The organism is Cytobacillus gottheilii, from assembly GCF_900166665.1.
Classification (GTDB): domain Bacteria; phylum Bacillota; class Bacilli; order Bacillales; family Cytobacillaceae; genus Cytobacillus; species Cytobacillus gottheilii_A.
On the sequence record NZ_LT800494.1, the window covers coordinates 2,970,391 to 3,306,168 of the forward strand.

Sequence of the window (335,778 nt, forward strand, 5' to 3'; positions counted from 1 at the left end):
TTGTTGAATTTGTCTAGCTAGATTACTCATAGTTTCCCTCCTGTTTCTCTTATACCCCGTATTTTTTATAGTTTCTCAGCGATTCGAAGTTTTGCAGAACGTGCTCGATTATTTAGTTCAAGCTCCTCTTCAGACGGTAAAAACGGTTTGCGTGTAATTAACTTAATTATTGGCTTATATTCATCAGGGATAATCGGCAGCCCTGGCGGCAGGTCAGGTGTCTCGCTCGCTTTTTTCAATGTGACCTTACAAATGCGGTCTTCAAGAGAATGAAACGTAATAACACTTATTCTGCCTCCTGGATTCAATAGCTCTATTGCTTGCTGCAATGATTTTTCAAAAACTCCTAATTCATCGTTTACGGCAATTCTAATAGCCTGGAATATTCGCTTCGCCGGATGACCGCCTTTTCTGCGAGCAGGAGCAGGTATGCCGTCTTTTATAAGCTCCACAAGCTCTGCTGTGGTTTCAATCGGCGCTTTTTCTCTTGCTGCTTCAATTTTTCGGGCAATTTGTTTCGAAAATTTCTCTTCACCATACTTAAAGAAGATTTTAACAAGCTCGTTATAATCCCAATGGTTTACTACATCATAAGCAGATACATCTGCTTCCTCGTCCATACGCATATCGAGTGGAGCATCGTGGTGGTAGCTAAAACCGCGCTCCGGTGTATCAAGCTGTGGGGATGACACTCCGAGATCGTAAAGAATCCCGTCCACTTTCATGACGCCTAGCTTTTCTAACTCTTCCTGTAAAAACGCAAAATTGCTTTTAATGATCGTGATTCGATCTCCATATTGCTTCAGCTTTTCCTTCGCATGCCTGATGGCTGTATCATCTTGATCAAACGCGTAGAGTTTGCCTTTATCCGAAAGCTTAGACAATATTAGCTCACTGTGTCCGGCCCCTCCAAGTGTACAATCAACATAAATTCCATCTGGGTTAATATTAAGCCCATCTACCGTTTCATTCAGCATAACGGTTGTATGTTCAAACATAGCTGTTCATCCTTTCCAATCCTGTTCAATCTAGAGCAAGCCTCTGAAATTTTTAAATATCAAACCCAATCATATTTTCTGCAATTTCAGCAAAAGATTCCTCTGAGTCTGTAAAATATTCTTCCCAAAGATTTTTGCTCCAAATCTCAATTCGATTGGAAACGCCTAATATGACACATTCTTTTTCCAATTTTGCATATTGCTGAAGCGGGGAAGTGATATTTATTCTTCCTTGTTTATCTATTTCACACTCTGTGGCACCTGAAAAGAAAAATCGGGTAAACGCACGGGCATCCTTTTTTGTAAGGGGCAAACCTTTCAGTTTTTCTTCAAGCTGCTGCCACTCTTCCATTGGGTAGCCAAATAAACATTGATCTAAGCCTCGCGTAAGAACGAAGGATTCACCTAGGTGATCACGAAACTTAGCAGGTACAATTATTCTGCCTTTTGTATCAACGTTATGATGGTACTCACCCATAAACATACCCACTGCACCCACTTTCTAACACAAATGTACCACAATCCCCCACTTTCCTCCACATATTTTTATTAATTCTCTCCACCGGCATGATTTCCTGCTGGAAAATTTTGATTTTGGGATTTTCCGTTCGTCGTTTATTTACAATTTCTCAGCATTTCTTATGGGAAATTGTCTGATTGGGATTACTGGTGTGTTTTTTTGTCATAGAGTGGTTACTGCTGAGTGATTTTCGCTGCAGAGCACTCGCTTTCCACGGGTAGGAGTGCTTCATCTGCTTTCACTCCTGCAGGATCTCACCGCTCTGACTTTTCCCGCAGGAGGGTTGGTTGAATAAGCTTCTGCGGGATCACATAGCACCAAGAAGATGCGCTAGCATTTTCCAGGAGACTCGCAACCTTCAACTTCATTCATCAACACTTTTTTGGGCAGCAGCAACAAGTCATTGCTTTTAACCCTTTGCGGAATACTCCATGATTGCAACACATTTACATAATGAGCAAAAAAAAGACGGTCCCAACAAAATTGGGATCACGTCTTTTTTTGGAGTACTATTTATTAAGTTCTTTTGTAAGAAAGATCTTAGTAATTACGACCAGATTATATTGATCTGACTTTTCCTCTTGTTTCTTATATGAAGGAACCAGAGAAATAAACGGAAATTTTACCCTTATTTCCAAAAACGAGCTATTTCCGGGCGAAATAAGCGGAGATTTTCCGGTTAAGTTGAAAAAAATCACCCAATTATACGTTTTTCGGTTAAATAGTCGGAATTCCTCCGTCTATTTAAGCCCATTTGATGTAATTTTACGATTTAAGCGGAATTCTTCCGCCTATGCCTTACAATTTTACGACTACATGGCTACCGTCAAAAGGCAGCGAATGGTTAAGGATTTGCTGGAAGATATCCAGGCCATATCGGTTCATATAATAAAGGGCGTTCCAAACTCTTTCCTGCGGGGCACCGTCTGGCTTTAAGGATGCACCTGTCCGGTCATATTTGTTTATGGTATAGCTGTGCTGCAATTGAATATCCTCTTGAATCTTCTGCTGCAGAAATTGAATGTGTTCGATTACCTTTTGTTCGTTCTTTTTAAGCAGCTGCACAACACCTTTGGCATCTCTTTTTGTATAATCCTCAATACATCGATAATGCTTTTTGACATCTGAATGTAATGAAGAAAATAACGAATCTGCCTGATCACTTTGAATCGATTGAAGAAAAACATTTTTCTGATCTTCAATTCCATTTGCCAGCACATCTTCTAAACGAAGGTCGAGCTCTTGGAGATCCGTTTCGATATCACGCTCTAACAGAGTAATATTAATCCGCGGAACGAGTGGCGGCATTTGAATTGAAAAATGCCGGAAAGCTTGCTGAAGCTCTGCCCAATAAGCGATCTCACCAGGACCAGCAATAAAGGCGAGCGTCGGGAAAAGCAGTTCCTGTGAAATGGGCCGGGTCACCACATTATTGCTCAGTTTCTCAGGTGATTCTTCTGCAATTTCCAGTAAGTCTTCTAGAGTAAATTGAATCGTTTGTTCCTTATCAGAAAACACGCCATGCTCCTGATTGAATTCAAGCAACAAACGGTCATGCAGCTTTTCATCATAATAGAATAAATTAGCACCATTTGCTGAAATATCAATACTGTTAGTTATTCCAGAAACCTTTAGGCTTTCTTGCTGAGCGAGCACGGATTGTGTGATTTCTTTGTTCAAAGTAATTTGCTGCTTTAAGATTTCCTTTTGCAGCTGACGAAATTGGTTATCTCCAGAATCAACTAATAAAAGTCCTGTATCTTTAAACAGGGCCATGATGAGATAAGCGAACAAATCAACCAAAGTCTCAGATTCTTGAATCGCTTCGTCCATCAGCAGCATTAAATCCTTTGTAAAAGATGTTTCTCCATATGCTTCAATAATTCCATTCACCCAATCTCGGCAAACAGCCTTATCAAAGGTGATGTTCGAAACCATTTTTTTCTCCAGTACCTTTTCAGGATAAACGACTTTATTCATTTTAGAGCCATTCTTTGTAAAAATATGATTGACCTCAGGATAATCGTGATCTTCGCCAGCAATCCAAAAAACAGGAATCACAGGGACTTGCAGTTCTTTTTCCTTCTCTTTTGCAAAAGCCACAATGGATATTACTTTATGTATACTATATAGAGGTCCGGTCATTATGCCTGCCTGCTGACCGCCAATCACAACGGTGCTATTGTTTTGCTGTAATTTTTCTAGAGATGCATTGACTTGTTCAGAAGCAGGAAACTTCCTCATAAAATTTTTAATATAAGAAGCTAATTCTTTTCTCATAAATGCTCTGCCTTCAAGCTCATGAATCCGTTTTTCATAGCTTTTGGAATCATTATAACGATAATCAAAATAAGGGCTAATACGATCTGTTTGCATGATATACTCTGTTGCAAACTTGTTTGCCGCAGGCAATGAGAGATTTAACATCTCCATTTTAAGAAACTTCCTTTCTGAAACCAGTTTTCATTTAATCTTCATGAGTATAGCATTGTCTGAATATAAAAGAAAAAAACTTTGCTTACTCACTTTAAAATATTTAGGATACAAAAAACGAAACACGCTTGATCAGTCCTATTGTCATTAAAACAATATACGCTGTAAGAAATAGCAGAAAATTAAAGCGCCAAAACCCTCGAAAAAAAAGGGCAAAATTTATTTCATGTTTTACCCGCCAATGAATAATTGCAAATAAAGCTGCAATCAGCAGGAGAAGGACGATAATGATCCATAAATACGACTGCTCCCAAATTGCCAAGATTAAAAAATGAACAGATAAAATTAAAAAAAATGTACTAACGTCTAAAGCTGCTTTTACAGCGAATTTATGACGTTTTGTCAATTGCTTTGCAACGATAAACACAATCATATATCCCAGTATAGGAAGTGTCACAAATGTTGCTAAGATACCCGATAATACTGCATCCACTCTATTCCCCCCTGCTCCCCTTACATACTAGAGCCCATTTCTATTTATTTGCTCCAGTTCTTTCGCTTTTATACTGTAATAAAAAAGTGCTGTTAACTGCGCCTCAAATTGCTGCTCTCTTGCTTCTTCAAGCAAATAACCTAATATAGCATCCACCTCTGTTTTTCTCCCCTGTTCAAGATCTTTATACATGGAAGAAAAATTAGCAGCCGTTTTCTTACATATATTCTGAACATGAAGAAATCCTTTTTCTTTGTCTGCGACTTGTAAAATGGCGCTAACTTCTTGGTAGAGCATCGTGAAGATTTGCAGATAATAAGAATTTCGAATGATTTCGCCGTTCTTCACCTGAAAAACAGCTGTTAACGGATTGATTACAGCGTTAACAAGCAGCTTTTCAGCAAGCATCGCCTTGTAATTTGTATGCCATTCAAAAGGAAAATCGCTAATATCATTATGAGCCAGTTCACATACTTTCTCACCAGAAAATGCAGCTATTTTTGTCATACCGATTCCTGTATGGGCAATATGATTGCCTGCCTTCTTTAAACTTCCATGTTCAACCGTTCCCACAAATACCAAACCTGCAGTTAATTGGTGAAGCAGTTTAAGATGGCCCATCCCATTTTGCAAAAATAAAAAAGAGTGACTGTCATTTTGACCTTTTAACAATAACGGCATGAGTTCTGGCAAATGATACTGTTTCACTGCCATTATGGTCAAATCCTCTTCACCTTTCCACTCGTGAAAAAGCTGGGACTTTTGTGTGATCTGAGTGTATTGGTTATCCTTCTCCAAGATAAGTCCTTCTCTGGCAATAAGGTCGGCTTGTCCCTGTTGGTGTACATATAAAGTTACTTCATGTTCCTTGCTTAAATAATGAGCGAAAAGCAGCCCAATAGCTCCGCCGCCAATAATAGCGATTTTCATAACAATCTTCCATTCTGTGTATTTAGTATTAGTTTAACAGAATTATTTAACAGTTGTTATAGCAAAAATAGAAAACTTCATGAAACTGCCCCTCTCCAGAGCATGGAAAGGGGCAGTCATTTATACAGGGTAAACAGGATGCTTTCTTACACTAAATGAAAGTTCCTTTGTTGCATATAATTCAAATCGCTTGATTAGAACATCTCTTAAATCATACGGAGACACAATCTCATCAATGATCAGTTCCGAAGCAAGGCTGTATATGTCGATATGCTCCTTATATTCCTGCTGTTTCTCTTGAATAAATTTTACCTTTTCCGCAGGATCTTCAATCTCATTTATTTTATTTGAATAAACGGCATTCACAGCCGCTTCAGGTCCCATTACCGCAATTTGTGCTGTTGGCAATGCTATACAGCAGTCCGGCTCAAATGCAGGTCCAGCCATGGCGTAAAGTCCTGCGCCGTAAGCCTTTCGGACAACTACAGATATTTTCGGAACCGTCGCAGAACTCATTGCTGCAATTAACTTCGCTCCGTGGCGAATGATACCGGCACGTTCAACTTTTGTGCCGATCATGAAGCCTGGAACATCCGCAAGGAAAAGAAGCGGAATATGAAAAGCGTCACATAACTGAATAAACTTGGCTGCTTTATCGGCTGAATCGACAAACAAGACACCGCCTTTCACCTTCGGCTGATTGGCAATGATGCCAACCGTCCTACCATCCAAGCGGGCAAACCCAGTAATCAGCTCGGGAGCAAAGAGCTTTTTCATTTCAAAAAAACTGCCTTCATCAATTAACACATCAATACATTCGTACATATCAAACGGCGCATTTTGATTAGCAGGAATAATCTCCTCTAAATCTCTGCCCATTTTCGGCTCAATCGCCTCTTTTAATGGTGTTTTTTCTTTAAAGCTTGCAGGAAAATAGGATAAATATTCTTTTGCATATTGAATGGCCTCTTCTTCATTCGCTGCCAGCACATCTCCACAGCCGCTAACACTGCAATGCATACGGGCTCCACCCATTTCCTCCAGCGTTACCTTTTCACCGATTACCTTTTCAGCCATCCGAGGAGATCCTAAATACATAGATGCATTTTTATCAACCATGACTACAATATCACAAAAAGCAGGAATATATGCGCCACCTGCAGCTGATGGCCCGAATAATAAACAAATTTGCGGAATCATGCCTGATAGCTTGACTTGATTATAAAAAATTCTTCCTGCCCCGCGGCGATTCGGAAACATGTCGAGCTGATCGGTTATTCTTGCTCCTGCTGAATCCACAAGATAAAGAATAGGCACCTTGAGCTTTTCTGCCGTTTCTTGAATTCTGATGATTTTCTCAACGGTGCGTGCTCCCCAGGAACCTGCTTTAACTGTTGAATCATTCGCCATTACACAGACCGTTTGACTGTTGATCTTCCCGATTGCTGTCACAACTCCATCTGCCGGCAAGCCTGCTTCTTTACAATTTGCGAATTTGCCATCTTCTTCATACTGCCCATCATCAAACAAAAGCTCTAAGCGCTTTCTTACGAAAAGCTTGTTTTGTTCCTGCAATTTTTGGTGGTATTTCTCACTGCCTCCAGCCTCAATCTCCGTTATCTTATCTTTTAAAATTTGTGTGAATGCTTGTATAGTGCTCATCCTCTTCCTCCCTTTAAGGTAACTAATGAACAAGGCATATTTATTCCATTACAAGAAGGACATCCCCTTCATTGACAAAATCACCGATATTCACTTTTACTTCTGCAACTTTGCCACCTTCTAATGCCTCTACAGGAATTTCCATTTTCATTGATTCAAGCATTACAACTTCCTGCCCGGCCGTGACATCATCGCCTGCTCCAATAAATACATTTAAAACGGTCCCTGCCATTGCTGCTTTAATTTCTTTCAATTGAATCTCCCCCTAATGTGTAAGTGCTTACATTTTAATGGTGTTTAAGTATGCAGTTGAGTAACTGCCATTCTGGTAATCTTCCTCTTGTAAAATACGCGTAAAAAGAGGAGCATTTGTTTTAATGCCGGAAATTTTCAGTTCATTAAAAAAGCGAATGGCTTTTTCAATCACCTGTTCTCGTGAAGAACCTGAAATAATACATTTTGCGATCATCGGATCATAAAACGGAGTCACGGTTGATTGAGCAGCATACCCATAATCTACCCTAACACCCTCAAAGTCTGGCCAATGCAGCTCTTCAATTTTTCCTGGTGAAGGCAAAAAGGTGACGGGATCCTCTGCATATAGCCGAAATTCAATACTATGCCCGGCAGAAAATATTTCAGGTTGCTGCAAGGGCAGGTTTTGTCCGCTGGCAATAAGCAATTGCCACTCTACTAAATCAAGCCCTGTAATGCCTTCAGTAACAGGATGCTCTACCTGTAATCTTGTGTTCATTTCCAAAAAATAAAAATGTTCATCTTCATCAACAATAAACTCTATGGTACCTGCATTTTTATAGTGAACAGCAGCAGCTGCTTTCAGTGCCATTTCATACATCTTATTTTTTGTATCTAATGAGAGTGCAGGTGCAGGGGCTTCTTCTATAACCTTTTGATTTCTTCTCTGAATGGAACAATCTCTCTCAAATAAATGAACTTGGCTCCCAGCATAATCTCCAAAAACTTGGATTTCAATATGTCTGGCATTTTCAATGAATTTTTCAAGAAAAATGGTTTCACTGCCAAAATAAGCTTTTGCCCGCGTTTTGACGGTTTGAAACGACTTAACGAGCGCTTGCTCATTTTCACATTTCACCATGCCAATGCCACCGCCGCCGCCACTCGCTTTTAACATGACAGGATAGCCAATCTCTGCGGCGATTGAACAGGCATCCTCTAAACTGGCGACTTGATCACTGCCAGGCACTACGGGTACACCTGCCTGTTTCATAGCCGAGCGAGAATGAATTTTATCGCCCATCAGCTCAATCGTTTCTGGATCTGGGCCAATAAATATCAGGCCTTCCTTGATGACAGCTCTTGCAAAATCTGCATTCTCCGATAAAAAGCCATAGCCTGGATGTATAGCATCTGCACGTTCTGTCTTGGCAATGTTAATGATTGCTTCTGCATTTAAATATGATTTGCTGACTGGCGGCTCGCCAATTCGGACTGCCTTGGTTGCATATTGGACATAAGGCAGATACTGATCTGCATCCGAATAAACAGCAATTGTTTCAATGCCTAATTTATGACAAGTACGCATGATTCTGAGTGCGATTTCTCCCCTGTTCGCAATTACTATTTTTTGCACATTTAATCTCCTTTCAAGTGTTGATCATACTACTACATAACCGTCACAATATTATTTATTTCTACAATCTTCTGTTTATTCCTCCTTTAAATTGAAAACGCTTACGAATTTAATCATTTTTCTCAATAATATGCTGGTTGATTGCAACGGAAGGGGGCGAGACTCCTGCGGGACGAGTGGGAAGGTGAGACCCCACAGGAGCGAATTGCGACGAGGAGGCTTACCTCCCGCCCCGCGGAAAGCGAGTCCCCTGAAGTGGAAATCATTTCACAAACTCATTTGTATGTTTAGTTGACGCATTTAATATTTAGAAGTTGAAAAGGCAGAATTTTTTGTTTTATTAGTATATAATAAGGTTAGAAAGACCAATCTTAGGCATAGCCATCGGTTTGTTAACGGCTTGCAAAAAATGAAAAAGGTATCGTTATTCACTTACGAGCAGGGGGGATTCTATATGGCTTATAAGGTAGAAAAATTAAAAGTAAATTACAAGACATTAGAAGAATTTAAAAGATTTAAAGAATATGGATTACAGGAATTGTCTATGTTTGAAGATCTTGAAGCCAATATTATCGAAAACGACAGTGCCTCTCCTTTCTATGGCATTTATTTCGGCAGCCTTTTAGTTGCACGCATGAGTCTATATAAGGTTGATGCAAAATTTGACCGCTATTTTGATCCGCCAGAGGATTATTTGGAACTCTGGAAATTGGAAGTGCTTCCAGACTATCAGGGAAAAGGATATGGACACGCATTAGTTGATTTTGCAAAAAGCTATGGCTTGCCTATTAAAACCAATCCGCGAGTTAAATCCCAAGAGTTCTGGGCGAAGATGGGTTTTACCTCTGTTCATTACGACATGGAACGTGATCTGGGTGAAAATCCAATTATCTGGTATCCCAGCGGAGCAACAGAATAGAACAGCTAAGAGATAAAGGGGTTTGGAATCATGTATTCCAAACCCCTTTATGTATATGTTAGATAAAATTACGATTTATACTTTAACATTTTTCTGCCGGCCGTCTTCTTTTGTGACAACCATTTGTCTAGCTCTTTCCATTATTTCAATTAGTGCATTATGATCTTTTTCCATATTGGTTAATTCCTCTGTCAGCTTATCATTTTCTGCAGCTAGGGAATAAGTTTGTCTTTCAAGCTCTTGTATGCGCTCTTTATACCCTTCAACGTCTTCTTGATTAATTGATTTTTCAGCTTTTTCATATAATGATTTTAGGTGTTGCACTAATACATCGAAATCAAGCAGATCTGTTTGCTCTACGGTGTTAGCTTCCACAGGAACGGAGGTAATGCCAGCAGCTGTTTCAGGTTCTTGATATGGAGATGGAACCTCCTGCGGATATTTTTTCAGCTCTTTCCGCTGTTTTTTTGCTAATTCGATTCCTGATTTATATTGCTTTCGGACATACGAATTCCAGCGAAACCCGCAAGCGGCCGCTGTTCTTGATAAACGCTTCCCCACTTCTTCAAATGCTAAAAGCTGTGTTCCCCCTTCACGAATATGGCGAAGCACTACTTCTGCTAATAGCAAATCTTCATCTTGTGACCATGCATCCTGCCGTGTTGAAGACATCAGCAAATCCCTCCTAGTGTTTTTTCTTCATTTTATGCTTCTGCTAGAAAAGATAGACTGATATCCTGTTAGATTCTAAACATTTCTTTCATAAAATAAAATGGACGAACTGCTTGAATACTCTTCCTGCTTGATCAGCCATGCTACTCTTGATGGAGTCATGCAGCTTTATGCACAGTGAAACTAGCAGTCCACTTCCAATTTTTTAGAAATCAGAACCTCTTGCACGATGTAGTATTAGTCTATGAGTGGGTAGGATTGAATATAAATTCAAATATAATCGGAAATAACTATAGAAAATAACAAAAGCACAAGAACATAATGTTCTTGTGCTTTTATTGTAAAAGAAATTAGTTGTTTACAACTTCTTTTCCTTTGTAAGTTCCGCAAGCTTTGCACACGCGGTGAGCAAGTTTCATTTCACCACAGTTTGGGCATTCCACCATACCAGGAACCTGTAATTTAAAATGGGTACGACGTTTTCTTTTTGCAGTTTTAGAAGTCCTTCTAAAAGGTACAGCCATTCTTCCCACCTCCTTAAAGAGAATTAAGAAAGTTATGAAGGCCAGATCATGCTGGTTTCTTCAAATGCTTCTTATTTTTTCTATCTTCCTTTTATGTATCGGAAGAAGAATCGTTTTCGTTAAAAAATTGAGCAAGGCCGGCAAGACGAGGATCAATGCTATCCTTCTTTTCCTGCTCGTGGATAACTTCCCAATCTTTTCCGGATTGAGGAGCTCCTTCATCACCGCTATCTTCGCAAAATACTTGCAGAGGCACTTCTAAGATCAAGATTTCATGAATGATCGGCATTAAGTCGATCACATCTCCCTTGAGCTGATAAACCTCTTCTTCCTCCATATCATAACCGATATCTTTTAAAAGAAAAGTTTCAACAGTACTAACATCAATTGGAAGTTTGACATCCACTAATGTCCGGGAGCATGGCAGGATTAAATGCCCTTGAATCTTCAAGTGAAAGGTCACTTTTGCTGAGTCAATGTCAGCACGGCCTGTAACATGCATCGGCGAAGCACGTCTAATGTTCGGATCAATTTTCATGACTTCATCGACATTTACGATTTCATCAATCAAAAAGTCCTTGCTACGATTTTTTTGTAACTGACTTAAAGTCCATTTCATACGAATCACCCCAAGGCAACAAAGGTAATTATAGCTGTCATATAATTATTTGTCAATATTTTTTCTTTACACTATAATGTAGACATTATCAGCGTATTTGAAACTAAAATTTTAAAAATTCTTTTTTAAACTTCCTGCATTTAAATGATTTTGAAGGAGGCCAATCTATGAAAGCTGTTGGCGTTGTTGTTGAATATAATCCTTTTCATAATGGACATGCCTATCATTTGCGTGCCGCAAAAGAAGCTTCTGAGGCAAATATCGTCATTGCTGTCATGAGCGGCAGCTTTCTTCAGCGCGGTGAACCAGCCTTTGCTTCTAAATGGACAAGAGCTGAAATGGCTTTGCGTGCTGGAGCTGACATTGTGTTTGAACTTCCATATCAGTTTGCTGTCCAGCAGGCAGATACATTTGCTGCTGGAGCTGTATCCATTTTAGAAGCTGCAAAGTGTAAGTTCCTTTGCTTTGGAAGCGAGTCCGGTGACATCACCCATTTTCAGAAAGCAGCTGCGTTTTTTTCCCAGCATGAAGAAGAATATCAAGCAAGCATCCGCCAGTTTTTAGAAATTGGAAACAGTTATCCAAAAGCAGCCTCATTAGCAGCACGGAAGCTTCAAAAAGATGAAGACATCCTCGATCTGACTCTGCCTAATAATATTTTAGGCTATCAGTATGTAAAATCTATTATAAAACAAAATGCATCCATAACACCACTCACGATTAAAAGAAAAAATGCGGGTTATCATGATCAATCATTCACCTCTGCTGATATAGCCAGTGCAACAAGCATCCGCAAAACACTCTTTACCGATGGAGGAAGCATAAAGGATATTTCACCATTTGTGCCGCACTCTACATACAGTCTTATGCTGGATTATCAACAGGATTTCGGAACCTTTCATCATTGGGAGCTCTACTGGCCATTCCTGCAATACCGGCTTCTGCATCTAAACGCTGAAGAGCTGAGTTCCATATATGAAATGGAAGAGGGACTTGAACACCGTTTTTTAGCCGCTGCGTTAAAAGCAGATTCATTTCATCATTTTATGACGCTCGTAAAAACAAAACGGTATACATGGACCCGCCTGCAGCGAGCGTGTGTACATATTTTAACGAATTCATCTAAGGAGGAAATGAAAGGACATGAAAAAGCTGATTATTTACGGCTTTTAGGTATGACAGCTAATGGACGTTCCTATCTAAATAAATATAAAAATGATTTAGGTCTTCCGCTCATTTCCAGGGTTTCTTCCAGCCAAGGAGCTGGTCTTGCTCTTGATATTAAAGCTTCCAGAGTATTTGGTTTAGCTGCAGGCTTAAGGAATAAAGAAGCATTCATTACACAAGATTTTACACAGCCTCCGATTATCGTATAAGGAGTATACTCCAGTTTATCTGTTTGCACTCTGGATAAATGCCGCGCTAAGAATAAAGAGGCTGGGGCATAAGTATTTACACAACCACAAAACCGAATGATTAGGAAGTAAATCTTTCTAATCATCCGGTTCTTTATTTGTTCTTAACATTTAATATTTCTAAACATGAGTGAAATGGAGCGGAGGGCCCTCGGCTCCTGTGGACCATAGAGGAAAGGGTGAGACCCCGCAGGAACGACAGCGACGAGGAGCTCAGCTTCCTCCCCACGGAAAGCGAGGGTCCGTAGCGCAGGTGGAACGGGCTTGTGTATACACCCAAACCTTGAAAATGAACATTCGTGTTTTAGAAAGAGTATTTTCGTTTTGTCCCAGCCTCTTCTTCATTTTTATTTTTCTTCTAGTGCCATTAAATATTCAATTGCTTCATTAAAGTTATCTACAGGCACAATTTTCATATCGGTATTAATATCAGCTGCAGCAGCGGATGCTTCTTTAAAGTTGGAATTGTCAGCATCGTTTTCGTTTGGAGCAAAGAAAATTTCGGCCCCTGCCTTATCTGCCGCAACAACCTTTTGATCAATTCCGCCGATGCGCCCGATGGTTCCATCACTGCTCATCGTTCCAGTACCAGCAATCTCATAGCCTCTTGTTAAGTCTTCCTCAACCAATTGATTGTAAATTTCCAAAGAAAACATGAATCCGGCAGATGGTCCTCCAATATCTGAACTATCCACTTTCACTTCTGGATCGACTTTTATCTCCTTGTCGTCAACAAGTGATATGCCAACACCAGGTTTTTTAGTTTGAGGAAGGATATCAACTGTCAAGGCTGCCTCTTCAGTTTTGCCGTTTCTCTCATATGTAAGCATGATTTCATCCCCATCTTTTTTCGAAGCAACAAGGTCAATAAATTGCTGTGAGGATTCAAATTCTGTACCATCAACTGCAAAAATACGATCAGCTGGCTCTAAAATGCCGTCAGCTGGCATGTCAGGCAATACATTTAATACGTACACGCCCCGATAATCAAACTCAACAGGCAAGCCCGCTTTTTTATAGGCTACTTCAATAGCAGACAGTTTCGATGAGTCCATTAAATAGAGCTGACGGACATTATATTCTTCATCTGTCTCATCCTCAGCACGTATATCTTCTACAGGATGAATCTGTTGATACTTGCTCATTTTCGCGATGAGATAGGCATAAATGTTTGCTTTTCCCATTCTGACTGTTGTCAGCATAAAGCTTCCTTCTTCTTCATAGCCGTTCTCAACATCTATGATAGGTTCTAATTCTTTTGCCATACCCGGTTTGGATACATAATAAGGAAGATGGTAAAAAGAACTTAGCATAATTATGATCGCAACGATTATAAAGGAGCGAGTGTAAAAGCGTTTATTCATTCTGGTGCAGGCTCCTTCCAGCTTAAAATATAATTTTTTATATCATTAACTTGCTTGAGCATTTCTTCCTCGCCAATCTTAATGATTTCTTCGATATTGGTAAAAGCTTTAGCACTGAACATTTCCACTCTTGGCTTAATCATAAAATCAGAGGCAATTTCACGATGGAGCACCAATTCCATTTGCATGATATCTAAGCTTTGCATGATTACATCATATATCGAAGTTATTTCTGTATTGACTTTTACATGAGAGACATCCACAGCAATGACGATGTCGGCACCCATTTCTTTAACAACGGATACGGGTACACGATCAACCACTCCTCCATCAACAAGCAGCCGGCCATTGACTCTTTCAGGCACAAAAATCCCTGGGATTGAAATGCTTGCCCGAACCGCATCAGCTACTGGACCGTCTTGAAAAACAACTTTTTCTCCTGTAAGAAGATCGGCCGCAACAACCCGGATCGGAATATTTAATTCCTCTAAACGTTTATTATGCGTAAAAATCCGAATGAGCTCTTTTACTCTTTTTCCTGAGATAAATCCCATTTTCGGAACAGTAAAATCAAGATAATATTTTCTCTTAAATCCTTTAGAAAATTTATATAGCTTGGATAACTCTAATCCAGAAGCATAAAAACAGCCAACCATCGCGCCCATGCTGCTGCCTGCAATCATATCAACCTGTATGCCCTCATCCTCTAATACTTTTAAAACACCTAAATGGGCAAAGCCTCTCGCTCCCCCAGATCCAAGTGCCAGACCAACTTTTGGACGACTCAAAGGATTCCCTCCTTCAGTTACCATGCTTGTATATTCTTATGGTCTATTTTCCATATGTATGAGTATATTGATTAATATGGTACCCAGAAAAGCGGAAGGCGCTTGCTCAGGGACGACAAGCTTAAGACAAGCCAGGCGAAAGGTCGTTCTTTGACCTTTTGAATGGATTGGCTTAAGACCTCGAGTCCCTAGCGCCTGGAGCTAGACAATAAGAAAAGCGGAAGTGGCTTGCTCAGACCCGACAAGCTTAAGACAAGCTGGCATAAAGGTTGTTCTTTAACCTTTAGGACAGATTGACTTATGACCTCGAGCGGCTAGCCGCCGGAGCTAGACAATTCAAAAAGCGGAAGGCGCTTGCCCTTTTAATGAACGCAGACTAAGTTCGCCACGTCCTGTGGCAACGTCTGCACAACCCACATCCTGTGGGCCCCAAGCATAAGACAAGCCAGGCGAAAGGCGATGCCAGTAAGGCAATCATTATTTAAAACATATTTTATCACTAAATGAAATGTGTTGCACAGTATGTTTACTTAAGCAAAGGGAGGATCTGCATTGTTTCGTTCAAAATTAAAAACCATTGTTCTTGCACTTTCTGTAACGATGATGGCCATTTCGCTCATCTCATTTCCGCAGGAGTCTGTAGATGCTTCCATAAGAGGATTAGATATGTGGTGGGAAATTGTTTTTCCTTCGCTGCTTCCTTTTTTTATTGTTTCTGAAATGCTGATTGGCTTCGGAGTTGTTAAATTTATCGGGGTTATGCTTGAACCGCTTATGCGTCCTTTATTTCGGGTGCCTGGTGTAGGTGGATTTGCATGGGCAATGGGAATGGCTTCCGGATTTCCCGCTGGAGCCAAACTATCTGCCAGACTTCGGCAAGAGGGGCAATTAACAAGAGTAGAAGCGGAAAGGCTCGTCTCCTTTACAAATTGTTCTAACCCTCTGTTTATATTTGGTGCTGTTTCAGTCGGCTTTTTTGGAAACGCCAAGCTTGGTGTTATATTGGCACTCGCCCATTATCTAGGCAATTTCACCGTTGGCCTGCTGATGAGGTTTCACGGCCACAAAGAAGACAAAAAACATAAAGAAAGACAAAAAGCACCATCGCTTCGTAAAGCTTTATCAGCCTTACATAAAACAAGAATCAACGATAATCGCCCTATTGGAAAGTTACTGGGTGACGCAGTCATGTCTTCTATTCAAACATTATTAATGATTGGCGGATTCATCATTTTATTCTCGGTAATTAATAAAATGCTCTTCCATGTTGGCATAACGGCCTTTTTAGCAAAAGGCATTGAAATGGCTCTGACCATGCTTCATTTCCCGATTGAACTTAGTCTGCCGCTCATTTCAGGACTTTTTGAGATCACCTTTGGCAGCCAGATGGCCAGTCAGGTGGATGAATCCACTTTAATGCACCAGGCAATTATCGTCAGCTTTGTACTTGGCTTTAGCGGTTTTAGCGTACAAGCCCAAGTAGCCAGCATACTGGCTCAAACAGATATTCGTTTTAAGCCATTCTTTTTTGCAAGAATTCTTCACAGTTGTTTTGCTGCTTTTTACGCTTATTTATTATGGGCGCCAATTTATGTTCGCTTTTACAGCAATGAGCCGACTTCTAATGCCATTCCTGTTTTTAATCTTGGTGAAGGCTTTATGCCAAAAGAAATGCTTGATTCAATGGCAGAGATTGGTCCTTTAGTGACCATTCTGGCGTTGATGGTTTATACAATTATTCTGGCAAAGAGAACCCTGGCAAAATAAATAAGCCTCCCTTAAAGGGGGCTTATTTATTTTCAGCAAATTTCTCTTTCAGAGCAGATTCAACGATTGCTGGCACAAGCTCTGATACATTGCCATTATATTTTGCGACCTCTTTTACAATACTGGAGCTTAAAAAAGAGTATTGATTATTGGTCATCATAAAAAACGTTTCAATTGCATCATCTAATACTCTATTCATAGAAGTGATTTGCATTTCGTATTCAAAATCTGATACAGCGCGCAATCCGCGAATAATCGCACTGGCCTTAACACTTTTAGCATAGTCAACAAGCAGTCCCTGAAAAGAATCTACCTTCACATTTGGAATGTCACTTGTTACGTTTTTAATTAATTCTATTCTCTCTTCTACAGAAAATAGTGGATTTTTAGAAGAGTTGTTTAACACAACCACATGCAGCTGGTCAAACACTTTAGCGCCTCTTTTAATAATATCCAGGTGCCCAAACGTAATGGGATCGAAACTTCCTGGACAAACTGCTACCTTCATCAATATACCCCCAATATGCACACACTTAATGTACCAACTATGGATAACAAATCATGAAGACTTGTTGTAAAAACTTTGTTTTCTCAGCGTTTGGACAAAAAAATCAGGTCCTATGCCTTAATACCATTATTTATTATAAATGGAAATAGAGATCATACCATAATTTTCATGCTTATATTGTTCAAAACCGCCAACATTTTCAGGCAGGTCCACATCTGAACCATGTTCGCAGATAATCATGCCTTTTTCCGAAAGCAAGTCCTCTTTATCTATCATTTCAATTAATTTTACTAGCTGCTGCTTTTTATATGGAGGATCTAAAAATATGTAATCAAATACAAGCTCCCTCTTAATAATCGCCTTTAAGGCTCTTTCAGCATCATTACGATAGACTTCACTTTGTTCAGTAAAACCGCTTGCTGCAATATTATCGTGAATGGTCTGGATTGCCATCCGATCCCGATCAACAAAAATCACTTTGTCTACACCTCTGCTGAGTGCTTCAATGCCTAATCCGCCGCTCCCGGCAAATAAATCAAGACACAGGCCACCTTCAAAGTAGGGACCAATCATATTAAATAATGCTTCTTTCACTTTATCAGTTGTCGGACGGGTAGTGTTTCCGGGGACTGGCTTTAAGCTTCTCCCTTTCTGTGAACCTGAAACAACTCTCATATTATCACCACTGCTACTATTTTCAATTTTTTTCTTCCCTATCCTATCATATTTGCCGTTCGCAATCCAACCAATATTTTGTAATCGCTCTCATTTTTTTCTTTATATAGACTGTTTTCGCAAACTTTGTTACTTCCACATATATGGACAAAGTTTACAATACGAAGTACTCACTTTCCAGCGGAGAGATACCAAGCCTGCAGAGGTGTCTCGCACTCTTTCGCCTTACTGAACATAATACTAAAACATCTTTTAGTATGTCATTCTACAAAACACCAATTGCTCAAAAAAGAGTCTTATTTAAATATTATTTTTTCCAAATGTGTATAATGACCTCTCTTGTGGAAATACTGTAATTAACAGCATCTATTCGAGGATGCTGTTGCCAACCGCGGAGAAGACTTACGTTTCCCCATAAGTTCTTCCTCCGGTTTCTCCTCTCCCTTTGCCTTCTATCCCTTATAGGATATAGAAGGACCCTGCAGAAATCTGCAGGGTTTTCTTTTTTTTCTTCAAAATCATTCATGACAGCACGGGCAGTTCATCCGGTTTGGACCTGAGCCTGATGTGCTATTGGTTAACACTGATTGATATTTCAGAAGAATTTTCTTCAATTTGCAAATTAAAAATGGAATCTAGCCATTGCTTTTCCATATAGATGCTTCCATACATCATGGTTAATGGGTTTTGCAATAATCCATAATTATCTTCATTTAAAATAAAAATGTTTTTATTTAAATAAAAGCGATAGCTCTTATCTTTATTTTGAATTAAAACTGTCTCTTGCTCAGGCAAATATTGAACATGATAGCCGAAGTACTCTAGTGTTTCCTTTAATGGAAATAAACTTCTTGCCCCTTCATAAATCACATTGTTTTCCTTTTCTTCTCCTTGGACAATCAATGTGCGATCATCATAGTAAAATAAGGGGATAAAGTCATCACTTTGACTATTAAGAGTATAAAAGCTTGTCCGTAATTCCATAATTTTTGTTAGTGCTGAATCAAGTTTTTCGGCCGTTAGTTCATGCGGCTCATTATGAATGGATGAAAAGAAGAGATCAAGCTCAAATTCTGACAGTTTTTCATTCATATCTGACAAAATTGCTTTCCCTTTTTGTGTATGTGCCTCATTCCCCAGCGTTTGTGCAACAAACACGTCTGCAAGCCAGTCTTCAGCTAGTTCCAAAGAAGCAAACTTGTTATGATAATAATGTATTAACAGTTTATGCTCTAATGCTTTTTCCGTTATCTCTTTATTCTCAATCATTAAAGAGCCGCTTTCATAAGGCTGATGCTGATCTGTTATAACAATTGACAAATTATGAAAATCATTCAATTCGCTAATGGCTTCAAAGGATGAAGACTCCAATACGGGCTGTTCAGCATAGTAATTAAAACCGGTATCTGTTTCATAATAAGTCAAGGGAGATGCCTGCCAATATAAAGGAGATACATCCCCACTTCCCTCAAACGAGAAGTAATCAATATATTCCTTTTCTTTATACCCCTGTAAAGGTAATCCTGCCATCCAGGTGCCATCCCTGTTCACAGATTCTGTCACTTCAATATGTGTCTTAGAAATGCTCGTATCCACTAATCCAACTGTCCAGTGATCTAATAAAAAGGAATTGCCTCTATCCTCAACTGGAATTGTATACGAGAAATGTAATTGACCGTCTTCACTGCTATAAAAGTATGGCTCCTCACTCTCTGCAATACAAGGGTTCCCATTTGTATCAACACATTTAAAGTTAAACAGCTGTTGAGGCAGTGCTGCTTCATAAATAACCCCTTCTGCTAACCCGCTGACTTTTTGATGAACCGATAATTCATTTGATGCTGTATAGATAGATATTGATTGAGTTATATTTGACGTTTCCGAACTGTCTGGGTCTTTTTGTTCAGAGAAGGCCTCCCATTGCCAGAAAAGCATACCGCTTATGGATGCCGACAGTATTATAATTATCAGTAAAAATGCTCTCCACATCGTCATTCTCCTTTAAAATTCATGCTGAAAATAAGGCAGCCCTTTCCTTGTAGCCTACTATTCACAATTTAAACAAACTGCCTTATGATGAACAAGATGTCCTTTTTTTAAAGTGTATCAAAAACAGGGACATACGTCACAAGAAATTTACCGTTTTATAAGCAAAATACACCGTTTGGCATAATTTTTATTTTTAGGTAAAATTGTATAAAAGCGTTTTTTAAATACATTTAGCCAAAAGGATGTAAACAATTTATCGTGAATAATGGAGGCATGACAATGATTCAAAGATTTATTGAGTTAGGTGAAGGGTACTCTGACCTATATGAACTTCTTGAAATTGCATCTGCTAATAAACATCGTCTTACAAAAATGATGGCATTTCATACAAGTATAAACCATAAAGAGGTTACTTCACTTGCTGTTGTATTAAAACCAACTGCAGAAGGAAATTTCCAGCCGCTGTACATTTGCCTGGAGGGTATACCGAATCCAAACCTGATGAAAAACAAGCGCTACGACCTTTTTCAGGAGAAAGCAAATGAAATGGGACAGACAATCATTGAGTTAAAAGTAAAATCTTCAGCGGAATTTGCGGAGAAAGAGTTATTTTACCAGTATTTAATCGGCATCTTGCGATTAAATCATTGCATTCCGCCACTTCAATAATAAAAAAAGGCGGGATGTATCCCCGCCTTTTTCTTATTAAATGCCCATCTTATAATCGTATTCCTTTGCTTTATCTGGCTTTGAGTTTTCAAACTCCATTTTTAAAAATGGTTTATATGAGGGTTCAGCATTTTTAACAAATGAATATGCATTTAACTTATTGATTAATGCTTCTGTTTCGTCCATGTCACAATACAAAACTACGTATTTCAACCTTTTTGATACAAAATGGACATTCCCAAATCTTCTTAACATTTTGGCTTGTTTTAGTGAATAAAGCCAAACAATAATCCCTTGCCGTTGACCTAGCATATATTTCCCTCACAATGACATTATTTTCTATAGTCTAGCATAAAAGGCTTTTTTTGTTCAATTCAATATCCCAAATACGCAAGAACATAACTTAAATCTATTTTTAAAATCAGATACTCTTATTAGACTTTTGGAGTATTCGCTTTCCAGCGGGGCGTGATGATCGCTCCTGCTGTGTGATACTCCTCACTCGTCTGAGCTGGAGTTTTGATCAATTGTACAAATTATTAAAACAACAATCGCTCAGAAATTAAAAAACAAGAGAAGCAGCTTTGCTTCTCCAATTAATGATTCTATATTAGGCTGAACAGCCGCAGCTTCCGCCAGACCCACAGCCGCCACCGCAGCTGCTGGAAGAAAAGTATGGACTTCCTGTTGGAACTTTAACGCTTAGTGAAACTGACTTTCCAATCATCATACCGATCTCATCAAGCATATTCTGCAATTGATTTTCTGCTAAACGGAATTGTGCTACATTTTCATCCATATCCATTTCCCGTTTAACTTCCCGGATCGTCATCATCACTCTTTTATACTCAGGATGATATTTGCCAAAACGCTGAACTTCTTCATAGAGTTCCTTCAGCTCCGCAAAGGCAGCTATTTTCTGCTGGCTCTCTTTGCTATTCTTCAAGCTATTTAAACGTGCGCGATATTCCTCAGCAGCTTCTGATTGCATGATCATAAGTGAGAGTTCATCCGCAGCATCTAATATTTCCATTGTTTCTAAAGTAGCAAGCATCTTTAGCTCACCTCCAATTCATATTTTATCATGAATGAAAAGAAAGCTAAAGTCTCCGCTACTGAACACGTACAGTGAATTCTTTTTTCATATCCTTATGATATGCACTATCATCCTTTTTCAAAACATCCAACTGGATGGTATGGGTACCTGAAGAAAGGTTTTTAATGATAAATGCAGCTGATGTGATATCCTCTTGTTTACGACCATTAATACGTAAACCGATTTTTGCTCTGTCTTCTCCGCTATCTTCCCGGAAAGACACTCCAGGAATGATGCACTCAACATAAACATTCTTTCCCTTAACCTGGTGTCTGACAAAGAACTGAGGAACACTCTCCGAAGCAGCAGCTTGGACTGATAATGGTCCATCTTCCCCTTCAAATATATGTATAGGTTCAACAACAAGCTTCGTTTCAGGCTCAGGGATTTCATTTCCGCAGGCAGACAAAAACACCGAGTACGCAATCATCAAACAAAGCAGCCGTATCATTCTCATTTACGCTTCACTCCTTTGTGCCTTATTCTTCACAGGAGTGATCTTTTTTACTCTTACTTTTATAAAAAGTTTATATCAAGTAATACAGAATGACAGACCACAATTCGTTCATTAAATTCTTACGATAGCCAATACCTAAGCTTTTCATTAATGCAAAATACAAATGCGAAAAACATAGTCCCCTTTATAAGAAGACTATGTTTGTGCGTTCATTGCCTGAAACATCCCCATCATCATCGAGGCCATCTGCACTCCGTTATTAAATTTTTCAACATGATGAGGAATCGTTTTCCGATGATGATGCAAAGAAGCAATTTCTAATGCTTGCAGATCCATTGGGTTCCTTGTAAGTGTCCGATACCAATGAGGCTGTTCCCGGATAAAATTTCTTAGCTCCTGATTTTGTTCTATATATTCCATTACTTCTCTTCTCACGTATTCTCACTCCTTAATCTTTACGAAAACCAAACGGATTTGGCGGAGGATTATGATTAGTTCCTGGAGATTTACTGTCCGTTCCTCCTCCTTGGAAATTGCCAATTACTCCTTGTATGGCTGCCAATGCTTGACTGATATTTTGAACATACCCTTGCATTTGATTGGGGTCCATTTTCTTTAGCGATCCCAAAAGCGTCGCCATAAAATCAGATTTCTTATCTTCATCAGTTTCCTTCTGCTCATCACTGTCATTAGACGTATTCCACCTTGTATCCTCTTCACCAAGCAGGTACCAGTCTTCATATAATTCCTGCCATGTATGCTTTCCTGATCTGACTTCCTTCACAAGCTCAGGATGGCCTTTTACAAATTCCTTAAATTTCTCGACAGAAGGATGGAGTTTTTTTTCCGCCATTTTGCTCACCTCATTCTGTTACAAGTGCCTATAATACGATATGTATTCAGCCTAAAAATGTGAATGTTTAAGGGATTCTTTATTTCTATGTTTCTTACTTCATATTGCCATGCAAAGAAATGCACGGTATCCTAGCAAAAAAATTCTGATAAAAAAAGACGTTTCTTACGGATAAGAAACGCCTGACAAAACCTCTTTTATTGCTGCCATTTTTCAATAAAGTTTTGGGTGTAATGCTTTTCAATAACACCTACTCCAAGGTGGGTGAATTTTTCGTTCAGAAGACTTTCCCTGTGGCCTTTACTGTTAAGCCAGCCTTCAACGACAGCTGGTGCGTCGATATAATTTGCTGCAATATTTTCCCCTGCCGAAAGATAAGTAACCTCTCCAGCTTCAAGACGGTCGGATAGCTCTCCATACCTTTCTGATGTATGAGAGAATACTTCTGTTTCAAACATGTCAATGCTATGTCCTAGAGCCACTTGTGCTGTTTTATCATCCCATTCTAACGGCTGTACCTCATGGCGGACACGAAGTACATTGGTAATGTCTAAAATTTGGCGCTCAATCCCTCTGTTAACTAGCTCGTTGTCCTCAGCTTCCGTCCCAGCCTCCAGCAGTTCACCTCTATACACCATTTCATACGGTCTCAGTTTTATAAGTGTTTCTGTATTTACGAACCTCACACTCGATAAACTACCTGTAAATTTATCTATATAAAGGAGAGCAAACACATCACCAAGCCGGATAATCGGTCGTGTATTTAAATCTTCCTCGGATAATTCAAAACGATAAGAGCTATCATTATATTCAATATTTACATTTGCATCCGCAAAGATGGATGCATAGAGTTCAGAAGCAGCCTGACCAATTTTAAAAGGAGCCACATCCGTTTCATTGCCAGTTGCAAAAACAGTTACCGCCTGTTCATTTTCAATTCCGATCTGCATATAATTATGATCATTTATTGCATATATCCACCATTCATAATCGTATAAAGAAGGATCGATCCTTTGCGGTTCTCCATATAAATCTACAAGCTCTTGCTGAGACTTGCCGATCAGGGTAGCTAGCCCATTTTCCGGCATTTCAATCCCTGAATTGCTTTCATCAGCCTGCTCTAACGTTTGATTTTGCTGTGGTTCAGCATTTTCTTCAGGAATTAAGATTTCCTGTTCTTCACTTGTAAAATCAAAATAAAGCCAAATAAGTAAAAATGCAGCTATAAGTGCTAAAATTCTAACTAAATTTCGCAAATTTCATCCTCCCTTCTATCATTTTCTCTATCATTATATGTTTGTCCTTTCTAAATAGTATAACATCTTCTAAATTCTTTAAAAAATGTTATAAACAATTCTTTGAAATCGATTGTTTTTTTAGAATGAGATTATTGATTACAGTACCACTCTAGGCTACTCTTTTCCTGTGGGACGACCACTTCATTCCAATCTTTCTGCCAATACAGAGCTAAACCAATATAAATTGTTGAGGATTTAGGTTTTCTCCTTCATGAACGTTGCAACTTCAGCCTTTTTCTACTATTATTAAGTTTGAGATATTTTTGTAGTAATGACGCATTTTTCCTTGCTTTTATGCAGGGAATGATTGTAGGAGGGGAATCAATATGAAGTTTGAAAACATTGGGCTGGATCAGTTAAAGGCTGACCTAAGCCGCCTTGATGAAGTTATGCTTTCATACGGATTAGTCCGTGAGGGTCAATGGGATTACGAAAGAGTTACATATGATCGCAAATTTGAATTAAAAGATGGAGTATACTACTTACGTGTATTCGGTTATGCTGCTGAAGGAGATGTAGGCGCTCACAAAGCCCTCATTCAAATCATGACACCGTTATTAGGCAAGCACTACTATCCACATGGCGTTGAATACGGAGAAGGAGAATCTTTTCCAAAGAGCCTTGTTAGTCAATGCGAAAAAATCCTTACAGATATTAAAAACGAAGTTGAGAAATTTGCACAAGCATAGAATAGCCTGCTGTCGCACTTTGCTTGATGCAGAGTAAAAACCAGACGAATCGTTAACGTCTGGTTTTTTATTGTGAAAACATTTTATTTCATATATTTCATGATTGCAATGTCTACCCTTCTCACATCTGCTCCTGTAAAAGCACTTATTTCCTCTGCTATCTTTTCCTGAAGTTCCGGTAATTTCTGTATCACTGATAACTTATTGACTACCATTACATTTACCTTTACGTCTATCTTTTGCTTCTCTTGATCCATTAAGGCTGCTGTTTCTGTAAATGGTATGTTCACTATATTTGGAAACACCATCCGTTTATACATCTCAATATGGTCAAACTCAGCAATATTTGCTTCAACAATGGTGGTTATGATGCCTTTTGTAATCTGGTTCTGTTCAGCAGCACTTTCATTTTTCTTCGGCAACGTCCCTCACACCCTTCTCTGCAAAATGGCTTTATACAATAAATTCATGTGTGCTTCAAAAGGTGACGGCAAAGGTTAAAAATAATAACCTTTTGTGTTTTGAAAACCTAAAAGTGTCTGGCATGACGGAAATAGCCATGCCACTCATTTTGTTTTCATGAAAAGTGAATGCAAAAAACCCGAACAAATTAGTGAGAAAATAGATTCTCCTAATCGTTCGGGTCATTTTTGACTGATATAACCATGTTTTTCAGTCTCTTCGATCAGATTTTTATACTCAGCGGAATGCAATTTCCGCTGTTATATTGGTTAGAATCCTAAGATCGCCTTAATGACAGAAGTAGTTTCTCCTCCGTGATAGAAAACATAGAGAAGTAAGTAAACAGCTACACCCGTAATGGCCGTGAAAAACCAGACAATGCTCGTAATAGGCCCAAGCTTTCTATGGAGTCTCAGTTTATTTTTATAGCCAGAATATAAACTAGTAATTCCAAGCCCTGCTCCTATTGTAGCTAAAGTGATATGGAAAATAAGAAAAATGGTATAGTAAATTTTAATATCATCCGGACCGCCAAAAGCAGTATTTCCTATGAAGATCGTTCTGCTTGCATAAATGATAAAGAAAATAACCGCAAAAAGCCCGGCAAAAAACATTGATTTTTTATGTGCTTCTAATTTTCTTTTGCTAATTTGAACCCAGCCAATTGCAACCATAATGGCACTGAGAACAATAAAAGTTGTACTAATTGTCGGCAAAATCGGCAATGAATAATCCATAGTAACTTCCTCTCTGGCTATATATGTATACATAGAGCAATAAAAGACATATTGCTCATTCTATTAAAATATAGCGTACTTTTCAACAGCGATACAGTCTTTTCCGAAAAAGTTCAGTAAAAGTTCATATTTTTTCTAGAAAATGTGATTTTGTTAACTGATAAATTACGTTCTAAACTGACACTGACATGATGCTCATCACTTAAAATAATGCATTTTTAAGTACAAAAGTAAAAACTGCCCTATAAAATTAAAAGGCAGTTTTAGTTGATTGTTTTATTCAATCGGCTGCGGATTTAAAAGCTTTTCATTTTGCAGATCAGTATCCTCTTGCTCTTTTCTATACCAGCTGAAGAAAACTAGAGCAAGAACATACCCATATACAATTTCCTGAATGATTTTCATAATAACGCCGCCAAGCTGCTGATCATGAACAAGAGACATGGAACTGAACAATTCAGGTCCGCTTAAATCTAAACTGCCCAATACAGTCGGTGACACGCAAAGAGCAAGTGCCTGTCCCCATGCGTTAGGATCAGAGTATGTTGCATACATAGGTGTGTCAGCGAAAATAATCAAAGCACATGCTGGGGTTAATAATACTCCATCAGCAAAGATATATCCGACCTTTTTAAGTCCACTAAGTCTTTCCTGCTCTGGAAGCGGATTAATAAGCGGCCACCACATAATGATCGAAACGATAAAAAGAATAGCTGTATAGCCCTCATGCAGCCAGAAATTAATCTTGACCGTATCGAAAATAAGGGGGATATGGTAAAAGGAAAACAAACCATTAAATAAAATTAAGGCAACGAGCGGTTTAGTGAAGAAATTAAATGGCTTGCCAATCACTTTTTTAGCAAGCATTGCTCTCCAAACCCATTTTGGAATACCTAATATGAAAAAGATTGGAGTAATTAAGTAAAGCACAGCCATCTGAATCATATGTGCATAAAACATTAAGTGCCCCATTAAATCAAGTGGAGACCCCTTTATGATATACACCAAAATAATGCCTGTTGTAAAATATGCGGCTTCTTTTTTTGTAAGTGGTTCACTAGTTGAAAATTTACTGCGAAACTTAGTAAGTAAGAGGAAATAAACTCCTAATACAACCAGCAGCATTAAAAATAGCGACGGACTCCACAACGCATTGAAGCCAAAAATATCTAAACTCATTTGTATTCACCTCAGTTCAAGTTCTATTATAGTATATTATCTCACTCCGCTCAACTTAGTGTTTAAGCGATTAATAGAAAAAATAGAAGGAGAATTCTGCCGATAGAAATAGGGTTGTAAATATACATTTTTACATAAAAAAGAAAACCGGCTAAAAGCCGATTTTCAAATTTTTCACCACCAGATCACTGTCATAAAAGCTAATACAGTGATAAAGCCGACGAATACGCCAGAGTATAAGAATAATGCAGGTGCTTCATGCCCTTTGTGGCTCATATGCATGAAATAATACAATTGGAAAGCCACTTGAACGAAAGCTAGGACTAGGATAAATGGCACTGCAAATGAAGCAGAAAATCCTTCATATCCGACTGCAACGAATGCTACTAAAGTCAAGAAGATCATCAGTGCAAAGGTAATGACTTGATAGCGCATTTCCTCTGCATTTTTTTTGCGGCGATATTCAATGTCTACTTTAGGGTTTCCTGAATTTAATTGTTCATTTGTCATCAGTTTATCCCACCATTCCCATTAAATATACGACAGTGAAGATAAATACCCATACAACGTCGATAAAGTGCCAGTATAGACTAGCTACATAGAATTTTGGCGCGTTATACAGATTTAATCCCCGTTTGCCATTACGAATCATTAAAGCAATAAACCACATTAATCCAAAAGCTACGTGGGCACCGTGGAAGCCTACAAGTGTATAGAAGGCGGATCCGAATGCACTGCTTGTAAATGTATGGCCGAATTCATGCACATAATGATTGAACTCATAAATTTCAAGTCCCAGGAAAACAAATCCAAGAATAACTGTGAGTCCAATCCAAAGCTGCATTTTTCCAAAGTTGTAATTCTTCATATGATACATAGCATATACACTTGTCAGCGAGCTTGTTAAAAGAATCATCGTCATCGCAAAAACAAGCGGCATTTCAAATAAATCTTTTGCTAATGACATCTCACTATTCGGAACCTTATCTTTAAGTGCTAGATAAGTTGCAAATAGGGATGCGAATAAAACCGTTTCTCCGCCTAAAAAGAACCAGAAACCAAGAAACTTGTTTTTTGCCTCGAGGGTTTGTTTTTCAGGCGACGCAGGCCAGGTTTCTTGAGTGAACTTTTCTTCTGCTTGCATTATGCCTTTACCCCCTTATCATCATCGTCAACCAAATCCTCTTTATGAATATGGTATCCATGGTCATCCTTAACAGAGCGGACAAGCATAGAACCTAAAGTGATTAATAATCCGATAATTAAGACTGGAATTCCCCATGTGTTGCCTTCATCAGCATGATACATGGCACCAAAGGCAGCTACAAATAAACCAAATGACATCACAAACGGAATGATAGAGTTATTTGGCATATGTATATCACCAAGTGGCTCTGCAGGTGTCATTCCTTTTTTGCCTTCCATTTTTTCAATCCAAAGAGCATCTAAACCACGAACAAGCGGAAGCTGTTTAAAGTTGTAGAATGGCGGCGGTGAAGGGATAGCCCATTCAAGTGTACGTCCATCTCCCCATGGATCACTGCCAACCTTCTCATTTTTAATGCTTGTCATAATAATGTTAATTAATAGGATAATCGTTGATACGGCCATAAAGAATGCTCCAACCGTACTGACTGCATTGGCTGCATCTAAACCTTGTCCTTCATTGAATGTAAAGATACGGCGCGGCATTCCCCATAGTCCTAAGAAATGCTGAATAAAGAATGTTAAATGGAAACCAATTAAGAATAGCCAGAAAGTCCATTTACCCATTTTTTCGTTAAGCATTGTTCCAAACATTTTTGGCCAGTATAAATGAGTTCCTGCCAATAGTGCAAATACAACCCCACCAACGATAACATAGTGGAAGTGGGCTACAACGAAATAACTGTCATGATATTGATAATCCTGTGCTGCCGAAGCTAACATTACCCCTGTTACTCCACCCATTGTAAAAGAAGGAATAAAGGCAACAGCATACATCATTGGAGTTGTAAACTGAATACTTCCGCCCCACATTGTAAATAGCCAGTTAAAGATTTTAATACCTGTTGGAACAGCAATCGCCATTGTTGCTACAGCAAAGATTGCATTGGCAATTGGTCCCATACCTGTTGTAAACATATGGTGAGCCCATACCATGAATCCTAAGAAACCGATCAATACGGTTGCAAATACCATAGATGAGTAACCGAATAGACGTTTTCTAGAGAAAATCGCAAAGATTTCAGAGAAAATCCCGAACGCTGGAAGAATTAAGATATAAACTTCAGGGTGTCCGAAGATCCAGAAGAAATGCTCCCAAATGATAGTGTTACCACCCATTGTCGGGTCAAAGAAATTCGCTCCAAACATACGGTCAAATAACATAAGGAATAAACCGATTGTTAATGGAGGGAATGCAAATAGGATTAACGCAGATGTTACAAATGTAGCCCATGTAAACATCGGCATACGCATATAAGTCATTCCTGGTGCACGCATATTAATAATCGTTACAAGGAAGTTAATCCCCCCGATTAGCGTACCTGCACCGGATATCTGCAACCCAAGAACATAGAAGTCAATTCCATGACCTTCTGATGCAAGTGATAGAGATGCATAAGATGTCCACCCCGCATCAGGAGCTCCACCTAGAAACCATGAAAGGTTTAAGAATACGCCTCCGAAGAAAAACAGCCAGAAGCCTAAAGAATTCAGAAATGGGAATGCAACGTCACGCGCACCAATTTGGAGCGGCATAATCGCATTCATAAAAGCAAAAACAAGCGGCATTGCTGCCAGGAAAATCATCGTTGTCCCGTGCATTGTTAAAATTTCATTATATAATCCCGCACTGACAAAATCGTTATTTGGTACGGCAAGCTGAACACGGATGAACATAGCTTCTAATCCACCAACTAAGAAGAAGAATCCGCCAGCTATTAGATAAAGGATCGCGATTTTTTTATGGTCTACAGTTGTTAAGTAGTCCCAAATAGTAGCGCCGAATCCCTTTTTCTGAGCTAAGGTACTCACAATTTTACCTCCCTTTTAAACAAATCCCCTTATTGATCTTGAACTTTAAGACTCAGTAAGTATTCTGTAAGTGCATTAATCTCATCGTCTGAAAGATCACCGTAAGTATCGGTCATTTTGTTGCCTGGTTTCAGACTTTCAGGATCATTAAGCCACTTTTTAATGTTTTCTTCATTATTTTCAAGGTAACCAATGATATGTTCACGGTCACCAAAATTCGTTAAGTTAGGTGCCATACGAGCTGCTTCAGGCGTAGTATTTGCCGGTGTAACAGCATGACAACCGATACAGCTGTTGTTGAAAATTTCTTGACCCTGCTGCGCAGTAGCACTTTCAGCAACTGCAGGCTCAGTAACAGATTGCATATTGCTTACCCACTGATCGAATTGATCACGAGGAATTGCTTTCACTTTGAAATCCATCAAAGCATGTGAAGGACCACAAAGCTCAGCACACTTGCCATAGAATATGTTATCTTCTAGCTCACCTGCTTTATCTCCATCAAATGAAAGCCAGAATTTATTAACGTTGTCCGTATTTGTATCCATCTTTCCTCCAACAGCTGGAATCCAGAATGAATGCTTAACGTCAGACGCGATCAAATTGAAATAAACTCTTTCATCAGTCGGAACAACAAGCTCTTGGCTCGTTAGAATTTCTTCGTTTGGATATTCAAACTCCCACCAATATAGGTTGGCACGTACATTGACTGTCATCACATCAGTCTTGCCATCCTCATTTGTTTCTTCCATTGGAGTAACATCTGCTAAATCAAATGTTGCTTTAACAGTTGGAACCGCCAATACGAGTAGAAGAAGGATTGGAATAACAGTCCAGATAATTTCAAGCTTGTGACTGCCTTCAACCTGCTTTGGAATACTTTCATCCTTACGGCGGAACTTAAATAGCACGATAAGGAAGATAGCTGTTACAACAATGATGACACCAACCATGATTACTACGCTTAACAGCATCAAATCATACTGTGTGCGAGCCACTTCTCCTGCGGGCTGGAGAGTAGATAGGAATGGTTCTCCACAGCCGGACAGTATTAGCGTAAGCATCGCAAACAGAAAAATAAAACTAAGACGCCCTTTTAAAAGCCTTTTCATAGCTAAAACATACCCCTCTTTCGTATAAAATTTCTTTAAATAAGTGATAAATATGGATAAATCCTCTCTTCGTGAATCTAAGGAAAGAGAAAATTTCCTAACAAAAAAATTAAATAAGTGTGACAATTACCATAGCTACAAACAGGATGGTCAGATATTGTATGGAGTATACGAACATTAACGTAGCCCATTTAATGTCGTTTTTAAACTTATTTGCATAGACTCCTACAGCAATCCACCCTATGTTAAGCATTGTCGCAAATACAATGAATAGTGTCCCTAGGTCAGGCAAAAGGAATGGAAGCGGAATCAATAAAGTGATCCAAACATAAGTATGTATCTTCGTAGCCTTGAACCCTTTTACAACTGGGAGCATTGGTACGCCAGCAGCCCGATATTCTTCTGCTCTTCTCATAGCTAAAGCATAAAAATGAGGCGGCTGCCATATAAACATGATAAGAAATAAGACCCAAGCCATCGGATCCAAACTGGCATCAACTGCCGCCCATCCGATTAAAGGCGGAACAGCACCAGAGATGCTGCCAACGATTGTATTGGATACAAACCTTCTTTTGGTCCATATTGTATAGAGTACAACATAGCTGAAAACACCAACAAGACCAATCAGCACTGCAGTCTTTGTTGTCAGAAGCAGAAGCAGTGTTCCACCTGCTATCAAGGCAAAGCTCATAACGGCAACCAGTAACGGGTTTGCTTTTCCAGTAACAGTTGGCCGTGCTTTCGTCCTTTCCATCAGATGATCGATATCACGGTCAATATAGTTATTCAGACTGCATGAACCGGCAATAATAAGTGAAGAACCGATTAATGTGTAAAAAACGATATCAAGATTATTGAAAAACCCTTTTCCGGTAAAATGCAATGCAAGCCAAATCCCGGTAAAAGTGGTAATTGCATTCGAATTAACTATGCCGATTTTTATCAGTGCCATAAAATCTTTCCACACAGTTGTCGACGGCATACCGTTATTCAGGCTTCCTTCATTCCCCTCGATCCCAGCTTCGGTGAAAGCCCTTGAGTTTGCCATAAATTCTCCTCCTTTATCCTGCAATACAAATACAACGTATAAAAGCACCAACAACTACTATATAGCATTATTGCTGACTTTGCCATATTTGTAATAAAAAACGAGAGAATGTTTAAAAATTATATAGAAAATAGTTTTCCACTATACACATAGTGTTAACATCTATATGATACCGTTCCCTTAAACACTCTTTTGTTATATTAAATCACATTTTTTAGCTATTTTGTGAAATTTTTTTGAAATAATTATGAATAATTTGTGTCAAAAAATGAAAATTATTATATATTTGTTGCTTTTCTGCGATAATATATTATAAATTACTACACCGCCAATTATAAACCGAAGGAACTCGGTTGTTGAAACGTGTGGAAAGTTCACTCTATCATTCAGATCGTTATGTATGCGCTTTTATAATTTTCTCTCAATGAAACTATGTATCTTCTAAAATGAAAGGCATGCTTTAGATATAGCCATCTTAACGGCTTGTAATCATTCCCAAAATTACCCTCATGTATATTTCTAGCAAAATATACACTAATTTTCAACCATTTTTCATCTAAATAAATACATGATCATGTTTAATGTTGTAAAAAGCTGTCCTTTCCTGTACTATCAAAAAAGTGAACTTTATATGACAAATACCTTTTAAATCAAAAGACTCATTTGATAAGATAAATTAGTATACAATTATTAAGTAGGTGAAATGTTTTGCAGAAAAGTCTTAAGTCGTTTGCCGTTCTGACAACGATCGGCATGCTTTTAATTTTACTAGGCGGGGCTCTCGTCACTAAAACCGAATCAGGTGAGGGCTGCGGTAATTCTTGGCCACTTTGTCACGGACAGTTAATCCCTTCGGACATCTCTATGGAACTTGTTATCGAGTTTGCACATAGGGCTGTAACTGGTACTGTAGGAATTATGGTACTTATTTTATCTATTTGGTCGTGGAAAACCATTGGCCACATTCGTGAAACAAAGTTTTTATCCATAGCTTCGGTAGTTTTTTTAGTCATACAAGCTCTTATAGGTGCAGCTGCAGTCATGTGGGGGCAATCTGATTTTATTATGGCTCTTCATTTCGGGATCTCGCTGATTTCGTTTGCCGCAGTCTTCCTGCTGACATTGCTTATATTTGAGGTTGATAAAAAGTTTGAAGCTGAAAAATTAATTATCGATAAAAGAATGAAATTTCATATATTCGGTATTTCCCTGTACAGCCTATTTGTTGTTTATACCGGGGCACTTGTCCGCCATGTGGATGCAAGTTTAGTTTGCAGAGATTGGCCGCTATGTGTTAACGATGGCTTCTTTATGCCAGGCAGTTTTCACGAATGGGTTCAAATGGGCCATAGAGCTGCTGCAGGTCTAATTTTCATCTGGATTGCCTATGTTACCTACATTGCTATTAAGCATTATAAAAATCAAAAAGTCATTTACGGCGGATGGATTGCTGCTTTCGCTCTCGTTTCATTACAAGTTATTGCTGGTGCTTTAGTGGTAATCACTAGGTTAAATCTAATTATTGCTTTGGCACACGCCTTCTTTATCACATGCCTATTTGGGGTTCTAGCTTATTTCATTTTGCTGACGTCCAGAAACAAGCAAAACACCTTAATTCTCGAAGATCTAGACAAACAAAAAAAGGCAGAATCTAATACTACTATACCGCCCATTACCATTCCATAAACATTTTGATGGTTCGTGCACAACTTAAACCAAAAGACTCGCCATATGATTGGCGAGTCTTTTTTGCAGGCTCATTCTATAAGATTTGTTTGGACATTGTTTTGATTAACAAGATTTTATTTGAGCGATTGTAATTTAAGTAATCTCTAAACAAAATGCTCCATATTTATAAGACTTTTTTGCCCTTCTAATGAAGGAACTAGTCCAGTGAAAAATAAACGGAGTTTTTACTCTTATTTCAAAAATTGACCTATATTTGGCCAAAATAGGCGGATACATTCAGGTTATTTGGAACAAAAGCGCTTTTTTCGGTGTTTTTCGGTTAGTTAGTCGGATTTTCTCCGTCTATTTAAGCATTTTTTAAGTGATTTTGTGATTTAAGCGGAATTCTTCCGTCTATTTATGGGTTTTGTTATTCTGACGTTTTTAGGAATATCTAAAGGCAATTTTAGTACTATGCTCATTGATTGAAACACCTGATCAGCACCAGCCCAGCCGGAAAAAGATTACCCAGAAACGAAAATAACCTCTATTAATAAGAGGCTGAGACATAAGTACTCAGCCTTGTGATATATTCGTATTTAGTATTAAACAACACTTTGTGATTTTACATATATCTTTCATATATGAGTGAAATGGAGCGGAGGACACTCGACTCCTGTGAGCAAAAGAGGAAAGGGTGAGACCCCACAGGAGCGGTAGCGACGAGCAGGCTCAGCTTCCTCCCCACGGAAAGCGAGTGTCCGTAGCGCAATGGAACGGCCTTGTTTAAAAACCCAACCGATTTCATCGAACCTTTTTTTAGTAATATTATTTTCTTTTTTCTCACGCCCACTTTTTATATTACTTTTTGTTTATTTCTATTAACAAATCACCCGTTTGAATTGCTTCTCCGTTGCCAACATGAATGTTTTTAACTGTACCTGCGAATGGAGCTTGAACCGTTGTCTCCATTTTCATTGCTTCGGTAATCATTAGATGATCGCCTTTTTGGACCTGGGCTTCCTTTTCAACTAATACTTTAATAACGGTTCCAGGCATAGACGCTCCAATATGCTGCTCATTATGCGGATCCGCTTTTGTTTTTACTGCGATCGTCGACTTAATGCTTTCATCCTTAATAATGACCTCCCGCTGCTGACCGTTTAATTCAAAGTACACAACTCTTGTTCCATCCGGCTGAGGTTCACCAATTGACACAAGTTTTACGATTAATGTTTTTCCTGTTTCAATTTCTACTTCTATTTCGCTGCCCAGCTCCATTCCGTATAAGAAGGTTGGAGTATCCAAAACAGATATGTCACCAAACTGCTGATGTGTTTTTATATAATCCATATAAACCTTAGGATATAAAGCGTATGCAATGGCATCAAAGCTTGTTACTTGTCTGCCGATCTCATTAAACAGCTTTTCTTTCAAAGCAGAAAAATCGACATCCTCTAACAGCTCCCCAGGACGGACAGTAATAGCTTTTTTATCTTTTAAAATAACCTTCTGAAGCTGTTCTGGAAAACCTCCATACGGCTGTCCTAAATACCCTTCAAACAGCTCAACAACCGAATCAGGAAAATCAAGCGAAGCACCTCTTGTTAAAACATCTTCTTCTGAAAATTGATTCTGCACCATATATAGCGCCATGTCACCAACCACTTTAGAAGAAGGAGTTACTTTGACTAAATCTCCAAACATTTCATTTACACGAGAATACATCGTTTTTACTTCATCCCATTTATCACCGAGTCCCACACCTTTAGCTTGCTGCTGCAGGTTGCTATATTGACCGCCTGGCATTTCATGTTCATATACCTCAGTATGAGGAGCAACCATGCCGCTTTCAAAATCGTGATAATATTTACGAATATCTTCCCAATAATGCGCTAACTGTTCCAAGGATTTAATATCAACATCCGGCATGCGCTCTGTTCCTTCTAATGCATAATAAAGTGAGTTTGCACTCGGCTGTGAAGTCAATCCTGCCATAGAGCTTAACGCTACATCAACAATATCAACTCCAGCTTCAATTGCTTTTGCGTAGGTGAATAGGCCATTTCCGCTCGTATCATGGGTGTGCAGGTGAACCGGAATATCAATGGTTTCTTTTAATTCAGATATAAGGGAATATGCCGCTTGCGGTTTAAGCAGTCCCGCCATATCCTTAATGGCTAAAATATGAGCACCCTGCTGCTCAAGCTCACGAGCTAATGATTTATAATAATTAAGGTCATATTTTGTCTTCAGCGGGTTAGAGATATCACCTGTATAACAGAGGGCAGCTTCTGCAATTTTTCCTGTCTGACGAACAGCATCAATTGCGACTTCCATCCCTTTTACCCAATTCAGACTGTCAAAGATCCGGAAAACATCAATGCCGGCATAAGCACTCTTTTCAACAAATTCACGAATGACATTATCAGGATAGTTTTTGTAGCCAACTGCGTTGGATGCACGCAATAGCATTTGCAGCAATACATTAGGCATTTTTTCTCTTAGCGTCAGAAGCCTTTCCCAAGGGTCTTCCTTTAAAAATCGGTAAGCAACATCAAATGTAGCTCCGCCCCACATTTCATAAGAGAACATATTTGGCAAAAGCTTAGCAGTTGGTTCTGCAATATGCTTTAAATCTGTCGTTCTTAGACGTGTGGCGAGGAGAGATTGATGTGCATCCCTAAAAGTTGTATCGGTTAACAATACATTCTTCTGCTCTTTAATCCACTGAACGAGACCATCAGGCCCTTGTTTATCAAGAATTTGTTTTGTTCCAGCCTGATATGGTGCATTGTGTTTAATTTTAGGCATTCTTGGCGCTTCAAAGCTAGGACGTTTACTCTTTTCAACTCCTGGAAAACCATTAATGGTCACATTGCCAATGTAAGAAAGCATTTTTGTTCCACGGTCTTTTCTTTTCGGAAAGATAAATAGTTCTGGAGTCTGATCAATAAACGATGTATCATATTCCCCTTTTTGAAACTTTTGATGCTTTACGACATTTTCAAGGAACATAATATTTGTTTTCACTCCGCGAATTCGAAATTCCTGAAGATTTCGAATCATTTTGGCAGAAGCCTGTTTAAAGGTCATCGCATGAGTGGAAAGCTTAACAAGCAAAGAATCATAATGAGGTGTAATAACTGCTCCCTGATAGGCATTGCCAGCATCTAGTCTTACACCGAACCCGCCGCCAGAGCGATAAGCCATCAGCTTGCCGGTATCAGGCATAAAATGATTGAGCGGATCTTCTGTTGTTACACGGGATTGTATTGCAAATCCGGTTATATGTATATTATCCTGCTGGGGAATCCCAACCGTTTCACCATGCAAGTCGTGACCTTCAGCAATCATAATTTGCGATTGAACTATATCTATACCCGTGATCATCTCAGTAATTGTATGTTCAACCTGGACACGAGGATTTACTTCAATAAAGTAGAATTGGTTTCCTGAAACTAAAAACTCGACGGTGCCTGCATTTATATAATCAACATTTTTCATCAGCTTGACAGCCGCTTCACAAATATCATTTCGCAGCTGTTCATCCAATGAAACACATGGTGCTACTTCCACCACTTTTTGATGACGTCGCTGAACTGAACAATCTCTTTCAAATAAGTGCACAATATTTCCGTGCTCATCTCCTATAATTTGCACTTCAATATGTTTAGGGTTTTCCACAAACTTCTCTACATAGACTTCGTCATTTCCAAATGCAGCTTTAGCTTCTGATTTAGCACGCTCGTATGCTTCTTTAACTTCATCAGCACTTTTAACAATCCGCATCCCGCGTCCGCCGCCGCCTAAAGAAGCCTTTATGATAATTGGATAGCCGTTCTGCTCCCCAAACTGCTGAACTTCATCAAAGCTCGAAACCGGCCCATCGCTGCCGGGAATAACCGGAATGTCAGCCAGCTGCGCTTGAGATCTTGCTTTGACTTTATCGCCAAACATATCTAAGTGCTTGGAATGAGGACCAATAAACTTTATTCCTTCTTCTTCACAGCGTTTAGCGAATTGAATATTTTCAGATAAAAATCCATAGCCTGGGTGGATCGCGTCCACATTGCTTTCTTTTGCAATTTCAATGATGCCTTCGATGTCTAAATAAGCATCAATCGGTTTTTTTCCTTCTCCAACGAGATAAGCTTCATCTGCTTTATAGCGATGATAGGAAACAGAATCCTCTTTGGAATAAACAGCAACTGTTCTAATATTTAGTTCGGTACAAGCCCGAAAGACACGAATAGCAATTTCCCCTCTGTTTGCGACTAAAACCTTGCGAATACGCTGATCCATAAAAACACCCCGACTTTGTTATAATTTTCTATGCATTTATTTTACTTGCGCCCGATCGAAGCACCTCTGTAATAAACTGGACTGCTTTCAGGCACAGGTTTTTCAGCTTTATGTTTATATTTTTCTTCATATTTAACAAACATGGATACATTTAAAAGGATGCCTATTGCAATTGACATTTGCAGGAGTGATGAACCGCCATAGCTTATAAATGGCAGTGTTACGCCTGTTAATGGAATGACGCCTGATATCCCTGCTAAATTAATGAATGCCTGAATACCAATCATACTTGAAATACCAATTGCGAGAAGGCTTCCAAATGGATCCTTGCACTTCATTCCGATATAATAACCCCTCAAGACAATATACCCTAGCCCTAATAAGACAAAACCAACCCCAAAAACACCCAGTTCTTCAGCGATTACAGCCATTATGAAGTCTGTATGCACTTCGGGTAAATAGCCTAGTTTCTGAACACTCTCTCCTAAACCAAGACCCTTTAACCCGCCCACTCCTAATGAAATAAAAGAGTTCGAGAGCTGGTAGCCGTGTTCCGATCCAAATGGATCCACAAAAGCTTCAAATCTGCCAAGTCTCTTTTCTGAGAAAATTTTCCCTCTAAGCAGTAACACCGCAGGAAGCAAAATAGAAAAACCAATTAATCCGAGTTTAAAAATGTTTTTATAATTCATTCCGGAAGCAAAAATAATCGTCGCCGCAATTAGAAAAATGATAGCAGCTGTACCAAAATCAGGCTGTAATGCGATCAGAACACAAACAAGGATTAAATAGGCAAGCGGCGGAGCAACTCCGCGGTTAAACTCATTTATGTAATTTTGTTTTTTTGCATAAACGGCCGCTAAGTAAATAATCACACTTAATTTGACAAATTCAGCCGGCTGCAAGCTTCGAGTTCCGACTTCAAACCAGCTCAGCGCATTTCCTGCAACGGTACCGATGATAAAAAGGCCCGACAAACCAATAATTGATAAAAACACCATTGGAACAAGAATTTTGTTGTTCATAAATGCCTTGTATGGAAACAATGCAACTATGATCAGCACAAATGCAGAGATGATCAGGTTTGTTTTTTGTTTTTGATAGAAAAAATCGCTAGACTGGCCATAATATTGAACTGCCATAACCATACTTGAGCTGTAAACCATTACGAGACCAAATATGCAAAGCAGCACAACGGCAACTAGTAAACTGTAATCATATGATTTTAATATTTTTTTAAACATGGGCCTCTTCCCTTATTTTCTAGGTTGTCATATTTATTCGACTTAAGTATAAGATTTCCTGCATGCATTTGAGAAGAGATCGAAAACTAGCAGTTCTGATCTTTTTAAATGTAACATACTAATTAATTAATATCCATAATTATGACATACTATTTATTTTTCCTTCTTAACTGCCTTCAGTAAAAGTGTCTAATTATAAAATTACTCAGGTGTAAAAAAACTCAAACACCCGAAGAATGTTTGAGTTTTTTCAGTTATTTTTTAACGGATGCTTCATGAAGAGCTGATAATTCTCGTTCTAATTCGCCTAATATGGCTTTCCCGTCCTGATCGTCTATTAAACCTAAACGAACAGCAAAATCTATCTCTCGCGATAGGCCAAACATTTGCGTGTCAAGAACCTCTTCATATAAAGGGCACTGAGGCATTGTTAAATTGTCCATTTGGACCTTAATGAGTTTCAATATTTTATCAGCATCTGCTTTAAGCAGTGCACTAGCTTTCTCTTTATGATCAATAATCATTTCAGAAGCCAACATTAATCCCCCCGTTTCCGAGCGACTATCCTATCTATAAATTCTATACTTAACCTATAAAAAAAGCAAGAAATATACGGATAAGCTTCCGTTAATTTGTCTTAAAATTTTTGAGAGTGAGAATAAACTGCCATAAAACCCGTATGTGCCCTATTTTTCAGCCTCCTGCCAATTAGAAAAAATGACAATAGAAGAATTTAGCTGTATAATTCTATCCAGATGAAAGCGCTGAACAACTGGGGGGAGAAATAGAATGGAAAATATTATATCAATTAAAGGTAATGTTAAATTTCACATAACACTAGATCCAGGTGTTTGGATCTTTGATGATCGCCGCGTAGATTTAAATACATATTTTGATCAGGCCATTAAAAGAGCAGATGCCCTGGAGGAGTATACAAAGTCAATTTCAAAACATTGGGATAGAGAGATAATGGAAGGTGCCGTTTTTCCGCCTACATTAAAGTCAGAAAAAAAATTTGAAAAAGAAAAAGTGCTGACAGGAACGTTTGGCATTCCTCTAGCTCCGTTTCTTAAAAACGCTGAGCCAAATGAAGATGCTAAAACTGTGATTTTAATCAGCAGCAGTGAAGGGAACGTCGAGCTGTCATTGGAAGAAGCCCAGGGAATGATTTTAGGTTTTTCTAAGGATGGAAAGCCATTAAAGGAAGATGGACCCATTCATGCTTATTTCGCTGACGGGCGCAACTATAGCAACCCATTTAAAAACATTACATCTTTTCAAATACAGTAAACTGCATACTTGTCAGGTAACTAAAAATCATGTCAAAAAGGATAAATCAGCCTTTTTGACATGATTTTTTCATTACAGCAAATCAGCGGCCAGCTGAGCCAGGCCTGATCTTTCTCCCTTAACAAGCCTTACATGACCTGAAACAGACTGATCCTTAAAGCGCTCCAGTACATAGGTTAGGCCATTATTATAGGCATCCAAATACGGATGATCTATTTGCTCTGGATCCCCCATAAGGACGATTTTACTGCCCTCTCCCACTCTTGTCAGAATCGTTTTAACTTCATGCTTTGTTAGATTTTGCGCTTCATCTATTATAATATATTGATCCGGAATGCTTCTTCCTCGAATATATGTGAGTGCTTCAACTTCAATAGAGCCCATACCTGCCAAGATCGCATCCAATTCACCTGGCTTCTTAACATTAAATAAATATTCCAGATTATCGTAGATCGGCTGCATCCACGGTCTTAACTTTTCTTCCTTTTCACCAGGCAAAAAACCTAGATCCTTGCCAACCGGAACAATGGGTCTTGCAACGAGCAGCTTTTTAAAATGGCCGTAATCCTCCGTCTGCATTAAACCAGCCGCCAGTGCTAATAAGGTCTTTCCTGTGCCTGCTTTTCCTATAAGTGTAATAAGAGGAATATCTTTTTTCAGCAACAGCTCAAGAGCCATGGTCTGCTGAACGTTCCGCGGCTTAATGCCCCATATATGTTCATAGTCAAAAATAAGCTTTTTTACTTTTTTGCCTGAAGAATCAACCATTCCAAGTGCTGATGAAGAGGAACCTAATGCATCCTTCATGACAAGGAATTGATTCGGGTAAAACGGATGATTCACAATATCAGCAAGTAACAGCTCACCTTTTTCATAAAACTTATTCAGCTCTTCTTTTTGGACATACACCTCTAAAAAGCCGGTATATATATGGTCATTTTCAACAACTCGATCACTTAAAAAATCTTCACTCATTAAACCGATCGCATCAGCCTTCACCCGTACCAAAGCATCCTTGCTTACCAGTATAACCGGCTTGCCATTTCCTTTCGTTTCTTCCTCAAGAGAAAGGTTTTTCGCAACTGCTAATATGCGGTTATCATTTGTTTTTTCAACAAAGATTTCTTGAAGCTGCTGAAAGGATCTGTGGTTGAGCTCAATCCGAAGACTTCCGCCATTTTCGAGCGGAATTTTTTCATGCAGTTTACCATTTAACCTCATGCTGTCTATGAGCCTCGATACTTGCCTTGCATTCCTGCCTATTTCGTCCATATATCTCTTTTTAGAATCAACTTCTTCTAATACGACTGCTGGAATTACTACCTCATTTTCTTCAAAAGAAAAAATGGAAAATGGGTCTTGCAACAAGACATTTGTATCTAACACATATATTTTTCTCAATCCCGATGCCTCCTGCCCTCGTAGCCATAGTATTGTGCAATATGTTTTGCTGATCCTCATTCACTATTCATGAGAAATAGGAATGGGACAAATTGAACTTTGGTAAACTATATGTTTTTCTGCATAAAGATAGAAGATATTTTACACAATAATCATGAAAGGTACAGATTAGTTCGGGCTTTTTCTGCCCATGAACCCCGATATTGTTTAATTCTATAATAGGAGGTATTACGAGTGAGGTTCATACTTTTTTTCATTTTAGCCAGTCTTTTATTAACAGGATGCGGAATGAATAATGACCGAAATGATGCTGCTAGTCCTAATACAACAGGTCAGAATGCAATAAATGTCCGTAATAGCACCATTCAAGAAACAGATCGTCAATCAGGACAAGAAATTTCAAAGCATCTTGTCGATTTGGCCACAAGTCTTCCCAACGTCAATGACGCAACAGCCATTGTCCTTGGTCAATATGCAATCGTAGGAATTGATGTGAACAAGGATCTTGATCGCTCTGAGGTTGGTTCAATTAAATATTCTGTAGCAGAAATCTTAAAAAAAGACCCGCACGGCGCAAGAGCACTAGTCGTAGCCGATCCAGATATCAATGCACGCCTTCGTGAAATAGGAGATGATATCGGAGCTGGGCGGCCATTACAGGGGATTATGAATGAACTAGCAGACATTTCCGGCAGATTAATACCTGAAGTGCCAGCAGATATGGTGGATCCTAATCCACGCAATGCTACAGAAGAACCAGATAAAAAACTAAATAACCAAGAAGAACAAGAACTAGAACAAAAGCAGCAGGAACAATCCAATCATTATAAAAATGGCAAATCGTCAAACCAATCGAATAACAACGGCGGCAATTAGTTTTGTCCCTCCCCGCAAATCCTCTGAATTGCGGATTCACAGCAAATGTCGTCTTCACTCGTTCCAAAAAATAAAAAGCCTATGTATGGAAGTCTGAATCCATTTTCAAGATCCAGACTTTCTACCTAAGCTTTTTTTATTGCATTCATAACCTGTTCGTCCAGACGGGAGGCCGCTTCCCGGTCATATGTTTTATCAAATTGCGGCTGAATTGTTATTTTAGAACCATAAAACATCACGTCTCTAACTTCTTCAATACGGAGTGACACAAGCGCCAGCTTTAATGGCAAATCTTCATGAACTTCCTCTTTAATGGTTGTTACTCCAGCTATTGAGTAGGCCGATTCATTGGCGATCATATAAATGATAACCTGATTATTATTCTCTATGTTCTGTATAATCCTTGAATGGCTTTCAACGGCAAATAACACTGTTTTTTTATCTTTTGCCAGTACCCAGGATAATGTATGGACATTTGGACCGCCTGTTTCATAATCAACGGTTGCTAAAGTAACGAATCGTTCTTTTTGCATTTCCCCATATAGCGGCTCAATTAATTGTGTTTCCACTCGGTTTGCCATCAAAATGAATGCCTCCTTTTTTACACTATCATATTATGTTCTTCATACATCTTTCAACTTTCTCCTTATGATTCAGGCACTTTTTGTACATTTACTATTTCTAATAGGGGGAACCGCCATCTCCCTTTCCCCACAAGGACCAGGAAACTTTTGATGTAATTAACAAGCAGTTTTCATACAGGTTGACCTTAAAGGCTAAATAATTGTACATCTGCCGCTATAGAATGAAAATTCGTAATAGGAGCTATGTTATATTATAATAAAGGAAAGAACAATTAGCTGAGGTGTAAACAAATGCGAGTAAAATGTGTACTTTGTGATAAGATTGAATCCATACCAAATGATTCATTTGAGGCGAAAAGATTGCGTAATCGTCCAATTCATACATATATGTGCAAAGTTTGTGATGAACGAATTTCAGAAAGAACTAAGCAGCGTGCTGCAACAGGTAACTTTAAGCTTTATAAAAGCCCAAAGAGTGATGATGAATGGTAGGAGCATTTAAGAGATCCGTCTGCTCATTATCAATACAGCGAATACTTTTATGTGCAAAAAAACGGCAGACAATGTAATTGTCTGCCGTTTTCTATTTCATCCAATTTCTGCCGCTTAAAGATCTAGCTACTCTGCACTGGCTTGCTGCTTTTTTTCCTGATGCAGCCTAATTTTATAAATAATTAGGATTAGTGCTGCAACAACAAGACCTTCTGCAACTGGCAGGAAAACGCCTAAAAAGGTAAGCAGCGTACAGCCGAGGATCAGAAATAGGTAAATCACAACTGATTTCCCCAGCGGAAGTTTTTTTGCAAAGCCTAGTTTAAAGACTAAAACCGATAGCAGGACAATTGTAATATACAAGAGCCACATACCTAAATCAGGGTTCTCATGGACTTTGAATAGAGCTGCGAAAAAAGACAATCTTTCTTCAACCATAACTGCTCGCCCCCCTCATAAAGCTTAGTTTGTTTCTGCTAGTTTTTTCTTCTTCGCTACGCGCTCACGCTCGTTTTTATCTAAAATTTTCTTGCGCAAACGAATGGATTCAGGAGTAATTTCACAAAGCTCATCATCATTTAAGTATTCCAGTGCTTCTTCAAGCGTCATGATGCGAGGCTTCTTCATAGTTGCTGTCTGATCCTTGTTCGCTGAACGAATGTTTGTTGCTTGTTTTACTTTTGTAATGTTTACAGTCAGGTCACTTTCACGGTTATGCTCTCCAACAATCATACCTTCATAAATTTCAGTACCAGGCTCAACAAAGATTACACCACGGTCTTCTACTTGCATAATACCGTAAGTAGAAGATTTACCGCTCTCCATAGAAACAAGCACACCTTGACGTCTGCCGCCAACTTGTCCAGCTACAACCGGCTGATAGCTATCAAACGTATGGTTAATAATTCCGTATCCGCGTGTTAACGTTAAGAATTCAGTTGTGTAACCAATTAAGCCACGAGCAGGCACATTAAAAGTTAAGCGCACTTGGCCATTACCGTTGTTCACCATATCAAGCATTTCACCTTTACGTGCTCCAATTGATTCCATAATAGAACCTGTATGCTCTTCAGGAACATCAATTTGGACACGCTCAATTGGCTCACATCTTACGCCATCAATGTCACGGATGATAACTTCCGGCTTGGATACTTGCAGTTCAAAGCCTTCTCTGCGCATATTTTCAATTAAGATAGATAAGTGAAGCTCACCACGGCCAGAAACAATCCAAGCATCTGGTGACTCTGTATTTTCAACACGTAAGCTTACATCTGTCTGCAGCTGCGCGCGCAATCTTTCTTCTACTTTACGTGAAGTGATGTATTTTCCTTCTTTACCCGCGAATGGGCTGTTGTTTACAAGGAAAGTCATCTGTAATGTAGGCTCATCAATTCTTAATACTGGCAATGCCTCTTGATGCTCAACTGGGCAAACTGTTTCCCCAACGTTGATATCTTCCATTCCAGATACAGCAATTAAGTCTCCAGCTTTTGCTTCTTGAACTTCTTCACGCTTTAAGCCAAAGAAACCAAAGATTTTCGTTACACGGAATTGTTTAACAGAGCCATCAAGCTTCATAAGAGCTACCTGCTGACCAACCTTCATTGTTCCGCGGAACACACGTCCAACTCCAATTCTGCCGACATAGTCGTTGTAATCAAGTAGTGCTACTTGGAATTGAAGAGGCTCTTCACTGTTATCAACCGGTGCTGGAATATTATCAACAATTGTCTCATATAGAGATTGCATGTTTTCATCCTGCTTTGCAGGATCTGGATCCACACTAGCAGTTCCGTTAATAGCAGATGCATAAATAACTGGGAAATCAAGCTGATCTTCGTTTGCATCTAACTCAATAAATAAATCCAGTACTTCATCAATAACTTCCTCTGGACGAGCAAAGTCACGGTCGATTTTGTTCACTACAACAATCGGTGTTAAGTTTTGCTCTAACGCCTTTTTAAGCACGAAGCGAGTTTGTGGCATACAGCCTTCATAAGCGTCAACGACAAGTAAAACACCATCAACCATTTTCATGATACGTTCTACTTCTCCACCAAAGTCAGCATGCCCAGGTGTATCAAGGATATTAATGCGCGTATCTTTGTATTGGATCGCAGTATTTTTAGCCAGAATGGTGATGCCGCGCTCCCTTTCAATGTCATTTGAATCCATCGCACGCTCTTCCACATGCTCGTTTGTTCTGAATGTACCAGATTGCTTTAACAGCTGGTCAACAAGCGTTGTTTTACCATGGTCAACGTGGGCGATTATAGCAATATTACGAATATTTTCTCTGAGTTTCAAAAAATTTTCCTCCTAGCCTATTTATCAAATAGCTTTAAGCTTCATTTTTATACGATAACTGAAACATTATACCATAAACATTCTAGAAACCTAAAAGCTTTTTGTGTAAAATATTTATTAAGAATAGCTTTTGTGAAGCATTTCTAGTATTTCCGGATCTTTATATGGGAAAATGATAACCGGAGCTTTGAAATCTTAGGGGATAAATCGTGTTTTTCAGTTGAACTTTTTCTTCGCTGACAAACAGCCCTGCGGAAAGGAATGGCGAAGATGAAAAAGATACAATGGCCTTTATTAGCTTGTGCGGTTGCTGCTGCTATATGTATTGGAGCAATTGGTATTGCCATTAGCGAAAGAAGTATATTAGGCATTCTGGCATGTATTGCTGCCTTATTTGTTGTGATGGGTTTTGGCTTCAAAACGAAAAAGAAAATGCGTGAAAAAGGATTATTGTAGTATTAAAAAAGGCGATCCTAAGCGGATGCCTTTTTTTCATATGGCAGACAGAAAGAAGTATGTATAACAATTGTGACAACAGGAATAGTTGAAAACATCGCGGGATATTAAGTATCTAACACAAGCACAGAACCGAGATGATTAGGTTAGGAAGTGAATCTTTCTAATCATCCGGTTTTTTATTTGTTTTTAACATTTAATATTCCTAAACTTGAGTGAAATGGAGCGGAGGACCCTCGACTCCTGTGGGCCATAGAGGAAAGGGTGAGAGGGTGAGACCCCGCAGGAGCGCTAGCGACGAGGAGGCTCAGCTTCCTCCCCACGGAAAGCGAGGGTCTGTAACGCAATGGAACAGGTTATGTGTAAAGACGCAAACCTTGAAAATGAACATTCGTGTTTCAGAAATAGTATTTTCGTTTTGTCCCAGCCTCATCTCTATAACATCATAACCCTATATCATCGTCGGTTTGACAAAAATTAAATACTGGACATCACGTTTATCTTTTTCAAGCTTAAATTGTTCGTAGCCGCAGTCTGATAAGAAAGAAATCCACTCATTTTCCATGATAGGAACACCTGCATAAATCGCTTTATGTCCTTTATCCTTCATTTCATTAGAGAGCTTATCAAGAATTCTTTCTCCTATACCCTTTCTTCTCAATTCAGAATGAACGAGCAATGTCCCAAGCCAAGGCTTTTTATTTGAAGGGGAAGATTCTGTATGGTGTGAGATAGCGAAAGAAGATCCATCCAGCTCCCATACTCTCCATTCCCCCTTTGCATATTCATAATCCTCTACAAACTGTTCGAGTGACCTTTCCCCAAGTTCAATTTCCTGCCATTTTGGACTTTGTGAGATTAAGATCTCAAAAAAGGAATAGTCAGATTTTACAAGCGCTCTCCAAGACAGGTTACCATTTTCCATCGTGAAGATAATCCTTCAAGATCTCTTCATGCAGGTCTTCGTTGGCAAAAAAGACAGAACTGCCTTCAAGCAGGTTCAGCTTTTCGCCCCGCAAGCTAGTGGCACGCCCGCCAAGCTCTTCTATAATAACCACACCAGCAGCAAAATCCCAAGGAGCCAGTCTTAACGTCAAATATGCATCGATACGGCCAGTAGCCACATAAACAATTTCTAGAGCAGCTGAACCATATGATCGTGTACCTCGGGATTTTTTTACAAGCGGTGCTAAAAGATTTGAATCAATTCGTCTATTTTCCGTAACCCATGTTGCATTTAGACCTAGGATTGACTCTGACAGTTTCGTTTTCCTCATAGGTGGGATTTTTAAATCATTTAAATAGGCTCCCTGACCTGAAATCGCATGATAAAGCTCATCATGGACAACATCGTAAATTAAACCTATTTTACCTACACCATCTTCAAATATTCCAATTGAAATGGCAAAGTTGCGCTGCTGATGAACAAAATTCATTGTGCCATCGATTGGGTCAATGATCCAGACAATTCCTTCAAGAGATTGGACATCATCCCCAAAACCCTCTTCTCCTAATATCCGATGATCCGGGAAAACACTTTTAATTTTCTCAATAAAGAAACGTTCCGTTGCTTGATCTATATCCGTTACTAAATCGTTAGCATGCGATTTCGTTTGAATCGTTAATTCTTTTGTAAAAGAGTTTTTTATATTTTCACTCGCTTCTTTAATCCACTGTTTCGCATATGTATCAATTTTCGCTAAATCTGTCATTGGTTTATCATCCTTTTCTATAGGCGATTTTTCGCTACTTCCTCTTTTGTGTTTAAGTTCATTAAAGTACTTTCAGCTTAAAATAAGCATGCAGATTATTCAAGTTTCATGAATTAAGACGATGCAGATTTATGTAAACCAAGTAATGAAACAATCATTTTTTGGGAGGAAGTTTTTAAGTTATAAGTCAACAGTAATAAACGAACTCCTACTAAGTATGGAGTTCGTTTTCAATCAATTTGTTTAGATAAGAACATTTTCTCTCATTTTCCCCTCTTTAACTGCATTTTATAACGCGTTTAATTTTAGAAGCTCATGTCTGATTTTTTCCAGCTTCTGTTTAGTAGTTGTTTGAAGCTTATCATTTTTACTTGTCATCGCATCGAATAAAGTAGCCAATTCATAGTCAAGTTCTAACCTTAAAACGGCTGTTCTTTCCTTTTCAATTTTTTTCTTTTTAGTCGAATTTACAAGTTGTTTCATTAGACACTACACCCCTTCCAAGTAATAGAACCAAATTTTGTTGATACCCAGGAACTTTAAATTTTCTGATTATTTTTACTATTATCTTATGCTCATTCTTCTAAATTGCAACAAATATGTGCGTTAACCTAGCTTGCAGGAGAGTGCATACTATTTCTTATTTTCCCGCAGATTATGCTACAATGTTTGACATAGCTAGAGGAGGTTTCTATATGACATTTTCAGGTTTTACAAATGATGACTTTTCAGTATTCACTATAGATGGTCTAGATGAAAGAATGGATGCTCTTAAAACGACGATTCGCCCAAAGCTAGAAGATTTAGGTAAACACTTCTCCGGTGTCCTTTCTGCCGAGACTGGCCATGAAATGTTTCCACATGTTGCCCGTCATGCCAGGAGAACGAAAAATCCGCCCAATGATACATGGGTTGCGTTTGCCTCTAATCCACGCGGGTATAAAATGCTGCCCCATTTTCAAATCGGCCTTTGGGAAACACATGTTTTCATTTGGTTTGCGCTTATTTATGAAGCTCCAAATAAAGAAGAATTTGGTAAAACGCTAGAAAATCATCTTGACCAAATGTATGATGAGATTCCACAGGATTTTGTTTGGTCAGGGGATCATACGAAGCCTGATGTGTACAAACACAGCGAATTATCGAAAGATGAACTTCTTAATCTCTTTAACCGTCTGCAAACTGTAAAAAAAGCTGAAATCCTCTGCGGTGTCAATATTAGCCGTGAGAAAGCTGTAAATATGAATGCTCAAGAATTTTTATCACTTGCAGATAATGTATTTAAAAAATTATTACCCTTCTATAAAATGGCCTAAACATATAGCAGCTGTGCAGGCTCAAGACTAATTAGGGCAGAAAAAAAACCTCCAGATGGAGGTTTTTATTTTTTCATTTTCACAGGATTACCGGCTTCCGTTTCCTTAGCTGCTTTTACTGTTCGAAAAGCTGAATAGCCGCTCATTTCTTCAAAGTCATTGCATAGGTTTCTTTCATCCGCTTTTCCTGGCACAATTTCTTTGAAGCGCCGATAAGACTTCATAAACTCTTCCCGTTCAATGCCTTTTTCATATGCTCTTTCAATACTTTGATAAAATTGAATAACATCAATAATTTCTTCTGTAGACCAATGATGCTCAATCGGATATTGGTATTCCAATGCTTTTCCTCCTTACCTTATATACCCTGCTGATTTTACTCTAAGTAGCATCCCAGTGCAAACAGACAAACGATTGCTTCTTAATAATGAGTTTTTTTATTCCTCTCAGCTTTATATTTTTAATTTCCGAAGAAAAAGGGATTTCGTTTTGAAAAGATGTTTATTTTCACCTTTAAACCCAAAAACTAAGCGTATGATGAAGTTTCTATGCAAAGACCATGAATAATGCTATAATGCAAATGTTTTATTGCAAATAGAATTTAAAGAGGTGTGGATATACATTGTCTCAAACTGAAACACCGTTATTTAGCGGCTTATTGGCACATGCAAAGAAAAACCCTGTGCAATTCCATATCCCTGGTCATAAAAAAGGGACAGGAATTGATCCGGAATTTAAAGAATTTATCGGAGAAAACGCCTTATCAATTGATTTAATTAATATTGGACCACTTGACGACTTACATCAGCCAAAAGGTATGATCAAAGAAGCACAGGATTTGGCTGCAGAAGCATTTGGTGCCGAGCATACTTTTTTCTCTGTACAAGGAACAAGCGGAGCCATTATGACAATGGTTATGTCAGTATGCGGTCCTGGAGATAAAATAATCGTCCCAAGAAATGTTCATAAATCCGTTATGTCTGCGATTGTTTTTTCAGGTGCAACGCCTATCTTTATTCATCCAGAAATTGATACAGAGCTAGGTATTTCACACGGAATAACAACAGATTCAGTAGCAAGAGCACTTGAACAGCATCCTGACGCAAAAGGATTACTTGTTATTAATCCGACTTATTTTGGCATTTCTGCCGATTTAAAAAAGATTGTTGAAATTTCTCATTCATATAATGTTCCTGTACTTGTAGATGAAGCACATGGCGTGCATATTCATTTTCATGAAGGCTTGCCAATGTCAGCCATGCAGGCTGGCGCGGATTTAGCTGCTACAAGTGTTCACAAGCTTGGCGGTTCAATGACACAAAGTTCGGTCTTGAACATGCAAGGAAACCTTGTCTCACATAAACGAGTTCAATCAATACTAAGCATGTTAACAACTACCTCAACATCTTATCTTCTTCTCGCTTCATTAGATGTGGCTAGAAAAAGACTGGCAACAGAAGGACATGAACTAGTTGAAAAAACAATTCAATTGGCACAATCCATTCGTAAACGCATCAATGAAATCAAGCACCTATATTGTGTAGGAGAAGAAATATTAGAAACACACGCGGCATTTGATTACGATCCAACAAAGTTAATCATCTCTGTTAAGGAACTGGGAATTAACGGCTTTGACGTTGAGTTATGGCTGAGAGAACACTTTAATATTGAAGTTGAAATGTCAGACTTGTACAATATTCTCTGCATTATTACTCCAGGAGACACTGAAAAGGAAGCGGAAATTTTAATTGAGGCATTGAAACAGCTATCTGTTCAATTCCATGGCAAAGCGGATAAAATCGATTCACAGGAAGTGCTCCTGCCGCATATTCCTGTACTGGCTTTAACACCTCGTGATGCTTTCTACGCTGATACGGAACTTGTTCCATTTGATGAATCAGAAGGCAGAATTATTGCTGAATTCATCATGGTTTATCCCCCAGGCATTCCGATCTTTATACCTGGCGAAATAATTACAAACGATAATCTGCGCTATATTAAAACCAATATGGAAGCAGGATTGCCTGTCCAAGGACCTGAGGATTATGATTTTAAATACTTGCGGGTTATTAAAGAACATCGAGCAATTCGATAAGCAATAAAGGAAATTAACATATTGAAGTTTACCATGACACTGCTTTCTATCTGAAAGTATAAAAAAGCCGCCCATTTGATGGAGCGGCTTTCATTTTATACGATTAGCAGACAAACAGCCGTTTTGCTTGTCAAAGACTGCTGAAAAACTGTCTTTTGGCTGCCCAATCAGCAGTGTTTCTATTTTTCCTGTTGATTATTCGGATCACATTGGCAGCTTCCCTTTGAATATAATACAGTTACCTTTTCATCCTCGAAATGTTCGATCGTTGAATTACAAGTTTGGCAAACGATTGTACCCATTTTTTCATCTCCCCTTCAAATATTATATTCATTTCCTGAAAGCGCTTAACCTTTAATTCTATAATAATATGTCACTTTTAAAAAATCAAGCATAATTCGTATAACATAATTAGAGATTATTTGTATTTGTATGACATAATACAACGAAATTAAGCACTGAATAAATAATTAAGGAAAGAAATCAGCAGTTTGCATTAGGACTCTAGGTAACGATCATTAACCAACATGGGTTCCGGGGATTGCTTCTTTGAAAAATTGAACTAAATCTTCAGTGTGATTAGTGGTTTCAATTCTGAACATCTTTCGTAAGGATTCAGAATCTTCGAGGTCAATTGGATCAAGGAGGATTGAACGGCCCGTTTGCATACAGGTTACAAGTGGTTTTGTATAAAAAAGATTCGTATAAACAATTGCAAAATCATAACGGGATAAATGAGTTGCAAAACCCGCAAAGCGGACAGTTACATTTTCATGTTCATCATAAATCTTAACAAGATTATCCATCGTACACCTCCTTATTCAAACTATTTTGAATACTATTGTATTGTTAGCTCTTCAATTTAACAACCATTTTTTAAATTCATAATAAAGTTGTCATAAGAATTTATTCAATGATAAAATACTAAAGGGTTCCCTATCTGAAAATGTCTAAGATTAAATCATATTACATACCCTGAGGTGACAGATGAAAAAAAATGTAATAATCATTACTTTGCTATCCTTGGCTTTTACTTTAATTTCTCCTTTTGTTTTTAATGCTTATGTTGCGGAGAAGCCTGCTGAGCTTCCATATAAAGCTGTTTTCGGTGCACCATTTCCTTATTTAGGACAAGTTGAAGACCTCCCAGAAGCTAGTACGTCCTATCCTGTAATTGTTGAATTGGAATCACCTTTTGAAGAGAAAACAGATTTTAGCATCATTCCTTTTGTCTTATCTTTCCTTTGTTTTTTCCTGCTTTTCTTTTCCATCTATTCCATTATTGCAAGGTTTATGGACCGGAAACCTATAGAAAAGGAGCCCAAATAAGGCTCCTTTTTTTCTTATTTAATTGCATCTGGATTTACAATCGAATATCCCTTTTGCTGCAGTCCTTTCACAATATCCTCCATCGCTTCCATTGTCCATGTCCGATCATGCATAAGCAGATTTGCTCCGTTGCTTAAATATGGAGTATTCACCATGATATCAGCAATTGCTTCTCTTGTTTGATATTCTTTTTCCCAATCATAGCCATATGTCCAATTCATGATGGTCATATTTTCTTCTGCAGCTATTCCTTTACTGTAATCAGTATTGGAACCGAATGGCGCTCTAAAAAACCTTGGCCTTTCTCCTGTAATATCTTCAACCATATCATTAACCTTCAGAATCTCTTCTTTTTGCTCTTCTTCTGTCAAGTCTTTTAAATTACTGTGACTATATGTATGATTTCCTATCGCAAAACCAAGATCATATATTTCTTTTATGACTTCTTCTTTTTCCGGACTGTTCACTAAGTGTCCATTGACAAAAAAGATGGCACTCACATCAAGTTTCTTTAATGTCTGTGCTATTTTAAGCGCATTTGCATCTGGAGCATCATCAATTGTTAAAAGAGCTACTTTTGGATCAGCATCTGTTATAGGATCTACTGTCCATGTGCTTTCATTAATTTGGTATTCTTTTTCAACTTCTTTGCTTTCTTCGGCATTTGAGTCTGCTGCGGACTGAGTTTCTTCCTCTTCACTCACGTTCCCAGCTTGATCTTCCTCTTCACCATCTTGTTCTTCTAAATCAGAATTTTGATTACTTTCCATTTCCTCTTGAGAGGCTTGTCCATTCACCTCTTCAGCAGAATTGGACTCATTGTCAGTTGCACAGCCTTGTAAAATAATGAATGTCAGCAGCAGTGCATATATACTTATTTTTCTCATGCTGTCCCTCCTCGTTCCTAATTATAAACTAGTGATCTTCAATTTCAATGAACACGACTTTCACATAAATTCTTTAGTATGTAAAGAATTTATCAACAAAAAAATGGAGCTAGCCAGAGCAAAAAGCATACGCTGACCTCCTGTCTGTCATACCACTAAAGTCATAATGACATGAAATGAACCATATACCGATAAACTTACCATTGTTGCAACAAACGTTTTTCGCGTTGATTTTATAATATAATGACCAATGATGACAGCAAGATAAAGAAACACGAAAAACATTAACGCTTTAAATACCAACTGGTCATACTTTGACAGCCATTCTATAAAGGTATACCCGCTCCATATGATGAGCTGTATGATTACTGCTGTATAAAGCTTCACACCACCTTCACCGCCTTTTAAAATGCATTCTTTAAAGAGTAATCCTTTTTTACATAATAAAAGAAACACGTTTATGCACTTGTTGAGGGAAATCGACCCACTTCCGCTTCTCGAATTGTCTAGCTCGAGCGGCTAGCCCCTCGAGGGCATAAGTCAATCCGCCCTAAAGGTTAAAGAACAACCTTTAAGACAGCTTGCCTTATGCTTGGGGCCCACAGGATGTGGGTTGTGCAGACGTTGCCACAGGACGTGGCGAACCTAGTCTGCGTTCATTAAAAGAACAAGCCGCCTCCGCTTTTCTTTTTACTCTCCCCTTTTTTAATAAAAGAAAACATGGTTTATTTGAAATATATGTTGAAGGTTTTGCTTGTATTTTTCATTTATATAACATTTAGGTGACATTAGCGGATTTGGCTTTAGACCGTGATAAAATACTTATTGTATAGAGGGTAATCTGTAAGATTTCGGAAAAATCGTGAGTAAAGTGAGGCAGAGAAATGATGAAAGGCATGCTTTTACTTTTATGTAGTGCTCTATTTATCTTAACATCCTCCTCTTGCAGTAAAGCAGAGTCACCTGACTTGGAGATTAATGATGATGTAAAACAAATACTGTTCTTTTCAGATGAGGCAAATTATCGTCAAGAAGTTGCATATTATGATGCAATCATTGAGTTAAAGCAAAAGTATCCGGAAGCCATCAAAAATATGAAGGTCATTTATGAAGATAGGCAATATTTGGATCAATTTGAGTTAGAACGCAGTCCAGCAATGGTTTTAGTATATGAAGATCAAACGCTGGTTAAGGTAGACGGAATTGTTAAAAAAGATCAAATTATTAAGCCGATCGAGAACGCACTCGAACAGGATGAATAGATAAATATTAAGTTAGTTGAGACTTCATTACCGCTGAAGTCTTTTTTCAATTTCTTTAATTTTTATCATGATAAAAAAAGATCCTTCTCAATTGAGAAGGATCTTTTTCACTTTATTTTACAACGTGAATTGGCATTCCAAGAGCTACTTCTGCAGCTTCCATTGTAATTTCACCTAAAGTTGGGTGAGCATGGATTGTCATTGCTAAGTCTTCTGCAGTCATTCCAGACTCAATTGCTAAACCAAGTTCAGCAATCATATCAGAAGCATTTGTACCAGCAATTTGTGCACCAATGATTAATCCATCTTCTTTACGAGTTACAAGCTTTAAGAATCCATCTGTGCTATCAAGTGCAAGTGCACGACCGTTAGCAGCAAATGGGAACTTCGCAGCAACAATATCGATTCCTTCATCTTTTGCTTGCTTCTCAGTATAACCAACTGTTGCTAATTCAGGCTCGGAGAAAACAACAGCAGGAATTGCTAAGTAGTCAATTTCAGCGTTGTGGCCAGAAATAGCTTCAGCAGCAATCTTACCTTCGTAAGAAGCTTTATGAGCAAGTGGAGGACCTTCAACGATATCACCGATTGCGTATATGTTGTTTACGCTAGTACGGCATTGCTTATCGATTTCAATCACACCACGATCAGTCATCTTGATGCCTACTTGCTCAAGACCAAGCTCATCTGTGTTTGGACGGCGGCCAACCATTACAAATACGTAGTCAGCGTCTACAGATTTCTCTTCGCCGTTCACTTCGTATTTAACAGTTACGCCAGTTTCTGTTTCTTCAACGCCTTTAGCAAGCGCCTTTGTAATAATTTCAGAACCTTTTTTCTTAAGGTTACGTGTTACTAGAGATGACATTTGCTTTTCAAAGCCGTTTAGAATATCATCTGCTCCCTCAAGAATTGTTACTTTCGTACCAAAGTTTGCATAAGCTCCGCCAAGCTCCGTACCTACGTAACCTCCGCCAATTACAACAATGCTTTCAGGGATCTCTTCAAGAGCTAATGCTCCAGTAGAGTCAAGAACGCGTTTTGTGTATTTGAAAGTTGGTAATTCGATTGGACGTGAGCCAGTAGCGATAATTGCATTTTTAAAAGTATACGTTTGAGCAGAGTTATCATCCATTACACGAAGTGTGTTAGCATCTACAAAGTATGCTTCACCGCGAACGATATCTACCTTATTTCCTTTTAAAAGGCCTTCAACACCGCCTGTAAGCTTCTTAACTACGCTGCCTTTCCACTCTTGAACTTTTGAAAAGTCAACCTTAACGTTCTCAGTCGTGATCCCCATTACAGAAGATCCTTGTGCCTCTTCATAACGGTGACCAGCAGTGATTAATGCTTTTGAAGGAATACAACCAACATTTAGACATACGCCTCCAAGGTTTCCGCGTTCAATAATTGTAACTTTTTGGCCAAGCTGTGCTGCACGAATAGCTGCAACATATCCCCCTGGACCTGCACCAATGACTATAGTATCTGTTTCAATCGGGAAATCTCCTACTACCATTTGTTACGCCTCCATTAACAATAGTTCTGGATCATTAAGTAAACGCTTGATGTGGTTAAGTGCATTTTGAGCAGTTGCACCGTCAATCATACGGTGGTCAAAGCTTAATGACAATGCTAAAACTGGTGCAGCTACAATTTCGCCATCCTTCACAACAGGCTTCTCTGCAATACGGCCAACTCCAAGAATTGCTACTTCAGGGTGATTGATTACTGGAGTAAACCATTGTCCGCCAGCTGATCCGATATTAGAGATTGTGCATGAAGCACCTTTCATTTCGTTAGGTGCCAGTTTACCATCACGAGCCTTGCCAGCAAGTTCATTAATTTCGTTTGAAATTGCGAACGGTGATTTACGGTCAGCATCTTTTACAACTGGAACAAGCAAGCCTTTTTCTGTGTCTGCTGCGATTCCGATATTGTAATAATGCTTGTGGATGATTTCGCCAGCTTCATCATCTAGTGATGTGTTTAGGGCTGGGAATTCACGTAATGCACTTGTTAATGCTTTTACTACATACGGAAGGAATGTTAATTTGATTCCTTTGCTTGCAGCTACTTCTTTGAATTTCTTGCGATGAGCAACTAGTTTCGTTACATCAACTTCATCCATTAAAGTAACGTGCGGTGCCGTATGTTTAGAGTTTACCATAGCTTTCGCAATTGCTTTACGGATTCCGCTCATTTTTTCGCGAGTTTCTGGATATTCTCCAGCTGGAACTGCCGCGGCTGCTGCAGGTGCTGCTGCTGCTTCTTCTGCTTTAGGCGCTGATTCTTGAGTTGGTGCAGCTGCTTGAGCTCCGCCATTTAAGAATGCTTCGATATCGTCTTTCTGGATACGACCATTTTTTCCGCTTCCAGCAACTTGGCGAATATCAACACCTTTATCACGTGCAAATTTTCTTACTGATGGCATTGCAATGATGCGGCGGTTTGGATCTACATCAGTTTGAGAAATTGCTACGCCCTCTTTTTTCTCTTCTTGAACTGGTGCTTCTTCTTTCTTCACTTCCTGTCCAGCTTCAGCAGTAGCTTGAACTTGTGCTTCTGTTTTCTTGTCAGCAGCAGGTGCTTCATCTTCATGGTCACCTTTAAATTTCAAGTCTTCATAGCCTGGTGCGTCGAAAGAAATTAATACTTCTCCAACTGTTGCAACAGTACCTTCTCCAACATGAATTTCTTCAACTTTCCCTTTTACTGGAGATGGAATTTCTACTACCGCTTTATCATTTTGAACTTCACATAATACATCATCTTCTTGAACTTCATCGCCTGGCTTAACAAACCATTTTACGATTTCGCCTTCATGGATACCTTCACCGATATCAGGCAATCTAAATTGAAATGCCACTGAATTCAACCTCCTATTGATTACTTTCTATTACATAAAGGGGGTATCCCCCCCTTTTTTAATTAAAAGTTAAGTACTTTATTTGCTGTTTCAATAATATCTTTGAAATTTGGCAGCCAAACAGTTTCAGCTTGCGGGAATGCAAATACTGTATCTGGAGCAGCTACACGCAATACTGGAGCCTCTAAGCTTAAAATTGCACGGTCGTTGATCTCCGCAACAACATTCGCTGCAATACCTGCTTGTTTTTGAGCTTCTTGAACAACAATCGCACGGCCTGTTTTCTCAACAGATGCAATAATTGTTTCAATATCAATTGGGCTGACTGTACGCAAGTCGATAACCTCAGCGGATTTACCATCTTTTTGAAGCTCATCTGCTGCTTTTAATGCTTCGTGTACCATTGCTCCGTAAGTCACGATTGTAACATCAGTACCTTCGCGCTTAACTTCTGCAACACCTAATGGAATTGTATATTCTTCTTCAGGTACCTCTTCACGGAATGAGCGGTATAATTTCATATGCTCTAAGAAAATGACAGGGTCATTATCACGAATAGCAGAAATTAATAATCCTTTTGCATCATATGGAGAAGAAGGAATTACCACTTTAAGACCTGGCTGCTGTGCCATTAAGCCTTCAAGGCTGTCAGCGTGCATCTCTGGAGTATGTACGCCTCCGCCAAATGGTGAACGAATTGTTACAGGTGCATTGTAGCGTCCGCCAGAACGGTAGCGCATACGAGCAAGCTGACCGGAAATAGAATCCATTACTTCATAAACGAAACCAAAGAATTGAATTTCAGGAACTGGACGGAATCCTTGTAAACCAAGACCCACTGCCAAACCGCCGATTCCAGATTCAGCTAGAGGCGTGTCAAATACGCGATCTTCGCCGAACTCTTTTTGCAGGCCTTCTGTCGCACGGAAAACTCCGCCGTTTACGCCTACATCCTCACCGAATACAAGTACATTCGGGTCATTGCGCAATTCTGTGCGCAGGGCATCAGTAATTGCTTGAATCATAGTCATTTGCGCCATGGCTTACTTCGACTCCTTTTCTTTATAAATTTCATATTGTTCTTTAAGGTTTTGAGGCATTTCTTCGTACATGATCTCCATTAGATCAGTAACTTTTTGCTTAGGAGTATCATCTGCAACTTTAATTGCATCTTTAATATCTTCCTTCGCCTTTTCGATCACTTCGTTTTCCATTTCTTCATTCCAGATGCCTTTTTCTTCTAGGAACTTACGGAAACGGACAAGCGGATCTTTTTTCTCCCACTCATTGTCAAGGTCTGATGTACGGTAGCGAGTCGGATCATCACCAGCCATTGTGTGTGGGCCATAACGGTATGTTAATGTTTCAATTAATGTTGGGCCTTCGCCGTTAAGAGCGCGTTCACGAGCATCGCGAACAGCTGCATATACAGCAAGTGGATCCATACCATCAACCTGAATTCCAGGAATCCCTGCAGCTACAGCTTTTTGAGCGATTGTGCCAGCAGCAGATTGCTTTTCAACAGGTGTAGAGATAGCGAAACGGTTATTTTGCACAACGAAAATTGCTGGAGCTTTGTATGCACCTGCAAAGTTAATTCCTTCGTAGAAGTCACCTTGAGAAGCACCGCCGTCACCAGTATAAGTAATTGCTACAGCTTTCTCACCGCGTTTTTTCATACCAAGTGCTACACCAGCAGCTTGAATATACTGAGCACCGATAATAATTTGTGGAGCGATTACATTTACGCCCTCAGGGATGTTTCCGCCTTCATAATGTCCTCTTGACCATAGGAAAGCTTGTGATAAAGGTAAACCATGCCAGATGATTTGAGGAACGTCACGGTATCCAGGTAAGATAAAATCTTCTTTTTCAAGAGCAAATTGAGAAGCTAATTGAGAAGCCTCTTGTCCTGCTGTTGGTGCATAGAAGCCTAAACGTCCTTGTCTATTTAATGAAATTGAGCGCTGATCAAGGATGCGAGTATAAACCATACGGCGCATTAATTCCTGTAATTGCTCATCTGATAACTCAGGCATTGCAGATTCGTTAACGATCTTGCCCTCTTCATTTAAAATCTGTAGCGTCTGAAACTGTTCTTCCACTTTTTCGCGTTGCTTTTTCGCATCGAAATGTGTGTTCTTCGTTTTTGAAGCCATCAAAGTCACCCTTTCTTTTTTTAAAAAGACGTCATTCATATGAGTAAAAATACACAATTGATAGGTTGCCCAAGTTTGCTGCAGTTTAGATTGATTTTTGTCAAATAATGATGAAAATTAATCTCTTCTGCTATTGTAAAGCAAAATCTTTCAGCAAAAAATAATAAAGCTTATCTATTATTTTCCCACAGATGAGATGTATAAAAACGTCTTTATTTTTTTCCCATTACCATCTTATTCTGTATCAATCCTTTTTGCAACAAAATTGATACACGCCTCATATGTTTTATAGTTTAATATAATTATTGATATATAGTCAACCAAATGCGATCTTGTTTTTCTTCCTCCATCAACTTTTTAGCTGTCGCTTGAAAAAAAAGGAACTGTATCACCTCTTTTTTACAATCTGTATTATAAAAGGATTTATTTTTTTACGTGTTATATTAAAGAGGCAAAAGAAGGTTTATACAAACAATTTTTTCATGATCTTTTTCTCTATTGCAGCTGCATACTAAAAAATTCTCTATGGTAGAATGCAAAAACCGACAAATAAACTGGCCGAAAAGCAGCAAAAAACCGAACGGTTAGAGATGAATAAAGATATCTCATAATCGTTCGGTTATTTTTGCTGGCTGTATCACTTATATTTTCAAGCAGGTCAAAATAGTCTTTACTCGTTATTCTTGATCATCTTCGCCTGTATCAACCTCAAGGCCTGCTGCCTGGTAAAAGGATAATTTTATATCGTTATAATTCGCAGTTTTCTCATTAAAGTCTTCATTTGTTTGAAGTACTTGTTCATATGATTCATTAATCATGGTAATTTGCTCTTCTAATTGGTCTAATGTTAAATCTTCTGTTTTAAAGAGTTCGTAAAGCTTTTTATCATTATTTAATGCTTCTGAATACTGAGCATACAGAGTGTCATGCAAATCGTATCTTTCCATCATCGTATCATATAATTGCTGCGCTTCGCTTTTCAGCTCTTCTTCTTCTATTTCATCAATGATTTCAGGTATCTTTTGAAATTCCTCTTTTGAAGCATCAATGCTCTGCTTTTCAGCTTCCATATGCTCTTCACGCTGGGCGGCAGATGACAGAGCTTCGTCAGACAGACTTTGAATTTCTTCAAACTCCTTCATACTTAAAGCAATAATTTGATCGTACAATTCCTGTTCCTGCTTTTCCAATTGAACAAGCGGGGTTTGCTGTTCTTCGAATTCTTTTTCGGCCTCGACCACATTTTCAAGTACAGTGTACATTTTTTCANCCGAATACAAGTACATTCGGGTCATTGCGCAATTCTGTGCGCAGGGCATCAGTAATTGCTTGAATCATAGTCATTTGCGCCATGGCTTACTTCGACTCCTTTTCTTTATAAATTTCATATTGTTCTTTAAGGTTTTGAGGCATTTCTTCGTACATGATCTCCATTAGATCAGTAACTTTTTGCTTAGGAGTATCATCTGCAACTTTAATTGCATCTTTAATATCTTCCTTCGCCTTTTCGATCACTTCGTTTTCCATTTCTTCATTCCAGATGCCTTTTTCTTCTAGGAACTTACGGAAACGGACAAGCGGATCTTTTTTCTCCCACTCATTGTCAAGGTCTGATGTACGGTAGCGAGTCGGATCATCACCAGCCATTGTGTGTGGGCCATAACGGTATGTTAATGTTTCAATTAATGTTGGGCCTTCGCCGTTAAGAGCGCGTTCACGAGCATCGCGAACAGCTGCATATACAGCAAGTGGATCCATACCATCAACCTGAATTCCAGGAATCCCTGCAGCTACAGCTTTTTGAGCGATTGTGCCAGCAGCAGATTGCTTTTCAACAGGTGTAGAGATAGCGAAACGGTTATTTTGCACAACGAAAATTGCTGGAGCTTTGTATGCACCTGCAAAGTTAATTCCTTCGTAGAAGTCACCTTGAGAAGCACCGCCGTCACCAGTATAAGTAATTGCTACAGCTTTCTCACCGCGTTTTTTCATACCAAGTGCTACACCAGCAGCTTGAATATACTGAGCACCGATAATAATTTGTGGAGCGATTACATTTACGCCCTCAGGGATGTTTCCGCCTTCATAATGTCCTCTTGACCATAGGAAAGCTTGTGATAAAGGTAAACCATGCCAGATGATTTGAGGAACGTCACGGTATCCAGGTAAGATAAAATCTTCTTTTTCAAGAGCAAATTGAGAAGCTAATTGAGAAGCCTCTTGTCCTGCTGTTGGTGCATAGAAGCCTAAACGTCCTTGTCTATTTAATGAAATTGAGCGCTGATCAAGGATGCGAGTATAAACCATACGGCGCATTAATTCCTGTAATTGCTCATCTGATAACTCAGGCATTGCAGATTCGTTAACGATCTTGCCCTCTTCATTTAAAATCTGTAGCGTCTGAAACTGTTCTTCCACTTTTTCGCGTTGCTTTTTCGCATCGAAATGTGTGTTCTTCGTTTTTGAAGCCATCAAAGTCACCCTTTCTTTTTTTAAAAAGACGTCATTCATATGAGTAAAAATACACAATTGATAGGTTGCCCAAGTTTGCTGCAGTTTAGATTGATTTTTGTCAAATAATGATGAAAATTAATCTCTTCTGCTATTGTAAAGCAAAATCTTTCAGCAAAAAATAATAAAGCTTATCTATTATTTTCCCACAGATGAGATGTATAAAAACGTCTTTATTTTTTTCCCATTACCATCTTATTCTGTATCAATCCTTTTTGCAACAAAATTGATACACGCCTCATATGTTTTATAGTTTAATATAATTATTGATATATAGTCAACCAAATGCGATCTTGTTTTTCTTCCTCCATCAACTTTTTAGCTGTCGCTTGAAAAAAAAGGAACTGTATCACCTCTTTTTTACAATCTGTATTATAAAAGGATTTATTTTTTTACGTGTTATATTAAAGAGGCAAAAGAAGGTTTATACAAACAATTTTTTCATGATCTTTTTCTCTATTGCAGCTGCATACTAAAAAATTCTCTATGGTAGAATGCAAAAACCGACAAATAAACTGGCCGAAAAGCAGCAAAAAACCGAACGGTTAGAGATGAATAAAGATATCTCATAATCGTTCGGTTATTTTTGCTGGCTGTATCACTTATATTTTCAAGCAGGTCAAAATAGTCTTTACTCGTTATTCTTGATCATCTTCGCCTGTATCAACCTCAAGGCCTGCTGCCTGGTAAAAGGATAATTTTATATCGTTATAATTCGCAGTTTTCTCATTAAAGTCTTCATTTGTTTGAAGTACTTGTTCATATGATTCATTAATCATGGTAATTTGCTCTTCTAATTGGTCTAATGTTAAATCTTCTGTTTTAAAGAGTTCGTAAAGCTTTTTATCATTATTTAATGCTTCTGAATACTGAGCATACAGAGTGTCATGCAAATCGTATCTTTCCATCATCGTATCATATAATTGCTGCGCTTCGCTTTTCAGCTCTTCTTCTTCTATTTCATCAATGATTTCAGGTATCTTTTGAAATTCCTCTTTTGAAGCATCAATGCTCTGCTTTTCAGCTTCCATATGCTCTTCACGCTGGGCGGCAGATGACAGAGCTTCGTCAGACAGACTTTGAATTTCTTCAAACTCCTTCATACTTAAAGCAATAATTTGATCGTACAATTCCTGTTCCTGCTTTTCCAATTGAACAAGCGGGGTTTGCTGTTCTTCGAATTCTTTTTCGGCCTCGACCACATTTTCAAGTACAGTGTACATTTTTTCAGCTGGTGTCTCACGATTTAAACAGCCTGATAAAAGCACCACGCTCATTAATAGGACACTAATCCAAATTCCTGATTTTAAATAGTTCATTTTAATCCCCCTAACTCATTACTTACTATATCTACTGTTCGTTTGTTTGGCAAATACCTTGCAGCGATTTTTACAATATAGGTTGTCCTCATCAAAACCTATGCTGCACTCTTTTCATTTATTCCTTAGGCACCGGCCTACACAATTAGAACCCATCATACATAGGCTATATTAATCGTCCGATAATAAATTAAAAACGAATGAAACAATGTGGACGATAATCTACTTTAGGGAGGTTATCCTTCATGTATGGATATGGCGGATACGGATATGGTTGCAATTACCCAGGTTATGTAGCTGGAGCAGGATATGGCAAAGGATTTGCATTAATTGTTGTATTGTTTATTCTTCTGATCATTGTTGGCTGCTCTTGCTGGAAATTCTAAATCCTTTAAGGGAGATAGCACCTATTGGGGCTGTCTCCTATTTGTTCCACAAAATTAGACGCCTAAACATGATCTTGAATATTAACATTTGCGGATTTGTTTGATAGACTATTTTCATACTTATGATCAACAGGAGTGATTTACATGATTACAATGAATGATATCATTCGAGATGGACATCCCACACTAAGAAAGGTCGCAGAAGAAGTACAGCTTCCTCCTACTCAAGAAGATAAAGAAATTTTAACAAGCCTTATAGAATATGTTAAAAACAGTCAGAATCCTGAGATTTCTGCTCAATATGGATTACGTGGCGGTGTTGGTCTAGCGGCACCTCAGATTAATGTTTCTAAACGAATGATTGCTGTACATACAACAGATCCCAACGGCGAATTATTCAGTTATGCTCTTTTCAATCCTAAAATTATCAGCCATTCTGTAGAGCGATCGTATATTACTTCTGGTGAAGGCTGTTTGTCAGTTGACGAGAATATCCCCGGATTTGTACCACGATACGCACGTGTCACTATTAAAGGGTATGATGTTGACGGAAATGAAGTGAAACTACGTTTAAAAGGACTTCCTGCTGTCGTGTTTCAGCATGAAATCGATCATCTTAATGGAATAATGTTTTACGACCATATCGATCAGACTGAACCGCTTAAACCAATTGAAAATGCCATTCCTATTGAAAGATAAAAATAGCAAGAACAAAAATGCTAAGCTCTGAGTGCAATCATTAAACCGGAAAATTAGGGTGTTTCACCTGCATTCTGTATTCACACTTTCCACCTGTGTGAGCCTTGTTTCTATAACCAGCTAGAGCTGGAGGTCCTCTGCTGATTTTCAAGAGGAAAAATCTTTTATAAACAAAAAAAAACGAATGATTAGAAAGGATATCTTTCTAATCATTCGGACGTATCACTATGTTGAAAAAAGTTCTAGCCTCTTAACACTAAATCAGCTCCAGCTCCTTTAAGCCTTTCCAGATGCCATCCTGATCTACGTCTGCAGTTACGTGTTTGGCCACTTTTTTCAGCTGTGGAACAGCGTTGCCCATAGCAACCCCATTTCCTACCGTTTTAAGCATCTCGATATCATTTAATCCATCGCCAAAAGCGTAAACGTCTTCCATCTTAAACCCTAAACGCTCAATCATTTTGGCAATTCCTTCTGCTTTAGATCCTCCTGCCGGCAATACATCAATAGACAAATCATGCCAGCGAATAAAATGAAACTCAGGAAAATCACTTACATATCCAGTTTCCTCTTTGTCTTTGCAAAAAACATTTAATTGATATATCTCATTTTCCTTATAGAACATAAGATCCAAAGTAGGATGCGGAAATTTCAAACTCCCCATGCTTTCCACAATATATGTATGGTGTTCAACATTCGATTTCATTGTTTTTTCATTTAAAAATACGAGCGGATGCCCCTGTTGATCAGCATTTACCAATAATTCATCCATTTTATCCAAGTTTAAAGGGTTCTTATAAATAGGCTCATTTTCAAACACTACATACTGTCCATTAAAACTCACAAATGAATCAATTTCTAATTCTTCTCTTAAAGATTCAAACATAAACGGCGCTCTGCCTGTTGCAATGGCAACAAAAACACCATTATTTTGAAGTTGCTTAATGGCCTCTTTCGTTTTGACAGGCAATTTTTTTTCATGATCCAATAGCGTACCGTCAATATCAAAAAATACAATTTTACTCAATTTTCTCAAACTCCCTCTCTTTTTACTTCAATATACTATTTGTAAAACGCTGATCCTTAACTCATATATTCTTGAAATCCATTTATCGCTTTCATAGCAGAATCACCACCATGATATAGTAACAGCAAGCTAAAGTATATGTACAAATCAAATATAAACCATATTTTGAAAGGCCATTTGGATGGTCTGCATTATACCATTGTATTCATATTTTATAACTTCAGACAGCGTGAAAAAACCTTTCACATAAACACTACCTTCATAAACATTCTGTGTCAATTGACGATTCTTCACATGGCGCTTTTTTGAGATCTTATTGCTACTATCATCCCATTTTAAGCGGGCATTCTGTACAATGACTGCTGATTGTAACAAAAGAGTACGAGACCACTCCTGTTCCGAGTGGAGGGACTTAGAACCCGCAGGACCATGCTGCTTCCCCACCCAAAAATAAATACCATAAAGGTGATTAACTGAATTTCTAAGTAGAAGCAACAAAGTTTGCGAAAAACAGCCTTTCTTATTCATAAAATAAGACCTTTACAATCATAATATGAATATAAACCAAATTTCCGGAAAACAGTACGTGCTGTAATACGAGCGAATCAAAGAAGCAAGTGCAAGATGGATAACATATTTTTCTAAAACAATGCCATGTTTGCTTTACAAAGGACAAGGATCGTTTAAAATAGAGATAAGGAGTTGATCCACAATGTTGAAAAGGCTGAGAAAAAAGCTATTGAAACAGTGGAGAGATATGCTTCGTAAAAAGACAATCGCTTAAATTTGAGCCCTTCAAACTTGCGAAGGGCTCCTTCGTTATTGTAAATTGGATATCAGTACGTTTTTTTACATACTTTTAATTATATGCCATAATAAACCTATATAATGGGTAATGAAGTATTTAATAGATGATTTTTGCCGTATGGAACCCCTTATTCTGAAGAAGTTTAACTGGCTTCTTCAAAAAAAGCTGTATTTCAATTTGACGCTAAGAAAGTTACCTTTCTTATCATATAAAAAAGAACATCGGATGAAGGAGAGAATGTTATGGTTTACAAAGTTTATTTTCAAGAAGTAGCGAAAGAAGTGCCTGTTCGCGAGAAAACAAAAACGATTTTTGTTGAAGGGGAATCAGAACGAGACGTCCGTTCTAAGTTGAAGAAACGCCCTTATAATATCGAGTTTGTTGCTGCTGTGGAAGGCTCTTATCTCGATTATGAAAAACAAAACGAAGACTTTAAAGTATTGGAGATTGAATAATATATGAAATTTGTTAAAAATGATCAGACAGCAGTTTTTGCTCTCGGCGGTTTAGGCGAAATCGGCAAAAACACATATGCTGTCCAATTCCAAGATGAAATTATATTAATTGATGCTGGAATAAAATTCCCAGAAGATGAGCTTCTTGGTATTGATTACGTTATTCCTGATTACACGTATTTAGTGAAAAATGAAGATAAAATTAAAGGTCTTTTTATTACACATGGTCACGAGGATCATATCGGCGGCGTTCCGTATTTATTAAGACAATTGAATATTCCAATCTACGGGGGCAAACTTGCGTTAGGTTTAATTCGCAATAAGCTTGAGGAACATGGCCTGCTGCGCCAAGCTAAACTTTATGAAATTAAAGAAGACGATATTATTAAATTTAGAAAAACGTCTGTAACTTTCTTTAGAACAACTCACAGTATTCCTGACTCATATGGAATTGTTGTTAAGACTCCTCCAGGACAAATCGTTCATACTGGCGATTTTAAATTTGATTTTACGCCAGTGGGTGAACCAGCGAACTTAACAAAAATGGCTGAAATCGGCAAAGAAGGCGTATTATGCTTATTATCTGACAGTACAAACAGTGAAATTCCAGAATTCACAATGTCAGAGCGCCGTGTCGGGGAAAGCATTCATGATATTTTCAGAAAAGTTGAAGGAAGAGTTATTTTTGCTACCTTCGCTTCAAACATTCACCGTCTGCAGCAAGTGACCGAAGCAGCAGTTGCAAACGGCAGAAAGATCGCTGTTTTCGGGCGCAGTATGGAAGCAGCCATCAATATTGGACAAGATCTCGGTTATATTACTGCACCTAAAGATACTTTCATTGATGCTCAGCAAATTAACCGCTTGCCAGCAAACCAAGTGACCATTCTTTGTACAGGAAGCCAGGGAGAACCAATGGCTGCTCTTTCAAGAATAGCAAATGGTACTCACCGTCAAATTCAAATCAATCCAGGCGACACAGTGGTCTTCTCTTCTTCACCAATCCCTGGTAACACGATTAGTGTCAGCAGAACTATTGACCGACTGTCCCGTGCAGGTGCAGAAGTTATTTATGGCAAACTTAGCGATATTCACACTTCCGGTCATGGTGGACAAGAAGAACAAAAACTTATGCTTCGCCTAATTAAACCAAAATTCTTTATGCCGATTCACGGTGAGTATAGAATGCAAAAAATGCATGCTAAACTAGCTGTTGATTGTGGTGTAGAAGAAGAGAATTGCTTTATCATGGATAATGGTGAAGTATTAGCGTTAAGTGATGATACAGCTCAAGTAGCTGGTAAAGTGCCATCTGGTTCTGTTTATATCGATGGAAGCGGAATTGGAGATATCGGCAATATTGTACTGCGAGACCGCCGTATCCTTTCTGAAGAAGGACTGGTTGTAGTGGTTGTCAGCATTAATATGAAAGACTTTAAAATCGCTTCTGGCCCTGACCTGATTTCCAGAGGATTTGTTTATATGAGAGAATCCGGAGATCTAATCAATGATGCTCAAAGCTTAATCTCAAAGCATCTTAACAAGGTAATGGAACGGAAAACGACGCAATGGTCTGAGATTAAAAATGAAATCACAGATACATTAGCACCATTCTTATACGAAAAAACAAAACGACGTCCAATGATCCTTCCGATTATCATGGAAGTTTAAAAGAAAAAGGCAGAAATCACACAATAGTGATTTCTGCCTTTTGTTTTGGCTTAGCCGAGAAGCTTCTTTTCAAAACGGTTGATATCTATATCTGCTCCAATGACAATCATGATGTCATTATACTGAATTTTTTCATTCGCCTGCGGTGAGACAATGATTTCTTCTCTTCTTTTAATGGCTACAATATTGATGCCGTATTTCGCGCGGATATCTAAATCAATAATGGTATGGCCGCTAATTCGCTCATTTGCAACGATCTCAACAATACTGTGCTCGTCTGAAAGCTCTAAATAATCGAGGACATTATTGGATACAAGCTTATGCGCAATTCTTCGTCCCATATCTCTTTCTGGATGTATGATAAAGTCTGCGCCAATTTTGCTAAGAACCTTTTCATGATAATCATTTTGCGCTTTCACTGTTATTTTCTTAACGCCAGCCTCTTTCAGGATTAATGTGGTTAAAATACTAGCCTGAATATTATCACCAATCGCAACAATTACGTGATCAAAATTACGGATTCCAAGGCTCTTAATGACCGTTTCATCTGTTGTATCACCGACAACTGCATGTGAAGCAATCATTGAGAACTCATTGACGCGATCCTCGTCCATATCAATTGCCATAACCTCCATGCCTTCCTCTGCCAGCGCTTTGCAAATGCTGCTGCCAAAACGACCAAGACCAATAACAGCAAACTCTTTCTTCATTGAAATCCTCCACCTATTTACAGATTTATATCATACCAATCATTCTAGCACACCCAAACCATCAGGAAAATAGTGTACTTCATTGAATATAATGTTTACTAAACGGAAAGTTTCCATTAGGCAAAGAAAAAGCTAAGGAGCCCATGTAAGCTTTCCTTAGCTTTTTCTATTATCCAGCATCAAGCATATTAAACTGCGCTTTAACTAGTTGATGATAATGACCCTCTTGTTCCATTAATTCATCATGTGACCCTTCTTCAAGTATTTCACCATGATCCAGGACAAAGATTTTATCAGCATCTCTTATGGTCGACAATCTGTGAGCAATGATAATCGCTGTACGGCCCTCCAGCAGCGTTTTAAGAGCTGTCTGTATCCGCACTTCTGTTTCAGTATCAATGCTAGCCGTTGCTTCATCTAAGATTAATATACGAGGATCAGCCAACAAGGCTCTTGCAAAGGATAGCAGCTGACGCTCACCTACTGATAGAATATTTCCTCTCTCTTCAACTTCTGTTTCATATCCATTCGGGAGACGCTGAATAAAATCATGCGCTCCAACCGCTTTTGCGGCCTGCAGCACCTGCTCCTCTGACGCATCTGGTTTTCCAAAACGAATATTATCTCCGATTGTCCCAGAAAAAATAAAGGTATCCTGCAGCACAATGCTAATTTGGCTGCGCAGGTTGGCTAAGGAAACATCCCTCAAATTCACTCCATCAATCTTAACTGCTCCTCCAGTTGGATCGTAAAACCTGCTGATTAAGTTCGCAACCGTTGTTTTACCGGACCCAGTATGCCCTACTAATGCAACGGTTTCTCCCGCTTTCATTTCTAGATTAATGCCTTTAAGGGCTTTCCTCTTCTCATTGTATGAAAAAAAAGTGTTTTCAAATTCAATGTGCCCCTTCATTTCTTTAAACGAAATGGCATCGGTTCTCTCTGAAACAATTGGTTTTTCATCTAAGAACTCAAAGATTCTTTCAGAAGAAGCCATCCCCATTAATAATTGATTGTATACCATTCCAAGCCTGCCAATCGGCTCCCAGAACATCCCTAAGTAAAAGGCAAATGAGACAAACTCACCAATAGACAGGGACTGGCTTTGTATTAAAGATGCACCAAACCAGATCAGCACCGCAGTACCGATCGCGTTTGTCAGCTCGACAAGCGGGCGAAACATCGCATTCTTTTTTGAAGCTGTCTTCCAGCTTAAAAAGTTTTCGGTATTGACTCCATCAAAAAAAACCATATTTTCCTTTTCCTGCGTAAAGGATTGTGTCACACGAATGCCCTGAATGCTCTCATTTAAATGAGAATTTAGTTTCGATTGCTTTAATCGCACCGTCTGCCATGATCTTCGTATTTTTCTGCGCAGTGAAGTAGAAATAAAAAACATGATCGGCAGGATTACCATAACTGCTAATGTCAGTTCTGGACTCAGCGTAAACAGAATAACAAAGATCCCGGCTAATAAAACCATATCCATCAGGAGATTGATAATTCCATTTGTAAATAATTCTTGTAGTGAATTAATATCATTGAGAATTCTGACTAAGATCGATCCTGCTGAACGCTGATCAAAAAAACGATGCGACAATGTTTGCACATGTGTAAATAAATGCTTCCGCAAATCATAAATCACATTCTGACCTAACGTATTCATCCATTTAATACGATAATAGTTGGCACCATATGATAAAAGATATAAGGCAAAAATGACGCTGACAAGCGTTGTTAAAAGGGCTGCATCCTTTTCAACAAGCGCCTGGTCAAGTGTATAAACCCCAATTAATATTGGTATGGCCAATCGGACAGCTGTATTAATCATCACCATTAAAATAGATAATGGCAGCAATTTTTTGCGATATGGCTTCAAATAACTGAATAGCCGCAGCATCTGTTTCCAATTAAACGGCTTTTCTATCACATCCTCTGATGAATATTGAAACCGTGTTAGAATCGCCTCTTTTTTTTGCTTACTCATCCTTACACCTCCTAGCCTGTTTGTGATTGCAGTACGTTATCTAGGTCTTTGTACTGAATACCGTATATCCTTTTGTACGGACCCTCTTTGCTTATTAATTGTTCATGTGTTCCTCTTTCAGCTACCTTGCCTTCTTCAAGTACAATGATCTCATCTGCATGCTTTAAAGATGAGATTCGGTGAGCGATGATGAAGGTAGTTCGGTTTTTCATCACTTCTTTTAATGCTTTTTGAATTTGGAACTCCGTTTGCATGTCAACAGCACTAGTAGCATCATCTAGAATTAAAATACTCGGATTTACACAAATAGCTCTCGCAATCGCAATCCGCTGTTTTTGGCCGCCAGACAGCCCCATTCCCCGTTCTCCCAGCATGGTGTCATACCCTTCTGGAAGCTCCATAATAAAGTCATGTGCCTGTGCACGCTTAGCAGCATCAATAATTTCATCCATTGTGGCATCCGGTCTTCCAAATGAGATATTCGCTTTGATGGATGAAGAAAATAAAAAGGTCTCTTGCAGCACAAATCCAATATTATGCCGAAGTGATTTAAGTGAATATTCCTTTACATTTTTCCCGTCAATCAGTACCTCGCCATCAACCGGCTCATAGAAGCGTGTCATTAATTGAGTTAATGTTGTTTTGCCGGCACCAGTTGATCCAATCAGACCAATCACTTTTCCTGGTTCAGCAAAAAATGAAACATTATTTAATGCCTGCTTATCGTCCTTTGAATATTGAAGTGTTACCTGGCGAAACTCTACTTCTCCAGCGAAACGGTCTAAGTGAACAGCATCTGTGTGATCTTCAATTTCATTTTCACTTTCTAAAATCTCCAGCAGCCTTTCACCCGATGCCTTAGCTTGAGAAAATAAATTAACTGTAAAGCCTAAGTTCATAATCGGCCACATAATATACCCTAACAGACTATAAAACGCTACAAGTTCTCCTAAAGATAAACTGTCTGTTATAACTAGGTATCCTCCATATGCAAGCAATAGTACAATGCTTAAATTTCCGAGCAGCTCCATTAGAGGAAAATATTTTGCCCAAATTTTTGCTGTAAATAAGTATTTCCCTTTATATTCGCCGTTAGAATTATTAAACTTATCAATCTCAAAATCTTCTCGGGACAGCGATTTCACCGTATTTATGCCGCTGATATTTTCCTGAACCTTCGTATTCAGCCGGCCAAACGATTTACGAATACCGCGAAAAGCTGGATGAACAGCTTTATCAAATTTAAACGTGACAACAGCCAAAAAAGGCAAGGTAATTAGTGTAACGATCGTTAATGGAATCGAATAATAAAGCATGACCGAAAAGCTAATTCCGACTAATAAAATAAATCTTAACAATTCTGCAAACCCAACGGATAAAAAGAAGCGGAAGCCCTCAACATCCGCAGTCAGCCTTGACATTAAATCACCTGTCTTTGCGTTATCGTAATAACGGAATGGCAAAAACTGCAGTTTATCATAAAGAGCATTTCTCAGCTTGTATACAGATGAAATTCCAAAGAGATCACCAGTATATTGATGAATATAAGTAGCAACTCCTTTCACCACCATGATTCCTACAAACCCCAAAGCTAAAAACGGTATCCAATCATATTGTCCCTGCAATACCACCTCGTCAATTGTCAGCTGCAAAATCATGGGATATACAACGGTAATTGCCGTTACAATAAATAAAAACACAATCGACCAGATAAAATAATGTTTAAAAGGCCAGTAATGTTCTTTCAATTTTTTAAAAGTCTCCAAGAAGCCCCCTCCTTCACACAATTACAAATTTTCAAAAATTAAAGAACGTAATACTAAATATAACGGGTTTCGAAATAAATTACTACCCTTTTTTGTGGAAAGATTAAGAAAATTATCCGACTATGACCTCTTTTTTTCCACAAAAATTCACATAATAAAGGCATTCGGCACCTAGCCTTTGCAATCACTATATTCTTACGTTAAAATTGGTATCTGATCTAATCTCTATGTATTAAGGAGTGTTCAAACTTGGACTTATTAAATGATATTAGCCTGCAAGTGAACCAAATTAATTGGGAACAGATTCTGCTAACACTTTTAACAATTGTCTTAAAGGTTGCAGCCGTATTTATCGTGTTTGCCATTGTGAAGGCTGCAGGCAACAAAATCATAGGTAAAATGTTCAGCAAAATTCAGCTGAGACAAAATATTTCTGCCGGCAGAGCTAAAACGCTTGAAAGCTTAACGCAAAATATCCTTAATTATGTTTTGCTTTTTATCTTTATTGTAACGGTACTTCAGTTATTCGGTATTCAAGCAACGGCTATTCTTGCTGGTGCAGGGGTTGTCGGATTAGCGATCGGCTTTGGTGCACAAGGTTTAGTCAGTGACGTTGTAACAGGATTCTTTATCTTAATTGAGAAACAAATAGATGTAGGAGACTATGTTACCATTGGAACATTTTCAGGCATTGTAGAACAGGTGGGATTGAGAAACACACAAGTACGAGGTTTTGACGGTGCTTTATATTATATTCCGAATCGTACAATCACAACGGTCAGCAATCATTCCCGCGGTACAATGAATGCATTAGTTGACATGATTGTAACGTATGAAAATCAACTTGAAGAAACGATGGCTGCCATTCAAAAAGCGGCAAAGGAATATGCAAAAGATAATGAATTAATATTAGAAGGACCAAATGTAATTGCTGTACAAGCACCAGGCAGCAATAAACTTGTCTTGCGTGTGATTGCCAAAACCGTCAATACAGAAAAAGGAACGGTTGAAAAAGACCTGCAAACCCTTTTCAGCAGCACACTAGAAAAAATGAAAAATGACCCAGCACAAAAGCCAGGTCAATAAACGATTTTGCGTAAAATTTGAAAAAAGAGGCTGGGAAAACGAAACTACTATTTTTTTAAAACACGGGTTTTCATTTTCAATCAAAGTTTATGTGTTAACACAAGCCCGTTCCACCTGCGCTCCAGACCCTCGCTTTCCATGGGGAGGAAGCTGAGCCTCCTCAGAGCAAAGCTCCTGCGGGGGCTCACCTTTTCCTCTATTGCCCATAGGAGTCGAGGGTCCTCCGCTCCATTTCACTCATGTTTAGTATTAAATGTAAAATAAATAAAAAAGCCGAATGATTAGAAAGATTTACTCTCTAATCATTCGGCTTTTTGGTTGTGTTAAATAAATATTTCTCAGCCTCTTTTTTTCTTATACTCCTTTATACCTTAAGTACTTCTCAATTAATGTGATTGCCACATCAATCGCTTGTTCTGAAGGATTCAGCTTAGCGTGATGAAGTCCGTATTCAGAGTTTGTCCCAAGCCAAAACATGAAACCTGGAACCGCTTTTAACATATAGCCAAAGTCTTCTCCTGTCATGGCTTCCCTGCATTCTATTACATCTACACCCGTATTACTTTTTGCAAACTCTATAAATTCTGAAGTTAAGGCAGAATGATTATAAACCTGATGATACATGCTTCCATAATCAATGACAGCTTCACATTGAAAACCCGTCTCTGTACCTTTTACAAGGCTCTCAATTCTATGTTTAACAATTTTCATCGAATCTGGGGATAGGGTACGAATGGTGCCTTCCAGCCTTGCATTTTCAGCTATAATATTTTGAACTGTTCCACCTGTGATTTTTCCGATAGTAATGACGGCACTATCAAGTGGATCCACGTTGCGGGAAATAACTGTTTGAAGCTGGTTAACGAGCGAACATGCGGCTATAATCATATCATTTGTCTGATGTGGGTAGGCAGCATGTCCCCCTTTTCCTTTTAGATCAATAAAAAGCTCTGATGTATTTGCAAATAACAGCCCTTCTCGGGTTGCAATAGTACCCACAGGATACTCTGGTGCGATATGGAGCGCTAATACCATATCTGGCCACCATTCTTTCATTTCTTCTGATTGCAGCATTGGCTCTGCCCCTCCAGGGCCTTCCTCTGCCGGCTGAAAAATAAATAAAAGATCATCATTAATGCGTTCATGAACAAGGTTGCTGATTAGTCCTAAAGCAATCGCCATATGAAAGTCATGTCCACAGGCATGCATCATTCCTTCATGTTCTGATGAAAATGGCAGATTTGTATCTTCAGTGATTGGCAAGCCATCAATGTCCGCTCTATATGCAATTGTTTTATCTGGCATCATACCTTTAATCTTTACAAATAGACCCGTTTTCCATTTTTTGATTTCAATATGCTCTTGTGGGAGTGATTGGAGATAAGAAAGAAGATAAGCTTGTGTCTTAAATTCCTGAAATCCAATCTCGGGAATTTTATGGAGATCCCGTCTTACTTGTATGTATTGATTAGTTGTGTTCAAAACCAGCTTCCTCCTGCTACTTATATTCTTAATTCTAATAAAAGCCAACCCTCAGCAAAAGTATTAGTAGATAAGTAAGAAGCGCGGAAATTAGCTCCGCGCTTTTAACACTTCTTATAGTTGTCTAAGTTCTTGTTTAATTTCTGTTTTCGATTTCGTCTTTTCATCAATTTCCTTGATGACTCTTGCAGGAGTACCTGCAACAACAGTATATGGAGGAACATCTTCAATCACAATTGCTCCTGCTGCAACAACTGCACCTTTTCCAACTGTTACTCCCTCAAGCACAACGGCATTTGCACCAATGACAACGTCATCTTCCACTACAACCGGTTTAGCAGATGGCGGCTCAATCACGCCTGCCAATACAGAACCAGCTCCAATGTGACAATTCTTTCCTACAGTGGCTCTTCCGCCAAGGACAACATTCATATCAATCATTGTTCCTTCGCCAATTACTGCTCCGATATTAATAGAAGCACCCATCATGATCACCGCATTATCGCCGATTTCTACTTGATCACGGATAATGGCACCCGGTTCAATACGAGCTTTAATATTTTTCATATCCAGTAATGGAATCGCAGAATTTCTGCGGTCATTTTCTACAACATAATCTTCTATTTTACCAGAGTTTGCTTCAAGGCTTGAGCTGATTTCGCTCCACTCGCCAAATACAACTCCGCTGTTGCCGTTTATAAACGTTTTAGCAGAAGCACCAAAATCAATGCCTTCTAACTCACCTTTTACATACACTTTGACAGGTGTTGACTTTGTGCTATTTTGAATAAAAGAAATAATCTCGTTTGCATCCATCATTTTCATGTAAAATCCTCCTAAATTCAATAACAATATGTATACAAGCATTACTTTAACAAACAAAAGGATTGAAAACAAGCAAGAACATCAAAGAAATAACCTTGAGTTTAATGACCTTCTTCTGCAATATGCTCTTTAATGATTTCCACGAATGCTTGAACCTGTTTTAGCTGAAAAGCCGATTCGTAGCCAAGCAGCCAAGTATCACGTTTGATAGGCTCACTATGATCATCTAAAAGTGGAATTTTAAAAATATTTTCTTCCTGTCCATCTAGTGTAATCGCCGGCAAAATCGCATAGCCAATGCCGTTAAAGGTCATTTGCTTGCATGTTTCAATCTGATCAACAACAATTGTGCGCTTAGGGGAAGTTTTAAATTTCCGCAGCCACCAGTCTTGTATTTCCTGATAATAGTTAGAATCACTTTTAAATTGAATAAACGGCCGGTCCGTTTGAAAGATTTGCTCCGGACTTGTAATTTCTCTATCCACAAGATAAAGACTATCTTTAAATAAATGCATTTTAACACCTTTCCAATCAGGTGTGCCTCTGATGATGCCGATATGTGCTTGATCATCATATAATGATTTCAAAATCTCACTGCTCCAGCCGGTTATTAGCGAAATTTTCGCCTGGGGATATCTGGTCACAAATTTTTTCAGCACCTGCGGCAGCCAATTCTGTCCGACGATAGAAGCCACAGCAATTTTTAAAGTTCCATAAACTTCAGAATTCAGCGCATGAATCGATTCCCGCACCTTTTCTTCCCCATCAATTACCTCATTCACAAACGTAATAATCAGTTCTCCTGCTGGGGTTAAAGACAATCCTTTAGGTGAGCGGACAAAGAGCTTGCTTCCCCATTCCTTTTCAATATTCTGCAGTCTTTGTGATAAGGCGGGCTGAGAAACAAAAAGCCTTTCAGCCGCTTTTCTCATATTCATTTCTTGGGCTAGAACAGAAAGCATGTGAAATTCGGATAATGAAGACAATTTCATCACCCTCTCTATAAGTGGTACTTATACTATATAATAAATGCGATAAAATATCATTAACGCTTTCTGTAAGACCAGCAGGATTCTTGATTGCAGCAAAAAACCGAACATTTAGACAGATTGAAAAAAATCTGCTATTCGTTCGGTTTCAAAATGCTGCAAAACATTAATCCAGCTTACGATAAATCTTTTTTTGGCAATGCTAGTATAAATGCAAAACTAATGATGGCAAATAATAATACAACCATATAAACAGAATGGAGCGACAATGTGAGCCCTTCCTGCAAGATGCTTTTTACATCTGGCAGCAGAGCATTTCTCTGTTCTTCATTTAAAAGCACATTGGCAGCATCTAACGAAGAATCCTTAAGCTCTTGATTGCCGCTGCTTTGAATATAAGCAATAAGCCGGCTGTTCAAGATTCCGCCTAAAAGAGCTGCACCAATGGTATTTCCCAGATTTCGCATAAACATGTTTGACGCTGTTGCAATTCCCCTCTGCTGCCAGCTTACTGCTGTTTGAATGGATACAATAAAGCTAGTGCTCGTTAACCCCATGCCTGCTCCAACAAAAAAGGAACCGGCAGCAGCCCATAGCGGTCCTGCTTCTGGGGTAAGAGTCACAAATAGAATACTGCCGCCAATCAGAAAGAATCCGCCGAGAACGGATGTCTTTCGGAAACCAATTTTTAATAGAAGCTGCCCTGCCGCAGCAGAGGCAATCGGCCAGCCGATTGACATCGATGTTAAAGCAAAACCAGCAACAATAGGTGATCTTTCCATTACGCCCTGTACAAAAGCAGGAAGAAAACTAGAAATGCCTATCAGCATGACCCCTGTTGTGAGCGAAGCCATATTAGCGATAAATATAGGGCGATTCTTCCAGATGCTTAACGGCATCATTGGTTCCTCTGCTTTGTTCTCCTGGAGAATAAAGAGGATAAAACAGCCCAGCGAAACAATCAGAAGACCTATTGCCTGAAAGGATAGCCACGGCCAATTGGTACCGCCTTCTACAAGTACAACCATAAGAGCAGAAATGCTGACCGTCAGTAAGATGGCTCCTGGATAATCAATCTGATGCTTTTTCTTTTCTATATTCTCATGAAGGAAAAACCACAATCCTGCAATCGCCAGTATGCCTAATGGAATGTTAACCCAAAATACATACCGCCAGCTAACAAACTCAACCAGCAATCCACCGATAGCCGGACCCATTACAGCTGAAATGCCCCAAACACTTGAAAGATACCCCTGAATCTTCGCTCTTTCTTCCTTTGAGTAAATATCCCCTACAATGGTCGTTGCAATCGGCATAACGGCTCCCGCTCCGAATCCTTGAATAAGGCGGAAAATGATTAAACTAGTCATGGATTCTGCAATACCGCATAAAATGGAACCAATTAAAAAAATGATAATTCCAAATGTTAAAATCGGTTTTCTGCCAAATAAATCGGAAAGCTTCCCATATATAAGGACTGTTACAGCATTCATTAATAAATAGGCTGAAAAAACCCAGCTATACATTGAAAAACCGCCTAAATCACCGACAATTGCCGGCATGGCAGTTGAAACAATGGTTGCTTCAATCGCTCCCATAAACATCGCAAGCATCACTGAAGCTAATACGAGCGGTCTATGCGTTTTTCTGCCTGACGTTTTTGCTTTTTGCAGCACATATTCACCTCCATCAGGCCTAAAGCGCTTTCAATATACCCATAGAAAAATTGCCTGCGCATTATTACATAGCAAGCATCCTCATTCATTTAAAGCATATGCACACTTTCATCCATTATTTTTAAACTGGCGACGCAGCTGTTTATTCCACTGATCTAGAATGGCTCTTCGCGTCAGAATCCCTTCAAAAATTTGTTCATCATTTTCAATACAAATAAATGGATGATCTACCAATAAAGAAACTGATTTTTGGAAGGAAGCGCTCGAATTTAAACGGGGAATATGAACATTCATAACTTCCTCAACTCGTTTTTCTTCAAGTTTCTCGAATTCAATTCTCTGCAAGCCTAAAATGGATTCCATAATAATCGGTGTGCTGATCAAACCATGTAGCTTGTAATGCGGATCCAGCACAGGAATGGCAGAATATCCACTTTTGGTCAATACTAGCAGCGCATGTTCTACGTTATTGCCGATTTGAACATGTGCAACTCGCTCTGATGGAATCATTAACTCTTTAATATTAATATGTAAAAATTCACCACTCTGAAGACTAACCATACATGAAAACTCCTCAATGAAAGTTATATCTTCATCTTATCATAAGTTTAAAAAGACCGCTCCTATTTTATACAGGATCATCATGCTGTTTTGCAGTCAGCCTATACCTATAAATGTGACGAAGGACAGTCTAACAACTCACCCTTTGCTGGTATGAATGTCTCTGCATTCATACGAACAGCTTTTGCAGCGGTATATGACATTTTGATTTGATTGAGCTGTTAACACTTGATCCAGCTCTGCCTCCGCATGACATTTTGGACAATGAACCTTTGGCAGCATCACTTATCACCTCATTCTTTATAATGACATAAAGAATCCCGTTTCATGTATCTGTTCTATAAAGTCTTTTTAGTTGAAATTAATAAATTGGAGAATACAGAAAAAGGAGCCATACCAGGCTCCTATGTACAGATTGTGCTTATTGAATAAGATCAAATACTTCGATGGTAATCATATCAATATTATCAAATTGATATCTTTTTGGCTTTTCTTTATCATTGTATACTTCTAATTCGTACGTTTCATTTTTAGGATGATAAGTTACTTGGCATTTCTTTTCACCATTCACCTCAAAAAATCTTTGCATTGGCTCTCCACCAACAGATTGTTCTTGAAGATTTTTTAGACGTGTTAAAATTCCTTGAAGCTGTGACATTTTCTCTCTCCTTTCCAAACAAAAACCTTTTCTGCTTTAGGTTTCTCTTCTGGCAAATTTCTATCCTGAAGGAAATACAATCAGAATTTTCAAACGGTACGATCTACATACCAATATTAACAGAATAAAGTAAGTGCCTGTAATTATACAAGTAAAAGATGTGATTTCATTAAAACAAAATTATTCCGGCAATTCAAACGATGCTCATATATTGCATAATTAAAGGGAACATCATACAATTGAATCCAAAATGTATTTCTAAAATTATTGAGTTTCTGCAAACACAGTTTTAACATAGCCATTGCACATGGTTTTTAAGCTGCTTTTTAGCAGGAAATATATCTTAACTGTTTAATCCAAACCTATTTACAATAGCATGCTGCCAACCTATTTTCACTATTATTGAATAGAAAAAATTGGCCTAACATTTATATCATTTACGAATGGAGAATTAGAATGACCAGTATTATTTTTTATACACAGCCTGACTGTCCCCCTTGTGAAATCACAAAAACTTTTTTAAAGGAATATGGTTTCTCATACGAATTAAAGGATATTAAAGCAGATCCTAAAGCCAGGAAAGAATTAATTGAGGTCTACCAATCTTATTCAACACCAACACTTGTCATTGGTGAAGAGATCATTACAGGTTTTAACCTTGAAAGGCTTAAAGAAGTTCTAAAGATAGAGAATAAATAAGGCTGTCTTCGCACACTTTTTTGCGTTTACATTTTACATTAATGTATAAAGATTCCCCTTAGAGCACTCGCTTCCGGCGGGGCAGGAGTCTTGTTCCCTTTCGTTTCATCAACAGTCATTTGATTAAAATGCCCTTTAAAAAGTGATTATTAACACCAACAACTGCTTGTAAAAAGCCTAAACAAAAGGACCCGGGTCATTTTTCTGCCCGGATCCATTACTTACTATACGTTTGAAGCAATTGGTGTTCGCTTGTTAACCACCAATACGCTGAGTTTAACCCATTTGAGAACGGGTTTATTCCTGCTTCGGCCATAATCGGCATTATTGGGTATAGTTGTTGAAACAGGCTCACCTCTTGGTCAGTTTGTTCTCCTTCTGCCTTTTTTGGTAGCTGAGACGGATCAATATTATATAGAAAATCAGATACTTTATACATGTGATCTTGTTTTGTCAAAACGACTCCATCATAACGGTCTTCATATGTAACTGGACCTTCATAGACTGCCGGAAAGAATTGATATACATATAAATCTCCGTTTATTTCTTCTATTTGTGTTTCGTCATCATATGAGAAATGGGGTATATAAAAAAAAGGATTATCAGTTCCTAAGGTAAAATATACATTATTTTCTTCATAAAGATTTTCATCCAAAAAAAGTTTTTCTCCAGCTTGAGTGAAATACGGATCTAATACTTCTTTAACTTCTTCCATAGTACGCTCTTCTTCACCCAGCGAAATTTGTGCTGTGTAAGCGTCTTGAAGGATCGTAAAAATCTCTTCCCGCTCATCTGCCGCATATCCTTTTATTGGAACTAACGCTAGACTTAATACAAGACAAATAAGAACCCTCTGACCAAGCTTGTACATCCCGCTCCCCCTTTTTCCAGCATTGTAGCCTCTAACCATCATTGTATCAATAAAAATAGAGCATATATGGTAGATTCGTGCCCAAAATACTGACATAATACGTTATCAATTTACCCATTGTGACATGAACTAATCGCATTATGGCAAGATTAGCGTCAAAACTGCATTTCTCTAGGAAAAAATATTGAGTTAAAACAAACAAAAAGGACCCGTAAAAACAGGTCCCTACCAATTCAATGAAAATGCATAATAAGCAATTAAAAATAACGTTATGGCTAGTGCAATTCCGTATGTGAGAAAAATCGGATTCCGTAAATAAGGGCGTTTTTTTACTTCTTCAGGAACACTGGCATCATTTCCGGTATCACGTACCTTTTGCTTTGTCAGCATCATCGTAGACACTAGTCCATATCCTAATATTCCAATACTAATTCCAAGCAAGATTAAAATAAACGTACTCATAGTACTCCCCTTCCGAGAAAGCTGCTAATACTATTAAGATTCCTCGGAAAGCAAAAAAATATTCTTTCTGCATGTATCGGGTTAAATAAGTCCCTCATGTTCATATAAAAATGAATAAGAAATATCAATAAAAACATATTCATTTTCCTTTAACGGATATGAAAATGTGCGAATCATTTCTCCAGTTTCTATATCTGTATATAAATCAGATAATATCCCCTTTTTCATCCTTTTCATCTTCATTATATTTTCCAAAAAATAGGGGCGCCAACTCCAGTTTTTGTACAAATATTCTTGCTGCTGCAGCCAGTGATCATCCTGATAAAAAATATTCGGTGATTGCTGAAAGCCTTCCTCATCACAAATATACAAGCGAAAAGCAATATTTGTTAAACGATCAGCCATCTCTAAAAGCAATTCATTTTGATCCTGATTTTTATATTTCCCCACAAACTGCTGCATACGATGATTAAACTTATCCGTAAACTGATAAAAGGATTCCAGCTTTTTCTTTTCGTATGAAATGAATTGTTGACATTTTTGCCGAAGTTTTTCTTTTAAGATATCGCGATTGGCGAACTCGGAAGAAGGCTGCTGCAAATAGAACCCCTGATAATATCGTCCCCCATTACGCCAGGCAAATTGAAGCTGAAACTCCATTTCGATATTTTCAAACAAGAGGGTCGCTCCAATTTTTCTTGAAAGCATAGAAATGCTGTATAAAATATCATGAAAGCTTTGTTGGACAGTATTTGAGCGAAGTGCCTTTAAATCAACCTTTAAGATATGTGGAGCTAACTGGCCAATTCTATCCAGTTGCGTGCTGTCGGTGCCAAGTTTATCCACTGCTATTTTAATCCCATATGTTCTATAATAATTCAGCAAATGATCTAGATGATCGAGATCTCCCTGATAATTTTTCTCTGTTATTTCAATTACGATACGGTTAAGGGTCAGACCCTTCTCTTGAAATTCAAACAGGATATCCAGAAGCTGTTCACCATGATCATACATGATTAAATCTGCATCACGGTTTATAAAGATTAAAACATCTTCCTCAAGTAAATTGGACTGCTCCAGAGCTTTTCTCAATACTTCATTATCTACCTCAAGACGGTATTCTTCAGGTATGGTCTCGTCTTGAAAAAAAGGCCCTAAACTTACCACCTCATGCTCATTTCTATACCTTCCTAATACTTCATAACCAATAATTCGATGTTCGTCCGCACTAAAAATAGGTTGAAAAAAGGGGAAAACATTCTTTATATTCGCCATGACTTCTAATGGGTCCATCAAAGCCCTCCTTTCAATCAATAATTCATAATTATACCATATATTTCTTGTCAGCTTATACGTTCTTTTTTCTAAGCGTTTTGCCAGCAGCTTACTTTCATACAATCGTCCAGGCTTCACAAAATAAAGGCAAGAGCAAAATAGAAAGAAGGTTTTATTGATGCGTAATCTGTTTTTTATGGTCATCCTTCTTTTCCCTTTGCTCGCTTGCGGTCATACGGGCACAGCCTCTGAAGAGAGGCAAAAACCAAAAGGAACAGCACAAACCAACGTGTTAAAATCGCAGCATATGGAAAATAAGAAAAATGATCACAGTAAGGAAAGTATTAATTTAAACGTACCTTTAATCAAACAGAATCCTGAATTAAAATACGGCTGTGAAGTAACGAGCTTAGCGATGATGCTTCAATATGCTGGTGTGAAGACAAATAAAATGGAGTTGTATAAAAATATAAGCAAGGATTCAGACAAGCAAATAAAAAACAAGCATGACATTATTCAATGGGGAGATCCGGCAAAAGGGTTTGTTGGGGACATGACTGGAAAATCAGCAGGTTATGCAGTATTTGATGGTCCGATAGAGGATTTAGTGAACCAATACATGCCTGGACATGCTGTCAATTTAACGAAAAAAACGTTTCAGCAAGTCTTAGATCATATTGGCAATGGCTATCCAGCTGTCGTCTGGACAACAGGTGACTATAAGCTCCCAGACCGCTGGGAATCCTGGAAGCATCAAGACCAAACCATCAAAACTCCACTGGATCTACATGCTGTAGTGATAACAGGCTATGACCAGAAGTACGTCTACCTGAACGACCCCCTTTCCGGAAAAAAAGGAGTAAAAGTCGACAAAAACCAATTCGAAGCCTCCTGGAAAGCCCTACAATCCAGAGCAATAAGCTACTGGTAACAAGAAAAGCGCAGGCGGCTTGCCCAGGGGCGACAAGCATAAGACGAGCCAGGCGAAAGGTCGTTCTTTGACCTTTTGACTGGATTGGCTTATGACCTCGAGCCCCTAGCCGCCGGAGCTAGACACAAGAAAAGCGCAGGCGGCTCGCCCAGGGGCGACAAGCATAAGACGAGCCAGGCGAAAGGTCGTTCTTTGACCTTTTTACTGGATTGGCTTATGACCTCGAGCCCCTAGCCGCCGGAGCTAGACACAAGAAAAGCGCAGGCGGCTCGCCCAGGGGCGACAAGGATACTCTATCAGCAAGCCGGTCACGATACCGGCTTGCTGATTAACAAAATCATTCATTAAAATGGATATTGATTAAGATGCTGACCGCCATCCATTGTCATGCATTCTCCATTAATATATGCTGCATGGCTGGAAAATAGAAAATAAGCAAGCTCAGCAATTTCTTCCGGCTTCCCCAGCCTCTGCATGGGAACACTTTGAATCGTCCTTTGAGCGGCTTCCTCAGATTCCCAAAGCTTCTCAGCGCCTCCAGTCCGTTCAATCGGTCCTGGAGCAATTGCATTTACGCGGATTCCATATTTTCTGCCCCATTCAACCGCAAGCGTTCTAGTGAGCGATAACACACCTGCTTTTGCAGCAGCAGAATGAATTACTCCTGGACCTGCATCCCAAGCATATGTAGCAACCATATTCGTGATCGCCCCTTTGATCTCTTTCTCAATCCAATATTTCCCCACTTCACTGCAAGCATAAAAAGTTCCATTTAAAACAATATCAATAACAGCTTTCCATCCATTAGCACTTAGCTTTTCAGCAGGACAAAGAAAATTTCCAGCCGCATTATTCACTAGAAAATCAATCCGTCCAAATACTTCATCTGTTTCACGAATCATACGCTGTACATCATCTAATTCTCTTACGTCCATTTGGACCGCATGAACTTGTCCTGAAAATGTCTCTATTTGCTTCTTCGCTGTCTCTAGCTTTTCAGCATCTCTACCTGTAATAACCACATATGCTTTTCCCTCTGCAAACCGTTTCGCCATATATTTTCCCATACCGTTTGATCCGCCTGTAACAATGACAACCTTATTTTCCATTTAGATCCCCCTAAAAAATGAATGGTTATTCATTATTCATTTTAACATTTCATAACGGAATATTCTAACTATTTTTATCATGTAATAGAATAAAAGCGATGTAAAACCTTCCATATAGTCTTAGCAGTTAATTTCTTTTGTTTAGAGATATAGTTTGTTAGTATTATAGAATGAACAAACAAAGATAGGTTGGAACACTTCATGCCAAAAAAAATGACAAGAAGAGGATTTCTAAGAAGATCATTTGGGACTTTATTTGGAGTTGCCGCGGCAGGGACAGGCGGCTATTATTATGCCCATGAAATCGAACCAAAGCTTTTGAAAACAGAACATTTAACCATCAGCAGCCCAAATATTCCTGAAAACTTTACTGATCTTAAGATCATCCAGTTTAGTGACACGCATCTTGGCTTTCATTGTGAAATTGAGGATTTAGAAAAATTGGTTGATAAAATAAATCGTCTCGAGCCTGACATTGTCCTATTTACTGGTGATTTAATGGACGAACCAAATATGTATTCTGAAACTCAAGCAATCGTACCTGTTCTAAACAAGCTAAATGCGGCTATTGGTAAGTTTGCAATCTATGGAAACCATGATCACGGAGGATATGGAACAGATATTTATAAAGATATTATTGAACAAAGCAGTTTTACCTTATTAAAAAACAGCCATCGGAAAATACAAATTGGCGAACAGGCATTATATATACTTGGAATTGATGATGCTATGCTCGGAAAGCCAAACATACAGGCCGCTCTGGAAGGTATTCCAAACGATGCCTATACCATTTTGTTATCTCATGCTCCTGATTTAGCAGAACCTGCAGCTGAATTGGGCATTAATCTGCAGCTGAGTGGTCATAGCCATGGCGGCCAAATACAGCTTCCTTTCTTAGGCGCGCTTGTTAAACCCCCACATGCCACTCAATACTATGAGGGTTTTTATACGGTTGGATCTATTAACCCACTTACCTTATATGTCAATCGCGGCATTGGAACCACAAGACTGCCTTTTCGTTTTCTCTGCAGACCAGAATTAACGCTATTTACATTAAAAAAGGCATAAAAAAACGCAGAGTGGAAATCTCTGCGTTTTTTGCTGCCTTCCTATTCTTTCAGCATCATAATGTTCTCAATCTCTTCTGCAGGAAGCGGGCGATAATAATAATAGCCCTGCGCATAGGCACAATCTGCTTCTATTAGGAATTGCGCCTGTTCTTTTCTCTCTACTCCTTCTGCAATGACATCCATCCCTAAACTTTTCGCAAGATGGATGATTGTCGTTGTAATCGCAGCATCTTTATCATTCGTAAGTACATCTCTGACAAACGACTGATCAATTTTTAATACATCTATTGGGAACTGCTTTAAATAACTGAGTGAAGAATAACCTGTACCAAAATCGTCCACCGACACCATAATCCCCAGTTTTTTCAACTTGTTCAGGATCGGTATAGCAGCATCTGTGTCCTGCATAGTTCCTTCTGTTATTTCCACTTCTAAGAGCTCAGGTGAAATATCATACTTAACAATGGCAAGGCGGATCGTATCTACGAGATTGTGATCCTGGAATTGACGCGGAGAAATATTGACAGCAATTCGAAACTGCCTGTTCAATCGCTCTGACCACTGTTTAATTTGACTGCAGGCTGTATCAATTACCCATTGCCCAATTGGTAAAATGAGGCCTGTTTCTTCGGCAAGAGGAATAAATTCTGCTGGAGAAATAAAGCCAAATTCTTTAGAGTGCCAGCGCAGCAGCCCTTCAAAACTGATAATTTCATTACTCGCAAGCTCTACCTGTGGCTGATAGTATAATGATAACTCGTCATTTTCCAATGCTTTTCGCAAGTGTGTCTCCAGTTCAACAACATTTCGATGAACCTTAACCATATTACCCTGATAAAACTGAAAATGGGCTTTTCCTTTTTCTTTCACTCGGAACAATGCTTCATCTGCCGCTTTTATTAAGCTTTCCACATTCTGCCCATCATAAGGATATAAACTAATGCCAATACTTGGCGTAATATAATATTCACTTGAATCAAAATAAAAAGATTGTTTAAAGCTGTCTAATATCTTCTGAGCAAACCTATTTGCATCCTCTCTATTTGTAAAGGTCAGCAATATGATAAATTCATCTCCGCCCTGCCGATAAACAGAGTAATCTCGATATTCAAACTGACATAACCTTTCTGCGACTTTCTTTAAAATCTCATCCCCCACTAAATGCCCAAAAGAATCATTGATATATTTAAAACGGTCCAGATCTATATAAAGCAAAGCCGTTTCGCTAGTTTTTGCTTTTTCTGTTTCCAAATGCTCGTCCAGCCCTTTTAATAGTGCTCTTCGATTTGGAAGACCTGTTAATTGATCATGATAAGACATTTTGGCGATCATTTCAGCATTCTTTGTCAGCTGAGAAAGATCCCGAATAATTGCATAGATCCCACTTACCTGCTGATTAATGACAATAGGAAGCAATTTTAAATGAACTTGAACAATCTCGCCATTTTTATGGATAAATCGGCAATCAAGGGTTTCAGAAGCGATACCATTTTTTGTTTTAGAAAATACTTGCTGAAAATGACAATCATCTTCTTCATAAATGTAATCTGCAATCGAACATGAAGTGAATTGTTCAAGACTATAGCCTGTGATCGTTTTCCCAGCCGGATTCATATCGACTACTCTGCCGCTCATATCAAGTGTAATGACACCATCTAAATTATGGTCAACAATGGATCTGGCCCTTTGCTCACTTTCTATCAGCTGATTTTTTTCCATCAGACTAACGGTAATATCTCTTGTAACTGAAACCACATATCGGACTATACCTTCTTCATCCATTACAGGTGTTAAAATAGACTCACCGGTTAGCTTACTGCCATCTGCTAAATTTACTTCATCTGTAAAAATCATGGTCTGTTTATGAACTGCAACTTTTTCGTAGTTCATTTGCAGTGTTTTTGCCACTTGAGCTGGCATTATTTCTTCAAAGGTTTTGCCTACATAATCATTTGATAAATTGGCATGTCTACTCGCTGGTTCATTGGCGAACAAATAAGTAAAACCAAATTGTTCATCCACTTTCATAATAAACACCATATCGTTTATATAATAAAAGATTAGTTCGAAAATAATCTTTTCTAATTTTTCACTTACTTTATCCTTATCTAGCTCTCTTGCCAGCATATTTTTAAAGTGCTCCATCTAACCATCCTCACGAAGTGTGTATACTGACTGTTACCTGTAACCTATTTTACATGATTCAGTTCATAAGAATATAAAAATCCTGCAATTTTTCAACATTTTCTTTTTATTTATAAGGTCATATAGCCTTTCAACATTCATACACATAAAGTGAATCGTCAATAGAGAGGATGTTATCTTTGTTTATTCATATTGTACAATCTGGTGAAACATTAAATACCATTGCTATGAATTATCGGCGAAGCATTCAAAGTCTGATGAAGGCAAACCCCGCAATCACCAATCCAAACAATATTTATACCGGTCAGAGAATAAGAATTCCTGGTTTGCCAGATCCGAATACAATCCCATATACAATTATTGTTTCCAAAAACAGCAGAACCCTAACCCTCTTAAGAAATGGCATGGTCCAAAAAACGTTTCCTGTCGCGATCGGGAAGATGTTGACTTCAACCCCCTCTGGAAACTTCATCATTGTAAACAGGGAGCCAAATCCTGGCGGCCCTTTTGGTGTTATGTGGCTGACATTGTCTAAATCCGGATATGGAATTCACGGAACGAATAATCCCAGCTCAATCGGAAAAGCAGTATCCAACGGCTGTATTCGCATGTATAATCATGATGTTCTTGAACTGGCTTCAATTGTGCCAAACGGAACAGCAGTATCCATTCAGCCATAATCTCTCCATTTTGCAAACATATGAAGTAAGAAAGATATCCATTTACTCCACAATTCCTTTTCAAGATTAAAGCATCGGGGTATAATAGAATATATACCCCGTATATTAATGGAAGGAGATTAATATTTTGAATTCAGACAGGAAGCAACATCCTCAACTGCAGCCAACGGTTGATAACCTCTCACAAGCTATCTTCACGGTTAATCGTCATGCTAAAACAGCAACGAACCCTAAATTTCTATACAAATTGAAGCAGGTTGCTCTGCAAAAAATGCTTAAAAAAGGTTTGGCAGAAAAAGTTGGATTGCATTTTTCCGCTAATCCTAAATACAGTCAGCAGCAATCTGACGTTTTAGTGAAATGCGGAGACTACACTTTTCATCTTCCACCATCTAAACAGGATTTTGATAATCTTCCGCATCTTGGAAAATTAGATCAAACCATTCGAAATCCCCGTTCTTCTGTTTCACTAAACGCTGCAAAGCAGCTATTAATAGCCTATACTGGGTTAAGTGAACCGAATCGTGCTTCGCAGCCGCAAAAAAAGGAGTACACTAAGCCTGTATTTAAAAAGCTTGGTCAAAGCTATTTTTAAGTCAGAAAAAAAGCAAAGGATCTCCTTTGCTTTTTTCTTTTATTGTGATGGGGAATGGAAGAACTCATCACAAAGCATGTTTATCAATTAGTAATACCAGCTCTGCTATTTCCGGTTTGCTGACTTGAGCATCAGCACCAACCATTTGGCCTTTATGGCGCAGATCATCCGTTATGAGAGAAGAAAAGATGATAACTGGAAGCTTAGAGAGCTTCGAGTCTTCCTTAATCCTTCTCGTAAGGTGATGACCGTCCATCTGCGGCATTTCAATATCAGTTATAACCAGCTGAATCTCATCTTCAATTTTTTTCCCTTCGGCAGTAAGAGACTCTAAATAACGGAATGCATCTTGTCCATTTTCGAAAAATTCGACTTGGTCAAATCCAGCTTCACTTAATGTATCATGCAATAAGTTCCGCAGGAGAGGCGAATCCTCAGCAACAATTAGTTTTTTATCTGAACGCTCGCGTTTACCCAGCTTTTGAACTCTTTGTATATTAATTCCTGACTCAGGATTAATCTCTGTGACAATTTTTTCGAAGTCCAATAGCAAAATCATTTCTCCGTGCAGCTTTATTACTCCAATAATCGGGCTGTTGCTTCCCTGATACATGTCTGACGGCTTTTCAATCTGGTTCCAAGAAATACGGTGGATTTGCGTTACATTGTGAACATGAAAGACAATTTTCTGTTTATTAAATTCTGTCACGATAAATTTATCCATTTCAGGACTCTTAGAAGCTGGCAGTGCCAATGCCTTTTCCACGTTAACGACAGGCAGCACTTCACCTCGCAGCTCAATAATCCCCTCTACATTTTGATGTGCATGTGGAATCGGAATGATTGGCGCAGGATTAATAATCTCTTTTACTTTAATGACGTTAATCCCAAATTTATTTTTTCCAACTGAAAATTCAACAATTTCTAATTCATTTGTTCCACTTTCTAATAAAATCCCTTTGTTTTGATCCATGGCTAAATCGCCCTTCCTAATGTTGGTGAAAGTCTATGAGTGCTAGTACTTATGAATATTTATACCTAATATACCATGAATGCCCCCACATTTTTATTAAATTTTACTGGAAGTTTGTCTGTACTTCATGATTATTTTGTAAAGGAGAAGGGACAAAACTAATCCCCCACTCCATTTCACTCATGTTTGAAAGATATATTTAAACAATAAAAACCGAATCATTAGAAGAATTCACTTCTAAAAGATTCGGTTCCATAGTCTTATTTAATATTATGTCCCAGCCTCAAGTACCCTAGGCCAAAACAAGCATGAGCTAGCCTTGAATAGCTTCCTGCTTAATCTTTGAGTGAACAATTAAGCCAATAATCGTTAAGATGATGAGCGAGCCCAGCGCAAGCCGGCTTGCAATATTTCCATAGTCAGCGAATACAAGGGTAATCGTACCGTATAAAAACGGACCTACAATGGAAGATACTTTTCCTGAAAAAGCAAATAATCCAAAGAATTGACCTCGTTTGTTTTCAGGAGTCAGCTCGACGATATACGATCTTGTAGTTACCCACATGGAACCTAAAGCAACACCAAACATACTTCCTGCTATCCAAAACATCAGCTCATTAACAGCAAAAGTTCCAATGATTAATGCGACTAGCAGCAAAATACCAACATATCGTACAGATTTATAAGATCCCTTCGCTTTAGTTACATAGCCAAATACGAAAGAACCAATAATACTTGAAATGGTTGAAACTAAATAGAGCAAAATGAACTGACCAGTCGAAAAGCCGATAATGGCTTTTGCATATACAGCCATCATCGCAATGGTTGTTGAAATCGCATCATTTAAGAAGAAGTAGGCAATCATAAACGTAAAAATGGCCTTATGCGCCTTCATTTCCTTAAATGTTTGATAAATTTCTTTGTACCCTGATATAAAAGAAGCTTTCTTTTGATCTTTTACTGGAACTGGCTTATCTTTTACAAAGAAAAATAATGGCAATGAAAACAATAAGAATAAAATAGCAGTAGGAATGAAGGCTCGATGAAAACCACTATCCCCAACATATAAATACACCGTTAAACCGATTAATGTACCGATATACCCTACAGCAACTCCAAAGCCAGAGATCAAAGGAATATCTTTCTTCTCACCAAGATCAGAAATCATCGTATCGTAAAATACTAAACTGGAATGGAAGAAGAACTTAGCTACAACAAAACTGACAACAACGAGTGCTAAGCTAAGCGGCAGGCCCCAAACGGTTCCTTCTATTTGCGAACCGGCAAAGACGCCCATTAAGAAGGTTGCAGCCACTGAAATAAGGGTAAAAATAATAACGTATTTTCTCTTTTTGCCTGTCCGGTCAATCATGACCCCAAAGAGCGGTGAAAATATGACCAGAAAGAAACTGGCGACTGCATTAGAATAAGAAATAAACGTACTGGCGATTTGATCTAGAACCTCGTTTTCCCCTACTACCTCCTGCAAGTAGAATGGAAAGAAAATGGTGTTAATATTAGATGAAAAAATGGTATTTGCAAAATCGTATAAGGCCCATGAAATAATTGGCAGCGTTAAATACAGCTTCCACGAGCTAAGCTGAGGTTTATTCTGAACTGCTTTTTCTGCACCCATTTGAAAAGCTCCTCTCTGATCTATAAATTGTACAAATATTAAATATGTATAGGTTTATGTGCACTGGTTAGTATCCCTGAACCCTAAGGGACTTTTCTTATCAGTGGTGATGGATATGATGTCACCCTCCTTTTCTACCATATATATTCCATATAAAGAGCAGATACCCTCTTAAATAAATATATAGTTTACGTAAATTTTCATATCTTATTATGTAAATAAAAAATTGAAAGCTGTACTGCATCTGTAACAGACAGCTTTCAACGATTAAACTAAAACCTATTTTTTTATGACAACAGTACCTGCAATAAGATCATGCAAGGCTTGCTTTTTTTCTGTAAAAGCAGCGATTATATATCCGATAAGTAAAATTCCAGATAAAAAACTCATAGCCGCATATCGCCCTAATGCTCTCCAAAAAGAAATTCTTCTTCCCTGTAAATCACTAACCTTTAGCCCAAGAAGTTTTTTACCTACTGTTCCTTGCCATTTGGAAGCGTGCAGTCCTGCAAAATAAGCAATTGATATAATAAATGAAATACCGATGATTGCAAACAAAGAAACAATATACCGAATAACTAGATCCATTTCCTGTTCAGCTGTTAAGGTCTCGATATAGGGGTCATTCATTAAAATCAAAACGGCATCTGAAGTGCCCAGTGAGATCATAAATATGGCAATTCCAAGCAAGGCAAGCGGGATTCCAACAATAAGAGAATCAATAAGATAAGCTGCAAAACGAATCCAGAATCCGGCCAATTCATTGTGACTATTAACATTTTCTTTTTCTAAAATGGCGTTCAAACCTAGTTCCTCCAATCTAATATTTACCATTATAATTACATTATATATGTTAAGGGTAAACTTACATGATTTCAACGTTTTTTAAGTACGATTATCTCATGCGAAAGTATGATAATTATGTGAATTTAATCACAAAATTATAGACTTACATCTGCTTCAGTCATACAATGAACATAAGGTTAAACAAAAACCATAATATAAGTAAAGAGGTGTATTGGACCAATGAAAGGAACAGCAATCCTTTATCGTGAGGACCAGTCAGTTACGATTATTGAAGATGTCGAACAATCTGTATTCGAAGACATCAAAAAACAATGCGGATGCGAAAACTGCAATACAAAAATTGAGAATCAGATCATTAACTATGGTACAGTATCTCCGGCACTCTGGCATGAAGATGAAGTTGATTGGGATTATGGTTATTAAGTAAAGATCAAGATCTTAACGTAAACCTAAGGCTAGGACCTGAATATTTAAGACGATTATAAAACCGAGTGGTTAGGAAGTCATCTTCTAATCATTCGGTTTTTTTATCATTATGAATTTGCAACCGATCGTTATATCTCCTCCTTCTGTTATAATATCTCCTTTAAAACCCATTTTTCCATTTACTCTCTCAGTTGTTTGGCCAAAACTCCTTTCACTGTCAGAAAAACTGCGTTAAAATATGATTAATTAAGCGTGAGGTGAAATCATTGGAACATTTGATTAATCAAAAGGTAAAAGAAATTGAGATCTCAGGTATTAGGAAATTTTTTAATTTAGTTGCAGATACAAAAGATATGGTATCTTTAACGATTGGCCAGCCTGATTTTCCCACACCTGAGCATGTAAAAGCAGCAGGGAAACAAGCAATTGATGATAATTTTACTACATATACTCATAATGCTGGTGATTTAAGGGTGCGTAAAGCAGCCAGTGCTTACGTAAAAGAAAAATACGATTTATCCTATCAGCCCGAAGATGAAGTAATTCTTACCATTGGAGCTAGCGAAGCCATTGATATTACATTCCGAACAATCCTTGAGGAAGGTTGCGAGGTGATTTTACCTGGGCCAGTATATCCTGGGTATGAACCAATCGTTAAATTATGCGGTGCCGTACCCGTCTATGCCGATATTACAAATAATCAATTCCGATTTACTGCAGACTTGATTAAAGAGCATATAAGCGACAAAACACGGTGTATTGTTCTTCCCTATCCCTCCAATCCTACAGGAGTCAGCTTAACAAAAGAAGAACTGACTGATATTGCTGAGCTTGTAAGAGGAAAGGATATTTTTATTCTTGCCGACGAAATATACAGTGAGCTTGTTTACGGAAAAAACCATTTTTCTATTGGGACGATCTTAAAAGAACAAACCATTATTATTAATGGATTATCTAAATCACATTCTATGACCGGCTGGAGAATTGGGTTGTTGTTTGCTCCTGCATCTATTTGCAGGCATATTTTGAAGGTTCATCAGTATAATGCTACCTGTGCAACCTCTATATCACAGATGGCTGCGCTTGAAGCTTTAACCACTGGAAAAGATGATGCCCTTCCTATGAGAATGCAATATGAACAACGCAGAGACTATGTTTACAGAAGACTTCAGAATATGGGGCTTGATGTGGTAAAACCTGATGGAGCATTTTACTTTTTCATTAAAATTCCTTCTGTTTCTCATAGCTCATTCGATTTTGCACTTGAACTAGTTGAAAAAGCAGGAGTAGCAACAGTGCCTGGCAGCGCGTTCTCCTCGTATGGTGAAGGGTATATTAGGATTTCATTTGCCTATTCATTAGAGACATTAAAAACAGGCTTAGATCGAATTGAAGCTTATTTAAAAGAAAACGAGGCTGTGACAAAACGAAATTAATCTTTCTAAAACACGAATATTCACTATCTTGGTTTGGGTGTTTAAACAAGTCCGTTCCATAGCGCTGCGGACCCTGTTTTTTCGTGGGATCATAAGCTGAGCCTCCTCGAAGCAAAGCTTCTGCGAGGTCTCCCTTTTCCTCTATTGCCCACAGGAGTCGAGTGTCCTCCGCTCCATTTCACTCATGTTAATAAAATATATTTTATAATCATAAATAAAAAAACCGAATGATTAGAAAGATAACTTCCTAACCATTCGGTTCTATGAGTGTGTTAAATACTTATGTCCCAGCCTCAATTACCCTTTATATTTTCCGTTATTTTTAGCTGCTTTCTCTTTTTTAGCTTTATTGTGGTGCTCCTTATTATTAGCAGCACTTCCTAATTCATGAGCAAATTCGGTATCTGCAACAGCTGAATCAAAGCCTTTTTTGTTTTTTTGATCTGGTCTGTTCTTACTTGCCTTTTTTACCATCGTGTAGAACCTCCTCCTCTAGTTGGTCAACTTATTTTTTGTCTGAGGAGGATTTCAAATTCGTAAAATAACTTATTGCCAGTATTTATATAGTGCTTGTGTACCGCTGTTTTCTTCTCCTTTTTCTGCAAGCTCAGCGTACATTTTTTTAGCCAAGGACAAACCTGGTGTCATCATGCCCATTCGCTCTGCTTCTTCCAAGGCAATATTCATATCTTTAATAAAATGCTTGATATAAAAGCCTGGTTCAAAATCACCTTTCGTCATACGAGGCGCTAAGTTTGATAATGACCAGCTGCCTGCAGCACCTGCTGAAATACTCTTTAGGACTTGTTCCGGATCCAAACCAGCTTTTTCTGCATAAACAACAGCTTCACTTACACCTATCATATTGGACGCAATGGCAATCTGATTACACATTTTCGTATGCTGACCAGAACCAGCCAGGCCCTGATAAACTATATTTTGTCCCAGCAATTCAAAAATTGGCTTTACCTCAGCAAAATCCGCCTCTTTACCGCCAGCCATAATCGTTAGTCTTGCTTCCTTTGCCCCTATATCTCCACCAGATACGGGTGCATCAATTGCTTTCATTCCCTTGGATTCAGCTTCTTGAGAAATACGCTCTGCTAAAGAAGGGGTTGATGTTGTCATATCAATTAAGTATGTATCCTGTTTACCATGCGGTATTAAGCCATTTTCTCCAAGATAGACTTCTTCCACATCGTGCGGATAGCCAACAATCGTAATAATTACATTTGCTTTTTGTGCCAAATCTTTAGGGGTCTCTGCCCATACTGCTCCCTTTTCTAAAAGCGATGCTGCTTTCTCCTTTGTTCTTGTATAAACAACTAGAGGATATCCTGCTTTAAGCAAATGCCCTGCCATACTGCTTCCCATTACACCTGTTCCAATAAATCCAATGACTGTATTTTCAGTGTTTTTCAAATCATCCATCCTCTCAATATTTTCTTCTATTTTACCATTTATCTTAGAAGGGTTTAAACTGAAAGGAATTTGATTATTCTTTACGAATACTGTTTTCGCAAGCTTTGTTGCTTTTACATTCATGTACAAAGATTTCCACATCAGAGTACGATCTTTCAGGCGGGTCGGGTGCTTAGCCTGAGCAGGAGTCTCCCACTCTTTCGTTTCAATCAACAGATATATTACTTTAAAAAGTGATTATTAAAACAACAATTGCTCAGAAAAGAGCCTTACGAAACAATTATATCTGTGACCAGAATTGATTTAAGTATGTTTGAGCAATGACTTCATCATTTGAAATCATTTCCACAGAAATCGCATTGCCGTTTACAATCATCTCTTCGATATCAAAGACATGCAAATCTTTTAACAGAGGAAGCGGGTTCATATAAATAAAATTCCCATTCTCTTCATCTGCAGCGATTATGCGGCCATCCGCCACCTCTTCTGCTCCATACATGATTTGATCCGATCCAATAGCCGCAGCAAGCTCTTGATTATGTATTGTCACTCGAACCTTGTAAACCTCATGATTTTCAAGCATCTTTTCATTCATTTTAAAACGAAATTGCAATTCGTTTCCTTTTGTCAGCATGACTTCTGCATGCTGGTTTACAATCGATTGCGGAGAACCAAATGAACAGGCTGAAATCATCAGTCCCACAGTAAACAAAGCAGCAAGCATTCCAATTTTTCTCATGTAAAATTCCTCCTTTTCAATAAACTGTCCTTTTAAAAGGGGGATTAAACATATGAAAAGAAAATCGTTCAGAAGGAGGGTTAATACACTTAATCAAACAAAAAAATAAACTGACCAAAAAGCTGGTCAGTTTAATAAGGGGGGAAAATGAGAAAATTTTCAGCTTGCTTAGCCTTCTAAGCACTTATTTCTCTATTCCCGATATCAGTTTATTTAAACATTTTTTAAAAAGTTGGGCTTATTCTATTCCTTAAGCCATTGTTGCAGTTTTGACTGCTTGTTCAACTTCTTCAGCAGTGTTCATCTGCAGAGCTTGTACGGCTAATGCTTCCATTTCCGTTCGATTCAATTTGCTGATAAGCGAACGTGCTTTAAGAATAGATGTAGCACTCATGGAGAATTCATCAAGACCCAGACCTAACAATAAAGGAATAGCTGTTTCGTCTCCAGCCATTTCTCCACACATGCCTGTCCATTTACCTTCCTTGTGAGAAGCATCAATGACCATTTTAACAAGGCGAAGAATAGCAGGGTTGTATGGCTGATACAAGTAAGATACTCTTTCATTCATACGGTCTGCTGCCATTGTATATTGAATTAAATCGTTCGTACCGATACTGAAGAAATCAACTTCTTTAGCAAATTGCTCAGCCATTACTGCTGTTGAAGGAATTTCAACCATAATTCCGATTTCAATATCCTCTGCAATCTTAGCACCCTCAGAAACAAGTTTATCTTTCTCTTCTAAAAGAATAGCTTTTGCTTGTCTGAATTCATCTAATGTAGCAATCATCGGGAACATAATTTTTAAGTTTCCGTATGAGCTAGCACGCAGAAGTGCACGCAGCTGAGTTCTAAACATATCTTGCTCTTCTAAACATAGACGAATCGCACGGAATCCAAGGAATGGATTCATTTCCTTTGGCAAGTCAAGATAAGGAAGCTCCTTATCGCCGCCAATATCCAATGTACGCACGACAACAGGCTTACCTTTCATGCCTTCTAGCACAGCTTTATACGATTCAAACTGCTCTTCCTCAGTCGGCAGGCTATCTCTTCCCATATATAAAAATTCAGTACGGTAAAGACCAACCGCTTCACCGCCATTGTTCACAACACCTTCTAAATCTTTAGGTGTTCCAATGTTAGCAGCAAGCTCTACATGGTGTCCATCAGCAGAAACAGTCTTTTCATTTACAAGTTTCGCCCATTCTGCCTTCTGTTCTTCATATTTACGTGCTTCATTTTCATATTCAGCAATAACCTCAGGAGTTGGGTTGATATGTACAAGCCCTTTAATTCCGTCAACAATAACCGTATCACCATTCTCGATATCTCTAGTAGAGAATTTAGTTCCAACTACCGCTGGAATCTCCATTGATCTTGCCATAATGGCTGAATGTGAAGTTCTGCCGCCGATATCAGTTGTGAAGCCCTTAACATATTGACGGTTAAGCTGAGCCGTATCAGAAGGTGTTAAATCTTCTGCAATAATAACAGCCTCTTCACTGATCATGCTTGGGTTCACAATTTTCACGTTAAGCAAATGTGCCAGCACTCGTTTTGTTACGTCACGGATATCTGCTGCACGCTCTTGCATATATTCATTGTCCATTTGTTCAAACATGGAAACAAACATATCTGCAGTTTCCTTTAGAGCAACTTCTGCATTTACTTGTTCGTTTTTAATTTTATCTTCAATTGGTGAGATCAGTTCAGGGTCACTCAGAACAAGCAAATGAGCATCAAAAATCGCTGCTTTATCAGCACCAAGCTGTTCATTTGCGTTATCTCTAATGACCTCCAACTCGCCCTTAGATGTGGAAAGAGCTAATTGAAAACGTGCAATCTCTTCCGCTGTATCATTGACTGTCTTTTTCTCAAAAGACAGATCAGGTTCAACTAAGCGGTATGCTTTTGCAATCGCAATACCGCTTGATGCTGCAATCCCCTGTAAAAAGCTCATTATTCAGCCAATCCTTCTTTTTTCAAGGTTTCTTCTAATGCATTAAGAGCATCCTGCTCGTCACTGCCAGCTGCACTAATTGTGATATCTGCACCTTGGCCCACACCTAAAGACATTACGCCCATAATTGATTTTAAGTTCACTTTTTTGCCTTTATACTCTAAGTTGATATCAGAATCAAATTTGCTCGCTGCTTGTACAAGCAATGTTGCAGGACGTGCATGAATTCCAGTATCTGCGATTACTTTAAATTGTTTTTCAACCATTTTGTTCAATCTCCTTTATCATCCTAAAATAGTGAATTTGAGTTGTCTCACTAACTTAAATAGATAAGACAATGAAAATTATTTATTCAGGCTGAGCTTTCGTTCGACCTGTTAGACTGTCTTATTTTTCCCTTATAATCTTTATTCATGTATGATAAAAATAAAGTTTTACATCACAAAACATTTAAGTGTCAGACAACCTGTACCTCAAAAAAAAGAATAGCACTTCCCCTCTTTTTATACAATGGAAATGCTTTATTTTTTGCTGTTTAATGTAAGTTTTTTTACGTCAAACGCTTTCATTTTCCAATGATTTCTTTTTTCATTTTCACTGTATTTAGCCCTATTCTCATTTTCATAATGGTACCTTTTAAAACCACCTCATGATCACAAGGTCGTCCTATATACAAGTCAGATAGTTCATTTACAGAACGAGCCAAAACTTCAACAACCTGTCTTAAATCTTCTTCTTTGTATGATATCCGATCTTCAAGCAGCTCCTGCAGAATCTCCTTCGATAAACTCTTCACTCTCAGCGCTTTCTCTAACTCCCTTTTCATTTCATCGCCAGCCTTTCACCTTTTTTCCATTATATGATGGCTTGTGCTTACGAATGTCTTTAGCATGGGGAATTGATGAAAAAAAGCCTAGTTTGCTTTGGTCAATACCGAAGAGGACTACAGGATTATTGAAACATTCTTGGATTTTTCATTCATCATCCTGCAGATTGTGTTAAGACTGCAGGATGATGAAGAAATTTTATTGTTTTTTCTTGCTGGAGGAGAATTGTGATAGTACTTTGTTTTTCAACGAATTTGAAGGCACTTTTCCTTCTTTCTCCAGGACTTTGTAGATCTTTTTCATTTCTGACTTCTTCTTTGTTATATATTCTTTAAACAGCTTATACTCTTTTTGTGTACCCATTTCATCTCCATATCTAACCTTTTCATAGATAGAAATAAGTTCTCTGCTCCCTGTTAATCCTATCCTTTGAAACCATTCAGTTATTGCTTCATAATCGTTTCTTCCCATATGAAGCTTGGCTGCATACTTTTCAAATTGATAAATCTCCTTCCGAATCACATCATCAGGAGCGGAAGAATGCCATTGAAATTTATTTTTACCATCCTTATCATTAAATGTTGATGAAATCGTAAAAGCTGCTTTTTCCTCAGCGCTAACAGCTACCGGAGTTTTCGCCTTCTTAATAACAAAATAAAAGAAGAATATACAAGCGGCAATAAATAGAATGTAAAAGAGGATGGTCAAATCAAAAGGTTCTCGTGCAGCTTCCGAAATGATGTTTGTTGAGAGTTCGTCATCAAGATTTTCCGTCTCCGGAATCTCCTGCGTTTCAACTTCCATCTCTTTTCCTTCAGTCCACATAAACAATGGAGCCGCTAAGAGTCCACCCACAGCAGCAATACCTTCTAAAAACAGAAAGAACAGCCATTTAATTATGCTCATTCCTATCGTAAACACCAGTGAAACCGCCGTAATACCTCCAACAATATAGAAAAAATACTTAGAGAATTGCCTTTTTTCATGCTGATCTGTTTCAACTGGCAATAGTCTCCTTATAAATCCTCCAATCAAAAAGACTGCCAGCTGCAAAATTAAGATGGTTACAATTTGACTGCTATTAGCGGTTGTTGCCATTTGAGATACAAATAATAAGACTCCTCCTATAACAAAAGTCATTAATAGCCAATAGCCTGTCTGTTCACTATCTTTATTTTTCATCATCACACTTGTCCGCCAAAATAAAAGAACAGCCAAACCAATCAGTAAAAGAACAGGAAATCCAAAAGCAATTCCAGCAACTAAAACGCACGGAAATACCAGTGCAAGAAATAGGACGTTTTGTTTGTCTGGATACTTTTCTATTAGCCATAAAAACAAGGCAGCTGCAGGCACGAGGACCACAAATAGTGCACCTAATGAAAAATAACCATTTATTAAGGTGTAATAGACACAGATTAACATGCTTCCAAAAAGGATTTCAGACAATAATATAATCAAATTATTCAACAGAGAAGACTTCATGACGACACCACTTTTCTTTTCACGATCGTCTTCTTTTGAATCATTGCATGTTCACCCTGAAGGAGCAGGTCATAAAAGGATACCCCTTTTTGTGCTAACAGCTGCAAAGAATCAGCATGCTTCGGCTCTTTACCTCCATGTAAAAAAAACGGCTGAATTGAAAGATGACGATTATAAAATGACAGCATTTTTTCATATGGATAAATGGAACCATGCGCATCTACTAATGCGAGCATTTCTAAAACCTTTTGCAAGTGCTGCTTTCCGGTTCCAGCTGGTATGTAATAAAAAGGGGTATTGCCAGCTAACCGGATATTAATGCATAAAGAAAAAGGGATATTCATCTGAACAAAATAATAAGCCAGATCAGCCGTACTTTTTAATAGTTCCTCTATTTCTCCGGTAATTGAATGGCGATCTGAAATATTAATAGAAAGATTCCAGCCGGTCTCTGCCACTTTATCAAATATTTTTGTCTGTAATACCTGCTTTCTGGCAGTTGCCTTCCAATGAATTCGATTAAAGCTGTCAGAGCGGCTGTAATCCCTTGTTCCGGCAGGCGCTAATAAATCTTCAAATAAGGAAAAAGGGGCTTCAGAGTCTCCCTGCCGATCTGTCATTAGGATATTTTTATTTTTCACCGTCAACGTCTGTGGATAAACGAGTGCTTCCTGCATCATTAGCTGGTTATATTCAAGAACTGTTTCCCCTAATCCAAAAAAGTGAGGAATATGGAGTTCCATTTTTCGTATTTTAGCCAACCCTCTATTTCTGGCAACAAAGGGAATCCGTATGATATTGCTTTGCCTGAAATTAATCGAAAACGGAATGCTGACCTCATAAATAGACAATCTTGGTACATATTTCTCATCAGAAGGCGAAACAACATCATCAAAATAGACCAGCAGTTCGCCTTTCATAATTGGCACGCCACGATTTTCAAAGTGAAGAATCCATTCTCCGCTTTCCTCCGAAAAAAATTTATCCCTCCGCTTCTGATCATGGAAGATCAGATTCTTTCCAGCCAGCTTTAAATACTTTTTATTGCTGTAGCTAAGGATGATGACTGTAACCGCAGCAAAGAAAACTGGCCATGAGTTAAAGTAAAGGGATGCAAAAAATAAAATAATCGCTATCAGTCCAGTGACTGAGAAATATTGATCTTCTACGGTATACTTTCTCCATTGTTTCATTAAATACTACCTGTTTCTACAGGTACTGGCACTGATTCAAGCACATCCTCCAGCACATTTGTCATCGTTTTGGTTAATGACGCCTCAGTTGACAGAATAAGTCTATGACCGAGTACATGAGGCACCATACGTTTAACATCCTCTGGGATTACAAATGTACGATTTTGTAAATAGGCGGTTCCCTGTGCTGCCTTCATGAGCGCCAATGCGGCACGCGGACTTGCGCCAAGGTCAATATCTGGATGCTGCCTTGTTTTGCGGATCACTTCGACGATATATTCCTCCACTGCATCATTTATTTTAATCTGCTGAACTTCCTTTTTCATTTGCATGATTTCATCATGGCTTAAAATGGCTTCAAGTTCAGCTCCTGCAGATCCTAATCGGCCATTTCGCAGAATGATTTTCTCTTCTTCGATGCTGGGATAGCTCATTTCTATTTTAAATAAAAACCTGTCCATTTGAGCCGCCGGAAGCTGGAAAGTACCCTGTTGTGAGTCCACTGGATTTTGCGTTGCAATGACCATAAAAGGTTCCTGCACTTTTACTGAAATACCGTCGATTGTTACTTGTCTTTCTTCCATTACCTCAAGTAAACTTGACTGTGTTCTTGGGGTTGCACGATTGATTTCATCTGCAAGCACAATATTGGCAACAATTGGACCAGGACGCAATTCAAATTCCTGGCTTTTCGGATTGAAAAACTGTATTCCCGTTACATCACTTGGAAGAACATCCGGTGTAAACTGGATTCTGGAAAACTCCCCATTTATACAGCTGGAGAAAGACTTGGCAAGCTGGGTCTTTCCAGTACCCGGTACACTTTCAAGGAGAATATGACCATTAAAAAGGAGTGCAATCGCTAATAAATCTATTTCCTCCTCCTTACCAATGATTACTTTTGAAATTTCTGATTTTAAGTTTGATAATTGTTCCATAAGCCCTCCTGTGCAGTTACAATCCTTTGTATTGATCAATTGACCTGAGAGTAGGTCATTTGAAATTATTGTAAACAATTGTTATTTCTATTTTTATATTAATCTATTAATTCCGAAAATTAAAGTGGATTTGTATATTTTTTGAACTTGTTGAAATATGCTTTTATTTTCGATATTATTTTAGGAAAATTAAGACGAGAAAAAAGGAGTGATCCTAATGATGAGGTATAAACGTGATGAAGGTTTTCGCTTTCAATTTCGAAGCCCAATCCCTGGGTTTATTCTAAAACCGCAAGAAGAAAGTGAACCGATTGCCATCCTTATTCCTGATATGAGTCCAAATGGCCTTAAATTAATTACTGAAACAAAGCTTATGACCAATGAATTATATGAGGTGCATTTTACTCTTAATGATCAGAAGATGAGAGTACTAGGAAATATTGTTTGGATAAAACAAGTCGGAAACACCTATTCATACGGTCTTCAAGGATTAAATGACAAGGAAACAATGAAAGGGATTGTTGAGGGATTAAAGGTTTACTCGAAAAATAGCCTATCGTCCAATAGAAAATAAATTTAAGCAAGAGTGTTTAGAAAACATGCCGGCTGGCAAGCCTGCGTGGGAGTATTCCTGCGCTTAAGCTGCACAAAAATTTTATTCCAAATCAGGAGCTGCTTCTTCAGCCCTGCTTATGGATCCTTTCCAATAGGATTAAAAAGGGGAGTGCTCCCTTACAGATTTTGCATCAGGTACTCCCTTTCCGCTTATTTATGACAGCTTAACTTCTCGGTTCGGCCAGATAGTGATACAAAACATCCCCGTTTCTTTGAGCAATTCCACGGTAATGCTTAAAGTCTTCCCTGCTTACCAAGATACTTCTTAAAGGCAAAAAATCCTCTTTCTTCACATAGTACTCTGACAGTTCTCCATTTTTCAGTTTGTCTAAGATTTCATTTATATACTGTGTATCCATCCCTTAACACTCCTTAACGGATTATAGCCTAATCATTCATCAACCTTAGGTGAATTAACGAAATATAGATAAAATTCTTTACGAATTGAATATTATAGTGCAAAATATAAAATAAATCTACATGAATTTGGCAAGAAAAGGGGAGAAGCTGTTGAAAAAGGCTGAAGTTGGAAACATAATTGAATTCCGTGAAGGCTTACAGGGAATCGTCGAGAAAGTCAATGAAAATTCTGTTATTGTTGATTTAACCTATATGGATAATTACCGCGACCTGGAGCTGGAACAAAGAACTGTCGTCAACCATAAAAACTATAAGATTGTAAATAACTAACTATATAGAAACAACTTTCTATGAATAAAATCCCTGTCACTGCAGACAGGGATTTTATTTGTTTTAAACAAGAAATATGGAGCATGTTTATTAGTTTATGACTCATCTTCAGACTGTGATAATTCCTTAAATGATTTCACCTTACCATGCGGATGCTGATCCTGTTTTCTTTCTTTCCATTCACGCTCTTTTTCACGCTTTTGCTTTGTCATTCTCATTCCTCCTTCCTAATTAGATGCTCGTATTTTTCCAATACAATCATTCCCTTATACTAAATGACCTGTGGTTTTTTTCTGTGGCTCTCTTCACAAAGTAATCTGCAAGGCTTCCTCTGAAGACAGAAGTACGCTAAAATAAGGATTGGTTTTCTTTTAAGGAAAGGAGGTATACTAATCATGACTGACATATTCCGTGATATCAGGCTACTATTCGCACTAATTCTTGCACATGGTCTAATGTTTTTTACTTTTTCCGATCGGAATGTGTTTTGGTACATCTTTTCAGCAGCCATGCTTTTCCTAATTAGTTATGCAATCTTGAATGAAGATGTTGAAGATGAAGAGCCCTTTTGGACCTATATTTTATATGGAATACTGTCTGGAATCCTCTTGTTTGCTGTTTTTTGGACAGGCTATCAGCTTATGTCGTTCATTGGACTTCCTGTTAAAGAAAGTGCAGTTAAGCTTTATCGTGATTTTTCTCCAGTCAACCTCTGGCATTATATTATCATGCTGCTCATTATCATACCTGGTGAAGAAATATTCTGGAGAGGTTTTGTACAAAAAAGATTGATGCGCTTTGCTGGATTATTTCCAAGTATTCTCATAGCTTCACTGCTTTATGCTTCTGTTTCTCTGTATGCTGGAGAAATGATTTTACCCTTAGCTGCATTAATAGGCGGTTTATTTTGGGGGATTTTGTATGCTTGGAAACGAAGTATTCCAATGCTCATTGTCTCGCATTTAATATTTGATCTGTTTTTATTTTTGTTATTTCCATTAGTGTAAATTTAAAAATTCTACAAATAATGTTTTTTTGTAACATTACATTAAAAAAAACGTCATATTTAGTAGAACAAATTTCTGCATTAGGAGGACTGCATACGATGAAACCTTTAAAACTTCTATTTATGAGTGTATTATTTGCTCTGCTGCTTGCAGGCTGCGGCACAGCTGATCAGGCTGAAGAAACTGAAAACAGTTCTGCAGATCAAAATACAGAAACAGAAGAATCTCAGGATCAAACAGATCGTACTCAAGGTGAGGAGAATCAAACTCCCGATCCATCAGAAGCAGATGAGCCAATGGAAAATGGAGACGAAAATGATAGTGACCAAATGATTCGACTAATGGAACAAAACCTTCAGTATGAACAAGACGGTGAAATGAAAGAAGAAACGGCATTCTTAAAGAATAGTGATAATATGAACTATTCGTTATATGTTTTGCCGGATTATGAACTTACAGGCGAGGAACCGAATAAAGATGTTCTTTTCTTTAAGGAAGATGATCACCATTTTATGAGAATTGAGCTTATTCCTGAAGGACAGGATGAAGATATGCTTGAAGAAAATACGATTGCCCAGCTAGAGGCAGTAAGTGAGGACGTTCAGTCCATTGATCCTCCACAAGGAGAAGCCTTCCAAAACACTAAAGGCTTTACAGCAGATAATGGTGAAGATGCAGTGGCAGCTTATATTATTCATAACGATCAAGCTGATGTTAAAATTTCAATCTTCTCGAAAACCGGTGCACAGCATCAAGATGCCTTCTTAAAAATGGCCGCAACCATTATGGAAGAGGGATGAGGCTGGGACATAAGTATTTAACACACTCATAGAACCGAATGGTTAGGAAGTTATCTTTCTAATCATTCGGTTTTTATGATTATAAAATTTATTATATGAACATGAGTGAAATGGAGCGGAGGACCCTCGACTCCGGTGGGCAATAGAGGAAAAGGTGAGACCCCACAGAAGCTTTGCTTCGAGGAGGCTCAGCTTCCTCCCCACGGAAAGCGAGGGGCCGCAGCGCAATTGAACGGACTTGTTTAAACACCCAAACCAAGATAGTGAATATTCGTGTTTTAGAAAGATTAATTTCGTTTTGTCCCAGCCTCTTGGCGCTCCTTTTTACTGTAAGTAAGGGGGGATTTTCCGGTTATCTCTCAAAATCCCGCCTATTTTCAGATGTTTTGAACAAATAGCCAAAATTCCTCCCTCTATTTTTGCTCTCGGAATGGTTTCATCCAGAGCACAATAATAAAACCAAGGCTTACATACCCAAATAAAGGATACATATAGGAAAGCAATGTTCCATAATTAATCATGCTTGCCAAATAACTGATAACAAAAATAAACGAAACTGTTACCATCGCTGGCATATTGATATATTGACGAATTTGGCGCTCTAATCCAAACGCATTGCCAACAACCGATGTCAAGATCTCACCATAAATAACAAATACAAAAATCCAATAAAACGATGCAGCCAAGGTTTTCATAACCACTGCCATTGGAATATTATACGATTCTACATCCGGAAGCATGACCAATGCTACATGACTCGAAATAAGGATTAAGGTTAATGCTGCTCCTCCTAAAATGCCTCCCCATTTAATACTCTGATCATCTTTTATATCTGAAGCTACAGGAACAAGTACAGCTTGAGACAGCGCTAAATTAAGAGCTGTATACGAAAAAGGAGCTATGACTGCCTTCCATCCGTCATCGGCATACGGGATATATGCTACTCTCTCCCAAAAGTCAGGAAGCTGCATGGAAATAAGCATCAGCATAAAACTAAAAACAATCATCATGGGTACGACAATTATATTGATCGCAAATAAGCCTTTAATCCCCCGAAGAATGGTTAACAACGATATAGCGATGGTGATTAGCACCCCGATGGTTTTTGAAATGCCAAGCTGTTCCTCAAACACTGCCCCCGCTCCTGATAACATGACTGCACATACACCTAATAACATAATCAGCATAAATAGATTTAACATGGTGCCAAACAACTTTCCAAATAAATACTCATTTAATTCCTGATATGATTTTGCCTCGATTTGAGCTGCAATTCTCATCATTTTTGAACCCATAAAAATAAAAATATACCCACTCATTAAAATCCCCACTAAACCGAAAATGCCAAAACGAGAGAAAAATTCAACGATCTCCCGACCTGTAGCAAAACCGGCACCAACAACCGTACCAACATATACAGCAGCTATTTGAAAGGCAGCAGCCCAGTTTGTTTTCAAGTATATCTCTCCCTTCCCTTTCAAATATATGTGAAAAGGGACAAACAATGACGAGCATTTCCTACTATATTCTGATTTTCCCACCTCAATTTTGCAGCTTACAGAAAAACTTTAGCAGAGTGAAAAATATCATCGTGTTGACGGCCACTCACTATTGGACGTTTCCCTATATAAAAAGCTCTATGTTTTAAATGAAAATAATACCATAATCAAAACACTTGAAAGTCAGTAAAGGTCAAATTATAATATAGTCAAAGATAGTCAAAGTCAAAAGGGGGAACTTATCATGAACTGTCAAAAATGTCAGCAAAACACAGCATCTGTTCAAATGGTGTATCGGGTAAATGGAAATGAAACCAAGCTTCAGTTATGCCATAGCTGTTATGAAGCTGAAAAACAAAAGGCACTCCCTGCTTTTGGTCCATCATCACAGTATTTTTCAGGATTTAACGGGATGCCTTTCGACTCATTATTTAATCAAATGAAGAATAACGAAAATATATCTGATACACCAACAGCTAACCGCCAGCAAAACAGAAGCGGTTTTATAGATCAATTCGGACGAAACTTAACTCATATGGCAAAGGCAGGACTTATTGATCCGGTCATTGGCCGAGATGAAGAAATTAAACGAGTAATAGAAATCCTTAATCGCCGCACCAAAAACAACCCAGTATTAATTGGAGAGCCTGGTGTTGGGAAAACAGCCATTGCAGAAGGTCTTGCACTGAAAATCGCTAATGGCGAAATTCCTAAGAAACTAGAAGGTAAAGAGGTTTACTTGCTTGATGTTGCTTCTCTTGTTTCTAATACGGGAATAAGAGGACAATTTGAAGAAAGAATGAAAAAGCTAATTCAAGAGGTTCAGTACCGTAAAAATATCATTTTATTCATTGATGAACTCCACCTCTTAGTCGGTGCAGGATCTGCAGAAGGCTCTATGGATGCCGGCAATATTCTGAAACCTTCCCTTGCACGAGGAGAACTGCAGCTAGTTGGGGCAACTACTTTAAAAGAATATCGAACAATTGAAAAGGATGCAGCCTTAGAACGAAGATTTCAGCCTGTTCATGTAAAAGAGCCATCCATTGATGAAGCGATATCGATCTTACACGGATTAAAAGCAAAATTTGAAGAATATCATCAAGTAACATTCAGTCAAGAAGCCATTGAAGCATGTGTGCGTTTGTCACATCGCTATATCCAGGATCGTTATCTTCCAGATAAGGCCATTGATTTAATGGACGAGGCTGGATCAAAACTCAATCTTGAATTAAAACACCAGTCACATGAAGTTCTGGAAACAAAATTAAAAGAAATTCATATTCGAAAGGAACAGGTTTTAAAAGAAGAAAATTATGAAGAAGCCGCCAAACTTCGAGAGAAAGAGCTACTTCTGGAGAAGAAGCTCAATGACCCAGCTAAACCTGAAAGGTTAACAGTTGATGTGCCACTGATCCAGCAAATTATTGAGCAAAAAACCGGCATTCCAGTCGGACAGCTATTAGACGATGATAAATCTAAGATGCAAAATCTAGAACATAACCTAACTAAAAAAGTTATTGGTCAAAAAGAGGCTGTCACTAAAGTAGCAAAGGCAATCCGCCGCAGCCGTGCTGGTCTTAAACCAAAAAACCGTCCAATTGGCTCATTCTTATTTGTTGGACCAACAGGGGTTGGGAAAACAGAACTGACTAAAACGCTTGCTGAAGTACTTTTTGGAACGAAAGAAAACATGATTCGTCTTGATATGAGTGAATTCATGGAAAAGCATAGTGTTTCAAAAATTATAGGTTCACCTCCAGGCTATGTCGGACATGAGGAAGCTGGACAGCTCACTGAAAAAGTGCGCCGCAATCCATATAGCATTATTCTCCTTGATGAAATAGAGAAAGCTCATCCTGATGTTCAGCATATGTTCCTGCAAATACTTGAAGATGGACGATTAACAGACAGTCAGGGCAGAACGGTCAGCTTCAAGGATAGCGTCATTATTATGACGAGTAACGCTGGTATCAGCCATAAAGAAACAAAGGTTGGTTTTGGCGCACAATCAGCTGTAAATGAAGCAACTATTTTAGATTCTTTAGGAGGATTTTTCAAGCCTGAGTTTTTAAATCGTTTTGATAGCATTATTGAATTTAAATCCTTACAGCCTGAAGATTTATTGAAGATTACTGATATACTCCTTGCTGATCTAATTCATTCGTTAAAAGAACAGCAAATAGAATTGCAAATTGATGACATTGTGAAAGAGAAGCTCGCAGAATTAGGTTATGACCCTAAGTTTGGGGCACGTCCGCTCAGAAGAGTGATTCAAGATCAGCTCGAAGATGTAATTGCTGACTTTATTATTGACCAGAAGGATTGCAAACGTCTGTATGCTGTTCTTGAGAATGATAAGATCGTGATTAAAGCTTAAACATTTCTTTTTATACTAATAAGGGGCTGGGAAAAAACGAAATTAATCTTTCTAAAACACGAATATTCACTATCTTGTTTTGGGTGTTTAAACAAGTCCGTTCAATTGCGCTGCGGCCCCTCGCTTTCCGTGGGGAGGAAGCTGAGCCTCCTCGAAGCAAAGCTTCTGCGGGGTCTCACCTTTTCCTCTATTGCCCACAGGAGTCGAGGGGCCTCCGCTCCATTTCACTCATGTTAATAAAATATATTATATAATCATAAATAAAAAAACCGAATGATTAGAAAGATAACTTCCTAACCATTCGGTTCTATGAATGTGTTAAATACTTATGTCCTAGCCTCTTTTTCATTCATTACAATGCTTTATCATCAACAGCAGAAAGCCATTGATCAATTTCACTAACAACAGATTGAACACAGCCATCTTCAAATGGAGAGATTAAGTTTGCCTCTTTCACAAGTCCTGTAAATGGCAGGCTTCCTCCCAATTTACAGAGATGTAAATAATCCTTCCATGCTTGTTCTTGATTTTCTCTAGACCGTTTCCAAAATTGGAAGGCGCAAATTTGTGCTAACGTATAATCAATATAATAGAAAGGCGAATTATATATATGACCCTGACGCTGCCAGAAACCGCCGTTCTCTAAATATTCATTTCCATCATAATCTCGATGAGGCATATACTTCTTCTCAATTTCTCTCCAGGCATGCTTTCGCTCTTCTGGTGTCGCTTTATAGTTTTCGTAAACCCAATGCTGAAATTCATCGACTGCAACTCCATATGGCAGGAACAATAAGCCTGAGCTTAAATGGGAAAACTTATATTTATCTGTATCCTCTTTAAAGAAATTCTCCATCCATGGCCATGTAAAAAACTCCATGCTCATTGAATGAATTTCTGCTGCTTCATAGGTTGGCCAATTATATTCTGGGATTTCAAAATGACTGCTTTCATAAACTTGGAACGCGTGACCTGCTTCATGTGTAAGCACATCTATATCACCTGAAGTTCCATTAAAATTGGAAAAAATAAATGGAGCTTTGTAATTTTCGATGTATGTACAATAACCGCCGCCAGCTTTCCCTTTTTTCGCAACAAGGTCCATTAAACCATTATCGTTCATAAAAGCAAAGAATTTACCTGTTTCTTCTGAAAGCTCATCATACATCTTTTGTCCATTGGCTACGATCCATTCTGGATCACCTTTTGGAACAGCATTGCCTGTGCTAAAAACAAATCCCTCATCGTAATATTTAAGCTGATCAACACCAATTCGCTCACGCTGGCGCTCTTTTAACTTGGTAGCAAGCGGTACAATATATTCCTTAATCTGATTTCGGAAGTTCTTTACCATCTCCGCATTATAATCGGTACGATACATACGGTGATATCCTAACTCTACAAAGTTCTTGTAGCCCAATTTATGAGCAATTTCTGTACGCAGCTGAACAAGTTCATCATAAATTCTGTCAAGCTCCTCTTCAATTCCGGCAAGAAAACCAAACTTTGCTTCACTTGCCTTTTTCCGCATTTCACGATCTGTTGACTCTGTAAACGGATCAAGCTGAGCTAGTGTCCTCTCTTCTCCTTCAAACTGAATTTTCGCTGACGCAATCAGCTTTGTATATTCTGAAGATAACTTATTTTCCTTTTGTAAGGAGGAAACTATTTCCGGAGAGAACACTTTCAATTGTGCATCTGCTAAATCAAATAGCTGTCTTCCCCATTTCTTCTCAAGTTCATCTCTAAATGGAGAGTTTACTAAGGCCTCATAATACTTCGTCATATACCCTTCAATTTGAGGCTGCACCTCATCCATAAAATCCTGCTCGGTTTTATAGAATTCATCATTTGTATCAATAGAATGACGAATATAGGTCAAATTAAACATCGTACTGAGATCATTACGAATGGCATTTAGATCTGTCATAGCCTGGTCCTGTTCTTCAATGGATGCAGCCTTTTTAAATGCCTCAATGGCTTCATCTAATTTTTTTCCTGCCAGGTCAATATCCGGCCGGACATATTGATAATCTTCAAATCTCATTTTTAAGCACTCCTTTTAACATGCGAAAAATTTTGAATATTAAATTGATTCTTATCGGGTTACTCATTCTGCAGCAAGATAGACTAGGGTATGCCCCTTTATTCTCCAGCCTATCAACATATTTTATTTCGACAGCGGAGGCTCATTTCCTTTTTCATTTAATGTTTTATCTTTCTTATTTTATACTTAATTTCCTATCAAATTTTTCTTCTTTCTTTCTAAAGCACATTCCATCTATCAAACTGGCGAATAAACCATAGCTTTTCAAACAAACATAAGATGTTCTATAAAAAATAATACTGTTTTTGTAAACATTGTTGCTGTGAACTTAAATGAGTAGAAGTTGATTTCCGCTCCAGGCGCTCGCTTTCCGCGGGTGGGCGCTGAGCATCCTCGTCACTTACGCTCCTGCGGGGTCTCACCTATCCCACTTCTCCCGCAGGAGACTCGCACCTTCTGCTCCATTCAACTAGTCTGTTATCAAATAGAAAACTTATCCAAAAACAACAAACTTTTAGAAAAGAGCTAAAAATAAAAACGAGCTCGCTATTTTAAACGAAGCTCGTTCAGGTACTAATACTTTCCTACTGAAAGTCCAACAGTCTTTAGAAGATCAATCGCTGTTTCCTTTTCTTCTTCACTCAGAACAGACATGATTTCATGTATTTTCTGCTCATGCTCAGGAAAGATACTTTCAATAAATTCTTTCCCTTTCTCGGTGATTTGTGCAAAAGTTACTCGACGGTCATTCGGACATGCGACTCTTCTCAAATAATCCTTCTGCTCAAGCTTATCCACCACATACGTAATGCTGCCGCTCGCTAGTAATATTTTTCCGCCAATTTGCTGAAGAGGCTGGTCTCCTTTATGATACAAAAGCTCTAAAACGGCAAATTCTGTCGGATTCAAACCATATGTTTGTATTCTTTTATTCACCTGTTCATTTATTGAACGGTATGCCCTAGAAAGAACAATAAATAGCTTTAGCGATTGGCCTATATTCTCAGAACCCATTTACTCCAATCCTTTACAAATTAATAGACAAAATTTCTTGAAATCAAGATAATTATAAGGAAGCACGTACAGCATGTCAATTTACTGAGACGGATTCATGAGACTTTTTACATACTTAATATGCCTCATCATTTTCATTCAGCTTTATCGTCCAAAAAATGGTATAATACATACAAATCTATGAAAAGTTCGGAGTATAATCATGACGAATAAATATCAAAACATTGCATTGTATCTCCTAATCGTTTGTTTACCCACACTGATTGGCGGCCTTTACTCTTTTTATCAATCAGCAGAAGAGGATTACAATCAGCGAGAGGAAGATACCTATTGGATTGCATCTGTTCACCAAAAAAGCTGGGATCAATTTATATCAGAGACATTTACGATGTTAGAGATTTTATCACTATCAATTAGAACAGATCAATCAGCAGATCGATTGCAATATCTTTTACAGGAAGCACATCGAATGGACCCCCGTTACGGAGGTATTTACTTGCTGGACCCAAGTGGAACGATCATGGCTGGCTCCAATTCATACCTAGAAAATGCTGATCTATCAGACACAGAATATATTAAAGAAATTAGAAAAACGAAAGACATTATTATTTCCAATAAAGAAGAAAAACTAATAAACGGACAAAATGTAATTGGAGTTGGAAAACCTGTTTTTTCTGAAAGTGGAGAGATGAGTGCTATTCTCATTGCCCATCTTCGCAGTGATTATATGGAGAATATTATGAAAGTATTAACTCCAAATACTAGTTTAACTCTATTAAACGCCGAAGATGAACTCATTTTTAATATTGTTTCTGCTAAAGAAGATTCTCATCATACAATTTCGGTACCGCTTGAAAGCTTGCCTTGGACTTTAGAAGTGAACATGTCCCCCAAAAATTCAGATACGATTTATAAGCAAGTAATGGCGGCACTTGCAAAATATTTAATCATTACACATATTATCTTCTTCTTTATTAAATACTTTATGCTGAAAAGGCAGGCACAGCAAGAAAAGAAGGAAAATGAGCTGCAGAAATTGGAGCTTGTCGGTACACTTGCGGCCAGCACAGCTCATGAGATCCGCAATCCATTAACTGGCATTAAAGGACTTGTTCAGTTACTGAGTGAAAAATATACCAGCTCAACCGATCAATATTATTTCTCAGTGATTAATGATGAGATTAATAGAATCAATGAAATTGTCAGTGAATTTCTTATACTTGGTAAACCAACCGCGCAAAAAAATGAAACGATGGATTTAAATCAAATCCTTAGTACATTAGATCCTTTAATTCGTTCTGAAGCGCTTATGAATCGAATAAATTATCAATGTGAGCTTCCGAATGACCCTACTTATGTAAAAGGTACAAAAGACCAAATGAAACAAGTGATCTTGAACATTACTAAAAATGCATTTGAATCAATGGAGGCTGGCGGAAGTCTCACCATTAAATTATCAGTCAAGAACAGCAAATGCCAAATAAAAATAATTGATACAGGCACCGGGATATCTGAACAGGCAATTAAAAAAATCTTTCAGCCTTTTTATACATCGAAAGATATGGGCACTGGACTTGGGCTCGTTGTTTGCAGAAGGATCATACAATCATTCGGAGGCGAAATTTTCATTACGAGCAAAGAAAACTTTGGTACTCAAGTCGATATTTTTCTTCCTTCGCAGGAGGATCAGGAGGAGTAAAATTGAAACGGAAGCAGAGCACAAGTCGCTCTGCTTTTTTCTTCACCTTCATGCAGTCTATTGCATATGATTGCATGAACGTTTTTTTTCTTGCTTCCATTGTTGTTTGGCATTAGGTTCGTAATGTTCTGCTGCTATCGCCTGAGCCTATTATGCCCCTTTTCTTTAGTCCCCCGTCATACATTTATCGCTGTTACGTAATACCAAATGATTTAATTGCTCTTTTTAATCTAGAATATTATGATAGTAGAATCGAGCATTAATTTTTGTAAGTTCATTATAAATCAGCCTTGAAGAAATTATCTTAATATTCTTTTTCTCATTTTTAACAGTATAGGTTTTTTGACAGAAAAGGAGAGGTGAATGTAATGTCTGAAGTCATCTTTGGAAGTGTACTCTCCGCATTATCAACAGGAGCTGGAGCTTTTATCATTCTGTTTATGCGCGGTTCGGTAACACATCGCTGGCGTGACGTATTGCTGGCATTTACAGCAGGTATTATGATGGCTGCTTCTACTATGGGGCTAATACCTGAAGCACTTAGTCTAGGGGGATTTTTTCCGCTGGCCATTGGGATCATTTTAGGTGTATTCACATTAACACTATTAGAAAAAAGGATTCCTCATATTGATTTAGAGCATTCCAAGAGCGGAATCGAGTTTGATGAAAAAGCGCTCCTCATTATTTCGGCTATTACGCTTCACAATATTCCTGAAGGGTTATCTGTAGGTGTCAGTTATGCATCCAGTACAGAGGATACCGGCAACTTAATAGCATTTGCCATCGGTCTGCAGAATGCACCTGAAGGCTTTCTCGTTGCCTTGTTTTTAGTCAATCAAAAGATCAGTAAGTTAAAAGCTTTCATTATTGCAACACTGACAGGAGCCATTGAAATTGTTTCTGGACTATTAGGATTTTTCCTCACTGCCTATGTTGCCAATCTGGTTCCATATGGATTAGCATTTGCAGCAGGCGCCATGCTATTTATCATTTATAAAGAACTGATTCCTGAAAGTCATGGAGATGGGAATGAACGCACATCAACATATTCCTTTATCACCGGTCTATTATTCATGATTTTATTAATTGAATTATTTTAAACTTACAAAACCGATTTATCTAAAATAAGTGCGGCGCCAGTCCAATTGATCTACCTAGAGGAATTTGGCGCCTCGCTTTATTAACGCTCATTAAACATTCAGCTCCAATGTCATACATGTCTCTATACAGCAGGATTTTTTAAATTTAATATAAGTTGTTTAAAAAGAAGTCTTATTTCTATTCTTCGCTCTTTTTGGCGTTGTAAATTGTATTGGTATTCTAGTATAAGTTTGTCCAGTTCCTGACTATGCCTAATTGCAATCTCACTGCTAATTCCATGGTTTTGTACTGATTGAATCATGATCTCCCGTTTCGCTTGAATTTCCATTAACAACTTTTTCCTATAAAACAACCTTGTTTCCTCCTAATTCTTTTCTCCGTTATCTTTACGTTTTTTTGTGACCACTTGAAGAATTATTACAAGAATTTCTAATATTGTAAATAGATTCGCAATATTAGACATTATTTTTTCAAAAAAAATGGCAATCGACAGTATTTATACCTATTTTTAATGATCGTTCGACAATTTTCCTTCATTTTCACAACATTCTTTGTAAAAATTTTATTAGAAATTTACATGAACTACATATTCAAATATGATAACAGTATAAAAGATGAGGAGGATGAATATGAAGTTAACCATTTCCTGTCTGCAAATGGATGTCTCTTTCGGAGATCCCAAGAAGAACTTTGATACAGCTCATAATATGATCATTGATGCTTGCAAAGCTGGCACAGATGTAATTGTATTACCTGAACTTTGGACAACTGGATACGACTTGGAAAATCTTTATCAACATGGAAATATACAAGAAGTGATTACTTTTTTACAGGAAGCTGCAGTAAAATATAATATTCATATTATTGGCGGATCTGCAGCCAATTTAGCTGGTCAGGACATATATAATTCAATGCCGATCATAGCCAGGAATGGTCAGCATATCCATACATACAGCAAACTGCATTTATTTAAGTTAATGGATGAACATTTATATTTAAAAAGCGGCCGTGAATCTGGTCTTTTCTCATTAGAAGGAAGGACATTTGCTGGTGTGATCTGCTACGATATTCGTTTTCCTGAATGGATTCGCAAGCATGTATTAGAGGGAGCAGAAATTCTCTTTGTATCAGCAGAATGGCCGCTAAAACGACTCGATCACTGGCGGGCATTGCTGATTGCAAGAGCGATCGAGAACCAATGCTTTATCGTAGCCTGCAACCGCTCAGGCCATGATCCTAATAATAAGTTTGCAGGACATTCTATGATCATTGATCCATGGGGCCAAATTATCAAAGAAGCAGGCTCAGGAGAAGAGATTCTGCAAGCAGAAGTTGACCTGAATCAAGTTCTGCAAATAAGAAACACCATTCCAATCTTTACAGATCGAAAACCTGACTTTTACTAAAGAGTACACTGAAAAAAACTCCTCACAGACTTTCCTATGAGGAGTTTTTTCCATATTGGATTTTCATGTTTCATTATACGATTCCCTTGTCTTGACCGTCTTTTATTACTCGCTTTTTGCCCACATTTCCTTTGGGTTTACTTCGTATATTCCATTATCTCTGTACATGTATTGATTAATGATAAACTCTCTTCGAATGGTTGCATAGTCTTCGTGGTATTTTTTTATCACTTCATTCACTTCTTTTTCCTCATATTTTTCCCCTATTTTAAAGCTTTGCATTAAATGCTCTAAAATGATTAGCTTTTTCTTTCTCTGCGCAGGAATGGACTTAAGAGTGCCATCTGCTGCAATAAAGTTCTTAATAATCTTCGCCGCTTCGTTATCCATAACAGTTAATTCCTCCTCTTCTTCCAGCATTTTTACTAATGATTTTGCCTGATGCTGCAGAACGGATTCATTCAGGTAAAAATAGATCGTGTTTTTATCACGACGCTGATACACAAGGTTAATGTCCTTTAATTTATTTAGATGATGTGTAATCGTTGGTGGTGTTAACCCCAGTTTGCCAGCAATTGCCTGTCCATGAAGTGGTCCTTTCGCAAGAAGATGCACAATCCTTATTCTTGTCGGGTCGCCCATTGTTTTGTGAAATGCTACAATTCTGTTTAATTGCACTTAATTAACTCCTCTAATCTATTTTAACGTTTATCTAATTAGATATATATCAAATTTATATGTTTTCGTCAATACCCATACTCAATTTTGAATGCCTGCATGTTTCTTGTGGCTTCCGGAACAAAAAAAAAGCCGCTGAGATGAATTTCTCAGTGACACTGCTATAAGATGAATTCAAACATCCTTCCGTTTCACATTCTAGCGCCTCAAAATAATATTTGTTGATTGGCTAACCTAAAGAGAACAAATGAGACTTCATCTCACTGCATGTGTGTAATTAGATGGCCATGATTCTATGAAACAATTGCTCCTGATGATTCTTGATTACGATATTTGTGAAACCGGCAAATAGACGTTAAATGAAGTTCCTTTTCCCACTTCGCTTTCTACCTCAATCCGGCCGCTATGTTCCTCTACAATTTTATAAGTAACCATTAGTCCCAGTCCGGTTCCTCTCTCTTTTGTCGTATAAAAAGGCTCGCCAAGCTTCTTCAATTTTTCTTTATCCATTCCGGCACCTTGGTCAATAATAGAGATTTTAATGTGCTCTTCTATTCTCTCAATATGGATTTTAATAAAACCGCCATTTGGCATTACTTCTATCGCATTTTTAATCATATTGATAAACACTTTTTTCAATTGGTTTGGCACACAAGTTATTTTGGTAAGGTTTTCAGAAAACTGTGTAATAAATTGAATATTATGTAAAACAGCTTGAGCAGAAAGCAGATCTAAAGTTTGTTTCATAATATTGGAAACATCTTCTTCTGAAAAACATAAAGCCTGTGGTTTAGATAGAAATAAAAATTCATTAATAATAGAGTCAATTCTTTCTAATTCCGTTGAAATAACATTAAAATACATAGAGAAATCCTCTTGAACCGAGCCTTCCAGTAATTGAATAAACCCTTTAAGTGCCGTCAATGGATTTCGGACTTCATGTGCCACTCCTGCTGCAAGCTCGCCTAATACATGCAAGGTTTCTGATTTTCTAAGCTGTTCCTCTAAAATCAGTCTTTCTGAGATATCTTTTAACGCCGTCACATTGAGTTTCGAAAAGACGTTATGCAGTGTTGAAAATTCAAATGTTTTTTCTATTCCATTTTTTTGTGTTAATTTAAAGGTTCCAGAAGTTCTGCCAACTCGGTCCTTTAATTGCTGCCGCTCTAATTGACAGACATTACATAAGTCCATTATTGGAGAGCCAATGATTGTCTCTTCGTCTGCATCAAGCATTTGCACAGCGGAAGGATTCATCTCAACAATCTCAAATCGTTCATTCCAAAGAACGAGTCCTTCTCTTGAACCTTCAAATAGATTCCGAAACTTATTTTCACTTTCCGCAAGCTCTCTTTCCCTATATAGATGACTATCAGCAGGATGAAAAATAGCCAAATGGCCATTCGCAATCACATTTAATTTTAAGGTAATAAATACAGGGATGCTCTCCCCATCAGGATAAGAAAATACAACTTCACCTTCAGCAGCCCCACTATTATATAACTCATGAAAGGTAGCGTAATATGCTGAATCTTTGTAAAAAAAATCATCTATTTTACATTTTTGCAGATCTGTATGGCTGCATCCAATAAATTTACACATAGCAGGGTTTGCAGAGATAATCATACCCTCTTGCCAGAAAAGAATTGGATCAGAAGTCTTCTTATAAAAGGTGTCAAATAATTTTTCCTTTTCTGCAAGAATTTCTGAAAATGCATGGATGCTCTTATCCTTGTATGATGTGTTCAATTTTCCCCCTCCTATGAACAGTCGAAATAGGATTCCATCTTACTTAATATAGTTCTACGAAGAAGAACAAATCCCTTTTTCTCTCTTTGATTTATAAATAGAATACTAAAATTTAAAGCCTTCCGGATAGCAAGTATACATAGCGAACAATCTAGTCTACTAATTTTGTCTTCAATTTGAGTATCTCTCTCATCCCTTTCTTAGGTATAGAAAAGAACGGTTCCTCGAATTTCACAGAACCGTTTTTTCTAGTTTAAATCTTAAATTTCATAATCATCACATTAAGCTGTTCAGCCAGCTCTGATAATGATTCCACATTATCTGAAATCTCTTCCATTGAATGATTCGTTTGTGTAACCGATGCACTTGTCTGTTCAATGCCAGCTGCGGACTGCTCAGATACAGCAGCTATGTTTTCAATTGCATGATTCATAGTCATAGAACGATCCGCCACAACTTGAAGGCTGTTAGAGATATCTGTCACATTGGAAGACATAATATTCACTGCATTATAGATCTTTTGGAATGTCTCACCTGTAACCTGAATTTGATTGGTTCCTTCTTCCACCTGGTTATATCCCAATTCTAAAGAAGCAACCACATTCGAAGATTCTTTTTGTATATTAGTAACAATACTTGTAATATCTTTTACTGAGAAAGAAACCTGTTCAGCTAGTTTTCTTACTTCATCAGCTACAACCGCAAATCCTCTGCCATGTTCTCCCGCTCTGGCAGCTTCAATAGCCGCATTTAAGGCAAGCAGATTGGTTTGATCAGCAATGTCCTGAATTACTTTTATCAGTTTTGAGATTTGCTTTGTATGATCGTCCAGTCCATTTACCCGTTCAACAGACGTTTTCACAATATCATTGATTGCAATCATTTGCTGCTGAGACTCCTTCATCAGCATGTCGCCTGATTTTGTCATATCCAATACATCAGCGGAAGCAGTTTTAATTTCTTCTCCGCTTTTTGTCGCATTGTTTACTTTGTCTAAATAATCTTCCATCATTTGTGCCAGTCCAGTCGCTGAGTTTGCTTGTTCTTCAGCACCGCCTGACAATTCCTGCATTGTTGAAGCCACTTGCTGTGAAGCGGCCTTCACTTCCCCGGCAGCCGTATTTAATTCACCGCTTCGGTCTGTCACATATTGGGAGACCGAAGTGATTTCTTTAATAATCGTTTGCAGATTATCCTTCATTTTATTCGTTGCCTGACTTAGCTCTGCAATCTCATCTTCGCCATCATAAACTAATGATTGAACATTTAAATTGCCTGAAGCAATTTCATTTGATACATGTACGATTTGCCCAAGTTTTCTTGAGATAATTCTTCCGATGATTAAGATGCTTGAAATTCCCAGGAAGGCTGAAACAACAATTGAGATTCCCAATACGATAAGCGTTAGTGTTAAACTTCCTTTCGCTGCAGAAATAGCATCAGCCTGCTGCGTATGTAAGTTCTCATTTAACTCATCTAATAGAGTCACAGTTTCACCTATAAGATTATCAACCTGTAATTTGCCAAGCCGATATTCACGAACATTCATCTTCTTCACTGCTGGCTCAATATCATTTAGAAAAGTGTCTGTGATGATTCCGTTATTTTCAATCACAACATTAAATAATTCTTTATTGTTTTTTTCAGTTAACAGCGGAGAAATAACCTCCGATTGCTGTATAAATTCGGTTGATAGTTCTGAAAATGTTGAAAGATGTTTAGGATTGCTATCAATAATATAATTTCCAATTGTACTTCCCTGGCGATGAAACACTGTTGTTACTTCAGAAATATTGACTGCTCTTTCACCAGCTTCTTCAACTGTGTTCATTTTAGAGCTCGCTAGTGTTAAAAGAACAAACGTTATGATTGTTGAGGCAGTAAAAAGGGCAATGGTTGTAAACAGAACAACGCCATATTTCTGACCTAATTTTAACTTCTTCCACCATTTAGAGCTCATTATTTTTTGCATATGCTCCGCTATTTTTCTTTCTCGTTTCTTTTCTATTTTTTCCTTCCCTTTCTTTTTAAAAACTTTTAGTCCTTTCATCACATTCCCCTCCTGGTCGTCTCCGAACTAGCGTGTCAATTGAACTATGTTTATATAACATTTTTACTATTATATGAATTCATTATAATCGATAAAATATGGCTTTTGAAGAATTGTTTTAACAAAAACAATATTAATACTTTACAAAAAATTTATAAACTAGGTATTTATGCTTATGTATTGGATAAAACTTGTAAGCCAACTTGTTTTTACCTCTATAATGTCTGTTTTAATCGTGTTAATTTGGGTAAATAAATATTGCTTTTTAGGGGGTCTTTAATAGAGGAGGAATTATGGAAAAAAGGAATTTCTATTTTGATAACGCGAAGTTTATTTTAATTTTCTTCGTTGTTTTTGGACATCTGCTCCGCTCTTTTATTGAAGATAATGAGACAATCTTTACAATGTATAAAGTGATTTATTCTTTTCATATGCCTGCTTTTATTCTCGTTTCAGGCTTTTTCGCAAAAGGATATTATGAAAAAGGCTATATAAAAAAAATTGCCCAAAAATTAATTTTGCCTTATTTGCTTTTTCAAGGCATCTACTCACTTTTCTATTATTACCTGTACAACCGGCCAACCATTGAAATGGATCCATTCAATCCACATTGGTCTTTATGGTTTCTTATTTCGTTATTCTGCTGGAATTTAATGCTTTTATTGTTTTCTAAGTTTAAACCCGTCTATTCCATTACAGCTGCCGTGTTCATTGGATTGGCGATCGGGTATGTGGATTGGGTTTCCAACTATTTAAGCCTATCAAGAACATTTGTGTTTTTCCCTTTATTTTTAGCAGGGTATTTTCTTAAGAAAGAGCATTTAGCTCTTCTGCTGAAACCAACAGCAAAAGCATTGGCGATCATTATTTTTGCCATAGCCACTGCGCTGTTTTATTTATACCCAGACATAAACTATCAATGGCTGCTCGGCAGTAAACCATATGCAGAAATGGGTGCAGCATCGTTCACTGCACTTCTGACAAGGCTAGGTTTCTATCTTTTAAGTTTTCTCATGGTGTTTAGCTTTCTTGCCTGTGTGCCAAAAGGGCAATATTTCTTTACACGCCTGGGCAAAAACACCCTATATGTGTATTTATTGCATGGATTTATCGTCAGACTGTTTAGAGAAAGTGATCTGCAGAACTATTTCAACGAGCCAGAACAATTCCTTATGCTCGCCAGCATATCAATGCTGCTGACTCTATTGCTGTCAAGCGGGCTTGCAACGGCCCTAACACAGCCTCTGATTGAGCTAAAGGCCGCCAAACTGAATACGCTGAAAACACGAATAACTGCTATGTTTAAATTTTATCGAAACAAACGAATAAATTAATCATTCGGGGCTGAGTTTCTCTCTATGAACTCAGCCCTTTTTTTATGTTTTTTATTTGGCGGGTATTTCGTTTGACCACCAATACACTTACATTTTATAATAAATAATCGACGTTACTATTCCATAAATGTCCCAGTAGCTCAGCAGGATAGAGCGACAGCCTCCTAAGCTGTAGGTCGTAGGTTCGATTCCTATCTGGGACGCTAAATTGAAACAGCCGTGAACCTTTGGTGTTATTGGGTTTTACGGCTGTTTTGTTTGTAAACAAATGATCTTTTCATTGCAGTTCGTTCAGTTCTGATATTGGACTGATGGTTTTTTATATAATCACTCTAAATTTTGGTTCATAATCAGATAATACCTCTAACACTTCATCCCATGATAAATACAAATGATGTTCCAAATTAGGATTGGTTTGGCTATTAATGATGGGGTTCCGATCCATCCAATTAATATAATTTGAGTTTTCCATCTAAAAAAGTACGGTGAATTTTTGTTTTTTCTTCCACTAGTTTCTTGAGTAAGTGTGTGAAGATCTGGTTGCCGTATTCAGTGCTAAATCGAAACGACCAAACAAAATATTCTACTGGAGAACTTAGTTGATCATAGATAATGAAAGTAATCATTAGCATTTTTAGCATTAAGATTCTCTAATTCCTTAGGCTGCCACATATGAAATATCTCATGATTTGTATCCATCTTCACACCTACTTAAAGTTATTCAATTAATCTTATTTAACAGTCGATCCTACCATATAGTAAAAGCACTACATTATCATTATTAACCTAAAAAATTCTCCTTCTTTCGTAAGTTTTAGAAACACTACAAACGCTTTTATACGTTATAATGAAGAAAACTCACTCACCCTTGACAAGCTTCTAAGAGCGTATAAAGACTAAACTGCATTCATAACTAATAAAAACTAGCTACAGAGCCTAATCAATAGAATGCAGCTTCTTGACAATCTAAAAAGAAAAATGGAGGGATTTAAGTTGAGCATTATTTCACTAAAAAAGAAAGCAGCTGGAATCGTTTTAGAGAAAAAGAATCTTAAAGGTGTGGTCGCAAGAGTTGGCCTTGTATTAGATATTTCTGGCTCTATGAGGAGATTATACCGTGAAGGAATTGTTCAGGAAGCCGTCGAACGCGTTTTGGCTGTTGCCAGTCAGTTTGATGACGATGGGTCATTAGATGTATGGGTTTATGACAACGAGTTCACTAGATTACCAGCTGTAACAGAAAAAGATATTGCAGATTATGTTAATCAGCAGATTTTAACAAATGACTCAATCCATAAGTTCGGCAGAAACGATGAACCAAAAGTCATGGCAGATGTAATCCAAAAATATATAAATGAAGAACCAGGTGATGAGCCTGTTTTCTTAGTATTTATAAACGATGGAGGATGTAAGTCCGGTATTAAGAAGTTTATCGTTGAATCTTCTGTTCAGCCGATTTTTTGGCAATTCATCGGAATTGGAGATGCTAATTTTGATGTATTGCAAAAGTTGGATACAATGAAAGGCAGAGTTGTTGATAATGCGAATTTCTTTCATTTGAGTAATCTTGAACATGTATCTGATGAAGAATTATATGACCAATTATTAAACGAATTCCCCCTTTGGATTAAAGAAGCGAAGGAAAAGAGAATTTTACGTTCATAGCCTTTAACCTATTTAGTTAATATATATGGATAGACATACATTTTAAGGATGAATCTATAATCTAAAGAGATAAGAGGCTGGGACATAAATATTTAAGACGACCATAGAACCGGATGTTTAGGAATTGACGTTTTCTAATCATCCGGTTTTTTTGTAATTTAAAATTCAACTTTCTAACATGAGTGAAATGGAGCGGAGGACACTCGACTCCTGTGGACAATAGAGGAAAGGGTGAGACCCCGCAGGAGCGGCGCGCGACGAGGAGGCTCAGCTTCCTCCCCACGGAAAGCCAGTGTCTGCAGCGCAGGTGGAACGGGCTTGTAAAACACGCAAACATGACAATGAGTATTCGCATTTTAGAAATAGACTAAAAAAATTGCTCGTAAAAAAGCTTGTGGAGCTTTATATTCTTCACAAATACGTCAAGATTGAAGCTTCTGTCTTCTTTTCCATATTATAAAATAATCTTATTAGCATAATTATTGGATCGGGAGATGATCGAATGGACAGAGTACAGCGAAAATCATTTGCGTGTTATTTATTAATAAGTTTGCATATTTTTTTAGCAATTGGCGCTTTTATCGGTGGTGGTGCGCTGCTTATTTCCCCTGATGGTGCTATGTTATCATTGCCCATTGAAATGCTGCAGAATAGTCCTTTTCAGAATTATTTCTTCCCTGGAGTAATTTTATTTATTGCATTTGGTATTAGCCCTTCTATAACAGCTCTATTGTTAAGCTCAGATAAACCTATAAAAACACTTGAAAAACTAAGTCTCTTTAAGGCAAAACACTGTTCGTGGAATTTTTCCTTGTACATTGGATTTATGTTAATCATCTGGATTATTGTTCAAATATTAATCATACAGTCTGCTTCGTTTATTCACTTCTTCTATATTTTTCTTGGTTTTATTATCATTGTCATTACCTTTCTCCCCTCTGTTCAAGCCTTTTACTTAAACAATTAACCGTATAAAAAAATGCACGTCTATGAATATTTCTCAAAATCAATAGCATAATAAACTTAGTTCATTACTCACTAAGGAGATCCTATTATGGCGGAAAATCAAATAAAGGAATTTGATCAAATCGTAAAAATGGGCGAGCAGGCACAAAAGGCTTTAAATGAGTATTGGTTAGACTTTGCACTTTATACATCATTCGAATACTGGTTGATGGTCTCTCTTCTTATTGTTCCACTTATCTACTTATTTTTTAAAATAGATAAAAGCCAAATTTTCCTCATGGGGTTTTATGGCTATAGCGTCCATATGGCCTTTGGCTATATGGATTTATATACCAAAAATTCAGGTTTTCTAAATTATCCTTTCCCTGTCATCCCCATGCTCCCGGGTTTGTCACTTGATTCAAGCTTTGTTCCTGTTATATTTATGCTTGTTTACCAATGGGTATTGAAGCACAAAAAGAATTACATAATATACATGACGATAACTTCAGCTTTTCTGGCATTTATTTTTAAACCCATTATTGTGACTATAGGATTGATCAGGCTATATGGAAACACCAATTATCTCTACCTCTTTCTTGCCTATCTGCTGGTCATTACAATCGCAAAATTTTTAACAAATGTATTCTTGTGGATGGAAAAAAAACACAATAATACTAATACAAAATCCCAGCCAGAATAATAAATACCAACCACATGATTCCTTATCCAACAAGTATGTCCATTTAACAGAATTATAGGATTTCTCACCCTATTGAATGATAAAACCTTGTGATTTCCCCCTGGAGAATGAGGGTGAATGAAGGTTTTGAAAGAACTATTTAAAGCGTTTTGTAACTATCTATTACCTGCAATGAAAGCAAGTTTAAATTCGTTTTAAAAGGATGACTCTGCCCAGCTTAAACACCTGATGAGCAATATGTCTAAAAAAATGCAAAAGCACAGGTTAAAATGACTTTTTAATCCCCTATCATCTGTAATTATAATATAGGTACTGCTTCTGCTTTTAGGAAAGGGAAGCACTCCAATTATAGGTTAAGATATTACAATGGTAAGTATTCTAAGCTGCATCAGCATTGCAGCTTCTCTATTGAACAAACAATTCAGTTCTTTCAAAATATCTTTCCCCTGCAAGCTCTCCTGTATTTCCTCTTCAGAATCCTTTATAATAAGATGCTGAACATGCTTTATAAGGAGACTCTCTTGATGAAAACAATTCTTACAACCTTAAATGCAAAATATATTCATACCAATATCGCAATCCGTTATCTGAAGGCATATGCAGAGCCTGAATTTCCAGTTGAAATTACTGAGTATACGATTAAAGACCCAGTTATGAACATTGTTACTGATCTGATTTCAAAGAAACCAAAAATTATAGGCTTCAGCTGCTATATATGGAATATAGAAGAAACGATTAAAGTGATTAGAATCCTGAAGAAAATTGATCGAGATATTCAAATCATTGTTGGTGGCCCAGAGGTTACCTATGATGTTTTTCATTGGATGGAAACAGTACCTGAGTTTGACTACATTGTCCTTGGTGAAGGTGAAGAAACCTTTAAACAGCTTCTAACAGAATTAAACGGAGATCTGCAGCTTGAACATGTGTTTGGCATTGCTTTTAGAAAAGATGGCAAGATCAAGATCAATCCGCAGCGAAACAAGCTGGATTTAAAAACACTTCCTTCTCCCTTCCGTTTTGAAGAAGATCAACAAGACCTATCAAAGCGGGTTATATATATTGAAACGAGCAGAGGCTGTCCGTTCAGCTGCCAGTTCTGTCTCTCTTCCATTGAAGTGGGAGTACGCTATTTTGATCGTGAAAAAATTAAAGACGATATCCGTTATCTAATGCAAAACGGCGCAAAGACGATCAAGTTCGTTGACAGAACCTTTAATATTAGCAGAAGTTATGCAATGGAGATGTTCCAATTCTTAATTGATGAGCATTTGCCGGGAACCGTTTTTCAATTTGAGATCACTGCAGATATTATGCGTCCGGAAGTCATTGAATTCTTGAATAAGGAAGCTCCTCCAGGATTATTCCGATTTGAAATCGGTGTGCAGTCAACCAATGACTTTACAAATGAACTTGTTAAACGGAAGCAGAATTTTGCCAAGTTATCCCGTACCGTCACAATGGTTAAGGATGGCGGGAAGATTGACCAGCATTTAGACCTTATCGCAGGCTTGCCTGAAGAAAATTATGATTCCTTTAAACAGACATTTAACGATGTGTTTGCTATGAGACCAGAGGAGCTTCAGCTCGGCTTTTTAAAAATGCTGCGCGGGACAGGCCTCCGTTTAGATGCTGAAAAGCATAACTATATCTATATGGATCATTCTCCATATGAAATCCTCGGGAATAACGTGTTGAGTTTTGATGAGATTATTAAAATTAAACAAGTAGAAGATGTACTTGAAAAATACTGGAATGATCACCGTATGGACTTTACTGTGGAGTACTTGGTTTCACATGTGTTTCCAACTCCATTTGACTTTTTCCAGGAGTTTGGAACGTATTGGGAGAAAAAAGGCTGGTCGAGAATTGGGCATCAGCTCGAGGATTTATATAAACGCTTATATGAATTCTTAGAAAGTACACAAACTGTGCAGCTGCCTATTATCGAAGGGCTAATGAAATTCGATTACCTGTCCAAGCAAAAATACAAACCAAGAAAACCATGGTGGAAGCAGCCACTCACGCAGGAGAAACGATCGGCTCTTTATCGCTCTATTATTGAAAATCCTTCAATTCTAGGACCTGAATTTACAGAGCTTCAATTAACAGAAAAAGAGCTCTATAAGCATACAATGCTTGATTCTCTGTCTTTTCGTATTGAATCGTATTTTCATGAAGAAATGATTGATCATACCCCATCAGCGATGCTTGTATATTTTGATCCGAAAACAGAGAAACCGTCCATTTTTTACAGTAATTTATAAAAAAGGAGACTGGGTACATCTGCAAAAAAGACGATTCTTATATTGCTGTTTGTTCCATTTCGCTTCGAACCCTCGTTTTATGCGGGGAGCAAGCTGAATCGTAAGGGCACACATGCGGAATTTAACCTTCATTCTCCTTCTAACAGATGTCGCAAGTCCACCGCTCATTAATAAAAAAAGACCCAAACAATTAGAGAGATTATCACGTACCTCTGCTAATTGCTTGGGTTTAGTATTACTTCAATATTTATATTTCAACTGCTACTCGCAGTCCTTCTCTTTTATTTCTTTCTCTTTTTTGCTCATATGCGGAATGTCGTACATTTTTGAAGCGTTCATGCCACCGGCGAATTCAATTCCAAATTCCACGTTTGCATTTTCTGTTTTGTTAAAGTCTTCTCGCTGCTTTTTCTTCATTTGCCTTGTTTTCCTTTTTTCGAGTTACGGTTTGCACCCTTCATTGGATTCTCACCAGCACTAAATTCTGCAGAGAATTCAGTTTCATGCAGATTTTCCTTTGGCGTTTTGCTATATTTTTCAACTGCATCAAATTGAGCTTTACGTTTAGCCATGTAGAGTATCCTCCTCAAAGTTAGCGTTACTTCTATATTGTGCTACTTTTGTCGGCAAGACATGCTTAATTGCTAAAGAAAACTTCCGCTTCGTAAGCTTTGTTTTCAATATGGCATGAACAGCATTACAATTTGACCAAACTTAATAGAAATCCCCGATGAATAGACAGAATGTAAATCTGCTAATCATTCGGGGATTTCTTACGCTGAAAGATAAATGCCAAATCCTTATTTCATTACCCTATAATCACTCGTTCCTTAGGATAGTGATAATTGGGTTTTGTCATTTTACCGCCAATAATGAATAAGAAGGATGTCAGCCCGATCCGCCCTATAAACATTAACAGCATAATGACCGTTTTGCCAATTGAACTAAGTTCTGGAGTTATCCCCATGGACAGCCCTGTTGTTCCGAAAGCTGAACAAACTTCAAATATAATTTCAATTAATTCTAAGTGTTTTTCTGTAATGCTTAATATGGAAATGGAAATCAAACACATACCTGAAGCAAGTATGGTAATGACAAGTGATTTTAAGATATCCGCTTCATGCAGTTCACGGCGAAAAATCTTTACTTCCCGATTTCCCTTCGCAAAATGATAAATAAATAAAATATTCAATGCAAAGGTGGTTGTACGGATTCCTCCTCCAACAGAACTTGGAGAAGCCCCAATAAACATTAGGAAGCTCAAGATCAGCAAGGTTGGCATCGTGAACTCACTTACATCCATTGTTGATAACCCGCCGCTTCTGGTTGTAGCTGATTGAAAAAACGCATAGAAGAAGCTCTTATGCCAAGGAATATCCTTTAAGTAATGCTGAAATTCTAAAACCAATATAATAAGCGTTCCAAAAATCAGCAAGCAGCCGTATGTTACGGTTGTCAGTTTTGTAAACAAGGAGAAGCGATACGAATAATTAAGCTCCGAACGCTTTGTAAATAAGTATTCTTTGACTTCAATTAAAACAGGAAAACCAATTGCCCCTAAAGTGATGAGAATTATATTTATCAGCTGCACAAAATAGTCATTTGCAAATGGCACTAATGAATTGCCAGTAATAGACATTCCGCCATTCGTTGTTGCACTAACAGCAGCAAATAGACCGTGCAAAAACGCTTCTTCCCAGGTTCCATAGTACTTAAGAAAATGAAATCCTAATATAAACGCACCAACAAGTTCGATGACCAGAATGATTTTTATAATCTCCCGAATTAAATTCACTAAGCCTGATAATGCAAACTGATTATGATCCGCCATTATAAGGCGTCTGCTTCTTAGCCCAATTTTCCTTCCCAATAAGATCCAGAAAAATGTGCCTAATGCCATAATGCCTATACCGCCAAATTGAAGGATAAACATGATGACAAAGTAGCCAAATAAGCTATAGGTTTCTGATATTTCCACAACCGTTAATCCTGTTACACTTACCGCACTCACAGCCGTAAATACTGTATCAATAAACGCTACCGATACTCCCGGCAAATGAACACCAGGCAAGCTTAAAAGAGCAACAGCTACTGTTACAGCTAAAAGATAATATCCTGAAATTACTTGTGCAGGCGTTCGCTTATTAAGCCAGCCTCGCAATTTTATCCACATTTCTAAACGCCCTTTCAAACTTATCTATCCACTATCATAAAGAATCCAGCCTAATATTTAAAGCAATTATAAAAACTTCCTAGAGAAAACACATTATGTCATAATAAAATAACACTAGTACAAACCGAACTGCTGAATGAATGCCGTTTTTATGTATGTATCATTATATATCAAAGTATTTCCAAGACACTCAATTTTACTATAAGCTGTTTTAATGAATAGGCAGGTGCTATTTTATCATGTTATCGGCACATCTGGCAGAAAAAATTATCTCTGAAGTAAAAAAACTTTTATCAGAGGATATTATCATTGTCAGCAAGACCGGCACCATCATTGCAAGTACAGATAAAAAAAGAATAGGTGATTACCATGAGGGTGCCTTATTGGCAGCAGCGCATGGTGAATCACGCATCATTACAAAAGAGGACGAAAAGGCTTTAAGTGGTGTAAAAGCAGGGATCAACCTTCCTGTGTTTCTGAATCAGGAAGTGATCGGTGTAATCGGAATCACTGGTTCTCCCTCTGATGTTTCTCCATTCGGGATCATCATCCAAAAAATGACCGAGCTGCTTATCCGGGAAAATCACTATTCTGAGCTTTTTGAGTGGCAAACCCGTGCACTTGAAGGCTTTATATTTGAATGGCTCCAGCAAAGAAATATAGATGCTTCTTTCTTAGAACGAGCTCGTTTATTAGGCATAAACATGAACAGCAAAAGACAAGTCATTCTACTTCAATGGCCCCATTCTTTAGAGCCGTTAACAAGGAACCAATGGCAGCAGATGCTTGAATGGCCAGAAAAAAAACAGAATGACCTATTAGTGCGCTGGGGAAACGAACGGATGATTTTGCTTCTGGAAGTCACCAGTAACGTTCCAACAAAGGATAAAATCCAAAACTTTATTCAGTTTAGCAATAGTATTGTGCCTGGGCTTCGTGCAGGTGTTGGACGCGCAGTGGACGGAATCTATGTTACTCAATCTCTTCAGCAGGCAGAGCGGGCATTAAAGTCTATCGACGATCACCAAATCCTCTGTTTTGATGAGGATTTAATCATTGAGCTGATTCTTGACGAATTATCTGCTGATACGAAGCGAGATTATCTTGCTAAAACCTTATCTCCCCTTCAAGATGAAGATGATTTAATGCTTACAATAAAAGAGCTGTTTCAGCAAAATCAATCGCTGAAAAAAACCGCTGAAGCACTGCATATTCATATAAACACACTTCATTATCGAATAAACAAAATAAAAACACTAACCGGTTTAAGCTTAAATAATGTATACGATGTAACCGCCTTATACTTAGCTTTTCTGCTACTAGATAAATCTACAAAAAAATAATTCATTATAAGTTAAATTTCGTTGTTTTATACATAGCAGGTGCACACCTGCTTTTTTTATACTTAAATAAGGTGGAAGTAACAAAGGAGAGGGTAATATGATTCAACCGGAAGCCAAAAAGCGGCTTATACAAATAGTCGGCAACGAAAATTTTGAAGATTCAAAAGCAGAAAGACTTGTGTATTCATATGATGCAACTCCTAATTTTCAAGCAATGCCAGACGCGGTGGTGAAACCAAGAAACACAGAAGAAGTTTCTGATATTATGAAGATTTGCAACGAATATAAAATCCCCATGGTCCCACGTGGTTCAGGCACGAACCTATGCGCTGGCACATGTCCCGAAGAAGGTGGGATTGTTCTTCTCTTTACACATATGCGCGACATTTTAGAAATCGATGAAGATAATTTAACCATGACCGTACAGCCTGGAGTGATCACACAAGACCTTATTCAAAAAGCAGAGGAAAAAGGATTCTTTTATCCTCCTGATCCAAGCTCAATGAAAATTTCAACCATTGGCGGCAATATAAATGAAAATTCCGGCGGTCTGCGCGGCTTAAAATATGGTGTAACAAGAGATTATGTACTTGGACTCGAGGCTGTCTTAGCCAATGGGGATATCATCCGCACAGGAGGTAAACTGGCAAAAGATGTAGCAGGTTATGATCTTACCCGATTGCTTGTTGGATCAGAAGGAACGTTAGCCATTATCACAGAGGCTACCCTAAAGCTTATTCCAATGCCAGAAACAAAGAAAACGATCCTTGCTCTCTATCACGATATGGAAGCAGCCGCACGATCAGTTTCAAAAATTATTTCTGCTAAAATCATTCCTGCTACTTTGGAATTTTTAGATCGCCCCACGTTAAAGGTGGTAGAGGATTTTGCACAAATTGGACTGCCGACAGACGTTGAAGCTGTTCTGCTCATTGAACAGGATGGTCCAATGGAAGTCGTAGAAAGGGATATTCAAAACATCGCGAAAATATGCGAAGATGAAATGGCTGTCTCTGTTCAAGTAGCTCAAACAGAAGCAGAAGCAGAAGCATTGCGGACAGCACGCCGTGCAGCACTTTCAGCATTGGCGCGATTAAGTCCCACAACCATTCTGGAGGATGCAACAGTTCCACGATCGGAAATTGCCAATATGGTCAAAGCCATTAACGAAATTGCTGAAAAGCATAATGTAACCATCTGTACATTCGGACACGCAGGAGATGGCAACCTGCATCCTACCTGTACAACGGATGCACGCAATAAAGATGAAATGGAACGAGTCGAAAAAGCATTTGAGGATATATTCATCAAAGCAATTGAATTAGGCGGCACCATCACAGGTGAGCATGGTGTTGGCATCATGAAGGCACCTTATTTGGAATTAAAGCTTAAACCTGAAGGAATTGCTGCCATGCAGGCTTTAAAATCCGCTTTGGATCCGAATAACATTCTTAATCCTGGAAAAATGTTTGCTAAAGATAATCGTAAAAGAGTGGTGGTTGCACGATGACTACAACAATAGAACAGCAAGAAATTCAGAGGCACTTTAAGGAACGAATGAATGAAGATGAATTATTAAACTGTATGCGATGCGGATTTTGCTTGCCTTCCTGCCCTACTTATATAGAATCGGGCTATAAGGAATCACATTCTCCAAGAGGCCGGATTGCCTTAATGAAAGCAGTAGTTGACGGAATCATTGAGCCAGATGAGGATGTTGAACGAACGCTGGATCTTTGCCTCGGCTGCCGTGCCTGCGAACCCGTTTGTCCATCAGGAGTGAATTATGGACATTTGCTTGAGGAAGCACGCGATATTATCAATCAGAATAAAAAACATTCTTTGCCTGTCCGCGCACTGAGAAAAACCGTCTTTGAAGGGCTATTTCCACATCAGAACAGAATGCGAATGGCAGTTGGTTTACTTGGCTTTTACCAGCGTACCGGCATACAGGCCCTTACACAAAAAACGGGTCTGATGAACTTATTTCCAGCACACCTTGCTACAATGGAAAAAGTCTTGCCGAAAGTACCAAGCTTGAAGGAAATGAAGTCTAGACCAACAGAGCTTAAGGCTTCTGCCGACGTCAAAAAAAGAGTTGCCTTTTTCTCAGGCTGCCTAATGGATACGATGTTTCTTGGCACAAACAATGCCACTTTGAAGCTTTTGCAAATGGCTGGCTGCGAAATTGCCATTCCACAGGAACAAGCCTGCTGTGGCGCTCTCCATGGACATAGCGGAGAAAAGGATACGGCGAAGAAAATGGCAAAAAGAAATATCGAAGCTTTTGAAAATTTAGGTGCTGACTATATCATTACGAATGCTGGTGGCTGCGGGGCGTTTCTAATTGACTATGATCATTTGCTTAAGGATGATGAACAATGGCATGAACGTGCACGTCAGTTTACAGATAAGATCAAAGATGTAACCGAAATTCTTATTGAAATGGACTTTCACGTTCAAGTTCCATTAGCCATGCCAAATGTGACGGTTACCTATCAGGATTCATGCCATTTGCGCAATGTAATGAAGACGTCATCTGCTCCAAGATTACTGCTGCAGTCTATTACAGGAGCACATTATCAGGAAATGAAAAACGCCGATAGCTGCTGCGGTTCTGCAGGTATATACAATATTATTGAATCTGAGATGTCAATGAAGATTCTTGACAGCAAGATGGAGAATACGAAACAAACAAATGCAGCGATTGTTGTTACCGCCAATCCAGGCTGTCTGCTGCAAATGAAACTTGGCATCGAAAAAGAAGGGCTTTCAGACCGTATGCAGGCTGTCCATATCGCTGATTTGCTGTATGAAGCAGCAACCAAACACATTTCATAAAGTAATGCGAAAAAATTACCACTCATGAAAAAACGATGTTTATAGAAACTAACAAATACAGAAGACATTAAACTTCTGTTAACACATATAAAAAATCGTTTAGGAGTGGATATGCATGGCTAGAAGCAGCAATAAATTATTAGTTCCAGGAATAGACCAATATTTAGATCAAGTGAAATATGAAATTGCGCAGGAATTCGGTGTTCAACTAGGATCTGATACAGTTGCTCGTTCCAACGGTTCTGTTGGCGGAGAAATCACCAAAAGACTTGTTAAGCAAGCGCAATCTCAGTTATCTGGAAAATAAAATATAAATGGCAAAGAGTCCGGTTCCTATAAAACCGGACTCTTCCTATTATTTACTTCTTACCCCATCTTCTTCAACCGTGTTCAGTTCATTACTTTCAGTTTCAGTATTAGCGTTCAACATGTTTTCGTCTTCATTTTGATTAAATGAACTTTTATATAAACCTACAGTCAGTCCATTTTCCTTAGCAAGTTTTCGGTCATGTAATGTTCCATGAATGACTTTAACTTCAACTTTTTCATCCTGTAATAAATCAGCTTGAACTGCCAATAATTCACTTTGCAGCTGCTGATCATACAGATTATTTTCCCCTTCATTCGTTCTGACGGTCGCAACAACAAGAGGTTGATTGATTTCTAAGTAACCCTGATTTTTCATTTCAACTATAACGGAAGAAGCTACCTCTTTAATATGATTATTTTCCCAATCATTAAGATTGTCCATTACAGCGGCACCAGCTTGATTGAAAGGAATCATGTCGACTACTTCATTCTCACTGTTTAATTCCAATTCAAGGCTGGATTCTGTGTCAATTGAGACATACCCATAAGTTTTTGATTCATGAATAAAAGGTATAGCTATGGATGTTATAATGGCAATAAGCACAGTAGCGGTAAAAACTGCTCCTTTATTGAATGAAGCAAAGAATGTTGTCCGTTTGAACCTTCCTTCTCTTCGCATTGCTTCTGGTAAGGTAAATTCAATTTCTTCTCCAATTAAATAAGACTCACCTTTATTTGGCGTTCGAACAAACTCTCCATTTGGTGTTAAAAGTGTAATATAATCTAAATCAATTTCAATTATGACCCCTTTTTTCATGTCTCAAGCACCCCCTTAATATAATCTTTTAAGTAAATATAATCGCCAATTAAGATTAGGCTAACAGCAATTATATACTTTCGGTTGCGCTCAATTGTTTTTCTGCTAACCGCCAGCCTTTTCTCCAATTCCTTAACAGGCAGTTTTTTCTTTGATAGCAGCGCCCCGCTCAAATGTTCATCTTCTGCAACAACTTGTGCTGCAAGAATTGCATTTCTTCGGGCGTCTATATGTTTAGGTGAAATCATCGCAAGATCAGAAAATTGAATGTCAAATTCATTCAGCGCCTGTTTATAATGAAGAATTTCATCTCTTCTGGCTTCGGCTTCTGTCTGCTGCTGATAATTCCCTATGGAATCATGATCCTGCCTAAGGGGCGAATCACCATCCTCGATGGTACCATAGGAAGTATCCTTATGCTTCGCCTGCTGCCTTATATAGTCAATCACTCTTCTCTTGATCAGTATTTCAGAAAAAGAAATAAGCGATCTTCCCTTATCATCGTTAAAATGGTTAATTGCTTCATTGAAGGCGATCAAACCAATACTAAATTCATCATCTGACTCATGGATATATCTTTTGCAAACAGAAGAAACCGTTTTAGCTATAAATGGCTTAAATGATTGTATAAGCTCATTATGAAGCTCAGTATCTCCCTGCTGAATTTTACGGACTGTATCCTCTAGCGATGGCTTACTTTTTTCCCAAGACAAAAGGCTTAGCATTGATCTCACCTCATTCCAAGCAATATTATATCACATACATTTGCTTATGGATGACATGATGAATGCAGGCAATTGAAGAGATTTTTTCCTTAAACAATTATATGAATTCGTCCAATTTCTTCAAATTATGGGGGTGAAAATAGAAAAACCTTACCAATTGGCAAGGAAAAGATAAAGCCAGTTGTAAGGTTACATCAAGGACAACTGGCTGTTCTAATATAAATATCTCAAATACCGTATTCTTTATACAGTTGAATCAAATTTTAATGCAATTTCAAACTGCCTTTTTCATTCGAACCTTACGGATGGTTAAAATAATCCAACGAATGATTAACCCAGTAATCACGCCCGGAATCACCCCCATCATCGGTAAAAATACAGGACCAAAAAATATGCCAAATAATCGGACTTCTGTTGAATACATTAACCCTACTGTTACAAAATAGGCAGAAAACACAAAGGGGAGAAAAGAAAGCTCTTCATGCTCTGGCATCGCAATTTTATATGCATCCCACATAGCAAACATATACAAACAAGGGTAAAACATGAGCCATTGGAAATCCATCACTTCCACTGCCTTATCCATTTCCCCCAAGAAGCTATACATAATGCCTGCATTAAAATTACTATAAACATTTATTAGAAATTCAAGTACAACAAATAATGTACCTTTCCATAAATGTCTGGCTAATAATTGGCTAAAGCCTGGTAAGGCAATGCTCCATAAAACAGCTTCAAGTTTTCCCATTTTTTTCATTCATTATCACCAGCTATGTTTATATACTGATATGTTGCTCTTTAATGATCTTAATTATCATAAAGATTCCAGTTTATTTCCTAAAACAATAAAATTTTATATGTATATTTTGAGAATAAGCTTACTTAAAACAAAAAAACTCTTTTCAAGCTGTGTTAGTGGCAACACTTACTTGAAAAGAGTTTAACTTTAGAGCACTTTGAATATTTACCTATATTAAAGTTTAACGGTGATCATCATTTTTATTATCATCAGTATCTTTTACAATCTTCAGCAGTTCTTCTAACATGTTTTCCATATCTTTTTTCGAATAGCTTTTATCATCCTTTACAGGCAGTTCTTCTTCTGCCGGCTGCTCTTTTTCTTGTGGTACAACTGCTTTATCTTCCAGCAAATAGGCTGGGATCAGCTGTCCATCTGGCGTAGCATACACCTTATTTAAACGTCTAGTTTCTTTATCAAACAAGCTGTAGATAATCGGAATAACAAATAACGTCAAGAAGGTTGAGCTAATTAACCCGCCAATCACCGTAATCCCCATCGGCTGGTTAATTTCTGCTCCCTCACCTAGTCCTAATGCAAGCGGCACTAATCCTAAAATCGTGGTTAATGCTGTCATTAAGATAGGACGGGCACGGTCCTTTACGGAGGAAACGATTGCATCATATGTCTTCATTCCAGCTTCCTTGCGCTGATTAATGTAATCCACAATCACAATCGCATTATTGACAACAATACCAGCTAATACAATAATTCCGATAATGGCAGTCAAACTGACAGGCGTCCGTGTGATGGTTAAGGCAATAGACACACCAATGACCATTAAAGGCACAGTAAATAAAATAACAAAAGGATATTTTAACGATTCAAATTGAGCTGACATGACAAGATAGATAAAAATGATCGCCAGGATAAAAGCAAGAATCATATCGTCAATGGAAGATTCAAGCAGCTCGCGATCTCCGCTAAAGACAATTTGCGTCTCTTCAGCCAAATCAAGATCCTCAATTTCCTTGTCTACAAGATTCGAAAATGCGCCCATATTTGTGTCTGCATTATATTGAATATTAAAACCAATGGCATCCTGCTGATTAATTCTTCTAATATTAACCGGACCTTCTCCTTGCGTAATTTCGGTTACATCACTAAGCGGGATATACGTATCATCCGGTTTCTTAATCAGCAAAGATCTCAAGTTATCAAGATTTTGGGTCACTTCTCTATCATACTCAACATAGACACCATAGATATCAGAGTTCTCAGTCACCATTTGGGTTGCCATATTGCCCCGAGTTACATCATTTACAACCATGGCAATTTGTGCAGGTGCGAGACCTTGCTGAAGCGCCCTCTCTTTGTCGACCGTGATTTGAATTTCTTCAACTGTATCCATGATGTCAGTAGAAATTTCGGTTACGTCATCAAGCTCAGACAAGGCGTTATAAATTTCTTCTGTTGCTTCATCTAGACGAACAGAATCTGTATCACGCACATTAAAGGTTAAGGTATTTGGCGCAGATCCAGTGGACGATTGCAGACTAAAGGAAAGTTCTGCACTCTCATTTGCATTTTGAGCAGCACTTTCTAAGCCACTTTTCACATCGTCAGCAAATTCAAAAGTAGAACGATCTCGTTCATCCAATTCCTTCATTTTTATATAAAGCTCTGCAATATTAGCACTTCCTGATCCTCGAAAAGAACCTTCTTGTGTCGTTCCAATTAGCGAAACATACGTATCTACGTCGGTTTCATCCTCAAGCTCCGCCTCTAATGCTGCAATGACTTTTTCCGTTTCGGTTAAAGCTGTACCGTTTTCCAGTTCTACTCGAATGGAGAAAAAACCTTCATCCGTATTAGGCAAAAACTGTGTTCCAACAGTTGAAATCCCGTATCCGCCTGCGGCTAAAAGGATTAAAGAACTGATTAAGACAAGGGCACGGTGTTTTAAAGACCATTTTACTGCCCCTTCAAGCCATTTTAACAGTGCTGATTCCTGTCTTTTTGCTTCAAGATTTTCTTTCGGTGCTTTTAAGAGGCGGCTTGCAAGCATCGGCACAACTGTTAAAGCAACAATTAACGAAGCAAATAAACTGAATGAAATCGTCAATGCAAACTCAGTAAAGAGCTCGCCAATAATCCCTGTGATAAAAGCAACTGGTACAAAAACAGCCACTGTTGTTAAAGTAGATGCTGTGATCGCAGTTCCAACTTCCTTCGCTCCGTCTCTTGCTGCTGTTTTCGGATCTTTCCCCATGGACAGGTGACGGTAAATATTTTCAATGACGACAATTGCATTATCGACCAGCATCCCAATTCCAAGTGCAAGTCCGCCCAATGTCATAATATTTAAAGTGAAATCTGAAAAATACATTAGCACAAAAGTAAAGATAACAGAATACGGAATAGCAATCCCAATAATCAATGGACTTTTTACACTTCGTAAAAAGAAAAATAAGACGATCATTGCGAGTATTCCGCCAATAACCAATGAGCTGGAAATATTGCTGATCGCAAGCTGAATATAATCACCCTGGTCAAACAAGATATCGGCTTCGATATGGTCAAACTGCTCTTTTTGCAGCTGTTCATCTAAGGCAGCCGTAAACGCATCCGACACTTGCGCTGTATTGGCATCTGATTGCTGAAGAACACTCAGGAGAACAGACGGCGCTTCATTTGTTCTTGTAATTGTGCGATCATCCTGATTTACAAGCTCTACTTCACTAATATCAGCCAGTGTGATCTGATTGCCTGATTCATCTGCTGTAACCGTTAACGCTTCAAGCATCTCTATTGAATTGACTGTACTGATGATTCTAGTTGTTAATTCCTTGCCATTTGTTAAGATCGTGTCACCAGGAAGCGAGATATCATTTGCTTGGATCACATCTACCACATCGGCTTGACTCAACTTATATTCTTGCAGTCTTTCTTGATCAAGCTGCACCCGAACTTCCTTGATCGCTGTTCCGGATGTGTTCACACTGGCAACGCCTTCTACTTTTGCCAGTTCTAGATTTAATTGATCAGCCAGCGCCCTTAATGTCTCTTCATCTTCGTTTGCACTCAAGGAAAGCTGTATAATCGGAAACTGAGACGGATCAAACTTTAAAAATCGCGGTCTTTCTGCATCATCAGGCATTTCAGTTTGATCTAATCTTTGTATTACTTCTGATTGAATTTCATCAATATCTGTTGTCCATGAAAATTCCAGCAAAGTCATATTTGCACTTTCCTGAGAAGTGGTTGTCATGGTTTTTAAACCTGGCAGCGTACTCAAGCTTTCTTCTAATGGCTTGGTCACTTTATCTGCTACCTCTTCAGGACTTGCTCCAGCATAGGTGGTCACCACAACTCCAACAGGCGGATTAATATCTGGTATTAATTTTAGCGGAATATTAAGAAGAGAGACTCCTCCTAATACAAGCACTAAGATCATTGTCACAATCGTAAATATAGGTCTCTTTATGGAAAACTGACTTATTTGCACCAAATGTCTCCTCTCATGTATGTATCATCGTCTTCCTATACTATATAAAAAGCTAGACTACAGATGCAAGGAACAGGCAATTGACAATTGTAGCGATTTTATGACAAAGAGTAAATTTTGTAAGGAAGCAGACAGAGGTTTTCATTCCTTAAATGTGTCAATACGCCGACTCTTCTTCTGCGCTGCTCATTTATTAACACTGTTAGTACAAAAAGAGACTGAGAGCATGTTTTAGCCTCTCAGTCTCTTTACTTACATAAATGACTTCCTTTTATATGCTCTTTTTAATCGTCAGTCCTGTTATTCCAAAAATGATGGTCAGGACTGGAGATAGCAAGCAAAAGAACGCAAATGGCAGGTAATCCATTGTTGACACTCCTAAAACACCTGTTAAGAACACCCCGCAGACACTCCATGGAACTAACGGATTAATAACCGTACCGGCATCCTCTAATACACGCGATAGGTTCTTTAAGTGCAGCCCAGCTTGAGAAAAGGCGTTTTGGAAAGCACTGCCTGTCAGTAATATGGACAGATACTGTTCTCCTATTGTTATATTAATCCCAATAGCCGTGCAGGCTGCAGCAGTAATAAGAGCCGGTACCTTTTTCAAATGGGTTTGAATGCCGCTTAGCAAGGCTGGCAGGATCCCCAGCTTAATAAATAGACCACCTAACCCCAGAGCCAGCAATACTAGTGAGATTGAGAAAAGCATGCTTTCCATGCCGCCTCTAGTCAGCAGCGAGTCAACTTGCTCCACCCCTGTATCGGATTGGAAACCCGAAAACAAAATCGTCATTAAAGCAGAGAAAGAAAAATCCTTCTGTACGAAAAACGCCAAGGCTGCTGCTGATATTACACCAGCGGATAAAGTTAAAATAGATGGCACCTTTTTAATGGCCAATACAGCTAAAAGAGCAAAAGGAATAAGAGAATACCATTTTACAAAACCTAGGTCCATTAATGTCTGTTTAAACAGGCGAATGGTTTGAAAATCGGCTGTAGCTTCCTGTGGAGAAAGAACAGCAAATAGGATAAAAGACAGTGTAAAAGCAGGGATTGTCGTCCATGCCATATTCTTAATGTGTTCAAATAAATCTACTTTGACAATCATGGATGCCAAATTCGTTGTATCAGACAGCGGGGACATTTTATCTCCGAAGAAGGCTCCAGAAATAACTGCTCCCGCTGTAATAGCCTCTGATAATCCTAAAGCACTGCTTATACTCATAAACGCTACACCCAAAGTCGCTGCTGTCGTCAGCGAGCTGCCAATACTTAATCCAATGATACTCGTTACCGTAAATACAATAGCATAATAAAATTGTCCGTTTACGGTCTCTAGCGCCAGGTAAATAAAAGTAGGAATTGTTCCGCTTGCCATCCAGCTGCTTATTAACATCCCTATAAAGAAGAAAATAAAGATGGCTCCAATACCAGACTTGGCTCCTTCAAATATACCTTCTTCAATATCTGAAACTGACACTTTTTTGCATAGTCCATAAAAAATTAACATGATAATAGCGAAGATAATTGGAATATGAGGAGTGACCTCTAAACCAATAATTGAATAACTAACTCCACCTATTACTATAAGAGTGATGATGATTGCTTCCCATACAGATAACTCCTGTGCTGACTTAACATGCTGCATACTATTCCCTCCACAATCCATTCAAGCATTTCATTCTAAAGTAATCGTTTTACAAGCAAAAAAAGAGAACTTTTCCCCCCTGTAAAAATAGGGACGAAAAGCTCCGCGTTACCACCCTAATTGATAAACATGGACCTCCAGACGGCATCCAAGCATTTATCCACTTCATTTGTTTATGTCAATTTTTTGCAGTTGTACTTGGAAACAAAGGCTGCCTGAATTTTCACCGTCTATTCAGTCTCTGACTGCTGCACACCCTTTTTCTACTCTTTGCTGCTGACATTGTTTATTTACTTTTTTACTTAAACGCTTTTAGGTATTAAAGTATTATTTTATAATTAAACTATATCTGCTCCTTTTGGATGTGTCAAGAATTATTTAAGAATACAAATTTGCATAAAAAAACCGAAAGAGGCTGGGAAAAACGCGGAGGACCCTCGACTCCTGTGGGCAATAGAGGAAAAGGTGATACCCCGCAGGAACTTGCTCCGAGGAGGCTCAGCTTGTGATCCCACGAAAAAACAGGGTCCGCAGTGCAATGGAACGGACTTGTTTAAATACCTAAACCAAGATATTGAATGTTCGTTTTTTAGAAAGATTAATTTTATATAATTATAAAAACCGAATGATTAGAAAGATGACTTCCTAACCATTCGGTTCTATAGTAGAAATGAAAACATATGTCTCATTTCTAAAGGCTGTTTTCGCAAACGTTGGTTGTTGCTTTTACATTAATGTACAAAGATTTCCACTTCAGAGTACTCGCTTTCCGGCGGGGCGGGAGTCTCGCACTCTTTCGTTCCAATCAAACAGACATAATACTAAATGCCTCTTTAAAAAGTGATGATTAAACAACAACCAATAAGAAAAGAGCCTTTCTAAATAAAATTACGACTGAGTGTCCATTGGATTATATAATGCTACATCTGGATTTTTTTCCTGGAACCAGCGTAGTGCGAAATCATTTTCAAATAAAAATACGTACTTGTCATATCGATCTTTTACAAGTAAACTGCGTGAACTGGAGAGGTTTTCATTTATTTCTTCTTTTTCAACCCAGCGCGTGATTTTAGAACCTAAACGTTCCATAAACACTTCAGTATTGTATTCATTTTTCATGCGATGTTCGAATACTTCAAATTGCAGCTGTCCTACAGCACCCAGCAGGTATTCATCTGTTTTAACCGTTTTAAATAGCTGAATGGCCCCTTCTTGGACAAGCTGTCCAATGCCTTTATGAAAATGTTTTTGCTTCATCACGTTTTTTGCTGTTACACGCATGAATAACTCAGGCGTGAATTGCGGCAATCGTTCATATTGGAAATTATTTTTTCCTACTGTCAAGGTATCGCCAATTTGATAGGTGCCTGGATCATAGATCCCTATAATATCTCCACTTACAGCTTCATCTACCGTGCTGCGATCATCTGCCATAAATTGAGTCGATTGAGCTAACTTGATCTGTTTGCTGAGACGTGGAACATTTACATTCATGCCTCTTTCAAACTTACCAGAACAAATGCGCAGGAAAGCAATCCGGTCACGGTGAGCAGGATTCATATTGGCTTGAATTTTAAAGATAAATCCTGAGAAATCCTCTGACAATGGATCAATTTCTCCCTCCGTTGAATTACGCGGCTGCGGAGATGGAGCAAATTGCAGATAAGACTCTAAGAAGGTTTGCACGCCGAAATTTGTCAGTGCAGACCCAAAAAATACAGGCGTTAATTCCCCGTCTCGGATGCGCTCTCTAGAAAATTCATTGCCTGCTTCGTTTAACAGCATAATTTCTTCTAAAGTCTGTTCATATAAGCCAGATTCCTTTAAATCGTGGGCTCCCGCTATCTCTCCTTCATCATTCAGAGAAATAAAGCGCTCATCCTCTTCCACACGGAACTGTTCAATCCGATTATTGAAACGATCATAAATGCCTAGGAATTCTTTTCCCATTCCAATCGGCCAGTTCATTGGATATGATTCAATTCCCATTACTTCTTCAAGCTCTGCAAGAAGTTCCAATGGTGTTTTTCCTTGGCGGTCAAGTTTGTTAATAAATGTAAAAATAGGAATACCTCTCATACGGCAAACCTTAAATAACTTTAGTGTTTGAGCTTCTATCCCTTTTGCAGAATCAATGATCATGACTGCACTATCAACAGCCGTTAATGTTCTATATGTGTCTTCACTGAAATCCTGGTGACCAGGTGTATCCAAAATGTTTACGCGGGCTCCATTATAATCAAACTGCATGACACTTGACGTAACAGAAATTCCACGCTGCTTCTCAATTTCCATCCAGTCACTGGTTGCGTATTTACCAGTTTTCTTTCCCTTTACAGTTCCAGCATCTCTAATCGCTCCGCCAAATAACAGAAGCTTTTCCGTTAATGTTGTTTTGCCTGCATCCGGGTGGGATATTATAGCAAATGTTCTTCTTGATAAAACTTGATCTTTTAAATTTTTAGACATGTATCTTCCTCACAACTTTCATTTGTCATACCCTCAATTGTATCGTCCGCCGCAAGAGTTTGCAATCCTCTTTTCTTGTCAGTGTTTTTCTTGATATTCATATGCTTATCCTTTACTTCAAAGGGTATAATTCTACAAGTTTGTTTCTTCGGTCACTGGTATCTCTATTTTAAACATATTCACATGTTGTCAGTCCGTTTGTACATAATACAAATATTGCAGCTTTGAATACTTTATTGAGGTGATATTATGAATTTCATTTGGGGCCTTTTCGGAATCATTGTTGTCCTTGGCATCGGCTTCCTTTTATCAAATAACCGAAGCTCCATCAAGCTCAGAACTATTTTATCCGGGTTAGCGATTCAAATTCTCTTTGGCTTTCTTGTTCTAAAATGGGAAACAGGAAGAAGTGTATTAAACTGGTTAACAATGCGGGTAAATGATATTATCAGCTATGCAAATGAAGGAATTAACTTCTTATTTGGCGGCATTTTCACGGAACAGTCTGGCATTACTTCCGTTTTTGCTTTTCAAGTATTACCGGTTGTTATTTTCTTTTCGTCTTTAATTTCTGTACTCTACTATCTAAAGATAATGCAATTTTTTATTAAGATTCTGGGTGGAGGTCTTTCTTGGCTCTTAGGAACTCGCAAAGCAGAATCTCTTTCCGCTGCAGCAAATATTTTTGTGGGACAAACGGAGGCACCCCTTGTTGTCAAACCGTATATTGCCCGCATGTCTCAATCTGAGCTGTTCGCAGTGATGACTGGCGGACTTGCATCCGTTGCCGGCTCTGTTCTCATCGGTTATTCACTGCTTGGCGTTCCATTAGAATACTTAATAGCTGCCAGCTTTATGGCTGCCCCTGCCGGTCTTGTAATGGCCAAGCTAATCTTGCCAGAAACAGAGGGCATCGAAGAACCGAAGGAATTTGAAATGGAAGATGACAAAGATGCAGCAAATGTCATTGATGCTGCCGCAAAAGGAGCAAGCGTCGGCCTTAACCTTGCTCTTAATATCGGCGCAATGCTTCTTGCCTTTATTGCCATTGTTGCTCTTTTGAACGGACTTTTAAGCGGTATTGGCAGTCTTTTTGGATATGGAGATATCTCCATTGAAATGATTCTAGGGTATATTTTTTCGCCGCTTGCCTTCGCAATAGGAGTACCATGGGACGAAGCTGTTACAGCAGGAAATTTCATTGGCCAAAAACTAGTTCTGAATGAATTTGTTGCATATTCAGCTTTTGCACCTGAAATTGACCAGTTAACAGATAAAACTGTTGCTATCATTAGCTTTGCTTTGTGCGGGTTTGCCAATATTTCCTCTCTTGGCATCCTTTTAGGCGGACTTGGAAACCTGGCACCTAATCGCCGTGCAGACATTGCAAAGCTTGGAATAAAAGCTGTTATTGCCGGTGCACTTGCTTCCTTGCTCAGCGCAGCAATTGCTGGCATGTTATTCTAAGCAGTCTTTCAATTCAGTCTGATGAATCATATATGAAAATAAAAAAGGCTGGGACATAAATAGTTAACACAATCATAGAACCGAATGGTTAGCAAGTCATCTTTCTAATCATTCGGTTTTTTATGATTTTATAATACTTTTTATTAGCATGAGTGAAATGGAGCGGAGGACCCTCGACTCCGGTGGGCAATAGAGGAAAGGGTGAGACCCCGCAGAAGCTTTGCTTCGAGGAGGCTCAGCTTCCTCCCCAAGGAAAGCGAGGGTCCGCAGCGCAATGGAACGGACTTGTTTAAATACTTAACCAAAATATTGAATATTCGTGTTTTAGAAAGTTTAATTTCATTTTGTCTCAGCCTGTTTTTGCATTATTTTTTTAAATAATACACAATCGATTCGTACGGCCGAAGCTGTATCTCAGCAGACGGCTCTGGAGAGTGCTCATAATTTGAAATCAGTATTTCAGCCTTATAGCCATCAATGTTTACTTCATCCGGCAGCTTAAAAGATGCCGAATCAGCATAAAAGTTGTTGACTACAAGCAGTTTTTCATTCTCGCCATTGCGAATATAAGCAAATATACGCTCATCATTTTCAGCCAGCAGCTGGTAATCACCTGTTGTAATAATGTCATACTGTTTACGAAGGCTGATTAGCTTTTTGTAATGATAAAATACGGAATCTTCATCTTTTAATGCATTTTCTGCATTAATATTTTCGTAATTTCCTGCCACATTAATCCATGGAGTGGCGCTTGTAAAACCTGCATGAGGCTGACTATTCCACTGCACTGGTGTACGTGAATTATCCCGTGATTTGCTCTTTAGGATCTCAATAATTTCTGCCTCACTTTTCCCTTGCTGCTGCATAAGTTTATACATGTTAAGTGATTCAACATCTCGATACTCATCAATAGATTCAAAGCCTGGATTGGTCATCCCGAACTCTTCTCCCTGATAAATATAAGGCGTTCCTTGCATCATATGAATGGTTGTCGCAAGCATTTTAGCTGATTCACGGTGATACTCCTTGTCGTTGCCATAGCGGGATACAACACGCGGCTGATCATGGTTGCACCAGAAAAGAGCATTCCATCCGCCGCCTTTATGCATGCCTGTTTGCCATTCAGATAAAATTTGCTTCAGCTTAATAAAATCAAAATCCGCTAGAGCCCATTTTTCGCCATTAGGGTAATCTACTTTTAAATGATGAAAATTAAACGTCATGCTAAGTTCCGTCTGTTCTGGGTTTGAATACTTAATACAGTGTTCAATACTAGTAGATGACATTTCTCCCACTGTTAAGGAGTCATATTTAGAAAAAACGTTTTGGTTCATTTCCTGCATGTATTCATGAACTCTCGGCCCATCTGTATAGAACTTACGGCCGTCACCTGGCGGAATGGACCCATCATCATCGGCATAGCTCTGATCCTTTGAGATAAGGTTGATCACATCCAATCGAAAGCCATCAACACCTTTCTCAAACCAGAAATGCATCATATCATAAAGCTTTTGCCGCAGTTCTTCGTTTTCCCAATTTAAATCTGCCTGCGTAACATCAAATAGATGCAAATAATATTGGCCCGTATGTTCATCAAGATTCCAGGCAGAACCTCCAAACTTAGACTGCCAATTATTTGGCTCTCCTCCATCCTCCTTTGGCTCTTTCCAGATATAATAATCTCTGTAAGGATTATGGCGAGATTTTCTCGCTTCCTGGAACCAGTCATGCTCCGTCGATGTATGATTGACAACAATATCCATAATTACTTTAATGCCGCGTGCATGAGCTTCCTTCAAGAGACTTTCAAAATCATTCATTGTCCCATATTCAGCTTGAATACGGAAATAATCGCTAATATCATACCCGTTATCTCGCTGAGGAGAAGCATAGATGGGTGTAAGCCATAAACAATCAATACCAAGCTCCTTTAAGTAATCGAGCTTATCAATAATTCCAGGCAAATCTCCTACTCCATTTCCAGTCGTATCATTAAAACTTTTCGGATAAATTTGATATACTACAGCTTTTTTCCACCATGGTTCATTCACTATTCATCACACCTGTTGTTAGTTTTATTGTTTCACCAAGATATTTTTCTGGTAAAGAATGATTCTGTAATGTTTTTAAACAAGCCTAAAACTCAAACTTGTATATACATGTTTCTGTTTTCGCTTTCATTTTAACTTGTATAAACATCTCAGTCAAATCATTTGTTACAGCTGATTCAAATCTCTGATTCTTTTTTATAAAAAAAGGGTTTTCTACTTTTTCCTGAGCTGTGGTGAACAGCCTCTAAGGCGGTCTGCCTCCAGCAAGGCAGCAGCTTTCGTCTGTCATCAAATATCTATTCTGCTCTGCTTTTGCCATCTCCAGGCATATCGCTAAAATGCTGCTTAGCACTATTAAAAAGAAGCGCCTTTAAAAAAGGAGCTTACTTTTAATAGCAGCCTATTCATTTTTTATCCATCTAATAGTCCATTCAAAACGTCCAAAGCAAAAAAGCTCAAAATAATTTTGAGCTTCCAGCATTATATTGTGAATTGTAGTATTTTACTGGTTAATCGTTTTGACAACGGCCATTTCTTTACCAAAGCGATCTCCGTAATCGATAAACCCCAAGCTCTCGTATAAACCATGTGCCCCTAAATTTTCGGGATGATAGCCTACAACGAGCTTCTTTGCGTTTGGCAGATTGGACATTTTTGAAATCATTATTGAAGAAGCATCCTTACCAATGCCCTTACCCTGAAATCTATGATCAATCATTATTCTGTAAATCCAGTAACCATCAAGTTCTTCCGGTTCCGTATTATACATTAAAAAACCTGCAACTTGATCACCATAATATATAACAAACGGTCTTAATGACGGTTCAAATTTAGACTGCAGAATCGATATTGCATTGTTTTCTATAAATTTCTCTTGATTCTCTGTTATCTGCAATGAACAGCACTCATACCAGTTTTCTGCTGTTAATTCAGCCAATCTTACTATTTTGTCAATACTCAAAATTTATCCCCTTTCTAATATGGGGAACTGCTAATTGTTAATTAGACGTTACCCCGTTAGTGCATGCTGTATAAGTCATTAATTTATTTTTCATAATGAACGCCTCCTTGAACAATTGCTTTTTTTTTAATACTCCTCTATCCTATCACAGTTCCTTATAAAAATTACACAGATTATATGCACTCAAGCTCATTTCAGCATGACAAGATCTGTACAATGTAAAAGGACTTACATTTCGGGAAATGAAAAGGCTCAAATCACGAATGATCTGAGCCTGTATATCTGTGCTTATATTAATTTAAATTCTCTAAACTAAACTTAATCTTTACTTAAAGAATTCTTTGGTTTGTCTTTAGGTTCATCTTCATCACGCGTTAAATCTCTTGCAGAGTTTTTAAACTCTTTTAGAGTTTGTCCAAAAGCACGGCCAATTTCCGGCAATTTTTTAGGTCCGAAGATAATAAGTGCTAATACTAATATAAGAATTAAACCTGGTATACCTATATTTGAAAACATCATAACCACTCCTTTACTTGCATCATAGACGAAGATAAATAGAAATTCAAGTAAACCAGTAATACGCTCAAGTCAATGGCAGACAAACCTGTTGTTCCTTCAGCTACATCCCCAGGTCTCTCTCCCCTAAAAATAAAAAAGCAACATAGCTTCTGCCATGTTACTTTGCAAAACGGTGTTTTCCAATTTCACCTGTTACGGTTTGTGATCTTAACCAGTTGCTATCCGTTAAATCCGGATTAAAGAAATAAACAGCTTCGTTATTCCCTTGTCCCTCTAGAGCTATTGCCTCATTTACTGCCTTTTTTGCCTCTTTATCAGCTGGTTTATCTATGCTTCCATTGTCGACAGGCTGAAACTGTCTCTTTTCATAAATCACTTGTTTAATGCTATCAGGAAAGCGCTCATCTTCTACTCGATTTAAAACTACTTGAGCCACTGCTACCTTTCCTTTATAGGGTTCACCTTTTGCTTCAGCATGAACGAGTCGGGCAAGCAAGTCTATCTCTTTCTTGGATATTGTATTAGGTATAATTAATTTGTCACCAGAATGAATAGCTTCAGATGATAAATGATTAACTTCTTTTAATTCCAGCTCTGATACGGAGAATTTCAGTGCCACATCATACAATGTTTCCTGATCCTTAACATTATAAATCGTAACAGAGTCCAGCGTTTCAGCATTCGTTCCCTTTAATTCAGCAAATGTATAATGAAATGAGACCATGACTAAAGCGGCAATCAAACTTAGAACAAATTTTTTCATTCGCTCTCCTCCATTCATGATCGTCTCGATTACAACAGAGAATACTGTAACACATTGTTCATAAATGGAACAAACTCAATCTTTTCCATGGTTATACTGGTAAATATTGTTCCAGCATTCTTCTTCCTGAAACTAATAAGAGCTTTTTACTAGAAATTTCTTATTTTTTTGCTATAATGAAGACGGTAATATGGAACGTTAACCATTTATTAGATATCACTTTACTATTATGTAGAGGCTGAATCTTTAGAAAAATTTCATATCGTTTTATGTAGGGGAACCGCTATGCGGTTGAGATTTCATTCTATAATGATAACCCTTTGAACCTGATCTGGTTTATACCAGCGTAGGGAACATAATGTAAAGCAATATTATGCTTATTTATTATGTCCCCTGGCTGCTGCAGTCAGGGGTTTTATGTTTTTATGGGATTTGTTCCATACTACTCATACAAACATAACGGAGATCTGAGCAATGATTGATCTTTCAAATTAGGAGGAAATTATGAAAAAATGGGTGTTAACTGCAGCGTTATTATTGGTTTTAACGGCTTGCGGAAATAACGAAGACACGGAAAACAACAGCAATGAAGCGGAAGAACTTGAAGAAGTGACAGTTGTTCTGGATTGGACACCAAATACAAATCATACTGGACTTTATGCTGCCGTTGAAAATGGCTATTTTGAAGAAGCTGGACTTGATGTCGACATTATTTTGCCTGGTGATGCTGGTGCAGATCAATTGATTGCTTCAGGCAAAGCAGATTTTGGAGTCAGTTACCAGGAAAGCATTACACAAGCAAGAGTTCAAGGTGTACCGCTTGTTTCGATTGCGGCTGTCATTCAGCACAATACATCAGGCTTTGCTTCTCCTGTAGAAAAAAATATTGAGACGCCTAAAGACTTTACAGGAAAAACATACGGAGGCTTCGGATCTCCAGTTGAAGAGCAAATCCTTGAATCCTTAATGAGATCTGAGAATGCCAGTGCCGATGATGTTACGATCTTAAATATTGGCAGTGCAGATTTCTTCACTTCAGTTGAAAGAGATGTTGATTTTTCTTGGATCTTTTACGGCTGGACTGGAATTGAAGCAGAATTACGCGGTATAGATTTAAATATGATCTACCCTACCGACTACTCTGAAAATCTGGATTATTATACACCTGTACTTGCCACAAATGAAGACATGATCAGCTCTAATCCTGAAATGGTCGAAGCATTTTTAGAGGGAGCTTCAAAAGGGTATGAATATGTAATTGAAAATCCAGCTGAAGCTGCTGACATTCTAATAGAAGCAGTTCCAGACTTGGATCCTGAGCTGGTTAAGAAGAGTCAGGAATGGCTGGCACCGCGCTATCAGGATGATGCCGATCAATGGGGAGTCCAAAAACTAGAAGTATGGGAAAACTACGGTAATTGGATGTTTGAAAATGGATTGCTCGATGGAGAGCTTGATGCAGAAAAAGCATTTACAAACGAATACTTACCAAACTAGGAGGAGAAAATCTTGGCTAATTCTTTAGTAAGCATACAAATAATACCAAAAACAAAAAATGGGGAAAATGTCATTCCGTACGTTGACGAGGCAATTGCCATTATTGATGCTTCTGGCATCAAATATGAGGTACACCCTCTTGAAACCACAATGGAAGGTGACCTAGATCAAATTTTTGCGGTTATTAAGAAAATGAACGAAAGAATGATTGAGATCGGCAGCTCGAATGTTATTTCTCAAATCAAAATTTTATTCCAGCCTGATGGCATTACAATGGATACCTTAACGGAGAAATATAAAGGATGAACACTGCTTTTAAGAAAGGATGGAGACCACTGCTTGTTCTCCTCCTTTTATTCTTATTATGGGAAGGGATTGTCAGATTTATTGAAGCACCATCCTGGCTAGTCCCTGCACCAAGCTTAATTTTTCAGGAAGCATATAACGGCTGGTCTCAGTTTGCACCGCACCTGCTTTCTACAACCAGTTTATCACTATATGGCTTTGCGATTGGTGCAGCTGTTGGGCTTGCCGCTGCCTTTTTTCTGCACATGCTTCCTTTTGTTAGAGAATCAGTTTATCCGCTTCTCATTCTTTCGCAAAACGTGCCAGTTATCGTTCTTGCCCCGCTTTTGGTTATCTGGTTTGGATTTGGAATCCTGCCGAAAGTCATTGTTATTACGCTTGTCTGCTTTTTTCCTATTACGGTTGCTGCACTCGATGGATTTAAACAAACACCCGCAGACTTAAAGCATTATATGAAAATGGCTGGAGCAACTAAACAGCAGCTTTTTTGGAAGTTAGAGCTTCCTGCTGCATTGCCTGGCATCTTTTCTGGCATTAAAATCTCGGCAACTTATAGTGTTATGGGTGCGGTGATTTCGGAATGGGTTGGTGCCAGGATGGGAGTCGGTGTTTATATGACATTAGCGTCCTCTTCTTTCCGCTCTGATCGAGTGTTTGTGGCCATCTTCGCCATTATGATCCTGAGTCTTTTATTCTTCTTACTCATTAAACTTTTAGAAAAGCTGATGGTTCGCTGGAAATGGAAGGAGGATAAGACAAAATGACCGTACTATCTTTAACAAACCTGTCAAAACGTTTTGGTTCTAACCATGTTCTAGACAAACTGGAATTGCACATTAAAAAAAGTGAATTTGTCTCGATCTTAGGACCTTCCGGCAGCGGAAAAAGCACGCTTTTTCATATGATTGGCGGATTGCTGACTCCTGATGAAGGAACAATTGCTTTAAATGAAGAAAAGATTAACGGAATAACGGGGAAAATCAGCTATATGCCACAATCTCCATCACTGCTGCCTTGGAGAAGCATTTTAGATAACACGCTCTTAGGTCAGGAGCTTCAAGGAAAAACAGATGAAAGCCGTGCAAAGGAAATGCTGAAAGTAGCTGGTCTCGGAGAGTATTTAAACGCATATCCTCATGAGTTATCGGGAGGAATGAAACAAAGAGCAGCTTTTATTCGCGCACTTTTAAGCCCGCAGGAATTAATGCTTTTAGATGAGCCCTTTTCTGCATTAGACGAGCTGACACGCTCCGATATGCAGCAATGGCTTTTGCAGATTTGGGAAGAGCTTAAACCGACCATCCTCTTCGTTACTCATAATATCGAAGAGGCAATCCTGCTATCGGATCGGATTGTTATATTATCTCACCGGCCTGCCAAAATTAGAGAAGGAGTGACCGTTCCGTTCTCTCGTCCACGGGATGAACAGTTGCCTTTATCTGAAGAGTTTATCCACTTTAGACAAAAGCTGCACAAATTAATACAAGAAGAAAACAGACAAACCTAATAATAATAGGATTTTCCACCCATTACAAAATAAACAATTCTCCCTATTCCTTAATATGGAAAATAATTTTAATCTATTAGTAAACCTATTAGATGGGAGGAATATAGATGAAAAAAAGATTACTATGTTTGCTTTTACTTCTATTCGCCTTCACACCAACGATACAAGCAGAAAATTTAGCAAAGGATGCTTCAGGAGTAGATGATTTTCAGCCTGAAGCAGAAAGAATGTGCTGGTACTGCACAGAATATGAATACTTCGGTGGGAATGGAGTTCCTTATGGAAAACGCTGTGTGGATGGATATTGGAGTCCAATCTGTCTGGAGTTTTAGAACATATCATACATAACGCTTAGCATTGATGTGCTAAGCGTTTTTTTATGATATGCTTTAATGTGCTAAGTTAACTTTGGACAATTAATTCCATCATATTTACAAATTTTCTTGCTTCATGCTCTTCTAGCCTATAAAGTTGTTCATTCCCCAATGTTTTCATATAATATTGTTCTTTTTCTTCCCAGAGTTTTATTTTTAACTGTTTATTTTCAGGAAAAACAAGCATAATATCAAATTTTGCAGCAGTTTCAGGTCGATAGTCTGTCTCTTTTGCATGATTTACCATATCCGTCACAATTATTGAATAGGTTTGATCTTGTATAATGGATTGCCCTACTGTATAGGAATACTCAATCGCAGCAAAAGCCGCATCTGACATAGATGGAGAAACAACGATATATTCTATACCTTCAGCTTTTAATGATCCAACTCCATACTTATTCTCCATAAAATCATTGGCAAAAATCATAATATAGCTAAACAAAAAACAAGCTGAAATGGCAAATATAACCGTTAAAAAATTTGGGACTATATGGCGCCTTTTTATCCTCCTGTTTTCAATTGCCTGAAAGACAAGTTGACGGGTTTGCTGTTTTTGCACATTTGACCTATAAACTTTATCTAACTCGTTAAAAGGCTCATCCATTCGAGAAGACTTCCTCATAACGCTCCCCCTTATTTTCCAGCTCCTTTTTTAAAGAGACTAATGCCCGAGATGTTGTAATCTTTACTTTGTTTTCACTCCAATCCAAAATGGTCGCTGTGTCTTTAATTGAAAACTCTTTTATTTTCCGAAGAATTAAGACTTCCTGATAGCTAAGCTTCAGCTTTTTTATAGCCTTATACAAAACTTCAATTTTTTCTCCTTTTAAGATGATTTCTTGAGGTGTATCATCTAGAGAGCCAAATTGGAAATGTTCAATAGGAATAAATAAAAAACGACTCTTCTTTCTTAAATAGTCAATGGCAATATGACGCGAAATCTTAACAAGCCAGGTGAATATATGTGATTCTCCATTAAATTGATGCAAATATTTGTACGCTTTAATAAAAGTTTCCTGTGTAAGATCCTCTGCTGCTCCTTTTTCATGAACGAGAAGAAAGAGGTAGCTATAAATTTTATCACTATACTCATCATAAATTTGTTCGAATGCTCTATCAGAAACCGAATTCACCAAATGGAAGCCTCCCCGTTTCTGTAATATTTCCCTTAAAAATAAACGTAATATTATGAATACTCAACAAGATACTATTACATTACCAATGATTGCTATGAAAATCCACCTATTTTTTACATTTGCCAAGGTTATTGTATCTTTTTTCCTGCAATACATCAGCCACATATTACGTTCGCCTTGTTTTATGGATGTTAGGCTTTAATAGTACAATCGAAGTGTAACTTTTTTATTTTCAATCTAGTTATTATATTTACAGCAAAAATAACAGGAAAATCTACTTAACTGTTCCTGCTTTCTTAAGGCAAAGGCTGTTTGACCTACCAACTTCTATCCTGTTCCTTCCTTCCCTCCTTAGTATTCATTATAGTTAGCACCTTCTACCTTTTTCTCATTTTTACCATATTGTAGAAGCATCCCGGGTGATTTCATGAGTTTTTTAGGCATGAATGTCCATTTATTTTCAAAAAGGCTGTTTATTAAGTCCCGTTGCAAACACATACATCTGTTCCCATTTGCTCATTTCACTTTTCCCGTTTTATAATTCGGTATATTCTGACAACTTATGCGTTTTTTTTTCGATAAAGTCTTTGTATCGGCAATTGCAGGTACAGGAAAGGGGTGAAATCGGGTTGCTGCCGTAAATATGTATTTACCAGGAGGGAAAGTAATTTGAAGAGAAAAAGAGGTTTTCGGTGGTTAAGTATTTTACTTACAGCTATATTGATCCTTCCTCTGCTGCTTCCGACCAGCAGTTTTGCAGAAGGAAATGGATCACCTCACACTTCATTTAGAAAGGCAGCTGTAGAATCTGTACAAAAGAAAATAAACAGTTCCTTATTAAAACAATTCAGTAAAGAAGATGAACAAGTAACATTTTTACTGAAATTCAAAGAACAGGCAGATCCTGCAGCAGCTGCTGTCAAAGCTGGTAAAAATGCTGTCAGCCAAAAGGCATCTCCTGCAAAAGCAACCTATATGAAAAGATCGGCTGTTCTATCTTCACTTAGATCTACTGCCATAGAAACACAAGGTTCGGTCACAGACTTCCTTAAGAAACAAGAAGAGCTTGGAAAAGCCAAGGATGTACAATCTTATTATATCGTCAATGCGATGGCCGTTACTGCTACTAAAGACGTTTTAGAAGAGCTGGCTAAATTCCCTGAGATTGAAAAAATCCTGCCTAATGAAACAAGACAGCTTTATAAGCCCGCAAAAGAAAAGCAAAAAGCGTCCCTTCAAGTACAGCCGGCAAAAGATGCAGAGACAAATGCAACAGAGTGGAATATTGATCGTGTTGGAGCACCAGCATTATGGGAAATGGGAATCGACGGTGCTGGCACTGTCGTTGCCTCTATTGACACTGGTGTTGAATGGAACCACCCTGCATTAAAAGATCAATATCGCGGTTTTGATCCTACCAATCCAAACCAGGCTTCACATGAGTTTAACTGGTTTGATGCAACAGCTGGACAGACAACTCCATATGATGATGATGGACATGGAACACATGTTACGGGAACAATGGTTGGTGCAGAGCCAGATGGAAGCAACCAGGTTGGTGTAGCTCCTGGTGCAAAATGGATCGCTGTCAAAGCCTTTACAGCTGATGGCGGAACGGATGCTGACCTCCTAGCGGCAGCTGAATGGATTCTGGCTCCAAAGGATGCAGAAGGAAATCCACATCCTGAATACGCGCCAGACGTCGTTAACAATTCTTGGGGAGGCGGCCCTGGTCTTGATGAATGGTATTTGCCAATGGTTCAAGCTTGGCGTGCAGCAGAAATATTCCCTGAATTCTCAGCAGGTAATACAACATTATTTAATCCAGGCGGCCCTGGATCTGTTTCTACACCAGCGAACTATCGTGAATCTTTTGCTACTGGTGCCACAGACATCAACAATGGATTAGGCAGCTTTTCTTTATTAGGTCCTTCTCCATATGATGAAATTAAACCTGATATTTCAGCTCCAGGAGTAAATATTCGTTCGTCCGTTCCTGGCGGCGGCTATGAAGGCGGCTGGAATGGCACATCAATGGCTGGGCCGCATGTCTCCGCTGTGGTAGCTCTCCTTCGCTCAGTGGATGCAAGTCTAACCGTTGATGAAATAGAACAGATCTTAATAACCACTGCTACACCATTAACAAATGGCACATATACAGAAGTACCAAACAACGGCTTTGGATATGGACTTGTTAACGCTTTTGATGCCGTTTCATCTGTCATGACAGGACTTGGTACATTAAAAGGTCAGGTATCAAAAGAAGGTGACGACGAAGAAGCACCTGAAATTGAACATACTGCACCTGAAGAAACATTTGCAGGAATGGATTTAGCATTGCAGCTGCAAGCATCTGATAATGTAAGTATTACGCAGGTTGAACTCCAATACTTAACAGAAGATGGAAACTACAGCACGGTCCAAGCTGAACGAGTCTCCGGAGACTATCAGAATGGAACGTATGAAGCTCTCATTCCAGGTGAAGCAATCGCCATACCATCTGTGTCCTATAAATGGAAAGCAACAGACTTCGGCGGAAATGCAATTGATTCAGACACATATGAAGTGTCCGTTGTACCAGGAATTACAACAGGCTACAGCGAGGATTTCGAATCAGCTCCTTCTGGCTGGACATCATACGGTGAAGGAAACAGCTGGGAATGGGGTGCTCCTGCTTCAGGACCTGACAGTGCTTCATCTGGTGAAAATGTATATGCTACTTCCTTAGCTGGAAACTATGCAAACAATGCAAATATGACTTTGCTGATGCCGCCAGTAGATCTTCCGGAAGGTAATGCTTATCTGCAATTCAAGCAATGGCATAATCTTGAACGTAATTATGATTATGGTCATGTGTTTGTTTCAACGGATATGGAAAACTGGACACAGGCTCTTCGCGTCAATGATGTGACAACTTCTTGGACGGATGGAGAAGTTGACTTAAGCGAATATGCAGGACAGCGAATATATATTGCATTTAATGTAACCTCTGATGGTTCTGTTCCCCGCGAGGGATGGTATATTGACGATGTCGCTCTTACATCTTCACCATTAGAATCTGCCTCTAAAGTCAGTCTTGGTGTAAAAAGAAATAGTGTTAACCCAAGCGGCGGCAGTGTTGCTCTAAAAGATAAAAAGATTGATCCAAATAAAATTGCACCTGCTTTCAGCAAGGAATATGACCAAGACAAAGGCGACAAAGAAGCAGCTCCTGTCCTTCTTCCAATCAGTGCGAAAGTAAGTGTATTAGAATCTGGACGCTCTGTCACAACAAATCCAGCAGATGGATCCTACTCTTTTGCACATGCAGCTGGTGAATTTACGGTTCTTGCAGAAGCTTATGGTTATCAGTCTGCCACACAGACTGTTGTCATAGAACAGGATAGTGAGTCAACAGCTAACTTTGTTCTAGAAGAACTTACTCAAGGGACAGTTTCCGGTACAGTTACAAATGAAGCTACTGGTGATCCAGTCTCGAACGCTACCCTGCTGTTAGTTGAAGATGGTGCTGTCTCACCTGTTACAACAGATGAGAATGGACAATATAGCCTAACTGCCTATGAAGGTGAATATACGTTAAAAGTTATGGCTCCTTCCTACTATAGCCAGGAAATCTCCGTGGACATTTCAGGAGATGTGGAGCAAAATATACAATTAAAACCTTTTATCGGCTTTGAAGGTGAGATTGGATATGATGATGGCACTGCTGAAAATGCACGCGCATTTTATGAAGCTGGAAACGGCTGGGCTGTGAAAATGTCCTTAGCTGAAGGACATGATCAAGCAATGGTAACTGGCGGCTTATTCCGTTTCTGGGATACAGAATGGCCAGTCCCTGGTGGAACTGAATTCCAGGTTGAAGTTTATGATGCAGACGGTACAGATGGTGCTCCTGGCACGAAACTTGCTGGCCCGTTTGATGCTACGGCATTGCGCAATGGCGAATGGACACATGTTGACTTAACGGAACATGGCATTACAGTAGATGATGATTTCTACTTAGTCTATATCCAAAGCAATATCAATACTGCATCACCTGGACTCGGAACAGATGAAGATGGTCCTAATGCTGAAAGAAGCTGGCAATTCGTTGACGGAGCATGGTCACCAGTTCCTGCTGAGGAAGGAAATTACATGATTCGTTCTGTTGTCAGCTATGAACTAACAGCTCCTGTCATTACTTCACCTGCTGATGGATCGTTTACAAAGAATAAAACCGCTACCATTGAAGGAACATCCGCTCCAAACGTTACAGTTGCCATTTATAATGGTGATGAAGAAGCAGTTCAAACTGAATCTACAAATGAAGGAACTTTCTCTGCTGAAGTACCTTTAACACAAGGTGATAACACGGTTACGGCGAAAGTAATAACAGAAACTGGTGCTACAGATGCTTCCCAGCCGGTAACCATCATTTTTGATGATACAAAGCCAGAACTGGTTATTACAAGCCCTGAAAATGACTCAAAAACAAATAAAGAAACGGTAACAGTAGAAGGTACAGTAACCGATGAAAACCTTGACTGGGTTAAAGTAAATGGCAAAAAAGCAAATGTTGAGGATGGCCAATTCTCCCTGAGACTTCTACTTGAAGAAGGAGAAAATGACATTAAGGTCATCGCTCAAGACAAGGCAGGCAACCGCATCAGAAAGAATGTCACAGTTGATGCGAAGTATACATCACCAGAAATTGAGAATCTAGTTCCATCTGAAAACCTGGAACTGAAAAAAGGCGAATCTGTTAAAATCGAATTCGACAGTGAGCCAGGGTTAGATGCTACCTTCAGTATTAGAATGCCTTTAACGAACGCTAGAGCTCAAGTTTCGAACGCTACGGAATTGCCTATGATGGAAACATCCGATGGACATTATGTAGGCTATTACACAGCAACTTCAAATGTTAAAGCTCCTGGTGCTGAAATAGAAGTGAAAATTACCGATGATTATGGCAATGAAAGCCGTAAAGTAGCAGAAGGAAAACTTTGGATTAATTCAAAAAACAAATCAAAAGGCAAGAAGAAATAAGTCTTTTTTTAAGTGTTTCTTGTTATTAGCAGCAAAAAAGCATGCCTATTCATACTTGGCATGCTTTTTTGCATATAAGAAACAAGGTAAACCCGCAATACCTTTGCTTCAATTAGAAGTTAAAGCAAGCAGCTCCTACGATGATCAATAGGATGAATAAAACAACGATTAATGCGAAACCACCACTGTAACCGCCGCCATATCCACCGCCGTAACCGCAGCCGCCATAGCCATATCCGCCATAACCATACATATTAAAGTCCTCCCTTTTTTTGTATATAACTCCTGTTAAGCATTAACATTTAAATTTTAGTAGCCGTAACCGCCGTAGCCCCAAGAAGCACCAATGATAATTAATAAAATAAACAATACTACTAACAGAGCAAAACCTCCGTTGTATCCGCAGCCTTCTGACATAGTCAATTACCTCCTTTGTTTGTTTCCATATATCCTATTCACTTTAGAGAAAATGTGCGCTAGACGAATACACATTTTTTAATAACTTAATTTCATTTCATCTAAAACTAGAATGTAATGCCCTTTTCGCTCCATAAAAAAATAAGCACAGCCATAACAGTGTGCTTATTTCTTATTCGGATTTTCCTTTTTTATATAGTTAAAGATTTCTCCTGATTCAAAGCAAGTTACCAAACGGTTTAACCAATCATAGTAATCAAGAGCTGAGGATAGCTTTTGTATATCCTCCATTGCTTTCAGCTTGATCTCTTCATTAGCATGTTCGGCATTAACAATGCTTTCCAGTTCTCTTTTAGACTTTTCCATCATTGAAATATTCATGGTAATGCTTGGTCTCCATCTAATGGAAAATTGGTCGATAAACATCTGATGCCAATCCTCCTCAGCTTGGTATAGGTCTTTTCTTTCACCTTTCCGCCAGACTTTTTCAGCCATTTTCAATTCCATTAAGCTTCTTACAGACGTGCTCATGCTAGTCTTACTCATGCCAAGCTCTTCTTTCATATCATCTAAAGTCATTGGCCTATTATGAAAATACATCATTCCATAAAGCCTTCCAATTGAATCACTGATTCCATATAAATCCATATTTTGGGCGATTGTTTCTATCACCCGATCACGAGCAGCAGCTAGCTTCTCATTTTCATTCATAATAATCACATCCATTACCAACTTAATGACCAAACATATTCTAAAAGAAAATCATTTTATCATACATTTTAAAATATTATTTACAAAAATTTTTCTCAAAACGGAGGAGAAATTTACATTTCTCACATGCCAACATTCTTAATATAGATTATCATTTTAAAAATAAAAGTAAAGAATGGACATAAATAGCATTAGGGAGTAATTTGGAGGATTTATAAGCATATACTAAATACAGTACGTACAGTTTTTTCTGTATAAACTTTATGCATGTATACAGTGAAATATGCAGATTGCCTTATGTAATGCATTCATTCTACAATTAAAAGGTCCTTATTTCACAGGATAAAAGAACGGGGTGAAAACATGAATGAAGAAAACGCAAAGATTAGTATCCGAAACGTATCGAAAATATTCGGAAAAAACACAAAAAAAGCCATTCAGTTATTAAATAATGGCGCAAACAAAACCGATATTCTCAAACAAACCGGCGCAACAATCGGGGTAAATCAAGCTACTTTTGATATCCATGCTGGTGAAATCTTCGTCATCATGGGTTTATCAGGCAGCGGAAAATCTACTTTAGTCCGCACATTAAACAGACTAATAGACCCAACCATCGGCGAAGTACTTATTGACGGAAAAGACATTACGAAAATGAAGAAAGATGAGCTAAGAGAAGTTAGAAGGAAAAAAATAAGCATGGTTTTCCAAAAATTCGCACTTCTCCCTCACCGCACTGTCCTTGAAAATGTTGAGTATGGATTAGAAATTCAAGGAATCACTGAGAATACACGAAAAGAAAAAGCACTCGAATCATTAAAGTTAGTAGGATTAGATGGTTATGAAAAGCAATATCCCAGTCAGCTGAGCGGGGGTATGCAGCAGCGCGTTGGTTTGGCAAGAGCACTTGCCAATGACACAGATATCTTATTAATGGATGAAGCTTTCAGTGCACTTGACCCATTAATAAGAAAGGATATGCAAGATGAATTACTTGAGCTCCAATCCTCTATGTCAAAAACCATTGTCTTTATTACTCATGATTTAGATGAAGCGCTAAGAATTGGTGATCGGATTGCATTGATGAAGGATGGAGCTGTTGTTCAAATTGGAACACCAGAAGAAATATTAATCAACCCATCCAATCAATATGTTGAAAGATTCGTAGAAGACGTAGACCTTTCGAAAATCCTTACAGCAAGCCATGTAATGAAGCGAGCTGAAACAGTACAAATTGACAAAGGGCCTCGTGTTGCCATTGAAATGATGAAAAAATTAGGTATTTCCAGCATCTACGCTGTCGATAAAAAGAAAACGCTGCTTGGTGCATTAACAGCAGATGATGCACAAGAAGCCATAAATTCAGGGAAAACACTGCAGGAAATCATCAAACGAGATGTTCAAACCGTGACAGAAGATACCCTTTTAACAGACTTATTCGAGCAAGTGTCCCAAGCAAGTATTCCAGTAGCAGTTGTTGACGACAATGGCCGTTTAAAAGGAATTTTAGTTAGAGGAGCAGTCATTGGAGCACTTGCTGGAAATAATGAAGCCATAAACTATTTACATAACACTGATGGCGACGCTCTTGTTAAGAAAAATGAAAATACAGAAGATCAAGTAAGTATTGTCAAGGAGGGACTATGATGGAAGATTTATTGCCAAAACTCCCTCTTGGAGATTGGATCGATGCATTTGTAGACTGGTTAACTGTTACGTTTGAATTTCTATTTGATGGTATTACAGTTGCCTTAGAAGGAATTGTCGAAGGATTATTAGCAGGTCTGGAAATAATCCCTTCTATTATATTGATTATCTTAGTAACAGCGCTAGCTTGGTGGCTGGCCGGAAAAAGTATGGCTTTGTTTACACTAATCGGACTATTTTTAATTGAAAACCTTGGCTATTGGGAACCTATGCTGGAAACTTTGGCATTAGTTTTAACCGCTGTATTTATTACAGTCATTATTGGGTTACCAGTAGGCATCTGGGCGTCTCAGAAGAAAGCTGTAAAGCAAATCATTACTCCAATGTTAGACTTTATGCAAACTATGCCAGCCTTTGTTTATCTTATTCCAGCAATCTTTTTCTTTAGTATTGGTGTTGTACCAGGCGTTGTATCATCAGTTATTTTCGCAGTACCGCCTACAATCAGACTTACAATACTAGGCATTCAGCAAGTGCCTGCCGACATTATTGAAGCGACCGAAAGCTTTGGTTCTACAACAGGTCAGCGTTTAATAAAGGTACAGCTTCCATTAGCGATGCCAACTATTATGGCCGGAATCAACCAGAGTATCATGCTTGCCTTGTCCATGGTGGTAATCGCTTCAATGGTAGGAGCACCTGGTCTCGGAGCAGAAGTTTATCGAGCTGTTACCCAAATCCAAATTGGAACAGGATTTGAAGCTGGTTTAGCAATCGTTATCATTGCTATAATTCTTGATCGTATAACTCAAAATATCGGGAGAAAGAGAAAAGCAAAATAATAGATTCGTTTTATTTCAGCTTCATTGAATGAATCAAGGCTGAGTCACAAGTATTTAACATGACAATAGAACTGAATGGTTAGGAAGTGAATCTTTCTAATCATTCGGTTTTTTTATTGTTATAAAGATTATCTTTTTAAACATGAGTGAATTGGAGCGGAGGATACTTAACTCCTATGCAGTCACTAAAAAGCGGCCGGAGAATGAACTCCTGGCCGCTAATTGGTTAGATACATTTATTCCTGATTACTTTCGACTAGTTCCCCTGTTCCCTCTTTATCCTTCAATTCATATGCCAGCTGATCAATACTTCCTCGAATATTGCCTTTACCAGAGAAATTTTCCAGCAGCTCCTTCACATCAATGCCAGAAGAAGCTTTTAATGTTTCCTGCATCGTTGACATAAGATTTGTCGCATAGCCAGTAACTTTATTGGCTCCGCCATTGCTGCTGTCGCTGCCCGTATCGACAACCGTAATCTTATCAATATTAGATAATGGGCTGGCAAGCTCTTTTGCATATTCAGGAAGCATTTTCAAGACCATATCCATAATGGCAGCCTGACCATACTGATCGAAAGCTTCTGCAATTTTGCGCTTTGCTTCTGCTTCTGCCAAACCTTTTAAACGGATAATTTCTGCTTCAGTTTCCCCTTGCGCTCTTTCTGAATCTGCTTTCGCTAAACCATCAGCTCGAATTCTTTCAGCTTCGGCACGAGCTTCAGCTTCAACACGATATTGGTTGGCATCAGCATCTGCCATTTGCTTGCGTTTACTCGCTTCTGCCTCCTGCTCAACAGCATAACGGTCTGCATCCGCTTTTTTCTTAACTTCAGAATCATATTGGCGCTCTCTTCTTAAAATCTCTTTTTCTTCTAATTCGATTTGCTTTTGACGCTCAATGATCTTAATTTGCATTTCCTGCTCAGTAACTTCCTGCTTTGAACGTGCCGTTTCAAGGTCATATGCCTGGTCAGCACGTGCTTTGGCAATATCCTGCTCTCTTCGGTATTCAGCTATTTTCATCTGATTTTCTTTTTCTGCCTCAGCAATTTCAGTCGCTCGCTGGAATTCTGCCCGCTTCGCTTCCTTATCAGCCTCCGCCTGCTGAATTCTTGTTTCTTTTTCAGCGATTGATGTAGCGATATCTGCGTCTCTCTTTACTTGAGCAATTCTTGGTTTCCCTAATGATTCCAGATAGCCATTTTTGTCACGAACATCTTTTATCGTAAACGAAACAATGATTAATCCCATTTTCGCAAGGTCTTGTGATGCAACCCTTTGTACTTCCTGAGAAAACTTGTCACGATTTTTATAAATTTCTTCTACTGTCATAGAACCTAGAATGGATCTTAAATGACCTTCCAGTACTTCTCTTGCTTCATTTTCACGATCTGCCTTCTCTTTGCCAAGAAATTGTTCAGCCGCTGTAGCAATTTCTCCGATGGACCCGCCAATTTTAATAATCGCTGTACCATCAGCCATAACTGGAACACCTTGCTCTGTATACACTTCAGGTGTTGAAACTTCCAGCTTGCTCGATAACAAACTCAATGGCTCAGCCTGCTGGAATACCGGAAGAACAAATGTACCGCCGCCACGGATAATTTTAATTTTATTTCCTGATTCATCAACATGGACATTTTTACTACCTAAAAAGCTTCCTGTCACAATCAGTGCTTCATCAGGACCTGCCGTTCTGTATTTCGTAATAAAAACACCGATTAATGCAATTAATAAAAACGCTACGATTCCTATAACAATCCAGATTGCATAATCCATCTTCCTAGTTCCCCCTATCAATCCCTATTTTATTTTCTGGCACTACATAAAGAACTCCATCCTTGCTGTCAACTACTAACACTCTTTCACCTTCCTTGATGACACCGTTATGAAAGCAAGCTGCTGGCTTTGAAATTCGGCCGCTATAGCTTTCAATTAAAATTTCGCCAAAGCCGTCCTCAGGTATGGATATTAACACTGTCGCAATTCTTCCTCTTAATGAATCCTCACTATATGCAAGCGATTCTTCAGCAGAAGATAATGGAATAAGTACAAATACATTTAAAAGCGTATCTAGTCCCAAGGCAATCACAGCCGATATCACCAGAATTAACATACTATTCATTGATGTTAGCAATTCAAATAAATAACCTGAAGCTGACATAAAGGTGATAAAAGCAAGGATCAAAACTGGATGCAGTATTCCGAGTGCTTCCCCAGCTCCTTCAAGCATGTCACCGAATAAAACATATAAAATTATCAAACTTCCTGAAATAATAAGTGCATAAAGATAAATCGTCTCAAGTGAAAGACCAAAAAGTTCCATTAACACCACTCCGTCTTAGCTATTTGCTTAAATTATAATTCTGCTCTCCTCCTCTCTATTTTTTGTTACCTGTATTACGAATGGTTTGGGAAAAGGTTTCAAAATAATACAAATTTTTCAAATGCAACGAATACACACTCTTGTATTTGTGGCAGTCATCAATCTTTCAATTCCTGCATATTTTATTTCATGGCATTTGGAAATATAATGGAGGTACATGGCTGATGGCTAGATCAGATAAGTATACGCAGAAAAAAAGCTTTTTCTGGCTGATTGCAGGATCACTAATCTTTTTATGTATAGCATCCGCAGCCGGTTTTTATTACTACGCAAAAAGTCAAATTGTAATTGAGGCACCGAAGGAGAACCTAGGAGAAAAAATCATCATTACACTTCCATCTGGAAAAAATATTTATACGTATGAAAATTTAGTTGTAGAGGAAAAGGGAAAACTTCTATATAAAGGGGAACGCAGCACACTTGATTTAACAGGTGGGATTGTCGTTTATGAAAATTGGGAATAGATATTCGATTAACCATAAGATCCTATTTACTTTAAAAATATATAACCCACTTAAAAAAAATAAAAATGAGGAGATCAATCTTGAAGTTATTAAAAAGAGCTGTATCACATACGACCGCTTATTTACGGTCTGCAATTGGCATTAAAAAACAAACGGAAACACCATTTAAAACAATTGCACATAGAGGTGCATCAGGTTATTGCCCGGAAAATACTTTAGCAGCCTTTGACATGGCTGTTGAAATGAAGGCAGATTATATTGAACTTGATCTCCAGCTTTCAAAAGATGGAGAAATAGTGGTTATTCATGATTTAAAACTTGACCGTACAACAAACGGAAAAGGCAGAGTGATTGATTATACGTATGAGGAGCTTCGTCAGCTGGATGCAGGTTCATGGTATTCCAATAAATACACTGGTGAAAGAATCCTTACTTTTGATGAAGTGCTAAATAAATATAAAAATAAAATTGGCTTGTTGATTGAGCTAAAAAAGCCTTCGGTTAATCCAGGGATTGAAGAAATGGTTGCTTCCGTACTTGAGAAGCATAACTGGCAAAGCTTTGGTGAAAATCAAATAATCATTCAATCTTTTGAACAAGCTGCCATGAAAAAGATGACTTCATTGCTGCCTGGTTTGCCTATTGGCGTATTAGTCAATTATCCGATTAAGAAAAAAGACGCAGAGGAAATTGCACAATATGCTGAATACCTGAATGTAAAATGGACTTTAGTGAATAAAAAACTGTTAGCCTACCTTGCCGCATATAACTTAAAAACCTTTATTTGGACAATCCGCACAAAAAAAGAGCTGGAGCAGATTAGACAATATTCAGTTGAAGGAATTGCCACAGATTACTTGAAGCTGTTTAAATGAACTGCCGAACAAACAGTAAAACACAAAAATAAAAAGCCGAATGATAAGTAGAATGAACTTCTTAATCATTCGGCCTATGGTCGTGTTAAAAACGTATGTTCCAGCCTCTTATGTTTGGTTAGGAACTGCTGTTATTATGCCATCGGATTATACGAGGATTTAGAAACGGATATATAAAATAACCTCAAGCTTATAAGTCTCATCTTTAAGTCCCGCAATAGGTTACATATGGCTGGTCTGTAGCAGCTGGGGCATTTCTATACTTCTGCTGTATTTCTCCTGAATGTGAAAATGGCTGTGAGAGAACTTGCAGCAGTTCATTCATAACCTCATAATTACCACTTTTCTCAGCTGCTTCAAGCGCTTCTTCAACTAAATGGTTTCTTGGGACGACAGCTGGGTTGTGTTTTTTCATGAGTTCTTGGACTTCCTCTTTGCTTTTATCTTGTTTGCTTAGTCGGTTCTGCCATTTTTCATGCCATTTCATAAAATCTTTTTCATTGAATAGCGAATTTTCCTCTTGAAGATGAAACGTGAGTGCCAGAAAGGTATTGGTGTAATCAGCATGATGTGTCTGCATTAACTCCAATAACTCTTTAATCAGAACAGCATCTTCTTTTTCATCATAGAATAAGCCTAATTTTTTTCTCATTCCTTTTAGCCATTCCATTTCATATGCTGCAGAAAAGCTTGATATTGCTTCCTGGGCAAGCTCAACCGCCTTTTTCTCATCTTCATCAAGAATTGGCAATAGCGATTCTGCAAATCTAGCCAAATTCCATGCTGCCATATATGGCTGATTACCATATGCATAACGGCCTTCTCTGTCGATGGAACTAAACACAGTCGCAGGATCGTACTCATTCATAAATGCACACGGCCCATAATCAATTGTTTCTCCGCTTATTGTCATATTGTCAGTATTCATTACCCCATGAACAAAACCAATTAATTGCCATTTAGCTACAAGCTCTGCCTGTCTTTTTATAACTTCTTCCAAGAAGGCCAAATTAGGATTTGCGCTGTTTTTCACGTCTGGATAATGGCGATCAATCGCATAAAAGGCAAGCGCCTGCAGATCTTCAGTATCTCCAAAAGCGGCAGCATATTGAAACGTACCGACCCGCAAATGACTAGAAGCCACTCTTGTTAATACAGCTCCGGGCAGAACCTTCTCCCGCTGAATCTTATCACCTGTTAATGTAACAGCAAGACTCCTTGTTGTCGGGATATGAAGGGCATGCATGGCCTCACTTATAATGTATTCTCTAAGCATTGGACCTAGCGCCGCCCTGCCATCTCCACCTCTTGAAAAAGGGGTTCTGCCAGAGCCCTTCAATTGAATATCATATCTTTGATCGCCTGTAAGGTGTTCACCTATTAACATCGCACGTCCATCCCCAAGCATATTGAAATGACCGAATTGGTGGCCAGCGTATGCCTGAGCAATTGGTTCTGCATGCTCTGGAAAGCGACTTCCTGAAAGGGTTTCTGCACCTTCCTCTTTTTGCAATAAGTCCGAACTCAGCTGCAGGGAATCTGCCAATTGATGATTAAACATCACTACTTTAGGGGCAGACACAGGATTAGCATCCATTCTTTTATAAAAAATTTCTGGTAAGTTACCATAACTGTTATCCAAGGCCCATCCGAACTGATCTTTCAAATAAATCACCTTCCTTTATCAATCTGCATGTATGTATTCATTTTCCGCTACCTATAAGGAATTATCCGTTTTTTTATCATCATACCATTTTATTTTTCTAGATTGGAGAAAGATGCTTATCCCCCGCCAATATGGAGGGGGATATCTATTTTCATGCGAGCGGCCGAGACACAAATTGTGATAAATAGTTTGCATTTAAACGGCTATGCTGCGGGAGAAGATAGGCAGATTGCGTTGCTCCTTCTTTTCTTAGCGAATTTAGGGCATCTATCATACCTTGAGAGTTTTCCATGCCAATACCATGACCAAAAAATGAATCTCCGCCTAAATAAATGCAGTTTTCACCTGTCCAAACTGGATGATCGAAATCAGGGTTATAAAAATAGACGATATCTCCTGGAATATAATCTCTGCCTTCCTTTGTCACAATCCCTAAATCATGATCATAATTCCAGTCCCATACAAGCAGTCCTTGAAACAATGTATTAAATCGGCTTGTTGAAATAGATGATAAGACAGCTTTATAGCACATAAGAACAATGGCGGTTGTACATTCAAAAGCATACTCCTTGCTGTTTTTATAAACATCTATTATTGCATCTGATGGAAGAACGGATGGATGTAATAAGTAGCCATATTTTATTTTTTTCCAAATGGCAGGATTAAATTTAGAAGTTGGGAATGGCGCAAATTGAACTTCACTTTCATGCAGATCTTTGGCAGCTTGAATAATATTTTCCCTTAGCATTAATTCAAAGTATAGTTCATGAAGTGATTGATATTGATGAACTGTTGGACTGCTTTCTAAAGCAAGAAAAATCTCTCGCTGTATTCCCTGAAATTGGCTAATGGCCGGTTTGATGGCATAGTTAATCACTACAGACAACGGGTACCCTCCTTTATGCCATGCTGGTAAACACATGAATACTTTATATTTTATGGGTTTCAGACTAGAAGGGTTACAATGAAATAAAGATACGGCCGAAAGCGTCTATATGCACTCAGATGTTAAATTGCTCTCCTTTGGGGTATAGGAAGATTAAAATACGAAGGGAGAGGGTTTTCATGGCTAATGATAAAAAGTTTGATCATCCTGAACAATATAAAACCGATAAAGAGAGCTTGTTTGACAAGTTTGAATCAGAAAAAAATGTCGATCCCCTGCCTGTGGAAGATTTAAATGAAGAGGTTAAAGAAGAAAAAGAAGGCGAGAAAACCAAGGACACTTCTTCAACAGAGAAGAAATATGAAGCGGATTATAAAACGGTCAAAAAGAAAAAATTATTCGGTAATGATTAGCGTTTTTTTTAAAATAAATCGATAAAACCGTTATATTTAAAAAAGTCAGTCTCTGAAACTGGCTTTTTTACAGTCTAATATAAAAGCCTAATGCATTCAGTAAATTAACTTTGACAAGGAAGCTAGTAAGTGCTAATTTTAAGAATGATAGAGAAGTTTTTAATATTACGAGGTGTTCAATAGTGAATAAAGAAGTAATTAAATTTATTAGACAAAGCTATAATATGACCCAGCGAGACTTTGCGCGCATAGTCAGCTGCAGTTTTTCCCTAATCGCTCTAGTAGAAGTTGGTAAAAGAAGAGTCACAGCAGACTTAGAACAGAAAATTAAAATAGCATTTGATATCGACGATAAACAGCTTCAATCCATTACCTCCCTTATTTCAGAATTCAGCAAAGGGATCCCTCCATTTATGTAAGGGCAGGGCGCCCAAGACAAACTTATTTAAATCCAGCCTTTTTCTTCTGCGCTAGAAATTGCCTCAATTCTGTTTTTAGCCTGCATCTTGCTTATAATATCAGACATATAGTTTCTGACCGTACCATGTGAAAGAAAAAGAGTTGCTGCAATTTCTTTTGTTGTTTTTCCTTCAGATGCCAATCTTAATATTTCCTGTTCCCTGGATGTAAGTGGATTCTCATATTTCATAGCTCCTAATATTAACTCTGGGGCATATTCTCTCTTTCCTTTCATTACATTACGAATGGCTGCAGCCAATTCCTCACTTGAACCATCCTTTAATAAATAGCCGGAAACATTTGCGTTTAAGGCTCTTTCCAGATAGCCCGGCCGTGCAAAGGTAGTGAGAATAACCATTTTGCAGGGATGATTTTCACGATTTAAAGTCTCAGCTACTTCCAGGCCATTTTTATATGGCATTTCGATATCCAATAAACACACATCAGGATTTAAAGAACATATTTGTTCTAATGCTTGCCTTCCATTTTCAACTTGCCCAATCACTTGCAGGTCCTCTTCGAAATCAAGCAAAGTGCCGAGCGCGCCTCTTAACATGCTTTGATCTTCAGCAATTAATATTTTGATCATGTTTATCCTCCCGAAACGACTGGAACGTATATTTGAACGACTGTTCCTTTGTCATTTTTCACATGCAGCTTTCCGTCAATCAGGCTAAGCCGTTCTCTCATCCCTTTTAATCCATTGCCCTTTGAATGCTTTTCAAACATACCTGTTCCGTCATCTCTAACTGTTAAGAATAGTGCACCCTCATCCTTTACAAATTCCAACAGGCATTTTTTTGCTTGACTATGCTTAACGATGTTTGTTACCGCTTCACGAACACACATGCTTAAAATACTTTGCAATACCATTGGGATTTTATTTACATCTGTATGTTCCACTAGTTCATACTTGATGCCAGCAGCATTCAAAAGGGCTTCTGCCTCAATTAGCTCTTCAGAAAGTGTTTTTGTTCTCATATCGGAGACAAGCTCTCTTACTTGCCTTAAAGCAATTCTTGAGGTTTTCGCAATCTCTAAAGCCTCATCTCTCGCTTTTGCTGCATCCTTATCAGCTAACTTGCCGACTAATTGGGCTTTTAATGTAATCAGTGATAAGGTATGTCCCAGTGTATCATGCAGATCTCTGGCAATTCGCAGGCGTTCTTCTTTTTTAACAAGTACTTCAATCCTTTCATTCGCTTCTTCCAGCTTTCTTTCCAGCTCCATCTTCCTATTCATTGAGCGGATGCCAAAAGGACTTACCAGCATGATCACTATAAAAACAAACAATATATATAAATTACTTGACAGTACAAATGGTAAATGAAGAAGAATTGGAAACAAAAGAGCGAAGGTTAACCCACCCAATGCATAATAAAATGTGCGTTTCTCAGGAAACCAGGCAATAAAATGAGCCGTGAAAAAACCTAAAAATAGAAAGTTTAAATTATAAAAGACTGATAATATAAGAATAATCAGCAGCTGGCCAACGATCCACTTATGAAAAATATGTCCCTCAATTAAGAAATAGAGCTGCCGATAGGAAATGAAAAAAATCAGCATCAGAACATATCCTATGTACATTTTCCAGCCTTGTTCTGTGCTTATATAATAAAAAGGCATAATAAAATAGATAAGGAAGACATACGGAAAATAACCATATCTTTTTGGAAATATTTCAATCTTCCTTATCCTATTTAACATGTTATGCCACCGCCGCTTCTTGTTTTTTCCTAATATAGATTGATAGTACCATAAAAATTACCAGATATGCTCCTAAAATCCAGACATTATTCCATTCCGGCAGCTCCCCTTTTACAAGCCGCCATGCCCCATTTCCATAGTTATAAGCAGGAAGCCAAGTTGTAATATTTTGAATAAATCCAGGGAGAATATCTATAGGCATCCATAGTCCCCCTGTAATCGCAAAAGCAATATAAAGAAAATTACTAATCCCTGAAGCAGTATCTACTTTTTTCATATTTCCTATTAAAATGCCAATAGCAAGGAAAGGAAATGAAGCAGCTAAAATCCAAAATCCGCTTGAAATCCATTGCATCGCACTTAATTGAACTCCATTTATAAGCGCACCAGCTAAAAAAATTATGATGATGGAGAAAATATGGATAAAAGTCTGTCCGGCCATTTTAGAAATAAAATAAATCGTATCAGATAGCGGAGTGATCCGCATAAACATAGACCACCCTTTAGCACGTTCTTCGACTAGCCGAATTCCTAATGTCATGATACTAGTTCCCATGACACTGAAAACAGTCATCGACATTAAATAATGAGCCTGCCATTCCTCTTGATTGCCTATGCCAGTATTAAATATTCTCGTAAAGAGTGTGTAAAAAAGGATCGGCATAAATAACGACCAAAACACATAATAAGGATTGCGCAAAATTCTAATAATTTCTACTTTACACTGCATCATTAACATTCTCAATGACATCTGCTCCTTCCTGTGCTGTCAGCTGCTCAAATGCCTCATCCAGCCTGCCGCTTTCAACCAATATTTCCTTTACATCAAGTTTTCGGTTAAAAATTTCAGTTAACACTACGTCACTATTGTTTGTAACAAGATAGCAGCGATCACCTTTTTGGTAAACTTCCGTTATTGAGGAAATTGATCTTAAGTCATTAAACGACGGCGCATACTGACCTGGCACAAATGAAACCGTGTGTCTTGACAATTTAGACTTTATTTCAACTGGTGTTCCATCCGCAATCACCTTTCCTTTTTGAAACAGGATAATACGATCAGCAGCATCATCTGCTTCCTGTAAATAATGTGTGGTAAAGACAATCGTTTTTCCTTTACTCTGAAGTTCTTTTACCGTATTCCAAAATTTCCGCCTGCTGCTAATATCCATTCCCACAGTGGGCTCATCAAAAAAGAGCAAATCGGGGTTACCAGCTAGTGCAAGAGCAAAGGATAACCTTCTCTTTTGACCGCCCGAGAGCTTATCTGCTCTCTTCTTTAAATCTTCTTCATTCAAACCTGTCAGCGTAACTAGTTCATGTATGGATAGCGATTTGGGGTAGTAGCTTCTAAAAAGCTGAAGAATTTCACGCACCGTCAAGGCATCAATGACACTCACCTCTTGAAGCATGGTGCCAATCCTCTCTTTTACCTTCTTATCTTTTGGCTGTGATCCAAATAAAGTAACCTCTCCTTTACTTGGCTGAAGCAATCCCAGCATCATCATGATGGTAGTCGTTTTTCCAGCACCATTGGGACCTAAGATTGCAACGATTTCTCCCTTCTTTATTGTAAAAGCAACATCATTGACAGCCTTCATTTCTTTAAACGTTTTTGTCACTCCGTTTAGTGTAATGATCGTCTCCATTTTTTTACACCTCCAGTGTCATCTTCATCCTACAATAATGCACTGATTGCCATTAGTGGATATTGTCATTTAATTGAGATGACATTTGTCATCTTAAAGGATGATGAAAACCTTCCGGCTGGCAAGTTTAATACGGCGGACGGCTAGGCTTATTTTCAATAGACATCTGAGATTTAAAAAAACTCCCAACAGCCTGTTGGGAGCCATAGATAACATCATTTTTTTGCAAGCATTTCATAAACATCATTCATATTTTTGCAGCCTAAAGCTTCAACCTCTTGACCGTATTTCAGCCATAGCTTTGCGGTTAAAATTGCGTCTCCTAGAGCATGATGCCGATTGTGAACGATAATTCCTTGACGTTTGCAGCAATCTTCAAGCTTAATGGAATTTTCTTCGTGTTCAACGAGCCGATACAAAAATGAAGTATCAAACAAACGATGCCTAAATGGCGTTTTAAAATTCGTCCAGCACGCCTGCTGCATAAATTTTTTCTCATGAGCACTATGATGGGCAATAAGCGGCAGATCTTTCACATATTTAAAAAATTGTATTAAGGCTTCGGATATTTGCGGAGCCTCATCCAAGTCTCTAGGATTAATTCCTGTTAATGAAACGATTTCTTCTGACAGCTCTTTTGATGTGTGAATTAGGGTGTAAAAGGAATCATCCACTAAAAGCTCGCCATTTCGAATTTTCACTGCTCCAATGGAAAGGATTTGATCTCCCTTTTCTGGATAAAAACCTGTTGTTTCTATATCAAATACAACTGCATTTAAGCTTTTAAGCGGCATGGTCATAATATCATTCGCTGCGATCTCTCGCTGCAGCTGCCTCATATAAGCAAGATGCTGCGAGTTCTCTTTGGAGAGACCGCCAAATAGGTTCCTGATCATTCTCCATGGTTCATTCGCCATTTTTACACCTTCTCTATTAAAGCAATAACATATTGATGCAGCTGCTTTGCCTGTTTCAAAATGTGCTTTAATTCTGCTCTTTCAATCTTTGATAATCCCACCACATTCAGATAGTGTGCATCCTCATATGAGGTGACATCCTTCATCCTGTTAACACGGATTTGAAGCAGCGCTTTATAGGCAAAATAGGAATCTTTAAGCTCACTGGCATATTGTTTATCCTTTAATAATGCAAGCATCCTAGCCTCTGTTGAAGTTACCTGAATTCCTTCCTTTACAGCTAATATTCGAATAGCATTTACAAAGGGAATAAAAGCTGAATATTTTAAATCAATACAGCCATGATATTTTCCTTTTTCTTCAACAATAATTTGTCCTAGAGGTCCGATTGAGTTTTTGAAATGCTGTACATTTTCCATGACTCTTTTAACCAGGTAAGAATGTTTTTGACCATATTCATGGATAAAAGTCTTTAATTCTTCCACTAATTGCTCTTCTCCTATCAGAGAACGTGCATCATAAAAAATTTGCAAGTTGCGTATAGATGCCCAGCTTGCCTCCTCCATCCAATCCTTCAACTGAAACCGCCACTCTTGTAACGATTTGCACCATAATGGATTGCTGCTCATAACATTGCCTTCACAATATGGATAACCTACCTCATTTAGCCCGAAAGATATTTCCTCTCCTAAACGAAGGAAAAACATATTCGCCTCTTTTGTATCTTCTTTATAAATAATTCCATGGTCTTGATCACTGAAGAGCCCCTGTTCAAATCTGCCTCCACTTCCCGTAAGAAAAAAGGCAAAATTACACGGTGGTTCTCCTATCTTCTCTATTGTCAGCATAACAACATTTTCAATAATACGATCGTGGAATTTATTTAACATATCTGTATTCTGCATATTTTGATTTACATTTTTAGCTTTCCAACTCTTTATATCAAGATAACTGGAGAAAGAAGTTTCCAAACTAACCCTTCCTTTTTGAAGCATCTGAATTTGTTTAAAACTTCATCATGCTAAGCAGATAAAAATAATGCCCATAATCGCAGTTGATTATGGGCATCTCTGACCTTACTTGTTGAAAATCAAGAGCTTAATTTCTTGTTATCTTCTGCCATAAATACTTCAGGATAACCATAGCTGCCATGCTCACTCATGTCAAGGCCCATAATTTCTTCTTCTTCCGTAACACGAAGTCCGCCAAGTGCCTTCTTGATCACAAATAGGATCGCAAACGATACAGCAAAAGCGAATGCTCCTGAAACGACAACACCTAGAGCTTGAACACCAAGCTGTGTAAATCCGCCGCCGTAGAATAATCCTGCCTGACCAACTGATGCAAGCTCTGGTGTAGCAAAGAATCCAGTTGATAAAGTACCCCAAACACCCGCAGCTCCGTGAACAGATAACGCGAAGATCGGATCATCAATTTTTCTCTTTTCAAAGAAACGAGCACTATAGAATACAAGAACTCCGGCAACTAAACCGATCAGAACTGCCGCCCATGTATCTACGAAAGCACATGATGCGGTAATGGCAACAAGACCAGCTAGTGCACCATTTAACAGTGTTGGCACATCTGATTTTCCTAAAACAATCCAAGAGATAATCGCTGCTGCAACTGCACCTGCTCCAGCTGCAAGATTCGTGTTAAGAGCAACAAACCCGAAGAATCCGCCATCTACAGAAACGGTGCTTCCCGCATTAAACCCGAACCAGCCTACCCATAAAATTAAGACACCTAAAGCCGTATAAACTTGATTATGTCCAAAGATATTATTCGGAGAACCATCTTTATTATATTTACCAATACGAGGTTTCAGTAAAATCGTCGCGGCTAAAGCAGCCATTGCACCTGTTAAATGGACAACTGTAGAACCTGCAAAGTCCTGCTTGCCATGTTCTGCAAGCCAGCCGCCACCCCAGATCCAGTGAGCAACAACAGGATAGACGATTGCAGAAAATAGAATCGTAAAGATAAGATATACAGATAATTTCGCTCTTTCAGCAAATCCGCCTAACGCAATCGTAATGGAAATTCCCGCAAATGCTAATTGGAAAACGAAGAAAACAGCTGAAGATAACCCCATACCCTCAAGCTCTTGCCCGGAGTAGAAGAAATTTGAGAAGCCGACTAAGAAGTTTGCATTATCTCCAAATATAAAACCAAATCCTACTGCCCAGAAAACAAGTGATGCGAGTCCGAATGTAACAATCGTTTTACCGGCAATATGCCCCGCATTTTTCATCCTTGTAGAACCTGCTTCCAGCATAATGAATCCGCCAATCATAAAAATAACTAAAATTGCACTAATCATGACCCACAGGCTGTTCATTAAAAATGTAGCATCCATCGTTTTTCCCCCTTAAATTTTTATGTCACATTTATTAACTATTAGATGTTAGATTATGTGACATGTGATAATTAACTCTTATTTTACTTGAAATTATAAAGAAGTCAACACGAAATTTATAATTTTCCGAAATTTATGTTATAATTTCTTCCATCACCCTTTCTCACCGCATATTCGTCATCTTTGCGGACAAAATAAAAAAGCAATTTATGATTAATACCGGATCAAAAACATATCTGGGATCATGGATTGTGACTACCTTGTTGGGAGTGATGGATCATGGCAAGAAACAAACTATTAGTACCCGGTTCTGAAAATGCTTTAGAACAAATGAAGCAGGAAATTGCAGGGGAGTTTGGCGTACAGCTTGGTGCAGACACAACCTCAAGAGCAAACGGATCTGTTGGCGGCGAAATGACAAAACGGCTCGTTGCCCTAGCAGAGGAACAGTTGAAAAATCAACAGTAAATAAAAGGGATGCCATTAAAATCGGCATCCCCTTTTTTATGAATATTATTGAGATATTTGATCTTTCTCGTTTAAGATACTTTCCTCTAAATACTGCGACTTATCTCCATAGACATTTGTTATATGTTTTTCACCCCATGCACAAAGAAGATCCAGGATAGACTGCAGACTTTCTCCATACTCACTTAATTCGTATTCAACCTTAGGCGGTATTTGGTTATACACAATTCGATTAATCACACCATCATCTTCAAGCTCACGCAATTGCTGCGTCAGCATTTTCTGCGTAATATTCGGCATAAGCCTTTTCAATTCGCTTGTCCGTTTTTTTCCATGAGTCAAATGACAAAGGATTACACACTTCCATTTCCCTCCAATAACTTCAAGGGTAGCTTCTACCCCAATATTATATTTCTTTTTCTTCATTTTGCTTTCTCCTTTCGATAGGCACCAAAAGGTTCCTATCGCACTTTTTGGTTTCTATATTACAAAAAAGTACGTTCTTCTCTTTTGAGTGGTTATATTTCATAATAGCTTTTGCACACCGAACCATACTATACCATTCTAACAAGGAATGGAAAATATAATTCAGGAGGAAAATGTATGCAAAAGAAAAATAATCAATTTGCATTGCTTGCATTGGCCATCAGTGCCTTTGCTATTGGTACAACAGAGTTTATTAGTGTTGGCCTTCTCCCTCTCATTGCAGAGGATTTAAATATAAGTCTGCCGATCGCTGGACTAACCGTTTCTGTTTATGCGCTGGGAGTTACAATTGGGGCACCGATTCTTACATCCTTAACATCAGCCGTTCCCCGCAAAACTTTACTAATTTGGATTATGATCATTTTCATTATCGGGAACATGATCGCTGCAGCTGCTGTAAATATTGAAATTTTACTGATTGCACGGCTGATTTCAGCTTTTTCCCATGGTGTATTCATGTCAATTGGCTCAACTATTGCAGCAAGTTTAGTGCCTGAGCACAAAAGAGCTGGCGCCATTTCAATCATGTTTACCGGTCTAACAGTAGCAACAGTAACAGGAGTTCCATTTGGAACATTTTTAGGACAGCATTTCGGATGGCGGCTTGCCTTTATAGCAATTGTCATCATTGGTGTGATCTCACTTATCTCAAACAGTGTATTAATCCCAGGCAACTTGCCTCGCGGGAAAGCAACGAAAATAACTGAACAGTTTAAGCTGTTTAAAAACGGTCAATTGATTCAAGTATTTCTTATTACAGCTTTAGGCTATGGAGGAACCTTTGTCGTATTTACTTATTTATCACCGCTTTTGCAGGATGTAACGGGTTTTGAAGAAAATACAGTAGCTCTTCTATTGCTTATTTACGGCATAGCCATTGCGATTGGGAACATGACAGGCGGCAAGTTAGCTAATACTAACCCGCTCCGCGCACTTCTTTATATGTTTATCATACAGGCAATAATATTATTTATCTTACCTTTTAGTGCTTCAAATAAAATAGCAGGATTAGTGACCATTTTGTTTATGGGTTTATTTGCTTTTATGAACGTACCTGGTCTGCAATCCTATGTAGTGATTCTTGCAGAAAGATACGTCCCCGCTGCAGTTGATGTTGCATCAGCTGTTAACATCGCTGCTTTTAATGCCGGAATTGCCATTGGGTCTTATGCAGGCGGACTTATTTCAGATCAATTAGGGTTAATTCACACAGGCTGGGCCGGCGGGATTATGGTACTCGGTGCTGTCATATTGACAGGAAGAAGCTTAAAAGCAGAAAAGTTGTTTCGAGCGTCACAAGCTTAAAGTGTTTTATAACCATTCATTCGTTTTAAAAGTTTAGGAGGTGATGTCTAAGGTTTTCGTTTTCATTTTCACTTTAAATAATCAGAAATATATAGATCATACGTAAATGGAGGAAATAAAAATGACTGCAAAAAGTGTACAAGATAAAACAACCTTGCATAATGGCGTTCAAATGCCATGGTTTGGTTTAGGAGTATTTAAAGTTGAGGAAGGTCCCGACACAATTCATTCTGTTAAAGCAGCCATAAAAAATGGCTATTTGAGCATTGACACAGCTGCTGTTTATCAAAATGAAGAGGGTGTTGGAGAAGGGATTCGCCAAGGACTTGCTGAAAGCGGCTTAAAACGCGGGGATTTATTTATTACCTCCAAAGTCTGGAACGCAGATCTTGGTTATGAAGAAACTTTGGCAGCTTATGAAACAAGCCTTCAGAAATTGGGATTAGATTACCTGGACCTTTATTTAATTCATTGGCCAGTAGCAGGAAAATATAAATCGGCCTGGAAAGCCCTTGAAAAATTATATAAACAAGGTCGTGTAAAAGCAATTGGTGTCAGCAACTTCCAAATTCACCATCTTGAAGATCTAATGAAGGATGCAGAAATAAATCCAATGGTTAATCAAGTTGAATTGCATCCAAAATTAACACAAATGGAATTGCGCGATTTTTGCAGACAGCATGCGATCCAGATTGAAGCTTGGTCACCGCTTATGCAAGGCGAATTACTGACACATCCAGTTCTTTTGAAGATAGCTGAAACACACGGAAAGTCTGTTGCACAAATCATTTTGCGCTGGGATCTTCAGAATGAAATCATTACCATTCCAAAGTCAATAAAAGAACATCGAATTATTGAGAACTCATCTATTTTTGACTTTAATCTTTCATTACAAGAGATGGAAACGATTAATCTGTTAAATGAAAACAGACGAGTTGGACCAGATCCTGATCATATTGATTTTTAAATAAGGCACTATTTTTAGGGATGTTGTTCTTAATAATCACGACAAAGAGAAAAGATGTGCACTCATCTGATTTTTTACTCTTATAAATAAACAAAAAGAAGCTGGAACATAAGTTTGCAACACGAATCATAGAACCGATTGGTTAGGAAGTGAATCTTTCTAATCATTCGGTTTTTTATTTGATAAATTCGTGTTTTAGAAATGTTATTTTAGTTTTTTCACAGCAGCTTTAACTTTATAAAATAATTCTGAAATTATTTATTTAATACGAAACTAATTTTCCATTTCTACGTATATATTGTCAATAAAATAAGAACAAAGAGGTGTTTTTCATGAAAATGAAAAAGAAAGAAGAACATAAAAAGTCGGCGTATTTTGAGGCTGCAATCGAGCTGATGGAGCCGATTATTCTTCTTTTCCGCTACTTAATCCGAGGGGCACTGAAACTTTTGGAGTAAATATGTACCTCTTTTGACACATTTTTGGTCATAATTTACTTTTAATATCTCTTGCCTAATGTTAATATTGTGGCAACCAAGACTATTTTCCTAAAGGAGTGTTTAGCATGTTAACTTTTCAGTCTCCGAATGACGTAATTGACCAAAAGCAATTAAGAGAGAAAATTGACGTACTTCGTGCTAAACTCATTAAAACTGGATTGGAGAATGGTTTTCAGCATGTACAAACTATTAAAATTAGTCAAGATCTTGATGAACATATTGCACTATATCAAATACAATATTGCTATAACTCTTACGAATAAAATTTAAACTTTTACAGATTGTAATAATTGAGTCATATAGCTCATAACCTCTTTTTTCATATCATCTCTTTGCAAAGCATAATCAATTGTTGCTTTTACATACCCAAACTTGTCTCCAATATCGTATCTTTCGCCTTCAAATTCGAAGGCGAAGACCTCTTGTATCTCGTGCAGCCGGTTAATGGCATCTGTTAATTGCACTTCCCCGCCTGCTCCAGCTGGAAGATCCGCTAAAATCTTAAAGATCTCTGGTTTTAATATGTATCTGCCTGAAATAGCCAGATTGGACGGCGCTTCTTCTGCTAATGGCTTTTCGACTAATCTTTCAATTGCTACCACTTCTTCATTATGATCCTGATTCCGCGGATGAATAATCCCATATTTATGAACTTCTGTCCAATCCACACGCTGAACACCTACTATAGAGGAACTAAAGCGATTAAACATCCGCATTAATTGCCTAAGGCAAGGCTGTTGAGATTTGACAATATCATCTCCAAGCAAAACCGCAAAAGGCTCATTGCCAATAAATCGGCTCGCACATAGAATAGCGTCTCCCAGTCCTCTCGGTTCCTTCTGGCGGATATAGTGAATATTGGCCAAGCTTGAAATCTCCTGTACTGTATTTAACATATCAAGCTTCGCCTTTTTAAATAACGTTTCTTCAAGCTCATACGATTTATCGAAATGATCCTCAATCGCTCTCTTTCCTCTTCCCGTCACAATAATAATGCCCTCAATCCCTGACTCAACTGCTTCCTCAACAATAAATTGAATCGCCGGTTTATCGACAATCGGCAGCATTTCCTTTGGCATCGCTTTTGTAGCAGGCAAAAATCTTGTTCCAAGACCAGCAGCAGGTATAATTGCTTTTTTAACACTCATCATATTCCTCCTAATGAACTATTATAAAGACGCTCCCGAAAATGCTCTCTTCACCTTTCGATTAAAGACAAAATACTTACCACACCATTCCCCTGCAAATTCTTCAATTACCTATATGGTTCCTGCATAATAATTATTCATTTACATTTATTTAACAAACAATGTCTTAACATTGAATTTACACTGATCTTAAAGAAGCTTTATATTTGTGCTTTAACATATAGGTATAGTTATTCTTAAGGAGCTGATAGCGATGCTTGAATCATTAACAAGATTAGTGGTTTTAACGATCATCTGCGTGCTTGTTTGAGGAAAATGCTATTCTAATCTTCTATTTCGTTTATAATCTCTTGCCTTTCGAGTTTTAAAAAACGACCTCAGTTATTACATACTGTTCTCTTAATATCACCGCATAAAAATACTTATACAGAAGACTACCCTGCAATTATCTAATATTTTTTTCAAGGCACTTTTCATGAGAAGCGTCTTTCGTATTTATGGTAAAAAACATATGTCTAGCTTATAAGAAGCAGTCAACACAAAAAGCCAATGATAATTTCATTGGCTTTTATGTCTTAGACTTTTATTAAATTAAGAGTATGGCCTCTTACAAATCTGATTGTTTCCTGATTAACCTAAAGCGTACGGTTCAAAAAGAACCAGGTACAATCGAATGATTATACCTGGAAGAAATCCCTTGTCATGGTAACCATTATATTTATTTAACAAGTTAATCCGGTAGTTAAAACTTTATTTTAAATCTTCCATTTTCACATGATCCATATCATCAAATGTATAGTTCTCACCGGCCATGGCCCAAATAAACGTGTAATTATTTGTACCAACTCCAGAGTGAATGGACCAAGGCGGTGAAATGATTGCCTGCTCATTTTTAACGACAATATGGCGGGTATCATCTGGTTTCCCCATAAAGTGGAACACACGCGCGTCTTCGTTATCCATATCGAAATATAAATAAGCTTCCATTCTGCGATCATGTACATGGGCAGGCATAGTGTTCCACATATTGTTTGGTGCAAGCATCGTCATTCCAAGCATCAGCTGGCAGCTTTGAATGCCATCACCATGGATATATTTATATATCGTACGTTTATTTGAAGAAGAATCTGAACCTAAATGCGCAGGTGCAGCCTCATCAATTGCAAGTTTTTTTGTAGGATAGTTTTTATGAGCAGTAGCTGAAACGATATAGAATTTTGCTGGACTTTCTGCATTGGCACTTTCTAAAGTTACTTCTTTATTGCCTTTCCCAACATACAGACAATCACGTTTATTTAATTCATATGTTTCACCGTCAACCGTAATTTTTCCAACATTTTCGGAAATGTTTATAATTCCCACTTCTCTTCTTTCAAGAAAATATTCTGTACGTAATTCCTGCTCTTCTAATTTAAGGTGCTCAGTTGTTGGAACAGCTCCTCCCATGATTAAACGATCATAATGAGAATAGACGAATTTAATTTCACCTTTAACAAATAAATCTTCAATTAAAAAGTCATTCCTAATTCTTTCTCCATCGTATGATTTGAAATCTGCAGGGTTAGTCGTATATCTTGTTTCCATTTCCTTTCACCTTCCTTTAATTAGATAAGTCCTATGATCCTCTAAAATGGATAAAGTATTGTGAACAAACAGTAAACCTTTTGAACATACAATGTTCACTTTTGTTCGTTTATGTTCTAATATTATCATTTTAAGATTATAACTTCAAATATTTACTTAAATTAGTATTGAGCTAGTTTCACTTTGACCCCGATGCTCTCTATCATTTGCTTATCCTGTTGATTCAGTCGTGGATCGGTTATTAATTCATCTACAACTGACAATGAAGCAAATTGCACTAAAGCAGCCTTGCCAAACTTAGTTGAATCAGCAGCAAGCACAACTTGATCCGCACACTTGATAATCTTTCTTTTCCAGTCAGCATGGAGGCTATTTAAAACCGTAAGGCCATGCTCAGGAGAAAAGCCTGTTGTGCCAAAAAATAGACGATCAACATGTATTTTTTTTAACATTTCATCCGTTTGTTCACCAATTAACGAAGATGAGTTGTAAATTCTTGAGCCGCCCAGCACAACTAGTTGAATCTTTTCTTTATCATGTAAAATATGAGCTATTTTAATATCGTTTGTAATAACTGTGACAGGGAAGTTGCCTAGTAATTTAGAAATCTCACTCGTTGTGCTGCCGCCATCCATAAGAATGGTATCATTAGGCTGTATTAATTTTACCGCCTCTTTGGAAATCGCTGTTTTAATATCCATTTGACTAGACTGCCTTTCCTTTATAGGCAGTATTTTGCCCTCACCCTCAGAAGCGATCATAGCACCACCATGGACGCGTTTTAATAATCCCCTTTTTTCTAAGGTTTCTAAATCTAGGCGAATGGTTTTTTCAGTCACACCAAGCAGCCTGCTGAGTTCAGAAACTTTCACCGTATAGCTCGTTTCCAGTTTATTTAAGATAGCTTCAAACCTTTCTACCGAAAGCAATAGCGCACCCTCCTAATGAAAATCCTGTACACTATTATAGTCAATATACGTTTAAAAACAAACATTTTCGAACATAATATTTTTCAATAGGTTCAAAAAGCCCCCAACAATTAAAGAGATAATGAAAGAAAAAATCTCTTAATTGTTCGGGGGTTATATTGGCTGAAGATTTTTGTCTCAGCTTCCTCAATATCAATACTGACTCTTATCTAGCAAGCCAGCCGCCATCTACTACTAACATGTGACCATTCATATAATCGGATGCTCTACTTGATAGAAACACAACAATTCCCATTAAATCCTTTGGTGCTGCCCAGCGATTGGCGGGAATCCTGGAAAGAATTTCTGCATTGCGTTTTTCATCGGCCCTTATTGGTGCAGTGTTTGCTGTGGCAACATACCCGGGAGCGATGGCATTTATTTGTATTCCATATTCCGCTAATTCATTTGCAAATGATTTTGTAATCCCTGCAACCGCATGTTTACTTGCTGTGTATGGAGGAATAAATTTTCCGCCTTGGAACGAGAGCATGGAGCCAATATTAATGATTTTCCCTGATTTCTGTTCAACCATCACTTTGGCCACTTCCTGACTAAGAAAGTATACAGAGTTCAAATTGATTTCCATTACAGCATCCCAATCCTCAGGCTTGTATTCTAAAAGTGGTGCCCGGCGAATAGTACCGGCATTATTTACTAAAATATCAATTTTTCCATAGATTTCAATACAGGTAGTTACGACTTGTTTTACAAAAGATCTGTCTGTTAAATCGCCTTGTAAAAACTCTGCACGGCGTCCTTCATTTTCTATTAATTCTTTCGTTTCTGCCCAGGCGTCATCATAAGTCACAATAAACAAATCAGCCCCTGCTTTTGCTAGCGCTACAGCATATCCTTGACCTAATCCAGTATTCCCGCCAGTTACAATTGCAACCTTACCTGTCAGCGAAAAATAATCTAAAGAAAAATCCTGTAAATTGTTATCCATGTCGATTTCCTCCAGCACTCATATTAATTTCCTATTTGGAAACTATATTTCTTTTAAAGAAATATTTGAGTTCATTATATAAAATGGAGAAAACGTTATCAAGGTTAATCCTGATAAATAATTGACAATTCACAAAATGTTCATTTTATAATAGAAGATAGTATCTAGGAGGAATTATAAATGAAAACAGAAAAACAGACGTACGGAACAGTACTGTTAAAAGCTGATTTGATTTTAAACTATTTAGCTCAATCCGATCAGCCGCAAAGATTGAACGAGATAGCTTTACATACAGAGGTATCCAAGCCTACGGTTCTTAAGATTTTGGATACATTACTTTTAATTGGCTATGTTCAGAAAGATATAGAATCAAAAAAATTCTCTTTAGGTCCTGCACTTATTAAGTTTGGAAAACAGAGTACCAATGGAATGGAAATTAAGCAGATTGCTCAGCCTTATTTAGAAGTCCTTTCCGAGAAAACCACGGAAACAATCCACCTTGGGATATTAAATAAGGATAGTATTGTCTATATCGATAAAATTGAAAGCAAAAATCCCATCTCTTTATATTCGCAAGTCGGCAAGAGCCTTCCATTATATTGTTCTGCTATGGGTAAAGCGATGCTAGCCGAACAAAGTGATGAAGAATTAACAGATTATTTAAAGAAACATGAACTTATCGCAATGACAAACAAAACCATTACCTCAACGGATTCATTTTTAAAGGAGCTTCAGCAGATCAGACAGAATGGCTATGCATTTGATGATGGTGAACATGAAGCAGAAGTCTTTTGTGTTGGTGCAAGCCTCTCTTTAGGTCAAAAAAACTATGGCGCCTTCAGCGTAAGTGTCCCAAAATATCGCCTAACGGAAGAATCATTGCAAAACATAATTGTGGCAGTTAAAAGCTGCAAAAAAGATATAATCCATGAACTCAAGATGGTAAGAAATCTTTAATGATACTGCGCTGCATACTTAAAGGAGAAGCGATTATTAACTTTTTGTAAATATGATAAAGTCACCTTTAAACAAGCGATTGTATTGATATAATAAGATTTACGCACCATAACAACCTGCTCATCTTTATATCAAGAAAGGAATTTTATATGGTAAAAGTAAACATACTTGTCACAAGCGACATACACGGAAATGTCTTACCCATTCATTATGGAAGCAATGAATATTCAGAGGTTGGACTTGCGAAGATCTCAACGATAATTAAAAGAGAAAAGAGAGAAAATAAACATACGATTTTAATAGATAATGGCGATCTTATTCAAGGTACTCCTCTTACATATCATTTTGCACGGTATTTGAACCATAAGATGAATCCAATGATTAAGCTGTTGAACGAACTTTCTTACGATGCAGCCATAGTAGGGAATCATGAATTTAATTATGGAATGAAGATATTGAATCAGGCTGTAGAGGAGTCACACTTTCCATGGTTGTCTGCTAATATCATCCATGCCGGAACCGGTAATCCTTATTTCGGCAAGCCATATATCATAAAGCAATTTGAAGAAGGCTTGAAAGTGGCCATCTTAGGTATTACCACTCATTATATCCCTAACTGGGAAAGCCCTGAAAATATTAAAGATCTTACCTTTCAGGATGCTCTGCAAACTGCGAAAGACTGGGTGCAGCATATTCGAGAAAAAGAGACACCAAATGTTCTGATTGTTTCCTATCATGGAGGCTTCGAATGTGATCCAGCAACAGGCGAGGCCACAGAAGCCTTAACTGGTGAAAATCAAGGTTATCGGATTTGTCATGAAATTGAGGGGATTGACGTACTAATCACTGGTCACCAGCATCGCAGGCTTGCAGGAGAAATTAATGGAGTAAGTATTGTGCAGCCAGGTTTCAATGGACAAGCATTAGGTAAAGTAGCCGTCACTCTTACGAAAGAAAAAGATGAATGGTCCATTACAGATAAAAAGGCCTCACTGCTAGAATTGGCTGAAGGCGAAGCAGATGCTAGCTGTCTAGATTTAATTCAAGAGTATGAAACCCAAACCCAGCAATGGTTAGATCAGCCGATTGGAAAAGTATATGGTGACATGACTATTTCAGATCCATTAAAGGCAAGGTTAAAAGATCATGCACTTGTTGAATTCATCAACCAAGTCCAAATGGAAGCTGCCCATACGGATATTTCCAACACCGCTCTCTTTAATAATGAATTAAAAGGTTTTAAAAACAAGATTACCATGAGGGATATTGTATCCAATTATATTTATCCGAACACATTAACAGTTATTCGTATAACAGGGCAAGATATAAAGGATGCACTTGAAAGAAGTGCCGATTATTTCACTATAAATAATGGCGAAATCTCCGTTAGCCCATCCTTTAGCACACCTAAGCCTCAGCATTATAATTACGATATGTGGGAGGGTATTGATTACATTTTAGATCTATCAAAGCCTGTTGGGAACAGAGTGATTAAATTAAAAAAGAACGGCTTAGATATTGATTTAACAGCGGAATACGATGTCGTCATGAACAACTATCGTGCTGCCGGGGGCGGAGATTATCATATGTTTAAAGACAAACCCGTCATTAAAGAGATCTCTCTGGACATGTCCGAGATTCTTGCTAATTATATTCTTGAAAGAGGCAAGATTGAAGCTTCAGTAAATGAGAATTGGAAAGTTATTTGGTAAGACAGCTGCAACAGACAAATAGCTATACTACCCTCAAACTTATTATTCTCCAAGTTAGCTGCTGTCTCAAAAATTCTGTACTTTAGATCTATTGTTTTGAAGACCTCAAAAAGGAAGTCTGCTCTGATTTTGCTGTCAAAGCCGACTTCCTTTTTTTATTCTGCTGCCATTGCTTCCGCTTTTGTTCGGTGCACGGTTCCAAACGGATGGTTAGGCGGTGCATATATTGAATATAACTTTAGTGGAACATTTCCTGTATTCGTAAGATTATGCCATGTTCCAGCTGGAATTAAAATAGCTGAGTCATCGAATACATTTCTTTGAAAAGGTAAATTGTCTTTAGTGTTTCCCATTCTCACTAATCCTTGCCCTTGTTCAATGCGTAAAAATTGATCCACATTTGGATGCATTTCTAATCCAATATCTCCCCCAACATCAATACTCATTAAAGTCACCTGCAAATGTCTCCCTGTCCAAATGGCTGTTCGAAAGGTATTATTTTGTTTCGCTGCCTCATTAATATTGGTTACATATGGTCTAAAACCGTAATCCTGTATCTCCCAATTCTGATGAAATGGAGCTACGCGATACGTTTGCTGTTGATTCCAGCAGCCATACGGGTAATAATAATACATCTTGGCATCCCCTTCTTGTTTTTCCATATCATATGCATCTTTTGAAAGGGCGGTTAAAATGTGTACCTGATTAAAACCTATTTAGCTGCAGTGTCAGCTTCGTGTAAGATCAATAAATCCTCAAATAATGTATCTCCAATGAGTTCTTTGATTTCACTTAACTTTTTCTCGCTTGCATTCATTGGCTTCATATGAAACTGTACAAGGGTTACTACCTTTTCTGTAAATTCCCTGCTGTAGCCTAATTGATTCAAATAAAAGGCTGCCAGCTGTGAGGATACATATTCATGCCCGATGAAGCTGGCATATCTTGTCTCTTCTCCTTTATAATTGACAAATGATTTACAGAAACCTTTGCCAAGATCATGAAAAATGCTGGCATATAACATCACAAGTCTATTGCTGCCCTGATAATATTCGTAGATATGTTTATACACATAAAAAATATGCCTACTTACGGAGAAGGAATGATATTTGGAATCATGAGGAAGATGGTTAATGTTTTGGAATTCCGGGATCAGCTGCATTAATATATCCATAAACTCATCATGAGATCGTGCACTATTTAGATGTTCTTCCAGCGCCGTTTTATGATGATCGGCAAATAACCTTTTAGTTTCATAAATAGTATGTACCTCTTTCCAGCCTTCTTTTAGTACTGGAATATGAAGGTTTTTATACATCCGATTGATGACTTCTTCACCAACTGTTCGTTCTCTTATCTTATCTCTCTTATAACAATTATCAATATGTGTGTTCAGATAATAAACCACTTTTTCATCTGCTTTAATATCATGCTGTATCAAATGCTTCCTGCGTTTTCGGTTTAGATTAGTAGAATCATAGATGACATTCTTTCCCTGTGAAAGGCAAGTGTTCGCTCTGCTATTTAATTCTTCAAAAAGTCTCTTATGATCTGCCTGAATGTTCTCATCACCGTGCATTTCTTTTCTTAATCTGTCAGAAGACAGCACTTCAGCAGCATATTTAATAGACAGCGTTTCTGCCAGTGTACTTTTCCCGCTCGCCGGAAGCCCGACCAGCATGATAAACATAGCCATTATGATTTCTCCCCGTTAACAAAGTCACTATAATTTTTATAAATATGCTCTTTGATATCTTCTGGTTTTAGCTTGTTGTCGTATTGTTTAAAAACAAGATATTTATATTCCTGCGGTATATTGCTTGATGCATGAATAGCAAAGGATTTACGATCTTGACTATTGCTTAGTGAAGCATGTAAGTATTCATCTACTATATACTTTAGGTTTAATAGCTCTGCATCCAGCTTCTTTTTGAATTCTTCTATTTCATGGCGGAATGCTTCAGGCATTTTCAGGATTAATTCATCTATTTCCCCATCTCTCCAGTATTCCGTCTTCATTTTGTCAGAAAGACCGTAAGCAATTTTATGAATATCCATATAACGGTCGCCTTTTACTTTAAGTCGTTTGCCGCTGGACCATCTTAACACCCAGCCTTCATTATTATGGTCAATAGTCGCCTTTAATCTGACCGCTTCTTCTAACGTTAGCTTCTTCTGCTCTGTTACTCTCATCCCCAATTGAGTCCCAAGCTGCAGCAGCTCTTTATAATGAAAATCTTTACCAGAAAACCGATCAACTGCACCAATAATGATCAAGTCAGACATACCCCTATAATCTACTACCACTCTCGTGGATGGATCAATAATTTCAACTAATAACGTCGTTTCATCCGGAATCATGACATCTGCATACTTTTCATCCCATATTTTTTGAGCTGTTTGGGCTTGAACTGACTCAAAAGATCCCCTTGTTGCCCAGTATGTTTGGCCATTTATTTTATAGCTTATCCCTAAAGATCCGTCCAGCTTTACTGTAAATTCAGGTGTTTCATTAAATGGAATATCAGCTTCATATTCAGGAAGTTCACCATAATTAAAAAACTTTGGAAACGGTCTAGCCAACACTTCATTACTTAACTCATTAATAATTAACCCCCTGCAAGACAATGTAATGTCATTCCAGCGCTTTTCATATGTTGTGTTTTCTGTGTAATTTAATATAACAATGTCCGGAAATTGCGGATGAATTCTCCTTGATACAAACCGATTTTCTACTTCTTTCATATATAATTGTTTAGAAAACATATTAAACACCTTCAGTATATTATTTGTGGATACTCTAATCACTTGGGCCAGCATTGAAAGTATATTAAAATTCTAAATATGACTATATTTTTCCTATTTTAACTAATAATTGTATAATAGTATATATATATATCTAAGTTAATTAGAGAGTTTATGGAGGTATAATAATTGTTTCATAAGAGTTATCTTATTAGGTTATTTAATATTATTATACAGGCATACATTTTCAGCGTTTGGATTATGATGGGATATCTTTTTGTTGTTAACCTACAGGATCGGCATTCATTGCCTGCCCTCTCCGCTCATTATCTAATTTTCAGTACTGCTGCTTTCATCTTAATGATTCCTTTTGCAGCATTATTGATCACCACAACCGATTATTATTCAAGATTTATAAAAATAAAAACGGCTTCTGTCATTTTGAAAATAGCTTCATACCATATCCCTGTTATATTCTTTGTTTTCCTTCTAAGTAATGATAAAATATACGCTGCCAATCTGCTATTTGAGATCCCTGTCCTGGTCCTTCTGATTGTAGAATATGGTTCCAAACGAATGAAGAATTCTTCTATCTTACTTTTCACTTCCTTAGCAGTTGGTTTAATGCATATTTTATTGGGTATCTTAGGAATTTGGGTGATTGGTGTTAGCGTTGTTGAATAGTTGTTCGACCAACCTGATCTAAATTAAGAGGTAGGACATAACGAAAATACTATTTCTTAAACACGAATGTTCATTGTCATGGTTTGCCTGTTTACACAAGTACGTTCCATTGCGCTGCAGACACTGTTATTTCGTGGGGCATAGAGCTAAGCCTTCTCGAAGCAAAGCTTCTGCGGGGTCTCACCTTTTCCTCTATTGCCCACAAAAGTCGAGTGTCCTCCTTTCCATTTAACTCACGTTTAAAAATATTAAATGTTAAAAAATTAAAAGCTGGATGATTATCAAGATTCACTTCCTAATCATTCAGCTCTGTGGTTGTGTTAAATACTTATGTCCTAGACTCATTCATAATTAAAGTGTGCATTTTGGCAGTAAAAAATAAATATATTGAAATATATGGAAGCGCTGAATGGATTTAAGTCGCAACCCCATCTAACACATTCTATCTATTATGAAATAATTAAGATCTTCCAGAGACAGATCTTGCAATACTTTTTAAAACTCATGTATACTATACAAATTTAATACACAAACTACCTATCGTAATCTATATCCTTACATAAGGAGAAAATTATGAAATTTAATAAGATAGGGAGTGCTATGATGGGCATTTTAAGCGGAAACCCCAAAGATGAACCTTTACATTATGGTGAAGTATTTGCTATGTTCACCAATCTTTCTGTTAACAACGGCATGATATCTGGTTATCAAACAATGATTAACCACGCTGGTGACGGTGACTTAAAAAAGTTAATGGAAGAAGCAATTAAAAGTCTGCAGGCTGAAAACCAGCAGTTAGAAGAATTATTAAAGAGTAATGGAGTTGGACTGCCTCCTGCACCACCTGCACGTCCGAATGCAAATTTAGAGGACATTCCTGTTGGCGCAAGATCCACTGATCCAGAAATTAGTGCAGCTATTTCTGCGGATACAGCAGCAGGTTTGGTAGCCTGCAGCCAAGCTATTGGACAAGCAGTTAGAGAAGACGTTGCAATGATGTATGGTCAGTTCCATATGAATAAAGCACAATTTGGTGCAAAGATGTTAAAACTCAACAAAGAAAAAGGGTGGTTAATTCCACCACCACTTCATTATCCAAAAGGAACAGAATCTTAATAACAAGGCGCCTCTTTTGAGGTGCTTTTTTTACTTATCTATAAATTTTATATGATGCTTTAAATTATAATGACAAAAATGTCACTTTTTTGTTTATTATGTAACGAAAATCGAAGGCTAATATTTTCTGCTCCTTGTAAAATGAAGAAAAACATAGGGAGGATCAGAAAATGAAAGCTTTAAAGATTACATTTAGTGTATTGGCGGTTACATTTGTATTTGTATTATCAATGACTATTCTAGTTAAGAATGAGCTTGCAGATATGTTAAATCCTCTCATTCCACAAAAGGATGTTTATGTGGAAATTGACACTACAGGATCACAGGTCAATGAAACCACATTCGAGTATACCTTAGAAGGAATAAATGAAGATGGCAAGAAAACAAAAGTAACTTTTACTGCTAGCAAGCAATTAAGGGAAGGTGCTTACTTAAAACTTGAAACGAAAAGAACATATGTAAAATCTTAGGAAGAAGTTCAAATGAGTGAGATGCCTTCTAGTGTTCAGAAAAAGCTTTTATCTTAAATTTACATCAACAACAGCAAATATATTAGATCAAGAAAAGAATGAAAAAAGCCTAGAACACAAAGGTTCTAGGCTTTCTATAAGATGATTCCGACTGGGTTCGAACCAGCGACCTCTACCCTGTCAAGGTAGCGCTCTCCCAGCTGAGCTACGGAATCGAATATGTAAGGACAATAATTAATATAGTATTTTTATGCATAAAAGTCAATAGTTTCTGCCTATTTTAACGGTAAAAAAAAGTGTCCGCCTCTGAAAATAAATTTGTAAAAAAGATACAAAAAAACTTGAAATAAGAACAGGTGTTCTGTATACTAAAATTAAAAGTATAAGGCGGGATGAAAAGTGAAAGGAATTTTGTTTCGTTCTATGGAAGAAAGAAAACCAGTTGAGATCATTTACATGGCTAAAAACAATATATTGACACAAAGAAAAATCTTCATTAAAGAGTTAAGAGGCAGCAGCATTCTCGCTTATTGCTTAACAAGAAAACAACTACGCATTTTTAATCTCAATAATATTATGTCTATTTTACCTGAAAAGCCGTCACGTCAGATTAGCTGAAAGACTCATATTCTTCAGCATGAGTCTTTCAGCTTTATAATAAGAGTATTTCCCCTTCCCCCCTCTATTTTTCCATACTACTCCAAAAGATTATTACCTCTAAACAAGATTATCCCTCTACTGTACGGGTATAGTTTGTATAATTACATCGAACTAGAGAGAGAGGGAATCATATGAAAAAACCATTATTACTTTTATTTTCGGCATCCTTTCTATTTATAGCTGGCTGTAGCGGCGATGAGGATGACGAAGTTATAAACTCAGCAGAAGAACATGAAAATACTCCATCATTGGAGGAGCAAAAAGCAGAGTCAGATCTTGGTGAAGAACCAGGAGGACAAATCACTGAAAATGTTGGTTTGGGGGATGCACGCGAGTCTTTTAATGAAGCATATGGAGAAAATCAAAACAATGAAGAAATTGCGCGGTATCAAGGTGACTTTATGATCGTTAACTTTGAGAATGAACGGGCAATTAGCGTTGAACTACATTTCACTGATCTTGATGAGGAAATGAGCGACGATGAAAAGTTAACCTTTATCGAAGGCAGAATTCCTATTGACGCAAAAGAAATGTCACGTAATACAAATGAACAAAATATAAATGAAGAAATCATTGAATATCAGAGTGAATTGCTTGAGGAGCAAATAAATGAGGAATCATTTGAAGGCAATGAACCTGGCACTTTTACAGTAGTACTTACTTCCGATGAACATGAGATCATTAATGCCACCATGACGATTGGCACAGAGGATTAATTTGAGCCCCAATATGTTTTAACTAATCAAAAAAGGAAAGCCATCACGGCTTTCCTTTTTATTTTATGCAGGTTCTACTTTCGTTTTATTCCCTTTGTTGACAAAAAGCTGAAGTACAATCAGAACAATAAAGATACCCAATCCAATAATATCTGACATGCCCTCTGGGTAGATCAGCATTAAACCGCCAACTAAACCAAGAATTCTTTCAAACCAATTAAGCTTACGCAGCCAGTAGCCGATTACACCTGCACCAATTGCCATCATTCCGGCAAGAGCAGTAAATACGACCCAAATTAAATAATACCAAGTTGTGTCGATCATTAATAGCTCAGGTGAAAGCACAAACATGTACGGTATGATAAAGGCACCTATTGCCAGTTTCGAGGCATTGAAGCCCGTTTTGATTGGGTCTCCACCTGATACTCCGGCTGCAGCAAAGGCTGCGAGTGCTACTGGAGGTGTGATATCTGCTACAATCCCAAAATAAAATACAAACAAATGTGCAGATAAATCAGGGACACCTAGTAAGATAATGGCAGGTGCTGCAATCGTCGAAGTGATTACATAATTGGCCGTAGTAGGCGAACCCATTCCTAGGATGATTGCTGCTACCATTGTCAGCATTAATGTCGGAATCAGCAATCCTCCCGAGAAGTCCAGGATTCCGTTTGCCATTTTAAGTCCAAGACCCGTTTTCACAACAACTCCTACAATGATACCAGCTGCAGCAGTTGCAGCTGCAACTCCTAGCGCAGTTCTTGCACCGTCAACAAGTGCTTCTATAAATCCTTTAAATGTAATGCGCGTTTCTTTGCGAATTGCACTTACTAGAATAGTAACCACAATGGACCATAATGCGGCTCTAATTACACTCATTCCTGACATTAAAAGTACAATGACAGCTACAATCGGCAACAGAAGATAAATTTTCTTTAATACCTCTTTGCGGTCTGGCATTTCCTCGTCTTTTAAGCCACGGAGTCCCACACGTTTTGCTTCAAAATCGGTCATAATCCAGACACCAGCAAAATAAAGAAGTGCTGGAATGGCAGCTGCTTTTGCAATATCCCAGTAAGTGATGCCGCCGCCTATAAATTCAACCATTAGAAAAGCCGCTGCACCCATAATTGGAGGCATAATTTGTCCTCCAGTAGACGCAGTTGCTTCAACAGCTCCAGCAAATTCCTTTTTATATCCAAGTTTTTTCATCATCGGTATAGTAAAAGAACCTGATGTTACAACATTCGCTACAGAACTTCCGCTAATTGTCCCTTGCAGGGCACTTGAGAAAATGGCAACTTTAGCAGGTCCACCTGTTCTTTTCCCTGCAATAGATACAGCCAAATCATTGAAATACTGTCCCACTCCTGTTTTTACTAGGAATGATCCAAATAGCAGGAATAGGAAGATGAAGGTGGCCGATACTCCAAGAGGCGTTCCTAGAATCCCCTCTGTTGTAAAGAACATGGTCTGTACAAGCCTGTCTAAATCCAATCCACGGTGAGCAAGGAAGCCAGGCATATACGGTCCATATAACGCATACACGATAAATACAATGGCAATAATCGTTATCGGCAGACCGACCGCACGTCTGGTTGCTTCTAAAACTAATAAAATTGCCAATAAACCAATATAGAAATCTGTATCTGTTAAACGTCCAGCCCGCCCTACTATTTCTTCAATATTTAGTGGCCAATATGCACAAACCACAACTGCTACAATGGCAAGTATAATATCATACCATGCAACCCTATTTTTTTTCAGCGATTTTTTTCTAGCTGGGAAAAGAAGAAAAATCAGTGCTAATGCAAAGCCAAGGTGAATCGATCGCTGCAGCTGAGCTGTCAGCATACCGAATACCCCTGTATAAAGATGGAAAAGCGAAAAAGCTAATAGGCCAAAGAAAACAATCCAGCCAAGCACACCGCCAAGACTCCTTGTACCAGCCTCAGGATCGTATTTCTCCAATAATTTCTGCTGTTCTTCCTGTGATAGTGTTTCTACCTTATCCGTCAAGCATATTCACTCCTTTCAATTGCTGAAGCAGATTCAGTTTGTCCGCTTTTATACGTATCCATGTCCCCGGCTCAACATAATGAGCTAATGGATATTCCTTATTATTGAAAATGATTGTATGATTGGCTCTGACCTTTCCTACTCTCAAATCAAAATAAGGAAAAACACGGTTCATATTTTTAATATAATATTTCCCGTCTTTTTGTTCAAATACTTCTCCTTTTGCCGCATTCTCTGGCATGCCAATGGCAAAGTCTTCATACATAAGCTCATATTGCTTAATTTCATTTTCCTCAGTAAAACGATAGCTTTCTATTACATCTGATAAGTGAATGGAATGCGTATATTTCATTTTAAATGTACTTTGTTCCGATAATGGAAGAAAGGCTAAAACATCTCCTGTATTCTGGTATTCGAATACGAGTGCCTGCCTAGTAGGAATGATTAATATGACCACGATGGATGTAATGATGAGGAATACCAGGAGAATACTCCATATACCTGGTTTTTTTACTTTCATAACAGCCCCACCTAATCAAAGGTTTATTTGAGCCTTCACCATAATGTGAAAACCTCTTCTTTAAACGGGTTTGACCGCCAGTTTGCCTGTCTGCGGGCAATCCTGACGGCCAAGAGACCTGATGACATTATTTATTATTCTGCTTCAATACCTTGCTCATCATAATATTTTTGTGCACCAGGGTGAATATCAATTCCAACACCGTTAACGGCTTTTTCAGCACTAATTAATTTCCCTTTGTCATGTGCAACTTTATCAAGGTTTTCAAAGATAGCCTTTGTTACGTCGTACACAACATCTTCAGAAAGGTCATTAGATACTACAAGCATAGCTTGAACTGCTACAGTTGGAACAGCTTCAGTCAATTTGTATGTTCCAGATGGAACTTCATCTTGAACATAGAATGGATATGCTTCAATTAATTCATCAATTTTATCTTGTGCGATTGGAACAATCACAATATCTTCTGTAGCAGATAAACCTTCTACCGCACCTGTTGGAGTTCCAGCAGTTACGAATGCTGCATCAATTGTACCATCTTGAATACCAGCAGTTGACTCGTCAAAAGATAGATCCTGCTTTTCGATATCATCGATTGTCATGCCATGAATTTCAAGAATTTGTTCTGCATTAAGTGCTGTACCAGAACCTGGAGCTCCAATTGAGACTTTTTTGCCTGCAAGGTCTTCAACTGATTCAATACCTGCACCAGCAGTTGTTACGATTTGAATCGTTTCTGGATATAAAGTTCCAATAGCACTTACATTTTCAACTGCTTCTCCTTCAAACATTTGCTCGCCATTTTTAGCATAAGAAGCAATATCAGTTTGTGAGAAAGCAATTTCTGCATTGCCATCACGAATCGTGTTCATGTTTTCAGCAGATGCACCAGATACTTCTGCATTTGTTTGGATATCAGTAGCATCAGTGATAATTTCGGCAAATGCGCCTCCAAGCGGATAATATGTACCACCAGTTCCACCAGTAACAAGGCTCATGAAGTCAGGTGTTTCTCCGCCTTCTCCACTATCTCCACCATTTCCTTCATCATTGCCGCCGCATGCAGCAAGAATCATAGAAACTGCTAATAGCAATACAAACGGAAACATAATCTTTTTCTTTTTCATATACAAACCCCCTCAATTTAATATTATATCCTAAATAATAGTACAATTAAATTTATTGAATTGTCAAATAATACCCCGCTTTTTCTTAGTATATAAATATGAAATAATGGTCGGAAAAGAAAGTGATGAATCCAGGTAAAGGACAAAGCGTTTCGATTATTTATATGTTAAAATACCGTGAAAGGCTTTACATATTATGACGGAGGGGAAAGTTATCATGGAATACCCAAAAGGAACAATAAAAGATCTTACTTTTTCCAGTAAAGAATTAAACGAAGATATGGAGCTGCTTGTGTATCTGCCCAGCTCTTATTCACCACTCTATAAGTATTCTGTTCTAATCGCCTCCGATGGAAAAGATTATTTCCAATTCGGCAGAGCCGGACGAGTTGCTGATGAGCTTATCAGCAAGTCTGAAATTGAAAACATCATAATCGTGGGAATACCATATAAAAGTGTTGACGATCGCCGCAGAAAATACCATCCTGATGGCGAACAGCATGAAGCGTATATCCGTTTTCTTGCTCATGAGCTTGTCCCATTTATAGATCAAGAATTTTCCACCTTCCAAATGGGGGCTGGCCGTGCACTTGCCGGTGACTCCTTAGCAGCAACAGTGTCACTGATGGCGGCCCTGCAATATCCTAATACATTTGGAAAACTTATTCTTCAATCACCATATGTGAATAGAAATGTTCTAGTGGCAGTTGAGGCTTTCAAAGATCCTCATTTGCTGCAGACCTACCATGTTATTGGTACAGAAGAAACAGAAGTGAAAACAACTGCTGGGAAAGTAGAAGACTTCATAACACCAAATAGACAATTAGAAAAGATCTTTAAAGCAAAAGGCTTCCCGTATTACTATGAAGAATTTAAAGGAAATCATACATGGAAGTATTGGCAGCCTGATCTCAAAAAAGCCTTAATCAAAATGTTCTCATAATCCCTCATTCATTCTTTATGATAAAGGCTTGTTGTTTCAAATGTAATTCTTAATTATAATGAATTTAGAAAATTTGTTATAATAGTGGAAACAATATTTACAATCTAAGTATAATGGAGGTTACATTATGACTACTAAATTCGGAATCGTAATCTTTCCGTCAAAAAAATTGCAAGATCTTGCTAATTCATATCGTAAGCGCTATGATCCGCATTATGCATTAATTCCTCCACATATAACATTAAAAGCCTTTTCGGCTGAAGATGAGCAAATGAAAGCTGTGTCTGAGACATTGGAGAATATTGCTGCAGAAACAAATCCGTTTCAGCTTTCCATTAAAAAAGTAAGCTCGTTCCAGCCTGTCAATAATGTTATATATCTAAAGGTAAATCCAACTGAAGAATTAAACCTTCTTCATGAAAAAGTAAATGATCACATCATTGGGGACAAGCCTGAATATGCATTTGTCCCGCACATCACAATTGGGCAGAAGCTTTCAAATGACGAACATTCTGACGTGTACGGCTCGTTAAAAATGGATCGTGTTGAACACGAAGAGGTTGTAGACCGTTTCCACCTGTTGTATCAGCTTGAAAATGGCTCTTGGAGTGTTTATGAAACGTTTCGTCTTGGAAAGGACTAATGGTAATGGAAGTCAAAATTGTTCAATCTGAGGAGCAGTTTCAAGATGCTCTTTATGTTCGCAAAAAAGTGTTCGTAGAAGAACAAAATGTATCAGAAGAAGAAGAAATCGATCAATATGAAAAAGAGAGTACACACTTTGTTCTATACGACAACAATGAGCCGGTAGGAGCCGGAAGATTCCGTGTTCTCGATGGCTATGGAAAAGTCGAAAGAATATGTGTGATGAAGGAAGCGCGTAAAGGCGGATCGGGAAAACGGATCATGATGAGCATTGAACAATACGCTGCTGATCAAGGTTTAACAAAATTAAAGCTGAACGCCCAAACGCATGCAATCCCCTTTTATGAGAAATTGGGCTATGAAGCAGTTTCAGAAGAATTCCTTGATGCAGGTATTCCTCATCGTACAATGTTGAAGTCTATTTAACATAAGAGCCTTCAGTCTTTTGAGACTGAAGGCTCTTATGTTTTATCGATGATATTCAGATTTTCCAATTAATAAGCTTAGAATTGATTTCCTATTAATGAGATTATATACTTTGGTTAAAATTTTCTGACCAAGTCTCTCTCATATCAAACGCTTCCTTATTACTGGCCATACTTCTTAATTATAATTCTCCCGTTCCCTCCCCTTCTTCCTGTGTCTTTTTCGATATCTATTTGGCGGCAATCCAGTATACTCTTTAAAAGTCTTTGAAAAATAGTTCGGATCCTCAAAACCATTTGCATGTGCTACTTCACTTATTGGTAAATCTGTGTGAGCTAATTTGCCTTTCGATTGCTCAATACGGTAATACTGTAAATAGCGTTTAAAAGGAATTTCATGATACTTGCTAAAGACACTGCTTAAATAATTGGGTGTAATCCCCAATTGCACAGCTGCGCTATTTAATGAAAAAGCTGTATTCATATACTGATCCTTGATTAAATCAGCTGTCAGCACACCATAATTTTCTTTTTCTTTTGCATTCTTTGCAAGCTTCATTAAAGTTTGCGTGAAAAGAAATATCTCTTGAATAATCGTATAAAGGATCGGATGTTCCAATATGATACGAAATAATGTGAGATAGCTCTCTTCAAGCTCCGATTTCTGCTGAAGATGATACTTTTTCATAAATCGCCGTAATTGTGCTAAAACACTTGTCAAATATATTCGTAGTAAATCTTCCTCATAATGACTGCCTTGAGCAGATAATTCATAAAGGAAGCTTTTAATACTTTTTATATCATGGTTTTCAAGGCTGTTGATCCATAACTGCTGATCTTCTGGAGTTAACAAAGGGTCTAGATGTTGAACAACAAACTGCTTGCTTACATAAAAAATGTGCTCAAATCCTTTATAAAATCGCTGATTCAGTGATTTTTTCATATCTAAATAAAGTTGATTTAAGATTACAGGAGTACCATCATAGACGGCTATATTGATATAAGTTCCATTTATAAACTTCCATTCCCTCATCAGAGTTCTTGCCCTGCTTTCAAACTCTGCTCGTACCACAGTATCTGATACACAAATAATCCGTTTTGATAACGGATACATTTTCAGGTTATCAAAGCTTGAAATTTTACTTAACCATTTATATAACGGAATAATATCTTCTCTGTTGTCTGGTTCAATTAGAAAAAATAACTGATTCTTTTTCGGGTAAAGGTGGTCATTACTACAGAATAATTGTAAATAAAAATGATCTGAATTGTCATTTTTGCTTACACTTAGCTCATTAGATACAAATTCCCTTCTCCTATGATTTATTAAATCTTTTAAATGCTCTAAATCAACAGGCTTTACAAAGAAATGAGTAACTTGCAGTTGAATGGCCTTTAAAGCATGTTTAAATAAAGGTTCAGCAGTAATAGCATATAAATCTGCTCCCTCCTCCCTCAAGTACCTTAAAAGAGAAAGATCGTGAGACTGTTGAATTAATTCCATTTCAACAATGACTATGTCAGGGATAACTTCCCCTTTCATCTGATCTAATTGAAGAAAAGACTCTAAAATGATAACTTCTACTCTATTCAATAAGTAAGATTTCAAATACCACTGCAGACCTCTAGCTTCATTCTCATCCCGATCAATAATGAAGATGTTCATTATTAATCACCCACCTTATAAAATTTATAAAACATATATTATTCCAGTTATATACGTTCATTTTAATAAAAAACCAAAACAACTACCAATTGTTTATACTAAATTCTATATTTTCATAAAATTATCATCTTTAAAATAAATAATAAGAGTACTTACTCAATAAAAATTCTTTCTCGCTATATTTATAAATTCAAAGGAGAGATAATGAATGATCGCTAATAAAAACATACACGCCCCAAGAGGAAATCAATTAACCTGTAAGGGCTGGGAACAAGAGGCGGCCATGAGGATGCTTATGAATAATCTGGACCCTGAAGTAGCCGAGAATCCAGATGAACTTGTGGTATACGGAGGAATCGGAAAAGCTGCGCGCAATTGGGATTGCTATGAACAGATTATTGCTTCTCTAAAGGTATTAGAAAACGATGAAACCCTGCTTGTACAATCAGGGAAACCTGTTGGTGTTTTTCGCACACATGAAAATGCCCCTCGTGTATTAATCGCAAACTCAAATTTAGTTCCTGGATGGGCCAATTGGGAGCATTTTTACCAGTTAGAAGAGAGAAATTTGATGATGTATGGTCAAATGACTGCCGGAAGCTGGATTTATATTGGAGCACAAGGGATTTTACAAGGTACTTATTTAAGCTTTGTAGAAGCTGGAAAAAAAGTGTTTGGAACATCCGACTTAAAAGGAAAGTTTATTTTAACTGGCGGCATGGGCGGAATGAGCGGTGCACAGCCATTGGCAGGAAAAATGGCTGGTGCTGTTATTTTAGTAGTCGAAGTCGATCGCAAAAGGATTGAACGAAAGATAGCAGAGGGTTATTGTGATTATTTAGCAGAATCTGTAGACGAGGCTCTTAAATTAGTAAAAGAACATTGTCAAACACAACAGCCTGTTTCCATTGGATTAGTAGGTAACTGTGTTGATGTGCATAGGGAATTGCTCAATCGCAATATCACTCCTGATATTGTGACAGACCAAACCTCGGCACATGATCCTCTAAATGGATATGTCCCTAATGGAATGAGCTTAGAAGAAGCAATCGACCTGCGCAAAAAAGATCCAAAAAAATATGAATTGAAAGCTAAACAAGCAATGGCTGCTCATGTTCAAGCAATGCTTGAATTCCAAGCCGCAGGTGCTGAGGTCTTTGACTATGGAAACAATATCAGAGCCTATGCGAAAGAGATGGGTGTTGCGAATGCTTTTGACTTTCCTGGATTTGTCCCAGCCTATATTCGTCCGTTGTTTTGTGAAGGAAAAGGACCTTTCCGCTGGGCTGCACTGTCTGGAGATCCAGAGGATATTTATAAAACAGATGCATTAGCAAAAGATATGTTTGCCCAAGATGAGGGATTAACAAACTGGATTGATATGGCTCAAAAAATGGTGAAATGGCAAGGCCTTCCTGCCAGGATCTGCTGGCTCGGTTATGGAGACCGTCATCGCTTTGCCTTAAAGGTGAATGAAATGGTTGCAAATGGTGAACTCAGTGCACCTATTGTATTTGGACGCGACCATTTGGATTCAGGTTCTGTTGCATCGCCTAACCGAGAAACAGAAGGAATGAATGATGGATCAGATGCTGTCTCTGATTGGCCTATTTTAAATGCTCTTATTAATACGGCTGGCGGAGCAAGCTGGGTAAGTGTACACCATGGCGGCGGAGTTGGCATGGGTTATTCGCAGCATGCAGGTCAGGTTTTAGTTGCGGATGGAACCCAATTAGCTTCCGATAAAATCAACCGTGTACTTGTATCTGATCCGGGTATGGGCGTTATTCGCCACGCTGATGCAGGTTATGATCTTGCTATTCAAACGGCCAAAGAGAAAAATATTCAAATACCAATGCTGAACAAAAAGGATGATCACAATGGCTAAACTCATTATAAATGCAAACGAGATTATTACTTTAAAAGGATCTGATAAGGGCCCCCGTACAAAGGAAGGTATGAGCGAACTGGCTATTCTCGAAAACGGTTGTGTTCTAATTGATCAAGATCAAATTTCAGCAGTTGGTACATTAGAAGAGTTAGAACAAGACTATTCACACCTTTTAGAACAGGCAGAAGTAATTGATGCAGCAGGCAAGGTAGTCATGCCAGGCCTTGTTGACTGCCACACCCATTTAGTGCATGGAGGCACCCGTGAAAATGAATTTAACATGAGATTAAATGGTGCATCTTATATGGAAATTATGAACGCTGGCGGCGGTATTCACTCAACAGCGAAAAGCACCCGTAATGCTAGTTTTGAAGAATTATACGACAAAGCCTATCGTCATCTGAACGAATTTCTAAAGTATGGTATAACTACCGTTGAAGCAAAAAGCGGCTATGGCTTGGATTGGGAACATGAAAAAAAGCAGCTTGAAGTCGCTAAAAAACTTCAGGATACCCATGCTGTTGATGTGATCAGCACGTTTATGGGTGCCCATGCTGTTCCAAGAGAATTTAAAGGGCGGGAAGATGAGTTCGTAGATATTATTGTTCATCAAATGCTTCCTAAAGTAGCAGAAGAAAAACTAGCCGAATTCAATGATGTTTTCTGTGAAAAAGGAGTGTTTACGCCAGAACAATCGCGCAGAATTTTAGAGGCTGGAAAGCAATATGGATTAACACCGAAGATCCATGCTGATGAAATTGAGCCTTATGAAGGTTCTGAGCTTGCTGCAGAAGTTGGTGCCATCTCGGCTGAGCACCTGCTCGTTGCATCGGATGAAGGCATCAGGAGAATGGCTGAAGCCGGCACAATTGGCGTTTTGCTTCCTGGTACCGCCTTTTTCCTTCGTGCTCCTTTCGCACGCGGCCGGCTGATGATTGATTGTGGTGTTCCAATTGCCATCTCAACTGACTTTAATCCTGGCTCCTCCCCTACCATCAGTTTGCCATTTATTATGAATCTCGCTTGTATGAACATGGGATTAACACTTGAAGAAGTACTGACTGCTTCGACGATCAATGCTGCTTATGCCATTAATAGAGGGCATCTCATCGGATCTCTGGAGCCTGGAAAAAAAGCAGATATTTTAATCTTAAATGTTTCCAATTACAAGCAGCTGCAATACTATTACGGCATGAATCATACTCATATGGTTTTGAAAAATGGTGAAATTGTTGTAAAGGATGCTGTATTGCAATGACAAATCTATATGAATATATTCAAAAATCTTCAGCCGTTTGGGTGCGAGAACAAGGCAAAGACATGAAAGTTAAGGATTGGATCATACCAGCCTGGGAGGAAGACCGGCAAGACTGGGACGCTGTAATACTTGGTGTCCCGCTCTCCCGCTCCTCGATCAGCGCTTCGGCGGCTTCTGAATTTCCTAAAGCCTTCCGAGGTGCTTGGGAGCTTTTTACTACCTATTATTTTGACGAGCATGTTGATTTTCGCGGGCTTAAGGTCGCCGATCTCGGCGATGTTAAAATGCACTATACAGATATTTTACAGTGCCACAAGAACATAGAAGCTGCAATGCAAAGTATTCAGCACCATTTCCCAAATTCTTTTTATACATCTATCGGTGGTGATCATTCGATTACAGCCCCTATTGTGCGTTCATTAAAACAAGAGAATCCTGATAAATCCATTGGCATTGTCCAACTAGATACACATCTGGATTTAAGAGATTTAAGCCAGGGACCAACAAATGGAACGCCTATTCGACAACTTGTTGAAGACAATATCGTAAAAGGTGAACATATCTATAATATCGGTCTTCACGGTTTTTACAATGCTCCCTCTTTAATAGAAGCAGCACAGAAACATGGTGTAAATATGATCTCGCTTAAACAGCTGCGCAAACAAGGAATTTCAGCACTTATAAAAGATGTCATGGAACAGCTGCAGAAAAAAGTGGATATCGTTTACCTTACAGTTGATATGGATGTTTTAGACATTTCTTATGCACCTGGCGTGCCCGCTTCAACACCAGGCGGAATGCGTACAGATGAACTGTTTGACCTTCTATTTGAACTAGGCAAATATCCAATCATACGAGCAATGGATTTTGTATGCATCGACCCTCACCGAGATAACTTGGTTCTTTCCACCGTAAAGGCAACAACTTATGCCGTGTTAACGGCACTCGTATCCAGGTATATTCATATGAAAACAAACTAGTTATATAAATCAAAAGAGCATGTGCACCAGGTGTCCATGCTCTTTTCTATTTCCAATTCAATTAAAGAATGCTAGAATTATTGAAATTGTCTATTTTCTCAGAAAGGAAAAGAACATGACACTACAGCAGCTTAAATATGTAATAGAAGTAGCAAGAAGCCGTTCAATCAACAAGGCAGCACAGCGTCTCTTTATTAGCCAGCCTAGTCTTTCAAATGCATTAAAAGAGCTTGAGGAAGAATTAGGGATTACCATTTTCCACAGATCAAATAAGGGTATTTTGCCAACCCCTGAAGGATCCGAATTTTTAGGATATGCAAGGCAGGTTGTTGAACAGACAGAACTCCTTGAAAATCGATATACCAATACACGCTCACCGCAGCAGCATTTTTCTGTGTCTGCACAGCATTATGCTTTCGCTGTAAGTGCTTTTGTTCGACTGCTGACAGATTATGAACGGGAAGAATATGAGTTTAGCTTCCGTGAAACAAAAACATATGAAATTATTGATGATGTCAAAAACCTGCAAAGTGAAATTGGTATTTTATTTTTAAATGATTTTAATAAAAAAGTCATCCAGAAGTTTCTAAGAGAAGGTAATTTGGTTTTTCATGAACTGTTTGAAGCAAAGCCGCATATATTCATTAGTTCACAAAATCCACTTGCGCAAAAAGAGTATGTGACCTTGGCTGAATTGCCTCCCTATCCTTATCTCTCTTATGAACAGGGCGATTTTAATTCTTTTTACTTTTCTGAAGAAATTCTAAGCACCCTTTCAAGACCTAAAAATATTCGAGTAACAGACCGTGCCACCTTATTTAATCTTCTGATTGGTCTAAACGGCTATACGATTTCAACTGGAGTCATCAGCCATAAATTAAATAGCAAAGACATTGTGGCAGTGCCATTACTAGTAGATGAAGTCATCAATGTTGGCTATATTACCCGAAAAGATGTGACCAACAGTACATTAGCCAATATCTATATTCAGTATTTAAAAGAAACCATCGAGGAAGAACTAAAACCGTTATAGTTTAAAGCTATAACAAGGAATAGATTTATTGTGTTACTTTATAATGATTTCTCCTGCTATACTTACTTCAATACCAAAATATTGAAAGAAAGAGGGAGATCACAAATGTTGAAAACACGCGTCCAAGCTCCATTCAGAGCCGATCATGTAGGAAGTTTATTGCGCCCGGAAAGAATCCATACCGCCAGAAAGGATTATCAAAGTGGCAGCATCTCAGCACAGGAACTGCATGCAATCGAAACAGAAGAAATTAAAAAAGTTGTTGATAAACAAATCGAAGTTGGGCTGCAGGCTGTTACTGATGGAGAATTTCGCCGCCGGTTTTGGCATACTGACTTTCTCGAGCATTTAAATGGTGTCGAAGGCTATGTTCCAGATAGCGGGTTTGCATTTAAAGGAGAAGAAACGGAAAGATATGATGTGCGTGTCATTGGAAAAATCTCTTTTAACGAGAATCACCCTCACCTTAAAGACTTTGTTGAATTTAAGGAAATCGTTGGGGATCGTGCAGTAGCAAAACAAACAATCCCTAGCCCCAATCAATTATTTAACGCTGGTATTCGCAACCTTGAGATCTATCCGGACGTTGAAGAATATGCAAATGACATCATTCTTGCCTACCGTGATGCCATTAAAGCCTTCTATGATGCAGGCTGCCGCTATCTGCAGCTGGATGATGTCTATATCGCAGGTCTAAATGCAGAGAATATTCCATTCAATGATAGTGGTTATTCCCGTGAAGAATTAATCAGCCTAGCATTGCGTGTCATAAACGGTGTATTAGAGGATAAGCCAGAAGACCTTATTGTAACGACTCACCTTTGCCGTGGAAACTATCGTTCGAAATGGGCTTTTGAAGGCAGTTATGCTAAAATTGCTCCAACTCTTTTTGCTAAAGAAAAAGTAAACGGATTTTTCTTAGAGTATGATGATGATCGTTCTGGAGACTTTGCTCCATTAGACTATATTCCGAAAGATGGGCCAAAAGTGGTTTTAGGTGTTTTCACTTCAAAGCATGGAACCTTAGAAGATAAAGAAAATATTAAAGCTCGTGTTGAAGAAGCAACAAACTATGTGCCGCTGGAGCAGTTGTGCATTAGTCCTCAATGCGGATTTGCTTCAACACATCACGGCAATATTTTAACTGAAGAAGAACAATGGGCAAAACTAAAATATATTGTTGATATTTCTAAAGAAATCTGGGGATAAAAGACAAAGAGGATGGGACATAAGTATTTAACACTCTCATAGAACCGAATGGTTAGGAAGTCATCTTTCTAATCATTCGGTTTTTTTACGATTATAAAATGTATTTTATTAGCATGAGTGAAATGGAGCGGAGGACACTCGACTCCTGTGGGCAATAGAGGAAAAGCTCAGACCCCGCAGGAGCTTGCTCCGAGGAGGCTCAGCTGCCTCCCCACGGAAAGCGAGGGTCCGCAGCGCAGGTGGAACGGATTTGTTTAAATACCCAAACCAAGATATTGAAAGTTCAAGTTTTAGAAAGAATTTATTTCGTTTTGTCCCATCCCTCTTTTTTTGGCTTATCCCCTGCCTACCTTCTATTTAGCCGTGATGCCGCTTCTCTTGTATCTCTCATAAAAAATCTAAACACTTCACATAATAACTGTAAACTGAGGAAGGCGGTTATCATCTATGGAATATGTACATATATTGTTTGTCCTCTTAGTTGGATTTATCGCATTATTTATCATGGCAAAAATACTTGGAAAAACCCAAATCACGCAAATAACTCCATTTGATTTCATTTCGGGGATTGTATTAGGAGAACTTGTCGGGAATGCGCTATATGACGAAAATACAAGTATATGGCAAATGCTATATTCTGTAGGCATATGGACGATCCTCATTTTAACGACAGAATATATAACACAGAAACATAAAAGCACTCGCAAAATGCTTGAAGGTGAACCTTCTATTGTTATAAAAAAAGGAAAAATAGAATTTGACGTTTTGAAGAAAAACCATCTAGATTTAAATCAGCTGCAGCACTTGCTGCGCACAAAAGATATTTTTTCAGTCAGAGAATGTGAATATGCCATTTTAGAGACAGATGGTACTGTGAGTGTTTTGAAAAAACCGGCATTAGCCGTTCCAACGATAAGTGATTTTAAGATGACTTTGCCTTCTGTTGAAATACCAATCACTTTCATCTTAGACGGCGAAGTCATTTTCGATAACTTAGAGGAAGTAAAATGGGATTTAGAGAAGCTGAAAATGGAGGTTAAAAATGCCGGTGCAGCTTCTGTAAAAGATGTTCTAATCGCAGAATGGAGAAAAGGAGAAGGACTATATGTACAATTGTACTAGTCTTCTCCTATACTACTTCATTAAACAATCTGCCTTTGCCTGTTATCTCACTATATAGTCTTTCCACTTTTTCGTGCGGAACAGGATTTATACTTTTCTCACTTTTTGGAGTTAGAACTACTTCCTGCCTGCCTAAATTTTCATTGTCGTTAAAGGTTTCTAAATGGTTATGAACCCTCTCCACTCGCTGAAACCGAAACGGGTCAGGTTTTACTTTCAAATCACGTTCAGCATATTGCTGATATTGGGTATGATTAATTGGTAAGATATAGCCCATGACTCCAGCTCCTTTGCCTTTTATATATCACTACCCGCATCAGCAGAAATATAAACGATAGAAAGCCCCTTTGCATCTTGCCCATAATTCATATAGTATATTTTATGAATCTATTATTCATAGAATGAAAGAAAAGTTGGGTCTTAAATGAAAACTGCGCTATTTAATGAAAGAATCATACAAATTGAACAAATTGCCCGTGAAGAGCTGATGTCACTCTCCAATTATGCTAAGCAAGGACAAATGTCCTGTCCAGTCTGCGGAGAGAAGGTCAGATTATATTTAGGAATTTATAAACGGCCACATTTTTATCATTACAGTAACACAGCAAAGCAATGCGAAGATCAGCTCCAGGCTGCCTCAGCTACCGACGAGTCTGCAGCCTCAGTTGAAATTAATGGATTTACGCTTCCTCAATCACGCTCCATTACAGCTGATCGTTCTTCTGAGACAGGGTTTAAAGAAGCGTATGAAATTAAAACAGGAAATGAAATGCTCGAGCAGCCAAAGTCTGCGGCACACTCCAATGCCTTTCTTGAGCAGTTATCGAAAAACGGGACTGCTCTTGATCCAAAGCAAGCTGAAGCTGTTTGCTTTGATGAAGGTCCCCTGCTCGTTCTGGCTGGTGCTGGAAGCGGGAAGACAAGAGTTTTAACCGCCAGGGCAGCCTACTTGATTCAGGAAAAACAGGTTAAGCCTAATCAGCTGATGCTTGTCACCTTTACAAGCAAAGCAGCGGCTGAAATGAAAGCAAGACTGCTGACTTTCCCAAGTATGAACAAAAGCTCAATTGGGCAGATGGTGACCGGTACCTTTCACAGTATTTTTTTCCGTATTCTCAGCTTTCATGAACGTGACATTTGGTCAGGCGATTCCCTGCTTGCAAAAGAATGGCAAAAAGAACAAATCTTGAAGATGGCTGGCCGGGAAATGAATTTGGATGAAAAGGATTTTTCCTATGATTTAGCTATCCAGCAAATAAGCTACTGGAAAAATTCATTGCAGACACCTCAATCCGCTTCTGCAGAAAACGATTGGGAAAAAACAGTGAAGGACCTTTTTACAAAATATGAGCAATACAAGGCAGAAAAACAGTTGTTTGATTTTGATGATATGCTGACAGGCTGTTACCGGCTTTTTACCGAAAACCCTGATCTGGCACAGAGATACCAAGAACGATTTCATCATATACTCATTGACGAATTTCAGGACATTAATACAGTTCAATATGAGCTCATCAAAATCCTATCCGCCAAACATAAAAATGTATTTGCAGTTGGAGATGATGATCAATCCATTTATGCGTTTAGAGGCAGCAGTCCGCATTTTCTGCTTCACTTTGAAAAAGACTATCCACAGGCAAATGTCATCTCGTTAAGTCAAAATTATCGCTCCAGTCATGAGGTTGTTAGTACCGCAAATGAAGTCATTAAGCTAAATAAAGAACGTCGCCTTAAAACGATGCATGCACAGTATAAAAGCCTCGTCGCTCCCATTGCGTTCTTTCCATATGATGAGGAAGAAGAAGCAGCCATGATTTTAACTGACATTAGTGAGAAGCTTGAAGGACCTTTTAAGCCAGAGGATATTGCCATCCTGTACCGGACACATGCCGGCAGCAGGGCAATTTTTGAGAAGCTGGCATACTCAAGCTTTCCGTTTAAAATTGATCAGGATGCAGAATCGTTTTACGATAAATTTATTATTAAGAGCATGCTTGGATTTTTAAAACTATCCATTGATGAAGAAGACCAGGAAGCAGTAAAACTGGTCTTGCCAGCATTATTTATGAAAAACCAGATCCTTCAAGATATGAAGGCTAATAGCATATTAAATGATATGACTTTGCTTGAATGTTTTGCACATGTGAAAACGGGCTTTTCCTTTCAGGAAGCTAAACTAAAAAAAGTTGTGCCCGTTATTCGTTCCTTAAAAGGACTTTCACCACTGCGAGCTATTGAAATAGTAGAAAAAGAATTAGGATACAGTGATTTTATAAAAAAGCGGGGCAATGAAGGCAATAAGCTTGAAAAAGGATCCGATGATCTAAAGGATCTAAAAGTAGCAGCCAAACGCTTCAAGCATATGTCAGAATTTCTCGAGCATGCAGACCATATGAGGGCAATGAATAAAGAAATTAAGAAGCAAAATCGATCTCTTGAAAACGCGATTACACTCAGTACCATTCACCGCTCCAAAGGATTGGAATATAAAGCTGTGTATATTTTAGGAGCTGTTGATGGCTCCTTGCCGCATGATCATGCATTAGAAGCATACCGAAGCGGAGATTCCCTGCCGCTCGAAGAAGAACGGCGGCTCCTGTATGTCGCCATGACAAGGGCGCAAAGCGGCTTAGCCATATCGGTTCCGCAAAATCGGCGAGGAAAAAGAGCTAATACTTCACGGTTCTTGACTTCATTACTTAAGAAGTCCCGCTAAACAACTGTTATTATAAAAAAACAGCTAGGATGCCGATCCAACAGGCCCTAGCTGTTTTACTATGGATTATTTTTTATTCATCATTTTACTGATTGTATTAAAATCAAGCTGCTTGCCGTCTGCCACAATTGATTTCACAATTTTGTCTTCTGTTTCTTTGGATACAGGCTTATTTGCGATTTGAGAAACTCTTCTAATCACACTTCTTACTGTATTTTCGTCTTTGAAATTTGCATTTTGCAATGAACCAGCAAGGTCAAGTACATCCTTCATATTAACGCCAGTTTTCTTTTCAATATTTTTAAAGAAATGATTATCCATTCTTACTATTCACGCTCCTTCTTAAACTACTTTATATAGTATGAAGATAGAGCCAAAAGGTGTATGGTGCTGTAAAAATTATAAGGCAAATGCCTGTAACAGCATTTGCCTTACCTTTTTTATTTCATTAGAAGCTAGCACCAACAATAATTAGAAGGATAAACAACACAACGATTAGAACAAAAGTGCTGCCGGAGCCGCCGCCATAGCCGCCACCGTATCCTCCGCCGTAGCCATAGCCGCCACCGCAAAATCCGTAACCCATCAATATCACCTCACATTGTTTGTTCTCTACAACGTATGTAAAACAACTATGAAGTGTATAGGCAAGCTACTAATTAATCAGGAAGTTTTTTTATTCCGGCTTGGAAATTAGGCCAGTTACCCTTTGGGTTTAAAGAGCAAAGCCCCGATAAACCCAAAGACAATCGCAGCCGAAATACCAGAGCTTGTAACCTCAAACATGCCCGTTAAGACACCAACTAATCCATGCTGTTCTGCTTCCTGCATAGCTCCATGAACAAGTGAATTCCCAAAGCTTGTAATCGGAATCGTTGCACCTGCCCCAGCAAAGTCTGCCAGTGGTTCGTATAATCCCAGGCCGTCAAGTACTGCTCCAATTACTACAAATAGGCTTAATGTATGGCCAGGTGTCAGCTTAAATATATCAAAGCAAATTTGACCAGCGACACAAATGAGTCCTCCAACTACAAAAGCCCAAAAAAACATTGGCAGCATACCCATATCTCCTTTCTAATTCATCTCGATTGATACTGCATGTGCAATACACGGAATACTTTCATTCTGCTGAAACGTCAATGGAGATAATAAAGCACCCGTTGCAACAACTAATATTTTTTTATATGTGCCTTTTTTCATTTCGTTCAGAAGATGGCCGTAGAGCACGGTCGCAGAACAGCCCGCACCGCTTCCTCCTGATTGAAATGGCTGACCCTCTTTATAGATAAGCAGCCCGCAATCCTGAAATTTATCTCGTTCTAGTGTAATTCCTTTTTTAGAAAGAAGATCAAACGTTGTTTCTTGTCCAATTTTCCCCAGGTCTCCTGTTACGATGAGATCATAATAGGATGGATCAATTTGTAAGTCTTCAAAATGTGCAGAGATGGTATCAGCAGCTGCAGGAGCCATAGCGCCGCCCATATTAAAAGGATCTGTCATACCAAGATCCACTACCTTCCCGATGGTGGCGGAAGTCGTAACTGGGACACCCGTTTCACCTTGATTAGCTTTGAGAACCCCAACACCAGCTCCTGTAATGGTCCATTGCGCAGTAGGAGGTTTTTGTCCGCCATATTCCGTTGGATAACGAAATTGCTTTTCAACTGCTGCATTATGACTGGAAGCCCCTGTCAGGATATGATTTGCACCATTATAATTAATAATAAAGGAAGAAAGTGCTAATCCCTCCATTGATGTCGAACATGCTCCAAAGATGCCCATATAGGGAATACTGAGCGTCCTTGCCCCCAAGCTTGTTGGTGTAATTTGATTAATTAGATCGCCAGCAATCATAAATTGAATATCACTTGTCTGCAGATTTACTTTTTGAATGGCCGTTTGACTCGCTTCCTCCAGCAGGATGCGATGTGCTTTCTCATAAGAATCCTGTCCCATCCAAAGGTCTTCATGGAGGATATCAAAATCGCCTGCTAATTTGCCATTCGCTTCAAAAGGACCGCCTGAGACCCCAGTTGCAGCAATAACAGGGCGATTCTCAAAAACCCAAGATTGTTTACCCTTCAGCATTAGATCACACCCCAGCGAATTAATATGGTCTTAATTAACGCAATCACAAATGCCGAGAAGACTCCAAATAATAATACCGAGCCTGCCAATTTAAACATATTGCCGCCAACACCCAAAACAAAACCTTCTGTGCGATGTTCAATGGATGCAGAAATGACGGCATTCCCAAATCCAGTTACCGGAACTGCACTTCCCGCCCCTGCATATTGACCGATTCGATCATAAACGCCAAACCCAGTCAGGAGCATAGCTATAAAGACCATCGTGGCAACAGTGGGATTACCAGAGGTCTGCTCTGTAAAATTAAAAAAGTATATATAGAATAAAGAGATTGCTTGACCGACAATGCAAAATAACCCACCTACCCAAAAAGCCCGCAGGCAGTTTTTTAGCACGGGCCGCTTCGTTTCATGCTGCTGCTCAAGCTGCTGATAGTTTTTTTGCTCTGGTGTCTTTTGCGCTTTTTTTCCCATGAAATCAGCTCCCTTTATTAAGTCATTTCTTTTTTCAGCTTAATAATTTTATCAAACTTCTTTTGCGCTTTTTCTTCACTGTATTGCTTGTCACCTTCCATTTTGTCATGCAATTCGACAGCTTCAAGAAAAATCTTATAATCACTCGAGACAATAAAGTCTTCATCCGGGTAATCTTCCTCAAGCATTTTATTTAATTTCTTTTCAATCCCCTTCATATGAAAGCGCTGCAGATGCTTCACTTTGTAGGCAACAAGAATTTCTTTTTCTCCTTTAATAACAGCTACATCAAATAGCTCCTCCATGCTTTCAACGTCTTCCTTTACTTTATTGAGCATGTCCATGTCCTTGTTTTCACCGCTGCCTATTATGGCTGGAGTAGGATGAATTTCCTTTATTAAAGACATCGTTGCGTTTTGTGAATCATGATGGCTGCATCCGCTCATGATTAATAAGAAGAAACTAAATAAGATAATTTTTTTCATAAGCGATTCCTTTCCTAAGTAAGTATCATAACTATATTGTTTCGGATAAGAATATAAATTATGACAAAAAATGTTCATCCTATTATTGGCATTCTCAGCTATTTAGAGAAAAAACAGCCACGCTTGCTTGCCATTAGGAGACATCTAACCTTGCAAAAAAAACGCATGAAAAAAGCCAGCTTTCTCAGCTGGCTTTTCTTATCCTTAGTATTTCTTTGTCTTTTTCCCGCAGCCGCAGCCTTTTTTCTTCTTGGGCTGCTGCTGTGCTGGTGCTACTTTAACGGGTTCTGCTGTTTTTTTGAACATATCAATGCCCCCTAAAAGATTAAATTGTTCCTGCTGTTAGTTTATGTGCACATGCTTTCTATTGTGTGAAGTAAATGCCTAACTGCTGTTAGTCTTCCAGCCATTTTTGCACAAGCACTTCAATTATGGATGCCAAACCGGCTACTGCGAGCACTAAAAGAATTGGAAAAGCAATATTGTAATAAACAAAATATAAGCAGCAGATAAAAATGGCACACCAAACCCCCGTACACCAATGACAGCTTAAAAGTTGGCCAAAGAAACCTTTAATCCCTCTGTTTTTTGCAACTAAGTATGTTTCCTTTTGTCCAGTTTCATCCACTTCCTCTACTTCATCAAAAAAAGGTGCTCGGATAAATTGTGTAATCTGATCGTAGACCAATAACCTCGTAAGACGAAAGCTAGCCAACACAATAATGAATAACTCCAGCCAAGTCAATTCCATGACAAATCCCCTTTTTTAAAAATATAAAAAAAGCGCCTATTTTTCCCATAACAAGGCATTTGCCCGTGTCCTAAAGGGCTGCCCTGCAATATGTTATTAATGTAGATCACAAGAAATATAAAGGAGGAAACAAATATGGGTTGTGGAAAGAAAGACGACTTCAAAGGCCAAAGCTGTGTATGTGAAGTAGTTCGCGCTATTAAAGATATTCAAGATAATGCAGAAGATACGTGCGAATGCCCTTCCAACTGTTTCTTAGAGCCTCTTGGAGCAATTTCACCAAGTAATCATAAAAAGAGAAAAAGTCCTGATACTCGCGTATTCGTATTAAAAACGGCTGATGGGTCACCATTCCATGCGTTCTTTACTAACAGAAGTGATTGTGCTTGCGTTTCAATCTTCTTCCGTGTAGAGGATGTATTCGATAACTGCTGTGCTGTACTTCGAGTACTTGAGCCTGTTTCAGAATGCGAAGGGCAAGGCGGCAGACCAAACTTCGAAACAGTAGACATCGTTGATGATTGCTGCATCGACTTGAAAAAGGTTTGCAAAGTTGATGGCTTCCGCAGTACAGATGATTGCATTACAGTTGACCTTAGCTGCTTCTGTGCAGTTCAATGTATCGCTGACGTAGATCTTGATGTTTGCGAAGACTAAGAAATTTAGTTTGAAAGCCAGCCGGCTTTAACGGCTGGCTTTTTTCACTTGAACGAATCCAAGAAACGGACATTTTAAAAATTGCAAACTTGCAGATGGCCTGCTTTTGATCTCCAGGTTAAAGAATTGCAAAAGCAAAAAAGTAAAAGGAGATGCTTTCTTATTAAGCATCTGCGTTAGCTTTACTTTTTTGCCGATTGCATAGATAAGATTAAACTGGATTCTATCTTAATCCAATCATTTTTACAGAAATCAAATCACGGATATCCAGTGTTTCTACATTATTATTAAATGTTTTCACATCAATAACAAAATCAGTTTTATTAACCAAAAAACCTTTCACAGAAGAATCGGTACTTTCAAATATACAAGCCACTGGCGGCAGCTGCTTCGGAAAATGATCTAAATAGTGCAGTCTTTCCAAAACGGTCATTTCTTTAAAGCTTTTTAATCTTGTAAAGGAAGACTTCCTTTCTTTTGAAAATGGGTTAGATTGAACAGATTGCTGCTCATCGTATTCTTCAATGACGTCTTGTTTGTTTTCGATTGAAGCCACTACTTCCTCTGTTCGCTTTTCTTCTTTAAATGTGTCAACTTTTGCAGTTACTTCAGGCTGCACTTCCTCTTCCACTTTTGTTTTCTTTGATGAGAAAACACTTTGCATATTTACTTCTGGATAGTGAATATTCGGCTGATTGATATATAGAAGCGGTTCCTTTTTTTCTTTAGCAAGCATAAACTACTTCCCTCCTTCTTTCACTCATTCATCGTATTATATGTATGCACAAACTAGGCGTTCTTTTCCAGATAAAAAATTCTTAACGAAAGAGTGTCTGATTAAGCTTGCATATTAATTTTCTGCTTAAAGAAATGCAAAAAAAAACCTATGCACGTATTCTGCATAAGTTTAAGATGTTGTTATAAAATGTGGAAACCAGAATCAACATGAATGTTTTCTCCTGTGATCCCTCTCGCCAAATCACTGAATAAAAACAAGGCTGTATCGCCGACTTCTTCTGGTGTAGTCGTTCTGCGTAATGGCGCTTTTTCTTCAATTTCTTTTAAAATGGAATTGAAATCACTTACTCCTTTTGCAGAAAGAGTTCGGATTGGACCAGCTGAAATGGAATTAACACGAATACCATTAACTCCAAGGTCGGATGCTAAATATTTGACGCTAGCATCTAGAGAAGCTTTTGCTACCCCCATTACATTGTAGTTCTTAATCGCACGCTCTCCGCCCAGGTAAGTTAAGGTTACGATGCTGCCGCCTTCTGTCATAAGCTCTCTCGCTTCTTTAGCTACAGCTGTTAATGAGTAGGAGCTAATATTATGTGCAAGCAAAAAGCCCTCACGTGTCGTATTCATATACTCCCCTTGCAGCTCCTCTTTGTTTGCAAAAGCGATACAATGAGCAACTCCATGAATATTTCCAGCAGCTTCCTTAATTTCAGCAAAGCATTTTTTGATATCCTCATCACTTGTCACATCACAAGGCAAAACAAGTGAATCTGCTCCTTCTAATGATTCCGCCAGATCACGCACGCTCTTTTCCAGACGTTCGCCTGCATATGTAAAAATTAATTTTGCTCCAGCATCATGCAAAGATTTTGCAATTCCCCAAGCAATACTGCGCTTATTGGCTACTCCCATTACAACATACGTTTTATCTTTTAAAGAAATTGTCAAATTAAACAGCCTCCATTACTAATACATGTTATTAATACCTAGTCCTAATTTTACATGAAGTATGATAAAAAGAAAAGGGCAAAAGGATTATTCGCTTTGAATGTTGGATAAAGAAGCTGGGACAAAACTTGATGCCACTATTTAATAAGACAAATTTATTAAGTTCTTCGTTCCAATACACTGCGGACATTCCAACAATAAAGATTTTATAGGTAAAAAAATACCCGAACCATAGAATGATATTCAAAAGAAAATATCTGCTAATGGTTCGGGCTTATTCAAATCTAATATCCTTTTTTCAGGTCTCTTTTTCTACACAAGCTCCAGCTCACGTTTGAGTTCATCTACATATTCTTTAGATCCTGTAATGATCAATCTGTCATTCAGATGCAGTTCTGTATCTCCATGAGGGACAATGGCATCTTTTCCTCTTAGGATTCTGACGAAGATCACATCACCCGTAAACGGAAATGTACGCAGCAGCATGCCGTCAAAATGAGGATTCAGTAAGCGAACTTCGTATAGTGCTGTTTCCTGGTTCGTTAAGATATTGATAACACCAGGAGATTCAATCAGTGAACGAAGAAGCGTTTTTGTAGAAAGAATGGTTGAAAATACCTCAACTTCCTTGTAACGCAATAAATCTTCCATCTGTGGACTCTCTGTTCGTGCAATGACACGATTAACACCTTTTTCCTTAAGTCCAGTGGCTAACTCTACGTTAATTTTTTCATCACCAGTGGAAATAACAATAATATCTGATTCCATAATATCTGTTTGTTCTAATGAATCCATTGAGAAGTTCGGAATTTCACGAATATTAAACACTGAGTCAGCAATTTGCTTTTCAGCTTTTTCTTGTTTTTTATGATACAAGCTTGTTTCATATAAACCAGATTCCAGTTCTCTTGAAACAGGCATTGTCAGCTGATTGGCACCAACAAATGCTACCTTTAATTTTTTCTCTTTTTCAGTATCTACTGGGAATACCTTTTTAAAGACGATTGGTGTGAATATACTCGTAATTACGGCAACCAGTATAAGAGTCCCTGACATTTCTGCAGTAATTACACCCATGCGCTCTCCAATGGTCGCTGCTGCAATCACAAGCGAAAGCGTTGACGTTAAAAGAAAACCGGATGCAATGACTGTTTTGATGTCATACCATTTTCTTAAATACAAAATCGGTATCAGCTTTGACAGCAGCAAAGCAATCAGCAATAACGGGATAAGCAGTAACATTTTCTTATCACTGAATAACGCCCAAATATCAAGATCTACCCCAACCATAACAAAGAAGATCGGGATAAGAAAACCATAGCCAAATGAGTCAAGCTTATGAACCAATTCTTGATTTGGAGATAGAAGTGACACAAGCACTCCTGCTAAAAATGCACCTAATATATTCTCTGCTCCGACTGTTTCAGATAGAGCAACAAGGAAAATAATCAATGCAAACACCGCTCTTGTGCCAATCTGTACAGTTCCCGTTGATAAAGATTCAATAAAGCTACGATTTTTAAAGCGGCTTCCGATGAAGTATAAGACTACTCCTGCTGCAAATAAAACAAGAAGCAGCCAAGTGTTTCCATCACCGCCGTCATTGACGGAAACAAATACAGCTAACAAAATCATCGTAACTAAATCGGCAATAACTGCAACTAATAAAATAATCTGGCCAATCCCCGATTTCATTATATGTGCTTCTTTCAATGTAGGTACAACTACACCTAATGAAATGGTTGAAATGATGAGTGTCATTAAAAAGGCATTATCAATAAATCCAGCTAAAACAAATAAATACGATAAACCTAATGAAACAACAAAAATCCCGATAAACACGATCGAAGCGACCGAAAAGGCATTGGGTTCAAGCTTACCGCTAGGCAGCTTCTCTCTTTTTTTCTTGGTGGAAAACGCACTGAAATCTATTTCAAGTCCACTTAGAAACATTAAAAATATGAAACCAAGTGTTGATAACGTTTCTAGCCACATATCCTCCTGTACAATATTAAATCCACTTTTACCGATAATAAGTCCCATTAATATTTCTGCAACTACTACCGGAAGCACATTAAATTTTAGACGATGCAAAATAATCGGTGTTAAAAATGCAACGATAATAACAATTACTAATGATGCAACAGACGCACCGTGTTCCATAAAATCCCTCCCTTTATTCAAACAGCTTTTTAGCCATGAATCTTTGTAAGCAAAATGTACACGCCAATCTTAACAATGATAGCGCATTCAGTGCCAGTGAAAAGTTCCAAAAATGAAAGAAACCTTCATTTTCTTATACGAATATAGAAGCGTTACCAAATAAAAACAGTTTTGTCCAATACTAATGAATAAATATAAGCATATATTACCCCTATTATTCGAATACATGAGAAAGAAACTGGAACATAATTTTGATGGTTATTGCAAAATAATGAAAGCTGTTAAAACAAGCGCGTTTTATCATAATCCTTTCTTTATTTCACTCATCTTTAAAAATAATATATACAAAAAAACCGAATGATTAGAATTACTCCACCTAATCATTCGGAAACAGTTGAATTGTGAATTGTATCATACAGCATTTCAAGATTGCACCTGGGAAACTGCTAGAATTGCCTCTTTGAACCATGAAGCAGAATTCTTTTTATATCATCTGGCAATGAGGATGAAAACGAAAGAATCCGATCCTCAAACGGATGGTAAAAGGTCAGGTGAGAGCAGTGCAGTGCCTGCCGGTCCATTTTTTCCATTCCGCCTCCATATAAATCATCTCCTAAAAGCGGATGGCCCAGAAAGGATAAATGAACTCTTATCTGATGAGTTCTTCCGGTATCTAACATGAGCTGAACATGTGAAAACTCTTTATACCTTGTTTTAATTGTATAACGAGTGCGTGCAAAGGCACCGTCACTTCGAACTTCCCGTTCAATAATACTATCCGCTTTTCTGCCTATCGGCTCTTCAATGATGCCCTGATCTTCTAAAAAGACACCCTCTGCTAACGCTTCATAAGTTCGCTTAATTTCATGCTTCTTTTGCTGCTTGCTTAATAGATGATGAACATGACTGTGTTTAGCAATCAGAACAAGCCCTGAAGTATCTCGGTCGAGTCTTGTTACAATATGGACAGTTGATTGTAAACCTATATTCTTATAATGGCCTACAATGGCATTAGCCAAGCTTCCATCTGGATGTTCACGCGAAGGGATTGTACTCATGCCTGCCTTTTTGTCTACGACCATGACATAAGAATCCTCAGAAACAATCGAGAAAGGGATGTTTTGACAGATTAGCCCGTCGCTCGGTGCCTCTGCTGGAAAAACAATTCTCACAATATCCTGTTCCTTTAAAATATAACGGACAGTTTCAATGACTTCATTGACAAAAATAGAGCCTCCGCCAAATTTTATTTGTGTAAGAGCTGTTTTTGAAATACCCTCTTCTCTAAGAAATTGTTTCAGCAGCTTGCCGTTGCTGTCCTTTTCAACTGTCCAACTTAATTCAAATGATGCCACAGTCTTGCCTCTATTCTTCTATTTTAATCAGCTACAAAGGAGTCATGAACTCGTTTCCAGAATGGAAATGGTCTAAAACGAGCAAACCGCACTCGTTCCTCTGCGACTCGGAATTGAATTGATTTTACATCTTTGTGCAATAAGGACAGATGGTCAATCGTTATCTTAAAATCTTGTTCATTCACTGGCTTTAGCATGCACGTATGGTGAGCAGGTAAAACGAGTGGTGAACCAACCGTACGGAACACTTTATTGTTAATAGACGCCATTTCCGCAAGCTGAATGGCCGGCAGAGAGGGGTGCAAAATTGCCCCGCCAAGTGCCTTATTGTAGGCAGTGCTTCCTGAAGGAGTTGATAAACAAAGTCCATCTCCTCTGAACCTTTCGAAATGCTGACCTCGTATTTCTACGTCCATGACGAGAGTTGCGTCATCAGCTTTAACCGTTGATTCGTTTAAAGCCAGATACCTTGTTTCTCTGCCGCCATTCTGATACCTTACAACTGTTTCCAGCAGAGGATATTCCACGATTTCATACGGTGTCTTCGCGATCGCAATGACTAGCTTCTCAATTTCCTCAGGAACCCAATCAGCATAAAAACCCAAATGTCCAGTATGTACACCAATAAACGCTGTCCGGTCAAGCCTGCTGCTATATCGGTGGAAGGCATATAATAAAGTTCCATCTCCCCCTACCGAAATAACAATATCTGGCTCTTCTTCATCATAAATTAGTTCGAAGTCTAGTAAATAAGATTTCATTTTATGCATAAGGGTATTCGATTCAGAATTCCCTTTAGAAGTAATGGCAAATCTCATCGTCATTCATTAGCACCTCTTTTCCATTCATTTGAGGGTCATACTGTATTTCTTTTACTGTTTCTTTTTATTCCGAGTAAAGAATGCTTGCGCTTCTTGTATCTCACCTCTAATTGCCGACATCTCTTCATCTAAGCGAAAAGCAGCCTCTGATGCTCTTTGCAGCCTCATTTTTAAATCATTTGGAAATTGCCCTTTATATTTATAATTCAATGAATGCTCGACAGTTGCCCAAAAGTTCATAGCAAGCGTTCTGATTTGAATCTCGGCTAATATTTTCTTTTCACCTTGAATTGTTTGCACAGGATAAGATATAACAACATGATAGGAACGATATCCGCTTGCCTTTTTGTGTGAAATATAGTCGCGTTCTTCTACAATCTCAAAATCATTTCGAAGCCTTAACAATTCCACCACTTTTCTTATATCATCTACAAACTGGCACATCATCCTTAAGCCAGCAATATCCTGCATGTCTGATTCAAGGCGATCCAGCGGTATTCCCTTTTGATTTGCTTTATCTAATATGCTTGCAATGGGCTTTACCCTTCCCGTTACAAATTCAATCGGGGAATGAACAGAATTCATCTCGAATTGACTTCTCATTCCTTTAAGCTTTACTTTTAACTCATCCACGGCTTGCTTATATGGAGCCAAAAAAAGATCCCAATGCATAAATACCACCCTTTAAGAAAAGCGTAAGCGCCTTGCTCAGCCCCGACAAGCATAAGGCGAGCTGGCTAGAAGGTTGTTCTTTAACCTTCTGGACAGATTGACTTATGACCTCGAGGGGCTAGGCGCTGAAGCTAGACATTAAGAAAAGCGTAAGCGCCTTGCTCAGCCCCGACAAGCATAAGGCGAGCTGGCTAGAAGGTTGTTCTTTAACCTTCTGGACAGATTGACTTATGACCTCGAGGGGCTAGGCGCTGAAGCTAGACATTAAGAAAAGCGTAAGGCGCTTGCTCAGGGGCGACAAGCATAAGACAAACCAGGCGGAAGGTTGTTCTTTAACCTTTTGACTGGATTGGCTTATGACCTCGAGCCCCTAGCGCCTGAAGCTAGACATTAAGAAAAGCGTAAGCGCCTTGGCTATAACGGCTTTTAACGCCTTACTCTAGACATCAAGAAAAATATAAAATAAAATTCCTTATTTTTGTACCATTTCTTGAAAAATGCTTTCAACCTTTTCTACCATGTGTTCACCGTAATTACTGTTGCCGCTAATATTTTCGACAAGGTAGGAAAGCTCATCATGGAATGCAGGTAAAATTAACTCTGAATTGCCGTTTGTCAACTTTACAATTGCATTAGCTTGATTTGCATCCCTTAAGTACCTCCACAAATGCTCTGGCAGTATTAAATATGTATAATCATCATTCACTTCCAATATGTAAACAAAAGCCAAGTGATCAGAATCAACCAACATCTGCTCCATTGGCTTTATGCTGGCAGTGTTATATCCTTGTTCAAGTGATAAAATAAGTTCATTATCTTTTTCTTGGAAAATTGCGTTTGTAACAGTCAATTTATTATTCATCATCCTACCTCCAGACTCAAACCTTATTTTATCATATCATCCATAAAAAACTAAAGAAAACTTGCCAATTGGTTAAGCCTAAAAGGCGAGCCACTAGGCTTAGCTGTAATTTCTCATAGATAAAACATAGCATTTTGGCGCATCATTGCAGTTTCCGTTTATGATTGCCATAATAATGAATAATAGCATTGAAAGGAACTGAAAAATATGGATAAACATATAGAAATTGAATTTAAAAATATGCTGACTAAAAGTGAATTTGAATTACTAAAGGAATCTTTGAAGTTTAATGCAGAAGATTTTAAGTCACAAACAAATTATTATTTTGACACACCTGATTTCCAGTTGAAGAAGAAACACAGTGCCTTAAGAATCCGTGAGAAAAATGGATATTATGAACTTACACTGAAACAGCCGCATGAACACGGTTTATTAGAATCAAATGATACTTTAACTGCAGAAACGGCACAAAAAGCAATACATGCAAAAAATTTAAATCAGAAGGAACTATTGCAGCATGAAATCCTTTCAATTATTAACGATAATGGAATTGCTATAGAAGATTTAACCCTTTTTGGTTCTTTAAAAACCATCAGAGCAGAAAAAAAATACAAAGACGGATTGCTTGTACTGGACAATAGTTACTATTTAAATGAAGTAGATTATGAGTTAGAATATGAAGTAAGCGATCGGGCAAATGGCGAAGTGATTTTCGGAGACCTACTTGCTGAATATCGCATTCCAATAAGAAAAACTGAAAATAAAGTAAGACGTTTATATAATAGAAAGTCTAGCTTATAGCATTTTGATTAACAAACCTTCTAGCAAACAGCCACTTGCAAATTTTAATACATTCTTATACTTCTAATAAAGGAGCTACCACATAGATGAATGTCAATCAATTAAAGGTTATGCTTGAACTGCAGGCATTGCAAAACTTTAATGCCTCCAGCCCGTCTAATAGTGAGAATTCAATGTTCAATGACCTATTGACCAATTTCTTAGCCAGCGGCAGCACATCAGCTTCTCATTCACAAATGTCTAATTCCCTTGGAGCCGTTGCTTCACTTGTGCCGCTTACAAACAAGAATTCAATGATGAGCACCTCGAGCACTCTCATGCCCTTGAGTTTATCTAAGCTATCTGGCACAAAAACGAACAGCAGCTACAACGATCTAATCGAAAAAGCATCAGAATTATACAATGTACCAGCAAAACTGATACAATCTGTCATTAAACAAGAATCAAATTTTAATGCTAACGCAGTTAGTCATGCTGGAGCTTCTGGGTTAATGCAACTAATGCCAAGTACAGCAAAAGGACTTGGTGTTAATAATATCTTTGATCCTCAAGAAAATGTATTTGCCGGGACAAAATATTTACGGCAAATGCTGGACAAATACGATGGCAATGTTGAACTTGCCTTAGCAGCTTATAATGCAGGACCCGGAAATGTTGATAAATACAACGGANGGAAATTGCCCTTTATATTTATAATTCAATGAATGCTCGACAGTTGCCCAAAAGTTCATAGCAAGCGTTCTGATTTGAATCTCGGCTAATATTTTCTTTTCACCTTGAATTGTTTGCACAGGATAAGATATAACAACATGATAGGAACGATATCCGCTTGCCTTTTTGTGTGAAATATAGTCGCGTTCTTCTACAATCTCAAAATCATTTCGAAGCCTTAACAATTCCACCACTTTTCTTATATCATCTACAAACTGGCACATCATCCTTAAGCCAGCAATATCCTGCATGTCTGATTCAAGGCGATCCAGCGGTATTCCCTTTTGATTTGCTTTATCTAATATGCTTGCAATGGGCTTTACCCTTCCCGTTACAAATTCAATCGGGGAATGAACAGAATTCATCTCGAATTGACTTCTCATTCCTTTAAGCTTTACTTTTAACTCATCCACGGCTTGCTTATATGGAGCCAAAAAAAGATCCCAATGCATAAATACCACCCTTTAAGAAAAGCGTAAGCGCCTTGCTCAGCCCCGACAAGCATAAGGCGAGCTGGCTAGAAGGTTGTTCTTTAACCTTCTGGACAGATTGACTTATGACCTCGAGGGGCTAGGCGCTGAAGCTAGACATTAAGAAAAGCGTAAGGCGCTTGCTCAGGGGCGACAAGCATAAGACAAACCAGGCGGAAGGTTGTTCTTTAACCTTTTGACTGGATTGGCTTATGACCTCGAGCCCCTAGCGCCTGAAGCTAGACATTAAGAAAAGCGTAAGCGCCTTGGCTATAACGGCTTTTAACGCCTTACTCTAGACATCAAGAAAAATATAAAATAAAATTCCTTATTTTTGTACCATTTCTTGAAAAATGCTTTCAACCTTTTCTACCATGTGTTCACCGTAATTACTGTTGCCGCTAATATTTTCGACAAGGTAGGAAAGCTCATCATGGAATGCAGGTAAAATTAACTCTGAATTGCCGTTTGTCAACTTTACAATTGCATTAGCTTGATTTGCATCCCTTAAGTACCTCCACAAATGCTCTGGCAGTATTAAATATGTATAATCATCATTCACTTCCAATATGTAAACAAAAGCCAAGTGATCAGAATCAACCAACATCTGCTCCATTGGCTTTATGCTGGCAGTGTTATATCCTTGTTCAAGTGATAAAATAAGTTCATTATCTTTTTCTTGGAAAATTGCGTTTGTAACAGTCAATTTATTATTCATCATCCTACCTCCAGACTCAAACCTTATTTTATCATATCATCCATAAAAAACTAAAGAAAACTTGCCAATTGGTTAAGCCTAAAAGGCGAGCCACTAGGCTTAGCTGTAATTTCTCATAGATAAAACATAGCATTTTGGCGCATCATTGCAGTTTCCGTTTATGATTGCCATAATAATGAATAATAGCATTGAAAGGAACTGAAAAATATGGATAAACATATAGAAATTGAATTTAAAAATATGCTGACTAAAAGTGAATTTGAATTACTAAAGGAATCTTTGAAGTTTAATGCAGAAGATTTTAAGTCACAAACAAATTATTATTTTGACACACCTGATTTCCAGTTGAAGAAGAAACACAGTGCCTTAAGAATCCGTGAGAAAAATGGATATTATGAACTTACACTGAAACAGCCGCATGAACACGGTTTATTAGAATCAAATGATACTTTAACTGCAGAAACGGCACAAAAAGCAATACATGCAAAAAATTTAAATCAGAAGGAACTATTGCAGCATGAAATCCTTTCAATTATTAACGATAATGGAATTGCTATAGAAGATTTAACCCTTTTTGGTTCTTTAAAAACCATCAGAGCAGAAAAAAAATACAAAGACGGATTGCTTGTACTGGACAATAGTTACTATTTAAATGAAGTAGATTATGAGTTAGAATATGAAGTAAGCGATCGGGCAAATGGCGAAGTGATTTTCGGAGACCTACTTGCTGAATATCGCATTCCAATAAGAAAAACTGAAAATAAAGTAAGACGTTTATATAATAGAAAGTCTAGCTTATAGCATTTTGATTAACAAACCTTCTAGCAAACAGCCACTTGCAAATTTTAATACATTCTTATACTTCTAATAAAGGAGCTACCACATAGATGAATGTCAATCAATTAAAGGTTATGCTTGAACTGCAGGCATTGCAAAACTTTAATGCCTCCAGCCCGTCTAATAGTGAGAATTCAATGTTCAATGACCTATTGACCAATTTCTTAGCCAGCGGCAGCACATCAGCTTCTCATTCACAAATGTCTAATTCCCTTGGAGCCGTTGCTTCACTTGTGCCGCTTACAAACAAGAATTCAATGATGAGCACCTCGAGCACTCTCATGCCCTTGAGTTTATCTAAGCTATCTGGCACAAAAACGAACAGCAGCTACAACGATCTAATCGAAAAAGCATCAGAATTATACAATGTACCAGCAAAACTGATACAATCTGTCATTAAACAAGAATCAAATTTTAATGCTAACGCAGTTAGTCATGCTGGAGCTTCTGGGTTAATGCAACTAATGCCAAGTACAGCAAAAGGACTTGGTGTTAATAATATCTTTGATCCTCAAGAAAATGTATTTGCCGGGACAAAATATTTACGGCAAATGCTGGACAAATACGATGGCAATGTTGAACTTGCCTTAGCAGCTTATAATGCAGGACCCGGAAATGTTGATAAATACAACGGAATCCCTCCTTTTAATGAAACAAGAAATTACGTCAAAAAGGTCACCACCTCTTATTTTGCCTAATACTTTCCGAGAAGACTGCTGCAGCAAATATAATTGCTGCAGCAGTCTTTCTTTATACACTTTCAGAAAGCATAAGACTGGAAAAGAGCTAGCCTTTATAAGGGAGGATTGAAATTGAAAAGTATATCCCCATCCCTAAGCAAATCCTCCCAGCGCAATTATCCTTCAGCAGTTCCTTAGAAAGACAAATTTTACTCAACAGCATACCTGCCGCTCACTGTATTCATCTTCTAAACATCTTAAAAATGCTGTTTGTTTGAGATATCTTGATTTCATTGATAAAATATAAACAGAATATCTCACTTAACCATGATAAACCTATTAATTATCATATCTACAGTCATAGTTCGCTTTTCATAAAGCTCATATAAAAGGACTGCGGTAGAATTAACTAGTAGTGCTTTGTGCGATTACAGTGGCGTTGCACTAATTTTATAAAGGGAGTAATGAATATGACAGGAAATATGCAGACACCATTCGATATGATCGGTGAAAATAAGCTACATCAGCTTGTTGACGCATTTTACCATAGAGTTGCAGAGCATCCTGATCTCGCTCCTATTTTTCCAAAAACATTAGAAGAAACAGCCAGGAAACAAAAGCAATTTCTCACACAATACTTAGGCGGGCCGCAAATTTATACAGCCGAGCATGGTCACCCAATGCTTAGAGCCAGGCATCTGCCATTCGAAATTACACCGTTGCGAGCACGTGCATGGATCACTTGTATGCATGAGGCAATGGACGAAGTGGAGCTTACTGGCCCTATTAGAGAGGATTTCTTTGCCCGGCTAAGCCTGACTGCCCAGCATATGATTAATACACCAGATAAAGAAGAAATGAAAGGTGAGAGCTCTTGAACAATCATGAACGATTTGAATCAAAGATGGCGTCTCCCCATTGCCATGGCAATGAAAAGAAACCATTGGAATTGTACATGTTCCTTGATCCTTTATGTCCTGAATGCTGGGCTCTAGAACCAATTATTAAAAAGCTGACGATTGAATATGGCCGCTATTTTTCAATCAAACATGTGTTAAGCGGCAAATTAGCTGCCTTAAATATGGGCCGTAAAAAGAATTACGAAAACATTGCAGAGCTTTGGGAAAAAACGGCAAGCCGTTCAGGAATGTCTTGTGACGGAAATCTATGGTTCGAAAACCCAATCTCCTCGCCCTATTTGGCGTCTATTGCCATTAAAGCGGCTGAGCTTCAAGGAAGAAAATCAGGAATTCGCTTCTTAAGAAAATTGCAGGAAGTGCTCTTTCTTGAAAAACAGAATGTTTCAAACTTTGAAGTATTAAAGGATTGTGCCAGAGATACAGGTTTAGATGTAGTTGAATTTGTGGCTGATATGCATTCAGAAAGTGCAGCTAAAGCCTTTCAGTGTGATTTAAAAATTACCGCTGAAATGGAAGTTGAAGAAATCCCTACTCTTGTATTTTTTAATGAAAATATTGAAGAAGAGGGCATTAAAGTAACCGGTTATTATTCTTATGATATTTATGAGCAAATTTTAGAAGAGATGCTTCCTGAACAGCCTGAAAAGTCACCATTACCAGCTATTGAAGAGTTTTTGGCCTATTTTAAGCTTGTTGCTTCCAAAGAAATCGCTGTTGTTTATAATATGAATGAAGCTGAAGTAAATAGAGAAATGAAAAAACTGCAGCTAAAACAGGTAGCAGAGCCTGTACCAGCAAAATACGGACAATTTTGGAAGTATTGCAGTAAGAACTAAGCTATGCCAATTGGCATAGCTTTTTGTATTGCTAACAGTCTAAAGTAGAATAAGCGATGTATTTTAAGAGCTGTAAAGTGATTTGATTTTTAGAAGAGGGTCTCAAAAAAGGATTCTCGCCGACTAGCGATCTTTTTTCTAAATTAGCAGCTGCCTCGTAATTCTACCGTGCAGCTCACTTATACTTTCTGAAAAAATGAAAAAGCCATGCTCTTTTGCACGGCTCTTCATATACATAAACGAACAAAGGGGATGGGAGAAATTTTTTCACGATCAAACAAAGGGGTATATGTTTGCTTGTGATTAACTTCACAACCATAATATATCATGAGATTTTATGAACATCAACTCTTTTGTGCTTTTATTCACATTATTGTCAAAAATTCAATTCACATAGCAGATTCATTTTTTCTAGGACAAATTCATAAAGTAAACTAATTGGTGTTTACGGAAATATGTAAGGAGGTTGCACGCATGAAGAAAGTTCAATTTTTCTTAATCCTGGCAGTATTGATATTCTGCTTTTTTCTGAATATCTTAGGTTTGTTAAAGCTTGTTCCCATTTTTATTACTGCCCCATTATTGTTTGTTGCTTTAATTACGTTTATCTCCTTCTTAAATAATAGAAATCGATTTAAAGGATTTTGATTTATGTTCGTGAAACTTATCATCGTTTCTTAAATACTGATCAGCTCTTTTTCCCTTCATTCATACATACCAAAAGGCAGCCACTTTTTATATAAAACGTGGCTGCCTTTTTAAAATCAGGAAGGTTTTAAGATAAAAGTTCTTCCATTTCATTTAGTTTTTCTTCAAACACTTTACATGCGTCTTCAATAGCTTGCTTGCTCGTCATATCTACTCCAGCTTTTTTGAGAACCTCAATTGGATAATCTGAGCTTCCCGCTTTCAGGAATTCCAGATAGCGATCAACAGCAGGCTGTCCCTCTTCTAAAATTTGTTTGCTTAAAGCAGTAGCCGCACTGTATCCTGTTGCATATTGATATACATAGTAATTGTAATAGAAGTGAGGAATTCTAGACCACTCAAGGCCAATTTCCTCATCAATAATTATATCTTCTTCACCAAAATATTTTTTATTTAATTCATAATAAGCTTCTGTTAAGGATTCTGCTGTTAACGCTTCATTATTTTGAGCTTTTTCATGAATAATATGTTCAAATTCAGCAAACATCGTTTGACGGAAAACAGTTCCTCTAAACCCTTCAAGGAAATGATTGAGAAGATAGAGACGTTTTTTATCATCGTCAATTGTTTTCAGCAAGTAATCATTTAAAAGAGCTTCATTGCAAGTAGAGGCTACTTCTGCAACGAAGATTGAATAATTCCCGTACGGATAAGGCTGATTTTTTCTTGTGTAATAGCTGTGTACAGAGTGGCCAAACTCATGTGCTAAAGTAAATAAGTTATTCACATTGTCTTGCCAGTTCATTAGGATATATGGATTCGTTCCATATGTTCCAGATGAATAAGCACCGCTTCTTTTTCCTTTATTTTCTTGTACATCGACCCAGCGGTTTTCAAAGCCTTCTTTAAGGACATTTAAATAATCTTCTCCTAATGGTGCCAGTCCCTTTAAAATATGCTCCTTCGCCTCGTCATATGTAACCTCCATTTTCACATCCTTTACTAAAGGTGTGTAGAGGTCATACATATGCAATTCATCTAGACCAAGGACTTTCTTGCGCAATTTAACATAGCGGTGCAGCAGGTGAAGGTTATCATTAATTGTACTGACTAAGTTATCATAAACACTCTCTGGAATATTATTATTAGCAAGTGCTGCTTGTCTTGCTGAATCATATTTCCTGATTTGAGCGTTAAAATTATGATTTTTCACGTTCCCGCTTAAAGTACTTGCAAAGGTATTCTTAAATTGCCCATATGTGCCGTATACTGCCTTAAATGCATCATGACGCACACTTTGATCATCACTCTCTAGGAAGCGCACATAACGGCCATGTGTGACCTCCACCTCATTGCCGTTCTCATCTTTAATAGCAGGAAATTCAAGGTCTGCATTATTAAGTGCTCCAAAAGTGTTGCTGGATGACCCAAGCACTTCTGACGCCTGTGCTAGCAATGCCTCCTGCTCAGCAGATAATACATGTGGCCGCTGTAAATTGATTTCATCTAGTGCATGCTTATAAAGCTGCAGTTCCTTCTTCTCTGATAAAAAGCGTTCTAATTTTTCTTCCTCGATAGCAAGAAGCTCTGGCACGACATAAGCTAGAGCTGCGCCTGCTTTCGAATAAACAGTTTTAATTCGGTCTTCCATTCCCTGATACTTCGAATTTGTTGTATCCTGATCATATTTCATATGCGCATATGTATATAGCTTGCTTAATCTAGATAGCAAATGATCTTGATACTGAAGTGCTTCATATAATATGTCTGCACTTTCTCCAAGTTTACTTTCATACTTAGCCGCGTCTGGTATTAAAGCCTCAACCGCTTTAAATTCCTTTTCCCAAACCTCGTCTGTCGCAAAAATATCTTCAAGTCTCCAAGTATCTTCAACTGCAATTTCACTTCTTGCCGGCAATTTTTGCACAGCAGCAGTTTCATTTGTCATCGTATTGTCCCCTCCAGTAAATAATGCAATAAATAGTAGTGGTAATTTTAACAATAGCACTATAGGTTACTTCTCCTTTACTCCGAAAATTCCTGCTATTTTCCGTAATTTTATATCAAGGTCTCATCCTATTCTGTGCTAAAAGCCTTTTTTTCATTTATAATAATTGATTTTGACTGGCCTGTTTCATAATAAACTTGCCAAATCGCTTATTTAAACTTTGATCACAATTCTCTTGTTCATCCTGGCTAAGCGGAAATTGAAGCTTCTGATGAACATAATAGATATTTTCATCATTTTTTTTAATGATATATAAATGCTCTAATAATAATAAGTACTCCTCCACTGCTTTGGCTTCTTCAGAATGAAGAGCAAGCGGAAATCTTCTGAGTGAAATATTCTTATTTCGAACTCTTTTATAAAAGGAAGCTACAGCATCACTAATTGTAAATGTTTGTTTCTTTAAAACAACATCAAGTATTAAATAGGTTTGCCAAAGTATAGGCGGTGTCTGTATATTTGGTGAGTGAAAAACCGGAAGACCAATTTCAGAAGGAAGAGAGGTGGGGGAAATACCTTGATTATATAATTCGTATAAAAGCTCCCTGCTAAAAGAGCTATGACTGACTGCTGCAAAATTTTTTTGCTTTCTAATCATAGCTAGCCATTTTTGAAAAGATAAAGGTGCTGATTCATCTGGTATTTGAAGGATATCGGAGGTGCAGGTATTTTTTAGCGGTTTAATGAGCATTTGTGCAAAAGCATTTTTCGCAGAATATGGCAGAGGGTTTTTAATGAAAATAAAGTGCTTGGTGTTAGGGCAAAAGGATAAAATCATCCAAGACTTTTTCTGATGCTGTGTAAGAAATAGATAATTAAATTGGGTAAGTGAAATTCTGTTGTAATCTAACCGTTTGAATTTATTAGCTCCCAAGATCCAAATGGGAATGATCCCTGCTTTTAGATATGATTGAGTACGCTTGTAAAACAAATCATCTGCTATAGCAGAACATTGAAACTCAATTGCATATAGCTGCTTTTGAAGCCTGAATCCGATATCTGCCCGCTGCTGAATATCAGGATAATAACATTCCAAGACAGAAGAAATACCCTCCTGTTTAAGCCAATTGTAAAGCTGGACCTTTCCATTTAAATGATATTGTGACTCATTTTCATAGCTTTCCGGACACCTCGAATGCATTTGATGAGCAAAGTGAGGAATTCGTTTTTCTCCTGCTTTTACAATCACTGGTTTAGCACATTCACGGCAATAATAGGGACCTTTCTCCTTCAGTGAGTTGATCTCGGATCTGGAGTATGACCGAAAAAGCGAAATAACCTCTCCTAAACCATTTACTGCAGTTAACATGAACATTCTCCCTTCTTTTCCTTTCCACAGATACATTAACAGCACAGGAGAAAGCCTAGCTAGTGCTGTTTTAACAGAAAGTTTAAATACAAGGCTGTTTTTGCAACCTTTGTTGCTTTTACATTAATGTACAAAGATTTCCACTTCAGAGTACTCGTTTTCCGGCGTTGGCGGTGCTGAGCAGGAGGCTCAAAAGACATATTACTAAAATGCTTCTTTAAAAAGGACTTGTTAAAATAAGAATTTTGCTCAGAAAAGAGCCAATTACAAATAAGGACGTTATTCTAAGCTTGACCATTTTCTTATCCCTAGTAGTTCGAGAGGATCATGCATAATTCCTTTGCCTTCTAAGAGATTTTTATACATTTGATGCATACATAAAAGCAAGCGAATCAAAAAAAAAAAACGATTTCATCGCTGAAATCGTTTTGACTTATTTAAAGTATTTACGAAGCTCTACAAATACATCGTCTTCAATGATTGTTTTTCCATACTCTGTAATCATATGAATGGTTACCCGCGCATCATAACCGTATTCAAGGATTATACTGAGAAGATTGTTGACATCTGCTGTGTCAAACAATTCTTCATCAAAATCTAAAAATAAAAAGTAGCTATCCTCATAGGAATACAAGGTTGTATTAATGGAATCAAGATCCATTCTTTTGGATAAAGAAATAAGATCCTCAAAATTCTTGAATGTGATTAGATATTGAAGATTTCTTTCATGCTGTTCGTCTTCCTCTGTTTCCTCAGGTGAATTATAATGATGATCCAGCATTTCTTCAATTCTTTCGTCTACAGGTCGATCCTGTTCACTTTCATCGTGAACTGGAAGCTCTAATTTTTGACCATCTTTTGAAAGCTGTGCCCTAGTTACAAGTACTTCTAAGCCTTTATCCAGTGCTTGAACCTGTATCCATAGCGGTCCTTCCGCAAAGAAATCTTCTTCACGATGTACCTCATCCATCATCTCCCAAAAGAGCTCTTCACTTCTTTCACGATTATACCAAATCTCTTCGCGATCAAAGCCTCTTTCTTCTATATCAATGTAAGAAATGTAAAACTTAACTGTATGATCGTTAATACGTTCGATTTCCATACAATAACTCTCCCTTCTGGCTATGGTTGAAGGGACTTTTGACCCCTAAATAGTTGCTTTTTTTCCATATACCCAGTATAGAACAGGTTAATCTGTTTTAACCATTCTTTTAGAGCAAAGGCAAAATGTTAAGTCCAAATTATGTGCCTTGTACTTATATTTTATGATAAAAACAGAATAAAGGGAATTAAAAAAGCATGAATCCGTAAAAACCGTTATATGCCTAATTCCTCTTTAAAGTGGTTAATGTATTTTAACAGAAATATTGCACATCTACAAGGAAAGAGAACTATGTCTAGGCTTATGAACATAAACAAAAACCTTCTTTCAAATATTGAAAGAAGGTTAAAACATATTAATTAACTAGGCGCTGTGCTTCACGAAGCTGATACGTACGTACCTTTCTTGGAAGGAAACGTCTGATTTCATCTTCATTATAACCCACCTGTAAACGCTTCTCGTCAATAATGATCGGACGTCTTAACAGGCCAGGATTTTCTTTTATTAATTCAAATAAATTTTGAAGAGGCATTGTCTCCAGATTTACATCTAATTTTTGGAACGTTTTTGAACGAGTTGAAATGATTTCATCTGTTCCATCCTCTGTCATTCGCAGAATTTCTTTAATTTCTTCAATGGATAATGGCTCAGAAAAGATGTTTCTTTCCTTATAAGGAATTTCATGCTCCTCTAACCATTGTTTCGCTTTTCTGCAAGATGTGCAACTTGGTGAAGTGTATAATGTGACCATTTTACAAATTCACACTCCCTTAATTTAGACATATTATTAGATCTATTATTAGATTTTTTTCTTGTTTATAAAACTCGGAGCTTTGTAAATTAAAATCACTTTAAAAAAGTAATTTGTATTATCTATTATACACTACAAGAAGCCCATATGGTATAAGTTTTTATAAACACTCTAAAAGAATGAGTTTCATCTTTTAGTTTAAACAATAATAACTTGTTACAATATATAAGACGAATGAAGATTAAAAAAGTTTCATATTTCTTTTAAAATAGGAAATCGTTCACAAAGTATTCACAATTTCTTTTCTGTTGCGTTAATTCTATAGATCAAATTCCCCTTTTCACAAAGAATTAAACATCAATTAGCTTTTATTTTCTCAATTAAAGATAATAAATTGAAAAAACACAGCTCAAAAATGAGCTGTGCAATTTATATATATACGATTGTATACATTTTAAACTTATAATGAATCAAGTACATTCTTTCCATCTTCATCTTCATTAAAAGTAAGAACTTCATCAACCTTTTGATAGGATTCTCCATAAAATTGTTTATCCTTATATGTGTGAACAAGTTCATACGTAGTCTTCATCGCTTCATAAATGGTTTCCTCAGATTCATCATGAGGTGCCCAAAAGAGAATTTCCATAGCGTTTATTTCTTTAGTTGCCAGGGATCGTCTGCGGTATCCAATTGACTGAGCATGTCTAAAGCCTTCACGCTTATAAAAGCGCAAGCGCTTCTCTGTATCAGTATCATCATAATTAACTGGTTCAACTTCTAAAATAATCGGCTTCCCTTTTTCCTTCATTTCTGCAAGGAGTTTCCTACCTAACCCTTGCCCACGTGCTTTTTTTGATACAAATAAATAATCAATAAAAACGAAGTGATCGATCTCTACATACATTAAAACATGATAGGGACCTTCATCTTTGTGATAAATCTCTGACTGTTCATCGAGCAATGTTTCCATATGCTCCTTTGATTTCATTTCTTCAATCGGAAAATATTGATTTAACTTTTCATACCAATGCATGGATCTTCTCCTTTTTTCACCTAGTATTAACCAGGTAAAGTATTTTTTCCAGCATGATAAGCTCCCAGCTTTCCGCTCATTATTGTATACATAGCTTATTATTTGTTAGATGGCTTTTATTGTATCAAGACCCTCCTGCATACATAATGCATCTAATGAAGTATTTGTTATTTAAAGAAGGTTCATACATACCATTATAAATACTAAACAAGATTAAAATAAGAGAGAGACAAATTGTATACTTCTGTAAAATTACAGCCTGAGAAGAAAGGTGGAGGTTTATCTTATAAAAATTCTCTGCATACTTTATTCATGCCAGATACCCTTAATAAAGAACATCTGAAAAGTGCAGAGCTGGAAGATTGGTGCAAGCAGCGACTGCTCGACCCTTATTATCATAACGTATTAAAGTCTTTTGTCAAATGACACTGCAGACCCCAAAAAAGAGCCCGATTGTTAGTAGATATGTCTAACAATCAGGCTGTATTCTGCCTATTAAAATCATTATTGTAAAAAAGTTTATTGGGCGATCATTTACTTGTCTAATGGTGTATAATCGACATTTTCTGTATAAGAATTCCCAGCGTTCCATAGTAGAAATTCGTTAATCCCGTTTTCATTAAGTGCTTTTATTTGGGCCTCAACCTCTTCCGCCCCATATACTTTGTAATTCCCGCTGCCCAAATAAGAGGCTGTAAAATCCTGAAGCCACGGCCTTGAGATAGGAGGCGAATCCAGTTCATTCAGCTTTTTATTTTCAAGTTTTGCATATTCAGTAACTAACTTGTATGGCTCTAAATCTGGCTTAGCAATCCCAAAATAGGAGGTCCAGTGACTTGGATAAATCATAGAGGAAATTACATCAACGTTTTCAGAAATCTTTGAGAAGTTTTGACCAATTCCGGGAGCCTCGGGCAACGTTGCAGAATACCCAAAGATATCTACTGAAACCTCTACATCATAAGGCTCTAACTTTTCTTTTGCATATGCGACAAAATCTGTTACTGCACTAACTCTTTTCTGAACATTTTCAGTTGACTCATCCGTATATTCACCATGATTATAGCTTAAATCTTTATCTCGTGTTTCAAAGCCTTCTGGAAAACGTACATAATCAAACTGAATTTCCTGAAAGCCCATCTTCGCCGCTTCAATCGCAAGGTCAACATTATAATCCCACACTTCTTTTACAAAAGGATTTACAAATGACTCACCTCGGCCATTTTTCCAGACTTGATCACCATCTTTAAAAGACCACTCTGGTTTCTTATTCGCAAGTTCTGTATCCTTAAATACAACGACCCTTGCTATAGGATAGATCTGATTCTCTTCCAGGGTAGCCATCATAGATTGAGGATCCTTTATGTATGGTTTCGCAATCGATGCATACTCAGATTCCTCATCAGGTATGTAGGTCAAATTTCCCCAATCATCCTTAATGTCAATAACCATTGCATTTAAGTCACTTCCATTAATTAAATCGATTAACCTGTTAAATCTTTCGCCTCCTGCAGAATGACCAGTTACATACACCCCTCTAACAGCATCTGGATAGTTGAATGTATAACCGGAATCAAATGTAAACCTGGTAAGGACTTCTGGCAGCTCTCTTTTTAATTCAAAGTATTCTTTCTGCGGCAATGTACTGCTGACCTTTACAGCATCCTCTGCGAATAGCGGCTTAGGTGCCAGATTGAATACGCATAAGAACACTACTATACTAATAATGTTCATAAATATCTTGTTTTTCATATTTGCATCCTCCCCTCTATCTCTCCGTACCCTTTTGTACAGTGTATCAATCTTTCGACAAGAAATTAATACATTTACAGACAAATTTTTTATTTAGACACTATTTATCTTCTAATTAAAGGAATTATTAAAAGTAATACAATTAATTGAAAATTTATAATAGTAATTACATTGCTTATAGTGTATGATAATTAAAAGTAAGTTAATGGTTCAAAGGACTAAAGGATAACTGAATATTTAATTTATAAAGTTAATTGTATTATGGAAGAAACTTAAGATAACTATTCTCCTACTTCTTAAAAACAGCTGTCCTGCTAAGAAAAAAAACGATCTCCTATTTAAAGAGATCGTTTCAAGATTAATGCTTATATTGTGCTTGATACTGTTTTAATTCCTTTTCAGAACAGTATACATAATGTCCTGGGGCCACCTCGCGCATTTCTAGTTTTTCATCTGAAGCATATTTATGCACAGCTGGATCATAGGATTTACGCTTACGTGTACGCTCAGACTCAGGGTCTGGAAGTGGAATAGCAGATAACAGTGACTGTGTGTAAGGATGAATCGGATTATTGTATAAATCTTCGGCAGTAGCAAGTTCTACTAGTTTCCCGAAATACATTACACCAATTCGATCACTTATATACTTAACCATTGAAAGATCATGGGCAATGAATAAGTATGTTAGACCTTTTTCACGCTGCAGTTTTTTCATTAGGTTAACAACCTGAGCCTGGATAGAAACATCCAATGCAGAAATTGGTTCATCAGCAATAATAAATTCTGGATCTACAGCTAATGCACGAGCAATTCCGATACGCTGTCTTTGACCGCCGGAAAACTCATGCGGATAACGGTTGGCGTGTTCTTTATTTAATCCAACTGTTTCTAATAACTCATAAACCTTCTCCATACGATCTTTCTTTGAACTTGCAAGGCCGTGTATATCAATGCCTTCAGCGATAATATCTGCTACGGTCATACGCGGGTTTAAAGAAGCATATGGATCTTGGAAAATCATTTGCATTTTGCGGTTAAACTTTTTCAGCTCTTTTGCAGATTTTTTCCCATGAACATTTTCATTTTCAAACAATACTTCTCCGTCTGTTGCATCATAAAGGCGAATGATTGTTCGTCCAGTTGTTGATTTACCGCAGCCGGATTCACCAACAAGACCTAATGTCTCACCTTTGTATATGTCAAACGTAATGCCATCAACAGCTTTAACCATATTTGGTTTGCCGACATTGAAGTGCTGCTTTAAATTTTTAATTTCTAAAAGTTTTTCAGACATTATTATTTACCCTCCTTAACAAGAACAGGCTTTTCGAAGTTAGAGGATAATTTACGTACACGCTTCATAACAGATTCTGGCGGATTCACTTGAGGTGCATCCGGATGAAGCAGCCATGTTTTTGCAAAATGAGTTTCAGAAATTTGGAACATTGGCGGTTCTTCTTCAAAGTCAATTGCCAACGCATATTGATTACGAGCAGCAAAAGCATCTCCTTTAGGCGGATTTGTTAAATCCGGAGGTGTACCTGGAATGGCAGCAAGCTCTGCATCATTATCGTTTTCAAGACTTGGCATCGAAGCAAGCAAGCCCCATGTATACGGATGACGCGGATCGTAGAAAATTTCATCAACTGTTCCCATTTCAACGATTTGTCCAGCATACATGACAGCAACACGATCGGCAACGTTAGCAACGACACCAAGATCATGTGTAATAAAGATGATTGAAGTATCCATCTTATTTTGCAATTCTTTCATTAAATCAAGAATTTGCGCTTGAATTGTTACATCGAGTGCAGTTGTTGGCTCATCGGCAATCAAAAGCTTAGGGCTAGCCGCCAAAGCAATTGCGATCATAGCACGCTGTCTCATACCGCCAGAGAATTCGTGAGGATACTGAACTACGCGTTTTTCCGGCATCGGAATACCAACAAGGCGAAGCAATTCTGTTGCACGATTTTTCGCTTCTTGCTTAGACATATTTTGATGCTTAATTAGAACTTCCATAATTTGAGTACCCACACGCATAGTTGGGTTTAAAGAAGTCATTGGATCTTGGAAGATCATACTGATTTCTTTTCCGCGGATGCTTTCCATTTCTTTTTCCGTTTTTGGAACAATGTCGTCTCCGTTGAAAAGAATTTGTCCGCCTGTAATTTGTCCAGGAGGCATTGGTATAAGTTTCATAATGGTCTGGGAGGTTACACTTTTACCCGAACCAGATTCACCTACAATAGCAAGTGTCTCACCTTTATGAAGATCAAAGCTCACACCACGAACTGCTTGAACTTGTCCTCCATAAGTTTGGAATGAGACCTTTAAATCTTTGACTTCAAGTATTTTTTCCATATTCTCACTCCTATTTACGTAATCTTGGATCAAGAGCGTCGCGCAAGCCATCGCCGACTACATTAAATGCAAAGATGGTTAAACAGATAAAGATAGCAGGGAAGAATAAACGCCATGGATAGTAACGCAATGCAGGTAAACCATCGTTAGCCATTGTTCCCCAGCTCGCAAGCGGCGGTGTTAAACCAAGACCAAGGAAGCTCAAGAAAGCTTCTGTAAAAATAGCAGATGGAACAGTTAATGTCATCGTAACTAAGATTGGTCCCATTGCATTTGGAATTAAGTGTTTGCTCATAATTCTTGTCGTATTTGCACCAAGTGTTTTAGCAGCAAGCACATATTCCTGATTTTTCAGCGAGAGAACCTGTCCACGGACAATACGTGACATGTTTATCCATCCGGTTATTGTCATAGCAAGGATCATTGTGGCCAAACCTTGACCTAATACAACCATTAACAAGATAACTAATAGCAAATACGGAATTCCATAAAGGATGTCGGCAAAACGCATCATAAACTCATCCGTACGGCCACCTTTATAACCAGCAATTCCACCCCAGATTACACCAATACATAGGTCAATTAATGCTGCTGCAACACCGATAAAAATCGATATACGAGCACCTTCCCATGTACGAGTAAATACATCACGGCCTAAATCATCAGTACCAAACCAATGTTCAGCTGAAGGAGCTTGGTTTTTATTTGAAAGATCATTTTGCTTATAATCATATTCTGTCATCATAGGACCGAAAATCGCCATAAAAATAAGAATGGCTAATAGAACTAATCCAAATAAAGCTAATTTATTCTTACGGAAACGAACGAACACATCTTTCCAAAAGGAGAGACTCGGTTTTGAAATCTTCTCAGCATCTTCTAGCTGTGTTCCAACTACTTTGAATTTATCTTTTGATATTTCCATGGTTTACTCTCCCTTCTTCCCGCCGGCAAGCTTTATGCGCGGGTCGATGATTCCGTATGCAATGTCTACAAGGAGAATAGATACGAGTAATAGAATACTATAGAATACTGTTACACCCATAATAACGGTGTAATCACGGTTTGAAATACTTGTTACAAAGTGTGCACCAAGTCCCGGTAAACCAAAGATTCTTTCAATAACAAAGCTACCTGTTAAAATACTTGCTGTTAGTGGTCCCATATACGTGACAACAGGCAGCATAGCATTACGGACAGCATGCTTTACCGTAATTGCCCCCCTGCTCAATCCTTTAGATTTAGCAGTTTTAATGTAATCATTAGCAAGAACTTCTAACATACTCGAACGAGTTAGCCGGGCAATAAAAGCCATTGGTGTCGAAGCAAGTGCAAGCGCTGGAAGAATGGTGTACATAAACCCTTCCCATCTCGCAACCGGGAAGATTCCCCATTTGATTGCAAGGAAATATTGCAGGAATGATGCCATTATGAAGGATGGAACCGATATACCAAGTACCGCAACAATCATTGCTGTGTAATCCTGCCACTTATTGTGTTTTAAAGCAGCGATGATTCCTAGTATAACTCCAATTGCAACTGCTAAGAAAATTGCTTCTAATCCTAGTAAAAATGAAACAGGGAATCCATCAGTGATTAAGTCATTTACAGTTTGACTTTTATACTTAAACGACGGACCAAAATCCCATTTTAAAATCCTTAATAAATACTCCCCGTATTGAACGTACCAAGGTTGATCTAAACCATAGTGCGCATTTAAATTCGCTTCAATTTCGGGAGGTAACTGCTTCTCAGATGTAAACGGGTTTCCAGGTGCCATGCGCATAAAAAAGAACGTTGCTGTAACAATTAGCCACAAAGAAATAAGCATGTACACCAAACGCTTCCCAATATATTTCGCCATTGACAACACCTCCATATAAATACTTTTTATAAGAAGACCTACACAGACAAAACACGATCATTTTTGTCATTTTTTGGTCGAATTTACGGCTTCACATTACAGAAACGAAGGTATATGGGAGACTTGATCCCATATACCTTTCGTCAAATTACTATCGATTATTCAAAATATGCCCATTTGAATTGAGCATCTCCAAGACCAGAAATTGCTACATCTTTTAAGTTTTCATTTTGAACCCAGTTGTTTGTGTAGAAATAGATTGGTGCAACAGGCATTGCATCCATAAAGATCGCTTCAGCGTCTCTTAAAATTTGTTGACGAGCATCAGCATCTGTTTCAGTTGCAGATTGAGCAAGAAGCTCTTGGAATTCTGGATCTTCCCAGCCAGTATCGTTGTTTCCGCCATCAGCGTCACGATAAGCTTCAAGGAAGTTGATTCCATCATTAAAGTCGCCTAACCAGCCCATACGAGCAACTTGATAATCTAATGCATGAACACTATCTAAGTATACAGCCCACTCTTGGTTATCAAGAGTTACTTCTACACCTAGGTTTTGAGTCCACATATCTTGGATTGCTTGAGCAATCTTTTGGTGGCCTTCAGAAGTGTTATAAGAAAGTGTAATAGCAGGAAGCTCAGAAGCATCACTTAAACCTAGCTCTTCAAGACCTGCTGCTAAAAATTCTTTAGCTGCTTCCATATCATTATCAGGGAAATAGCCTTCTTCGTTCTCAGGGAACATTGTTGGTGGTACAAGCGCCATTGCTGGAAGCTGCTCACCTTGTGTTACATTATCAATTAACTCTTGACGGTTAATTGCATGTGCAAATGCTTTACGAATATTTGCATTGTTGAATGGTTCAACAGTTGTATTAAATTTATACAGGTAAGTACCTGCGATTGGCTCAGTAACCAAACGGCCTTCATCTTTTAATGCAGGAAGTGCATCAAGTGGAAGAGCACCAGTTGGAGCTCCAGCCCAGTCAAGTTCACCGTTTTCAAACATTGATAATTCAGTGTTTGGATCATTAACCATGATCATTTCAATTGTATCTAGTTTTACAGCATCTTTATCCCAATAAGTGTCGCTCTTTTCAAGAACGATCTTATCACTGTGTGACCATTCAGTCATATGGAATGGTCCGTTAGTTGTATAGTCATCACCAGCATCGTTAGCCCACTCAGGGTTAGCTTCTGCAACTTTGCTGTTAAATGGCAGGTAAGTATAGAATGCAGTCAACTCTAAGAAGAAAGGAGTTGGGTTTGCAAGTGTTACTTCAAGAGTTTTCTCATCTACTGCTTTTACTCCTACTTCATCAAGTGATCCGCCTGCAGTGTTTGCAGCTTCAGCACCAGCGATGTAGTTAAGTTGGTAAGCGTACTCTGATTGGTTTTCTGGGTTAATTGCCCATTTCCAAGCAGCTTCAAAGTCTTGAGCTGTTACAGGATCTCCGTTAGACCACTGTGCATCACGCAGGTTAAATGTGTAAACCTTTTGATCTTCAGAAACTACCCAATCTTCTGCCATAGCAGGTTCTGGAGTTCCTTCTTTACCGATACGAGTTAAGCCTTCAAGCGTTTGACGAAGAACTGTACCAGAAGTAGAATCTTTCGCTAAACCTGGGTGTAAAGAAGGTGGTTCAGTATTAATGTTAACACTTAAATTTTGTTCTACATCAGCTCCGCCTTCATCGCCGCCATCGCCGTTATCAGCGTTGTCGTCTCCGCCGCTACATGCTGCTAGGAACATGCTTAGCACAAGCAAGATACTGAAGAGAAATGAAAATCTCTTTTTGTTCACGGTAAAACCCCCTAATAGTTTTCCCCAAATATTCCTTTTACAAAAATTCCACAAAATACAATTGTCCTCCTGACATATATTGCTGAAATAGTCTGTCTTTTTTCGGTAAAGAAAAAGAAGCAAACTACTCCTTCTAACAGAATGCGAGATGCTTCTGACCCTAAAGATTGATTATCCTCTATATTCTGATAATTAAATCCAAATATATAAGTCAAATGCTATCTTTAAACTCATTAGTCTCATAAACTCGCACTTAAGTATGCTTGTCAGGTTGATTTAATTGAATTTTGTTTAGATTGTAACAATTTTGTAAAGAATTCATTTGGTGATTTTTATTATAAGTATTTTATTTCTTGATTGCAAGTAAGTTTTTAGTAGGAAAGTTCTACCATACATGCGAATTTGCTGAAAAATATTAATATACTAACACTTTCACGAAAAAATTTTTTTTACGAAATAGGTCATTTTTCGACAATCCTCTCCTCAATTAATGTAAGAAAACAAATTTTTTCTTTATTAATTTGAATTCAAATTCATTTTATTATATGATTAATATAATAAAATTTATATGAAATGGCTATGATGAAGAGTAGTATATTTACTCATTGGTTTTAAGAGATCCTGTGGCTGGTGTAAACAGGAAACCAAGTAAATAGAATGGACTTTTGAGCTTTTTAAAATAAAGAACTTTCTTTATTAAACGTTTGTCTACGTTATAAGACATCCTGTTCTAATGCAGGAACAAAGAGACTCAAATAAAATTGAGTAATTAGGGTGGCACCGCGGACCATTCGTCCCTAAAGATTTGGACGAATGGTCTTTTTGCTGCCCTTTTTTCTCTCTTCACAACCATTTTAAGGAGGAAAAAAAGTGAAAACTATATTTTCTGGCATTCAGCCTAGCGGTACAATAACTCTTGGGAATTATATTGGAGCACTGAAACAGTTTATTGAACTGCAAAATGAATATAACTGTTATTTTTGTATTGTTGACCAGCACGCTATTACGGTTCCTCAGGATCGTCTGGAATTGAGAAAAAACATTAGAAGCCTAGCTGCACTCTATATTGCGGTAGGCATTGATCCCGAAAAAGCTACTTTGTTTGTTCAATCAGAGGTCCCTGCTCACGCACAAGCCGGCTGGATGATGCAATGTGTATCTTACATTGGTGAGCTGGAAAGAATGACACAATTTAAGGATAAATCAGAAGGAAAAGACGCTGTATCAGCTGGTTTATTAACATATCCACCTTTAATGGCTGCTGATATCCTTCTTTATAGCACTGATTTAGTCCCTGTTGGAGAAGATCAAAAACAGCATTTAGAATTAACTAGAGATTTAGCTGAAAGATTTAATAAGAAGTATAACGACATTTTTACCATTCCAGAAGTTCGAATTCCTAAAGTTGGCGCTAGAATTATGTCCCTTCAGGAGCCTACAAAGAAGATGAGCAAATCAGATCCAAATACAAAATCGTTTATATCGATTTTAGATGAACCAAAGGTGATAGAGAAAAAAATCAAGAGTGCAGTAACTGACTCTGACGGTATTGTAAAATTTGATAAAGAAAAGAAACCTGGTGTTTCTAACCTTTTAACGATTTATTCAATCTTTACAGGAAAACAAATTGAAGATATTGTAGCAATGTATGAAGGAAAAGGTTATGGAGACTTTAAGGGTGATTTAGCTCAAATAGTTGTCAACTCTTTAAAACCAATTCAGGATAAATATCATGAACTAATGAATTCGGAAGAACTCGATAAAATTTTAGACAATGGAGCAGAAAAAGCGAACAGAGTTGCTCAAAAAATGATTAAAAAAATGGAAAATGCAATGGGATTGGGAAGAAAACGGAGATAAATATAGTCCGCCATTTCTAACGTAATTTACTAAAAGATCAAAAAAACCTTCGATAATTATCGAAGGTTTTTTATTTAATTCACTCTTGAACCATGTTCAATTTCCCATAATTTTTCAAAAAATGGCTGTCCTTTTATTAAATTTTCGCAAAATCTTTCATGCTTTTTTGACCAGCCATATTTGCTCTCGTCGAAAAGGTGTTCCCATGCATTTTCAAATTCCATAGCTTGTATTTCAGAATAAATTTCAGGTCTCCATTCTGTATACCAATATCGAATTTCTGCTTCGTTTTTTGAAGAGTACAGCTGATCAAGTGCCATAAACAGCAGCTGCTTAAGTTGTCTTTCTTTTCTTGTTAACCCTGCCATTAATTCTGGTGATGGCGAAAGAATATGAAACCCTTTTCCTGCTGTTTGAGAAAAAGAATATGTAGTTGTTTCTTGATCAGCTATCATTTCATAGGCAAGCTGTTCCTGCCTTGGAATAAGTCTGCTTTTTCTGATTGGTATACTGTATCCAATTGTATCTACGGCAAGAATGCCTGTCCCATCCGTGACAACAAAACAGTAATCCAATTGCACACGCTCATGATTCTTTCTTAAATATGCTTTTTGGTAGATATCGTCGAGAAGCTGTTGCGGAAGGTCTGCTAGATCATTTTCAATATAATGAAATAAGATAGAATCAACCTTTAATAATGGCACTTGATCCAGTAATTCAACCCCGTCATCCTTACGCCACTCATGAAAATGACATACATTGTACCCATTTTCTTCTCCTTCAAACCAGTTCACCCAAACATCATGAAGATATAACATTTACTTACCCCCACTTCACTAACTATTTGTCAATCAGTATGGGCATGTAATAGTAAATTTATTCCTACATTACATAGCGCTGAGATAGATTTAATGCAATTTACTATAATATATTCATTTTTGTTCTCTTATATGACTTGACTCGGCCACTAATCTCAATTATGTCATTTATTATCCATGTAACCAGATTTTCCAATTGCTCTTCTTTATTATTTCTTTATCCAAATCAGTCAACCTTAAAATTAGAGTTATTTACCTACTCAAATATATCATTCAGCACAAAGTGGCCAAACAAAATAAGATAAGGTACTTAAACGGATATTCAATGTTATGGTTTAGGTATTTAAACTAGCCCTTTCTACCTGTGTTCCGGTCACTGTTTTTCGTGGAAGCACAGAGGAGAGGTAAGCCGCCTCGCTTTGACCACTTCTGAGGGTCTCACCCTTTCCTCTATTGCTTAAAAAAGTTGAGTGTCCTCCACTCCATTTCACTTAGGTTTACAAGATATATTTTATAAAAACAAATAAAAAAAACGAATGATTAGAAAGGTTCACTTCCTAATCATTCGTTTTTATAGTCTGTTAAATACTAATGTCCATTTCTTCTCGTTTATTCTATTCCAATGTTTTTGGATCCAGTGCATCTCTTAATCCATCACCGATAAAGTTAAAGCTTAGTACGGTTAGCAGAATTAAGAATCCTGGGAAGAATGGATACCATGGTGCTGTTAACATAACCGTATAGTTTTGAGCGTCTTGCAGCATGTTGCCCCAGCTTGGGTCTGGTGGCTGTATGCCTAATCCCAGATAACTGAGTGATGCTTCTGCAAGAATTACACTGCCAACTAATAATGTAGCAGCAACGATAATTGGTCCCATTGCATTCGGTAAAATATGTGTAAAGATAATTTTGTAAGATTTTGTACCGATCGTTTTCGATGCGAGTACAAATTCCCTGGATCTTAAGGATAAAAACTCTCCGCGCACAAGCCTTGCTGTACCTGTCCAGCTTGTTAAGGCAAAAACCAAGATTAGGTTTTCTAAGCTAGAAGAGAAGATTGTTACAACAGTGATTAGCAGGAAAAGACTTGGGATTGAGATGATAACATCAACTAATCTCATCAGAATCGCATCTATGATTCCTCCAAAATAGCCAGCTACTGCTCCTACAGCAATTCCGATCAGGATAGCACCTAAAACAGAGCCAAATGCTACTAGAAGCGAAACTCTTCCGCCATATAACAGTCTCGTAAAGATGTCTCTGCCATAACGGTCTGTACCAAGCCAATAATCAGCACTAGGCGGCTGCAGCTTCGCCAGCAAGTTTTGCTGATCAAATGGATGTGGAGCAATAACTGGTGCCAGCACTGAAGCCAAAATGATGATTAGAAGAAAGATCCCGCCAGTAACCGCCAATTTATTCTTAACAAACTTTCTAAAAAATATTTTTGTTAATGTATCAGGTTTTTCCATTAAATTGGGGTTCAGTTCTAATTCTTTTTGTGAAATTTCCGGATTAACTTGTGTCACTGTAACCCCTCCTTTAATACTCAATGCGCGGATCGAAGACCGCGTATAAAATGTCAGCTACTAAGTTACCAATTACAACAAATACTGCAGAAATAACTGTTAATGCCATAATAACTGGATAGTCCCTCTGGAAGGCTGATTCAATGAATAAAAGCCCTATTCCTGGCCATGCAAATACTCTCTCAGTAATCGCAGCTCCACCGATAAATGAAGGAAGCATTAAACCAAAGATTGTGATGATCGGAATCATACCATTTCTGACACCGTGTTTAAAAACTACTTTTCTTTCTTTAAAACCTTTTGACATGGCAGTACGGATATAATCCTGTTTCAATACATCAATCATCGAAGAACGAGTATAACGCGTTAATGCTGCCATATCCGCTGTAGCTAATACGAAAGCCGGGAGAATTAAGTGATGGATTCGATCCCATAAACTAAAATCGGCATTTAAAGTAGATACTCCACCTGTCGGAAACCAGCCCAAGGTAACCGATAAAAACATGATCAAAATCAAACCAAGCCAAAAGTTTGGTGTCGCAACTCCTAAAAAGGAAGTTACGGTTACTGTGTAGTCAAGTTTTGAATATGGCCGCATTGCTGAATAAATTCCAAAAGGAATCGCGATAATGATCGCCAGAATCGTAGAGGTTAACATGAGCAACAAAGTATTAGGCAGTCTGTTCATGATCAATTCACTTACAGGAGTTCCCCGCTTAATAATTGAATCGCCAAAATCTCCTTGCACCATATTGCCAAGCCACTTCATATATTGAACATGTACCGGTTCATCTAATCCATATCTTTCTCGGAAAGCCTCTTTATCTGAGGGTTTCATGGAAGGGTCCATTAATAAAGATGTTGGATCTCCTGGTGCAGCTTGAATGATTGCAAATGATAGGATGGTAATTCCAAACAGCAAGGGAATAGCCATTATTGTTCGCCGAATAATATATGAGACCATCGCCTATTCTCCTTCTCTTAATAAAATGTTATTTATCCTAAATACAGTTATTACGTATAACCTGTAGGGTTTTCAGTATTTAAAAAGCTTGTCCATTTATTTTAAATGGCTAATTATTAATTTGGCTTATAATTATCATTACCTTAAATAGATGAAGAAAGGGAAAGGTACTTCCAATCCCTTTCTTCAGTTAAACGAATTACTCTTGCTCTAACCACCATTTGTTGATGTTATAAAGTTGGTTTTTCGCATGGAATTCATAACCTTGCAAGTTTGCTGGTAATGCACGGAATTCTTCAGGGTAGTATAAGAATGTGTAAGCTTGATCTTCTGCAAGACCTTGCTGTACTTGACCGATTTGATCTTTACGTGCATCTTTATCAAGTTCTTGTAAAGATTGGTCCATAAGAACGTCTAGGTCAGGATTAGAGTAGCCAGTGAAGTTTAATCCTGCTTCGATTTCTTTTGTATGGAAGATTCCGCTTGGATCTGGGTCAGTTCCAAGGCTCCATCCTAATACGATTCCTTCAAAGTTCCAAACGCCTGGGTCGATATCAGCGATTAATGAGCTGAATTCAACGATTTGAGGTACGATTTCAATGCCTACTTCTTTTAATTGCTGCTGAAGAATAACAACGATATCTTCACGTACTTTATTACCTTGGTTTGTTTTTACTTCAAAAGAGAATCTTTCTCCGTCTTTTTCTAAGATGCCGTCATCGCCAGGAGTCCAGCCAGCATCTGCAAGCATTTGTTTTGCTTTTTCTACATCATATTCAAATTTCGGTACATCTGGATTGTAAGCCCAGCTTAATGGACTTTCTGGTACGTGTGCTACTTCACCAAATCCAGCCATAACATTTTCAACGATTGCTTCACGGTCAATTGCATGCGTAATTGCTTGACGAACTGATACATCTTGGAACATTTCCATACGCTGGTTAAGTCCTAAGAATGTGTAAGAAAGAGCAAGGCCGCTTTCTAAACGAAGACCTGCAGCATCTGCAAAGCTTTCAACTGTTGGTACGTCAGGCTGTGCAACACCAGCATAGTAATGTACATCACCAGCTTGAAGCTGTGCTAACATTGCGTTTGCATCAGGAACAATTTTGTATGTTACTGAATCTAAATATGGACGTCCATCCCAATAATCTTCATTGGCAACAACTTTAACGTATTCGCCATCTCTCCACTCTTCAAACTTGAATGGACCAGATCCGATTGGGTTCTTTGTGTTAAACTCATGCTCACCAAGCTCCGGAATTGGAACTTCGCCTAAAATATGCTCAGGAAGGATCCCAAAGCTTAAACCTACAACTGGGAATTGAGCATCAACTTTGCTCATGTTGAATTTGATTGTATAATCATCAACTTTTTCTACAGATTCTACAGCTTCAAAATAAGATTTACGAGGACCATCATACTCTTCGCTCAATGGAATGTTATATGTGAATACAACATCATCTGCTGTTAATGGCTCGCCATCATGGAAAGTAGCGTCTTGTGTGATTGTAACTGTATAAGTTAAGCCGTCTTCTGCTGCTTCAACACTTTCAGCAAGACCGCCGTCAGTTACTGGGTTGAATTCCAAGTCTGAACCAATAAGACCATCAAAGATCATACCTTCAATATCAGAACTTGATGCATCACTTGAATATAAACCATTAAACATTGTTGGTGAACCAGTTGAACCAATGATTAAATCGCCGCCTTGAACAGGCTCACCGCTTGGTTCTGCAGGTGCTTCCGGCTCTTCTTCTGGCTCAGTATCTGTTGCTTCATTACCTCCTCCAGAACATGCCGCAAGAAACATTGAGAATACTAAAAGTAAACTAAGTAACCATGCTTGCTTTTTCATTCATCTTCCCCCTAAATAATTATTTGTTGAATATTGCAAATCTTTCGAAACGGAGTATGCTATTGCAGCAACGCCCCCTTTCAAATATTTTTTAAATTTTATGTTTATTTCCCCGCTAAGCGGGAAAATTATAAATGTTGCATTCTTTTAGATCCAGTTTAATAAAGATGGCATGCAACAAAATGATCTTTTTTCACTTCTCTAAATTCTGGCACTTTCTCAGAACACATTGCAGTTGCTGCAGGACAGCGTGTATGGAATACACATCCTGTCGGAGGGTTAGCCGGACTTGGCAGATCACCTTTTAAAATGATCCTTTCCCTCGGTGCTGCTCCCTTTTTTCGAGGAACTGGCACAGCTGAAAGCAATGCTTGTGTATATGGGTGAAGTGGTTCTTCGTATATGTCCTTCTTTGGAGCAAACTCCATGATCTTTCCTAAGTACATAACCCCGACACGGTCACTGATATGGCGGACAACACTTAAATCATGCGAGATAAATACATAGGTTAGTCCCATTTCTTCTTGCAGATCTTTCATTAAGTTAATTATTTGTGCTTGGATGGAAACGTCAAGTGCAGATACAGCTTCATCTGCAATAATCAAATCTGGATTTAGCGTTAATGCTCTGGCAATCCCAATTCTTTGTCTTTGGCCGCCAGAAAACTCATGCGGATAACGGTTAATGAATAATGGGTTAAATCCGACACGTTCAAGCAGTTCGTTGAGCTTTTCTTCTCGCTCTTTTCCTTTGTACATATTGTGTGTGTTCATCGGTTCAGTTAAGATCGACTTTAATGTCTTTCTTGGATTTAATGACGCGTATGGATCCTGGAACACCATTTGAATATCTTTTCGGACGGTTCTTCGCAATTCTGATTCGCTCATTTTGCTGATGTTTCTACCTTTGAAGATGATATCACCAGCTGTCGGCTCGTATAATCGGATCAATGTTCGACCTGCTGTTGATTTTCCGCATCCAGACTCACCCACAATACCGATTGTTTCACCTTTTTTCACTTTGAAAGTCAATCCATCTACGGCTTTTACTGAGCCTACATTACGCTGCAGAATTCCCGCTTTAACAGGAAAATGCTTTTTTAAGTCATTTACTTCTAAGATATAGTCTGAATTTGTAATAATGCTAGATTTTGAATTTTTTTCTGTTAATGTACTCATGAAGTAGCCTCCTTATCTCCGTGCAAGAAACACCGTACCTTCCGCGAGGATCCTTTAACATCCATTAAAGCTGGAAGTGCACTTCTGCACTTATCAAAAGCATGCGGGCAGCGCGGAGCAAATCGGCAGCCTTCCGGAAAATGTTCTGGCGGCGGTACATTTCCTTCAATAGATTGAAGCCTGTCTAAATCGTCATCCAGAGACGGAATTGAACCCATTAATCCTATAGTGTATGGATGAAGCGGTTCATCGAATAGATCATCAACCATCGCTTCTTCTACTACCTGTCCACAATACATAACGACTACTCTATCAGCAACCTCAGATACAACACCTAGGTCATGTGTGATCAGCAGAATGGACGTATCATATTTTTTACTTAAGTCCTTCATTAAGTCTAAAATTTGAGCTTGAATGGTAACATCCAGTGCTGTTGTTGGTTCGTCAGCAATAAGCAGTTTCGGGTTACAGCTCATCGCAATAGCGATCATCACCCTTTGCCTCATTCCTCCACTTAGTCTGTGGGGATATTCGTCAACTAATGCTTTTGCTCTGGAGAACCCTACAAGTTCCAGCATTTCAACAGCCTTGGTTCTGGCTTGGCTTTTATTAAGCTTCTGATGATACATCAGCACCTCAATAATTTGCTCCCCTATTGTTAATACAGGATTTAACGATGTCATCGGCTCCTGAAAAATCATTGAAATATCATTGCCTCTGATTTTGCACATTTGATCATCAGTTAATGTAACTAAGTCCTGGCCATTAAAAAGGATTTCACCATCGACAATTTTTCCTGGCGGGCTCGGAATAAGTCTCATAATGGAAAGCGAGGTAATACTTTTTCCTGAACCAGATTCTCCAACAAGTGCTACTGTTTCACCTTTTTGGATTGTTAAGTCAACACCATCAACGGCTGGAATATTGGTTTTCTTTTTCATAAAGTGTGTTTTTAAATTTTTGAGCTCTAATAGTGCTGTCATAATATCCCCCGTCCATCTTTAAAAAATAGACCCGATCAATATATTAAAATAGCTTTTTTTCTATCTCTTTAAATATATCAATTTCGGAAATTTTCAGATTAATTATCTGTATATTATTACAAAAGCATTACGAGTTCAAGAAGTTTTTTTAAAATTCTTCTTTTTTCATTAATTTAAAATAAATTTATTATTAAATACATTGCGAATAAACCAATAATGACAACGCTTTCCAATTCAATAAAAAAAAGGAGAATTTTTTTATTCTCCTTTTTGTCATATTTTAAATCCCTCTGCATCAGTATTCCAAACTGTTAAAAAAGCTTCAGCAGGCTTAGTCAAAGAATCTGACAGGGTAAATTTATTTGTCTCAGTATATTTGGAAATCATTACATAACCAGCTGCATATCCTAACATGTCTGGCACGTTTCTTTTTCCAAACAAAATATGATCATGAAGTCTTTCGGTTTTCTTTTTTCTTAAATGACTTTCAATGAACTGTACCCAATACGTTTCAATTTCTTTTTTTGTATAATAAGTGCTCCATTCAGAAACGTAATCCTCTCCACAGAAAATCCTCACAGCATGTTCTGCCAAACCTTCTAAAACAATGGAATCCAAAAGAGTATACTCGGATATTTTCTTTTTTATGGCATTCATTCGGCAGACATGATGGTACTCGTGTACAAATAATGCCTCGAGTTCCTTTAAATCTTGAGCAGGAGCTAAAAAGAGAAATATTTTATCTTTGAAAGAAACCCCTGACTTCCCAAGCTGATGTCTCACAAATATAGACTGCATGGCCTTAACAGGAAATATATATACAGGAACATCCGGTCCTTTCCACTTTCTTTGATATAGGGTGAAAAACTCGTCCGCCTTCTTCCATACATCCTGTTTTTTCATGTCCTGATAATATTCATATGTTTTACGATTCGGGGTATACATCCCAAAGTTCTGTAAGTATTGATATAACTTATCAGGTTCTTCTTCTTTAAATAGCTGCATTACCTTTTGGATAATATTTAATGGCTCATCAAAGTGCTGTTCGAGCCATTCATTGGTTTTGATTACCCCAATAAAATCGTCTCCTTTTAAATCATCATTCGATAGTTTATGAAAAATATCATGTAATGGTTCAGTCGATCGCTAAGATATACATATTTCCCATTTCAAAGCTAAAAGGGGAACGACAGGCTTTTTGGACTTATTCTTTCCGCTTAATTACAGGTGTCTCACAACTTCCGCGATTGTTGGTTTATACTTTCTCAAAGTGGAAAAAAGCTGACTCCTATGCCTGGAGTCAGCTTTTAAAATAAGATTTTATTGATTAAATTGCTTAAATACAATTGTTGCGTTATGGCCGCCAAAGCCTAGGGAATTGCTCATTGCTGCTTTTATTTCTTTTTCTCTTGCCTGGTTTGGCACATAATCTAAATCACACTCAGGGTCTGGAGTTTCATAATTTATGGTTGGGGGAAGAACACTTTCCTTCATAGCCATTAGTGTAAAAATAGCTTCCACACCGCCAGCTGCACCTAATAAGTGACCAGTCATTGATTTTGTAGAACTTACAGCCAATTTATAAGCATGGTCTCCAAACACTTCTTTAATGGCAAGTGTTTCGAACTTATCGTTATAATCTGTGCTCGTACCGTGTGCATTAATATAATCAATGTCTTCTGGAGTTAATCCGCCGTCATTAATTGCCATTTTCATCGCTCTAGCTCCGCCTTCTCCGCCTGGTGCAGGAGCTGTTATATGATAGGCATCGCCAGTTGCGCCATACCCAACAATTTCTGCATAAATTTCCGCACCGCGTGCTAATGCATGCTCCATTTCCTCCAGCACAAGGATCCCGGCACCTTCTCCAATAACAAATCCGTCACGATTTTTATCAAACGGTCTGCTCGCTGTCTGTGGATCTGGGTTCGTTGATAAAGCAGTATTTGCACAGAAACCGGCAACAGACATCCTTGTAATTGGCGCTTCTGCACCTCCAGTGATCATGGCATCAGCATCTCCGCGCTGTATGACCTTAAAGGCATCTCCGATTGAATTTGTACCTGTTGCACATGCTGTTACGGTACAAGAGTTAAAGCCTTTTGCACCTAATGTAATAGAAACCTGCCCTGTTGCCATATCTGGTATCATCATTGGAACAAAAAATGGGCTGACTCTGCGGTATCCGCGATTTAAAAAGGTTTCAAACTGATTTTCAAATGTTTCCATTCCTCCAATGCCTGAACCAATCCATACCCCAATTCGTTCCGCATTCTGATCATTGATTTCAAGCTTAGCATCCTCTACAGCCATTAAAGAAGCTGCAATGGCATAATGTGTAAACCTATCCATTTTACGTGCATCTTTACGATCTATGAATTCTTCAGCATTAAAATCTTTTACTTCTGCTGCTACCTTTGCTGGATATTCATCTGCATTTAACCTCGTTAATGGCCCGACACCTGATTTACCTTCTTTAACATTACCCCAAGATGTCTGTGCGTTATTCCCGAGTGGTGTTACAGCACCAATTCCCGTAACGACAACTCTCCTCTTGTTCATAAATAATACCGCCCCTTTAAATGTTATTGTGATTAAAATTTATCTTCCCCAGCGAAGTGCAATTGCACCCCATGTTAAACCGCCGCCAAAACCGACCATAACAATCAGATCGTCATCTTTAATTTTTCCGGCCTCCAGCTCTTCTACCATTGCAATAGGAATAGAAGAAGCAGAAGTGTTTCCGTATTTTTCAACAGTCATTGACATTTTTTCAACTGGCAGGTCAAGTCGTTGACGAGCAGCTTCCATAATTCTTATATTAGCCTGATGAGGGATTAAAAAGTCAACATCTTCCTTTGATAGTCCTGCTTTTTCTAAGACATTAATACAGCTTTCACCCATTTGTCTTACTGCAAATTTGAACACCTCTCGGCCATTCATAACAATATTCTCATCTTGGTAAAGGTACTTTCCACCAGAACCGTCAGCTCCCAGTTCAAAAGATAAAATTCCTCTTCCTTCTGAGACCGGTCCCATTACTGCTGCACCTGCTCCATCTCCAAATAAAACAGCTGTATTTCTGTCATCCCAATCTGTAATTTTTGAAAGTTTCTCTACACCTACAACTAGGACGTATTTATAGGCGTTAGTCTTAATGAATTGCTGCGCTGTGATCATGCCATACATAAACCCAGCACATGCTGCACTAAGATCCATTGCTGCAGCTTTTTTAGCACCAAGACGTTCCTGCAGCATGCATGCTACACTTGGAAAAGGCTGATCTGGTGTTACTGTAGCTACAAGAATCAAGTCAACTTCTTCTGCAGTTATATTCGCATTTTTTAATGCTTCTACTGCCGATTGGTAAGCTAAATCAGACGTATCTGTCTGGTCATCTGCGATCCTTCTTTCACGAATACCTGTGCGTGTTCGGATCCACTCATCGGATGTATCTACCATCTTTTCAAGATCACTATTTGTTAAAATTTTTTCAGGCAATGCTCTGCCGAGACCTAGTACACCTGCATTCATAGTTTCCACTCCCAACATAATGGTTCTAACGAGACAATTTTTATTAATATTATTATCAATTATTATGACTTGGTACTAATTTTATCAAAAACAAGATCACTTTTGCAACTAATTAATATGAGTGTCCAAACACATTAGCACGAAAGGCATATACTATTTATAAAAAGACAACTGTCATTGGAATGATTAATATTTATTTTTAGTCTGTGCTGTTTTTAGCTGTTTGAGCCTTATTGTGGTGAATTGCAATTTTGTTAAGTGGGGGAGAACCATATGAGTGAAAATGAAAAAGACTTTAAGCAGGACCGTTTTTCACAGTTAATGTTTGGGAGGAGCAGGCAGGAGAGGCCTGAAAAGCAAGACTGGATATTAGGCAGAAAAATTGAACATACAGAGAACAACGATCCTAAAAATCCTACACAAGAAAAAATAGAGCAAATTCTTGAGAATGTTGATTTGGATGGATTAATGAATAATTTTGATACATTGATGTCGTCTGTTGGTGAATTGAAACCACTTATGAAAAAAGCCAGTCCGTTTTTGCAAAAGTTCTTAAACAGTGAAAAATGATAATGAACATTTAAATAAAAAAACCGGCCTATGGCCGGTTTTACTCTTCTTTTAATGCATCTTCCTTACCAAGCTCGTATGCTTCTGTCATGACTTGTGTAAATAAAGACATAAATGGCTGAATCATTTCCATTGAAAGTTCTACTCCAGCTTCTTCAAGCTGCTGTTTCGCCTCCGGTAAATATTTCATGGCGATCGCCATAAACTCCATTGTTTTATCATTTGTTTGCATCTTTATATCCTCCAATTTATTGCTGTTTCTCGTTTGGCAGTTTGCCTGTTTTTTTGTATTCATCAATCCTATTGTTTATTTCATCTTTAAAGGCTTGATCAACTACAGGACTAAACTTGCCTAACGAAATGACTTGATCCTGAAAGTCAAAAGATAAATTTCCAGACTGAAGTTCTCCGTTGTTAAACTTTTCAGCGACAAGTTCATATAAAACATCAACATGCTGAATAGTACTTGTTAAAACTGTCGATTCTCCAAGGTCACTTTGTTCTGAGATATATCCAATCGCGTACTGTCCATTTTCTTTTACCTTTTCAATAATAGGAACGTTATAGCCATCTCCGGCAGGATAAATAACATCTGCACCAGCATTGTTCAACTTTTGCAGCATAATACTTGCCGTTTCAGTGTCGTCCCAGCCGCCAACATGTTCTATTTTAACATTAACCTCTTCATTTTGAAATTGAGCTCCTTCTACAAAGCCTTTTATCTCAGGCTGCCATTCATAAGCAGCCAATACACCCACCGTATTTGTTTCCGTCATATGTCCAGCAACCATGCCCCCAAAAAAGCCCATGGCATAACCTTCAAATCCCAAACTTGTCGTGTTCTTATTTTGGGCATCACCATTAAAGCTGACAAACTGTATATGAGGATATTCTTCGGAAAAAGCATTAAAATATTCGGCATATTCATTTCCATGCCCAAAGATCAGGTTGACTCCTTTTTGATCGAATTCTTCTACTGCACGCTTGACAATGACTTCAGAGTTCATTCCCTCTTTATAATAAACCTCAATATTATAATGAGATTGAATCTTTAGCATTCCTTTATAGCCTTTAGTTCCCCATACTTGGTCGTTCACTGTGTCAGGCACTAATAACCCAGCCTTCTGCAATGTTCCTGGCGACATAGCCTGTCCGCATGAAGATAAAAAAACAAGGCATAAAAGAAGGAACCCGAACTTCTTGAATTTAAGATGCATCTCTTCTTTCTCCGCCTCTCATTTGGAAAGCCTGCAAAACTTTCAATCTAGGTGAAACTTTTCTGCACTAGTCCTATTTTACCTTGATATGAAGCTATTTGAAAAGATCTTTTTGCAAGATTGCCTAATCCACCATTCTTCATGAATGGTTTGCTTCTTGCAACTGCTCACTATTCTATTAGATTGAATTGTAAATGATGCTGCTGTTTTTTAAGTCCTTCACACTTTTCTTCAGCAGCTTCTATAGCCTGGATCTTAATATGGTTAGGAAACTCCGTTTGCTTATCGATCTTTCTTATGTCTTCCTTTCTAATTGAGAGCATGGCAGCACAGTGCTGCCATAGATCGGAAATCTTATTTCGAATCAGCCATTCTCCAGAAGTACGTTTATGGAAGATCTCCATTATCGCGTCAACTGCGCATTGTACATAAATAGCATCCTCCTGCCATTCACGGTCACTAATACGAATGTCCTTCTTCTTTTCCAGTTTTTCTAAACATGCCTGTTGAAAGGCAAATTCCTCAGGTTGCCACTCTCCATAGATGGTCGGCAAAAATATAATAGTAAGCTTATTTTCCATTACTTGAAAGCTTTTTTTCTTTTCATTCCTTTCATACTCCTGATCCAACGCAGATTGAGCAGGTAGCAATACAATCATTTCTGTCTCTTTCCCAGCTGCATAGCTTGCATGTTTTAACCATTGATCATACATCTCATTGACTTTTTTAGTGTCATTCCGTAAATGCAAGCTATAACAATCCAAGATGATTAGGTTGACTTCATCTTCTTTAGCTGGAATTATTAATTTTTCCCATTCCAAAAAGTTAGCATTTCTTCCTAATTCGAGTCGTTTATTTTCCAGCATGTCTTCATCGCTTATATCTGATGGTACAATTGTTACATTAAATCCTTCTTCAAGCAGCCTTTTACTAAGATGAAATCCCATAAATTCGAAACCGCCATATATGATTACTGAATCATTCATATAAATCCTCCCAAGTATAATCCTTACTGTAGCCTATGCTCAAAATCACAGCACTTTCTCATATTTTTTAAAAAAGCTGATCATTTGTGTGGCCATTCTCTGCATTTTCTCGGGAACAATATAATAAATAGACACTGGCGCCTCTGCATCCTTCCATTTGACAGACAGCTGCTTAAGCATGTTTGATTGTTTGTAAGCTTTGCCGCCAGATAATATATGAATGATTTTAACAGGTGATTGTAAGTTCTCGATTAGATATTGATCATCATAAGTATTGACCATGTCTATTACCTTGCTACTCTCTGTTTTGTATGAGGCAGCAAGTTCTTTCAATAATTTCTTATAGAAAAATTTATGCTCTTTCTCTTGGATTAGATGGTTTTTCACTGATAAGATAGGATTGATAAAGACCGCTGACCGGATGCTATCTCCCATTTCGTTCATCAGCTTTAATGCCGCCAAGGCGCCCATCCCTTCTGCAATGATATGAATTTTCTCATTCAGAATTTCAGTTCGAGTCACATAGCCATACAAGGTCTTAGCCATTTGTACAGCTTCATTGCTTCCCCAATTTCTGCCGAATAAATTTGAATAAAAGACGGTATATCCCGCTTCCACTAGCTTGTTAATTAATGCTGCTTTTCCCTCGTTTTGTGTCCAAAAACTATTTTTTTCGTCAACAAAATGCCGTTCATCCCCGATAATTAATATACCGAAACCGCTTGGCTTATCAGGGTAGTGAATCATACTCCATTCAGTATCCATTTTAAAGTTTCGGTGTTTCATTTCCAAAAACTCCTTTTATTTTTCGTTCATATTTAATGTATGTTTGGATAATTGAATTGGAATGGGACATCACCCATTTTTGAAGAATACATGCTTCAAGACTTTACCAGGCTCGCCTTATTTAAGCTTGTCGCCCCTGGCAAGCGCCTTCCGCTTTTCTTGTCTAGCTGCAGCGCCTAGCTCCTCGAGGTCTTAAGCCAATCCGTCCAGAAGGTTATAGGGCAACCTTCTAGCCGTCTTGTCTTAAGCTTGTCGGAGCTGAGCAAGGCGCTTCCGCTTTTCTTTGTCCAGCTACAGGCGCTAGGGGCTCGAGGTCTTAAGTCAATCTGTCCAGAAGGTTAAAAAACAACCTTCTTGCCATCTCGCCTTAAGCTTGTCGCCCCTGGGCAAGCGCATTCCGCTTTTCTGTTCATAATTCAAGTTTATTATTTTAGGGTGTTGTGGTAAGATGTAAAGGGATTCAATAATGTAAGAGGTGAACTATTGATGAAATATGTGTGGACTTTATTTTGGACATTCCTTCTTGTTCATATGTTATCGTATGTTGCTGGTTCAATGCTTGGCGCTCCTTATGATTTTCAAACGAGTGCGATCCTTGCAGTTGCAGCAACCCTATTAATTTATGTCATTCCAGTCATCCTTCCAGATGAGCCTGCGGACAAAAAAGCGATTCATTAATTGTTGAAAATATCGTCAGCCTTACAAATAGGCTGACGATATTTTTCTTTACTCAGCATGTTCATTTACTTCAACAGACAATAAACCATCCTCTAAAGCAATAACTACTTCACTATGTTCCTTAATGGCACCTGAAATGATTTCTTTAGCTAATGCTGTTTCCACATTTTTTTGAATATAACGTCTCAAGGGCCTTGCACCATAAATGGGGTCATAGCCATTTTCAGCAATATATTCAACTGCATCATCTGTTATACGTAAATTCACTTGCTGATCATTCAATCGTTCTTGCAGTTCATTCAGCATATTTTTTACAATGCCGTGTAAATCAGCAATCGATAAAGGTTTAAAAAGAATAATCTCATCTATTCGGTTAATAAACTCTGGCTTAAAATGATTTTTAAGTTGCAGAAGCACTTTATTTCGAGTTTCTTCCATAATATAGTCATTCTCTCGCACTTCATCGCGTTCCAGTAAGTAATTGGAGCCTATATTGGAAGTCATAATAATGACTGTATTTTTAAAATCAACCATTCTTCCTTGGGAATCTGTAATGCGTCCATCATCTAATACTTGAAGCAGAATATTAAATACTTCAGGATGCGCTTTTTCAATCTCATCTAATAAGATGACAGAATACGGTTTACGCCTTACCGCTTCTGTAAGCTGTCCTCCTTCTTCATAGCCAACATACCCTGGAGGTGCACCAACTAATCTTGAAACTGAATGTTTTTCCATATATTCGGACATATCTAAGCGAACGATTTGATCTTCACTGTCAAATAATACTTGTGCCAGTGCTTTAGCTAACTCCGTTTTTCCAACACCTGTAGGACCAAGAAATAAAAATGAACCGATTGGACGATGAGGATCCTTTATGCCGGCTCTTGCTCTTATCACTGCATCTGAAACAAGCTGCACTGCCTCATTCTGACCAATGACCCTTTCTTGTAATATACTTTCTAGCCGCAGCAGCTTTTCGCGTTCACCTTCAACAAGCTTTGCAACCGGGATGCCAGTCCATCTGGCTACAATGCCGGCAATTTCTTCTTCTGTCACCTCTTCACGAACAAGCCTGTCCGTATGTCCTTCATTTACTTCTTGCTCCATCCTCTTTAATTCTTTTTCTAGCATTGGAATTTTTCCGTGCCTTAATTCCGCAGCACGATTTAAATCGTACTTATTTTCAGCATCTTCCAAGTCACGGCGATGTTTTTCTAATTGTTCTCTTTTCTCCTGTATACTTTGTATTCCTTCTTTTTCAGCAAGCCATTTGGTCTGCATGTTTCTGGCTTTATCTTTTAAGGCTATTAGTTCTTCTTGTAAGGCAGTAAGCCGTTCTTTGCTTGCTGCATCTTTTTCTTTTTGCAGTGCAGCTTCCTCAATTTCAAGCTGCATGACTCTTCTTGTTACCTCATCTAGTTCAGTTGGCATGGAATCCATTTCAGTACGGATCATGGCACAGGCTTCATCAACTAAATCAATTGCCTTATCTGGTAAAAACCGATCTGTAATGTATCGGTCAGATAGAGTTGCAGCAGCAATTAAAGAGCGATCATGAATATGAACCCCATGATGGACTTCAAACCGTTCTTTTAAGCCCCTCAAAATAGAAATGGTATCCTCCACATTAGGCTCTTGTACTAAAACTTGCTGAAACCTCCGTTCAAGTGCAGGATCCTTTTCAATATATTTGCGATGTTCATCCAAAGTAGTTGCACCAATACAATGCAGTTCACCCCTTGCAAGCATGGGCTTTAACATGTTTCCGGCATCCATAGCTCCCTCAGTTTTTCCTGCACCGACAATAGTATGAAGCTCATCAATAAAAAGCAAAATTTTCCCTTCGCTCTTTTTCACTTCATTTAATACCGCTTTTAGTCGTTCTTCAAACTCTCCTCTAAATTTTGCGCCAGCAATTAAAGAACTCATATCAAGTGAAAAAATCGTTTTATCCTTTAAACCTTCTGGTACGTCTTTTCTGACAATACGCTGCGCAAGGCCTTCAACAACAGCTGTTTTACCGACACCAGGCTCACCGATTAATACCGGATTGTTTTTTGTTTTACGTGATAATATTCGAATAACATTTCGTATTTCCTGATCACGGCCAATGACAGGGTCAACCTTCCCTGCTTTAACCTCCTCGACAAGGTCTCTCCCATATTTATTCAACACATCGTATGTGGCTTCTGGATTTTCCGATGTCACTCTCTGGTTCCCCCTTATTTGTTTAATAATTTCCTCCAGCTTTCCTTCTTCTTGTATAAACGCTCTCAGCAATCTTCCTGCTTCTGATTGTTTTATTTTTAATAAGGCTAATAAAAAATGCTCTGCAGATACATATTCGTCCTGCCAAGTCTTCATCTGGTTTTCAGCTTCAGCGAACACTTTTTGCAGTGTATTTGTTATATATAAAGTTCCTTGCTTCATTCCGCTGCCTGAAACTTGCGGTTTTGTTTGAAGCTTTTTGTCGATAGCTTGTCTGAGCTGATCAGCTTGAATGGATGCTGCTCTTAGAATTGATGAAGTTAATCCTTCTGTATTTTCCATAAGTGAATGCAGAAGATGCAGATCATCAACTTCCTGATTCTCTTTACGAACAGCTAAGTTTTGTGCACTTAATAATCCTTCGCGTACATGCTGTGNGAGCTGAGCAAGGCGCTTCCGCTTTTCTTTGTCCAGCTACAGGCGCTAGGGGCTCGAGGTCTTAAGTCAATCTGTCCAGAAGGTTAAAAAACAACCTTCTTGCCATCTCGCCTTAAGCTTGTCGCCCCTGGGCAAGCGCATTCCGCTTTTCTGTTCATAATTCAAGTTTATTATTTTAGGGTGTTGTGGTAAGATGTAAAGGGATTCAATAATGTAAGAGGTGAACTATTGATGAAATATGTGTGGACTTTATTTTGGACATTCCTTCTTGTTCATATGTTATCGTATGTTGCTGGTTCAATGCTTGGCGCTCCTTATGATTTTCAAACGAGTGCGATCCTTGCAGTTGCAGCAACCCTATTAATTTATGTCATTCCAGTCATCCTTCCAGATGAGCCTGCGGACAAAAAAGCGATTCATTAATTGTTGAAAATATCGTCAGCCTTACAAATAGGCTGACGATATTTTTCTTTACTCAGCATGTTCATTTACTTCAACAGACAATAAACCATCCTCTAAAGCAATAACTACTTCACTATGTTCCTTAATGGCACCTGAAATGATTTCTTTAGCTAATGCTGTTTCCACATTTTTTTGAATATAACGTCTCAAGGGCCTTGCACCATAAATGGGGTCATAGCCATTTTCAGCAATATATTCAACTGCATCATCTGTTATACGTAAATTCACTTGCTGATCATTCAATCGTTCTTGCAGTTCATTCAGCATATTTTTTACAATGCCGTGTAAATCAGCAATCGATAAAGGTTTAAAAAGAATAATCTCATCTATTCGGTTAATAAACTCTGGCTTAAAATGATTTTTAAGTTGCAGAAGCACTTTATTTCGAGTTTCTTCCATAATATAGTCATTCTCTCGCACTTCATCGCGTTCCAGTAAGTAATTGGAGCCTATATTGGAAGTCATAATAATGACTGTATTTTTAAAATCAACCATTCTTCCTTGGGAATCTGTAATGCGTCCATCATCTAATACTTGAAGCAGAATATTAAATACTTCAGGATGCGCTTTTTCAATCTCATCTAATAAGATGACAGAATACGGTTTACGCCTTACCGCTTCTGTAAGCTGTCCTCCTTCTTCATAGCCAACATACCCTGGAGGTGCACCAACTAATCTTGAAACTGAATGTTTTTCCATATATTCGGACATATCTAAGCGAACGATTTGATCTTCACTGTCAAATAATACTTGTGCCAGTGCTTTAGCTAACTCCGTTTTTCCAACACCTGTAGGACCAAGAAATAAAAATGAACCGATTGGACGATGAGGATCCTTTATGCCGGCTCTTGCTCTTATCACTGCATCTGAAACAAGCTGCACTGCCTCATTCTGACCAATGACCCTTTCTTGTAATATACTTTCTAGCCGCAGCAGCTTTTCGCGTTCACCTTCAACAAGCTTTGCAACCGGGATGCCAGTCCATCTGGCTACAATGCCGGCAATTTCTTCTTCTGTCACCTCTTCACGAACAAGCCTGTCCGTATGTCCTTCATTTACTTCTTGCTCCATCCTCTTTAATTCTTTTTCTAGCATTGGAATTTTTCCGTGCCTTAATTCCGCAGCACGATTTAAATCGTACTTATTTTCAGCATCTTCCAAGTCACGGCGATGTTTTTCTAATTGTTCTCTTTTCTCCTGTATACTTTGTATTCCTTCTTTTTCAGCAAGCCATTTGGTCTGCATGTTTCTGGCTTTATCTTTTAAGGCTATTAGTTCTTCTTGTAAGGCAGTAAGCCGTTCTTTGCTTGCTGCATCTTTTTCTTTTTGCAGTGCAGCTTCCTCAATTTCAAGCTGCATGACTCTTCTTGTTACCTCATCTAGTTCAGTTGGCATGGAATCCATTTCAGTACGGATCATGGCACAGGCTTCATCAACTAAATCAATTGCCTTATCTGGTAAAAACCGATCTGTAATGTATCGGTCAGATAGAGTTGCAGCAGCAATTAAAGAGCGATCATGAATATGAACCCCATGATGGACTTCAAACCGTTCTTTTAAGCCCCTCAAAATAGAAATGGTATCCTCCACATTAGGCTCTTGTACTAAAACTTGCTGAAACCTCCGTTCAAGTGCAGGATCCTTTTCAATATATTTGCGATGTTCATCCAAAGTAGTTGCACCAATACAATGCAGTTCACCCCTTGCAAGCATGGGCTTTAACATGTTTCCGGCATCCATAGCTCCCTCAGTTTTTCCTGCACCGACAATAGTATGAAGCTCATCAATAAAAAGCAAAATTTTCCCTTCGCTCTTTTTCACTTCATTTAATACCGCTTTTAGTCGTTCTTCAAACTCTCCTCTAAATTTTGCGCCAGCAATTAAAGAACTCATATCAAGTGAAAAAATCGTTTTATCCTTTAAACCTTCTGGTACGTCTTTTCTGACAATACGCTGCGCAAGGCCTTCAACAACAGCTGTTTTACCGACACCAGGCTCACCGATTAATACCGGATTGTTTTTTGTTTTACGTGATAATATTCGAATAACATTTCGTATTTCCTGATCACGGCCAATGACAGGGTCAACCTTCCCTGCTTTAACCTCCTCGACAAGGTCTCTCCCATATTTATTCAACACATCGTATGTGGCTTCTGGATTTTCCGATGTCACTCTCTGGTTCCCCCTTATTTGTTTAATAATTTCCTCCAGCTTTCCTTCTTCTTGTATAAACGCTCTCAGCAATCTTCCTGCTTCTGATTGTTTTATTTTTAATAAGGCTAATAAAAAATGCTCTGCAGATACATATTCGTCCTGCCAAGTCTTCATCTGGTTTTCAGCTTCAGCGAACACTTTTTGCAGTGTATTTGTTATATATAAAGTTCCTTGCTTCATTCCGCTGCCTGAAACTTGCGGTTTTGTTTGAAGCTTTTTGTCGATAGCTTGTCTGAGCTGATCAGCTTGAATGGATGCTGCTCTTAGAATTGATGAAGTTAATCCTTCTGTATTTTCCATAAGTGAATGCAGAAGATGCAGATCATCAACTTCCTGATTCTCTTTACGAACAGCTAAGTTTTGTGCACTTAATAATCCTTCGCGTACATGCTGTGTCATCCGATTTAAGTCCATGATACATCCCCTTTGACCATTATTGACCTTTATTTTATTATATCCCATTTTTTACATATGTAAAGCCATTCAATTTCCATTGAATGGCTTGTGCTTCCTTTTAAGGTTTTCGTTTGTATGTCCAAACACGGTTATGATTTGAGTTTTCAGGAAAGTGGTCGCCAGCCTTCATCTTAATCATTTGCGGGTTATTGACATTGCTTCCTGTTTCACCAACTTCTATATATATTCCATTGTTAGGCGCTGCCTGCCCTGCTTTGAATTGTCGATTTTGTCCCAAAAGAGCAACCTCCTTGTTCAATTAAGTCTATATTAGTATTGCCATTAAATTTCTTTCAATAAAGAATAATTTTTTCCAATGAACTACAAGCAATTGCTTTACTTATATGATGTTTTTATTGTTTAATGAAATGGTGTCATCTTAATATTGGAGGATAACTATGTGACTGATTTTATTACTTTGCTTAAATACTTGTTCCTTGGATTACTTCAAGGCTTTACAGAGCCTATTCCCGTTTCTTCAAGCGGACATGTAGAAATTGCTGCTTATTTTTTTGACTTAAATATTGAAGGAATGAGCTTTGCTATTCTCGTCAATACCGCCTCTTTATTAGCTGTCCTTCTCATTTACAGAGAAGATATATATAGGCTTGTCAAGAACGGTCTAATCTATTTAAGAACAAAGGATCAAAGTGCAGAAGCGGACTTCCGTTTTATCATTTATCTAATTGTCGCTACAATTCCTGCTGGTGTAATTGGTGTTCTATTTGGAGATTATTTAACAGGGAATATTTTAACGGTTGGAGTCACCTTGTTAGTTACAGGTGCTGCTCTATGGATCATCCGAAACTTAAGAGGAAGAAAAAATGATGCGTCCATATCATTAAAGGATGCAATTATCGTAGGTCTTGCACAAACAGTTGCATTAATTCCTGGGATCAGCCGATCAGGTGCAACGATTGTGGCCGCAATGGGATTGGGCATGAAGCAGGAAACAGCCTTAAGGTTCTCCTTCTTAATGTACATTCCAGTAAGTGTAGGCAGCGCTATATTAGGTTTTAGCGATATGCTAAATGATCCGAATATATCAACACTGGCCATTCCGTATGCAGTCGCATTTATTGCTTCATTAGTTGCTTCGTATTTTTCTTTAAAATGGTTTATGGGAATTATGGCTCGGGGCAATCTGAAGATCTTTGCTTTTTATTGCTTTATTGCCGGAACATTAGTTATCATTTTTTCCTAGTCAGATCAAAAAATGAGGCTGGGACATAAGTATTTAACACACTCATAGAACCGAATGGTTAGGAAGTTATCTTTCTAATCATTCGGTTTTTTATTTATGATTATAAAATATATTTTATGAACATGAGTGAAATGGAGCGGAGGACCCTCGACTCCTGTGGGCAATAGAGGAAAAGGTGAGACCCCGCAGAAGCTTTGCTTCGAGGAGGCTCAGCTTCCTCCCCACGGAAAGCGAGGGGCCGCAGCGCAGGTGGAACGGACTTGTTTAAATATCTAAATCAAAATATTAATATTCGTGTTTTAGAAAGATTAATTTTGTTTTGTCCCAGCTTCATTTATTCGTTTGAAATCATGTCTCGGTTCCGTGAAATGAACCTTATCACTGAATCAGCACTAATTTTTTAATCGTTAATCTCAGCTTAAATTAAAATAGCGGCGAAGGAGAAATGCAACCCACATGCACTGAGCATCTTGGCGCACGATTTCTACTAATCCGTTAATCAGCAGGATATCTAATGTTTGTTTATTTATTTGTTCTTTTAACTCATGCAGTGCATCTTTTACAAATCCTTCTTGTACCTCAGCAATGAGATCATTTATATGTTTGACTAAGGTTTCTTGTGTCGGAGGACCTTCTGCCGGCAGATCGAGCAAATTAACAAGCTCTTTTGTAACAAAAGGGACCGTAGAATGCTTTGCAAGCAAATTTGTTTTTTCAACAAGTGAGCTGGCCAGCAACTTCAAATCAAGCGGAAGCTTTGAAAAGATAAAAAGCTCCGAGTACATTTTCATAAATCCCTTTACACAATAAAGCAAATCAAACTTTGTGGCCGCAATTGAATCACCATAAATTTGATCAATCATTTTCAGGATGGCACGATTGATTTGTTTATCATAAAAATGAAGCTTCATAATCAGTTCCATATTTAACGTATGTGTTTGTTCCTTCATAAAAACAGTCGCAAGATTGGAGTGTTCTTCAAAGTTTCTTAATATGGTCAGGTAAAACTGATATAACAGCTCATCCTGATGATATCCCCCACCACTGACCAGATAGTCAATGTTGGAAACGATTTCACTCATAAAATGATCAATTAAAGCAAAGATTAGCTCATCCTTTGATTTAAAGGATAAATAAAACGCACCTTTAGATATACCGCTCTTTTCAGTAATCTGTTGTACAGAAGTAGCATCAAATCCCTGTTCCGCAAATAATTCAAGTGCCTTTTCCATTATTAACTGTTTCTTTACCATATCTTAATACTCTCCTAAATGAAATCAATTGACAAATGACCGATTAGTCATTATTATATGTAATTAATTGAACAAAGTCAATAAAGGGGCAGGTGTAATTGTGAAAGGTTTAGTAAATTTTGTCCTGAAAAATAAACTCGCTGTATGGTTATTAACGATCATTATTACAGCATCAGGTATTTATTCAGGTACACAAATGAAAACAGAAACGATTCCGAACATTAACATTCCATATTTAATGGTCATGGGGATCTATCCGGGAGCAACTCCTGAAAAAGTAATGGAAGACGTTTCAATTCCTATTGAAAGTGCGATCGAAGGACTTGAGGACGTAAAAGCTGTTTTCTCGAACTCCAGTTCAAATGTAGCAAGTATTCAGGTTGAATATGAGTATGGCATTGATATGGATGAAAAGAAAAGAGAACTTGAGTCAGCCTTAGATACAGTAACACTGCCTGAAGATGTTCAGGAACCTACTGTAACATCTATTGGGATGAATATGATGCCTGTAGTTGCTTTATCGATCAGCAGCAGCTCAGAAGATATTGTAGAATTAACATCTACTGTAGAGGACACAATTTTACCAGAGCTTGAAAAGATTGATGGCGTTGCTTCTGCAACAATTTCTGGACAGCATATTGAAGAAGCTATCTTTACCTTCAATGAAGAAAGAATGGCTGAGCTTGGTTTAACAGAAGATGATGTTAAGCAAATGATTCAAGCAAGCGATATGGCTATGTCTCTTGGCCTTTATGAATTTGAAGATGGTGAACAGGCAGTCGCTGTAGACGGCAAAGTTACATCGGTTGAGGAGTTAAGAGAGCTTCTTATTCCAGTAACTCCTTCAGAAGAAAATCAAGTTCCATTCGTAACATTGGGCGATATTGCCTCAATTGAAACAGTTGGACGCGAACAATCTGTTTCTCGAACGAATGGTGAAAATGCCATTGCTATTCAGATTGTAAAAGGACAGCAGGATAACACTGTTGATGTTGTCAATGCAGTTAAAGATTTTGCGAAAGAACAAGAAAAAGCAATAGATGGATTAATCATTGATATCTCGTTAGACCAAGGAGCTCCTATCGAAGACTCCGTTCATACAATGATTGAGAAAGCCTTATTTGGAGGACTAATCGCTGTATTAATTATCCTTCTATTCTTACGTGATATTAAATCAACGATTATTTCGATCGTTTCCATTCCAGTCTCTATTTTCATGGCTTTCCTATTGCTGCACTGGCTGGATATCACATTAAATATTATGACGCTTGGGGCTATTACCGTCGCAATCGGACGGGTTATTGATGACTCCATCGTTGTTGTGGAAAATATTTATCGCCGCATGCATCTGAAAGAAGAAAAGCTTACAGGCCGCGCATTAATTAGAGAAGCAACAATTGAAATGTTTAAGCCAATTTTATCTTCAACTCTAGTAACTGTAGCTGTATTTGCTCCGTTAATTTTTGTTGGCGGCATGGTTGGAGAATTGTTCATGCCTTTCGCATTAACAATGACATTTGCATTAGGTGCATCCTTAATTGTTGCGATCACGATCGTTCCGGCTCTTTCTCACTTCTTATTTAAAAAGAAGCTTTACAGTCCGAAAACAGAAAGCAGCCATAAAGAAGTTGGCAAGCTTGCAATGTGGTATAGAGGTGTTCTCGAAAAAACATTGAATCACAAAATCATTACATCCGTGATCGCTGTTATTCTTCTTGTTGGAAGCTTGGCGTTAACACCACTTATTGGGTTTAGCTTTTTAGGCAGTGAAGAAGAAAAAGTAATGTATCTAACGTATACACCTGAAACCGGTGAAACTGCAGAAGATACATTGGACAACGTAACCGTTGTTGAAGAAGAAATGTTAAAACGAGAAGATATTGATATTGTCCAGTTATCCATTCAAGATGAAGCTTCTTCTGATCCTTCTGCAGCCATGATGGGCGGAGGTGCCGGCGGTGCATTAATGTACCTGATCTTTGATCCAGAAATGGAGAACTTCCCAGAAGCACGCGAAGACATTGAAGAATATGTCTTTAATATCGGCCAATCCGGNCACGCAAACCAAGATAGTAAATATTCGTGTTTTAGAAAGATTAATTTCGTTTTGTCCCAGCCTCTTTTTGAAAAGAACCTTTACAGAAGTTCTGATAATAGTGCTTTTTGAACATGTAAACGGTTTGCTGCCTGGTTAAATACAAAAGAGTTTGGTCCATCAATGACAGGCGCTGTCACTTCTTCTCCTCTGTGAGCGGGCAGACAATGAAGGAATAGTGAATCCTGTTTGGCCAATGCCATCAGTTCTTCATTTACCTGATAATCTTTAAAGATCTTTAATCGCTTTTCGTTCTCTGCTTCCTGTCCCATACTAGTCCAGACATCTGTATAAATGACATCTGCATTTTTCACGCTTTCCTGAACATCATTGCTTACAGCAATCTCTGCACCGCTTTTCTGTGCAAATTCTTTGGCCAGCTCTAATACATTCTGTTGTGGTTCGTAGCCTTTAGGACAAGCAATCGTAATGTTTAACCCCAGTTTAGCAGATGCAATTAATAAGGAATGTGCAACATTATTTCCGTCACCGACATAAACAAGCTTAATTCCTTTCAGACTCCCTTTCTCCTCAAGGATTGTTAACATATCGGCAAGTGCCTGGCACGGATGGTAGAGATCTGTTAATCCATTTATCACAGGAATAGATGCATGTTCTGCCAGTTCTTCAACCATCTGATGAGAAAAGGTGCGGATCATGATGGCATCCACATAACTCGATAGCACCTTTGCCGTATCAGCCACACTTTCCCCTCTTCCTACCTGCAAGTCACTGCTGTTCAAAAAGAGGGCATGCCCGCCTAATTGCAGCATCCCTGCTTCAAAAGATACTCTCGTGCGCGTTGATGACTTTTCAAAAATCATTCCAAGTATTTTTCCCTTTAGAGGCATGGGGTCTTCTCCTGAATGAATACCTTCCTTTAATTGCTGTGCTTTTAATATAAGACCTTTAATTTCCTCTTGGCTATAATCCGCCAGCGTTAAAAAATCCTTGCCTTTTATATTCAAATTAATTTCATCTACTACAAAACCTGTCATGATACATTCACTCCTTCACTTACTGTTAATTCACTACGCAGCAGCCATTCATTCATACTCGTTACTTCCCACTCCATATTCTTTAATGCCTGTAAAAAAGCTGCCAATGATTCTTTTTTTGAAAAAGTAATCAATCGGTTCTTTACAGCAAGCTCTCTCTCAGCTGCAGCATGACGGTCCTGGTATGGATTGTACATGGCTATAGCTTTATCATGACTCCAATTAAAATCATTTGCATGAACCATTTTCACACCATATTTCTGGCATTCATTTGCAAATTCGTGCATCACATCTTCTACGGCTGAAATGATTACTTTTTCAAATCCTGGTTTTAAACTGGATTCAAAGGCCTTTCGTAATGCCTCCGTAATGTCGGCTGCAAGGGCAATCCCTTCACCCGTTGATTTCATTTCCGGTCCAACAAGACTATCCAATCCTTTTAACGCATAATTTGAAAACACGGGATATTTTACACAAACAAAAGGAAATTGTTTTGCAGGAAATTGATCATCTTCCATGACATATTTCCCAAGCAATATTTTTGTCGCAATTTGTACGATTGGAATACCTGTTACTTTGCTGACAATTGGCACGGTCCGGCTAGCGCGTGGATTTACCTCCAGCAAATACACCTTTTCTCCGTCTATAATGTACTGAATGTTCATTAAGCCTTTATAATTCAATTTTTGGACAATTTGTTTTGCGTAAGTCATCATCTGTTCCTGAACTGAGGAAGATAAAGTTTGCGGAGGCAGTACTGACATACTATCTCCGGAGTGAACCCCGGTGTGCTCAATATGCTCCATGATCGCAGGCACATGGATGTATGTTCCATCTGCTGCTAAATCAAGCTCTGCTTCCTTTGCTTCAAGAAAACGGTCTACTAGAACAGGATAAACAATCCGTTTAGACTGCAAGTAATTCTTATAGCTAAATTCATCACGGATTAACTCCATCCCTTTTCCGCCAATCACATAAGATGGACGCAGCAGAATTGGAAAGCCAATCTTATGAACAGCAGCATCAAGCTCTGCTTTTGAATGAACCACATCTCCTTCAATATGAGGAATCTGACATTCATCGAGCAGCTGGTAAAATAATTCCCGGTCTTCTAATTTTGCAATTTCCTTTGAGCTCGTGCCAAGTAATGTAACCCCATACTCTTCAAGCTGTTCCGCCAAGTTCAAAGCGGTCTGTCCTCCTAGCTGAACAATGACTTGTTCAATCTGTTCGGCCTCTATTACATTCAGAACATCTTCTAATATGAGCGGTTCAAAATATAAGCGGTCGGCTGTTGTATAGTCGGTACTTACAGTTTCCGGATTATTATTAATCATGATGGTTTCGATTCCAGCATCTTTTAAAGCATAAACGCCTTGTACGGAGCAATAATCAAATTCAATTCCCTGACCGATTCGAATAGGACCGCTCCCAATGATAAGCACCTTGGGTTTTGTGCTAGTGGTTTGTTCATTTTCGCCATAATAGCTTGAATAAAAGTAATTGGATTGTGCTTCGAATTCAGCCGCACATGTATCTACCATTTTATAAACAGGCAAAATACCGAGTTCTTTGCGCAAATGGCGAATGTCTGCTTCTTCTTTTTGCCAAGCAGAAGCTAGGAATGTATCAGAGAATCCTTTTTCTTTAAAGAATGCGAGGTCTTTCTTTGTTACGTTTTGAGCTGAAGTTTCTTTAATCTGGCTTTCAATCTTCACTAAACGCTCAAATGCCGCTAAAAAGAAATAATCCATGTTGGTTGCTTGATGTAATTCCTCTGTTTTCACACCTCTGCGAAGCAATTCCATCATAATAAAAAAGCGCTGATCATTCTGTTCTTCTAAATATTGGAATAATAAAGAGGTGTTACACTGCTGCAGTTCTGGTAAAGATAATCCAATACAATCCAGCTCCAATGAATGGACCGCCTTTTGAAGCGCACGTTCAAAATTTCGGTCTATTCCCATGACCTCTCCTGTTGCTTTCATTTGTGTGCCAAGTTTGCGATCGACATACGGAAATTTATCAAAAGCCCATTTCGGAAATTTAACAATACAGTAGTCCAGCGCCGGTTCAAAGCTTGCATACGTATCTCCTGTCACCGGGTTCATTAATTCTGACAATTGATAACCAACTGCCAGCTTTGCTGCCATTCTTGCGATCGGGTACCCTGTCGCTTTGGAAGCAAGGGCAGAGGAGCGGCTGACACGCGGATTCACTTCTATAAGATAGTATGATTGACTGTTTGGATCTAACGCGAACTGAATATTGCATCCTCCAATAATGCCTAATTCCGAAATAATTTTAATAGAGGCGGTTCTCAGCATTTGATATTCTTCATCCGTTAATGTTTGGGAAGGTGCAACGACAATTGAATCACCTGTATGAATGCCGACTGGATCGATATTTTCCATGTTGCAAATCGTGATACAAGTATTTCCTGAATCACGCATGACCTCGTACTCAATCTCCTTATATCCTGCTATGCTCTTTTCGACAAGACATTGGTTAATCGTACTTTCTTTCAGGCCGCCTGCAACAAGTGATTCCAGTTCCTCCATGCTATCAGCGATACCCCCGCCAGTCCCGCCAAGTGTGTAAGCTGGACGAACAATAATCGGAAAGCCAATGCTTTCAGCAAATTTAAGTGCTCCTAAAACATCTGTTACTACCTCACTATCTGGCACAGGCTCATTTAATTTTTTCATTGTTGCCCGAAAAGCTTCTCTATCTTCTCCGCGTTTAATGGAATCGATGCTTGTGCCCAAGAGCTTAACATTAAATTTAGTTAATACTCCTTGTTCATGCAGCTGAAAAGCAAGATTTAATCCCGTTTGCCCTCCTAAGGTAGCAAGCAATCCATCAGGCCGTTCTTTTTCGATAATTTTTGTTAGGCTCGCTGCGGTTAGCGGTTCAGCATAAATTCGATCTGCGAACATTTCATCAGACATGATCGTTGCCGGATTATTGTTCACGAGGATCACGTTATATCCCTCTTCTTTTAACGCGGCACATGCTTGTGTACCTGCATAATCAAATTCTGCAGCCTGCCCAATCACAATTGGACCTGATCCAATCACGAGGATCGACTGGATACTGTTGTTTTTAGGCATTTATATAACTCCTCTTCTTAAGCGTAGTCATCTTCAAAAACTCATCAAATACATATTCAGCATCTGATGGTCCTGGATGTGCTTCAGGATGAAACTGAACCGTTTGTATTAATAAATCATCATGTACGAGCCCTTCAACAGACTGATCATGTAAATTGATAAATCTCTTCTTAAGACCCGTACCATGTAAACTAACTTCATCCACAACGTAGCTATGGTTTTGCGAGGACATAAACACTCTTCCTCTTTCTAAGTCTGCTACCGGATGATTTGCACCGCGGTGCCCGAACGCTAACTTTTTGGTATCTGCTCCAAGGGCTAACGCAACAAGCTGATGACCTAAGCAAATTCCAAGTGTGGGATAGCTTTGCACCATTTCCTTAATAACAGGAAGCTTATGCACTAATTCTTTCGGATCTCCTGGACCATTTGAGAGAACTATTCCATCTGGATTCAGATTGTGAATGTCATGAATGGATGCAGAGTAAGGAACGATTGTGACCTGACAATTCCTCTTCAGCAAACAGTCGACAATCGATTTCTTTGCACCATAGTCAATCACCACAATATGCTGTTCTCCATCTCCAAATTGTTCAATTACAGATGATGCTACTTTGCTTACCTTCTGATCTTTTACCATTGTGTATTTCTTATTATCCGGGTCACTGTTTTGTGTCATAACAGCTGCCATCGTCCCATGTGCTCTAATTTTCTTGACAATCGCTCTTGTATCCATATGACCTAATACAGGTACATTCCACTTCTCCAAATATTGTTTAAACGTATATTTGGATTTGTAATGTGATGGCATTTCACTGCCTTCATATATAATAACGCCAGCTGCATGCGGCTTTTTACTTTCAAAATGACTTTCATTAATTCCGTAATTTCCAATCAGCGGATACGTAAACACAATGATTTGATCTTTATACGATGGGTCACTGATCACTTCCTGGTAGCCGGTCATGCCAGTAAAAAAAACAATTTCCCCTTTTACCTCATGCTGCAAAGAATGTGACAGCCATTCTCCTTTATAGGTTTCGCCGTTTTCCAAGTGCAAGTAGCCTTCCATGTAAACACCTCAAACGATGTATTTTTATTAATATATATTTATTTTTATGCATAACAAACAAAAATTGACCTCTGTTTTCTGCAGAGATAAGAATAAATAAGCTGATGACATATTTAAACTTTTGCGTGTACTTCATTTAATACTGCACTGACTATGTTCATCGCTTCATCCATTTCCTCATAAGTAGCACTTAATGGGGGCAGTATGCGAATCACGTTCTCACCGGCGGGAAGCAGCAATAAACCCTTCTCCCTCAAGTGCGCTAAAAGAGGTGCAGCTTCTTTCCTTAGCTCTATACCTGCCATTAAACCAAGCTGCCGAACATCCACTACAAGAGGATCGCTCAGTAATTCTATTAATGAATTCCTTAGATAATCAGCCTTCTTCGTTACTTCTTTCAAAAAGCCAGAATCAAAAATAGTCTGCATCGTCACTGTAGCCGCAGCAATTGAGATTGGATTTCCGCCAAATGTTGAGCCGTGACTGCCGGGTCCAAACGCTTCTCCAAGTTTGTTGCTTCCGATCACTGCACCAATAGGAAAGCCGCTTCCAAGACCTTTCGCAACAGTTACAATATCAGGATTTAAATTGAAATGCTGATAAGCAAAAGGTTTCCCCGTTCTTCCCATTCCTGTTTGTATTTCATCTACAATCAGTAATGTTCCATTGCTTTGACATAGAATCTGCAGTTCGTGTAAGAATTCTTTTGTTGCTAGATGAATGCCTCCCTCTCCTTGAACGATTTCGAGCATAACAGCAGCCGTATCTTCATCCAATTCTTCCGTTATTACTGCCAGATCATTAAATGGCACATGTTTAAACGTTTGAAGCAATGGACCAAAACCAATTTGTATTTTCTCCTGACCAGTTGCAGACATGGCTGCAAATGTCCGCCCATGAAATGAGTTTGTAAACGTAATAATCTTATTGCGTCCTGTCGCTTTTCTCGCCAGTTTAATAGCAGCTTCATTTGCTTCTGCACCGCTATTTGAGAAAAAAACAAGCTCTAGACCTGCTGCATCAGCCAGTAGCTTTGCTGCTTCATCCTGTTTACTCTGGATAAATAGATTAGAAACATGCCAAAAGCTATTAAGCTGGTTTTCTACTGCTTCTTGCACTTTGGCTGGACGATGCCCTAAGTTGCAGACACCGATTCCGGATGTAAAGTCCAAGTAATGTTTACCGTTTTTATCAATTATTTGGCTTCCTTCTGCTGAAATGGGTTCTACATCCCACCTTGAATAGACTGGGAAAAGATGGCTCATATGTGCAGCTCCTTTCTATTGCTGATTTCTGTACCAAGCCAGTTCTCTCCATCGTAAAATGCTTTCTTTCCTGAAACGATGCTGATTGTTTTTAATCCCTCTTCTAAAGCTGAAATGGCAGATTTCACCTTTGGAATCATACCGCCAGTTATTTCACCATCTTCAATTGAAGAATTAATTTGCTCCGCCTCAATATTTGAACAATATTCCCCGCCTATTTTAATGCCAGGCACATCTGTGACAAAAATGCACCGCTCAGCACCTACGGCAACTGCAACCGCAGCCGCAGCTGTATCGGCATTCACATTATACTTCACCCCATTATGATCCATTGCAATAGGAGTGATAACTGGAGTAATCTGAAGAGCTAAAATGTTATGGAGAAATTCTGTATTTACACTTTCAATGCTTCCGACATAACCCAGTTCCGCTTCATTTATAAAAGTTCCCTGCAGCAGATGGACATCACTTCCATTAATGCCTAAGCACTGTAATCCATTCATTTGCAGCAGAGCCGTCAACTTTCTATTAGTTTTGCCTGACAAAACCATTTCAGCGGTCTCTAGTACTTCTTTTGTTGTTTTTCTGAGTCCATTTACAAAAACACTTTGCACATGATAAAGTTCAAGCATTTTATTTATATCTGGTCCTCCGCCATGAACAAAAATAAATTGATACCCCTGTGATTTCAGAGATTTTACATTTTGCAGAAAAGATGGCGACAATAAATCTATGACACTTCCACCGCATTTGATTACTATTTTTTTCATCACATCATCTCCCTACGTCCGGTAGCTGGCATTTATTTTTACGTAATCATAGGATAGATCACAGCCCCATGCCTTTCCTTGACCATTTCCCTGATGGAGATTGACGGTGATTTTTACTTCCTTATTTTCCAGGTAGCTCGTTGCTTCTTCTTCAGAAAAAGGCTGGGGTTCACTTTTGTCTAGCATATTGATATGACCAATCGTAATATCAACCATATTTGGATCAATGTTAGCGCCACTTTGACCTAAGGCACCAATAATTCTGCCCCAGTTTGCATCAGATCCAAACATGGCTGTTTTAACAAGATTTGAACCAACAATTTGTTTTGCTGCTTTTTTCGCATCATTATCATTAGCAGCACCTGTCACTTCAACTTCGATCAGTTTCGTGGCTCCCTCACCATCTCGGGCAATTTGCTTCGCCAAATTTTCACATGTCGCTGATAGCAGCTGAACAAATGCTTGCCATTCTGGATGCTCTGGAGATAAAGCAGAATTGCCAGCATTTCCATTAGCCATTACCAGCACCATATCATTTGTTGAAGTGTCTCCATCAACGGTTATTTGATTAAAGCTATCATTGGTTACTTCCTTTAACGCTTCTTGAAGAGAACCGCTGTCCACTTTTGCATCGGTTGTCACAAAAGCAAGCATTGTAGCCATATTTGGATGAATCATGCCTGAGCCTTTCGCCGCGCCACCCATTGATATCAACTTTCCGTCAATTACCGTGGTATAACAGCAGGACTTCTGCACTGTATCTGTCGTTAAAATTGCCGTTTGAAAATCTTCTGCATTGCTTTTAGTTGAATCTGGTGCTAATTGTTTTATACCTAGATCAATTTTATCCATGTTCAAAAATTCTCCAATTACACCCGTGGATGCAACAGCTATATAATGAGAAGGAAGCTCGAGTTGCTTTGCAGCGAACTCCCGCATTTGCAAGGCATCCTGATAGCCCCTTTCTCCCGTACAAGCATTTGCGCATGCACTATTAACAACAACCGCTTGAATTGCCCCTTCTGCAGCTAAACTGTCCTTTGTCACATGCAAGGGCGCTGCCTGAACCATACTTGTTGTATACACGGCAGCTGCATTGGCAGGCTGATCACTATAAATAACACCCAAATCCTTTTTTGAATATCTAAGACCTGCATGGACCCCAGCTGCTCTGAAGCCCTGAGGAGAAATAATACTGCCTTCTGGTACCTCTGTTAGCTTACCTGCTGATTGTGTTAATGCTTGCATAATACGCCCTCCTTATGGATAAACCGGCACAAAATTCAGGCCAGTATCTTCATTCATGCCAAACATAATATTTGCATTTTGAACTGCCTGACCGGCAGCTCCCTTCATTAAGTTATCGATTACGGAAATGATTGTTAACCTGCCTGTACGCTGATCTGCATGTAGACCAATATTGCAATAGTTGGAAGAGGCAACCTCCTTTACAGCAGGAAAATAATTTTCTGGAAGAATATGAATAAATGGTTTCCCGCCATATGTATCTTGATAAAGCTCCAAAATTTGTTTCGTAACATGCTCGGAAGTGAGCTCAGCATAACTTGTTGTCATAATTCCTCTTGTAATAGGCAGCAGATGTGTGGTAAATGTTATTGGTCTCATCTCCTCATTCCATATCTGCAGCTGCTTTTCAATTTCTGGAATATGCTGATGCTCATTCATTTTATACACCCGCAAATTCTCATTTGCTTCTGCATAGCTTGAAGTTCTTGCTAAACCTCTACCAGCTCCTGATACCCCTGATTTAGCATCAACAATAATGCTTCCCATATCAATCCAGCCTTCTTTTACAATCGGAGCCAATCCCAGAAGAGTAGACGTTGGATAACAGCCCGGATTTGCAATTAATTTCGCGGTTTGTATTTCATTTTCATTCCACTCACTTAATCCATATACCGCCTGTTTAATAACAGCCGGATCTCCTGCTTTTTTCTTATACCATTTCTCGTATGATTTCGGACTAAGTCTTAAATCACCAGATAAATCAATAATCTTCACATCTTTATCCATCAATTTTTCTGCTAATGCACTTGAAGCGCCAGAAGGTGTTGCTAAAAATACAACATCTGCGTTTGCTGAAATTTCATCAAGATCGATTGGCTGCAGTTTTTTATTCAATAACTGATACAGATGCGGATATTCCTGCCAAATAGGCTGCTCCGAGGACGTCGAATGAATAGAATGTATGTCGAATTCAGGATGATGTTGTAATATTCGCAGCAATTCAACACCACCATACCCTGTTGTTCCTATAATAGAAGCCTTCATATGGTCTCCCTTCAACATGTTCGTTTTTATATTTAATCATTATAATGTATATTTATTAATTGGTGTATGCTTATTATAAAAATATTAATTCTGAAAATCAACCAATATCTCAAATGTATTGTTATTTTTTTTCATATAGTGATAGTATAAATAGTAGCTAAACATTCATTGCACATCGGAATAATTGTGCTAACTGAGCGCTATTGAATTCCTTAACTGCTAATCTTACCTTTCTAAATGTGCTAAAAGCGCTGTGATTTTAGAGGAGGAGGCAATGACTAATGCCTACTACAAAACTTTCATCTGGACTTCAAAAACTTACTGTCTCAGCTCAGCATAAAGTAAAAATGCAAAAGGGAGAGTATCTTTTTCAAGATGGAGAAACAGCAAAGGGTTTATACTTAATACGATCTGGGACAGTGCAGATTACTAAAATTATTCCTAATGGGAAAGAGCTTACGCTTCGAATGAGCGGCAGCGGAGAAATCGTTGGGGATATGTCCATATTTTGTGCACAATCTCAATATACGCATAGTGCCAAAATTATCGAGAATGGTGAAGCGGCTGTCATTCCAAAAGCCGAACTTAATCAATTACTGAAAAATGATCATGAACTGGCTCTTGAGCTTTTAGAATGGAGCAGTCTCCAAAATCAGAAGAATCAAACAAAACTTAGAGATCTTGTCCTCCATGGAAAAAAAGGTGCCCTTTACTCTACCTTAATTCGGCTATCTAATAGCTACGGTGTGTCGAGTGGAGAAAATATTCGTCTTGATACAAGTCTAACGAATCAGGATTTGGCAAATTTCTGCGGCACATCACGTGAGGTCATTAATCGCATGCTCAGTGACTTGAGGAAAAATAAAATTATTTCGGTCAATAAAGGTTATATAACGATACACAATCTGCCATTTTTAAAAGATGAGATCGATTGTGAAAATTGCCCGATAACGATATGCAGTATTGAATAAAAGCATCCGGATCTTTAGTGCACCGGATGCTTTTCTATTACATATAGAATCATAATGATAAAAAATAGTGCTGAATTGATTATTTCATAGATGCCTATTCTCATGACTGAACGCTTTTTTCCATATAGATAGATGGCTCTAAATAGGCTTGGAAGGTAAGCGATAGCAATAATAAGCTCTCCCCATATTAGGAACGTCAATGGAATAAGAATATGATAACTCCATGATAGCAGCTTATAGGTCCTATTTGATTTTTCCCGAATCATGGTTTTCACATATAAGGTGCTCCCTGTAAAGAAAAGCAGCGTACAAATAGAGATTAAAATACTCATCTTTTCCACGTTTCCATTGATTAATATAGCTCCCGCCAATCCGGAAAGGGAAAATATCATGATGGCACATACATCATTCAAAAAAGCTCTGTCTTTATTTTTAGCTGAAAAATACACATTTAATAGCATAAACGGAATAAATACGAGCCCAAGCCAAATAAGCTTTGGCTCGTGAAAAACAGGTATGATCAGCAAGAAAGCTGCAATTGTAAAATAAACAGATGCCCAAACCTTATGCTCTTTTTTCTTCTTTCTTTTAAACAGCAATAAAAATGGGTACGTCCCTAAATATAAGAAGAACCATCCTGAAAATAACAGAAGCATTCTCCAATCAAAATTCCCGGCTGCTGCAACTCCTAGCCAAAATGGAATAATGAGCATCGCCCATGCTCCATGCTGCTTTGGCAAAAATAATTTCATTCCGTATCTCCCCCTGTCTCGAATATCATAAACGATTACAGAATGAAGATAAGTGCTGTATATCACAAATGTATTAGATAAAGTAGCCTGCGCTATTAAATTACTTGAATGTGTTTAATAGTTTTCTTTTACAATCATATAGAAAAACGGAATCCTATTGGTCAGGACTCCGTTTACCTTCCTCTATACTCTTTAATAAGTACGATACCAGCCACTCAAGACCCGCTATATCTTCAATATGAAAACCATCAGATTGCAATTGTTTTTCCCAATAAAATTGAATTTCTATGTTTGTTAAATCATTAAGCAACTGGAGATCATCATTCGTACGTATGAGAACTGCCTTTGGAAACTCTTCATGTTTATGTCCTTCAATTAATATGAGGTCAGGGCTTAGCGAAGAGGCCATACGGATTTTTTCATTCAATGACCACTCTTGCTTTTCTGCATGAAGAATCAGCCTTCCGCCGCCTTCAACAATAGAAGCAGCTGCACCAGCCTTTACATGCCGAAATGAATCCTTATCTTCATCTAACGAAGGCTTTCCGCCATGACCATGATGCTTGATGACGACTGTTCTTTTCCCATTAGCTTTAAGTCGGTTTAACACTTGCTCTACTAGAGTCGTCTTTCCGCTATTTTGGTATCCAACAATTTGAAAAATAAAAGGAGAATCGATTACCATGGCCACTCGCTGCCTGTAAATTCCTCAAGAAGCAGGACATCTACTTCGTCTCCGTTCATAAAGCCTCGGCTGCCCCCAGGCAGAATCATTAAGGCATTAGCTCCAGCAAGACTCATAACAATATTGGATTTATCCATACCGCTTGGTGCAGCGACAAGCTTCCCATCTTCCACACTTAATATCGCTCGGACAAAGCGAGTGAACGGATTTGCTTTTGGAAAATCTGCTGTTAAAATAGCCTTCTCACGTCTTAAATGTGGTTTGTCAGAAAACAGGAAGGTACGGATAATCGGACGCACAAATAATTCGAATCCTACATAGCAGGCGGAAGGATTACCCGAAAGTCCAAAGAGCAGTTTTCCATCCAGTTGGGCAACAGTTGTTACGCTCCCAGGTCTCATCGCCACTTTATTAAACAAAACCTCTGCTCCAAGTTTTTCATAAATGGCGGGCAAGTAATCAAAATCACCAACTGATACCCCACCTGTTGTAATCAGAAAATCGCTCTCCTGCAAGGCTTTTTCTACAGCATTAAAGCATGTCTCAAAGTCATCCGGAAGCTTCCCTAAATAAGAAGCTTTCCCGCCTGCTCTTTCAATTTGAGCGGTAATCATTAATGCATTACTGTTGCGGATTTTTCCTGGTTCAAGGTCATCTTCTACCTCTAATAACTCAGAGCCTGTTGCAAATAAGGCAATTGCAGGCTTTTTCGCGACGGGTACATCAGCATACCCAAATGTTGCCAGCACAGCCTGTGTACCGGGATTGATTAGGGTTCCTTTATGAATTAAAACTTTACCTGCCTTAGCATCTTCCCCTTTAAAAGACACATTTTCACCTTTTTTTAATTTACGCTTGGTAGACATATAAGTATTTCCATTTTTTTCAAATGTTTTGGATAGTTCAAGCATTAAGACGGCATCACAGCCTTCAGGCATTTGGGCACCCGTCATAATTCGAACCGCCTGAAAAGCTCCTGGAATCTTATTTGTAACGTGACCTGCGCCAATATGATCAATAACTTCAAACTCTATTTCATGTCTCTGCGAAGCTTGAGCAGTATCCACTGAGCGAAGAGCAAAACCATCATATGGGGCGCGATCAAAATGTGGAACATCATGAGTAGCCTTTATATCATCAGCTAAATATCTTCCATTGCTTGTATAAATAGAACTATTTTCTGCTTCCCCTTTTTTCTCATATTTCATTACCCTCGCAACAGCATCAGCAATTTGGATTGGGTTTCTTTTTTCCAGCAAAACAATCAACTCCTATGTACTAAACATCAGTAGCATTACCATTTAATTTATATTATAAAGCTTCTATTGAGTAAGCATCATGATTTAACTCACACTTTTTGATGTATGTATCTGTATTTTCCAGTCCCATAAAGAAAGATGAAAACTTTTTTTGTTTTATGTGATATAAATCACTAAATGAATTTGTAATGATAAGTAAACTAAAAGTACCCCATTTTAAGGAGGATTTACAAATGATCGTATTAAATGAAGAAAGCATTGTAAAAGAAATTGTCAATGAATACCCAAGAACAAGTGACATTTTTAAGCGTTATCAGATCGATTTTTGCTGCGGAGGCAACAATTCCTTACTACATGCAGTTGAGAATAAAAATATATCACTTCAGCAGTTAATGGATGAACTGCATGATTCTGTTCAAAATGAGCAAAGCAAACAGGATCATCCCGATATTTGGACAAATTCAAGCTCTGAACAATTAATTCATCATATTCAGGAATATTACCATGCTGAGCTTAAAGAAGAACTGCCGGCATTAAGCCCTTATGTTACAAAAGTTTCCCGTGTTCATGGAGAGCGTAAACCTGAACTAATCCGAGTTTATGAGCTATTTTACGCATTAAAGAAAGAATTGCTAGAACACACGGAAAAAGAAGAGCAAGAAGTTTTTCCTTTACTCATTCAAATGGATCATATGCAGGAAGAATCAAGAGATCAGCTGCAATCCTTAATAGATGAACATAAAGAAGTAGGTCAGTTGTTAGCGGAACTTCGCTCTGTTACATCCAACTATACTCCTCCTCTTGATGCATGCGGAACATACCGACTTGTTTATAAACGACTAGAAAGACTAGAAGAACAAACATTTATGCATATTCATCTTGAAAACAACATCTTATTTCCAAGATATTCATAATAAAAAGGGAGGGGATTTCCACAGCTGGAATCCCCTCTTGTTTTTATAAAATTTGTTTGAGCCTTACCGCATTATCCCCCGATATAGGACATTTCTATTTTTTTGCGATTAGCTGCTGTTTCCTCTGTTCTTTCGTCTGAATATCTGTCATTACGTCCATCCCAGATCGAAATAATGCGCTGGCGTATTTCCTCATCACTGGTACCAGCTCTCATAAATTCTTTCAGATCATGACCATTTCCATTAAATAAACATGTAAAAATCTGTCCGTTTGCAGATAATCTCGAGCGTGTGCAGCTTGAGCAGAAAGATTCAGAAACGGATGTGATAAATCCTACATCCACATTTTTATCTTTATACCGATAGCGCTTCGCTACTTCCCCAAAATAATCCGGATCAACTGGATCCAATAAAAAATGTTCACTTAGAAGATTAAAAATTTCTTGTTTGGTCACAACATCGTCCATTTTCCAGCCATTTGTGCTTCCAACATCCATATATTCAATAAAGCGGAGCTGAAGTCCCTCTTCTTTACAGAATCTTGCCATCGGTACGATTTCTTCGTCGTTTAAGCCTCTTTTAACAACCATATTGATTTTTACACCTAATCCAGCTTCTTTGGCAGCATTTATTCCTTTTAAAACTGGCTTTGTACCAATACCACGACCATTAATTTCTCCAAAAAGTTCATCCTTCAGGCTATCAAGGCTGATATTTACTCTTTTCAAGCCTGCTTTCTTTAAGGACTCTGCATACTTCGGAAGCAAAACAGCATTCGTTGTTAAGCCTATATCTTCTAAACCTTCTATTTGTGAAAGCATCTGGACAAGAACGGGAAGGTCCTTTCTCATAAGCGGCTCCCCGCCCGTCAGCCTGATTTTTTCTACGCCAAGGTCAACAAATATTTTTGCAAGCCGTTCAATTTCTTCATAAGTTAATAATTCGCTGCGAGGCAGAAAGGCAAAGTCTGGTCCAAATATATCTGCAGGCATACAATATGTGCAGCGAAAATTACAGCGATCTATTACAGATATTCTTAAATCCCGTAAAGGTCTTTTTAACTGATCCTTTATGATTGTTTTCGTCATTCCAGTCAACTCCATGATTGCATAATATATTCAGATGATGTCCCCTGAATTACTCACACAATTGCTGATAAACACAGGCTCTTTCGTATACATTATGACTTTTTAACACTCTAGCCTTGTTTTTAGAATAGGTACTCTCATAGCAGAGAGCTTAATAAATCTTTTCCTTAATGTTATTACAACATAAATTCAGTAGAAAAAGTTAAAAACCTGATAAATGTCATCATGCTGTCATAATTTATCCAAAATCAGCATCCAAACCTAACAGTTTCTATTATTTCATAAAGCTTTCACAGCTTAACAACCTAACAACCGTTATAATAAGAAAAGCGGAAGGCGCTTGCTCAGGGGCGACAAGCATAAGAAGAGCCGACTGGAAGGTTGTTCTTTAACCTTCTAGACGGATTGGCTTATGACCTCGAGCCCCTAGCGCCTGGAACTAGACAATAAGAAAAGCGGAAGGCGCTTCTCAGGGGCGACAAGCATAAGACGAGCCGGCTGGAAGGTTGTTCTTTAACCTTCTAGACGGATTGGCTTATGACCTCGAGCCCCTAGCGCCTGGAGCTAGACAATAAGAAAAGCGGAAGCGCCTGCTCAGGGGCGACAAAGCTTAAAACGACATTTAATATTTTATAATGAAGGCGGTATATTATTATGCCTCAAACCGTTAAAGCTACTCAATCGATTGAAATCAGAGAACTATTAAAGTTAGCATACAAAACTTTTACTAGTCAAAAAGGGGAATTCCTTTTTCAAGAAGGTATGCCTGCCAAAGAATTATATATCATTAAATCAGGCAAAATTCAAATCAGCAAGATTACGACAGATGGAAGAGAACTGGCCTTAAGAATTTGTGGAGAAAATGATCTGTGCGGTGAATTAACATTGTTCACTGATTCTCCAACCTATTTATTAAGTGCACTAGTTTTAGAAGAAGGAGAGATTGCTGTGGTGAGCAGCGATACCCTTGAAAATGAGCTTTTTCGAAACAGCGACCTTGCATTTGAATATATGAAATGGATGAGTGATCATTTTCGGCGTACACAAACTAAGTTCCGAGACCTCGTTTTAAACGGAAAAAAGGGAGCATTATATTCAACCCTTATTCGAATGACCAATAGCTACGGAGCAAAAAAGGAAGATGGCAGTATATTAATTGATCTGCCCTTAACCAATCAAGAACTAGCTAAATTCTGCGCTACTACAAGAGAAAGCACCAATCGAATATTAAACGATTTGAAAAAAGATCATATCATTTCCATTAAAAAAGGAAAAATCACCGTTCACAATCTTCAATATTTAAAAACCGAAATCGGCTGTGAACACTGCCCTGCCATTTATTGCAATATTGAATGAAAAGCGGAAGGCGCTTGCCAGGGGCGACAAGCATAAGACAGGCCAGGCGGAAGGTTGTTCTTTAACCTTTTGACTGGAATGACTTATGACCTCGAGCCCCTAGCGCCTGGAGCTAGACTATAAAAAGCGGAAGCGCCTTGCTCAGCCCCGACAAGCTTAAGGCAAGATGGCTAGAAGGTTGTTCTTTAACCTTCTGGACAGATTGACTTAAGACCTCGAGGGGCTAGGCGCTGCAGCTGGACTATAAAAAGCGGAAGCGCCTTGCTCAGCCAACGACTGTTCAGCTATTTTACCCTTCACATAAAAATAAAAAACAGGGGCAAATAAAAGTCCCTGTTTTTTCATTTCAAGATATAGTGATGACCTCATATTCAGCAGCCAATTCGATGAAATGAGGCATGCCGCTGATCACTCCGGCAATAAGCTTGTTTTCAAGATCATAATAATCCACACATGTCTTGCATGCCAGCACGTCTACCCCTTTTTCTTCAAGCTCCTTTAAATGTATGGATACATAAGAGCTTTCCGTAAGAGTCAAAACCCCGCTGTTCATACAAAAAATAGCTTTAGGCAAGTCATCTCTTTGCTTTAACAGTGTGAAAAAGGTTTCAAGCACCGTTTCCCCCAGTTCTTTCTCACCTTTTCCAAGCTGATCAGAACTGACTAATATGACTTTATTGTTCATCATTAATCACGGACACCTAGTGCAATCTTGGCATAACGAGACATTTTATCCTTTGTCCAAGGAGGATTCCAGACGATATTCACTTCTGTCTCTTTTACTTCAGGAATGTCAGCAAGTGCCGCCTTTACCTGATCCACAATGGTTCCAGCTAATGGACAGCCCATAGATGTTAAGGTCATCTCCACTGTGGCTGTTCCACTTTCATCTACACTAACATCATATACTAAACCTAAATTAACAATATCTATACCAAGCTCTGGGTCAACAACAAGCTCCAATGCACCCATCAAACTTTCTTTTAATTCATTATCCATTTTATGATACACTCCTTTGGACATCTTTGCCTACATCATACCAAATCACGAAAGCAATTGACAATAATACCTGTTAAACACACATATTTACACGAATTTTTCAAACCAGTTTACGGTTTGAAGCAATCCTTCCCGGCTTACCTTATGACCTGCACGCTGATCCGTAATAAAGTGCAGTTTTTCAGGAGAATGACTGTACATAGGCAGTATGTTTTCATAAAACCTATGGGTAGGTGTATATGGTACTGTTTGATCCTTCACTCCATGCCAAAATAAAAGTGGTCTGCCATTCAGCTTTTCAGGCTGTGCACTTAAATCAAACTCTTTAATTTGAGTGAATAGGTGGGTTATTTGAGCATCACTAAGCGGGATTTTTACACCTTTCTTTTGAAGCTGAGCAATTTGCATCTCAGCAAACTTTTCATAATATGGCATGCCCATTAAGCTCACAGCGGCACCGATCCACTGATATGTACTCATTGCGCCGAGTGTAACAATTCCTCCCATAGACGTTCCTGCAATACCAATTCTGCTTGCGTCAATCAGACCAGCTTGTTCTAGTTCTTCTTTTAGAATATTTAATTCTCCGATTGTATGTAAAACAATTTCCCAGAAGCGCAGGCTTAATTCTGCCTCATTATGACCGTGGGATCTCTCTCCGTGATATAAAACATCTGGCAAAATAACGCGATAGCCTTTTTCTGCAAGCAAGTATGCGTAATGTAAGTTATGTTCTTTTGCACTTGTAAACCCATGGATAAACAGCACAAGCGGCAGCTTATACTCTGATAACTCCTGCTTAACTACATGCAATGCTGGGATTGTGCTGATTTCTCTTTGTTCCACGCAAATCAATTTTCATTCCCCCGAAGTGTTAAGATTATATAAAAATAATGTAAAAAGTAATTTCTTTTACAAATCTATAATAAAATTGGTAACATAGTAAGAAAGCAAAACAAAACCAAGTCAATTTTGCTTAAATCTTTCGTAGAAACTTACAAACAAGCTACCCTACAGAATAGTTTATCATGTTTAATTTTCACACCAAAACATTTAGCCTAAAAATTTTAATACATACCCTAAAGGAGATACTATGGCAGAAAAACATTTGATCGCATTAGATTTAGACGGAACATTATTAAAAGACGACAAAACGATTTCTGATAAAACAAAAATGGTTATTCAAAAAGCCCGTGAAGTTGGACATGAGGTCATGATTTCAACCGGCAGACCCTATCGTTCCAGTGAAATGTATTATCATGAATTGAATTTAAATACACCTATTGTGAACTTTAATGGGGCCTTTGTGCATCATCCGAAAAAATCGGAGTGGGGTGCTTTTCATTCACCTCTTTCTGTGGATGTAGCAAAGGATATTGTCGAAGCCTGCAGCGGATTCACTTTTCATAACATCATTGCTGAGGTAATTGACGAAGTTTATTTCCATTACCATGACGAAAAGCTCATTGAAATCTTTCATATGGGGAATCCGCAAGTAACGACTGGGGACTTACGGAATTTCTTAAACGACTCACCTACAAGTATGCTGATTCACACAGATGAAGAGCATGTAGATACGATCCGTCAGCATCTATCCGATGTACATGCCGAAGTTATTGATCACCGCAGCTGGGCAGCGCCATTTCATGTTATAGAAATTATTAAACATGGACTTAATAAAGCAGTTGGTGTAAAAAAAGCAGCTGATTATCTGCAGATTCCTCAAGATCGAATCATTGCGTTTGGTGATGAAGACAATGACCTCGAAATGCTTGAATATGCCCGGTATGGTGTGGCAATGGGCAATGGCATCGATTCTGTTAAATCCATCGCAAAGGATATTACTTTAACAAATGAAGAAGATGGTGTTGCTGTCTACTTGAATGAATTATTGAACTTAAAAGCTTTGTAAAATACAGCCTAAGCAGCCTTCGTACAATTTGTTCAAGGCTGCTTTTTTTTGATTAAAATTAGTCTTTCTGCAGCATTGTACAGAAATTTCTTCTATCCCCAACATGTACCCTTTTGAAAAAAGGAAAAGAGCATATACTATCTTTTGAAGCATCATTTAAGCTTCAAAAATGAATTCGGAGGGGATTCGAATGGGTAAACGTAATAAATCAAAACGCTTTGTACAGCAAGGAGTCGATACTGTATCCAAGCATGATGAACGTATCCCTTATCACATGACCTATGCAGAAGCTGAGGCAGAAGCAGAACAAGTTCAAAATGTGAAAGAATCTTCCTACGGAGGAATATAAAATGGGCAACAGACTATTTCAAGAAGCACAGCGATATGTAGAGATAGCTGAAAATGCAGACCCAGCTGGGAAGCAAAAAGCTATTTCACATGCTAAAAACGCTCTAAGCTCTGCTTACGCAAACAGTACCAGAGCGGAACAAGAGCAACTTGCACAATTGCAGGCACAATTAGATCAATGCAGCGCTGAATAACAAAGAGGCAAGGACTAAGATTTAACACAACCACAGAACCGAATGATTAGGAAGTGAAAATTTCTAATCATTCGGTTTTTTATTAATAATTATAAAATACATTTTATTAACATGAGTGAAATGGAGCGGGAGACACTCGACTCCTGTGGGCAATAGAGGAAAGGGTGAGACCACGCAGAAGCTTTGCTTCAAGGAGGCTCAGCTTCCTCCCCACGGAAAGCGAGGGTCTGGAGCGCAGGTGGAACGGGCTTGTGTAAACGCGCAAACCTTGAGAATGAACATTCGTGTTTTAGAAAGAGTATTTTCATTTCGTCCCAACATCTTCTCATTTTATTTAAAATGAGCAATATTAGGAGAAACGTTCTAAAACGATCGACTGTGTTGAAGTAACTTCTCCGTTATCACCCTTCTCATATAAGTTAAGCATCAGGGTTGCATTACTCGGCAATTCACTTTCATCAATAGATATTTGGATTTCAAACTTTTTATCATTTATTGCAGTTTTTTGTTCCTTCACATAAATATGATGGCCATCCTCAACTGTATAATAAAGGTCCTTCCCTGCTTTATTCACTTCTCCTGTGACTTTATAGGTACCTCTTTCCCCTTCTGTTTCGACGTTCATAGCAGCACTACTTTCAGGTATAGAGAATGTTGATCGTGCTATAAGAGGTCCAGTTCCCTCTTTGAGAAGTCTTCCCGTTACGGCAGCGGTTATTTTATACGTCCCTGGCTGAAGTTGAATTCCTTCCTGCTGAAAGTTCCATTTTTCAGTCCAGTGTTTCCTTTCTCCAGGTGTTAAGGCAAGATTTTGCAGAACTTGCAGAAAGGCTCGTCCTTTTGAATACGTATAAATTTCGTTTCCCGCATCATCAGTAATTTCTATTTCATATTTCTGTGATGTTGAAAATTCAAGATTCACCGTTTCGTCACCAGTATTTTCAATCTTCAAATCCATAATCAGTTCACCATTTGCAATTGAAGGACTAACCTCAAAGTTTATAAGCTCGTTAGCTCCAGTATTCATACTTAAGATCATGGCAGCACCTATCCAGAGATTCAACATCAAAAACACTCCTTTTAATGAATTAATCTTTTCGGAAAAAGCCAAAAACACCTGCCGTTTGTACAACATTTGTAAATGCGTTCGGATCCACTTCTTTAATAATTCGTTCTAAATCAAAAAGCTCATAGCGCGTGATAACAATCATCAGCATTTCTTTTGTTTCGTTTGTAAAAGCCCCTTTTGCAGGAATAATCGTGATTCCTCTTACAAGGCGGTCGTGAATGGCTTTTTTCATTTCATCCTGTTTTTGTGTAATGATCATAGCAGTTAATTTTTCGTGTCTTGTATGAATCGCGTCAATTACCCTAGTAGAAGCATATAAAGTCACAAGTGTATACAAAGCCTTCTCCCAGCCATATAACACTCCGGCTGTAATTATAATGATGGCATTTAATGTAAAGAAATATGTACCGACCGGCTTATCTTTTAGTCTGGATAACACCATCGCGATAATGTCCATTCCCCCGGTAGAAGCTCCCCACTTCAGCGTTATACCTACTCCGACAGCTGCAATAACACCACCAAAAACGGCGTTTAACAAAATATCTTCTGATAGATGGATAATGGGAATTAATTCGAGAAAAAGCGACATAGAAAAAACACTAATAAAACTATAAACCGTAAAAGACTTTCCTACTTTTTTCCAAGCTAAGATGGTGACAGGGATGTTTAAAATAAATAATAGAATCCCTGTTGAAGCAAAGCTGCCAATCAATCCGGATAACAGCTGTGCTACGCCGGTAAAACCGCTTGCATATACATTTGCCGGTATTAAAAAGAAATTCATTGCAATGGCATTTAACAGAGCCCCCGCTAAAACGATGATAATTTTTTTTGTTTCAAGCCAAACCATATTTACCTCCTAAATTGTTATCTATTTACACGATTCCCTAATCATGCTGTTTTGAATACTATTCATTGTCTTTTTCTGATAAATTCATTAAACTGAATACATATAGTTTTGAAAGCAGGTGAAGAAAGATGTCAGTAAAAATTTTGGCTGACAGTGCGTGTGATTTGCCCTTAAGCTACTTTAAAGAAAACGATGTCACACTTTTCCCATTAAAAGTTCACTTAGATGGTCAAGAGTACGAAGATTTACTTACCATCGATTCTACAAAAATCTATGAAGCCATTCGCTTAGGAAATGTTCCTAAAACTTCTCAAGTATCTCCGCTTTTATTTGAAGAAGTCTTCACGAAGATGGCGAAGAATGGCGAAGATGGAATTTACATTGCATTTTCCTCTGAATTATCTGGTACATACCAAACCGCAGTGATGATGCTAGAACAAGTGAAAGAAAACTTTCCTGACTTCAACTTAAAAATTATTGATTCTAAATGTGCATCATTGGGCGCTGGATTAGTTGTTATGGAAGCGGTTAAGCTGTCGAAAGCAGGCAACTCCTTCTCGGAAATAGAAGAGGCAATGAAATTCCATTGTGAGCATATGGAGCATTTATTCACAGTTGATGACTTAGAATATTTAGCAAAAGGCGGAAGAGTGTCTAAAGCATCTGCTTTCCTAGGCGGATTGCTGAATATCAAGCCGCTTCTAAATGTCGAAGATGGCAAACTCGTTCCAATTGAAAAACTTCGGGGCAAGAAGAAACTTCTCCGCCGTATTATAGAACTTATGGGTGAGCGCGGAGATGCTCTTGATCAGCAAGTGGTCGGCATTAGCCATGCTGATAATGAAGCAATGGCCCTGGAAATCAAAGAACTGATGGAACAAGAACTAAATGTCAAACATGTCTATATTTCATCAATCGGTTCCGCTATTGGTTCTCATACAGGCTCTGGAACAATTGCCATTTTCTTTCTTAATAGTGTACCAGCTGCCGCTCGCTAATACACAGAGCTGATTGCCATAATTGGGCAATACAATTGATACATACTCCTTTTATTCTGACAGACAATAAGATGAAGATCTTCCCTTGAGGTTACTATCCCTCATGATCCTACACCTTATGATAAGAATGAAAGGAGTATTTTATTTATGCCGCATACTTCTGATAATGACAAGAAAGCAAAAGACAATAATGCACTCCGCCATGAAAAAAACATGATGCGTGAAAAAAACCGCAAAGCCGGTAAACATCAGTATTCAAAGAAAACTGATCATTTATAAGTTACCAAAACAAGCTAGGAAGTAGATAAATAATTACTCTTCCCAGGCTTTTATGTACATTCAGCAAAGAAATAACGAGCCAGCTCAGCTCGGCTCGTTATTTTCCTTCTTAACGTATGTCCACCCTTCTTCCTGGTAAACACGCCCTTCCTTCATCAACCTTCCTAATGCTCTTTTAAAGGAAGCTTTACTGAGATTAAACCGATCATTTATATCTTCTGGGGCACTTTTATCCCAATATGGCATCGCTCCGCCGCGTGATTCCAAATAAGATAAAATAATTTGTGAATCTTCATCAAGCGCTTCTTGTTTGCGCGGGATGAGAGAAACATTAATGGTTCCATCGTCTTTCACATCAATAACTCTGCCTTCTACTTTTTCTCCTAAACGAGGCTCCCTTTTTCTCTGTGATTCATGGATAAATCCTTTAAAGCCCTCAGCTGTAAAAATCCAGCTCCCCACTTTTGCTGTGCGGTAAATATGCCCATGAATGTTTTTATTGAAATCACTGCCCTCTGCCTTTACAGAAATATCTGATATCACTGGATCAGTTGCCGTTTTGACATATATGCGATGATTCTTGTTGACTCGAAGGGTAATGTACAGCAGATCATCCACCTCTGGCCAAACACTTTCATGCACTGGCAAATCCTCTTCGCCAAGCAGCATATCCTTTTGGATACCAATATTCATAAAGACACCTATTCCTGGCTTAACATCACTTACTTGTGCCCACCCATAGGTGCCTACCGTAATTTCAGGCAGAATAGAAGTTGCAGCTATTCTATTTTGAGAGTCTATATATAAAAAGACATCCACTTCTTGATCTAGCTCAAGTTCTTCTTGCAATTCATTATTATGTACAAGTACATCTTCTTCTCCATCTGTTAAGAAATATCCAAAATCCGCTTTTCTTGAAACGGTTAATTTCGTAATACGTCCAATAAAATCATGTAAAGCCATCATATTCCTCCTAAAGTTGTTTGGCTTGCTATATTTTACTATAATAAGAATAGAAAGTGAAACGTCTTCTATCAAGCGTTATCATTTATTATAACTGCAGACGTAGAAATTATGGTTTTTTCTAAGAGCAAGGAGGAATAGTATGTCGAAGGAAAGTTCATTTGATATTGTGTCAAAAGTAGATTTTTCAGAAGTAACAAATGCGATTAATATTGCGATGAAAGAGATTTCAACACGATATGATTTTAAAGGCAGCAAAAGTGATGTAAAGCTTGATAAAGAGGAATTAGTGCTTGTCTCAGATGATGAGTATAAGCTGGAGCAATTAAAGGATGTTTTAATCAGCAAAATGATTAAAAGAGGCATTCCGATCCGCAACCTCGACTACAGCAAGATCGAAGGAGCTTCTGGCGGTACAGTCAGGCAGCGCGCAAAGCTTATTCAAGGCATTGATAAAGATAATGCCAAGAAAATTAACACGCTAATTAAAAACAGCGGTCTTAAAGTAAAAAGCCAAGTTCAAGATGATCAGATTCGCGTCACAGGCAAAAACCGCGATGACCTGCAGCAAGTCATCGCAGCCGTAAAGGATGCAGATCTTACAGTAGAAGTGCAATTTGTCAATTACAGATAGATGTTCACTTTTGAAGCAGCCATGGCTGCTTTTTTTTTGGCATTAGAGCATTTATGCCTTCTAATGCCTGCTGTCCATTTTTTCACTTTACAAATTGATACATCATAATTTCATCATGATAATTTCCTTCTTTTGTTTTTATGTGTTTTATTTTTCTTCCTTCTTCTATAAAGCCAAGCTTCTTATATAAATAATAAGCTCTCTCATTATGGGAAAAGACCTCTAAACAAACCTTCTCAATACCAGGTTCTACCTTCGCCCACGTTAGCAGTTCTTCAATAAGTGCAGCACCAAGTCCGCCATTACAGTATTTTTCTTGTATAGATATACCAAAATATCCGATATGACGAACCTTTATTCTTTCTTTTGGAGAAAAGTTCAGCATCCCAATAATTTCTCCTGCCTCATTTTCAGCTACAAGCAGTAAGTGCTTCGGATAAGAATTATTCAATATCCATTTCTGCTCCTTTTCAATGGTCATTTCATATTCTTCTAGCTCTGTTAACAAAAAGTCCGTTTCTGCAAATACTATTTTACAATGCTCAATAATACCTTCAGCATCTTCTAATATGGCTTTCCTGATTGTTATCAATTCTTTCCCCGCCTTTTTATTAAATCTAAGTTTTTTCTAATTTTCATTATAAACTCAATCTTTTGTCTTTTCTCTTTTTTTAGAGGGATTTATTTCTTGCTAATAATTCCCATGTTTTTTTCTGATACTAAGTTGGAATGTATTATATATCACAGTTATTTTTGGAGGTATTGACATGACAAACGATAAGCTTAATATTCCTACAAGCGTACCAGCACAGCATCAAAACGAGCAGCCTGGTGTAGAAGATAAAATGAACCCAGAACCTATTTATGTTGATCCGAATTACCGAGGTTCTGGAAAGCTGAAGGGAAAAGTTGCACTTATCACTGGAGGAGACAGCGGAATCGGTAAATCCGCTGCAATTTACTTTGCTAAAGAAGGTGCAGATGTAGCAATTGTCTATTTGGACGAGCATAAAGATGCTGAAGACGCAAAAACAGCAATTGAAGCGGAAGGACAGCAATGTCTCTTGATCTCTGGTGATATTGGAAAAGAAGATTTTTGTAAGGAAGTAGTGAAAAAGACATTGGATCAGTTCTCAAAAATTGATGTGCTGGTCAACAATGCAGCAGAACAGCATCCACAAAAGAGTCTTTTGGATATTACGTCCGAACAGCTTGAAAAAACATTCAGAACCAATATTTTTTCATTTTTCTATTTAACAAAAGCTGTACTTCCGCACTTAAAAGAAGGAAGTTCTATTATCAACACAGCATCTGTTACAGCATATGCCGGCAATGAGCTTCTTATTGATTATTCATCCACAAAAGGAGCGATTGTATCGTTCACTCGTTCGTTATCTGCTTCACTGGCAGGACAGGGCATTCGCGTAAACGGAGTTGCACCAGGACCAATTTGGACACCTTTAATACCATCTACATTTGATGAGAAAAATGTTTCGACATTTGGACAAGATACACCGCTTGGCCGTCCTGGACAGCCATTTGAACTCGCACCAAGCTATGTGTACTTAGCATCTGATGACTCCACTTATGTAAGCGGGCAAATGATTCATGTAAATGGCGGGAAAGTGCTTAACGGATAAAAGAAAAGCTAATTTGGAATTAAAAAAGATAAATTCTTTCTCTCAAAAAAACATTAATAAGCTGTTCATTGATATCTTCAAATAGAAACCCGAACAATAAAGGATATTTCCATTGATTATCCTAATTGTTCGGGTCTTTGTTTTTTAATTTTTTGTATATGAATTATCAAAACGGGTGTAATGGAGCGGAGGACCCTCGACTCCGGCGGGAAATAGAGTAAAGGGTGAGACCCCGCAGGCTTGCCGAGGAGGCTCAGCTTACTCCCCGCGGAAAGCGAGGGACCGAAGCGCAATGGAACGGGCTTGTTCTTATTAGTAACTGATTATATTATTCACCTGAACCTTTTACGAGTTCGGACTTGCACAGGTTGACCTCTCAACAATCTGATGCGGTATAATAATTCTTTTTACAGGTTCTTTTGGGTTCTCAATTAATTGAATAAGACTCCTTGATGCCTCAAAACCTAAATCGAAGATATTAATATCAACCGAAGTAAGCGGCGGCCGTGACATCTCTGCAACGATGACATTATTAAAGCTAATAATAGACATATCCTCGGGTACAGCGATCCCAATTTCGTTTAATGTATTTAATACACCTAATGCCATTAAGTCATCCGAGACAACTAAGGCAGTTGGCGGGCGTTCTAGAGAAAGCAAACCTCGTATCGCTTCCTGACCGCCTTCCCGCAAAAATTGTTCATGGACAATATATTCGTTAACAAGCGCAATACCTGCTTCTCTAATCGCCTTCTCATACCCTAGAAGACGTTCGACTGTAACAACCATATTTAAGCTTCCGCCTACAAAGGCAATTTGTTGATGGCCAAGCTCAATTAAATATTGTGTCACATCTTTGGCTGCCCGGAAATTATCGTTATCTACATGAGTAATTTCCTCTACACTTTTAAATGGTTTACCTATAACGACAAAAGGAAAATTCCGTTCACGCAAGTAAGACTGAATTTTATCCTCAACCTTGGAATATAAGAGCACGACTCCATCTACACGGCCGCCTTGGACCATCTGCATGACTCCGTCAAAAATCTCTTCATCTGTTTTGCCTGTTGTCATATGAAGGGCGTAATGCTTCACATGAGCACCCTCACTTAGTCCTCTTAATACGGTGGAGAAAAAAGGGTTTTGAAAAACAATATCTGCAGAGCTTGGCATTACAAGACCAATTGCCTGTGTTGACTGACTTGCCAGACTCCTGGCAATAAAATTAGGATGATATCCTAATTGCCTCATCGCCTCTTTCACTTTTTTCTTTGTTTTTTCACTGATGCGAGGGTTATTTGCAATTACTCTGGAAACGGTTGACGGTGCAACATTTGCGAGCTTTGCAACATCCTTAATCGTAACTGCCATGACCATCACCTCCTACTCGGTTTTGCCTTCATGATGAACAGTCAATCTTTTTTATTGATCCATCTTTAATGATCTTTTGGGTTGTTGTTCTTTGATCGTTTTTTTACGACGAATAAAAAAGCAATAAAAGCAGCAATAATACCAATCATTAAAGCTATATGGGTGAAATTAATACCTGTTTTCTCGGCAAGCACATAAACCTCAGTTTCCTCTCGGTCTGTAACAATCGTATAATTTCCATCGTCATCACTGCGGACAAGGTCGCCATTTAAAAGACCCCGAAGTTCCATACCTGGAGGAATATCCTCTCCTGTTAAGACAACAGTTTGAGTTTTAGATGTGTTATTTAATGCGACAATACTCGTTTCATCTTCATATACTCTTTTATACAGGGCCATTCCCTGTTCTTCGTTCAGCAAGTCCATTGAACCTCTAGTTAAAGATGGCAGTTTATTGCGCACCTCTCCCAGTTTAGTTATATATTCGATTAACTCTTTATCAGTACGGAAGTCCATTTGCTTGCGGTTGTCTGGATCCTCTCCGCCATCTAAAGCAATTTCACTTCCATAATACACAATAGGAATACCAGGGACGGTGTATAAATAGGATAGAGCCATTCTCCATCTCGGACCAGGATGCTGGTTTTTAAGGATAGCATCACGTGTAAAACGGACAGTATCATGGTTGTCCATAAATGTTCCTAAAAGATCTGGCTGATCATAGATTTGTTCGTTATTTTCCCAAGTTTGAAATAGCCAGTGCAGTGATTGATCAGGCTCTGCAAACGCAGTTCTTAGATGATCGTTTAAGGGGTAATCCACAAATCCATCGATCCCTGTTTCCGCATATTCTGCAATATAGGCTGGATCTTCATCCCATACTTCTCCAAGCAAATAAAAATTATCTTTGACACTTTTCACTTCTTTGGAAAATTCCGTCCAAAACGATTTCGGGACATGTTTTACGGTATCTAAGCGGTATCCATCGATATCTGTTTCGGTAATCCACCATTTTGCTGCATCAATTAAGTAATCACGTACTTCAGGATTTTCTTGATTTAAGTCTGGCAAGCCGTAAATCCAGCCATTTTCAAGTTCTTCTTGATCTGTCCAGTTTGTTATTTCCTGCTCTTCATGGAACCAGTCTGCTTTCTCTGGATCAGAAACAAATTCATGCTCTGTTCCAGTATGATTCACAACAAAGTCGAGAATCACTTTCAGATCACGCTTATGTGCCTCTTGGACAAGCTCTTTAAACTCTTCAAGCGTACCAAAATGTTCTTCCGTATTATAGAAATCATTAATCCAATATCCGTGATATCCCATATCCTGATTATCAAAAACAGGAGTCAGCCAAATAGCTGTGAATCCCATCTCCTGAATATAATCGAGTTCATCAATCACACCTTGAAAATCTCCGCCATGATAGGCTTTTGGATCTTCGACATCCACTTTAAAGTCATTCGAGTTATCTCCATTGCTAAAGCGATCAATCATTAAAAAATAAATTGTTTCATCTTGCCAGCTACGCTCTTCTTTTTCAACTGCTCCTACCGGTAGGGCGCAAAAAAGAAGAAACGGGATTAAGATGAGAGTCCATACTCTGAATTTCATCGCCGCTCCTCCTTCAGTTTCAAGCAAAGTATTGCTTGTAAATTGTTCAGCCCTTTAAGATTAGCCTTTTGTTCCCCCAGCCGTCAAACCAGATACAAAATATTTTTGGAAAAACAAGAAAAGAATTGCGATTGGGATCGCGATCAGCACAGAACCGGCTGCAAATTTTGTAAATTCATTCCCAAACTGTTTTGCTACCATCTCATATAACCCAACTGCCATCGTGAATTTTTCATCTGTTCTAAGAATAATTCTCGCCAGAATGAAATCACCAAATGGTGCAATGAACGAGAATAATGCCACAACTGCCACAATTGGTTTTGCAAGCGGCATAATGATCTGGAAAAAGACTCTAAAGTGACTTGCTCCATCCATACGTGCTGATTCATCAAGCTCTTTCGGAATCGTATCCAAATATCCTTTCATCAGCCAAGTGTTCATCGGGATTTGACCGCCAACATATACAAGAATTAAGCCAAGATGTGTATCGATTAAACCTGTTCTTGTTGCAAGAACAAAAATGGCAATCAGCGCTGCAAAGTTAGGAATCATCTGCAGAATTAAAAACGTAAGCAAACCATTTTTTCTGCCGACAAAACGGTATCTTGAAAAAGAGTAAGCTGTCAATGAAACAGTAATGACGGTTAAAATCATGGTCATAACACTAATTTTCAGAGAGTTAAGATACCATTTCACATAATTCGATTCTTCCATATCAAACAAAAATCGATAGTGATCTAGAGTTGGATTTTCCGGAAACATTTTACTTCCTGATAAACTCTGCCCCGGATTAAAAGATGAACCAATGACCCAAAGAAGCGGGTAAATAACAATTAATACAACAAACGCAATAATTAAATAGGATACAGTTAAGCGGACGATTTTATTTTTTTTCATATTCATAGCTACATCATATCCTCTTCTTTAAATGATTTTGTTCGTTTAAATTGCCATAAGGCGATACTTATAACAATTAAAGATAGAATCATCGTAATAGCTGCTGCTTTCCCATATTGAGCAGATGTCATGGTCAATTTATAGATCCATGAAATTAAAATATCCGATCCCCCGGCATTTTGCCCTGGAAGTGCAGGTCCTCCGCCATTAAAGAGGAAGATAACATTAAAGTTGTTAAAGTTAAACGTGTACTGTGTAATAATGATTGGTGCTGTTGCAAATAACACAAGCGGCAAGGTAATCTTTCTGAACTTCTGCAGCATGGATGCTCCATCTACAGTTGCTGCCTCGTAGAGCTCATCTGGTATAGACTGAAGAACACCCGTTGTCATGGCAAAAATGAATGGGAATCCAAGCCAGGACTGAATGAAAATAAGGGCAAGCCTCGTCCAGCCTTCCTCTGTCATCCAAGGGATTGCTCCAATGCCAATTGCATCAAGCAGGGTACGGTTAATCACACCAAATGATTCGTTGAACATACCTGAGAATATTAGGATCGAAATAAAGGATGGTACTGCCCATGGTAAAATTAATACCGTTCTAATAATGGCTTTCCCTTTTAAATCCTTTTGATTGACTAGGATTGCCAGGAAGATACCAAGTGCAACCTGCAATGTGGTTGCTCCAAAAGTCCATACAACCGTCCAGCCTAATACACCAATGAATGTTTCTCTCCAAAGGTCCAGCTTAAAAATATCAATAAAGTTTTGAATACCGATCCAATCAACAAGCTTAGCCGGCGGTGAATGATATAAATCATAATTTGTAAAGGAAAGTAAGATAACAAAAAGAATTGGGAAAATGACAACAAAGATTAAAAGGAAAAATCCCGGAGATATCATTAAATACGGAAAGCCGCTATCAAGTAAATTATGATACTGTTCCTTTACACTATTTAACTTTCTGCCTTCATCTCGTTTTCTTCCATTACTTAAGGCATCATAAATATTAAATGCGTAAATAATCAGACCTAAAGCTGTTACAATGAGGGCAATAATTCCATCAATCAATAAGAATATGGAATGATCGAGATTAGCAATTTCTCCTAGTGTTAGCAGCCCCCAAAACCCCCACGATAATGTATCAGTAAAGGCAATAAAGAAGGAAGCCGTTAGAATGAGAAAGATGATTCCCTTTAAGTATTGTTTATTATAAAACTGCCCTATGCCAGGTAAAATCGACAGCAGCGCAGCATTTCTGCCATGGTTAGTTTTTATAGTATGTTCGTTCATTGGTACATCCCTCCTCCTCTATGAAAGAGAAAGTTTATTATAATTCAAAAGCGGCAAAGGCTTTGCCGCATTATGGATCGTCTTCATTAATCTAAGCATAGGGCAATACTCTGTTTAAGAGTATTGCCACTATTTAATGGGTTCTTTATTCTATTATTATTTAGTTGCCTGGATGGTTTGTTTCAATATTTGTTTTAATTGTTTCAACAGCTTCATCTAAAGCCGCTTTTGGATCAGATTTTCCTGTAGCAATTGTCTGCAGTGCAGATGCCATTGGTGACCAAACTTCACTCATTTCAGGAATATTTGGCATTGGAATCGCATATTGAGATTGTTCTGCTACAGCTTTTGCAGCCTCATTTTCTGCAATAATCGGATCATCGATTAGTGATTTCACCGGTGGAATTTCTTGTGTTAATTCAAAGCGAGTTTTTGCATTTTCTTCATTTGTAATATGCTCAATGAATTTTGTTGCCCAATAAGGGTTTTTCGTAAATTGTGTTACATGCCAGCCTTTAACACCCATAAATGTTTTTACTGGCTCTCCATTTGGAAGCTTAGGCATTGGAGCAACTCCAACATCAATTCCAGCATCCTTCATACCTTGAAGTGCCCAAGGACCATTCATGACAGACGCAGCATTACCTTCGTTAAATAATCCGTCTCTAGCCGCTCCACCTGTTTCACCAATGATTCCGCTTGGGAATAATCCGTCAGCATACCATTTTTGAATGAACTCAGCGCCAGCAATTGCGCCTTCATTATTTAAACCAATGTCATTACGGTCTAATGCACCATCATTGTCTTTAAATACATAACCGCCCATACCGGCAATATAGCCATGAGCCATATAAAAATCATCTAATACTGCAATAAAACCGTATTGATCACCGCTCGTAAGCTCTTTTGCCTGCTCGTATAACTCATCCATTGTTTCTGGAGCTTGATCCATCAATGCTTTATTATAGATAAATACTGGTGTTTCAGTTGACTTTGGAAGTCCATATAATTTACCGTCAAACATTTGAGCGGAAATAGATGACTCACTGAAAGTATCTAAAACTGCATCATCTACTTGGATTTCCTGCAATAGACCTTCTGTTACCACTTGACCGATTTGATCATGAGGAAGTGTAACAACGTCTGGTGCATTCCCAGCCGGACCATCTAATCTTAATTGATCACGAATTTTATCTGCCATATTTAATTCTTGGTATTCTACTTCAATTCCATATTCCTTTTCAAATGACTCAATTGCAGGCTCTAATGCAATGCCTTTATCTACATCTTCCCAGACAACAAGCTTTTCTGGTTTTGGCTCTTCGCCTTGATTTTCTGTATTATTATTTTCGCCTTCTGTACTTTGCTCTCTTGCTTCTCGATCTGGACCACATGCTGCAAGCAAACCTAATAGTAAAACCAGCATCATAAAAATAGATAATGATTTTTTCATGGTATTGCCCCCTCCTAATAGTTATGTTTCTACTGTCCATTGTACAACCGTTTGCACAAAAATGTAAGCGTTATTATAGTATTTATAAAAAATATTGCCTACGTTTTTATCCATTCACTTTTCACTTTCGCATCTGTTTACTTCTCAGTGAAAACGATTGCACAACTTCAATCTTTATTATACAGGCTTTTTTCATTTTGACAATATTTTTTTATCTTCTTCGCAAAATATGCCGAGAAAATAAGATTTTCACTGTAAATGTTTTAACATATTACTCCTCCACTATTGCATATTATCAGTGATTACATGCCATGCTATATATTTTAAAGAAAGTGATCCTGATCTTTTGAGCTTACCTAATTGAGATCTATAAAAATTGCTGATGAATCTTTCTGAAAATATGTTATAATGCAACCGATTGCACTAAAAAGGAGTGACACTTAGATGGAAAAATCATCAATTATTCATATCCCTGCAGATCAATTTGTGTATGCTGCAGACAGTAAAACCTTACATATAAAAATTCAGACGAAAAAGGATGATGTTTTGTCCGTTCGTCTGCTTCATGGAGACCAATACATTTGGAAGGATGGAAAATGGGTTTACGAACAAACAGAGATGAAAAAAGCGGGCAGCGATCTTCACTATGATTACTGGCTTGCAGCCATTATACCTCCATATCGCCGCAGCCGGTATGGCTTTGCACTCACAAATGAAACGGAAACAGTGATCCTAACTGAAAAAGGATTTTATGAAGAACCGCCTGCTGACTCAGGGTACTATTTTAACTTTCCTTACCTCCATGAATCAGAAGTCTTTCAAGCTCCAGCTTGGGTCAAAGATACAGTGTGGTATCAAATTTTTCCTGAGCGGTTTGCAAATGGAGATTCAAGCATAAATCCTGAAGGCACATTGCCTTGGGGGAGCGCAGAACCCTCTCCTGCTAATTTCTTTGGCGGGGACTTTGAAGGTGTTATTGAACATCTTGATTACTTAGTGGAGCTTGGCATTAACGGTATTTACTTTACGCCTGTCTTTAAGGCATATTCTAATCATAAGTACGATACGATTGACTATCTTGAATTGGATCCTCAGTTTGGAACAAAGGAGACGTTAAAGAAACTTGTAGATGAATGTCATAAACGTGGTATCCGGGTTATGCTTGATGCCGTATTTAATCATAGCGGCTTCTATTTCCCTCCTTTTCAGGATGTCTTAAAGAATGGCAGCCAATCACAATATCAAGACTGGTTTCACCCGCACAGCTTTCCCCTGGATCATAAAGCTGAACGTCCTAACTATGAAACCTTTGCCTTTGTTGGTGCGATGCCAAAATTAAACACTAAAAATTTAGGAGTAAAAGAGTACTTATTAAAAGTGGCAAAATACTGGATTGAAGAATTCAACATCGATGGCTGGAGATTAGATGTGGCAAACGAAATTGATCACCAATTTTGGCGTGAATTCCGGCAAACGGTCAAAGCCGTTAAACCTGACTTATACATACTGGGTGAAGTATGGCACAATTCCATGCCATGGCTCCGTGGAGATCAGTTTGACGCCGTAATGAATTATCCTTTTACCACAAATGTTCTTAATCTTTTGGCCACAAAAACAATAACTGCTCAGCAGTTTGCTGATAATATGACGGCTGTTCTTCATAGTTATCCTTCAACTGTAAATACAGCTGCCTTTAATTTAGTCGGCAGTCATGATACTCCAAGAATTCTTACGGAGTGCGGCAACAGCAGAGATCACGTAAAATTAGTTTTCACCTTGCTATTTTCGTTTATCGGTTCTCCTTGCCTTTACTATGGAGATGAAATTGGGTTAAACGGAGAAATGGATCCTGGCTGCCGTAAATGTATGGTTTGGGATGAGGAAAAACAGGACCGAGAAATGTTTTCACATGTACAAAAGCTGATATCAATCCGCAAATCTGAAAAGCTTCTTGCGAATGAAGGCGAGATTGAGTTCATAAAAACTGACTCCCCTGGACTCGTTGTGTATAGAAAATTTACGCAATCTAAATCCGTTATTGTGCTGGTGAATGCATCAGAAGAAGAAGTGTTGTACACACTGCCTTACTCATTAAAAGGACAGCTGATCAGAAATTTATATACGAATGAAGAATTTGCCGGCGAAGCGGATACACTTCAGGTAAAACTTGAAGGCCTTGATTTTTCTATTTTGTCTATTGACCATGTAAATCCCATGCTATAGAATTGGAATTTAGTTTAAGTCAACAGTCAGGAGAAATTGAATGAGTCAAAACCAGAAAAAACTCACCTTATTTGCGTTAACATGGCCAATCTTTATTGAAGTCCTTTTGCATATGCTAATGGGGAATGCAGATACATTAATGCTGTCTCAGTATTCGGATGATTCTGTTGCCGCAGTTGGTGTGGCCAATCAAATACTATCATTGGTTATTGTCATGTTTGGATTTATTGCTACAGGGACTGCCATTTTAATTGCCCAGAACATCGGAGCTAATCGCCTGCAGACTGCTGGAGAAATATCTGTTGTCTCGCTTGCAGCCAATCTTGGTTTTGGAATCCTTTTAAGTATTTTACTTTATTTTACAGGAAAACCCTTGCTGCTTTTAATGGATTTGCCAAGCGAGCTGTTAGATGAAGCATATATCTACTTAATAATTGTGGGCGGATTTTCCTTTGTGCAAGCCGTTATTATGACAATCGGTGCGACTGTCAGAAGCTACGGTTTTACAAGGGATATTATGTACATTACGATCGGGATGAACATTCTTAATGTGGTCGGGAACTACTTTTTTATTTTCGGTCCTTTCGGTTTTCCGGTATTGGGGGTTGAAGGAGTTGCGATTTCAACAGCCATCAGCAGATTTATCGGTCTTATTGTTTCTATAATGGTTCTGATTAAAAGAACGAATGGCGCACTCCCTTTTACCAAACTATTTAAGCTCCCAAAAGAGCATATACGCAATCTGTTAAAAATCGGCATTCCTTCAGCTGGTGAGCAGCTATCCTACAATGCATCACAAATGGTGATTACGATTTTTATTGCTGCAATCGGAACAGAGGCATTAACTGCACGAGTATATACACAAAATATAATGATGTTCATTTTTCTCTTTAGCGTAGCAATTAGCCAAGGTACACAAATCTTAATTGGCCATATGATTGGTGCAGGCAAATTTGAAGAGGCTTATAAGAGGTGTATGCAAAGCTTGCGTTTAGCCATTGGAATCTCTTTAGGTACAGCTATTTTGTTCTCCATCTTTTCCGAAAATCTGCTTGGTATTTTCACTTCTAACCCAGAGATCATTGAAACTGGTGCATTTCTGATCCTGCTAACGATTATCTTAGAGCCTGGCCGCTCATTTAATCTCGTCGTTATTAACTCTTTACGTGCTGCTGGTGATGTGAAATTCCCTGTTTATATCGGAATCTTATCCATGTGGGGCGTAAGTGTGACCCTTTCCTATCTGCTCGGAATCCATTTTGGACTTGGGCTGACTGGAATATGGATTGCCTTTATCGCAGACGAATGGCTGCGTGGAATTCTCATGCTTTTCCGCTGGAAATCAGGTATCTGGAGAAACAAAGGCTTTGTTACAGCAAAACAGGGCGCATAGATTGATTTTTTATTCAAGATAGAAAGAGAGCCAGCATTCCTATGCTGGCTCTTTTTTACCATTAATCAACTATATTAATATTGTAATCTTTTACCCAGAAGTGAATTTGTGCAAGATGGGCAAGCAGCTGCGGGCCTGTCATCAGCTGACCAAACCACGGCTCTTTAAAAGCATCTCCTTTTGTTTCAATGATGCTTTTCAGCTTTTTCTCGTCAAAAAGCTCATATAGAACCGAAGAACGATCTTCTAAAATTTCACTGAGCATCTTTTGCACAGCATTAGTATAAGTTGGATTATGCGTCTTCGGGTAAGGGCTTTTCTTTCTATACAGCACTTCTTCTGGAAGGATGCCCTCAAGTGCTTTTCTCAATAACCCCTTTTCTCTGTTTCCATACATTTTCATATCCCATGGAATATTCCAGACATATTCAACTAGGCGGTGATCTGCAAACGGCACACGCACCTCAAGACTTGCTCCCATACTCATACGGTCCTTGCGGTCAAGCAGCGTTGTCATAAAGTAAATCATATTGATATAGAAAAGCTCTCTGCGCTTTGCATCAATTCCGCTTTCCCCTTCTAGTCTAGGAGTCTCGGCAACTGCTTGATTGTATTTCTCAATCGTGTAGTCTTTTAAATTTAATTTGGACTGCAAATCGGCTTTTAACAAGTTCTGCCGCTCATTAATTGATCTCATCCACGGAAAACCATCGCGGCTCAAATCATCTGGACGATGGAACCAAGGGTAGCCTCCGAAAATTTCGTCTGCACATTCACCTGACAAGCCGACAGTATACTCCTTTTTAATTTCACGGCAAAACCATAGCAGTGATGAGTCAATATCCGCCATCCCCGGCAAATCTCTTACATGTACAGCTTCAATGAGATGCTCAGCAAGCTCTTCTTGCGTAATAATCGAGCTGTGATGTACAGTATTAAAGGTTTCCGTCATTTTCTGAATAAAAGCTGCATCAGAATTCGGCTGAAAATCATTGGCTTTAAAAAATACATCATTGCCCTCATAGTCAATTGAATAAGTATGAAGTTTTTTCCCTTCTGCCTCATATGTCTTTGCAGCAATAGCCGTAATGGCGCTTGAATCTAATCCTCCAGATAAAAATGTACATAACGGTACATCTGATACCAGCTGCCTTTTGACTGCATCTGTAAATAGCTCGCGCACTTTACCAGCGGTATCTTCAAGCGAATCTGTATGCTGTTCACTTTTGACATTCCAATAGCGCTTTATATTTATGCCTTTCCTCGTAACCGTCATGGAATGTGCTGGCCGAAGTTCCTTAATTCCTTTAAACACACCAGAGCCAGGCGACCTCGATGGACCAAGACCAAATACTTCTGAAAGTCCTTCCCGGTCAATTTCTGTTTTCACTTCTGGATGAGCCAGAATGGCCTTTAGCTCCGAACCAAATAATAGCCCCGTTGACGTTTCTTTATAAAACAATGGTTTGACGCCAAGACGGTCCCTGCCGATAAAGAGCTGATTTTTATTGGCATCCCAAACGGCAAAAGCAAATATCCCATTTAGGTGATCTACACAACTTTCTCCCCATTCAATATAAGAAGTCAGCAAAACCTCTGTATCAGAATGACCTTTAAAAGAATATCCTTTTATAAGGAGTTCTTTTCGGATGTCTTCTGTATTGTATAATTCGCCATTATAGCAGATGGTATAGCTGCTATTTCTTTTTTCTATTGTCATCGGCTGTATGCCGCCTTCTGGATCTACAACCACTAGACGTTTATGGCCAAAACCAGCATGCTCAGCTGCCCATACATTTGTATCATCCGGCCCTCTTTTTGAGAGTGTCTCTGTCATTTTTCCAAGGATTTCAGTTTGATTACGTAAATTGTTGTTAAAATCAATCCAGCCTGTTATACCGCACATGCAATAATCATCCTTTCTGTCCGTTTCAATCTCGGGTGGCCGTTCTAGCAGGGCAATGAAGCTCATGGAATGTTTTTTAATCACCCATTTTTATCTTGTAGCATTGGGCACTTTCACATGGATTTATTGTATGCAGGAACAGTTCTTTGGTTAATTGTCCTATCCTGAATCATAGGCAAAAATCACAAAGTATTATTGATCTTTCACATTAACTTATTTATGCAGTATGAAAAAAATGATTATTCCATAGGAAATGTTAAACCAGCTAATTCACTAAAAGACAGAGAAATGCCTTTGGAAGAAGCGTAATACCTGCAACAAAGATAACAATACCATGCAGTCATTTTTTCTTTGTAATGAAAAAACACCTGCTGCACCACAAGTATAAAAAAGACATTACATGTCAACAAAGAATGTTGACGTATTGTTCAATGACGATCGTGTAAGCAGATCACGATTGTGAAACAGCATGATAATGGAGGTATTATATGAATAAACAGCAGCGAATAAAATTGATTGAATATCAAACCCGTGCTTTTACAGAAGGCAATGTAGAATATATAAATGATCAATGGATCTTCTTTGACCGGGAAACAGATGAGGCAGCAATGTTAGACGATTATCTCCATATGGAAGTAGAAGTAGCACGACATAAACGATGGCAAAAAGGCCAATTGATGGGTGAAGGAAAGATTACATGTTTGAATGAATTCCTTTTCTTAAAGGATCAGGATACCATCCGCATTCGAAAATCACTTGTTTTTTCATTAGAGAAACTGCTGGATGAGTTAAATGATGATGCATTTTATCAATTCGTAACCACACTTAATTCGATGCATTTCTCCATTTATGATTGCATCTACTGTTATAATCAATTAACGTTTGTTCATAATGAAGACAGAAAAACTGGTGTTAATTTCATTATATTCGACAATCAGGATCATATATGCAGTGTCCAGCACCATTTTAGCTATTACGAAGGCATGAGTGATCGTTTTGAATTCACTTTAAATACTGGGAAGAGAATGGTAATTGAAAAAATTTCTTCATAAAAAAGCCTGATGGAGACGAGGCTTCTCAGCTGAATTTCACCCGTTTTCTATAATAAGTATCCTGACTTTTAAAAAACCCGAACAATTAGAAAGAAAGTTGAAATAACTTTGCTAATTGTTCGGGTTTTCATTAGATAAATTCCTTATTTCTCAGCTGATTTTACTTTTTTATACCCACTCAGTAAGCACAAACATCTATAATTCTAATACTAATTAGAAGCCACTTTAATATCTTTTTCAAAATCTGTTGACTTTAGAGGCTTGTGATAGAAAAATCCTTGTGCATAGTGGCACTTCATTTCCTTTAGCAGTTCTATTTGCTCTTCTGTTTCAACGCCTTCCGCGACTACCTGCATGTCCAAGCCTTGTCCCATTGTAATAATCGCTTTGACGATGGCAATATCTGACGTATCCAGCTTTAAATTATTTATAAAGGAACGGTCAATTTTTAACGTGTTAATTGGAAGATTCCTTAAATATGATAAAGAAGAATAACCTGTTCCAAAATCATCAATTGAAACCTTTACTCCAAGCTCCTGCAAAGATTTCATAACTTGGATGCTATAGTCTACATCATTAAGCATCGTGCTTTCGGTCAACTCCAGGGTTAAGTATTTTGCTTCCAAATCCGCATTTATTAACGCCTGTTTTACTTGTTCAACAAAATTAGGCTGCTGAAATTGGTTTGCTGATACATTCACAGAAATGGAAAGCATTCCTAATCCTTGCCTCTGCCATTTTTTATTTTGTATACAAGCTGTTTTTAAAACCCATGCCCCAATCTCTTCAATGATGCCTGTTTCTTCCGCAAGTGGAATAAAATCTGCTGGTGAGACGACACCTAAAATAGGATGATTCCATCTGATTAGTGCTTCACTTCCATAAACATTCCCAGATTCAAGATTAATAAGAGGCTGATAGCATAAATGAAATTCATTCTTCTGCAAAGCTTTTCGCAAATAACTTTCAAGCTCAAGCCTTGCCATAGCGTGACGATCCATCTCCATTGAAAAGAAGGTAATGCGGTTGCCGCCATGCTTTTTGGAACGGTTCATCGCAATGTCAGCATTTTTTATTAATGAATTCTGATCTTCCCCATCATTTGGATATAAGCTAACCCCAATACTAGCTGTCAGGAAAAATTCTTTCCCTTCATAATAAGCTGGTTTGGCAATTTCCTGAAGGATGTTTTTAGCTTTTTTCATCACATCCTCCATATCTTTTGTGCGTGAAAAGACAAGTGAAAATTTATCTCCTCCAAAGCTGCTTAAATACGTGCCGGCGGTTAGCACTTTTTCAATTCTTTCTGATAGCTCTTTTAGAATCAGGTCACCTGCATCGTGTCCAAAGCCGTCATTTATGAATTTAAAGCGGTCGATATCAACAGACAGTACAGCAAACATCCGGTTTTGCTTTTCTGCCTTCCGTGTGAACTCTTCCAGCTGTTCAATAAACCTTACGCGGTTTGGCAATCCTGTGAGAGTATCGAAATAAGATAGCTCGGTCACTTTTTCTTCAATCTTTTTCAATTCCGTAATATTTTTTCCTATTCCATATACACCAACGGTTTCTCCATTGACGATAACTGGGATATTCTTGATTTGATATATATTGGTCTCTCCATACTTAGACCTTAATTCAATTGTATATTGCTGATCCTGACCCTTCAGAGCAAGCGCATAATGCAAGCGTATTCTTTGTTCATCAGCAGGATTTATATAGTTTAAAGCAGAGGTCCCTACTACCTCATCTTTACTATAGTTAAAAATCTTTTCAAAGGTCGTATTTACACTCGTAAAAACACCGTTTAAATCTGTTGAGTATACAATATCGGTGTTATGATCGAACAATGAGCGAAAATGCTGTTCTGAAAGGGATAAACTGTTATTGAGCTTTTCAATATCTTTTAATGAAGCACGCATTAAACGAGTTAAAGAATCGATTGTTTTAATATAGTGAGGAATTTCATAGGTAAAAGAACTATTTCCTTTATTTTTAACAGGTCCTTCTGTAAGAGCTAAGCAGGAGAATGAATGACCAAGCATTTTGGGCTGACGGCCATGTGTATATCCAACTTCACCATGCAGAAAAACACCATTTGATGGTGCGATGCTTTGCAGCATGGCCAGCTCTTTCTCTGTAAAGTCCTGAGAGTAATTCATTTTTGCAATACAATTGTACACAAAGATGCTTTGGGGGCTCTGTTGACTTAATTTGTCCATCCAGTCCGATGTATGTTGAATCATATTTTGAATATTCGTATAAGCAAAACTAAGCTGATCGCCTTCGTTAACAGGTCGGCTTACTTTAATGCTGCCATCCTGCTGAATCGAAGTAATAAAGACAGGTAATTTTTCTCCCTTATATTCATGTAAAAAGGGGAATTCCATGCTCGCCTGACTTATATGAGAAGCATTATTTTCACCAAGGTATTGCTTCATCAGCAGCAAAGGATCTTTTCCATCGATCTCAAAAATTGAAGTTCCGTGCGCTTTTGTTACAGTAAAGGGACGGCCGATTTCCTCGAGTTGATAATTCACATATGACTCGGCATTTAACTGATCGCCCTGTAAGGCAACAGCTGTAATACCATTTGATATGATCGTATCCTGATTAAATACCAGTGAATCTTCTGCTGTCTTCATGCATCCAGCATATCCGCCTGCTGCAATAACTTGAGGATGGTTTTCATGCAACAGTTCAAGAACCGTCTGCGCATTCATTTCATAGCCTGCAAAAAACAGAATTAGAGCTTTTGTTTCCGCTTCTGTAAACGCACTTAACTGGCGGCCGATGTCTATACTATTATTAAATTGATCGGTTTCTATATATAACGATTTTATTGTAGATGTTTTAAAAACGGTGAACGTTAGAATGATGTTATTCTCCGAAAGCTTTCCTTCAAATATTTCACCAGATGCTGTGCAGCCTGTCACAATGCCCAGCGGGATATATATTTGTAAAGCAGTCAGCAGCCGCTTCAGTTTTTCCTTATCAGTCGTGCCTGAAAAGACTTGAACAAGTACATTTGAATATGTAGTTAATTCATGATCTTCTATAAAACTATACAGCTGGTCATCGTTTGTATAAATGCAAGAATATGTTTTAGCCATCATAACCCACCACTAATAAAGTATTATTCTATTTGATCATCCTAGGGAAAATTTTATAGCTTTTCCCTTATCTTTTTAAAAATACCATATTTATAGGACTATTGATATGAAAAAATAAAAAAGCTGTCGAATTTGACAGCTTTTCAACGAATTACATAAATGGATAGAAGCCTAGTGGAAGTCTTAATCCCAGATAAATCACAAGAACTAAGGAAATGCCTAGCTGAGCCCATAGAATACCTGTTTTCTTGCCTTTTCCGGTGCGGACAAGAACCATCTCAAGTGCCGCAATGACCCAAATGCCTACTAATGATTTCAGAACGTACATCATATCAATATTGCTTATTGACGTTAACATCCAAATGCCAGTCCCAATGATCAGCAAATAAAAGAGCCTTAATACCATATGTACAATTTTTGCACCTTTTGCTTTGCCGCTCTTTTGAAGACTTAGTGCAACAAAAAATAGGATTAATGCAACTACCCATGTCGTAATATGAGCATGTGTCATTCCTAACTGCCCCCTCTACTAAAGTTCGTTAACATCATATCATATCGGCCCTGAAAATCCTAAAGTTAAGGTAGCTTCTGAATTTTCGCGAATTGGATATGTGTCAATTTTTTGACAAATCATAAAAACAATTGACGTCAGAAAGTGTAGCTTCTTTGAATCATTTCAAGCTTTGCTGCGTCGAATGCTATCCCCCGTTTTCCTCTTAATTGCTGGGTTTAGTTGATCCTACTGTATTTTTTAATGTTCCAATACCTTCAATCTCAATTTCAATTGTATCCCCTTTTTTTAGGTAACGAGGCGGTTTAAACCCTTTTCCGACACCTGCTGGCGTTCCTGTTGCAATCACATCACCTGGCTCAAGCGTCATACCGGATGAAAGAACTGAAATGATTTCATCCAAAGGGAAAATCAATTGATCTGTTGCAGAGTTCTGCCTTACCTCACCGTTTACGCGGGTTTGTATGCTCAACTTAGATGGATTTTCCACAAAGGCGGCAGGAACAATCCATGGACCCATCGGACACGTGCTGTCCAGACTCTTTCCTAAAAAGAATTGTTTGTGCTGCTTTTGAAGATCCCTTGCAGTAACATCATTGACAATGGTATACCCGAAAACATAATCCATTGCATCTTCTCTTGAAATCGCTCGACCCGTTTTCCCAATTATAATTGCAAGCTCTCCTTCATAATCCAGCTCAGCTGTAACAGACTCGTGTGCTTCAATAACCTGCTCATGACCAATAACTGTTGTAGGCGCTTTTGTAAACACCATAATATGCTCCGGAATATCATCCTTGCTTCCCATTTCAATTGCATGTTCTGCATAATTTTTGCCAATACAAAATACATTTTTCAGCGGTCTTGGAATCGGAGCAAGCAGTTCAATTTCATCCACCTTATATATGGTTTCCTTCGCATTTTCAGGATTGTTTATTGCCCACTCTTTTATTTTCGTAATTTCATCTATGATTGGATTTCCACCCTGTATACATTCCAGAAGGGTACCAGGGAAATGATCTTGTCCACTTAAAGAAGCAGCTTTCGAGAGATCCAGAACTAAATGTTCATCTTCCATTAATACACCTGCTGAAATACGTTCTTCTTTTTTAAAGGTAAGTAGTTTCATGATTTCACTCCTATTTCTTCATTTTAGGAAGTTCCCAATACGTGAACGATCTCCATAGCCATTCAACAGGGCCATAATTAAATCTTTTTACATAAAATCTGCTAAACAATAGCTGAATGGTATAAATAATAAAAACGAGCACTGTGCCTGTCACTACAGATATCTCCCCAAATAACCCAAAGCCATAACCATAAAAAAGAATACTGCAGGTCAGCGATTGAAACAAATAATTGCTTAAAGACATTTTGCCTATATAAGCAAGTGGTTTTAACAGTTTGAGCAAATGCACATTGCCTGCTGCCCATGCAATACAGCTTCCATAACCAATCGCAAGCAATGGACCGCCGAAAGTATCCTGGAAATAATCCAAAGCAAGTGATCTATCCATTATGTATGGAAGAAGTTTCATAAGTAGTCCAAGTAAGACAGCAATGATGGTCAGATTTCGAAATAGTTTCCGCCATTGATCTGCATTTTCAAGCAGCTTTAGCTTCGCAGCTCCACCGCCAATCAGAAATAATGGCAAAATGGATATAAGCATAATCGGAAATCCGCCTATATTATTTGTATACCAGTCTTCTATTCTTTGAGAGGTAATTTCAGCAAAATCACCTGTACGATACACAGCACCTGTTTCTTCTGCAATGCTATTATCATAAAAGGCAAGATTGTCTGGCGGAAAGATTAACTCAGCAGCGAACAACAAAAGGCAGAGAAGCAGATTCGGTACAATATAGATAATAACACCTGTAATAAGTAAGCTTTTACCGTTCATTCTGACGAACAATAGAAAGATAAAGGCAAGGATCGCATACATGGCCAAAATATCGCCAAACCATAGAAAAAAGGCATGCATTAAACCTATAATCAGTAAAAAGGTAAATCTTCTTCCTGCAATCACCTTAAAGGACAATTCCTTTTTTAATACTCTCTCCCGCAGCATGATTAAGCTGTAGCCAAAAAGCAGTGCAAATAAAGGATAAAAGCTTGCTTGCACAAGAATATCAATGGCACTGTAAACCGTCTGATCACTGCTGTCTGTCCACCAGCTGAGCGGATCAATATAGAGAAACGGTGAATGAAATGAGAGCATATTGACCAGGAAAATTCCTAAAATTGCAAAACCTCTCATAATATCCAAAGATATTATTCTTTCTTTTTCTGTAACTGAATTCATTCCTTTCTCCCTTCAAATTTATGTATATCTCCATTCATCATAGAAGATTTTGGATATGTTTGTCTATTAGGAATTCTATGTTTATTTGTTTTCTTTACAATGTGTTTATGTTTTTATGCACATAACTTATTTTCGAGATGCCATGGCGTTTCTGCGCTGCTGATTTCCACTGCAGGGTACTCGCTTTCCGCGGGGCGGGTGCTGAGCCTCCTCGTCGCCTTTAGCTCCTGCGGGGTCTCACCTTCCCACTCTTCCCGCAGGAGTCTCGCACCCTTCCGTTCCAATCAACTGACATTTAAGGAAATTAGTTTTCGAAGAATAATGGCCTAACTATGCAACGATCTCTTTTATCAAATAAATTTAGGCGAATGTATCACATAACATAGTCTGACACATAGGATGATATTAACTACCCGCCTACTTTACGCGCGGAAAAAATGATTAAAGGGTGTCTTATATGCCAGCAATTGTCGGTGTTGTGCAAGTCATTTCGGTTGGGAGCAGCTCCATTTTTAATATAGGTGACGTCTACAAAATGATGCCGATTTCTACAGCAAAAACATTTTCTGGTTCAGGCTCTTTCAATACCGGAGACGGTTTAAAGGTGACCAATCATTATAGTACTACAAACACGTATGATTCAGATGGCATTGATCAGGCAAACATTATGAATTTATAAAGTAATAGGTGATGAGATGAATTTTTATATTCAACAGTCCATACACATTAATATGATCAAAATTGGCGGAGTTTCAAACTCCTCTGTATTGCAGATTGGCAGTGCCGGGATTATTAAGCCAGCTTCCTACTTGTATAATACAGGCGGCTTTACAGAGCCTGCACCAGAAGTGATTGATGAGGAAGAAAATATGCCAATCACCGATTCTTTAATGAACTCGCCAGCTGTTCCTCTTGTCGCTCCTTCCAATGCATAAAGCCTCATCAAGTGCTTCTGTTTCCTTTTAAATCTTTTTAGAAAAGAGGTGGTGCCGTTGAGTCAAGATATTTATTCTTACCTGCATGGTTTGCAGGGATATATTCAAACACTCGAGAAGCGGATCTCCAAGCTTGAAAAAAAGGTTTCGGAGCTTGAAGAGGAGACACAGCAGCTGCAAAACCGCCCACCCGTGCATATTGACACAATTGAATATAAATTTGATCAATTAAAGGTGGAAACATTGGAAGGAACGTTAAATATCGGATTAAACCCAACAGACCTTCAAGAACATATTGAAGAATTTTCAATCGATAATAAAGATCTTTATGCACCAAATATTAAAGACACATATGCCCCGCCTTCTCCAAAGGATTTCATGCATCACAGCATGGGCGTGGAAAATGAGATGTACCGTTATTTAGAACAAGATCTTCCACAGGTAATTGAAGATGTTCAAGCAGAAACGAATATTTCATTAGATAAATCGTATGTAAGCTTCATTAAGGAGGATATTCTCAAACAGCTGCCGAAACGGATTGACTACTACTTAAAAAAAGAGCACACATCGATTCCTGAAGAAGAACTTCAAGATCACGTAACCCGCATGTTAAAAAAAGAGATTCAGAACGGCGTCTCCATTTTTGCCAATAACCTGCCTGAAAATATGAGAGGAGAGAAAAAAGAATGATCTTCCAAGTATATAATCGTGATATCAATGTTGGCAATATTAGAGTAATAGGTGTATCCAGCTCCTCCATTTTAATGGTTGGCGATGCAGAAACCATTCAACTGGCATCAACATTCGATACTCCCGCTGAATCCTTAATCATCGGGCCATTTGTGCCTTTGACTCCGGAGTAAGCATATGATGCAAAGAACATCTATTGTCGATCATATTCGCATTAATACATTATCTTTTTCCTCCATTTTTGAAATTGGCGATGTCCCATATATTCAGGGATACTCGAGGGCAATCGCCGACCAGCGTCAAAAACCGCTTTTTCGCAGTGATGAAGGCAGTTTTAGGAGATACCCCATTTTTAGAGAGCCCATTCCTCTGCCCCCTATTGATGAAGCGGTTGCGATGGAAATTACACAGGTCAACCCTGTCATTAAAGTGCATGATATTGATGTCCTCGGTGCATCTTCATCATCGATCGTTCAGCTCGGAAACAGCAAAAATATTTTTATGGAATCGAGGATTAAGCATATACGTCATGTTACCTCAAACGATAATCCGCAGAATTCGGATGTAAGCAGTTGATAAAATAAATTTATGTCAGGAGGTTGCCTCATGCCAGCCATCGTAGGTCCAGTGCAGGTTGTAAATAATTCAGATGGGATTGTGCAATTTGGAGACTCATTAATCATTTCTCCCAAAAGCACGGGTAAATCCAATTCAGGTTCAGGCGCAGCCAACACAGGTGCTTTTGTTGTAACAAATAATGGTTTAAGCGCAAGTAATGTACTTGATACCAATCTGATTGACCAGCCAATGATTGGAAATAATTAGTGGGTGATAAATATTTACTTTATATGCCTCAAAGGCTGCTATAGTAAGAGTACCCCCTGTGTACTCGCTTTCCGCGGGGCAGGAGTCTCGCACTACTCCGTTCCCTTCAGCAAGCATATTCTTAAAGAGGTATTTTAAAAACAATCTTTTAAAAATCCTAAGACAAAAGCCGGCAATCGAAATGTTTTTCGAGCCGGCTTTTTGACTAGTGATTAAAGTTTTATCGTAAATTTGCCATCAAATAAATATAAATATCTTTCATTGACCGTACGATTCCATATTTTTTCAATGGCAGTTGTATACAGGTTAAGCTGCGTTTCGTACCGTTTTTTTAGCTCTGTGACTGCTTGTTCCTGTCCGCCCGGGAACCGGCCCTCTACGGCGTCTGATTTATAGTCTACTAAAACAAGTCCTTCTTCGTCTTCAAATAGACAATCGACAATTCCCTGTACAATGACATTTTCATTTTCGCCATTCCAGTTCGGATAAATTTCACTTGCAGGAAGGGCAAGACTGAACGGTACCTCTCTATAAATGCTTTTAGCCTGCTGCAGCCTTATCGCAATATCACTTTCAAAAAAAGGCAGAATCTGCTCAGGATCAATTCCTGCTCTTTGCTCGGCCGTCAAAAGTTCTCTTTGCACGAGGTCTTCTATAAGAACCTCAACATCTTGAATAGTCGGTTTTGTCTTCAAATCAATATGCTGCATTAACATATGCATGGCCGTGCCGCGTTCAGCAGGTGAGAGCTTTTTCTCCTGCATAAATTTCGGGCGATTAAATAATGGTTTACTAAGCTTCTGGACAAGCTCCATTCCGCTTTCCTCAGCTGCGAATATTTCCTTTTGCCGTTTAATTTCCGAAACAGATTGCTTGGACCTGTGCTGTGCCGCCTCTTTGTGGTCATATGTCCAACCCAGCTGCTCCTGTAGCTGCTGGTTAAAAGGCGATTGGACTGGAACCCGACGTTTCGCATAAACATAGTCGAGGAGAGAATCTCCCTGATCAGTTTCGTACCCTCCAAGAATCGCCACCTCAGCATGATTCAGCACATCTACCTTCCAGTTTGAAGGATGGTTCAGCAGCGCTTCTGGAGCACCTTCATCATCTTTGAGCGGACCGCCACTCCGGTGCCTGACAAGTGCTGGTGCGATCCAATCCATATAACCGGATGCCGCCGCCCGGTCATACTCACTTAACAGCCAATCCCCATTTGAAGCAGCCTGCTGCCAGACTTTGATTTTTTTCTCAGCATTCTTAACAGAGCCAATCAGATAAAGCTTTTCTTTTGCTCGTGTTAAGGCAACATATAACACTCGCATTTCTTCAGACAGCATCTCCATCTTCTTTTTCCTTTTTAGCGCAAGCTGCGGAAGAGAAGGATAGGTAATACGTTTCTCCGCATGAACATACTTGGCTGCAAAGCCATAATCCTTATCAAATAAATACGATTTCTTTAAATCCATCGTATTAAAATTACGCGCAAGCCCTGCGATAAATACAAAAGGAAACTCTAGACCTTTACTGCTGTGAATGGTCATAATGCGGACAACGTCTTCTTGTTCCCCTAACGCTCTGGCAGCGCCTAAATCATCGCCTCTTTCTCGCATTCTATCAATAAATCTCAAGAAGCGGAAAAGACCTCTAAAGGATGTTGCTTCGTATTGACGGGCACGATCATAGAGAGCCCGAAGGTTTGCTTGGCGCTGCTTCCCGCCCGGCATTCCTCCGACAAAGTCATAAAACCTCGTTTCACGATACAAATGCCAGATGAGATCGGACAATGATCCTTGCCGGGCCATCGTTCTCCATACTGATAATTTTTCTAGAAAAGGCGCACACTTTTCATACAATTCTTCCATCTCACCCGCAGGTTTTTGAAGACAGATTGCAGTTAATGCTTCATAAAAAGAGCCTTTTTTATGATGTATCCTTATTTTCGCCAGCTCTTCCTCTGTTAATCGGACGATTGGAGAACGCAGCAGTGCAGCAAGCGGAATGTCCTGGTATGGGTTATCAATAACTTTTAAAAGAGACATCATAATTGATACTTCAGTCGCTTCAAAATACCCAGATGATAGATTTGCATAAACAGGAATTCCCTGCTGCTTGAACTCTTCCATGATTTGAGGAGCCCATGTCATCGAACGCAGTAAAATAACCATGTCACGGTACATTGCCGGACGATTTGCTTTCAGCTTCGGATTGTACACTTCTTTGCGATTTTCAATGATGTCTTTAATTTTTGCGGCCATATATCTGGCTTCTACTTGTGATTGTGCCAGCTCAGCCTGATCAAATCCATCTTCTTCCGTTTCAGTCGGCTCATCCACTCCAGATTCCATATTAATAAGAGCGACTTCAATTGGGTGTTCCTCATCTGTTGGATAAGGAGCTCCATTCACAAGCTCTGCATCCTCATCGTATTCAATCTCGCCTACTTTTTCACCCATAATCTGCTTGAAGATATAGTTGGTTCCATCCAGCACTTCTTTTCTGCTTCTAAAATTCCGCGCTAAGTCAATCCGTAAGCCACTTCCTTCTCCTGTAGACAAAAACCGATTATATTTTGTTAGAAACAGGTTAGGTTCTGCCAGCCTAAAACGATAGATTGATTGCTTTACATCTCCGACCATAAACAGGTTGCCTTCTTGCTCAGAATCCTTTGTGACAAGCTGAAGGATTGCCTCCTGAACCATGTTTGTGTCCTGATATTCATCGACTAATACTTCTTTAAATTGCTTTCGATATGCTAGAGCGGCACTAGAAGGCTCCAGTCCTCCATCTTCATCCTTCACAGCTAGTATTCGAAGGCAGTAATGTTCAAGATCAGCAAAATCAACGATTCCCTTTTCTGCTTTTACTTGAGTAAAGCGCTCTTCAAACTGTTTGACGAGATACGTCAGAAGCTCCATATGATTCTTCATTTCGCGAATATCCTTTAAGAAACTTTCAGGTTTTCTAGAAAATAGCTCGCTCTGAAGATCCTGCAGAATTTTCTTGGTTTTATCTCTTAGTTTTTTCGCTTGATCTACTAATACTGCGTCATACTCATCGCCTTTAACCGTTTTGGCACGGCCAAATTTCCAGGAGTTCATAGCCTCATAAAGGGTTGCCCAAGAATCATTTTTTGCGGCAATGAGAATATCAACCACTTGAATATCATCAATAAAATTCTCCGCCAGTGGTGCTGGTCCGCCCGGCTCCTTGGTTAATTTCAACGCCTGTTCCAGCATCTTTTTCGCACCATTCAGCTGCAGTTCAATGTCCTGCAGCAGAAAGTGCGTGAAAGGCAAATCTTCTATGACTGCATTTTCTTTCATGCTATACATGTCGACTATCGTATTTAGAAAGAATTCCGGTGACGGGTTCGCCATCGCAAAATCGTATAAATGACGAATGATATCCTGCAGTCCTGTATCACTCCGGTCGTTGGAGTAAATATCAACAAGCTCAAAAAACTTCTCGTTTCCTTCCTTGCCATATTCATCTTCGAACAGTTCTTCCAGTACTTCATCTCTTAACAGCTGTGCTTCCGTTTCATCAGCAATTCGAAAGCCAGGGTCAATATCAATCTCATAATAGTTTTTGCGGATCGTATCCAAACAAAAGGAATGCAGAGTAGAAATGGATGCTTTATTTAGTGTGCTGATCTGCTTTCTTAAGTGAAGAGAAGCAGGATCAGCTGTAATTGCCTTCTCAAGTGCTTCTCCAATTCGATGTCTCATTTCTGCTGCTGACGCATTTGTAAACGTAACAACCAGAAGTTCATCCACATTTAGCGGATCATTCTCATCAAGGATTTTATTGATAATTCTTTCTACCAGAACAGCTGTTTTTCCTGAACCGGCAGCCGCTGCTACAAGAATATCCTGGCCCTTTGCCATAATGGCCTTCCATTGATCATCCGTCCAGGTCGCTTCAGCAGGCTTAGGCGGTATCATTGTTTTCATGCTCCTCCACCTCCTTTTTAATACGGTCAAGCACCTCATCTTTTGACTGTGTGTTTAAGAGCCGGAAGCTATTGCTTTCCATTGAGTCGTCAAATTGGCACACGGACTTATACTCACAAAAGGTGCACGGTGTTTGTTCTTTTAATTTATATGGAGAAATATGGACATTCCCGCTCATAATTTCATTGCCTGAGTGAATATACTTCCGCCGCACAAAGCTTCTTAAAGAGTCAAACTCCTGCTTGCTGGCAATTTTGGACCTTTTAGAAATAGAACCATCTTTTTTAAAGCCGGCAGATACGATGGCAGAATCACTTTTATCAATTGATTGGTCCATCAGACGGATCACATTTTCTTGACCGAGCATAAGACCTTGCATTTTAAACTTCTTCATAAATTCCTGTTCCAGATCTTCTTCTTTGAGCATTTTGCTGACCGCCAGCATTGGGTTATGCACATGGAAATACAAGACCCCTGCAGGTAATGCCTTATTTCCAACTAGTGTTTCAGAATGAGCAATGATGATGTCTAAATAAGTGAGCATTTGCATGGCAAGCCCATAATACACTTCATTGACATTTAAATCCTTACTGCTTGATTTATAGTCTATGACTCTTAAAAAGAGGCCATTATCATCCTCTGCTTTATCAACACGGTCAATTCGGCCGACAAGCTCCATTTTCACTCCGTTTTTAAGCGGGAAGGTCATGGATGGCAGTTCAGCCTTTGGACCAAATCCTAATTCCAGTCCAACTGGCGCAAAGCCGCTTACCTTCGCATGTTCTCCTAAAATAAAGGAAGCTCTCGTAATAATCTGCTCTAGCTTTCTCTTAATGTAGTAATGGCGATTAGAGCTTAAGAGAATTTCATTCTGCAGTTTTGGAGCCAGGAGCTCGACCGCTTCCTTGGCCAAAATCTCGAACTGATCCCGAGTCAGCTTGTCCCATGCCATCTTTTTCACACTAATGGTCTCAGCAATATATTTAAGTGCAGCATGAAAGAGTTCACCAATATCCGGAGCATCCAGTCGGAAGATCTGACGTTCTCTCAGCTTTAAGCCATGCTGCGCAAAATGAGAGAATGGACAGCTATGATACAGCTCCATTCGTGAAACACTTGCGAGAATATGATCTCCATAAAGCTCTTTCGTGATATCTTCACTTAGATTTTCTGTCCTATTTTCATAGGTTAAACTCTCTAAAACATGTCCTGCCGTTTCTCTCCATTGGTCATTTTCAATATAGAGATTATAGACATCCCACCATAAATCATAGATCTGGTAGCTTCTTTTCTTCAGCTGAAGCTGTGAAGTTAAGAAGGTTAATGCAGTTTGATAGCCTGCCGCATATTCAGCCTGCTTTTCCTCAGGTAATTCAAACGGATCGGACATATAAAAATCTTCCTGCATATCTGGAAATGTATCCGTGAATTTCTTAATATAGGGAGAAGGCAGCAGCGCTTTTCCTTCTTCTGTTGCTAGAGGATAGCTGACATAGAGCTCTTCTGAAGAAGATACAAATGCTTTATACGCTATAAATTCCTCATCAAGCAGCTTCGTTCTTGTACTTGGCGCTATTTTCATGCCGGCTGCAAGCAGTGCTTCACGATCCTGATCAGCTAACACACCATCTTCAGGAAATTTGGCAGGAAGAACTCCTTCGTTTAGACCAATGACAAAAGAAGTTTTTATATTCGATAGACGCGAACGTTCCATATCGGCGACTATTACTTGGTCAATAGCAGGCGGAACGAGTGAAAAGTGGAGCGATTCCATTCCCGCTTCTAAAATAGATGCAAATTTCCGGAGCGGCACCTCCTCATCACCAAGCATTTCAACAAATTGATCCAGCAGTTCAACGACAGCACTCCACGCCTGATTATGCTCTCTTGCTTTAATTAAATTCCCTCTTTCTTCTTCAATGGCTGCCCATTTTTCCAGTTTTTCTGGAACAGCTAATTCTTCAAGAAATAAGTAGATTGCCTCACAGTAACCGCGGCCATCTGCTGCCTTTTTCATTCTCTTGCCCATTCTTGCTATAGGTTGAGCTATATAGTCCCGAAGCTCATTCAATTCCCTTTCAATTTGCTTTTCAGCGTCTGTCTGGGCAATATTTTCAAGCTCTAGTCCGCGAAATCTTCGATAAGTCCATTCTGTTTTACTCGTCCATTTGGTACCTTGAATGCCGTAAGCCAGAACATAATTTTCGAGCCTGTCCATTTGCTCACGCAGCACTTGCTGATTCAATTTTGCCGGAAACAGCAGCTCCGTTTTAACAGCTCTAAAAACGGGTTCATACCGCCAGTTTCCATATAACACCTCTAAGCTTGAGCGGATCAGCTCAATAAGCGGATGATTTAACATCGTTCTTTTTTGATCGATAAAAAAAGGAATTTCATAATCAGTAAAAACAGTTTCCATTATGTCATGGTACTCATTGCCGTTTCGCACGAGAACCGCCATGTCTTTGTAACGCTGGCCCTTTCTTGCTAATTGCTGCATGCGTCGGGCAATGCCTTCTATTTCAGCTCGCCTATTGACAGCTTGAGCAAGATGCACATCACCTGATGCGGAAAAGGGCATGTTTGGCCTTGTTTCAAATTGTGCTTCTACATGCTGCAGTGCTGGTGTTTTCCATCGTTTTTGCTGTGAAAGCACCACTTCCTCAGCATCGATTCCTAACCGTTTCGTCATATCTGCAATGGTGTCATACGTATCATTGCTCATTTGAAATAAACTTAGTTCCGATCTGAAACGAGCTTGCTGCTGGTCCATGGTCATCGTAATCGTTACCTTTTTGCTGTGCTTCATCAGCTGTTCAAGAACTAAATACTCCTGAGGTGTAAAACGATAAAAACCATCAACATATATTTCACTATTTTTTATATAGTCTGATTGTGCTGCCTTCTCCGACAGTAAAGAAAAATAGTCTTCTGAATCCACATATTTTCCACTCAGTGATTCTTCAAAGCTTTTATAAATTAATTCCAGATCGTGAAGTTTATCATTTAAAGCCTTGTTAATTTCGTCATGCTCCTGCAGATGCTGTCGTCTAGATGCCAGCTCTTCTGCATTGATGCAGTAGCGTTTAAATTCTGTCATCATCGTTTCCATTTGTTTAATAAACCCATTTTTATCCGCAGCTTTTTGGAAAATATGAAGCTCATCTTTGTGATCTTCAATCAGCTTTCGAATGAGCATGCTTATGCCTGTGCTGTTTAAATGCTGGCGGCTGATTCCGCCTGTTTCCTGCAGAATTCTCCAGGCAAGCCGTGTAAATGAATACACTTGCGTTCGGATCATGCCGTTAATGTTTGGGTCTGCTAATATATTATATTCAGATTGAAATGTCATTTGTTCCGGCACTAAATAAATGATCGGATTTCCTTCTGGATTACTTTCTAATTTTTGACGGATCTCACTCAGACATAATTCTGTTTTTCCACTGCCTGAACGTCCCATTAATATGCGTACGGACATTTAGTCTACCGCCTTTCATTCGAAACTAGCATATCTTATTATTTTATCATAGAAATCCTTGCTCATCGCCGTGGAGAATTTGTAAATTTTTTGAAGATAATAATATGATCATTCTTTTCATTCTCTATTGATCGGTAGGATAGGATGCTTCAGCAGGTGACAAATATGCATGTCATATATAAGCGGTCCTCAGCAAAAAAAAAGCACACCGCCAAGCTTCGGCAGTATGCTTTATCTTTCACCTTATAGCGATGCATCCAATTCATTCAATGGCCAATATTTCACATCTACCTTGCCGACCACCTGTTCAATTGATATAAAGCCAAAATGCCTGCCATCCCAGCTGCCGCCCCGGTTGTCTCCCATTACAAACAATTTACCTTCAGGCACCACTTCAGATCCTGTTATCTCTTCTAATGTAAAATCACCAGTTAAATGTCCAAAAGGATTAGCCTCTTTATAGCTTTCCAGAAAGGGCTCCTCTATTCTTTCGTCATTGACATATAAAAACTCATGATGATATTCAACCTTATCACCTGGAAGACCAATCACTCGTTTAACAAAATCCTCTTTGTCATTATGATGAAAAACAATAACATCAAATCGATCAAAATCACTAATCTGATAGCCGATTTTATTTACGATTAATTTATTGCCGTCTTCGAGGGTTGGCATCATGGATTCTCCCTCAACCACATAATTGGATAAAAAGAATGTCCGGATGAATGCAAAAATAATAACCCCGATTGCAAGTGCTTTAAGCCACTCTGCACTTTCTTTCCTTAGCTCCTCTTTCAAGACGGTCCCCTCCAAAGGCTGAAATATAATAGGCAGCTGTGGTTTCCACAATGTTTTAACAAAATTGCAATATAATATAGTTTTGAAACCGCAGTCGCAGCAGTCATTATTTCTGCTGCTGGTTATCTATTCTCGTATTTAACTTTAGCTCAATTCTTTTTCCAACATACCACAAGATAAATATAACGACAGCAACAATGGCTGTGCGAATAGGCTGTGTTATAAGAGCACGAATATCGTAGCCAACAAAGCTCATTGTAAAAATCATAACAATTTTCCCAGCACCGACTGCCAGCATATATTGATAAATGCTAATTTTGGACAGCCCTGCAACAATATTGACAATAGCAGATGGCGTAAAAGGAAAACATAATAGAATAAATAACGGTCCAAATCCATGGCGTTCTACCCAGCTTACAAGCTTTTGGACTTTAGCGTGTCTATTAATAAATCCCAGCACTCTTTTTTGCCCATATTTGCGTATAATTAGGAACACCAGCAGTGCACCAGCCGTCGCTCCGACCCATGAAAAAAGAAATCCAAACCATAAGCCAAACGCATTAGCATTTGCCATAACAAATAAGAAAAGCGGAAGAAACGGAAGAAAAGCTTCCAGCAATGGCAAAAGAATACCTGGGAGCGGACCAAGTGACCGATACTCTTCGATTAAATCCATAACATTTTCCATTGTAAACCAATCTCTAAATAATTCTAGTTCCAAATGAAATCACCTTTTCTCTCCTGAAAAACAGCATAATTCTCTCTACCTTTACCTCATTTCCTACCCTTCTACACCCGCTGACTCTGAATCTGATAAAAACTCACGAATCGCTGCTTTATTTTGCTCTATGTCAACTGTCAGAACTTGTGCACCATTGATGGTCGTTTCTTCAAATGCCCCATCAGCTGGCACACGCATTGTTTGGATGTCTGGACTTCCGCCGGTCAAAACATCTTTTCCCATATATAACATATTACCCGTGCCCATATTTGTATTAATATAAGGGGTCACCACTCCAACAAGCTTTGGAAGTTTTGGCAGTGTTTGAAGACTTGTAAATTGGCTGGCAATCTCCTTAAGGACCTTTTGCTGGCGTTCGACACGGTTAAAATCTCCTCTGGCGTCATGACGGAATCGAACATAACCGAGTAAATGCTCTCCATCCAAACGCTGTAATCCTGGCTCTAGTGTGACACCAATTTTTTCACTCATTGCTTTTTCTACTTCTATTTCTACTCCATTCGGAAAAGCTTCATCAATGACATGAACAAACCCATCAAAATCAATAATGGCATAGTATTGTAAATCAATATCGAAATTTTCTTTAATTGTTTGTCTTAATAACTCAGGTCCTCCTTGAGCTAGTGCCGTATTAATTCTGCTTTCGCCGTAACCTGGTATGTTTACATACATATCTCTCATAAAAGACATCAGCTTGTATGTGCCCTTATCAGGATGATAGTGAGCAACCATAATCGTATCCGCTCTTGCATTTTCTTCTCCGCGCGAATCACTTCCAAGCAATAATATATTTGTTCCGCCGTATTGGTCTTGATCACCATTAAATTCATATTCTTCTTCCTGTACTTCTGATTGCTCTTGTGCTTCTGACATCCCCTGCTTAAATTGATAATAGGAATAGATGAGTACCGCAGCAATAATCAACAATAGAACCGCAACAATAGACTTCCATCTTCTTTTCTTTTTCTTTTTTACCATTTGGTGTCTTTCAGATCTCATGTGATAAAATCCTTTCTGAATACAAATATGATCGTTCTATAAGTAGAGAACGTAAAGTTACTCTCAATAGTAAGACTGTTTTTTTATATAAAAAGTTTCCTTCAGGGTGTGGGATTATTTGCCTTCTTCTATTTTGCCTCTATTATTATATTTTTGCAATTCACATACTTCTATTAATGATAATTGTGCTTATTAACTTTTTAGTGATATCGAAATGTCGATCCACCCTTTATAAATCCGGCACTTCTTGTCCTTTAACTAGGATGGGATTAAACGAAATTAATCTTTCTAAAACACGAACTTTCAATATCTTGATTTGGGTATTTAAACAAGTCCGTTCCATTGCGCTGCGGACCCTCGCTTTCCGTGGGGAGGAAGCTGAGCCTCCTCGGAGCAAGCTCCTGCGGGGTCTCACCTTTTCCTCTATTGCCCACAGGAGTCGAGGGTCCTCCGCTCCATTTCACTCATGCTAATAAAACACATTTTATAATCGTAAAAAAACCGAATGATTAGAAAGATGACTTCCTAATCATTCGGTTCTATGAGAGTGTTAAATACTTATGTCCCAGCCTCTTGATATGATCTGGTTTAATAGTTTTATGATGCCACACAGACTCTATTTCGGCCTACGTGTTTGGCTTGGTACAGGGCAGTGTCGGCATAATCGATTAACATTGATGGATTATCAGTTGTTTCTCTATAGCTTGCTACACCAATTGAAACGGTAATATAAATAGGTTTGCCTGTACTTAATAGGAAGGCATCTTTTTCAACACTGACTCGAATTCGTTCTGCAATTTCAACAGCTCGGGCAGAGGGGCAATCCAATAGCAAGACAGTAAATTCCTCTCCGCCATTTCTGCTTACAATATCGAAACTTCTGGTAGCCTTCTGCAATCTTGCCCCTAATTCAATCAAAACGATGTCGCCTTCTTTATGGCCGTATGTGTCGTTAATTTTCTTGAAATAATCGATATCAATATAAAGCAGGGATAGCTGCTGATCACTATCCTTAACATCCTGCACAAACCGGTTAAATTCCTCATCAAATTTACGCACATTGTTTAAACCTGTAAGGCTGTCTGTTAATGAATCATTCTTATATTTTGCAAACAAAGCTTGGCTTTCACGGATATATCGTATCAAATAAAACGTTAAAAATGTAGAGATATAAGAAATGAGCCAATAAAAAATGAGAACTTCCTTTATAATGGCTGTGTCCTCACTTAGATAAATAAAAAAGATTGAAAAGATCATATTGTTAAATGTGTAGATGGATAAAATTCTCAACACAGCGGATATCTTTACTCTAGAAAAAAAGATGCCAAACAAGGTCCCAGTCACACTAATGATCAAAGCATATACCGAAATGACATCAGTCGATATAATAAATCGGCATATAATGGTCATAGTCATTGAGATCAGGGCTGGAATTGCTCCTCCATAAAAAGCAAGCAAAAGTGTCGGTATAAAACGCAAATCAACAAGCAGATCACCAATGTTAATGCTGAATAACATTAATACAATACTGATCACTCCGCCAGAGAGACCGGCAATGATTTTCATTTTTACTGCTGAATGTAAATGAAGCGGCTTTTTCATGATTACTTGAGAATATAGAAAAAGCAAAGTACCGAGTAACGCTAAATTGGCTATAAATTCTTTAATTATCATCATAGGTATCACCTAGAGTAACATACCACATTCCTGACAGAAAAAATACGGGTAGAAGCCATCTTCAAATAATTACTAAGGAAAATTCCTTTTTACACCAAATAATGCTTTTTCAATGTTAGACAAGTAAATAAACCTAAAAATGGCAGAATCAATTCAGGAAATCTATCATTTGGTGAATGAATCAGAAATAGAGGACATAGAGTAGTAATAAGTGATTCGAAGTTATTACGATTTAGGGGAGATTGATATGAGTGTAATCTCTAACGTACGGAATTTATTATTTACAATTCTATTATTTCTAATGATGTCTCTATTCCTATTTGGAGATCATGAAGGCTTCTCCTTTCTTGAGAATCTTCTTCAAGGAGAGTTAAAGGCAATTTTTATCATTTTTATTGGGATCTTCATGGAGGCCATTCCATTTCTATTGATCGGCGTCATTTTTTCTTCCATTATTCACGAGTTTATTACTGAAGACTACATAAAAAGATGGATACCTAAGCAACCTGTATTGGCTGTAGTTGCTGCTATTTTGATTGCTGCTATTACGCCAGTATGTGAATGTGCCATCATTCCAGTTGTCCGCAGGCTGATTCAAAAAGGAGTTCCGATTCATGCTGGAATAGCTATTTTAACAGCAGCACCGATCCTCAACTTCGTTGTATTTGGTTCCACGTTTTATGCCTTTCAAAGCGAACCCGGCATGTATTTGGGCAGAATGGTTCTATGCATCGCTGCATCATTAACGGTGTCTCTAATCATATATGTATTTTTCCAAGGCGGCAGCATTCTGCGTAAGCTTAAAAACGATTTTTCAGCATCTGACCATCATCATCATAATCATTCAAGATTTAATCATATTATGAATCATAGTATTGATGAGTTTTTCTTAGTGTGTAAATACTTCATTATTGGCGGGCTTTT

Annotated in this window: 324 protein-coding genes, 2 tRNA genes, 4 pseudogenes, 1 riboswitch and 1 other annotated feature (1 of these 332 only partly in view); of the genes and pseudogenes, 116 read left to right on the forward strand and 214 right to left on the reverse strand. The window is 38.3% G+C overall.

All coding sequences use genetic code 11. The features are described from left to right. The 9 genes from ftsL to B7E07_RS14635 all read right to left on the reverse strand — a co-directional run. Window positions 1–30, reverse strand: the 5' end (the start) of a protein-coding gene (gene ftsL / locus B7E07_RS14595; RefSeq protein WP_080846548.1) for a cell division protein FtsL. It extends 330 nt beyond the left edge of the window; 30 of the gene's 360 nt are visible here — the first part of the coding sequence; its start codon is at window positions 28–30; the stop codon falls past the left edge of the window. A gap of 35 nt (window positions 31–65) precedes the next feature. Beyond that, the gene (gene rsmH, locus B7E07_RS14600; RefSeq protein WP_080846551.1) at window positions 66–998 is read right to left on the reverse strand and encodes a 16S rRNA (cytosine(1402)-N(4))-methyltransferase RsmH; all 933 of its coding nucleotides are present in this window, start codon (window positions 996–998) and stop codon (window positions 66–68) included. A 52-nt stretch (window positions 999–1,050) separates the two neighbouring features. Then, window positions 1,051–1,482 carry a division/cell wall cluster transcriptional repressor MraZ gene (mraZ, locus tag B7E07_RS14605; protein ID WP_080846554.1) on the reverse strand — a complete coding sequence of 144 codons (432 nt, stop codon included), beginning with the start codon at window positions 1,480–1,482 and terminating at the stop codon, window positions 1,051–1,053. A gap of 834 nt (window positions 1,483–2,316) precedes the next feature. After that, window positions 2,317–3,951, reverse strand: coding sequence for a bacillithiol biosynthesis cysteine-adding enzyme BshC (gene bshC, locus B7E07_RS14610; RefSeq protein ID WP_080846557.1), 1,635 nt, complete (start codon window positions 3,949–3,951; stop codon window positions 2,317–2,319). Between the two features lie 103 nt (window positions 3,952–4,054). After that, window positions 4,055–4,444, reverse strand: a complete 390-nt coding sequence (locus tag B7E07_RS14615) for a DUF3397 domain-containing protein (RefSeq protein WP_080846561.1) — start codon at window positions 4,442–4,444, stop codon at window positions 4,055–4,057. 27 nt (window positions 4,445–4,471) lie between these two features. Next, window positions 4,472–5,374: a 2-dehydropantoate 2-reductase gene (locus B7E07_RS14620; protein ID WP_080846566.1), complete on the reverse strand. Its 903-nt coding sequence runs from the start codon at window positions 5,372–5,374 to the stop codon at window positions 4,472–4,474. Window positions 5,375–5,494: 120 nt separating this feature from the next. After that, a complete protein-coding gene (locus B7E07_RS14625) occupies window positions 5,495–7,036 on the reverse strand; it encodes an acyl-CoA carboxylase subunit beta (RefSeq protein WP_080846567.1) in 1,542 nt (513 codons plus the stop codon). A 40-nt stretch (window positions 7,037–7,076) separates the two neighbouring features. Beyond that, window positions 7,077–7,289, reverse strand: coding sequence for a biotin/lipoyl-containing protein (locus B7E07_RS14630; RefSeq protein WP_080846570.1), 213 nt, complete (start codon window positions 7,287–7,289; stop codon window positions 7,077–7,079). Window positions 7,290–7,316: 27 nt separating this feature from the next. Next, the gene (locus B7E07_RS14635; RefSeq protein WP_080846573.1) at window positions 7,317–8,648 is read right to left on the reverse strand and encodes an acetyl-CoA carboxylase biotin carboxylase subunit; all 1,332 of its coding nucleotides are present in this window, start codon (window positions 8,646–8,648) and stop codon (window positions 7,317–7,319) included. Between the two features lie 454 nt (window positions 8,649–9,102). On the opposite strand from B7E07_RS14635, the gene B7E07_RS14640 reads away from it, so the two are divergent. Further along, the gene (locus B7E07_RS14640) at window positions 9,103–9,567 is read left to right on the forward strand and encodes an N-acetyltransferase (RefSeq protein WP_080846575.1); all 465 of its coding nucleotides are present in this window, start codon (window positions 9,103–9,105) and stop codon (window positions 9,565–9,567) included. A 75-nt stretch (window positions 9,568–9,642) separates the two neighbouring features. Here the strand turns inward: B7E07_RS14640 and B7E07_RS14645 are convergent, their stop codons facing one another. The 3 genes from B7E07_RS14645 to B7E07_RS14655 form a co-directional block, all read right to left on the reverse strand. Further along, a complete protein-coding gene (locus B7E07_RS14645; protein WP_080846577.1) occupies window positions 9,643–10,239 on the reverse strand; it encodes an RsfA family transcriptional regulator in 597 nt (198 codons plus the stop codon). Between the two features lie 350 nt (window positions 10,240–10,589). After that, the gene (gene rpmF / locus B7E07_RS14650; protein ID WP_003348855.1) at window positions 10,590–10,763 is read right to left on the reverse strand and encodes a 50S ribosomal protein L32; all 174 of its coding nucleotides are present in this window, start codon (window positions 10,761–10,763) and stop codon (window positions 10,590–10,592) included. Between the two features lie 91 nt (window positions 10,764–10,854). Continuing rightward, on the reverse strand, window positions 10,855–11,382 hold the full coding sequence (locus B7E07_RS14655) for a YceD family protein (RefSeq protein ID WP_080846583.1): 528 nt from the start codon (window positions 11,380–11,382) through the stop codon (window positions 10,855–10,857). 167 nt (window positions 11,383–11,549) lie between these two features. Here B7E07_RS14655 and B7E07_RS14660 point away from each other — a divergent pair, with 167 nt between their 5' ends. Then, the gene (locus B7E07_RS14660; RefSeq protein WP_080846585.1) at window positions 11,550–12,758 is read left to right on the forward strand and encodes a nucleotidyltransferase; all 1,209 of its coding nucleotides are present in this window, start codon (window positions 11,550–11,552) and stop codon (window positions 12,756–12,758) included. A 386-nt stretch (window positions 12,759–13,144) separates the two neighbouring features. Here the strand turns inward: B7E07_RS14660 and B7E07_RS14665 are convergent, their stop codons facing one another. Further along, complete coding sequence (locus B7E07_RS14665; protein ID WP_080846587.1) at window positions 13,145–14,161, reverse strand: SepM family pheromone-processing serine protease; 1,017 nt, start codon at window positions 14,159–14,161, stop codon at window positions 13,145–13,147. Continuing rightward, entirely contained in the window at window positions 14,158–14,949 is a 792-nt protein-coding gene (locus tag B7E07_RS14670) for a patatin-like phospholipase family protein (RefSeq protein ID WP_080846588.1), read from the reverse strand. The genes B7E07_RS14665 and B7E07_RS14670 overlap by 4 nt, the downstream gene beginning before the upstream one ends. Window positions 14,950–15,501: 552 nt before the next feature. Here B7E07_RS14670 and ylbJ point away from each other — a divergent pair. Then, on the forward strand, window positions 15,502–16,716 hold the full coding sequence (gene ylbJ, locus B7E07_RS14675) for a sporulation integral membrane protein YlbJ (RefSeq protein WP_080846589.1): 1,215 nt from the start codon (window positions 15,502–15,504) through the stop codon (window positions 16,714–16,716). A gap of 22 nt (window positions 16,717–16,738) precedes the next feature. On the opposite strand, the gene coaD is transcribed toward ylbJ, so the two are convergent. The 4 genes from coaD to B7E07_RS14690 all read right to left on the reverse strand — a co-directional run bounded on the left by coaD (window position 16,739) and on the right by B7E07_RS14690 (window position 19,888). Further along, entirely contained in the window at window positions 16,739–17,227 is a 489-nt protein-coding gene (gene coaD, locus B7E07_RS14680) for a pantetheine-phosphate adenylyltransferase (RefSeq protein ID WP_139785641.1), read from the reverse strand. 123 nt (window positions 17,228–17,350) lie between these two features. Beyond that, complete coding sequence (rsmD, locus tag B7E07_RS14685; RefSeq protein WP_080846592.1) at window positions 17,351–17,899, reverse strand: 16S rRNA (guanine(966)-N(2))-methyltransferase RsmD; 549 nt, start codon at window positions 17,897–17,899, stop codon at window positions 17,351–17,353. 307 nt (window positions 17,900–18,206) lie between these two features. Further along, window positions 18,207–18,425, reverse strand: coding sequence for a hypothetical protein (locus tag B7E07_RS23940; protein ID WP_218970429.1), 219 nt, complete (start codon window positions 18,423–18,425; stop codon window positions 18,207–18,209). A 44-nt stretch (window positions 18,426–18,469) separates the two neighbouring features. Continuing rightward, window positions 18,470–19,888: a stalk domain-containing protein gene (locus B7E07_RS14690; RefSeq protein WP_176215211.1), complete on the reverse strand. Its 1,419-nt coding sequence runs from the start codon at window positions 19,886–19,888 to the stop codon at window positions 18,470–18,472. A 279-nt stretch (window positions 19,889–20,167) separates the two neighbouring features. On the opposite strand from B7E07_RS14690, the gene B7E07_RS14695 reads away from it, so the two are divergent. Continuing rightward, the gene (locus B7E07_RS14695) at window positions 20,168–20,557 is read left to right on the forward strand and encodes a DUF7147 family protein (RefSeq protein ID WP_080846595.1); all 390 of its coding nucleotides are present in this window, start codon (window positions 20,168–20,170) and stop codon (window positions 20,555–20,557) included. A 36-nt stretch (window positions 20,558–20,593) separates the two neighbouring features. Here the strand turns inward: B7E07_RS14695 and B7E07_RS14700 are convergent, their stop codons facing one another. The 6 genes from B7E07_RS14700 to B7E07_RS14725 form a co-directional block, all read right to left on the reverse strand. Next, complete coding sequence (locus B7E07_RS14700; RefSeq protein WP_066446944.1) at window positions 20,594–20,869, reverse strand: YlbG family protein; 276 nt, start codon at window positions 20,867–20,869, stop codon at window positions 20,594–20,596. A 298-nt stretch (window positions 20,870–21,167) separates the two neighbouring features. Further along, window positions 21,168–21,611: a YlbF/YmcA family competence regulator gene (locus B7E07_RS14705; protein WP_080846597.1), complete on the reverse strand. Its 444-nt coding sequence runs from the start codon at window positions 21,609–21,611 to the stop codon at window positions 21,168–21,170. A gap of 58 nt (window positions 21,612–21,669) precedes the next feature. Beyond that, window positions 21,670–22,110, reverse strand: a complete 441-nt coding sequence (locus B7E07_RS14710; RefSeq protein ID WP_080846599.1) for a hypothetical protein — start codon at window positions 22,108–22,110, stop codon at window positions 21,670–21,672. Between the two features lie 195 nt (window positions 22,111–22,305). Beyond that, a complete protein-coding gene (locus B7E07_RS14715; RefSeq protein WP_373886073.1) occupies window positions 22,306–22,530 on the reverse strand; it encodes a YlbE-like family protein in 225 nt (74 codons plus the stop codon). A gap of 28 nt (window positions 22,531–22,558) precedes the next feature. After that, on the reverse strand, window positions 22,559–22,963 hold the full coding sequence (locus B7E07_RS14720; protein ID WP_080846602.1) for a YlbD family protein: 405 nt from the start codon (window positions 22,961–22,963) through the stop codon (window positions 22,559–22,561). Between the two features lie 197 nt (window positions 22,964–23,160). Then, on the reverse strand, window positions 23,161–24,219 hold the full coding sequence (locus B7E07_RS14725) for a CAP domain-containing protein (protein ID WP_080846604.1): 1,059 nt from the start codon (window positions 24,217–24,219) through the stop codon (window positions 23,161–23,163). Between the two features lie 368 nt (window positions 24,220–24,587). Between B7E07_RS14725 and B7E07_RS14730 the strand changes: the two genes are divergently transcribed. Beyond that, window positions 24,588–24,950, forward strand: coding sequence for a YugN family protein (locus B7E07_RS14730; RefSeq protein WP_080846606.1), 363 nt, complete (start codon window positions 24,588–24,590; stop codon window positions 24,948–24,950). 83 nt (window positions 24,951–25,033) lie between these two features. Here B7E07_RS14730 and B7E07_RS14735 read toward each other — a convergent pair whose 3' ends face one another. The 8 genes from B7E07_RS14735 to cyoE form a co-directional block, all read right to left on the reverse strand. Continuing rightward, a complete protein-coding gene (locus B7E07_RS14735; RefSeq protein ID WP_080846608.1) occupies window positions 25,034–25,372 on the reverse strand; it encodes a hypothetical protein in 339 nt (112 codons plus the stop codon). A 309-nt stretch (window positions 25,373–25,681) separates the two neighbouring features. Then, window positions 25,682–26,149 (reverse strand): DUF420 domain-containing protein, encoded by a 468-nt coding sequence (locus B7E07_RS14740; protein WP_080846609.1) that lies wholly within the window; start codon window positions 26,147–26,149, stop codon window positions 25,682–25,684. Window positions 26,150–26,425: 276 nt separating this feature from the next. Next, entirely contained in the window at window positions 26,426–27,328 is a 903-nt protein-coding gene (gene ctaG / locus B7E07_RS14745) for a cytochrome c oxidase assembly factor CtaG (protein WP_080846611.1), read from the reverse strand. Between the two features lie 174 nt (window positions 27,329–27,502). After that, window positions 27,503–27,838 carry a cytochrome c oxidase subunit IVB gene (gene ctaF / locus B7E07_RS14750; RefSeq protein ID WP_080846612.1) on the reverse strand — a complete coding sequence of 112 codons (336 nt, stop codon included), beginning with the start codon at window positions 27,836–27,838 and terminating at the stop codon, window positions 27,503–27,505. A 4-nt stretch (window positions 27,839–27,842) separates the two neighbouring features. Then, window positions 27,843–28,472 (reverse strand): cytochrome (ubi)quinol oxidase subunit III, encoded by a 630-nt coding sequence (locus tag B7E07_RS14755; RefSeq protein WP_080846613.1) that lies wholly within the window; start codon window positions 28,470–28,472, stop codon window positions 27,843–27,845. Next, window positions 28,472–30,346, reverse strand: a complete 1,875-nt coding sequence (gene ctaD, locus B7E07_RS14760) for a cytochrome c oxidase subunit I (protein WP_080846615.1) — start codon at window positions 30,344–30,346, stop codon at window positions 28,472–28,474. The genes B7E07_RS14755 and ctaD overlap by 1 nt, the downstream gene beginning before the upstream one ends. 29 nt (window positions 30,347–30,375) lie before the next feature. Beyond that, window positions 30,376–31,458 (reverse strand): cytochrome c oxidase subunit II, encoded by a 1,083-nt coding sequence (coxB, locus tag B7E07_RS14765; RefSeq protein WP_080846618.1) that lies wholly within the window; start codon window positions 31,456–31,458, stop codon window positions 30,376–30,378. Window positions 31,459–31,567: 109 nt separating this feature from the next. Further along, on the reverse strand, window positions 31,568–32,506 hold the full coding sequence (gene cyoE, locus B7E07_RS14770) for a heme o synthase (protein WP_080846622.1): 939 nt from the start codon (window positions 32,504–32,506) through the stop codon (window positions 31,568–31,570). A 708-nt stretch (window positions 32,507–33,214) separates the two neighbouring features. Between cyoE and B7E07_RS14775 the strand changes: the two genes are divergently transcribed. Then, window positions 33,215–34,192, forward strand: a complete 978-nt coding sequence (locus B7E07_RS14775; RefSeq protein WP_080846627.1) for a COX15/CtaA family protein — start codon at window positions 33,215–33,217, stop codon at window positions 34,190–34,192. 843 nt (window positions 34,193–35,035) lie between these two features. Here B7E07_RS14775 and pyc read toward each other — a convergent pair. The 3 genes from pyc to B7E07_RS14790 all read right to left on the reverse strand — a co-directional run bounded on the left by pyc (window position 35,036) and on the right by B7E07_RS14790 (window position 40,259). After that, window positions 35,036–38,479 (reverse strand): pyruvate carboxylase, encoded by a 3,444-nt coding sequence (pyc, locus tag B7E07_RS14780; protein WP_080846631.1) that lies wholly within the window; start codon window positions 38,477–38,479, stop codon window positions 35,036–35,038. Between the two features lie 41 nt (window positions 38,480–38,520). Next, on the reverse strand, window positions 38,521–39,723 hold the full coding sequence (locus B7E07_RS14785) for an FtsW/RodA/SpoVE family cell cycle protein (protein WP_080846640.1): 1,203 nt from the start codon (window positions 39,721–39,723) through the stop codon (window positions 38,521–38,523). Window positions 39,724–39,977: 254 nt separating this feature from the next. Then, window positions 39,978–40,259 (reverse strand): Fpa/YlaN family protein, encoded by a 282-nt coding sequence (locus B7E07_RS14790; RefSeq protein ID WP_080846642.1) that lies wholly within the window; start codon window positions 40,257–40,259, stop codon window positions 39,978–39,980. 253 nt (window positions 40,260–40,512) lie between these two features. Between B7E07_RS14790 and B7E07_RS14795 the strand changes: the two genes are divergently transcribed. Next, window positions 40,513–41,013: a hypothetical protein gene (locus B7E07_RS14795; RefSeq protein WP_080846645.1), complete on the forward strand. Its 501-nt coding sequence runs from the start codon at window positions 40,513–40,515 to the stop codon at window positions 41,011–41,013. Window positions 41,014–41,085: 72 nt separating this feature from the next. Here the strand turns inward: B7E07_RS14795 and B7E07_RS14800 are convergent, their stop codons facing one another. After that, complete coding sequence (locus B7E07_RS14800) at window positions 41,086–42,414, reverse strand: PhoH family protein (RefSeq protein WP_080846648.1); 1,329 nt, start codon at window positions 42,412–42,414, stop codon at window positions 41,086–41,088. 234 nt (window positions 42,415–42,648) lie between these two features. Here B7E07_RS14800 and B7E07_RS14805 point away from each other — a divergent pair, with 234 nt between their 5' ends. After that, window positions 42,649–43,290, forward strand: a complete 642-nt coding sequence (locus tag B7E07_RS14805) for a YhcN/YlaJ family sporulation lipoprotein (RefSeq protein WP_080846651.1) — start codon at window positions 42,649–42,651, stop codon at window positions 43,288–43,290. A gap of 125 nt (window positions 43,291–43,415) precedes the next feature. On the opposite strand, the gene B7E07_RS14810 is transcribed toward B7E07_RS14805, so the two are convergent. Next, window positions 43,416–43,871 (reverse strand): pyridoxamine 5'-phosphate oxidase family protein, encoded by a 456-nt coding sequence (locus B7E07_RS14810; RefSeq protein WP_080846654.1) that lies wholly within the window; start codon window positions 43,869–43,871, stop codon window positions 43,416–43,418. A 294-nt stretch (window positions 43,872–44,165) separates the two neighbouring features. Between B7E07_RS14810 and B7E07_RS14815 the strand changes: the two genes are divergently transcribed. Next, entirely contained in the window at window positions 44,166–44,366 is a 201-nt protein-coding gene (locus B7E07_RS14815) for a YlaI family protein (RefSeq protein ID WP_080846658.1), read from the forward strand. Window positions 44,367–44,492: 126 nt separating this feature from the next. Here B7E07_RS14815 and B7E07_RS14820 read toward each other — a convergent pair whose 3' ends face one another. Both B7E07_RS14820 and typA read right to left on the reverse strand, forming a co-directional pair. After that, window positions 44,493–44,804, reverse strand: a complete 312-nt coding sequence (locus B7E07_RS14820) for a YlaH-like family protein (protein WP_080846662.1) — start codon at window positions 44,802–44,804, stop codon at window positions 44,493–44,495. A gap of 24 nt (window positions 44,805–44,828) precedes the next feature. Continuing rightward, window positions 44,829–46,673: a translational GTPase TypA gene (gene typA, locus B7E07_RS14825; RefSeq protein ID WP_066447020.1), complete on the reverse strand. Its 1,845-nt coding sequence runs from the start codon at window positions 46,671–46,673 to the stop codon at window positions 44,829–44,831. A 270-nt stretch (window positions 46,674–46,943) separates the two neighbouring features. On the opposite strand from typA, the gene B7E07_RS14830 reads away from it, so the two are divergent. Beyond that, window positions 46,944–47,129 (forward strand): YlaF family protein, encoded by a 186-nt coding sequence (locus B7E07_RS14830; protein WP_080846665.1) that lies wholly within the window; start codon window positions 46,944–46,946, stop codon window positions 47,127–47,129. A gap of 451 nt (window positions 47,130–47,580) precedes the next feature. On the opposite strand, the gene B7E07_RS14835 is transcribed toward B7E07_RS14830, so the two are convergent. From B7E07_RS14835 to B7E07_RS14845, 3 genes are all read right to left on the reverse strand, one after another. Beyond that, on the reverse strand, window positions 47,581–48,054 hold the full coding sequence (locus tag B7E07_RS14835) for a GNAT family N-acetyltransferase (protein ID WP_080846668.1): 474 nt from the start codon (window positions 48,052–48,054) through the stop codon (window positions 47,581–47,583). Then, window positions 48,041–48,841: an inositol monophosphatase family protein gene (locus B7E07_RS14840; RefSeq protein ID WP_080846671.1), complete on the reverse strand. Its 801-nt coding sequence runs from the start codon at window positions 48,839–48,841 to the stop codon at window positions 48,041–48,043. Before B7E07_RS14840 ends, B7E07_RS14835 begins: the two co-directional genes overlap by 14 nt. A 288-nt stretch (window positions 48,842–49,129) precedes the next feature. Continuing rightward, complete coding sequence (locus tag B7E07_RS14845) at window positions 49,130–49,324, reverse strand: hypothetical protein (RefSeq protein ID WP_080846676.1); 195 nt, start codon at window positions 49,322–49,324, stop codon at window positions 49,130–49,132. A gap of 212 nt (window positions 49,325–49,536) precedes the next feature. Here B7E07_RS14845 and B7E07_RS14850 point away from each other — a divergent pair, with 212 nt between their 5' ends. Continuing rightward, window positions 49,537–50,157, forward strand: coding sequence for a YktB family protein (locus tag B7E07_RS14850; protein WP_080846681.1), 621 nt, complete (start codon window positions 49,537–49,539; stop codon window positions 50,155–50,157). Between the two features lie 65 nt (window positions 50,158–50,222). Here the strand turns inward: B7E07_RS14850 and B7E07_RS14855 are convergent, their stop codons facing one another. After that, entirely contained in the window at window positions 50,223–50,498 is a 276-nt protein-coding gene (locus B7E07_RS14855; protein WP_080846685.1) for a UPF0223 family protein, read from the reverse strand. Between the two features lie 281 nt (window positions 50,499–50,779). Between B7E07_RS14855 and B7E07_RS14860 the strand changes: the two genes are divergently transcribed. After that, window positions 50,780–52,252: an aminotransferase class I/II-fold pyridoxal phosphate-dependent enzyme gene (locus B7E07_RS14860; protein ID WP_080846689.1), complete on the forward strand. Its 1,473-nt coding sequence runs from the start codon at window positions 50,780–50,782 to the stop codon at window positions 52,250–52,252. Between the two features lie 179 nt (window positions 52,253–52,431). On the opposite strand, the gene B7E07_RS14865 is transcribed toward B7E07_RS14860, so the two are convergent. Both B7E07_RS14865 and B7E07_RS14870 read right to left on the reverse strand, forming a co-directional pair. Beyond that, window positions 52,432–52,554 (reverse strand): GapA-binding peptide SR1P, encoded by a 123-nt coding sequence (locus B7E07_RS14865; RefSeq protein WP_080846693.1) that lies wholly within the window; start codon window positions 52,552–52,554, stop codon window positions 52,432–52,434. Between the two features lie 216 nt (window positions 52,555–52,770). Then, window positions 52,771–53,058, reverse strand: a complete 288-nt coding sequence (locus tag B7E07_RS14870; RefSeq protein WP_080846696.1) for a DUF3055 domain-containing protein — start codon at window positions 53,056–53,058, stop codon at window positions 52,771–52,773. Window positions 53,059–53,239: 181 nt separating this feature from the next. Between B7E07_RS14870 and B7E07_RS14875 the strand changes: the two genes are divergently transcribed. Further along, complete coding sequence (locus B7E07_RS14875) at window positions 53,240–53,581, forward strand: hypothetical protein (protein WP_080846699.1); 342 nt, start codon at window positions 53,240–53,242, stop codon at window positions 53,579–53,581. Window positions 53,582–53,595: 14 nt separating this feature from the next. Here the strand turns inward: B7E07_RS14875 and B7E07_RS14880 are convergent, their stop codons facing one another. Together B7E07_RS14880 and B7E07_RS14885 are read right to left on the reverse strand one after the other, a co-directional pair. Continuing rightward, window positions 53,596–54,468 carry a polysaccharide deacetylase family protein gene (locus tag B7E07_RS14880; protein WP_080846702.1) on the reverse strand — a complete coding sequence of 291 codons (873 nt, stop codon included), beginning with the start codon at window positions 54,466–54,468 and terminating at the stop codon, window positions 53,596–53,598. A 147-nt stretch (window positions 54,469–54,615) separates the two neighbouring features. Continuing rightward, window positions 54,616–54,855, reverse strand: coding sequence for a hypothetical protein (locus B7E07_RS14885; RefSeq protein WP_080849206.1), 240 nt, complete (start codon window positions 54,853–54,855; stop codon window positions 54,616–54,618). A 221-nt stretch (window positions 54,856–55,076) separates the two neighbouring features. Here B7E07_RS14885 and B7E07_RS23945 point away from each other — a divergent pair, with 221 nt between their 5' ends. Both B7E07_RS23945 and B7E07_RS14890 read left to right on the forward strand, forming a co-directional pair. After that, window positions 55,077–55,250, forward strand: a complete 174-nt coding sequence (locus B7E07_RS23945) for a hypothetical protein (protein WP_218970430.1) — start codon at window positions 55,077–55,079, stop codon at window positions 55,248–55,250. 102 nt (window positions 55,251–55,352) lie between these two features. Continuing rightward, window positions 55,353–55,730 (forward strand): hypothetical protein, encoded by a 378-nt coding sequence (locus tag B7E07_RS14890; protein ID WP_080846709.1) that lies wholly within the window; start codon window positions 55,353–55,355, stop codon window positions 55,728–55,730. Between the two features lie 112 nt (window positions 55,731–55,842). On the opposite strand, the gene lpdA is transcribed toward B7E07_RS14890, so the two are convergent. From lpdA to B7E07_RS14930, 8 genes and pseudogenes are all read right to left on the reverse strand, one after another. After that, a complete protein-coding gene (gene lpdA, locus B7E07_RS14895) occupies window positions 55,843–57,252 on the reverse strand; it encodes a dihydrolipoyl dehydrogenase (protein ID WP_080846715.1) in 1,410 nt (469 codons plus the stop codon). Window positions 57,253–57,255: 3 nt separating this feature from the next. Then, the gene (locus B7E07_RS14900; protein WP_080846720.1) at window positions 57,256–58,602 is read right to left on the reverse strand and encodes a dihydrolipoamide acetyltransferase family protein; all 1,347 of its coding nucleotides are present in this window, start codon (window positions 58,600–58,602) and stop codon (window positions 57,256–57,258) included. Between the two features lie 62 nt (window positions 58,603–58,664). Beyond that, on the reverse strand, window positions 58,665–59,642 hold the full coding sequence (locus B7E07_RS14905) for an alpha-ketoacid dehydrogenase subunit beta (protein ID WP_066447071.1): 978 nt from the start codon (window positions 59,640–59,642) through the stop codon (window positions 58,665–58,667). A gap of 3 nt (window positions 59,643–59,645) precedes the next feature. Further along, window positions 59,646–60,761 (reverse strand): pyruvate dehydrogenase (acetyl-transferring) E1 component subunit alpha, encoded by a 1,116-nt coding sequence (gene pdhA, locus B7E07_RS14910; protein WP_066447075.1) that lies wholly within the window; start codon window positions 60,759–60,761, stop codon window positions 59,646–59,648. Window positions 60,762–61,438: 677 nt separating this feature from the next. After that, window positions 61,439–62,023 carry a YkyA family protein gene (locus B7E07_RS14915; RefSeq protein WP_176215212.1) on the reverse strand — a complete coding sequence of 195 codons (585 nt, stop codon included), beginning with the start codon at window positions 62,021–62,023 and terminating at the stop codon, window positions 61,439–61,441. Between the two features lie 10 nt (window positions 62,024–62,033). Then, window positions 62,034–62,114: pseudogene (locus B7E07_RS25270) on the reverse strand (pyruvate dehydrogenase E1 subunit beta); the annotation flags it as partial. Window positions 62,115–62,117: 3 nt separating this feature from the next. Further along, window positions 62,118–63,233 (reverse strand): pyruvate dehydrogenase (acetyl-transferring) E1 component subunit alpha, encoded by a 1,116-nt coding sequence (pdhA, locus tag B7E07_RS14925; protein WP_066447075.1) that lies wholly within the window; start codon window positions 63,231–63,233, stop codon window positions 62,118–62,120. A 677-nt stretch (window positions 63,234–63,910) separates the two neighbouring features. Further along, window positions 63,911–64,591, reverse strand: coding sequence for a YkyA family protein (locus B7E07_RS14930; RefSeq protein WP_080846725.1), 681 nt, complete (start codon window positions 64,589–64,591; stop codon window positions 63,911–63,913). Window positions 64,592–64,836: 245 nt separating this feature from the next. Here B7E07_RS14930 and B7E07_RS14935 point away from each other — a divergent pair, with 245 nt between their 5' ends. Continuing rightward, window positions 64,837–64,977, forward strand: a complete 141-nt coding sequence (locus B7E07_RS14935) for a YjcZ family sporulation protein (RefSeq protein WP_080846727.1) — start codon at window positions 64,837–64,839, stop codon at window positions 64,975–64,977. A 144-nt stretch (window positions 64,978–65,121) separates the two neighbouring features. Next, window positions 65,122–65,676, forward strand: coding sequence for a peptide deformylase (def, locus tag B7E07_RS14940; protein WP_080846729.1), 555 nt, complete (start codon window positions 65,122–65,124; stop codon window positions 65,674–65,676). A 256-nt stretch (window positions 65,677–65,932) separates the two neighbouring features. Here def and B7E07_RS14945 read toward each other — a convergent pair whose 3' ends face one another. Together B7E07_RS14945 and B7E07_RS14950 are read right to left on the reverse strand one after the other, a co-directional pair. Beyond that, window positions 65,933–66,703, reverse strand: coding sequence for a Cof-type HAD-IIB family hydrolase (locus B7E07_RS14945; RefSeq protein ID WP_080846731.1), 771 nt, complete (start codon window positions 66,701–66,703; stop codon window positions 65,933–65,935). A gap of 147 nt (window positions 66,704–66,850) precedes the next feature. Continuing rightward, on the reverse strand, window positions 66,851–67,231 hold the full coding sequence (locus tag B7E07_RS14950; RefSeq protein ID WP_080846733.1) for a hypothetical protein: 381 nt from the start codon (window positions 67,229–67,231) through the stop codon (window positions 66,851–66,853). A 522-nt stretch (window positions 67,232–67,753) separates the two neighbouring features. Between B7E07_RS14950 and B7E07_RS14955 the strand changes: the two genes are divergently transcribed. Both B7E07_RS14955 and rnjA read left to right on the forward strand, forming a co-directional pair. After that, on the forward strand, window positions 67,754–67,966 hold the full coding sequence (locus B7E07_RS14955; RefSeq protein WP_080846735.1) for a DNA-dependent RNA polymerase subunit epsilon: 213 nt from the start codon (window positions 67,754–67,756) through the stop codon (window positions 67,964–67,966). A 3-nt stretch (window positions 67,967–67,969) separates the two neighbouring features. After that, entirely contained in the window at window positions 67,970–69,637 is a 1,668-nt protein-coding gene (gene rnjA / locus B7E07_RS14960) for a ribonuclease J1 (RefSeq protein WP_080846737.1), read from the forward strand. Between the two features lie 50 nt (window positions 69,638–69,687). On the opposite strand, the gene B7E07_RS14965 is transcribed toward rnjA, so the two are convergent. The 3 genes from B7E07_RS14965 to B7E07_RS14975 all read right to left on the reverse strand — a co-directional run bounded on the left by B7E07_RS14965 (window position 69,688) and on the right by B7E07_RS14975 (window position 74,100). Next, on the reverse strand, window positions 69,688–70,347 hold the full coding sequence (locus B7E07_RS14965) for a potassium channel family protein (RefSeq protein WP_066447095.1): 660 nt from the start codon (window positions 70,345–70,347) through the stop codon (window positions 69,688–69,690). Window positions 70,348–70,516: 169 nt separating this feature from the next. Beyond that, on the reverse strand, window positions 70,517–72,334 hold the full coding sequence (locus tag B7E07_RS14970; RefSeq protein ID WP_080846739.1) for an ABC transporter ATP-binding protein: 1,818 nt from the start codon (window positions 72,332–72,334) through the stop codon (window positions 70,517–70,519). An 11-nt stretch (window positions 72,335–72,345) separates the two neighbouring features. Further along, on the reverse strand, window positions 72,346–74,100 hold the full coding sequence (locus B7E07_RS14975) for an ABC transporter ATP-binding protein (RefSeq protein WP_080846742.1): 1,755 nt from the start codon (window positions 74,098–74,100) through the stop codon (window positions 72,346–72,348). A 249-nt stretch (window positions 74,101–74,349) separates the two neighbouring features. Here B7E07_RS14975 and B7E07_RS14980 point away from each other — a divergent pair, with 249 nt between their 5' ends. After that, complete coding sequence (locus tag B7E07_RS14980; protein WP_257391460.1) at window positions 74,350–75,186, forward strand: mechanosensitive ion channel family protein; 837 nt, start codon at window positions 74,350–74,352, stop codon at window positions 75,184–75,186. A gap of 354 nt (window positions 75,187–75,540) precedes the next feature. Here B7E07_RS14980 and B7E07_RS14985 read toward each other — a convergent pair whose 3' ends face one another. From B7E07_RS14985 to B7E07_RS15010, 6 genes are all read right to left on the reverse strand, one after another. After that, window positions 75,541–76,668 carry an N-acetyldiaminopimelate deacetylase gene (locus B7E07_RS14985; protein ID WP_080846745.1) on the reverse strand — a complete coding sequence of 376 codons (1,128 nt, stop codon included), beginning with the start codon at window positions 76,666–76,668 and terminating at the stop codon, window positions 75,541–75,543. A gap of 114 nt (window positions 76,669–76,782) precedes the next feature. Then, window positions 76,783–77,493: a 2,3,4,5-tetrahydropyridine-2,6-dicarboxylate N-acetyltransferase gene (gene dapD / locus B7E07_RS14990; protein WP_080846747.1), complete on the reverse strand. Its 711-nt coding sequence runs from the start codon at window positions 77,491–77,493 to the stop codon at window positions 76,783–76,785. 101 nt (window positions 77,494–77,594) lie between these two features. Next, on the reverse strand, window positions 77,595–78,479 hold the full coding sequence (locus B7E07_RS14995) for a LysR family transcriptional regulator (RefSeq protein ID WP_080846750.1): 885 nt from the start codon (window positions 78,477–78,479) through the stop codon (window positions 77,595–77,597). 179 nt (window positions 78,480–78,658) lie between these two features. Continuing rightward, on the reverse strand, window positions 78,659–80,095 hold the full coding sequence (locus B7E07_RS15000) for an MDR family MFS transporter (RefSeq protein WP_080849208.1): 1,437 nt from the start codon (window positions 80,093–80,095) through the stop codon (window positions 78,659–78,661). A 171-nt stretch (window positions 80,096–80,266) separates the two neighbouring features. Further along, entirely contained in the window at window positions 80,267–80,719 is a 453-nt protein-coding gene (cbpB, locus tag B7E07_RS15005; protein ID WP_080846753.1) for a cyclic-di-AMP-binding protein CbpB, read from the reverse strand. 421 nt (window positions 80,720–81,140) lie between these two features. After that, window positions 81,141–81,377: a YkuJ family protein gene (locus B7E07_RS15010; protein ID WP_066447117.1), complete on the reverse strand. Its 237-nt coding sequence runs from the start codon at window positions 81,375–81,377 to the stop codon at window positions 81,141–81,143. A gap of 456 nt (window positions 81,378–81,833) precedes the next feature. Here B7E07_RS15010 and B7E07_RS15015 point away from each other — a divergent pair, with 456 nt between their 5' ends. After that, window positions 81,834–82,076 carry a glutaredoxin family protein gene (locus B7E07_RS15015; protein WP_080846756.1) on the forward strand — a complete coding sequence of 81 codons (243 nt, stop codon included), beginning with the start codon at window positions 81,834–81,836 and terminating at the stop codon, window positions 82,074–82,076. A 217-nt stretch (window positions 82,077–82,293) separates the two neighbouring features. On the opposite strand, the gene B7E07_RS15020 is transcribed toward B7E07_RS15015, so the two are convergent. The 3 genes from B7E07_RS15020 to B7E07_RS15030 all read right to left on the reverse strand — a co-directional run bounded on the left by B7E07_RS15020 (window position 82,294) and on the right by B7E07_RS15030 (window position 84,702). Beyond that, window positions 82,294–82,947 (reverse strand): DUF3993 domain-containing protein, encoded by a 654-nt coding sequence (locus B7E07_RS15020; protein WP_176215214.1) that lies wholly within the window; start codon window positions 82,945–82,947, stop codon window positions 82,294–82,296. 225 nt (window positions 82,948–83,172) lie between these two features. Then, window positions 83,173–83,409 (reverse strand): hypothetical protein, encoded by a 237-nt coding sequence (locus tag B7E07_RS15025; protein WP_080846760.1) that lies wholly within the window; start codon window positions 83,407–83,409, stop codon window positions 83,173–83,175. A gap of 81 nt (window positions 83,410–83,490) precedes the next feature. Further along, a complete protein-coding gene (locus B7E07_RS15030; RefSeq protein WP_080849209.1) occupies window positions 83,491–84,702 on the reverse strand; it encodes an EAL domain-containing protein in 1,212 nt (403 codons plus the stop codon). A gap of 160 nt (window positions 84,703–84,862) precedes the next feature. Between B7E07_RS15030 and B7E07_RS15035 the strand changes: the two genes are divergently transcribed. Next, complete coding sequence (locus tag B7E07_RS15035; protein ID WP_080846763.1) at window positions 84,863–85,615, forward strand: C39 family peptidase; 753 nt, start codon at window positions 84,863–84,865, stop codon at window positions 85,613–85,615. Window positions 85,616–85,959: 344 nt separating this feature from the next. Here B7E07_RS15035 and fadH read toward each other — a convergent pair whose 3' ends face one another. Next, complete coding sequence (gene fadH / locus B7E07_RS15040; RefSeq protein WP_080846766.1) at window positions 85,960–86,724, reverse strand: 2,4-dienoyl-CoA reductase; 765 nt, start codon at window positions 86,722–86,724, stop codon at window positions 85,960–85,962. Between the two features lie 201 nt (window positions 86,725–86,925). Here fadH and B7E07_RS15045 point away from each other — a divergent pair, with 201 nt between their 5' ends. Beyond that, a complete protein-coding gene (locus B7E07_RS15045; RefSeq protein ID WP_080846769.1) occupies window positions 86,926–87,792 on the forward strand; it encodes a metallophosphoesterase in 867 nt (288 codons plus the stop codon). 41 nt (window positions 87,793–87,833) lie between these two features. On the opposite strand, the gene B7E07_RS15050 is transcribed toward B7E07_RS15045, so the two are convergent. Continuing rightward, a complete protein-coding gene (locus tag B7E07_RS15050) occupies window positions 87,834–89,939 on the reverse strand; it encodes an EAL domain-containing protein (RefSeq protein ID WP_176215215.1) in 2,106 nt (701 codons plus the stop codon). A gap of 170 nt (window positions 89,940–90,109) precedes the next feature. Here B7E07_RS15050 and B7E07_RS15055 point away from each other — a divergent pair, with 170 nt between their 5' ends. Beyond that, window positions 90,110–90,619 (forward strand): L,D-transpeptidase family protein, encoded by a 510-nt coding sequence (locus B7E07_RS15055; RefSeq protein WP_080846772.1) that lies wholly within the window; start codon window positions 90,110–90,112, stop codon window positions 90,617–90,619. Between the two features lie 127 nt (window positions 90,620–90,746). Beyond that, window positions 90,747–91,214 (forward strand): YkyB family protein, encoded by a 468-nt coding sequence (locus tag B7E07_RS15060; protein WP_080846776.1) that lies wholly within the window; start codon window positions 90,747–90,749, stop codon window positions 91,212–91,214. 67 nt (window positions 91,215–91,281) lie between these two features. Here B7E07_RS15060 and B7E07_RS15065 read toward each other — a convergent pair whose 3' ends face one another. From B7E07_RS15065 to B7E07_RS15075, 3 genes are all read right to left on the reverse strand, one after another. Then, window positions 91,282–92,187 carry a chemotaxis protein gene (locus tag B7E07_RS15065; RefSeq protein ID WP_080846778.1) on the reverse strand — a complete coding sequence of 302 codons (906 nt, stop codon included), beginning with the start codon at window positions 92,185–92,187 and terminating at the stop codon, window positions 91,282–91,284. A 313-nt stretch (window positions 92,188–92,500) separates the two neighbouring features. Beyond that, entirely contained in the window at window positions 92,501–93,823 is a 1,323-nt protein-coding gene (locus B7E07_RS15070) for an MFS transporter (protein WP_080846781.1), read from the reverse strand. Between the two features lie 279 nt (window positions 93,824–94,102). After that, window positions 94,103–94,627 (reverse strand): RDD family protein, encoded by a 525-nt coding sequence (locus tag B7E07_RS15075; protein ID WP_257391461.1) that lies wholly within the window; start codon window positions 94,625–94,627, stop codon window positions 94,103–94,105. 222 nt (window positions 94,628–94,849) lie between these two features. On the opposite strand from B7E07_RS15075, the gene B7E07_RS15080 reads away from it, so the two are divergent. Then, a complete protein-coding gene (locus tag B7E07_RS15080; RefSeq protein WP_080846786.1) occupies window positions 94,850–95,053 on the forward strand; it encodes a hypothetical protein in 204 nt (67 codons plus the stop codon). Window positions 95,054–95,322: 269 nt separating this feature from the next. Continuing rightward, window positions 95,323–96,492 (forward strand): aminotransferase A, encoded by a 1,170-nt coding sequence (locus B7E07_RS15085; protein WP_080846789.1) that lies wholly within the window; start codon window positions 95,323–95,325, stop codon window positions 96,490–96,492. Between the two features lie 297 nt (window positions 96,493–96,789). Here the strand turns inward: B7E07_RS15085 and B7E07_RS23795 are convergent, their stop codons facing one another. The 9 genes from B7E07_RS23795 to B7E07_RS15125 form a co-directional block, all read right to left on the reverse strand. Then, the gene (locus tag B7E07_RS23795) at window positions 96,790–96,966 is read right to left on the reverse strand and encodes a hypothetical protein (protein WP_176215216.1); all 177 of its coding nucleotides are present in this window, start codon (window positions 96,964–96,966) and stop codon (window positions 96,790–96,792) included. Window positions 96,967–97,038: 72 nt separating this feature from the next. Beyond that, window positions 97,039–97,923: an NAD(P)-dependent oxidoreductase gene (locus B7E07_RS15090; protein WP_373886074.1), complete on the reverse strand. Its 885-nt coding sequence runs from the start codon at window positions 97,921–97,923 to the stop codon at window positions 97,039–97,041. A 271-nt stretch (window positions 97,924–98,194) separates the two neighbouring features. Further along, on the reverse strand, window positions 98,195–98,653 hold the full coding sequence (locus B7E07_RS15095) for a hypothetical protein (RefSeq protein ID WP_257391462.1): 459 nt from the start codon (window positions 98,651–98,653) through the stop codon (window positions 98,195–98,197). A 250-nt stretch (window positions 98,654–98,903) separates the two neighbouring features. Beyond that, entirely contained in the window at window positions 98,904–100,619 is a 1,716-nt protein-coding gene (gene ptsP, locus B7E07_RS15100; protein WP_080846793.1) for a phosphoenolpyruvate--protein phosphotransferase, read from the reverse strand. Then, the gene (locus B7E07_RS15105) at window positions 100,619–100,885 is read right to left on the reverse strand and encodes a phosphocarrier protein HPr (protein WP_080846797.1); all 267 of its coding nucleotides are present in this window, start codon (window positions 100,883–100,885) and stop codon (window positions 100,619–100,621) included. The genes ptsP and B7E07_RS15105 overlap by 1 nt, the downstream gene beginning before the upstream one ends. A gap of 299 nt (window positions 100,886–101,184) precedes the next feature. Continuing rightward, entirely contained in the window at window positions 101,185–101,445 is a 261-nt protein-coding gene (locus B7E07_RS15110) for a hypothetical protein (RefSeq protein ID WP_080846800.1), read from the reverse strand. A 199-nt stretch (window positions 101,446–101,644) separates the two neighbouring features. Further along, the gene (locus B7E07_RS15115; RefSeq protein WP_080846802.1) at window positions 101,645–102,931 is read right to left on the reverse strand and encodes a hypothetical protein; all 1,287 of its coding nucleotides are present in this window, start codon (window positions 102,929–102,931) and stop codon (window positions 101,645–101,647) included. After that, window positions 102,928–104,124, reverse strand: coding sequence for a DUF58 domain-containing protein (locus B7E07_RS15120; protein WP_080846804.1), 1,197 nt, complete (start codon window positions 104,122–104,124; stop codon window positions 102,928–102,930). The genes B7E07_RS15115 and B7E07_RS15120 overlap by 4 nt, the downstream gene beginning before the upstream one ends. Beyond that, window positions 104,124–105,062: an AAA family ATPase gene (locus B7E07_RS15125; protein WP_080846807.1), complete on the reverse strand. Its 939-nt coding sequence runs from the start codon at window positions 105,060–105,062 to the stop codon at window positions 104,124–104,126. The genes B7E07_RS15120 and B7E07_RS15125 overlap by 1 nt, the downstream gene beginning before the upstream one ends. A 217-nt stretch (window positions 105,063–105,279) precedes the next feature. On the opposite strand from B7E07_RS15125, the gene B7E07_RS15130 reads away from it, so the two are divergent. After that, window positions 105,280–105,636, forward strand: a complete 357-nt coding sequence (locus tag B7E07_RS15130; RefSeq protein WP_080846808.1) for a PilZ domain-containing protein — start codon at window positions 105,280–105,282, stop codon at window positions 105,634–105,636. A gap of 205 nt (window positions 105,637–105,841) precedes the next feature. Here the strand turns inward: B7E07_RS15130 and B7E07_RS15135 are convergent, their stop codons facing one another. Next, the gene (locus tag B7E07_RS15135; RefSeq protein WP_080846811.1) at window positions 105,842–106,036 is read right to left on the reverse strand and encodes a hypothetical protein; all 195 of its coding nucleotides are present in this window, start codon (window positions 106,034–106,036) and stop codon (window positions 105,842–105,844) included. Window positions 106,037–106,187: 151 nt separating this feature from the next. Between B7E07_RS15135 and B7E07_RS15140 the strand changes: the two genes are divergently transcribed. Next, on the forward strand, window positions 106,188–106,367 hold the full coding sequence (locus B7E07_RS15140) for a YkvS family protein (protein ID WP_080846814.1): 180 nt from the start codon (window positions 106,188–106,190) through the stop codon (window positions 106,365–106,367). A 95-nt stretch (window positions 106,368–106,462) separates the two neighbouring features. Here the strand turns inward: B7E07_RS15140 and B7E07_RS24460 are convergent, their stop codons facing one another. After that, window positions 106,463–106,579: a DUF6254 family protein gene (locus tag B7E07_RS24460; protein ID WP_257391463.1), complete on the reverse strand. Its 117-nt coding sequence runs from the start codon at window positions 106,577–106,579 to the stop codon at window positions 106,463–106,465. A gap of 183 nt (window positions 106,580–106,762) precedes the next feature. On the opposite strand from B7E07_RS24460, the gene B7E07_RS15145 reads away from it, so the two are divergent. Continuing rightward, window positions 106,763–107,374 carry a CPBP family intramembrane glutamic endopeptidase gene (locus B7E07_RS15145; protein ID WP_080846818.1) on the forward strand — a complete coding sequence of 204 codons (612 nt, stop codon included), beginning with the start codon at window positions 106,763–106,765 and terminating at the stop codon, window positions 107,372–107,374. A 98-nt stretch (window positions 107,375–107,472) separates the two neighbouring features. After that, window positions 107,473–108,174, forward strand: a complete 702-nt coding sequence (locus tag B7E07_RS15150; protein WP_080846820.1) for an ICP22 family protein — start codon at window positions 107,473–107,475, stop codon at window positions 108,172–108,174. A gap of 413 nt (window positions 108,175–108,587) precedes the next feature. On the opposite strand, the gene B7E07_RS15155 is transcribed toward B7E07_RS15150, so the two are convergent. Next, window positions 108,588–109,631: a YkvI family membrane protein gene (locus B7E07_RS15155; protein WP_080846825.1), complete on the reverse strand. Its 1,044-nt coding sequence runs from the start codon at window positions 109,629–109,631 to the stop codon at window positions 108,588–108,590. Window positions 109,632–109,917: 286 nt separating this feature from the next. Here B7E07_RS15155 and B7E07_RS15160 point away from each other — a divergent pair, with 286 nt between their 5' ends. After that, window positions 109,918–112,053: an ATP-dependent Clp protease ATP-binding subunit gene (locus B7E07_RS15160; RefSeq protein WP_080846828.1), complete on the forward strand. Its 2,136-nt coding sequence runs from the start codon at window positions 109,918–109,920 to the stop codon at window positions 112,051–112,053. Between the two features lie 352 nt (window positions 112,054–112,405). Here B7E07_RS15160 and B7E07_RS15165 read toward each other — a convergent pair whose 3' ends face one another. Further along, a complete protein-coding gene (locus tag B7E07_RS15165) occupies window positions 112,406–114,100 on the reverse strand; it encodes a M3 family oligoendopeptidase (RefSeq protein ID WP_080846831.1) in 1,695 nt (564 codons plus the stop codon). Window positions 114,101–114,673: 573 nt separating this feature from the next. Beyond that, window positions 114,674–115,114, reverse strand: a complete 441-nt coding sequence (locus tag B7E07_RS15170; RefSeq protein ID WP_080846834.1) for a MarR family winged helix-turn-helix transcriptional regulator — start codon at window positions 115,112–115,114, stop codon at window positions 114,674–114,676. A 202-nt stretch (window positions 115,115–115,316) separates the two neighbouring features. Here B7E07_RS15170 and B7E07_RS15175 point away from each other — a divergent pair, with 202 nt between their 5' ends. Next, window positions 115,317–116,813 carry an ATP-binding protein gene (locus B7E07_RS15175; RefSeq protein WP_080846836.1) on the forward strand — a complete coding sequence of 499 codons (1,497 nt, stop codon included), beginning with the start codon at window positions 115,317–115,319 and terminating at the stop codon, window positions 116,811–116,813. A gap of 368 nt (window positions 116,814–117,181) precedes the next feature. Next, complete coding sequence (locus B7E07_RS15180; protein WP_080846839.1) at window positions 117,182–117,913, forward strand: ZIP family metal transporter; 732 nt, start codon at window positions 117,182–117,184, stop codon at window positions 117,911–117,913. Between the two features lie 122 nt (window positions 117,914–118,035). Here the strand turns inward: B7E07_RS15180 and B7E07_RS15185 are convergent, their stop codons facing one another. Next, the gene (locus tag B7E07_RS15185) at window positions 118,036–118,242 is read right to left on the reverse strand and encodes an aspartyl-phosphate phosphatase Spo0E family protein (RefSeq protein WP_139785642.1); all 207 of its coding nucleotides are present in this window, start codon (window positions 118,240–118,242) and stop codon (window positions 118,036–118,038) included. Window positions 118,243–118,543: 301 nt separating this feature from the next. Here B7E07_RS15185 and B7E07_RS15190 point away from each other — a divergent pair, with 301 nt between their 5' ends. After that, entirely contained in the window at window positions 118,544–119,320 is a 777-nt protein-coding gene (locus B7E07_RS15190; RefSeq protein WP_080846844.1) for a carbon-nitrogen family hydrolase, read from the forward strand. A gap of 105 nt (window positions 119,321–119,425) precedes the next feature. Here B7E07_RS15190 and B7E07_RS15195 read toward each other — a convergent pair whose 3' ends face one another. The 3 genes from B7E07_RS15195 to B7E07_RS15205 form a co-directional block, all read right to left on the reverse strand. Continuing rightward, entirely contained in the window at window positions 119,426–119,998 is a 573-nt protein-coding gene (locus tag B7E07_RS15195) for a DUF2087 domain-containing protein (protein ID WP_080846846.1), read from the reverse strand. Between the two features lie 324 nt (window positions 119,999–120,322). Continuing rightward, window positions 120,323–121,747: a PAS domain-containing sensor histidine kinase gene (locus B7E07_RS15200; protein ID WP_080846848.1), complete on the reverse strand. Its 1,425-nt coding sequence runs from the start codon at window positions 121,745–121,747 to the stop codon at window positions 120,323–120,325. A 253-nt stretch (window positions 121,748–122,000) separates the two neighbouring features. After that, complete coding sequence (locus tag B7E07_RS15205; RefSeq protein ID WP_176215217.1) at window positions 122,001–123,797, reverse strand: methyl-accepting chemotaxis protein; 1,797 nt, start codon at window positions 123,795–123,797, stop codon at window positions 122,001–122,003. A 293-nt stretch (window positions 123,798–124,090) separates the two neighbouring features. Between B7E07_RS15205 and B7E07_RS15210 the strand changes: the two genes are divergently transcribed. From B7E07_RS15210 to B7E07_RS15235, 6 genes are all read left to right on the forward strand, one after another. Beyond that, on the forward strand, window positions 124,091–125,131 hold the full coding sequence (locus B7E07_RS15210) for an acyltransferase family protein (RefSeq protein ID WP_080846852.1): 1,041 nt from the start codon (window positions 124,091–124,093) through the stop codon (window positions 125,129–125,131). Between the two features lie 129 nt (window positions 125,132–125,260). Next, a tRNA-Arg gene (locus tag B7E07_RS15215) sits at window positions 125,261–125,334 on the forward strand. Between the two features lie 790 nt (window positions 125,335–126,124). Next, window positions 126,125–126,796, forward strand: coding sequence for a vWA domain-containing protein (locus B7E07_RS15220; RefSeq protein WP_080846855.1), 672 nt, complete (start codon window positions 126,125–126,127; stop codon window positions 126,794–126,796). A gap of 502 nt (window positions 126,797–127,298) precedes the next feature. Next, a complete protein-coding gene (locus B7E07_RS15225) occupies window positions 127,299–127,763 on the forward strand; it encodes a CHAT domain-containing protein (RefSeq protein WP_080846857.1) in 465 nt (154 codons plus the stop codon). 87 nt (window positions 127,764–127,850) lie between these two features. Beyond that, window positions 127,851–128,444, forward strand: coding sequence for a hypothetical protein (locus B7E07_RS15230; RefSeq protein WP_080846859.1), 594 nt, complete (start codon window positions 127,851–127,853; stop codon window positions 128,442–128,444). A 524-nt stretch (window positions 128,445–128,968) separates the two neighbouring features. Continuing rightward, window positions 128,969–130,711: a B12-binding domain-containing radical SAM protein gene (locus tag B7E07_RS15235; RefSeq protein WP_080846860.1), complete on the forward strand. Its 1,743-nt coding sequence runs from the start codon at window positions 128,969–128,971 to the stop codon at window positions 130,709–130,711. 261 nt (window positions 130,712–130,972) lie between these two features. Here the strand turns inward: B7E07_RS15235 and B7E07_RS23800 are convergent, their stop codons facing one another. From B7E07_RS23800 to B7E07_RS15240, 3 genes are all read right to left on the reverse strand, one after another. Further along, window positions 130,973–131,128, reverse strand: coding sequence for a hypothetical protein (locus B7E07_RS23800; RefSeq protein ID WP_176215218.1), 156 nt, complete (start codon window positions 131,126–131,128; stop codon window positions 130,973–130,975). Beyond that, on the reverse strand, window positions 131,125–131,283 hold the full coding sequence (locus B7E07_RS23805; protein WP_176215219.1) for a hypothetical protein: 159 nt from the start codon (window positions 131,281–131,283) through the stop codon (window positions 131,125–131,127). The genes B7E07_RS23800 and B7E07_RS23805 overlap by 4 nt, the downstream gene beginning before the upstream one ends. Before the next feature lie 236 nt (window positions 131,284–131,519). Further along, a complete protein-coding gene (locus tag B7E07_RS15240) occupies window positions 131,520–132,884 on the reverse strand; it encodes a TrkH family potassium uptake protein (RefSeq protein WP_080846862.1) in 1,365 nt (454 codons plus the stop codon). 239 nt (window positions 132,885–133,123) lie between these two features. On the opposite strand from B7E07_RS15240, the gene B7E07_RS15245 reads away from it, so the two are divergent. The 4 genes from B7E07_RS15245 (at window position 133,124) to B7E07_RS15260 (ending at window position 137,375) form a co-directional block, all read left to right on the forward strand. After that, window positions 133,124–134,227: a CdaR family transcriptional regulator gene (locus B7E07_RS15245; RefSeq protein WP_080846864.1), complete on the forward strand. Its 1,104-nt coding sequence runs from the start codon at window positions 133,124–133,126 to the stop codon at window positions 134,225–134,227. Between the two features lie 97 nt (window positions 134,228–134,324). Then, window positions 134,325–135,737, forward strand: a complete 1,413-nt coding sequence (glcD, locus tag B7E07_RS15250) for a glycolate oxidase subunit GlcD (RefSeq protein ID WP_080846866.1) — start codon at window positions 134,325–134,327, stop codon at window positions 135,735–135,737. Next, window positions 135,734–137,068: a (Fe-S)-binding protein gene (locus B7E07_RS15255; protein WP_080846868.1), complete on the forward strand. Its 1,335-nt coding sequence runs from the start codon at window positions 135,734–135,736 to the stop codon at window positions 137,066–137,068. Before glcD ends, B7E07_RS15255 begins: the two co-directional genes overlap by 4 nt. 115 nt (window positions 137,069–137,183) lie before the next feature. Further along, window positions 137,184–137,375: an alpha/beta-type small acid-soluble spore protein gene (locus tag B7E07_RS15260; RefSeq protein WP_066447256.1), complete on the forward strand. Its 192-nt coding sequence runs from the start codon at window positions 137,184–137,186 to the stop codon at window positions 137,373–137,375. Window positions 137,376–137,423: 48 nt separating this feature from the next. Here B7E07_RS15260 and B7E07_RS15265 read toward each other — a convergent pair whose 3' ends face one another. From B7E07_RS15265 to B7E07_RS15290, 6 genes are all read right to left on the reverse strand, one after another. Further along, window positions 137,424–138,194: an anti-sigma factor domain-containing protein gene (locus B7E07_RS15265; protein WP_080846869.1), complete on the reverse strand. Its 771-nt coding sequence runs from the start codon at window positions 138,192–138,194 to the stop codon at window positions 137,424–137,426. Beyond that, window positions 138,191–138,919: an RNA polymerase sigma factor SigI gene (gene sigI / locus B7E07_RS15270; protein WP_080846871.1), complete on the reverse strand. Its 729-nt coding sequence runs from the start codon at window positions 138,917–138,919 to the stop codon at window positions 138,191–138,193. The genes B7E07_RS15265 and sigI overlap by 4 nt, the downstream gene beginning before the upstream one ends. A gap of 274 nt (window positions 138,920–139,193) precedes the next feature. After that, window positions 139,194–139,676: a hypothetical protein gene (locus B7E07_RS15275; protein WP_080846872.1), complete on the reverse strand. Its 483-nt coding sequence runs from the start codon at window positions 139,674–139,676 to the stop codon at window positions 139,194–139,196. A gap of 223 nt (window positions 139,677–139,899) precedes the next feature. Further along, window positions 139,900–143,166 carry an efflux RND transporter permease subunit gene (locus tag B7E07_RS15280; protein ID WP_080846874.1) on the reverse strand — a complete coding sequence of 1,089 codons (3,267 nt, stop codon included), beginning with the start codon at window positions 143,164–143,166 and terminating at the stop codon, window positions 139,900–139,902. Window positions 143,167–143,437: 271 nt separating this feature from the next. After that, window positions 143,438–144,820 carry a Na+/H+ antiporter NhaC gene (gene nhaC, locus B7E07_RS15285; protein ID WP_080846875.1) on the reverse strand — a complete coding sequence of 461 codons (1,383 nt, stop codon included), beginning with the start codon at window positions 144,818–144,820 and terminating at the stop codon, window positions 143,438–143,440. Between the two features lie 888 nt (window positions 144,821–145,708). After that, a complete protein-coding gene (locus tag B7E07_RS15290) occupies window positions 145,709–147,289 on the reverse strand; it encodes a peptide chain release factor 3 (RefSeq protein ID WP_080846877.1) in 1,581 nt (526 codons plus the stop codon). A 249-nt stretch (window positions 147,290–147,538) separates the two neighbouring features. Here B7E07_RS15290 and B7E07_RS15295 point away from each other — a divergent pair, with 249 nt between their 5' ends. Further along, window positions 147,539–148,756 (forward strand): NupC/NupG family nucleoside CNT transporter, encoded by a 1,218-nt coding sequence (locus tag B7E07_RS15295; protein WP_080846879.1) that lies wholly within the window; start codon window positions 147,539–147,541, stop codon window positions 148,754–148,756. Window positions 148,757–149,121: 365 nt separating this feature from the next. Here the strand turns inward: B7E07_RS15295 and treC are convergent, their stop codons facing one another. From treC to B7E07_RS15315, 4 genes are all read right to left on the reverse strand, one after another. After that, window positions 149,122–150,807: an alpha,alpha-phosphotrehalase gene (gene treC / locus B7E07_RS15300; protein WP_080846883.1), complete on the reverse strand. Its 1,686-nt coding sequence runs from the start codon at window positions 150,805–150,807 to the stop codon at window positions 149,122–149,124. 502 nt (window positions 150,808–151,309) lie between these two features. Continuing rightward, the gene (locus B7E07_RS15305) at window positions 151,310–151,768 is read right to left on the reverse strand and encodes a GNAT family N-acetyltransferase (RefSeq protein WP_080846886.1); all 459 of its coding nucleotides are present in this window, start codon (window positions 151,766–151,768) and stop codon (window positions 151,310–151,312) included. A 318-nt stretch (window positions 151,769–152,086) separates the two neighbouring features. After that, the gene (locus B7E07_RS15310) at window positions 152,087–152,284 is read right to left on the reverse strand and encodes a twin-arginine translocase TatA/TatE family subunit (RefSeq protein WP_080846892.1); all 198 of its coding nucleotides are present in this window, start codon (window positions 152,282–152,284) and stop codon (window positions 152,087–152,089) included. 160 nt (window positions 152,285–152,444) lie between these two features. Further along, window positions 152,445–153,050 (reverse strand): cell wall hydrolase, encoded by a 606-nt coding sequence (locus tag B7E07_RS15315; protein WP_080846895.1) that lies wholly within the window; start codon window positions 153,048–153,050, stop codon window positions 152,445–152,447. A 263-nt stretch (window positions 153,051–153,313) separates the two neighbouring features. After that, a riboswitch (TPP riboswitch) is annotated at window positions 153,314–153,420 on the forward strand. A 134-nt stretch (window positions 153,421–153,554) separates the two neighbouring features. Between B7E07_RS15315 and B7E07_RS15320 the strand changes: the two genes are divergently transcribed. The 5 genes from B7E07_RS15320 to B7E07_RS15340 all read left to right on the forward strand — a co-directional run bounded on the left by B7E07_RS15320 (window position 153,555) and on the right by B7E07_RS15340 (window position 156,692). Next, window positions 153,555–154,547: an ABC transporter substrate-binding protein gene (locus B7E07_RS15320; RefSeq protein WP_080846898.1), complete on the forward strand. Its 993-nt coding sequence runs from the start codon at window positions 153,555–153,557 to the stop codon at window positions 154,545–154,547. A gap of 12 nt (window positions 154,548–154,559) precedes the next feature. After that, complete coding sequence (locus tag B7E07_RS15325) at window positions 154,560–154,853, forward strand: thiamine-binding protein (protein ID WP_080846900.1); 294 nt, start codon at window positions 154,560–154,562, stop codon at window positions 154,851–154,853. After that, window positions 154,850–155,617, forward strand: coding sequence for an ABC transporter permease (locus B7E07_RS15330; RefSeq protein ID WP_080846903.1), 768 nt, complete (start codon window positions 154,850–154,852; stop codon window positions 155,615–155,617). The genes B7E07_RS15325 and B7E07_RS15330 overlap by 4 nt, the downstream gene beginning before the upstream one ends. Continuing rightward, complete coding sequence (locus B7E07_RS15335; protein WP_080846906.1) at window positions 155,614–156,360, forward strand: ABC transporter ATP-binding protein; 747 nt, start codon at window positions 155,614–155,616, stop codon at window positions 156,358–156,360. The genes B7E07_RS15330 and B7E07_RS15335 overlap by 4 nt, the downstream gene beginning before the upstream one ends. A 107-nt stretch (window positions 156,361–156,467) precedes the next feature. Further along, entirely contained in the window at window positions 156,468–156,692 is a 225-nt protein-coding gene (locus B7E07_RS15340) for a hypothetical protein (RefSeq protein WP_080846908.1), read from the forward strand. Between the two features lie 70 nt (window positions 156,693–156,762). Here the strand turns inward: B7E07_RS15340 and B7E07_RS15345 are convergent, their stop codons facing one another. After that, window positions 156,763–157,341 carry a hypothetical protein gene (locus tag B7E07_RS15345; RefSeq protein ID WP_080846910.1) on the reverse strand — a complete coding sequence of 193 codons (579 nt, stop codon included), beginning with the start codon at window positions 157,339–157,341 and terminating at the stop codon, window positions 156,763–156,765. Further along, window positions 157,334–157,870, reverse strand: coding sequence for an RNA polymerase sigma factor (locus B7E07_RS15350; protein ID WP_080849213.1), 537 nt, complete (start codon window positions 157,868–157,870; stop codon window positions 157,334–157,336). Before B7E07_RS15350 ends, B7E07_RS15345 begins: the two co-directional genes overlap by 8 nt. Before the next feature lie 672 nt (window positions 157,871–158,542). Between B7E07_RS15350 and B7E07_RS15355 the strand changes: the two genes are divergently transcribed. After that, complete coding sequence (locus B7E07_RS15355; protein ID WP_080846914.1) at window positions 158,543–162,898, forward strand: S8 family peptidase; 4,356 nt, start codon at window positions 158,543–158,545, stop codon at window positions 162,896–162,898. 112 nt (window positions 162,899–163,010) lie between these two features. Here B7E07_RS15355 and B7E07_RS24465 read toward each other — a convergent pair. The 3 genes and pseudogenes from B7E07_RS24465 to B7E07_RS15370 all read right to left on the reverse strand — a co-directional run. Continuing rightward, window positions 163,011–163,094 (reverse strand): annotated as a pseudogene (locus B7E07_RS24465) (YjcZ family sporulation protein); the annotation flags it as partial. A gap of 113 nt (window positions 163,095–163,207) precedes the next feature. Beyond that, window positions 163,208–163,315 carry a YjcZ family sporulation protein gene (locus B7E07_RS15365; protein ID WP_080846924.1) on the reverse strand — a complete coding sequence of 36 codons (108 nt, stop codon included), beginning with the start codon at window positions 163,313–163,315 and terminating at the stop codon, window positions 163,208–163,210. 165 nt (window positions 163,316–163,480) lie between these two features. Next, a complete protein-coding gene (locus B7E07_RS15370) occupies window positions 163,481–164,041 on the reverse strand; it encodes a GbsR/MarR family transcriptional regulator (RefSeq protein WP_257391464.1) in 561 nt (186 codons plus the stop codon). A gap of 348 nt (window positions 164,042–164,389) precedes the next feature. Between B7E07_RS15370 and B7E07_RS15375 the strand changes: the two genes are divergently transcribed. Both B7E07_RS15375 and B7E07_RS15380 read left to right on the forward strand, forming a co-directional pair. Continuing rightward, entirely contained in the window at window positions 164,390–165,673 is a 1,284-nt protein-coding gene (locus B7E07_RS15375; protein ID WP_080846931.1) for a quaternary amine ABC transporter ATP-binding protein, read from the forward strand. Then, window positions 165,673–166,515: an ABC transporter permease gene (locus B7E07_RS15380; protein ID WP_080846934.1), complete on the forward strand. Its 843-nt coding sequence runs from the start codon at window positions 165,673–165,675 to the stop codon at window positions 166,513–166,515. The genes B7E07_RS15375 and B7E07_RS15380 overlap by 1 nt, the downstream gene beginning before the upstream one ends. A 236-nt stretch (window positions 166,516–166,751) precedes the next feature. Here the strand turns inward: B7E07_RS15380 and B7E07_RS15385 are convergent, their stop codons facing one another. Both B7E07_RS15385 and B7E07_RS15390 read right to left on the reverse strand, forming a co-directional pair. Continuing rightward, window positions 166,752–168,296: a flotillin family protein gene (locus B7E07_RS15385; protein ID WP_080846936.1), complete on the reverse strand. Its 1,545-nt coding sequence runs from the start codon at window positions 168,294–168,296 to the stop codon at window positions 166,752–166,754. Window positions 168,297–168,300: 4 nt separating this feature from the next. Beyond that, a complete protein-coding gene (locus B7E07_RS15390) occupies window positions 168,301–168,843 on the reverse strand; it encodes a hypothetical protein (protein ID WP_080846938.1) in 543 nt (180 codons plus the stop codon). A 224-nt stretch (window positions 168,844–169,067) separates the two neighbouring features. On the opposite strand from B7E07_RS15390, the gene B7E07_RS15395 reads away from it, so the two are divergent. Both B7E07_RS15395 and B7E07_RS15400 read left to right on the forward strand, forming a co-directional pair. Continuing rightward, window positions 169,068–169,367 (forward strand): hypothetical protein, encoded by a 300-nt coding sequence (locus tag B7E07_RS15395; RefSeq protein WP_080846941.1) that lies wholly within the window; start codon window positions 169,068–169,070, stop codon window positions 169,365–169,367. A gap of 80 nt (window positions 169,368–169,447) precedes the next feature. After that, the gene (locus B7E07_RS15400) at window positions 169,448–170,242 is read left to right on the forward strand and encodes a glycerophosphodiester phosphodiesterase (RefSeq protein ID WP_080846945.1); all 795 of its coding nucleotides are present in this window, start codon (window positions 169,448–169,450) and stop codon (window positions 170,240–170,242) included. Between the two features lie 205 nt (window positions 170,243–170,447). Here the strand turns inward: B7E07_RS15400 and B7E07_RS15405 are convergent, their stop codons facing one another. Together B7E07_RS15405 and B7E07_RS15410 are read right to left on the reverse strand one after the other, a co-directional pair. Then, window positions 170,448–171,908, reverse strand: coding sequence for a protein adenylyltransferase SelO (locus B7E07_RS15405; protein ID WP_080846949.1), 1,461 nt, complete (start codon window positions 171,906–171,908; stop codon window positions 170,448–170,450). A gap of 151 nt (window positions 171,909–172,059) precedes the next feature. Then, entirely contained in the window at window positions 172,060–172,785 is a 726-nt protein-coding gene (locus tag B7E07_RS15410; protein WP_257391551.1) for a protein-glutamine gamma-glutamyltransferase, read from the reverse strand. A 188-nt stretch (window positions 172,786–172,973) separates the two neighbouring features. Between B7E07_RS15410 and B7E07_RS15415 the strand changes: the two genes are divergently transcribed. Then, window positions 172,974–173,207, forward strand: coding sequence for a hypothetical protein (locus B7E07_RS15415; RefSeq protein WP_080846955.1), 234 nt, complete (start codon window positions 172,974–172,976; stop codon window positions 173,205–173,207). 182 nt (window positions 173,208–173,389) lie between these two features. After that, the gene (locus B7E07_RS15420; protein WP_080846958.1) at window positions 173,390–173,626 is read left to right on the forward strand and encodes a helix-turn-helix domain-containing protein; all 237 of its coding nucleotides are present in this window, start codon (window positions 173,390–173,392) and stop codon (window positions 173,624–173,626) included. Between the two features lie 26 nt (window positions 173,627–173,652). Here B7E07_RS15420 and B7E07_RS15425 read toward each other — a convergent pair whose 3' ends face one another. From B7E07_RS15425 to B7E07_RS15440, 4 genes are read right to left on the reverse strand one after another with little or no spacing between them, the layout of a single operon-like run. Then, complete coding sequence (locus B7E07_RS15425; protein WP_080846961.1) at window positions 173,653–174,255, reverse strand: response regulator transcription factor; 603 nt, start codon at window positions 174,253–174,255, stop codon at window positions 173,653–173,655. Window positions 174,256–174,257: 2 nt separating this feature from the next. Beyond that, window positions 174,258–175,373: a sensor histidine kinase gene (locus B7E07_RS15430; protein WP_080846964.1), complete on the reverse strand. Its 1,116-nt coding sequence runs from the start codon at window positions 175,371–175,373 to the stop codon at window positions 174,258–174,260. Between the two features lies 1 nt (window position 175,374). Further along, the gene (locus B7E07_RS15435; protein WP_080846967.1) at window positions 175,375–176,118 is read right to left on the reverse strand and encodes an ABC transporter permease; all 744 of its coding nucleotides are present in this window, start codon (window positions 176,116–176,118) and stop codon (window positions 175,375–175,377) included. Further along, window positions 176,093–177,022, reverse strand: a complete 930-nt coding sequence (locus B7E07_RS15440) for an ABC transporter ATP-binding protein (RefSeq protein ID WP_080846970.1) — start codon at window positions 177,020–177,022, stop codon at window positions 176,093–176,095. Before B7E07_RS15440 ends, B7E07_RS15435 begins: the two co-directional genes overlap by 26 nt. 15 nt (window positions 177,023–177,037) lie before the next feature. On the opposite strand from B7E07_RS15440, the gene B7E07_RS24470 reads away from it, so the two are divergent. Then, a complete protein-coding gene (locus B7E07_RS24470; RefSeq protein WP_257391465.1) occupies window positions 177,038–177,169 on the forward strand; it encodes a hypothetical protein in 132 nt (43 codons plus the stop codon). Window positions 177,170–177,237: 68 nt separating this feature from the next. On the opposite strand, the gene B7E07_RS15445 is transcribed toward B7E07_RS24470, so the two are convergent. From B7E07_RS15445 to B7E07_RS15455, 3 genes are all read right to left on the reverse strand, one after another. Beyond that, a complete protein-coding gene (locus B7E07_RS15445) occupies window positions 177,238–177,939 on the reverse strand; it encodes an exonuclease domain-containing protein (protein WP_080846976.1) in 702 nt (233 codons plus the stop codon). Between the two features lie 2 nt (window positions 177,940–177,941). Further along, entirely contained in the window at window positions 177,942–178,910 is a 969-nt protein-coding gene (locus B7E07_RS15450) for a DUF294 nucleotidyltransferase-like domain-containing protein (protein ID WP_080846980.1), read from the reverse strand. Window positions 178,911–179,029: 119 nt separating this feature from the next. Then, window positions 179,030–180,298, reverse strand: a complete 1,269-nt coding sequence (locus B7E07_RS15455; RefSeq protein ID WP_080846982.1) for an ammonium transporter — start codon at window positions 180,296–180,298, stop codon at window positions 179,030–179,032. 279 nt (window positions 180,299–180,577) lie between these two features. Here B7E07_RS15455 and B7E07_RS15460 point away from each other — a divergent pair, with 279 nt between their 5' ends. Then, window positions 180,578–180,766 carry an alpha/beta-type small acid-soluble spore protein gene (locus tag B7E07_RS15460; RefSeq protein ID WP_066447373.1) on the forward strand — a complete coding sequence of 63 codons (189 nt, stop codon included), beginning with the start codon at window positions 180,578–180,580 and terminating at the stop codon, window positions 180,764–180,766. 45 nt (window positions 180,767–180,811) lie between these two features. Here B7E07_RS15460 and B7E07_RS15465 read toward each other — a convergent pair whose 3' ends face one another. Continuing rightward, the gene (locus tag B7E07_RS15465; protein ID WP_080846985.1) at window positions 180,812–181,192 is read right to left on the reverse strand and encodes a winged helix-turn-helix transcriptional regulator; all 381 of its coding nucleotides are present in this window, start codon (window positions 181,190–181,192) and stop codon (window positions 180,812–180,814) included. Between the two features lie 177 nt (window positions 181,193–181,369). Here B7E07_RS15465 and B7E07_RS15475 point away from each other — a divergent pair, with 177 nt between their 5' ends. From B7E07_RS15475 to B7E07_RS15485, 4 genes are all read left to right on the forward strand, one after another. Further along, on the forward strand, window positions 181,370–182,557 hold the full coding sequence (locus B7E07_RS15475) for an MFS transporter (protein ID WP_080846988.1): 1,188 nt from the start codon (window positions 181,370–181,372) through the stop codon (window positions 182,555–182,557). A 121-nt stretch (window positions 182,558–182,678) separates the two neighbouring features. Next, the gene (locus tag B7E07_RS15480) at window positions 182,679–183,524 is read left to right on the forward strand and encodes an aldo/keto reductase (protein ID WP_080846993.1); all 846 of its coding nucleotides are present in this window, start codon (window positions 182,679–182,681) and stop codon (window positions 183,522–183,524) included. Window positions 183,525–183,856: 332 nt separating this feature from the next. After that, entirely contained in the window at window positions 183,857–183,982 is a 126-nt protein-coding gene (locus B7E07_RS24475) for a hypothetical protein (RefSeq protein WP_257391466.1), read from the forward strand. Window positions 183,983–184,089: 107 nt separating this feature from the next. Continuing rightward, window positions 184,090–184,287 carry an aspartyl-phosphate phosphatase Spo0E family protein gene (locus tag B7E07_RS15485; protein WP_080846997.1) on the forward strand — a complete coding sequence of 66 codons (198 nt, stop codon included), beginning with the start codon at window positions 184,090–184,092 and terminating at the stop codon, window positions 184,285–184,287. 3 nt (window positions 184,288–184,290) lie between these two features. Here B7E07_RS15485 and galU read toward each other — a convergent pair whose 3' ends face one another. From galU to kduD, 4 genes are all read right to left on the reverse strand, one after another. Next, entirely contained in the window at window positions 184,291–185,172 is an 882-nt protein-coding gene (gene galU, locus B7E07_RS15490; protein ID WP_080846999.1) for a UTP--glucose-1-phosphate uridylyltransferase GalU, read from the reverse strand. A 750-nt stretch (window positions 185,173–185,922) separates the two neighbouring features. Beyond that, window positions 185,923–186,756 (reverse strand): 5-dehydro-4-deoxy-D-glucuronate isomerase, encoded by an 834-nt coding sequence (gene kduI, locus B7E07_RS15495; RefSeq protein WP_080847000.1) that lies wholly within the window; start codon window positions 186,754–186,756, stop codon window positions 185,923–185,925. Window positions 186,757–186,917: 161 nt separating this feature from the next. Beyond that, complete coding sequence (locus B7E07_RS15500; protein WP_080847002.1) at window positions 186,918–187,685, reverse strand: DeoR/GlpR family DNA-binding transcription regulator; 768 nt, start codon at window positions 187,683–187,685, stop codon at window positions 186,918–186,920. A 205-nt stretch (window positions 187,686–187,890) separates the two neighbouring features. Further along, the gene (gene kduD / locus B7E07_RS15505; RefSeq protein WP_080847004.1) at window positions 187,891–188,673 is read right to left on the reverse strand and encodes a 2-dehydro-3-deoxy-D-gluconate 5-dehydrogenase KduD; all 783 of its coding nucleotides are present in this window, start codon (window positions 188,671–188,673) and stop codon (window positions 187,891–187,893) included. A 180-nt stretch (window positions 188,674–188,853) separates the two neighbouring features. Between kduD and B7E07_RS15510 the strand changes: the two genes are divergently transcribed. Together B7E07_RS15510 and B7E07_RS15515 are read left to right on the forward strand one after the other, a co-directional pair. Beyond that, window positions 188,854–189,630: an IclR family transcriptional regulator gene (locus B7E07_RS15510; RefSeq protein WP_080847008.1), complete on the forward strand. Its 777-nt coding sequence runs from the start codon at window positions 188,854–188,856 to the stop codon at window positions 189,628–189,630. A gap of 149 nt (window positions 189,631–189,779) precedes the next feature. After that, window positions 189,780–191,342, forward strand: a complete 1,563-nt coding sequence (locus B7E07_RS15515; protein ID WP_080847012.1) for a bifunctional metallophosphatase/5'-nucleotidase — start codon at window positions 189,780–189,782, stop codon at window positions 191,340–191,342. 155 nt (window positions 191,343–191,497) lie between these two features. Here B7E07_RS15515 and B7E07_RS15520 read toward each other — a convergent pair whose 3' ends face one another. Genes B7E07_RS15520 through B7E07_RS15530 form a run of 3 tightly spaced genes read right to left on the reverse strand, consistent with a single transcriptional unit; the run spans window position 191,498 to window position 194,108 of the window. After that, complete coding sequence (locus B7E07_RS15520; RefSeq protein WP_080847015.1) at window positions 191,498–192,004, reverse strand: cupin domain-containing protein; 507 nt, start codon at window positions 192,002–192,004, stop codon at window positions 191,498–191,500. 50 nt (window positions 192,005–192,054) lie between these two features. After that, window positions 192,055–193,038, reverse strand: coding sequence for an ATP-binding protein (locus B7E07_RS15525; RefSeq protein WP_080847019.1), 984 nt, complete (start codon window positions 193,036–193,038; stop codon window positions 192,055–192,057). Then, window positions 193,038–194,108, reverse strand: coding sequence for an RNA ligase (locus B7E07_RS15530; RefSeq protein WP_176215221.1), 1,071 nt, complete (start codon window positions 194,106–194,108; stop codon window positions 193,038–193,040). Before B7E07_RS15530 ends, B7E07_RS15525 begins: the two co-directional genes overlap by 1 nt. A 168-nt stretch (window positions 194,109–194,276) precedes the next feature. On the opposite strand from B7E07_RS15530, the gene B7E07_RS15535 reads away from it, so the two are divergent. The 3 genes from B7E07_RS15535 (at window position 194,277) to B7E07_RS15545 (ending at window position 196,357) form a co-directional block, all read left to right on the forward strand. Next, the gene (locus tag B7E07_RS15535; RefSeq protein ID WP_080847024.1) at window positions 194,277–194,771 is read left to right on the forward strand and encodes a hypothetical protein; all 495 of its coding nucleotides are present in this window, start codon (window positions 194,277–194,279) and stop codon (window positions 194,769–194,771) included. A 603-nt stretch (window positions 194,772–195,374) separates the two neighbouring features. Next, the gene (locus B7E07_RS15540) at window positions 195,375–195,887 is read left to right on the forward strand and encodes a DUF3231 family protein (RefSeq protein WP_080849214.1); all 513 of its coding nucleotides are present in this window, start codon (window positions 195,375–195,377) and stop codon (window positions 195,885–195,887) included. 170 nt (window positions 195,888–196,057) lie between these two features. After that, window positions 196,058–196,357 carry a YxeA family protein gene (locus B7E07_RS15545; RefSeq protein ID WP_080847027.1) on the forward strand — a complete coding sequence of 100 codons (300 nt, stop codon included), beginning with the start codon at window positions 196,058–196,060 and terminating at the stop codon, window positions 196,355–196,357. A gap of 142 nt (window positions 196,358–196,499) precedes the next feature. Here the strand turns inward: B7E07_RS15545 and B7E07_RS15550 are convergent. Further along, window positions 196,500–196,572 (reverse strand) — tRNA-Val (locus B7E07_RS15550). A gap of 184 nt (window positions 196,573–196,756) precedes the next feature. Here B7E07_RS15550 and B7E07_RS23950 point away from each other — a divergent pair. Beyond that, window positions 196,757–196,975 carry a WYL domain-containing protein gene (locus B7E07_RS23950; RefSeq protein ID WP_080847031.1) on the forward strand — a complete coding sequence of 73 codons (219 nt, stop codon included), beginning with the start codon at window positions 196,757–196,759 and terminating at the stop codon, window positions 196,973–196,975. A 173-nt stretch (window positions 196,976–197,148) separates the two neighbouring features. Then, entirely contained in the window at window positions 197,149–197,733 is a 585-nt protein-coding gene (locus tag B7E07_RS15560) for a hypothetical protein (RefSeq protein WP_080847035.1), read from the forward strand. Between the two features lie 63 nt (window positions 197,734–197,796). Here B7E07_RS15560 and B7E07_RS15565 read toward each other — a convergent pair whose 3' ends face one another. The 3 genes from B7E07_RS15565 to B7E07_RS15575 all read right to left on the reverse strand — a co-directional run bounded on the left by B7E07_RS15565 (window position 197,797) and on the right by B7E07_RS15575 (window position 201,399). Continuing rightward, complete coding sequence (locus B7E07_RS15565) at window positions 197,797–199,752, reverse strand: TRAP transporter permease (protein WP_080847038.1); 1,956 nt, start codon at window positions 199,750–199,752, stop codon at window positions 197,797–197,799. Next, the gene (locus B7E07_RS15570; protein ID WP_080847042.1) at window positions 199,742–200,272 is read right to left on the reverse strand and encodes a DUF1850 domain-containing protein; all 531 of its coding nucleotides are present in this window, start codon (window positions 200,270–200,272) and stop codon (window positions 199,742–199,744) included. Before B7E07_RS15570 ends, B7E07_RS15565 begins: the two co-directional genes overlap by 11 nt. A gap of 134 nt (window positions 200,273–200,406) precedes the next feature. Beyond that, window positions 200,407–201,399 carry a TAXI family TRAP transporter solute-binding subunit gene (locus B7E07_RS15575; RefSeq protein WP_080847045.1) on the reverse strand — a complete coding sequence of 331 codons (993 nt, stop codon included), beginning with the start codon at window positions 201,397–201,399 and terminating at the stop codon, window positions 200,407–200,409. Between the two features lie 217 nt (window positions 201,400–201,616). Here B7E07_RS15575 and B7E07_RS15580 point away from each other — a divergent pair, with 217 nt between their 5' ends. From B7E07_RS15580 to B7E07_RS15590, 3 genes are all read left to right on the forward strand, one after another. Then, a complete protein-coding gene (locus tag B7E07_RS15580; RefSeq protein ID WP_176215222.1) occupies window positions 201,617–202,342 on the forward strand; it encodes an alpha/beta hydrolase in 726 nt (241 codons plus the stop codon). A gap of 127 nt (window positions 202,343–202,469) precedes the next feature. Continuing rightward, window positions 202,470–202,985, forward strand: a complete 516-nt coding sequence (locus tag B7E07_RS15585) for a YjcG family protein (RefSeq protein ID WP_080847050.1) — start codon at window positions 202,470–202,472, stop codon at window positions 202,983–202,985. 5 nt (window positions 202,986–202,990) lie between these two features. Beyond that, a complete protein-coding gene (locus B7E07_RS15590) occupies window positions 202,991–203,413 on the forward strand; it encodes a GNAT family N-acetyltransferase (protein WP_080849219.1) in 423 nt (140 codons plus the stop codon). Between the two features lie 177 nt (window positions 203,414–203,590). Here B7E07_RS15590 and B7E07_RS15595 read toward each other — a convergent pair whose 3' ends face one another. Beyond that, window positions 203,591–205,078 (reverse strand): AraC family transcriptional regulator, encoded by a 1,488-nt coding sequence (locus B7E07_RS15595; RefSeq protein WP_080847053.1) that lies wholly within the window; start codon window positions 205,076–205,078, stop codon window positions 203,591–203,593. A 208-nt stretch (window positions 205,079–205,286) separates the two neighbouring features. Between B7E07_RS15595 and hutU the strand changes: the two genes are divergently transcribed. From hutU to B7E07_RS15625, 6 genes are all read left to right on the forward strand, one after another. Further along, window positions 205,287–206,966 carry a urocanate hydratase gene (gene hutU, locus B7E07_RS15600; RefSeq protein WP_080847056.1) on the forward strand — a complete coding sequence of 560 codons (1,680 nt, stop codon included), beginning with the start codon at window positions 205,287–205,289 and terminating at the stop codon, window positions 206,964–206,966. Further along, window positions 206,959–208,227, forward strand: a complete 1,269-nt coding sequence (gene hutI / locus B7E07_RS15605; RefSeq protein ID WP_080847060.1) for an imidazolonepropionase — start codon at window positions 206,959–206,961, stop codon at window positions 208,225–208,227. Before hutU ends, hutI begins: the two co-directional genes overlap by 8 nt. Further along, window positions 208,224–209,207 carry an agmatinase family protein gene (locus B7E07_RS15610; RefSeq protein ID WP_080847064.1) on the forward strand — a complete coding sequence of 328 codons (984 nt, stop codon included), beginning with the start codon at window positions 208,224–208,226 and terminating at the stop codon, window positions 209,205–209,207. Before hutI ends, B7E07_RS15610 begins: the two co-directional genes overlap by 4 nt. Window positions 209,208–209,322: 115 nt before the next feature. Then, window positions 209,323–210,240, forward strand: a complete 918-nt coding sequence (locus tag B7E07_RS15615) for a LysR family transcriptional regulator (RefSeq protein WP_080847068.1) — start codon at window positions 209,323–209,325, stop codon at window positions 210,238–210,240. Between the two features lie 105 nt (window positions 210,241–210,345). Continuing rightward, the gene (locus tag B7E07_RS15620; protein ID WP_080847072.1) at window positions 210,346–211,449 is read left to right on the forward strand and encodes a 5-methyltetrahydropteroyltriglutamate--homocysteine S-methyltransferase; all 1,104 of its coding nucleotides are present in this window, start codon (window positions 210,346–210,348) and stop codon (window positions 211,447–211,449) included. 447 nt (window positions 211,450–211,896) lie between these two features. Next, window positions 211,897–212,571: a DUF421 domain-containing protein gene (locus B7E07_RS15625; protein WP_080847076.1), complete on the forward strand. Its 675-nt coding sequence runs from the start codon at window positions 211,897–211,899 to the stop codon at window positions 212,569–212,571. A gap of 7 nt (window positions 212,572–212,578) precedes the next feature. On the opposite strand, the gene B7E07_RS15630 is transcribed toward B7E07_RS15625, so the two are convergent. Then, the gene (locus tag B7E07_RS15630) at window positions 212,579–212,848 is read right to left on the reverse strand and encodes a hypothetical protein (protein WP_080847082.1); all 270 of its coding nucleotides are present in this window, start codon (window positions 212,846–212,848) and stop codon (window positions 212,579–212,581) included. A 147-nt stretch (window positions 212,849–212,995) separates the two neighbouring features. On the opposite strand from B7E07_RS15630, the gene B7E07_RS15635 reads away from it, so the two are divergent. After that, window positions 212,996–215,287 carry a UvrD-helicase domain-containing protein gene (locus tag B7E07_RS15635; protein WP_080847086.1) on the forward strand — a complete coding sequence of 764 codons (2,292 nt, stop codon included), beginning with the start codon at window positions 212,996–212,998 and terminating at the stop codon, window positions 215,285–215,287. 66 nt (window positions 215,288–215,353) lie between these two features. Here the strand turns inward: B7E07_RS15635 and B7E07_RS15640 are convergent, their stop codons facing one another. From B7E07_RS15640 to B7E07_RS15670, 7 genes are all read right to left on the reverse strand, one after another. Next, window positions 215,354–215,608: a sporulation-specific transcription regulator SpoVIF gene (locus B7E07_RS15640; RefSeq protein ID WP_080847089.1), complete on the reverse strand. Its 255-nt coding sequence runs from the start codon at window positions 215,606–215,608 to the stop codon at window positions 215,354–215,356. Between the two features lie 127 nt (window positions 215,609–215,735). Further along, window positions 215,736–215,879, reverse strand: coding sequence for a YjcZ family sporulation protein (locus B7E07_RS15645; RefSeq protein ID WP_139785737.1), 144 nt, complete (start codon window positions 215,877–215,879; stop codon window positions 215,736–215,738). Between the two features lie 110 nt (window positions 215,880–215,989). Further along, window positions 215,990–216,346 (reverse strand): stage V sporulation protein AE, encoded by a 357-nt coding sequence (gene spoVAE, locus B7E07_RS15650; RefSeq protein ID WP_066447449.1) that lies wholly within the window; start codon window positions 216,344–216,346, stop codon window positions 215,990–215,992. A gap of 15 nt (window positions 216,347–216,361) precedes the next feature. After that, complete coding sequence (spoVAD, locus tag B7E07_RS15655; protein ID WP_080847097.1) at window positions 216,362–217,375, reverse strand: stage V sporulation protein AD; 1,014 nt, start codon at window positions 217,373–217,375, stop codon at window positions 216,362–216,364. Then, the gene (spoVAC, locus tag B7E07_RS15660; RefSeq protein WP_080847102.1) at window positions 217,375–217,848 is read right to left on the reverse strand and encodes a stage V sporulation protein AC; all 474 of its coding nucleotides are present in this window, start codon (window positions 217,846–217,848) and stop codon (window positions 217,375–217,377) included. The genes spoVAD and spoVAC overlap by 1 nt, the downstream gene beginning before the upstream one ends. 17 nt (window positions 217,849–217,865) lie before the next feature. Further along, window positions 217,866–218,411: a sporulation protein gene (locus tag B7E07_RS15665; RefSeq protein WP_257391467.1), complete on the reverse strand. Its 546-nt coding sequence runs from the start codon at window positions 218,409–218,411 to the stop codon at window positions 217,866–217,868. Window positions 218,412–218,727: 316 nt separating this feature from the next. Continuing rightward, window positions 218,728–219,084, reverse strand: coding sequence for a DUF1360 domain-containing protein (locus B7E07_RS15670; protein WP_080847112.1), 357 nt, complete (start codon window positions 219,082–219,084; stop codon window positions 218,728–218,730). Between the two features lie 135 nt (window positions 219,085–219,219). Here B7E07_RS15670 and B7E07_RS15675 point away from each other — a divergent pair, with 135 nt between their 5' ends. Beyond that, window positions 219,220–219,741, forward strand: a complete 522-nt coding sequence (locus B7E07_RS15675) for a CotY/CotZ family spore coat protein (RefSeq protein ID WP_080847115.1) — start codon at window positions 219,220–219,222, stop codon at window positions 219,739–219,741. 223 nt (window positions 219,742–219,964) lie between these two features. Here B7E07_RS15675 and B7E07_RS15680 read toward each other — a convergent pair whose 3' ends face one another. The 7 genes from B7E07_RS15680 to B7E07_RS15710 all read right to left on the reverse strand — a co-directional run bounded on the left by B7E07_RS15680 (window position 219,965) and on the right by B7E07_RS15710 (window position 227,306). After that, on the reverse strand, window positions 219,965–220,477 hold the full coding sequence (locus B7E07_RS15680) for a CotO family spore coat protein (RefSeq protein WP_080847119.1): 513 nt from the start codon (window positions 220,475–220,477) through the stop codon (window positions 219,965–219,967). A gap of 182 nt (window positions 220,478–220,659) precedes the next feature. Continuing rightward, window positions 220,660–221,430 (reverse strand): enoyl-ACP reductase FabI, encoded by a 771-nt coding sequence (fabI, locus tag B7E07_RS15685; protein WP_080847123.1) that lies wholly within the window; start codon window positions 221,428–221,430, stop codon window positions 220,660–220,662. 312 nt (window positions 221,431–221,742) lie between these two features. After that, window positions 221,743–223,593 (reverse strand): monovalent cation:proton antiporter family protein, encoded by a 1,851-nt coding sequence (locus B7E07_RS15690; RefSeq protein ID WP_080847127.1) that lies wholly within the window; start codon window positions 223,591–223,593, stop codon window positions 221,743–221,745. Window positions 223,594–224,039: 446 nt separating this feature from the next. Then, window positions 224,040–224,948, reverse strand: a complete 909-nt coding sequence (locus tag B7E07_RS15695; RefSeq protein ID WP_080847130.1) for an RluA family pseudouridine synthase — start codon at window positions 224,946–224,948, stop codon at window positions 224,040–224,042. 23 nt (window positions 224,949–224,971) lie between these two features. Further along, window positions 224,972–225,766 (reverse strand): NAD kinase, encoded by a 795-nt coding sequence (locus tag B7E07_RS15700; RefSeq protein ID WP_080849221.1) that lies wholly within the window; start codon window positions 225,764–225,766, stop codon window positions 224,972–224,974. Window positions 225,767–225,820: 54 nt separating this feature from the next. After that, entirely contained in the window at window positions 225,821–226,441 is a 621-nt protein-coding gene (locus B7E07_RS15705; protein WP_080847134.1) for a GTP diphosphokinase, read from the reverse strand. Between the two features lie 472 nt (window positions 226,442–226,913). Beyond that, window positions 226,914–227,306 carry a UPF0738 family protein gene (locus tag B7E07_RS15710; protein WP_257391468.1) on the reverse strand — a complete coding sequence of 131 codons (393 nt, stop codon included), beginning with the start codon at window positions 227,304–227,306 and terminating at the stop codon, window positions 226,914–226,916. 204 nt (window positions 227,307–227,510) lie between these two features. On the opposite strand from B7E07_RS15710, the gene B7E07_RS15715 reads away from it, so the two are divergent. Next, a complete protein-coding gene (locus B7E07_RS15715) occupies window positions 227,511–228,104 on the forward strand; it encodes a CYTH domain-containing protein (protein WP_080847141.1) in 594 nt (197 codons plus the stop codon). Window positions 228,105–228,421: 317 nt separating this feature from the next. Then, window positions 228,422–228,808 carry a lytic transglycosylase domain-containing protein gene (locus B7E07_RS25605; protein WP_445079835.1) on the forward strand — a complete coding sequence of 129 codons (387 nt, stop codon included), beginning with the start codon at window positions 228,422–228,424 and terminating at the stop codon, window positions 228,806–228,808. Here the strand turns inward: B7E07_RS25605 and B7E07_RS15725 are convergent. Together B7E07_RS15725 and B7E07_RS15730 are read right to left on the reverse strand one after the other, a co-directional pair. Next, window positions 228,779–229,267 (reverse strand): annotated as a pseudogene (locus tag B7E07_RS15725) (GTP pyrophosphokinase); the annotation flags it as partial. The gene B7E07_RS25605 and the pseudogene B7E07_RS15725 overlap by 30 nt on opposite strands. A gap of 346 nt (window positions 229,268–229,613) precedes the next feature. Continuing rightward, entirely contained in the window at window positions 229,614–230,006 is a 393-nt protein-coding gene (locus B7E07_RS15730; RefSeq protein ID WP_257391468.1) for a UPF0738 family protein, read from the reverse strand. Between the two features lie 204 nt (window positions 230,007–230,210). Here B7E07_RS15730 and B7E07_RS15735 point away from each other — a divergent pair, with 204 nt between their 5' ends. From B7E07_RS15735 to B7E07_RS23810, 5 genes are all read left to right on the forward strand, one after another. After that, window positions 230,211–230,804 carry a CYTH domain-containing protein gene (locus B7E07_RS15735; RefSeq protein ID WP_080847141.1) on the forward strand — a complete coding sequence of 198 codons (594 nt, stop codon included), beginning with the start codon at window positions 230,211–230,213 and terminating at the stop codon, window positions 230,802–230,804. Window positions 230,805–230,890: 86 nt separating this feature from the next. After that, window positions 230,891–231,538: a lytic transglycosylase domain-containing protein gene (locus B7E07_RS15740; RefSeq protein WP_080847152.1), complete on the forward strand. Its 648-nt coding sequence runs from the start codon at window positions 230,891–230,893 to the stop codon at window positions 231,536–231,538. Window positions 231,539–231,990: 452 nt separating this feature from the next. Next, window positions 231,991–232,398: a globin domain-containing protein gene (locus B7E07_RS15745; RefSeq protein ID WP_080847156.1), complete on the forward strand. Its 408-nt coding sequence runs from the start codon at window positions 231,991–231,993 to the stop codon at window positions 232,396–232,398. A 26-nt stretch (window positions 232,399–232,424) separates the two neighbouring features. Next, entirely contained in the window at window positions 232,425–233,276 is an 852-nt protein-coding gene (locus B7E07_RS15750) for a ClpXP adapter SpxH family protein (protein ID WP_080849224.1), read from the forward strand. 474 nt (window positions 233,277–233,750) lie between these two features. Further along, window positions 233,751–233,924, forward strand: a complete 174-nt coding sequence (locus B7E07_RS23810) for a hypothetical protein (RefSeq protein WP_176215223.1) — start codon at window positions 233,751–233,753, stop codon at window positions 233,922–233,924. A gap of 127 nt (window positions 233,925–234,051) precedes the next feature. Here the strand turns inward: B7E07_RS23810 and pepF are convergent, their stop codons facing one another. The 5 genes from pepF to B7E07_RS15775 all read right to left on the reverse strand — a co-directional run bounded on the left by pepF (window position 234,052) and on the right by B7E07_RS15775 (window position 240,130). After that, window positions 234,052–235,872, reverse strand: coding sequence for an oligoendopeptidase F (gene pepF / locus B7E07_RS15755; RefSeq protein ID WP_080847162.1), 1,821 nt, complete (start codon window positions 235,870–235,872; stop codon window positions 234,052–234,054). A 157-nt stretch (window positions 235,873–236,029) separates the two neighbouring features. After that, window positions 236,030–237,241: a competence protein CoiA gene (locus B7E07_RS15760; protein WP_176215224.1), complete on the reverse strand. Its 1,212-nt coding sequence runs from the start codon at window positions 237,239–237,241 to the stop codon at window positions 236,030–236,032. 433 nt (window positions 237,242–237,674) lie between these two features. Further along, window positions 237,675–238,343: an adaptor protein MecA gene (gene mecA, locus B7E07_RS15765; RefSeq protein ID WP_080847170.1), complete on the reverse strand. Its 669-nt coding sequence runs from the start codon at window positions 238,341–238,343 to the stop codon at window positions 237,675–237,677. 355 nt (window positions 238,344–238,698) lie between these two features. Continuing rightward, a complete protein-coding gene (gene spxA, locus B7E07_RS15770) occupies window positions 238,699–239,094 on the reverse strand; it encodes a transcriptional regulator SpxA (RefSeq protein WP_080847175.1) in 396 nt (131 codons plus the stop codon). Window positions 239,095–239,554: 460 nt separating this feature from the next. Beyond that, on the reverse strand, window positions 239,555–240,130 hold the full coding sequence (locus tag B7E07_RS15775; RefSeq protein WP_080847183.1) for a GNAT family N-acetyltransferase: 576 nt from the start codon (window positions 240,128–240,130) through the stop codon (window positions 239,555–239,557). A 234-nt stretch (window positions 240,131–240,364) separates the two neighbouring features. Between B7E07_RS15775 and B7E07_RS15780 the strand changes: the two genes are divergently transcribed. After that, window positions 240,365–240,556, forward strand: coding sequence for a hypothetical protein (locus tag B7E07_RS15780; protein ID WP_080847189.1), 192 nt, complete (start codon window positions 240,365–240,367; stop codon window positions 240,554–240,556). Window positions 240,557–240,664: 108 nt separating this feature from the next. On the opposite strand, the gene B7E07_RS15785 is transcribed toward B7E07_RS15780, so the two are convergent. The 6 genes from B7E07_RS15785 to B7E07_RS15810 form a co-directional block, all read right to left on the reverse strand. Then, entirely contained in the window at window positions 240,665–241,882 is a 1,218-nt protein-coding gene (locus tag B7E07_RS15785; protein WP_080847192.1) for a putative glycoside hydrolase, read from the reverse strand. Window positions 241,883–242,240: 358 nt separating this feature from the next. Next, window positions 242,241–243,176, reverse strand: a complete 936-nt coding sequence (locus tag B7E07_RS15790) for an ABC transporter ATP-binding protein (protein WP_080847196.1) — start codon at window positions 243,174–243,176, stop codon at window positions 242,241–242,243. Between the two features lie 2 nt (window positions 243,177–243,178). Continuing rightward, entirely contained in the window at window positions 243,179–244,246 is a 1,068-nt protein-coding gene (locus tag B7E07_RS15795; RefSeq protein ID WP_080847200.1) for an ABC transporter ATP-binding protein, read from the reverse strand. Window positions 244,247–244,256: 10 nt separating this feature from the next. Further along, the gene (locus tag B7E07_RS15800) at window positions 244,257–245,171 is read right to left on the reverse strand and encodes an ABC transporter permease (protein ID WP_080847204.1); all 915 of its coding nucleotides are present in this window, start codon (window positions 245,169–245,171) and stop codon (window positions 244,257–244,259) included. A gap of 3 nt (window positions 245,172–245,174) precedes the next feature. Beyond that, on the reverse strand, window positions 245,175–246,110 hold the full coding sequence (locus B7E07_RS15805; protein WP_080847208.1) for an ABC transporter permease: 936 nt from the start codon (window positions 246,108–246,110) through the stop codon (window positions 245,175–245,177). A 158-nt stretch (window positions 246,111–246,268) separates the two neighbouring features. Continuing rightward, window positions 246,269–247,861: a peptide ABC transporter substrate-binding protein gene (locus tag B7E07_RS15810; protein ID WP_080849226.1), complete on the reverse strand. Its 1,593-nt coding sequence runs from the start codon at window positions 247,859–247,861 to the stop codon at window positions 246,269–246,271. A gap of 621 nt (window positions 247,862–248,482) precedes the next feature. Next, window positions 248,483–248,714, forward strand: a binding site (T-box leader). A gap of 68 nt (window positions 248,715–248,782) precedes the next feature. On the opposite strand from B7E07_RS15810, the gene trpS reads away from it, so the two are divergent. Next, the gene (gene trpS, locus B7E07_RS15815) at window positions 248,783–249,772 is read left to right on the forward strand and encodes a tryptophan--tRNA ligase (protein WP_080847211.1); all 990 of its coding nucleotides are present in this window, start codon (window positions 248,783–248,785) and stop codon (window positions 249,770–249,772) included. A gap of 74 nt (window positions 249,773–249,846) precedes the next feature. On the opposite strand, the gene B7E07_RS15820 is transcribed toward trpS, so the two are convergent. From B7E07_RS15820 to B7E07_RS15860, 9 genes are all read right to left on the reverse strand, one after another. Beyond that, window positions 249,847–250,590: a YjbA family protein gene (locus B7E07_RS15820; protein WP_080847214.1), complete on the reverse strand. Its 744-nt coding sequence runs from the start codon at window positions 250,588–250,590 to the stop codon at window positions 249,847–249,849. A 614-nt stretch (window positions 250,591–251,204) separates the two neighbouring features. Then, entirely contained in the window at window positions 251,205–252,062 is an 858-nt protein-coding gene (gene opp4C / locus B7E07_RS15825) for an oligopeptide ABC transporter permease (RefSeq protein WP_139785738.1), read from the reverse strand. Between the two features lie 70 nt (window positions 252,063–252,132). Further along, window positions 252,133–253,083, reverse strand: coding sequence for an ABC transporter permease (locus B7E07_RS15830; protein WP_080847220.1), 951 nt, complete (start codon window positions 253,081–253,083; stop codon window positions 252,133–252,135). A 199-nt stretch (window positions 253,084–253,282) separates the two neighbouring features. Next, the gene (locus B7E07_RS15835) at window positions 253,283–254,941 is read right to left on the reverse strand and encodes a peptide-binding protein (RefSeq protein ID WP_080847223.1); all 1,659 of its coding nucleotides are present in this window, start codon (window positions 254,939–254,941) and stop codon (window positions 253,283–253,285) included. A gap of 158 nt (window positions 254,942–255,099) precedes the next feature. After that, complete coding sequence (locus B7E07_RS15840; protein ID WP_080847227.1) at window positions 255,100–256,119, reverse strand: ABC transporter ATP-binding protein; 1,020 nt, start codon at window positions 256,117–256,119, stop codon at window positions 255,100–255,102. Further along, window positions 256,116–257,102: an ABC transporter ATP-binding protein gene (locus tag B7E07_RS15845; RefSeq protein ID WP_080847232.1), complete on the reverse strand. Its 987-nt coding sequence runs from the start codon at window positions 257,100–257,102 to the stop codon at window positions 256,116–256,118. Before B7E07_RS15845 ends, B7E07_RS15840 begins: the two co-directional genes overlap by 4 nt. Window positions 257,103–257,375: 273 nt before the next feature. Then, complete coding sequence (locus B7E07_RS15850; RefSeq protein ID WP_257391469.1) at window positions 257,376–258,107, reverse strand: DUF2268 domain-containing putative Zn-dependent protease; 732 nt, start codon at window positions 258,105–258,107, stop codon at window positions 257,376–257,378. Window positions 258,108–258,422: 315 nt separating this feature from the next. Continuing rightward, window positions 258,423–259,664, reverse strand: coding sequence for a beta-ketoacyl-ACP synthase II (gene fabF, locus B7E07_RS15855; RefSeq protein ID WP_080847246.1), 1,242 nt, complete (start codon window positions 259,662–259,664; stop codon window positions 258,423–258,425). A 39-nt stretch (window positions 259,665–259,703) separates the two neighbouring features. Then, a complete protein-coding gene (locus tag B7E07_RS15860; protein WP_080847250.1) occupies window positions 259,704–260,636 on the reverse strand; it encodes a beta-ketoacyl-ACP synthase III in 933 nt (310 codons plus the stop codon). Window positions 260,637–260,909: 273 nt separating this feature from the next. Between B7E07_RS15860 and B7E07_RS15865 the strand changes: the two genes are divergently transcribed. Further along, the gene (locus tag B7E07_RS15865) at window positions 260,910–261,206 is read left to right on the forward strand and encodes a hypothetical protein (RefSeq protein WP_080847253.1); all 297 of its coding nucleotides are present in this window, start codon (window positions 260,910–260,912) and stop codon (window positions 261,204–261,206) included. Between the two features lie 40 nt (window positions 261,207–261,246). Here B7E07_RS15865 and B7E07_RS15870 read toward each other — a convergent pair whose 3' ends face one another. From B7E07_RS15870 to B7E07_RS15885, 4 genes are all read right to left on the reverse strand, one after another. After that, entirely contained in the window at window positions 261,247–261,438 is a 192-nt protein-coding gene (locus B7E07_RS15870) for a ComZ family protein (protein ID WP_080847256.1), read from the reverse strand. A 16-nt stretch (window positions 261,439–261,454) separates the two neighbouring features. Further along, window positions 261,455–262,423 carry a BMP family ABC transporter substrate-binding protein gene (locus B7E07_RS15875; RefSeq protein WP_080847259.1) on the reverse strand — a complete coding sequence of 323 codons (969 nt, stop codon included), beginning with the start codon at window positions 262,421–262,423 and terminating at the stop codon, window positions 261,455–261,457. Window positions 262,424–262,593: 170 nt separating this feature from the next. Further along, window positions 262,594–263,409, reverse strand: a complete 816-nt coding sequence (locus B7E07_RS15880) for a Rossmann-fold NAD(P)-binding domain-containing protein (protein ID WP_080847263.1) — start codon at window positions 263,407–263,409, stop codon at window positions 262,594–262,596. 45 nt (window positions 263,410–263,454) lie between these two features. Further along, on the reverse strand, window positions 263,455–264,195 hold the full coding sequence (locus B7E07_RS15885) for a lipase family protein (protein ID WP_080847266.1): 741 nt from the start codon (window positions 264,193–264,195) through the stop codon (window positions 263,455–263,457). Window positions 264,196–264,681: 486 nt separating this feature from the next. Here B7E07_RS15885 and B7E07_RS15890 point away from each other — a divergent pair, with 486 nt between their 5' ends. Beyond that, window positions 264,682–264,873 (forward strand): YjzD family protein, encoded by a 192-nt coding sequence (locus tag B7E07_RS15890; RefSeq protein WP_080847274.1) that lies wholly within the window; start codon window positions 264,682–264,684, stop codon window positions 264,871–264,873. A 48-nt stretch (window positions 264,874–264,921) separates the two neighbouring features. Here the strand turns inward: B7E07_RS15890 and clpB (B7E07_RS15895) are convergent, their stop codons facing one another. Beyond that, complete coding sequence (clpB, locus tag B7E07_RS15895) at window positions 264,922–267,558, reverse strand: ATP-dependent chaperone ClpB (RefSeq protein ID WP_080847276.1); 2,637 nt, start codon at window positions 267,556–267,558, stop codon at window positions 264,922–264,924. 195 nt (window positions 267,559–267,753) lie between these two features. Between clpB (B7E07_RS15895) and B7E07_RS15900 the strand changes: the two genes are divergently transcribed. Then, window positions 267,754–267,945 (forward strand): YjzD family protein, encoded by a 192-nt coding sequence (locus B7E07_RS15900; RefSeq protein ID WP_080847274.1) that lies wholly within the window; start codon window positions 267,754–267,756, stop codon window positions 267,943–267,945. Between the two features lie 48 nt (window positions 267,946–267,993). On the opposite strand, the gene clpB (B7E07_RS15905) is transcribed toward B7E07_RS15900, so the two are convergent. Together clpB (B7E07_RS15905) and B7E07_RS15910 are read right to left on the reverse strand one after the other, a co-directional pair. Then, complete coding sequence (clpB, locus tag B7E07_RS15905; RefSeq protein ID WP_080847278.1) at window positions 267,994–270,612, reverse strand: ATP-dependent chaperone ClpB; 2,619 nt, start codon at window positions 270,610–270,612, stop codon at window positions 267,994–267,996. 100 nt (window positions 270,613–270,712) lie between these two features. Next, the gene (locus tag B7E07_RS15910; RefSeq protein ID WP_080847280.1) at window positions 270,713–270,892 is read right to left on the reverse strand and encodes a YjzC family protein; all 180 of its coding nucleotides are present in this window, start codon (window positions 270,890–270,892) and stop codon (window positions 270,713–270,715) included. Between the two features lie 162 nt (window positions 270,893–271,054). Between B7E07_RS15910 and B7E07_RS15915 the strand changes: the two genes are divergently transcribed. Continuing rightward, window positions 271,055–271,858, forward strand: a complete 804-nt coding sequence (locus B7E07_RS15915) for an undecaprenyl-diphosphate phosphatase (protein ID WP_257391470.1) — start codon at window positions 271,055–271,057, stop codon at window positions 271,856–271,858. A 413-nt stretch (window positions 271,859–272,271) separates the two neighbouring features. Here the strand turns inward: B7E07_RS15915 and B7E07_RS15920 are convergent, their stop codons facing one another. Continuing rightward, window positions 272,272–273,111, reverse strand: coding sequence for a TetR/AcrR family transcriptional regulator (locus tag B7E07_RS15920; RefSeq protein ID WP_080844557.1), 840 nt, complete (start codon window positions 273,109–273,111; stop codon window positions 272,272–272,274). 100 nt (window positions 273,112–273,211) lie between these two features. Here B7E07_RS15920 and B7E07_RS15925 point away from each other — a divergent pair. After that, a pseudogene (locus tag B7E07_RS15925) lies at window positions 273,212–275,164 on the forward strand (efflux RND transporter permease subunit); the annotation flags it as partial. A gap of 83 nt (window positions 275,165–275,247) precedes the next feature. Here the strand turns inward: B7E07_RS15925 and argF are convergent. From argF to argC, 7 genes are all read right to left on the reverse strand, one after another. Next, entirely contained in the window at window positions 275,248–276,204 is a 957-nt protein-coding gene (gene argF, locus B7E07_RS15930) for an ornithine carbamoyltransferase (protein WP_080847287.1), read from the reverse strand. Beyond that, window positions 276,201–279,317, reverse strand: coding sequence for a carbamoyl phosphate synthase large subunit (locus B7E07_RS15935; RefSeq protein WP_080847289.1), 3,117 nt, complete (start codon window positions 279,315–279,317; stop codon window positions 276,201–276,203). The genes argF and B7E07_RS15935 overlap by 4 nt, the downstream gene beginning before the upstream one ends. Then, window positions 279,310–280,389 (reverse strand): carbamoyl phosphate synthase small subunit, encoded by a 1,080-nt coding sequence (locus B7E07_RS15940; RefSeq protein WP_080847291.1) that lies wholly within the window; start codon window positions 280,387–280,389, stop codon window positions 279,310–279,312. The genes B7E07_RS15935 and B7E07_RS15940 overlap by 8 nt, the downstream gene beginning before the upstream one ends. A gap of 113 nt (window positions 280,390–280,502) precedes the next feature. Further along, window positions 280,503–281,654, reverse strand: coding sequence for an acetylornithine transaminase (locus tag B7E07_RS15945; protein ID WP_080847292.1), 1,152 nt, complete (start codon window positions 281,652–281,654; stop codon window positions 280,503–280,505). Beyond that, window positions 281,651–282,424 (reverse strand): acetylglutamate kinase, encoded by a 774-nt coding sequence (gene argB / locus B7E07_RS15950; protein ID WP_080847294.1) that lies wholly within the window; start codon window positions 282,422–282,424, stop codon window positions 281,651–281,653. Before argB ends, B7E07_RS15945 begins: the two co-directional genes overlap by 4 nt. Before the next feature lie 12 nt (window positions 282,425–282,436). Further along, a complete protein-coding gene (gene argJ, locus B7E07_RS15955) occupies window positions 282,437–283,672 on the reverse strand; it encodes a bifunctional ornithine acetyltransferase/N-acetylglutamate synthase (protein WP_080847295.1) in 1,236 nt (411 codons plus the stop codon). A 12-nt stretch (window positions 283,673–283,684) separates the two neighbouring features. Next, a complete protein-coding gene (gene argC / locus B7E07_RS15960) occupies window positions 283,685–284,716 on the reverse strand; it encodes an N-acetyl-gamma-glutamyl-phosphate reductase (RefSeq protein ID WP_080847297.1) in 1,032 nt (343 codons plus the stop codon). 281 nt (window positions 284,717–284,997) lie between these two features. Here argC and B7E07_RS15965 point away from each other — a divergent pair, with 281 nt between their 5' ends. Continuing rightward, window positions 284,998–285,687, forward strand: a complete 690-nt coding sequence (locus B7E07_RS15965; RefSeq protein ID WP_080847299.1) for a Crp/Fnr family transcriptional regulator — start codon at window positions 284,998–285,000, stop codon at window positions 285,685–285,687. Between the two features lie 14 nt (window positions 285,688–285,701). On the opposite strand, the gene B7E07_RS15970 is transcribed toward B7E07_RS15965, so the two are convergent. The 3 genes from B7E07_RS15970 to B7E07_RS15980 all read right to left on the reverse strand — a co-directional run bounded on the left by B7E07_RS15970 (window position 285,702) and on the right by B7E07_RS15980 (window position 288,383). Beyond that, window positions 285,702–286,439 (reverse strand): YwiC-like family protein, encoded by a 738-nt coding sequence (locus B7E07_RS15970; RefSeq protein ID WP_080847301.1) that lies wholly within the window; start codon window positions 286,437–286,439, stop codon window positions 285,702–285,704. Window positions 286,440–286,593: 154 nt separating this feature from the next. After that, window positions 286,594–287,124, reverse strand: coding sequence for a molybdopterin-guanine dinucleotide biosynthesis protein B (gene mobB, locus B7E07_RS15975; RefSeq protein WP_080847303.1), 531 nt, complete (start codon window positions 287,122–287,124; stop codon window positions 286,594–286,596). Next, a complete protein-coding gene (locus B7E07_RS15980; protein WP_080847305.1) occupies window positions 287,118–288,383 on the reverse strand; it encodes a molybdopterin molybdotransferase MoeA in 1,266 nt (421 codons plus the stop codon). The genes mobB and B7E07_RS15980 overlap by 7 nt, the downstream gene beginning before the upstream one ends. A 233-nt stretch (window positions 288,384–288,616) precedes the next feature. Between B7E07_RS15980 and ric the strand changes: the two genes are divergently transcribed. After that, window positions 288,617–289,297, forward strand: a complete 681-nt coding sequence (gene ric, locus B7E07_RS15985; protein ID WP_080847307.1) for an iron-sulfur cluster repair di-iron protein — start codon at window positions 288,617–288,619, stop codon at window positions 289,295–289,297. Between the two features lie 71 nt (window positions 289,298–289,368). Here ric and moaA read toward each other — a convergent pair whose 3' ends face one another. After that, window positions 289,369–290,385: a GTP 3',8-cyclase MoaA gene (gene moaA, locus B7E07_RS15990; protein WP_080847308.1), complete on the reverse strand. Its 1,017-nt coding sequence runs from the start codon at window positions 290,383–290,385 to the stop codon at window positions 289,369–289,371. A 654-nt stretch (window positions 290,386–291,039) separates the two neighbouring features. Between moaA and B7E07_RS15995 the strand changes: the two genes are divergently transcribed. Beyond that, window positions 291,040–291,741, forward strand: a complete 702-nt coding sequence (locus B7E07_RS15995; protein ID WP_080847311.1) for a Crp/Fnr family transcriptional regulator — start codon at window positions 291,040–291,042, stop codon at window positions 291,739–291,741. Between the two features lie 207 nt (window positions 291,742–291,948). On the opposite strand, the gene B7E07_RS23955 is transcribed toward B7E07_RS15995, so the two are convergent. From B7E07_RS23955 to B7E07_RS16010, 4 genes are all read right to left on the reverse strand, one after another. Further along, window positions 291,949–292,086, reverse strand: coding sequence for a hypothetical protein (locus B7E07_RS23955; RefSeq protein WP_218970431.1), 138 nt, complete (start codon window positions 292,084–292,086; stop codon window positions 291,949–291,951). Between the two features lies 1 nt (window position 292,087). Beyond that, on the reverse strand, window positions 292,088–292,426 hold the full coding sequence (locus B7E07_RS16000) for a DsrE family protein (protein WP_080849228.1): 339 nt from the start codon (window positions 292,424–292,426) through the stop codon (window positions 292,088–292,090). 2 nt (window positions 292,427–292,428) lie between these two features. Continuing rightward, on the reverse strand, window positions 292,429–292,740 hold the full coding sequence (locus B7E07_RS16005) for a metal-sulfur cluster assembly factor (protein WP_080847312.1): 312 nt from the start codon (window positions 292,738–292,740) through the stop codon (window positions 292,429–292,431). An 87-nt stretch (window positions 292,741–292,827) separates the two neighbouring features. Beyond that, a complete protein-coding gene (locus B7E07_RS16010) occupies window positions 292,828–293,595 on the reverse strand; it encodes an alpha/beta fold hydrolase (protein WP_080847314.1) in 768 nt (255 codons plus the stop codon). A 238-nt stretch (window positions 293,596–293,833) separates the two neighbouring features. On the opposite strand from B7E07_RS16010, the gene B7E07_RS16015 reads away from it, so the two are divergent. The 3 genes from B7E07_RS16015 to B7E07_RS16020 all read left to right on the forward strand — a co-directional run bounded on the left by B7E07_RS16015 (window position 293,834) and on the right by B7E07_RS16020 (window position 295,194). Beyond that, the gene (locus tag B7E07_RS16015) at window positions 293,834–294,652 is read left to right on the forward strand and encodes a Cof-type HAD-IIB family hydrolase (RefSeq protein ID WP_080847318.1); all 819 of its coding nucleotides are present in this window, start codon (window positions 293,834–293,836) and stop codon (window positions 294,650–294,652) included. 190 nt (window positions 294,653–294,842) lie between these two features. Continuing rightward, entirely contained in the window at window positions 294,843–295,001 is a 159-nt protein-coding gene (locus tag B7E07_RS23815; RefSeq protein ID WP_176215225.1) for a hypothetical protein, read from the forward strand. A gap of 1 nt (window position 295,002) precedes the next feature. Next, window positions 295,003–295,194, forward strand: coding sequence for a DUF3813 domain-containing protein (locus B7E07_RS16020; RefSeq protein WP_080847321.1), 192 nt, complete (start codon window positions 295,003–295,005; stop codon window positions 295,192–295,194). 349 nt (window positions 295,195–295,543) lie between these two features. Here the strand turns inward: B7E07_RS16020 and B7E07_RS16025 are convergent, their stop codons facing one another. Both B7E07_RS16025 and B7E07_RS16030 read right to left on the reverse strand, forming a co-directional pair. Beyond that, the gene (locus B7E07_RS16025; protein WP_176215226.1) at window positions 295,544–296,260 is read right to left on the reverse strand and encodes a BsuPI-related putative proteinase inhibitor; all 717 of its coding nucleotides are present in this window, start codon (window positions 296,258–296,260) and stop codon (window positions 295,544–295,546) included. Between the two features lie 22 nt (window positions 296,261–296,282). Continuing rightward, window positions 296,283–297,113: a YitT family protein gene (locus B7E07_RS16030; RefSeq protein ID WP_080847326.1), complete on the reverse strand. Its 831-nt coding sequence runs from the start codon at window positions 297,111–297,113 to the stop codon at window positions 296,283–296,285. A gap of 128 nt (window positions 297,114–297,241) precedes the next feature. Between B7E07_RS16030 and B7E07_RS16035 the strand changes: the two genes are divergently transcribed. Beyond that, a complete protein-coding gene (locus B7E07_RS16035) occupies window positions 297,242–298,111 on the forward strand; it encodes a DegV family protein (protein WP_080847328.1) in 870 nt (289 codons plus the stop codon). Between the two features lie 147 nt (window positions 298,112–298,258). Beyond that, window positions 298,259–298,390 (forward strand): DUF3941 domain-containing protein, encoded by a 132-nt coding sequence (locus B7E07_RS16040; RefSeq protein ID WP_075981472.1) that lies wholly within the window; start codon window positions 298,259–298,261, stop codon window positions 298,388–298,390. Between the two features lie 84 nt (window positions 298,391–298,474). On the opposite strand, the gene B7E07_RS16045 is transcribed toward B7E07_RS16040, so the two are convergent. After that, a complete protein-coding gene (locus tag B7E07_RS16045) occupies window positions 298,475–299,353 on the reverse strand; it encodes a CvfB family protein (protein ID WP_080847331.1) in 879 nt (292 codons plus the stop codon). A gap of 142 nt (window positions 299,354–299,495) precedes the next feature. Between B7E07_RS16045 and B7E07_RS16050 the strand changes: the two genes are divergently transcribed. Then, entirely contained in the window at window positions 299,496–299,987 is a 492-nt protein-coding gene (locus tag B7E07_RS16050) for a YajQ family cyclic di-GMP-binding protein (protein ID WP_080847334.1), read from the forward strand. Window positions 299,988–300,069: 82 nt separating this feature from the next. Here the strand turns inward: B7E07_RS16050 and B7E07_RS16055 are convergent, their stop codons facing one another. After that, window positions 300,070–300,579, reverse strand: a complete 510-nt coding sequence (locus B7E07_RS16055; RefSeq protein WP_139785648.1) for a GNAT family N-acetyltransferase — start codon at window positions 300,577–300,579, stop codon at window positions 300,070–300,072. 175 nt (window positions 300,580–300,754) lie between these two features. Here B7E07_RS16055 and B7E07_RS16060 point away from each other — a divergent pair, with 175 nt between their 5' ends. Then, window positions 300,755–301,627 (forward strand): SDR family oxidoreductase, encoded by an 873-nt coding sequence (locus B7E07_RS16060; RefSeq protein ID WP_080847337.1) that lies wholly within the window; start codon window positions 300,755–300,757, stop codon window positions 301,625–301,627. Window positions 301,628–301,972: 345 nt separating this feature from the next. Here the strand turns inward: B7E07_RS16060 and B7E07_RS16065 are convergent, their stop codons facing one another. From B7E07_RS16065 to B7E07_RS16085, 5 genes are all read right to left on the reverse strand, one after another. Beyond that, window positions 301,973–302,998, reverse strand: coding sequence for a LacI family DNA-binding transcriptional regulator (locus B7E07_RS16065; RefSeq protein WP_080847340.1), 1,026 nt, complete (start codon window positions 302,996–302,998; stop codon window positions 301,973–301,975). 65 nt (window positions 302,999–303,063) lie between these two features. After that, window positions 303,064–304,611: an alpha-amylase family glycosyl hydrolase gene (locus B7E07_RS16070; RefSeq protein WP_080847343.1), complete on the reverse strand. Its 1,548-nt coding sequence runs from the start codon at window positions 304,609–304,611 to the stop codon at window positions 303,064–303,066. A gap of 60 nt (window positions 304,612–304,671) precedes the next feature. Next, window positions 304,672–305,514 (reverse strand): sugar ABC transporter permease, encoded by an 843-nt coding sequence (locus B7E07_RS16075; protein WP_080847346.1) that lies wholly within the window; start codon window positions 305,512–305,514, stop codon window positions 304,672–304,674. Window positions 305,515–305,516: 2 nt separating this feature from the next. Further along, a complete protein-coding gene (locus B7E07_RS16080) occupies window positions 305,517–306,800 on the reverse strand; it encodes a carbohydrate ABC transporter permease (RefSeq protein WP_080847349.1) in 1,284 nt (427 codons plus the stop codon). A 160-nt stretch (window positions 306,801–306,960) separates the two neighbouring features. Then, window positions 306,961–308,253 carry an extracellular solute-binding protein gene (locus B7E07_RS16085; protein WP_080847352.1) on the reverse strand — a complete coding sequence of 431 codons (1,293 nt, stop codon included), beginning with the start codon at window positions 308,251–308,253 and terminating at the stop codon, window positions 306,961–306,963. 444 nt (window positions 308,254–308,697) lie between these two features. Here B7E07_RS16085 and B7E07_RS16090 point away from each other — a divergent pair, with 444 nt between their 5' ends. Together B7E07_RS16090 and B7E07_RS16095 are read left to right on the forward strand one after the other, a co-directional pair. Beyond that, window positions 308,698–310,476, forward strand: coding sequence for an alpha-glycosidase (locus B7E07_RS16090; protein ID WP_080847355.1), 1,779 nt, complete (start codon window positions 308,698–308,700; stop codon window positions 310,474–310,476). Window positions 310,477–310,516: 40 nt separating this feature from the next. Then, complete coding sequence (locus tag B7E07_RS16095) at window positions 310,517–311,869, forward strand: MATE family efflux transporter (protein WP_080847357.1); 1,353 nt, start codon at window positions 310,517–310,519, stop codon at window positions 311,867–311,869. A 61-nt stretch (window positions 311,870–311,930) separates the two neighbouring features. Here B7E07_RS16095 and asnB read toward each other — a convergent pair whose 3' ends face one another. Beyond that, on the reverse strand, window positions 311,931–313,775 hold the full coding sequence (asnB, locus tag B7E07_RS16100; RefSeq protein ID WP_080847359.1) for an asparagine synthase (glutamine-hydrolyzing): 1,845 nt from the start codon (window positions 313,773–313,775) through the stop codon (window positions 311,931–311,933). 488 nt (window positions 313,776–314,263) lie between these two features. On the opposite strand from asnB, the gene B7E07_RS16105 reads away from it, so the two are divergent. Further along, entirely contained in the window at window positions 314,264–314,827 is a 564-nt protein-coding gene (locus B7E07_RS16105) for a DUF2777 domain-containing protein (protein WP_080847362.1), read from the forward strand. 209 nt (window positions 314,828–315,036) lie between these two features. On the opposite strand, the gene B7E07_RS16110 is transcribed toward B7E07_RS16105, so the two are convergent. The 4 genes from B7E07_RS16110 to B7E07_RS16125 form a co-directional block, all read right to left on the reverse strand. Further along, the gene (locus tag B7E07_RS16110; RefSeq protein WP_257391471.1) at window positions 315,037–317,943 is read right to left on the reverse strand and encodes a bifunctional diguanylate cyclase/phosphodiesterase; all 2,907 of its coding nucleotides are present in this window, start codon (window positions 317,941–317,943) and stop codon (window positions 315,037–315,039) included. 148 nt (window positions 317,944–318,091) lie between these two features. Then, complete coding sequence (locus tag B7E07_RS16115; RefSeq protein ID WP_080847369.1) at window positions 318,092–318,451, reverse strand: YisL family protein; 360 nt, start codon at window positions 318,449–318,451, stop codon at window positions 318,092–318,094. 205 nt (window positions 318,452–318,656) lie between these two features. Next, window positions 318,657–319,580: a fumarylacetoacetate hydrolase family protein gene (locus B7E07_RS16120; protein WP_080847373.1), complete on the reverse strand. Its 924-nt coding sequence runs from the start codon at window positions 319,578–319,580 to the stop codon at window positions 318,657–318,659. A gap of 10 nt (window positions 319,581–319,590) precedes the next feature. Then, complete coding sequence (locus B7E07_RS16125; protein ID WP_080847377.1) at window positions 319,591–320,757, reverse strand: DUF418 domain-containing protein; 1,167 nt, start codon at window positions 320,755–320,757, stop codon at window positions 319,591–319,593. Window positions 320,758–321,214: 457 nt separating this feature from the next. Here B7E07_RS16125 and B7E07_RS16130 point away from each other — a divergent pair, with 457 nt between their 5' ends. From B7E07_RS16130 to B7E07_RS16155, 6 genes are read left to right on the forward strand one after another with little or no spacing between them, the layout of a single operon-like run. Beyond that, window positions 321,215–321,436 carry a spore germination protein gene (locus B7E07_RS16130; RefSeq protein WP_066447688.1) on the forward strand — a complete coding sequence of 74 codons (222 nt, stop codon included), beginning with the start codon at window positions 321,215–321,217 and terminating at the stop codon, window positions 321,434–321,436. A gap of 16 nt (window positions 321,437–321,452) precedes the next feature. Continuing rightward, window positions 321,453–321,692: a spore germination protein GerPB gene (locus tag B7E07_RS16135; RefSeq protein WP_080847380.1), complete on the forward strand. Its 240-nt coding sequence runs from the start codon at window positions 321,453–321,455 to the stop codon at window positions 321,690–321,692. 51 nt (window positions 321,693–321,743) lie between these two features. Further along, window positions 321,744–322,382, forward strand: coding sequence for a spore germination protein GerPC (gene gerPC / locus B7E07_RS16140; protein WP_257391472.1), 639 nt, complete (start codon window positions 321,744–321,746; stop codon window positions 322,380–322,382). Beyond that, window positions 322,379–322,555, forward strand: coding sequence for a spore gernimation protein GerPD (locus B7E07_RS16145; RefSeq protein ID WP_080847386.1), 177 nt, complete (start codon window positions 322,379–322,381; stop codon window positions 322,553–322,555). The genes gerPC and B7E07_RS16145 overlap by 4 nt, the downstream gene beginning before the upstream one ends. 4 nt (window positions 322,556–322,559) lie before the next feature. Continuing rightward, on the forward strand, window positions 322,560–322,958 hold the full coding sequence (locus B7E07_RS16150) for a spore germination protein GerPE (RefSeq protein WP_080847389.1): 399 nt from the start codon (window positions 322,560–322,562) through the stop codon (window positions 322,956–322,958). Window positions 322,959–322,988: 30 nt separating this feature from the next. Further along, complete coding sequence (locus B7E07_RS16155) at window positions 322,989–323,207, forward strand: spore germination protein (RefSeq protein WP_080847392.1); 219 nt, start codon at window positions 322,989–322,991, stop codon at window positions 323,205–323,207. Between the two features lie 212 nt (window positions 323,208–323,419). On the opposite strand, the gene addA is transcribed toward B7E07_RS16155, so the two are convergent. From addA to B7E07_RS16185, 6 genes are all read right to left on the reverse strand, one after another. Next, complete coding sequence (addA, locus tag B7E07_RS16160) at window positions 323,420–327,160, reverse strand: helicase-exonuclease AddAB subunit AddA (protein ID WP_080847395.1); 3,741 nt, start codon at window positions 327,158–327,160, stop codon at window positions 323,420–323,422. Continuing rightward, on the reverse strand, window positions 327,138–330,638 hold the full coding sequence (gene addB / locus B7E07_RS16165) for a helicase-exonuclease AddAB subunit AddB (protein WP_080847397.1): 3,501 nt from the start codon (window positions 330,636–330,638) through the stop codon (window positions 327,138–327,140). The genes addA and addB overlap by 23 nt, the downstream gene beginning before the upstream one ends. Window positions 330,639–330,881: 243 nt before the next feature. Next, window positions 330,882–331,436, reverse strand: coding sequence for a signal peptidase I (gene lepB, locus B7E07_RS16170; protein WP_080847399.1), 555 nt, complete (start codon window positions 331,434–331,436; stop codon window positions 330,882–330,884). 106 nt (window positions 331,437–331,542) lie between these two features. Then, window positions 331,543–332,157 carry a TVP38/TMEM64 family protein gene (locus B7E07_RS16175; protein ID WP_080847400.1) on the reverse strand — a complete coding sequence of 205 codons (615 nt, stop codon included), beginning with the start codon at window positions 332,155–332,157 and terminating at the stop codon, window positions 331,543–331,545. A gap of 60 nt (window positions 332,158–332,217) precedes the next feature. Continuing rightward, window positions 332,218–333,177, reverse strand: coding sequence for an LCP family protein (locus tag B7E07_RS16180; RefSeq protein WP_080847401.1), 960 nt, complete (start codon window positions 333,175–333,177; stop codon window positions 332,218–332,220). A gap of 597 nt (window positions 333,178–333,774) precedes the next feature. After that, window positions 333,775–334,854: a GGDEF domain-containing protein gene (locus B7E07_RS16185; RefSeq protein ID WP_257391441.1), complete on the reverse strand. Its 1,080-nt coding sequence runs from the start codon at window positions 334,852–334,854 to the stop codon at window positions 333,775–333,777. A 247-nt stretch (window positions 334,855–335,101) separates the two neighbouring features. Between B7E07_RS16185 and B7E07_RS16190 the strand changes: the two genes are divergently transcribed. Continuing rightward, the coding region (locus B7E07_RS16190; RefSeq protein ID WP_176215227.1) for a permease at window positions 335,102–335,778 on the forward strand (677 nt) is incomplete at its 3' end.

Excerpts from the sequence above, each read along its gene's own strand:
- rsmH (WP_080846551.1), bottom strand. The coding sequence starts at position 998 with ATGTTTGAACATACAACCGTTATGCTGAATGAAACGGTAGATGGGCTT.
- mraZ (WP_080846554.1), bottom strand. The coding sequence starts at position 1,482 with ATGTTTATGGGTGAGTACCATCATAACGTTGATACAAAAGGCAGAATA.
- bshC (WP_080846557.1), bottom strand. The coding sequence starts at position 3,951 with ATGGAGATGTTAAATCTCTCATTGCCTGCGGCAAACAAGTTTGCAACA.
- B7E07_RS14620 (WP_080846566.1), bottom strand. The coding sequence starts at position 5,374 with ATGAAAATCGCTATTATTGGCGGCGGAGCTATTGGGCTGCTTTTCGCT.
- B7E07_RS14625 (WP_080846567.1), bottom strand. The coding sequence starts at position 7,036 with ATGAGCACTATACAAGCATTCACACAAATTTTAAAAGATAAGATAACG.
- B7E07_RS14640 (WP_080846575.1), top strand. The coding sequence starts at position 9,103 with ATGGCTTATAAGGTAGAAAAATTAAAAGTAAATTACAAGACATTAGAA.
- B7E07_RS14645 (WP_080846577.1), bottom strand. The coding sequence starts at position 10,239 with ATGTCTTCAACACGGCAGGATGCATGGTCACAAGATGAAGATTTGCTA.
- rpmF (WP_003348855.1), bottom strand. The coding sequence starts at position 10,763 with ATGGCTGTACCTTTTAGAAGGACTTCTAAAACTGCAAAAAGAAAACGT.
- B7E07_RS14655 (WP_080846583.1), bottom strand. The coding sequence starts at position 11,382 with ATGAAATGGACTTTAAGTCAGTTACAAAAAAATCGTAGCAAGGACTTT.
- B7E07_RS14660 (WP_080846585.1), top strand. The coding sequence starts at position 11,550 with ATGAAAGCTGTTGGCGTTGTTGTTGAATATAATCCTTTTCATAATGGA.
- B7E07_RS14665 (WP_080846587.1), bottom strand. The coding sequence starts at position 14,161 with ATGAATAAACGCTTTTACACTCGCTCCTTTATAATCGTTGCGATCATA.
- rsmD (WP_080846592.1), bottom strand. The coding sequence starts at position 17,899 with ATGAGAGTTGTTTCAGGTTCACAGAAAGGGAGAAGCTTAAAGCCAGTC.
- B7E07_RS23940 (WP_218970429.1), bottom strand. The coding sequence starts at position 18,425 with ATGAATGATTTTGAAGAAAAAAAAGAAAACCCTGCAGATTTCTGCAGG.
- B7E07_RS14690 (WP_176215211.1), bottom strand. The coding sequence starts at position 19,888 with ATGTGGAGAGCATTTTTACTGATAATTATAATACTGTCGGCATCCATA.
- B7E07_RS14695 (WP_080846595.1), top strand. The coding sequence starts at position 20,168 with ATGATTCAAAGATTTATTGAGTTAGGTGAAGGGTACTCTGACCTATAT.
- B7E07_RS14700 (WP_066446944.1), bottom strand. The coding sequence starts at position 20,869 with ATGCTAGGTCAACGGCAAGGGATTATTGTTTGGCTTTATTCACTAAAA.
- B7E07_RS14705 (WP_080846597.1), bottom strand. The coding sequence starts at position 21,611 with ATGCTTGCTACTTTAGAAACAATGGAAATATTAGATGCTGCGGATGAA.
- B7E07_RS14710 (WP_080846599.1), bottom strand. The coding sequence starts at position 22,110 with ATGAGAATGATACGGCTGCTTTGTTTGATGATTGCGTACTCGGTGTTT.
- B7E07_RS14715 (WP_373886073.1), bottom strand. The coding sequence starts at position 22,530 with ATGGAATATATAGAACAAAATCAGGAGCTAAGAAATTTTATCCGGGAA.
- B7E07_RS14720 (WP_080846602.1), bottom strand. The coding sequence starts at position 22,963 with ATGGCGGAAAAAAAACTCCATCCTTCTGTCGAGAAATTTAAGGAATTT.
- B7E07_RS14730 (WP_080846606.1), top strand. The coding sequence starts at position 24,588 with ATGAAGTTTGAAAACATTGGGCTGGATCAGTTAAAGGCTGACCTAAGC.
- B7E07_RS14740 (WP_080846609.1), bottom strand. The coding sequence starts at position 26,149 with ATGGATTATTCATTGCCGATTTTGCCGACAATTAGTACAACTTTTATT.
- ctaG (WP_080846611.1), bottom strand. The coding sequence starts at position 27,328 with ATGAGTTTAGATATTTTTGGCTTCAATGCGTTGTGGAGTCCGTCGCTA.
- ctaF (WP_080846612.1), bottom strand. The coding sequence starts at position 27,838 with ATGACAAATGAACAATTAAATTCAGGAAACCCTAAAGTAGACATTGAA.
- B7E07_RS14755 (WP_080846613.1), bottom strand. The coding sequence starts at position 28,472 with ATGCAAGCAGAAGAAAAGTTCACTCAAGAAACCTGGCCTGCGTCGCCT.
- coxB (WP_080846618.1), bottom strand. The coding sequence starts at position 31,458 with ATGAAAAGGCTTTTAAAAGGGCGTCTTAGTTTTATTTTTCTGTTTGCG.
- cyoE (WP_080846622.1), bottom strand. The coding sequence starts at position 32,506 with ATGGCAAACTCAAGGGCTTTCACCGAAGCTGGGATCGAGGGGAATGAA.
- pyc (WP_080846631.1), bottom strand. The coding sequence starts at position 38,479 with ATGGATCAGCGTATTCGCAAGGTTTTAGTCGCAAACAGAGGGGAAATT.
- B7E07_RS14785 (WP_080846640.1), bottom strand. The coding sequence starts at position 39,723 with ATGTTTAAAAAAATATTAAAATCATATGATTACAGTTTACTAGTTGCC.
- B7E07_RS14795 (WP_080846645.1), top strand. The coding sequence starts at position 40,513 with ATGGAAAATATTATATCAATTAAAGGTAATGTTAAATTTCACATAACA.
- B7E07_RS14810 (WP_080846654.1), bottom strand. The coding sequence starts at position 43,871 with ATGGCAAACCGAGTGGAAACACAATTAATTGAGCCGCTATATGGGGAA.
- B7E07_RS14815 (WP_080846658.1), top strand. The coding sequence starts at position 44,166 with ATGCGAGTAAAATGTGTACTTTGTGATAAGATTGAATCCATACCAAAT.
- B7E07_RS14820 (WP_080846662.1), bottom strand. The coding sequence starts at position 44,804 with ATGGTTGAAGAAAGATTGTCTTTTTTCGCAGCTCTATTCAAAGTCCAT.
- B7E07_RS14830 (WP_080846665.1), top strand. The coding sequence starts at position 46,944 with ATGAAAAAGATACAATGGCCTTTATTAGCTTGTGCGGTTGCTGCTGCT.
- B7E07_RS14835 (WP_080846668.1), bottom strand. The coding sequence starts at position 48,054 with ATGGAAAATGGTAACCTGTCTTGGAGAGCGCTTGTAAAATCTGACTAT.
- B7E07_RS14840 (WP_080846671.1), bottom strand. The coding sequence starts at position 48,841 with ATGACAGATTTAGCGAAAATTGATACATATGCGAAACAGTGGATTAAA.
- B7E07_RS14845 (WP_080846676.1), bottom strand. The coding sequence starts at position 49,324 with ATGAAACAACTTGTAAATTCGACTAAAAAGAAAAAAATTGAAAAGGAA.
- B7E07_RS14850 (WP_080846681.1), top strand. The coding sequence starts at position 49,537 with ATGACATTTTCAGGTTTTACAAATGATGACTTTTCAGTATTCACTATA.
- B7E07_RS14865 (WP_080846693.1), bottom strand. The coding sequence starts at position 52,554 with ATGGGTACAATCGTTTGCCAAACTTGTAATTCAACGATCGAACATTTC.
- B7E07_RS14870 (WP_080846696.1), bottom strand. The coding sequence starts at position 53,058 with ATGGATAATCTTGTTAAGATTTATGATGAACATGAAAATGTAACTGTC.
- B7E07_RS14875 (WP_080846699.1), top strand. The coding sequence starts at position 53,240 with ATGAAAAAAAATGTAATAATCATTACTTTGCTATCCTTGGCTTTTACT.
- B7E07_RS14880 (WP_080846702.1), bottom strand. The coding sequence starts at position 54,468 with ATGAGAAAAATAAGTATATATGCACTGCTGCTGACATTCATTATTTTA.
- B7E07_RS14890 (WP_080846709.1), top strand. The coding sequence starts at position 55,353 with ATGATGAAAGGCATGCTTTTACTTTTATGTAGTGCTCTATTTATCTTA.
- lpdA (WP_080846715.1), bottom strand. The coding sequence starts at position 57,252 with ATGGTAGTAGGAGATTTCCCGATTGAAACAGATACTATAGTCATTGGT.
- B7E07_RS14905 (WP_066447071.1), bottom strand. The coding sequence starts at position 59,642 with ATGGCGCAAATGACTATGATTCAAGCAATTACTGATGCCCTGCGCACA.
- pdhA (WP_066447075.1), bottom strand. The coding sequence starts at position 60,761 with ATGGCTTCAAAAACGAAGAACACACATTTCGATGCGAAAAAGCAACGC.
- B7E07_RS14915 (WP_176215212.1), bottom strand. The coding sequence starts at position 62,023 with ATGTACACTGTACTTGAAAATGTGGTCGAGGCCGAAAAAGAATTCGAA.
- pdhA (WP_066447075.1), bottom strand. The coding sequence starts at position 63,233 with ATGGCTTCAAAAACGAAGAACACACATTTCGATGCGAAAAAGCAACGC.
- B7E07_RS14930 (WP_080846725.1), bottom strand. The coding sequence starts at position 64,591 with ATGAACTATTTAAAATCAGGAATTTGGATTAGTGTCCTATTAATGAGC.
- B7E07_RS14935 (WP_080846727.1), top strand. The coding sequence starts at position 64,837 with ATGTATGGATATGGCGGATACGGATATGGTTGCAATTACCCAGGTTAT.
- def (WP_080846729.1), top strand. The coding sequence starts at position 65,122 with ATGATTACAATGAATGATATCATTCGAGATGGACATCCCACACTAAGA.
- B7E07_RS14950 (WP_080846733.1), bottom strand. The coding sequence starts at position 67,231 with ATGAATAAGAAAGGCTGTTTTTCGCAAACTTTGTTGCTTCTACTTAGA.
- B7E07_RS14955 (WP_080846735.1), top strand. The coding sequence starts at position 67,754 with ATGGTTTACAAAGTTTATTTTCAAGAAGTAGCGAAAGAAGTGCCTGTT.
- rnjA (WP_080846737.1), top strand. The coding sequence starts at position 67,970 with ATGAAATTTGTTAAAAATGATCAGACAGCAGTTTTTGCTCTCGGCGGT.
- B7E07_RS14965 (WP_066447095.1), bottom strand. The coding sequence starts at position 70,347 with ATGAAGAAAGAGTTTGCTGTTATTGGTCTTGGTCGTTTTGGCAGCAGC.
- B7E07_RS14970 (WP_080846739.1), bottom strand. The coding sequence starts at position 72,334 with ATGAGTAAGCAAAAAAAAGAGGCGATTCTAACACGGTTTCAATATTCA.
- dapD (WP_080846747.1), bottom strand. The coding sequence starts at position 77,493 with ATGAAAATGATGGATGCAAACGAGATTATTTCTTTTATTCAAAATAGC.
- B7E07_RS15000 (WP_080849208.1), bottom strand. The coding sequence starts at position 80,095 with ATGCTTGCGATGTTTATGGGAGCGATTGAAGCAACCATTGTTTCAACT.
- cbpB (WP_080846753.1), bottom strand. The coding sequence starts at position 80,719 with ATGGTTAGTCTTCAGAGTGGTGAATTTTTACATATTAATATTAAAGAG.
- B7E07_RS15010 (WP_066447117.1), bottom strand. The coding sequence starts at position 81,377 with ATGTCACAGCTTCAAGGAATTTTAACACGTCTAAAAAATCTTCAAGAA.
- B7E07_RS15015 (WP_080846756.1), top strand. The coding sequence starts at position 81,834 with ATGACCAGTATTATTTTTTATACACAGCCTGACTGTCCCCCTTGTGAA.
- B7E07_RS15020 (WP_176215214.1), bottom strand. The coding sequence starts at position 82,947 with ATGTACAAGCTTGGTCAGAGGGTTCTTATTTGTCTTGTATTAAGTCTA.
- B7E07_RS15025 (WP_080846760.1), bottom strand. The coding sequence starts at position 83,409 with ATGAGTACGTTTATTTTAATCTTGCTTGGAATTAGTATTGGAATATTA.
- B7E07_RS15030 (WP_080849209.1), bottom strand. The coding sequence starts at position 84,702 with ATGGACCCATTAGAAGTCATGGCGAATATAAAGAATGTTTTCCCCTTT.
- B7E07_RS15035 (WP_080846763.1), top strand. The coding sequence starts at position 84,863 with ATGCGTAATCTGTTTTTTATGGTCATCCTTCTTTTCCCTTTGCTCGCT.
- fadH (WP_080846766.1), bottom strand. The coding sequence starts at position 86,724 with ATGGAAAATAAGGTTGTCATTGTTACAGGCGGATCAAACGGTATGGGA.
- B7E07_RS15045 (WP_080846769.1), top strand. The coding sequence starts at position 86,926 with ATGCCAAAAAAAATGACAAGAAGAGGATTTCTAAGAAGATCATTTGGG.
- B7E07_RS15050 (WP_176215215.1), bottom strand. The coding sequence starts at position 89,939 with ATGGAGCACTTTAAAAATATGCTGGCAAGAGAGCTAGATAAGGATAAA.
- B7E07_RS15055 (WP_080846772.1), top strand. The coding sequence starts at position 90,110 with ATGTTATCTTTGTTTATTCATATTGTACAATCTGGTGAAACATTAAAT.
- B7E07_RS15065 (WP_080846778.1), bottom strand. The coding sequence starts at position 92,187 with ATGGATCAAAACAAAGGGATTTTATTAGAAAGTGGAACAAATGAATTA.
- B7E07_RS15070 (WP_080846781.1), bottom strand. The coding sequence starts at position 93,823 with ATGGGTGCAGAAAAAGCAGTTCAGAATAAACCTCAGCTTAGCTCGTGG.
- B7E07_RS15080 (WP_080846786.1), top strand. The coding sequence starts at position 94,850 with ATGAAAGGAACAGCAATCCTTTATCGTGAGGACCAGTCAGTTACGATT.
- B7E07_RS23795 (WP_176215216.1), bottom strand. The coding sequence starts at position 96,966 with ATGGTAAAAAAGGCAAGTAAGAACAGACCAGATCAAAAAAACAAAAAA.
- B7E07_RS15090 (WP_373886074.1), bottom strand. The coding sequence starts at position 97,923 with ATGGATGATTTGAAAAACACTGAAAATACAGTCATTGGATTTATTGGA.
- B7E07_RS15095 (WP_257391462.1), bottom strand. The coding sequence starts at position 98,653 with ATGAGAAAAATTGGAATGCTTGCTGCTTTGTTTACTGTGGGACTGATG.
- ptsP (WP_080846793.1), bottom strand. The coding sequence starts at position 100,619 with ATGAGCTTTTTACAGGGGATTGCAGCATCAAGCGGTATTGCGATTGCA.
- B7E07_RS15105 (WP_080846797.1), bottom strand. The coding sequence starts at position 100,885 with ATGGTTGAAAAACAATTTAAAGTAATCGCAGATACTGGAATTCATGCA.
- B7E07_RS15110 (WP_080846800.1), bottom strand. The coding sequence starts at position 101,445 with ATGAAAAGGGAGTTAGAGAAAGCGCTGAGAGTGAAGAGTTTATCGAAG.
- B7E07_RS15115 (WP_080846802.1), bottom strand. The coding sequence starts at position 102,931 with ATGAAGTCTTCTCTGTTGAATAATTTGATTATATTATTGTCTGAAATC.
- B7E07_RS15120 (WP_080846804.1), bottom strand. The coding sequence starts at position 104,124 with ATGAAACAATGGAGAAAGTATACCGTAGAAGATCAATATTTCTCAGTC.
- B7E07_RS15125 (WP_080846807.1), bottom strand. The coding sequence starts at position 105,062 with ATGGAACAATTATCAAACTTAAAATCAGAAATTTCAAAAGTAATCATT.
- B7E07_RS15130 (WP_080846808.1), top strand. The coding sequence starts at position 105,280 with ATGATGAGGTATAAACGTGATGAAGGTTTTCGCTTTCAATTTCGAAGC.
- B7E07_RS15135 (WP_080846811.1), bottom strand. The coding sequence starts at position 106,036 with ATGGATACACAGTATATAAATGAAATCTTAGACAAACTGAAAAATGGA.
- B7E07_RS24460 (WP_257391463.1), bottom strand. The coding sequence starts at position 106,579 with ATGACAAAGCAAAAGCGTGAAAAAGAGCGTGAATGGAAAGAAAGAAAA.
- B7E07_RS15145 (WP_080846818.1), top strand. The coding sequence starts at position 106,763 with ATGACTGACATATTCCGTGATATCAGGCTACTATTCGCACTAATTCTT.
- B7E07_RS15150 (WP_080846820.1), top strand. The coding sequence starts at position 107,473 with ATGAAACCTTTAAAACTTCTATTTATGAGTGTATTATTTGCTCTGCTG.
- B7E07_RS15160 (WP_080846828.1), top strand. The coding sequence starts at position 109,918 with ATGAACTGTCAAAAATGTCAGCAAAACACAGCATCTGTTCAAATGGTG.
- B7E07_RS15165 (WP_080846831.1), bottom strand. The coding sequence starts at position 114,100 with ATGAGATTTGAAGATTATCAATATGTCCGGCCGGATATTGACCTGGCA.
- B7E07_RS15170 (WP_080846834.1), bottom strand. The coding sequence starts at position 115,114 with ATGGGTTCTGAGAATATAGGCCAATCGCTAAAGCTATTTATTGTTCTT.
- B7E07_RS15175 (WP_080846836.1), top strand. The coding sequence starts at position 115,317 with ATGACGAATAAATATCAAAACATTGCATTGTATCTCCTAATCGTTTGT.
- B7E07_RS15180 (WP_080846839.1), top strand. The coding sequence starts at position 117,182 with ATGTCTGAAGTCATCTTTGGAAGTGTACTCTCCGCATTATCAACAGGA.
- B7E07_RS15185 (WP_139785642.1), bottom strand. The coding sequence starts at position 118,242 with ATGGAAATTCAAGCGAAACGGGAGATCATGATTCAATCAGTACAAAAC.
- B7E07_RS15190 (WP_080846844.1), top strand. The coding sequence starts at position 118,544 with ATGAAGTTAACCATTTCCTGTCTGCAAATGGATGTCTCTTTCGGAGAT.
- B7E07_RS15205 (WP_176215217.1), bottom strand. The coding sequence starts at position 123,797 with ATGAAAGGACTAAAAGTTTTTAAAAAGAAAGGGAAGGAAAAAATAGAA.
- B7E07_RS15210 (WP_080846852.1), top strand. The coding sequence starts at position 124,091 with ATGGAAAAAAGGAATTTCTATTTTGATAACGCGAAGTTTATTTTAATT.
- B7E07_RS15225 (WP_080846857.1), top strand. The coding sequence starts at position 127,299 with ATGGACAGAGTACAGCGAAAATCATTTGCGTGTTATTTATTAATAAGT.
- B7E07_RS15230 (WP_080846859.1), top strand. The coding sequence starts at position 127,851 with ATGGCGGAAAATCAAATAAAGGAATTTGATCAAATCGTAAAAATGGGC.
- B7E07_RS15235 (WP_080846860.1), top strand. The coding sequence starts at position 128,969 with ATGAAAACAATTCTTACAACCTTAAATGCAAAATATATTCATACCAAT.
- B7E07_RS23800 (WP_176215218.1), bottom strand. The coding sequence starts at position 131,128 with ATGAAGAAAAAGCAGCGAGAAGACTTTAACAAAACAGAAAATGCAAAC.
- B7E07_RS23805 (WP_176215219.1), bottom strand. The coding sequence starts at position 131,283 with ATGGCTAAACGTAAAGCTCAATTTGATGCAGTTGAAAAATATAGCAAA.
- B7E07_RS15240 (WP_080846862.1), bottom strand. The coding sequence starts at position 132,884 with ATGTGGATAAAATTGCGAGGCTGGCTTAATAAGCGAACGCCTGCACAA.
- B7E07_RS15245 (WP_080846864.1), top strand. The coding sequence starts at position 133,124 with ATGTTATCGGCACATCTGGCAGAAAAAATTATCTCTGAAGTAAAAAAA.
- glcD (WP_080846866.1), top strand. The coding sequence starts at position 134,325 with ATGATTCAACCGGAAGCCAAAAAGCGGCTTATACAAATAGTCGGCAAC.
- B7E07_RS15255 (WP_080846868.1), top strand. The coding sequence starts at position 135,734 with ATGACTACAACAATAGAACAGCAAGAAATTCAGAGGCACTTTAAGGAA.
- B7E07_RS15260 (WP_066447256.1), top strand. The coding sequence starts at position 137,184 with ATGGCTAGAAGCAGCAATAAATTATTAGTTCCAGGAATAGACCAATAT.
- B7E07_RS15265 (WP_080846869.1), bottom strand. The coding sequence starts at position 138,194 with ATGAAAAAAGGGGTCATAATTGAAATTGATTTAGATTATATTACACTT.
- sigI (WP_080846871.1), bottom strand. The coding sequence starts at position 138,919 with ATGCTAAGCCTTTTGTCTTGGGAAAAAAGTAAGCCATCGCTAGAGGAT.
- B7E07_RS15275 (WP_080846872.1), bottom strand. The coding sequence starts at position 139,676 with ATGAAAAAAATGGGAAAACTTGAAGCTGTTTTATGGAGCATTGCCTTA.
- nhaC (WP_080846875.1), bottom strand. The coding sequence starts at position 144,820 with ATGCAGCATGTTAAGTCAGCACAGGAGTTATCTGTATGGGAAGCAATC.
- B7E07_RS15290 (WP_080846877.1), bottom strand. The coding sequence starts at position 147,289 with ATGTCTAAAAATTTAAAAGATCAAGTTTTATCAAGAAGAACATTTGCT.
- B7E07_RS15295 (WP_080846879.1), top strand. The coding sequence starts at position 147,539 with ATGAATTTCATTTGGGGCCTTTTCGGAATCATTGTTGTCCTTGGCATC.
- B7E07_RS15310 (WP_080846892.1), bottom strand. The coding sequence starts at position 152,284 with ATGTTTTCAAATATAGGTATACCAGGTTTAATTCTTATATTAGTATTA.
- B7E07_RS15315 (WP_080846895.1), bottom strand. The coding sequence starts at position 153,050 with ATGAAAAAATTTGTTCTAAGTTTGATTGCCGCTTTAGTCATGGTCTCA.
- B7E07_RS15320 (WP_080846898.1), top strand. The coding sequence starts at position 153,555 with ATGAAAAAATGGGTGTTAACTGCAGCGTTATTATTGGTTTTAACGGCT.
- B7E07_RS15330 (WP_080846903.1), top strand. The coding sequence starts at position 154,850 with ATGAACACTGCTTTTAAGAAAGGATGGAGACCACTGCTTGTTCTCCTC.
- B7E07_RS15335 (WP_080846906.1), top strand. The coding sequence starts at position 155,614 with ATGACCGTACTATCTTTAACAAACCTGTCAAAACGTTTTGGTTCTAAC.
- B7E07_RS15340 (WP_080846908.1), top strand. The coding sequence starts at position 156,468 with ATGAAAAAAAGATTACTATGTTTGCTTTTACTTCTATTCGCCTTCACA.
- B7E07_RS15345 (WP_080846910.1), bottom strand. The coding sequence starts at position 157,341 with ATGGATGAGCCTTTTAACGAGTTAGATAAAGTTTATAGGTCAAATGTG.
- B7E07_RS15365 (WP_080846924.1), bottom strand. The coding sequence starts at position 163,315 with ATGTCAGAAGGCTGCGGATACAACGGAGGTTTTGCTCTGTTAGTAGTA.
- B7E07_RS15370 (WP_257391464.1), bottom strand. The coding sequence starts at position 164,041 with ATGGATGTGATTATTATGAATGAAAATGAGAAGCTAGCTGCTGCTCGT.
- B7E07_RS15375 (WP_080846931.1), top strand. The coding sequence starts at position 164,390 with ATGAATGAAGAAAACGCAAAGATTAGTATCCGAAACGTATCGAAAATA.
- B7E07_RS15380 (WP_080846934.1), top strand. The coding sequence starts at position 165,673 with ATGGAAGATTTATTGCCAAAACTCCCTCTTGGAGATTGGATCGATGCA.
- B7E07_RS15385 (WP_080846936.1), bottom strand. The coding sequence starts at position 168,296 with ATGGATTATGCAATCTGGATTGTTATAGGAATCGTAGCGTTTTTATTA.
- B7E07_RS15390 (WP_080846938.1), bottom strand. The coding sequence starts at position 168,843 with ATGGAACTTTTTGGTCTTTCACTTGAGACGATTTATCTTTATGCACTT.
- B7E07_RS15395 (WP_080846941.1), top strand. The coding sequence starts at position 169,068 with ATGGCTAGATCAGATAAGTATACGCAGAAAAAAAGCTTTTTCTGGCTG.
- B7E07_RS15415 (WP_080846955.1), top strand. The coding sequence starts at position 172,974 with ATGGCTAATGATAAAAAGTTTGATCATCCTGAACAATATAAAACCGAT.
- B7E07_RS15425 (WP_080846961.1), bottom strand. The coding sequence starts at position 174,255 with ATGATCAAAATATTAATTGCTGAAGATCAAAGCATGTTAAGAGGCGCG.
- B7E07_RS15430 (WP_080846964.1), bottom strand. The coding sequence starts at position 175,373 with ATGTTAAATAGGATAAGGAAGATTGAAATATTTCCAAAAAGATATGGT.
- B7E07_RS15440 (WP_080846970.1), bottom strand. The coding sequence starts at position 177,022 with ATGGAGACGATCATTACACTAAACGGAGTGACAAAAACGTTTAAAGAA.
- B7E07_RS15445 (WP_080846976.1), bottom strand. The coding sequence starts at position 177,939 with ATGGCGAATGAACCATGGAGAATGATCAGGAACCTATTTGGCGGTCTC.
- B7E07_RS15455 (WP_080846982.1), bottom strand. The coding sequence starts at position 180,298 with ATGGATGCTACATTTTTAATGAACAGCCTGTGGGTCATGATTAGTGCA.
- B7E07_RS15460 (WP_066447373.1), top strand. The coding sequence starts at position 180,578 with ATGGCAAGAAACAAACTATTAGTACCCGGTTCTGAAAATGCTTTAGAA.
- B7E07_RS15465 (WP_080846985.1), bottom strand. The coding sequence starts at position 181,192 with ATGAAGAAAAAGAAATATAATATTGGGGTAGAAGCTACCCTTGAAGTT.
- B7E07_RS15475 (WP_080846988.1), top strand. The coding sequence starts at position 181,370 with ATGCAAAAGAAAAATAATCAATTTGCATTGCTTGCATTGGCCATCAGT.
- B7E07_RS15480 (WP_080846993.1), top strand. The coding sequence starts at position 182,679 with ATGACTGCAAAAAGTGTACAAGATAAAACAACCTTGCATAATGGCGTT.
- B7E07_RS24475 (WP_257391466.1), top strand. The coding sequence starts at position 183,857 with ATGAAAATGAAAAAGAAAGAAGAACATAAAAAGTCGGCGTATTTTGAG.
- B7E07_RS15485 (WP_080846997.1), top strand. The coding sequence starts at position 184,090 with ATGTTAACTTTTCAGTCTCCGAATGACGTAATTGACCAAAAGCAATTA.
- galU (WP_080846999.1), bottom strand. The coding sequence starts at position 185,172 with ATGAGTGTTAAAAAAGCAATTATACCTGCTGCTGGTCTTGGAACAAGA.
- kduI (WP_080847000.1), bottom strand. The coding sequence starts at position 186,756 with ATGGAAACAAGATATACGACTAACCCTGCAGATTTCAAATCATACGAT.
- kduD (WP_080847004.1), bottom strand. The coding sequence starts at position 188,673 with ATGGATAACAATTTACAGGATTTTTCTTTAGATTATTTTTCGCTGACA.
- B7E07_RS15510 (WP_080847008.1), top strand. The coding sequence starts at position 188,854 with ATGAAAACAGAAAAACAGACGTACGGAACAGTACTGTTAAAAGCTGAT.
- B7E07_RS15515 (WP_080847012.1), top strand. The coding sequence starts at position 189,780 with ATGGTAAAAGTAAACATACTTGTCACAAGCGACATACACGGAAATGTC.
- B7E07_RS15520 (WP_080847015.1), bottom strand. The coding sequence starts at position 192,004 with ATGGAAAAACAAGAAGGGGATGCCAAGATGTATTATTATTACCCGTAT.
- B7E07_RS15525 (WP_080847019.1), bottom strand. The coding sequence starts at position 193,038 with ATGGCTATGTTTATCATGCTGGTCGGGCTTCCGGCGAGCGGGAAAAGT.
- B7E07_RS15530 (WP_176215221.1), bottom strand. The coding sequence starts at position 194,108 with ATGTTTTCTAAACAATTATATATGAAAGAAGTAGAAAATCGGTTTGTA.
- B7E07_RS15540 (WP_080849214.1), top strand. The coding sequence starts at position 195,375 with ATGGGCATTTTAAGCGGAAACCCCAAAGATGAACCTTTACATTATGGT.
- B7E07_RS15545 (WP_080847027.1), top strand. The coding sequence starts at position 196,058 with ATGAAAGCTTTAAAGATTACATTTAGTGTATTGGCGGTTACATTTGTA.
- B7E07_RS15560 (WP_080847035.1), top strand. The coding sequence starts at position 197,149 with ATGAAAAAACCATTATTACTTTTATTTTCGGCATCCTTTCTATTTATA.
- B7E07_RS15570 (WP_080847042.1), bottom strand. The coding sequence starts at position 200,272 with ATGAAAGTAAAAAAACCAGGTATATGGAGTATTCTCCTGGTATTCCTC.
- B7E07_RS15575 (WP_080847045.1), bottom strand. The coding sequence starts at position 201,399 with ATGAAAAAGAAAAAGATTATGTTTCCGTTTGTATTGCTATTAGCAGTT.
- B7E07_RS15580 (WP_176215222.1), top strand. The coding sequence starts at position 201,617 with ATGGAATACCCAAAAGGAACAATAAAAGATCTTACTTTTTCCAGTAAA.
- B7E07_RS15585 (WP_080847050.1), top strand. The coding sequence starts at position 202,470 with ATGACTACTAAATTCGGAATCGTAATCTTTCCGTCAAAAAAATTGCAA.
- B7E07_RS15590 (WP_080849219.1), top strand. The coding sequence starts at position 202,991 with ATGGAAGTCAAAATTGTTCAATCTGAGGAGCAGTTTCAAGATGCTCTT.
- B7E07_RS15595 (WP_080847053.1), bottom strand. The coding sequence starts at position 205,078 with ATGAACATCTTCATTATTGATCGGGATGAGAATGAAGCTAGAGGTCTG.
- hutU (WP_080847056.1), top strand. The coding sequence starts at position 205,287 with ATGATCGCTAATAAAAACATACACGCCCCAAGAGGAAATCAATTAACC.
- hutI (WP_080847060.1), top strand. The coding sequence starts at position 206,959 with ATGGCTAAACTCATTATAAATGCAAACGAGATTATTACTTTAAAAGGA.
- B7E07_RS15610 (WP_080847064.1), top strand. The coding sequence starts at position 208,224 with ATGACAAATCTATATGAATATATTCAAAAATCTTCAGCCGTTTGGGTG.
- B7E07_RS15615 (WP_080847068.1), top strand. The coding sequence starts at position 209,323 with ATGACACTACAGCAGCTTAAATATGTAATAGAAGTAGCAAGAAGCCGT.
- B7E07_RS15620 (WP_080847072.1), top strand. The coding sequence starts at position 210,346 with ATGTTGAAAACACGCGTCCAAGCTCCATTCAGAGCCGATCATGTAGGA.
- B7E07_RS15625 (WP_080847076.1), top strand. The coding sequence starts at position 211,897 with ATGGAATATGTACATATATTGTTTGTCCTCTTAGTTGGATTTATCGCA.
- B7E07_RS15630 (WP_080847082.1), bottom strand. The coding sequence starts at position 212,848 with ATGGGCTATATCTTACCAATTAATCATACCCAATATCAGCAATATGCT.
- B7E07_RS15635 (WP_080847086.1), top strand. The coding sequence starts at position 212,996 with ATGAAAACTGCGCTATTTAATGAAAGAATCATACAAATTGAACAAATT.
- B7E07_RS15640 (WP_080847089.1), bottom strand. The coding sequence starts at position 215,608 with ATGGATAATCATTTCTTTAAAAATATTGAAAAGAAAACTGGCGTTAAT.
- spoVAE (WP_066447449.1), bottom strand. The coding sequence starts at position 216,346 with ATGCTGCCAATGTTTTTTTGGGCTTTTGTAGTTGGAGGACTCATTTGT.
- spoVAD (WP_080847097.1), bottom strand. The coding sequence starts at position 217,375 with ATGCTGAAGGGTAAACAATCTTGGGTTTTTGAGAATCGCCCTGTTATT.
- spoVAC (WP_080847102.1), bottom strand. The coding sequence starts at position 217,848 with ATGGGAAAAAAAGCGCAAAAGACACCAGAGCAAAAAAACTATCAGCAG.
- B7E07_RS15665 (WP_257391467.1), bottom strand. The coding sequence starts at position 218,411 with ATGAACATTTTTTGTCATAATTTATATTCTTATCCGAAACAATATAGT.
- B7E07_RS15670 (WP_080847112.1), bottom strand. The coding sequence starts at position 219,084 with ATGGAATTGACTTGGCTGGAGTTATTCATTATTGTGTTGGCTAGCTTT.
- B7E07_RS15675 (WP_080847115.1), top strand. The coding sequence starts at position 219,220 with ATGGGTTGTGGAAAGAAAGACGACTTCAAAGGCCAAAGCTGTGTATGT.
- B7E07_RS15680 (WP_080847119.1), bottom strand. The coding sequence starts at position 220,477 with ATGCTTGCTAAAGAAAAAAAGGAACCGCTTCTATATATCAATCAGCCG.
- B7E07_RS15690 (WP_080847127.1), bottom strand. The coding sequence starts at position 223,593 with ATGGAACACGGTGCGTCTGTTGCATCATTAGTAATTGTTATTATCGTT.
- B7E07_RS15700 (WP_080849221.1), bottom strand. The coding sequence starts at position 225,766 with ATGAGATTTGCCATTACTTCTAAAGGGAATTCTGAATCGAATACCCTT.
- B7E07_RS15705 (WP_080847134.1), bottom strand. The coding sequence starts at position 226,441 with ATGCATTGGGATCTTTTTTTGGCTCCATATAAGCAAGCCGTGGATGAG.
- B7E07_RS15710 (WP_257391468.1), bottom strand. The coding sequence starts at position 227,306 with ATGATGAATAATAAATTGACTGTTACAAACGCAATTTTCCAAGAAAAA.
- B7E07_RS15715 (WP_080847141.1), top strand. The coding sequence starts at position 227,511 with ATGGATAAACATATAGAAATTGAATTTAAAAATATGCTGACTAAAAGT.
- B7E07_RS15730 (WP_257391468.1), bottom strand. The coding sequence starts at position 230,006 with ATGATGAATAATAAATTGACTGTTACAAACGCAATTTTCCAAGAAAAA.
- B7E07_RS15735 (WP_080847141.1), top strand. The coding sequence starts at position 230,211 with ATGGATAAACATATAGAAATTGAATTTAAAAATATGCTGACTAAAAGT.
- B7E07_RS15740 (WP_080847152.1), top strand. The coding sequence starts at position 230,891 with ATGAATGTCAATCAATTAAAGGTTATGCTTGAACTGCAGGCATTGCAA.
- B7E07_RS15745 (WP_080847156.1), top strand. The coding sequence starts at position 231,991 with ATGACAGGAAATATGCAGACACCATTCGATATGATCGGTGAAAATAAG.
- B7E07_RS15750 (WP_080849224.1), top strand. The coding sequence starts at position 232,425 with ATGGCGTCTCCCCATTGCCATGGCAATGAAAAGAAACCATTGGAATTG.
- B7E07_RS23810 (WP_176215223.1), top strand. The coding sequence starts at position 233,751 with ATGAAGAAAGTTCAATTTTTCTTAATCCTGGCAGTATTGATATTCTGC.
- pepF (WP_080847162.1), bottom strand. The coding sequence starts at position 235,872 with ATGACAAATGAAACTGCTGCTGTGCAAAAATTGCCGGCAAGAAGTGAA.
- B7E07_RS15760 (WP_176215224.1), bottom strand. The coding sequence starts at position 237,241 with ATGTTAACTGCAGTAAATGGTTTAGGAGAGGTTATTTCGCTTTTTCGG.
- mecA (WP_080847170.1), bottom strand. The coding sequence starts at position 238,343 with ATGGAAATCGAACGTATTAACGATCATACAGTTAAGTTTTACATTTCT.
- spxA (WP_080847175.1), bottom strand. The coding sequence starts at position 239,094 with ATGGTCACATTATACACTTCACCAAGTTGCACATCTTGCAGAAAAGCG.
- B7E07_RS15775 (WP_080847183.1), bottom strand. The coding sequence starts at position 240,130 with ATGCATTGGTATGAAAAGTTAAATCAATATTTTCCGATTGAAGAAATG.
- B7E07_RS15785 (WP_080847192.1), bottom strand. The coding sequence starts at position 241,882 with ATGAAAAACAAGATATTTATGAACATTATTAGTATAGTAGTGTTCTTA.
- B7E07_RS15790 (WP_080847196.1), bottom strand. The coding sequence starts at position 243,176 with ATGTCTGAAAAACTTTTAGAAATTAAAAATTTAAAGCAGCACTTCAAT.
- B7E07_RS15795 (WP_080847200.1), bottom strand. The coding sequence starts at position 244,246 with ATGGAAAAAATACTTGAAGTCAAAGATTTAAAGGTCTCATTCCAAACT.
- B7E07_RS15800 (WP_080847204.1), bottom strand. The coding sequence starts at position 245,171 with ATGGAAATATCAAAAGATAAATTCAAAGTAGTTGGAACACAGCTAGAA.
- B7E07_RS15805 (WP_080847208.1), bottom strand. The coding sequence starts at position 246,110 with ATGGCGAAATATATTGGGAAGCGTTTGGTGTACATGCTTATTTCTTTG.
- B7E07_RS15810 (WP_080849226.1), bottom strand. The coding sequence starts at position 247,861 with ATGTTCCTAGCAGCATGTAGCGGCGGAGACGACAACGCTGATAACGGC.
- B7E07_RS15820 (WP_080847214.1), bottom strand. The coding sequence starts at position 250,590 with ATGTTATATCTTCATGATGTTTGGGTGAACTGGTTTGAAGGAGAAGAA.
- opp4C (WP_139785738.1), bottom strand. The coding sequence starts at position 252,062 with ATGGAAAAACCTGATACATTAACAAAAATATTTTTTAGAAAGTTTGTT.
- B7E07_RS15830 (WP_080847220.1), bottom strand. The coding sequence starts at position 253,083 with ATGGTCTCATATATTATTCGGCGAACAATAATGGCTATTCCCTTGCTG.
- B7E07_RS15835 (WP_080847223.1), bottom strand. The coding sequence starts at position 254,941 with ATGAAAAAGCAAGCATGGTTACTTAGTTTACTTTTAGTATTCTCAATG.
- B7E07_RS15840 (WP_080847227.1), bottom strand. The coding sequence starts at position 256,119 with ATGAGTACATTAACAGAAAAAAATTCAAAATCTAGCATTATTACAAAT.
- B7E07_RS15845 (WP_080847232.1), bottom strand. The coding sequence starts at position 257,102 with ATGACAGCACTATTAGAGCTCAAAAATTTAAAAACACACTTTATGAAA.
- B7E07_RS15850 (WP_257391469.1), bottom strand. The coding sequence starts at position 258,107 with ATGCAGCTATTTAAAGAAGAAGAACCTGATAAGTTATATCAATACTTA.
- fabF (WP_080847246.1), bottom strand. The coding sequence starts at position 259,664 with ATGAACAAGAGGAGAGTTGTCGTTACGGGAATTGGTGCTGTAACACCA.
- B7E07_RS15860 (WP_080847250.1), bottom strand. The coding sequence starts at position 260,636 with ATGAATGCAGGTGTACTAGGTCTCGGCAGAGCATTGCCTGAAAAAATT.
- B7E07_RS15865 (WP_080847253.1), top strand. The coding sequence starts at position 260,910 with ATGAGTGAAAATGAAAAAGACTTTAAGCAGGACCGTTTTTCACAGTTA.
- B7E07_RS15870 (WP_080847256.1), bottom strand. The coding sequence starts at position 261,438 with ATGCAAACAAATGATAAAACAATGGAGTTTATGGCGATCGCCATGAAA.
- B7E07_RS15875 (WP_080847259.1), bottom strand. The coding sequence starts at position 262,423 with ATGCATCTTAAATTCAAGAAGTTCGGGTTCCTTCTTTTATGCCTTGTT.
- B7E07_RS15880 (WP_080847263.1), bottom strand. The coding sequence starts at position 263,409 with ATGAATGATTCAGTAATCATATATGGCGGTTTCGAATTTATGGGATTT.
- B7E07_RS15885 (WP_080847266.1), bottom strand. The coding sequence starts at position 264,195 with ATGAAACACCGAAACTTTAAAATGGATACTGAATGGAGTATGATTCAC.
- B7E07_RS15890 (WP_080847274.1), top strand. The coding sequence starts at position 264,682 with ATGAAATATGTGTGGACTTTATTTTGGACATTCCTTCTTGTTCATATG.
- B7E07_RS15900 (WP_080847274.1), top strand. The coding sequence starts at position 267,754 with ATGAAATATGTGTGGACTTTATTTTGGACATTCCTTCTTGTTCATATG.
- clpB (WP_080847278.1), bottom strand. The coding sequence starts at position 270,612 with ATGGACTTAAATCGGATGACACAGCATGTACGCGAAGGATTATTAAGT.
- B7E07_RS15920 (WP_080844557.1), bottom strand. The coding sequence starts at position 273,111 with ATGGTAAAGAAACAGTTAATAATGGAAAAGGCACTTGAATTATTTGCG.
- argF (WP_080847287.1), bottom strand. The coding sequence starts at position 276,204 with ATGACAGGTTTTGTAGTAGATGAAATTAATTTGAATATAAAAGGCAAG.
- B7E07_RS15935 (WP_080847289.1), bottom strand. The coding sequence starts at position 279,317 with ATGCCTAAAAACAACAGTATCCAGTCGATCCTCGTGATTGGATCAGGT.
- B7E07_RS15940 (WP_080847291.1), bottom strand. The coding sequence starts at position 280,389 with ATGGAAGGCTACTTGCACTTGGAAAACGGCGAAACCTATAAAGGAGAA.
- B7E07_RS15945 (WP_080847292.1), bottom strand. The coding sequence starts at position 281,654 with ATGAGCCATCTTTTCCCAGTCTATTCAAGGTGGGATGTAGAACCCATT.
- argB (WP_080847294.1), bottom strand. The coding sequence starts at position 282,424 with ATGAAAAAAATAGTAATCAAATGCGGTGGAAGTGTCATAGATTTATTG.
- argJ (WP_080847295.1), bottom strand. The coding sequence starts at position 283,672 with ATGCAAGCATTAACACAATCAGCAGGTAAGCTAACAGAGGTACCAGAA.
- argC (WP_080847297.1), bottom strand. The coding sequence starts at position 284,716 with ATGAAGGCTTCTATTATAGGAACAACAGGGTATGGTGGTGTTGAATTG.
- B7E07_RS15965 (WP_080847299.1), top strand. The coding sequence starts at position 284,998 with ATGCCTACTACAAAACTTTCATCTGGACTTCAAAAACTTACTGTCTCA.
- B7E07_RS15970 (WP_080847301.1), bottom strand. The coding sequence starts at position 286,439 with ATGAAATTATTTTTGCCAAAGCAGCATGGAGCATGGGCGATGCTCATT.
- mobB (WP_080847303.1), bottom strand. The coding sequence starts at position 287,124 with ATGGTAATCGATTCTCCTTTTATTTTTCAAATTGTTGGATACCAAAAT.
- ric (WP_080847307.1), top strand. The coding sequence starts at position 288,617 with ATGATCGTATTAAATGAAGAAAGCATTGTAAAAGAAATTGTCAATGAA.
- moaA (WP_080847308.1), bottom strand. The coding sequence starts at position 290,385 with ATGACGAAAACAATCATAAAGGATCAGTTAAAAAGACCTTTACGGGAT.
- B7E07_RS15995 (WP_080847311.1), top strand. The coding sequence starts at position 291,040 with ATGCCTCAAACCGTTAAAGCTACTCAATCGATTGAAATCAGAGAACTA.
- B7E07_RS23955 (WP_218970431.1), bottom strand. The coding sequence starts at position 292,086 with ATGAAAAAACAGGGACTTTTATTTGCCCCTGTTTTTTATTTTTATGTG.
- B7E07_RS16000 (WP_080849228.1), bottom strand. The coding sequence starts at position 292,426 with ATGAACAATAAAGTCATATTAGTCAGTTCTGATCAGCTTGGAAAAGGT.
- B7E07_RS16005 (WP_080847312.1), bottom strand. The coding sequence starts at position 292,740 with ATGGATAATGAATTAAAAGAAAGTTTGATGGGTGCATTGGAGCTTGTT.
- B7E07_RS16015 (WP_080847318.1), top strand. The coding sequence starts at position 293,834 with ATGGCAGAAAAACATTTGATCGCATTAGATTTAGACGGAACATTATTA.
- B7E07_RS23815 (WP_176215225.1), top strand. The coding sequence starts at position 294,843 with ATGGGTAAACGTAATAAATCAAAACGCTTTGTACAGCAAGGAGTCGAT.
- B7E07_RS16020 (WP_080847321.1), top strand. The coding sequence starts at position 295,003 with ATGGGCAACAGACTATTTCAAGAAGCACAGCGATATGTAGAGATAGCT.
- B7E07_RS16025 (WP_176215226.1), bottom strand. The coding sequence starts at position 296,260 with ATGTTGAATCTCTGGATAGGTGCTGCCATGATCTTAAGTATGAATACT.
- B7E07_RS16030 (WP_080847326.1), bottom strand. The coding sequence starts at position 297,113 with ATGGTTTGGCTTGAAACAAAAAAAATTATCATCGTTTTAGCGGGGGCT.
- B7E07_RS16035 (WP_080847328.1), top strand. The coding sequence starts at position 297,242 with ATGTCAGTAAAAATTTTGGCTGACAGTGCGTGTGATTTGCCCTTAAGC.
- B7E07_RS16040 (WP_075981472.1), top strand. The coding sequence starts at position 298,259 with ATGCCGCATACTTCTGATAATGACAAGAAAGCAAAAGACAATAATGCA.
- B7E07_RS16045 (WP_080847331.1), bottom strand. The coding sequence starts at position 299,353 with ATGGCTTTACATGATTTTATTGGACGTATTACGAAATTAACCGTTTCA.
- B7E07_RS16050 (WP_080847334.1), top strand. The coding sequence starts at position 299,496 with ATGTCGAAGGAAAGTTCATTTGATATTGTGTCAAAAGTAGATTTTTCA.
- B7E07_RS16060 (WP_080847337.1), top strand. The coding sequence starts at position 300,755 with ATGACAAACGATAAGCTTAATATTCCTACAAGCGTACCAGCACAGCAT.
- B7E07_RS16065 (WP_080847340.1), bottom strand. The coding sequence starts at position 302,998 with ATGGCAGTTACGATTAAGGATGTTGCAAAGCTCGCAAATGTTGCACCG.
- B7E07_RS16070 (WP_080847343.1), bottom strand. The coding sequence starts at position 304,611 with ATGAAATTCAGAGTATGGACTCTCATCTTAATCCCGTTTCTTCTTTTT.
- B7E07_RS16075 (WP_080847346.1), bottom strand. The coding sequence starts at position 305,514 with ATGAATATGAAAAAAAATAAAATCGTCCGCTTAACTGTATCCTATTTA.
- B7E07_RS16080 (WP_080847349.1), bottom strand. The coding sequence starts at position 306,800 with ATGAACGAACATACTATAAAAACTAACCATGGCAGAAATGCTGCGCTG.
- B7E07_RS16085 (WP_080847352.1), bottom strand. The coding sequence starts at position 308,253 with ATGAAAAAATCATTATCTATTTTTATGATGCTGGTTTTACTATTAGGT.
- B7E07_RS16090 (WP_080847355.1), top strand. The coding sequence starts at position 308,698 with ATGGAAAAATCATCAATTATTCATATCCCTGCAGATCAATTTGTGTAT.
- B7E07_RS16095 (WP_080847357.1), top strand. The coding sequence starts at position 310,517 with ATGAGTCAAAACCAGAAAAAACTCACCTTATTTGCGTTAACATGGCCA.
- asnB (WP_080847359.1), bottom strand. The coding sequence starts at position 313,775 with ATGTGCGGTATAACAGGCTGGATTGATTTTAACAACAATTTACGTAAT.
- B7E07_RS16105 (WP_080847362.1), top strand. The coding sequence starts at position 314,264 with ATGAATAAACAGCAGCGAATAAAATTGATTGAATATCAAACCCGTGCT.
- B7E07_RS16110 (WP_257391471.1), bottom strand. The coding sequence starts at position 317,943 with ATGATGGCTAAAACATATTCTTGCATTTATACAAACGATGACCAGCTG.
- B7E07_RS16115 (WP_080847369.1), bottom strand. The coding sequence starts at position 318,451 with ATGACACATGCTCATATTACGACATGGGTAGTTGCATTAATCCTATTT.
- B7E07_RS16120 (WP_080847373.1), bottom strand. The coding sequence starts at position 319,580 with ATGAAACTACTTACCTTTAAAAAAGAAGAACGTATTTCAGCAGGTGTA.
- B7E07_RS16125 (WP_080847377.1), bottom strand. The coding sequence starts at position 320,757 with ATGAATTCAGTTACAGAAAAAGAAAGAATAATATCTTTGGATATTATG.
- B7E07_RS16130 (WP_066447688.1), top strand. The coding sequence starts at position 321,215 with ATGCCAGCAATTGTCGGTGTTGTGCAAGTCATTTCGGTTGGGAGCAGC.
- B7E07_RS16135 (WP_080847380.1), top strand. The coding sequence starts at position 321,453 with ATGAATTTTTATATTCAACAGTCCATACACATTAATATGATCAAAATT.
- B7E07_RS16145 (WP_080847386.1), top strand. The coding sequence starts at position 322,379 with ATGATCTTCCAAGTATATAATCGTGATATCAATGTTGGCAATATTAGA.
- B7E07_RS16150 (WP_080847389.1), top strand. The coding sequence starts at position 322,560 with ATGATGCAAAGAACATCTATTGTCGATCATATTCGCATTAATACATTA.
- B7E07_RS16155 (WP_080847392.1), top strand. The coding sequence starts at position 322,989 with ATGCCAGCCATCGTAGGTCCAGTGCAGGTTGTAAATAATTCAGATGGG.
- addA (WP_080847395.1), bottom strand. The coding sequence starts at position 327,160 with ATGAAAACAATGATACCGCCTAAGCCTGCTGAAGCGACCTGGACGGAT.
- addB (WP_080847397.1), bottom strand. The coding sequence starts at position 330,638 with ATGTCCGTACGCATATTAATGGGACGTTCAGGCAGTGGAAAAACAGAA.
- B7E07_RS16180 (WP_080847401.1), bottom strand. The coding sequence starts at position 333,177 with ATGAGATCTGAAAGACACCAAATGGTAAAAAAGAAAAAGAAAAGAAGA.
- B7E07_RS16185 (WP_257391441.1), bottom strand. The coding sequence starts at position 334,854 with ATGATGATAATTAAAGAATTTATAGCCAATTTAGCGTTACTCGGTACT.